This is a genomic window from Stenotrophomonas indicatrix (genome assembly GCF_002750975.1).
GTDB lineage: Bacteria > Pseudomonadota > Gammaproteobacteria > Xanthomonadales > Xanthomonadaceae > Stenotrophomonas > Stenotrophomonas indicatrix.
In genome coordinates this window covers 226,902-680,741 of sequence record NZ_PEJS01000001.1, presented here as the reverse complement: position 1 = coordinate 680,741, position 453,840 = coordinate 226,902, and the positions used below count along the sequence as shown (strand labels likewise).

The 453,840-nt window shown below is 66.5% G+C and carries 403 protein-coding genes, 18 tRNA genes, 2 other RNA genes, 2 pseudogenes and 2 riboswitches (2 of these 427 running past the window's edge); of the genes and pseudogenes, 159 read left to right on the top strand and 266 right to left on the bottom strand.

The genetic code is table 11. The features are described 5' to 3' along the window. Together CR918_RS03185 and CR918_RS03180 are read right to left on the bottom strand one after the other, a co-directional pair. A protein-coding gene (locus CR918_RS03185; protein WP_099842034.1) for an efflux RND transporter permease subunit crosses the window boundary here: on the bottom strand, nt 1-552 show its 5' portion. 2,550 nt of this gene lie to the left of the window's left edge; 552 of the gene's 3,102 nt are visible here — the first part of the coding sequence; its start codon is at nt 550-552; the stop codon falls past the left edge of the window. A gap of 4 nt (nt 553-556) precedes the next feature. After that, a complete protein-coding gene (locus CR918_RS03180; RefSeq protein WP_099844215.1) occupies nt 557-1,723 on the bottom strand; it encodes an efflux RND transporter periplasmic adaptor subunit in 1,167 nt (388 codons plus the stop codon). A 152-nt stretch (nt 1,724-1,875) separates the two neighbouring features. Here CR918_RS03180 and CR918_RS03175 point away from each other — a divergent pair, with 152 nt between their 5' ends. The 3 genes from CR918_RS03175 to CR918_RS03165 all read left to right on the top strand — a co-directional run bounded on the left by CR918_RS03175 (nt 1,876) and on the right by CR918_RS03165 (nt 6,114). Beyond that, on the top strand, nt 1,876-2,559 hold the full coding sequence (locus CR918_RS03175; protein WP_099842033.1) for a response regulator transcription factor: 684 nt from the start codon (nt 1,876-1,878) through the stop codon (nt 2,557-2,559). Then, nucleotides 2,537-3,922 (top strand): sensor histidine kinase, encoded by a 1,386-nt coding sequence (locus CR918_RS03170; RefSeq protein ID WP_099842032.1) that lies wholly within the window; start codon nt 2,537-2,539, stop codon nt 3,920-3,922. The genes CR918_RS03175 and CR918_RS03170 overlap by 23 nt, the downstream gene beginning before the upstream one ends. A 98-nt stretch (nt 3,923-4,020) precedes the next feature. Beyond that, nucleotides 4,021-6,114 (top strand): TonB-dependent siderophore receptor, encoded by a 2,094-nt coding sequence (locus CR918_RS03165; protein WP_099842031.1) that lies wholly within the window; start codon nt 4,021-4,023, stop codon nt 6,112-6,114. 541 nt (nt 6,115-6,655) lie between these two features. On the opposite strand, the gene CR918_RS03160 is transcribed toward CR918_RS03165, so the two are convergent. The 3 genes from CR918_RS03160 to CR918_RS03150 form a co-directional block, all read right to left on the bottom strand. Then, nucleotides 6,656-7,540, bottom strand: coding sequence for a LysR family transcriptional regulator (locus tag CR918_RS03160; RefSeq protein ID WP_025874053.1), 885 nt, complete (start codon nt 7,538-7,540; stop codon nt 6,656-6,658). Between the two features lie 39 nt (nt 7,541-7,579). After that, the gene (locus CR918_RS03155) at nt 7,580-8,461 is read right to left on the bottom strand and encodes an SDR family NAD(P)-dependent oxidoreductase (RefSeq protein WP_025874054.1); all 882 of its coding nucleotides are present in this window, start codon (nt 8,459-8,461) and stop codon (nt 7,580-7,582) included. Nucleotides 8,462-8,540: 79 nt separating this feature from the next. Beyond that, nucleotides 8,541-9,404: a DMT family transporter gene (locus tag CR918_RS03150; RefSeq protein WP_025874055.1), complete on the bottom strand. Its 864-nt coding sequence runs from the start codon at nt 9,402-9,404 to the stop codon at nt 8,541-8,543. A gap of 133 nt (nt 9,405-9,537) precedes the next feature. Here CR918_RS03150 and CR918_RS03145 point away from each other — a divergent pair, with 133 nt between their 5' ends. Both CR918_RS03145 and CR918_RS03140 read left to right on the top strand, forming a co-directional pair. Next, nucleotides 9,538-10,926 carry an aminotransferase-like domain-containing protein gene (locus CR918_RS03145; RefSeq protein ID WP_025874056.1) on the top strand — a complete coding sequence of 463 codons (1,389 nt, stop codon included), beginning with the start codon at nt 9,538-9,540 and terminating at the stop codon, nt 10,924-10,926. A gap of 73 nt (nt 10,927-10,999) precedes the next feature. Continuing rightward, complete coding sequence (locus CR918_RS03140) at nt 11,000-11,701, top strand: hypothetical protein (protein WP_133119662.1); 702 nt, start codon at nt 11,000-11,002, stop codon at nt 11,699-11,701. An 11-nt stretch (nt 11,702-11,712) separates the two neighbouring features. Here the strand turns inward: CR918_RS03140 and CR918_RS03135 are convergent, their stop codons facing one another. Continuing rightward, on the bottom strand, nt 11,713-12,186 hold the full coding sequence (locus tag CR918_RS03135) for a hypothetical protein (RefSeq protein ID WP_133119661.1): 474 nt from the start codon (nt 12,184-12,186) through the stop codon (nt 11,713-11,715). A gap of 117 nt (nt 12,187-12,303) precedes the next feature. On the opposite strand from CR918_RS03135, the gene CR918_RS03130 reads away from it, so the two are divergent. After that, on the top strand, nt 12,304-12,987 hold the full coding sequence (locus tag CR918_RS03130; protein WP_099842028.1) for a class I SAM-dependent methyltransferase: 684 nt from the start codon (nt 12,304-12,306) through the stop codon (nt 12,985-12,987). A gap of 15 nt (nt 12,988-13,002) precedes the next feature. Here the strand turns inward: CR918_RS03130 and smqnr are convergent, their stop codons facing one another. Then, nucleotides 13,003-13,650: a SmQnr family pentapeptide repeat protein gene (gene smqnr / locus CR918_RS03125; protein ID WP_033830499.1), complete on the bottom strand. Its 648-nt coding sequence runs from the start codon at nt 13,648-13,650 to the stop codon at nt 13,003-13,005. 173 nt (nt 13,651-13,823) lie between these two features. Between smqnr and CR918_RS03120 the strand changes: the two genes are divergently transcribed. Beyond that, a complete protein-coding gene (locus CR918_RS03120) occupies nt 13,824-14,597 on the top strand; it encodes a DeoR/GlpR family DNA-binding transcription regulator (RefSeq protein WP_099842027.1) in 774 nt (257 codons plus the stop codon). Between the two features lie 11 nt (nt 14,598-14,608). Next, a complete protein-coding gene (locus CR918_RS03115) occupies nt 14,609-15,742 on the top strand; it encodes an MFS transporter (RefSeq protein ID WP_099842026.1) in 1,134 nt (377 codons plus the stop codon). Nucleotides 15,743-15,830: 88 nt separating this feature from the next. On the opposite strand, the gene CR918_RS03110 is transcribed toward CR918_RS03115, so the two are convergent. From CR918_RS03110 to CR918_RS03085, 6 genes are all read right to left on the bottom strand, one after another. Further along, nucleotides 15,831-16,967: an RICIN domain-containing protein gene (locus CR918_RS03110; protein WP_238379048.1), complete on the bottom strand. Its 1,137-nt coding sequence runs from the start codon at nt 16,965-16,967 to the stop codon at nt 15,831-15,833. Nucleotides 16,968-17,281: 314 nt separating this feature from the next. Further along, nucleotides 17,282-18,787, bottom strand: a complete 1,506-nt coding sequence (locus CR918_RS03105) for a PepSY-associated TM helix domain-containing protein (RefSeq protein ID WP_099842024.1) — start codon at nt 18,785-18,787, stop codon at nt 17,282-17,284. An 11-nt stretch (nt 18,788-18,798) separates the two neighbouring features. Continuing rightward, nucleotides 18,799-20,937 carry a TonB-dependent receptor gene (locus CR918_RS03100; protein ID WP_099842023.1) on the bottom strand — a complete coding sequence of 713 codons (2,139 nt, stop codon included), beginning with the start codon at nt 20,935-20,937 and terminating at the stop codon, nt 18,799-18,801. Between the two features lie 118 nt (nt 20,938-21,055). Then, nucleotides 21,056-21,445 carry a DUF2946 family protein gene (locus tag CR918_RS03095; protein ID WP_099842022.1) on the bottom strand — a complete coding sequence of 130 codons (390 nt, stop codon included), beginning with the start codon at nt 21,443-21,445 and terminating at the stop codon, nt 21,056-21,058. 183 nt (nt 21,446-21,628) lie between these two features. After that, a complete protein-coding gene (locus tag CR918_RS03090; RefSeq protein ID WP_089239227.1) occupies nt 21,629-21,883 on the bottom strand; it encodes a hypothetical protein in 255 nt (84 codons plus the stop codon). Nucleotides 21,884-21,894: 11 nt separating this feature from the next. After that, nucleotides 21,895-22,119: a hypothetical protein gene (locus CR918_RS03085; RefSeq protein ID WP_099842021.1), complete on the bottom strand. Its 225-nt coding sequence runs from the start codon at nt 22,117-22,119 to the stop codon at nt 21,895-21,897. A gap of 487 nt (nt 22,120-22,606) precedes the next feature. Between CR918_RS03085 and CR918_RS03080 the strand changes: the two genes are divergently transcribed. The 24 genes from CR918_RS03080 to CR918_RS02965 all read left to right on the top strand — a co-directional run bounded on the left by CR918_RS03080 (nt 22,607) and on the right by CR918_RS02965 (nt 41,565). Continuing rightward, nucleotides 22,607-24,943 carry a VapE domain-containing protein gene (locus tag CR918_RS03080; protein WP_099842020.1) on the top strand — a complete coding sequence of 779 codons (2,337 nt, stop codon included), beginning with the start codon at nt 22,607-22,609 and terminating at the stop codon, nt 24,941-24,943. Next, nucleotides 24,943-25,206: a hypothetical protein gene (locus CR918_RS03075; protein ID WP_099842019.1), complete on the top strand. Its 264-nt coding sequence runs from the start codon at nt 24,943-24,945 to the stop codon at nt 25,204-25,206. Before CR918_RS03080 ends, CR918_RS03075 begins: the two co-directional genes overlap by 1 nt. An 82-nt stretch (nt 25,207-25,288) precedes the next feature. Next, nucleotides 25,289-25,516, top strand: coding sequence for a hypothetical protein (locus tag CR918_RS03070; protein ID WP_099842018.1), 228 nt, complete (start codon nt 25,289-25,291; stop codon nt 25,514-25,516). 41 nt (nt 25,517-25,557) lie between these two features. Continuing rightward, the gene (locus CR918_RS03065) at nt 25,558-26,094 is read left to right on the top strand and encodes a hypothetical protein (protein WP_099842017.1); all 537 of its coding nucleotides are present in this window, start codon (nt 25,558-25,560) and stop codon (nt 26,092-26,094) included. 167 nt (nt 26,095-26,261) lie between these two features. Further along, on the top strand, nt 26,262-26,645 hold the full coding sequence (locus CR918_RS03060) for a hypothetical protein (protein ID WP_099842016.1): 384 nt from the start codon (nt 26,262-26,264) through the stop codon (nt 26,643-26,645). Between the two features lie 361 nt (nt 26,646-27,006). After that, the gene (locus CR918_RS03055) at nt 27,007-27,435 is read left to right on the top strand and encodes a Mor transcription activator family protein (protein WP_238379047.1); all 429 of its coding nucleotides are present in this window, start codon (nt 27,007-27,009) and stop codon (nt 27,433-27,435) included. Further along, the gene (locus CR918_RS03050; RefSeq protein ID WP_093817511.1) at nt 27,432-27,782 is read left to right on the top strand and encodes a hypothetical protein; all 351 of its coding nucleotides are present in this window, start codon (nt 27,432-27,434) and stop codon (nt 27,780-27,782) included. The genes CR918_RS03055 and CR918_RS03050 overlap by 4 nt, the downstream gene beginning before the upstream one ends. Then, on the top strand, nt 27,779-28,264 hold the full coding sequence (locus tag CR918_RS03045; RefSeq protein WP_099842014.1) for a glycoside hydrolase family 24 protein: 486 nt from the start codon (nt 27,779-27,781) through the stop codon (nt 28,262-28,264). Before CR918_RS03050 ends, CR918_RS03045 begins: the two co-directional genes overlap by 4 nt. Continuing rightward, nucleotides 28,264-28,638: a hypothetical protein gene (locus CR918_RS03040; RefSeq protein ID WP_238379046.1), complete on the top strand. Its 375-nt coding sequence runs from the start codon at nt 28,264-28,266 to the stop codon at nt 28,636-28,638. Before CR918_RS03045 ends, CR918_RS03040 begins: the two co-directional genes overlap by 1 nt. Beyond that, complete coding sequence (locus tag CR918_RS21125; RefSeq protein ID WP_157804327.1) at nt 28,613-28,891, top strand: hypothetical protein; 279 nt, start codon at nt 28,613-28,615, stop codon at nt 28,889-28,891. Before CR918_RS03040 ends, CR918_RS21125 begins: the two co-directional genes overlap by 26 nt. Before the next feature lie 119 nt (nt 28,892-29,010). Then, nucleotides 29,011-29,565: a hypothetical protein gene (locus CR918_RS03035; RefSeq protein WP_099842012.1), complete on the top strand. Its 555-nt coding sequence runs from the start codon at nt 29,011-29,013 to the stop codon at nt 29,563-29,565. Next, a complete protein-coding gene (locus CR918_RS03030; RefSeq protein WP_099842011.1) occupies nt 29,562-30,152 on the top strand; it encodes a phage baseplate assembly protein V in 591 nt (196 codons plus the stop codon). Before CR918_RS03035 ends, CR918_RS03030 begins: the two co-directional genes overlap by 4 nt. A gap of 52 nt (nt 30,153-30,204) precedes the next feature. Further along, nucleotides 30,205-30,543: a GPW/gp25 family protein gene (locus CR918_RS03025; protein ID WP_089239202.1), complete on the top strand. Its 339-nt coding sequence runs from the start codon at nt 30,205-30,207 to the stop codon at nt 30,541-30,543. A 2-nt stretch (nt 30,544-30,545) separates the two neighbouring features. Continuing rightward, nucleotides 30,546-31,442, top strand: a complete 897-nt coding sequence (locus tag CR918_RS03020) for a baseplate assembly protein (RefSeq protein ID WP_099842010.1) — start codon at nt 30,546-30,548, stop codon at nt 31,440-31,442. Next, nucleotides 31,435-32,214 (top strand): phage tail protein I, encoded by a 780-nt coding sequence (locus CR918_RS03015; protein ID WP_099842009.1) that lies wholly within the window; start codon nt 31,435-31,437, stop codon nt 32,212-32,214. The genes CR918_RS03020 and CR918_RS03015 overlap by 8 nt, the downstream gene beginning before the upstream one ends. A gap of 7 nt (nt 32,215-32,221) precedes the next feature. Continuing rightward, entirely contained in the window at nt 32,222-34,420 is a 2,199-nt protein-coding gene (locus tag CR918_RS21260; RefSeq protein ID WP_238379045.1) for a tail fiber domain-containing protein, read from the top strand. Between the two features lies 1 nt (nt 34,421). After that, on the top strand, nt 34,422-35,081 hold the full coding sequence (locus tag CR918_RS03000; RefSeq protein ID WP_099842008.1) for a hypothetical protein: 660 nt from the start codon (nt 34,422-34,424) through the stop codon (nt 35,079-35,081). Between the two features lie 106 nt (nt 35,082-35,187). After that, nucleotides 35,188-36,390, top strand: a complete 1,203-nt coding sequence (locus CR918_RS02995; RefSeq protein ID WP_099842007.1) for a phage tail sheath C-terminal domain-containing protein — start codon at nt 35,188-35,190, stop codon at nt 36,388-36,390. Nucleotides 36,391-36,392: 2 nt separating this feature from the next. Further along, nucleotides 36,393-36,896, top strand: a complete 504-nt coding sequence (locus CR918_RS02990; RefSeq protein WP_099842006.1) for a phage major tail tube protein — start codon at nt 36,393-36,395, stop codon at nt 36,894-36,896. 83 nt (nt 36,897-36,979) lie between these two features. Further along, entirely contained in the window at nt 36,980-37,270 is a 291-nt protein-coding gene (locus CR918_RS02985) for a phage tail assembly protein (RefSeq protein WP_099842005.1), read from the top strand. Between the two features lie 120 nt (nt 37,271-37,390). Then, a complete protein-coding gene (locus CR918_RS02980) occupies nt 37,391-39,832 on the top strand; it encodes a phage tail tape measure protein (protein ID WP_099842004.1) in 2,442 nt (813 codons plus the stop codon). A gap of 2 nt (nt 39,833-39,834) precedes the next feature. After that, entirely contained in the window at nt 39,835-40,302 is a 468-nt protein-coding gene (locus CR918_RS02975) for a phage tail protein (protein WP_099842003.1), read from the top strand. Beyond that, a complete protein-coding gene (locus tag CR918_RS02970) occupies nt 40,286-40,501 on the top strand; it encodes a tail protein X (protein WP_099842002.1) in 216 nt (71 codons plus the stop codon). Before CR918_RS02975 ends, CR918_RS02970 begins: the two co-directional genes overlap by 17 nt. Continuing rightward, the gene (locus CR918_RS02965) at nt 40,492-41,565 is read left to right on the top strand and encodes a phage late control D family protein (protein WP_099842001.1); all 1,074 of its coding nucleotides are present in this window, start codon (nt 40,492-40,494) and stop codon (nt 41,563-41,565) included. Before CR918_RS02970 ends, CR918_RS02965 begins: the two co-directional genes overlap by 10 nt. 82 nt (nt 41,566-41,647) lie before the next feature. On the opposite strand, the gene CR918_RS02960 is transcribed toward CR918_RS02965, so the two are convergent. Next, nucleotides 41,648-42,028, bottom strand: a complete 381-nt coding sequence (locus CR918_RS02960) for a tautomerase family protein (RefSeq protein WP_099842000.1) — start codon at nt 42,026-42,028, stop codon at nt 41,648-41,650. Nucleotides 42,029-42,588: 560 nt separating this feature from the next. Between CR918_RS02960 and CR918_RS02955 the strand changes: the two genes are divergently transcribed. After that, nucleotides 42,589-43,017, top strand: coding sequence for a hypothetical protein (locus CR918_RS02955; RefSeq protein WP_099783038.1), 429 nt, complete (start codon nt 42,589-42,591; stop codon nt 43,015-43,017). A 54-nt stretch (nt 43,018-43,071) separates the two neighbouring features. Here the strand turns inward: CR918_RS02955 and CR918_RS02950 are convergent. The 14 genes from CR918_RS02950 to CR918_RS02885 all read right to left on the bottom strand — a co-directional run bounded on the left by CR918_RS02950 (nt 43,072) and on the right by CR918_RS02885 (nt 54,372). Then, nucleotides 43,072-43,146: transfer RNA gene (locus tag CR918_RS02950), tRNA-Val, on the bottom strand. 133 nt (nt 43,147-43,279) lie between these two features. Next, on the bottom strand, nt 43,280-43,633 hold the full coding sequence (locus tag CR918_RS02945; RefSeq protein WP_025874071.1) for a PilZ domain-containing protein: 354 nt from the start codon (nt 43,631-43,633) through the stop codon (nt 43,280-43,282). Then, the gene (locus tag CR918_RS02940; RefSeq protein WP_099841999.1) at nt 43,630-44,586 is read right to left on the bottom strand and encodes a DNA polymerase III subunit delta'; all 957 of its coding nucleotides are present in this window, start codon (nt 44,584-44,586) and stop codon (nt 43,630-43,632) included. Before CR918_RS02940 ends, CR918_RS02945 begins: the two co-directional genes overlap by 4 nt. Next, the gene (tmk, locus tag CR918_RS02935; protein WP_049467276.1) at nt 44,583-45,248 is read right to left on the bottom strand and encodes a dTMP kinase; all 666 of its coding nucleotides are present in this window, start codon (nt 45,246-45,248) and stop codon (nt 44,583-44,585) included. Before tmk ends, CR918_RS02940 begins: the two co-directional genes overlap by 4 nt. Next, on the bottom strand, nt 45,245-46,306 hold the full coding sequence (mltG, locus tag CR918_RS02930; RefSeq protein ID WP_099841998.1) for an endolytic transglycosylase MltG: 1,062 nt from the start codon (nt 46,304-46,306) through the stop codon (nt 45,245-45,247). Before mltG ends, tmk begins: the two co-directional genes overlap by 4 nt. A gap of 209 nt (nt 46,307-46,515) precedes the next feature. Further along, entirely contained in the window at nt 46,516-47,880 is a 1,365-nt protein-coding gene (locus CR918_RS02925; RefSeq protein WP_099841997.1) for an aminodeoxychorismate synthase component I, read from the bottom strand. A gap of 92 nt (nt 47,881-47,972) precedes the next feature. Continuing rightward, nucleotides 47,973-49,235, bottom strand: a complete 1,263-nt coding sequence (gene fabF / locus CR918_RS02920) for a beta-ketoacyl-ACP synthase II (RefSeq protein ID WP_025874076.1) — start codon at nt 49,233-49,235, stop codon at nt 47,973-47,975. 145 nt (nt 49,236-49,380) lie between these two features. After that, nucleotides 49,381-49,620 (bottom strand): acyl carrier protein, encoded by a 240-nt coding sequence (acpP, locus tag CR918_RS02915; protein WP_099841996.1) that lies wholly within the window; start codon nt 49,618-49,620, stop codon nt 49,381-49,383. A 152-nt stretch (nt 49,621-49,772) separates the two neighbouring features. Then, nucleotides 49,773-50,516 (bottom strand): 3-oxoacyl-ACP reductase FabG, encoded by a 744-nt coding sequence (gene fabG / locus CR918_RS02910; protein ID WP_025874078.1) that lies wholly within the window; start codon nt 50,514-50,516, stop codon nt 49,773-49,775. Nucleotides 50,517-50,598: 82 nt separating this feature from the next. After that, nucleotides 50,599-51,543: an ACP S-malonyltransferase gene (fabD, locus tag CR918_RS02905; RefSeq protein ID WP_025874079.1), complete on the bottom strand. Its 945-nt coding sequence runs from the start codon at nt 51,541-51,543 to the stop codon at nt 50,599-50,601. Nucleotides 51,544-51,635: 92 nt separating this feature from the next. Continuing rightward, nucleotides 51,636-52,418 (bottom strand): BUD32 family EKC/KEOPS complex subunit, encoded by a 783-nt coding sequence (locus CR918_RS02900; RefSeq protein ID WP_032977357.1) that lies wholly within the window; start codon nt 52,416-52,418, stop codon nt 51,636-51,638. 73 nt (nt 52,419-52,491) lie between these two features. Further along, nucleotides 52,492-53,469: a beta-ketoacyl-ACP synthase III gene (locus CR918_RS02895; protein ID WP_025879387.1), complete on the bottom strand. Its 978-nt coding sequence runs from the start codon at nt 53,467-53,469 to the stop codon at nt 52,492-52,494. A 91-nt stretch (nt 53,470-53,560) separates the two neighbouring features. Beyond that, entirely contained in the window at nt 53,561-53,755 is a 195-nt protein-coding gene (gene rpmF, locus CR918_RS02890) for a 50S ribosomal protein L32 (RefSeq protein ID WP_025879386.1), read from the bottom strand. Between the two features lie 107 nt (nt 53,756-53,862). Next, entirely contained in the window at nt 53,863-54,372 is a 510-nt protein-coding gene (locus tag CR918_RS02885) for a YceD family protein (protein ID WP_025879385.1), read from the bottom strand. A gap of 113 nt (nt 54,373-54,485) precedes the next feature. Between CR918_RS02885 and CR918_RS02880 the strand changes: the two genes are divergently transcribed. Then, on the top strand, nt 54,486-55,058 hold the full coding sequence (locus CR918_RS02880) for a Maf family protein (protein ID WP_099841995.1): 573 nt from the start codon (nt 54,486-54,488) through the stop codon (nt 55,056-55,058). Nucleotides 55,059-55,133: 75 nt separating this feature from the next. Here the strand turns inward: CR918_RS02880 and CR918_RS02875 are convergent, their stop codons facing one another. After that, the gene (locus CR918_RS02875; RefSeq protein WP_099841994.1) at nt 55,134-56,975 is read right to left on the bottom strand and encodes an ArnT family glycosyltransferase; all 1,842 of its coding nucleotides are present in this window, start codon (nt 56,973-56,975) and stop codon (nt 55,134-55,136) included. Between the two features lie 44 nt (nt 56,976-57,019). Here CR918_RS02875 and CR918_RS02870 point away from each other — a divergent pair, with 44 nt between their 5' ends. From CR918_RS02870 to CR918_RS02855, 4 genes are read left to right on the top strand one after another with little or no spacing between them, the layout of a single operon-like run. After that, nucleotides 57,020-57,973, top strand: coding sequence for an AAA family ATPase (locus CR918_RS02870; RefSeq protein ID WP_059063237.1), 954 nt, complete (start codon nt 57,020-57,022; stop codon nt 57,971-57,973). A gap of 2 nt (nt 57,974-57,975) precedes the next feature. Then, nucleotides 57,976-58,920 (top strand): DUF58 domain-containing protein, encoded by a 945-nt coding sequence (locus CR918_RS02865; RefSeq protein ID WP_099841993.1) that lies wholly within the window; start codon nt 57,976-57,978, stop codon nt 58,918-58,920. After that, nucleotides 58,913-60,862 carry a transglutaminase TgpA family protein gene (locus tag CR918_RS02860; protein WP_099841992.1) on the top strand — a complete coding sequence of 650 codons (1,950 nt, stop codon included), beginning with the start codon at nt 58,913-58,915 and terminating at the stop codon, nt 60,860-60,862. Before CR918_RS02865 ends, CR918_RS02860 begins: the two co-directional genes overlap by 8 nt. Further along, complete coding sequence (locus CR918_RS02855) at nt 60,859-61,386, top strand: Slp family lipoprotein (RefSeq protein ID WP_025879379.1); 528 nt, start codon at nt 60,859-60,861, stop codon at nt 61,384-61,386. Before CR918_RS02860 ends, CR918_RS02855 begins: the two co-directional genes overlap by 4 nt. A 121-nt stretch (nt 61,387-61,507) precedes the next feature. Here CR918_RS02855 and CR918_RS02850 read toward each other — a convergent pair whose 3' ends face one another. From CR918_RS02850 to dnaX, 4 genes are all read right to left on the bottom strand, one after another. Continuing rightward, nucleotides 61,508-61,867, bottom strand: a complete 360-nt coding sequence (locus tag CR918_RS02850) for a histidine triad nucleotide-binding protein (RefSeq protein WP_032977365.1) — start codon at nt 61,865-61,867, stop codon at nt 61,508-61,510. 66 nt (nt 61,868-61,933) lie between these two features. Then, nucleotides 61,934-62,533, bottom strand: a complete 600-nt coding sequence (recR, locus tag CR918_RS02845; protein ID WP_025879377.1) for a recombination mediator RecR — start codon at nt 62,531-62,533, stop codon at nt 61,934-61,936. Between the two features lie 111 nt (nt 62,534-62,644). Then, nucleotides 62,645-62,965 carry a YbaB/EbfC family nucleoid-associated protein gene (locus tag CR918_RS02840; protein ID WP_025879376.1) on the bottom strand — a complete coding sequence of 107 codons (321 nt, stop codon included), beginning with the start codon at nt 62,963-62,965 and terminating at the stop codon, nt 62,645-62,647. A 6-nt stretch (nt 62,966-62,971) separates the two neighbouring features. Then, nucleotides 62,972-65,068, bottom strand: a complete 2,097-nt coding sequence (gene dnaX / locus CR918_RS02835; RefSeq protein ID WP_099841991.1) for a DNA polymerase III subunit gamma/tau — start codon at nt 65,066-65,068, stop codon at nt 62,972-62,974. A gap of 122 nt (nt 65,069-65,190) precedes the next feature. Between dnaX and CR918_RS02830 the strand changes: the two genes are divergently transcribed. Further along, nucleotides 65,191-65,283: transfer RNA gene (locus tag CR918_RS02830), tRNA-Ser, on the top strand. Between the two features lie 507 nt (nt 65,284-65,790). On the opposite strand, the gene CR918_RS02825 is transcribed toward CR918_RS02830, so the two are convergent. Next, entirely contained in the window at nt 65,791-66,585 is a 795-nt protein-coding gene (locus CR918_RS02825) for an isocitrate lyase/PEP mutase family protein (protein WP_207759516.1), read from the bottom strand. A gap of 123 nt (nt 66,586-66,708) precedes the next feature. On the opposite strand from CR918_RS02825, the gene CR918_RS02820 reads away from it, so the two are divergent. Continuing rightward, nucleotides 66,709-67,152 carry a GNAT family N-acetyltransferase gene (locus tag CR918_RS02820; RefSeq protein ID WP_059063229.1) on the top strand — a complete coding sequence of 148 codons (444 nt, stop codon included), beginning with the start codon at nt 66,709-66,711 and terminating at the stop codon, nt 67,150-67,152. Between the two features lie 55 nt (nt 67,153-67,207). On the opposite strand, the gene CR918_RS02815 is transcribed toward CR918_RS02820, so the two are convergent. Together CR918_RS02815 and CR918_RS02810 are read right to left on the bottom strand one after the other, a co-directional pair. Next, on the bottom strand, nt 67,208-76,471 hold the full coding sequence (locus tag CR918_RS02815; protein WP_099841989.1) for an autotransporter-associated beta strand repeat-containing protein: 9,264 nt from the start codon (nt 76,469-76,471) through the stop codon (nt 67,208-67,210). A 367-nt stretch (nt 76,472-76,838) separates the two neighbouring features. After that, nucleotides 76,839-77,156, bottom strand: a complete 318-nt coding sequence (locus CR918_RS02810; protein WP_032977375.1) for a DMT family transporter — start codon at nt 77,154-77,156, stop codon at nt 76,839-76,841. Between the two features lie 299 nt (nt 77,157-77,455). Between CR918_RS02810 and ffs the strand changes: the two genes are divergently transcribed. Further along, an RNA gene (gene ffs, locus CR918_RS02805) (signal recognition particle sRNA small type) lies at nt 77,456-77,552 on the top strand. A 76-nt stretch (nt 77,553-77,628) separates the two neighbouring features. Here the strand turns inward: ffs and CR918_RS02800 are convergent. The 3 genes from CR918_RS02800 to CR918_RS02790 are packed head-to-tail and all read right to left on the bottom strand — an operon-like array spanning nt 77,629 to nt 79,531. Beyond that, entirely contained in the window at nt 77,629-78,018 is a 390-nt protein-coding gene (locus tag CR918_RS02800) for a nuclear transport factor 2 family protein (RefSeq protein WP_099841988.1), read from the bottom strand. Continuing rightward, nucleotides 78,015-78,782, bottom strand: coding sequence for an MBL fold metallo-hydrolase (locus tag CR918_RS02795; RefSeq protein ID WP_099841987.1), 768 nt, complete (start codon nt 78,780-78,782; stop codon nt 78,015-78,017). Before CR918_RS02795 ends, CR918_RS02800 begins: the two co-directional genes overlap by 4 nt. Next, the gene (locus CR918_RS02790; protein ID WP_033830466.1) at nt 78,782-79,531 is read right to left on the bottom strand and encodes a 3-deoxy-D-manno-octulosonic acid kinase; all 750 of its coding nucleotides are present in this window, start codon (nt 79,529-79,531) and stop codon (nt 78,782-78,784) included. The genes CR918_RS02795 and CR918_RS02790 overlap by 1 nt, the downstream gene beginning before the upstream one ends. Nucleotides 79,532-79,551: 20 nt before the next feature. Here CR918_RS02790 and CR918_RS02785 point away from each other — a divergent pair, with 20 nt between their 5' ends. Continuing rightward, a complete protein-coding gene (locus CR918_RS02785; protein ID WP_088101167.1) occupies nt 79,552-80,598 on the top strand; it encodes a glycosyltransferase family 9 protein in 1,047 nt (348 codons plus the stop codon). A 118-nt stretch (nt 80,599-80,716) separates the two neighbouring features. On the opposite strand, the gene CR918_RS02780 is transcribed toward CR918_RS02785, so the two are convergent. Together CR918_RS02780 and CR918_RS02775 are read right to left on the bottom strand one after the other, a co-directional pair. Next, on the bottom strand, nt 80,717-81,121 hold the full coding sequence (locus tag CR918_RS02780) for a DUF6165 family protein (protein WP_032977378.1): 405 nt from the start codon (nt 81,119-81,121) through the stop codon (nt 80,717-80,719). Nucleotides 81,122-81,340: 219 nt separating this feature from the next. After that, a tRNA-Ser gene (locus CR918_RS02775) sits at nt 81,341-81,431 on the bottom strand. 169 nt (nt 81,432-81,600) lie between these two features. Between CR918_RS02775 and CR918_RS02770 the strand changes: the two genes are divergently transcribed. Continuing rightward, nucleotides 81,601-82,305 (top strand): PP2C family protein-serine/threonine phosphatase, encoded by a 705-nt coding sequence (locus CR918_RS02770; RefSeq protein ID WP_025878157.1) that lies wholly within the window; start codon nt 81,601-81,603, stop codon nt 82,303-82,305. A gap of 113 nt (nt 82,306-82,418) precedes the next feature. On the opposite strand, the gene dnaQ is transcribed toward CR918_RS02770, so the two are convergent. Genes dnaQ through CR918_RS02755 form a run of 3 tightly spaced genes read right to left on the bottom strand, consistent with a single transcriptional unit; the run spans nt 82,419 to nt 84,261 of the window. Further along, on the bottom strand, nt 82,419-83,147 hold the full coding sequence (dnaQ, locus tag CR918_RS02765; protein ID WP_099841986.1) for a DNA polymerase III subunit epsilon: 729 nt from the start codon (nt 83,145-83,147) through the stop codon (nt 82,419-82,421). A 4-nt stretch (nt 83,148-83,151) separates the two neighbouring features. Continuing rightward, nucleotides 83,152-83,604 carry a ribonuclease HI gene (gene rnhA / locus CR918_RS02760; RefSeq protein ID WP_025878155.1) on the bottom strand — a complete coding sequence of 151 codons (453 nt, stop codon included), beginning with the start codon at nt 83,602-83,604 and terminating at the stop codon, nt 83,152-83,154. 12 nt (nt 83,605-83,616) lie between these two features. Continuing rightward, nucleotides 83,617-84,261, bottom strand: coding sequence for a class I SAM-dependent methyltransferase (locus CR918_RS02755; protein WP_025878154.1), 645 nt, complete (start codon nt 84,259-84,261; stop codon nt 83,617-83,619). An 11-nt stretch (nt 84,262-84,272) separates the two neighbouring features. Between CR918_RS02755 and gloB the strand changes: the two genes are divergently transcribed. Then, on the top strand, nt 84,273-85,037 hold the full coding sequence (gene gloB, locus CR918_RS02750; RefSeq protein ID WP_033830463.1) for a hydroxyacylglutathione hydrolase: 765 nt from the start codon (nt 84,273-84,275) through the stop codon (nt 85,035-85,037). Beyond that, on the top strand, nt 85,034-86,236 hold the full coding sequence (locus CR918_RS02745) for a lytic transglycosylase domain-containing protein (RefSeq protein WP_099841985.1): 1,203 nt from the start codon (nt 85,034-85,036) through the stop codon (nt 86,234-86,236). The genes gloB and CR918_RS02745 overlap by 4 nt, the downstream gene beginning before the upstream one ends. A gap of 362 nt (nt 86,237-86,598) precedes the next feature. On the opposite strand, the gene CR918_RS02740 is transcribed toward CR918_RS02745, so the two are convergent. The 17 genes from CR918_RS02740 to CR918_RS02660 form a co-directional block, all read right to left on the bottom strand. Further along, on the bottom strand, nt 86,599-88,554 hold the full coding sequence (locus CR918_RS02740; RefSeq protein ID WP_099841984.1) for a peptidyl-prolyl cis-trans isomerase: 1,956 nt from the start codon (nt 88,552-88,554) through the stop codon (nt 86,599-86,601). Nucleotides 88,555-88,738: 184 nt separating this feature from the next. After that, nucleotides 88,739-88,815, bottom strand: a tRNA-Asp gene (locus CR918_RS02735). A gap of 107 nt (nt 88,816-88,922) precedes the next feature. Beyond that, nucleotides 88,923-88,999, bottom strand: a tRNA-Asp gene (locus CR918_RS02730). An 89-nt stretch (nt 89,000-89,088) separates the two neighbouring features. Next, nucleotides 89,089-89,165 (bottom strand) — tRNA-Asp (locus CR918_RS02725). A 25-nt stretch (nt 89,166-89,190) separates the two neighbouring features. Then, nucleotides 89,191-89,265: transfer RNA gene (locus CR918_RS02720), tRNA-Val, on the bottom strand. A gap of 11 nt (nt 89,266-89,276) precedes the next feature. Next, nucleotides 89,277-89,549 (bottom strand): HU family DNA-binding protein, encoded by a 273-nt coding sequence (locus CR918_RS02715; RefSeq protein ID WP_004146343.1) that lies wholly within the window; start codon nt 89,547-89,549, stop codon nt 89,277-89,279. A gap of 218 nt (nt 89,550-89,767) precedes the next feature. After that, nucleotides 89,768-92,221 (bottom strand): endopeptidase La, encoded by a 2,454-nt coding sequence (lon, locus tag CR918_RS02710; protein ID WP_025878144.1) that lies wholly within the window; start codon nt 92,219-92,221, stop codon nt 89,768-89,770. 142 nt (nt 92,222-92,363) lie between these two features. Further along, nucleotides 92,364-93,653, bottom strand: a complete 1,290-nt coding sequence (clpX, locus tag CR918_RS02705; protein ID WP_025878143.1) for an ATP-dependent Clp protease ATP-binding subunit ClpX — start codon at nt 93,651-93,653, stop codon at nt 92,364-92,366. Nucleotides 93,654-93,779: 126 nt separating this feature from the next. Continuing rightward, on the bottom strand, nt 93,780-94,406 hold the full coding sequence (gene clpP, locus CR918_RS02700; RefSeq protein WP_025878142.1) for an ATP-dependent Clp endopeptidase proteolytic subunit ClpP: 627 nt from the start codon (nt 94,404-94,406) through the stop codon (nt 93,780-93,782). 76 nt (nt 94,407-94,482) lie between these two features. Beyond that, complete coding sequence (gene tig / locus CR918_RS02695) at nt 94,483-95,778, bottom strand: trigger factor (RefSeq protein ID WP_025878140.1); 1,296 nt, start codon at nt 95,776-95,778, stop codon at nt 94,483-94,485. A 191-nt stretch (nt 95,779-95,969) separates the two neighbouring features. Continuing rightward, a tRNA-Leu gene (locus tag CR918_RS02690) sits at nt 95,970-96,054 on the bottom strand. Nucleotides 96,055-96,177: 123 nt separating this feature from the next. After that, a complete protein-coding gene (locus CR918_RS02685) occupies nt 96,178-96,504 on the bottom strand; it encodes a hypothetical protein (RefSeq protein ID WP_099841983.1) in 327 nt (108 codons plus the stop codon). A 472-nt stretch (nt 96,505-96,976) separates the two neighbouring features. Continuing rightward, nucleotides 96,977-97,052 (bottom strand) — tRNA-Lys (locus CR918_RS02680). Between the two features lie 151 nt (nt 97,053-97,203). After that, a tRNA-Lys gene (locus tag CR918_RS02675) sits at nt 97,204-97,279 on the bottom strand. A gap of 79 nt (nt 97,280-97,358) precedes the next feature. After that, nucleotides 97,359-97,435: transfer RNA gene (locus tag CR918_RS02670), tRNA-His, on the bottom strand. 173 nt (nt 97,436-97,608) lie between these two features. After that, nucleotides 97,609-97,685: transfer RNA gene (locus CR918_RS02665), tRNA-Arg, on the bottom strand. A gap of 39 nt (nt 97,686-97,724) precedes the next feature. Then, a tRNA-Pro gene (locus CR918_RS02660) sits at nt 97,725-97,801 on the bottom strand. Nucleotides 97,802-97,982: 181 nt separating this feature from the next. Here CR918_RS02660 and CR918_RS02655 point away from each other — a divergent pair. Together CR918_RS02655 and CR918_RS02650 are read left to right on the top strand one after the other, a co-directional pair. Then, nucleotides 97,983-98,741 (top strand): Bax inhibitor-1/YccA family protein, encoded by a 759-nt coding sequence (locus CR918_RS02655; RefSeq protein WP_025878135.1) that lies wholly within the window; start codon nt 97,983-97,985, stop codon nt 98,739-98,741. 97 nt (nt 98,742-98,838) lie between these two features. After that, nucleotides 98,839-99,471, top strand: coding sequence for a flavin reductase family protein (locus tag CR918_RS02650; protein WP_099841982.1), 633 nt, complete (start codon nt 98,839-98,841; stop codon nt 99,469-99,471). Between the two features lie 4 nt (nt 99,472-99,475). Here the strand turns inward: CR918_RS02650 and CR918_RS02645 are convergent, their stop codons facing one another. The 6 genes from CR918_RS02645 to grxC all read right to left on the bottom strand — a co-directional run bounded on the left by CR918_RS02645 (nt 99,476) and on the right by grxC (nt 104,326). Next, on the bottom strand, nt 99,476-100,237 hold the full coding sequence (locus tag CR918_RS02645; RefSeq protein WP_099841981.1) for a sulfite exporter TauE/SafE family protein: 762 nt from the start codon (nt 100,235-100,237) through the stop codon (nt 99,476-99,478). A 27-nt stretch (nt 100,238-100,264) separates the two neighbouring features. Then, nucleotides 100,265-101,173, bottom strand: coding sequence for a LysR family transcriptional regulator (locus tag CR918_RS02640; protein WP_025878130.1), 909 nt, complete (start codon nt 101,171-101,173; stop codon nt 100,265-100,267). Between the two features lie 53 nt (nt 101,174-101,226). Next, a complete protein-coding gene (locus CR918_RS02635) occupies nt 101,227-101,970 on the bottom strand; it encodes a cysteine hydrolase family protein (protein ID WP_099841980.1) in 744 nt (247 codons plus the stop codon). Between the two features lie 216 nt (nt 101,971-102,186). Beyond that, nucleotides 102,187-103,191, bottom strand: coding sequence for an isocitrate dehydrogenase (locus CR918_RS02630; RefSeq protein WP_033830456.1), 1,005 nt, complete (start codon nt 103,189-103,191; stop codon nt 102,187-102,189). A gap of 455 nt (nt 103,192-103,646) precedes the next feature. Then, on the bottom strand, nt 103,647-104,039 hold the full coding sequence (locus tag CR918_RS02625) for a carboxymuconolactone decarboxylase family protein (protein WP_005408260.1): 393 nt from the start codon (nt 104,037-104,039) through the stop codon (nt 103,647-103,649). Beyond that, nucleotides 104,036-104,326: a glutaredoxin 3 gene (gene grxC / locus CR918_RS02620; RefSeq protein ID WP_025878124.1), complete on the bottom strand. Its 291-nt coding sequence runs from the start codon at nt 104,324-104,326 to the stop codon at nt 104,036-104,038. Before grxC ends, CR918_RS02625 begins: the two co-directional genes overlap by 4 nt. A gap of 146 nt (nt 104,327-104,472) precedes the next feature. On the opposite strand from grxC, the gene CR918_RS02615 reads away from it, so the two are divergent. The 9 genes from CR918_RS02615 (at nt 104,473) to lpxH (ending at nt 118,520) form a co-directional block, all read left to right on the top strand. After that, a complete protein-coding gene (locus tag CR918_RS02615; RefSeq protein ID WP_099782985.1) occupies nt 104,473-106,119 on the top strand; it encodes a M48 family metalloprotease in 1,647 nt (548 codons plus the stop codon). Between the two features lie 116 nt (nt 106,120-106,235). Next, entirely contained in the window at nt 106,236-106,925 is a 690-nt protein-coding gene (gene phoB, locus CR918_RS02610) for a phosphate regulon transcriptional regulator PhoB (protein WP_025878121.1), read from the top strand. 105 nt (nt 106,926-107,030) lie between these two features. Then, the gene (gene phoR, locus CR918_RS02605) at nt 107,031-108,362 is read left to right on the top strand and encodes a phosphate regulon sensor histidine kinase PhoR (protein WP_025878120.1); all 1,332 of its coding nucleotides are present in this window, start codon (nt 107,031-107,033) and stop codon (nt 108,360-108,362) included. A gap of 4 nt (nt 108,363-108,366) precedes the next feature. Beyond that, the gene (gene ppk1, locus CR918_RS02600) at nt 108,367-110,454 is read left to right on the top strand and encodes a polyphosphate kinase 1 (RefSeq protein ID WP_025878118.1); all 2,088 of its coding nucleotides are present in this window, start codon (nt 108,367-108,369) and stop codon (nt 110,452-110,454) included. A gap of 699 nt (nt 110,455-111,153) precedes the next feature. Then, nucleotides 111,154-112,680, top strand: a complete 1,527-nt coding sequence (gene ppx, locus CR918_RS02590; RefSeq protein ID WP_025878116.1) for an exopolyphosphatase — start codon at nt 111,154-111,156, stop codon at nt 112,678-112,680. 316 nt (nt 112,681-112,996) lie between these two features. Then, complete coding sequence (locus tag CR918_RS02585) at nt 112,997-115,924, top strand: TonB-dependent receptor domain-containing protein (RefSeq protein ID WP_032977399.1); 2,928 nt, start codon at nt 112,997-112,999, stop codon at nt 115,922-115,924. 166 nt (nt 115,925-116,090) lie between these two features. Then, entirely contained in the window at nt 116,091-117,236 is a 1,146-nt protein-coding gene (locus CR918_RS02580; RefSeq protein WP_099841979.1) for a glycosyltransferase family 4 protein, read from the top strand. Further along, a complete protein-coding gene (locus tag CR918_RS02575) occupies nt 117,217-117,756 on the top strand; it encodes a phosphatase PAP2 family protein (RefSeq protein ID WP_099841978.1) in 540 nt (179 codons plus the stop codon). Before CR918_RS02580 ends, CR918_RS02575 begins: the two co-directional genes overlap by 20 nt. 17 nt (nt 117,757-117,773) lie before the next feature. Beyond that, on the top strand, nt 117,774-118,520 hold the full coding sequence (lpxH, locus tag CR918_RS02570) for a UDP-2,3-diacylglucosamine diphosphatase (protein WP_025878109.1): 747 nt from the start codon (nt 117,774-117,776) through the stop codon (nt 118,518-118,520). An 87-nt stretch (nt 118,521-118,607) separates the two neighbouring features. Here the strand turns inward: lpxH and CR918_RS02565 are convergent, their stop codons facing one another. Next, entirely contained in the window at nt 118,608-119,861 is a 1,254-nt protein-coding gene (locus CR918_RS02565; protein ID WP_025878107.1) for a zinc-dependent metalloprotease, read from the bottom strand. A gap of 226 nt (nt 119,862-120,087) precedes the next feature. Here CR918_RS02565 and CR918_RS02560 point away from each other — a divergent pair, with 226 nt between their 5' ends. Continuing rightward, the gene (locus tag CR918_RS02560) at nt 120,088-121,554 is read left to right on the top strand and encodes a DUF2235 domain-containing protein (RefSeq protein WP_099844212.1); all 1,467 of its coding nucleotides are present in this window, start codon (nt 120,088-120,090) and stop codon (nt 121,552-121,554) included. Nucleotides 121,555-121,628: 74 nt separating this feature from the next. On the opposite strand, the gene CR918_RS02555 is transcribed toward CR918_RS02560, so the two are convergent. From CR918_RS02555 to CR918_RS02525, 7 genes are all read right to left on the bottom strand, one after another. Next, nucleotides 121,629-122,453, bottom strand: a complete 825-nt coding sequence (locus tag CR918_RS02555; protein ID WP_032977403.1) for a ferritin-like domain-containing protein — start codon at nt 122,451-122,453, stop codon at nt 121,629-121,631. Nucleotides 122,454-122,463: 10 nt separating this feature from the next. Continuing rightward, a complete protein-coding gene (gene purF, locus CR918_RS02550; protein WP_025878104.1) occupies nt 122,464-123,930 on the bottom strand; it encodes an amidophosphoribosyltransferase in 1,467 nt (488 codons plus the stop codon). A gap of 30 nt (nt 123,931-123,960) precedes the next feature. Then, nucleotides 123,961-124,740, bottom strand: a complete 780-nt coding sequence (locus tag CR918_RS02545) for a CvpA family protein (protein WP_025878103.1) — start codon at nt 124,738-124,740, stop codon at nt 123,961-123,963. A gap of 46 nt (nt 124,741-124,786) precedes the next feature. Then, entirely contained in the window at nt 124,787-125,824 is a 1,038-nt protein-coding gene (locus tag CR918_RS02540; RefSeq protein WP_099841977.1) for an SPOR domain-containing protein, read from the bottom strand. Between the two features lie 81 nt (nt 125,825-125,905). Next, nucleotides 125,906-127,177: a bifunctional tetrahydrofolate synthase/dihydrofolate synthase gene (gene folC, locus CR918_RS02535; RefSeq protein ID WP_033830448.1), complete on the bottom strand. Its 1,272-nt coding sequence runs from the start codon at nt 127,175-127,177 to the stop codon at nt 125,906-125,908. 42 nt (nt 127,178-127,219) lie between these two features. Beyond that, nucleotides 127,220-127,864 (bottom strand): histidine phosphatase family protein, encoded by a 645-nt coding sequence (locus CR918_RS02530; protein WP_025878100.1) that lies wholly within the window; start codon nt 127,862-127,864, stop codon nt 127,220-127,222. A 199-nt stretch (nt 127,865-128,063) separates the two neighbouring features. Next, the gene (locus tag CR918_RS02525) at nt 128,064-130,226 is read right to left on the bottom strand and encodes a S46 family peptidase (RefSeq protein ID WP_025878099.1); all 2,163 of its coding nucleotides are present in this window, start codon (nt 130,224-130,226) and stop codon (nt 128,064-128,066) included. A gap of 289 nt (nt 130,227-130,515) precedes the next feature. Between CR918_RS02525 and tdh the strand changes: the two genes are divergently transcribed. After that, nucleotides 130,516-131,538 (top strand): L-threonine 3-dehydrogenase, encoded by a 1,023-nt coding sequence (tdh, locus tag CR918_RS02520; RefSeq protein ID WP_032952044.1) that lies wholly within the window; start codon nt 130,516-130,518, stop codon nt 131,536-131,538. 185 nt (nt 131,539-131,723) lie between these two features. Here the strand turns inward: tdh and CR918_RS02515 are convergent, their stop codons facing one another. After that, complete coding sequence (locus CR918_RS02515) at nt 131,724-132,416, bottom strand: TorF family putative porin (protein WP_032977413.1); 693 nt, start codon at nt 132,414-132,416, stop codon at nt 131,724-131,726. 212 nt (nt 132,417-132,628) lie between these two features. On the opposite strand from CR918_RS02515, the gene kbl reads away from it, so the two are divergent. Then, entirely contained in the window at nt 132,629-133,834 is a 1,206-nt protein-coding gene (kbl, locus tag CR918_RS02510) for a glycine C-acetyltransferase (RefSeq protein WP_059066100.1), read from the top strand. 123 nt (nt 133,835-133,957) lie between these two features. On the opposite strand, the gene CR918_RS02505 is transcribed toward kbl, so the two are convergent. From CR918_RS02505 to CR918_RS02490, 4 genes are all read right to left on the bottom strand, one after another. Beyond that, nucleotides 133,958-134,296 carry a hypothetical protein gene (locus tag CR918_RS02505; protein ID WP_080149947.1) on the bottom strand — a complete coding sequence of 113 codons (339 nt, stop codon included), beginning with the start codon at nt 134,294-134,296 and terminating at the stop codon, nt 133,958-133,960. A gap of 84 nt (nt 134,297-134,380) precedes the next feature. After that, the gene (locus CR918_RS02500) at nt 134,381-135,190 is read right to left on the bottom strand and encodes a pseudouridine synthase (RefSeq protein ID WP_207759515.1); all 810 of its coding nucleotides are present in this window, start codon (nt 135,188-135,190) and stop codon (nt 134,381-134,383) included. Nucleotides 135,191-135,210: 20 nt separating this feature from the next. Then, on the bottom strand, nt 135,211-135,717 hold the full coding sequence (locus CR918_RS02495; protein WP_025878093.1) for a hypothetical protein: 507 nt from the start codon (nt 135,715-135,717) through the stop codon (nt 135,211-135,213). A 217-nt stretch (nt 135,718-135,934) separates the two neighbouring features. Beyond that, on the bottom strand, nt 135,935-137,023 hold the full coding sequence (locus tag CR918_RS02490; RefSeq protein ID WP_032977421.1) for an OmpA family protein: 1,089 nt from the start codon (nt 137,021-137,023) through the stop codon (nt 135,935-135,937). A 358-nt stretch (nt 137,024-137,381) separates the two neighbouring features. Here CR918_RS02490 and CR918_RS02485 point away from each other — a divergent pair, with 358 nt between their 5' ends. The 5 genes from CR918_RS02485 to CR918_RS02465 all read left to right on the top strand — a co-directional run bounded on the left by CR918_RS02485 (nt 137,382) and on the right by CR918_RS02465 (nt 142,738). Beyond that, the gene (locus CR918_RS02485; RefSeq protein ID WP_099841976.1) at nt 137,382-138,401 is read left to right on the top strand and encodes a zinc-binding alcohol dehydrogenase family protein; all 1,020 of its coding nucleotides are present in this window, start codon (nt 137,382-137,384) and stop codon (nt 138,399-138,401) included. 107 nt (nt 138,402-138,508) lie between these two features. After that, a complete protein-coding gene (gene yczE / locus CR918_RS02480) occupies nt 138,509-139,150 on the top strand; it encodes a membrane protein YczE (protein ID WP_099841975.1) in 642 nt (213 codons plus the stop codon). Between the two features lie 101 nt (nt 139,151-139,251). Then, nucleotides 139,252-141,282, top strand: coding sequence for an NADPH-dependent 2,4-dienoyl-CoA reductase (locus CR918_RS02475; RefSeq protein ID WP_099841974.1), 2,031 nt, complete (start codon nt 139,252-139,254; stop codon nt 141,280-141,282). 299 nt (nt 141,283-141,581) lie between these two features. Beyond that, on the top strand, nt 141,582-142,040 hold the full coding sequence (locus CR918_RS02470; protein ID WP_025878087.1) for a cell wall hydrolase: 459 nt from the start codon (nt 141,582-141,584) through the stop codon (nt 142,038-142,040). Nucleotides 142,041-142,126: 86 nt separating this feature from the next. Continuing rightward, complete coding sequence (locus CR918_RS02465; protein ID WP_099841973.1) at nt 142,127-142,738, top strand: glutathione S-transferase N-terminal domain-containing protein; 612 nt, start codon at nt 142,127-142,129, stop codon at nt 142,736-142,738. Nucleotides 142,739-142,803: 65 nt separating this feature from the next. Here CR918_RS02465 and CR918_RS02460 read toward each other — a convergent pair whose 3' ends face one another. The 6 genes from CR918_RS02460 to CR918_RS02430 all read right to left on the bottom strand — a co-directional run bounded on the left by CR918_RS02460 (nt 142,804) and on the right by CR918_RS02430 (nt 149,491). Next, nucleotides 142,804-143,847 (bottom strand): suppressor of fused domain protein, encoded by a 1,044-nt coding sequence (locus CR918_RS02460; protein ID WP_099841972.1) that lies wholly within the window; start codon nt 143,845-143,847, stop codon nt 142,804-142,806. Between the two features lie 46 nt (nt 143,848-143,893). Beyond that, nucleotides 143,894-144,397, bottom strand: a complete 504-nt coding sequence (locus CR918_RS02455; RefSeq protein WP_025878083.1) for a hypothetical protein — start codon at nt 144,395-144,397, stop codon at nt 143,894-143,896. 227 nt (nt 144,398-144,624) lie between these two features. Next, entirely contained in the window at nt 144,625-146,505 is a 1,881-nt protein-coding gene (gene prpE / locus CR918_RS02450; protein WP_099841971.1) for a propionate--CoA ligase, read from the bottom strand. A 644-nt stretch (nt 146,506-147,149) separates the two neighbouring features. Further along, on the bottom strand, nt 147,150-147,764 hold the full coding sequence (locus tag CR918_RS02440; protein ID WP_099841969.1) for an RluA family pseudouridine synthase: 615 nt from the start codon (nt 147,762-147,764) through the stop codon (nt 147,150-147,152). Nucleotides 147,765-147,888: 124 nt separating this feature from the next. Next, nucleotides 147,889-148,875 carry a malate dehydrogenase gene (locus tag CR918_RS02435; RefSeq protein ID WP_025879435.1) on the bottom strand — a complete coding sequence of 329 codons (987 nt, stop codon included), beginning with the start codon at nt 148,873-148,875 and terminating at the stop codon, nt 147,889-147,891. A gap of 124 nt (nt 148,876-148,999) precedes the next feature. Beyond that, nucleotides 149,000-149,491, bottom strand: a complete 492-nt coding sequence (locus tag CR918_RS02430; protein WP_025879436.1) for a peptidylprolyl isomerase — start codon at nt 149,489-149,491, stop codon at nt 149,000-149,002. Between the two features lie 340 nt (nt 149,492-149,831). Here CR918_RS02430 and typA point away from each other — a divergent pair, with 340 nt between their 5' ends. From typA to CR918_RS02415, 3 genes are read left to right on the top strand one after another with little or no spacing between them, the layout of a single operon-like run. Next, nucleotides 149,832-151,679 carry a translational GTPase TypA gene (gene typA, locus CR918_RS02425; protein WP_025879437.1) on the top strand — a complete coding sequence of 616 codons (1,848 nt, stop codon included), beginning with the start codon at nt 149,832-149,834 and terminating at the stop codon, nt 151,677-151,679. A gap of 11 nt (nt 151,680-151,690) precedes the next feature. Beyond that, nucleotides 151,691-152,158 (top strand): DUF2127 domain-containing protein, encoded by a 468-nt coding sequence (locus CR918_RS02420; RefSeq protein ID WP_099782957.1) that lies wholly within the window; start codon nt 151,691-151,693, stop codon nt 152,156-152,158. 41 nt (nt 152,159-152,199) lie between these two features. Continuing rightward, nucleotides 152,200-153,822, top strand: a complete 1,623-nt coding sequence (locus CR918_RS02415; RefSeq protein ID WP_099841968.1) for an amidase — start codon at nt 152,200-152,202, stop codon at nt 153,820-153,822. Nucleotides 153,823-153,897: 75 nt separating this feature from the next. Here CR918_RS02415 and CR918_RS02410 read toward each other — a convergent pair whose 3' ends face one another. Together CR918_RS02410 and CR918_RS02400 are read right to left on the bottom strand one after the other, a co-directional pair. Beyond that, on the bottom strand, nt 153,898-155,043 hold the full coding sequence (locus CR918_RS02410) for a mechanosensitive ion channel family protein (RefSeq protein ID WP_170919619.1): 1,146 nt from the start codon (nt 155,041-155,043) through the stop codon (nt 153,898-153,900). Between the two features lie 660 nt (nt 155,044-155,703). Then, the gene (locus CR918_RS02400) at nt 155,704-157,095 is read right to left on the bottom strand and encodes a class II 3-deoxy-7-phosphoheptulonate synthase (protein ID WP_099841966.1); all 1,392 of its coding nucleotides are present in this window, start codon (nt 157,093-157,095) and stop codon (nt 155,704-155,706) included. Between the two features lie 223 nt (nt 157,096-157,318). On the opposite strand from CR918_RS02400, the gene CR918_RS02395 reads away from it, so the two are divergent. Beyond that, nucleotides 157,319-159,445 (top strand): TonB-dependent receptor, encoded by a 2,127-nt coding sequence (locus CR918_RS02395; RefSeq protein ID WP_099841965.1) that lies wholly within the window; start codon nt 157,319-157,321, stop codon nt 159,443-159,445. A 77-nt stretch (nt 159,446-159,522) separates the two neighbouring features. Here the strand turns inward: CR918_RS02395 and CR918_RS02390 are convergent, their stop codons facing one another. The 47 genes from CR918_RS02390 to CR918_RS02155 form a co-directional block, all read right to left on the bottom strand. Continuing rightward, nucleotides 159,523-160,029: a disulfide bond formation protein B gene (locus tag CR918_RS02390; protein WP_025879322.1), complete on the bottom strand. Its 507-nt coding sequence runs from the start codon at nt 160,027-160,029 to the stop codon at nt 159,523-159,525. A gap of 212 nt (nt 160,030-160,241) precedes the next feature. Further along, nucleotides 160,242-160,625 carry a 50S ribosomal protein L17 gene (gene rplQ, locus CR918_RS02385; protein ID WP_025879321.1) on the bottom strand — a complete coding sequence of 128 codons (384 nt, stop codon included), beginning with the start codon at nt 160,623-160,625 and terminating at the stop codon, nt 160,242-160,244. A 197-nt stretch (nt 160,626-160,822) separates the two neighbouring features. Further along, the gene (locus CR918_RS02380; RefSeq protein ID WP_025879320.1) at nt 160,823-161,821 is read right to left on the bottom strand and encodes a DNA-directed RNA polymerase subunit alpha; all 999 of its coding nucleotides are present in this window, start codon (nt 161,819-161,821) and stop codon (nt 160,823-160,825) included. A 55-nt stretch (nt 161,822-161,876) separates the two neighbouring features. After that, nucleotides 161,877-162,506, bottom strand: coding sequence for a 30S ribosomal protein S4 (gene rpsD, locus CR918_RS02375; protein WP_025879319.1), 630 nt, complete (start codon nt 162,504-162,506; stop codon nt 161,877-161,879). A gap of 15 nt (nt 162,507-162,521) precedes the next feature. After that, nucleotides 162,522-162,911, bottom strand: a complete 390-nt coding sequence (gene rpsK / locus CR918_RS02370) for a 30S ribosomal protein S11 (RefSeq protein ID WP_004145443.1) — start codon at nt 162,909-162,911, stop codon at nt 162,522-162,524. An 11-nt stretch (nt 162,912-162,922) separates the two neighbouring features. Beyond that, nucleotides 162,923-163,279 (bottom strand): 30S ribosomal protein S13, encoded by a 357-nt coding sequence (rpsM, locus tag CR918_RS02365; protein WP_025879318.1) that lies wholly within the window; start codon nt 163,277-163,279, stop codon nt 162,923-162,925. A 346-nt stretch (nt 163,280-163,625) separates the two neighbouring features. Next, complete coding sequence (gene secY, locus CR918_RS02360; RefSeq protein WP_099841964.1) at nt 163,626-164,993, bottom strand: preprotein translocase subunit SecY; 1,368 nt, start codon at nt 164,991-164,993, stop codon at nt 163,626-163,628. A 7-nt stretch (nt 164,994-165,000) separates the two neighbouring features. Next, on the bottom strand, nt 165,001-165,444 hold the full coding sequence (gene rplO / locus CR918_RS02355) for a 50S ribosomal protein L15 (RefSeq protein ID WP_025879316.1): 444 nt from the start codon (nt 165,442-165,444) through the stop codon (nt 165,001-165,003). Nucleotides 165,445-165,448: 4 nt separating this feature from the next. After that, nucleotides 165,449-165,640 carry a 50S ribosomal protein L30 gene (gene rpmD, locus CR918_RS02350; protein WP_025879315.1) on the bottom strand — a complete coding sequence of 64 codons (192 nt, stop codon included), beginning with the start codon at nt 165,638-165,640 and terminating at the stop codon, nt 165,449-165,451. Beyond that, on the bottom strand, nt 165,633-166,175 hold the full coding sequence (gene rpsE / locus CR918_RS02345; protein ID WP_025879314.1) for a 30S ribosomal protein S5: 543 nt from the start codon (nt 166,173-166,175) through the stop codon (nt 165,633-165,635). The genes rpmD and rpsE overlap by 8 nt, the downstream gene beginning before the upstream one ends. A gap of 161 nt (nt 166,176-166,336) precedes the next feature. Next, complete coding sequence (rplR, locus tag CR918_RS02340) at nt 166,337-166,690, bottom strand: 50S ribosomal protein L18 (protein WP_025879313.1); 354 nt, start codon at nt 166,688-166,690, stop codon at nt 166,337-166,339. 32 nt (nt 166,691-166,722) lie between these two features. Continuing rightward, complete coding sequence (gene rplF / locus CR918_RS02335) at nt 166,723-167,247, bottom strand: 50S ribosomal protein L6 (RefSeq protein WP_099782946.1); 525 nt, start codon at nt 167,245-167,247, stop codon at nt 166,723-166,725. Nucleotides 167,248-167,264: 17 nt separating this feature from the next. Further along, complete coding sequence (gene rpsH / locus CR918_RS02330; protein ID WP_025879311.1) at nt 167,265-167,663, bottom strand: 30S ribosomal protein S8; 399 nt, start codon at nt 167,661-167,663, stop codon at nt 167,265-167,267. A gap of 233 nt (nt 167,664-167,896) precedes the next feature. Beyond that, nucleotides 167,897-168,202: a 30S ribosomal protein S14 gene (gene rpsN, locus CR918_RS02325; protein WP_032977438.1), complete on the bottom strand. Its 306-nt coding sequence runs from the start codon at nt 168,200-168,202 to the stop codon at nt 167,897-167,899. A gap of 18 nt (nt 168,203-168,220) precedes the next feature. Then, a complete protein-coding gene (gene rplE, locus CR918_RS02320) occupies nt 168,221-168,763 on the bottom strand; it encodes a 50S ribosomal protein L5 (RefSeq protein ID WP_025879309.1) in 543 nt (180 codons plus the stop codon). Nucleotides 168,764-168,774: 11 nt separating this feature from the next. Then, nucleotides 168,775-169,092: a 50S ribosomal protein L24 gene (gene rplX, locus CR918_RS02315; protein ID WP_025879308.1), complete on the bottom strand. Its 318-nt coding sequence runs from the start codon at nt 169,090-169,092 to the stop codon at nt 168,775-168,777. 16 nt (nt 169,093-169,108) lie between these two features. After that, nucleotides 169,109-169,477 (bottom strand): 50S ribosomal protein L14, encoded by a 369-nt coding sequence (gene rplN, locus CR918_RS02310; RefSeq protein WP_025879307.1) that lies wholly within the window; start codon nt 169,475-169,477, stop codon nt 169,109-169,111. Nucleotides 169,478-169,489: 12 nt separating this feature from the next. Beyond that, nucleotides 169,490-169,759: a 30S ribosomal protein S17 gene (rpsQ, locus tag CR918_RS02305; protein ID WP_004145355.1), complete on the bottom strand. Its 270-nt coding sequence runs from the start codon at nt 169,757-169,759 to the stop codon at nt 169,490-169,492. Nucleotides 169,760-169,770: 11 nt separating this feature from the next. Continuing rightward, nucleotides 169,771-169,956, bottom strand: a complete 186-nt coding sequence (rpmC, locus tag CR918_RS02300) for a 50S ribosomal protein L29 (protein WP_025879306.1) — start codon at nt 169,954-169,956, stop codon at nt 169,771-169,773. Then, a complete protein-coding gene (gene rplP, locus CR918_RS02295; protein WP_025879305.1) occupies nt 169,956-170,369 on the bottom strand; it encodes a 50S ribosomal protein L16 in 414 nt (137 codons plus the stop codon). Before rplP ends, rpmC begins: the two co-directional genes overlap by 1 nt. A 5-nt stretch (nt 170,370-170,374) precedes the next feature. Next, complete coding sequence (gene rpsC, locus CR918_RS02290) at nt 170,375-171,109, bottom strand: 30S ribosomal protein S3 (protein WP_004145350.1); 735 nt, start codon at nt 171,107-171,109, stop codon at nt 170,375-170,377. 18 nt (nt 171,110-171,127) lie between these two features. Continuing rightward, nucleotides 171,128-171,463, bottom strand: coding sequence for a 50S ribosomal protein L22 (rplV, locus tag CR918_RS02285; protein ID WP_004145348.1), 336 nt, complete (start codon nt 171,461-171,463; stop codon nt 171,128-171,130). Between the two features lie 12 nt (nt 171,464-171,475). Continuing rightward, nucleotides 171,476-171,745, bottom strand: a complete 270-nt coding sequence (gene rpsS, locus CR918_RS02280; RefSeq protein WP_004145340.1) for a 30S ribosomal protein S19 — start codon at nt 171,743-171,745, stop codon at nt 171,476-171,478. Nucleotides 171,746-171,751: 6 nt separating this feature from the next. Beyond that, nucleotides 171,752-172,579: a 50S ribosomal protein L2 gene (gene rplB / locus CR918_RS02275; protein ID WP_025879304.1), complete on the bottom strand. Its 828-nt coding sequence runs from the start codon at nt 172,577-172,579 to the stop codon at nt 171,752-171,754. A 10-nt stretch (nt 172,580-172,589) separates the two neighbouring features. After that, complete coding sequence (gene rplW, locus CR918_RS02270) at nt 172,590-172,889, bottom strand: 50S ribosomal protein L23 (protein ID WP_025879303.1); 300 nt, start codon at nt 172,887-172,889, stop codon at nt 172,590-172,592. Beyond that, complete coding sequence (gene rplD / locus CR918_RS02265; protein WP_025879302.1) at nt 172,886-173,491, bottom strand: 50S ribosomal protein L4; 606 nt, start codon at nt 173,489-173,491, stop codon at nt 172,886-172,888. The genes rplW and rplD overlap by 4 nt, the downstream gene beginning before the upstream one ends. A gap of 12 nt (nt 173,492-173,503) precedes the next feature. Next, nucleotides 173,504-174,154: a 50S ribosomal protein L3 gene (gene rplC, locus CR918_RS02260; RefSeq protein ID WP_025879301.1), complete on the bottom strand. Its 651-nt coding sequence runs from the start codon at nt 174,152-174,154 to the stop codon at nt 173,504-173,506. 11 nt (nt 174,155-174,165) lie between these two features. Further along, entirely contained in the window at nt 174,166-174,477 is a 312-nt protein-coding gene (gene rpsJ / locus CR918_RS02255; RefSeq protein WP_010341589.1) for a 30S ribosomal protein S10, read from the bottom strand. 333 nt (nt 174,478-174,810) lie between these two features. After that, nucleotides 174,811-176,001, bottom strand: coding sequence for an elongation factor Tu (tuf, locus tag CR918_RS02250; RefSeq protein WP_032977440.1), 1,191 nt, complete (start codon nt 175,999-176,001; stop codon nt 174,811-174,813). A 51-nt stretch (nt 176,002-176,052) separates the two neighbouring features. Then, nucleotides 176,053-178,194, bottom strand: a complete 2,142-nt coding sequence (fusA, locus tag CR918_RS02245; protein WP_025879342.1) for an elongation factor G — start codon at nt 178,192-178,194, stop codon at nt 176,053-176,055. A 138-nt stretch (nt 178,195-178,332) separates the two neighbouring features. Beyond that, nucleotides 178,333-178,800, bottom strand: a complete 468-nt coding sequence (gene rpsG, locus CR918_RS02240; RefSeq protein WP_025879343.1) for a 30S ribosomal protein S7 — start codon at nt 178,798-178,800, stop codon at nt 178,333-178,335. A gap of 12 nt (nt 178,801-178,812) precedes the next feature. Continuing rightward, nucleotides 178,813-179,187 carry a 30S ribosomal protein S12 gene (gene rpsL / locus CR918_RS02235; protein ID WP_025879344.1) on the bottom strand — a complete coding sequence of 125 codons (375 nt, stop codon included), beginning with the start codon at nt 179,185-179,187 and terminating at the stop codon, nt 178,813-178,815. Between the two features lie 395 nt (nt 179,188-179,582). Next, nucleotides 179,583-183,824 (bottom strand): DNA-directed RNA polymerase subunit beta', encoded by a 4,242-nt coding sequence (rpoC, locus tag CR918_RS02230; protein WP_099841963.1) that lies wholly within the window; start codon nt 183,822-183,824, stop codon nt 179,583-179,585. A gap of 89 nt (nt 183,825-183,913) precedes the next feature. Then, nucleotides 183,914-188,068 carry a DNA-directed RNA polymerase subunit beta gene (gene rpoB / locus CR918_RS02225; protein WP_025879346.1) on the bottom strand — a complete coding sequence of 1,385 codons (4,155 nt, stop codon included), beginning with the start codon at nt 188,066-188,068 and terminating at the stop codon, nt 183,914-183,916. Between the two features lie 326 nt (nt 188,069-188,394). Further along, entirely contained in the window at nt 188,395-188,760 is a 366-nt protein-coding gene (gene rplL, locus CR918_RS02220) for a 50S ribosomal protein L7/L12 (RefSeq protein WP_025879347.1), read from the bottom strand. Between the two features lie 63 nt (nt 188,761-188,823). After that, entirely contained in the window at nt 188,824-189,360 is a 537-nt protein-coding gene (rplJ, locus tag CR918_RS02215) for a 50S ribosomal protein L10 (RefSeq protein WP_025879348.1), read from the bottom strand. A 388-nt stretch (nt 189,361-189,748) separates the two neighbouring features. Next, a complete protein-coding gene (gene rplA, locus CR918_RS02205) occupies nt 189,749-190,447 on the bottom strand; it encodes a 50S ribosomal protein L1 (RefSeq protein WP_025879349.1) in 699 nt (232 codons plus the stop codon). 4 nt (nt 190,448-190,451) lie between these two features. Further along, nucleotides 190,452-190,880, bottom strand: a complete 429-nt coding sequence (gene rplK / locus CR918_RS02200) for a 50S ribosomal protein L11 (protein WP_004145248.1) — start codon at nt 190,878-190,880, stop codon at nt 190,452-190,454. A 196-nt stretch (nt 190,881-191,076) separates the two neighbouring features. Then, the gene (nusG, locus tag CR918_RS02195; protein WP_025879350.1) at nt 191,077-191,637 is read right to left on the bottom strand and encodes a transcription termination/antitermination protein NusG; all 561 of its coding nucleotides are present in this window, start codon (nt 191,635-191,637) and stop codon (nt 191,077-191,079) included. Nucleotides 191,638-191,647: 10 nt separating this feature from the next. After that, nucleotides 191,648-192,061: a preprotein translocase subunit SecE gene (gene secE, locus CR918_RS02190; RefSeq protein WP_099841962.1), complete on the bottom strand. Its 414-nt coding sequence runs from the start codon at nt 192,059-192,061 to the stop codon at nt 191,648-191,650. 48 nt (nt 192,062-192,109) lie between these two features. Next, nucleotides 192,110-192,185: transfer RNA gene (locus tag CR918_RS02185), tRNA-Trp, on the bottom strand. 101 nt (nt 192,186-192,286) lie between these two features. Then, the gene (tuf, locus tag CR918_RS02180) at nt 192,287-193,477 is read right to left on the bottom strand and encodes an elongation factor Tu (RefSeq protein ID WP_032977440.1); all 1,191 of its coding nucleotides are present in this window, start codon (nt 193,475-193,477) and stop codon (nt 192,287-192,289) included. Between the two features lie 39 nt (nt 193,478-193,516). Beyond that, nucleotides 193,517-193,592 (bottom strand) — tRNA-Thr (locus CR918_RS02175). A gap of 48 nt (nt 193,593-193,640) precedes the next feature. Beyond that, nucleotides 193,641-193,714: transfer RNA gene (locus CR918_RS02170), tRNA-Gly, on the bottom strand. A 26-nt stretch (nt 193,715-193,740) separates the two neighbouring features. Further along, nucleotides 193,741-193,826: transfer RNA gene (locus CR918_RS02165), tRNA-Tyr, on the bottom strand. Between the two features lie 142 nt (nt 193,827-193,968). After that, nucleotides 193,969-194,979 carry an isoaspartyl peptidase/L-asparaginase family protein gene (locus CR918_RS02160; RefSeq protein WP_099841961.1) on the bottom strand — a complete coding sequence of 337 codons (1,011 nt, stop codon included), beginning with the start codon at nt 194,977-194,979 and terminating at the stop codon, nt 193,969-193,971. Between the two features lie 111 nt (nt 194,980-195,090). Beyond that, entirely contained in the window at nt 195,091-196,110 is a 1,020-nt protein-coding gene (locus CR918_RS02155; protein WP_025879157.1) for a cyanophycinase, read from the bottom strand. A gap of 170 nt (nt 196,111-196,280) precedes the next feature. Here CR918_RS02155 and CR918_RS02150 point away from each other — a divergent pair, with 170 nt between their 5' ends. The 6 genes from CR918_RS02150 (at nt 196,281) to CR918_RS02125 (ending at nt 210,649) form a co-directional block, all read left to right on the top strand. Then, entirely contained in the window at nt 196,281-199,019 is a 2,739-nt protein-coding gene (locus CR918_RS02150; protein ID WP_099841960.1) for a TonB-dependent receptor plug domain-containing protein, read from the top strand. A gap of 177 nt (nt 199,020-199,196) precedes the next feature. Beyond that, the gene (locus CR918_RS02145; RefSeq protein ID WP_099841959.1) at nt 199,197-201,962 is read left to right on the top strand and encodes a response regulator; all 2,766 of its coding nucleotides are present in this window, start codon (nt 199,197-199,199) and stop codon (nt 201,960-201,962) included. Next, the gene (locus CR918_RS02140; RefSeq protein ID WP_099841958.1) at nt 201,959-203,176 is read left to right on the top strand and encodes an EAL domain-containing response regulator; all 1,218 of its coding nucleotides are present in this window, start codon (nt 201,959-201,961) and stop codon (nt 203,174-203,176) included. The genes CR918_RS02145 and CR918_RS02140 overlap by 4 nt, the downstream gene beginning before the upstream one ends. Before the next feature lie 126 nt (nt 203,177-203,302). Continuing rightward, nucleotides 203,303-206,506: a hybrid sensor histidine kinase/response regulator gene (locus CR918_RS02135; RefSeq protein ID WP_099841957.1), complete on the top strand. Its 3,204-nt coding sequence runs from the start codon at nt 203,303-203,305 to the stop codon at nt 206,504-206,506. Then, nucleotides 206,503-207,144 (top strand): response regulator, encoded by a 642-nt coding sequence (locus CR918_RS02130; RefSeq protein WP_025879152.1) that lies wholly within the window; start codon nt 206,503-206,505, stop codon nt 207,142-207,144. The genes CR918_RS02135 and CR918_RS02130 overlap by 4 nt, the downstream gene beginning before the upstream one ends. Nucleotides 207,145-207,406: 262 nt before the next feature. Then, nucleotides 207,407-210,649 carry an autotransporter outer membrane beta-barrel domain-containing protein gene (locus CR918_RS02125; RefSeq protein WP_099844210.1) on the top strand — a complete coding sequence of 1,081 codons (3,243 nt, stop codon included), beginning with the start codon at nt 207,407-207,409 and terminating at the stop codon, nt 210,647-210,649. A gap of 542 nt (nt 210,650-211,191) precedes the next feature. On the opposite strand, the gene ychF is transcribed toward CR918_RS02125, so the two are convergent. The 8 genes from ychF to CR918_RS02085 form a co-directional block, all read right to left on the bottom strand. Continuing rightward, nucleotides 211,192-212,283 (bottom strand): redox-regulated ATPase YchF, encoded by a 1,092-nt coding sequence (gene ychF, locus CR918_RS02120; protein ID WP_025879150.1) that lies wholly within the window; start codon nt 212,281-212,283, stop codon nt 211,192-211,194. A gap of 179 nt (nt 212,284-212,462) precedes the next feature. Further along, entirely contained in the window at nt 212,463-213,041 is a 579-nt protein-coding gene (pth, locus tag CR918_RS02115) for an aminoacyl-tRNA hydrolase (RefSeq protein ID WP_025879149.1), read from the bottom strand. A 50-nt stretch (nt 213,042-213,091) separates the two neighbouring features. Beyond that, nucleotides 213,092-213,709 (bottom strand): 50S ribosomal protein L25/general stress protein Ctc, encoded by a 618-nt coding sequence (locus CR918_RS02110; RefSeq protein ID WP_025879148.1) that lies wholly within the window; start codon nt 213,707-213,709, stop codon nt 213,092-213,094. A 106-nt stretch (nt 213,710-213,815) separates the two neighbouring features. Then, nucleotides 213,816-214,775, bottom strand: a complete 960-nt coding sequence (locus CR918_RS02105; protein ID WP_025879147.1) for a ribose-phosphate diphosphokinase — start codon at nt 214,773-214,775, stop codon at nt 213,816-213,818. 138 nt (nt 214,776-214,913) lie between these two features. Continuing rightward, nucleotides 214,914-214,990 (bottom strand) — tRNA-Gln (locus tag CR918_RS02100). 11 nt (nt 214,991-215,001) lie between these two features. Further along, the gene (gene ispE, locus CR918_RS02095; protein ID WP_099841956.1) at nt 215,002-215,871 is read right to left on the bottom strand and encodes a 4-(cytidine 5'-diphospho)-2-C-methyl-D-erythritol kinase; all 870 of its coding nucleotides are present in this window, start codon (nt 215,869-215,871) and stop codon (nt 215,002-215,004) included. Continuing rightward, nucleotides 215,868-216,527 (bottom strand): lipoprotein insertase outer membrane protein LolB, encoded by a 660-nt coding sequence (gene lolB, locus CR918_RS02090; protein ID WP_099841955.1) that lies wholly within the window; start codon nt 216,525-216,527, stop codon nt 215,868-215,870. The genes ispE and lolB overlap by 4 nt, the downstream gene beginning before the upstream one ends. After that, nucleotides 216,524-218,209 carry a tetratricopeptide repeat protein gene (locus CR918_RS02085; protein ID WP_170919620.1) on the bottom strand — a complete coding sequence of 562 codons (1,686 nt, stop codon included), beginning with the start codon at nt 218,207-218,209 and terminating at the stop codon, nt 216,524-216,526. Before CR918_RS02085 ends, lolB begins: the two co-directional genes overlap by 4 nt. Before the next feature lie 63 nt (nt 218,210-218,272). Between CR918_RS02085 and hemA the strand changes: the two genes are divergently transcribed. Genes hemA through ppk2 form a run of 4 tightly spaced genes read left to right on the top strand, consistent with a single transcriptional unit; the run spans nt 218,273 to nt 223,157 of the window. Beyond that, nucleotides 218,273-219,556 (top strand): glutamyl-tRNA reductase, encoded by a 1,284-nt coding sequence (hemA, locus tag CR918_RS02080; protein ID WP_099841954.1) that lies wholly within the window; start codon nt 218,273-218,275, stop codon nt 219,554-219,556. After that, entirely contained in the window at nt 219,534-220,616 is a 1,083-nt protein-coding gene (gene prfA, locus CR918_RS02075; protein WP_099841953.1) for a peptide chain release factor 1, read from the top strand. The genes hemA and prfA overlap by 23 nt, the downstream gene beginning before the upstream one ends. 5 nt (nt 220,617-220,621) lie before the next feature. Beyond that, nucleotides 220,622-222,328, top strand: coding sequence for an O-linked N-acetylglucosamine transferase, SPINDLY family protein (locus CR918_RS02070; protein WP_099841952.1), 1,707 nt, complete (start codon nt 220,622-220,624; stop codon nt 222,326-222,328). A 46-nt stretch (nt 222,329-222,374) separates the two neighbouring features. Next, nucleotides 222,375-223,157 carry a polyphosphate kinase 2 gene (ppk2, locus tag CR918_RS02065; protein ID WP_099841951.1) on the top strand — a complete coding sequence of 261 codons (783 nt, stop codon included), beginning with the start codon at nt 222,375-222,377 and terminating at the stop codon, nt 223,155-223,157. A gap of 582 nt (nt 223,158-223,739) precedes the next feature. Here ppk2 and CR918_RS02055 read toward each other — a convergent pair. Both CR918_RS02055 and CR918_RS02050 read right to left on the bottom strand, forming a co-directional pair. Further along, entirely contained in the window at nt 223,740-224,303 is a 564-nt protein-coding gene (locus CR918_RS02055; RefSeq protein WP_032977467.1) for a TlpA family protein disulfide reductase, read from the bottom strand. Next, nucleotides 224,300-225,574, bottom strand: coding sequence for a YihY family inner membrane protein (locus CR918_RS02050; RefSeq protein ID WP_032977469.1), 1,275 nt, complete (start codon nt 225,572-225,574; stop codon nt 224,300-224,302). Before CR918_RS02050 ends, CR918_RS02055 begins: the two co-directional genes overlap by 4 nt. Nucleotides 225,575-225,651: 77 nt before the next feature. Between CR918_RS02050 and wrbA the strand changes: the two genes are divergently transcribed. From wrbA to CR918_RS02035, 3 genes are all read left to right on the top strand, one after another. Beyond that, the gene (gene wrbA, locus CR918_RS02045) at nt 225,652-226,245 is read left to right on the top strand and encodes an NAD(P)H:quinone oxidoreductase (RefSeq protein ID WP_025879137.1); all 594 of its coding nucleotides are present in this window, start codon (nt 225,652-225,654) and stop codon (nt 226,243-226,245) included. Continuing rightward, nucleotides 226,242-226,577, top strand: a complete 336-nt coding sequence (locus CR918_RS02040) for a DUF2069 domain-containing protein (protein ID WP_099782928.1) — start codon at nt 226,242-226,244, stop codon at nt 226,575-226,577. The genes wrbA and CR918_RS02040 overlap by 4 nt, the downstream gene beginning before the upstream one ends. Nucleotides 226,578-226,656: 79 nt before the next feature. Continuing rightward, the gene (locus CR918_RS02035; RefSeq protein WP_033830416.1) at nt 226,657-227,142 is read left to right on the top strand and encodes an asparaginase domain-containing protein; all 486 of its coding nucleotides are present in this window, start codon (nt 226,657-226,659) and stop codon (nt 227,140-227,142) included. A 391-nt stretch (nt 227,143-227,533) separates the two neighbouring features. On the opposite strand, the gene CR918_RS02030 is transcribed toward CR918_RS02035, so the two are convergent. The 3 genes from CR918_RS02030 to sufT form a co-directional block, all read right to left on the bottom strand. Further along, on the bottom strand, nt 227,534-229,273 hold the full coding sequence (locus CR918_RS02030; RefSeq protein ID WP_032977471.1) for a S8 family peptidase: 1,740 nt from the start codon (nt 229,271-229,273) through the stop codon (nt 227,534-227,536). 511 nt (nt 229,274-229,784) lie between these two features. Next, nucleotides 229,785-230,879 carry a branched-chain amino acid aminotransferase gene (locus tag CR918_RS02025; RefSeq protein WP_025877977.1) on the bottom strand — a complete coding sequence of 365 codons (1,095 nt, stop codon included), beginning with the start codon at nt 230,877-230,879 and terminating at the stop codon, nt 229,785-229,787. Nucleotides 230,880-230,938: 59 nt separating this feature from the next. Then, nucleotides 230,939-231,490, bottom strand: coding sequence for a putative Fe-S cluster assembly protein SufT (sufT, locus tag CR918_RS02020; protein WP_025877975.1), 552 nt, complete (start codon nt 231,488-231,490; stop codon nt 230,939-230,941). Between the two features lie 121 nt (nt 231,491-231,611). Here sufT and CR918_RS02015 point away from each other — a divergent pair, with 121 nt between their 5' ends. Then, nucleotides 231,612-232,031, top strand: coding sequence for a hypothetical protein (locus CR918_RS02015; protein ID WP_088101134.1), 420 nt, complete (start codon nt 231,612-231,614; stop codon nt 232,029-232,031). Between the two features lie 117 nt (nt 232,032-232,148). Here CR918_RS02015 and CR918_RS02010 read toward each other — a convergent pair whose 3' ends face one another. Together CR918_RS02010 and CR918_RS02005 are read right to left on the bottom strand one after the other, a co-directional pair. Then, entirely contained in the window at nt 232,149-233,609 is a 1,461-nt protein-coding gene (locus tag CR918_RS02010) for an NAD(P)(+) transhydrogenase (Re/Si-specific) subunit beta (RefSeq protein ID WP_025877971.1), read from the bottom strand. Beyond that, entirely contained in the window at nt 233,606-233,926 is a 321-nt protein-coding gene (locus CR918_RS02005; protein ID WP_025877970.1) for an NAD(P) transhydrogenase subunit alpha part 2, read from the bottom strand. Before CR918_RS02005 ends, CR918_RS02010 begins: the two co-directional genes overlap by 4 nt. A gap of 97 nt (nt 233,927-234,023) precedes the next feature. On the opposite strand from CR918_RS02005, the gene CR918_RS02000 reads away from it, so the two are divergent. Genes CR918_RS02000 through CR918_RS01990 form a run of 3 tightly spaced genes read left to right on the top strand, consistent with a single transcriptional unit; the run spans nt 234,024 to nt 235,399 of the window. Continuing rightward, complete coding sequence (locus tag CR918_RS02000; protein ID WP_080149966.1) at nt 234,024-234,608, top strand: RNA polymerase sigma factor; 585 nt, start codon at nt 234,024-234,026, stop codon at nt 234,606-234,608. Beyond that, the gene (locus CR918_RS01995) at nt 234,605-234,931 is read left to right on the top strand and encodes a hypothetical protein (RefSeq protein ID WP_099841949.1); all 327 of its coding nucleotides are present in this window, start codon (nt 234,605-234,607) and stop codon (nt 234,929-234,931) included. The genes CR918_RS02000 and CR918_RS01995 overlap by 4 nt, the downstream gene beginning before the upstream one ends. Nucleotides 234,932-234,934: 3 nt before the next feature. After that, on the top strand, nt 234,935-235,399 hold the full coding sequence (locus tag CR918_RS01990; RefSeq protein ID WP_099841948.1) for a DUF3106 domain-containing protein: 465 nt from the start codon (nt 234,935-234,937) through the stop codon (nt 235,397-235,399). Nucleotides 235,400-235,486: 87 nt separating this feature from the next. Here CR918_RS01990 and CR918_RS01985 read toward each other — a convergent pair whose 3' ends face one another. Both CR918_RS01985 and CR918_RS01980 read right to left on the bottom strand, forming a co-directional pair. Then, nucleotides 235,487-236,566, bottom strand: coding sequence for an NAD(P) transhydrogenase subunit alpha (locus CR918_RS01985; protein WP_032977478.1), 1,080 nt, complete (start codon nt 236,564-236,566; stop codon nt 235,487-235,489). A 52-nt stretch (nt 236,567-236,618) separates the two neighbouring features. After that, the gene (locus tag CR918_RS01980) at nt 236,619-238,940 is read right to left on the bottom strand and encodes a DUF1631 domain-containing protein (protein ID WP_099841947.1); all 2,322 of its coding nucleotides are present in this window, start codon (nt 238,938-238,940) and stop codon (nt 236,619-236,621) included. A 332-nt stretch (nt 238,941-239,272) separates the two neighbouring features. Here CR918_RS01980 and CR918_RS01975 point away from each other — a divergent pair, with 332 nt between their 5' ends. The 4 genes from CR918_RS01975 to CR918_RS01960 are packed head-to-tail and all read left to right on the top strand — an operon-like array spanning nt 239,273 to nt 242,133. Then, nucleotides 239,273-239,851: a nitroreductase family protein gene (locus CR918_RS01975; protein ID WP_025877963.1), complete on the top strand. Its 579-nt coding sequence runs from the start codon at nt 239,273-239,275 to the stop codon at nt 239,849-239,851. Beyond that, complete coding sequence (locus CR918_RS01970; RefSeq protein ID WP_243378945.1) at nt 239,848-240,792, top strand: 5'-3' exonuclease; 945 nt, start codon at nt 239,848-239,850, stop codon at nt 240,790-240,792. Before CR918_RS01975 ends, CR918_RS01970 begins: the two co-directional genes overlap by 4 nt. Beyond that, nucleotides 240,789-241,343, top strand: coding sequence for an NUDIX hydrolase (locus CR918_RS01965; RefSeq protein WP_025877960.1), 555 nt, complete (start codon nt 240,789-240,791; stop codon nt 241,341-241,343). The genes CR918_RS01970 and CR918_RS01965 overlap by 4 nt, the downstream gene beginning before the upstream one ends. Then, nucleotides 241,336-242,133 (top strand): N-formylglutamate amidohydrolase, encoded by a 798-nt coding sequence (locus CR918_RS01960; protein ID WP_099841946.1) that lies wholly within the window; start codon nt 241,336-241,338, stop codon nt 242,131-242,133. The genes CR918_RS01965 and CR918_RS01960 overlap by 8 nt, the downstream gene beginning before the upstream one ends. Before the next feature lie 114 nt (nt 242,134-242,247). Here CR918_RS01960 and CR918_RS01955 read toward each other — a convergent pair whose 3' ends face one another. Together CR918_RS01955 and CR918_RS01950 are read right to left on the bottom strand one after the other, a co-directional pair. Continuing rightward, nucleotides 242,248-242,919 carry a DUF7716 domain-containing protein gene (locus CR918_RS01955; protein ID WP_099841945.1) on the bottom strand — a complete coding sequence of 224 codons (672 nt, stop codon included), beginning with the start codon at nt 242,917-242,919 and terminating at the stop codon, nt 242,248-242,250. Next, a complete protein-coding gene (locus CR918_RS01950) occupies nt 242,916-244,334 on the bottom strand; it encodes an MFS transporter (protein ID WP_099841944.1) in 1,419 nt (472 codons plus the stop codon). Before CR918_RS01950 ends, CR918_RS01955 begins: the two co-directional genes overlap by 4 nt. A gap of 106 nt (nt 244,335-244,440) precedes the next feature. On the opposite strand from CR918_RS01950, the gene CR918_RS01945 reads away from it, so the two are divergent. After that, on the top strand, nt 244,441-245,325 hold the full coding sequence (locus CR918_RS01945) for a LysR family transcriptional regulator (protein ID WP_099841943.1): 885 nt from the start codon (nt 244,441-244,443) through the stop codon (nt 245,323-245,325). 47 nt (nt 245,326-245,372) lie between these two features. After that, nucleotides 245,373-245,843: a hypothetical protein gene (locus tag CR918_RS21015; protein ID WP_133119658.1), complete on the top strand. Its 471-nt coding sequence runs from the start codon at nt 245,373-245,375 to the stop codon at nt 245,841-245,843. Between the two features lie 38 nt (nt 245,844-245,881). Here the strand turns inward: CR918_RS21015 and pip are convergent, their stop codons facing one another. After that, nucleotides 245,882-246,823: a prolyl aminopeptidase gene (gene pip / locus CR918_RS01940; RefSeq protein WP_032977488.1), complete on the bottom strand. Its 942-nt coding sequence runs from the start codon at nt 246,821-246,823 to the stop codon at nt 245,882-245,884. A gap of 49 nt (nt 246,824-246,872) precedes the next feature. Then, nucleotides 246,873-247,730 carry a peptide chain release factor N(5)-glutamine methyltransferase gene (gene prmC / locus CR918_RS01935; RefSeq protein WP_099841942.1) on the bottom strand — a complete coding sequence of 286 codons (858 nt, stop codon included), beginning with the start codon at nt 247,728-247,730 and terminating at the stop codon, nt 246,873-246,875. Between the two features lie 306 nt (nt 247,731-248,036). On the opposite strand from prmC, the gene ahpC reads away from it, so the two are divergent. The 5 genes from ahpC (at nt 248,037) to CR918_RS01910 (ending at nt 252,996) form a co-directional block, all read left to right on the top strand. Beyond that, the gene (ahpC, locus tag CR918_RS01930) at nt 248,037-248,600 is read left to right on the top strand and encodes an alkyl hydroperoxide reductase subunit C (protein ID WP_025877950.1); all 564 of its coding nucleotides are present in this window, start codon (nt 248,037-248,039) and stop codon (nt 248,598-248,600) included. Nucleotides 248,601-248,814: 214 nt separating this feature from the next. Further along, on the top strand, nt 248,815-250,407 hold the full coding sequence (ahpF, locus tag CR918_RS01925) for an alkyl hydroperoxide reductase subunit F (RefSeq protein WP_033830402.1): 1,593 nt from the start codon (nt 248,815-248,817) through the stop codon (nt 250,405-250,407). A gap of 80 nt (nt 250,408-250,487) precedes the next feature. Then, nucleotides 250,488-251,453, top strand: coding sequence for a LysR substrate-binding domain-containing protein (locus tag CR918_RS01920; RefSeq protein ID WP_025877947.1), 966 nt, complete (start codon nt 250,488-250,490; stop codon nt 251,451-251,453). A 123-nt stretch (nt 251,454-251,576) separates the two neighbouring features. After that, nucleotides 251,577-251,981, top strand: coding sequence for a nucleoside diphosphate kinase regulator (gene rnk / locus CR918_RS01915; RefSeq protein ID WP_025877946.1), 405 nt, complete (start codon nt 251,577-251,579; stop codon nt 251,979-251,981). 58 nt (nt 251,982-252,039) lie between these two features. Beyond that, entirely contained in the window at nt 252,040-252,996 is a 957-nt protein-coding gene (locus tag CR918_RS01910; protein WP_032977493.1) for a transaldolase, read from the top strand. 608 nt (nt 252,997-253,604) lie between these two features. Here the strand turns inward: CR918_RS01910 and msrA are convergent. Next, complete coding sequence (msrA, locus tag CR918_RS01905) at nt 253,605-254,270, bottom strand: peptide-methionine (S)-S-oxide reductase MsrA (RefSeq protein WP_165780914.1); 666 nt, start codon at nt 254,268-254,270, stop codon at nt 253,605-253,607. Between the two features lie 30 nt (nt 254,271-254,300). Beyond that, nucleotides 254,301-254,564, bottom strand: coding sequence for a putative signal transducing protein (locus CR918_RS01900; protein WP_099782911.1), 264 nt, complete (start codon nt 254,562-254,564; stop codon nt 254,301-254,303). Nucleotides 254,565-254,760: 196 nt separating this feature from the next. On the opposite strand from CR918_RS01900, the gene CR918_RS01895 reads away from it, so the two are divergent. The 5 genes from CR918_RS01895 (at nt 254,761) to CR918_RS01875 (ending at nt 259,524) form a co-directional block, all read left to right on the top strand. Continuing rightward, nucleotides 254,761-256,509, top strand: a complete 1,749-nt coding sequence (locus CR918_RS01895; RefSeq protein WP_025877940.1) for a glutamine--tRNA ligase/YqeY domain fusion protein — start codon at nt 254,761-254,763, stop codon at nt 256,507-256,509. A 177-nt stretch (nt 256,510-256,686) separates the two neighbouring features. Continuing rightward, nucleotides 256,687-257,418, top strand: a complete 732-nt coding sequence (locus tag CR918_RS01890) for a DUF6348 family protein (RefSeq protein ID WP_099841940.1) — start codon at nt 256,687-256,689, stop codon at nt 257,416-257,418. 96 nt (nt 257,419-257,514) lie between these two features. Next, complete coding sequence (locus tag CR918_RS01885) at nt 257,515-258,075, top strand: nucleoside deaminase (RefSeq protein ID WP_059066057.1); 561 nt, start codon at nt 257,515-257,517, stop codon at nt 258,073-258,075. Beyond that, nucleotides 258,059-259,126: a 23S rRNA (cytidine(2498)-2'-O)-methyltransferase RlmM gene (gene rlmM, locus CR918_RS01880; RefSeq protein WP_025877934.1), complete on the top strand. Its 1,068-nt coding sequence runs from the start codon at nt 258,059-258,061 to the stop codon at nt 259,124-259,126. The genes CR918_RS01885 and rlmM overlap by 17 nt, the downstream gene beginning before the upstream one ends. Then, complete coding sequence (locus CR918_RS01875) at nt 259,126-259,524, top strand: EF-hand domain-containing protein (protein ID WP_099782907.1); 399 nt, start codon at nt 259,126-259,128, stop codon at nt 259,522-259,524. Before rlmM ends, CR918_RS01875 begins: the two co-directional genes overlap by 1 nt. Nucleotides 259,525-259,634: 110 nt before the next feature. Here the strand turns inward: CR918_RS01875 and CR918_RS01870 are convergent, their stop codons facing one another. Next, nucleotides 259,635-260,816 carry a UbiH/UbiF family hydroxylase gene (locus CR918_RS01870; RefSeq protein ID WP_080149978.1) on the bottom strand — a complete coding sequence of 394 codons (1,182 nt, stop codon included), beginning with the start codon at nt 260,814-260,816 and terminating at the stop codon, nt 259,635-259,637. Next, the gene (gene ubiH / locus CR918_RS01865; protein WP_099841939.1) at nt 260,813-262,018 is read right to left on the bottom strand and encodes a 2-octaprenyl-6-methoxyphenyl hydroxylase; all 1,206 of its coding nucleotides are present in this window, start codon (nt 262,016-262,018) and stop codon (nt 260,813-260,815) included. Before ubiH ends, CR918_RS01870 begins: the two co-directional genes overlap by 4 nt. A gap of 107 nt (nt 262,019-262,125) precedes the next feature. Here ubiH and CR918_RS01860 point away from each other — a divergent pair, with 107 nt between their 5' ends. The 10 genes from CR918_RS01860 to CR918_RS01815 all read left to right on the top strand — a co-directional run bounded on the left by CR918_RS01860 (nt 262,126) and on the right by CR918_RS01815 (nt 271,976). After that, entirely contained in the window at nt 262,126-262,710 is a 585-nt protein-coding gene (locus CR918_RS01860) for a hypothetical protein (RefSeq protein WP_025877927.1), read from the top strand. 8 nt (nt 262,711-262,718) lie between these two features. Continuing rightward, nucleotides 262,719-263,273, top strand: coding sequence for a cob(I)yrinic acid a,c-diamide adenosyltransferase (locus tag CR918_RS01855; protein ID WP_025877925.1), 555 nt, complete (start codon nt 262,719-262,721; stop codon nt 263,271-263,273). A 6-nt stretch (nt 263,274-263,279) separates the two neighbouring features. Further along, on the top strand, nt 263,280-264,218 hold the full coding sequence (locus CR918_RS01850; RefSeq protein ID WP_025877923.1) for a histone deacetylase family protein: 939 nt from the start codon (nt 263,280-263,282) through the stop codon (nt 264,216-264,218). Nucleotides 264,219-264,307: 89 nt separating this feature from the next. Then, complete coding sequence (gene lptD / locus CR918_RS01845; RefSeq protein WP_165780387.1) at nt 264,308-266,788, top strand: LPS-assembly protein LptD; 2,481 nt, start codon at nt 264,308-264,310, stop codon at nt 266,786-266,788. Further along, nucleotides 266,785-268,128, top strand: coding sequence for a peptidylprolyl isomerase (locus tag CR918_RS01840; protein WP_032974943.1), 1,344 nt, complete (start codon nt 266,785-266,787; stop codon nt 268,126-268,128). The genes lptD and CR918_RS01840 overlap by 4 nt, the downstream gene beginning before the upstream one ends. 3 nt (nt 268,129-268,131) lie before the next feature. Further along, nucleotides 268,132-269,112, top strand: a complete 981-nt coding sequence (gene pdxA, locus CR918_RS01835) for a 4-hydroxythreonine-4-phosphate dehydrogenase PdxA (protein WP_099841937.1) — start codon at nt 268,132-268,134, stop codon at nt 269,110-269,112. Then, on the top strand, nt 269,109-269,912 hold the full coding sequence (gene rsmA, locus CR918_RS01830) for a 16S rRNA (adenine(1518)-N(6)/adenine(1519)-N(6))-dimethyltransferase RsmA (RefSeq protein WP_025877916.1): 804 nt from the start codon (nt 269,109-269,111) through the stop codon (nt 269,910-269,912). The genes pdxA and rsmA overlap by 4 nt, the downstream gene beginning before the upstream one ends. Before the next feature lie 13 nt (nt 269,913-269,925). After that, complete coding sequence (apaG, locus tag CR918_RS01825; protein WP_025877914.1) at nt 269,926-270,309, top strand: Co2+/Mg2+ efflux protein ApaG; 384 nt, start codon at nt 269,926-269,928, stop codon at nt 270,307-270,309. A gap of 15 nt (nt 270,310-270,324) precedes the next feature. After that, complete coding sequence (locus CR918_RS01820; protein ID WP_033830390.1) at nt 270,325-271,335, top strand: symmetrical bis(5'-nucleosyl)-tetraphosphatase; 1,011 nt, start codon at nt 270,325-270,327, stop codon at nt 271,333-271,335. Continuing rightward, nucleotides 271,332-271,976 carry a DUF1287 domain-containing protein gene (locus CR918_RS01815; protein ID WP_099841936.1) on the top strand — a complete coding sequence of 215 codons (645 nt, stop codon included), beginning with the start codon at nt 271,332-271,334 and terminating at the stop codon, nt 271,974-271,976. Before CR918_RS01820 ends, CR918_RS01815 begins: the two co-directional genes overlap by 4 nt. 48 nt (nt 271,977-272,024) lie before the next feature. Here CR918_RS01815 and CR918_RS01810 read toward each other — a convergent pair whose 3' ends face one another. From CR918_RS01810 to CR918_RS01765, 10 genes are all read right to left on the bottom strand, one after another. Next, nucleotides 272,025-272,516: a dihydrofolate reductase gene (locus CR918_RS01810; protein WP_099841935.1), complete on the bottom strand. Its 492-nt coding sequence runs from the start codon at nt 272,514-272,516 to the stop codon at nt 272,025-272,027. Between the two features lie 12 nt (nt 272,517-272,528). Next, on the bottom strand, nt 272,529-273,092 hold the full coding sequence (locus CR918_RS01805) for a hypothetical protein (RefSeq protein ID WP_099841934.1): 564 nt from the start codon (nt 273,090-273,092) through the stop codon (nt 272,529-272,531). Beyond that, on the bottom strand, nt 273,089-273,883 hold the full coding sequence (locus CR918_RS01800; protein ID WP_032974938.1) for a thymidylate synthase: 795 nt from the start codon (nt 273,881-273,883) through the stop codon (nt 273,089-273,091). Before CR918_RS01800 ends, CR918_RS01805 begins: the two co-directional genes overlap by 4 nt. Further along, nucleotides 273,880-274,767 (bottom strand): prolipoprotein diacylglyceryl transferase, encoded by an 888-nt coding sequence (gene lgt / locus CR918_RS01795; protein ID WP_088101117.1) that lies wholly within the window; start codon nt 274,765-274,767, stop codon nt 273,880-273,882. Before lgt ends, CR918_RS01800 begins: the two co-directional genes overlap by 4 nt. An 84-nt stretch (nt 274,768-274,851) precedes the next feature. Then, nucleotides 274,852-275,346 (bottom strand): TPM domain-containing protein, encoded by a 495-nt coding sequence (locus tag CR918_RS01790; protein WP_025877906.1) that lies wholly within the window; start codon nt 275,344-275,346, stop codon nt 274,852-274,854. Continuing rightward, nucleotides 275,346-276,230, bottom strand: a complete 885-nt coding sequence (locus CR918_RS01785) for a TPM domain-containing protein (protein WP_099841933.1) — start codon at nt 276,228-276,230, stop codon at nt 275,346-275,348. Before CR918_RS01785 ends, CR918_RS01790 begins: the two co-directional genes overlap by 1 nt. A gap of 3 nt (nt 276,231-276,233) precedes the next feature. Beyond that, entirely contained in the window at nt 276,234-276,854 is a 621-nt protein-coding gene (locus CR918_RS01780; protein WP_099841932.1) for a LemA family protein, read from the bottom strand. A gap of 662 nt (nt 276,855-277,516) precedes the next feature. Continuing rightward, entirely contained in the window at nt 277,517-278,677 is a 1,161-nt protein-coding gene (locus CR918_RS01775) for an MFS transporter (protein WP_099841931.1), read from the bottom strand. 275 nt (nt 278,678-278,952) lie between these two features. Further along, nucleotides 278,953-279,702 carry a TerC family protein gene (locus tag CR918_RS01770; RefSeq protein ID WP_025877899.1) on the bottom strand — a complete coding sequence of 250 codons (750 nt, stop codon included), beginning with the start codon at nt 279,700-279,702 and terminating at the stop codon, nt 278,953-278,955. A 32-nt stretch (nt 279,703-279,734) separates the two neighbouring features. Then, a complete protein-coding gene (locus tag CR918_RS01765; RefSeq protein ID WP_025877898.1) occupies nt 279,735-280,130 on the bottom strand; it encodes a diacylglycerol kinase in 396 nt (131 codons plus the stop codon). Between the two features lie 235 nt (nt 280,131-280,365). Here CR918_RS01765 and CR918_RS01760 point away from each other — a divergent pair, with 235 nt between their 5' ends. Continuing rightward, complete coding sequence (locus tag CR918_RS01760) at nt 280,366-281,064, top strand: SGNH/GDSL hydrolase family protein (protein ID WP_099841930.1); 699 nt, start codon at nt 280,366-280,368, stop codon at nt 281,062-281,064. A 121-nt stretch (nt 281,065-281,185) separates the two neighbouring features. Here CR918_RS01760 and CR918_RS01755 read toward each other — a convergent pair whose 3' ends face one another. From CR918_RS01755 to CR918_RS01745, 3 genes are all read right to left on the bottom strand, one after another. Then, nucleotides 281,186-282,457, bottom strand: coding sequence for a sensor histidine kinase (locus CR918_RS01755; protein ID WP_032974932.1), 1,272 nt, complete (start codon nt 282,455-282,457; stop codon nt 281,186-281,188). Nucleotides 282,458-282,607: 150 nt separating this feature from the next. Then, on the bottom strand, nt 282,608-283,321 hold the full coding sequence (locus CR918_RS01750) for a response regulator transcription factor (protein ID WP_002811889.1): 714 nt from the start codon (nt 283,319-283,321) through the stop codon (nt 282,608-282,610). Nucleotides 283,322-283,411: 90 nt separating this feature from the next. Next, on the bottom strand, nt 283,412-284,059 hold the full coding sequence (locus CR918_RS01745) for an arylesterase (protein WP_059066041.1): 648 nt from the start codon (nt 284,057-284,059) through the stop codon (nt 283,412-283,414). A 75-nt stretch (nt 284,060-284,134) separates the two neighbouring features. Here CR918_RS01745 and CR918_RS01740 point away from each other — a divergent pair, with 75 nt between their 5' ends. Continuing rightward, nucleotides 284,135-284,782: an ABC transporter ATP-binding protein gene (locus CR918_RS01740; protein WP_059066070.1), complete on the top strand. Its 648-nt coding sequence runs from the start codon at nt 284,135-284,137 to the stop codon at nt 284,780-284,782. Further along, nucleotides 284,779-287,292, top strand: a complete 2,514-nt coding sequence (locus CR918_RS01735) for an ABC transporter permease (protein ID WP_099841929.1) — start codon at nt 284,779-284,781, stop codon at nt 287,290-287,292. The genes CR918_RS01740 and CR918_RS01735 overlap by 4 nt, the downstream gene beginning before the upstream one ends. A gap of 331 nt (nt 287,293-287,623) precedes the next feature. Here the strand turns inward: CR918_RS01735 and CR918_RS01730 are convergent, their stop codons facing one another. From CR918_RS01730 to CR918_RS01710, 5 genes are all read right to left on the bottom strand, one after another. Continuing rightward, complete coding sequence (locus CR918_RS01730; protein WP_099841928.1) at nt 287,624-288,559, bottom strand: DUF6607 family protein; 936 nt, start codon at nt 288,557-288,559, stop codon at nt 287,624-287,626. Between the two features lie 72 nt (nt 288,560-288,631). Further along, complete coding sequence (locus CR918_RS01725) at nt 288,632-289,234, bottom strand: ChuX/HutX family heme-like substrate-binding protein (RefSeq protein WP_099782885.1); 603 nt, start codon at nt 289,232-289,234, stop codon at nt 288,632-288,634. Nucleotides 289,235-289,238: 4 nt separating this feature from the next. Then, nucleotides 289,239-291,425 carry a TonB-dependent hemoglobin/transferrin/lactoferrin family receptor gene (locus tag CR918_RS01720; protein ID WP_025877865.1) on the bottom strand — a complete coding sequence of 729 codons (2,187 nt, stop codon included), beginning with the start codon at nt 291,423-291,425 and terminating at the stop codon, nt 289,239-289,241. Between the two features lie 152 nt (nt 291,426-291,577). Continuing rightward, nucleotides 291,578-291,772 carry a hemin uptake protein HemP gene (gene hemP, locus CR918_RS01715; protein WP_005412278.1) on the bottom strand — a complete coding sequence of 65 codons (195 nt, stop codon included), beginning with the start codon at nt 291,770-291,772 and terminating at the stop codon, nt 291,578-291,580. A 197-nt stretch (nt 291,773-291,969) separates the two neighbouring features. Next, nucleotides 291,970-292,941: an aldo/keto reductase gene (locus CR918_RS01710; RefSeq protein ID WP_025877856.1), complete on the bottom strand. Its 972-nt coding sequence runs from the start codon at nt 292,939-292,941 to the stop codon at nt 291,970-291,972. A 193-nt stretch (nt 292,942-293,134) separates the two neighbouring features. Between CR918_RS01710 and CR918_RS01705 the strand changes: the two genes are divergently transcribed. The 4 genes from CR918_RS01705 to CR918_RS01690 all read left to right on the top strand — a co-directional run bounded on the left by CR918_RS01705 (nt 293,135) and on the right by CR918_RS01690 (nt 297,595). Further along, nucleotides 293,135-294,433 (top strand): NupC/NupG family nucleoside CNT transporter, encoded by a 1,299-nt coding sequence (locus CR918_RS01705; RefSeq protein ID WP_099841927.1) that lies wholly within the window; start codon nt 293,135-293,137, stop codon nt 294,431-294,433. Nucleotides 294,434-294,459: 26 nt separating this feature from the next. Then, a complete protein-coding gene (locus CR918_RS01700) occupies nt 294,460-295,425 on the top strand; it encodes a ribokinase (protein ID WP_025877854.1) in 966 nt (321 codons plus the stop codon). Nucleotides 295,426-295,761: 336 nt separating this feature from the next. Continuing rightward, entirely contained in the window at nt 295,762-296,757 is a 996-nt protein-coding gene (gene dusB, locus CR918_RS01695) for a tRNA dihydrouridine synthase DusB (RefSeq protein ID WP_025877853.1), read from the top strand. Between the two features lie 10 nt (nt 296,758-296,767). Then, nucleotides 296,768-297,595 (top strand): class I SAM-dependent methyltransferase, encoded by an 828-nt coding sequence (locus CR918_RS01690; protein ID WP_099841926.1) that lies wholly within the window; start codon nt 296,768-296,770, stop codon nt 297,593-297,595. A 110-nt stretch (nt 297,596-297,705) separates the two neighbouring features. Here the strand turns inward: CR918_RS01690 and CR918_RS01685 are convergent, their stop codons facing one another. The 3 genes from CR918_RS01685 to olsF form a co-directional block, all read right to left on the bottom strand. Next, the gene (locus tag CR918_RS01685) at nt 297,706-298,764 is read right to left on the bottom strand and encodes a metal-dependent hydrolase (RefSeq protein WP_099841925.1); all 1,059 of its coding nucleotides are present in this window, start codon (nt 298,762-298,764) and stop codon (nt 297,706-297,708) included. A gap of 117 nt (nt 298,765-298,881) precedes the next feature. Next, a complete protein-coding gene (locus CR918_RS01680) occupies nt 298,882-299,682 on the bottom strand; it encodes a UDP-2,3-diacylglucosamine diphosphatase (RefSeq protein ID WP_025877846.1) in 801 nt (266 codons plus the stop codon). Continuing rightward, nucleotides 299,679-301,388 (bottom strand): bifunctional ornithine lipid synthase OlsF, encoded by a 1,710-nt coding sequence (gene olsF, locus CR918_RS01675; protein ID WP_099841924.1) that lies wholly within the window; start codon nt 301,386-301,388, stop codon nt 299,679-299,681. The genes CR918_RS01680 and olsF overlap by 4 nt, the downstream gene beginning before the upstream one ends. A 313-nt stretch (nt 301,389-301,701) precedes the next feature. Between olsF and metK the strand changes: the two genes are divergently transcribed. Together metK and CR918_RS01665 are read left to right on the top strand one after the other, a co-directional pair. Beyond that, entirely contained in the window at nt 301,702-302,913 is a 1,212-nt protein-coding gene (gene metK / locus CR918_RS01670; protein WP_025876533.1) for a methionine adenosyltransferase, read from the top strand. Nucleotides 302,914-303,054: 141 nt separating this feature from the next. Then, on the top strand, nt 303,055-303,561 hold the full coding sequence (locus CR918_RS01665) for an acyl-CoA thioesterase (protein ID WP_025876535.1): 507 nt from the start codon (nt 303,055-303,057) through the stop codon (nt 303,559-303,561). Nucleotides 303,562-303,628: 67 nt separating this feature from the next. Here the strand turns inward: CR918_RS01665 and ppc are convergent, their stop codons facing one another. Further along, nucleotides 303,629-306,340 carry a phosphoenolpyruvate carboxylase gene (gene ppc / locus CR918_RS01660; protein WP_099841923.1) on the bottom strand — a complete coding sequence of 904 codons (2,712 nt, stop codon included), beginning with the start codon at nt 306,338-306,340 and terminating at the stop codon, nt 303,629-303,631. Between the two features lie 164 nt (nt 306,341-306,504). Then, nucleotides 306,505-309,021 (bottom strand): S9 family peptidase, encoded by a 2,517-nt coding sequence (locus CR918_RS01655; protein ID WP_099841922.1) that lies wholly within the window; start codon nt 309,019-309,021, stop codon nt 306,505-306,507. 123 nt (nt 309,022-309,144) lie between these two features. Beyond that, nucleotides 309,145-309,227, top strand: a riboswitch (S-adenosyl-L-homocysteine riboswitch). Between the two features lie 36 nt (nt 309,228-309,263). Between CR918_RS01655 and ahcY the strand changes: the two genes are divergently transcribed. The 3 genes from ahcY to CR918_RS01640 all read left to right on the top strand — a co-directional run bounded on the left by ahcY (nt 309,264) and on the right by CR918_RS01640 (nt 313,203). After that, nucleotides 309,264-310,709 carry an adenosylhomocysteinase gene (gene ahcY, locus CR918_RS01650; protein ID WP_025876541.1) on the top strand — a complete coding sequence of 482 codons (1,446 nt, stop codon included), beginning with the start codon at nt 309,264-309,266 and terminating at the stop codon, nt 310,707-310,709. A 347-nt stretch (nt 310,710-311,056) separates the two neighbouring features. Next, nucleotides 311,057-311,797, top strand: a complete 741-nt coding sequence (locus tag CR918_RS01645; RefSeq protein WP_243378942.1) for a lysozyme inhibitor LprI family protein — start codon at nt 311,057-311,059, stop codon at nt 311,795-311,797. 50 nt (nt 311,798-311,847) lie between these two features. Further along, nucleotides 311,848-313,203, top strand: a complete 1,356-nt coding sequence (locus CR918_RS01640) for a peptidoglycan-binding domain-containing protein (protein ID WP_243378940.1) — start codon at nt 311,848-311,850, stop codon at nt 313,201-313,203. 71 nt (nt 313,204-313,274) lie between these two features. On the opposite strand, the gene CR918_RS01635 is transcribed toward CR918_RS01640, so the two are convergent. After that, a complete protein-coding gene (locus tag CR918_RS01635; RefSeq protein ID WP_099782864.1) occupies nt 313,275-314,129 on the bottom strand; it encodes a hypothetical protein in 855 nt (284 codons plus the stop codon). Between the two features lie 92 nt (nt 314,130-314,221). Here CR918_RS01635 and ybaK point away from each other — a divergent pair, with 92 nt between their 5' ends. Then, a complete protein-coding gene (gene ybaK / locus CR918_RS01630) occupies nt 314,222-314,695 on the top strand; it encodes a Cys-tRNA(Pro) deacylase (RefSeq protein WP_025876549.1) in 474 nt (157 codons plus the stop codon). After that, on the top strand, nt 314,695-315,189 hold the full coding sequence (locus tag CR918_RS01625; RefSeq protein WP_059066027.1) for a hypothetical protein: 495 nt from the start codon (nt 314,695-314,697) through the stop codon (nt 315,187-315,189). The genes ybaK and CR918_RS01625 overlap by 1 nt, the downstream gene beginning before the upstream one ends. Nucleotides 315,190-315,281: 92 nt before the next feature. On the opposite strand, the gene CR918_RS01620 is transcribed toward CR918_RS01625, so the two are convergent. After that, nucleotides 315,282-315,911, bottom strand: coding sequence for an energy transducer TonB (locus CR918_RS01620; RefSeq protein ID WP_165780884.1), 630 nt, complete (start codon nt 315,909-315,911; stop codon nt 315,282-315,284). A gap of 98 nt (nt 315,912-316,009) precedes the next feature. Further along, nucleotides 316,010-316,567, bottom strand: a complete 558-nt coding sequence (locus CR918_RS01615; protein ID WP_099841918.1) for a DUF3228 family protein — start codon at nt 316,565-316,567, stop codon at nt 316,010-316,012. A 136-nt stretch (nt 316,568-316,703) separates the two neighbouring features. Between CR918_RS01615 and CR918_RS01610 the strand changes: the two genes are divergently transcribed. After that, nucleotides 316,704-318,227 carry an amidohydrolase family protein gene (locus CR918_RS01610; RefSeq protein ID WP_099841917.1) on the top strand — a complete coding sequence of 508 codons (1,524 nt, stop codon included), beginning with the start codon at nt 316,704-316,706 and terminating at the stop codon, nt 318,225-318,227. 9 nt (nt 318,228-318,236) lie between these two features. Here CR918_RS01610 and CR918_RS01605 read toward each other — a convergent pair whose 3' ends face one another. The 3 genes from CR918_RS01605 to CR918_RS01595 are packed head-to-tail and all read right to left on the bottom strand — an operon-like array spanning nt 318,237 to nt 320,987. Beyond that, the gene (locus CR918_RS01605; RefSeq protein ID WP_099841916.1) at nt 318,237-318,968 is read right to left on the bottom strand and encodes a LytR/AlgR family response regulator transcription factor; all 732 of its coding nucleotides are present in this window, start codon (nt 318,966-318,968) and stop codon (nt 318,237-318,239) included. Continuing rightward, nucleotides 318,965-320,014 (bottom strand): sensor histidine kinase, encoded by a 1,050-nt coding sequence (locus CR918_RS01600; RefSeq protein WP_099841915.1) that lies wholly within the window; start codon nt 320,012-320,014, stop codon nt 318,965-318,967. Before CR918_RS01600 ends, CR918_RS01605 begins: the two co-directional genes overlap by 4 nt. Nucleotides 320,015-320,051: 37 nt before the next feature. Further along, entirely contained in the window at nt 320,052-320,987 is a 936-nt protein-coding gene (locus CR918_RS01595; RefSeq protein WP_099841914.1) for an alpha/beta fold hydrolase, read from the bottom strand. A 215-nt stretch (nt 320,988-321,202) separates the two neighbouring features. Here CR918_RS01595 and metF point away from each other — a divergent pair, with 215 nt between their 5' ends. Both metF and CR918_RS01585 read left to right on the top strand, forming a co-directional pair. Then, nucleotides 321,203-322,030, top strand: a complete 828-nt coding sequence (gene metF, locus CR918_RS01590) for a methylenetetrahydrofolate reductase [NAD(P)H] (protein ID WP_099841913.1) — start codon at nt 321,203-321,205, stop codon at nt 322,028-322,030. 41 nt (nt 322,031-322,071) lie between these two features. Then, entirely contained in the window at nt 322,072-322,650 is a 579-nt protein-coding gene (locus tag CR918_RS01585) for a DUF4124 domain-containing protein (protein WP_025876564.1), read from the top strand. Nucleotides 322,651-322,817: 167 nt separating this feature from the next. Here CR918_RS01585 and CR918_RS01580 read toward each other — a convergent pair whose 3' ends face one another. The 3 genes from CR918_RS01580 to CR918_RS01570 all read right to left on the bottom strand — a co-directional run bounded on the left by CR918_RS01580 (nt 322,818) and on the right by CR918_RS01570 (nt 327,819). Next, nucleotides 322,818-323,771, bottom strand: a complete 954-nt coding sequence (locus tag CR918_RS01580) for a Nudix family hydrolase (RefSeq protein WP_025876566.1) — start codon at nt 323,769-323,771, stop codon at nt 322,818-322,820. A gap of 96 nt (nt 323,772-323,867) precedes the next feature. After that, nucleotides 323,868-326,600 carry a preprotein translocase subunit SecA gene (gene secA / locus CR918_RS01575; RefSeq protein ID WP_099841912.1) on the bottom strand — a complete coding sequence of 911 codons (2,733 nt, stop codon included), beginning with the start codon at nt 326,598-326,600 and terminating at the stop codon, nt 323,868-323,870. A gap of 265 nt (nt 326,601-326,865) precedes the next feature. Continuing rightward, a complete protein-coding gene (locus CR918_RS01570) occupies nt 326,866-327,819 on the bottom strand; it encodes a M23 family metallopeptidase (protein WP_025876571.1) in 954 nt (317 codons plus the stop codon). A gap of 12 nt (nt 327,820-327,831) precedes the next feature. Here CR918_RS01570 and CR918_RS01565 point away from each other — a divergent pair, with 12 nt between their 5' ends. Beyond that, complete coding sequence (locus CR918_RS01565; RefSeq protein ID WP_025876573.1) at nt 327,832-328,281, top strand: DciA family protein; 450 nt, start codon at nt 327,832-327,834, stop codon at nt 328,279-328,281. 280 nt (nt 328,282-328,561) lie between these two features. Here CR918_RS01565 and lpxC read toward each other — a convergent pair whose 3' ends face one another. From lpxC to mraZ, 15 genes and pseudogenes are all read right to left on the bottom strand, one after another. Then, nucleotides 328,562-329,473, bottom strand: coding sequence for a UDP-3-O-acyl-N-acetylglucosamine deacetylase (gene lpxC / locus CR918_RS01560; protein WP_025876575.1), 912 nt, complete (start codon nt 329,471-329,473; stop codon nt 328,562-328,564). A gap of 171 nt (nt 329,474-329,644) precedes the next feature. Further along, on the bottom strand, nt 329,645-330,880 hold the full coding sequence (ftsZ, locus tag CR918_RS01555) for a cell division protein FtsZ (protein ID WP_025876577.1): 1,236 nt from the start codon (nt 330,878-330,880) through the stop codon (nt 329,645-329,647). A gap of 164 nt (nt 330,881-331,044) precedes the next feature. Beyond that, nucleotides 331,045-332,280, bottom strand: a complete 1,236-nt coding sequence (gene ftsA, locus CR918_RS01550) for a cell division protein FtsA (RefSeq protein WP_025876580.1) — start codon at nt 332,278-332,280, stop codon at nt 331,045-331,047. Between the two features lie 68 nt (nt 332,281-332,348). Further along, a pseudogene (locus CR918_RS01545) lies at nt 332,349-333,026 on the bottom strand (cell division protein FtsQ/DivIB); the annotation flags it as partial. Beyond that, entirely contained in the window at nt 333,023-334,027 is a 1,005-nt protein-coding gene (locus tag CR918_RS01540; protein WP_099782850.1) for a D-alanine--D-alanine ligase, read from the bottom strand. The gene CR918_RS01540 and the pseudogene CR918_RS01545, both read right to left, overlap by 4 nt. Continuing rightward, nucleotides 334,024-335,460 (bottom strand): UDP-N-acetylmuramate--L-alanine ligase, encoded by a 1,437-nt coding sequence (gene murC, locus CR918_RS01535; protein WP_025876586.1) that lies wholly within the window; start codon nt 335,458-335,460, stop codon nt 334,024-334,026. Before murC ends, CR918_RS01540 begins: the two co-directional genes overlap by 4 nt. Before the next feature lie 40 nt (nt 335,461-335,500). Then, the gene (gene murG, locus CR918_RS01530; RefSeq protein ID WP_099841911.1) at nt 335,501-336,589 is read right to left on the bottom strand and encodes an undecaprenyldiphospho-muramoylpentapeptide beta-N-acetylglucosaminyltransferase; all 1,089 of its coding nucleotides are present in this window, start codon (nt 336,587-336,589) and stop codon (nt 335,501-335,503) included. Further along, nucleotides 336,586-337,905, bottom strand: a complete 1,320-nt coding sequence (gene ftsW / locus CR918_RS01525; RefSeq protein ID WP_099782846.1) for a putative lipid II flippase FtsW — start codon at nt 337,903-337,905, stop codon at nt 336,586-336,588. Before ftsW ends, murG begins: the two co-directional genes overlap by 4 nt. After that, nucleotides 337,905-338,990: a phospho-N-acetylmuramoyl-pentapeptide-transferase gene (gene mraY / locus CR918_RS01520; protein WP_025876592.1), complete on the bottom strand. Its 1,086-nt coding sequence runs from the start codon at nt 338,988-338,990 to the stop codon at nt 337,905-337,907. Before mraY ends, ftsW begins: the two co-directional genes overlap by 1 nt. Next, the gene (locus CR918_RS01515) at nt 338,980-340,374 is read right to left on the bottom strand and encodes a UDP-N-acetylmuramoyl-tripeptide--D-alanyl-D-alanine ligase (RefSeq protein WP_099841910.1); all 1,395 of its coding nucleotides are present in this window, start codon (nt 340,372-340,374) and stop codon (nt 338,980-338,982) included. The genes mraY and CR918_RS01515 overlap by 11 nt, the downstream gene beginning before the upstream one ends. Then, entirely contained in the window at nt 340,371-341,879 is a 1,509-nt protein-coding gene (locus CR918_RS01510) for a UDP-N-acetylmuramoyl-L-alanyl-D-glutamate--2,6-diaminopimelate ligase (RefSeq protein ID WP_025876596.1), read from the bottom strand. Before CR918_RS01510 ends, CR918_RS01515 begins: the two co-directional genes overlap by 4 nt. Then, complete coding sequence (locus CR918_RS01505) at nt 341,876-343,720, bottom strand: peptidoglycan D,D-transpeptidase FtsI family protein (protein WP_025876598.1); 1,845 nt, start codon at nt 343,718-343,720, stop codon at nt 341,876-341,878. The genes CR918_RS01510 and CR918_RS01505 overlap by 4 nt, the downstream gene beginning before the upstream one ends. Further along, complete coding sequence (ftsL, locus tag CR918_RS01500) at nt 343,717-343,980, bottom strand: cell division protein FtsL (RefSeq protein WP_025876599.1); 264 nt, start codon at nt 343,978-343,980, stop codon at nt 343,717-343,719. The genes CR918_RS01505 and ftsL overlap by 4 nt, the downstream gene beginning before the upstream one ends. Next, nucleotides 343,977-344,945 carry a 16S rRNA (cytosine(1402)-N(4))-methyltransferase RsmH gene (gene rsmH, locus CR918_RS01495; RefSeq protein ID WP_025876600.1) on the bottom strand — a complete coding sequence of 323 codons (969 nt, stop codon included), beginning with the start codon at nt 344,943-344,945 and terminating at the stop codon, nt 343,977-343,979. The genes ftsL and rsmH overlap by 4 nt, the downstream gene beginning before the upstream one ends. 14 nt (nt 344,946-344,959) lie before the next feature. Continuing rightward, nucleotides 344,960-345,406, bottom strand: coding sequence for a division/cell wall cluster transcriptional repressor MraZ (gene mraZ, locus CR918_RS01490; protein ID WP_025876601.1), 447 nt, complete (start codon nt 345,404-345,406; stop codon nt 344,960-344,962). Between the two features lie 324 nt (nt 345,407-345,730). Here mraZ and CR918_RS01485 point away from each other — a divergent pair, with 324 nt between their 5' ends. Beyond that, nucleotides 345,731-346,519, top strand: coding sequence for an NRDE family protein (locus CR918_RS01485; RefSeq protein ID WP_099841909.1), 789 nt, complete (start codon nt 345,731-345,733; stop codon nt 346,517-346,519). 270 nt (nt 346,520-346,789) lie between these two features. Beyond that, on the top strand, nt 346,790-347,269 hold the full coding sequence (locus CR918_RS01480; protein ID WP_033830354.1) for a DM13 domain-containing protein: 480 nt from the start codon (nt 346,790-346,792) through the stop codon (nt 347,267-347,269). A 197-nt stretch (nt 347,270-347,466) separates the two neighbouring features. Here the strand turns inward: CR918_RS01480 and rnpB are convergent. The 3 genes from rnpB to rsmI form a co-directional block, all read right to left on the bottom strand. After that, nucleotides 347,467-347,818, bottom strand: an RNA gene (gene rnpB / locus CR918_RS01475) — RNase P RNA component class A. A 115-nt stretch (nt 347,819-347,933) separates the two neighbouring features. Continuing rightward, on the bottom strand, nt 347,934-348,722 hold the full coding sequence (locus CR918_RS01470) for a PDZ domain-containing protein (RefSeq protein ID WP_165780883.1): 789 nt from the start codon (nt 348,720-348,722) through the stop codon (nt 347,934-347,936). A gap of 102 nt (nt 348,723-348,824) precedes the next feature. After that, the gene (gene rsmI, locus CR918_RS01465) at nt 348,825-349,643 is read right to left on the bottom strand and encodes a 16S rRNA (cytidine(1402)-2'-O)-methyltransferase (protein WP_025876607.1); all 819 of its coding nucleotides are present in this window, start codon (nt 349,641-349,643) and stop codon (nt 348,825-348,827) included. A gap of 81 nt (nt 349,644-349,724) precedes the next feature. Between rsmI and CR918_RS01460 the strand changes: the two genes are divergently transcribed. The 4 genes from CR918_RS01460 to CR918_RS01445 all read left to right on the top strand — a co-directional run bounded on the left by CR918_RS01460 (nt 349,725) and on the right by CR918_RS01445 (nt 353,941). Further along, on the top strand, nt 349,725-351,446 hold the full coding sequence (locus CR918_RS01460) for a penicillin-binding protein activator (RefSeq protein WP_032974902.1): 1,722 nt from the start codon (nt 349,725-349,727) through the stop codon (nt 351,444-351,446). Then, nucleotides 351,436-351,804 carry a YraN family protein gene (locus CR918_RS01455; RefSeq protein ID WP_180831553.1) on the top strand — a complete coding sequence of 123 codons (369 nt, stop codon included), beginning with the start codon at nt 351,436-351,438 and terminating at the stop codon, nt 351,802-351,804. The genes CR918_RS01460 and CR918_RS01455 overlap by 11 nt, the downstream gene beginning before the upstream one ends. A 110-nt stretch (nt 351,805-351,914) precedes the next feature. Beyond that, on the top strand, nt 351,915-352,559 hold the full coding sequence (locus CR918_RS01450) for a metal-dependent hydrolase (RefSeq protein ID WP_099841907.1): 645 nt from the start codon (nt 351,915-351,917) through the stop codon (nt 352,557-352,559). After that, nucleotides 352,556-353,941, top strand: coding sequence for an FAD-binding oxidoreductase (locus tag CR918_RS01445; protein ID WP_099841906.1), 1,386 nt, complete (start codon nt 352,556-352,558; stop codon nt 353,939-353,941). Before CR918_RS01450 ends, CR918_RS01445 begins: the two co-directional genes overlap by 4 nt. Nucleotides 353,942-354,038: 97 nt before the next feature. On the opposite strand, the gene CR918_RS01440 is transcribed toward CR918_RS01445, so the two are convergent. Further along, complete coding sequence (locus CR918_RS01440) at nt 354,039-356,060, bottom strand: acyltransferase family protein (RefSeq protein ID WP_099841905.1); 2,022 nt, start codon at nt 356,058-356,060, stop codon at nt 354,039-354,041. A 167-nt stretch (nt 356,061-356,227) separates the two neighbouring features. Continuing rightward, the gene (locus CR918_RS21120; protein ID WP_157804317.1) at nt 356,228-356,383 is read right to left on the bottom strand and encodes a hypothetical protein; all 156 of its coding nucleotides are present in this window, start codon (nt 356,381-356,383) and stop codon (nt 356,228-356,230) included. Nucleotides 356,384-356,728: 345 nt separating this feature from the next. On the opposite strand from CR918_RS21120, the gene CR918_RS01435 reads away from it, so the two are divergent. Then, on the top strand, nt 356,729-357,286 hold the full coding sequence (locus tag CR918_RS01435; protein WP_133119657.1) for a hypothetical protein: 558 nt from the start codon (nt 356,729-356,731) through the stop codon (nt 357,284-357,286). Nucleotides 357,287-357,683: 397 nt separating this feature from the next. Next, entirely contained in the window at nt 357,684-358,094 is a 411-nt protein-coding gene (locus tag CR918_RS01430) for a hypothetical protein (RefSeq protein WP_099782824.1), read from the top strand. Nucleotides 358,095-358,138: 44 nt separating this feature from the next. Here the strand turns inward: CR918_RS01430 and CR918_RS01425 are convergent, their stop codons facing one another. From CR918_RS01425 to CR918_RS01380, 10 genes are all read right to left on the bottom strand, one after another. Further along, complete coding sequence (locus CR918_RS01425; protein WP_133119656.1) at nt 358,139-359,326, bottom strand: hypothetical protein; 1,188 nt, start codon at nt 359,324-359,326, stop codon at nt 358,139-358,141. Nucleotides 359,327-359,360: 34 nt separating this feature from the next. After that, the gene (locus CR918_RS01420) at nt 359,361-361,802 is read right to left on the bottom strand and encodes a TcfC E-set like domain-containing protein (RefSeq protein ID WP_099841902.1); all 2,442 of its coding nucleotides are present in this window, start codon (nt 361,800-361,802) and stop codon (nt 359,361-359,363) included. Between the two features lie 126 nt (nt 361,803-361,928). After that, entirely contained in the window at nt 361,929-362,423 is a 495-nt protein-coding gene (locus CR918_RS01415) for a CS1 type fimbrial major subunit (protein ID WP_025876629.1), read from the bottom strand. Nucleotides 362,424-362,532: 109 nt separating this feature from the next. Further along, complete coding sequence (locus tag CR918_RS01410) at nt 362,533-363,267, bottom strand: CS1 fimbrial subunit B flags: Precursor (RefSeq protein WP_099841901.1); 735 nt, start codon at nt 363,265-363,267, stop codon at nt 362,533-362,535. Nucleotides 363,268-363,463: 196 nt separating this feature from the next. After that, nucleotides 363,464-363,694 carry a hypothetical protein gene (locus CR918_RS21255; RefSeq protein ID WP_243378937.1) on the bottom strand — a complete coding sequence of 77 codons (231 nt, stop codon included), beginning with the start codon at nt 363,692-363,694 and terminating at the stop codon, nt 363,464-363,466. Nucleotides 363,695-363,712: 18 nt separating this feature from the next. Continuing rightward, entirely contained in the window at nt 363,713-364,675 is a 963-nt protein-coding gene (gene thiL, locus CR918_RS01400) for a thiamine-phosphate kinase (RefSeq protein WP_099588525.1), read from the bottom strand. Between the two features lie 120 nt (nt 364,676-364,795). After that, entirely contained in the window at nt 364,796-365,275 is a 480-nt protein-coding gene (gene nusB, locus CR918_RS01395; protein WP_025876637.1) for a transcription antitermination factor NusB, read from the bottom strand. Beyond that, the gene (gene ribH, locus CR918_RS01390) at nt 365,272-365,739 is read right to left on the bottom strand and encodes a 6,7-dimethyl-8-ribityllumazine synthase (RefSeq protein WP_025876639.1); all 468 of its coding nucleotides are present in this window, start codon (nt 365,737-365,739) and stop codon (nt 365,272-365,274) included. The genes nusB and ribH overlap by 4 nt, the downstream gene beginning before the upstream one ends. 158 nt (nt 365,740-365,897) lie before the next feature. Further along, entirely contained in the window at nt 365,898-366,998 is a 1,101-nt protein-coding gene (gene ribB, locus CR918_RS01385) for a 3,4-dihydroxy-2-butanone-4-phosphate synthase (RefSeq protein WP_032978962.1), read from the bottom strand. Further along, a complete protein-coding gene (locus tag CR918_RS01380; RefSeq protein ID WP_099841900.1) occupies nt 366,995-367,597 on the bottom strand; it encodes a riboflavin synthase in 603 nt (200 codons plus the stop codon). Before CR918_RS01380 ends, ribB begins: the two co-directional genes overlap by 4 nt. A gap of 77 nt (nt 367,598-367,674) precedes the next feature. Next, a riboswitch (FMN riboswitch) is annotated at nt 367,675-367,821 on the bottom strand. Nucleotides 367,822-368,063: 242 nt separating this feature from the next. Between CR918_RS01380 and CR918_RS01375 the strand changes: the two genes are divergently transcribed. The 3 genes from CR918_RS01375 (at nt 368,064) to CR918_RS01365 (ending at nt 370,346) form a co-directional block, all read left to right on the top strand. Next, on the top strand, nt 368,064-368,687 hold the full coding sequence (locus tag CR918_RS01375; RefSeq protein WP_025876645.1) for an outer membrane beta-barrel protein: 624 nt from the start codon (nt 368,064-368,066) through the stop codon (nt 368,685-368,687). Between the two features lie 149 nt (nt 368,688-368,836). Further along, on the top strand, nt 368,837-369,718 hold the full coding sequence (locus tag CR918_RS01370; RefSeq protein ID WP_099841899.1) for a hypothetical protein: 882 nt from the start codon (nt 368,837-368,839) through the stop codon (nt 369,716-369,718). Then, nucleotides 369,705-370,346 carry a hypothetical protein gene (locus CR918_RS01365; RefSeq protein ID WP_099782808.1) on the top strand — a complete coding sequence of 214 codons (642 nt, stop codon included), beginning with the start codon at nt 369,705-369,707 and terminating at the stop codon, nt 370,344-370,346. The genes CR918_RS01370 and CR918_RS01365 overlap by 14 nt, the downstream gene beginning before the upstream one ends. A gap of 3 nt (nt 370,347-370,349) precedes the next feature. Here the strand turns inward: CR918_RS01365 and ribD are convergent, their stop codons facing one another. The 6 genes from ribD to glyA all read right to left on the bottom strand — a co-directional run bounded on the left by ribD (nt 370,350) and on the right by glyA (nt 374,902). After that, a complete protein-coding gene (ribD, locus tag CR918_RS01360) occupies nt 370,350-371,435 on the bottom strand; it encodes a bifunctional diaminohydroxyphosphoribosylaminopyrimidine deaminase/5-amino-6-(5-phosphoribosylamino)uracil reductase RibD (RefSeq protein WP_099841898.1) in 1,086 nt (361 codons plus the stop codon). A gap of 115 nt (nt 371,436-371,550) precedes the next feature. Beyond that, on the bottom strand, nt 371,551-372,072 hold the full coding sequence (nrdR, locus tag CR918_RS01355; RefSeq protein WP_049469477.1) for a transcriptional regulator NrdR: 522 nt from the start codon (nt 372,070-372,072) through the stop codon (nt 371,551-371,553). A gap of 94 nt (nt 372,073-372,166) precedes the next feature. Continuing rightward, nucleotides 372,167-372,598: a hypothetical protein gene (locus tag CR918_RS01350; RefSeq protein WP_099841897.1), complete on the bottom strand. Its 432-nt coding sequence runs from the start codon at nt 372,596-372,598 to the stop codon at nt 372,167-372,169. A gap of 86 nt (nt 372,599-372,684) precedes the next feature. Next, the gene (locus CR918_RS01345; protein WP_099841896.1) at nt 372,685-373,122 is read right to left on the bottom strand and encodes a hypothetical protein; all 438 of its coding nucleotides are present in this window, start codon (nt 373,120-373,122) and stop codon (nt 372,685-372,687) included. Nucleotides 373,123-373,152: 30 nt separating this feature from the next. Beyond that, complete coding sequence (locus CR918_RS01340; protein ID WP_099841895.1) at nt 373,153-373,581, bottom strand: hypothetical protein; 429 nt, start codon at nt 373,579-373,581, stop codon at nt 373,153-373,155. 67 nt (nt 373,582-373,648) lie between these two features. Continuing rightward, a complete protein-coding gene (gene glyA / locus CR918_RS01335) occupies nt 373,649-374,902 on the bottom strand; it encodes a serine hydroxymethyltransferase (protein ID WP_025876660.1) in 1,254 nt (417 codons plus the stop codon). A gap of 278 nt (nt 374,903-375,180) precedes the next feature. Between glyA and CR918_RS01330 the strand changes: the two genes are divergently transcribed. Continuing rightward, nucleotides 375,181-378,381 (top strand): autotransporter domain-containing protein, encoded by a 3,201-nt coding sequence (locus CR918_RS01330; protein ID WP_133119655.1) that lies wholly within the window; start codon nt 375,181-375,183, stop codon nt 378,379-378,381. A 109-nt stretch (nt 378,382-378,490) separates the two neighbouring features. Here the strand turns inward: CR918_RS01330 and CR918_RS01325 are convergent, their stop codons facing one another. Beyond that, complete coding sequence (locus CR918_RS01325; protein ID WP_025876662.1) at nt 378,491-378,967, bottom strand: RcnB family protein; 477 nt, start codon at nt 378,965-378,967, stop codon at nt 378,491-378,493. Nucleotides 378,968-379,219: 252 nt separating this feature from the next. On the opposite strand from CR918_RS01325, the gene ettA reads away from it, so the two are divergent. From ettA to CR918_RS01310, 3 genes are all read left to right on the top strand, one after another. Next, on the top strand, nt 379,220-380,884 hold the full coding sequence (ettA, locus tag CR918_RS01320) for an energy-dependent translational throttle protein EttA (RefSeq protein WP_025876664.1): 1,665 nt from the start codon (nt 379,220-379,222) through the stop codon (nt 380,882-380,884). A 245-nt stretch (nt 380,885-381,129) separates the two neighbouring features. Continuing rightward, a complete protein-coding gene (locus tag CR918_RS01315) occupies nt 381,130-381,819 on the top strand; it encodes an outer membrane protein (protein WP_025876666.1) in 690 nt (229 codons plus the stop codon). Between the two features lie 63 nt (nt 381,820-381,882). After that, entirely contained in the window at nt 381,883-383,199 is a 1,317-nt protein-coding gene (locus tag CR918_RS01310; RefSeq protein WP_025876668.1) for an NCS2 family permease, read from the top strand. A gap of 42 nt (nt 383,200-383,241) precedes the next feature. Here the strand turns inward: CR918_RS01310 and bcsZ are convergent, their stop codons facing one another. From bcsZ to purL, 26 genes are all read right to left on the bottom strand, one after another. Beyond that, on the bottom strand, nt 383,242-384,375 hold the full coding sequence (bcsZ, locus tag CR918_RS01305) for a cellulose synthase complex periplasmic endoglucanase BcsZ (protein WP_099841893.1): 1,134 nt from the start codon (nt 384,373-384,375) through the stop codon (nt 383,242-383,244). Continuing rightward, on the bottom strand, nt 384,359-387,934 hold the full coding sequence (bcsC, locus tag CR918_RS01300; protein WP_099844206.1) for a cellulose synthase complex outer membrane protein BcsC: 3,576 nt from the start codon (nt 387,932-387,934) through the stop codon (nt 384,359-384,361). Before bcsC ends, bcsZ begins: the two co-directional genes overlap by 17 nt. A 3-nt stretch (nt 387,935-387,937) precedes the next feature. Next, nucleotides 387,938-390,310 carry a cellulose biosynthesis cyclic di-GMP-binding regulatory protein BcsB gene (bcsB, locus tag CR918_RS01295; protein WP_099841892.1) on the bottom strand — a complete coding sequence of 791 codons (2,373 nt, stop codon included), beginning with the start codon at nt 390,308-390,310 and terminating at the stop codon, nt 387,938-387,940. Next, entirely contained in the window at nt 390,307-392,931 is a 2,625-nt protein-coding gene (gene bcsA, locus CR918_RS01290) for a UDP-forming cellulose synthase catalytic subunit (RefSeq protein WP_099841891.1), read from the bottom strand. Before bcsA ends, bcsB begins: the two co-directional genes overlap by 4 nt. Beyond that, nucleotides 392,928-393,683, bottom strand: a complete 756-nt coding sequence (bcsQ, locus tag CR918_RS01285; RefSeq protein ID WP_099841890.1) for a cellulose biosynthesis protein BcsQ — start codon at nt 393,681-393,683, stop codon at nt 392,928-392,930. Before bcsQ ends, bcsA begins: the two co-directional genes overlap by 4 nt. Continuing rightward, nucleotides 393,680-393,859, bottom strand: a complete 180-nt coding sequence (bcsR, locus tag CR918_RS01280) for a cellulose biosynthesis protein BcsR (RefSeq protein WP_025876678.1) — start codon at nt 393,857-393,859, stop codon at nt 393,680-393,682. Before bcsR ends, bcsQ begins: the two co-directional genes overlap by 4 nt. Then, a complete protein-coding gene (bcsG, locus tag CR918_RS01275; RefSeq protein WP_025876680.1) occupies nt 393,859-395,487 on the bottom strand; it encodes a cellulose biosynthesis protein BcsG in 1,629 nt (542 codons plus the stop codon). Before bcsG ends, bcsR begins: the two co-directional genes overlap by 1 nt. Next, nucleotides 395,484-395,663: a cellulose biosynthesis protein BcsF gene (locus CR918_RS01270; protein WP_033830321.1), complete on the bottom strand. Its 180-nt coding sequence runs from the start codon at nt 395,661-395,663 to the stop codon at nt 395,484-395,486. The genes bcsG and CR918_RS01270 overlap by 4 nt, the downstream gene beginning before the upstream one ends. After that, entirely contained in the window at nt 395,660-397,198 is a 1,539-nt protein-coding gene (locus tag CR918_RS01265) for a BcsE family c-di-GMP-binding protein (RefSeq protein WP_099841889.1), read from the bottom strand. The genes CR918_RS01270 and CR918_RS01265 overlap by 4 nt, the downstream gene beginning before the upstream one ends. 237 nt (nt 397,199-397,435) lie before the next feature. Next, a complete protein-coding gene (pncB, locus tag CR918_RS01260) occupies nt 397,436-398,623 on the bottom strand; it encodes a nicotinate phosphoribosyltransferase (RefSeq protein WP_033830318.1) in 1,188 nt (395 codons plus the stop codon). A 109-nt stretch (nt 398,624-398,732) separates the two neighbouring features. After that, nucleotides 398,733-399,572, bottom strand: a complete 840-nt coding sequence (locus CR918_RS01255; RefSeq protein WP_025876688.1) for a glycosyltransferase family 2 protein — start codon at nt 399,570-399,572, stop codon at nt 398,733-398,735. Next, nucleotides 399,569-400,423: a glycosyltransferase family 2 protein gene (locus CR918_RS01250; protein WP_080150036.1), complete on the bottom strand. Its 855-nt coding sequence runs from the start codon at nt 400,421-400,423 to the stop codon at nt 399,569-399,571. Before CR918_RS01250 ends, CR918_RS01255 begins: the two co-directional genes overlap by 4 nt. Before the next feature lie 580 nt (nt 400,424-401,003). Further along, entirely contained in the window at nt 401,004-403,214 is a 2,211-nt protein-coding gene (gene gspD / locus CR918_RS01240) for a type II secretion system secretin GspD (RefSeq protein WP_099841888.1), read from the bottom strand. A 9-nt stretch (nt 403,215-403,223) separates the two neighbouring features. Further along, entirely contained in the window at nt 403,224-404,012 is a 789-nt protein-coding gene (locus CR918_RS01235; protein ID WP_099841887.1) for a general secretion pathway protein GspN, read from the bottom strand. After that, entirely contained in the window at nt 404,002-404,721 is a 720-nt protein-coding gene (gspM, locus tag CR918_RS01230) for a type II secretion system protein GspM (RefSeq protein ID WP_099841886.1), read from the bottom strand. The genes CR918_RS01235 and gspM overlap by 11 nt, the downstream gene beginning before the upstream one ends. Next, the gene (locus tag CR918_RS01225) at nt 404,696-405,865 is read right to left on the bottom strand and encodes a PilN domain-containing protein (RefSeq protein ID WP_099841885.1); all 1,170 of its coding nucleotides are present in this window, start codon (nt 405,863-405,865) and stop codon (nt 404,696-404,698) included. The genes gspM and CR918_RS01225 overlap by 26 nt, the downstream gene beginning before the upstream one ends. Beyond that, nucleotides 405,862-406,725: a type II secretion system minor pseudopilin gene (locus CR918_RS01220; RefSeq protein ID WP_099841884.1), complete on the bottom strand. Its 864-nt coding sequence runs from the start codon at nt 406,723-406,725 to the stop codon at nt 405,862-405,864. Before CR918_RS01220 ends, CR918_RS01225 begins: the two co-directional genes overlap by 4 nt. After that, complete coding sequence (locus CR918_RS01215) at nt 406,722-407,354, bottom strand: type II secretion system protein J (RefSeq protein WP_099782780.1); 633 nt, start codon at nt 407,352-407,354, stop codon at nt 406,722-406,724. Before CR918_RS01215 ends, CR918_RS01220 begins: the two co-directional genes overlap by 4 nt. After that, nucleotides 407,351-407,770 (bottom strand): type II secretion system protein XpsI, encoded by a 420-nt coding sequence (xpsI, locus tag CR918_RS01210; protein ID WP_099841883.1) that lies wholly within the window; start codon nt 407,768-407,770, stop codon nt 407,351-407,353. Before xpsI ends, CR918_RS01215 begins: the two co-directional genes overlap by 4 nt. After that, nucleotides 407,767-408,261, bottom strand: a complete 495-nt coding sequence (xpsH, locus tag CR918_RS01205; protein WP_025876706.1) for a type II secretion system protein XpsH — start codon at nt 408,259-408,261, stop codon at nt 407,767-407,769. Before xpsH ends, xpsI begins: the two co-directional genes overlap by 4 nt. Before the next feature lie 6 nt (nt 408,262-408,267). Next, nucleotides 408,268-408,711: a type II secretion system major pseudopilin GspG gene (gene gspG, locus CR918_RS01200; protein ID WP_032951922.1), complete on the bottom strand. Its 444-nt coding sequence runs from the start codon at nt 408,709-408,711 to the stop codon at nt 408,268-408,270. A 49-nt stretch (nt 408,712-408,760) separates the two neighbouring features. Then, nucleotides 408,761-409,981, bottom strand: coding sequence for a type II secretion system protein XpsF (gene xpsF / locus CR918_RS01195; RefSeq protein WP_099841882.1), 1,221 nt, complete (start codon nt 409,979-409,981; stop codon nt 408,761-408,763). Nucleotides 409,982-410,005: 24 nt separating this feature from the next. Further along, a complete protein-coding gene (gspE, locus tag CR918_RS01190; RefSeq protein WP_025876711.1) occupies nt 410,006-411,727 on the bottom strand; it encodes a type II secretion system ATPase GspE in 1,722 nt (573 codons plus the stop codon). A 135-nt stretch (nt 411,728-411,862) separates the two neighbouring features. Then, the gene (locus tag CR918_RS01185) at nt 411,863-413,749 is read right to left on the bottom strand and encodes a S8 family peptidase (RefSeq protein WP_207759514.1); all 1,887 of its coding nucleotides are present in this window, start codon (nt 413,747-413,749) and stop codon (nt 411,863-411,865) included. Between the two features lie 161 nt (nt 413,750-413,910). Then, nucleotides 413,911-422,367 (bottom strand): ESPR-type extended signal peptide-containing protein, encoded by an 8,457-nt coding sequence (locus CR918_RS01180; RefSeq protein WP_099841881.1) that lies wholly within the window; start codon nt 422,365-422,367, stop codon nt 413,911-413,913. 440 nt (nt 422,368-422,807) lie between these two features. Next, nucleotides 422,808-426,692, bottom strand: coding sequence for a phosphoribosylformylglycinamidine synthase (gene purL / locus CR918_RS01175; RefSeq protein WP_207759513.1), 3,885 nt, complete (start codon nt 426,690-426,692; stop codon nt 422,808-422,810). A gap of 912 nt (nt 426,693-427,604) precedes the next feature. On the opposite strand from purL, the gene CR918_RS01170 reads away from it, so the two are divergent. Then, nucleotides 427,605-429,716, top strand: a complete 2,112-nt coding sequence (locus tag CR918_RS01170; RefSeq protein ID WP_099782772.1) for a glycosyl hydrolase family 18 protein — start codon at nt 427,605-427,607, stop codon at nt 429,714-429,716. 118 nt (nt 429,717-429,834) lie between these two features. Here the strand turns inward: CR918_RS01170 and CR918_RS01165 are convergent, their stop codons facing one another. Next, nucleotides 429,835-430,626, bottom strand: coding sequence for a thioredoxin fold domain-containing protein (locus CR918_RS01165; protein WP_032977259.1), 792 nt, complete (start codon nt 430,624-430,626; stop codon nt 429,835-429,837). Between the two features lie 88 nt (nt 430,627-430,714). Beyond that, nucleotides 430,715-431,692, bottom strand: a complete 978-nt coding sequence (xerD, locus tag CR918_RS01160) for a site-specific tyrosine recombinase XerD (RefSeq protein ID WP_099841879.1) — start codon at nt 431,690-431,692, stop codon at nt 430,715-430,717. Between the two features lie 56 nt (nt 431,693-431,748). Between xerD and CR918_RS01155 the strand changes: the two genes are divergently transcribed. Continuing rightward, on the top strand, nt 431,749-432,237 hold the full coding sequence (locus CR918_RS01155; RefSeq protein WP_025879355.1) for an RDD family protein: 489 nt from the start codon (nt 431,749-431,751) through the stop codon (nt 432,235-432,237). Nucleotides 432,238-432,319: 82 nt separating this feature from the next. On the opposite strand, the gene lptG is transcribed toward CR918_RS01155, so the two are convergent. Both lptG and lptF read right to left on the bottom strand, forming a co-directional pair. After that, entirely contained in the window at nt 432,320-433,426 is a 1,107-nt protein-coding gene (gene lptG / locus CR918_RS01150) for an LPS export ABC transporter permease LptG (RefSeq protein WP_025879356.1), read from the bottom strand. Next, complete coding sequence (gene lptF / locus CR918_RS01145; RefSeq protein WP_032977254.1) at nt 433,423-434,505, bottom strand: LPS export ABC transporter permease LptF; 1,083 nt, start codon at nt 434,503-434,505, stop codon at nt 433,423-433,425. Before lptF ends, lptG begins: the two co-directional genes overlap by 4 nt. A 104-nt stretch (nt 434,506-434,609) precedes the next feature. Between lptF and CR918_RS01140 the strand changes: the two genes are divergently transcribed. From CR918_RS01140 to CR918_RS01120, 5 genes are all read left to right on the top strand, one after another. Beyond that, nucleotides 434,610-436,088 carry a leucyl aminopeptidase gene (locus CR918_RS01140; RefSeq protein WP_059065965.1) on the top strand — a complete coding sequence of 493 codons (1,479 nt, stop codon included), beginning with the start codon at nt 434,610-434,612 and terminating at the stop codon, nt 436,086-436,088. 97 nt (nt 436,089-436,185) lie between these two features. Continuing rightward, complete coding sequence (locus CR918_RS01135) at nt 436,186-436,611, top strand: DNA polymerase III subunit chi (RefSeq protein ID WP_025879359.1); 426 nt, start codon at nt 436,186-436,188, stop codon at nt 436,609-436,611. 19 nt (nt 436,612-436,630) lie between these two features. Next, nucleotides 436,631-436,822, top strand: coding sequence for a YqaE/Pmp3 family membrane protein (locus CR918_RS01130; RefSeq protein WP_025879360.1), 192 nt, complete (start codon nt 436,631-436,633; stop codon nt 436,820-436,822). A 34-nt stretch (nt 436,823-436,856) separates the two neighbouring features. Further along, nucleotides 436,857-439,715, top strand: a complete 2,859-nt coding sequence (locus tag CR918_RS01125; protein WP_099841878.1) for a valine--tRNA ligase — start codon at nt 436,857-436,859, stop codon at nt 439,713-439,715. A gap of 129 nt (nt 439,716-439,844) precedes the next feature. After that, nucleotides 439,845-440,666 carry an EamA family transporter gene (locus tag CR918_RS01120; protein WP_099841877.1) on the top strand — a complete coding sequence of 274 codons (822 nt, stop codon included), beginning with the start codon at nt 439,845-439,847 and terminating at the stop codon, nt 440,664-440,666. 58 nt (nt 440,667-440,724) lie between these two features. Here CR918_RS01120 and rimI read toward each other — a convergent pair whose 3' ends face one another. Genes rimI through pssA form a run of 3 tightly spaced genes read right to left on the bottom strand, consistent with a single transcriptional unit; the run spans nt 440,725 to nt 442,507 of the window. Beyond that, nucleotides 440,725-441,222 carry a ribosomal protein S18-alanine N-acetyltransferase gene (gene rimI / locus CR918_RS01115; protein ID WP_032952160.1) on the bottom strand — a complete coding sequence of 166 codons (498 nt, stop codon included), beginning with the start codon at nt 441,220-441,222 and terminating at the stop codon, nt 440,725-440,727. Further along, nucleotides 441,219-441,731 carry a hypothetical protein gene (locus CR918_RS01110; protein WP_099841876.1) on the bottom strand — a complete coding sequence of 171 codons (513 nt, stop codon included), beginning with the start codon at nt 441,729-441,731 and terminating at the stop codon, nt 441,219-441,221. The genes rimI and CR918_RS01110 overlap by 4 nt, the downstream gene beginning before the upstream one ends. Continuing rightward, complete coding sequence (pssA, locus tag CR918_RS01105) at nt 441,728-442,507, bottom strand: CDP-diacylglycerol--serine O-phosphatidyltransferase (RefSeq protein ID WP_025879365.1); 780 nt, start codon at nt 442,505-442,507, stop codon at nt 441,728-441,730. Before pssA ends, CR918_RS01110 begins: the two co-directional genes overlap by 4 nt. Nucleotides 442,508-442,587: 80 nt before the next feature. On the opposite strand from pssA, the gene CR918_RS01100 reads away from it, so the two are divergent. From CR918_RS01100 to CR918_RS01090, 3 genes and pseudogenes are all read left to right on the top strand, one after another. Next, nucleotides 442,588-442,965 carry a DUF4124 domain-containing protein gene (locus CR918_RS01100; RefSeq protein ID WP_099844202.1) on the top strand — a complete coding sequence of 126 codons (378 nt, stop codon included), beginning with the start codon at nt 442,588-442,590 and terminating at the stop codon, nt 442,963-442,965. Nucleotides 442,966-443,555: 590 nt separating this feature from the next. After that, complete coding sequence (locus CR918_RS01095) at nt 443,556-445,259, top strand: proline--tRNA ligase (RefSeq protein ID WP_025878494.1); 1,704 nt, start codon at nt 443,556-443,558, stop codon at nt 445,257-445,259. Between the two features lie 223 nt (nt 445,260-445,482). Then, nucleotides 445,483-445,860, top strand: a pseudogene (locus tag CR918_RS01090) (H-NS histone family protein); the annotation flags it as partial. A gap of 137 nt (nt 445,861-445,997) precedes the next feature. Here CR918_RS01090 and CR918_RS01085 read toward each other — a convergent pair. Continuing rightward, nucleotides 445,998-447,257, bottom strand: a complete 1,260-nt coding sequence (locus tag CR918_RS01085) for a threonine/serine exporter family protein (protein WP_025878492.1) — start codon at nt 447,255-447,257, stop codon at nt 445,998-446,000. A gap of 92 nt (nt 447,258-447,349) precedes the next feature. Here CR918_RS01085 and CR918_RS01080 point away from each other — a divergent pair, with 92 nt between their 5' ends. From CR918_RS01080 to CR918_RS01065, 4 genes are read left to right on the top strand one after another with little or no spacing between them, the layout of a single operon-like run. Beyond that, a complete protein-coding gene (locus CR918_RS01080; RefSeq protein ID WP_170919625.1) occupies nt 447,350-448,471 on the top strand; it encodes an MlaE family ABC transporter permease in 1,122 nt (373 codons plus the stop codon). Nucleotide 448,472: 1 nt separating this feature from the next. Beyond that, nucleotides 448,473-449,300 carry an ABC transporter ATP-binding protein gene (locus tag CR918_RS01075; RefSeq protein WP_099841875.1) on the top strand — a complete coding sequence of 276 codons (828 nt, stop codon included), beginning with the start codon at nt 448,473-448,475 and terminating at the stop codon, nt 449,298-449,300. A gap of 3 nt (nt 449,301-449,303) precedes the next feature. Next, on the top strand, nt 449,304-450,230 hold the full coding sequence (locus tag CR918_RS01070; protein WP_025878489.1) for an MlaD family protein: 927 nt from the start codon (nt 449,304-449,306) through the stop codon (nt 450,228-450,230). Continuing rightward, nucleotides 450,227-450,868 (top strand): ABC-type transport auxiliary lipoprotein family protein, encoded by a 642-nt coding sequence (locus CR918_RS01065; protein WP_033830299.1) that lies wholly within the window; start codon nt 450,227-450,229, stop codon nt 450,866-450,868. The genes CR918_RS01070 and CR918_RS01065 overlap by 4 nt, the downstream gene beginning before the upstream one ends. An 85-nt stretch (nt 450,869-450,953) precedes the next feature. Here the strand turns inward: CR918_RS01065 and CR918_RS01060 are convergent, their stop codons facing one another. From CR918_RS01060 to CR918_RS01050, 3 genes are read right to left on the bottom strand one after another with little or no spacing between them, the layout of a single operon-like run. Continuing rightward, nucleotides 450,954-451,541, bottom strand: a complete 588-nt coding sequence (locus CR918_RS01060; protein WP_099841874.1) for an alpha-ketoglutarate-dependent dioxygenase AlkB family protein — start codon at nt 451,539-451,541, stop codon at nt 450,954-450,956. Nucleotides 451,542-451,587: 46 nt separating this feature from the next. Continuing rightward, nucleotides 451,588-452,220 (bottom strand): CoA transferase subunit B, encoded by a 633-nt coding sequence (locus CR918_RS01055; protein ID WP_099782759.1) that lies wholly within the window; start codon nt 452,218-452,220, stop codon nt 451,588-451,590. 1 nt (nt 452,221) lies between these two features. Then, nucleotides 452,222-452,953, bottom strand: a complete 732-nt coding sequence (locus CR918_RS01050) for a CoA transferase subunit A (RefSeq protein ID WP_025878484.1) — start codon at nt 452,951-452,953, stop codon at nt 452,222-452,224. Nucleotides 452,954-453,126: 173 nt separating this feature from the next. Here CR918_RS01050 and CR918_RS01045 point away from each other — a divergent pair, with 173 nt between their 5' ends. Then, nucleotides 453,127-453,840, top strand: partial view of a DEAD/DEAH box helicase gene (locus CR918_RS01045; RefSeq protein WP_099841873.1) — the beginning only. The gene runs 1,905 nt beyond the window's last position; only the first 714 of its 2,619 coding nucleotides appear in the window; the start codon lies at nt 453,127-453,129; its stop codon lies off the right edge, out of view.

Below are 453,840 nucleotides of genomic sequence, written 5' to 3'. Positions count from 1 at the left end.
CGCATAGGCCGAACCGAACACATTGATCTCGCCGACGCCGGCAATGCGGCTGATCGGGTCCTGCACGTTGCTGACCAGGAAATCGGAAACGTCCACCCGCTCCATGCGCCGGCTGGTGTCGTACAGCGAAACCACCATCAGCGAGTCGCCCTGCGACTTGGCCACAGTCACGCCCTGCTGCTGCACTTCCTGCGGCAGGCGGTTGATGGCCTGGTTGACGCTGTTCTGCACCTGTACCTGGGCGATATCGGGGTTGGCGCTCTGGTCGAAGGTGACCGTGATCCGCGCCTGTCCCGAAGACGAACTGGTGGAGGAAAAATACAGCAGGTGGTCGATGCCCTTGATCTGCTGTTCGATCACCTGGGTGACGCTGTCTTCCACCGTCTGTGCAGACGCGCCGGTGTAGTTGGCGGTGATGTTGACCTGCGGCGGTGCGATGTCCGGATACTGCTCGACCGGCAGCTGGGTCACCGCAATCGTGCCGAACGCCATGATGCAGATCGCCAGTACCCAGGCGAATACAGGGCGGTGGATGAAGAAGCGCGGCAGCATGCGCTCAGTCCTTTCCGGCCGGCGCAGCCACGGGCGCCGTCTTCATCCGCACCAGCATGCCGTCGGCAAGGCCCTGCGCCCCCGCCACCACCACCTGCTCGCCAGCGCTGATGCCATCAAGCACCAGCCACTGGTTGCCGACCGCGCGGGCGGTGCGGAAGGTACGCAGCCGCGCCTTGCCCTCCTTGTCGACCAGCCACGCCTGCGCCTCGCCCTTGGCACTGCGGTCCACCGCCGACTGCGGTATCAGCAGCGCCTGCTGCTGCGTACCCTGGCCCACCTGCGCACGCACGTACATGCCCGGCAGCAGTTGCCCATCAGGATTGGGGAACTGCGCGCGCAAAGTGATGCTGCCGGTCTCCTGCTGCACATCGATGTCGGCAAATTCCAGCGTGCCCGGCAACGGGTAGTCGGTGCCATCGGACAGGCGCAGCCGCACCGGCGCGCTGTTGGCCTGCACGCCCCCCTCGGCAATGGCGCGACGCAGCGCCAGGTACTCGTTGCTGGACTGGGTGATGTCCACGTTCATCGGGTCGACCTGCTGGATCCGCGCCAGCGGATCGGCCTGGGCGGATGTCACCAGCGCCCCCGGGGTGAACAGCGCACGCCCGATGCGACCGGCAATCGGTGCGGTGACCGTGGCAAAACCCAGCCGCGTACTGGCGGTATCGCGCGCTGCCTGCGCAGCCTGCACGGCCGCAGCCGCCTGCTGGCCACTGGCGATGGCATCGTCCACGTCCTGGCGCGCGGCCAGCTGGTCCTTGCCCAGCGCCTGCATCCGCTGCGCCCGCAGGCGAGCGGTCACGGCGGCCGCTTCGGCGGTCTTCAGGTTGGCCTGCGCCTCGTTCAGGGCGGCCTGGTACAGCGCCGGCTCGATCTGGAACAGGGGCTGCCCGGCCTTCACCAGCTGCCCCTGCTCGAACAGGCGCTGCACCAGCACCCCGTCCACCTGCGGGCGTACATCCGATTCCTGCGAGGCAATGGTGCGTCCCGGCAGTTCCTGCTGCAGCGCCAGCGTCTGGTTCTGCAGCGTCAGCACGGTCACTTCCGGCGTCGCCTTGCCTGGTTTGGGCGCGTCCTTGCCGCAGCCGGCCAGCAGGGTAGCCAGGGCAAGCACCAGCAGCGGCCGGCGCCAGCCCGCGGCAGGCAGGGAGAAGTACGGAAGGGTCATCGGCAGCAGGTTCCACGCGCGGGGGGAGCGTTCGGCGCCGAATATAGAAGACAGCGCGCTGCGATCCAGCGAAAAACGCATGAAACATTTTTCATTTGCAGTGCACGCCTACGGTTGCGAGGATGCGCAGGTCCCAATCTGCAAAGTGGCCCATGCCGCGCGTACTCACCATCGAGGACGACCTTGTCACCGCGGAGGAAATCGCCACCGAGCTGCGCAGCCACGGCTTCGAGGTGGATCTGGCCAGCGACGGCAGCAGTGGCCTGACGCTGGCACGTTCAGGCGACTACGCGGTGATTACTCTGGACCGCATGCTGCCCGGCATCGACGGGCTGGCCCTGGTCACCACGCTGCGCCATGAAGGCATCGCCACGCCGGTGTTGATGATCAGTGCGCTGTCGGACGTGGATGAACGCGTGCGTGGCCTGCGTGCAGGTGGCGACGACTACCTGACCAAGCCGTTCGCCTCCGATGAAATGGCCGCGCGCGTGGAAGTGCTGATCCGGCGCCAGGGCCAGGCCGCTGCCAGCGACAAGGTGCTGCGCGCCGGCGACCTGGAACTGGACCTGATGAGCCGCTCGGTACGCCGTGGCGGCCAGGAGATCAACCTGCTGCCGACCGAGTTCAAGCTGTTGGAATTCCTGGTCCGCAATGCAGGCCAGGTGGTCACCCGCACCATGTTGTTCCAGGAAGTCTGGGGCTACCACTTCGACCCGGGCACCAACCTGATCGACGTGCATATCGGCCGGGTGCGCAAACGCATCGAACAACCCGGCCGGCCGCAACCGATCTTGACCGTACGTGGAACCGGCTATGTCTTCGACGCGCGATCCTGACCATTGGCGCTCATCCAGCAGCCGCCTGCTGGGCCTGTACTGCATACTGTTCGTGGCCTGGTCCAGCCTGCTGCTGGGCGTGATGTACTGGCGCATCTCGGACTACCTGAACGATCTGACCGAATCGGGCCTGCAGCAGCGCGCCCATCTGTTCATGAGTTTCGACGGCCCGGCGCTGGATGACGCGCTGCGCGACAGCCAGCGCTTCGACCTGCACCAGGTGTATACGTACGGGCTGTTCGACAAGGCCGGCGTGGCGATGGCGGGCCCGCTGATGGCCATCCCCGAAGGACTGCCGCTGGATGGCAACTCGCATCAGGTAGCGGGTTGGACGCTGGTTGATGGCCGCCACGAGAGCGGTGGCAGCGCGCTCGGCGTGGTGACCCGGGATGGCCGGACACTGGTGTTCGTGCGCCAGAACGGCAAGCTGATGGCGGTCAACAGCATCATCCTCGATGCATTGCTGTGGGGCGTGTCACTGACCGTCATCCCCGGGCTGGTGGGCTGGCATCTGCTGCGCCGGCGCCCATTGAAGCGGATCCAGCAGATCGAAGCGGCCACCAACCGCATCATTGCCGGCGACCTCGGGCAACGCCTGCCGGTATCCAATCGACGCGATGAGATCGATCGGCTGTCGAGCATCGTCAATGCCATGCTGGAACGCATCGAACAGCTGATGACCGAGGTCAAAGGCGTGTGCGACAGCATCGCGCATGACCTGCGCACACCGCTCACGCGCCTGCGTGCACACCTCTACCGCATGCGCGTGGGCCTGGACGAACACGACCCGCATGCGGACCCGCTGGACAAGGCGCTGGCGGAGACCGACATGCTGATGGCGCGCTTCGCGGCCCTGCTGCGCGTGTCCGAGCTGGAAAGCCACCAGCGCCGTTCGGCCTTCGACGAGGTCGACATCGCCGACCTGCTGCAGGAGCTGCACCAGTTTTACCTGCCGTTGGCCGAAGAGAAGCAACAGGATCTGCAGCTGCAGGTGGCGCCGCAGATCGGCATGCTGCGCGGCGACCGCGAACTGCTGTTCGAAGCGGTGGCCAACCTGCTGTCCAACGCCCTGCAGTTCACGCCTGCGCACGGGCGCATCCTGCTGCGCGCGGTGGAGGACCACGGCGCGCCCCGGATCGATGTGATCGACAACGGGCCGGGCATCCCGCCGCAGGACCGCACCTTGATCTACCAGCGCTTCTTCCGCGGCAGCAGCAGTGCCGGGCAAGGGCCCGGCTTTGGCCTGGGGCTGTCGATCGTGGCCGCCATTGCCGGGCTGCACGGCTTCCGTATCCGCGCCGGCAGCGCGCCCGGCGGCGGCGCCTGGATGAGCATCCGCGGCGCCGCAGACGGCCTGCCCTGAAGCGGGCTCATCACCGCCAAGTGCATTTGGGAATCATTTGTATTTGGAAGCAGGCATCCGGATAATCCGCCGTCACCGCCCTTCCCGGATTCCCCACGATGCCCGCCCTGACGTCGCGCCGCCCGCTGCTGTACACGCTGTTCCTGCCCACCCTGCTGGCGTCGGCCATCGCCCAGGCCCAGGACGGCACTGCGGCCCGGACCCTGGACAAGGTGACCGTGGTGGCCGAGCGCGCCAGCACCGCGACCAAGACCGACACCGCCCTGACCGAGACGCCGCAGGCGATCAGCGTGGTCACCCAGCAGCTGTTCACCGATCGCGGCGCACACAACCTGCAGGAAGTGCTGCGCTACAGCGCCGGTGTCACCGCTGACGCCTGGGGCCTGGACACCCGCAATGACGCCAGTTCGGTACGCGGCCTGGACCCGGTGCAGTACCAGGATGGCCTGCGCCGCAGCTACGGCTTCAGCCCGCTAGCACGCCCGGAGGTATACGGCCTGGAACGGGTGGAAGTGCTGCGCGGCCCGTCATCGGTGCTGTACGGAGCGGGTGCCACCGGCGGCATCATCAACGCGATGAGCAAGCGTCCGACCTTCGGCGCCGCCAGCGGTGACGTCGGCCTGCAGCTGGGCAGCTTCGATCGACGGCAGCTGCAGGGCGACATCGGCGGTGCGCTGAATGACGACGCCACGATTGCCGGGCGTTTGGTCGGCCTGGTCCGCGAATCGAACATGCAGACCGATGTCCTCAAGGACGACCGCGTGTATCTGGCACCCTCGATCAGCTGGCGCGGTGAACGCAGTACGTTGACCCTGCTGGCCAGCTACCAGCACGACAAGACCGGCTCCAGCCAGCAGTTCCTGCCGCTGGCCGCCACCCTGCACGCAGCGCCCGGTCGCCGCCTGGATCCGACCACCTTCATCGGCGATGCCGGTTTCGACCGCATCGATTCGCGCGTGTACAGCCTGACCGCCCTGTTCGATCATCGCTTCAACGATGCGGTCAGCCTGCGCTCGGCGATGCGCTACATCGACGGCAAGACCACCCTGCAGCAGTTGTATGTGGACAGCTACAGCAACCCGGAAAACCCCTTCATCGATGCCGACCGGCGCGTGGTCAACCGCACCGCCTACGGCACGCAGCCGGACATCCAGGTGATCAGCGCCGACAACGCGGTGCAGTTCGACTTCGCCACGGGCGCCTTCCAGCACCTGCTGCTGGCCGGCGTGGACTACAGCCAGTACAAGGAGCAGCTGCGGCGGCTGGATGCTGCCGGCACGCCCATCGACGTCTACGCACCGGTATCGACCGCCCCGACGGTACGTGGCTGGGAGCGCCAGCCGGACCAGGAGTCTTCCCAGCTGGGCGTGTATGTGCAGGACCAGATCCGCTGGGCTGATCGCGTGTCGCTGGTGCTGGGTGCGCGTCGCGACCATGCTCGTTCGAAGACCGAAGGCCAGCCCAGCCAGACCGACGATGCCACTACCTACCGTGCCGGACTGATCGGCGACGTCGGCGGCGGCGTATCGCCTTACCTGAGCTACAGCGAATCGTTCCTGCCGGTGTCCGGCCAGGATCTGTTCGGCAATGCCTTCAAGCCGATGCGCGGACGCCAGGCCGAAGGTGGCATCAAGTGGCAACCGGCCCGCAACATGCTGTTGACCCTGGCCGCCTACCGCATCACCGAGACCAACCGCCAGACCAACGATCCGGACAACGTGCTGAACGTGGTCCAGACCGGCCAGATCCGTTCCAAGGGCGTGGAGCTGGAGGGCCAGTTCCAGTTCGCCAACGACCTTACGGTCACTGCGGCTTACGCGCGCAATGAAGCCGAAGTCAGCCGCAGCAACTTCGCACTGGAAGTGGGCGAACGCCTGAACGACACCCCGCAGGACCTGGCCTCGGCCTGGGTGTCCAAGGGCTTCCAGCTGGATGACGCCGCACGGATGAAACTCGGCCTGGGTGTCCGCCATGTCGGCAACACGGTGTCGCTGGGCAACGGCGGCCGCGTCATCACCCCCAGCTACACCCTGGCCGATGCGCTGGTGGAAGTGCAGGTGACCAACTGGACCTGGGCCTTGAACATCACCAACCTCACCGACAAGCGTTACTACGCGCCGTGCCGCACCTTCGGCGATTGTTTCGCCGGCTACCCGCGCGTGGTCACCGGCACCATCAGCTATCGGTTCTGAGCACGGCAACGGCCAACGACCGCCGCAGCAGCACAGCCAGCACCCCATTGCTGGCGTGCTGGCCACACGTTACGCAGGTGCGCAGATGCACCGCCCGCCGCCGCTCCCCATGCACGACGCGCATTGCCACCCCCGAGGCAAGCGCCATCAGCGCATTCGTGGCTGACCACGAACAGGCGGCGGGCGATGCGGGTTGGCGTACAGGACAACTCTGGGACTGACCGGCGGATCATTGTGATCCCCACACATCGCCCACCACGGACAGCAGGTCACGAGATCCGCAGGCGCCATCCGTGCGCCTGCCGATCACGTGCCAGAGTTGATTATGGGACGCCAATCCCAGCCGGCCGATGATGGCCGACGGGGGCATGCTGAGTGCTGTCGCCGAGGCGGTATGTAGGGGTTGTCCGCGCCCGCGCCTCAGGCTTGCCGCAGGTGCGATTTCCAAGGGCAGAACTGCAGGACGAGTCACACTCCGCAGGCATGCACGACGCCGATCAGCGTCGCACCACTGCACGCAGCACAGATGCTCAGCTGGCAATCACGACACCGGTTGCGCTGCCATCGCCAGGAAATTCTGCAGCACCGGCGCAGGCGATTCCGGGCGCATGCAGAACTGCAACTCGAACGCAGCGTTGCCGCCATCCAGTGGTCGATAGACGATTTCTTCGGGACGGAACCCGGCCATGCTGGCCGGCACGATCGCCACGCCCGCTTCCACGGCCACCAGCGACAGCACTGCGTGCATGCCCTGTGCTTCCTGCACGACCCGCGGCGTGAAGCCGGCAGCGGTACACAGGCCCAGCACCTGCGCGTGGAAGCCGATGCCTTCGGCCGACGGCCATGAAACGAACGGCTCGTCCACCAGCGCGGCGACATCCAGCCGTGGCCGTGCGGCCAGCCGATGCGCGCGCGGCAGGGCAATGGCCAGTCGATCATGGTCGAACGCCTGCAGATGCAGCTCTGCGGAAATGATCGGCGGAATCAGGATGCCCAGGTCGATGCGTCCCTCGCGCAGCCACTGTTGCTGCTGCCGCGAGGTGGCTTCGTGCAGATGCAGCTGCACCTGCGCAAACGCATGGCGGAACTGGCGGATCAGTGCCGGCAGTCGCCCATAGAGTGCGCTGCCGACGTAGCCGACACGCAGGCTGCCGGTCTGCCCTGCCGCCGCTTCCCGCGTGCGCTGCAGCGCCTGTTCGGCGTGCTGCAGGGTTGCACGCGCCTCCACCAGCAGCGTCTGCCCCGCTGCGGTCAGGCCCAGCGTGCGGTTGCCGCGTACGATCAGCCCGGTACCCACCTCGTCTTCCAGGCGCCGCATCGCCGCCGTCAATGGTGGCTGCGACATGTGCAGGCGTGCAGCAGCGCGATGGAAGTGCAGTTCTTCGGCCACCGCCACGAACTGGCGGAGCAGGCGCAGATCGATCATTTCATCGCAGGCAGGGGGAGACCTGCCTAGGGTACGCGTTCAACCGCGCGCGTCGACACTCGGCCGTGCAATGACCGGCCACTGCAGGGCCACCGATTCGATGCTGTCCGCTGCCACCGCACGCAGGTCGCGCGGATAGGCCACGTGTTCGGCTTCCTGCAATCGCAATGCATGGAACTGGCCGTTGCTGGCCCGCAGGGTCCAGCCACCCTGACGGCACCGCGTAGAGGCAAGGAAGGCGACCCCGGGTGCCACCGCCTCTGGATGCAGTTCATCCGGTTCCCCGTCGATGCCCCACATGCGGGTCTTGGCCACCGGCGACACCGCGTTGACGACGATGCCGTGCTCGGCACCTTCCAGGGCCAGCACATTGACCAGCCCCTGCGCAGCCAGCTTGGCCATCGCGTAGCCGCACAGGCCGCGCTGCGCATACTGCGGGTACAGCGCGCGATCGGAGGTGGTCAGCACGATGCGGCCGCCGCCGGCAGCACGCATCGCAGGCCATGCCGCCTGTGCCAGCCACAGCGGTGTCTTCGCCGCCAGGCACAGCATCTGCTCCAGCGCATCGTCTTCCACCACTTCAATACCGGCGTAGGCCACCCAGCCGGCGTTGTGGATGATGAAGTCCAGGCGACCATGCCGCTGCAGGATGTCCTGCACGAGCGCGTGGCAGCCACTGCGCTGGTTGATGGGGCCGCTGGCGGCTTCGACCGGCAGGCCCTGGGCATGCAGTGCTGCCACCGCTTGGGCGATGCGCTGCGGATCGGTACCCGTGCCGTCCGTCGCGGCGCCCACGTCATGCATCACCACGTGCGCGCCACGCTGGGCCAGCAGGCGGCTGTAGGCCAGGCCGAGGCCACCGGCGGCACCGGTTACCAGGCCCACCTGGTCTTCGAACGAGATACTGGAATTGGGTTTCATCGGCACAGCTTCAACCAGGCGCGCCGGCCCCGGCCAATACTGTTGGCGGCACGCCACGATACGCCGACGCTATCGCGCGTCATCGGCTGAAGCGGCGGGCGCCGGCCACGCAGATCACCGCTGCCACGGTCACCAGCAACATGCCGGCGCTGACGGTCTCGTGCAGCAGCAGCGCCGCCAGCGCCAGGCCGAAGAACGGCTGCAGCAGCTGCAGCTGGCCGACCGCAGCGATACCGCCCTGGGCCAGGCCGCGATACCAGAACAGGAAACCGACCAGCATGCTGAACACCGCCACGTACCCCAGCGCCCACCAGGCCGACGCGGCGACCGCCGTGAACGAGGACGGGCGCATCGCCACCATCAGCGGCAGCATCACCGGCAATGCCAGCAGCAGTGCCCAGCTGATTACCTGCCAGCCACCCAGATGCCGGGCCAGGCGGCCGCCCTCGGCATAGCCAAGTCCGCACACCACGATCGCTGCCAGCATCAACAGGTCGGCCTGCAGTGAGGCTTCGATGCCGTTGCGCGCGGCGTAGCCGACCACACAGGCGCTGCCCAGCAGCGAGAACACCCAGAATGCCGGGCGTGGCCGGTCACCGCCGCGCAGGACGCCGAATACCGCCGTGCTCAGCGGCAACAGGCCCAGGAACACGATGGTATGTGCCGAGGAGGCGTGGCGCAGGGCAAGCGCGGTCAGCAACGGGAAGCCCACCACCACGCCCAGGCTGACCAGCACCAGACCGGGCAGATCGCTTCTGACCGGGCGCGGCTGGCGCAATGCCAGCAGCAGCACCAGCCCCAGCAACGCGGCGATGCTGGCGCGTGCGGCGGTGACGAAGCTGGCGTCCAGCTCCATCACTGCCAGGCGGGTGGCCGGCAACGAGCCGGCGAAGATCACCACACCGATGAAGCCATTGATCCACCCGCTTGCCGACCGTTCCACACCCTGCTCCAGAAATGCCGGGCAATGGCCGGCCGTGCCCGTCATTGGGCCACCGGGCACGGGCGATACACAGCTACAATCCAGTACAGTCACAAGTAACTGTACTGCCCACAATCCCCTTACAGTCACGCGCATGTCCCGACCGCCCAGCCGCATCGACAGCGTCATCCACGCCGTCCGCTCCCGCATCAGTTCGCGCCTGGATGGCCCGGGCAGCCGCCTGCCCTCGGTGCGCGCGCAGGCCACGGCGATGGGCGTTTCCGTGTCCACCGTGGTCGAGGCCTACGAACGCTTGGCCGCCGAAGGCGTGATCGCCGCGCGCGCCGGCTCCGGCTTCTACGTGGCTGGCCCGGCGGCACCACTGGCGCTGGCGGAAATGGAACCGCGGCTGGATCGCGCGGTGGACCCGCTGTGGGTATCACGGCAATCGCTGGAAACCCCGCCGGGACACCTCAAGCCTGGCTGCGGCTGGATGCCCAGCGACTGGCTGTACCACGATGGCCTGCGCCGCGGCCTGCGCCGCATGGCCCGCGCCGACTCCGCGCAGCTGGTGGACTATGCAGGACCGCTGGGCCTGCCGGCATTGCGGCAGACACTGCAGCGACGCGCGGCCACGCTGGGCATCGACGCGTCGATGGAGCAGTTGCTGCTGGCCGAATCGGGGACGCACGCGGTCGACCTGATCTGCCGCTTCCTGCTGAAGCCCGGTGACTGCGTGCTGGTCGACGACCCGAGCTATTTCAATTACCACGCGATGTTGAAGGCCCATCAGGTGCAGGCCATCGGCATACCGTACACGCACACCGGGCCGGACCTGCAGGTGTTTGCCAGCGCGCTGCAGGAACACGCGCCACGCCTGTACATCACCAACGCCGGACTGCACAACCCGACCGGCGCGGTGCTGTCGGCGACCACGGCACACCGCCTGCTGGGCCTGGCCGAACACAGCGAACTGATCATCATCGAAGATGACATCTTCGCCGACTTCGAGCTGCGCCCGGCGCCGCGGCTGGCGGCGCTGGATGGATTGTCGCGGGTGATCCATGTCGGCAGTTTCTCAAAGACCATTTCCGCGGCATCGCGCTGCGGCTACATCGCCGCGCGCCCGGACTGGATCGAGGCACTGACCGATCTGAAGCTGGCCACCAGCTTCGGCGGTGGGCACTTGGCCGCGCACCTGATGCAGATCGCACTGACCGACAGTGGCTACCGCCGCCACATGCAGGCGGTGCGCACGCGCCTGGCCGATGTGCGCAAGCACACGCTGCGGCAGGTGCAGAAGCTGGGCATTACGCCATGGCTGCAACCCGATGCAGGGCTGTTTCTGTGGTGCCAGCTGCCCGATGGCCGCGATGCATCGGCGGTGGCCAGGCAGTGCCTGCGCGAAGGCGTGGTGGTAGCGCCGGGCAATGCCTTCAGCCAGTCGCAGCGGGCTGCCGACTACGTGCGCTTCAATGTGTCGCAGTGCCAGGACCCGAAGATCTGGCAGGTGCTTGGGAAGGCGTTGCAGCAGCACAGCTGAAGCATCCGAGTGCGTTATCCTGCCAGCCATCCAGGCAAGGAGCGCCCGCATGCGTCGATGGATTGGCATCACCTTGGTCTGCGGGCTGGCCAGTGGTTGCGTCACGTTCGGGCCACCCGACGGCTCGCTGCAGATCGCTGGCTATGCGCCCACGGATGGCAACTGCCAACTGCAGATCACCGCGCCGGGGGCGTCCAACACGGATGCCGAGCCGGTACAGGGCTATTTTCAACGGCACTTGATGGTTCATTCCAGCAGGCCCGGTCGCGTCGTCCTGCTTTGCAATGGCAGGCTGCAGGCCGAACGCAGCTTCCGCTATGGCCGCGACGTGGGGTTCGGCGAGGTTCTGCCGCTTCTTGTTTTCGAACGCAGCGCGCTGGATCTGGGCGGCAGCACGCCGGTCGTACGCATGCGCGCCTTCCAGTCCGACTTCCTGGAATGGAACAAGGCCTCGCTTGCACGGCTGGCAGAGCATGGCCCATCGCGCGGCCAGGCATTGGCCGATGCGTCGTACGCGAAGCTGGTGGAGCACTATGCCCTGCCGGGCACCTCTCGCACTGTCATGCGCCGGCCCAGCGTCGAGTCAGCGCATGATCCGGAAATGGAACAGGTCCTGGCCGTGCATATCCTCGGCGACGCAGCGTCCATACGTACCGCGCAACAGCGCCGCTCAAGCGTCCGCATCCATGAGTACCGGCTGCAGCGCGTACACGATGACTGGCGATTGACCGGCCTGTATCGCCTGGAAGCAGACGGGATGAAGCCCGCGCTCTGAAAACCCCGGGCTCAATGGGCGAGGTAGGTCTCTGCCGGGATGTCCAGAAGCTCCGGACCCGAAAGCGCGGCGCCCCGCAGATCGGCGCCGGTATTCAAGGCGTTGTCGATCGCATTGAGCGACGAACTGCGCTGGCAGATCGCCCGGAACGCGGCGCGTGGCCCTTCGTGGTACATGACGAGGGCGCGCTGGAGACCGGCAGCGAATACAGGCTCACGGTCGAGCGGCAGTTCATGCAGGTCGCCCTGTGCGTCGGAGGCGGTGAAGGTACCGGGCAGCTGCACGCCCAGTTCCATATGACCGATCAGGGCCATGGCGAAGGCTTCAGGCAACCACACCAGCAGGCGGCGCATCTGCCAGTGTTCGCTGCCGAGCGCGAGCAGCGCCCGCTCGGCCTGCTCCTCATCCATGCCCTCCCGTCCCAGCATTGTCAGCGCCAGTTCAAAGGCTTCCGCCGATGGCATCGCGGGGCTGCGAGGGTCCATTCCCGATCTCTTGAATGCATGCAGGCGCAGACCTTAAGCAAAGGCGAGCCACTGTGCAATCGACACTTGCCGAGCACGGTAAAGTGGATGTTCGCCATTGCCGCAGGAATCCTTCCGATGTCCTTCTCCGATCCCCATGCCGTGGCCCGCTACGCGGAGGGCCCGCTGCGGCAGGTACCCGGTTTCCTCGGACTGCAGCAGATGAGCCACCTGCTGCTGGCCGAACACGTACCCGATGATGGCCAGGTGCTGGTGCTCGGCGCAGGCGGCGGCCTGGAGCTCAAGGCCTTCGCAGAAGCGCACCCGCAATGGCGGATGCTCGGCGTCGATCCTGCCGCGCCAATGCTCGCGCTGGCCGAACAGACCCTGGGGCCGTTGATGGCCCAGGTGACGCTGCTGGAAGGCTACATCGACGATGCCCCGCGCACCGTCTTCGACGGCGCCACCTGCCTGCTGACCCTGCACTTCCTCACCGTTGAACAGCGCCTGCACACCCTGCGCGAACTGCGGCAACGGCTGCGCGCAGGTGCGCCGTTGGTGGTGGCGCACCACAGCGTGCCGCAGGACGCGGCCGGCAAGCATCGCTGGCTCCAGCGCTACGCCGCGTTCGCCGAGGCTTCCGGCATTCCACGTGCCGATACACAGCGCGCGATCGAGGCGATCGCCGAGCGCCTGCCGCTGCTCTCACCCGAACAGGAAGTGGCGCTGCTGCAGGAGGCCGGCTTCGAGAGCGTGGAACTGTTCTACGCCGGCTTCAGCTTCAGGGGCTGGGTGGCACATGCGCCGGCCACACCGGTATAGCGCCGCGACGCACGCTCATGGCACCACGGTGATGCCGATCCGCTGCATCAGCAGCGCGACCTGCTGCACATCGAGCGTGGCGCCACGCAGGTTGGTGCTGCGCAGGTCCAATTCGCCCAGTTCGGAGTTGGTCAGGTCGCAATCGGTGAAGTTGGCGGAATTCCAGTCGACGCCATCGAACTGGCCGCCGGACAGGTCCGACCCTGCAAAACTGGCGCCGCTCACGTTGGCACCGTCCCAGCGGTTCTCCCACAGCTCGCACTTCTCCAGCGTCACCCGCGAAAAGTTGGCATAGCGCAGGTTGCTCTTCTTGATGAAGGCACTGCAGAACCAGCTGCGCGTGGTGATCTGGTTCATGAAACTGGCGTTGCTGAAATCGGCACCTTGTGCGCGGCATTCGCTGATTTCCAGCCCCAACGCCTTGATGAAGTTGAAGTTGCACATGCTGATGTCGCACTGGCGGAAGCTGGCTTCCTTCAACGTGGCACCACTGAAACGGCACCCGGTGCGCGTGTCGGCATCGTAGAAAACGCAGTTCACGAACTCGGTGGCGGTGAGGTCAGCGCCGGAGAAATCGCATTCGAGGAACTGCTGGTCGACCACCTTCTGGCCGGTGAACTGATCGGCGCCGATGCGCAGCTTGTGGTGAACAGTGGAGGACATGCAGGGTTCCGTGCCGGGTGCCTTGCCATGATGCCGCGCTGGAAAGGCGATGGACAGGACGCGCTCGCGTGGGATTCACCAGCGCTGCAGCCGGAGTGTGTACATCCCACCCGTACGCGCCACCGCCAATACCCGATCTTGCACGTTTATGCATGATTGTGCACACTTCAGACATGACCTCCGACCCGACACTCCCCGCCGAACGTACCCAGTTGATCCTGCAGGAGCTGCGCCAGCAAGGACGCGTGGTCGCCGCCGAACTGGCCCGCCGTTACGCGGTTTCCGAAGATTCGATCCGCCGGGATCTGCGTGAACTGGCTGCCCAGGGCCTGTGCCAGCGCGTCTATGGGGGTGCGGTGCTGCCAGCCCCGAAAGCCGTGCCACTGCGCGAACGGATGACCCAGGACCGCACCGGCAAGGACGAGCTGGCCGCCCGTGTCTGTACGCTGCTGCAGCCCGGCCAGGTCCTGCTGATCGATGCCGGCTCGACCAACTTGGCCATTGCCCAGCAATTGCCGGGCGCGCTGGGGCTGACGGTGATCACCAACGCGCCGCAGATCGCCACCGCCGCAGCGTGGCGGGAGGGCACCACCGTACAGCTGATCGGTGGGCGACTGGCTGCCGGCGGCGGCGCGGTTGGCGCCGAGGCGCTGGCCCAGGTGCAGCGCCTGCGCGCGGATGTCTATCTGCCCGGCCCCTGCGCCGTGGACGTGGACACCGGCGTGTGGGCGATGGATGCCGAGGAGGCCACGCTCAAGCGCGCGATGGTCGCCTGCAGCAGCCGCATCATCGTCGCTGCCACCAGCGAAAAACTGGGCGCGCGGGGCAACTGGCAGATCGCCAGCCTGGATGACATCGACGACCTGGTACTAACCACGTCTGCACCGCCTGCCCAGGCCGCCCGCTTCCGCGCCGCCGGCATCACCGTGCATCCAACACATCCCTGACCGAATCGCCCATGTCCCTCGTCAACCGACCGCGTGCCCAACAGCACGCGACCCGCGCTGCATTCTTCATTCCCGGCTTCGCTACCGCGCTGTGGGCCACGCTGGTGCCCTTCGCCAAGACGCGCACCGACATCAACGATGCAACACTCGGGCTGGTGCTGCTGTGCCTGGGCGCGGGCTCGCTGCTGGCCATGCCGCTGTCGGGCGTGCTGGCCGCACGGCTGGGCTGCCGCCGGGTAATGCTGGCTACCACGCTGATCATCTGCGCGACGGTGCCCGGCCTGGCACTGGCCGACTCGGCGTGGTTGCTGGGCCTGGTGCTGTTCGTCTTCGGTGCCGGCGTAGGCGCGATGGATTGCACGATGAACGTACAGGCCGTGGTGGTGGAACGCGAAGCGCAGCGGGTAATGATGTCCGGCTTCCACGCGTTCTTCAGCATCGGGGGATTCCTCGGCGCGGCGACCATGACCCTGTTGCTGAGCGCACGCATGGCGCCGGTTGCCGCGGTGCTGCCGGGCGTGTTGATGATGGCGGTGGTCGCGCTGCTGTCGGCACGCCACTGGCGCAGCGAGCGCATCGCGCACGACACGCCGTTGCTGGCCTGGCCACGTGGCATCGTCATGTTCATCGGCGTGCTTGCCTTCATCGCGTTCCTGGCCGAGGGCGCGATGCTGGACTGGAGCGCGGTGTTCCTCACCGACATACGCCAGGTCGATGCCAGCCATGCCGGCATCGGCTACGTGACCTTCACCCTGACCATGACCGTTGCGCGCCTGTTCGGCGACAGCCTGGTAGAGCGCATCGGCCGGCAGAAGGCGATCGTGGCCGGTGCGCTGCTGGCCTGCGCCGGCGTGCTGGTGCTCACCCTGGTCACGCCATGGCAGGTGTCGTTGGTCGGCTACGTGCTGGTCGGCCTGGGCTGCGCCAACATCGCACCGGCGCTGTTCTCGCTGGCTGGCAGCCAGCACCGGATGCCGCAGGCGATCGCCATCACCGCCGTGTCCACCCTCGGCTTTGCCGGCATTCTTGCCGGCCCGGCGCTGATCGGTTTCGCCGCCAATCATTTCGGTCTCATCGCCGCCTTTGTCGGTGTGGCGATGGCGCTGTTGCTGGTGGCAGTGTCGACGCGCTGGCTGCGGATGTAGATCTGCATGGCAGGCCCTTGACCTGTCCCTGCAAAGAACCGTGCGCGCGAAGGCGCACGGTTCCACAACACTGCATCAGGCCGAAAACTCAGTAGGAGGAGAATTCCCAGCGCTGGTTCTCTGTGCCCTGGCACATCCACATGTGCACCTTCGAGCCGTTGGTATTGCCCATGCCCGGGTCATCCAGGCACATGTTGGTCTGCGGGTTGCGGATCTCGCCTACCAGTCGCCAGGACTGGTGTGCGCCACCATTGCACGACCACATGCGGATCGGATTTCCATCATGGCTCGCACCATCCGCTGCTTCCAGGCACTTCCCGCCCAACCCACGGATCGACCCGTCCGCGCCCAGCTCGAAGCGCTGCTGCGGCACGCCCGTGCAATCCCACAACTGCACGCGGGTGCCATCTGCAGGATTTGCACCTTCAACATCCAGGCACTTGCCACCGACACCGACAATCGAGCCGTTGGCGGGGTTGAACTCCCACTTCTGGTTGCTGGTCAGCGCATTGCTGTACAGCTGGATCTTGGTGCCGTTGGCGCTGGACGCACCAATGGCATCCAGCACCTTGTTGGCCACGCCGACGATGGATGTGTTGGTGAACTTCCACGACTGATTCCAGTCACCATGGGCGTCGTAGAGCTGGATCCGGCTTCCGTTGCTTGTGCCATAGCCCACGATGTCAAGCACGCGATTGCTGGGCACTCCCGTGATGGTCGAGGTATTGGGCTTCACCGTCCAAAGCTGTTGTGCGGTGCCCGGCGTGCAATCCCACACCTGGATGGCGGTACCTGGCGCGGTGTTGGCGCCCTCGGCATCCAGGCACTTGTTGCCCATGCCGCGGATCTCACCAAAGGTGGGAATGTTGCGCAGGTTGACCGGCGCCGACACCGACCCTTGCGTGAACTGACCATCGCCACTGAACGTCGCCGTGATCGACGCTGTAGTGAAGCCTGCCGGCACTGTGTAGTTGATCGCCACCTTGGCCGGACGGCCGTAGGCGTACTTGTGCGTACAGGCTTGGACGTCACGGATGGCAGCCCAGCAACCCTTGTCCAGGTCGGAAACCGTACCGAGGAACGGCGTGTTGACGGTACTGACCTGCACCTTGCCCACCGCCTGGCCATTGACCTTGAATTCGACGAAGCCGCCGATCTGCTCATTGCCTGGAATGTGATACAGCCCGAGTGCCTGGCCATCGACCTGCGCAGACAACTGGATCACCTGCCCCGGTGCCGGCAGCGCGTTGGAAACAGACGCGGTTGTTGTGGTTGGAAAGCTGTACAGGCGCGGCAACGATTTGGCCTGTGCGCTTGAAGACGCCGCTGCAATTCCAATTGCGAGAACACCCATCGAAACGTAATTCATCCTTGCTCCATTTACGTTGTGTGGAAATCCTATCCAGGGACTACCATCGAAGCACTACAAGCATTGAGCCCCTGCACTTTCCTGGCCGCAGACATCGGCTACGGACCGCAGCCTCTCGTTGCCCAGGAACTCCGGATAGTCTCACAGCCTTCGGCGCAGAGGTATTGGCGTTACCGTTTCCGGCGCGAGAACCTCATCCGAAGACGCCGGCAGCCGATCACCGTGGCCGTCGCGCACAGAGCGGTGCTCGCCAGACTGAGCAACAGCAGCACCATCAGGCGGCTGTTCTGCTGCCGCAGCAGCGCGGGTAGATCCCAGCTGTGCAGGAAGGAGAACAGCCAGCGACCTGCGCGCTCGCGCGTGCCCAGCGTCAACAGCGGATCGCCGGTAGCCAGGTCGACATAGACGCGGGTTGCCTCAGCGTCACCGAAATCAGCCATCGCCACCGGAAAGCGACGTACCGCGGCGCCGTTCATCGCCTCTGCAGCGCGTGGGTAGAAGTAGGCATCGGGCGCCTGCAGAATGGTGAATCCGCGCAGCCGCGCGTCGGACATCGCCGCGACCCTGCCCCGCAACCATTCTGCACCGAACGCAGTGGACACCTGCAGTGCGTCGCCCCGCTCCCTGACCACGCGCGAATCGGCATTGCCATCGAGCACCACCGCGAAAAGTTCACCCCCGATGCGTCGCCACTGGATCTCGACCGGCACGAACAGCGGCGTGTGCACTGCAGCCAATAGCGCAGCCGGCTGCGCAATGACACCTGTATCCACCGGCACCACGCCCTGATAGCGCGCAACGTCAAGCGAGGCACGAGAGCTGCTGAACACCCCAAGCGGGTTCATCGACATCAATCCACTGAAGATCCAGGTGAACACGAATGCACTCGCCATCAAGCCGATCAGGTGATGCCAGCGCATCCACGGCTCCTGGTACGGCGTCTTCGACCTTGACCGGTACTGTCCGCGAAACCGCCAGCGCCAGATGCCGACCACCACCCCGCTGATCGCGGCCACGGTGCACAGCGCCGACAGCACGATCACCGTCCAGGTCCATACCGGGTCCACCGACTGCATGCGCAGGAAGTACAGCCAGTGCAACCACGCACCCACATAGTTCCAGCGCTGCTGCAGACGCGGCGCATCCAGCACGACTTCGCCGGTACGCGAGGACACATAGACATCACCCGGCTGTGCGCCGCCGACGCCGACGCGATACAGCGGTCGATGCGGATCCAGCGCGCGCGAATGCGTCCAGCGGTCTTCGTCCAGCGGCATGGCGCCAACGAAGGCAGGGCCGCCGGCGAACTGCGAGGCGGAAACCTCGGCCAACTGCGCCGATACCGGCGGCAATGGCTGTCCGGTAGGAACCGACCACGCGCCCACGTTCGCGCCGGAGCGCACCACGTAGGCGGGCTCGCCACGCAGCGTCGTCAACACGACCCGCTCAGGCGCCTGTCGAACGGCTTCCGGCAACACGGAAAGTGCCTGCCAACCGCGCGCGTCGGCCAATGCGGGCAGCGCGGCCAACCGCTCCGCTGGCGTCAGCTTCGGGTAGCCGACGAACAGCATCACCATGCCGCTGACGAACCACAGCAGCATCAGCAGGCACCCGCCGATGCCCAGCCAGCGATGCGTCAGGTAGGTCCAGCGTTTGGCGGTGGATCGCAACGACATGGCCTGCGTCCTCAGAAGCGATGGTCGAGGCTGAACTCGACGCGCCGGTCTGCGCCCAGCAGCCACTGCGTGCTGGTGTAGTACGCCGTGGCGTAGTACGCCTTGTCGAACACGTTGAACACGCGCGCGGTCAGCCGTGTGCGCGGCGCGGCCTGCCAGGTCAGGGCCAGGTCGGTGGTGGCGTAACCCGGAAGCTGCAGCGTGTTGGCGTTGTCGGCATAGCGCTTACCCACGTAACGCACGCCACTGGCCACACTCCAGTCGGGCTGGAACTGCCAGCTCAACCAGACGTTGGCCAGGCGCTCGGCCACGTTCGGCGGCACGTTGCCATCCCGCGAGACGATCACCGCCGGCGTGCCGGTGGCTTCCAGGAAGTCCTCGAACCCGGCCTTGAGCACGGTCGCGTTGGCATCCAGCGACCACTGCGGGGCGAAGTTCCAGTTCAACGAAGCTTCGATTCCCTTTGAGGTCTGTGCCCCCACCTGCACCCGACGGTCGGGCTGCAACGGGTCACGGCTGAGCAGGCCGGTCTTGCGGATGCGATAGGCCGCCAGCGTCCACTCGCCTCCGTCAAAGGCCTGCTTCATGCCAACCTCGACCTGCTTGCCCGTGGCCAGATCAAACACGCCATTGGCCGGGCTGATCATCAACAGGCCACTGACCGGGTCGGCCGCCTGCGAGTACTGCGCATAGAGGGTCAATGTTGGTTGCACCGCGAAGACCGTGCCCGCGCGCCAGCCGGTGCTGTTGTAGGTCCTGGAGAACGCACGCTCGCCACTGATCAGGTCGTTGCGGTCGATCGTGGCGCGATCGTGGCGCAAGCCAGCGAGCACCGACCAGCGCTCGCTCAGTTCCAGCCGGTCTTCCACGAACAACGCGACCTGTTCGGCGCTGTTGCGGTAGCGCGGCAGGTTGGGAGCATCGCTGCTGAACCCACCGGGCACCGGGTTGAAGGGATCCACCGGCCCCGAGCTGCCCGCATAGGTGTTGTTGGTGTGCTTGAAATGCGCACGGTTGGCATCGAAGCCGACAGCGAAGCTGTTCGGCAGCCCACCTGCATTGCCCAGCAGGCGCAGCGTGGAGGTCAGTCCGGTCTGGTCCTGGTTGTGGGTGATCTGGGTGTTGCCGGAGCGGTCGATCAGGCCCGTGCGCCCGTTGTAGACATAGGCCTCGGCGTTGCGCCAGTCACGCTGGCTGTCGATCTGGTAGACGCGCGTGCGCCATTCCACGTTGTCGTTCGGCGTCCAGGCCGCATCGAGCTGGGTCCAGCGGTCGCGGAAACGGATCACGCTGTCGGCCACGTTGTAGTTCTCGTGGCGCAGCGCGTCCAGCTGCCGCCCATCGATCAATGGCGTACCGAAGTAGTGCATCGGCTTCTGGTAGCCCTGCGCATGGGTCAGCGTGAACTGCAGGTCCGTCCGTGGCTGCCATAGCAGCGCAGCAGAGAACGTGGCATCGCCGTTCTGGCCGCGATCGACCCACCCGCTGCTGTAGTTGCCGCTGACATCCACGCGGTAGGCCAACTCGGGCGTAAGTGCGCCACCACTGCCGAAGCCCAGGCGCGCAGTGTCCTCACTGCCCAGGGTCACGCTGACCTCATTCTCGATGGCACCGCGCGAAGGCTTCTTCGGCACGATGTTGACCACGCCGCCGATGGCGCCATCGCCGTGGATGACCGAGGCCGGCCCGCGCAACACCTCGATGCGCTCGATCGACCAGGTATCGAACGGAAAGGTGATGCCCACACCACCGTACTGGCGCAGGCCGTCGTACAGGCGCATCACCGAGGCGCCATTGGTGAAGCCACGGCTGGACAGCGCACTCAGGCCGTTGCCGGGATGGGGCATGGCACTGATCGCGCCGGCGCGGGTGATCGCGTCGTTGAGATTGGAATCGCCGCGCTGTTCCAGCTGCCCGCGTGAAATCACCGTCAGGCTGGCCGGCGTCTGCAGCACGCTCAGCCCGAGCGCCGAACCGGTATTGGCGGTGGAGGACAGCGAACCGCTGCGGGTATCGACCACGCGGACGGTATCCAGGGTTGTCGGCAGCACGGCATCTGCAGCAAGCGCAGGCGTCGCCTGAAGGAAGGATGCGCACAACGCGGGCAGCGTCGCCCAGCGCAGCGGGGCGAAGTTGGGGGTGGTTTTCATGTGTTCACGGCATGCAAGACCGCCCCGCACTGCGAGGCAGCAGAAAGAAAGGCGCACGCGGTAGTGCCGGGCCACGCCTGGCAACCCGGGAAAATCAATCAGCGCGTGCGCAAAGCGCTCAGACGGCCAGCAGCACCGGTGGCCCGCGCGCACCCAACGTGCCGCAGATCCGCTGCGGCAACGTCTGCACCGAACCGCGCAGCGCGCGGCACACCGGTGCCAGCAGAATCATCAACAGCAGCGCCGCCACCAGCAGGGTGATCAGTCGTGCGGCAATCAGGCAGTAATCACAGTCCACGCCCATCTCGTGGTCGGCGTGTGGATCGGCCGGCGGCTTCGGTGTCGCTTCGCCATGCTGCATTGCCATCGCGTGGTGGTCGTGATGCCCTTCCATCGCGTGCTGGGTGTGTGCGGCGTGGTCCATGGCCGCCACCGGTGCGGCAGACGCAACAACGTGCCCATGTACCAGCCAGCGGCTCACCAGAGGCGCGAACAGCACCAACAGCATGGCAAGCCATGCCAGGGTCTGGAACCGGCGGTGGAAAACGGAGCGGCGCACCCAGCCATTCTACGAGCCCGGGGCCAACCTTGGACCACGATCAGGGTTGCCACCCCGGTCCTGCGACATCGTGTCGCAGGGGACGGAAGGGCGCCTGGTGTGAGCGCCCCCTTCCCTCCCCTGGCGGCAACGCTAGAACCGCGCCGGTTGCTGCACAGCGCGTTCCAGGAACATGACGCCCGCCTGCAGGCTGTTGCGGGCGTTCTCCAACCAGCGCTCCGGATCGGCTACCGCGAACCGCTCCTGTGCATCCACATCCCCGGAGTCAGCCAGGTCGGCCAACTGCAGATGGATATGGTGCTCCACCAGGCTCATCAATACGGCGAGCTCGGCCGATACCCCGGCGATGCGTTCGGTGAAGCCAGCGTCGTTGCTGTTCAGAGACATGTCCCCTGTTCCTATGCGTTGCGGTGTTGATGGATGGCTTCAAAACGCTCGGCACAGGCAGGCCCACAGAACAGTCTGGCCGGATCGTTTTCGAAGTCTTCGCTGCAGTCCGGGTTGTGACATTCCCCAGTAGGTATGAGAGAAACAACGTTGCCGGCCCGCACTGCGTGCTGGGCCAAGGCGCGTTGCAGGTGGCGCGCTTCCAGTTCCTGCGCTTCGTCGATGGTGTCCGTCATGCCAGTCGTATTTTATCGGGAGGTGGTCGCACCGATTGAGAACGTCGCGACCGTCGTGCGCGGCATCAGCACGGCATCGGACAGGCCTGCTTCATCGGGTTCGTTTTCAGACATGCGGACTCCTTGTGCATGGCGCCCGGGTTGGGCGTTGAGAGAGGGCGAAGAGCCGTATCGAACGGCAACGGCATCATCGGAAAATGCGTTCTCGCCGGCTGCGACGCATCGTCGCGATGAGGACGATCTGCGACTGTCATCCCAGATCCCTCGCTGACAAGGACGCCATGCGAGGCCGGGGATGCAAGGTGTCAAAAGGTGTTGCAAAAACAAGCCCGCTCCGACACCATGATGACGTCACCACCTTCCATCACCCACTGGCCACCTTGCGCCGGGCAGCCGCCGCATGTCCCGCGTTCAACGGGCAGCACACAGCACCCTGGCCGCAACCGGCCGCTGTGAACCGAACCACGCTTCAAGGGGACCCCGCCGAATGCATACACCGCACCCAGTGCAGGACATCGTTCCCGCATTCCTGCAGGCCATGCACGCACACGGCATCGTGCCTGATGCGCGTGGCCGAGATGCACTCAATGCGGACGGCACGCTGGTACGCTTCCACGTCGAAGGGGATCGCCGCGGCACCCGCAATGGCTGGGCCGTGCTGTTCGGCGACGACGTGCCCGCCGGCGAGTTCGGCAGTTGGCGTACCGGCCTGCGCCAGGGCTGGTGCGCGAAGTCGCCGACCTCCCTGACCGCCGCCGAACAACGCGCGATCCGGCAGCGCCAGGATGCCGCCCGCGCGGAGCGGGAAAGACAGCAGCGCGAACGCGAGGACGCGGCGGCCAAGGCGGCCAATGTCCTGTGGAACCGTGCAGTGCCTGCCGATGCCAGCCACCCGTATCTTGTGCGCAAGGGCATCCAGGCGCACGGGCTGCGCGTAGTGGCGTGGCCGGTGCGCAACAGCGATGGTCTGGTGTTCCGGCACATCGACAACGCACTGCTGGTCCCGGTGACCAATACTGCGGGCCGAATCGTCTCGCTGCAGGCGATCTTTCCACGCATGGACCTGGCGCTCGGTCGCGACAAGGACTTCCTGGCGGGCGGCCGCAAACAAGGCTGCTTCCATGTCATCGGCAAGCCGCTGTCCGGCCAGCCCATCGCCATCGCCGAGGGCTACGCCACGGCGGATTCCATCCATCAGGCGACCGGCTGGTGCGTGGTGGTGGCCTGGGACGCCGGCAACCTGGCCGCGGTCGCACGCGCATGGCGCACCGCCATGCCGGACGCAAGCCTGGTGATCTGCGCCGACAATGACCAATGGACCCGGCAACCGCTGGACAACCCCGGCGTCGCCCAGGCAACGCATGCCGCTGCGGACATCGACGCACGCGTGGTATGGCCGGAGTTCGCCGTTCTGCATGACGAGGATGACCGCCCCACCGACTTCAACGACCTGCATCTGCGCGAAGGCCTGGAGGCACTGCGTGCGCAGCTGATGCCGGCCCCTGCCGCCACCGCCGATGAAGCGGCCACGGAATATGAGGCGCCGGCAGTGGCCGCCGCGCGCTATCTGGTGCCTGGCAACCTCTCCGCCTTCGACACCTTCACCCCGTTCCCCGACTGCAGCGCGCGTGGCCGGCCGTTGCCGACCGCGCGCAACCTGGCCGAACTGTGCCGGCGCACCGGCGTGATCGTGCGCTACAACGTCATCCGCAAGGATCTGGAAATCCTCGTTCCCGGCCTGCAGACCACCGTGGACAACGCCAAGGAGGTCGCCGCCGGCGAAGTGATGGACTGCATGCACCGCGCCGGCATGGCCGTCGCCAGCTTCGAGACCAACCTGTGCCAGGTGGCCGAGGCCAATCCGTACAACCCGGTCGCCAGCTGGATCACCTCACGGCCATGGGATGGGCAATCACGCCTGCAGGCGTTCTTCGACACAGTGCAGGAAGCCCAGCCCACACGCATGGCCGACGGCCGCGTACTGAAGGAGATCCTGATGCGACGCTGGTTGATCTCCGGCGTTGCCGCCGCATTCGAGCCTGATGGCGTGGTCGCCCGCGGCGTACTGACCTTCGTGTCGAAGCAGAACCTGGGCAAGACGCGCTGGGCGCGGCAGCTGGCACCGGCCGAGCTGCAGCTGATCGCCGACGGCGTGGTGCTCGACCCCGCCAACAAGGACAGCGTCAAGCAGGTCATTTCCAAGTGGATCGTCGAGCTGGGCGAGGTAGATGCCACATTCCGCCGCACCGATATCGCCGCCTTGAAGTCATTCATCTCCCGCAGCCATGATGAAATCCGGCGGCCCTATGCGCGCACCGAATCGCGCTATGCGCGGCGCACGATCCTGTTTGCCAGTGTCAACGACGAACGCTTCCTGCGCGATGCCACCGGCAATACGCGCTGGTGGACCGTGCACGCTGTGGCGCTGGGCGAGCCTGCCCGGATCGACATGCAGCAGGTCTGGGCCGAAGCGCACGCGCTCTATTGCAACGGCGAAACCTGGCATCTGGCGAGCGATGAGCTGGACGCGCTGAACGCCACCAACAGCGAACACGAGCCGATCTCGCCGATTGCCGAACTGATCGACCGTCACTTCGACTGGTCGCTGCCTGTCGAGCAGCGGAGCGTGCCCTATCGCGCCACCGAGATCGCCATTGCAGTGGGCATCGAAAAGCCCAACCGCCGTGACGTCAACGAGGCGGCAGCCTACGTGGTCAAGCGCCATGACGTACGCACCAGGCTGATCGGCAAGGAACGGGCGAAAGTGTGGCTGATGCCACCGCGCAGCCGCAGCGTTGCCGAGCACACCGCCGGACCGTTCTGATGCCCCGGACCCACGACGGACGTGATGTCGGCAGCGGCAGCGCCGACTGGCGCCTGGACTGCGAGGCACGACACCTGCTGGGGCTGGACGGCTACCACTGCATCGATGCGCGCGGACGCAGGATGAAGATCGGGCCTCGCCGGCACCGCCAGCAGTACCTTCAGCGCGTGCAGGCAGCACGTGGCCTTGCCGAGCGCGATCGGCTGGCAGCGGCTGCGCTGCGGATATGGGACGCAGCAGCCTCGCGCCCTGGCAATGGATGACAGTAGATGAAAGGTGTTGACTAGAAGAGGCTGCAAAGGCAAGATATGGGTAACGGCCACGCCACCTTCCAGGAGCCCAGCCATGCCTCGCGCCCGCCTGCACGCCTTCGAAGGCGAACAGCTGACCGTGCAGCAGATCCATCAACGCGTACCGGTTCTATCGCAGCGAACCATCCGCGACCACCTCGCCGCCGGCCGCCGCACGTCCACGGCCATGCTGTGCTTCGACCCGATCGCCGCCGCAGCACGCGGTGGCCGCATCACCCAGCGCATCCTCCGCGCCCGCAGTATCACCGGCAGCGAGTGCTGACTGCCGCCGCGCCTGCGCCTTCCCCCAGGAGTACTTACCGCATGATCCCCGCCTCGCTCGACAGCAGCCAGCGCATGATCGCCGACACACTGGCCGCATTCCGCTGCGGTTCCGCCTTTGGCAGCGTGCCGCTGCGATCCGCCCCGTTGACGCGGCCGCCGCTGTACATCGGCATCACCGGTGCCAAGGGCGTGGGCAAGGACACCCTCGCCAACGGCCTGGCCTCGGCGCTGGCCCTGCGCTGCGACACCTTCGCGGCCCCGGTGCGGCCACGTGCCAGCGCCGAATGTCGTCGCGAGCATGTCCATCCGGAGCTCTGGGTACGCTCGTTGTTCTCGCGCCTGCCCGAAGGTGGCCTGGTTCCCGATGTCCATTCCGCTGACGAGGCCCGCGCCATCCGCCGTCAGGGTGGCGCTGTGATCCGCATCACCCGCCCCGGCCACGACAGCGTGGACCTGCATGCCGGCGGCCAGCCGCTGCCCGCCGCGCTGATCGATTTCGAGCTGCACAACGACCGCAGCGCGGCCGATCTGGTGCGCATGGCACTGGACCAGTTGATGTGCCGTGGCGTGATCTGAACGGCCTGCCGGAGCCGCCGCCGTGCGACGGGCCGGACCGTTGCTTCTTCATCCATAACGCAGGTTCCGGCCCATCATCGGCGAAAATGATGTAAGGTCGTCCCCCATCAATGACGGCACCTGCCGTCACCCTGCATCCCCAACCGCTTTCGCAAAGAGGAAATGTCATGGAGGTCGAACAGTTCACGTCGACACGCCAGAAGGCCATCGCGTTGTTCAAGTCGCAGCCCAAGGGTGGCAAGGACATCGTGAGTCTGGATGCGATCTTCATTTCGCTGTGCTCGCTGGCCAGCGCCCAGTCCGAGGCTACTGCCGCCAAGCAGGCACGTACCACCGCCCGCCCCGGCAACCAGCAGCCCCCCGCTCCGTGGTTCATCGAGACGCTGGCCGCGCTCAAGGGCAAGGGCGAGTCGATCACCGTGGCGCGCTTCCTGATGTTCGCCAACCGTTTCCCGGTCAAGCGCATGGACCAGGTCAATGCAGCCCGCTGGCTGCGTGATGCCGGCTACATTCCGCGCAAGACCGGCGGCAACCTGGTGTTCGACCTTTGACCCAGCACCACCTGCAGTCCTGAAGCCCCGGCACCGTCCGGGGCTTTTTCGTTTCAGGCACCCAAGCGCCCGGCAAGAGCATCAACACCGTGGCCGTCCTCACCTTGTACCTGCCGTCCCCTATTGCCCTGTCTCCGTTTCCAGCAGGTGAGGACAAGGAGTACGGGAGAACCAGCGAAACCACAGGCAAGGCCGGATGGCATGACAGGGCCGCATCGCAGACCTGCGCATGCAGGTACTCGCCGGTCCTCGCGCACGCATCTGAATGTCTTCAGTCGCAAGCTCTGAAAGTAGATGAAAGGTGTTGACGTGATCGACGGGATGGCAACAGTGGATACCAATGCCACTGACCAACCTTGCCATGAACGCCCTGCCCGACAGCATCCAGACCCTTGCCGAGGTCATCGGCGAATCCGCAGCCCTCACGCTGGTGCGTGCATGGCCGCCGACCACCTCCAGCACCACCGGACGCCACCGCGTCATCGTCTACGTACCCTCCACCCTGCCCGATCAGCATCGACTGATCGACATTCTTGGCGTGGAGACGGCCCAGCGCCTGGTCGCGCACTTCGGCGGTGAGTTGCTGTTCCTGGCGTCCTGCTTCGCCGCCAGTGCACATGAGCGCCGCGAGCAGATTGCCCGGGCGGTAGCCAGCGGCATGCCCCGCGAACACGTCGCGCAGGAGTTCGGTGTATCGCAGACCACCATCAAGCGCGCCGTGCGCGGTGCCCGCTCCACGCCGGCCCCGGCCGTCCATCCGGCCCTGCTGAAGGGATACGCGCGCGCATGAACGAGACCGACCTGCTGGCCGGCGTACCGGACTGGGCCAAGTACCTCGGCGGCACCTCCGGGGTATTGATCGCAGTTTCGTTGTGGCTGCGGCAATGGCTGTCATCGGCCAAGGTCGACCGCACCGCCGATGAAGCCACCAGCAACACCCTGCGCACCCTGCAGGAACAGCTGTCTGCCGAACGCACACGCGCCGATGGGCTGATGCACGAACGCGAGGCCATGGCCCAGGAGATCGGCCAGCTGCGTGGTGAAGTCAGCGCCCTGCGCGCACAGATCGCCCAGCAGAGCGTGCAGATCGATGCGCTGCTGGACCTGGTGCGTAAACGGTCGGGAGCAGCCGCATGACCGCCGCCGCAGCGAGCGCCCTCGGCGGCGCCAACGTGGCCGCGTTCCTGGACATGCTGGCCGTATCCGAAGGCACCGACATTCCCACCCAGCGCTCCCGCAATCGTGGTTACGACGTGATCGTCGGCGGCCAGCTGTTCAATGACCATCGCGACCATCCACGCGTTCTGGTGTCGCTGCCGCGCTACGGCATCAAGTCCAGCGCCGCCGGCCGCTACCAGTTCCTGCGCAGCACCTGGGACGACCTGCGTGCACGCCTGGACCTGCCGGACTTCGGCCCGGTCTCGCAGGACCGCGCGGCGGTGGCGCTGCTCAGGCAATGCGGCGCCTACGATCTGATCCGCCTGGGCCGATTCGATGCTGCTGTCGCCGCCGCCCGGCGCATCTGGGCGTCGCTGCCGGGCGCCGGCTACGGGCAGAAGGAACATGCGCTGGAAACGCTGCGCGCCGCCTATCGCGCCGCTGGCGGGCTCCTGCAGTGATGCCGATACCGCTGAGGTTGCGCATCGCCCTGCTGGGCCTGGTTGCCAGCCACGCCTGTTGCACCTGGCTGGGCTGGGAGTTGCGCGACCGCAACGCGGATCTCGCCGCCATGCGCTTACAGGCCGCGCAGGAGACCGGTCGTGCCGACACCGCGCTCGTCGCGCGCCAGCAGGACCACACCAACGCACAGGCCGGTGCACAGGCTGAATCACAGCGCCTGGCCATGCAGTCCGGGCGGACCCAGCAGTTCATCACCCTGCAACAGGACATCGACACCCATGCCAAGAACCCTGGCCGCGACCGCGGCGATGCTGATGCTGAGTTCGTGCGCATCTGGCGCGAAGCCAATGCCGGCCGCCCTCTTCATCCCTGACCTCAGCATTGCACCGGCACAACTGCGCGCGCCGCAGGAACTGCCCGATCTGCAGGCTGCCGACGACGACGCGCTGCTGCGCAACCACGTTGCCGTGGCGCGCCAATACCACGAACTGGCCGACCAGATGCGCGCCCTGCTGTGCAGCCTCGGCAGCCAGCACGGCTTCACCATCAATGGTGCAGCACCGCTGACGCCTGCCGGTTGCATCCCCGCGGGCAACACCAGACATCGCGGCCCACACGAGCACTGAGCGGGCCAGTCACGGCCACGCGTGCAATGTCCCGCGCCCCGGGCAATGGCAACACTGCTTGCAGAAAGCGCGTGCTGCGGCCAGTCGCGTTCTTCCTTCCATTCATCGCATGAGCTGACATGGCAACCGATACCCCTTCCTCCACCTTCGACGCGCTGCACGCCGCCATCGAAGCGGCGATCCGAACACGCTTTGCGGACTTCGCCACCGTCGAGTTCTATCGCGACGCCAACAGTGGTGCGCCACCCACGCCCGCCTGCCTGCTGGCGATGACCCGCTGTGATCGCGGCAAGGACAGCGATGATGGCAGCGGCCAACTGCAGGCCGTGCTGCGCTTTGAAGCACGCATCTCCGTGCAGTCCGCGGCAGCCGATTCTGCCCTGCAGCTGCGCCGGATCGCTGTAAACCTCGCCACCTGGCTGCATCAGCTCGGCCGCTTTCCCGGTGCGCCCAGTGGCGCGATCGAGGTAATCGCAGCGCTTCCAGAGGATGCCGCAGCGGCGCAGCCCGACCTGCGCACGTGGATCGTGGAATGGTCAGTGCCCATCGTGCTGGGCGGCAATGCCTGGGAGGACGGCGATGGCGTGGTACCGCACGCGTCCTACAGCTTCGCACCGGAGATCGGCCGGGCCCATGAGCGGCGCTACCAGCCGCTCGCGGAGGACACGCCATGAGCGCCGAACACGCCCGGCTGATCGGCAACCTGTTGATGATCGGCGTCGTGCGCGAACTTGATGAAGCCGGCGGCCGCGTGCGCGTCGATGCTGACGGCATGCTCACCGATTGGATTCCCTGGCTGGAACGCCGCGCGGGACCCGGCGTGCGCAGCTGGTGCGCGCCGGAGCCCGGTGAACAGGTGGTGCTGGCATGCCCGTATGGCGACCCCGGCCAGGCCCTGGTGCTCGGCAGCCTGTACCAGGATCGCTTTCCCGCACCGGCCGATACACGCCAGCTGCAGCGCACGCAGTACGCCGACGGCAGCCTCGTCGAGTACGACCGCCAAACCACCACGCTGACCATCACCGTCGGCAGCGGCAAGGTCATCGTCAACTGCGCAAACGCAGAAGTGCATGCCAGCGAATCGGTGTTGCTCGACACGCCGGCGGTCAAGGCCACCGGCGATCTGGACGTCACCGGTGCGATCACAGCGGGCAAGGACATCAGCACATCGGCCGACGTCAAAGCCGGCGCCATCAGCCTGAAGTCGCACAAACACACCGCCCAGGGCCCGACCGCACCCACCACGCCTGCACAGCCGTGATGGGCCATCGCTGCAATGCCCTGAAAACCCGTACTCCACGACGATAGAGACCATGCGAGGAATCGACGCCAACACCGGCAAATCCCTAGATGGGCTGGCCCATCTGCACCAGTCCGTGCGTGACGTTCTCACCACACCCCTTGGCTCCCGCGTCCTGCGTCGCGAGTACGGCTCGCGCATCTTCGAACTGATCGATGCGCCGACCAACCGCTCGCTGCGCATGGACCTGATCGCGGCCACCGTCGACGCACTCGCGCGATGGGAACCGCGGCTTCACGTCGAGAACGTCGACGTCTCCCTCCCCGCCCCCGGCGTGATGATCCTGGCAGTAACCGGGATCCACCTGCCCGATGGCGAGGCCATCACCATCGAAGGAATCGAGGTTCGCTAACCGTGGCATCCGGCTCGTTCACCAGTGTCAATCTCTCCCAGCTGCCGGCCCCGGCGGTCATCGAAGTGCTCGATTTCGAAGCCATGTTCGATGAGTCGCTGACGGCATTGCAGGCCCTGGACCCCACGTTCGACGCGCTGCTGCCGTCGGACCCCGCCTTCAAGATCCTCGAAGTCTGCACTTACCTGCGCCTGCTCGACCGCCAGCGCGTCAACGATGCCGCGCGCGGTGTCATGCTCGCCTATGCGGTGGGCAGCGACCTGGATCAGCTGGCGGCAATCTTCGGCATCACACGCCTGGTGCTCGATCCGGGCAAGCCACAGGAAGGCATCCTTCCCCGCTACGAGAACGACGAGGACTTCCGTCGCCGCATCCAGCTCGGGCCGGAAGGCTTCAGCGTGGCAGGACCGGAAGGTGCCTATGTGTTCCATGCGCTGAGCGCGGATCCGCGCGTGCTGGACGCCAGCGCCACCAGCAGCACGCCTGGCGAAGTGGTGGTGTCGGTGCTGTCGCGTGAAGCCGACGGCACCGCCACCCAGGGCCTGCTCGATGTGGTGGAGGCGAAGCTGAGCGCGGATGACGTGCGCCCGTTGACCGATCACGTGCTGGTAAAACCGGCGACAGTCATCAAGTACGCCGTCGCCGCTACGCTGTACACCTTCGCTGGACCCGACTCGCAGGTCGTGCTGGCCGAAGCGCGCACGCGCCTGGACCGCTACATCGTCGAATCGCATCGGCTCGGCCGGGACGTGACCCGCTCCGGGTTGTTCGCAGCACTGCATGCCGAAGGCGTACAACGCGTGGTGATCGACAGTCCCGCCGCGGACGTGGTGGTGGACCGCACCCAGGCCACGTACTGCACCGCCGTCACGCTGGCGCATGGTGGCAACGATGAGTGAGGTCACCACGCGCCTGGTCAATGCGCGTCTGCGTGGCGCGGTTGATGGGAAGAACCAGGTATTCCGCCATCCCGGCGGTATGCTGGCAACGGTGCAGGCGGTATATCGCACGGATGCGCAGGGGCGCCTGCGCGTGGACGATGTTTCCATCAGCGGTGGCGTGATTACGCTCGCAACCGCGCCTGCCCCTGGCGTGATCATCGACGGCGACGCACAGGTCCGGGTGCCGGCCTCAGCCAACCTGCTGCCGCCCAATGCCACCCAGGCCGAGCGTGCATTGTCGCAGGCGATCATTGCCCGCCCGCTGCCGGTGGACATCACCGCGCTGTGGGATGCCGATCGCTGTCCGGCCGCATTGCTGCCCTGGCTGGCATGGGCGCTCTCGGTGGACGAATGGAAGGCGTACTGGCCCGAACCGGTCAAACGCGCCCGCGTGCGTGCGGCGATCGCCATCCAGCGCCGCAAGGGCACGGCGGGCAGCGTCCGCGATGTGGTTGCTGCGTTCGGTGGTTCTGTACTGATCCGCGAGTGGTGGCAGCTGCAACCGAAGGGACCACCGCACACCTTCGAAGCGGTGATGACCATCGCCAACCAGGGCGGCACGTCGGCCACCGCCATCTTAGTCGACGACGTCATCGGCGAGATCACCCGCACCAAGCCGGTGCGATCGCACTTCACCTTCACCCAGGGCATGCAGGCCGACGCAGCAATCGGCGCGCTTGCAGCCGCACACGCCACGGCCTTCCGCCGCATCCAACTGATCGGAGAGTAAACCCCGCATGCGCTTGAAAATCACCGACGCCGGCTTCGCCAAGCTGGTCAATCCGCCGAACACCGGCACCAATGCCGTTCTGATCACCCAGATCGGCCTGACGTCCACGGCATTCGCACCTTCGGGCGACCTGACTGCGCTGCCAGGCGAGATCAAGCGGGTCGCGACCTTCGGCGGCCAGGCCGTGGGCGATGACACGCTGCACGTGACCATCCGCGACGACAGTGCCACCGCCTATTCGCTGCGCGGATTCGGCCTGTACCTGGCTGACGGCACGCTGTTCGCCACTTACGGCCAGACCGATCCGATCATGGAAAAATCGGCTGCGTCGATGCTGCTGCTGGCCACCGATGCGCGTTTCACTGACGTGGACATCACGCAGATCCAGTTCGGCAACGCCGAGTTCATCTACCCGCCGGCAACGACCGAGGTTCTGGGTGTGGTCGAGCTGGCCACCAACACCGAAGCGGAAGACGCGGCTGACACCCAGCGCGCGGTGACTCCGCGCGGCCTGCGTGCATTCACCGACAAGCGCTTTGGCGCGGCCGCGCCCACTGCACTGGCCAGGACCCTGCTGTCTGCCGCAACCACGGCCGCCGCACGCACCGCGTTGGAGCTGAAGGGCGCCGCACTGAAGGACACTGGCCATGGCAACGGCTTGGATGCCGATACCCTGGATGGCAAGCACGCATCCGCGTTCGCCCTGGCGGGTGACTTCGCTACTGTCGGCCACAAGCATGTCATCGCGGATGTGACCGGGCTGCAGGGAGTGTTGGATGCCAAGGCGGTCAAGGGAACCAATAGTTTCACCGATCAGCAGTTTGTCGGCGGTAGCGCCCCCCTGGTTGGCTTCGGCTCGGCCGGCGCGGAACAGTCGTTTATCGGTGGCTGGGCCAACTCTGGCATCTGGCGCGTCTACAACACCGACCGCACTGCGAACGGTGAGTTGACCATCAAGCACGGCGATACCCCGCGCTGGAATGGCTCTGCAATGTGGCATGCCGGCAACTTTGCGCCGGACACCAAAGTGGACAAGACCGGGGGTACGTTCACCGGCCACGTCGCAGTAAACGGAAACTCGCTGCGCTCGTATGGCTGGGGTGGTGTCGCCAATGATGGCGTGTTGGTCCTGGGCGACGCCAGTTCGTACCTTTTCAAGAACGGCCCGAACTTCACCTTCGCCAACTCGGCGGGTGGCTATACCACCACGTTGAATGCAGGCGGATCGATCTGGACGAGCGGCAACTTCGACCCGGCGGCGAAGGTGAGCAAGGGTGGCGACGTGATGTCCGGCTCTCTGACGACTACCGAACTGTGGTTGAAGAACGGCAGCAATGCCAACGGCTGGATCGGCACGGGACCGGATGTGGTCTACATGGATGCGCGCCTGAACAACTCGCAGAACCCGGACGCGCATATGCGTATGCGGGCTGATGCGTTCACATGGGCCAACAAGACCGGCTCCATCTGCGCAGCCATGAACGGCTCTGGCGAGTTCCGTCCGACCAGCCTGCATATTCCGCACAACGCGGATGGCACTCGCATTGCCTGGAACCAGAATGGCGGCGAGAACGGCTACGGCTGCTCGGAGTACTACAATTTCAAAGGTGGCGGAACTGGCGGCCACGTCTTCTACTCCAGCGCAGGCACGAACCATCGGCGGACGATGCGTTTGCGGGATGACGCTTTCCTGGAACTTCCCGGCGGCTTGATCCTGCAAGGCATCGACAACCAGATTCGCTACGAGTGGCCGGGCACAGAGACGATTCGACTGGTGGTCAATCAGTCATCCGGCAACATTGGCTGGTGGCAGGAAGGTCTCAACCAATGGTTGTTCCAGATCAATAAGACCTGGGGCAACACCACGATCAAGGGCAGCTGCACCGCTGGTGGCGGCTTTGATGTCGGCTCCTCGCGCAAACTGAAGGCTATCGACGGCTCCGTGCCCTATGGCTTGGCCGCCGTCGAGCACATGGAACTGGCTACGGGCCATTACAAACCGGAGTACAACTCCGACGGCCGCCGACGCCTGTTCTTCGTCGCTGAGCAGCTCGCCGAACTGGTACCCGAAGCTGTGGACCTGGAAGGCATCGAGTTCAACGGTGAACGCGTCGCCACGGTCAAGCTCGACCAGCTTCTGCCGGTCATGGCCAAAGCCATCCAGGAACTGGCCGCAGAAGTGCGCGCACTGAAGGCGGAGCGCTGACATGGCCAGCGGATATCGCTCGGCAGGCGTTGATTTCGACGACCTGTTCGATCCTTACGTGGAAGGCCCCGTTGCACAGGACTCCGGCCTGCGCGTGGGCGGCACCGACCTCAGCCGTCGCTACGCCCACATGCAGTACGGCAGCAAACGTGGTGACGTGGGTTATCGCATTGGCGGCATGGACGTATCGAACCTGTGGGCGGCGCGTGGCAGCGCCAGCTATCGCCTGCCATTCCATGGCCAGGGTTATTCGGCAGGCAACAGCGCCAAGACCAACTCGACCGGATCAGCGTCGGCATCGGTCTCGATCGACATGCTGTCCGATGGCAACTACAGCATCCGTCGAAGTGTTACCGGCGGCGGAAACAACAGCAACACCGTGGTTGCCTCCGGCCGCTGGCTTCCGGCCGGCGCCAGTGTGTCCGAGTACGACGTGCAGTTCAGCGTGAGCAACCAGGGCGCGGCGTACTTCAGCAACAGCGCACCGTCGTTCGCCTCGCTGGCATCGACGCAATCGGCAGGCGTATCCGTCAGTGTGCCCGCCAGGTCCACCAGCTTTGAAAGTGCCTCTACCAGCATCAACGTTCACCTGCGTCGTGCCGGCGGCAACCCGCAGGTCTCCAGCTTCAGCGCCAGCGTCAGCGCCTCCGGCTGGGTCTGATCGATCACTGGGCCACCGCTGCAATTATCGCCGTCGTCGCCTTTTCCGAAGATATACACGTCGCCTGCATCTGCAGGCACACCACCACACCGAGGAACCTCTCCGAATGACCGAATTTCTCCACGGCGTACAGGTCGTCAACATCGACACCGGTGCGCGCTCGATCGCTGTTGCATCCACCAGCGTCATCGGCATCGTCGGCACTGCGCCGCTGGCCGACGCCGACGCTTTCCCCATCAACACGCCTGTCCTGGTGACCTCGCCCTCGCAGGCCGCCAAACTGTCGGCCAAGACCGGCACCGAAGCCGGCACCCTGCCCGGCGCGCTGGACGCAATCTTCGACCAGTCGTCGGCGGTCGTGGTGGTGATCCGCGTCGAGAACGGCGCCAACGAAAGCGCTACCCTGGCCAACGTGCTCGGCGGCGTGAACGCACAGACCGGCGCGTACTCCGGCGTGCATGCACTGCTGGCTGCCAAGTCCATCGTCGGCGTGAAGCCGCGCATCCTGGTCGCCCCGGGCTTCACCCACCTGCACCCGGCTGATCCAGCCAGTCCGGACACTGTTCTGGCCAACCCGGTCGTGGCCGAGCTGCTCGGCATCGCCGACAAGCTGCGCGCGATCATCATCAAGGATGGCCCGAACAGCAACGACGATGCAGCCAAGACCACCACCGCACTGACCGGTTCCAAGCGTGTCTACGTGGTCGATCCGGCCGTGCTGGTGCAGCAGGGTGAAGCGATCGTCAGCCGTTACGCCTCCGGTGCGGTGGCCGGTGCCATCGCCCGCAGCGACAACGAACGCGGCTGGTGGGCATCGCCGTCCAACCAGGAGCTGTACGGCATCGTCGGCACTGCGCGTGCGATCGACTTCGGCCTGTCCGATGCGACCAGCCGCGCCAACCTGCTGAACCAGGCCAACGTGGCGACCATCATCCGCGAAGGTGGCTTCCGCCTGTGGGGTAACCGCACCGCCAGCATCGATCCGAAGTGGCAGTTCCTGTGCGTGGTGCGCACCGCCGACATCATCGCCGACAGCCTGGAGGCTGCCCACCTGTGGGCCGTCGACCGCGGCATCAGCAAGACCTACGTCGATGACGTGCGCGAGGGTGTCAACGCCTTCCTGCGCGGCCTGAAGACGCAGGGCGCGATCCTGGGCGGCAACTGCTGGATCGACCCGGAACTGAACGCAGCCGACAGCGTGGCCGATGGCCGCTTCTACTGGGACTTCGACTTCACCCCGACCTACCCGGGTGAGCAGCTGACCTTCCGCATGCACATGAACAACAATTACGTCTCGGAGATCTTCTAAGCATGGCGCGCAAGATCCGCAAGAACTTCAACTTTTACGTCGACGGCAAGGGTTTTGCCGGCAGCGTAATGTCCTTCACTGCCCCCAAGCTGTCGCTGAAGACCGAGGACTTCCAGGCCGGCGGCATGCTCGCCCCGACGGAGATCGTGCTCGGCCACGACAAGCTGACCGCCGAGGTCACCTTCGCCTCCGATGACGCGGAAATCATGTCCAAGTTCCACGTCATCGAGAGCAAGGAGTATGGCTTCACCGCCCGCGAGGCGCTGGAAGCCGACGATGGCGCGGTCACTTCGGTCGTGCACAACATGCGCGGCAAGGTGAAGACCCTCGACCGCGGCGAAACCAAGGTCGGCGAGAAGGGCACGGTCAAGGTCTCCCTGGCGCTGAGCTACTACAAGCTGACCCATGGCGTGCAGGTCGTGCAGGAGATCGACGTGACCAACATGATCGCCCGCCAGGGCGGCGTGGACGCACTGGCCGGCATCCGCGGCGCCCTGGGCATCTGATTCCCGGCACCACTTCGACGTACACGGGGGCGCACAGCGCCCCCGGATCCACCGCAACTCCATCGACATCCGGGAACACATCCATGTCCAGCAAGACCAAGACCACCACCGACACCGTCATCGAACGCGACGGCTATGCCGAAATCACCCTCTCCCGCCCGCGCCAGGTCAATGGCGTGGACACCGCCGTGCTGCGCATGCGCGAACCGACCGTGGAAGACATGGAGCGCTACCAGGACGACAAGGGCACCGACGCCCAGCGCGAGGTGCGCATGATCGCCAACCTGTGCGAGATCGCACCGGATGACGTGCGCAGGATGCCGCTGCGCGACTACGCCCGCCTGCAGGCCGGCGTCGCGCTTTTTACCACCTGACCCTGCCGCAGATCAGGCAGGGAGCGCTCGCCCTGGCCGGCCATACCGGCTGGGGCCTGCGCGAGATCATGACGCTGCGGGTGTCGAAATTCATCTGGTGGATACAGGGATTGCCGGTACATGGCGAGTAACGTTCAAACGACAACGATCACGATTGGTGGCTCGGTTTCCCGATCGTTGCAGGACGCACTGTCCTTCAGCAACGATGGCCTGAAGCGCCTCGGCGATGAAGCCGACAAGCTCGAGCGCAAGCTCAATGTCATGGGCAGATCGAGCAACCAGTTCGCCCGCATGCGTGCCGAGGCCGATGCGTTGCGCGCTTCCCAGGAAGCGTTGCAGCGGATCGAAGACAAGCGCACGGCGAATCTTGAGAAGCGCGAAAAGCTGGGCTCGGCGTTTGGCGATGCGCGCGGCATGCTCGGCAGCGCCATCACCACGCTGGCCAAACCGGTGGAGAATGCCGCCGGCTTCGCGCGCGAGAATCAGGCCATCGGCAACGCCGCCAACCTGACCCGCGCCCAGGTCGCTGCGCTGGGCCAGACCATCCTTGCCGAATCCAGCCGCACCCACCAGGGCGCGGGCGAGCTGCAGCGCGCAGTCAGCCAGCTGGTCGCCGCAGGCCTGGATGCGCAGACCGCGCAGTCCAGCCTGGGTGCAATCGGCCGCACCACCACCGCTACCGGCGAGAGCATCGACGATGTCACGTTGGCCGCATCGGGACTGCAGCAGGCACTGAAGATCAATCCGGCCGGCCTGCAATCGGCGCTTGATGTGCTGGTGGTGGCAGGCAGGAACGGTGGCCTGGGCCTGAAGGACATGGCCGGTGCACTGCCGGTGCTCGGCAACGCATTCCAGTCGCTGCAGATGCACGGCAACGCCGCCGCCGCCACCATGGGCGCTGCGCTGGATGTCGCCCGGCAAGGCGCCGGTGGAGCCGACGAAGCGGCCGGCAACATGCAGCGCTTCATGGCCAGCATCCTCTCGCCCGACCTGCAGGCACGCGCCAAGAAGGGCTTCAAGCTGGACCTGCGCAGGATCATCAGCGAAGCGCAGAGCAGCGGTGGCAACCCGTTCGACGCGGCGATGCAGGCGATCATCCAGGCCACTGCCGGTGACCAGGCGAAGATCGGCAAGCTGTTCGGCGATGCACAGGCGCAGAACTTCGTGCGTCCGATGATCCAGAACTGGGATGAGTACATCCGCATCCGCGACAAGGCGCTCAACAGCTCGGCGGGCACCACCGACAGCGGCTTTGCGGCCAAGCTGCAGACCGACCCGGAAAAGATCGAAGGCGCGAAGATCGCCGTCGACAACCTGTCCAAGGCCTTCGGTGCCGCGCTGCTGCCGGCCGTGGGTGAGGCGGCGGTGAAGCTGACCGAACTGCTGAACGGGGTTGCGTCGTTCGTGCAGGAAAACCCGAAGCTGATCGCCAATACCACCCAGGTCGTGGTCGGCCTGATGGGCATGCGCACTGCAGTACTCGGCGTGCGCTATGCGTGGACGTTCCTGCAGGGCCCGATCCTGGCGGTGCAGAAGGCCTTCGAGCTGTTCCGCGGCGGCAGCCTGCTGGCGCAGATGGGGCAGTTCGGTCCGACGGCAATGCGCCTGGCATCGGGGTTCCGCGTGGTCGCCACCGCCGTTGGTGCCATCGGCGGCGGTCCGATCGCCATCGCCATCGCCGCCATCACCGCTGGCGCCCTGCTGGTGCGCAAGTACTGGGAGCCGATCAAGGCCTTCCTCGGCGGCGTCTGGGATGGCCTCAGCGGCGCAGGAACCGCCGCCATGGGCGAACTGATGCGCGCCGTCGAGCCGCTGCGCCCGGCATGGGAAGCAGTCGGCGGGCTGCTGGGCCAGGCATGGGACTGGCTTTCCAAGATGCTGGCTCCCGCGCAGTACACCGGCAACGAACTCTCGCGCGTAGCGGAGATCGGCTCGCTGGTGGGCACGGCGTTGCTGGCCAACTTCCGTCTGGTCATCCAGGTGGTCGGGGTTGTGGTTGAAGCCATCTCCCTCCTCGGTGATGTCATCGGCACGGTCGCTGGATTCATCTCCGTCACGTTGGGCGGCGTATGGGATTGGATCTCCGAAAAGGCAACGGCGGCGATCGGCTACATCATGGCCGAGCTGGCTCCGCTGATGAACTTCGTCGGCGGGGTGATGGACAAGGTCGGTAGCGCCCTGGGCATGGCCAAAGATAAAGCAGTGGATGGTGCGCGTATGGCAGTGGGTATGGCCGACGGCGCAGCCGCCGGCTACGCCGCCGTGAGGGATGGCAAGGTCGCGATGCCACCCGTGCGTCTTGCCGTGGGCGGATTGCACAGCGCCGTCGTGGACCGCCGCGCACCTGGATTGCCTGCGCCGTCCCAAGGCCGCGCCGCACCGCCGATGCCCTCGTCTGCCACCGCACGCACCCCCACCACGGTGCAGCAGCAACAGACCAACAACATCACCATCCACCAGCAACCGGGTGAATCCAGCGAGGCGCTGGCACGGCGTACCGCCAACGCCCTGCAGCACCAGCAGGCCGTGCAGGCCCGCGCCACCCTGGGAGACAGGAACTAAGCATGAAGCGCGAGTTCGTAACCGGCGCAGTGGACAAGCTGCTGTCGCAATTCAAGGGCAATGATTCCGGCAACGCGCCGGTGCTGCTGATGCTGGGCGGCTTCAAGTTCAGCTTCAACACGGCCGTGTTCCAGCAGATCCAGCAGTCCAACGATTTCCGCTGGCAGGCCCAGGATCGCGTCGGGCAGATGCCTGCACTGCAGTACACCGGCCCGGGCTCGGCCACAATGACACTGCCAGGCGTTGTCTACCCGCTGTTCCGTGGCGCCGGCAACGAGATGTCGCAACTGCGCAAGCTGGCCAGCCAGGGAAAACCGCAGCGTCTGCTGACCGGCAAGGGCGGCAACCTGGGTCTGTGGGTCATCGAGAAAATCGACGTCACCTCCAGCGAATTCACCGTCGACAGCCAGATCCAGAAGCAGGACTTCACACTCACTCTCCGGAAGCACAGCGATGGCACGAACGTATAACACCCGCGATGGCGATGTCGTCGACCGCGTTGCCTACGCGCACTATGGCGAGCAATCGCCGGCGATCCTGCGCGCGGTGTTCGATGCCAACCCCGGCCTGGCCGCGCGCGGCCCGGTGCTCACTGCCGGCGTGGCGATTGTCCTGCCGGACGTGCAGCGCCCCGCCAAGGAACGCAAGGGAGTATCGCTATGGGATTGAACATCGCACCTGCGTTCCGCGTGGTGGCCAACAGCCAGGACATCACCGACAAGATCATGTCGCGCTTCAAGTCACTGCGCATCACCGACGAGACCGGCAACAGCTCGGACACGTTGGAGCTGCAGTTGGCCGACCACGATCCGAACGATCCGATCCAGCTGCCACCGGTGGGCGCGGAGCTGGAGGCCTTCATCGGCTACGACGGCGAAGTGCGGCGCATGGGCCTGTACGTCTGCGACGAGGTGGAGATTTCAGGCTACCCCGGCAGCATGACTCTGCGCGCACGTGCCGCGCCGTTTGAAACCAGCAAAGGCGGCAAGAACGATCTGCAGACGCAGAAAACGCGCACGTGGAAAAAAGGCACGACGATTGGCGACATGGTCAAGCGGATGGCCGCCGAACACGGCCTGATCGCTGCGGTAAGTGCGTCGCTGGCATCCATCGTGCTGCCGCTGACGGTGCAATCGCAGGAGTCGGACATGAACCTGCTGCTGCGCTTGGCCAAACAGCACGACGCCATCGCCAAACCGGGCGGCGGCCGGCTGATGCTGGTCAAACGTGGCGAATCGACCACCGCCAGTGGCGAGCGCATTCCGGAGGTGACCCTCACGCCGGCCGATGGCAGCAGCTACCGCGTCACCATCGCCGCCCGCGACGATGCCGGCACCACCATCGCCTACTACCGCGATGTGCGTGGCGCGCAGCGCCAGGAGGTGAAGGTGGGCAGCGGCGAACCGATCGTGCGCCTGCGCATGGCCTATGCCGACCGCGAAACCGCCGAAGCCGCAGCGCGCGCCAAGCACCGCGAGCAGGCGCGGCAGACGCGTACGCTGAGCTACAGCCTTCCAGGCCGCGAGACGCTGATGGCCGAGGCCACGGTGATCATGCAGGGCTTTCGCGATGGCGTGGATGGCGAGTGGCTGGTCAAGCGCGCCGAACACAGCATCGGCAGCGACGGCTATCGCACCAGCATCGAATGCGAGCAACCCAACAGCGCCGAATCGGTGAAGGCGGCCAGCAGCGCAGCGGTCAAGCAGACCCCGCAGGTGGGCAGCGAAGTGTAGATCCACGCCATGCGTGGACTGGCCTCCTAGCCCCTGCGCTGCCCGCAGTAGATCCACGCCATGCGTGGATGCTCTTCGCGCATCAGCTCACGTACTGCGCTTGGCCATTACCGAACGACCAGTTCTCCTTCTTCACTTCCACCAGATTGATGAACACATCCTCGCGGCGGATCCCCACCGCCGCGTGCAGTCCATCGGCAATACCGGCATACAGCGCCTTCTTCTGCTCCAGCGTGCGCCCTTCGTTCCAGGTGATCTGGATGCAGATGAAATCATCGGTGCGGGCGATGCCGAGATAACCCGGGTCGAACACGAGCGTGCCGGCGTCGTGCTCCTGGAAGATCTGGAAGCGATCGTCTTCCGGCACGCCGACGGCGCGCATGGCCTGGTAGATTGCTTCGCCGACACGCTGGCGATACTCGACGGATTTACCTTTGCGAAGATCGATACGGGCGAGCGGCATGGTGGCACTCCAGGGATGGGAGGGGACGCGGCAATGGGCCGAGATTACGCCCGCCGAGGGCGGCGGGACAGCGCATGGATGGAACCCTCTGCTTCCATCGATGGCATGCGCCGCGCGGAGTGACGTGATCGCCACGTTCGTGCATGCAGGGTGACGCCAGGCGCAGGGTCAGCGCGGTCGGTGAATGACGCCATCAGTGATGCGCTGCACGGCGTGCGGGTGCTGTCCCGCACAGATCGGGGAACTCGCGGTACGCCCGGGTGCAGTTGCGAAATTTCCTTACAGACCAGTGTGATTGTTCGACTCGATGATCGCCGGGCCGAGGCAGGTTGCCTTGGCCGGGATTGGCGTCTCGAATAAACGAACAGGCTCACTGGATGCTGCGATTTCTATCGCAGCAATGAGAATGCACCGACTGCCTTCAATGGCGGGCGGTGTGTGGGGATCGCAAGATCCGCCAGGCCTTTTCTCCCAGTGAGCTTTTCTGCCTTGGCACGCCAACCCGCACCGTCCGCCACCTTCTCTTTGGAAGGTGGCCCTATGCCAGTGAGGGTTCCACCATGACCAACAACACCGTCCTCATTCCGCGCCTGCACGCTCTGATCGGCGACATCGCCAGCAATGTTCCCGAAGACCTCGCACGCGAGATCGAGTGCGCACTGAAGGAGCAGCAGTTCCCTCCCGCGCAGCCGATGTTCTTCACCTTCCTGGATGCGATCCGCAGGGGAGAGGGCGAAGACGGCCAGCCGTGCACCACGCAGATGCTCAACGCACAGACCCTCGCCTCCCTCGGCCGTTCACTGTCCGCACTGACCGCCGTGCTCGATCTTCTGCACGCGGCAGAGCGCGCACGCGTGGACGGAAGTACCGACGGGCAGATCGGCGACTTCCATCGAAATGGTCTGCTGCTGGCCGCGCGCCAGATCGCGCATGCCGCGCAGACAGGTCTCGGCGATGCGATCACAGCGGTGGCAAACAAGCCCGGGTAAATCACGGGCAACAAAAAAGCCCCCATCGCTGGAGGCTTTTTTCGTTCTGCAACATGGTGGGCGGTACAGGGATCGAACCTGTGACCCTTGCCGTGTGAAGGCAATGCTCTACCGCTGAGCTAACCGCCCGGTGTGTTGCTGAGCCGCTCATTATAGGGCGGTTTTTCAGGGCGTCAACACCTTTTCACATCCTGTTTTCCCGGCCCAATTCCCCGATCAACCGGGCATGGCCCGGCCCCACCGGGCAGGCCAATCCGCAACCTCACATCGTATGCGTCGGCTTGTCCGAACCGGTCAGGCCGGCCAGGATCGTTTCGATCTTGTGGCGCACCGTCTCGCCTTCCTGGCCATCGGCCAGCTGCACGCCGATGCCGGCGGTGCGGTTGCCCTGCGCACCGGCCGGAGTCACCCAGATCACCTTGCCGGCCACCGGCAGGCGCTCGCTGGAATCGGGCAGGGTCAGCAGCAGGAATACCTCATCGCCCAGGAAATAACGCTTGGGCGTGGGCACGAAGATGCCGCCATTCTTCACGAACGGCATGTACGCGCTGTACAGCGCGGCCTTGTCCTTCACTGCCAGGGACAGGATGCCCTGGCGGGCGTTGCTGGCACTCATCGATTTCCCCTTGCGGCAGGCCGCTCGTTCACCTTGTTCCAGGCCAGCAGCAACTCGACCACCGCAAGGTCTGCGCGCACGGTGGTGCGCAGCAGGTCGCGGGTGCGGTTGGCCGCATCGAACCAGGCTGCAAGCTTGTGCAATCGCTCCGGCGTGGTCAAGGCATCGGTGCTGGCCTGGGCCAGCGCCAGGTCGGCGGCGAAGCGCAGGCGCAGCGCCGCGTTGTCATCGGCGCACCACTTCTGCGCCAGCTCCACTGCGCCGGTCTTGCCGGCGGCCAGCTGTTCCAGCTCGCGGCCGACCTCGCGACGCAGGCTCAGGCCATCTTCGCGCAGCCAGTTGTCGGCCTGCCCGGGATGGCCGCGTGCTGCATCCAGTGCCTCATGCGCGGCCGCTTCGCTGTGGCCCTGCTGCTGCAGCCAGGCCAGCGCTTCCTCGTGCGGCGGCAGCTTGAATTCCAGGCGCTGGCAGCGGCTGCGCACGGTCTGCGGCAGGCGCGCCGGGTCACTGCTGATCAACCACAGGTAACGCCCGGGTTGCGGTTCTTCCAGGGTCTTCAGCAGCGCATTGGCGGCCGAACGGTTGATGGCATCGGCCGGGTCGACGATCACCACCTGCGCCACGCCGTACTGCGGGGTCAGCGCCAGCTTGTTGCTGATCTCGCGCACCTGCTCGATCACGATCTCGGTGCGCAGCTTGTCGCCACTCTTGTTCGGAATGAAGCTGATCAGCTGCAGGTCGGGATGCGTGCCGGCGGCAATCAGCTGCCGGGTGCGGGTGGCATGCGAGGCATCCCCGCGTGCCAGCACGTGGTCGGCCAGCGCCAGGGCCACTTCGCGCTTGCCCAGCCCGGCCGGGCCACAGATCAGCAGGCCATGGCCCAGCCGATCTGCATCCAGTGCGGCCACGGTCTGGTCGAACGCGCGCTGCTGCCAGGGCGAGAACGTACTCATGCGCCCTCCCCTTGCTGCAGCCAGCGCTCGACACGTGCAACCACATCGGCGGCCACGCGCTCCTGCACCTGGCCTGCATCAACCAGCGCGAAACGCTGCGGGTCCTGCTGCGCACGGCTGCGGAACACTTCGCGCACGCGCTGGAAAAAATCGTCCTGCTCGCTTTCGATGCGGTCCGGCCACAGGTCGCGGCCGTTGGCACGCGCGCGGCCGACGGCCACGTCCACGTCCAACAACAGGGTCAAACCGGGCAGCAGGCCCACGGCGCGGCGCTCCAGGTCGGCGATCCACTGCGGGTCGAGGCCGCGACCGCCGCCCTGGTAGGCATAGCTGGAATCGGTGAAACGATCGCTGAGCACGTAGGCGCCGCGCTGCAGCGCCGGCTGGATCACCTGGCGCACATGCTGCGCGCGCGCGGCGAACACCAGCAGCAGCTCAGCCTCGGCACTGAGCGGCTCGGCAGCAATCTCGGCATCGGGCTTCAGCACCAGGCCGCGGATGCGCTCGGCCAGCGGCGTGCCACCGGGCTCGCGGGTCAACACGACCTCATGGCCGTGGCGGCGCAGGCACTCGCGGATGGCGTTGATGGCGGTGGTCTTGCCCGCGCCCTCGCCGCCTTCCAGGCTGACGAAACGGGGATGGCGAAGCAGCGCGGAACTCATTGCGCCGGAGTCTCCTGGGTGCGTTGCTGGCGCAGCTGCTGCAGGTAGCGGGCTACGGCGGCGTTGTGTTTGTCCAGGCTGGGCGAGAACACGTGTGCGCCACTGCCATCGCCCACCGCGACGAAGTACAGCGCATCGCCCGGTGCCGGTTGTGCAGCGGCCATCAGCGCATCGCGGCTGGGCATGGCGATCGGGGTCGGGGTCAGGCCAGAGCGGGTGTAGGTGTTGTAGGGCGTATCGGTGGTCAGGTCGCGGCGGCGGATGTTGCCGTCGTACGCCGCGCCGATGCCGTAGATCACGGTCGGATCGGTCTGCAGGCGCATGCCGATCTTCAGGCGGCGCATGAACACGCCGGCAATCTGCGGTCGCTCGCTGGCCAGCGCGGTTTCCTTTTCGATGATCGACGCCAGCGTCAGCAGCTCGTAGGGCGTGTTGATCGGCAGGTCCGGCGCACGGCTTTCCCAGGCTTCGTCCAGCGCCTTCTCCATCGCGCCGTGGGCACGCTTGAGCACGTCCAGGTCGCTGTCGCCGCGCTGGTAGACGTAGGTTTCCGGCAGGAACCGGCCTTCCGGATGCTGGCCGGCGAAACCGAGGCGATCCATCAGCGCTGCGTCATCGAGGGTGTCGGTAGTGTGCAGCAGCGGATCGGCGCGTTTGAGCGCGGCGCGCAGCTGGCGGATGTTCCAGCCTTCGATGATGGTGACGCGGTGCTGCAGCACCTTGCCCGCGCGCATGCGCAGCAGCAGCTCGCGCGGGGTCAGGTCCTTGCTCAGCGCGTACTCGCCCACCTTCAGCTTGCCGGCGGCGTCCAGCTGGCGGGCCAGCAGCTGCCATTGGGTGTCCTGGCCCTCGTCCACGCCGGCCTCGCGCAGCTTGCGCAGCACGCTGTTCATGCCATCGCCGCTGGCGATGACCACGCTGTCCGCACTGGGGGTCAACGGCACGTCGGCAAACTGGCTCTGCTTGTAGAAGAACCACGCGCCCGCGCCGGCCACGATGGCGGCCAGCACCAGCAGCAGCGTTACCACCAACAGACACCCGCGCTTGGCTCCCGCCATGGACTACCTCTGAACTCGATTCCGTCGTGCAGGATACCGTGCCCGGTGGGGCGGGGTCATGACCGGGGGCACGCGTCCGTGCCGAGCAACGGTCGGCACCCACCCGCCATCTCCAGTAGATCCACGCCATGCGTGGATGAACGGCCATGGGGGCATCCGTGCCGACCAACGGTCGGCACCCACAAGCCATGCCCGGCGGCGGCAATCGATCAACCCTGCTGCCCCAGCGCCCGCAGCAGGCCGCGGGCCTTGGCCCGGGTTTCGTCCAGTTCCTTGTCCGGGTCCGAATCGACCACGATGCCGGCTCCGGTGCGGAAGCTGACCTCGTTGCCGTCCACCTCGGCGGTGCGGATCAGGATGTTCAGGTCCAGGTCGCCATCGCGGTTCAGCCAGCCGAACGCACCGGTGTACGCGCCGCGTGGCACCTGCTCCAGTTCGCTGATGATCTGCATGCAGCGCACCTTCGGGCAGCCGGTGATGGTGCCGCCGGGGAAGGTCGCGGCGATCACCTCGCCCGGGGTGACGTCCGCGCGCAGCTGGCCGCTGACGTTGCTGACGATGTGGTGCACGTGGGCGTAGCTTTCCACGGTCATCAGCTCGTCCACCACGACCGTGCCGGGCAGGCAGATGCGGCCCAGATCGTTGCGCTCCAGGTCGATCAGCATCACGTGCTCGGCGCGCTCCTTGGGATGGCCGACCAGTTCCTGGATGCGCGCGGCATCGTCGTCGCCCTCGAAGCGCGGACGGGTGCCGGCGATCGGGCGGGTCTGCGCGTGGCCGCCATGCACCGACACCAGCCGTTCCGGCGACGAGCTGACCACATGCCGGCCGTGCGCACTGAACAAGCCGGCAAACGGCGCCGGATTGGCCCGCCGCAGCTGCGCGTACAGCGCCTGCGGGCTGACCGGTGCTGCGAAGTGCGCGCTCCAGCGCCGCGACAAGTTCACCTGGAACACGTCGCCGGCGCGCAGGTAGTCGATCACCCGGCGCACACCCTCGGTGAAGCGCTGTGGCTCGTCTTCGCTGACCGACTGCGGCGGCTGCCAGCCCTGCCCGGCCGGCGGCAGTTCACCCGCTACCAGCGTGACCAGCGAGTCCAGCAGTGCTTGCTCGCCCGCTTCGGCAATGAGGAAGCTGGCGTCGGCCTGGTGGTCATGCAGCACGGCGGCCGGGCAGCGCAGGGCAAGTGCGGTCGGCCGGCCGTCATCGCGCGCGCGCGCCGGCAGCACCGGCTCGACCTGGCTGGCCACTTCGTAATCGAGCATCAGCGCCCAGCCACCGCGGAACGGCAGCGCGTGGCCGCCGCCGTGCGGCAATCGCTGTGCCTGCCATGCGTGGTCCAGCGCCTGCAGGAAGCTGCCGGGCTGCACCGCGCCGTGCTGGTCGCGCACCTGGCCATCGGCGTCCAGCTGCAGCGTATCGCCCTGCGCGGCCAGCAGCAGGCTCCAGCGGCCCTGCGCAGTGCCCGAGGCGGTGGACTCCATCAGCAGCGGGAAACGCGCCGGGTCGCGCTGCTGCAGGGCCAGCAGGTCGATCGGGTGCGGCAGCGGGTGGATCAGCGGGGCGTGGGTCATGGCAGCCAGTTCGGGAGACGGATACACGGAAGCCGCCTTGCGGCGGCCTCGTGGTTGGCGGAGCCGAGCATGGCTCGACCCTACCGGTGCGATCAGACGCGCTTGAAGATCAGCGTGCCGTTGGTGCCGCCAAAACCAAAACCATTCGACATCACCACGTCGACCTTGGCCTGGCGTGCTTCGTTGGGCACGTAGTCCAGGTCGCAGCCTTCGCCCGGCTGCTGCAGGTTGATGGTCGGCGGAATCACGTTGTCGCGCATTGCCAGCACCGAGAAGATCGCTTCCACGCCGCCGGCAGCGCCGAGCAGGTGGCCGGTCATCGACTTGGTGGAGCTGACCATCATCTTGTAGGCGTGGTCGCCGAAGGCGGTCTTCATCGCCATGGTCTCACCGAGGTCGCCCAGCGGGGTCGAGGTGCCATGTGCGTTGAGGTAGCCGACCTGTTCCGGGGTGACACCGGCGTCCTTCATGGCCATGGTCATGCAGCGCGCAGCGCCTTCGCCGTTCTCGCTCGGCGCGGTCATGTGGTACGCGTCGGAGCTGGCGCCGAAACCGGCCAGCTCGCAATAGATCTTCGCGCCACGCGCCTTGGCGTGCTCGTACTCTTCCAGGATCAGGATGCCGGCGCCGTCGCCCAGCACGAAGCCGTCACGATCCTTGTCCCACGGGCGCGAGGCCTGTTCCGGAGCATCGTTGCGGGTGCTCATCGCCTTCATCGCGCAGAAGCCGCCCAGCGCCGTCGGCGAGGAGCCGCGCTCTGCACCGCCGGCCACCATCACGTCCGCATCGCCGTACTGGATCATGCGCATGGCGGTGCCGATGGAATGGTTGGAGGTGGCGCACGCCGAGACCGCCGAGAACGACGGGCCCTTCAGGCCGCTGATGATGCTCAGCTGGCCCGGCAGCATGTTGATGATGGTCTTGGGCACGTAGAAGGGAGAGATCTTCTTCCCTTCGTGGAATTCGATGGTCTGCTCTTCGATGCCGAGCAGGCCGCCGATGCCAGCGCCAACGATGGCGCCGATGCGGTCGGCATTGGCGTCGGTGATCTCCAGGCCCGAATCATGCAGGGCCATGAAGGCGGCACCGAGGCCGTAATGGATGAACGGGTCCATCTTCTTGGCATCCTTGCCGCTGACCCGGTACTTGCCGAACAGTTCGTTGTCGGCGGTGATGTCAAAGCCTTTGACCTCACCTGCGATCTTGGTGGTGAACCGTTCCAGGTAGGCATCAGAAACGTTGGTCAGCGGACCGATGCCCGAACGACCGTGGGTGATGCCTTCCCAGCTGCTGGCCAGATCATTGCCCAACGGCGAGACCATACCCAGGCCGGTTACGACGACGCGACGCTTCATTGCTGATTCTCCTGACCCGAACGTTCTTTGCGGGTAACGCGGTTTACTTCGGTGTGGTGCGCAAACACACGGGGCCGCAAACAGCGGCCCCATGGGGTGTCGTGCGCGCCGGACTCAACGCCCGCACGCGCACTGACGTCCTGCATCAGGCCTTGACGTGGGCCGTGATGTAGGTGATCGCAGCCTGCACGGTGCCGATCTTCTCGGCTTCTTCGTCCGGGATCTCGCACTCGAATTCTTCTTCCAGCGCCATCACCAGCTCGACGGTGTCCAGCGAGTCAGCGCCCAGGTCATCGACGAACGATGCGCTGTTGGTGACTTCTTCTTCCTTGACGCCAAGCTGTTCGATGACGATTTTCTTGACGCGTTCTTCGATGGTGCTCATGGGATATCGCTCCAGATGGAGTAGTGGTTCAAAAGTGGTCGCCATCAAAGGCGATGGCCGTGGGATAGTGTAGTGGAAACCGGCGCGACCTTGCATTGCAGCAAAAATCCTCGCAGATCAACCACTTGCGGCGCGATCCCTGCGCCCCTTGCTTACGGCATGTACATGCCGCCGTTCACATGGAGAGTTTCGCCGGTGATGTAGCCGGCAGCCGGGCTGGCCAGGAAGGCCACCGCATGGGCGATGTCCTCCGGCGAACCCAGGCGTTCGAGGGCGATGTCGCCGATCAGCGCTGTACGCGCTTCTTCCGGCAGCGCCTTGGTCATGTCGGTGTCGATGAAGCCCGGCGCGACCACGTTGACGGTGACCCCGCGCGAGCCGATTTCCTTGGCCAGCGACTTGGAGAAACCGATGATGCCGGCCTTGGCGGCGGCATAGTTGGCCTGGCCGGCGTTGCCGGTCACGCCCACCACCGAGGCGATGTTGATGATGCGGCCCTTGCGCGCCTTCATCATGCCGCGCATGACGGCCTTGCTGGTACGGAACACGCTGGTCAGGTTGGTGTCGATGATCGACGCCCAATCGTCTTCCTTCATGCGCATCAGCAGGTTGTCGCGGGTGATGCCGGCGTTGTTGACCAGGATCGAGATCGGGCCGAATTCCTTGGCGATACCGTCAAGCACGGCATCGAGCGCAGCGGCGTCGGTGACGTTCAGCGCGCGGCCGTGACCGCCGTGGGCAGCCAGGCGCTCGCCGATCGCGGCGGCGCCGGAATCGGTGGTGGCGGTGCCGATGACGGTGGCGCCCTGGGCGGCCAGCAGATCGGCGATGGCGGCACCAATGCCACGGCTGGCACCGGTAACCAGTGCGATTTCACCCTGCAGGGGCTTGCTCATGATGTTTTCCTCAGGCTGGGGCGGCCGCCGCACCCGCGCCGCTTGCAGCGGCCACCGGCACGGTCGGCAGGAACAGGGGCAATCAGGCCGACCACGTCTCGCGGGCGGTTTCGAAGTCGCCCGGGGTGGCCAGGGAACGGCCGTCGATGGCCTTGTCGATGCGCTTGACCAGACCGGTCAGCACCTTGCCCGGGCCGCATTCGGCGATCCGGGTGACGCCACGGGCGGCCAGCGCCTGCACGCAGCCGGTCCACTGCACGGGCTGGTACAGCTGCTGCACCAGCGCGGCGCGGATCGCGTCCACACCGTCGTGCACCTTGGCGTCGACGTTCTGCACCACCGGCAGCTGCGGCAGCTGCCAGGACAGGCCGGCCATCACTTCGGCCAGACGGTTGGCGGCTTCGCGCATCAGCGGGGTGTGCGAGGGCACGCTGACGGCCAGCTTGACCGCCTTGCGCACGCCCTTCTCGGCCAGCAGCGCCAGCGCGCGGTCGACCGCGGCAGCGTCGCCGCCGATCACGATCTGGCCCGGCGAGTTGAAGTTGGCCGGAACGACCACCTGGCTGCCGGCAGCTTCCGCGCAGACGTCCAGCACCAGCTGATCTTCAGCGCCGAGCACGGCGGCCATCGCGCCGACACCCGCCGGTGCGGCGTCCTGCATCAGCTGGCCGCGCAGGCGCACCAGGTGCGCACCGTCGTGCAGGCTGAGGGCGCCAGCGGCGACCAGGGCGGTGTACTCACCCAGGCTGTGGCCCGCCAGAACCGACGGACGCGGACCGCCCACGGCGTTCCAGGCGCGCCACGCGCCGATGCTGGCGGCCAGCAGGGCCGGCTGGGTGTATTCGGTACGGTTGAGCATTTCCTCCGGGCCGCCCTGGGACAACGCCCACAGGTCAACGCCGGCACCATCGGATGCCTCGGTGAAGGCCTCACGCACCTGCGGGTGCAGTTCGGCCAGCTCGGCCAGCATGCCCACAGACTGCGAGCCCTGACCGGGGAAGACAAAAGCGAGGGTGGATACGGTCACGCGGTCATCCGCTTGTTGCAATCGAAGCGGGCCATGATAAGGGGGAACATGCCGTGTCGTCTGTACGTGCGCGTATGCACGGCGGACCGCGATCAGCAGAGCAGCTGCAGGATGTCCAGCTCGCCGTCGGCAAACCAGTCCATGCACAGGCCGACCACCATCAGCAGGCCCAGCGTGGTGGCGCCATGGGTGATGAAGATGGAGTGGGCCAGCGCACGCGCCGAGCGCCCCAGCTTCATGCACACCCGCGCCAAGCGCTGCAGACGGCCGCTGACGGCGTGCACATGCGCGCGTACCGGTGCCTGCACCCCGTTCATCGCCTCGGCCATCATCGCCTGCAGGCTTTCGGGGCGGTCAGCGTAGTACTTGGCCACGCCGTAGCCGAACATCAGCCAGTCACGCGCCTGCGCTTCGGCCAGATCCATGACTTCCAGCGGATCTTCTTCGAAGTCGATGAAACCGACGTTCTGGCCATCCCAGGTGAGGTTGCGCGGCAACGGCTGGCCGAAATAGGCGCCACGTGCGTGTGCTTCGGCGATGGCCTGCATTGCCGCGGCCACGAGGCGATCGCGGCCTGCATCGTCGGCTTCGCGCAGGCAGGTATTGAACGAGCTGCCGTTGTCGCCGATCACCAGCGCGGCATGGCCGCTGCCGATCACCGCGGGCACGTTCACGCCCTGCGCCTGCAGTTCCGCCAGCCGGCGGGCCTCGGTTTCGCGCGCGGCGTCGCCACCGCGGTGCGGCGGCGGGCGCAGGGCATCGAGATGGAACCGGCGGGCAACAAAATTGAGCAGGCCCAGGGCCACCGCTCGGCTTCCTTCGCCGTACTGCTTCAGCCAGGCGCGCTGCCCTTCGATGACGATGGGCTCAACCATGACAGTCTCCTTTAACGCATTACGGCCCCAGAGGGGCCGTAACGACGGTTTCACGTTGTCGTAACTGGCACTATCAATAGCGCAGCAGTGCCGAACCCCACGTGAAGCCACCGCCGAACGCTTCCAGCAGCAACAGCTGGCCGCGCTCGACCCTGCCGGAACGAACAGCAGCATCCAGGGCCAGCGGCACCGAGGCCGACGAGGTGTTGCCATGCTTGTCGACAGTGACCACGACCTGGTCCATCGACATCTCCAGCCGCTTGGCAGTGGCTTCGATGATGCGCAGGTTGGCCTGGTGCGGGATCAGCCAGTCCAGGTCGGACTTGGTCAGGCCGTTGGCATCCAGGGTTTCGTCCACGACCGAGTCCAGCGCCTTGACGGCGTACTTGAACACGTCGTTGCCCTTCATGTTGATGGTGCCGCCACCGTTGTTGCCTTCACCGAAACCGACCGAGACGCCGACCGGATTCCACAGCAGCTCTTTCTTGCTGCCATCCGAATGCAGGTGGGTGCTGAGGATGCCGGTTTCTTCGTCGGCCTTGAGCACGACGGCGCCCGCGCCATCACCGAACAGCACGCAGGTGGTGCGGTCTTCCCAATCGACAATGCGGGTCAGGGTTTCCGTGCCGATCACCAGCACATGGCGGGCATCACCGGAGCGGATGAATTTGTCAGCCACGCTGAGCGCGAACACGAAGCCCGAACAGGCCGCGTTGACGTCGAAAGCGGGACAGCCGCTCACACCGAGCTTGGCCTGGATCAGGCACGCGGTGGAGGGAAAGATCAGATCAGGAGTGGTCGTACCGACCACGATCATGTCGAGCTGCGAAGCGTCGATACCAGCGGCTTCGATCGCACGCAGCGCGGCCTGGTAGCCGAGATCGCTGGTGGTTTCGCCTTCGGCAGCGATGTGCCGTTCACGGATACCGGTGCGCGTCTGGATCCACTCGTCCGAGGTCTCGACCATTTTTTCCAGGTCGGCGTTGGTCAGGACTTTTTCCGGCAAATAGCTGCCGGTGCCCGCGATCCTCGAATAGATCCGCTTGCTCATCATGTTTCCTGTTGCACGAGCCGCCGTTCACCGGCGTGCCCGGGAAAGAAGGCGAAGGCCGCTGCCCAGCGGGCAGCGACCTTCCGGCACATCAGTCTTCCTGGACAGCCGAAGACTTGGTCTGGATGACCTTCTTGCCGCGGTAGAAACCGTCAGCAGTGATGTGGTGACGCAGATGCACTTCGCCGGTGGTCGGGTCGGTCGACAGCTGCTTGGCGCTCAGGGCGTCATGCGAACGACGCTGGCCGCGACGGGACGGGGTAACACGGGATTTCTGGACAGCCATGGGATTGCTCCAAACTCGGTTCGTTTTGCTTCGTCGTTTCGTCGCACAGGACGCCAGCGTCCAGCACACTTTTCGCTTTCGCCGCAGCCGCCGACGACAACCGGCTGCTATTGTTTCTTCAATGCAGCCAACGCCGCGAACGGATTGGCCTTTTCAATTTCTTCTTCGGTCGGCGCCCAGTCCTTGTCGACTGCCTCACCGTACGGCGACAGGGGTACCACCGGCACCGCCAGCACCAACTCGTCCTCGACCAGGTCCAACGGACGCAGCTGGCCATCTTCCGGCACCAGCAACGGCTCGTACTCCTCCGGCAAAGACGATTCCTCGTCTTCCTCGCGGATCAGGCCAAGCCTCTGGGTCATCTTCACCGGCAGCAGGAAACGCTGCATGCTGCGCTGACAGGTCAGCGGCAACGCGGTATCGATGGTCAGTTCCACATAGGATACCCGCAAGATCTCGTCGCGACCGAATTCGAGCGAGTAATTACACTCACCTTCGGTATCTGCGACAAGCCCCTGCAGGCGAGTCAATTCAGCCAGGGGAACCTGACCGTCGAAGCGCCTTCGCGCTACGACCATCCGCCAGGCATCCAGCGTTTCGGGTACGTTCGCGGACATAAGCCGCCGAATATTAAGGATCGGCAGGTCGCGTGTCAAATGACTGCCATGAAGGCTTGCTGTGGCTGGCGGTAGCGGGCCAGACTGCCGCGCCCCGCCCCCGGAATTCCTGCATGCCTGCCTTGGTCCTGGCCTCCACCTCCCGCTACCGCCGCGACCTGCTGGAACGGCTGGGGTTGCCCTTCGACTGCGCACGCCCGCAGGTGGATGAGACTGCGGAGGCCGACGAGGCGCCGCTGGCGCTGGCGGCACGCCTGGCCAGCGCGAAGGCGGCCGAGGTGGCCGCCCGCCACCCCGGCAGCTGGGTGATCGGCTCGGACCAGGTGGCGGACCTGAACGGTCAGCCGCTGGGCAAGCCGGGCACGGTCGAGGCGGCCTGCGCGCAGCTGGCGGCAATGTCCGGGCAGACGGTGCGCTTCCACACGGCCATCAGTCTCATCCGATACGGAGAATCACTTTCGGCAATGGATACGACCCAGGTGCGCTTCCGCGCGCTGCAGGCGCCGGAGATCGCCCGCTACGTGGCCATCGAGCAGCCACTGGACTGCGCCGGCAGCTTCAAGTGCGAAGGCCTGGGCATCAGCCTGTTCGAGGCCATCGACAACCGAGACCCCACGGCGCTGATCGGGCTGCCGCTGATCGCACTGTGCGGATTGCTGCGCAGGGCCGGATTCGCGGTGCCGTAAAGTTGCCCGCCCGCAAGTACAGGGCCAAGCCATGCGTCGAGCCGAGTGCAGGCCCCTCACAGGGGGCACGAGGCCTCAGCGCTTTTCAACCACGAAGGGCTGCTCCTGCCACTGCTCCACGCTGCCATCGCGACCGTGCAGGCGCAGGCCCAGCCAATGTCGGCCAGGCGTCAGCGTGGTGGTATCCACTTCGGCATCAAAGCCGACCCGTGGATGCTGCGGGTCATTGGAATCGGACCAGAATGAGCGGATATCGTGCTCGCGGCCATAGCGTGCATCACCGATCGAACGCCCATCCACCAACACTTCGACACGCAGCAGACCGACGCCTTCCTTGAACGCCCAGCCCTTCACCGCCAACGTGCCCGACACCTTCTCAGCATTGGCCGGCGAGTCCAGGTAGGCCAGCGCAGGTGTCACGCACGCGCCCTGCGCGCGCTGCACCGGCAGGCGGAACAGCAGAAAGCGCTGGAATCCGTGATCGTTGCTGACCACGCGTGGCGGCGGCAGCGGCCCTACCTGTTCACAGATGGCGTGATAGCGGGCGAGCAGATCGCGGAAACGCTGATCGCTGGGCGACAGCACCAGCAGCATCGGCACGTCGCGCTCGCCTTCATGCAACTGGTTCCATTGCGCCAACTGCGCGGTACGGCCGTGCTTGTCATTGAGCGGATGCGGCAGCACGTCGATGTCACCACGGCCCAACTGGAAGCCCAGTTCGGCGCCCACCTTGAAGTTGCCGGCCAGCACGCGGCTGCCTTCCGGCATCTGCTGCAGTTCTTCGCGGACCGCAGCAGCCAGCGGCTGCCAGCCGGCAAAGTTGCGCGGGTAGTACTTGTCGCCGGCCAACTGCTCGCGCAGCGATGACGAGGACGCCATCAGGTAATAGCCGAAGGCCAGTACCATGCCCAGACCGGCCAGCCACCAGCCGGTACGCCGCAACCAGCGGGGCCAGCCGTTGAGGATCACCGGCACCGCCACCAGCAGGGCCAGGTAGCCCGGCAGCGGCCAATGGAAGCTGATGCGCTCGACGTCGGTGAAGAAGCCCAGCGCGAAGATACCCAGTGTCGATACGCCGCCGACCAGGCCGAAATAGCGCCACTGCACGCGCGCGCCGCCGCCGCTGCGGGTGCCGGCCAGTGCAGCTTTCCACATCGCGATGCAGAGGATGGGCGTCACCAGCATCGGCTGGATCACCAGGAACCACAGGCCGCGCCACTCGAACGCCCACGGATGACGCTCGACCACCTGGAACTTCAGTCCGGCATCGTGATTGTCGGCATTCCAGGCCAACAGCGGCAGCCATGCCACTACGCCAACGGCCAGGGCCACCCAGACGCGCGGATCGGCCAGCATGCGCCGGCCCTGCGGCAGCGCCAGCAGGGCAATGAAGCCGACGCCGATCACACCGATGAAGCGATAGTGGCTGAGCGCACCGATCAGCAGGCCCAGCGCCAGCTTCACTGCCGAGGAAGCGTCGACGTTGCGCAGCAGGCGTGCGCCGGCGTCCAGGCACAGCACGGCCGCCAGCGCCATCGGCACATCGGGCACAGCCAGCAGGCCCAGCGTGGCCGACAAGGGCATCAGCAGCGTCAAGCTGCCAGCCTGCCAACCGGCAACATTGCCGAACCAGCGCGCTGCGATGCGCGATACCAGCAGCGGCAGCAGTGCGCCGATGGCCAGGAACGGCAGGCGCAGCGCAAGCACATGCTGGCCGCCAAGCTCCACACCCAACCGGGTCAACCAGGCCGTCAGCCCCGGCAGATCCGAATAGGCCGCAGCCAGATGCTGGCCTTCCTGCCAGTAGAACGCCTCATCGACGAACAACGGCAGGCGTGCGGCCACGACCAGCTTGGCCGCTGTGACGAGCGTCCATAACCAGAGAAAAATCGTACGTGCGCGCTGTTCGCCCTGCATTGATGTATGGATAGAATCGACCGGTTACCGAACTTGAGACGACCATGACAGCTTCGTCCCCCATGCCCAGCATGCTAACCGATCAACTGCGTCAGTCCCTGCGCAATGCGCAGGACCAGGTCAACGCGCTGGTGCTGGGCAAGGTGCATGAGGTGCGGTTGGCCTTCGTGGCCCTGCTCTCTGGCGGCCATCTGCTGATCGAAGACCTGCCTGGTCTCGGCAAGACCACTTTGGCCCATGCCTTGGCCAGCAGCCTGGGGCTGAGCTTCCAGCGCGTGCAGTTCACCTCCGACCTGCTGCCTGCCGACGTGCTCGGCGTATCGGTGTATGACGCCGGCAGCCGCCAGTTCCAGTTCCATCCCGGGCCGGTGTTCACCCACGTGCTGCTGGCCGACGAGATCAACCGGGCGCCGCCGCGCACGCAGAGCGCCCTGCTGGAAGCGATGGCCGAGCAGCAGGTCACCCTCGACGGTCAGACACATGCCCTGCCCGATCCGTTCTTCGTGATCGCTACGCAGAACCCGGTGGATCTGTCGGGCACCTTCCCGTTGCCCGACTCGCAACTGGATCGGTTCCTGCTGCGGCTGGCGATGGGCTATCCCAGCGCGCAGGCCGAGCGTGAACTGCTGCGTGGCAGCGATCGTCGCGACCTGATCGCCCGCGCGCTGCCGCAGCTGGACGACAACCAGGTCCGCACGCTGCGCGAAGCGGTCGGCCAGGTGCATGTCAGCGATGCGCTGGTGGACTACGTGCAGGCTCTGCTGACCCGCAGCCGCCAGCACGCCGGCGTACGCGTGGGATTGTCGCCGCGCGCCGGCCTGGCCCTGCTGCGTGCCGCCAGGGCACATGCGCTGCTGCTCGGCCGTGGCCACGTCGTGCCCGAAGACGTGCAGACCCTGTTCGTGGCGGTGGCGGGCCATCGCCTGGTGGGCGAAGCCGAGTCCAGCACAGGGCCGGCGCTGGCACGGGCGATCCTGCAGACCGTCGCGGTCGATTGAAGATGGCATCGCATGCCCGGCGACTGCTGCAGATGGCACGCCCGCGTACGCCCGAGTCGTTACCGCAGCGGCTGGACCGCCGGCGCATCTATGTGCTGCCCACCCGCTTCGGCCTGTTTGTGGCCTGCCTGCTGGTCGCGATGCTGCTGGGCGCGCTGAATTACAACAACAATCCGGCCCTGTTGCTGGCGCTGCTGCTGGCCGCAGCCGCGATCGCCAGCACCATCGCCGCACACCTGCAGCTGTCGGGCGTACAGATCGATGCGATCTCCGCCGAGCCGGTGCCGGCCGGGCAACCGCTGCGCCTGCGCGTGGACCTGTCGCTGCGCGACCCGCGAGCGCGCCATGGCCTGCACCTGCAACTGGGCGACAGCGAGGTGTGGCTCGACCTGCCCGCGCACGGCCGCGGCGAAGCCGCGCTGGAAGTACCCAGCGAACGCCGTGGCTGGCTGGAACTGCCACGCATCCGCCTGTCCAGCACCCAGCCGCTTGGCCTGGTCAGGGCGTGGTCATGGGTGTGGCCTGAAGAACCCCTGCTGGTCTACCCGCTGGCCGAAGCGAAGGCACCGCCGTTGCCACAGCAGGGCAGCGATCCTCTGCACACCCGCGCCCATGCCAACGGCGAGGAACTGCATCAGCTGCGCCCGTATCGTGCCGGGGATCCACCCCGCAGCATTGCCTGGAAACACTCGGCGCGCCGCGACACGCTGCTGGTACGCGAGTATGAAAAACCGATAGGCATCGAGGTCGTGCTGGACTGGCGCGCGCTGGCCCCCTTGGGCCAGGAGGCCCGCATCGCGCGGCTGGCACGCTGGGTGGACAGCGCCGAGCGCGAAGGCCGTCGCTACACGCTGCTGCTGCCGATGCAGCCACCGCTTGGCCCCGGCCAGGGCGCCGGCCACCACCATCTGTGCCTGCGCGCGCTGGCATTGCTTCCCCATGACTGAGCCTACCCTGCTGCTGGACCGCAACACCCGCACGTGGACGCTGGCCAGCGCCGCACTGGCCTTGTTGCCGCTGCTGCTGCAGCTGCCCACCGCATTGGCCGCGTTGATCGCCGTGGCGGCGCTCGTCACCGCAGCACTGTCACAGCGCGGCGTGCTGCCGATGCCGGTGCGGGTACTGTTGGTGCTGGGCATGCTTGCTGCCATCGTCTGGCAGATGGGGGCAGTGCGCCCCGGCCGGGATACCGGTTGCGCGCTGCTGGCGGCGATGCTGGCCATCAAGTCAAGCGAGCTGCGCACGCTGCGCGATGCACGCAGCCTGCTCGGCTTTGCCCTGTTTTCACCGTTTGCTGCCTTCCTGCTCGACCAGGGGCCGCTGACCACCGTGCTCGCCGTGCTGGCCGGCGTCAGCGCCCTGATTGCGCTGCAGCGCTTGGCGCAGGGTGAAGGCCGCAGTGCGCCGCCGCCGCTGACCACGCAGCTGCGTGGTGTCGGTCGCCTACTGCTGATCGGCCTGCCGCTGGCGCTGGCCTGCTTCTGGCTGTTCCCGCGGTTGGCCACGCCGCTGTGGGGCATTCCCGAACGCGCCGTCGGCACACCGGGGCTGTCGGACACGATGGAGCCGGACAAGTGGCTGGACCTGATGGCCGACGACACCCCGGCCCTGCGGGCGCAGTTCTTCGGCGCGGTTCCAGCGCCGGCACAGCGCTACTGGCGCGGGCCGGTACTGACCCAGTTCGATGGGCATGTCTGGCGACGCGACCGCCGTACCGAAGGTCTGCCGCCAGCCATCGTGGAACACGGCACGGAGGGCTGGGACTATCAGATCGATTACGAACCCACCGACCGTCGCCAGCTGGTCGCGCTGGATCTCCCTACTGCCGCACCAGAGGGCAGCCGGCTGGATGCAGCCCTGAGCCTGAGCAGCGACCGCGCATTGTCCGCACTGAGCCGGTGGCGCCTGCACTCGGCTCCGCCGCAGCGCTTCGATGCCACGCTGTCGTCGTACCAGCGTCGCGCTGCGCTGCAGTTGCCCGAAGGCTTCAACCCACGCACGGCAAACCTGGCCCGACAGTGGCGGCAGGAAGCGGGAAACGATGACGACGCCGTGGTCCGTCGCGCCCTGGCGTGGATCACCGCGGACTTCTCGTACACGCTTGAAACACCGGCCGCCGGGCGTGATCCGGTCGATGCATTCCTGTTCGACTACAAGGCCGGCTACTGCCAGCATTTCAGCTCTGCCTTCGTGGTGCTGATGCGCAATGCCGGCATTCCCGCGCGGGTGGTCACCGGGTTCGCCGGCGGCACGCGCAACCGGATCGGCGACTACTGGGTGCTGCGGCGGATGGACGCCCACGCCTGGGCTGAGGTATGGCTGCCGCAACGCGGCTGGGTACGCATCGATCCGACAGCGGCAGTAGCACCCGAGCGCATCCTGGACACGCTCGACGACCGCCTGCAGGCCGGGGCCGATACCGGCCTGCAGCACCGCTGGCTGCAGCTGGGCCAGGTCGGCGACTGGATGCGCAGGGGCTGGAACGAACTGGTGCTGTCCTTCGACGCGCGCCGCCAGCAGCAGTTGCTGCAACCGTTCGGGCTGGACGACCTCGGCCCTGGACAGCTGCTGGCCGGCTTCGTGACGGCCGCGTTGCTGGCGCTGGCGTGGATGGCGTGGCTGCTGGCCCGTGGCGAACGCGAGCGTGACCCGCTGCTGCGCGCCTGGCACCGGCTGGGGCAGCGCTATGCGCGGCTGGGTCTGGGCCGCGAACCGCACGAACCGGCCCTGCACTGGGCCCGCCGGATCCACGCACAGCGCCCCGACCCGGCCCTCATCACACTCAGCCAGCGTTTCGCTGATGCACGCTACGCTGGCACTTGTACCGAGCTCGCCCCATTATTGCGGGACCTGCGCAGGCATCGCCCGACTTCCGGAGCCTCCCCATGAATACCAAGTTCCTCCTCACCGCCGTGGCCGCCCTGGCCTTGTCGGCCTGCGCCACGGCCCCCAAGCCGCTGCAGGGACAGTTCAGCCTGGTTTCCCCGCGCGACTCGGTTGCCACCCAGCAGGTCGGCACGCCGGTGCGCTGGGGTGGCCGGATCATCGAAACCAAGCCCGGCCAGGGCGAGACCTGTTTCCAGATCATCTCGCGCCCGCTCAACGGCAGTGGCCGCCCGAACACCACCTCTTCCGACGCCAGCGACGGCCGCTTCATCGCCTGCCGCGCCGGCTTCTACGATCCGGCCGTGTTCGAAGCCGGCCGCGACGTGACCTTCATCGGCAAGATCGATGGCTACGCCAACACCCGTATCGGCGATTACGACTACCGGCTGCCGAAGCTGTCTGCCGACGTGATCTACCTGTGGCCGGAGCAGCGCCAGGTCGATGTGGTGCCCTACCCCTACGGACCGTGGGGCCCGGGCCCGTATGGCCCGTACTGGGGCGGTTACCGCGGCTGGGGCTGGTGGTAGTCCAGGCCCGGTAAGCATGATGCACAAGGCCGCCCATCGGGCGGCCTTTTTTCATCCACGCATGGCGTGGATCGACAGCGCACCAACAACAGTAGATCCACGCCATGCGTGGATGGCCGCCTCAACGCCCTGGTGTACCGAAGTGGCCCAGCGGCGCGCCAGCCAGCAGATGCATGTGGATATGGAACACGGTCTGCCCGGCATCTTCGCGGCAGTTCATCACGATGCGGTAGCCGTCCTGCGCGAAACCTTCCCGACGCGCGTACTCGGCGGCGGCCAGCGCCAGCTTGCCGATCAGGTGCGCCTGCGACGGCTGCAGGTCATCCAGGGTCGGAATGATCTCGTTCTTCGGAATGAACAGCACGTGCACCGGCGCCTGCGGCGCGATGTCCTTGAACGCCAGCACGTCGTCGTCTTCATAGACGATGGTGGCCGGGATCTCGCGACGGATGATCTTGCTGAAGAGGGTTTCGCTGCTCATGGTCGGCCTCGGCGGGGTGTTTTCCGCATTGTAGGCCGGTAACGCCGGGGCATGCCCGGCATCGACTCAATCGCGCACTTCGCTACGGGTGCCGAACGCGTGCGACAGCGTGCCGCGATCGACATACTCCAGCTCACCACCGAGGGGCAGGCCCTGGGCCAGTCGACTCGGCCGCACCTGGCGGGCGCGCGCCAGCTGCGCGAGATAGTGCGCGGTAGCTTCGCCTTCGACGGTGGCGCTGGTGGCAATGATCAGTTCCTGCACCTCCGCCTCGGCCAGGCGCTGTTCCAGCTGCTCCAGACCCAGCTCGCGCGGGCCGATGCCATCCAGCGGCGACAGGCGCCCCTGCAGCACGAAGTAAACGCCGCGATAGCCGGTGGCGTTCTCGATCGCCAGGCGGTCAGCCGGCGATTCCACCACGCACAGCTGGCTGCGCTCGCGGCTGCCATTGGCGCAGGTCGGGCACAGCTCGGTTTCGCTGAAGTCGCGGCACTGCGCACAGTGACCGATGCGTTCAACCGCCTGCGCCAGCGTCTCGGCAAGGCGTTTGCCACCTTCGCGCTCGCGTTCGAGCAGGTGGTAAGCCATGCGCTGCGCCGTCTTCTGGCCTACGCCAGGCAACACCCGCAGTGCATCGATCAGTTGTTCAAGCAGGGGTGCGGACACGGCGGCGTGTTCTGTAGAGCCGAGCGTGCTCGACTGGAAATTGCGGGCAATCGAGCACGCTCGACGCTACACAGTGCATGGCACCCGGCAGTGCGGGTGCCAGCCCGGACATCAGAACGGCATCTTCATGCCCGGCGGCAGCTGCATGCCGGCAGTGGCCGAACCCATCTTCGACTTCGACTCGGCGTCGATCTTGTTCGACGCGTCGTTGAAGGCGGCGGCGATCAGGTCTTCCAGCATTTCCGGATCGCTGGCCAGCGACGGATCGATGCGTACCTTGCGGCACTCCTTGGCGCCGGTCAGGGTAACGCTGACCATGCCGCCACCGGCGCTGCCGGTCACTTCGATCTTGGCGATTTCTTCCTGGGCCTTCTGCAGGTTTTCCTGCATCTTCTGGGCCTGCTGCATCAGTTGGGCGATATTGCCGCGCATGTCGTCTTACTCGTCAAAAGAACGGATGGAATCGGAAACAACCCGGGCGCCGTGCTGCTGGATCAGCAGCTGGACTTCCGGGTCGTCCATGAAAATGGCCTCGGCAGCCTGCTGCCGCTCGCCACGCTGGCGGTCGGCGCGCTGGTGCAGGGTCTCGGCCGGGACCTGCTCGGTTTCCACGGTTTCGACCACGATCTTCAGCGCGTGGCCAAGGGACTTTTCCAGCACCTCGCCCAACGCTGCCAGCGCGCGCTCGGAGCGCAGGTATTCAAATCCGGGCGAAAGGCCCAGTTTCAAGACCCCATGCTGGCAACTGATGAAGGCCGCATTGGCCGCAAGCTGTCGCGACGGACCGCTGAGGCCACTGTTGGCGATCAGGTCGAGCCAGTCCTCGGCACAGGCCAGGTCACTGACGCTGCCTGCCGGCGAAGCTTTTTCCTTTGCCGCAACCGGTGCCGGGGCGATGTCGATACCCTCGGCACGGAACGAACGCTCCGGCGCGGCAACAGCCTCTGCAACCGGCGGTGAAGCCGGCGCCGGCGGCTCGTGCCACGGCGCGACCATCGCCGCGTCGGGCGTTGCCATCTCGGCCGCCATCGCTTCATCGCGCGCGCCAGCCGCGTCGGTCGCCCACGGCGGCAGGTCATCTGCCTCGGCAGGTGCCTTGGGCGTGGCCGCCTCGGGAGCCAACTGCGCCTTCATCGGCAGCGGGGATCCGGGTTCCTCGATCGGAGCCGGTTCAGGTTCCGGGGTCGGATCTGGTTCCGGGGACGGCTCGGGCTCCGGCTCGGGTTCGCGCTGTGGCGCCGGGTTCGGCGTCTGCGCGGTTGCCTCCGCCGACACGGGTACCGCAATTGCCTGGGTGGCCGCTGCGGCTTCTGGTGCCGCAGCAGCGGCCGGTGCAGCTCCTTCGTGGCTGCCAGCAAGGCCGCCCCCGGTCTGGCCCGTACCGGTCGGTGCGCTGCCACCGGAGGATTCCGGAGTACGCGGCACCGACGGCACGGCAGCCGCAGGGCGGAACGCCAGCATGCGCAGCACGGCCATTTCAAAGCCGGCGCGCGGGCTCGGCGCCAATGGCAGATCGCGACGACCATTCAGGGCCATCTGATACCAGAGCTGGACCACTTCCGGGCGCAGGCGTTCAGCAAACACGCTGGCATCCAATCCCTCGGCAGCGGCGGACGCGCCCGGCACCAGTTGCTGCACCTGGATGCGGTGCAGGCCCTCGGCCAGCGCATCGAGCACCCCGCTCCAGTCCGGCGAGAACTCGGCCAGTGCTGCCACCACCTGCAGCAGGCGCGGGCCATCGCCCTCGGCCAGGGCATCGAGCATGGCGGCCACCTGGGTGCGGTCGACCGTGCCCAGCATGGTGCGCACCACGTCCTCACGCAGCGCACCGCCGGCATAGGCAATGGCCTGGTCGAGCAGCGACAGGCCGTCACGCAGGCTGCCGTCGGCAGCCTTGGCCAGCTGCACGATGGCGGTCGGGTCCGACTCGATCTCCTCGGCGGCGAGGATGCGGGTCATCTGCCCCTGGATCTGATCTTCATCCAGGCGCTTGAGGTTGAACTGCAGGCAGCGGCTGAGCACGGTGACCGGCAGCTTCTGCGGGTCGGTGGTGGCCAGCAGGAACTTCACATGCTCCGGCGGCTCTTCCAGCGTCTTCAGCAGCGCATTGAACGCAGCCTTGGACAGCATGTGCACTTCGTCGATCAGGTACACCTTGTACTTGCCACGCGAGGGCATGTACTGGGCGTTCTCGATCACTTCGCGCACATCGTCCACGCCTGTGTTGGACGCGGCATCGATTTCCAGCAGGTCGATGTAGCGACCGGCGTCGATGTCCAGGCAGGCCGCACACTGGCCGCAGGGATCGGCACTGGTGCCCTGCTCGCAGTTCAGCGACTTGGCGAAGATGCGCGCGATCGTGGTCTTGCCCACGCCGCGGGTACCGGTGAACAGGAACGCATGGTGGACCCGGCCGCTGTCGAGCGCATTGCTGAGCGCACGGACCACGTGTTCCTGGCCCACCAGCTCGGCAAAACGCTTCGGACGCCACTTGCGGGCAAGGACGAGATAGGACATCAGGCCACCGTCTTCCATCGGATGTTCCATTGTGCCACGCCTGTCCAGCCCTCTCGCCCTGCAAACCAGTGCTTGTGTCCTGCCGCTGCGCCCGCTAGAATCTGCGCCCCTGCTGAGGCGTTTGCCGATGGCAGGGATCCGGAGAGGTGTCCGAGTGGTTGAAGGAGCACGCCTGGAAAGTGTGTAAGCGTCTAAACCGCGCTTCGGGGGTTCGAATCCCCCTCTCTCCGCCAGATAAATAAAAAAGGCTGCCCTTCGGGCGGCCTTTTTTATTTATCTGGCTGGGGACGCGAAGTGCGCTGCGCGCGCTTCGCCCCAAACGTTGCTGCGCAACGTTCGGGCCCCTCCCTTCGCCTGCCTCTCCCCGCCCCTGTCGGGGCAGCCCCTCAACAGAGGGGCTTGTTCCCCCAGATACGGCAGTAGATCCACGCCATGCGTGGATGCGCGCCCGCCCGGCTTTGACGGCCCGCAGGGGTAGAGCCGGACAGCAGACCTTTTTTATTCATCTGGCTGGGGACGCGACGCGCGTTCCGCACGCTTCGCCCCCAAACGTTGCTGCGCAACGGTCGGGCCCCTCCCTTCGCCGGCCTCTCCCCGCCGCTGTCGGGGCAGCCCCTCAACAGAGGGGCTTGTTCCTGCAGATACGGCAGCAGATCCACGCCATGCGTGGATGCCTCGGCCCGGTCGCATCGACTACCCGCCCTTGGTCGAGCCTGTCGGCGCGCCCCGCCTTGGCGCCCTCACCTGTCGCTGAACAGCTGGTTCAAGGCCGCATAGCCTGGTGCGCCCTCGGGCATCGTCATCACACCGCCGAGAAAATCCGTGGTTGCCGCAGCCATCGCCGCCCATGCATGCATGAACAAGGCCGGGCCCGCGCTCAGCCGCCGCACGCCGGCCTGAGACAGCGCAGCAAACGGCGCCATCCCTGGCAGCCACATCAGGTTGAGAGGCAGCGACACGCCGCCGGCAACCGCAGCAGCCTCGTCCAGCGCGCGAAGCCCGGGCACGAAGCCGCCGTCGGCACCGGCACGTGCATAGGCCTGCAGCCGATCGATGCTCATCCCCACCGCCTCGTCCCCTTCGGCCAGGCCGCGCAGATACACATCGGTGCGCGCATTGATGAACAGCGATCGGCCGCCCAGCGCCGAACGGATGGCGGTGATCTTGCCCACCAGCGCCGCAGGGCTGCCGGCACCGTCTTCGATGTTGATCCCTACCGCACCCGCCTCCACCAGGCGCAGCACCCGCTCAGCGACCGCATCGGGGACATCGCTGTAACCGTCCTCGATATCGACCGTGACCGGCAGCGAGGTCACACCAACAATTTCTGAAACCCGCTGCAGCAGCGCGGTATCCGGCAGCGCACCGCCATCGGCATAGCCGCAGGACCACGCCATGGCAGCACTCGATGTTCCCACCGCGACAGCTCCCAGCTGCTGGACCAGGCGGGCGCCACCGGCATCCCATACGTTGGGCAGCACATAAAGACCAGCGCGTTGATGGAGTTGAACGAAGTTCTGGTGAACGTTGGACATGGAACCTCCTGATGACGGGGACCCGCAGTCTGCGTCCGGACCGGTTTCCGGGCTCGCCATATCCGGACATCAATGGTCCGGACCTCGCGCACAATGTGCCCGCCACCACGATGACAGTCATTCATGACACCCCGCCCCTACCGCTGCACCGACGTCACCGCCTGCCTGTCGATCTTCGACAGCAACGTGCCCACCTACTTCGCACCGGCAGAGCGGGGTGACTTCGAGCGCTTCCTGCACGAACACGCCGTGCCACGCGCCTTCCAGGTGATCGAGGTCGAGGGCCAGGTGGTGGCCTGCGGCGGCCTCTGGCACTGCGGCGATGGCAGCGCCAGCTTGTGCTGGGGCATGGTCGAACGAAGTCGCCACAGACAGGGGCTGGGACGCGCACTGGCAGTGGCCCGCTTGCATCAGGCTGAAGCAGACCCATCGGTCCAGCGCATTACGCTCAGCACCAGCCAGCACACGCAGGGTTTCTATGCCGGCCTCGGCTTCCAGGTGGTACGCGTGGTAGCCGATGGCCACGGCGCCGGAATCGACGCCGTGGAGATGCAGCGCGTGCTGTAACCCGGCTCTCGACGGATCCACGCATGGCGTGGATCCGTCGAAGACACGCGCTGGCTCAGAACCCGACGCGCAGGTTCAACTGGCCACCGATATCGTTGCGACCGTCGCCATGCTGGCCCTGCACGAACAGCGACAGCTGGCTGCTGCGTCCCAGGCCGACGGCCACACCGACCTGGCTGACCAGTGCGTTGCGCGCCATCACGGCACTGTAGGCATCGAACGCCGTGCCACCGACGGCGAAGCTCTGCCGGCTGGCCACGTCGGTGTCACCGGACGCATGCTGCCAGCCCAGCCCGACCGTCAGCTGTGCCGGATAGCGCTCGCCGCTGCCCACATCCCAGCGGCCGCGTACGCCGACGGTGCTGACATTGAGCGTGTCCTTGCCACCCTCCAGTACCAGCGCCGCGCTGCCGCCCTGCTCCACCGCGCGATCGCTGTCCACCCAGTGCTTGGTGAACTGCACATACGGTTGCAGTTGCGCCCTGCCATGGGTCCAGGTCCAGCTGCCTTCGATCTGGGCGATGGTGACATCCGAATCCTGGCGGCTGTGCAGCGTCTGTGCCAGCAGCGGCACTTCACGCGTGGTGCGCGTGCGGTAATCGCCGCGCGACACACTGCCACCGACCGCAAGTCCGTTGTTCCACTCGCCCTGCGCATACAGTCCATAGGTGTTGCCACGCAGGCGTGCACGCGACTGGCGATCGTACAGCCGCGTATCCAGCCGCTCGCTGCCCGCCGCCGCCCCCAGCACCACATGCTCGCCGAGCTTCCAATCGACGCCGGCCATCAGTGCATTGCGGTTGGCACGGATCTCGTCACCGTTGCCATCGCCGTCCTGCTTGAACACCTTGCCGCTACCCGCCAGCCATGCCGAAGCACGCTCGCCACGCACCGTCGGCAGCTCGCTGCCAAGACGCTGGCGGATGCCCTCTTCCAGGTAGTTGTCGTACAGCAGCACTGCACGGCTGGCTGCATGCACTTCACCGGAGAGCTGGTTGAACGCGTTGCGCGCGGTGGCGGTGTCGTAGGCCAGCAGCGTGTTGTACAGGCCCAGCGCCGCGCCGGTCTGCGGCAGGCTGTCCAGCGCCGATGCCACGCCCAGCTGGTTGCGGGTCTGCGCAGCCGTGACGAAGGCCGCTGTCTGCTTCACATCGATCTTCAGCTGCGCGGCATTCGCTGTGTAGACCGGGCTCAGTGAGAGGAACGCCGAGGTGGTGGTGGGGGGCACGAACTGCCCGCTGACGCCGCCGCCTGCGTTGATGATCGTGTACTGCTGGCCCTGCTGGTAGCTGGTGTTCGGGTCGATGGCATTGACCACCACCGATGCACCACCGATGTTCGCGCTGCCGCCCACCTGCACCACGTCACTGCCGGTAGCGCCCAGGTCGACCGACAGCGTGCTGCCCGGTGCCAGGGTCAGGTTGCCGCCCACGGTGATCGCGCCCGTACCGTTGCCGCCACTGCTGCCATTGCCCGGGCCGTTGCCCGGCGACAGCACACCGCCGCTGCTCACGGTGACGCCGCCAGCGCTGCCGCCGATGGTGCCGGTACCCGACAACGTGGTGCCGCTGCCGATGGTCCATTGGCCACCGACGGTGCCGGTGACATTCAGGCCACCACCGGTGACCTGACCGGTACCGGTGAATCCGCCACTGTTGCCGCCCAGGTTGAGCAGGCCAGGGCCGGCCTGCACGATGCTGCCCGCGCCACTGATGCTGCCACCCAGCGTGGTGGTGCTTCCGGTGTTGACCACCAGGCCACCGTTGTTGGTGATGTTGCCGGTGACCGCGCCGCTGGCGCCGCCGTTGCCGATCTGCACGGTACCGCCGGTGTTGATCGTGGTGCCACCGGTATAGGTGTTGTTGCCGGTAAGGACCAGCGTGCCGCTGCCGGCCTGGGTCAACCCGCCGCTGCCACTGACCACGCCACCAAGCGTGGTATTGCCGCCGACGTTGAACACCAGGCTGCCGTTGTTGCTGACGTTGCCGGTGATCGCACCCGTGGCGCCACCATTGCCCACCTGCAACGTACCGCCGGTGTTGATGGTGGTACCGCCGGTGTAGGTGTTGTTGCCGGTCAGGGTCAGCGTACCGGCACCGGCCTGGGTCAGACCGCCGCTGCCGCTGACCACGCCCGCGAGCGTAGTGTTGCCACCCACGTTGAACACCAGGCTGCCGTTGTTGCCGACGTCGCCGATGATCGACCCCGTTGCACCACCATTGCCCACCTGCAGGGTGCCACCGGTATTGATGGTGGTGCCGCCGGTATAGGTATTGTTGCCGGTCAGCGTCAGCGTGCCGCTGCCGGCCTGGGTCAGGCCACCGCTGCCGCTGACGGTGCCACCGAGCGTCGTGTTGCCCGACAGGTTGACCACCAGTGCGCCGTTGTTGGTCACGTCGCCGACGATCGCACCGGTCGCGCCGCCATTGCCGATCTGCAAGGTGCTGCCACCGTTGATGGTGGTGCCACCGGTGTAGGTGTTGTTGCCGGTCAGGGTCAACGTGCCGGTGCCGGTCTGCACCAGGCCACCGCTGCCACCGATGGTGCCACCGAAGGTGGTGCTGGCATTGCTGCCGCCGGTGGTCAGGGTGGAACCGCCGAGCACCACGTTGCCGCTGGCAACACCGGCCAGGCCACCAATGGCCTGGTTGCCGGCCGCACTGATGTCCAGCGTTCCGGCGCCGGCCAGGTTCACCGTGCTGGCCGAGGACAGGCTGCCACCGGCGGCGACCGCCAGGGTGCCGCTGTTGATCGTCGTGGTGCCGGTGTAGCTGCTGGCACCGCCCAGGGTCACCGTCGCCGCACCATCCTTGAGCAGGCTGCCACTGCCGGCGATGTCACCGTCCAGCGTCAGCGGCGTGCCCCCCAGCAGGGTCAACGTGCCGCTTGCCAGCTGCACGTTGTTGGCCAGGGTCAGCGGCACACTGCCGTCCAGCGTGGCGTCACCGCCTACGGTCAGCGTGCCGGTGCCCAGGGCACCACTGCTGCCCAGCGACAGACCACCGGCATTGAGCGCCACTCCGCCACCGAAGGTGTTGTTGCCGGTGAGGCCGAGCACGCCGGCACCGTTCTTGACCAGGCCACCGGCGCCACTGATGTCCCCGGCAAAGGTGCTGTTGCCCGCTGCGTTGGTGGTCAGTGTGTTGCCGCCAAGGCTGATCGTGCTGCCGGCGACGCCGGACAATGTACCGATGGCCTGGTTGCCACCGCTGGAGATGTCAAAACCGGTACCGGCGTTGGCCAGGTTCACTGCGCCGGTAGCGGCCAGGCTGCCACCGGCGCCGATCGCCAGCGTGCCGGCGTTGATGGTGGTGCCGCCCGTGAAGGTGTTGGTGCCGGTCAATGTTTCGGTACCGGTGCCCTCCTTGATCAGTCCACCGGTGCCGCCGATCGAACCACTGAACACACCATTGGTGGCATCGCCGATGGTCAACGTGTTCGCGCCGAGGTTGACCGTGCCATTGCCGATCAGCGTGCCGAATACCTGCGTGCCGCTGCCGGCCGAAAGATCGAAGGTGGCACCCGTGGCCAGATTGACGATACCGCCTGCGCTGAGGCTGGCACCGGCACCGAGCGCGAGCGTGCCCGCGTTGATGTAGGTGCCGCCGGTATAGGTGTTGGTGCCGTTCAACGTGAGGGTAGCAACGCCGTCCTTGGTCAAGCTGCCGGCCCCCGACAGATTGCCGTTGAGGGTGAGATCGTTGCTGCCAAGCACGGTCAGGCCGGCGTTGAGCACCATGTTGTTGGCCAAGGTCACCGCACCGCTGGAATCAAGCGTGGAAGCGCCCCCCACCGTCAACGTGCCGGTTCCCAGCGCAGCGTTGTTGCCCACCACCAGGCCACCCGCATTGAGGGTGACGCCGCCTCCAAACGTGCTGGCACCGTTGAGGGTCTGCACGCCGCTGCCATTCTTGACCAGCCCACCGCTGCCGGTCAGGGCTCCGTTGAAGGTCGCGTCGGTGGTACCTCCCAGCGTCAGGCTGTTGCCCCCCAACGACACCGTGCTGCCGGCCACGCCCGCCAGCGAACCGACGCTCTGGTTGCCGCCGGCGGAGATGTCGAAGGTGCCGGTACCGGCCAGGTTCACCGCGCCGGTCGGCGACAGGCTGCCGCCCGCCCCGATCGCCAGCGTGCCGCTGTTGATGACCGTGCCGCCGGTGAAGGTGTTGCTGCCGGTCAGGGTGACCGTCGCCGCGCCGTTCTTGATCAGGCCACCATCGCCGGTGACCGCCCCGCCCAGCGTCAATGCATTGCTGCCAAGCAGGTTGAGCGTGGCACCGGCCAGCAGGCCGATGTCGTTGCCGAGGTTCGCAGCGATGCTGCTGTCCAGCGATGCGTTGGCGCCCACGGTCAGCGCGCCGGTACCCAGCGCGGCATTGTTGCCCACCACCAGGCCGCCACCGTTGAGTGCCACCCCGCCACCGAAGACGTTGGCGCCGCCCAACGTCTGGATGCCCGTACCGTTCTTGACCAGCCCGCCGGTCCCACCGATCACGCCATCGAAGGTCCCGTTGCCAACGCCGCCGAAGGTCAGCGTATTTCCACCCAGCGCCACGGTGCTGCCATCGACGCCGTTGAGCGCGCCGATGGTCTGGTTGCCAGCAGCGGAGATGTCGAAGCCGGTGCCCGGCGCGGAAAGCGTGACTGCACCGGTTGCCGCCAGGCTGCCACCGGCACCGATCGCCAGCGTTCCCGCATTGATCAGGGTGCCACCGGTGAAGGTGTTGGTACCGGTCAGCGTTTCAGTACCGGTCCCCTCCTTGATCAGGCCGCCGGTGCCGGCGATGGATCCGCTGAAGACACCGTTGGTCGGTCCGCCGACAGTGATCGAGTTTGCGCCCAGGTTGACCGTGCCACTACCGGTCAGGGTGCCGAAGGTCTGGGCACCGTTGCCCGCAGAGAGATCCAGCGTAGCGCCGGTTGCCAGGTTGACGATGCCGCTGGCGGCAAGGCTTGCACCTGCTCCCAGGGCCAGCGTGCCGGCGTTGACGTTGGTGCCGCCGGTATAGGTGTTCACGCCGTTCAAGGTCAGCGTGGCAGCACCATTCTTGGTCAGGCTGCCGGTGCCGGAGATCACCCCGTTGAGCGTCAGCGCGTTGCTGCCCAGCACGGTCAGGCCGGCATTGAGGGCGATGTTGTTGACCAGTGTTGCCGCCAGGCTGGTGTCGAGGGTGGCCGCGCCACCCACGGTCAGCGCACCACTGCCCAGTGCCGCATCATTGCCGAGCAGCAGGCCACCGGCATTGAGGCTGACGCCGCCGCCGAAGGTGTTGGCAGCGGACAGCGTCTGCAGGCCCGCGCCCACCTTGACCAGGCCACCGCCTCCGCTGATCACGCCATCGAACACCGCATCGGCTGCCGTACCAAAGGTCAGCGAGTTTCCTCCCAGCGCGACCGTCGAACCGACCACGCCATTCAGCGCGCCGATGGTCTGGTTGCCGGTTGCCGCCGATATATCAAAGCCCGCGCCAGCGCCGCCGAGGGTGACGTCCCCCCCGACAGCCAGGCTGCCGCCTGCGCCAAGCGCCAGGGTTCCGGCATTGATCGTGGTGCTGCCGACGTAGGTGTTCGCATTGGCCAGCGTCAGTGTGGCTGCACCGTTCTTGACCAGTGCACCATTGCCGGACACCACACCGCCGAGCGTCAGCGCATTGCTGCCCTGCAGGGCAAGCGTCGTGCCCGAGGCCAGGTTGATCGCGTTGCCCACGGTATAGGCGGCGGCAGTATCCAGCGTTGCATTGCCGCCGACGTTGAGCGCACCCGTTCCCAGAGCGCCGGCGTTGCCCAACTGCAGGTTGCCGCCATTCAACGCCAGGCCGCCACTGAAGCCGTTGGCGTTGCCGAGGGTCAACGTACCAGCGCCGTTCTTGACCAGACTGCCGGTGCCGGAAATCACGCCATCGAGCGTGAGTGCGTTACTGCCGATCAGCGTCAGTGCCGAGCCGGCGCCAAGGTTGACCGCATTGGTCAGGTCAAGCGCAATGCTGTTATCCAGGCTGGCGTTCGCAGCAACGTTCAGCGCACCGGTTCCCAGCGCTCCACTGTTGCCCAGCAACAGGCCGCCGCCCGCCAGGTTCAGGCCGCCACCGAAGGTATTGGCACCGTTGAGCGTCAACACCGTGGCGCCGCTCTTCGTCAGGCCACCGTCACCGGACACCACGCCGCCCAGCGTGATGTTCTGGCTGCCGGGGAGCGTAAGAATCGCACCAGTACCCAAGGCCACGTTGTTGCTCAGGTTCAGCGCAACCGCCGCGTCCAGCGACACGTTGCCGCCGATGTTCAGCGCGCCGGTGCCGGCCGCCGCACTGCTGCCCAGCAGCACGCTGCCGGCATTGAGGTTGAGGCCACCGCTGAAGCCATTGGTGCCGTTCAAGGTCAACAGCGAGGCGCCGTTCTTGGTCAGGCTGCCGACGCCGGAGATGTCGCCGGTCAGGGTGATGTTGTTGCTGCCGCCCAGGGTCAGCGCGGCACCGAGGTTGACCGCGTTGCCCAGGGTCAGCGCAGAGCTGCCGTCCAACGTCGCGGCACCGTTGACGCTGAGCGCGCCGGTGCCCAGTGCACCGCTGTTGCCCAGCAGCAGACCGCCAGCATTGAGCGCGACGCCGCCGGTGAAGGTGTTTGCGCCGGTCAACGTCTGTACGCCACTTCCGTTCTTTACCAGGCCTCCGCCGACGCCACTGATCACACCGGCGAAGACCTGGTCGGCCGCACTACCAAAGGTGAGCGTATTGCCGCCCAATGCCACGGTGGAACCTGCCACGCCGGACAGTGCACCGATGGTCTGGCTACCACCCAGGGAAAGATCCAGCGCCGCCCCTACCCCCGACAGGCTGACCGCGCCGGTCGCGGCGAGGCTGCCACCACTGCCCAGCGCCACCGTGCCGGCAGCAACGTTCAAACCACCGGTGAAGGTATTGGCGCCGTTGAGCGTCAGTGTCGAAGCCCCGCTCTTTATCAGGCCGCCACCACCGGAAATCGCACCGCCCAGTGTCAGCGCGTTGCCACCCAGCACGTTCAACGAACCTGCCGCGCCGATGATCACGTCATTGCCCAGGGTCAGGGCTGAAGAGGTATCCAGCGTCGCAGCGTTGTTGATGTCCAGCAGGCCGGTACCGAGCGCACTGCTGTTGCCCAGCAACAGGCCGCCACCGTTGACGACGAGGCCGCCACTGAACGTGTTGGTGCCGTTCAACGTGAGCAGAGATGCGCCGTTCTTGCCAATGTTGCCGACGCCGGAGATCACCCCGTTCAACACCACGGGCTGGCCGCCCTGCAGCGCGAGCGAACCGCCGGCACCGAGCGTGATGTCGTTGGCCAGGGTGAGCGCTGCGGTGGTGCCATCCAGCGTGACCTCGCCGCCCACGCTCAGCACACCCGTTCCCAATGCACCGTTGTTGCCGAGCAGCAGGCCGCCGCCATTCAGGGCAAAACCACCGGTCAAGCTGTTGCTGCCGGACAGTGTCTGCACTCCGGTACCGACCTTGACCAGGCCACCGGTAGTGCCAGTGAAGTTGCCGGCGAAGGAGGTATTGCCGAGACCGCCTAGAGTAAGTGTGCGAGTGCCCAGGCTGACCGTTCCACCAAGCCCGGACAGCGAGCCGACGGTCTGGTTGGCTGCGGCAGTGAGGTCCAGCGACGTGCCTGCCGTGAGCGAGATCGCAGCGGTCGGTGACAGGCTGCCGCCTGCACCGAGCGCCAACGCGCCGCCCGCGATCGAGACATTGCCGGTAAGCGTGTTTGCACCGCCCAGGGTGAGCGTGCCGGCGCCGTTCTTCACCAGATTGCCTGCACCGGACAGCGCACCGTTCAACGTCAACGCATTGGTGCCGACCAGATTCAGACTGCCACCACCGTTGACGACGATGTTGTTGGCGAGATTGAAGGCCCCGCTGGTATCCAGCGACGCGGCACCACCTACCGTCAGGTTGCCGCTGCCCAGCGCACCTGCGTTGCCCAGCAGCAAGCCGCCAGCATTGAGGTTGACGCCACCACCGAACAGGTTCGCGCCGCCCAGCGTGACCACACCGGTGTTGGTCACGGTCAGGCCGCCAGCACCGGACAGCACACCACTCAAGCTGAAGGGGTTGGTGCCGCCCAACGTCAGTCTGCCAGTGTTGAGCGCAAAGGAATTTGCAAGCGTGAGCCCGCCCGCCGATGCCGCGATGGCGCCGCCGTTGACGTTGAAGATACCGGTACCGAATGACGCCGCGTTGTTGAAGTTGACCAAGCCATCGTTGATCGTGGCACTGGTTCCGGTCCAGGCACCTTGCAGATTCCAGGTACCACTGTTGACGGTCAGGTTCTCGAATCCAGTGTAATTGCCCCAAACGAGGTTGGTCACCGTCCCGCCGGTACCCGCGCCCGGCCCCGAAGCGCTGTTCTGAAGCAGCAGGCGATCACTGGCACCGGTACCGCCATCGACAATGCCGGCAGCGGCCAGATTCACGCCTACGGTGCCCAAAACGCCCGCAATGCCCGTTGCCAGCACGCCGCGGTTGACGCTTGAACCGGACACGGCGGTGAACGTGTTTCCCGTCGTCGTGGAGTTGCCCAGGTGCACGCTGCCGGTGATGCTGCCGGCGTTGATCACATGGTTGCCCGCTGTTGATCCGCCCAGACCTATGCGGCCGGTGATGCTGCCGCTGTTGGTGAGGTTGGTCTGCGCACCGCCGTAGCTGACGATGGCAGCGGCGTCGGCAGTGGTGAACAGCCCCGCCCCGAGGATGGACATGTCCACGGTGCCGTCATTGGTGATGTTGGTGACACCACCGGCAGCGTTCTGCGTGACCAGTGCCTGTCCACCAAACCCAAGAATCGAACCGATGTTGACCAGGCCCTTGATGCTGCCGCCCGCCTGGTTGTTGACGTTGATGGTATTGCCACCGGCAGTGTTGTTGCCCAGCACCATGCCTGCCGCCGCAAGGCTCAAGCCGCCGTTGATGGTGGGATCGATCGTGCCCTGGTTGTTCACCGTGATGCCGTTGCCGGACAGCGTCACCGCAGTGCCCCCCAGCACCGGCGGCACGCTCAGCACCGCGCCGGTGGCGATGTTCAGGGTCACGCCATTGGCGGTACTGGAAAGATTGTTCTGGTCCGTCGCGCCATCGCAGGTAATCACCGCACCGGCCGTGGTGCAGGCTGCAAACGCCGACCCACTGGCCAATGTAGCGGTCAATGCCAGCGCCAGCCGATGCGCCTTCAGGCCCGGCAGGTGTCGTCCTGCCGATTTACCGCCTCCCGTCGGATTCTCGGTGATTTCCGAGGCCACCTGCATCACACCCAGGGCACGGTTGAAAACCAGACGGTAAATGCGGTTCATCGGTAAATCTCCATGAAATGACCGGTGGCACAGCAGGCAGGTTTTTTGGAGGTGATGTCGTCCTGCCCTGCTCCACCCGGGAACAAGACCTTCGGTATCAACCTTGAAAAACAGTCACACTTTCACGTGCAAGCGCTGCAGGAACTGCGCGCGCCTGCCTGTCCGTCAGCGCGAAAACTCCCCGGTTTCGCTTGACGAATGGGCGCACTGTGCGGCCGTCACCGCCAGCACCACGTGAATCCGGCACGTTATTTTCATGATGGCCGTCAAATAATCACGGCAGTCGTCACGACTTTGCCGAAAATGCATATTCTCTTGTTTCTGAAGAACGGGAATATCCATATTCCCGCCGCATTCGTAACCGGCCTCAGCTGCTGGAGAGTTTCATCAGCACCAGGCCGGCGACGATCAGTACCGCCGCGCCAATCCGCATCGGGCTGACCTGCTCGCCCAGGAACACGATGCCGACCACGAAGGCACCGACCGCGCCGATACCGGTCCAGATCGTATAGGCGGTGCCCAGCGGCAGGCTGCGCATGGCGACGGCCAGCAGCCAGAAGCTGGCGATCATGCCGACGATGGTGATGACGGTGGGGGTGAGTTTGGTGAAGCCTTCAGACTGCTTCATCGACACGGCCCAGACGATTTCCAGCAGGCCGGCAAACAACAGATAGATCCAGGCCATGACAGCCCTCCTTTGGTAGGGCCAGGCCGTCCTGGTCATTGAATCCCGATGTGGGGGAGGTCGTTCCTCCTGGGACCGGATTCTAGCAACGGCGGCAGCCACCGACCGATGCTGGGAGCACAGGGTTACATCGGATTCAGTGCATGAAGCTGGCATCAACGCACCTGCCTGCGCTAGAATGCGCGTCTGCCATCGGTAAGCCGATGTGCAGTCCGGCTGTGGTCTCCGGCGCACAACGCGCTGCTTCCCCTGATCCGTGAATCGGCCGCCTCCGGGCGGCCAACGTCTCTATGGTGGCCCCGTCGGCCCCTCGCGACGCTAGGTCGAAAACTCCGCCAGGGCCGGAAGGCAGCAACGGTATCGATCGACGCGGGCGCCGAGGTCAGCCGGCGGGGCCACCGCCTTTTCGGCGAAGCCCCGCTCCGGTAGATGCCAGCCTTGGTTGGCGGCCTTCGCCGGGCATGCCCCGGCGCTACCGCGCCTCCGGCGTACCCTGATGGAACACCATCCGCCAGCCCGTTGAATGCTGACGCCACAGCGAGCTGCGCAGCACCCACCGCTGCGGTTGGTCATCGACGTGATAGCGACTGCGGTAACGCACCTGGGCCAAGCCCTCTGCCAGCATCCACACGGCGTACTGGTCCGACTCGATCACCACCTGCGCACGCTCCAGCGGGATCTCTTCCAGCGCGGCTTCACGGCCGTAGCACTGGCCGGAGCTGCCGATCTCATTGAAATCCTCATCCAGCAATGCCGCCAGACGCTCATGGTCTGCGCGCACCTGCGGGCAATGCAGTGCGCGTTCCAACCCCTCCAGTTCGGCGGCCAGCGCCGGTGAAGCGGCGGCGCCAGCGCTGCTCACGGCGGATCCTGCGCCAGCACGTGCGGGGCGGTCGGCGCGGCCAGCACAACGCACTGGCCCGGCTGTGCCACCCGGTGCCCGCGCGCGGCCAGGGCCTGGCCATCGGCCACGCTGGCGTAGTGGTACAGCATCATCCGTGCCTGCAGCTCGGCGCTGTACTCGCGCTCCAGATCATCTACCCCGGTATGCGAAGGATTGCCGTGCAACCCGCAGTCGTGGGCGATCAGTTCGTTGTCACTGGCATAGCGCGCCAGCATTTCCGGAATCGGCCTGGTGTCGCCGCTCCAGGTCAGGGCGCCCTGCAGGCGCAGGCCATAGGCCGTCTCCGGCCAGTGGTGCCGCACGGGGAACACCTCCAGCCGCACACCCTCGTGCCAGAACGCATCGCCCACCACGATCAGCTGGAAGGCATCCCAGAAGTTGGCGCCGCCCTCGGCCAGCACGTTCGGGTAATCGCCGATGCGCTTGTGCAGCAGCGGCACCACCGTGGCCGGCACGTACAGGCGCACCTTGCCGCGCCGCTGCGCGCTGAAGAAGGTATCCACGAACAGCCGTTCGAAACCGGCCACGTGATCCAGGTGCACATGGGTAACGAACAGCGCCTGCGGCATATGCCCGTAATGGGCCTTGAAGACAGTCAGGCCTTCGCCGCCGCAGTCGATGGTCAGCCACGGCCGGCCATCGCGCTCGATCACCGACATCGGCGAACCCAGCTCGACCGCCGACGCATTGCCGACGCCGAGGAAACGCAACGACCAGTCCATCAGGTGCCCCGGTTCCAGGCCATGTCATAGGCGCGACGCAGGCGCGCGTAGTCTTTTTCCACGTCTTCCACGCTGCGCTCACCGCGCAGCTTGACCAGCGAGCGCAGCAGGCGCTTGAGATTGCGCTCGCGCCAGGCCGTGGCCGGGATGCGGATCACCCCGCGATCGAAGTCGATCAGCCAGCCATGCCCGTTGCCATCGAACAGGATGTTGTGCGCATTGAGATCGGCATGGTCCAGCCCGGCACGGTGGAAGCGCGCGATCATCCGCCCGGTTTCCTCCCACGGTGCCCCGCGCCCGGCCACCAGTGCGCGGTCGGCCAGCGAGCGCACCCCTTCGATCCGTTCCATCAGGATCGCGGCGCGGTAGCGCAGGCCTTCACGCATGTAGAAGGCGGCAATCGGCCTGGGCACCGGCAGCTTCTTCTCGCGCAACGCGCGCATCAGCCGGAATTCGGCAAAGCTGCGGGTCCGGTCCGCCCCCCGCCAGATGTACTGGTCGTGGCTGATCCGGGCCGCCAGCCCCCCGCGCAGGTAGTGCCGCAGTACGCTGGCGCCGAACGGCGCATCCACGAACCAGGCGCTGCCACGGCCGCCCTCACCCACCGGCCGGGCCTTGCCGGCCCAGTGCTGTGGCGAGAACAGACCGATGTCGGCTTGCCGCAGCCGCTCGCGGTCGAACAGAATGGCCCCGATGCCGCGACCCTCGCGGCATGGCGTCAGCGCTTCATTGGCGTCGAATGCGACCATTCCTTTGAGTCTAACAACACATGGCATCAGCGTCCTCCTCCTTGTGTCTTCTGCGCCTGTCCGCTCTTGGCGATGTGACCCACGTAGTGCCGCTGGTGCGCACCCTGCAGGCCGCGCGCCCGGACACGCCGATCCACTGGATCATCGACAAGGTCGGGCAGAAGCTGCTCGATGGCCTGCCGGGCGTCACCTTCCACGCCTACGACAAGAAGACCGGCATGGCCGGAGTGAAGGAGCTGCGCAAGCAGTTGCCACCCGGGCGTTTCGAGGCCCTGCTGCAGATGCAGGTGGCGTTCCGCGCCAACGTGCTGTCCGCCTTCATTCCTGCCGAGCGCCGCATCGGGTACGACCGCAGCCGCTCCAAGGATCTGCACGGCCTCTTCATCAACGAACGCATCCCTGATCGCCCGGGCATCCATGTGCTCGATGCCATCGGCAGCTTCTGCGAGCCGCTGGGCCTGCGCCAGACTGATGTCAGCTGGGACCTGGCCGTGCCGCAGGCAGCCTATGACTGGGCCGCTGCGCAATGGCAGGACGATGGCCGGCCGGTGCTGATGATCTCGCCCTGCTCCAGCCACGTGCGCCGCAACTGGTACGCCGACCGCTATGCCGAGGTCGCCAACCATGCCGTCACGCGCGGTTGGCGGATCGTACTGTGCGGCGGCCGCAGCGAACTGGAGCGCAGCATGGCCGACGCCATCCAGGCCCAGCTGGATGTTCCGGCACTGGACCTGGTCGGCAAGGACACGCTCAAGCAGTTGCCGGCCCTGCTGGCCCGCGCCAATCTGGTGATGACTCCGGACTCTGGCCCGATGCACATTGCCAACGCAATGGGTACCAAGGTGCTGGGCCTGCATGCGGCCAGCAACCCGAACCGCAGCGGCCCGTATTCGGACCGCCGCTACTGCGCGGACCGCTACGACGACGCGGCGCGCAAGTATCTGGGCAAGCAGGCAGCCGACCTCAAGTGGGGCACCAAGATCGAATTCGACGATGTGATGGAACTGATCACCGTCGAGGACGGCATTGCCGCGTTCGAGCGTTACGTCGCCGACCATCTGGGGTGAGTGGCACGCCGGGCAGCTGAGCGCTGTCTACTGGGTGCGGACCTTGGTCCGCACCGTCCCGCAACCCGGGAGATCCAGCCACGCATGGCGTGGATCTACTGCGTCGGGCCGCCCGGGATTACGCGCGCTGCGTGTAATCCTGGTAGGACTTCTCTTCCACGTACGCCGAACCCAGCGCCAGGTTGATCGCCTTCTTGATGCGTGCGCGTTCGTCGTTGCGCAGGTACACGCTGCGCGCCAGGTCGATGAACCCCTGATCGAACGCCTGCGCCTTGTCCTTCAGGCGGATGTCGTCCTCGATCTCCCACAGCTGCTCGTTGACCGCCTTCAGCTCGGCGCGCAGCTTGGCGATGTCCTTCACTGCCGCCGGGTGCGCCATCCACGTGGTTTCCAGCGCGGACAGCTCCTTGCGTACGTTGGCCAGCTTGCCTTCGTCACTGATGCGCTCGGACTTGATCTGCAGGATCGAGATCTTGTCCAGCAGCTCGCCGAATGAAACGGGGACGAGGATTTCAGCGGTCATGGGGAACGCTCCAGCAAATGATGCACACATGGTAACCCGCGGCACGCGAACAGCATCCACGCATGGCGTGGATCTACTCAAGCATCCGGGGGAAGGTCGGCAAAGGGAGGGGCCCGAACGTTGCATCGCAACGTTTGGGGCGACGCGCTAAGCGTCGTCGCATCCCCGCGCCAGATTAAAAAAGAAGGGCTGCCTTTCGGCAGCCCTTCTTTTTTAATCTGGCGGAGAGGGGGGGATTCGAACCCCCGAGGCGCTATAAACGCCTGCCTGATTTCGAGTCAGGTACATTCAACCGCTCTGCCACCTCTCCAGATGTTCCCCGGCGAACCGGGGACGCGCATCATACGAGGAAGCGCGGCTGACGACAAGTCATTGCGCCCAATGAAGTGAAATTTTCCTGACTGCATGGCTTGCCGGATGTCCGCTTGGCCGTGATGATGCCGTTCTCCCCGGCATTACCCCCTCGCCCAGCACCCACCATGATCGAATTCGGACATCTCACCCACCCCGGCCTGCGCCGCGAGCTCAATGAGGACACCTATTACGGTGACGGCGAGCTGGCCCTGTGGCTGGTAGCCGACGGCATGGGCGGGCACGCCTGCGGCGAAGTGGCCAGCGCACTGGCGCGCGAGACCATCGTCCGTGAGATCCGCCGTGGCGCGCCGTTGGCGCAGGCGATCCGCACCGCCGACGAAGAGATCATCCGCGCCTCGCGCCGGCGCAACGACAGCCTGCCGATGGGCACCACCGTGGTCGCTGCACGGGTGCAGGGCAACCGTTACGAAGTGGCCTGGGTCGGCGACAGCCGCGCCTATCTGTGGCGCGATGGCCAGCTTGCCCAGCTCAGCCAGGACCACAGCGTGGTGCAGGAACTGGTCGCGCAGGGCAACCTGACCGCCGAGCAGGCGCGCGCCCATCCCCACCGGAACGTGGTCACCCAGGCACTGGGCGTCACCGACCCGGCACACCTGAACGTGGCGACCACCAGCGGCGAGCTGCGCCCGGGCATGCAGTTGCTGCTGTGCAGTGATGGCCTGACCGAGGAAGTGGATGACCGCGGCATCGCCCGCACCCTCGCCTTCGACGACGCCAGCGCGCAGGAATGCGTGGACAGCCTGGTCGCCTCCGCCCTCGACGGCGGCGGTTCGGACAACATCACCGTGATCCTGGTGCGCTGCCACTGATCCACGCCATCCACGCATGACGTGGATCTACAGTAGAGCCACGCCATGCGTGGCTGCATTTCACACGCATCACCACGCCATGCGTGGCTGCATTTCGCACGCCACCGCTGCGCCTACGCGCTCGCGGCCTCTTCCAACTTCGGGCCGTCCCACAACGCGTGGCCGGCCTTCTTGCGCAGCCGTTCCAGACGCGCCGCATGCGCTTCCTGCTCCGACGGCGTGGCCACCACGCGCGGCCGCGGCAGCAGCTTGGACGCATCGAACGCCTGCAACGCCGCAGCGCCACCGGCATCGTCATCGCCCAGCCCGAAGCCGATCTCCTCCTGGCCCGAGGTCAACGCGATGTACACATCCCCCAGGATCTGCGCATCCAGCAGACCGCCATGCAGGGCGCGGTGCGAGTTGTCCACGCCCAGCCGCTTGCACAGGGCGTCGAGCGAGTTGCGCTGGCCCGGGAAGCGCTCGCGCGCCAGCGCCAGGGTATCGATCACCGTGCAGCGGTCGGTGATCTTCCCGTACTGCTCTCCCAACAGGGAAAGCTCATTGTCGAGAAAGCCCAGGTCGAACGCGGCGTTGTGGATGATCAGCTCGGCGCCATCGATGAAGGCCAGGAACTCCTCCACGACCTGCGCGAACTCCGGCTTGTCGGCGAGGAATTCCAGGGTCAGGCCGGTCACTTCCTGCGCACCCTGTTCGAATTCGCAGTCCGGCTTCAGGTACTGGTGATAGGTATTGCCGGTCGGGCGGCGCTTGAACAACTCGACGCAGCCGATTTCGACGACGCGGTTGCCCTTCTTCCACTCCAGGCCGGTGGTTTCGGTATCAAGGATGATCTGACGCATCGGCTCAGTTTACCGGGCTGCCGTCGCGGATCTGGATCGCGGCGTTGCGGGCCAGGGTATCCACACGTTCATTGTCCGGGTCGCCGGAATGGCCTTTCACCCAGCGCCAGTCGATCTGGTGCCGCAGCGTGGCGGCCTGCAGGCGCTCCCACAGTTCACGGTTCTTCACCGGGTCACCGCCGGCGGTCTTCCAGTTCTTGCGGATCCAGCCCGGCAGCCACTGGGTCAGGCCCTGCCGTACGTACTGCGAATCGGTATAGAGGACGATCTCACAGGGCTCGGTCAACGACTCCAGCCCGGAAATGGCCGCCATCAGCTCCATCCGATTGTTGGTGGTATGCGCTTCGCCACCGCTCAGTTCGCGCTCGTGCCCCTTGTAGCGCAACAGCGCCGCCCAGCCACCGGGGCCGGGATTGCCGAGGCAGGAACCGTCGGTGTGGATTTCGATGGTTTTCAATACAACTCCAGATCAGGTAGCAACGGTGCCGTGCCAACGCACGGGCAACGGGGTCGGCCCGGGCAGGGCCAGCGTGCGTTTTTCAGCGTGGAACAGGCAGGCCGCGCGCAGGGGGGCCCATCCGCCGCGACGGCGGCTGCCGGCACCCTGCCACATCGGCCCCAGGTAACGCATGTCCTCGCATTCCAGCCCATGGCGCTCAAGCAGCTGGCGGATCCGCTGCGGCGTGCGCACCACCAGCCCGTGCTGGCGCCAGCGCGTGCGGAACGGGCTGAACGGGTTGAGGCTGGTCAGCCACAGATGGCCGCCGGGCATCAGCACGCGCTCGCATTCGTCCAGCAGATGGTCGGCATCGCCGACGGTCACATGCTGCAGCACGATGGCGTTGACGCTCTCGTTGGGCAGCGGCAACGGCAGGGCACAGCGGGTATCGCCGGCGTAACCACTGCCCTGGCGATGCAGGCGCAGGCCCCGACCGCCCAGCTGCGCATCCGCCAGCCAGGCGGCGCTGGGGGCGATCCACAACCAGGGCCGGGTCGGCAGCAGCGACAGCTGCGGCAGCAGCAGCTGCCGTTCGAGCACGCGCAGGGCCTCCGCCGGTTCACTGTCGAACCACGGGGCCTGGCTCGCTTGACGGGTGCTCTGCAGCGCGGGCATGGTCCAATTCTATGCGACTGACTGCCCTGCCCGCATTTGCGGACAATTACATCTGGATGCTGATTGCCGACGACGGTGCTGCCGTGGTCGTCGATCCCGGCGACGCTGCGCCGGTACTGGCGCTGGCCGCCCAAGGCGTGCGCGTGGACACCATCCTGCTCACCCATCACCACGACGATCACATCGGCGGAGTACCGGCGCTGCAGGCGCGTTTCCCCGGGGTGCGCGTGGTCGCACCGGTCGACGAGCGCATCCCGATGGCCACCGAGCGGGTCGGTGAAGGTGAACGTGTTCAGGCACTGGGCCGGATGTTCCACGTACTATCCGTCCCCGGGCACACCCGCAGCCACATCGCGTTTCACACCGCTGAACAGCTTTTCAGCGGAGATTCGTTGTTCAGCCTGGGCTGTGGGCGCCTGTTCGAAGGTACGCCGTCCCAGCTGCTGGCATCGATGCGCAAGCTGGGTGCCCTGCCCGCGCAACTGCTGCTGTGTTGCGCTCACGAGTACACCGTGTCAAATGCCGTCTTCGCGCGGCATGTCGACCCCGCCAACGCTGCCTTGTTGCAGCGCCAAGAGGAGGCTTTGGCCATGCGCCGCGATGACCGTTCCACCCTGCCAGTATCCCTGGCCGATGAAATTGCCTGCAATCCGTTCCTGCGTACCCACACGGCGCCCATCCGCGCGGCCGTGTCGGCGCACCTGGGGCGCGAAGTCGTGGACGACGTCGACGTCATGGCCGGTCTCCGGCACTGGAAAGACGGCTTCCGCGCATGAGTCGCCGAAGTCTGCCGCTGGCCCTGGGTCTCGTCCTGGGGTTGGCCGGAACTGCCGGCGCACAATCGCTGGGCGCCGGCATCAGCCAGAACCTGACCGCCGCCTCGGCCCTGCCGCTGGATCCGTCAACGCTGCCGGCCGCATCGGTACGTAACGGCCAGGAGATCTTCTCCAGCTTCCGCGACGGCCTTGCAGAACCTACCTGTGACGCCGAAGCCACCAGCCCGCGCTGGCAGAAGCAGTTCGCCCATGCGCCTTCGCGGTTGGCCAACCAGGATGACGACGCGCTGGTGCTGTTCGGCTATGTGGTCGAAGAGCTGCGCAAAGCCAACCTGCCCACCGAATTCGCCCTGATTCCCTTCGTCGAAAGTGGCTACCGGCCCAATGCCCGCAACGGCAGCGGCCCGACCGGCCTGTGGCAGTTCATCGCCACCACGGCACGCAACCATCGCGTACCGATGAGCAACAACTACGACGGCCGACTGTCGGCAGTGGAGTCCACCCAGGCCGCCGTGCGCTACCTGAAGACCCTGCATGGCATGTTCGGCGGTGACTGGCGGCTGGCCACGATGGCCTACAACGCCGGTGAATACCGCGTGCTGCAGTCCATGCGCAAGGCCGGCATGAATGCGCAGAACGCCAAGCCGGCCGGCCTGCCCGGGCTGTCGCCGGTCACCCATGCCTACGTCGAGAAGCTGCATGCCCTGGCCTGCGTGCTGGAAGACGTGGAAGACCAGCCGGGCGTGATGGCCTCGCTGGACCGCACCGTACCGGTGCTGAAGGACCACACCCTGCCGGCGGGCACCAGCGTCCAGCAGTGGGCCGCCCAGCGCGCGCTGGACCCGGCGAAGATCGCCCGCCTGAATCCGGCACTGGCCGCCGGCAACCGCCCGTCGGGCACCGCCCGCGTACTGGCCCCGGTTTCGGCGTCCAGCGCGGACGTTGCCGACATCACCAGCAAGGCCGTTGCAACAGCAGTGGCCAGCACCGCCAGCGCCGCGCCGAGCCCGCAGGTGGCCAAGGTGGTCGCCTCGGCTGCCGATCGCCCGCGCAACCGTCGCCACACCGTGCGCAATGGCGAATCGGCATGGACCATCGCCCGCCGCTACGGCATGCCGGTGAAGGCGCTGTTGTCGCTGAACGGCTTGAGCGGCAGCAGCGTGCTGAAGCCAGGCGCGGTACTGCGCGTCGAAGACTGAGGTCGGTGCGGCGCTGACGCGCCGTTTCCGGCCAACGGCGAAGCCCCTCGCGGGTGGCGGCAGCAGCATTCATGAGTTGGGACGAGCGAGGTGGACCCACGGGGACGCCGTGAACCCATCCTTGGGGGCTTGTCCGCGGCATCCATGCCGCGGACACCCCCGCGCGCCCACCCCGCCCGTCCCCTGATGGTTTCCGGTGGCACCCATGGATTGAAGGATGAAGAGCAGGAGCAGGTCGCTTCGCTTCTGGTAGCGGCCGACCTTGGTCGGCACTCATCGCGCAGGTCACGGATCGATCAGGGTTGCGACAACAAAAAAGGCCCGGCAATGCCGGGCCTTTTCGTTCCTGCTCGCCGGAGGGCTTACAGGTTCGCTTCGGTGGTCTGGATCAAGAACTTCTTGCGCATCGCCTCGATGTAGGCCTTGGCCGCGGCCATGCCGTCGATCTGGCTCAGCTGGTCCTTCAACTGCTTCTGCTGTTCGGCGGTCACTTCCTTGATGTCGCCCGGGTTGACCTTGTTCACCGCGAAGACCAGCGCATGGCCGTTGACATCGACCTTGCCGTAGCTCGGCTTGCCCTCGGCAGGCAGCGGCGCACTGAAGATCGCACGGTTGATCTCCGGGGTCGGCACCGGCTGGCTGCGCGGCAGGCCCGGCATCGGGCTCAGCTGCAGCTTCTCGCTGGCAGCCAGCGACTGCAGGGTCGCGCCGGCCTTCAGCTTGGCCAGCAGGGCATCGGCGGCCTTGTCACCGGCCTGGCGCTGACGGTCGGCACGGATCGCGGCGATCACCTGCTCACGCGCCTTGTCCAGCGGCAGCGCCTGCTCCGGGGTATGCGCGGCAACGCGGATCACCACGCTGTGATTGCTGCTGCCGCCCAGGGCGATCGGATCGCTGGCGGTACCGTCCTGCACCAGGACGTCGGAGAAGGCCGCACGCAGCACGGCCGGATCAGCGGCAATACCGGTGGCGGTCGTGCGCGTGATCGGGCCCAGCGTCTGCATCGACAGGCCGACCGCCTTGGCGGCCGCGGACAGGTCGCTCGGGCTCTTGTTGATGGCATCGACCAGGCGGCCCGCCAGATCGTTGAAGCCGCGCTCGCCGTCGGCCTTCAACTGCTCGGCAGCCAAGGTGTCGCGTACTTCTTCGAAGGACTTGCCCTGGCCACCACGAACCGCTGCGACCTTGATGATGTGGTAACCGAAGTCGGTCTTGACCGGGCCGATCACCTCACCCGCCTTGGCACCAAACAGTGCGTCTTCGAACGGCTTGACCATCGCGCCCCGCTCCACCCAGCCCAGGTCACCGCCCTGCGCCTTGGAGCCGGGATCTTCCGAGTTCGCCTTGGCCAGCGCGGCAAAGTCGGCACCTGCCGCCTTTGCTTCGACAGCCAGCTTGGCGGCCTTGGCTTCAGCACCGTCGCCGGTGATCAGGATGTGCGCGGCCTGGCGCTGTTCCGGCGTGGTGAACTTGGCCTTCTCGTCTTCATAGCGCTTGCGCAGGGTCGCTTCGTCGGCCGCAGTCGGCGCCGACAGGTTGGCACCATTGAGCTCGACATATTCCAGCGACACCGATTCGGCCTGGCGGAAATCCTTGCCATGGCTGTCGTACCACTGCTTGATCTGCGCGTCGGTCACCGGCGCGGTATCCACTGGAACTTCCGGAAGCGCGGCCAGTTCCACATCGCGGGTCTCGCCCAGCAGCTTCAACAGACGCTCGGTCTCGGCCTGGGTGACAAAGCCGGAATTCTGCAGGCCCGACGGGATCACCGACTGCTGCAGGCTCTCACGCACCAGTTCCTGGAACTGGGTCGGCGTGCGCGGCGGATTGCCACCGGCCAGGGCCAGACGGTAATTGCTTTCGCTGAACTTGCCATCGGCGCCCAGGAAGCCCGGAATGGTGGTGATGTATTCGCGCACAGCGCCGTCGCCAATCACGACACCGGCCTGCTCACCGACCAGGCGCACGACCTGCTCGTCGATCAACTGGTCGAGCACGGCCAGCTTGTTCTCGGTGCTTTCGAACGCGCGCGGGTCGAAGTTCTCGCCCTGCTGCTGGCGTTCGCGCATGCGTTCCTGCTCGAAACGGGTGCGGAAGTCCTGTGCACTGATCTCATGGTGCTGCCACATCATGCGCACCGGCCACCAGGACGGTGCCGAGCGCCACCAGGTCGGCGGTGCCGAAACCTTGGCGACGTTCTGTGCGCCGACGCCACCGAGGTAGCTGTTGTCGATCACGAACAGGAACGGAATCATCAGCAGCCCCAGGATCACGGTGACGATCCAGCCTGAGGTCTTGTCGCGGAGTTTCTGCAGCATGGTGAGGAATCACAAGGCTTGATTGGCGAGCCCGGCAGTGTAACCCGCTTCGCGGCGTGGACCAAAAGCAGTGGCAGCAGGGCCTGGCGCCATCCCGCCCAGGCGATCTACAGGTTCGCGCGCATCGAATGATGGAAACGGCGCAAAGAAAAAGCCCCCGACTTGCGTCGAGGGCTCTTAGAGTTGGCGGAGCGGACGGGACTCGAACCCGCGACCTCCGGCGTGACAGGCCAGCATTCTAACCAGCTGAACTACCGCTCCGCGCTTGAAACTTTGCAGGCGCTCAGTATATCCGAAGACTTCCTGAAAACCTACCCCGCTGAACACTTTTTTCAAAGTTTTTTCACGAGGATTTAAGAGTTTTGCAATGGCGGAGCGGACGGGACTCGAACCCGCGACCTCCGGCGTGACAGGCCAGCATTCTAACCAGCTGAACTACCGCTCCGTATTGCAGACCTCTTTGTTTTCTCTACAACCCGTTGGTTGGAGAGAAAACAAGGCCCCCAGCTTTTCGGCCGGGGGCCTCGTTGAAAATGGCGGAGCGGACGGGACTCGAACCCGCGACCTCCGGCGTGACAGGCCAGCATTCTAACCAGCTGAACTACCGCTCCACATTTCAAACTTACCGCGGTGCTGTGGTGGGTGCTGAGGGTTTCGAACCCCCGACCCTCTCCGTGTAAAGGAGACGCTCTACCGCTGAGCTAAGCACCCCAGCGAGCCGCTTAGTTTACAGCATCCTTCAGGGCCTTACCAGCCTTGAACGACGGATTCTTCGAAGCAGCGATCTTGATGGTGTCGCCGGTCTTCGGGTTGCGGCCGGTGCGGGCAGCACGGTCGCGGACCTGGAAGGTACCGAAGCCGACCAGGGTGACCGCATCGCCGTCCTTCAGCGCCTTGGTGACGGCAGCAACGACGGCATCGACAGCGCGGCTGGACTCGGCCTTGGTCAGGTCGGCAGCTTCAGCAACGGCATCGATCAATTCGGTCTTGTTCATTCTTTACAACTCCTTTGGCGGTGGGTTCCGCGTATTCGACAGGGAAGCAACCGCACGACGTCTGCATGCGGTTGCCATGTGGAAACGGTTCGCCGAATTCAGTGAGCGCTGACTGCGATCACTCATTCGCGAGTGCTGCTTTTATACCAGCGGCCCTACCCCCACGCAAGCTGGAAAGCCAGCAACGACGCGGGTTTCAAGCATTTCGACAGGACGCATCAATGCTTGACGCGCGCGTTTCCACTCGGTTTGGCCTTGCTGCGCACCGTGACGCGCTGCGCACTCTTGCGCGTCTTCTTCGGTGCCAGCGGACGTTCCAGGGCCAGATCGAGCACTTCCTCGATGTACTTCACCGGCACGATCTCCAGGTCGCGGGTGACGTTGGCCGGAATGTCGGCAAGATCCTTGCGGTTCTCATCGGGGATGATCACCGTGCGGATTCCGCCGCGCAGGGCCGCCAGCAGCTTCTCCTTGAGACCGCCGATCGCGGTGACGCGACCACGCAGGGTGATTTCGCCGGTCATCGCCACGTCGGCGCGCACGGCGACCTTGGTCAGCATCGACACCAGCGAGGTCACCATTGCCGCACCGGCACTGGGGCCATCCTTCGGCGTCGCACCATCGGGTACATGCAGATGCACGTCGTGCTTCTGCAGGAAGTCCGCATCGATGCCGAAGCGCTCGGCGCGCGAACGCACCACCGACAACGCCGCCGACGCTGATTCCTTCATCACGTTGCCGAGCTGGCCGGTCAGGATCAGCTGGCCCTTGCCCGGTACCAGCGTCGATTCGATCTGCAGCAGATCGCCACCGACTTCGGTCCAGGCCAGGCCCGTGACCAGGCCGATCTCGTTCTCTTCTTCGGCACGGCCGAAGTCGAAGCGACGCACGCCCAGGTACTTGTCCAGGTTCTTGCTCGACACGCTCACCAGCGCCTTGGACTTGCGCGCACCCTTCTTCGCCTTCGCCACCGGCTGCGGCCCACCCAGCGCGATTTCCTTCACCACCTTGCGGCAGATCTTGGCGATCTCGCGCTCCAGGTTGCGCACGCCGGATTCGCGCGTGTAGTAGCGCACGATGTCCTGGATGGCATCGCTGCCGATCTCCAGCTCTTCCGGCTTCAGGCCGTTGGCCTTGATCTGCTTGGGCGACAGGTAACGGGTGGCGATGTTGAGCTTCTCATCCTCGGTGTAACCGGGGATGCGGATCACTTCCATGCGGTCCAGCAGCGGGCCGGGGATGTTGAGCGAGTTGGAGGTCGCCACGAACATCACTTCGGACAGGTCCAGGTCCACTTCCAGGTAGTGGTCGTTGAACGCGTTGTTCTGCTCGGGATCGAGCACTTCCAGCAGCGCCGAGGACGGATCGCCACGGAAGTCCATCGACATCTTGTCGATCTCGTCCAGCACGAACAGCGGGTTCTTGCTGCCCACCTTGTTGAGGTTCTGCACGATGCGGCCCGGCATCGAACCGACATAGGTACGACGGTGGCCACGGATCTCGGCTTCATCGCGCACGCCACCGAGCGACATGCGCACGAACTTGCGGTTGGTGGCCTTGGCGATGGACTGGCCCAGCGAGGTCTTGCCCACGCCCGGCGGCCCGACCAGGCACAGGATCGGACCCTTCATCTGCTTCACCCGCGACTGCACCGCCAGGTATTCAAGGATGCGTTCCTTGACCTTCTCCAGGCCGTAGTGATCGGCATCGAGGGTGTCCTGCGCGGCCTTCAGGTCCTTGCGCACCTTGCTGCGCTTCTTCCACGGCACGCCCAGCAGCCACTCCAGGTAGTTGCGCACGACCGCTGCTTCGGCAGACATCGGCGACATCTGCTTGAGCTTGTTGAGCTCGTTGCGCGCCTTGGCTTCCACCGGCTTGGGCATGCCCGCTTCGGCGATCTTGCGCGCCAGCTCTTCCAGTTCGCCCGGCGCATCGTCCAGGTCACCCAGTTCCTTCTGGATGGCCTTCATCTGTTCGTTGAGGTAGTACTCGCGCTGGCTCTTTTCCATCTGCGACTTCACGCGGCCGCGGATGCGCTTTTCCATCTGCTGCACGTCGATCTCGCCGTCGACCAGGCCGACCAGCATCTCCAGGCGTTCGCCCACGGCCAGCGTTTCCAGCAGGCGCTGCTTGTCCGACAACCGCACGCTGATATGGGCGGCGATGGTATCGGCCAGGCGTGTCGGCTCATCGATGCCGGCCAGGGTCTGCAGCAGTTCCGGCGGCAGCTTGCGGTTGGTCTTGACGTACTGCTCGAACAGCGACATCAGCGAGCGGGCGATGGCCTCGATTTCGCGCGGCTCGCGTGCATCGGCGGCCTCGATTTCCACGGCCTGGCCGTGCAGCGATCCATCGCGTTCGCTGACGCTGGTCACCTGCACGCGCGACAGGCCTTCGACCAGCACCTTGATGGTGCCGTCGGGCAGCTTCAGCAGCTGCAGCACCTGCGCCAGCGTGCCGACCTGGTAGAGGTCGGCGGCCTGCGGGTCATCGGTCTCGGCCGACTTCTGCGCCAGCAGCAGGATGCGCTTGTCTGCTTCCATCGCCTGTTCCAGCGCGTGCATGGACTTGTCGCGGCCGACAAACAGCGGGATGACCATGTGCGGGAATACCACTACGTCGCGCAGCGGCAGGACCGGCAGGTCGAGGGTCTCACTTGGGGAACGGGCCATGGGGGCTCCAGGGAAGGGGAAAACCGTCTCCGGGAGGGCATCTTCCGGAGACAAAAAAAGCCGATGGCCCCGTTATGGGGCCATCGGCTTTCAGATGCAAGACGTTCCGAGAAAATTCTTTCTATTCAACAAGTTGAAAGAATCATTCGGCGCCAGCGGCCTTCTGTTCAGGGACCGGCGGGGTCTGGTAGATCAGGTACGGCTCGGACTTGTGCTCGATCACCGATTCATCCACGACAACCTTGCTGACGTTTTCCTGCGACGGCAGGTCGTACATGGTGTCCAGCAGGACTGATTCGACGATGGTGCGCAGGCCGCGGGCGCCGGTCTTGCGCTTGAGCGCCTTCTTGGCGATGGCCGACAACGCGTCCGGACGGAACTCCAGCTCGACGTTCTCCATCTCGAACAGCTTCTTGAACTGCTTGGTGATGGCGTTCTTCGGCTCGGTCAGGATGCGGATCAGGGCCGGCTCGTCCAGCTCCTCCAGGGTCGCGACCACCGGCAGGCGGCCCACGAACTCGGGAATCAGGCCGAACTTGATCAGGTCTTCCGGCTCGACTTCAGCCAGCACCTTGCCCACTTCCTGCTTGCGCTCGCTGCTCTTCACCTTGGCGCCGAAACCAATGCCGCCGGCGTCGTTGGAGCGCTGCTGGATCACCTTGTCCAGGCCGGCAAACGCACCGCCGCAGATGAACAGGATGTTCTTGGTGTCCACCTGCAGGAATTCCTGCTGCGGATGCTTGCGCCCACCCTGCGGCGGAACGCTGGCAACGGTGCCTTCGATCAGCTTCAACAGGGCCTGCTGCACGCCTTCGCCGGACACATCGCGGGTGATCGACGGGTTCTCGCTCTTGCGCGAGATCTTGTCGATTTCATCGATGTAGACGATGCCCTGCTGTGCCTTCTCGACGTCGTAGTCGCACTTCTGCAGCAGCTTCTGGATGATGTTCTCCACGTCCTCGCCCACGTAACCGGCTTCGGTCAGCGTGGTGGCGTCGGCCATGGTGAACGGCACGTTGAGCAGGCGGGCCAGGGTCTCGGCCAGCAGGGTCTTGCCCGAACCGGTCGGACCGACCAGCAGGATGTTCGACTTCGCCAGCTCGACTTCGTCGTTCTTCTGGCGGCTCTCGATGCGCTTGTAGTGGTTGTACACGGCCACGGCCAAGGTCCGCTTGGCGCGGTTCTGTCCGATCACGTACTGGTCGAGCACCTCGAGGATCTCGCGCGGCTTGGGCAGCGAACTGCGCGCCGACTGCGCCTTTTCCTCAAGCTCCTCTCGGATGATGTCGTTGCACAGCTCCACGCACTCATCGCAGATGAACACGCTCGGACCAGCAATCAGCTTGCGCACTTCATGCTGGCTCTTGCCGCAGAAAGAGCAGTAGAGGATCTTGCCGGTGTCCGTGGAACGACCTTGGCGGTCTTCGCTCATGCTTCGCTTACCCAGTTACCCCACCCGCTGAACGGGGGTTCGATTCGAGAATAACACAGGGCCGGAGGGACATCAGTCCAGCCGACCCTGCAGGAACGGGGCCTGCCATGGCCCCGTGGGTGCCGGTCAGCCGGCCTGGATCGACTCTTCCGGACGACGCTCCAGGACCTGGTCGACCAGGCCGTAGGCGACCGCATCGACCGCGCTCTTGAAGTTGTCGCGCTCGGTATCGCGCGCGATGGTCTCCAGCGACTGGCCGGTGTGCTTGGCCAGCACTTCGTTCAGGCGCGCACGCAGGGTCAGGATCTCGCGTGCGTGGATGTCGATGTCGGTGGCCTGGCCCTGGAAGCCACCCAGCGGCTGGTGGATCATCACCCGCGAGTTCGGCAGCGCATAGCGCTTGCCCGCCGCACCGGACGCCAGCAGCAGCGCGCCCATCGAGGCGGCCTGGCCAACGCAGATGGTGCTCACGTCCGGCTTGATGTACTGCATGGTGTCGTAGATCGCCATGCCGGCGGTGACCACGCCACCCGGCGAGTTGATGTAGATGCTGATGTCCTTTTCCGGGTTTTCCGCTTCCAGGAACAGCAGCTGCGCCACCACCACGTTGGCCATGTGATCGTCGATCGGGCCAACCAGGAAGATCAGGCGCTCCTTCAACAGGCGCGAATAGATGTCGTAGGCACGCTCGCCGCGGCTGGTCTGCTCGACCACCATGGGAACCATGTTCAGGGCTTTGGTTCGGTTGTCCATTTCGTGAGGTACCTATCTTGGGGGGAAACACCCCCGCGCCAGGGCTGGCGCGGGGTATCCGGCAATCCGCCAGGGATTACTGGCGGATCGCGTCCTGGAACGACAGCTTTTCTTCAGTGTGCTGGGCGCGCTCGGCGATCCAGTCGATCACCTGCTCTTCCATCACGCGGTTCTGCAGGCCAGACATCAGCTGGGGGTCGTTGCGGTACATCTCAATGACCTGTTCCGGCTCTTCGTAGGTCGAGGCGATCAGACGCATCGTTTCATTCAGACGCTTCGGCTCCAGGCGCAGGTCGTTGCTGCGGGCCACTTCGCCGACCACCAGGCCGACCAGCACGCGCTTGGCAGCAGCGTCCTTGAAGCCTTCGTGGGCGTCGGCCGGGATCTCGCCCGGGTTGCGGCCACTGCGGCGGATCTGCTCGACCTGCTGGGCCAGCATGGCACGGGCTTCGTTCTCGACCAGGCGCGGCGGCATTTCCACCGACGAATAGGCCGCGATCAGCTGCTCACCGACTTCACGACGCAGGCGGTTCATCAGTGCGCCCTTCAGCTCACGCTCGAGGTTGGCGCGGATGTCGCTGCGGAACTGCTCGACGTCGCCACCCTTCACGCCGAAGCTCTTGATGAAGGCTTCATCGACGGCCGGCACGACCGGCTCGGACACGTCGCTGACCTTCACGGTGACCTGCACGGTCTTGCCCGCCAGCGCCGGCACGCGCCAGTCAGCCGGGAACTCGACGTCCAGGGTCTTCTCTTCGTCCTTGGCCATGCCGACCAGGCCCTGTTCGATGGTCTCGAACATCATGCCCTGGCCGAGCACGATGCTGCCCTTCTCGGTGCCTTCGGCCGGCAGGCGCTCGTCACCGGCCTGCGACCAGGTTTCCAGTGCGACCAGGTCGCCGTCCTGCGCGGCACGGGTGACCGGCGACCAGCTGCGACGCTGCGTCTGCAGGTTTTCGATCATCTGGTCGATGTCGGCATCGGTGATTTCGGCGGTGTGGCGCACCACGGTCAGCTTGCTGACGTCGATGTCACCGAAGTCCGGCACCACTTCAACGGTGGCCACGAAGGAGAACTCACCCTCGTCACCCTTGTCGATGCGCGGGCTGCCGACGATGCGCAGGTCGTGCTCACGCACGGCGGCGTCGAAGGTTTCGCGCAGCAGGCCGTCCAGCGCCTCGCCACGGACCTGCGCGCCGAAGCGCTGCTCGATCACCTTGGCCGGCACTTTGCCCGGACGGAAACCCTTGATGCGGGTGGTGCGGGCGATTTCGCCCAGGCGGCCGTTGATGTGGCTCTGCAGACGGTCTTCCGGCAGCGAGAAGCTCAGGCGGCGTTCCAGGTTGCCGATGGTTTCAATCGAAGCTTGCATGTTGACTCCTGCCACCGGTGGCGCCCTGGCCCCCGGCTCGATGATGGATGAAACGGTTGTAAGGACACGACGTCGATGACGCGCCTGCTTGCCGCAGCCCTTTAGTTTCGCCCAATTCGGGCGGCGCCGCCAGCACGGCCGGGCGCAGGGGTTGACGCGGAATGCCCGACTGGGCGGGGGACGGGCCGGCCTGGTGCGAAAGGGGGGACTCGAACCCCCACGCCTTGCGGCACTGGAACCTAAATCCAGGGCGTCTACCAATTCCGCCACTTTCGCGTGGCCGGCTCAGGTGTTCATTGTTGCAGGCGGGGGCGGAAAGCGGAAGGCTTCCACAAAACTGAACAGGGAAATTGCCCTTTGGAGCCGGCCTGGGCGCATCCCGCCCCAGGCCGATCCTGGTCAGCGGGCGGCCGGCGCGGGCCCGGGTGTTTCGCCCGCAGGGACGCCGGCCGCATCGTCACTGGGTGTTTCCAGCGTGGCGCCATCGACGGAGCGCGCCACTTCAACCGCGCCAGCAGGCAGCGCCTCCCCTGTCGCCCCGGTCGACTGCGTGGCGTCGCGACCCTCCACCGGCTGTGCCGCGATGTGGTCGACATCCGCAGATCGCTCGACCGTCCGCGCGTAGTCCGGTGCAGCGGCGGTAGCCGCCTCGTCCGCCCTGCAGCCTGACAGCGCGATCACCACCAGGCTGGACAGCATCACGCCCGTGCTCTTGTTGAACGTCATCGAAGCACTCCTCATGCATGCGCCTTCGGCGCGGAACACCTATTGGGAGCGATGCCGACAGCAACCGGTGAGAAGCAGCTCACAGCATTGAAGATGCTGATGACGCATGTGACGCTGATTTCAGCCACGCTTCAGTAGATCCACGCCATGCGTGGATGAACCCATCAATGCCTGCGATATCCACCCATGACGTGGATCTACCGACGCTGCCGCAGGCAAGAAAAAAGCCACTTGGCGGACCAAGTGGCTTTCGTCTGGTGGGCTGTCAAGGATTCGAACCTTGGGGACGCGGCCGCGCATTCGCGCTGCCGCCCCACGCGCTGCTGCGCACCGCGCGGGCCCCTCTCACCAACGCCCACATCCCCCCGGCTTCGCCGCGCCCCCTTGACTCAAGGGGGCTATCCTCCAGCCGGCTCCACGCCAGCGGAGACATAAAGAAAAAAGCCACTTGGCGGACCAAGTGGCTTTCGTCTGGTGGGCTGTCAAGGATTCGAACCTTGGACCTATTGATTAAGAGTCAACTGCTCTACCAACTGAGCTAACAGCCCGAAATCGGGGGGCGAATTATGACCCGATCCGCGAGGGCGTTGCAAGCACTTTCTTCAACGTCGTTGAAACAAGCACTGCAACCGGCGATCCATCGCGAAGGGTTACATCTTGAAGAAAAAAGCCACCGGGCGGACCCGATGGCTTCTGTCTTGGTGGGCTGTCAAGGATTCGAACCTTGGACCTATTGATTAAGAGTCAACTGCTCTACCAACTGAGCTAACAGCCCTTGAAACTCAGGCGCACATTATAGCCGGCGACCTGTTTATTGCAATACCGTTTCGGCGATGCCGATGCGGTTGAATCAGTGGGGTGGCTGAGGGGATTCGAACCCCCGACCACCGGAATCACAATCCGGTACTCTAACCAACTGAGCTACAGCCACCACTGAAACTTTAGCTTCACCGCCAATGCTGCCGACGCTGACGCTTGATACGTTGCCCGAGGACTGTCACCGAAGTTCAGGTCCGCCGAAGCGAGTCCGATATTCTGGTGGAGTCTGCATGCTTTTGCAAGCACTTCTTCACATCCGCCAGCTACGTTCCGGTGTCGCACCAATGGCGCGCCCGACAGGAATCGAACCTGTAACCGCCGGCTTAGAAGGCCGGTGCTCTATCCAGTTGAGCTACGGGCGCCCGAACCGGAACGGCGTCCAATCCGACGTGACGTGGGATTGGTCGGGGTAGAGGGATTCGAACCCCCGACATCCTGCTCCCAAAGCAGGCGCGCTACCAGACTGCGCTATACCCCGGTGTTGCAATCCCCTCGGGCATGGACCCGGGGAGCTGGCCATTGTGGCCAAGCGCCCTGCGAACTGTCAACGCGCAATCCCAGCCCTGCCCCGCCATGACCACAGCTTGCGCAGTCATCGGCTATGCTCGCAGCCAGCGGCCGGATGGCCCAATCGCCCCCTTTTCGCACGGAGACCTCGCATGCGCAGCGGCAACCCGGCTCTTTCCGAGTCGACCTTCCTCGATCTGGCCAGTGGCTCGGTGGTGACCAGCCCCGACCAGGCCATGACCCTCAATGGCACCGTCAACAAGACCGGCTTCCTGCTGCTGCTGACCGTGCTGACCGCGGCCTTCGCCTGGAACCAGACCGTGGACGACTACGGCCAGGTGATGGCCGGCGCCAAGCTGTACGCCATGGGCGGGGCGATCGGTGGCTTGGTGCTGGCCCTGATCACCGTGTTCAAGAAGGAATGGTCGCCGGTCACCGCACCGCTCTATGCGCTGGTGGAAGGCCTGTTCCTGGGTGCCATCTCGGCCGTGTTCAACATGAAGTTCCCGGGCATCGTGTTCCAGGCCGTGCTGCTGACCTTCGGCACCCTGTTCGCACTGCTGTTCGCCTACCGCAGCGGCCTGATCAAGGCCACCGAGAACTTCAAGCTCGGCGTGGTCGCCGCCACCGGCGGCATCGCCCTGCTGTACCTGGCCTCGTTCGTGCTGGGCTTCTTCAACATCAACGTGCCGGTGATCCATGACGCCAGCTGGCTGGGCATCGCCTTCAGCCTGTTCGTGGTGGTCGTGGCCGCGCTGAACCTGGTGCTGGATTTCGACTTCATCGAAACCGGCGTGGCCCAGCGCGCGCCGAAGTACATGGAATGGTATGGCGCATTCGGCCTGATGGTGACCCTGGTCTGGCTGTATGTGGAGTTCCTGCGCCTGCTGTCGAAGATCCAGCAGCGCTGATCCAGCCCATGCCGTAAACGACAAGGCCGCGGTCCGTCGGGATCGCGGCCTTTTTTTGTAGCGTCGAGCACGCTCGACTCCCGCGGAGACACGCCCAATGGCAGACACCCTCCCTCCCCGCTTCCACAGCTATCGCCCGGCCGATGGCCATCGCCTGCCACACGATCCGTTCAACGCCATCATCGGCCCCCGACCCATTGGTTGGATCTGCAGTCGTGATGCCGACAGCAATGTGAACCTGGCGCCCTACAGCTTCTTCAACGCGTTCAACTACACGCCGCCGATCATTGGCTTCAGCAGCCAGGGCCGCAAGGACTCGCTGCGCAACATCGAAGCCACCGGCGAGTTCGTCTGGAACCTCGCCACATTTGATCTGGCCCAGGCAATGAACGAGAGCTGCCGCGCAGTCGCGCCAGACGTGGACGAGTTCGTCCTGGCCGGGCTGACACCACTGGCCTCGGAGCAGGTTGCACCGCCGCGCGTTGCGCAGAGCCCGGTGAGCATGGAGTGCCGCTGCACGCAGATCGTGCGTCTGCGCGACGCGGCCGGTAACGACACCAATGGCTGGCTGGTACTGGGAGAAGTGGTCGCCGTGCATATCGATACGCGGTTGCTCGTCGACGGCATCTACGACACCGCAGCGAGCGACACCATCCTGCGCGGTGGCGGACCGGCCGACTACTTCCGGATCACCGCCGACCAACGCTTCCGCATGCTGCGGCCCGCCTGAGCCCTCATCCCGCCACCCCACGGGACAGCAGCAACGGCAGCGACGAGGCCAGCATGGCCACACCGGAAGCGGTCAGCAGGCCGAGGACGATCTGCCGGAAACGCGCCTCACTGATACCGATATACAGCTTCGCCCCCAGCAGCGTGGGTACCAGCATCGCCGGCGCGACAATGGCGAAGTACGGCAGCATCTGCCGGGTGACCATGCCGGTACCGACATAGGTGGCCATGGTCACCGCCAGCATCGCCAGATTGAAGTTCTGGATGACCGCGCGCTGCTCGTCCTTGCCGAAGCCGCGCAACGTGCTCCACAGGGTCGGCACCGGCCCGGCGAAGCCACCGATGCCACTGAGCACACCACCGGCCATGCCGGCCAGCGCGTCGCCGAACCGGCCGCCAACGGTGACCGGTGGCAACGAACGCGCCATCAGCATCACCGGGCACCACAGCGCCAGGAAACCTCCCAACAGCGCCTTGAACCAGGCCATGTCCAGCTGCGGCAGCACCAGCACGCCAAGCGGAATGCCCGCCAACCCACCGAGCACGAACGGCAGCAGCAGGCGCAGGTTGAAGCCACGGCGCACGGTGAATACCGCCAGCAACTGGCCGACCAGTGCGCCGAACACCGACAGCGTCGCCGCAAGCCGGGGATCCAGCCCCCACGCCCAGAACGACATCGCGACCATGCCGAACGCGAATCCCGACAGGCCCTGCACGAACCCCGCGACGATCGCGCCCAGCGCGACCAGCAGATACACCGGCTCCATCCCCACTCCTCACCACTGCCGTGCGACTTACCCTGCCGCACCCGACGCTGCAGCGTAATGCGTGGCGAGATGATCGACCAGCGCGCGCACCTTCGGCGCCAGCGCACGCGCATGGGGATACAGCGCGAAATAGCAGCGCGTGCCACCGTGCCAGCTGGGAAGCACGCGGATCAAGCGGCCGGCGCGAAGATCTTCCTGCACCGTAAGCGCGGTGAACAGACTGATGCCCATCCCGGCCAGCACGGCCGCATACAGTGCCGGCGTGGCGTCCACGCGCAGTCGTTGGCCTGCTTCCACGCTGGCGATGACACCGCGCGGTCCGTGCAGCTGCCACGGCGTCATCGCCGCAACAGGGTTGAACCCCAACAAGGTGTGGTTCTGCAGGTCGGCCACCTGTCGAGGCAGTCCCTGCCGGGCGAGGTACGCCGGTGCCGCAACCAGGATGCGCGGGCATCGCGCCAGTTCACGGGCGACCAGCTGACTGTCAGGCAGGGACGGTGCGATGCGCAGGGCGAGGTCGAAGCCCCCGCCGACCACATCGACCAGCTGATCGTCGGCCGACAGTTCCAGCGCAACCTGCGGATAGCGCGCCAGGAAGCCAGGCAGCCAATGCGGCAGCTCCTGGCTGGCGACCACCTGCGGCACGCTGACCCGCACGCGCCCGCTGGGCTGGGCCTGGCCGGCCCGCGCACGGTCATCGGCGGCCTCCAGCCGGTCAAGCAGCGCCACCGCCTCGCGGTAGTAGTCGCGCCCGGCCTCGGTCAACGACAGCCGCCGGCTGTTGCGATCCAGCAGCCGCACCTGCAGGTGCTCTTCAAGTTGACGCAACTGCCGCGACATCGCCGAATGGGTGGTACCCAGCCGCTCGGCGGCGGCAGTGAAACTGCCGGCGTCGACGATCGCGCGCAGGGCTCGCAGGGCGGCGAAATGGTCCATCGGCAGCGCGCTCCAGTCGGCGGGGCCCGCAGGCTGCGGACCCCGCCAGCTTATCAAGTGCCGTTGCCTGCCTTGCGCACCGGCAGGGCCAGAATCGCCGAGGTGGTCATCACATCGCCAAAGGCATCCTCGATCTGCGCCAGCGACGCCTCATGCAATGCGCGATGGCCGATGGTCCCGCCATTGGCCAGATCAAGATCACGGCTGGCAGAGGCATCGGAAGCCACGATCACCCGATAGCCGCGCGGCGCCGCAGCAGCATCGCGTGCAGCACCGGCAACGCAGGCGTGGGTCTGCAGCCCGGTGACGATCAGGGCGTCGATACCGGCATCCTTCAACACCTTGTCCAGGGCCGCTGCCGAGGTACCGGCGAACACGCTGACGTTGTCCTTCTGCACCACGGTCTCGCCCTTGCGCGGTTGCATGTCACGGTGGAATGCGGCGTTGACACTGCCTTCTGCAAACAGCGGCGCGCCTGCCGGCAGTACGTGCTGCACATGGATCACGCGGATGCCGTTGGCATCAGCGAAGTCGACCACACGACGCGTCTGCCGCAGGGCCGCTACACCATCGGGAATGACCATGCGACCACCGGCGAAACCGGACGCGGCGCTGGCGTCGAAGTACTCGTTCTGGAAGTCGATCACCAGCACGGCCGTCTTCGCTGCGTCGAGCGAGGTGGCAGCCGCAGCGCCGGCCATATGGCGGATGGTGGGGTGGACCGGCTCGGCGGCGACAACCGGGGTGGTGGCAGCCATGCCGATCAGGCCGGCCAGGCCGAAAGCAGTGAGGTTCATGGTCAAGCTCCTGTGCGGTGGAAAGTGGGCACAGGATGAGGAGCATTGAATGCACGAACCAGCCGCCGTTGAGCACACAATCTGTGCGGTTTTCGCACAGATCATTTTCCTTGGAGATGCCGCCATCCACGCATGGCGTGGATCTGCTGGCCGGTGAAACGCAGCGGGGCGCCCGAAGGCGCCCCGCTGTGGATCCAATCGGAGTCGAGCCGCCGCTTACAGGCGGCTGGCGATCGCCTTGGCGAAGCCCATCGTGTTGCCGGTGCCGCCGAGGTCGCCGGTCAGCGAATCCTTGGCTTCCATCGTGGCGACGATGGCCTTGCGCAGGCGCTCGGCGTTTTCCGGCTGGCCGACGTGGTCGAGCATCTGAGCCGCCGCCAGCAGCAGGGCGCACGGATTGGCCTTGCCCTGGCCGGCGATGTCCGGCGCGGTGCCGTGCACGGCTTCGAAGATCGCCGCGTCCTTGCCGATGTTGGCGCCCGGGGCCAGGCCCAGGCCACCGACCAGACCGGCGCACAGGTCGGAAATGATGTCACCGAACAGGTTGGTGGTGACGATCACATCGAACTGTTCCGGACGCATCACCAGCTGCATGCAGCAGTTGTCGACGATCATTTCCTGGAACTCGATGTCCGGGTACTGCGCGGCGACTTCGCGCGCCACGGCCAGGAACAGGCCCGAGGTCGACTTGATGATGTTGGCCTTGTGCACGGCGGTGACCTTCTTGCGGCCGACACTGCGGGCCAGCTCGAAGGCGTAACGCACGATGCGCTCGGAGCCCTTGCGGGTGATGCGGGTGCCGGAGAAAGCGGTCTCGCCGTCGGCCGACACTTCCTGGCCTTCGGCCAGGTACGCACCTTCGGTGTTCTCACGAACGGTGATCAGGTCGACGTTATCGAAACGCGACTTGGTGTTCGGGAAGGTGTGGGCCGGACGCACGTTGGCGTACAGGTCGAAGTGGCGGCGCAGGCTGACGTTGATCGAGGTGAAGCCGCCACCAACCGGCGTGGTCAGCGGGCTCTTCAGCGCGACCTTGTTGCGCGCGATCGATTCCAGGGTCACCGCCGGCATCAGATCGCCGTGCTTCTCCAGGGCCACCAGGCCGGCGTCGGCGTCTTCGTACTCCAGGCCAGTGTTGAGCTGGTCGAGCACGAACAGGGTGGCGTCCATGATTTCCGGGCCAATGCCGTCGCCGCGGATGACCGTAATTTTCTGCGTCATTGATCGATGTTCCGAACAGGGGGAAAAACGCCGTCCGGACGTGCCCGGAAACGCCGGCGCAAAGGAAGTTTCACCCGCAATTATGCCTGAGCCGGGGCCGAGGTCCCAAATAGACCATGGTCCCAGTCCCCGGCTCAGGCAGAATTGCCCGCGCATTCCTCCTTATCCCCGCGCCTTCGGCGCGCCCCCTTTAACAACAAGGGGGCCCTGGGCTGGAAGATCGCGGAGAAGGCCCCGATGTACGTCATCGGTAGCGCCGGGCCATGCCCGGCGGCCTTTCGTTCAGGTGCCCGCCGGGCATGGCCCGGCGCTACCTGCGAACGAGCAAGGCTCCTGGGCTGGAAGATCGCGGGTAGTGCTGGCCGCTGGCCGGCAACCTCCGCCGATTTGGCTCCACCAGATGCCGGCCAGCGGCCGGCACTACCAGAGGGCCCGGTTCACGGTAGCGGCCGGGCTCAGTGCTCGTGCGCTGCCGGGGCGGCGGCGCCACCTTCGAGCTGGTCGAGGAAGTCCACCGCGCGGCGCAGGTGCGGGATCACGATCGAGCCGCCGACCACCAGGCCTACCGAGAAGGTCTCGAAGAACTCCTCACGGGTGACGCCGGCGTCCTTGCACTGGGCCACGTGGTAGCTGATGCAGTCGTCGCAGCGCAGCACCATCGAGGCCACCAGGCCCAGCAGCTCCTTGGTCTTCACGTCCAGCGCGCCGGCCTGGTAGGTCTGCGTATCCAGGGCGAAGAAGCGGCGCACCACCTGGTTCGGCTCGCCCAGGATGCGTTCATTCATGCGCTTGCGGAAGTCGGTGAACTCGGCGATCCGGTCCTTGCTGCCGTCGTCGGCCGCGCTCATGCCTGGCCCTGCCCGGCCAGCAGCGGCTCGAGCTTGCCTTCACGATGCAGGGCCATCATGTCGTCGTAGCCGCCCACGTGGACGTCGCCCACGAAGATCTGCGGGACGCTGGTGCGTCGGGTCTTGGCCATCATCTTCTCGCGCTCGACCGGGTCCAGGTCGATGCGGACCTCGGTCCATTGCTGGCCCTTGCTCTTGAGGAAGTTCTTGGCGGCCACGCAGTACGGGCAGACGGCGGTGGAATAGATGGTGATGGCGGGGGTAGCGCCGGCGGACTGGGCTGTCACGGGAAACTCCACGATGGATCGACGGTCCATATATGGTACCGGTGCGCTGGAATTTCCACGCCACGCCCGCAACACTGTGGATTGATTAACGAATGGTTGCCCCCTGCCCTGCCACGCTGGGCCGACCCTGCCCGAGGACCGACCGCTTGCGACCCCTGCTGCTCACCGCTGCCCTGACCCTGGCCCTGGCCGCCCCGCTGGCGCAGGCCCAGGAGAAGCTGCCGGACATCGGCTCCTCGGCGGGCGAACTGCTGACCCCGGCCCGGCAGGCCGAGTACGGCGCGATGATGCTGCGCGAACTGCGCAACTATGGCTACCTGCTGGACGATCCCCTGGTCAACGACTGGCTGCAGACCATGGGCACCCGCCTCGGATCCAACAGTGACCAGCCACGCCAGCCCTACACGTTCTTCGTGATGAAGGACCGCCAGATCAATGCCTTCGCCACCCTCGGCGGCTACATCGGCGTCAATGCCGGCCTGGTGCTGACGGCCGAGCGCGAGGACGAGGTGGCGGCGGTGCTGTCGCACGAAATCGCCCACGTCACCCAGCAGCACGTGCTGCGCGGGGTCGAGCGCGCCCAGCGCGACCAGATCCCGATCCTGCTGGGGATGCTGGCGGCGGTGGTTGCCGCCCAGGCCAGCAACAGTTCGTCCTCGGGCAACGCGACCATGGCCGCGATCAGCTCGGGCATGGGCCTGATGCAGCAACGGCAGATCGACTACACCCGCTCCAACGAATCGGAGGCCGACCGGCTGGGCATCCGCACGCTGTCCCGCAGCGGCTACGACGTGGATGCGATGGCCGGCTTCTTCGAACGCATGTCCTCGGCGATGCGCGGCAACGATGGCGGCTACAGCGTTCCCGACTTCCTGCGCACCCACCCGGTCAACACCACCCGCATCAGCGAGGCCAAGGCCCGCGCCGAACAGATGAAGAAGGACACGGTGCTGCTGACCACGCGCACGCCCAACGGCGAGCGCAAGGAGCGAGTGGATCCCGCCGACCCGACCCTGGGCGATCCGCTGCTGCGCGGCATCAACCCGCTGCTGCCCGGCAGCGTGCTGCGGGTTCCGATCGGCCAGCTCAGCCGCGGCGCCAGTGGCGATTTCAACTGGGCCCGTGAGCGCCTGCGCGTGCTCAGCGCCGACAGCCCGGCCGACCTGCAACGCGAGTACACCGATCTTGCGCGCAGGCAGAAGGACGGTCTGGATGACGCCCAGCGCTATGGCCAGGCGCTGGCCACGATGCGCGGTGGCCGCAGCGGTGCCAGCCAGGCCCGGCAGACCCTCACCGACCTGCTGAAGACCCACCCGGACAGCCTGTGGGTCGCCCTGGCCCTGGCCGAAGCGGAGTCGCGCACCGGCCAATCCACCCAGGCCAATGCGCGCTTCGAGCAGCTGCTGCACGAACACCCCAACAGCCGGCCGGTGGCCCTGACCTACGCCGAGATCCTGAACGAGCAAGGAGGCCAGGCCGCGGGCCAGCGCGCGCAGGCGATGCTGCGCCCCCTGCTGTCGCAAAGCGGTAACGATCCGGTCTTCCAGCAGCGCTACGCCCGCGCCAGTGAACTGGCCGGCGACAGTGTCCGCGCCAGCGAGGCCTATGCCGAGGCGGCGTTCCTGGGCGGGCGTCCGGAACAGGCCCTGATGCAGCTGCAGGCACTCAAGCGCAACCCCGCGCTGGACTATGTCGGTCGGGCCCGGGTGGATGCGCGGATCGAGTCGATCACGCCCACCGTGCTCGAGCTGCGCCGGCAGGGCGTGCAGGACCCGGATCTGGACCGCCGCTGAGTGCGGCATGACCGGCAGATGGCAGCAATGCCAGATGCCGGCCAGGCAGTCACAAACATGTCATCAAACCGTAGTCTACTGGCACCACTCCAGTAACTGAGCCCTACGGTGCCCTCGTGCAGAAACGCATCCTGATCGTCGATGACGAGCCCGCGATCCGCGAAATGGTCGCCTTCGCCCTTCGCAAGGGCGATTACGAACCTGTCCACGCCGGTGACGCCCGCGAGGCCCAGACCGCCATCGCCGACCGCGTCCCCGACCTGATCCTGCTGGACTGGATGCTGCCCGGCACCAGCGGCCTGGACCTGGCCCGGCGCTGGCGCAAGGAAACCCTCACCCGCGAAGTGCCGATCATCATGCTGACCGCGCGCGGCGAAGAGAACGACCGCGTCGGCGGCCTCGAAGCCGGTGTCGACGACTACGTGGTCAAGCCGTTCTCGGCGCGCGAACTGCTGGCGCGTATCCGCGCGGTCATGCGCCGCGCCCGCGACGATGACGAGGACGGCAGCGTGGCGGTGGGTGCGATCCGCATCGACGGTGCGGCCCATCGCGTGTTCGCCAACGACCAGCCGGTGCCGATCGGCCCGACCGAGTACCGCCTGCTGCACTTCTTCATGACCCACCCGGAGCGCGTGTATACCCGCGCGCAGTTGCTGGACCACGTGTGGGGCGGCAGCGTGTATGTGGAAGAACGCACCATCGACGTGCATATCCGCCGCCTGCGCAAGACGCTGGAACCGTTCAACGCCGAGAACATGGTGCAGACCGTGCGCGGCGCCGGTTACCGCTTCTCCACCGCAACCTGAGCCTCGTCGTGCCGGCGCCGTGCACCCCACGGTGCCGGCGTCGGCAACTCTGCTATAACTTCCGGTTCACCTGCGTGAACCGCCGCAACCCACGACGAGACCGCAATGCCCCGCCACATCCGCTCTGCCTGGTTGAAGACACTGGCCACCGTGGCCACCGTGTTGCTGTTGGCCGGTCTGGTCGGTTGGTTCACTGGCCACCTGTGGCTGTGCATCGCGCTGGCGGCACTGGCGACGCTGGTCTGGCACTACTGGCGGCTGCGCCGCGTGCTGCGCCGGCTGACCGCGCGCCAGCGCTGGGACACCGCCGCCGAAGGCACCGGCGTCTGGAACGAGCTGGACCGCCTGCTGTACCGCAACCAGGTCGAGATGCGCGTGCGCAAGCGGCGACTGCTGGACATGCTGCGCAGCTATCGCGCTGCAGCGGCCGCGCTGCCCGACGCCGTGGTGGTGCTGGACCGCAACAGCCAGCGCGTGCAGTGGTTCAACGAAGCGGCCACGGCCCTGCTCGGCCTGCATCATCCGGGCGATCTGGGTGAGGCCTTGGTCGAACGCCTGCAGCCGATGCCGCTGGCCCACTGGCTGGCCGGTGGCCGCAATGCAGAACCGATCCTGGACGTGCCCTCGCCGGTCGATCCTGCGATCCGCCTGAACCTGCGCCTGATTCCCTATTCGTCCGACTACTGGCTGTTGATCGCCCGTGACGTCAGCAAGCTGCTGCGCCTGGAACAGGTACGCCGCGACTTCGTGGCCAACGTTTCACATGAGCTGCGCACCCCGCTCACCGTGGTCCACGGCTACCTGGACATGATGGACCCGGAGGACTTCCCGGGAACCGGACCGATGCTGGAGGAAATGCGCAAGCAGAGCCAGCGCATGGCCCAGCTGGTGGAGGACCTGCTGACCCTGTCGCGGCTGGAATCGCAGGAACACAGCGAGGCCGAGACGGTGGCGATGCAGCCCATGCTGGCCACCCTGCGCCGCGAAGCCGAAGCGCACAGCCAGGGCCGGCACCAGATCAGCATCGACGACCTGGCCGGCGTGGACCTGCAGGGCTCGACCAAGGAACTGCACAGCGCGTTCTCCAACCTGGTCACCAACGCGGTCCGCTACACCCCGGCCGGTGGCCGCATCGCGGTGGAGTTCCGCCGTGAGGGCGACGGCGTGGTGCTGGCGGTACGCGATACCGGCTACGGCATTCCGGCCACCCACCTGCCGCGCCTGACCGAACGCTTCTACCGCGTCTCCAGCAGCCGCTCGCGCGAAAGCGGCGGCACCGGCCTGGGCCTGTCGATCGTCAAGCACATCCTCGGTCTGCACCACGCACGCCTGGAAATCGACAGCGAGGTCGGCAAGGGCTCGGTGTTCGCCTGCCATTTCGATGCCGACCACGTGCGACCGCGTGAGTCCGCCCCCCTGACCTCCTTCGAAGAATGACGCCATGAGCAGCCTCGGATCCCTCCCCCTCCCTGTGAGCACGGACAGCGATCCGTTGCGCGACCCGGCGCTGTACATCAACCGCGAGCTGTCGCAGCTGGATTTCAACTTCCGCGTGCTGGCGCAGGCGATGGATCCGCAGGTGCCGCTGCTGGAGCGCCTGCGCTTCATGTGCATCTCCTGCACCAACCTGGATGAATTCTTCGAGATCCGCGCCGCTGCGGTCCGTCATGCACAGGAGTTCGGCCTGCCGCCGGCGCCGGACGGCATGAGCCCGCAGGCCATTCTCAATGCCATCCACGAGCGCGCCGCCGAGCTGGTGGACCAGCAGTACCGCTGCTGGAACCAGACGCTGCGCCCGGCGCTGATGGAGGCCGGCATCGGCGTGCTCGGCCGCAACTCCTGGACCCACCGCCAGAAGCGCTGGCTGCGTGCCTATTTCCGCAACGAGATCATGCCGGTGCTGTCGCCGCTGGGCCTGGATCCGGTGCATCCGTTCCCGAAGATCCTCAACAAGTCGCTGAACATCGTGGTGGTGCTGAAGGGCACCGATGCGTTCGGCCGCAGCGGCCATCTGGCCATCGTGCGCGCACCGCGTTCGCTGCCGCGGATCATCCAGCTGCCGGAAAAACTCGGCGGCCCGCAGAATTTCGTGTTTCTGTCCTCGGTGCTGTCCACCTTCGTGGACGAATTGTTCCCGGGCCTGGAAGTGCTGGGCGCCTACCAGTTCCGTGTCACCCGCAACTCCGAGCTGGTGGTGGATGAAGAGGAAGTGGAAAACCTGGCGCTGGCCCTGCGCGATGAGCTGGTGGACCGCGGCTACCGGCCTGCAGTGCGGCTGGAGATCGCCCACGACATGCCGCGCGACATCGTACGCACCCTGCTGCAGAACTTCGGCCTGACCGAGAACGCGGTGTACCGCATCGACGGACCGGTCAACCTCAACCGCATCATCCAGCTGTACGACCTGATCGCCCAGCCGGACCTGAAGTATCCGCCGATGACCCCGCGCACCCTGCGCGACAGCGACGGCATCTTCGAGACCGTGGCCCGCCAGGACCTGCTGCTGCACCACCCCTTCGACGCGTTCGCGGCGGTGCTCGACCTGATCCGCCAGGCCGCGCTCGATCCGAACGTGCTGGCGATCAAGCAGACCCTGTACCGCACCGGCAAGGACTCATTGATCGTCGATGCACTGATCCAGGCGGCGCGCGCCGGCAAGGACGTGACCGTGGTGGTCGAGCTGCGCGCGCGCTTCGATGAAGAGGCCAACCTGGGCCTGGCCGATCGGCTGCAGGAAGCCGGCGTGCAGGTGGTGTACGGCGTGGTCGGCTACAAGACCCACGCCAAGATGCTGCTGATCGTGCGCCGCGAAGGCCGCAAGCTGCGCCGCTACGTGCACCTGGGCACCGGCAACTACCACAGCGGTACCGCGCGCGCGTACACCGACCTGAGCCTGATCACCGCCGATGCGGACATCGGCAACGACGTGCACCTGCTGTTCCAGCAGCTGTCCGGGCTGGCGTCGAAGATGAAGCTCAAGCGCCTGCTGCAGTCGCCCTTCACCCTGCACACCGGGATCCTGGCGAGGATCGAGCGCGAGACGCGCATCGCCGCCGCCGGGCGACCGGCGCGGATCATCGCCAAGATGAACGCCCTCAACGAAGCGCAGGTGATCCGTGCGCTGTACGCCGCCTCACAGGCGGGTGTGCAGATCGACCTGATCATCCGTGGCGCCTGCACCCTGCGCCCGGGCGTACCGGGCGTGTCGGACAACATCCGCGTGCGCTCGATCGTCGGCCGTTTCCTGGAACACAGCCGGGTCTACTGGTTCGGCAACGACGGCGCACCGGAGCTGTACTGCGCCAGCGCCGACTGGCTGGAACGCAACCTGCTGCGCCGGGTGGAAACCTGCTTCCCGATCCTCGACCCGGCGCTGGCCAAGCGGGTGTACCGCGAAGTGCTGCAGAACTACCTGGACGACAACCTCAACGCCTGGGAGCTGGATGCCGAAGGCATCTACCACAAGCGCGCACCGGCCCACGACGAAGCCCCGCATTCGGCGCAGATGGCGTTGATGCAGGGCCTCTGACCCGGTAGGTGGCCAGGTAGGTGCCAACCTTGGTTGGCACGTTTGGATTCATCCACGCATGGCGTGGATCTACCGTGTCGACCAAGGTCGACACCCACCAACAGCCGCGTGAACCTGTCGAAGGTCGACATATGCAGGCCCTTTGATCCGGTAGATGCCGACCTTGGTTGGCACGTTTGGATTCATCCACGCATGGCGTGGATCCACCGTGTCGACCAAGGTCGACACCCACCAACAGCCGCGTGAACCTGTCAAAGGTCGACATATGCAGGCCCTTTGATCCGATAGATGCCAACCTCGGTTGGCACGTTTGGATTCATCCACGCATGGCGTGGATCCACCGTGTCGACCAAGGTCGACACCCACCATGCGCAGGCCATGCCATTCCGACAGATCGCGAAAAACTGTCAAAGGCGGGGTGGGTCCGGTTGCGGGGGTGTCCGCGGCATGGATGCCGCGGTCAAGCCCCCATGGACGGGTTTACGGCGTCCCCCGCAACCGGACCCACCCCGCCATCCCACAGGAAGCCAGCTGTTGCCGTTGCCGTTGCTGTTGCTGTTGCTGTTACGTTGAGGTTGCCGGCCAGCGGCCGGCACTACCGCTTCGGCGGGTGCAGGGCGCAGCCCTGCCGCACTCCCCCTCCAAAATGTGAAGGCCGCGCGGTGACGAGTTCACCGCCCCTTCGGCTAACATTCGCCCATGCCGCATACCACCACGACTCCGCCCGCATTGCAGGATGGCGACCTGCTGGCCGCCATCGACCTTGGCTCCAATAGTTTCCACATGGTCATCGCGCGTTACACGCTTGGCCAGCTGCGGGTGATCGACCGCCTGCGCGAAACCGTGCGCATGGCCGACGGCCTGGACGGCAAGGGCGGACTCTCCGCAGCAGCGCGACAGCGCGCGCTGGAGTGCCTGGCCCGCTTCGGCCAGCGCATCCGCAACGTCCCGCCGCATCGCGTGCGTGCACTGGCCACCAACACCGTGCGCCAGCTGCGCTCGCCGCAGGCGTTCCTGATGCCGGCCGAAACCGCGCTCGGGCACGCCATCGAAGTGGTCAGTGGCCGCGAGGAAGCGCGTCTGATCTACCTGGGCGTGGCCCATGCGCAACCGCCCAAGCCCGACCAGCATCGCCTGGTGATCGACATCGGCGGCGGCTCTACCGAGTTCATCATCGGCAAGGGCATGCAGACCCTGGAGCGCGAAAGCCTGCAGGCCGGTTGCATCGCCAGCACCCGTCGCTTTTTCCCGGGCGGCAAACTCAGCAAGAAGCGCTGGAAGGACGCACTGGCCGAGATTGGCCGGGAGTTCCAGCCTTTCGCCAGCAAATACCGCGCGCTGGGCTGGCAGGAGGCACTGGGGTCGTCTGGTACCCACAAGGCCATCAGCGAAATCTGCGCGACGATGAAGCTGAGCAAGGGTGCGATCACCGCCGAGGCGTTGCCGCAGCTCCGCGATGAGCTGTTGAAGGCCAAGAAGATCGACGACATCGTGCTGCCTGGCCTGTCCAGCGATCGCCGCCCGATCATCGCCGGCGGCATCCTGGTGCTGGAGGCCGCCTTCCAGGCGCTGGGCCTGCAGAAGCTGCTGGTCAGCAAGGCCGCGATGCGCGAGGGCATCCTCTATGACATCCTCGGCCGTGCCGGCGACAACGACCCGCGCGATGAATCGGTGGCCGCCCTCACCCATCGCTATGGTATCGATACGGTGCAGGCCGGCCGCGTGCAGGACACCGCGCTGTCATTGCTGGAGCAGGTGCAGGAGCGCTGGAAGCTGGATGCCGATGACGCACGCATGCTCGGCTGGGCCGCACGCCTGCATGAGCTGGGGTTGATGATCGCCCACAGCGGTTACCACGTGCATGGCAGCTACGTGCTGGAAAACTCGGACATCGCCGGCTTCTCGCGGCAGGAACAGCAGATGCTGGCGACGCTGGTGCGCAATCACCGCCGCGGCATCAGCAAGACCGCCTTCGATGCCATTCCCGAACGCCTGCTGCTGACCGCACGGCGCCTGGCTGCCCTGCTGCGCCTGGCGGTCCTGCTCAACCGCGCGCATGAGGACGCACCGCTGCCGGTGCTGGAACTGACTGCCGACGACAGCCGCCTGTCGCTGATCGTGCCGCAGGACTTCATCGATGCGCGCCCGCTGCTGCGCGCCGACCTGATCGGCGAGACCGAGGGCATCGCTGGACTCGGCATCCAGTTCCGTCCGTTCGTGGTCTGAGCAGGGCGACGGGACGCCGTCCGATCGCCGGCCGGCGCCTGATTACATTTCGTTACAGTTCGCGCAATCGACCGCCAATTTCTGCTGCAACGCAGCAGCTGGCGGTGGCCGTGCCTGCCGCGTCTTCACGTAAACCCCTGCTTTTGTTCACATTTGGTGAAACCACGCGATGTGTAGCGACACAAACCGACACATGCTCTTTACAGAGCATTAACCAACGAGACTACTATCGGGTCATCGGCTCGGTCATGGACCGGCCGATTCCTTCGACGCCCGTTTTGGCGTCCTTTGCACGACCCGAGAGAGAGAGCTCGTCATGACTTCACGCACCACCGCACTGGGGCAGGCCATCCGCTACGCCCTGGCAACCACCGCGACGCTGGCTGCGCTGCCGGCGTTCGCCCAGAGCAGCAGCACCGCTTCGCCGACCAACCTGGACCGCATCGAGATCACCGGTTCGCGTATCCGCCAGGTGGACGTTGAAACGTCGCAGCCGGTACTGGCGCTGACCCGCGCCGACATCGAACGCCAAGGCTTCAGCTCGGTGTCGGATATCCTGCAGAACGTGACCGCGATGGGCAGCCCGACCATCAGCCGTGCCAACGTGCTGTCGGCCGGTGAGGATGCCGGTGGTACCTACGTGAACATGCGCAACCTGGGCACCCAGCGCACGCTGGTGCTGGTCAACGGCAAGCGCCTGGGCATCAGCACCTCCGGCTACCAGGACGTGTCGACCCTGCCCGTGTCTGCGGTCGAACGCATTGAAGTGCTGAAGGACGGCGCCTCGGCCATCTACGGTTCCGACGCGATGGCCGGCGTGATCAACATCATCACCCGCACCAACGTCAACGGCGTCACCGCCAACGTCTACCACGGCCAGTACAGCGAGGGCGACGGCGCCCGTGATCGCGTCGACGTGGTTGCCGGCTGGTCCAACGACCGCTTCTCGGCCACCTTCGCTGCCGAACACTCGGAAGAAAAGGCCGTGTGGGCGCGCGACCGCGGCTTCAGCCGTTACGGCAACACTGACCGCCACCCGACCGATGGCTGGACCACCAACAGCCAGTGGGGCCAGTTCTACGGCGTGAAGGGCGGCCCGGGCTGCACCAAGGCAGCCGGTTGCGACTACGCGCTCAACCGCGGCACCGACCCGACCAACCCGGCGAACTACCACTTCACCGATCCGACCGCGTTCACCGGTGATGTCAGCAACACCAATGAACAGATGCACCTGAGCTACCCGATCAAGCGTGATTCGCTGTACTTCTCGGGCACGGCCAACATCACCGACAACGTCCGTTTCAAGGCCGAGCTGGGCTACAACAAGCGCTCCTCGACCCGCGTCACCGCCGGCTATCCGTTCGACACCGCCACCGCCAAGATCAAGGGCATGTCGGTGGACAGCTACTTCAACCCGTTCGGCAACCAGCACGGTTACGCCAAGCCCACCGAGGTGAGCTGGAACCGCCGCCTGTGGGAGGTGCCGCGCACCAGCACCAGCGAGCTGAAGACCTACCGCGCCGTGGCTGCGTTCGAGGGCTCGTTCGACATCGGTGAGCGCTACTTCGACTGGGAAGTGGGCTACCAGTACAACAAGAACGAACTGCGCCAGAGCACTTTCGGCAACCTGCACAAGGGCCGCGTCGAACAGGCTACCGGCAAGTCCTACCTGAACCCGGCAACGGGCAAGGTCGAGTGTGGTGCGCCGGGTGCGCCGATCGCCAACTGCATGCCGTGGAATCCGTTGATTCCCTATGGCGTGGAAAGCCCGTACGGCATGACCAACAACCAGGCCCTGCAGGACTGGCTGTTCCCGCCGGAGAACGCAACCGGCCGCACCACCTCCAAGAACGCCTTCGCCACCATCAGCGGCAGCCTGTTCACCCTGCCGGCCGGCGACCTGGGCTTCGCCTTCGGCGTCGAAAACCGCGAGGAAACCGGCAAGTTCGTACCGGACCCGCTGGCGCAGACCGGTGCCACCACCAACCTGGCCGCCGGCCCGACCGGTGGGTCGTACAAGGTGAAGGAAGCCTACCTGGAGTTGAACGTACCGGTGCTGGCCGACCTGCCGGGTGCGCGTGAGCTGAGCTTGAACGCGGCGACCCGCTTCTCGGACTACAACACCTTCGGCAATACGCTCAACAGCAAGTTCGGCTTCAAGTGGAAGCCGATCGACCAGCTGCTGGTGCGTGGCACCTGGGCACAGGGCTTCCGCGCTCCGACCATTTCCGACCTGTACGGCGGTGGCTCGGAAACCTTCGCCAACTTCTCCGACCCGTGTGACAGCAAGTACGGCTCGGCCCGCAGCAGCGCCGAAGTGCGTGCCCGCTGTGCACGTGACATCGCCGATGTGGCCAACTTCCGCCAGCTGGACAACCGCAACCAGCCGACCGAAGGCTCCGTCGCCGCTACGCCGACGCCGTTCACCTCCGGCTCGAACCCGGACCTGAAGCCGGAAACCTCGACCAGCCGCACGTTGGGCGTGGTCTGGAGCCCGACCTTCATCAGCAACTTCAACGTTTCGCTGGACTGGTGGAAGATCCGCATCGACGACACCATCGTCGACGACAGCCCGAACCAGATCCTGATCGACTGCTATGAGCAGGGCCTGGCCGACCGTTGCGCGCGCTTCACCCGCAACGCGACCACCGGTATCGTCACCGGCCTGAAGTTCGGCAACCGCAATGCCGGCTTCATGGAAACGGAAGGCTACGACATGGACCTGACGTACCGCCTGGATACCGACTACGGCAAGCTGAGCACCTCGTGGTCGACCACCTACGTGGCCAAGGACGTCTTCCGCTCGTCCAACGACAGCACGATCGTGCCGACCGTCAACAACGGCATCGCCACCAACACCGGCATCGGCTTCCGCGTGCGTTCGAACCTGACCGTGGGCTGGGATCTGGAGAACTTCGGCGTCAGCTGGACCGCACGCTACTATTCCAGCGTCAAGGAACAGTGCGTCAACCCGGGCAAGTACGCCGACGAGTGCTCGGACCTGAACGTTGCAGCTCCCTGGTACAAGGGCACGCGCAACTACAACGAGCGTGGTTCGGTCACCTTCCACGACGTCCAGTTCCGCTACAACCTGCCGTGGGATGCCACCGTGTCGGTCGGCGCCAACAACGTGTTCGACAAGCAGGGCCCGGTCATGTACACCAAGCCGCGCTCGGTCTTCTCGTACTACGGCGGCTATGACATCGGTCGTTTCATCTACATGAAGTACACCCAGCGCTTCTGATCCTCGCGCTGTCGCAACACCACGACCACGGCCCTTCGGGGCCGTGGTTTTTTTGTGCCGCTGAACTGCGCAGGCACCGCCTTGCCCGGTCGTCATCGCGTTGTCGCAAAGCGGTCATGTCGGCTACATCGCCAGGCCCGAGCATGCGTAAAACCGGAGGCCCGCCATGCGCTATGCCATCGTCACCGAAACCTACCCGCCGGAGATCAACGGCGTCGCACTGACCGTGCAGGGCCTGGAGCAGGGATTGCGCGCCGCCGGCCACGAGGTCGACCTGATCCGTCCGCGACAGGTCAGCGAAGCACTGGATGCGGCGCCGGGCACCCTGCTGGTACCGGGCGCGGCCTTGCCGCGCTACCCCGGCCTGCGCTTCGGCCTGCCGGCACCGATCCGGCTGGGCCGGCACTGGCGGCAGCAGCGCCCCGATGCGGTCTACGTGGCGACCGAAGGTCCGCTGGGCTGGTCGGCACTGCGCACCGCGCGCCGCCTCGGCATTCCGGTGGCTACCGGATTCCACACCCGCTTCGACGAATACCTGCCCGACTATGGCGTGGCGTGGCTGCAGTCGGCGGCAATGCGCTGGATGCGCCGCTTCCACAACCAGGCCGACGCGACCCTGGTGCCCACCCGCGAACTGCAGGAATTCCTGAGCGACCAGGGCTTCGAGCGCGTGCGCCTGCTCGCCCGTGCGGTCGACAGCCAGCAGTTCGACCCATCACGCCGCGACCCGGCGCTGCGCGAGGAATGGGGTATCGATGGCACGGGCCTGGCGGCGATCTACGTTGGCCGCATCGCCGCCGAAAAGAACCTCGGCCTGGCGGTGAAGGCCTTCCGCAAGCTGCAGCAGGTGCGCCCGAAAGCGCGTTTCATCTGGGTCGGCGATGGCCCGGCGCGCGAGAAACTGGCGCATGAGAATCCCGATTTCATCTTCTGCGGCATCCAGCGCGGCGATGCCCTGGCCCGACACTTCGCCAGTGGCGATCTGTTCCTGTTCCCCAGCCGCAGCGAGACCTTCGGCAACGTGACCCTGGAAAGCATGGCAAGCGGCCTGGCCACGGTTGCTTTCGACTACGGCGCGGCCCGCGAGTACCTGCGCAACGGCGAGAACGGTGCCGCAGTGGATGACGACGAGCAGTTCGTGCAGGCAGCGGTGCAACTGGCTGCCGATGATGCCCAGCGCCGCGGGTTGGGTGGCAACGCGGCACGGGCGATGAAGCGGCTGCACCCGCAGCAGGTGGTGGCGGAGTTCGAAAGCCTGCTGGCGGAACTGGCCAGCGCGCGGAGGAGCGGACATGCGCACCACGCCGCTTGAGCTGCTGGCCGGTCGCGAAGCCCGGTTGTGCCGCCGCGCCAACCACTACTGCCGACGTCGCCGCGTGCGGCGCGTCTTTTCGGTCATCAGCCGGCTCGGCGATGGCGTGTTCTGGTATGTGCTGATGGGCGCGCTGGTGCTCATCGATGGCTTCGACGGCCTGCGCGCATCAGTGCACATGGCCGCCACCGGCCTGGCCGCGCTGCTGCTGTACAAGGGCCTGAAACGCTGGACCCGGCGGCCACGGCCGTACGCGGCCGACCTGCGTATCCGTGCCTGGGTGGCGCCGCTGGATGAGTTCAGTTTCCCGTCCGGCCATACCCTGCACGCGGTGTCGTTCACCATCGTCGCGCTGGCCTACTACCCTTGGCTGGCGCCGCTGCTGGTGCCGTTCACCCTCGGCGTGGGCCTGTCGCGCGTAGTGCTGGGCCTGCACTACCCAAGCGACGTTCTGGCTGCCACCGGCATCGCTGCACTGCTGGCCTCGGCCAGCCTGGCCTGGCTGCCGTTGCCGGTGTGATGCCCTAGAATGTCCGCATGACCACGCTGTTCATTTCCGATCTGCATCTGGACCCCAGCCGTCCGGCCATCACCGACCTGTTCCTGCGCTTCCTGCGCGAGGAAGCGCCTGGCGCCGATGCGCTGTACATCCTCGGCGATCTGTTCGAAGCCTGGATCGGCGATGACACCCCCTCGGCCGCAGCCGACGCGGTGGCCGATGCGCTGAAGGTACTGTCCGACAGCGGCGTGCCGGTCTTCTTCATCCGCGGCAACCGTGACTTCCTGCTGGGCGAAGACTATGCCCGCCGCGCAGGCCTGCGCATCCTGCCGGACCCGTGCATGATCGAGCTGTACGGCCGCCCGGTACTGCTGCAGCACGGTGACCTGCTGTGCACCGATGACATCCCCTACCAGCAGTTCCGTGCCCAGACCCGCGACCCGGTCTTCCAGGCGCAGTTCCTGTCGCAGCCGCTGGAAGCGCGTATCGCCTTCGCGCAGAAGGCGCGTGATGCCAGCCAGGCGCGCCAGTCGGAAATGAAGCAGGGCGACCGTGCGCAGTTCGAGACAGTCACCGACGTGGCCCCGGCCGAAGTGGAAGCCACTTACGTGCGCCACGGCGTGGACACGATGATCCATGGCCACACCCATCGCCCGGCGATCCACACCCTGCAGGCCGGCGGACGCAGCTGCACCCGCATCGTGCTGGGCGACTGGTACGAACAGGGTTCGGTGCTGCGCGTGGATGCCAACGGCTGGACCCTGGATACGCTCAGCCGCGCATGATGGATCGCAGGATGCCAACCAAGGTTGGCATCTACCAGAGCAGGTGCACGCGCCCTGGTAGACGCCGACCCTGGTCGGCGCTTGGACTCAGCGGAAGGCCGCGATGGTGGCCTTGGTATTGACCAGCACGCGCTGGTTGTCGGCACTGCTGGCGATGCCCATCGGCACGCCGTTGTAGCTGATGTTCGGATTGGACCAGTAGTTCAGCCGCGGGCAGCCGGCCGAGCAGTCATAGGCCATGATCGTGCGCCAGCGCGATCCGCTGGCCGGCTCATAACGATAGCCATGGCCATAGGCATACGGCGACGTGCTCGGATCACTGGCGATGTCGTGCCGTGCGCTCTGCAGGTGGCCGATTTCATGGGCGAACGAGTAGTAGCCGGTGGCGCAATCCCAGTACACCGCAGCAAACGCGGTCGATGCGGTGGAACCGATGCCCGACGCCAGTCCGCAGTAACTGGTGTTGTTGATCAGCAGTACGCCGACGTCGGCGGCGGTGTTGTTGCGGCTGGTGTGGATGCTGTCCATGTAGCCGTCGCTGGTGCCACGGAAGCGCGACAGGTCGGTGGTGAAATTGCCGGACTCGGTGTAGTTGGTGGTTTCATAACCGGCCAGCTGCAGGGTGAGGCCTACGTTGCTGTTGGTGTAACCCTGGTTGGATTCGGCAACCGCCAACTGCACCAGCGACTGCATGTTGCCACCGTAGGCGGTCACTGCCGCATTGGTTGCCACCACCAGCACGCGGATGGTCGCCGGGCTGCCTGAGGAGGCCTGCGCAGTGCCGAGGCGATCATTGGCAGGCATGGCGATCTTCGGCAACTGGTTGTAGTCGGCCGGATGATCGGCCGGCATCCGCGATTCATCCACCTCGACCAGCACGTGGCGATTGCCCAGCGGACGCAGACGATAGAGTTTGCCGTCCTTGCGGATCGAGCCGGTGAGGGTATTGCCCGAGCGCACCAGGATCAGCGAATTGCCCGGATCGTCCTGGCCATTGGACGTGGCCGCCTGCAGGCGATCGGACGGAGCGCGCAACTGGCCGTACCAGATGCTGCCACCATCGGGCAGCGCCTCGACCTTGCTGCGAACGGCCTGCACCTTCTGCCCGAGCAGCTCGAATTCCAGCTGCGGCTGCGCGGTGGCGGCAGCATCGACACGCACTTCCTGTACGGCGGCGGTGGACGGGGTGGCCAGCAATCGCCCCAGTGCCGGCTCGCTGGTGGCCGATGCACGGCTGAGCACGGTGACCGGCTCGAACAGCGGCGCCGCATGGGCGGCCGCGGCTACCGACAATCCCAACAACAGACCACCTGTCGCTTTACCTATCGATCTGGACATCATCTTGTCGCTCCTTGAAGTGAAGTGGACAGCGTTGATGCAGCACGACCCGGGGTGCCGGGTCCGGCCATCAGGCCTGCGCAGGGCGTGTGAATTCAATAGACGAGAGGAATGGAAATCCCGATCTGTGATCGACCGCATCTGCGTTCAGTCAGGTCAAAAGCGTCAGTACACTTCGCCAACACACGGCTTTCGCGCTACCGTGACGTGGCCACGACAGGGGATGCACATGGCGCCAGCGCAGCACAGCGGTGACACGACGGCTGATCCGGGCCTGCTGCGGATCGGCCTGTTCTTCGATGGCACCCGCAACAACGCACACAACCTGGCGCAGGGCCACCGGCAGGTGCCGCGACCGCGCCCCGCCCTGCTCCGTGCCGATGATGATTCGACCTACCAGAGCCGGTTGACCAGCAGCTACGACAACGGCGCCACCAACATCGCGCGCCTGCATCAGTTGTATCCGGACAGCCGGCGCACGCCCGGCAGTACACCTTCGCTGGCGATCTACGTGGAAGGCGTCGGCACCCGCGATGATGCCGAAGACGACCTGATCGGCCTGGCCTTCGGTATCGGCGCCAGTGGCGTGCAGGCGAAGGTGCAGCGTGCGTTGCAGGTGCTGTTGCCGGCGGCACTGACGGCTCTTGCGTCGCAGTGGCGCGCGCCCCTGCACAGCGTGCAGCTGGATCTGTTCGGCTACTCGCGCGGCGCGGCCTCCGCGCGTGATGTGGCCAACCATCTGCGCGGATGGGACGGCGCGCGCTGGCGACAGCTGCTGCAGCAGGCGGGGCTTTCATGCAGCGCCGATTTCGCCCTGCCACGGCCGATATTGCGCTTCATCGGCCTGTTCGACACGGTGGTCGCCGTCAACGGCGGCCGCGCCGACGAACACCCCCGCATCGCCCTGCCCGCAGGCATCGCTGAGGCCGTGCTGCAGCTCAGTGCGCGCGACGAGCATCGCCAGCACTATGCGCTGACCACGGTGGCACCAGCCCATCCCGAAATCGCACTACCCGGCGTGCACGCCAACATCGGTGGTGGCTACGACCAGGTGGAAGAAGGGCCCAAGCTGCTCAGCCGGCCGCGGCGGCAGCAACTGCGCCGGCCTGGCGTGGAGGACTACCAGACACCGCCCCTGGCACTGCTGCAGGCGACCACCGCGTACGCTGAAGCACAGGCCGACGCCGAACGCTGGCGGCAGCAGCTGGGGTTGAACCCGAAGGAAGTGTGGGTCGATGTCTGGCACCAGTGGCAGCAGCAGCGACGCGCGGGCAGCCGCAGCGTGCTGATGTCGCCGGTGCTGTACGTCACCGCTGCGGTGGTGCTGCACCGGCGCATCGATTGGCGCTACCAGCTGGTTGCGCTGCAGGTGATGCAGCAGCACGCCATCGCTGCCGGCGTGACCTGGACTACCGACGCGGCCAAGGTGGCGGGTTGGGAACTGCCCAGCGCGCTGCAGCCGATCGCGCGCCGCCTGATTGCCGGCCAGCCGTTGACCCCGACGCAGGAAGCGTTGCTGCGCCGCCGTTACCTGATGCAGTCCGCACACTGGAATTTCGATGCGCTGGGCGATACCGCCCTGACCTACACCGCCGACGCCGGTGTCAGCGAGCTGCCGTATCGCCCCGGGCCGGGGCTGTTCTACATCAACCGGCCGACGGTGGATGGCAGACGCGTGGTGTTGCCGAACGCATGAGAACCAAAAAGGGGACGGAGGGAATCACGCCGTTTGTGGCACAAACGACTTGATTTCCTCCGTCCCCTTTTCCTTCAACCCGCCTGTTCGACCAGGTTGGCGAGCTCATCCGCATCGAACCCGGCCAGCAGGCGGGCCTCGATATTGAACGGCCCGTGCAGGTAGCCACCCGCATACTCGACCAGCAGTTCCTTGAAACGCGCTCGTGGCTCGACGCCGGCGCGCTCGCAGTACCAGCGGAACCAGCGCGATCCGGCGGCAACATGTGCAACCTCCTCGCGCAGGATCACCTCCAGCACGTCGGCGGTTTCGCCATCGCCGACGTTGCGCAGCTTGTCGATCATGCCCGGGGTCACGTCCAGCCCGCGCGCTTCCAGCACGCGCGGCACCAGCGCCATCCGCGCCAGGCCGTCGTGCGCGGTCTTCTCGCACATTTCCCACAGGCCGTTGTGCGCAGGGAAATCGGCGTACTCATGGCCATGTGCCAGCAGACGCTCGCGCAGCAGCATGAAGTGGCGCGATTCGTCGTCGGCGCAGCTCACCCAGTCGGCATGGAACGCAGCCGGAAGACCGCGGAAGCGGTACACCGCGTCCCAGGCCAGGTCGATCGCATTGAGCTCGATATGGGCGATGGCATGGATGAACGCCGCACGCCCTTCCACCCCGCCCAGGCCGCGCCGGGGCACTTCACGCGGATGCACCATCACCAGCTGCGGCGGCCGGCCCGGCATGCGGATCGGATCGGCCGGCGGTGCATCGGCCGGTACGTTCAAGCGGCCCGCGCGGAACGCGGCAGCGTAGGCCTGGGTCAGTGCGACCTTGCGCAGCGGATCGGCTTCGGCCAAGCACTGCTGCGCGGCGCGCAGCAGATTGCCGCCGACGTCAGGCACGTCGATCACCGCATGGACCTCAGGCGCGGCGCTTGTGCTTGGCGTCGTCCGAACGCAGCTGCTGGATGCGTTCGAAGTAGCCCGGCTCGATGCCCGTCGGGTAATGGCCGTTGAAGCACGAGGAATCGAAGTTGCGCAGCGCCGGATTGCCTTCGCTCACCGCCGCTTCCATGTCTTCGATGTCCTGGTAGATCAGCCAGTCGCAGCCCAGGTGCGCTTCGATTTCCTCGATGCTGCGGTTGTGCGCGACCAGCTCTTCAGCAGCCGGCATGTCGATGCCGTAGATGTTGGGGTAACGCACCGGCGGAGCGGCGCTGGCCAGGTAGACCTTGCGTGCGCCGGCGTCACGCGCCATCTGCACGATCTGCTGGCTGGTGGTGCCGCGCACGATCGAGTCGTCCACCAGCAGCACCACGCGGTTGCGGAATTCCAGGTGGATCGGGTTGAGCTTGCGGCGCACCGACTTCACCCGTTCGCCCTGGCCCGGCATGATGAACGTGCGGCCGATGTAACGGTTCTTGATGAAGCCTTCGCGGTACTTCACCCCGAGCACGTTGGAGATCTCCAGCGCGGCATCGCGCGAGGTGTCCGGGATCGGGATGATGGTGTCGATGTCGTGGTCCGGGCGCAGGCGCAGGATCTTCTCGCCCAGCTTGATGCCCATGCGCATGCGCGCCTTGTGCACCGACACGTTGTCGATCATCGAATCGGGGCGTGCGAAATACACGTACTCGAAGATGCACGGGGTGTGTTCGGCCGGCTCGGCGCAGATTTCCGAGAACAACTCGCCGCGCGCGGTGATCACCAGTGCTTCGCCCGGCTGCACGTCGCGCACGCGCTGGAAGCCCAGCACGTCCAGCGCGGCCGACTCGGAGGCAACAATGTATTCGTCACCCTCGGCATGGCTGCGCTTGCCCAGCACCAGCGGGCGGATGCCATGCGGATCGCGGAAAGCGACCAGGCCCAGGCCCAGCACCACGCTGACCACCGCATAGCCGCCCTTGCAGCGGCGGTGCACGCCGGCAACCGCGCGGATGGCGGCTTCCGGGCTGAGCTGGCGCTGCTGTTCCAGTTCGTAGGCGAACACGTTCAACAGCACTTCGCTGTCCGAATCGGTATTGACGTTGCGGCGGTCCTGCTCGAACACCTGCTGGCGCAGGTCCTCGGTGTTGATCAGGTTGCCGTTGTGGGCCAGCGCGATGCCGTACGGCGAATTGACGTAGAACGGCTGTGCCTCGTCCATGCCTTCCGAACCGGCGGTCGGATAACGCACGTGGGCGATGCCGACGCTGCCTTCCAGGGTGGACATGGTGCGTGCATCGAAGACATCGCGGACCAGGCCGGTGGCCTTCTGCACCCGCAGGCGGCTGCCGTTGACGGTGGCGATGCCCGCCGCGTCCTGGCCGCGATGCTGGAGGACGGTCAAGCCGTCATACAACTGCCCGGCGACGTTCTGGTTGCCGACGATTCCGACGATGCCACACATGATGCGAGGTCTCCGCTGGGCTGTGCCCAGTTACAAGGAAGGTGGCCGTGCCTGGCCAGAGTTGTCGCCGCGTCTGCGGTCGACATTGGCCGGGTCGTCCGGCTCGATGCTGCCCGGTAGTGCTGGGGCGTCCGGGCGCACTTCGGCCGGATCGTATGCCTCGCCCTGTTCCGCCTTCGCAGGCCGCAGCCATCCGCTGCCCGCCACTATCTGACCGAGTACGCCATTATCGCCTGTCGCCCCCGGCTTGCCCACTCCGGCGCCGGCGCTCTTGCCCAGCTCCATCAACGCAGATGGGGACAGCGCGTCCATCGGCAAGGCCTTGGGCAGCAGGTCGGTGCCCGGCACCTGCCACTGCGGCAGCTTGCTGTTCATCCAGGCCACGGCCGGGTTCAGCACCGGGCGCAGCGCCGAGCCGCGCCAGGAGGGTTCGGCGGTAAGCGGGGTGAAGCCGGCCAGCAACAGCAGCACGGCCGCGATCAGCCCGCCACGCACGGCACCGAGGACCCCGCCCAGCAGGCGGTCCAGGCTGCCCAGCATGTTGCGGTGGACGATGGCCTTGATGACCATGCCGATCACGGCGACCACGACCATCACGCCGATGCCGACGCTGAGGTAGCCGCCGATGAAATGCTCGCCGCCGGGCGCAGCCGGTGCGGCCCACCAGCGTGCGGCGTCATTGCCGAAGGCGAAGGCCGCCCAGGCGGCCACCAGCCACGATACGGTGCCGATGACGATGCCCACGAAGCCGCGCAACAACCCAAGCAGGGTGGAGGCGGCGATCACGATCAGCAGCACCACGTCGATCATGGCGCCCCGCTCCTTCGGCGGCGCTGGCAACGGGGCTGCGTACAGGTCATGGGTGCGGTCGCACCATGCCGGCCACGCCGACCTTGGCGGCGACCTGCGCCTTCAACTGTTCAGCATCGGCGCGGTTGGCGACCGGCCCGACACGGACGCGATGCAGGCTGCCCTTTTCGGTACGCACCTGCTCGACGAAGGCGCTGAAGCCTGCCGCGCGCACCTTGTCGCGCAGGGCGTTGGCATCGTTGGCCTGGCCAAATGCGCCGAGCTGTACGGCAAAACCCACTCCGCTGGCGGCCGGTGCGGCCGGCGTGGTCGGCGGCGTGGCCGGCTTGCTGGCGGTCGCTTCCGGCTTGGGCTCGGGCTTCGGTTCCGGCTTGGCCACCGGCTTGGCCGGCTCCGGCTTGGCGGCCGGCGGCGCTGCTGCGGTTGGCGTACTCGGCGGCAGGCTTTCACTGCGCACCGGGTTGCCGGTCGCCGACGGCGTGGCCGCCGCGACGGGAGTACTGACGCTCGGCGCGGGCGTCGGTGTGCTTGCCACCGGTGCGCTGGTCGAGGGCTTCGCATCGAGCGTGATGACTTCTGCCTTCACGTCGGCACGCACCTTTACCGCCTGCAGCCGGGCCGCTTCGGCCTGGACACGGTCGGCATACGGCCCAACGCGAACGCGCCAGGCCGGGCGACCGTTGATCGATGCGGTCTCGATGAAGCCCGGAAGCTGCGAACGCTTGAGGTAGGCGATCACCGCATCGGCGTCGGCCTGGCTGCCGTAGGCGCCGAAGGTCACCGCGTAGTTACCGGCGGCGACGGCTGGCGAGGTGTCCACGGTCGGCGGTGTCGCCGGGGCGGCGGCCTCCTCGACGGGACGGGCCTGGCCACTCTGCAACCCGGTGGCGCCGCCGGCCGGTGCGACCAGCGGCAGTTCACGGGTTTCAAACTGGCCATCGGCCGGCGCATCGGGCGCGGCGATCGGCACAGAAGCGACACCGCTGTCCGGGGCCGGGCCCTTGACGAGCATCGGCAGGAAAATGACGGCCAAGGCCACCAGGACGATGGCACCAATCAGACGCTGTTTCAGGGGCGTATCCACGTAGGGCAGGCGGCAGGCTGGACGTTGCGGTCGATTATACGGGTGCGCGACCGCACGGCGTCGGTAATGGCTGAACGGCGGTCAGGCGTGGGCCTGCAGCCATTGCAGCGCAGCGGCGGCGGTATGGAAGGAACCAAATACCAGCACCCGGTCGCCGCGCTCGGCGCGGGCCAGCACCTGCGCCATAGCCTGTTCGACCGTGCCGGCCAGCGCCGCAGTGGCTGCCGCAGTATCTGCCAGCCGTGCCTGCAGTTCCGCCGCACTCTGCCCACGCGCGCCATCGAGCCCGGCCAGGGTCCAGTCGCTCACCACCTCCTGCAGGGCCTGCACCACGCCCACGGCGTCCTTGTCCTGCAGCGCGGCGTATACCGCCAGGGTGCGCCCGGGGGATGCCTCGGCCTTCAGCGCGCGCGCCAGCTGGCCGGCTGCCTGCGGGTTGTGGCCGACATCGACGCGAACCTGCACGCCATCGCGCTCGAACGCCTGCAGGCGCCCGGCGATGCGCGCCGCTGCCACGCCTGCGGCCCATGCCGCGCGCGGCACCGGCCTGTCCAACGCGCGCAGCGCCGCGATCGCCGCACCGGCGTTGGCCAGCTGGATCGGCCCGGCCAGCGTCGGCGTCGGCAGTTCCAGGCGGGTGCCGACATCGCGCCAGCGCCAACGCTGCGCGTCGATCGGTTCGTAGAAATAGTCGCTGCCGCCGCGGATCGCATTGGCACCCACCAGGTAGGCGCGCGCCAGCACGCTCGACGGCGGATCGGTCTCGCCCAGGATCACCGGCTTCCAGCCGCGGATGATGCCGGCCTTCTCGGCACCGATGGCCTCGCGGTCCTCGCCCAGCCATTCGGCGTGATCGATGTCCACGGTGGTAATCACCGCCACGTCGGCGTCGACGATGTTGACCGCATCCAGGCGGCCACCGAGGCCCACTTCCAGCACGGCCAGATCAAGATCGGCATCGGCGAACAACTGCAGCGCGGCCAGCGTTCCGTACTCGAAGTAGGTCAGCGTCACGTCACCGCGCGCTGCCTCGACCGTGTTGAACGCGGCCACCAGTGCGGCGTCATCGACATCCTGGCCATCGATGCGCACGCGCTCGTTGTAGCGCAGCAGGTGCGGCGAGGTGTACGCGCCGACCTTCCAGCCCGCAGCACGCGCGATGGCCTCGATGAAGGCGACGGTGGAACCCTTGCCGTTGGTACCACCGACCACGATGGTGTGCCTGGCCGGCGTGCCCAGGCCCATCGCGGTGGCCACGGTGCGCACGCGCTCCAGTCCCATGTCGATGCTGGCTGGATGCTGGCGTTCAATGTAGTCCAGCCATTCGGCCAGAGTGGTCGGGGTGTTCTTCACGGCAAGGCTTCCAACAGGTGCAGGTGGTTCAGGGCAGAAGATTCAGAGTGCGCGGTGCTTGGCTTCACCGAAGAACGGCGTGTGGTGGGCGCAGTCGTTCAGGCGCACCACTTCCAGGCTGTCCAGGTCGGCGCCTTCAAGCAGGTTGAGCGTGGTCGGTGCCTGGCGGAAGGTCCACAGCCGCGACAACGGCAGGCCCAGCACCTTGCACAGGATCACCCGGTTGACTGCATCGTGGGCGACCACCAGCAGGGTGTCGTGTTCGCCAAGGCCTTCGGCGGCTCGGGCCAGGCCGCGCCAGCTGCGCTCCAGCACCAGGCGCAGCGATTCGCCACCGGGCATCAGCACGGTGTCCGGTTCATTGCGCCACGCCTGCAGGCGCGACGGGTCTTTTTCGTTGATTTCGCTGGCCAGCAGGCCTTCCCACTCACCGTGGGCGATTTCCTGCAGCTCCGGCTCGGTCAGCAGCATGTCGGCGCGTGCAGCACCCAGGGCCAGTTGCGCAGTGCGTTGGGCGCGTGACAGCGGTGAGGCCACCGCGCGGGTGATGTCCACCGAAGCCAGGCGGGCGCCAAGCGCCTGGGCCTGGGCCTCACCGATGGGCGAAAGCGGGATGTCGATCTGGCCCTGGTAGCGGCCTTCGGCGTTCCACGGCGTTTCGCCGTGACGGGCAAGCAGGATGCGCATGCGAACAAGGGGTCCTTGGGGGAGGAGTTCCGGCGCATTGTTCACATCCTGTGAAGTGCGCGGAACAGGGATGATACCTGTTCGGCGGACCCGGCCGGTCGGGGCATGAAAAAACCCCGCGACAGACGTCGCGGGGTTTCAGAAACTCCGGCTATCTGGTCGAGGTTGCCGGCCAGCGGCCGGCACTACCGCAACCGGTTTATTTCGCCAGGTTCAGTTCCTTCAGCAGCTGCGGCGCCGGCGCCACTTCCTGCATGATCCACTGCATGTAGCGGCTGTCGACGGCGATCATGCGGGTCATCACCGGGTCGAACACCCAGTTGGAACTGACCGATTCCCAGTTGCCGTCGAAGGCCAGGCCGACCAGCTTGCCGTTGGCATCGAGCACCGGCGAACCGGAGTTGCCGCCGGTGATGTCCAGGTTGGACAGGAAGTTCACCGGTACCGAACCGATCCGCTTGTCTTCCAGACCGCCGTAACGCTTGGCCTTGACCGCATCGAGCAGGGCCTTCGGCGAGTCGAACGGATCCTCACCGGTTTCCTTCGCCGCCACACCTTCCAGGGTGGTGAACGGGGTGTACTTCACGCCGTCCTTGCCATAGCCCATCACGTTGCCGAAGGTGATGCGCAGCGACAGGTTGGCATCGGGATAGACGAACTCGCCCTGGCTCTTCTTGTAGTCGGCCACGGCCTGCAGGTAGAGCGGACGAGCGGTCAGCGATTCGCCCTCGCGGATTTTCTTCTGCTCTTCCTGCTTCAGCAGCGCCGGCATGACGGCCACCGCGTACTGGATGGCCGGATCATTGCTGGCTTCAAACGCAGCGCGATCGGCCTTGAACCACTTCAGGCGGTTGTCCAGGCTGCCCAGTCCGGTGCCGCCCAGCTTGGTCACCAGCGACTTCACCGCAGTGGCATCGCTGCCGGCCAACCACGTGTTCAGCACCTCGTTGTCGCGCTGGGCGGCCGGCAGGGCCACGTACTGGTCCAGCCAGTAGGTCTGCAGCTGCTGGTCCATCTTCGCCACGTAGCGGCGATCCATCTGCTTCAGGCTGCCCTCGATGGTGGTCAGGTCGCGGTCCTGGTAACCCGCTTCGCGCTCGGCATCGGGCTTGCTGCGCTCGATCGACAGGCGGTACAGGGTGATGGCCGCGCCCACTGCAGAGGTGTTGTTGAACTGGCCGACGAACAGGTCGCGCTCGCGCGTCGACTTGCTGGTATCCAGGTGCTGCAGCAGCTGCGCGTGCGCGGCAAGTGCCGGCTTGCCGGCAGCGCCCTGCTTCTTCAGCCAGGCCAGCACCGCCGCTTCTTCGGCCTGCTTCTGGCCGGCGGCATCGATGCGCTTGAAGCCTTCCAGCTGGCCCAGGTAGTTCTTGGCCACGTTGTTCATGCTGGCCGCGGTGGCGGCGTACTTCACCTTGACGTCGGCGTCGGCCTTGCCGGCGTCGGCGATCATCTTCAGCACCGCGTTGTAGTGGCGGGCGATGGTCGGGTAGGTGAAGCTGGCGGTCTCGTTGAACTCGCCGGCCAGCGCGTAGCGGTTGGTGCGGCCCGGGTAGCCGGCCACCATCACGAAGTCGTCGGCGCCCAGCGGCGTATCGGCGAACTTCAGGAAGTGCTTGGGCTGGTAGGGCACGTTGTCGGCCGAGAACGCCGCCGGCTTGCCGTCCTTGCCGACGTAGGCACGGTAGAACGAGAAATCACCGGTGTGGCGCGGCCACATCCAGTTGTCGACGTCACCGCCGAACTTGCCGACGCTGCCCGGAGGTGCATAGACCAGGCGCACGTCCTTGATTTCCAGGTTGCGGAACAGACGGTAGGTGTTGCCGCCGGAGAATGAATACAGGCGGCAGCGGAAGCCGGCATCGGCTTCACACGCGGCGACCTGGGCCTTGTCGAAAGCGTCCAGCGCACGGCTGCGGGCCAGCGGGTCCTTGCCGGCGCCGGCGATGGCCGCCTTGGCCTGGGCAGTGACGTCGGTGATCTGGTCGAGCACGAACACGCGGGCGTTCGGGCCGGCACTCAGTTCATCGCTGAGCTTGGGCGCGTTGAAGCCGTCCTTGATCAGGTTCTTCTGTGCGGTCGAGTTCAGCTGGATCGCACCATAGGCACAGTGGTGGTTGGTGACCACCAGGCCCTGCGGGGAGACGAAGCTGGCGGTGCAGCCGCCCAGCGCGACCACCGCGCCCATCGGGTCGCCGGTCAGGTTGGCCAGCTGTTCCGGGGACAGCTTGAGGCCGGCCTTCTGCAGCGGGCCGGCGATTTCCGGCAGCTGCTGCGGCACCCACATGCCTTCAGCGGCATGGGCGACCTGGACCAGCCCAAGGCTGGCGACGACGGAGAATGCAAGCAGGTTCGAGCGCATGGAGCGGCCCCTGGTAGTGGAACCCTCGATTGTAGCCCGCCGCCCTGCCCCGGCCCGAACCCCGGAAGTCATGGCCCCCGGCCCGCCGGGCATGGCCCGGCGCTACCCGCGCGATTTGCCGGTAGCGCCGGGCCATGCCCGGCGAACGCAGTGGCGCTGTTCGAAACGCCCGCCTGCGCACAGCTTTCGTTCCACCACTGCACCCGCAGCGCAACATGGGAAATCCGCGTGGCGCCCTATAATCCGCGCTTTCCCCCTGATGAGTTCCACCCCGATGGCGCAGCAAACGATGAAGGCCCTGGTCAAGCGCGAAGCGGCCAAGGGCATCTGGATGGAAGAGGTTCCGGTGCCGACCCCGGGCCCCAACCAGGTCCTGATCAAGCTGGAAAAGACCGCGATCTGCGGCACCGACCTGCATATCTACCTGTGGGACGAATGGAGCCAGCGCACGATCAAGCCGGGCCTGACCATCGGCCATGAGTTCGTCGGCCGCATCGCAGAGATCGGCCCGGGCGTGACCGGCTACGAGATCGGCCAGCGCGTGTCGGCCGAAGGCCACATCGTCTGCGGTCACTGCCGCAACTGCCGCGGCGGTCGTCCGCACCTGTGCCCGAACACCGTCGGCATCGGCGTCAACGTCAACGGTGCGTTCGCCGAATACATGGTGATGCCGGCCAGCAACCTGTGGCCGATCCCCGACCAGATCCCCTCCGAGCTGGCCGCCTTCTTCGACCCGTACGGCAATGCCGCTCACTGCGCGCTGGAATTCAACGTCATCGGCGAAGACGTGCTGATCACCGGCGCCGGCCCGATCGGCATCATCGCGGCGGGCATCTGCAAGCACATCGGTGCACGCAACGTGGTGGTGACCGACGTCAACGACTTCCGCCTGAAGCTGGCCGCCGACATGGGCGCCACCCGCGTGGTCAACGTCGCCAACACGTCGCTGAAGGACGTGATGAAGGAACTGCACATGGAGGGCTTCGACGTGGGCCTGGAAATGAGCGGCAACCCGCGCGCGTTCAACGACATGCTCGACTGCATGTACCACGGCGGCAAGATCGCCATGCTCGGCATCATGCCCAAGGGTGCCGGCTGCGACTGGGACAAGATCATCTTCAAGGGCCTGACCGTGCAGGGCATCTACGGCCGCAAGATGTACGAGACCTGGTACAAGATGACCCAGCTGGTGCTGTCCGGCTTCCCGCTCGGCAAGGTGATGACCCACCAGCTGCCGATCGACGACTTCCAGAAGGGCTTCGACCTGATGGAAGAAGGCAAGGCCGGCAAGGTGGTCCTCAGCTGGAATTGACCCTTCGGGTCAATTCCCCCGCAGGTTTCCTTATCCCCGCGCCGTCGGCGCGCCCCCTTGAACAACAAGGGGGCTCTCCCCCAGATGGAATCAAGAACGCTGCGGAATCGAAAAAGGCGCCCATTGGGCGCCTTTTTCGTGAAGCGTGCCAGGCAAGCCAGGCACCTACCGTAACGCCTGCGGCGTTACTTGCCTACGGCCACGCTCAGCATCACCCGGCTGTGGGCCAGCTTGCCGGAGTTGTCGCGGCCGTTGCCATCGGTGCCGTAGTAACCCAGGCCGACATTGAACAGGCCGAACTGGCGGGCGACGCCGACGTTCCAGTCGGTGTAGTCCTTGGCGATACCGTCCTCGAAGGTGCTGCGGCCGACGTTGGCGTTGAGCGTGAAGTCCTTCGGCAGGCCCCAGCTGCCACCCAGGCCGAAGTACCAGCCGTCGGTGCTGCTGTTCCACACATCGTTGCTGTAGGCCACCGTCAGCTTGTAGGTGTCGTCCAGCGTGGTGGTGGTGATCAGCTCGTTGTAGTTCTGGTGGCTGGCCTTGAGGTAGGTGTAACGGTTCAACAGCACGTCGAAGTTGACGCGCTCGGTCACGTCCACGCCGTAGCCGATAAGGTAGTCGACCTCGGTCTTCGGATCGCCCGGACCGAAGTCCACGCCCGAACCCCAGACACCGGCATACAGGCCAACCGGGCTGGTGTAGGTGAAGCCGGCCTGCAGGGTCGGATCCTCATCGGTCTGCGACACACCACGGAACAGGTAGTCCGAGACGGCGGTGACGTTCCAGCTGTACGGAGATTCGTTGTCCTGGGCGCTGGCGGCGAACGGCGCGAGGGTCAGGGCGGCGGCAATGGCGAGGCAGGCACGGGCGTGCTTCATGAGCGTCTCCGGTGGGGTCGGTGGCGTGGAAGGCGGGGATCTGCAGCGGGCGCAGCAACCGGAGCCAGACAGCCCCGGTTCACGAATTTTTAACCCGTTTGCTATTGCGATGCAACATGTGCCGGCCATGGCGGTGCCCCATCCGGCCCGGTCCGCAGCCGTCGATGCCCGGTAGAATCAGCGGTTTCCCCGTGCTGAGCCGTGCCCACGCCATGACCGACTCCTCCGCCCTGACCCGCCACTATGCTGAGGAACTGGACGCCATCCGCGCCCAGGGCCTGTTCAAGTCCGAGCGGATCATCACCAGCCCGCAGTCCGCCGAGATCACCCTGGAGGACGGCCGCAAGGTGCTGAACTTCTGTGCCAACAACTACCTCGGCCTGGCCGACCATCCTGACCTGATCCAGGCCGCGAAGGACGCGCTGGACAGCCACGGTTTCGGCATGGCATCGGTGCGCTTCATCTGCGGCACCCAGGACCTGCACAAGCAGCTGGAGAAACAGATCGCCGACTTCTTCGGCAAGCAGGACACCATCCTGTACGCGGCCTGCTTCGACGCCAACGGCGGCCTGTTCGAACCGCTGCTGGGCGAGAACGACGCGATCATTTCCGATGCACTGAACCATGCCTCGATCATCGACGGCGTGCGCCTGTGCAAGGCCAAGCGCTTCCGCTACGCCAACTGCGACATGGCCGACCTGGAAGCGCAGCTGCAGGCCGCCGATGCGGCCGGCTGCAAGACCAAGCTGATCACCACCGACGGCGTGTTCTCGATGGACGGCTTCATCGCGCCGCTGGACGAGATCACCGCGCTGGCGAAGAAGTACAACGCGCTGGTGCACATCGACGAATGCCATGCCACCGGCTTCCTCGGCGCGACAGGCCGCGGCTCGGCCGAGGTCAAGGGCGTGCTGGAGAAGATCGACATCATCACCGGCACCCTGGGCAAGGCCATGGGCGGCGCACTGGGTGGCTTCACCTGCGCCAGCGCCGAAGTGATCGAGCTGCTGCGCCAGCGCTCGCGCCCGTACCTGTTCTCCAACTCGCTGCCGCCGCACGTGGTCGCCGCCGGCATCAAGGCGTTCGAGATGCTGGCCGCGGCCGATGACCTGCGCAGCACCCTGGCCGCCAACACCACCTACTTCCGCGAGAAGATGACCGCTGCCGGCTTTGACGTGAAGCCCGGCGTGCATCCGATCAGCCCGGTGATGCTGTACGACGCACCGCTGGCGCAGAAATTCGCCGAGCGGCTGCTGGAAGAAGGCATCTATGCGATCGGCTTCTTCTTCCCGGTGGTGCCCAAGGGCCAGGCCCGCATCCGCACCCAGATCAGCGCCGCGCACAGCCGCGAGCACCTGGACCGCGCGATCGATGCATTCACCCGCATCGGTGTCGAGCTGGGCGTGATCAAGGGCTGATCACCCACGGATAACGCCGGGCCATGCCCGGCGGTTTCCCGATAGCCGCGCCATGCGCTCGCCGGGCACGGGCCCGGCGCTACCCATCAGGGCGTGCCGACCAAGGTCGGCACCTGCCAGGCCTTATTTCTTCTTTTTCTTCTTGTCCTTGGGCTCGTCCTTGCTGGCGACCACCACCGGCTTGGCCACAGCGTCCTGCCCGTTGCCCTTGGCAACGCGGATGCCATTGGCTTTCATCCAGGCATCGAACTGGTCGGCGGTCATCTTCTGGTCGCCGTTGCTCATCATGAAGCGATAGCTGCCGCGGCCATCCAGCTCCGGGGTCTTTACTTCAACCACCGGGGTTTCGGCCGGGCGATCGGCCTTGGCCGCCTTCTTGTGGCCGCCGCAGGCCGTCAACAGCACGATCGGCAACAACAGGCTGGCGCAGCGCAGGGTTTGCTTGAGGGTCGGGTGATACATGGCAGGCTCCGTTCTGGACATTCGACAACCAGGCGCCCCCTACGCCTGGAACGGTGGCCGGCAAGCGCCGGCCGTGGGCATCACTCAGCCCGGTGCAGCGGCCCCCAGCCGCTGCTGGTCGCTGACCTCCAGCGCCCGCCACTGGCCTTTGCCGAGATCGCCGAGCGTGAGCTCTCCGATCGCAACGCGGACCAGGCGCAGCACCTGCAGGTCGAAGGCCGCCAGCAGGCGACGGATATGGCGGTTGCGGCCCTCGTCGAGGACCACCTCCAGCCAGGCGGTCTTGTCGCCGCTGCGCAGCACGCGCACGGCCAGGGCAAGCAGGAACTCGCCCTCGTCTTCGACACCGGCGCGCAGCGCGGCCAGGGTGTCCTCGTCGGGCAGGCGATCCACCTGCACGTGGTAGGTCTTGTGCGGGCCGGTCTGCGGATCAGTCAGGCGCGCAGCCCACTGCGGATCATTGCTGAACAGCAACAGGCCTTCACTGGCCTTGTCCAGGCGACCGACCGGCGCGATCCACGGCAGGCCGGCACCATCGAAGCAGCGGTACACGGTGTCGCGGCCACGCTCATCCTGCACGGTGGTGACCACCCCGCGCGGTTTGTTGAGCATCAGGTACAGACGTTGCGGTGCGCCCATCGGCTGGCCGTCGACCTCGATCGGTGGCGCCGGGCTGGCAATCGGGAATTCCGGATCACGGACGATGCGCCCGGCGACACGAACGCGGCCATCGGCGATCCAGCGCGCGGCCTCGCTGCGCGAGCACACACCCGCCTTGGACAGCACGCGCGCCAGGCCATGGCGCACGCCAGCGGAAACCGCAGCGGGATTCGCACGCCCACGCGCCGCGTGGGAGCGGGCAGCGGGGGCGGCAGGTGGGCGGCGCGTGCGCAAGCCTCTGCTCCCCGCCGCGCTTACTTCTTGTCGACCGGCTTGGTCTCAGCCGGCACTTCGGCTGCGGCCGGGGTGGCTGCCGGAACCGGACGCGCCTTGACCACGCGTACGCCGCGCGCCTTCATCCAGGCGTCGAACTCTTCGGCGGTCATGCGCTTGCCGTTCTGGCTCATGTCGAAGCGCCACGGCGTGTTGTCGAACTCGGTCTGCGGCTTGTACGCGGCCGGATCATTCGGCTTCACCGCCGGCGCGCTCGGAATCGCCTTGGCGATGTTCTGGCAGCCATCGATGCGCAAGCGCTGCAGCACCTGGTCCAGCGACTGCGACGGATCGTAGCTGCTGCCCAGCACGCCGCTGGACATGCCCAGCTGGCTGCTGCGGATGTACAGCTCGTCGGCCACCGGGGCGACGGCCGTGGCCGGCAACGGCAGCGGCGAGGCGCTGGTGTTGACCGAGCAATCGACCGCAGCGTGAGCAGCAGGAACCAGGGCCAGCGCCAGAACGGCAGCCGATGCAGAGCGCAGCATGAGGGCATCCACGAAAGGAAGTGACGCGGCGAGTTTAGCAATGCCGCGTCATCTTTCAAGCGCCACTTTCAATGAATACGCCAACTCATTGGTTTCATAAGCAAATTGCCGACGAACGGTCACCATTCCAGCGCTGATTCATCATTGCGGACCGCACAAACAACAAGACCCGGCCGAAGCCGGGTCCTGCTGTGTCTTACTGGCAGAGCGTCAGAACTTAGTTCTGGACGTTCAGCTCGGTACGACGGTTCTTGGCGCGACCTTCCGGATTGTCCGAACCATCCGGGTTGGTGTTCGGCGCAATCGGACGGCTCTCGCCGTAGCCGATCGGACCGGCCAGACGGCCAGCGTCGACGCCGTTCTTGGTCAGGTAGTTGTACACCGCGGTAGCACGACGCTCCGACAGCTTCTGGTTGTAAGCGTCGGTACCCTTCGAGTCGGTGTGACCGGCAACTTCAACGCGCAGATCCGGGTAACGCTTCAGGATCTCGGTGGCTTCGCTCAGGATGGCCACAGCGTCCGGACGCAGGTTCGACTTGTCGAAGTCGAAGTTCACGCCCTTCAGGTCGATCGAGACCGGCACCGGGCAACCGTCCGGACCGATGGTCTGACCCGGCTGCGAGTTCGGGCACTTGTCGTCGCAGTTGTTGACGCCGTCACCGTCGTCATCCAGGTCGGCGCAGCTCGGGGCAACCGGAGCCGGAGCCGGAGCAGCAGCCACCGGGGCCGGGCCCAGCGGGATCACGACGCCGACCGAAGCCAGCACGTCGCCGAACCAGCTTTCGTCGCGCGCGGCGATGCTCTGGTCGTCGAAGTCAGCGCGGTACGCCACTTCGGCGCGGACAGCAACGCGCTTGTCGAAGGTGGTCTGCAGGCCGACGCCGAGCTTGGCAGCCAGGTTGCCGTCCTTGCGGTCAGCCAGGCCACCGGCGATCGGGTTGTACTCTTCTTCCGACTTCTGGTAGCCCAGGCCGCCCACGATGTAGGGGTTCCAGCCGCGGCCTTCCTTGATGAAGTGGCGACGCAGATCGAACGACACGCCGTACTGCGACCAGTTCTTGTCCTGGTTGGCGTCGAAGTTCGGGTTCTGGTAGTTCAGCTCACCATCCAGCGACCAGTTCGGGCTGATGAACTTGCCCAGACCCAGGGTCACGAACGGAGCGTCGTTGGTCAGGCGGTCGTTGTCCTGGAAGTTGAAGCCGGCCGAACCGGTCAGGTACCAGCGGTCATCGAACTCCTGCGCCGACGCAGCCTGGGCGAAAGCCAGACCGCCCAGCAGCGCGGCAGTAAGGATCTTCTTGTTCATTGAGTACAGCTCCTATTTCGGGGGTATGAAACCGGTAGAGGCATGGGCCAGCACTACTGCGTCGATGTTCAGACAGCCGATTCAGCACGCCACCGCCGCGAACATTATGCTCAGGCGGGTGAAGGTCATGTTAACAGTCCCGTAACATGTGAAGCGCCGCGCACGACCGGCCACCGGTCCGACGTTGAAACCCTATACAGGATGATGAAAATCCGCAAGACCCACGCACCACAAGGGTTTGGAAGGGTTTAACGGCCAGATGCGTCAGATTTGGCGCGGGTTATCCCAAAGCGGTTCAGCGCGCGCCCATCGAGGTGAGGAACCTTATGATGCAGACAGGAACCGAGCTGGAGCTGCAATGAAAGCCGTCGCCCTGTGCCGTGACTCCGCCCCTGCCCTGCGCGATCTGGTGCTGCCACCGCCGCAGCCGCCGCGTGGCCGTGACCTGCTGATCCGTGTCGAAGCACTTTCCGTCAATCCTGTCGACGGGAAGCTGCGTGCAGCCACGCCGGCCGCGTCGCTGGATACCCCGCGCATTCTCGGCTGGGACGCGGCAGGGGTGGTCGAAGCGATGGGCGAGGAGGCCAGCCTGTTCGCCTCCGGTGACGAGGTGTACTACGCAGGAGATGTCACCCGCCCTGGCTGCAATGCGCAGTATCAGCTGGTGGATGAGCGGCTGGTGGCACGCAAACCGACCACCCTCGATTTCGCCGAAGCGGCCGCACTGCCGCTGACCACCCTTACTGCCTGGGAACTGCTGTTCCAGCGCATGCCCCTGCAGCTTGATGATCGCCGCCACGCCGGCCAGCGCCTGCTGGTGATCGGTGGTGCCGGCGGAGTCGGCTCGATGGCGATCCAGCTGGCCCACCACGCGGGGTTTGAGGTCATTGCCACCGCCTCGCGTGAAGCCTCGATCGACTGGTGCCGGCGGATGGGCGCCCAGCATGTCATCGACCATCGCCAGCCCCTGTTGCCGCAGCTGCAGGCGCTTGGCGTCGACGAAGTGCAGGTGGCACTCAACCTGGCCGACACCGATCACTACTGGGACGAACTGGGCCAGCTGCTGGCACCACAGGGACATGTAGGCCTGATCGTGGAACCCCGCGGCCCGCTGCGCATCGGCGATCCCTACAAAACCAAGTGCATCGGCATCCATTGGGAATTCATGTTCGCCCGCGCGCGCTTTGCCACCGCCGACCGCATTGAGCAGCACCGCATCCTCAACCGCGCCGCCAGCATGATCGACGCGGGCCAGTTGCGCGGCACGCTGAGCGAAGTGCTGGGCCCGATCAATGCGGCCAACCTGGACGTCGCTCATCAACGTCTGGCCGGCGGCCGCACCATCGGCAAGCTGGCGCTGGCCGGCTGGGACGACTGATTCACCACCCACAGCTGTCACAGTGGATTGGCCGGCATCTGTATCTATTGAATGACCTGTTTCGGGGATAGGGTGGAAACAGATTTCCCTCCCCCCCCGAGCCTGTCATGCCCACCGCCCTGCCCCTGCGCCTGCTGCAACTGATCATCGGCCTGTTCCTCTACGGCTTCGGCGCCTCGCTGATGATCCGCGCCGCCATCGGTGTCGCGCCGTGGGACGTGCTTTCGCAGGGCATTGCTGCACAGACCCCGTTGTCGTTCGGCCTGGCCACCAACGTGATCGGCGCGCTGGTGCTGCTGCTGTGGTGGCCGCTGCGGCAGAAGCCAGGTGTCGGTACCGTGCTCAACGTGATGCTGATCGGCCCTTCGGCGCAGTTCGGACTGTGGCTGCTGCCCCCGGCGGTCGGCCTCGGCTGGCAGGTGGCGATGTTCTGCGCCGGCATGCTGCTGGTGGCGCTGGCCACCGGCCTGTACATCGGCGCCAAGCTCGGCGCTGGCCCGCGCGATGGCCTGATGACCGGACTGCACGCGCGCACCGGCTGGCCGATCTGGAAGGTGCGCAGCCTGATTGAAGGCAGCGTGCTGCTGCTGGGTTGGTGGCTGGGCGGCAATGTCGGCGTCGGCACGCTCGCCTTCGCGTTGCTGATCGGACCGTTGTGCGGGGTCACGCTTGGCTGGTTCGGCATCGGCCGAAGCCCGGCGGGTAGCGCCGGGCCACGCCCGGCGAACGCGCAGCGCGGCCAGGGGTGATCGCGTCGCCGGGCATGGCCCGGCGCCACCGAGCGAGCCAGCCCTTGCCCCGGGACCCGTTTCGCGGCACCCTTCGCGCTTCCGTACGCAAGCGTATCGACATGTCGCCAGCCAACGAAAGCGCCTACCCCCACCTGTTCGCCCCGCTGGACCTGGGCTTCACCCAGCTGCGCAACCGGGTGCTGATGGGCTCGATGCACACCGGCCTGGAGGACCGCGCACGCGACTTCCCGCGCCTGGCCGCCTACTTCGCAGAGCGCGCCGAAGGTGGCGTCGGCCTGATCGTCACCGGTGGTTTCGCGCCGAACGTGGTCGGCTGGCTCAAGCCGTTCGGCGGCAAGCTGTCCTGGCCTTGGGAAGTGCGCCCGCATCGGCAGCTGACCGCCGCCGCGCACCAGCACGGCGCGAAGATCTGCCTGCAGCTGCTGCATGCCGGGCGCTACGCCTATCACCCGCTGTCGGTAGCGCCGTCGAAGCTGAAGGCGCCGATCAATCCGTTCACCCCGCGCGCCTTGTCGGCCAGCGGCGTCGAGCGGCACATCGCCGACTATGCACGCAGCGCGAAGCTGGCCCGCGAAGCCGGCTACGACGGCGTGGAAGTGATGGGCTCGGAGGGCTACCTCATCAACGAGTTCATCGCCCCGCGCACCAACAAGCGCAACGATCGCTGGGGCGGTGACGCCGCACAGCGCATGCGCTTCGCGGTGGAGATCGTGCGCCGCATCCGCGAAGCCTGCGGCCCGGATTTCATCATCATCTACCGCCTGTCGCTGGTCGACCTGGTCGAAGACGGCAGCAACTGGGAAGAGATCGTGCAGCAGGCCCAGGCCATCGAGGCCGCCGGCGCCACGATAATCAACTCAGGCATCGGCTGGCACGAAGCGCGCATTCCGACCATTGCCACCTCGGTACCGCGTGGCGCATTCGCCGCGGTCACCGCCAAGCTCAAGCCGCACGTGTCGTTGCCGCTGGTGGCGACCAACCGCATCAACATGCCCGAGGTCGCCGAACGCATCCTCGCCGATGGCGGTGCCGACATGGTGTCGCTGGCACGTCCGCTGCTGGCCGACCCGCAGTGGCCGAACAAGGCCCGCGCCGGCCGCGCCGAAGCCATCAACACCTGCATCGCCTGCAACCAGGCCTGCCTGGACCACGTGTTCGAAAACAAGCTGGCCAGTTGCCTGGTCAACCCGCGTGCCGCCCACGAGACCGAGCTGGTCTACACCCCGACCACCGCACCGAAGCGGGTGGCCGTGGTCGGCGCCGGCCCGGCCGGCCTGGCCTGCGCTACGGTCGCTGCCGAACGCGGCCACCAGGTCACCCTGTTCGACGCCAGCGAGGAGATCGGTGGCCAGTTCAACGTGGCCAAGCGCATTCCCGGCAAGGAAGAGTTCCACGAGACCCTGCGCTACTTCCGCCACAAGCTGGGCGAGACCGGCGTGCAGCTGCGCCTGGGCACCCGTGCCGACGCGGCCAGCCTGGCCGGCTTCGACGAGGTCGTACTGGCCACCGGCATCCTGCCGCGCAAGGTCGACTTCCCCGGTGCCGACCACGCCAAGGTGGTCAACTACCTGGATGTGCTGCTGGGCCGGGTCGAGGTCGGTGGCAGCGCCGCCATCATCGGCGCCGGTGGCATCGGCTTCGATGTCGGCGAGTTCCTTGCCCATGACGGCCCCTCGCCATCGCTGGACCCGCAACGCTGGATGGCCGAATGGGGCGTGGATGCCACCTTCGAGGCCCGCGGTGCACTGGCCCGCCCGGCCGTGGAGGCGTCGCCGCGCAGGCTGTGGCTGCTGCAGCGAAGTGCCGGCAAGCCCGGTGCACGCCTGGGCAAGACCACCGGCTGGATCCACCGCGCCACGCTGAAGGCCAAGGGCGTGCGCATGCTGGGTGGTGTCGAGTACCTGGGCGTGGACGATGCGGGCCTGCGCATCCGCGTGGACGGCAGCGAACAGCTGCTGCCGGTCGACCACGTGGTGATCTGTGCCGGCCAGGAACCGCAGCGCGCGCTGCAGGCCGAACTGCAGGCAGCAGGCGTCACCGCACACTTGATCGGTGGTGCAGACGTGGCCGCCGAACTCGATGCAAAACGTGCGATTGATCAGGGCAGCCGGCTCGCCGCCGCGCTCTGATGAACACCTGAATGGGGGCCGGAATGTGATTTCCGTCACCGGCCCCCAAGCTGAATGTCAAGCCGGACGATTCAGGATGCGTTCGGCAATCCCCCCCTACCTTGCGCCGACTTTCTGCTCACCAGCCAGTTTCCGGTGAGCCGGTGCGGACCCCGCCGATCGATCCACGATCGTGTTCTTGGGGCCGCCCACGGGGCAGCCCCGATGGCCGCCTCCCCATGACGCCAAGTCGTACCCCGCCTCCAGCAGCCTGCGCTGCCGGAACCGCCAGGTGCGTCCCACACGGAGCAAGGAGTTATATGAAACTGGCCTGGATTCTCTGGCTGTCGCAGTTGCTGCCGCAGCCGGCCGCTGATTCATTGTGTTTGAGCACCACCGTTTACCTGGAAGCCCGCGACCAGACCCTGCGTGGCCAGCAGGCCGTGGCCGAGGTCGCCCTGCGTCGCCTCGACAGTGGCCTGTGGGGCGACTCGATGTGCCAGGTGGTGACCGCGCGCAAGCAGTTCGCCCCCACCATCGTCTCCCCCGGCACCCAGCTGGGCAACGATGCGGCGTGGAGTGAGGCGATGGACGTGGCCTTCGACGCCGAGCGCAACTGGGCGCTGCCAGCCGGCGAGCGCCGCGAGATCGTGCCTGGCGCCAGCCACTTCGCTGCGCTGGCCATCGCCAGCCCGAACTGGCGCAACGCCTACCAGGTGGCCACCATCGGCGATCACACCTTCTACAAAGTGCAGAACCTCAAGCCCCGGCAGTCGTAACGATCCGTTGCCGGTGGCAGCGTTGCCGCGTGCGGCTGGGCTCTGGGATAGTGGTGGTTTCCCGCCACACCCCGCCTGGAGTTCCCATGAAGCTGTACAGCAAGCCCGGTGCCTGTTCCACCGCCGACCACATCGCCCTGCAGTGGACCGGCCAGCCGTTCGAGGTTGAACTGCTGAACAAGGACACCCTGAAGGGTCCGGAATTCCTCAAGATCAATCCGGCCGGCGCGGTACCGGCGATCGTCGATGGCGACTTCGTGCTGGTGCAGAACGCGGCGATCATGGGCTACATCGCCGACAGCTACCCGCAGGCCGGTCTCGGCGGCGATGGCAGCCCGCGCCAGCGCGCTGAAGCCACCCGCTGGCTGGCCTTCGTCAACTCCGACGTGCACCCGGCGTTCTCGCCACTGTTCGCGCCGGGCAAGTTCATCGCCGATGAAGGCCAGTACGACGCGATCCGCGCCGCCGCGCACAAGCGCCTGCGCGCCCTGTTCGAGACCGCCGACAGGCAGCTGGCCGACAAGCCTTGGCTGGCCGGCTTCCGCAGCTTCGCCGATCCCTACTTCTACATCACCCTGCGCTGGGCGGCCGGCACCAAGGTCGACCTGTCGGGCCTGGACAACCTGGCCGCCTACAAGGCGCGCATGGACGCCGATCCGGGCGTGCAGGCGGTGCTGAAGGCCGAAGGGCTGGCCTGATGGAACCGGGGTCGGATACGTCTGCGCAGCAGGCGGCTCCGACCCCATCGGTGCCATCGGCGCGGTCAGCCGATTTCGCGGATCACTTCGCCCTTCGCATCGCGCAGGAACGTCGGCACCACTTCAACCTGCAACGTACTCGACACCGGGTAGGTCCCGCGTTGCGGCCGCACGCCATGCCAGGCCTGCAACGCCGCCTCATCCAGTATCCAGCGCACGTTGTCGTCCTCGACCGCGACCGCGCCATCGGTGGCCGGCATGAACTCCCATTGCCGTTCGCGGCTGACCAGCGTCAGTGCCTTGCCGTGGCGCAGGCGCAGTGGCAGCAGCTCACCCACACTGCCGACCTGCCCGGCCCCCAGCACCAGCGTGGTGATACCCGCCGTCTGCCGCCAGTCCAGCGTCTCGATGAACAACATGCCGGTACTGGATCCCTCACGCTCGCTGCCGGCCTCCACCCGCGCGGCCAGCGCCGGATCGTCCAGCAGATTGCCGCGATGCAGATCGGTGATCCACAGCGGCATCGCTTCCTCAAGCACCTGCAGGACACCGCGCGTGGACCAGCGCTTGATCGCGTCCGTTTCCTCGTCGGTCAGCCCCACCACCTGAAGGAACTGCAAATGTCCATTGGCGGTGTCGCGCGGTGGCAGCTGCGGATCGGCAACGAATGCCAGATGGCAGAGACGGGTGTCGGTCTCCAGCGCGATCGGGCCATTGGCGTTGAGGTGGTGGCCATCCTCGAACACATTGCCGCTGCTGAATACATAGCGCGCCAGATTCTGCAGCAGGTTCATCGGCCACGCAGGCGGCGTGCTGCCTGCATCCTCCCCCTTGTCCGCAGCCAGGCGGAACGTCAGCTCGAAACCATAGCCACTGGTGGCCGCATCACTGCTCTCTTTTGCATACAGCTCTGACAGACCGTAGGTGACGTAGTGCCAATGCGGACCCGGTGATTCGGCCCAGTACACGCTGATGCCGTCGAGCGGATCCTGGCCACCCAGCGTGTACGGCAGCGCGGTACCGAAGTGACGCGGCTCCTGGCCGGCGTACAGCGGTGCCAGCGCGGCATTGATCGCATCCCAACCGGGGGTATCGGTGTCGTCCTGCATGCGGGGCTCCTGGGCGGAAAAAGAGCGGACCACTTTACCCCGCGCGTCAGCCGGGCACGACCTCGGCAGTGACCGGTGCCATCGAGATCTGGATCTCCTGCCACCAGCGCTGGGCCAGCGCCGGGCTGCGTGCCTTGCCGATCGCGGCGATCATTTCCGGGCACAGTTTTTCCAGGGCGACCGCGTCGGTACAGCGCTCGATCTTCAACTGCATGAAGTAGCCTTTCAGGCCCAGATGGCGGCGCACGGCATCGCTCATCGCGTCGTACAACTGCTGGTACAGCGCCGGATCCTGCTCACGGCCGCTGCACAGCCCGCGCTGCGGCACAGGTTCGGCCCTGCCGCCGACCACTTCGATCAGGCCCAGTGCAGCCAGCTGCTGCAGCGCATCCGGCGGCGCGCGCAGTCCTTCGAACAAGCCGCGCAGTTCGCTTTCATCACGCTGGCCGTCAACCATCAACAGGATCGAACGCAGCGCCGCCGGCAGGCGCCGGGCACGATCTTCGATTTCCTGGCGGCCAGCGGCCGTCTTGGCGTGCAGCAGTGCCATAGCTCCCCCTTCCCACGATGCGATACGCATGCACGCCCTTGCGGGCACGCCCCCCTGTTCGCCATCCCCGGGCGGCACGCGCGTTCCCCGGCGCGTGCCGCGTGTTGCAGGTCGATGACAGGCGGAGCTTAGCGCATGTCCTGGCAGGCCTGGGTAGCGCCAGGCCATCCCTGGCGGCTTTTCCGCGCTTTGCGCTCGCCGGGCATGGCCCGGCGCTACCACCCCGATCAGCGTCCCAGCGCGCGGCGGATCTCTTCCAGCGCGCCCGGGTCGTCCAGCGTCGACAGGTCGCCGGGGTCGCGCTGCTCGGCCAATGCCTGCAGCGAGCGACGCAGCAGCTTGCCCGAACGGGTCTTGGGCAGCGCGTTGACCACATGGATGTGCGCCGGTCGCGCCACCGCACCCAGCGAGGTGGTCACCGTAGCCATCATCTCGGCCACCACTGCGGCCGGGTCTTCGCCATCGAGCCCCTGCTTGAGGGTGACGAACACCAGCGGCACCTGCCCCTTCAATTCGTCCTTCACCCCGATCACCGCTGCCTCGGCCACGCGCGGGTGACTGGAGATGGCCTCTTCGATCTCACGCGTGCCCAGACGGTGCCCGGCCACGTTGATCACATCGTCGGTGCGGCCGAGGATGAAGGTATAGCCATCGTCATCGCGGATGGCCCAGTCCAGCGAGCTGTACAGCAGTTCCTTGAAGTGGCTGAAGTAGCTCTGCAGGAAGCGGCTGTCGTCATTCCAGACCGTGCTCATGCAGCCCGGCGGCAACGGCGGCGTCATCACCAGCACACCCTTCTGCCCGGCAGCCACCTCTTCACCGGTGTTCTCGTCGATCACCTTCATCCGGTAGCCGAGATTGGGGAACCCGGGCGAGCCGAACCGCACCGGCTTCATGTCCAGCCCAGGCAGCAGGGTCAATGCCGGCCAACCGGTTTCGGTCTGCCAGTAGTTGTCGATGATCGGCTTGCCCAGCGCGTCGCTGATCCAGTGTGCGGTCGGTTCATCCAGCGGCTCGCCGGCCAGGAACAGATACTTCAGCGCATCCAGGTCGTGACGGTGGATGAAATCGGCATCGTGCTTCTTCAGCACGCGGATCGCCGTCGGCGAAGAGAACATGGTGCGCACGTTGTACTGCTCGCACAGCGCCCACCAGATGCCCGGATCGGGGTTGGTCGGCAGCCCTTCGTACAGCAGCGAGGTGCAGCCGCCGATCAACGGGCCATACACGTTGTAGGAATGGCCCACGGCCCAGCCGACATCGGAGGTGGAGAACATCACCTGTCCCGGCTTGCAGTCGAACACGGTCTGCATCGACTGTGCCATCGCCACCGCATAGCCACCGACATCGCGCTGCACGCCCTTCGGCTTGCCGGTGGTGCCGGAGGTATACAGCAGGTAGCTGGGCTCGCTCGATTCCAGCCATTGCACCGGCACATCGGTCTGCCCGATCTGCGCACGCAGGGTGGCGTACTCGACGTCGCGCCCTTCGATGCGTGGCTCGGCCGGGTCCAGCCCGCGCGAAACGATCAGCACGTGCGGCGGCGGACTGCTGGCTTCGGCGCAGGCGGCATCGACCATCGCCTTGTACGGAATGAGCTTGCCGCCACGCATGCCGGCATCGGCAGCGATCAGCAGCTTCGGCTTGGCATCGTCGATGCGCAGCGCGAGGTTGTGCGCAGCGAAGCCACCGAACACCACCGAGTGCACCGCACCGATACGTGCACAGGCAAGCATGGCGAACACGGCCTCGGCCATGTTCGGCATGTAGATCACCACGCGGTCGCCGTGGCCGACGCCAAGGTGCTTCAGCACGGCGGCGAAGTCGTTCACTTCGCGATACAGCTGGCGATAGGTGATTTCGCGGGTGCTGTTGGTTTCGGTGGAGATGGCGACCAGTGCGAGCTGGTCCGGGCGGTCGGCCAGATGCCGGTCGACGGCGTTGTAGCAGAGGTTGGTTTCACCACCGACGAACCAGCGCCGGAACGGCGGGTTGCTGTAGTCGAGCACCTGTTGCGGCGGCGTGTGCCAATGGATGCGCTTGGCTTCCTCGCCCCAGAATGCCTCCGGCTCGTCGATCGAACGGCGGTAGGTTTCCTCGTAGTTCATGACGCAGCCCTCCCAGACAAAGTCATGGCTTCGAGCATAGTCCGGCGCTGGCGCGTGGGCCGCCCTACCTTGGTAGGGGGTGTGTTGCCGGCAGGGCTGCGCCCTGCACCCGCAGAAGCAACGGCAACGGCAATGACAACTGCAACAGCCGAAGCAACAGCAATGGCAGATTCCGGGTTTGGCGGGGAGGGGGCAGATGGCGGGGGACGCTGCAAGTACGTCCCTGTAAGCTCGGTCGCGCCATCCATGGCGCTCACGCCCCCGCCATCTGCCCCCTCCCCGCCTCCGACAATTTCCCGCTGCTGTTGGTGGGTGTCGACCTTGGTCGACACGTAGATCCACGCCATGCGTGGATGCTCTTCGTTCAATTGTCGAAATATTCGATTCCGATGGATTTGATCCATCGCAAAGCGTGGATAGACCATCCGTCACCGAAGATCTGTCGAAGGCGGGGCGGTGCGGGTTGGCAGGACCGTTGGCGCCATGGATGGCGCCATCGAGCCCCCATGGATGGGTTAACGGCATGTCCTGCCAACCCACACCGCCCCGCCCAACACGCAGAAATCCAGAGCTGCCTTGGCTTTTGACATTGCTTCGGTTCGTAGCAGGGTGCAGGGCGCAGCCCTGCCGAACACCCTACCCTTCTAGAACGGAGTCGTAGACTCGAACGCGAGCGCCTCGCCCGTCACCGGATGAGTGAACTGCAGCTTCCGCGCATGCAGGCACACGCGCTGCGCGGCCTCTGCGCCATACAGCACGTCGCCGACGATCGGATGACCCAGGCTGGCCATGTGCAGGCGCAGCTGATGGCTGCGGCCGGTGACCGGTTCCAGTTCAACGCGCGTGCGTTGCGCCTCGGTGTCACGCGACAGTACCCGCCATCGGGTCAGTGCCGGCTTGCCGCGTTCGTGGTCGACCATCTGCTTGGGCCGGTTCGGCCAGTCGACGATCAGCGGCAGGTCCACTTCACCGGCATCATCTTCCAGCAGTCCCTGCACGATGGCTTCATAACGCTTGCCCACCTGGCGCTTCTCGAACTGCATCGACAGCGCTACCTGCATGTCCTTGCCGCGCGCGTGCAGCAGCAGGCCAGAGGTGACCTGGTCCAGGCGATGCACGGTCAGCGCATCGGCATACACCACCTGCAGCCGTGCGACCACGCAGTCCTGGTTCTCCGCCGAGCGGCCGGGCACGGACAGCAGGCCGGCCGGCTTCTCGGCCACCAGCAGCGCGTCGTCGATGTAATGCAGAAGGATCATGTCGTTGCCAGGTACTCCATACGAAAACGGGGAAGCCGAAGCCTCCCCGTTTCCTGCGTACCGGCCGACGGCCGGAACCTACCCTGATGGAAAAGGTGCCGGCAGGGTGCCGGCACCGACCGCATCAACCCAGCAGGTGGGCGACGCCGGCGCGCTCTTCTTCCAGCTCGGCCAGGGTCTTGTCGATGTACTTCTGGCTGAAGTCGTCGACCGGCAGATCCTTGACCAGGGTGTACTCGCCGTTCTCGGTGGTGACCGCGAAGCCGAAGATCACGCCTTCCGGAATGCCGTAGGAACCGTCGGACGGCACGCCCATGGTGACCCACTTGCCGTTGCTGCCCAGCACCCAGTCACGCACGTGGTCGATCGCTGCGTTGGCCGCCGAAGCTGCCGAGGACGAGCCGCGGGCTTCGATGATCGCCGCGCCGCGCTTGCCGACGGTCGGGATGAAGGTGTTCGCATTCCACTCCTGGTCGTTGATCGCATCGGCGATCGACGCACCATCGGCGGTGGCGAAACGGTAGTCCGGGTACATGGTCGGGCTGTGGTTGCCCCACACCACCAGCTTCTCCATGCCGGCGACCGGCTTGCCGAGCTTGGTCGACAGCTGGCTCAGTGCACGGTTGTGGTCCAGGCGCAGCATGGCGGTGAAGTTGCGCGGGTTCAGGTCCGGCGCCGACTTCATGGCGATGTAGGCGTTGGTGTTGGCCGGGTTGCCGACCACCAGCACCTTCACGTCACGCTTGGCGACCTTGTTCAGTGCGGCGCCCTGGGCGGTGAAGATCTTCGCGTTTTCCAGCAGCAGATCCTTGCGCTCCATGCCCGGGCCGCGCGGACGTGCGCCGACCAGCAGGGCGATGTCGGCGTCCTTGAAGGCGACTTCGGCGTCGTCGGTACCGACCATGCCGGCCAGCAGCGGGAACGCGCAGTCTTCCAGTTCCATCATCACGCCCTTCAGGGCGGCCTGGGCCTTGTCGACCGGCAGCTCCAGCAGCTGCAGGATGACCGGCTGGTCCTTGCCCAGCATTTCACCGGAGGCGATACGGAACAGCAGGGCGTAGCCGATCTGGCCGGCGGCGCCGGTCACGGCAACACGAACAGGTGCTTTCATGGGGATTTCCTCTGCTAAGAAGCTAAGTAGCGTTGTGGGAGATGGCCGCGCGGGCGGGGACAGGCCTGGCGGGGCGGCCGCAACATGGAAACGGCCCCCTCTGCAGGGGGCCGTAGGAGGCGGATCAGGCGGCGAGGATCTTGTTCCACTCACCCACGCGCTCTGCCTGGGCGGCGAGCACGGCGTCGGTGTCGCCTTCCAGGGTGATCGAATGGATCACGTCGCCCTGCTTGACCGAATCAACGATCGCCTGGCCTTCCAGGACCTGGCCGAACACGGTGTGCTTGCCGTCCAGCCAATCGGTCTTGATGTGGGTGATGAAGAACTGGCTGCCATTGGTGTTCGGGCCGGCGTTGGCCATCGACAGCGAGCCGATCTGGTGCTTCACACCATTCTTCTCGTCTTCGAACTTGTAGCCCGGGCCGCCGGTGCCACGACCCTGCGGGCAGCCGCCCTGGATCATGAAATCGGGGATCACGCGGTGGAAGATCAGGCCGTCATAGAAGCCGCGCTTGACCAGGTTCACGAAGTTGGCGACCGTCAGCGGCGCCTTGTCGGCGAACAGCTCGACCTTGATCGGGCCCTGGGTGGTGTCGAAAGTGGCGATGAGGGACATGCAGATCCTTGGGATGCGGGGTGTGTAATCAGCCCCATAAGGATACACCGCGCCCCCTGACCAACGGGCGCCTGTTGGACAAACGCGTCGCCACGCGCCCAGGCACCTCCGCGCTGGCAGGGAAACGCTTTGCTGAATGCCCAGGGACGGTGGTAGTGCCGGCCGTTGGCCGGCAGCCAGGCAAATCCTGCCGGAGATCGTGGGGCTGCCGGCCCGTGGGCCGGCCCTACCTGAATGCCCATGTGGCAAGGCCTGAGCAACAGTTTTCGCGAATGGTCATCTAGGCCGTATAATGTTGGACTTCTTTTTCCAAATCCGGCGCCGACTGGCCCCCTTTCGTATGTCCATCGAAAATCTTCGCAACATCGCCATCGTCGCTCACGTCGACCATGGCAAGACCACCCTGGTCGACCAGCTGCTGAAGCAGTCCGGCACCCTGTCCGAGCGTACCGTCCTCGCCGAGCGCGTGATGGACAGCAACGACCAGGAAAAGGAACGCGGCATCACCATCCTGGCCAAGAACACCGCCATCACCTGGGAAGACAAGAAGACCGGTATCAAGAACCGGATCAACATCGTCGACACCCCCGGACACGCCGACTTCGGCGGCGAGGTCGAGCGCGTGCTGTCGATGGTCGACACCGTGCTGATCCTGGTCGACGCGATGGACGGCCCGATGCCGCAGACCCGCTTCGTCACCCAGAAGGCCTTCGCGATGGGCTTCAAGCCGATCGTCGTGGTCAACAAGGTCGACCGTCCGGGCTCGCGTCCGGAGTGGGTGATCGACCAGGTCTTCGACCTGTTCGACAAGCTCGGCGCCACCAATGAGCAGCTGGACTTCCCGATCGTCTACGCCTCGGCCCTGAACGGCTACGCCGGCCTGGAAGACACCGTGCGCGACGGCGACATGACCCCGCTGTACGAAGCGATCATGCAGCACGCGCCGAAGCCGGAAGTGGACCCGGAAGGTCCGTTCCAGATGCGCATCAGCCAGCTGGACTACAACAACTTCGTGGGCGTGATCGGCATCGGCCGCATCCAGCGCGGCACCCTGAAGAAGAACATGCAGGTCGCGGTGATCGACCGTGAAGGCAAGAAGCGCAACGGCAAGGTCGCCCAGGTGCTGGGCTTCCTGGGCCTGGAGCGCATCGAGCAGGATACCGCCGAAGCCGGTGACATCGTCGCCATCTCCGGTATTCCGGAGCTGACCATCTCCGACACCCTGTGCCACCCGGAAACCCCGGAAGCCCTGCCGGCACTGACCGTCGACGAGCCGACCATCTCGATGACCTTCCAGGTCAACAACTCGCCGTTCGCCGGCAACAAGGACCTGTCCGGTGGCAAGTTCCTGACCAGCCGCCAGATCAAGGACCGTCTGGACCGCGAGCAGGTCCACAACGTGGCCCTGAAGGTCGAACAGCTGGAAGACGCCGACAAGTTCCTGGTCTCCGGCCGTGGCGAACTGCACCTGTCGGTGCTGATCGAGAACATGCGTCGTGAAGGCTACGAGCTGGCCGTGTCGCGCCCGGAAGTGATCATCAAGCAGATCGACGGCCAGGCCATGGAGCCGATCGAGCAGCTGGTGGTGGACATCGAAGAAGTCCACCAGGGCGGCGTGATGGAAAAGCTGGGCACCCGCAAGGGCCAGCTGAAGAACATGGAATCGGACGGCAAGGGCCGTGTCCGCCTGGAATACCAGATCCCGGCCCGTGGCCTGATCGGCTTCCAGAACGAGTTCAAGACCCTCACCCAGGGCTCGGGCCTGCTGTTCCACGTGTTCGACCATTACGGTCCGAAGGAACAGGGCGCCATCGCCAAGCGCATCAACGGTGTGATGATCGCCAATGCGCCGGGCACCACCCCCGCGTACTCGCTGGGCCCGCTGCAGGAACGCGGCAAGCTGTTCGCTGCTGAAGGCGACAACGTGTATGAAGGTCAGCTGGTCGGCATCCACTCCAAGGACAACGACCTGACCGTCAACGCGATCAAGACCAAGCCGCTGACCAACATGCGCGCTTCGGGCAAGGACGATGCGATCCAGCTGACCCCGGCGATCAAGTACTCGCTGGAACAGGCCCTGGACTTCATCGAAGACGACGAGCTGGTCGAGATCACCCCGAAGGAGATCCGTCTGCGCAAGAAGTTCCTGACCGAAAGCGACCGCAAGAAGAACTCGCGCGGCGGCTGATCCAGCGAACCGTGAGCCAGAACGGCTACAACCCGGATCCACACCGGCATCCGGGCCTCCATGTCATCGCCTTGCTCGAAGCGAGCAAGGCGATGCTGGCGTTGTTGGCGGCCACCGGGCTGGAAATCCTCGGCCCGCAGCCGCTTCGCGACGGCGTCAATGCCCTGATCCGGCGTTTCAGCCTGGACCCGGATCACGGCACCCTGCCCTCGCTGTTGAATGCAATCAGTCCCGACGCGGTGCACCTGGCTGCGGCGGCGATGATCGGCTACGGCCTGCTGCACCTGGTCGAGGCCTGGGGCCTCTGGAAAGCCAAGGCATGGGCTTCCTGGCTGGGCTGCCTGACCGCCTCCATCTACCTGCCCTTCGATATCTACGCGATCGTCCGCCATCCCGGCTGGGCCTCGTGGATGGTGCTGGCGATCAACCTGATCGTCGTCTACGTGCTGGCGCGCGACCTGCGCAAGCGCCGCCGCTGAGCAGCCGCTACACTGGGGATCGGAGCCGTCGAAGCTGCCCCATGCGCCTGTCCTTGCCGCCCCTCCTGTCCTTCCTGATCGCCGCGTTGCCTGCGGGGCTCGCTGCCGGCTGCAGCCCGGCCGCGTCCACCGCGCATGCCGGTGAACCCGGCAACAGCTCTATGCCTTTCCCCTACGCCGAGACCGAAGTTTCCGACCTGCAGGCGCGGATGGTCGCCGGTGAGCTCGACAGCGTCACCCTGACCGGCGCCTACCTCAAGCGCATCGCTGCCCTGGACCGCACCGGGCCACGCCTGCGCGCGGTGATCGAACTCAACCCCGATGCCCTCAAGGAAGCCGCACAGCGCGACCAGGAGCGCCGTGCCGGCCGCCTGCGCGGCCCCCTGCATGGCATCCCGATCCTGCTGAAGGACAACATCAACGCCGCACCGATGGCCACCAGTGCCGGCTCGCTGGCCCTGCAGGGCTTCCGCCCCGGCGATGCCTACCTGGTCCGGCGCCTGCGCGAAGCGGGCGCAGTGGTGCTGGGCAAGACCAACCTCAGCGAGTGGGCCAACTTCCGCGGCAACGACTCCATCTCCGGCTGGAGCGCGCGCGGCGGACAGACCCGCAATCCCTACCGCCTCAGTCATTCCCCCTGCGGCTCCAGCAGCGGCAGCGCGGTGGCCGTGGCCGCCAACCTGGCCAGCGTGGCCATCGGCACTGAAACCGATGGCAGCATCGTCTGCCCCGCAGCGATCAACGGCGTGGTCGGCCTGAAACCGACCGTCGGCCTGGTCAGCCGCGAAGGCATCATCCCGATCTCCTTCAGCCAGGACACCGCAGGCCCGATGACCCGCAGCGTCGCCGACGCCGCCGCCGTGCTGACCGCGATCGCTGGCCGCGATGACGCCGATCCCGCCACTGCGACCATGCCCGGCCGCGCAGTCTACGACTACACCGCACGGCTGGATCCGCAGGGCCTGCGCGGCAAGCGCATCGGCCTGCTGCAGACACCATTGCTGAAGTATCGCGGGATGCCACCGCTGGTTGAACAGGCTGTCGCTGAACTACGCCGCGCCGGCGCCGTGGTGGTACCGGTGGAACTACCCAACCAGGGCGCCTGGGCCGATGCCGAGCGCATCGTGCTGTTGTACGAATTCAAGGCGGGTCTGGAGCGCTACCTCAACACCTACCAGGCGCCACTGCGCAGCCTGGCCGGGCTGATCGCCTTCAACGAGGCGCACAAGGGCCAGGAACTGGGGCTGTTCGGCCAGGAGCTGCTGCTGGAAGCCCAAGCGACTCCAGGCCTGGGCGATCCCGTCTACATCCGCGCGCGCAGCGATGCGCGGCGACTGGCGGGCCCGGAAGGCATCGACGCCGTGCTGGCATCGCAGAAGCTGGATGCGCTGGTCGCACCGACGACCGGTGTGGCCTGGCCCCTGCGCAGCACCGGCGATGACTTCCCCGGCGAGAGCTACAGCGTCGCCGCCGTCGCCGGCTACCCCAGCCTGAGCGTGCCGATGGGCCAGATCGATGGCCTGCCGGCGGGGCTGTTGTTCATGGGCACGGCCTGGAGCGAGCCGAAGCTGATCGAGATGGCCTACGCGTATGAGCAGCGCACGCGCGCCCGGCGCCCACCGCACTTCGATACCGATACCTTGATCGAATCCGGCGACCCCTGATCCAATGGATGGTAGCGCCGGGCCGTGCCCGGCGAGCGCAGCGGCACTCTGCAATCCGCCGGGCATGGCCCGGCGCTACCATTCCGGGCGCGGCTCCGCCGGTGCGATGGCCGCCTCACCATCCTCCGCACCGGGTGAACGCACATCGGCGCTGCCTGCACGCCGCATCCGCGGCATATCCAGCTCATCGTCCCGCTGCAGGCGCGCGCGCACCTGCGGCAACGATTGCGGATGTTCGCGTGCGAGGAAATCCAGCATGCGTTCGCGCACCAGGCAGCGCAGGTCGAATGCATCACCGGAACTGCGCGCGCTGACCAGCAGCCGCACCTGGATCGCGCGCTCGCTGGTCTCGGTCACCTGCGTCACGCACACCCGTCCATCCCACAGCGGCTGGCCCTGGCAGATGCGTTCCAGCTCGGCACGTATCGCCGCGATCGGCGCACGGTAGTCCAGCCACAGGAAGGCCGTACCCAGCAGGTCGGCACTGCGTCGTGTCCAGTTCTGGAACGGGTGCTCGATGAACCACGTCAGCGGCACCACCATCCGCCGCTCATCCCAGATGCGCACTACCACGTAGCTGCTGCCGATCTCTTCGATGCGCCCCCATTCGCCCTCGACGATCACCACGTCATCGAGTCGGATCGGCTGGGTCACCGCGATCTGCAGGCCGGCGATCAGATTGCCGAACACCGGTTTGGCGGCGATACCCGCCACCAGGCCGATCAGGCCCGCCGACGCCAACAGTGCGGTGCCGATCTTCTGCACCATCGGGAAGGTCAGCAGTACCAGCGAAGCACCGAGCACGATGATGCCGCCCATCAGCACGCGGCTGAGCACTCGCGTCTGGGTCTGGATGCGGCGCGCTTCAAGGTTGTCCGACACATCGATCGGGTGGCTGCGCAGGATCGCCCGCTCACCCGCCGCAACGCCGCGAACCAGCAACCAGATGAAGCAGGCGGTCAGGGCGATGTGCAGCACGCGCAGCAGTTGATCGAGCGTGTGTTCCGGCAATGGCGTGGTCTGCAGCGCCGGCACCAGCAACAGCACGGGCAGTGCAAGGGCCAGCGGCGGTCCGATCACCCGGCCGATGCGCGCACGGCGCCGGTCGCGCCCGCGCAGGCGGCGGTACAGGGCCAGTACGGCCCAAGCCCCCAGGCCGCCAACCACCAGGGCGCTGCCGATAGGCCACAGGTACTGCTGCAGCTGTTGCCAGACCACCATGCATCCTCGCTGTAAACACCGAGCTACAGCGTGGCCCATGCACCATGAGCACAATGTCAGTCGTTCGTAAGCAGAATGTAGGCGGGGGTGTTCGGCAGGGCTGCGCCCTGCACCCGCGGTAGTGCCGGCCGCTGGCCGGCAACCTCAACAGCAACAGCAACAGCAACAGCAACAGCCTGCATTCCGTGGGATGGCGGGGAGGGGACAGATGGCGGGGGACGCTGCAAGTACGTCCCTGTAAGCTCGGTCGCGCCATCCATGGCGCTCACGCCCCCGCCATCTGCCCCCTCCCCGCCTCCGACAATTTCCCGCGATCTGTCGGAATGTCATGGCCTGCTCTTGGTGGGTGTCGACCTTGGTCGACACGTAGATCCACGCCATGCGTGGATGCTCTTCGTTCAATTGTCGAAATATTCGATTTCGATTGGATTTGATCCAAGCGAAGCACAGATGGGCCAACCGCCACCGGAAATCTGTCAGAGGCGGGGCGGTGTCGGAGTGCGGGGTGTCAGCCGCATGGATGCGGCTGCCAAGCCTACAGGGACGTACTTGCGGCGTCCCCGCACTCCGACACCGCCCCGCCAACCACGGAATGCCGCTCTTGCTGTTGCTCTGGCAGTGGCCTCTGCAGGTGCAGGGCGCAGCCCTGCCGAAACACACTTACCGCACTTGCTCCTGCTTGCGCACGATCGCCATCGCGATCTCCAACGACTGCTCGTAGTTCAATCGCGGGTCGACGGTCGAACGATAGGCGCGTTCCAGGTCACGTTCGGTCAGTTCGCGCGCACCGCCGGTGCATTCGGTCACATCCTCACCGGTCAGCTCCAGATGCACGCCGCCCAGACGGGTGCCTGCCGCCGCATGCAGGTCGAAGGACGTCTCGACCTCGCCACGCACGTTGTCGAAGCGCCGCGTCTTGAAGCCGTTGGCGGTGCTTTCGGTATTGCCGTGCATCGCATCGCACACCCACAGCACGCGACGACCATCGCGCTTGACCGCATCCAGCAACGGCGGCAGCTTCTGCGCGATCTGCGCCGCGCCCATACGATGGATGAAGCTCAGGCGGCCCGGCTCGTCATCCGGGTTGAGCACATCGATCAGGCGCAGCAACTGGTCCGGCGTCACCGACGGGCCCACCTTGATCGCGATCGGATTGCGCACGCCGCGCAGGTACTCCACGTGCGCGCCATCCAGCGCGGCGGTACGCATGCCGATCCACGGATAGTGCGTGCTCAGGTTCAACCAGCCCTGCTGGCGCGGCACCTGCCGGGTCAGCGCCTGCTCGTAGGGCAGCAGCAGCGCTTCATGCGAGGTGTAGAAATCGATGCGGTTGAGGTTGTGCACGCGAGCCCCGGCCAGGGTCTCCATGAAGTGCACGGCATCACCGATCGAGGCCACCATCTTCTGGTACTCGGCGGCCAACGGCGAATGGCTCACCCATTCCAGGTTCCAGTATTCGGGATGGTGCAGATCGGCGAAGCCGCCATCGATCAGCGCCCGCACGAAGTTCATCGTCATCGCCGAATGTGCGTGGGCCTGCAGCATCCGCTTCGGGTCGGGCAGACGCGCCGCCTCGGTGAAGGCCGGCGCATTGATCACATCGCCGCGGTAGCTGGGCAGGGTCACGCCGTCGCGGGTCTCGGTATCGGCCGAGCGCGGCTTGGCGTACTGGCCTGCGAAACGGCCGACGCGGATCACCGGCTGGCGCAGGCCGTGCACCAGCACCAGGCTCATCTGCAGCAGCACCTTCAACCGGTTGGAGATCGTGCCCGATTCGCAGTCGCTGAAATTCTCCGCGCAGTCGCCGCCCTGCAACAGGAAACGCTTGCCTTCCTGGGCGTCGGCCAGCTGCTGCTTCAGCGCCAGGATCTCCCACGAGGTCACCAGCGGCGGCAGCCGCTTCAGCTCGTGCAGCGCGGCATCCAGTGCCACCGGATCGGGATAGGTCGGCATCTGCAGCGCGGTCTTGCCCCGCCAGCTCTCCGGTGACCAGGCGGCGCCAGCAGCGATGGCGGCAGGATCGGGGGCGGGCGGAACGGCGGACAGGCTCATCACGGACATCCGGGGGTGGGGGGCGGTCATGGTCGCAGAGCCAGCCGCTGGCGCAAAGGGCCGGGCCCGGTCATGACTGCCTGAACGGTGTGGAAAGGGGCCGTGTGATCGGCCAGAAACGGCATGGTCGGCATCGCCGGACAGGCGCATGATCGGCTCGCAGTTGTTACGGAGTAACACTCCCTCATGGACCGGCCCCCTCCCCCTTCCCTGCCCATTTCCCATGAAGCCCTCCCTGCTCACCACCGCCATCACCTTCGCCCTGATCCTCACCAGCCAACCCGTGCTTGCCGCCGACACTGATGCCAGCGCGGCTGCGGTCAAGGACCTCGACGTAGTCACCGTCAGTGCTCAGCTCGACCAGGCCCGCAACGCCCTGTCACCGGACATCGGCAGCAGCCAGTACCAGATCACCGCCGAGGACATCCAGAAGCAGCCGCTGGGCGCCTCCGCCCCGCTCAGCCAGGTGCTGCTGCAGGCCCCGGGCGTGGTCCAGGACTCCTACGGCGGCGTGCACGTGCGCGGCGACCACGCCAACCTGCAATACCGCATCAATGGTGTACTGCTGCCCGAATCGATCTCCGGCTTCGGCCAGACCCTGGATGCCCGCACCATCAAGAGCATCCGCCTGATGGATGGTGCGCTGCCGGCGCAGTTCGGTGAACGCACCGCCGCGGTGGTCGATATCACCACCCGCAGTGGCGCCGAGCTGGACAACGGCGGCAGCGCTGGCATCACCGCCGGTTCGTTCGGCAAGGTCAACCCGAACGCCTCCTGGTGGGGCAACCAGGGCCGCTGGAGCTGGTTCCTGACCGGCAACTACGACCAGAACGAGGTCGGGCTGGAGAACCCCACCAGCGCACGCAGGCCGCTGCATGACGACGCCCACCAGGGGAAGGCCTTTGCCGACCTGACCTATCTGGTCAACGACAGCACCCGCCTGAGCGTGTTCGCCGGCTTTGCCAACAACCGCTTCCAGATCCCGGTCAACCCGGGGCAGACCCCGCAGTTCGGCTACCTGGACACCACCACCTTCGATTCCAGCCAGCTGGACGAAACCCAGCGCGAGACCACCCGCTTCGGCATGCTGGTGCTGCAGGGCACGCTCGGCCAGACCGCGTACCAGCTCTCGGCCGGCCAGCGCTACAGCGATGTGGCCTTCAACCCGGACGTCGTGGGCGACCTGGTGTTCAGCGGCGTCGCCTCGCAGGTCCGGCGCAGCAACCGCGCCAACACCCTGCAGGCCGATTTCTCCACACCGCTGGGCGACAACCACACCCTGCGTTATGGCCTGTATGGCAACTACGAACACGCCGCCGCCAACAACAGCAGCTGGGTCTTCCCGGTCGACGCCGATGGGCGGCAGACGAGCACCACGCCGCAGCTGATCCCGGACCGCAATGCCTTCCACGCCAGCACCGCAGCCTTGTACGTGCAGGACGAGTGGCGGATCGGCGATGACTGGACCGTCAATTACGGCCTGCGCGGCGACCGCTTCAAGGCCTTCGATCACACCGAGGGCCAGCTCAGCCCACGCCTGGGTGTGGTCTGGAACGCCAGCGACAGCACCACCGTGCACGCCGGCTATTCGCGCTACTTCACCCCGCCCGCCAGCGAACTGGTTGCCGGCAGCGATCTTGCCCTGTTCGATGGCACCAGCAACCAGCAACCCGCCGATGGCAGCAACACGCCGTTGTCCGAGCGCAGTGACTACTACGATATCGGCGTGTCACAGCAGGTCGGCGACCACCTCACCCTCGGCCTGGATGCCTACGACCGACGCGTGCACCGCCTGCAGGACGAAGGCCAGTTCGGCGCCGCCTACATCTATTCCACCTTCAACTATCGCCGCGGCCACATCCATGGTCTGGAGTTCAGCGCCGACTACAGCAACGGGCCGATCAGCGCGTACTTCAACGCGGCCTACAACAAGGCCATGGGCACCCAGGTCATCACCAGCCAGTACAACCTCGATCCGGATGCACTGGCCTACGTGCAACAGAACTGGATCCATCTGGACCACGACCAGAAGCTGACGTCTTCCGGCGGCGTCAGCTATGCGTTCGCTGGCCACAATCGGGTCGGTGCGAACTACGTGTACGGCAGCGGCCTGCGTTCGGACATCGAGGGCGTGCCCAATGGCGGCGAACTACCGTCGTACCTGCAGGTCAATCTCAGCGCCGCGCATGACTTCAACGCCGACAGCGGTCATCCGCTGCATGTGCAACTGGCGGTGATCAACGCGCTGGATCGCAGCTACCAGCTGCGCGATGGCGGCGGCATTGGCGTGTTCGCACCGCAGTGGGGACCACGTCGCGGCGCCTATCTGAGCCTGCAGCAGGATTTTTGAGGTAGCGCCGACTGCCGGCCAGCGGCCGGCACTACCGGAACGCAGTAGAGCCACGCCATGCGTGGCTCCGGACTGGCTCAGTGCTTGACCTTGCGCAGCGACACCACCAGCGCCCACAGGGCCAGCAGCACGAACCAGACCCCCGACCACATCGGCATGGTCAGGCCAAGGAACGTCCAGTCGATGTTGCCGCAGTTGCCGGTGCCGGTCAGCACGGTACGGAAGACTTCCAGCGGCCCCATGGTCTCGCGCAGGAAGGCCAGCGGCGGGCCACAGGTCGCCCCCATTTCCGGCGGCAGCATCTGCACGTAGACATGGCGCGCGGCGATGCCCACGCCCACGGCGGCAGCGATGAACGCGAGGATGCCGTAGGTCGCCCGCCCCGGACGGTTGGACGGCCCATGCAGGGCGCCGATCAGGAACAGCAGGCCCAGGGCCGCGAACGCCAGGCGCTGGAAGATGCACAGCGGACACGGCTCCAGCCCCATCTTCAGCTGCAGGAAAATCGCGTAGCCCAGCAGGCCCGCGCAGATCAGGAAGCCCAACAGGAACTGGGCGCGGAAAGGCCAGCGCAGAGGATTCATCGGCAACGCTCGTGTAGTACGGACCGCAAGCGTAACCGAGAGTGCGCGCCGTTCGAACCGCCACAACGTCGCGCCCGTCGGAACACGCCGGCGCGCGCGCCGCAACATGCGGGATCATCCACGCCCGGCGTGGATCTCCATCCGTCGCCCAGAAACGGAAAAACCCGGCACGAGGCCGGGTTCTTCACCGAATGACGGGTGTCGCGCGTCGATTACTCTTCGACGGCTTCAGCCACCACCGGACGGTCAACCAGCTCAACGTAGGCCATCGGCGCGTTGTCGCCGGCGCGGAAGCCGCACTTCAGCAGGCGCAGGTAACCGCCCGGACGGTTCGCGTAGCGCGGGCCCAGGATGGTGAACAGGTTGCCGACGGCTTCGTTGTCGCGCAGGCGGGCAAAGGCCAGACGACGGTTGGCGACGGAGTCGACCTTGGCCAGGGTGATCAGCGGCTCGGCGACGCGGCGCAGTTCCTTGGCCTTCGGCAGGGTGGTCTTGATCAGCTCGTGCTTGAACAGCGAGGCGGCCATGTTCTTGAACATCGCTTCGCGGTGGGCGCTGGTACGGCTGAACTTACGGCCGGATTTCTGGTGACGCATGGTGATATTCCTTGGTTAATGATGTGGCTTTGCGGATCGTTGTCGCCTTCCTGGCGCTGCTGCTCGGACTGCGGTTGGTCCTGGCCATCCGTCCTGGACGACCTGCCCGCGAACCTTCGTTCGTCGTGGCGGTATTGCCTTGGTGCAATGGCCCCGTCGTTGCCGACGGGGCCATGCGGTCTTGCAGAAAGGCGGTATCAGCCCAGCATGCCGTGGCTGGCGACGCCGGCCGGCGGCCAGTTCTCCAGCTTCATGCCGAGCGACAGGCCACGCTGGGCCAGCACTTCCTTGATCTCGGTGAGCGACTTCTTACCCAGGTTCGGGGTCTTCAGCAGCTCGACTTCGGTCTTCTGGATCAGATCGCCGATGTAGTAGATGCTCTCGGCCTTGAGGCAGTTGGCCGAACGCACGGTCAGCTCCAGATCGTCGATCGGGCGCAGCAGCACCGGATCCACGCCGTTGTTGGCCGGCTTCGCCGCACCGCGGTCGCGATGGGTGAAGTCACCGAACACCGACAGCTGATCGCTGAGGATGTCGGCAGCGGTACGCACTGCTTCTTCGGCGTCGATGGTGCCGTTGGTCTCGATATCGATGACCAGCTTGTCCAGGTCGGTGCGCTGTTCGACACGAGCCGCTTCCACGGCATAGGCGACACGGCGGACCGGCGAGAACGAGGCATCCAGGACCAGACGGCCGATGGCACGGGTTTCTTCGTCCGGACGACGACGCGCAGCTGCCGGCTGATAGCCGAAACCACGCTCGATCTTCAGACGCATGTTCACTGCCGTGTCCTTGGTCAGGTGGCAGATCACGTGGTCGCCGTTCAAGATCTCCACATTGTGGTCGACCTTGATGTCGGCAGCGGTGACAACGCCCGGACCCTGCTTGGACAGGGACAGAGTCGCGTTGTCGCCGGAGTGCATACGGATGGCCACGTCCTTCAGGTTCAGCAGGACTTCCAGCACGTCCTCCTGCAGACCTTCGACCGTGGTGTACTCATGCAACACGCCGTCGATTTCGACTTCCGTGATGGCGAAGCCCGGGATGGACGACAGCAGCACGCGACGCAGGGCATTACCCAGCGTATGCCCGTAACCCCGCTCCAAAGGTTCGATAACGACCTTTGCACGGGTGTCGGTAATGCGTTCGATCTGCGGACCGCGAGGACGCAGAACCTGGTTGGCGGTAACCGTCATGTTGCGGGTTCTCCTAGTGAACCCCCGGCCGTCGCCGGGGGCTCTCCAATGTGAATTACTTCGAATACAGCTCGACGATCAGCGCTTCGTTGATGTCCGCAGGCAGATCCGAACGATCCGGAACAGCCTTGAAGATGCCGGAGAACTTGCCGGAATCCACTTCAACCCACGACGGGCTCAGGTCATGCTGGGCGGCGACGGTCAGGGCTTCCTGGACGCGCAGCTGCTTGGCAGCCTTTTCAGACAGGGCGATGGCGTCGCCAGCCTTGACCTGGTACGAGGCCAGGTTGACCGACTTGCCATTCACGGTGACGCCGCGGTGCGACACCAGCTGACGGGCAGCCGGACGGGTCACGGCGAAGCCCATGCGGTAGACAACGTTGTCCAGGCGGGTTTCCAGCAGCTGCAGGAGGTTCTCGCCGGTGTTGCCCTTCTTGGTCGAGGCCTTCTTGTAGTAGTTGCGGAACTGACGCTCCAGCAGACCGTAGATACGCTTGACCTTCTGCTTTTCACGCAGCTGGGTAGCGTAGTCGGACAGCTTGCCCTTACGGGCAGTGGCGCCATGCTGGCCGGGCTTCTGCTCCAACTTGCACTTGGAGTCCAGCGCACGCGCCGGGCTCTTCAGGGACAGGTCGGCGCCTTCGCGACGGGCGAGCTTACAGGTAGGACCGATATAACGAGCCATTTCTTATCGCTCCCTTTAGACGCGACGCTTCTTCGGCGGACGGCACCCGTTGTGCGGGATAGGCGTCACGTCGATGATGTTGGTGATCTTGTAGCCGACGTTGTTCAACGAACGCACGGCCGACTCACGGCCCGGACCCGGACCCTTGATGCGGACTTCCAGCGACTTCACGCCGTAGTCCAGCGCAGCACGACCGGCCTTTTCGGCAGCCACCTGGGCTGCGAACGGGGTCGACTTGCGCGAACCGCGGAAGCCAGCGCCACCGGAGGTCGCCCACGACAGAGCGTTGCCCTGACGGTCGGTGATGGTCACGATGGTGTTGTTGAACGAAGCGTGGACGTGGGCAACGCCGTCGGTGACGACGCGCTTGATCTTCTTCTTGGTCTTAGCAGCAGGCTTAGCCATTTATATGTCCCTTACTTCCTGATCGCCTTGCGCGGGCCCTTGCGGGTGCGGGCGTTGGTACGGGTGCGCTGGCCACGCAGCGGCAGACCGCGACGGTGACGCAGGCCGCGGTAGCAGCCCAGGTCCATCAGGCGCTTGATCGCGATACCGATTTCACGGCGCAGATCGCCTTCCACGATGTACTTGCCGACTTCGGCGCGCAGGCGCTCGATTTCCGGCTCCGACAGATCGCGGATCTTGGTGGTCGAAGTGACGCCTGCGACTTCGCAGACCTTCTTCGAACGGGTACGGCCGATGCCGTAAATGCTTTGCAACCCGACCCAGACATGCTTCTGGGCTGGCAGGTTGACGCCTGCAATACGCGCCATGACGCGGTTCTCCAGCTGAGTGATGGCCGACAGCGCGCTCGAGGCACGCCGATCCGGCAGGATGGATCAAAAAAGTGAACCAGTGATACTAACAAGGTTCCGGTTTACTTGGAAGCCCGTGAAACCAGAGGTTTCATGAACCCGGCCCGGGGAGTGTGCCCAGGCTCCGGCGCCGGATGGGGTTGGACCTGGAGTTGCCTCCCGGGCCGCCCGCGCTACTCCAGCGCGGGACCACCTCATCACACCCCCACCCGGAACCGCTGCGGGGGCCGCCCTTCGTTTGTGTGGCCAGAGTCCGCGAAGCGGAGGACCATCACGTCAGGAAGACGAAAGTATAACAGGCTAATCAGCCGCGAGCAAAACCGCCGCGGTTGCCGCCCTTCAGGTTGGCCTTCTTCAGCAGGCTCTCGTACTGGTGGGACATCAGGTGCGCCTGCACCTGGGCGATGAAGTCCATCACCACCACCACCACGATCAGCAGCGAAGTACCGCCGAAGTAGAACGAGGCGTTCAGCTGCGTGCGCATCAGTTCCGGCAGCAGGCAGACGATTACCAGGTAAGCCGAACCGGCAGCAGTCAGTCGGGTCAACACGCCGTCGATGTAGTCGGCGGTGGCCTTGCCCGGACGGATACCCGGAATCAGCGCGCCCGACTTCTTCAGGTTGTCGGCGGTTTCCTGCGAGTTGAACACCAGCGCGGTATAGAAGAACGCGAAACCGGTGATGAGCGCAGCGAACACGATCATGTGCAGCGGCTCGCCCGGGCCCAGGGCATTGGCGACCTTCTGCAGGGTCTGGCCAAAGGTGCTCTGGTTGGCAGCCTGGCCGGACCACATGGCCAGGGTGGCCGGGAAGGCCAGCAGGCTCGAGGCGAAGATTGCCGGGATGACGCCGGCCATGTTCAGCTTCAGCGGCAGGAACGAGGTCTGGTTCATGTACGCGTTGCGACCGCCCTGGCGGCGCGCGTAGTTCACCGTGATCCGGCGCTGGCCGCGTTCGACGAACACCACGAAGAAGATGAAGGCGAGCACGACGATGGCGATCAGCAGCAGCTGGATGAACTGGATGTTGCCGTCGCGGTAGGCGTCGAAGGTGTGGATGACCGCACCCGGCAGGCCCGCCACGATACCGGCGAAGATGATCAGCGAGACGCCGTTGCCGATGCCGCGCTCGGTCACCTGCTCACCAACCCACATCAGGAACATGGTGCCGGCGGTCAGTGCGACCACGGCAGTGAGCACGAAGCCCATGCCCGGCATGTACACGACCGGTGCGCCGGTCGGCGACACCTGGCCCTGCAGCGCCAGCGCGATCGAACCGCCCTGCACCACTGCGAGCAGCACAGCGCCGATGCGCGAATACTGGGTGATCTTGCGGCGGCCGGACTCACCTTCCTTCTGCATCGCCTTCAAGGCGGGGAAGATGTGCACAGCCAGCTGCATCACGATCGATGCCGAGATATACGGCATCACGTTCAGCGCGAAAATGCTGAAACGGTGCAGGGCGCCGCCCGAGAACATGTTGAACATGTCCACGATGCCGCCGCCCTGCTGTTGCATCATGGCAAGCATGGCATCGGGATTGACGCCCGGCACCGGCACGTAGCAGCCGATGCGATAGACGATCAAAGCCCCGACGACGAACAGCAAACGTTGGCGAAGTTCAGTGAACTTGCCCATTCCGCCCGCGAGGTTACCGATGCCAGCTTGCGCCATGATTCTCTTACTCCGTTACGCTGCCGCCGGCAGCTTCGATCGCAGCCTTGGCACCGGCCGTGGCAGCAACACCCTTCAGGGTGAACGCCTTGGTCACTTCGCCCTTGACGACGACCTTGGCCTTCTTGGCAGTGCTCGGGACGAGCTTGGCAGCACGCAGGACAGCGAAGTCGATCTCGCCGGCCGGCAGCTTGTCCAGCTGGTACAGCAGCACTTCAGCGGTGTCCTTGGCGATCGGCGAACGGAAGCCGATCTTCGGCAGACGACGCTGCATGGGGGTCTGGCCGCCTTCGAAGCCAGCCTTGATCTTGCCGCCACCCTTACGGGCAAACGAACCCTTGTGGCCGCGGCCGCAGGTCTTGCCCAGGCCGGAGCCGATACCGCGACCGACGCGGGTACGCTCTTTACGAGCGCCCGGTGCCGGGCTCAATTCATTCAGATGCATGGTCATTGGATTATTCCTCAACCTTGACGAGGTAGTGGACCTTGTTGATCAGACCGCGAACCTGCGGGCTGTCCTTCAGTTCACGCACATCGTTGAGCTTGCCCAGACCCAGCGCACGCACCGACAGGCGATGACGCGCCTGGGCACCACGCAGGCCGCGAACCAGACGGACCTTGACGGTCTTGTTGGTTTCATTAGCCATGGTTGAGATCCTCCACCTTCTTGCCGCGCTTGGCCGCGATGCGAGCCGGCGACTGCGCTGCAGTCAGGCCCTTCACGGTGGCACGCACCAGGTTGATCGGGTTGCGCGAACCGGTGGCCTTGGCCAGCACGTTCTTCACGCCAACTGCTTCCAGCACGGCGCGCATGGCACCACCGGCAATGACGCCGGTACCTTCGGAAGCCGGCTGCATGAACACGCGCGCTGCGCCGTGACCATCCTTGATGGTGTGCCACAGGGTGCCGTTGTTCAGATCGACGGTGACCTGGTTCTTGCGAGCCTGCTCCATCGACTTCTGGATGGCGACCGGCACTTCGCGTGCCTTGCCATAACCGAAACCGACCTTGCCTTCGCCGTCGCCGACAACAGTCAGGGCGGTGAAGGTGAACTGACGGCCACCCTTGACGGTCTTGCTGACGCGATTGACCGCGACCAGCTTTTCGATCATGCCGTCATCGACTTTCTCTTCGCGGTTACGGTCGCGATCGCGACCCCGCTGCTGACGTTCTTCTGCCATGTTTATTCCTTGGTTGTTGGGTTATGTACGGCTCGAGGCCGCTTATGGTTGTGGAGTGGTGCGTTGTTGCGGTGAGCCGCTGCAGAAGAGCGGCGCCGCCCAGCCTCACTCAGGCTGGCGAGCAGGCGGGCATGGGGACCGGAGTCCCCTGCCCTGATCCCTTAGAACTGCAGGCCGGCTTCGCGGGCAGCGTCAGCCAGGGCCTTGATGCGGCCGTGGTAACGGTAACCCGAACGATCGAAGGCAACCTTCTCGACGCCGGCGGCCTTGGCACGCTCAGCGACGATGCGGCCAACCTTGGCGGCGGCATCGGCGTTCTTGCCGTTCTTCAGGCCTTCCTTGATGTCGGCCTGGGTGGTGTTGGCGGCAGCCAGCACCTTCGAGCCGTCAGCGGTGAAGACCTGTGCATACAGGTGCTGGCCGGTGCGCAGCACCGACAGGCGGGCCACACCGAGCACACGGATGTGGGCACGGGTCGACTTGGCGCGACGCAGGCGGGCGATGTTCTTGTTCATGATCTTTTTCCCTGGAAAGCGGAAGGTCCTAATTAGGCCTTCTTGGCTTCCTTGCGAATGATGACTTCGTCGGAGTACTTCACGCCCTTGCCCTTGTACGGCTCCGGCTTGCGGAACGCACGGATCTTGGCGGCAGCTTCACCGACGGCCTGCTTGTCAGCGCCCTGCACCAGGATTTCAGTCTGGGTCGGGGTGGTGATGGTGATGCCTTCCGGCGCCACGAACACGATCGGGTGCGAGTAACCCAGCGACAGGCTGAGGTCCTTGCCCTGCATCGCGGCACGGTAACCCACGCCGACCAGCTCAAGCTTGCGCTCGAAGCCTTCGGAAACACCCTTGACCATGTTGGACAGGATGGCGCGGACGGTACCGGTCAGCGGGATCAGCTCCACGTTGTCGGTGCTCAGGGTGGCAACGCCGTTTTCGACATTGATGTTGATGCCAGCCGGCTTGGCCAGCGACAGGGTGCCCTTCGGGCCCTTGGCGATGACGTTGTCGTTCTGGACGTTCAGTTCAACCTTACCCAGGTCGATCGGCTTCTTGGCTACACGGGACATGGTCTACTCCTTTCGCCTTAGGCCACGAAGCACAGGACTTCGCCGCCGACGCCCAACTGGCGCGCCTGCGCATCAGTCATGATGCCCTTGGAAGTGGAAATGATGGAAATGCCCAGGCCATTCATGACCTTCGGCAGTTCGCTCTTGCCGCGGTACTGGCGCAGGCCCGAACGCGAGAAGCGCTTCAGGGTCGCGATGACCGGCTTGCCTTCGAAATACTTCAGCACGATTTCCAGCTCGGACTTGTTGTTCTCGAGCGCGGTCACGCGCAGGTCGGCGATGTAACCCTCGTCCTTCAGGACCTGGGCGATCGCAACCTTGATCTTGGACGACGGGGCTTTCACCGTCTGCTTGCCAACCGCTGCCGCATTCTTGATGCGGACCAGCAGGTCGGCGATGGGATCAGTCATGCTCATATGAGTACCTTTGAGTGCACCGATATCCGCTTTCGCGAAAATCTGTTGTCTCCTGGAAACGGGCCAGGCCCCCTACCCCTGCGCGTTGCGCAGAGCAAGACGCGGGAGTATACGCCAAAAGAGCCCGACTTGCGTCGGGCTCTTCGGTTTTTTGCAGAGGGAAAGCTGAACGCCCCCCCTCCCCGGCTGCGAAGCCCCCCGGGGGGAGCCCTCGCTGGCAGGACCGGCTGGGGTTACCAGCTGGCCTTGCGCAGGCCCGGAACGTCGCCACGCATGGTGGCTTCACGCAGCTTGTTGCGACCCAGGCCGAACTTGCTGTACACGCCACGCGGGCGGCCAGACAGTTCGCAACGGTTGCGATGGCGGCTCGGCGACGAATCGCGCGGCAGCTTCGACAACTTGGTGGCGGCCTCGATCTTCTCTTCGTAGCTCGCGTCCGGGGAGGACACAATCTTCTTCAGAGCAGCACGCTTGACAGCGAACTTTTCAGCCAGCTTCTTCCGCTTGATGTCGCGGTTGACCATGGAGGTCTTTGCCATTTCGGTTTCCTCGACGAATCAGTTACGGAACGGGAACTTGAACGCTGCCAGCAGCGCCTTCGCTTCCGCGTCGGTCTTCGCAGTGGTGGTGATGGCGATATCCATACCGCGGATCGCGTCGACAGCGTCGAAGTCGATTTCCGGGAAGATGATCTGTTCCTTCACACCCATGTTGAAGTTGCCGCGACCGTCGAAGGAACGACCGGAAACACCACGGAAGTCGCGCACGCGCGGCAGCGAGATGTTGATCAGGCGGTCCAGGAACTCGTACATCTTGTGGCGACGCAGCGTGGTCTTGCAGCCGATCGGCCAACCATCACGGATCTTGAACGATGCCACCGAGATACGCGACTTGGTGACGATCGGCTTCTGGCCCGAGATCTTGGTCATGTCGCCAACGGCGTTTTCCAGGATCTTCTTGTTGGTGGCCGCTTCGCCGACACCCATGTTCAGGGTGACTTTGACCAGCTTCGGCACCTGCATGGAATTGGTGTAACCGAACTGCTTCATCAGCGCCGGCACCACTTCTTCCTTGTAAAACTTTTCGAGACGGGAAGTCATCTTCTCATTCCTCAGGCGTCGAGCGCCTCACCGCTGGAGCGGAACACACGCAGTTTGCGTCCATCCTCCAGCACCTTGAAGCCAACGCGCTCGCCCTTGCCCGAAGCCGGGTTCAGCACATTCACGTTGGAGATATGGATCGACGCTTCACGCTCGACCACGCCGCCGGCAACACCTGCCTGCGGGTTCGGCTTGGTGTGGCGCTTGACGATGTTCACGTTGGCGACGACCAGACGGTCGCCATCGACGCGGACGACTTCGCCCTGCTTACCCTTGTCCTTGCCGGCGTTGACGACAACCTGGTCGCCCTTCTTGATACGGTTAGCCATGATTATCTCCTGTCGCTCACAGCACTTCGGGAGCGAGCGAGACGATCTTCATGAACTTCTCCGAACGAAGTTCACGAGTCACCGGCCCGAAGATACGGGTCCCGATCGGCTCCTGCTTGTTGTTAAGCAGAACGGCGGCGTTGCCGTCGAAGCGGATCAGCGAGCCGTCGGCGCGACGCACACCCTTGCGGGTACGCACCACGACGGCGTCATACACTTCACCCTTCTTGACCTTGCCGCGCGGAATCGCATCCTTCACGGTGACCTTGATGATGTCGCCGATGCCGGCGTAACGGCGCTTGGAACCACCCAGCACCTTGAAGCACATCACTCGCTTGGCACCAGAATTGTCGGCGACGTCAAGGTAGCTCTGCATCTGGATCATGATTCAGACTCCTTATTCAGCCGCACGCGTGATGACTTCCACCACGCGCCAGTTCTTGGTCTTGGACATCGGAGCAATCTCGGTCACGCGGACGACATCGCCTTCCTTGCAGGCGTTGTCGGCATCGTGGGCGTGCAGCTTCGTCGAGCGCTTGATGTACTTGCCGTACAGTGCGTGCTTGACCTGACGCTCGACCAGGACGGTAACCGTCTTGTCCATCTTGTTGCTGACGACACGGCCTTCGACCGTGCGCAGCGCTTTGTTTTCAGTATTGTCGCTCATAGCGGCCATCCTTACTTCGTGCTGCCGAGCAGGGTCTTGACGCGAGCAATTTCGCGACGCACCCGGCGGATGTCGTGTGTCTTCGGCAGCTGGCCGGTGACCTGCTGCATACGGACAGAGAACTGTTCCTTACGCAGGTCGATCAGGTGGGCCTTGAGGTCGTCAGCCGACTTTTCACGGAGAGTTTTGATATCCATCAGCGCACCGTCCGGGTCACGAAAGTGGTGGTGACCGAGAGCTTGGCAGCGGCCAGGCGGAACGCCTCGCGTGCCACTTCCTCGGTAACACCCTCGATTTCATAGATCATGCGGCCGGGCTGGATCTGGGCCACCCAGTATTCCACGTTGCCCTTACCCGAACCCATTCGAACTTCGATGGGCTTCTTGGTGATGGGCTTGTCGGGGAACACTCGGATCCACATCTTGCCGCCGCGCTTCACGTAGCGGCTGATCGAACGGCGAGCCGCTTCGATCTGACGCGCGGTCAGCTGACCGTGGGCGGTTGCCTTCAGGCCGTACTCGCCAAAGCTGACAGCGTTTGCGCTCCAGCTGAGGCCTTCGTTACGGCCCTTGTGCACCTTGCGGTACTTGGTTCGCTTGGGTTGCAACATTGTCGTTACCTCGCTTCACGAGCCGGGCGCTGACGGTCACCGCGGTCGCCGCGATCATGACGATCGTTGCGCGACGGGGTGTCGTCCTGCTTTTCCTGGCCAACCTGGGAGAAATCGAAGACCTCGCCCTTGTAGATCCAGACCTTGATGCCGATGATGCCGTAGGTCGTCTTGGCTTCAGCGAAGCCGTAGTCGATGTCGGCACGCAGCGTGTGCAGCGGCACGCGGCCTTCGCGGTACCACTCCGAACGGGCGATTTCTGCACCGTTGAGGCGGCCACCGACGTTGACCTTGATGCCCAGGGCACCCAGGCGCATCGCGTTGCCGACCGAGCGCTTCATTGCGCGGCGGAACATGATGCGACGCTCCAGCTGCTGCGCGATCGATTCGGCAACCAGCTGTGCGTCCAGCTCGGGCTTGCGCACTTCGGTGACGTTGATGTGCGCCGGGACGCCCATCATCTCGCTCACTTCCTTGCGCAGCTTCTCGATGTCCTCACCGCGCTTGCCGATCACCACGCCCGGACGGGCGGTGTGGATCGTCACGCGAGCGGTCTTTGCCGGACGCTCGATCAGGATCTTGCTGATGCCGGCCTGCGCCAGCTTCTTGCGCAGCATTTCGCGCACTTTCAGGTCGGCTGCCAGGTAACCAGCGAACTCGGCCTTGTTGGCGTACCACTTGGAGTTCCAGTCCTTGGAAATGCCGAGGCGGATACCAATCGGATGAACTTTATGACCCATGGTCTTTTCCTTATCCGCTTACTTGGCGGCGCCCACAACCACAGTGATGTGGCTGGTGCGCTTGAGGATGCGGGTACCGCGGCCTTTCGCCCGCGCCATGAAACGCTTCAGGGTCGGACCTTCATCTACCATGATGGTCTGAACCTTCAGCTCGTCGACGTCGGCGCCCTGGTTGTTCTCGGCATTTGCAATAGCCGACTCCACCACCTTCTTGATCAGGTGGGCAGCCTTCTTGTCCGAGAACTTCAGCAGGTTGACGGCACGCTCGGCCGGCAGACCGCGCACCTGGTCAGCGACCAGACGTGCCTTCTGCGGGGAGATGCGCGCGGTGCGCAGGATGGCTTTCGCTTCCATTGTCATCTCTCCTTACTTGCCCGACTTCTTGTCACCACCGTGACCCTTGAAGGTCCGGGTGATGGCAAATTCGCCGAGCTTGTGGCCGACCATGTTCTCGTTGACGAGAACCGGGATGTGGTTCTTGCCGTTATGCACGGCAATGGTGACGCCTACCATGTCAGGCAGGATCATCGAACGACGCGACCAAGTCTTGATCGGACGCTTGCTACCCGCAGCGGCAGCCACCTTAGCAACCAGGTGGTGATCGACAAACGGGCCCTTCTTGAGTGAACGTGCCATGGTCGATTAGCCCCTACGATCGCGGACGATGAACTGCTGAGTGCGCTTGTTATGGCGCGTCTTGTAACCCTTGGTCGGAACACCCCACGGGGTGACCGGATGCGGGTTACCCTGGCCGGCCTTCGCCTCACCACCACCGTGCGGGTGGTCAACCGGGTTCATGGCAGCACCACGAACGGTCGGGCGGACGCCGCGCCAGCGCTTGGCACCGGCCTTGCCCAGCTTTTCCAGGCTGTGCTCGTCGTTGCCGACTTCGCCGATGGTCGCGCAGCACTCAACCGGAACCTTGCGCATCTCACCCGAGCGCAGGCGCAGGGTGGCGTAGATGCCTTCACGAGCAACCAGCTGCACGGCAGCACCTGCAGCGCGAGCGATCTGAGCGCCCTTGCCCGGCTTCAGCTCGATGCAGTGGATGGTGGTACCGACCGGGATGTTGCGCAGCGGCAGGGTGTTGCCCGCCTTGATCGGAGCATCCGAACCAGCGATCACCTGATCACCAGCCTTCAGACCCTTCGGGGCGATGATGTAGCGACGCTCGCCGTCGACGTAGCACAGCAGGGCGATGTGCGCAGTGCGGTTCGGATCGTATTCGATGCGTTCCACGCGCGCCGGGATGCCCAGCTTGTTGCGCTTGAAGTCAATCAGGCGGTAGTGCTGCTTGTGGCCACCACCGACGTGACGCACGGTGATGCGGCCGTGGTGGTTACGACCACCGGAACGGCTCTGCGACTCGACCAGCGGAGCGTGCGGAGCGCCCTTGTGCAGGTCGGGAGTAACCACGCGCACGGCCGAACGGCGACCGGGAGAAGTGGGCTTGAATTTCATCAATGGCATGGGATGTACCTCAGGCCTTGGCCGTTACATCGATCGACTGGCCGTCGGCCAGGCGAACGTACGCCTTGCGCCAATCGCCGCGGCGGCCAGCACGGTTACGGAAGGACTTGTTCTTGCCCTTGACGTTGACCACGTTGACTGCTTCGACCTTGACGTCGAACAGCTGCTCAACCGCGGCCTTTACATCGGCCTTGGTGGCTTCGTTCGAAATTTCGAAGACGTACTGATTGGAGAGTTCCTGCAGGCGCGCGGTCTTTTCGGAGACACGCGGGGCGAGCAGCACGCTGAAGATTTTTTCGTTGCTGTTCATGCCAGCCACTCCTCGACCTTCTTGACCGCGTCAGCGGTGATGACGACCGTGTCGGCACCGACCAGCGACACCGGATCCAGGCCCTGGACGTCACGCACTTCCACGTAGGGAATGTTGCGAGCCGACAGGTACAGGTGCTCGGAGGCTTCTTCAGTGACGATCAGCGGGCGCTTGCCCACTTCCAGGCCGGCCAGCTTGGCGATCAGAGCCTTCGTGTTGGTCGCTTCGACATCGAAGGACTCCACGATGGTCAGACGGCCCTGACGGTTCAGCTCGGACAGGATCGCGCACATGGCGGCACGGTACTGCTTACGATTGACCTTCTGCTCGAAGCTGCGCGGCTTTGCCGCGAAGGTGACACCGCCGCCGACGAAGATCGGAGCCGTCAGTGCGCCATGACGCGCGCCGCCGCCCTTCTGCTTCTTCGACTTCTTGGTGGTACCTGCCACTTCGGAGCGAGTCTTCTGCGCCTTGGTGCCGGCGCGACCGGCGTTGCGGTAAGCAACGACGACCTGGTGAACCAGATCTTCGCTGAAATCGCGACCGAACACGGCGTCGGAGACCGAGACCTTGTTATTGCTACCCGTGATAACGAGTTCCATCGTCATCTCTCCTTATGCCTTGCTCGCCGGACGGACGATCACGTCGCCACCCGCCGCGCCCGGAACGGCGCCGCGAACCGCGATCAGACCGCGTTCGACGTCGACCTTGACAACTTCCAGGTTCTGGGTGCTCTGCTGCACGGCGCCCATGTGACCGGACATCTTCTTACCCGGGAACACGCGGCCGGGCGTCTGGCGCTGACCCAGCGAACCCGGCGCGCGATGCGACAGCGAGTTGCCGTGGGTAGCGTCACCCATACGGAAGTTGTAGCGCTTGATGGTGCCCTGGAAGCCCTTACCCTTGGTGACACCCTGGACGTCGACGATCTGGCCGACTTCAAAGATGTCCGCCTTGACTTCGCCACCCACGGCGAAATCGCCGAGCTGGGCGTCTTCAACGCGGAATTCCCACAGGCCACGGCCCGCTTCCACTTTCGCCTTGGCGAAGTGGCCGGCTTCCGGCTTGTTGACCAGGGCAGCGCGACGCGCACCGACGGTCACCTGCACGGCGCTGTAGCCGTCAGTTTCGACGGTCTTGATCTGCGCGATGCGGTTGGGGGTTGCTTCGATCAGGGTCACCGGAATGGAACGGCCATCTTCGGTGAACACGCGGCTCATGCCAGCCTTGCGGCCCACGAAGCCCAACGAATACTTCTTCGTCATGGTCGTAGTCCTCAGGTCAGCTTGATCTGAACGTCGACGCCGGCAGCCAGTTCGAGCTTCATCAGCGCGTCCACGGTCTTGTCATTCGGGTCAACGATATCGAGCACGCGCTTGTGCGTGCGGGTCTCGTACTGGTCACGCGCGTCCTTGTCGACGTGCGGGGAGACGAGGATGGTGTAACGCTCGATCTTGGTCGGCAGCGGGATCGGGCCACGCACTTGCGCGCCGGTCCGCTTCGCCGTCTCAACGATCTCGCTGGCCGAACGGTCGATCAGACGATGATCGAACGCTTTCAGCCGGATCCGGATCTTTTGGTCCGCCATGGCGGTAGGTTCCTTCGATAAAAGAGCGACAGACAAAGCCTCTGGGTTGCTTTGCCCCATGAAATCCCTGAATACAGACGGCCCGCATTCCCGCAGGCCGACAAGGTCAATCCGTAGACCCCAAATGCATAGGCAGACCCATGAAACCGGCCTGCCCAGACGGAGAAGCATAATGGCACGCAAGGCAGCTGTCAACAGTCTCCTGTTGACGCCGCCTGAATGGCATTGACCCTTCCTGGTCCGGGGAACACAAGGCACATCCTGTGCCTACTTTCCCGTTTGATACGCCCCGATGCCCTACCCAGGCAACATCGGGGCGCAGAGTCTAGCAGATTACTCGAGGATGTTGGCAACCACGCCAGCACCGACGGTACGGCCACCTTCGCGGATGGCGAAGCGCAGGCCGGCGTCCATGGCGACCGGGTTGATCAGGGTGACAACCATCTTCACGTTGTCGCCCGGCATCACCATCTCGACGCCTTCCGGCAGCTCGACCGCACCGGTGATGTCGGTGGTACGGAAGTAGAACTGCGGACGGTAGCCCTTGAAGAACGGGGTGTGACGGCCGCCTTCGTCCTTCGACAGCACGTACACTTCGGCGTCGAACTTGGTGTGCGGCTTGATCGAACCCGGCTTGGCCAGAACCTGGCCACGCTCGACGTCGTCACGCTTGGTGCCGCGCAGCAGCAGACCTGCGTTGTCGCCTGCCTGACCCTGGTCCAGCAGCTTGCGGAACATTTCCACGCCGGTCACGGTGGTCTTCTGCACCGGACGGATGCCGACGATTTCGATTTCTTCGCCGACCTTGATCACGCCGCGCTCGATACGACCGGTCACCACGGTGCCGCGGCCCGAGATCGAGAACACGTCTTCGACCGGCATCAGGAACGCCTTGTCGACGTCACGCTCCGGGGTCGGGATCCAGGTGTCCAGCGCCTCGACCAGCTTGATGACGGCCGGCACGCCGATGTCGCTCTGGTCGCCTTCCAGCGCCAGACGGGCCGAACCCGAGATGATCGGGGTGTCGTCGCCCGGGAAGTCGTACTTGCTCAGCAGCTCGCGGACTTCCATTTCGACCAGTTCCAGCAGCTCGGCATCGTCAACCATGTCGGCCTTGTTCAGGAACACGACGATGTACGGCACGCCGACCTGACGCGACAGCAGGATGTGCTCGCGGGTCTGCGGCATCGGGCCGTCAGCGGCCGAGCACACCAGGATCGCGCCGTCCATCTGGGCAGCACCGGTGATCATGTTCTTGACGTAGTCAGCATGGCCCGGGCAATCGACGTGGGCGTAGTGACGAACGGTGGATTCGTATTCGACGTGCGCGGTCGAGATCGTGATGCCACGTGCCTTTTCTTCCGGCGCGGCGTCGATCGCGGAGTAATCCTTGAACTCGCCACCGAAGCGCTCGGCACCGATCTTGGTCAGTGCGGCGGTCAGCGTGGTCTTGCCATGATCGACGTGACCGATGGTGCCGACGTTGACGTGCGGCTTGGTGCGCTCGAACTTACCCTTTGCCATTTCGTTCTACCTTTTAGTTCGTAAGTGGTTTGGAGGACCTGAGCGTTACGCTCAGGACTTCTTCATGACTTCGTCGGCGATGTTGTTCGGCGCCGGCTCGTAGTGGTCAAATTCCATCGTGAAGGTGGCGCGGCCCTGGGTCTGCGAACGCAGCGAGGTCGCGTAGCCAAACATTTCGCCCAGCGGGATCATCGCGTTGATGATGCTGGCCGAACCGTCACCGGTGGTATCAGAACCCTGCAGAACGCCGCGACGACGGCTCACGTCGCCCATCACGTCACCCTGGTAATCCTCCGGGGTCACGATCTCGACCTTCATGATCGGCTCCAGCAGGACCGGCTTGGCCTTGCGGAAGCCTTCCTTGAAGGCCATCGAGGAAGCGAGCTTGAACGCCATTTCCGAGGAGTCGACGTCGTGGTACGAGCCGAACACCAGCTTCACCTTGACGTCCACGACCGGGAAGCCAGCCAGCGGACCGTTGGTGATGGTTTCGCGCAGACCCTTTTCAATCGACGGAATGAATTCCTTCGGAATCACGCCACCGGTGATGTCGTTGATGAACAGGAAGTCGTCCTTGATACCCGCGGCGATCTTCGGATCTGCACGATCGGCATCGGTGATCGGCGACAGCTCGATCACGACGTGACCGTACTGACCCTTACCACCGGACTGCTTGGCGTGCTTGTAGTCCGACTTCACGTCCGACAGGGTGATCGTTTCGCGGTAAGCCACCTGCGGCTTGCCGACGTTGGCTTCAACGTTGAACTCGCGCTTCATGCGGTCAACGATGATGTCCAGGTGCAGCTCGCCCATGCCCGAGATGATGGTCTGGCCGGATTCTTCGTCGGTCTTGACGCGGAACGACGGATCTTCCTGGGCCAGACGACCCAGTGCCAGACCCATCTTTTCCTGGTCGGACTTGGTCTTCGGCTCGACGGCCATCGAGATGACCGGCTCCGGGAACACCATGCGCTCGAGGATGATCGGCTGGTCCATGGAGCACAGGGTGTCACCGGTGGTGGTGTCCTTCAGGCCCACGGCGGCGGCGATGTCGCCTGCCAGCACTTCCTTGATTTCTTCACGGTTGTTGGAGTGCATCTGCAGGATACGGCCGATGCGCTCCTTCTTGCCCTTCACCGAGTTCAGCAGCTGGTCGCCTGCATTCAACGTGCCCGAGTAGACACGGAAGAAGGTCAGCGCGCCGACGAACGGGTCGGTGATGATCTTGAAGGCCAGGGCCGAGAAGGGAGCCTTGTCGTCAGACTTGCGGCTCATTTCCTTGGTTTCATCGTCAACGTCGGTACCGGTCACGTCCGGCACGTCGATCGGCGACGGCAGCAGCTGGATCACGCCGTCCAGCATGGCCTGCACGCCCTTGTTCTTGAACGCCGAGCCGCAGTACATCGGCACGATGTCGGTCGCCAGGGTGCGCACGCGCAGGGCTTCGATGATCTCGGCCTCGGTCAGCTCATCGCCGCCCAGGTACTTGTCCATCAGCTCTTCGCTGGCTTCGGCAGCCGCTTCGATCATGAAGGTACGGGCTTCGGTCGCTTCAGCCAGCAGGTCGGCCGGCACATCGCTGTACTCGAACTTCATGCCCTGCGAAGCCTCATCCCAATGGATGGCCTTCATCTTCAGCAGATCGACGACGCCCTTGAAGCCTTCCTCAGCGCCGATCGGCAGCTGCATCGGAACGGCCTTGGCACCCAGCTTCGCCTTCAGCTGGCCGACGACCTTGGTGAAGTTGGCGCCGGTGCGGTCCATCTTGTTGACGAACGCGATGCGCGGCACCTTGTAACGGTTGGCCTGGCGCCACACGGTTTCCGACTGCGGCTGCACGCCACCGACGGCACACAGCACGAAGACGGCACCGTCGAGCACGCGCAGCGAGCGCTCCACTTCGATGGTGAAGTCGACGTGCCCGGGGGTGTCGATGATGTTGAAGCGGTGCTCCGGCAGGGACTTGTCCATGCCCTTCCAGAACGCGGTGGTCGCAGCGGACTGGATCGTGATGCCACGCTCCTGCTCCTGCTCCATCCAGTCCATGGTGGCGGCGCCGTCATGCACTTCACCGATCTTGTGGCTCTTGCCGGTGTAGAACAGGATGCGCTCGGACGTGGTGGTCTTGCCGGCATCGATGTGGGCCATGATGCCGAAATTGCGGTAACGCTCGATGGGAGTGGAACGGGCCACGGGGAGCCTCTCAGATTTCTTGGATTTCGGATGGCCGAACGCCGCCTTTCGGCGGCCTTCGGATTGGCGCAGCCCTTCTGGGGCCGCGAGGCAGCACCGAGATGGTGCTGCCCTGCCTGTTTTACAAGGCCGTCAAACTCACCAGCGGTAGTGGGCGAATGCCTTGTTGGCTTCGGCCATGCGGTGGGTTTCTTCGCGCTTCTTGATGGCGCCGCCACGGTTTTCCGAGGCGTCGATCAGTTCAGCGGCCAGCTTCTTCGGCATGGTGTTCTCACCACGCTTGCGCGCGGAGTCGATCAGCCAACGCATGGCCAGAGCCATCTTGCGCGAGGCGCGCACTTCGACCGGCACCTGGTAGGTGGCACCACCGACGCGGCGGGACTTGACTTCGACCGACGGAGCCACGTTTTCCAGAGCCTTCTGAACCAGCTCGACGGAATTCGGGTTCTTCTCACCGATCACGTCCATGGCGCCATAGACGATCTTTTCAGCGACCGACTTCTTGCCGCTCAGCATCACCATGTTGATGAAACGGGCGATGGTTTCGCTTCCGTGCTTCGGATCCGGCAGGACTGCGCGCTGCGGCGTATTACCTTTACGAGACATGTGTGCTTTCCCTTAGCTCTTCGGACGCTTGGCGCCGTACTTGGAACGGCCCTGGCGACGCTTGGCAACGCCAGAGGCGTCGAGCGAACCACGAACGGTGTGGTAACGCACACCCGGCAGATCCTTGACGCGACCGCCACGGATCAGGACCACGGAGTGCTCCTGCAGGTTGTGGCCTTCACCGCCGATGTAGGAAATCACTTCTTCCTGGTTGGTCAGGCGAACCTTGGCAACCTTGCGAAGGGCCGAGTTCGGCTTCTTCGGAGTAGTGGTGTAAACGCGCGTGCAGACGCCACGGCGCTGGGGGCACTTTTCGAGAGCCGGCGAGGCGCTCTTATAAGTGGTTGCCTGCCGCGGCTTGCGGACAAGCTGATTGATCGTCGCCATCAGTATGTTCTTCTGAGAGAGGCCGAAAAAAACCGGCCATGAATGCGGATATGTGCGAGCAGGCGAAAAACCGGCCTGCTGAGACAGACGATTGTAGCAACCTGGCGAAAACGCGGTCAAATGCGCACGCGCCAAGCCAGCCCTGATCCAGGGCCGTTACAGGGGAGCCTTCTCCATGCCCCCCGTTCAGGTTGTCGCCCGACCCATCGCTGGGCCGGGGCGGCATCCTACCTCATCGACGGCGAACAGACCAGCGGCCTGGGCCCTCGAGTGCAGATCCCGCCGAGGCGGGTCCTGCGTGATACGTGTCCGGCACGGAGCCGGACCATGAAGCAGGGACCGGCCGATGGCCGCCCCCTGCCCGATCGAGGTCCGGCCTGAGCCGGACCGGCCGATCAATCCTCGGCCTGCTCGGCGTCGGTCGACTCCACCACCACTTCCGGTGCTGTCACGGCCACGGCGGCTGCAGCTGCCGGGGTACCGGCCAGGGTCTGCATTTCCGAGTCCGTCAGCCCGCTCGCATTGCGGCGGCGGTTGGCGTGGTAGGTCAGACCGGTACCGGCCGGAATCAGACGGCCGACGATCACGTTTTCCTTCAGGCCGCGCAGGTTGTCCTTGGTGCCGCGGACGGCAGCCTCGGTCAGCACGCGGGTGGTTTCCTGGAAGGAAGCAGCCGAGATGAACGATTCGGTAGCCAGCGATGCCTTGGTGATGCCCAGCAGGACCGGATCGAAGCGAGCAATCAGCTCGTTGCGGGTGGTCAGGCGTGCATTTTCCTCGATGACGCGCTGGCGCTCGACCTGTTCGCCGTTCAGGAACTTGCTGCTGCCCTGATCGGTGATCTCGACCTTGCGCAGCATCTGGCGGGTGATCACCTCGATGTGCTTGTCGTTGATCTTCACGCCCTGCAGGCGGTACACGTCCTGGATTTCCTTGACCAGGTAGGCGGCCAGCGGCTCGACACCCAGCAGACGCAGGATGTCCTGCGGGCTCGGCTCGCCGTCGACGATGGTTTCGCCCTTGGTCACGTGCTCACCTTCGAACACGATGACCTGACGGTACTTCGGAATCAGCTCTTCGTGTTCCGAACCATCGGTGTCCTTGATGATCAGGCGCTGCTTGCCCTTGGTGTCCTTGCCGAAGCTGATGATGCCCGAACGCTCGGCCAGCACCGCCGGATCCTTCGGCTTGCGGGCTTCGAACAGATCGGCCACGCGCGGCAGACCACCGGTGATGTCGCGGGTCTTCGACGCTTCCTGCGGGATCTTGGCAACCACGTCACCCACGCCGACGGCAGCGCCGTCCTGCAGGTTGACGATCGAGCGCGGCGGCAGCAGGTACTGCGCCGGCAGGTCGGTGCCCGGAATCGACAGGTCGTTGCCCTTGCCATCGACGATGCGGACGATCGGGCGCAGATCCTTCGCCTGGGCGCCGCGGCGCTTCGGGTCGGTGATTTCGCGCGACGCCAGGCCGGTCAGCTCATCGGTCTTCTCGATGACGGTAATGCCGTCGACGAAGTCGATGAAGCGGATGAAACCGGCCACTTCCGAAACGATCGGATGGTTATGCGGATCCCAGTTGGCCACGGTCTGCCCAGCCTTGACCGCATCACCGTCCTTGGAGGTGATGGTCGCACCGTACGGCAGCTTGTAACGCTCACGCTCACGGCCGTGCGCATCGAGCACCGACATTTCACCCGAGCGCGACACCGCGACCAGCGAGCCGTTGGCATGGGCAACCGACTTGAGGTTGCTGAACTTGACCGAGCCGGTGGTCTTGACGGTGATGTTGTCGACCGCAGCAGCTCGCGATGCCGCACCACCGATGTGGAACGTACGCATGGTCAGCTGGGTACCCGGCTCACCGATGGACTGCGCAGCGATGACGCCGACCGCTTCACCGATGTTGACCAGGTGGCCACGGGCCAGATCGCGGCCGTAGCAGCGAGCGCAGACGCCGAAGGCCGATTCGCAGGAGATCGTCGAGCGGACCTTGATGGTCTGCACGCTGGCCTCTTCAAGCTTGGCGACCCAGGCTTCGTCGAGCAGGGTGTTGCGGGTGACGATCGGATCTTCGTCGTTGCCCGGCAGGAACACGTCCTCGGCAACCACGCGACCCAGCACGCGATCCTTCAACGGCTCGACCACGTCGCCGCCTTCAACGATCGGGGTCATGATCAGGCCTTCGGTGGTACCGCAATCCACCTCGGTGATCACCACGTCCTGCGCCACGTCGACCAGACGACGGGTCAGGTAACCCGAGTTCGCGGTCTTCAGCGCGGTATCGGCCAGACCCTTACGGGCACCGTGGGTGGAGTTGAAGTACTCCTGCACGTTCAGGCCTTCGCGGAAGTTCGCCTTGATGGGCGTCTCGATGATCGAGCCATCGGGACGGGCCATCAGGCCACGCATGCCGGCCAGCTGACGGATCTGCGCCTGGCTGCCTCGTGCACCGGAGTCGGCCATGATGTACAGGGAGTTCATCGACTTCTGGTCGATGGTCTCGCCCTTGGCATTGATGACCTTCTCGGTACCGATGGTGTCCATCATCGCCTTGGCGATGCGCTCATTGGTGCGCGACCAGATGTCGACCACCTTGTTGTAGCGCTCGCCGGCGGTGACCAGGCCCGACTGGTACTGCTCCTGGATTTCCAGCACTTCGGCTTCGGCCTCGGTGAGGATGCCCTTCTTCTCGTCCGGGATCAGCATGTCGTCGATGCCGATCGAGACGCCGGCGCGGGTCGCGTAGGCGAAGCCGGTGTACATCAGCTTGTCGGCGAACACGACCGTGTCCTTCAGACCCAGCTGGCGGTAGCTGGAGTTGATCAGGCGGCTGATGTTCTTCTTGGTCAGCTCGGTGTTGGCCAGCGCGAACGGCAGGCCTTCCGGCAGGATTTCAGCCAGCAGGGCGCGACCGATGGTGGTATCCACGATCGAGGTCTTGCTCTGCTTGTTGCCTTCCTCGTCGGTCACCACCTCGGTGATGCGGACCTTGACGCGCGCGTGCAGTTCCACCACGCGGTTGTCGTAGGCGCGCTTGACTTCGGCGATGTTGGCGAAGGCCATGCCCTCGCCCTTCTTGTTTTCCAGCGAGCGGGTCATGTAGTACAGACCCAGCACGACGTCCTGCGACGGCACGATGATCGGCTCGCCGTTGGCCGGCGACAGGATGTTGTTGGTGGACATCATCAGCGCACGCGCTTCCAGCTGGGCTTCCAGCGAAAGCGGCACGTGGACGGCCATCTGGTCACCGTCGAAGTCGGCGTTGAACGCGGTGCAGACCAGCGGGTGCAGCTGGATGGCCTTGCCTTCGATCAGGACCGGCTCGAAGGCCTGGATGCCCAGACGGTGCAGGGTCGGCGCACGGTTCAGCATCACCGGATGCTCGCGGATGACCTCTTCCAGGATGTCCCAGACTTCGGCTTCTTCGCGCTCGACCAGCTTCTTGGCGGCCTTGATGGTGGTGGCCAGGCCACGACGCTGCAGCTTGGCGAACACGAACGGCTTGAACAGCTCAAGCGCCATCTTCTTCGGCAGGCCGCACTGGTGCAGGCGCAGGTACGGACCGACCACGATGACCGAACGGCCCGAGTAGTCCACGCGCTTGCCGAGCAGGTTCTGACGGAAGCGACCCTGCTTGCCCTTGATCATGTCGGCCAGCGACTTCAGCGGGCGCTTGTTGGTGCCGGTGATGGCACGGCCGCGACGGCCGTTGTCCAGCAGCGCATCGACCGATTCCTGCAGCATGCGCTTTTCATTGCGCACGATGATGTCCGGCGCGCTCAGTTCGAGCAGGCGGCGCAGGCGGTTGTTGCGGTTGATGACACGGCGGTACAGGTCGTTCAGATCGGAGGTCGCGAAGCGGCCACCATCCAGCGGAACCAGCGGACGCAGGTCCGGCGGCAGCACCGGCAGGACGGTCATGACCATCCACTCCGGACGGTTGCCCGATTCCAGGAAGGCTTCGATCAGCTTGATGCGCTTGGTCAGTCGCTTCAGCTTGGTTTCCGAACCGGTGCTGGCGATCTCTTCGCGCAGGCGGGTCATTTCCGACTGCAGGTCGATGGTGCGCAGCAGTTCGTACACGGCCTCGGCGCCCATGGCGGCGTCGAAGTCGTCGCCATGCTCCTGGCGGGCCTGCAGGTACTGTTCTTCGGTCAGCAGCTGGCGGCGCTCCAGGGCGGTCAGGCCCGGCTCGGTCACCACGTAGGCTTCGAAGTACAGCACGCGCTCGATATCGCGCAGGGTCATGTCCAGCATCAGGCCGATGCGCGACGGCAGCGACTTCAGGAACCAGATGTGCGCGACCGGCGAGGCCAGGTCGATGTGGCCCATGCGCTCGCGACGCACCTTGGCCAGGGTCACTTCGGTGCCGCACTTCTCGCAGACCACGCCGCGGTGCTTCATGCGCTTGTACTTGCCGCACAGGCACTCGTAGTCCTTGACCGGTCCGAAGATGGCGGCGCAGAACAGGCCGTCACGTTCCGGCTTGAAGGTACGGTAGTTGATGGTTTCCGGCTTCTTCACTTCGCCGAAGGACCACGAACGGATCAGGTCCGGCGAAGCCAGCGCGATCTTGATCGCGTCGAAGTCCAGCGTCTGGCGCTGCTGGTTGAAGAGGTTGAGCAGGTCTTTCATGGTGTTCTCCAGAAGGAGGAATGCTGTGTCGATGGGCTTTCAGTTCACTGCCAGCGGCGCGGCGGCGGTGGCCGCCGCGCCGGCATGGATCAGTTGTCTTCCAGTTCCATGTTGATGGCCAGCGAGCGGATTTCCTTCACCAAGACGTTGAAGGATTCCGGCATGCCCGCGACCATCTCGTGCTCACCGTCGACGATGTTCTTGTACATCTGGTTGCGGCCCTGCACGTCATCGGACTTCACCGTCAGCATTTCCTGCAGGGTGTAGGCCGCGCCGTAGGCTTCCAGCGCCCAGACTTCCATTTCACCGAAGCGCTGGCCGCCGAACTGCGCCTTGCCGCCCAGCGGCTGCTGGGTGACGAGCGAGTACGGACCGGTCGAACGGGCGTGCATCTTGTCGTCGACCAGGTGGTTCAGCTTCAGGTAGTGCATGTAGCCAACGGTGGTGTGGCGATCGAAGGCTTCACCGGTGCGGCCGTCATACAGCTGGGTCTGGCCACTGCTCGGCAGGTCGGCCAGTTCCAGCATGCGCTTGATTTCCGCTTCGGTGGCACCGTCGAACACCGGCGTTGCCATCGGCACGCCGTCGAACAGGTTGCGGGCCAGGCGCAGCAGTTCCTCGTCGCTGAACTGCGACAGGTCGACACGGTTGGCCACGTTGGTGTCATCGTGGTTGTAGATGTCGTCCAGGAACTTGCGCAGGTCGGCGACCGCGGCCTGGGCTTCCAGCATTGCCTGGATCTTGCGACCCAGACCCTTGGCTGCCCAGCCCAGGTGCACTTCCAGGATCTGCCCGATGTTCATACGCGACGGCACGCCCAGCGGGTTCAGCACGATGTCCACGGTTTCGCCCGAGGCCATGTACGGCATGTCCTCGACCGGCACCACGTTGGACACCACACCCTTGTTGCCGTGGCGGCCTGCCATCTTGTCGCCCGGCTGGATGCGGCGCTTCACTGCCAGGAACACCTTGACCATCTTCAGCACGCCCGGGGCGAGGTCGTCGCCAGCGGTGATCTTGCCGCGCTTGTCGGCGAAGCGACGCTCGAATTCCTTCTCGTGCGCCTGGATCTGCTTCTGTGCGCGCTCGATGGCTTCGGCGGCGTCCTCGTCCTTCATGCGCAGCACGAACCAGTCGGCCTTCTTCAGGCCATCCAGGTAGGCGTCGGAGATGACGTCGCCCTTCTTCAGGCCGGCGCCACCGTTGACCACCTTGCCGACGATCTGCGAACGCAGACGGGCATAGATGGCTGCTTCCAGGATGCGGAACTGGTCGTCGAAGTCCTTCTTGACGCGCTTGATTTCAGACTCTTCGATCTGACGGGCGCGCTTGTCCTTCTCGATGCCGTCGCGGGTGAAGACCTGCACGTCGATGACGGTGCCGTCCATGCCCGGCGGCACGCGCAGCGAGCTGTCCTTCACGTCCGAAGCCTTCTCGCCGAAGATCGCGCGCAGCAGCTTCTCTTCCGGGGTCAGCTGGCTTTCGCCCTTCGGGGTGACCTTGCCGACCATGATGTCGCCGGCGCGGACTTCGGCACCGATGTACACCACGCCGCTTTCGTCCAGACGGTTCAGCGCCTGCTCGGAAACGTTCGGGATGTCGGCCGAGATTTCCTCCGGCCCCAGCTTGGTGTCACGCGCAACGCAGGTCAGCTCTTCGATGTGGATCGTGGTGTAGCGATCCTCTTCCACCACGCGCTCGGAGAGCAGGATGGAGTCTTCGAAGTTGTAGCCGTTCCACGGCATGAAGGCGATCAGCATGTTCTGGCCCAGGGCCAGTTCACCGATGTCGGTGGACGGACCATCGGCCAGCACGTCGCCACGCGCCACCACGTTGCCCACTTCCACCAGCGGACGCTGGTTGATGCAGGTGTTCTGGTTGGAGCGGGTGTACTTGATCAGGTTGTAGATGTCCACGCCGGCGTCGGACGCGTCGGTGATCTCGGCTTCATTGACCTTGACCACGATGCGGGCGGCGTCGATCTGTACGATCTCACCACCACGACGGGCGTTCACGGTCACGCCCGAGTCACGCGCCACGGCGCGCTCGATGCCGGTACCGACCAGCGGCTTCTGCGCACGCAGGGTCGGCACGGCCTGACGCTGCATGTTGGCGCCCATCAGTGCGCGGTTGGCGTCATCGTGCTCCAGGAACGGAACCAGCGCGGCCGCGATCGACACGGTCTGCATCGGCGAGACGTCCATGAAGTGGACTTCCGCCGGCGGCTTCAGCAGCGATTCGCCTTGGTAACGGCAGGGGACGAACTGCTCGGTCAGCACGCTGTTGGCATCGGTCAGGGCGTTGGCCTGGGCGATGACGTACTCGTTTTCTTCGATGGCCGACAGGAACTCGACTTCGTCGAAGACCTTGCCGTCCACGACCTTGCGGTACGGGGTCTCGAGGAAACCGTACTGGTTGGTGCGGGCGTACACGGCCAGCGAGTTGATCAGGCCGATGTTCGGGCCTTCCGGCGTTTCGATGGTGCAGACGCGGCCGTAATGGGTCGGGTGCACGTCGCGCACTTCGAAGCCGGCGCGCTCACGGGTCAGGCCGCCCGGGCCCAGGGCCGAGACGCGACGCTTGTGCGTGACTTCCGACAGCGGGTTGTTCTGATCCATGAACTGCGACAGCTGCGAGGAGCCGAAGAATTCCTTGATCGCCGCAGCCACCGGCTTGGCGTTGATCAGCTCCTGCGGGGTCAGGCCTTCCGACTCGGCCATCGACAGGCGTTCCTTGACCGCGCGCTCGACGCGGACCAGGCCCACGCGGAACACGTTCTCGGCCATTTCACCGACCGAACGCACGCGACGGTTGCCCAGGTGATCGATGTCATCGACCACGCCGCGACCGTTGCGGATCTCGGTCAGGACCTTGATCACGTCCAGGATGTCCGAGCTGTCGCCGTGGGCGGCAACCAGGCGCTTGGACTCTTCGTCGTTGCGCTCGCCGTAGTACTTGCGGTCGTACAGCACGGCTTCGCCGGTGGTTTCCTTGCGGCCCACGCGACGGTTGAACTTCATGCGGCCGACTGCGGACAGGTCGTAGCGCTCGAAAGTGAAGAACAGGTTGTGGAACAGGTTCTGCGCGGCATCCTTGGTCGGCGGCTCGCCCGGACGCATCATGCGGTAGATCTCGACCAGGGCTTCCAACTGGGTCTTGGTCGGATCGATGCGCAGGGTGTTGGACAGGTACGGGCCACGATCCAGGTCGTTCACCCACAGGGTGCCCACGGCATCGACGCCGGCCTTGCGGAAGGCCTGCAGCTGTTCGTCGGTGATTTCGTCGTTGGCCTGGGCCAGCAGTTCGCCGGTGGAGGCATCGACCACGTCGTGCGACAGGATGCGGCCGACGATGTAGTCGTCCGGCACGGCCAGGGCGGCGATGCCCGAGGCTTCCAGCTGCTTGATGTGGCGCGCGGTGATGCGCTTGCCGGCTTCCACGATGACCTTGTCGCCGTCGGCGAGGTCGAAGCCCAGGGTTTCGCCGCGCAGGCGCTCGGGCACCAGCTCCAGCTGGACGCCTTCATCCGGGTTGATGTGGAAGGTGTTGATCTCGAAGAACTCGGCCAGCATCTCTTCGTTGCTGTAGCCAAGCGCACGCAGCAGGATCGACACCGGCAGCTTGCGGCGACGGTCGATACGGGTGAACAGCGCGTCCTTCGGGTCGAACTCGAAGTCCAGCCAGGAGCCGCGGTAAGGAATGATGCGGGCGCTGTACAGCAGCTTGCCCGAGCTGTGGGTCTTGCCACGGTCGTGGTCGAAGAACACGCCCGGCGAGCGGTGCAGCTGCGAGACGATGACGCGCTCGGTGCCGTTGACGATGAAGGTGCCGTTGTCGGTCATCAGCGGGATTTCGCCGAGGTAGACCTCCTGCTCCTTCACGTACTTGATGGCCTTGGTCGACGACTCGCGGTCGTAGATCACCAGGCGCACGGTCACGCGCAGCGGCGCACCGTAGCTCATGCCACGCTGACGGCACTCACGCTCGTCGAAGACCGGATCGCCCAGCTTGTAGCCGACGTATTCCAGGGCAGCATTGCCGCTGTAGCTGGCGATCGGGAAGACCGACTTCAGTGCAGCGTGCAGGCCGTGGTCCGTGCGCTTGGCCGGATCGACGTTTTCCTGCAGGAATTCACGGTAGGAATCCACCTGGATGGCGAGCAGGAACGGCACTTCGAGAATCGAACGCTGCTTGCCGAAATCCTTGCGGATACGCTTTTTTTCGGTGAACGAATAGGACGTCATGAGGTCTTCCACCTTGTTGTGCGAGTCGTGCGCCCACGACCCGAAGGGAACTTGAAATTGTCAGTTGGAAGTCGCTGGTATTGCCGGCACCAGCACGCCTTCTCCCGCTACTTCCAACTGCCAACTCGTCTGCATCCACTCCCCCGCCGCCGCGCGTTGCGCTGGCCGGCCAGGGTTTGACCGCAGCCCGTGTTGGGCTTTTTCACCGTATTTCCGTAGAACCGCGCCACGATTGGCCGGGCCTACAACAACGACCAAAGGCCGGGGGCTTACGCCCCCAGCCTTGGCTGCATCGCCGGATTTCGATGGCGACGCAATGGAAGTGCTTACTTGACTTCGACAGTCGCGCCAGCAGCTTCCAGGTCCTTCTTCATCTTCTCGGCTTCGTCCTTCGAAGCGTTGTCCTTCAGGACGCCGCCGGCTTCGGCCAGGTCCTTCGCTTCCTTCAGGCCCAGGCCGGTGATGGCGCGGACGGCCTTGATGACTTCGACCTTCTTGTCGCCAGCGGTCTTCAGGGTGACGACGAATTCGGTCTGCTCTTCAACGACGGCAGCCGGGCCAGCCACAGCAGCGGCGACCGGAGCAGCGGCGGAGACGCCGAACTTCTCTTCGATGGCCTTGACCAGCTCCATCACTTCCATCAGGGACTTCTCGGCGATGGCGTCGACGATCTGTTCGTTGGTAAGGGACATGATAATTACCTTTGGATGTTTTTCTGGATTGAGGTTCCGTCAGGAACCACGATTAGTCGAAACTCAGGCGGTCTCGGCGGCCGGTTCAGCAGCGTCGGCGGCGACGTCGCCACCATTCTGCTTGTCGCCGATTGCCTTGATGGCGCGGGCGAACATCGTGACCGGCTCGGTCAGGACGCGTGCCAGCATTGCCAGGGCCTGGTCGCGGGTCGGCAGCGAGGCCAACACGTCGACATGGCTTGCCGGGAACACTTCACCACCGATTGCGACGACCTTGGCCTTAAGCTTGTCGTTGCCCTTGGCGGCATCCTTGATCAGGCGACCGGCAGCACCGGGCTCCTCGAGCGAGAACGCGTACAGCAGCGGACCAACCATCTGGTCCTGTGCGACTGCGAACTCGGTGCCTTCAACGGCACGCGACGCCAGGGTGTTCTTGACAACTTTCAAGAAAACGCCGGTTTCACGAGCCTGCTTACGCATCGCGGTCATCTGAGCGACCGTGGTGCCAGCGTATTCGGCTGCGATCAAGGAGTGGGCCTTGGCGGCGATGTCTGCCAGCTCCGCGACTACTTCTTGCTTCTGGGACAGATTGAGAGCCATTGCACTCCTCCGATTGAACTCCGCTTACGGCTCCTGCCGTGTGCGGTCCTGTGCGGCATCCGTCCTGGACGCCGGGAACATCGGAATGATGTTCCGGGGGGTGGGCCGTTCTAGACCTGGAGTGGGCCAACCTGGGTAACCCCAGACGTGCGTGAACCAGAAAAACTCCAGAAGGGCACCATCTACGCAGGGTGATTCCGGGGAATCGATTAAGCGTTCGTGACTGCTCCGGCGGCGACTCCCTGCCAAATCGAGCTTCCGTGCCCGTCGCCGGCATGCCACGACCGCACCTGCGGTCTTTGACGGCTACCACCGGCGATGGGTTGCCGGCGATGCCTTCAAATGTCACGGTCGCGGGACCCGAGGGACCCGCGACCGCTTGAAACGATTACTTCAGGCTCAGCGACGACTGGTCGACGGTGACGCCCGGGCCCATCGTCGAGCTGACCGAAACCTTCTGCAGGTAGGTGCCCTTCGAGGTGGCCGGCTTGGCCTTGATCAGGTCCAGCAGCAGCGCGGTCAGGTTCGACTTCAGCGCGTCTTCGGCGAAGTCGGCCTTGCCGATGGTGCAGTGGATGATGCCGGCCTTGTCGGTGCGGTAACGCACCTGACCCGACTTGGCATTCTTCACAGCCTCACCCGGGTTCGGGGAGACGGTGCCGACCTTCGGGTTCGGCATCAGGCCGCGCGGGCCCAGCACGGTACCCAGCTTACCGACAACGCGCATAGCGTCCGGGGTCGCGATCACGACGTCGTAGTTCAGATCGCCGGCCTGCATCTTCTCGGCCAGGTCGTCCATACCGACGGCTTCGGCGCCAGCGGCCAGGGCTTCATCAGCCTTGGCACCGGCCGGAGCGAAGACAGCGACGCGGACCGACTTGCCGGTACCAGCCGGCAGCACGGTGGAGCCACGGACCTGCTGGTCGGACTTCTTCGCGTCGACGCCCAGGCGCACAGCAACGTCGATCGACTCGACGAACTTGGCCTTGGTGGCGGTCTTCAGGATGTTGATTGCGTCCTCGAAGGCGTATGCCTTGCCCGGAACGATAGCGGCCTTGATGGCCTTCTCACGCTTGGTCTGTGCCATCTTCTTAACCCTCCACCACGAGGCCCATGGAACGGGCAGAGCCAGCGATGGTACGCACGGCGGCGTCCAGGTCGGCGGCAGTCAGATCCGGTTCCTTCGCCTTGGCGATCTCTTCCAGCTGCTTACGGGTGACCTTGCCGACCTTCTCGGTGTTCGGGCGCTTGGAGCCCGACGAGATGCCAGCGGCCTTCTTCAGCAGGGTGGTGGCCGGAGTGCTCTTGGTGATGAAGGTGAACGTACGGTCCGAATAGGCCGTGATGATCACCGGAACCGGCAGACCCGGCTCGAGCTTCTGCGTGGCGGCATTGAAGGCCTTGCAGAATTCCATGATGTTCAGGCCGCGCTGACCCAGCGCAGGACCGACCGGCGGCGAGGGGTTGGCCTGACCGGCCTTCACCTGCAGCTTGATATAACCGACAACTTTCTTTGCCATGTGAGTACTCTCCGGGTGCTAGCGCCTTGCGACAACAGGCTCCCCATCGGACCGGGAATCACGCGTCCCGGCATCGCGTTTTGAAATCATGCCGAAGGCCACCTTTCGGTGGCCTCGTCCCGCCAGCTTCCCAACGGGAGCCGCGCAGCATATCAGGTTTTTTCTTCACATGCCTGAAGCGGCATATGAATGCAGATCAGACGGCCTTTTCGACCTGACCGAACTCAAGCTCGACCGGGGTGGCGCGACCGAAGATCAACACCGAGACGCGCAGACGGCTCTTCTCGTAATTGACCTCTTCGACGACACCATTGAAGTCGTTGAACGGCCCCTCGGTGACGCGGACCATCTGGCCCGGCTCGAACAACACCTTCGGACGCGGCTTCTCGACGCCTTCCTGGACACGGTTCAGGATCGCCTCGGCCTCGGAGTCGGCGATCGGCAGCGGACGATCGGCGGTTCCGCCGATGAAGCCCATGACGCGCGGGGTTTCCTTGACCAGATGCCAGCTTTCGTTGTCGATGCGCGGAATACCGGCTTCTTCGTGGGTCTCGATCTGGACCAGCACGTAACCGGGGAAGAACTTGCGCTCGGAACGGCGCTTCTGGCCGGCGCGCATTTCGATCACTTCCTCGGTCGGAACCAGGACGTCGCCGAAGCGCTCTTCCATGCCGTCACGGACGATGCGATCGCGCAGAGCCTGCGCCACCGACTTCTCGAAGCCCGAATAGGCGTGAACGACGTACCAACGCTTCATGCATTTCTCCTTAGCGGCTCAGGAACCACTGAGTCAGTTTCTGGATGAGGAAGTCGAACCCGCCCAGCAGCAAGCTGAGAATCAGGACGACGACAATCACCACCCAGGTCATGCGAATGGCTTCCTGGCGGGTCGGCCAGACCACTTTACGCAGTTCAAAGCGCGACTCGGAGAGGAATTCGCGGGTGTCGCGCCCCTTGCCGGTCAGCATGAACACGCCGATACCGCCAACCAGGCCGACCACGACCGCCAACGCACGCAGCTGACCCGCCCACGCGCCCAGCTGGGCAGCGCGACCGGAGTCGGCGGAGAACCAGAACCAGACGAACAGACCTGCCAGCACCAGCAACGATGCGAGGACGTACTTGACGATATCCCCGCCTTGCGCGGAGGTGTCCTTGGAATGTTCGATCTTGCTATTCATCAGGCTGTGTCTGCTTTAGCGGCAGGGCCGCTCGGTAAGGTGGGCAGATGGCACGCCAGGAGGGACTCGAACCCCCAACCTGCGGTTTTGGAGACCGCTGCTCTGCCAATTGAGCTACTGGCGTACGTTGAAAACTTGCCTTCCCTTAGACGGCGAAGGCGGACCGAGGTTCCCGGCCCGCCACTCGCCAGACCGGCAGCGCTATGCGACCGCCGGCATGCAGGCTTACTCGAGGATGTTGGCAACCACGCCAGCACCGACGGTACGGCCACCTTCGCGGATTGCGAAGCGCAGGCCGGCGTCCATGGCGACCGGGTTGATCAGGGTGACAACCATCTTCACGTTGTCGCCCGGCATCACCATCTCGACGCCTTCCGGCAGCTCGACCGCACCGGTGATGTCGGTGGTACGGAAGTAGAACTGCGGACGGTAGCCCTTGAAGAACGGGGTGTGACGGCCGCCTTCGTCCTTCGACAGCACGTACACTTCGGCGTCGAACTTGGTGTGCGGCTTGATCGAACCCGGCTTGGCCAGAACCTGGCCACGCTCGACGTCGTCACGCTTGGTGCCGCGCAGCAGCAGACCTGCGTTGTCGCCTGCCTGACCCTGGTCCAGCAGCTTGCGGAACATTTCCACGCCGGTCACGGTGGTCTTCTGCACCGGACGGATGCCGACGATTTCGATTTCTTCGCCAACCTTGATCACGCCGCGCTCGATACGACCGGTCACCACGGTGCCGCGACCCGAGATCGAGAACACGTCTTCGACCGGCATCAGGAATGCCTTGTCGACGTCACGCTCCGGGGTCGGGATCCAGGTGTCCAGCGCCTCGACCAGCTTGATGACGGCCGGCACGCCGATGTCGCTCTGGTCGCCTTCCAGCGCCAGGCGGGCCGAACCCGAAATGATCGGGGTGTCGTCGCCCGGGAAGTCGTACTTGCTCAGCAGCTCGCGAACTTCCATTTCGACCAGTTCCAGCAGCTCGGCATCGTCAACCATGTCGGCCTTGTTCAGGAACACGACGATGTACGGCACGCCAACCTGACGCGACAGCAGGATGTGCTCGCGGGTCTGCGGCATCGGGCCGTCAGCGGCCGAGCACACCAGGATCGCGCCGTCCATCTGGGCAGCACCGGTGATCATGTTCTTGACGTAGTCAGCATGGCCCGGGCAATCGACGTGGGCGTAGTGACGAACGGTGGATTCGTATTCGACGTGCGCGGTCGAGATCGTGATGCCACGTGCCTTTTCTTCCGGCGCGGCGTCGATCGCGGAGTAATCCTTGAACTCGCCACCAAAGCGCTCGGCACCGATCTTGGTCAGTGCGGCGGTCAGCGTGGTCTTGCCGTGGTCGACGTGACCGATGGTGCCGACATTGACGTGCGGCTTGGTGCGCTCGAACTTACCCTTGGCCATGGCTGCTTATCTCGAATTCGTCTGGTGTGGTGCTGAAGATGGTGCTCACAAAAGGAATCGAACCTTCGACCTCTTCCTTACCAAGGAAGTGCTCTACCGACTGAGCTATGTGAGCGAGTTTTGCATTATGGCATGAACTCGATAATATTCAAAGTTCATTCAATGGAGCGGGAGACGGGAATCGAACCCGCACCATCAGCTTGGAAGGCTGAGGTTCTACCATTGAACTACTCCCGCACCGGGAATGTGCCACAACGTGAAGCTGGTGGAGGGAGGTGGATTCGAACCACCGAAGGCGTAAGCCAGCAGATTTACAGTCTGCCCCCGTTGGCCGCTTGGGTATCCCTCCTTACCACCCCATTCCGTGCCGCCGAAGCGTTGCGGTGTGTGGTGGTGAGCCCGCAATTCTGGAGATGAAGCGGGGGTCTGTCAACGCTTTTTTTCACTTTTTTTCACGCGCGTCGCAAACCCCTTGATACGCAAGGGTCTGCTCAAGGCAGCGCGATTGTCTCGTCGGCAAAGATGGCCACATGGGCAACGCCATCGGCCCCGATCCAGCCCCGATACATGCCCTGGGTGTTGAACGGCGCTGCCGCTTTTCCATCTGCAGAGAGCACGATCGCCCCGCCGTCGCCGCCCATCTGCGGAATCGCGTCGTTGATCACGCCCTTGCCCGCCTGTTCCGGCGACTGACCGAGGTAGCGCATGCGCGCGCAGATCTCATGGGCTGCCGCGGTACGGATGTAGTACTCGCCCCAACCGGTACCCGACACCGCACAACGCGCATCGGCCCAGGTGCCGGCACCGATGATCGGCGAATCGCCGACACGTCCATAGCGCTTGTTGGTCATGCCGCCGGTGGAGGTGCCTGCAGCAAGATGCCCCTGTGCATCCAGGGCGACCGCACCGACCGTGCCGAAGTGCTTTGCGGTTTCCAGGTCGGCATGCGCCTGCCCGCTCGCTTCTTCCTTCAATGCACGCTGCAGCTGCTGCCAGCGCTTGTCGGTGCGGAAGTAGGAGGTGTCGACCAGGGTCACGCCCTGCTCGGTGGCGAAGGCTTCGGCGCCCTGCCCCACCATCATCACGTGCCTGGACTTCTGCATCACCGCCTGCGCGAGGAGGATCGGGTTGCGCACGCGCTGCACGCCGGCCACTGCTCCGGCCGCCTGGGTGGCACCGTCCATCACCGCCGCGTCCAGTTCATTGCGGCCTTCGTGGGTGAACACCGCGCCCTTGCCCGCGTTGAAGGTCGGATCATCCTCGAGCACGGTGATGGCCGCGGTCACCGCCGCCAGTGCCGGACGCCCGGCTGCAAGTTCGGCATGGCCCTTCAGCAATGCCGCCTTCAGCGCAGCGCGCGCGGCCTGTTCTTCTGCCGCGGAGAGATCCTTGCGCTCCACCCCGGCACCGCCGTGGATGACCAGCAGCGGTGATGCGGTGGGTGCGGCCTGGGCCAGCAGTGGCAGGGACAACAGCGCGGACAGCGCCAGGCGCAGTTTCATGGAAGCAGATCTCCAGCAGGACAAGGATTGGATTGCACGGTAGCGTCGGGCCATGCCTGGTGGAAGGCACAGCGCGGCGGCATCCGCCGGGCATGGCCCGGCGCTACCGGATCATTGGCGGACGACTTCAATCTCGCCATCGCTGATTTCAGCCAAAGCCTGGTAGGCCGCGTCGGCCTGCAGGTCATCCAGGCGCATGCGACTGCCGCTGGCAACCACGGTGACCGGTACCGCATGGAAGCGCAGCGGTTCGCCTTCCACCAGCCGGTCGGCATCGCGTCCGGGGCTGACCACCCAGACCTTGCCTTCGCCGTCGGCACTGTAGACCTGGGCCTGGCCGTCAGGCTCCACGCACAGGGCCGTGTCTTCGTCGACGCCGATGCCGACCATGTCCGGGTCACCACTGTCATGCGCGGCGCGGGCCACGAACACGATCAGGCGGCCGAGACGGTCGCGCTTGTCGAAGTGGGTGTCGGTGACCACCCGCTGCAGGTAGGGCAACTGCAGGAAGCCGCGGTCCAGGGTCACCGCCTCGCCCATCGGGTCGGCCATGGCGCTGGCCGAATCGATGCTGCCGCCGTCCAGCGCGCCATAGGCGTAGCCGCCGAGGATGGCCAGCCCGGCGCTGGTGCCGGCAATCGGCTTGCCGGCGCGCACGTGGGCATTCAGCGCGCGATTGAGCGCGGTGCCTTTCCAGAAGCGGATGTAGCGGGACTGATCGCCGCCGGCGATGAAGATCGCATCGGCCGCGGCCACGACCCGCAGCACGGCCGGGTCATCGGCGCCGCGGCGGTTGTCGAACACCAGGGTCTGCACGGCGGTGGTGCCGCCAATCTCCCGGTACAGACGGTCCTGCAGCTCATCGGTGCCGGAGGCGCGCAGGATCAGCACACGGCCATTGCCGGCCTGGCGCAGCCACCACTGGAAGGCTTCAGGCACCCATTCTCCACCGCCCATCAGCATCATCGCGGGGGCTCGCGGGCCAGGCCGCGGTGCATCCAGATCGCCCACTTCGTAGTAGGCGAAGCCCGGGTCCATCAGTTCCTGTGCCGCCGCTGGCGATGACCAGAAGAGCGCCGACAGCAGCAAGGCGATGAGCGGGCCACGCAGCCCGTAGCGAAGGCGTCGCATTTTGATCTCCCTGAACAAAAACGACCTGCAACCGTTTTCACTCTTTGCCAGACATATCCCCAGTAGTCAAGGACATGAAAAAGGCGTTAAATGCGCGCGCCCATTCCTGAAATGTGAATGGGGGACAGGGCCCCTCCTCTGTGGGCCGGCATTACTTCCGAGAATTTCTCATGCGTAGACAGGCGATGGCGTGGTCGATCCAGCTGGCGTTGATGGGCGTTGCTGCTTCGGCGGCGGCACAGACTCCCGCTTCCTCTTCGGTACAACAGCTGGATGCGGTGCAGGTGACCGGCTCACGCATCCCGCGCGCCCAGGTGGAAGGACCGGCGCCGATCACTGTCATCAACGCAGAGCAGATCCGCTCCAGCGGCTTCACCACCGTGCCGGACGTGCTGCGCGCGATGACCCAGAACGGCGGTGAGACGCAGAGCCAGCAGTCCTCCGGCGGGGCCGATTTCTCGCCGGGTGCGCAGCAGGTCGACCTGCGCGGGTTGGGCCCGAACCACACCCTGGTGCTGGTCAACGGCCGTCGCATCGCCGACTTCCCGATGCCGTTCAAGGGCCGCAGCAACTTCACCGATGTGTCCAACATTCCGCTGGGCATGATCGACCGCATTGAAGTGCTGACCGGCAGCGCGTCGGCGATCTACGGCTCGGATGCAATCGCCGGCGTGGTCAATTTCATCCTGAAGAAGAAGGCCGATGGCACCACCATCGACATGCGCATGGGCACCACCACCGAAGGCGGTGGTGAGTCGTTCGACATGAGCCTGGCCAGCGGCTTCAGCAGCGGCAACTTCAACGCGGTGTACAGCGTCGAACTGCAGTCGCAGACGCCGCTGTGGGCCTACGACCGCGACATCCAGGACTCGACGCAGGACGGCCCGACCGAAGGCGCGCGCATCGCCCGTCGTTCCTACCTGCGCACCGATTACAACGATGACTACCTGGACCCGGGCGCGGCGACCTGCGAGGCGTTGGCCGGGCAGAACCAGGGCAGCACCTACCGCGCGTTCCGTCCACGCTACGGCTACTACTGCGGCAGCGACAGCTCGATCGGCTACGGCACGATCCTCAGCAAGCGCCGCGGCGCCAACGGCTATGCCTCGCTCAGCTACGACTTCGACAACGGCCAGCAGTGGTTCGCCGACGTGCAGCTGGGCTACCACACGATGTCGCTGATGCGCGATGTCACCAAGTGGGGCCGCATGGCCGCCGACGGCGATGAGTCGGGCTACTTCAACAATGAAGCCACCGGCGAGATCGAGTTCTGGCAGCGCCAGTTCTCGCCCGAGGAAATGGGCGGGCTGGACAATGCGATGGTGCGCAGCACGCAGAAGACCTTCAGCGTGACCACCGGCTTCAAGGGCAACCTGACCGGCAACTGGGACTACGAAGCAGCACTGAGCCATTCGCAGTACCAGTCGCGGATCAGCTGGGCGCAGATCATCGCATCCAAGGCCAACGACCTGTTCCTGGGCCCGCAGCTGGGCGAGGACGAGGACGGCTTCCCGATCTACAACGCCGATCCGTCGCGCCTGTACCGGCCGCTGACCCGTGCCGAGTACGATTCGATCGCCGCACGCACCACCTATACGCCGAAGTCGCGCACCGAGACGGCTGCGTTGACCCTGACCAATGGGTCGCTGTTCACCCTGCCCGGTGGCGATGCCGGCTTTGCCGCGACGGTGGAAGTGGGGCAGCAGGCCTACGCGCTCAACCCGGACCCGCTGGCGACCGGCTATTACTACTACAGCTGGAAGGATTCGGACGGCAAGGGCTCGCGCAACCGCTGGGCGACTGCCGCCGAGCTGCGCATGCCGCTGCATGAGACGGTCAACCTGAGCGTGGCCGGCCGTTACGACCAGTATCGCTATTCGGGCCACACCATCGGCAAGGCGACCTGGAGCGGCGGCCTGGAATGGCGCCCGATCGACACGCTGCTGGTGCGCGGCTCGTACGGCACCGCGTTCCGTGCGCCGGACCTGCACTATGTGTTCGCCGGCCCGGGCAACGACGAGACCAGCGCGGAAGATCTGTACAACTGCCGCGCCGACGCCGCCGATGATTGCGCCGATTACGAGCGCAACGTGATCCGCAGCCGCAGTGGCAACCGCGAGCTGGAACCGGAAACCAGCACCTCCTGGAGCGCGGGCTTCGTGTGGTCGCCGGCCACCGGCCTGGACCTGTCGGCCGACTGGTTCAACATCGACATGCGCGACCAGGTGCAGGACATGGACGTGCGTACGATCCTGGCCAGCGAAGCGAACTGCCGCCTGGGCAGCGCCGACATCGGTTCGCCGACCTGCGTGGATGCCCTGGCCCGCATCACCCGCACCGCCGACGGCCGTCTGTACGGTGTGCACGTCAATCCGATCAACGTGGCGCGCGAGTCCACCTCCGGCATCGACGTCGGCCTGCGCTACCGCCTGCAGACCGGCATCGGCGACTTCATCTTCAATGGCACCCACACCTGGGTGAAGAAGCATGACTTCCAGCGCTATGCCGGCGATGTGACCGAAGACCAGTTCGCGATCAACAGCGGCTTCGATATTCCCCGCACCAAGACCAGCGTCAGCGTGACCTGGGAAAAGGACGCCTGGTCGGCCACCGTGTACGGCTCGCGCCTGGGCAAGCTGCCGACCTCGGACAGCTACGACCAGGTGTTCGACGAGGAAAGCGGCGACAGCCCGTGGATCAAGGCGACCTACCGCTACAACGCTTCGCTGCAGTACCGCTTCGACGATCACTCGCGGTTGTCGCTGTCGGTGGTCAATGTGTTCAACAAGATGCCGCCGAAGGACAAGACCTATACGGCGTACCCGTACTACGACGTGTCCTGGTTCGACAGCGTCGGCCGTACCATCAACCTGCAGTACACCCACAAGTTCGGTGGCAGCGCGCTGTAAGGACGCCCTGCTGGTGGCTCGCCACAGACCCCCGCTTCGGCGGGGGTCTTTTTTTGACCGCCAGCCGCTGCCCCAGCCTGAACGGTTCCCCGCCGGCGGCGGCCCCCACGGCGGGCGCGCCGCTTTTTAGGACATGGCTGATTCCGGGCGGGTGACCGTCCTCCCTAGGATCGGTGCATGTTCCGATTCCCTCGCCCTTCCCTGCCCCTGGTCGCACCGCCGACCACCGCTTCGGTGCTGCTGCGCTGGCTGACGGTGTGCGTGTTCCTGTGCCTGGCTGCCGCCACCGGCTTCTACCTGCTGACCGCGTTGACCGAAGATATCTCCAGCCACCGCCGCGACATGAATGCCGCCGCGTACAGGGCGCAGATCTACTTCGACCAGCGTGAGGCCCTGCTGCGCTATCTGGGCGATTCGGTGGTGGTGGGTGATCCGTCGGCGCCGTCCAGCGAGGGCGTACGCCAGCTGCCGTTGGACGGGCCGGGTGGAAAGCCGGGCCAGCGCCTGCTGCTGTCGCCGCGCGCAGAACACACGCTGCAGACCCTGCAGACCCATCTGCTGCTGGTGGACGCGCAGGGAACGCATTGGCTGGCCGGCGGCCAGGCCGACGTGGACATCGCCGGCCTGCCCACGCTGCACGTACTGCGGCAGCGCAGCGGCACGCTTGCCGGTACCGACCCGGTGTACTGGCTGCGCGCGGGCGACGCCGGGGTCGCTCTGGCACAACCGGTACAGGCCGGACCGCAACCGGGCCAGTGGTTGATGCTGCTGCTGGACAGTGCGGCCGCCTCGGACATGATCGATGGCCAGGGCATCGGCGGCTACGCTCTGCTGGACCGCGACGGGCAGCCCGCCCTGTCGAGCCTGGCTCCGCGCCTGGACAGCGCAGGCTGGAAAGCACTGCAGCAGCGCCAGGACGACAGTTTCGGCGTGCTCTGGAGCACAGGCCTGCCACGCGGCGTGGCCTTGGTGAAGGGCGTAGGCAATGACGGCTGGCGGCTGGTCTATCACCTGCCTCCACGCCTGCTGCTCGGCGACATGGCGACCTCGCTGCTGATCAGCAGTGCGTCGCTGCTGCTGGCGGGCATCGCGCTGCGCCTGCTGCGGCATCGCGTCGACCGCCAGTTGATCCAGCCGGCCCTGCTGCAGCACCGGCGCCTGCTGGAAAGCCTGGATTTCAGTTCCACGGTGATAGACCTGGCGCCGGTCGGCATCTGTGTCCTGCGCCGCAGCGACCGCCAGCTGCTGCTGTCCAACCAGTTGCTGCGCGACTGGCTGGGCGAGGAAGGCACGGACAGCGATTGGCAGGCACCGTGGCGCGGGCATGCCGGCGAACGCGGTCGCGGGCTGGAGTTCACCGCACGCGACGGTCGCCAGCTGCAGGTGCTGCATGCGGCCTGCCGTTACCAGGATGACGACGTGCTGCTGTGCGTGTTCCATGACATCTCACGCCATCGCCAGGCGCAGGCGGCGCTGTCCTCGGCGCGGCAGGCAGCCGACGCCGCCAACCAGGCCAAGAGCGCGTTCCTGGCGACCATGAGCCATGAGATCCGCACGCCGCTGTACGGGGTGCTTGGCACGCTGGAGCTGCTCGGCCGCACGCCCCTGGATGCGCGCCAGTCGCAGTACCTGCGCACCATCGAGAGTTCCTCGTCGGTGCTGCTGCAACTGATCAGCGACGTGCTGGATGTGTCCAAGATCGAGTCGGGCCAGCTGAGCCTGGAGCCGGCATCGTTCTCGCCGCGCGAGCTGACCGAGAGCGTGCTGCGCAGCTTCGCCGCTGCGGCGACGCGCAAGGGCCTGCAGGTACTGGTCTGCACCGATCCCCGGTTGCCGACACGGGTGCTCGGTGATGCCGACCGGATCCGCCAGGTGCTGGGCAACCTGCTCAGCAATGCCATCAAGTTCACCGAGCATGGCCGGGTGGTGCTGCGCGTACGACTGGTGCAGCGCGAAGGCGAGTCGAGCGTGCTGGCCTGGCAGGTCACCGATACCGGCGTGGGCATCGCCACCGAGGAACAGGCACGCCTGTTCGAGCCCTTCCGTCAGGTCCGTGGCGCTGCCAGTGCGCAGGGCACCGGGCTGGGCCTGTCGATCAGCGACCGCCTGGTGCGCTTGATGAGTGGCGAACTGCGCGTGGTCAGCGAGCCGGGACTGGGCAGCAGTTTCACCGTGCGCCTGCCCTTGCCGGTGCTGGCGGCGACCGAGGATGGCCCCGCGTTGCTGGCCGAACCGCCGGTCTACGTGCGCGGCCGCGATCGCGAGCTGGTCGATAGTGCCTGTGGCTGGCTGCGCCGCTGGGGTGCCAATGCGCAGCCGCTGCAGGGCGATCCTGCCCTGCTCGACCACGCCGGCGCGATCCTGATGGATGGCGAGGCGGAACAGCCGTTGGCCTGGCAGGGACCGCGGGTGTTGGCCTCGATCGATGGGGGCGACCAACCGGCACCTGCCGCCGATGGCGCGCTGCTGGTCACCCTGCATGGCATGTCCTCGATCGCCTTGGCGGTGGCACGCCAGCAGCGCCAATGCGCAACGCTGCCGACCGCAGCGCGCGATGTGCAGCCAGGCCCGCTGGGACTGCGGGTGCTGGCCGTGGAAGACAATCCCATCAACCGGGTGATCCTGGCCGAACAGCTGCAGGCCCTGGGCTGCGAGGTGGAGCTTGCGCAGGATGGTGTCGAGGCGTTGCAGCTGTGCCAGGCCCATGACTTCGACCTTGTGGTCACCGACATCAACATGCCGCGCATGGACGGCCACACCCTGGCGCGCCGGCTGCGGGCGGAGGGCGTTCTGCTGCCGGTGATCGGCGCCACCGCCAACGCTACCGCCGAGGAGCGCGAGCGCTGCCTGGCCAGTGGCATGCAGGGCTATCTGAGCAAACCCATCGACATCGCACGCCTGCGTCAGGCGCTTTCCGCCGTTCGCCAAGGAGATCCTGCATGACCCGCCGTGTCCTGATCCTGGAAGACCAGCCGTTCCAACGCGGCTATCTCGTCAATCTGTTCAGCGCGCGCGCCGGCGTGCAGGTCGACGCCTGCGAAGACGTCGATGCGGCTATCGCCCTGTGTGCCTGCCAGGCCTATGACCTGGTGGTGAGCGATCTGTTGATGCCCGGCCAGGATGGCATCCAGTTCATCCAGGCACTGGCCGCGCAGCCGCGTCCGCCTCGGCTTGCCGTGGTCAGCGCAGCCTCGCGGCGGATGATGAGTTCGGCGCGGTTGATGGCTGAATCACTGGGCCTGGACGTGGTCGGCCTGTTGGCCAAGCCGGTCGCCGCCAGCGATGTTGATGCGCTGCTCGATGCACTGGCGCAGACCCGGCCAGCCGTACGCACCAGCCCGGCCGCGCTGACTCCCGAGCCGGACGCGGTGCAGCTGCGGCAGGCGCTGGCCGACGGCAGCCTGACTGCCTGGTTCCAGCCGAAGAAGTCGTTGCAGTCCGGGCGCGTGGTTGCCGCCGAAGCACTGGTGCGCTGGCGCCATCCGCAGCTCGGAACACTGGCGCCTGGAAGCTTCCTGCCGGCACTGTGCCGTCATGGCCTGGAGGGCGAACTGCTGCGCGCGATGCTCACCGCCAGCATCCAGGCGCAGGCGCGCTGGCGCTCCCAGGGATTCCGCGTGCCGGTATCGATCAACCTGCCGCCGCATCTGCTGGAGCAGTCCGATCTTCCCGATGAGCTGCTGGCATTGACCCTGGCCGCCGGCGGCAACCCGGCTGACCTGTGCTTCGAACTGATGGAGAACAGCACCACCCGCCACGTGAGCGACTTCTATGCAGGCGCGTGCCGGCTGCGGATGAAGGGGTTCGGCCTGGCCCAGGACGACTTCGGCCAAGGCCTGAGCTCGGTGCACAACCTGGTCAACACCCCCTTCACCGAGGTCAAGATCGATCGGGCGCTGGTCAGCGGCTGCGCGCGCGATCCCGCCCTGCACCTGACCTTGACCACCGTGATCGCGCTGGCCAACCAGCTCGGCCTGACCATCGTTGCCGAGGGCGTGGAGAGCGATGCCGATCTGGCCGCGCTGCGCCAGCTCGGCTGCAACCAGGTGCAGGGCTTCCTGGTTTCGCAGGCGCTGCCCTCGGACGACTTCACCCGACTGCTGGACGAAGATGCTCCGGATGAGGGCGCGCGCGGCAGCCGTGCAGCATCGCGCTGACAGTCGAGGCTGAAAGGCTTCACAATCCCATCAAGAGTCATTGACGATCCTCTCTGCGCGGCGGTACCGGCCGTGCCCCGGGCCCTTCGGGCCGCCATCGACCGCCTACTGCTCCGAGACCTGCCCATGCCGGCCGAGGCCGCTCCCGTACGCCGACTCGCCCGCCGCTCCCTGCGCGTACATGCCCTGCTGATTGGCGTGGTGGTGCTGGCAACCCTGCAGGCCGGCCTGCTGCTGTCCACCGGCAGCCAGCTGTTCAACGAAGAACAGAGCAAGATCCGCTATCACTTCCGTCGCCTGGACGGCACGCTGCAGGAACAGGACCGCTTCCTACGGCAATGGCGCCTGCATGACGTAGGCAGTCGCGGGCAGCCAGTGGACGAATCTGCCTCGCGTGCGCCGCCCAGCCCCTTGTTCGCCAGTTTCGCCCGGATCGGTGCCGACAGTGGCGCTTCTGCACAGGCAGCGGACGAACTGGGCGACCGCTTCCTGCGCTTCTACGGCGCCTTCTGGGCGGCCTCCCGGTTTCCGCCTCCGCAATGCCTGCTGGTCGATGGCCAGGGCCGCCGTGGCCTGCTTGCGCCGATCCAGACAACGCGTGGTGATCCGGGCCAGAGCAGCCCGCATCACCTGCATCCGGCACTGGCCGCCATCCACCAGGTCCTGCGCGAACGTCCAGCGCTGCGCCGCGGCAGCGTGGTCTGGACACCGGTGGCCTGGCGCGAAGGCCAGACCCGGCTGCTTGCCATCGCGCACGCGCCGCAGGATGCCCGCCTGTGGGGCGAGAACGAGGACGAGTCACTGGCCGCCGTGGCCTGCCTGCTGGATCCCGGCCGCGTCGATGACTACCGCCAGGTGATGGGTACGCCGGTGTTCGAACGGATGTCACTGTTCGATGGCAACGGCCGCCTGCTGCTCGGTGATGCCAGCGATGCCAGCCGCGCCGCTACGTCCTGGCGCGCGGGACTGGACGGCCTGCTGTTCCGCATGCGCAGCGAACACGGCTGGCTGGCGGTGTATCACGTGGGCTGGCAACAGGTGTTCCAGCACCCGCGCGGGCCCCTGCTGGGCAGCATGGTGGTGGCACTGCTGCTGGCCACCGGTGGCGTGCTGATCCTGCGTGCCTACCGGCGTTCGGTGATCGAACCACTGCGCCGCAACCATGCGCGGTTGCTGGAAAGCGAAGCCTTCAGCCGCACCATCCTCGACAACGCACCGATCGGATTGTGCCTGCTGCGTCGCACCGATGGCCGCGTGCTGCTGGACAACGCGCTGGCGCGTCAGTGGTTGGGGGAAGACCACGACGAGGGTGGCTGGCACGGGCCCTGGCGACGCAGTGTGCTCGCCGCCGGCGGCACTGCCGCGGGCGACGGCCTGGCCTACACCACGCCGGACAACCGCCACCTGCTGATCACCGCCACGCCCGCGCGCTATCGCGGCGAACCGGCTGTGCTGTGCCTGTTCATCGACCTCAGCAGCCAGCACGAGGCCGAGCAGGTGCTGCAGCAGGCACGGCGCGCGGCCGACCAGGCCAACCGCGCCAAAAGCCAGTTCCTGGCCACCATGAGCCATGAGATACGCACCCCGCTGTACGGTGTGCTCGGCACGCTGGAATTGCTTGGCCTGACCCCGCTGGATGCGCGCCAGCAGGACTACCTGGACACGATCCAGCGCTCGTCATCGACATTGATGCAGCTGATCAGCGACATCCTGGATGTCAGCAAGGCCGAGGCCGACCAGCTGAGCCTGGAACCCGGCGCGTTCGATCCGGTGCGGTTGACCGAGGACGCACTGGACTCCTACGCCGCAGCCGCCGCACACAAGGGCCTGCAGTTCTACGCCTGCATCGATCCGGACGTGCCGGCTGCGGTCAACGGTGATGCCGCGCGCATCCGCCAGATCCTCAACAACCTGATCAGCAATGCGCTGAAGTTCACCGACAGCGGTCGGGTCGTGGTGCGCCTGGGTGCACAGCACGTCGACGATCGCTGCTGGCTGCGCTGGCAGGTGGCCGATACCGGCATCGGCATCGCCAGCGAGCACCAGGCACATCTGTTCGAACCCTTCTTCCAGGCCAACCCGGGCACCGATGCCATGCGTGGCACCGGACTGGGCCTGGCGATCTGTGCACACCTGACCGCGATGATGGACGGCCACCTGCGGGTGGTCAGCGAAAGCGGCCTGGGCAGCAGTTTCTCGGTCGAACTGCCGCTGCCTGAGGCAATACCCGATCCGCTGCAGGCGGCTTCACCGCAGTTGCCGGCAGGGCTGCCGGTGCAGGTTCGCGGCAGCGTTCGCGAGTTTGCACAATCGATATGCGATCGGCTGCAGCAGCGTGGCGCACAGGCCAGCGTGCACCGCGACGATGCGCCGGCGCTTGTCGACCCTGGCATGGTGATGCTCGACCTTGTGCTGGACGAGGGTGCGCCTGCGTGGAGTGGACCGCAGGTGGTGGCCTGCCGCGAAGGCGGAATGCAGCCGCAACAGGTGCAGGGACATTGGCAGGTCGGCGTGCATCGCCTGGATGCGATCGTGATGGCGCTGGCGGCTGCGGCCGGGCGAGCGCTGCCCGCCGAGGTCAACGGGCGTCTGCCCACGACACGCAGGTTCGGTGGGCTGCAGGTACTGGTCGCCGAAGACAACCCGATCAACCAGGCGATCCTGCGTGACCAGCTGGAGCAGCTCGGCTGCCACGCTGTGGTCGCCAGCGACGGCAATGAGGCCCTGCGCTATTGGCCGCAGCGTCCTTTTGCCCTGGTGTTGACCGACCTCAACATGCCGGGACTGGACGGTTACGGTCTGGCCCGTGCATTGCGCGCGCGTGGGGTTGGCGTACCGATCCATGGCGCAACCGCCAACGCCGACCCGGCCGAACGGCAACGCTGCCACGAGGCAGGGATGCAGGGGGTGCTGGTCAAGCCGATCACCCTGGCAGCACTGCAGCGCCTGCTGACCCAGGTCACGGCCGGGCCGCACAGCGAACCCAGCGACGACGATGCCGATGCTCCGCTGCAGGTTCCGGAAAAGATGCAGGCGTTGTTCGTGCAGACCATGCAGGCCGACCTGGACAGCCTGCAGCGGGCGATCGGCGATGCCTCGCCCGAACGCGTGGCACAGGTGCTGCACCGCATCCGCGGCGCACTGGTGATCGTCGGCGCACCGGCACTGGTGGCACACGGCCAGCAGATCGAACAACAGATCGGCGACGGCGACACGCTGCCTTCGCTGGCCGGGGCGCTCGACCATTTCCAGCGGCGCCTGCAGCGGCTGCTGGAACCATTGACGCACGTCGCCGCCCCCTCACCTTCCCGCAACCCGACACTGCCATGACCACCCGCATCCTCATCGCTGACGACCACCCGATCGTGCTTGCCGGCATCCGCGATGTCCTGGCCGGCGAACTGGACCTGGACGTGGTCGGCGAGGCCGCCGATCCGGCGACTCTGATCGAGTTGATGACGAGCACCCAGCCCCATGCGGTGATCACCGATTACAGCATGCCCGGTGGTGACAGCTTCGGCGATGGCATCAAGCTGATCTCGTTCCTGCGCCGCAGCTTCCCGGACACGCATGTACTGGTATTGACGATGGTCTCCAACCCTTCGCTGGTGGCGGCCATGTATGCCGCTGGCGCGGGCGGCGTGGTGCTCAAGAGCCACGGCCTGGGCAGCCTGGTGCAGGCGCTGCGCACGGTGCTGGCCGACCGCATCTATCGCCCGCCCGGACTGATGCCGGTTGCCGCGGCGGAACCGGCCGATGCCGCGGTGGTGCTGGCGCGTCTTTCTCCACGGGAACTGGAAGTGATCCGCCTGTTCACCGGCGGCATGAGCGTGGGAGACATCGCCCGCCAACTGCAGCGCAGCGCGAAGACGGTCAGCACCCAGAAGATCAGCGCGATGCGCAAACTGGGCGTGGACAGCGACCAGGCGCTGATCGAGTACTGCCTGCAGGCCTCGTTGTTCGCCTGAGGCGTCCACAACGCTGAACCGTGCCCGGCCCATGCGCCGGGCACGAAGTGCTTTAGGAAACGCCTGATTCCATAGGACAGGGCTGATTTCTAGTCTGGATGCATCCCGCCACGGTGACGGCGTCCCATCGTCATCGCGTTACCGGCGGGAGGGAAACCGGATGGCGCCTGCAGCGGCCATCGCACGCGGTTTCCACAGCGACGCGGCCCTGCCGCGCCAGATCGCGCAGCCGCGCTGCGCCCTGCCACAGGAATCCAACAGCATGAACGCCTCTCCCCCACGGCGCCGCCGTGCGCCCGCCTGCGCGCGCGTGGCGCGCCTTCCCCTGATTCCCAGCCTGCTGGCCAGCGCCTTGTGGGCCGCCCTGCCCGTGCATGCGGCCGAACTGCAGGGGCCGTTGAAGGTTACCGATGGTGGCAGCCTGCAGCTGGGCGCCGACGACACCCTGCAGCACAGTGCAGGCGGCTACGCGCTGGAGGCCAACGGTGTGGGCAGCACCATTACGGTCGATGGCAGCTGGATCTCGAGCACCGGCGGCGGCAGCGGCATCCTTGCCAGCGCCGGTGGCAGCGTCGTCATCGAGGGCGGCATCCTGCAGATCGGCAACGGCAGCACCACCGTCGGCTATGCGCTGAACGCCAGCGGTGCGGGTAGCGTGATCCGGGCCAACAACCTGGTCATCAATGCTTACCGGAACGGTTCGGGCTACGGCACGGTCAATGCCACCGGTGGTGGCAAGCTCTGGTTGAATGGCGGCAGTGTGAGCAGCGCCGGACATGCTCTGTACTCCACTGGGCGTGGCAGCGAACTGCACGTGACCGGTACGGAGATCAACAACGGTGCCAACAGCGCAGTGTACGCCGAGGGTGGCGCGCTGCTGTCGCTGGAATCGCTGAAGATGACCTTCGACGAAGCCAGCAGCGGCTACAGCGGCCGTCTGTCCTCCGGCGGCAGCGGCAGCGTGCTGTCGCTGCGCGACGTGGACGTGGTCAACGGCTACTTCGACATCGACAACGGTGGCACGCTGCAGATCGTGGGCGGCAGTGCCAGCAGCAGCGGCAGCAGCATCCGCCTGCTCGGCAACAGTGGCAACCGCGTGTACTCCACTGCCGATATCACCGGCGGCCGTTTCGAGACCGTCGGCGGCTACGGCGTCAACGTCAACAGCTGGGCCAAGCTGACCACCAACGGTGCCCACTTCACCGTGCGCGACGGCTATTCCGGCATCTGGCTGTCCGGCGCGGACTCGCTGGCCGACCTCACCGATACCAGGCTCAGCACCTATGGCGACAACGGCTACGGCCATGGCGTGGACGTCTGGGGTGGTACCGCCACGATCACCGGCGGCAGCATCGATACCCACGGCGATGGGGTCTACGGCCTGCGTGCCTCGGGCAGCAATCCGCCGACGCCCTACTCGCGCATCCGCGCCAAGAACCTGGACATCACCACCCATGGCACCGGCGGCGGCGGTGTCTTCCTTGGCGGCAGCACGGCCGATGCGCAGCTGGACGGAGGCTCGATCACCACACTGGGTGCATCCTCGTTCGGCATCGTGCAGATGAACACGGCCAAGCTCACCGCCGACAACCTGAGCATCCATGCGCAGGGCACGAATTCGGGTGCCTATCGCTCCTACATCACGGTGTTCGGGCCGTACTGGGACCGCCTGGTGTTCAACAACAGCAGCCTGCAGACTCAGGACGGCCCCGCGCTCTGGCTGCAGGGCAGCAACCACGAGCTGACGCTCAACAACACCGATGTCATCGCGCGCCGGCAGGGCAACCTCGACGGTGGCCGCCTGCTGCGGGTGAGCGATACGGTGTTCACCGATGGAAGCTCGGTCGCCACCGCAGACATTCTGTTCACTGCCGACAACAGCCGCCTGACCGGCGATGTGGCGGTCGACAGCGCCACCGCCAACGTGCAGATGACGCTGCGCAACGGCACCGTGTTCAACGGCGCGCTGCGCAACGATTCGGGCTACCAGGTCGCGCAGCTGGCGATGGACGGCAGCAGCCAATGGAACGTGCGTTCCAGTTCCAGCGTCGGTTCGCTGGACCATGCCGGCACCATCGCCTTCGCCGCCCCCACCACCGACGACTTCAAGACCCTGACCGTCACCGGCGACTATGTCGGCAACGATGGACACTGGCTGTTCAACCGCGCGCTGGGCGACGATGCCTCGCTGGGTGACCAGCTGGTGATCCAGGGCAACAGCAGTGGCACCGCCTCCGTCAGCGTGCGCAACGCAGGGGGCGCCGGTGCCCTGACCAGCGAAGGCATCCGCCTGATCAGCGTGGGCGGCCAGTCCGATGCGCAGTTCTCGCTGCAGGGACGCGCGGTGGCCGGCGCTTACGATTACTTCCTGTACAAGGGCGGCGTCTCCACGCCGGATGACGGCAACTGGTACCTGCGCTCGGAATACGTCCCGCCGGTCGACCCGCCGGAACCGCCCGATCCGCCGATTGATCCGCCGACTCCGCCGATCGATCCGCCTGCTCCGCCGATCGATCCGCCGGTAGTTCCGCCGGTCGATCCGCCACTGCCGCCGGCACCGCCGCGCGTGGAGCGCCCGGAGCCGGCGGTATACATGGCCAACCAGAGCAGTGCGCTGGGCATGTTCCGGCACAGCCTGTACGACCGCAGCGGTGATCCTGCCGAGGCGACCGGTGGTGGCAGCGACGCCATTGCTTGGGCACAGGTGCGCAGCAGCGCGCCCGGCAGCCGCGGCCACCAGGTGGATGTGGACAGCGAGCTCAACAGCGTGCTGCTGGGCGTCGGTCGTCGCTTCGAAGCCAATGCCGGCGGCCAGCTGCAGGCAGGTGTGATGGCCGGCCATGGCCGGGCACGCAATGACAGTCGCTCGCAGGTGACCGGTTACACCGCGCACGGTGTGGTCAACGGCACCAGCCTGGGCCTGTATGCGACCTGGTTGCAGGACGCGCGGATGGAGCACGGTGCGTATGTGGACGGCTGGCTGCAGTACGGGCGTTTCCGCAACAGCGTGCAGGGCGAAGGGCTGCAGAAGGAGCACTATCGTTCGCACAGCTGGACCGGTTCGGCCGAGGCAGGCTATGTGCTGCCCGTGCAGCGCACGGCCCAGCGCGGTGTCTACCTGGAGCCACAGCTGCAGGTGATCCACAGCCGCTACGACGCCGACCGCGTGGTCGAGGCCAACGGCACGGTGGTTGAAGGGCGCGACAAGGACAGCACCACCACGCGTGTGGGACTGCGCCTGTACACGCGTTCGCTGACGCAGCGCCAGGGGCAGGTACAGCCGTTCGTCGCGGTGAACTGGTGGTCCGGTGGCAACGACGCGACCATCGCCGTGGACGGAGAACGCCTGCGCCGGCAGTTGCCGCGTGACATCTACGAAGCCAAGGCCGGCGTGCAGGTGAATCTGTCGGGCGGCTGGCGCGGCTGGGGTGAGATCAGCCACCAGACCGGCGGCATGGGCTTCCGCGATACCAGCGGTCAGCTGGGCGTCTCTTACCACTGGTAAGCGCTGCGACGGGTGATCCCAGCGAGGGGTCCGGCGATGCGTCGTCGGACCCCTTGTTGTTTTCCACACCACGCGTGGAAATCGATGGGGGTTGGATGTGGACAAGTGGCCATGAGCCACGCACGACAAGCGTTTTCAGCTCTGGTCATTTTTTATCCAATCAATCCACCGCGCCCGCAGGTGCATGTTTTCCACACAGCAGGTGGAAAGCGCTGCGGACTTGATGTGGACAACCCGGCTTGAACGTTATGCCGCAAGCGTTTCAGGGTGTGGCTGTTTTTTGTCCAGGCGCTTCGATGGTTTTCCACACATCACGTGGAAAGCCGTGGGGGTTTGGTGTGGACAAGTAGCTGCGAGCCCTGCACGGCAAGCGTTTCAAGGCGTGGTGAATTTCTGTCCAAGGCCACCGGCAGCACTGCGCTGGCGCTTCCGCAGCAGAAGCGCGCAGCGGCACTGCTCGTGCCCCCCTTCTGACAGGCGCCCGATACAACAAGACCCCGCATTGCGGGGTCCTGTGGACAATCACTGCGCTGCGTCGTCGATCAGACGTTGAAGCGGAAATGCAGGATGTCACCTTCCTGCACGCGGTATTCCTTGCCTTCCAGGCGCAGGCGACCGGCTTCCTTCGCACCGGCTTCGCCCTTGTACTTGATGAAGTCGTCATACGCGATGGTTTCGGCGCGGATGAAGCCCTTCTCGAAGTCGGTATGGATGACCGCGGCAGCCTGCGGCGCGGTGGCGCCCTTGCGCACGGTCCACGCGCGGACTTCCTTTACACCGGCAGTGAAGTAGGTCTGCAGGCCGAGCAGGCTGTAGGCCGCGTTGATCACACGGTTCAGGCCAGGCTCGGTCAGGCCAAGGTCGGCCAGGAAGGTATCGCGGTCTTCGTCATCCAGCTGCGACAGCTCTTCTTCGATCGCCGCCGACACCGGCACCACCTGCGCGCCTTCTTCGGCGGCACGGGCGCGCACGGCGTCCAGGTGCGGGTTGTTCTCGAAACCGTCTTCCAGCACGTTGGCGATGTACATCACCGGCTTCAGGGTCAGCAGGAACAGATCGCGCACCAGCGCCTTCTCTTCCTCGTCCAGGCCCGCCGAACGGCCGGCCTTGCCATCGGCCAGCGCGGCCTGCAGCTTGGCCAGCACCGGCTTGCGTGCCGCTGCGTCCTTGTCACCGCCCTTGGCCGCACGCTCGGCGCGGTTCAGTGCCTTCTCGACGCTGTCCAGGTCGGCCAGGGCCAGTTCGGTATCGATGGTGTCGATGTCCGAGATCGGGTCGACCTTGTTGTTGACGTGGATGACGTCAGCGTTCTCGAAGCAGCGCACCACATGGGTGATCGCATCCACTTCGCGGATGTGGGCCAGGAACTTGTTGCCCAGGCCTTCGCCACTGGCCGCACCGGCCACCAGGCCGGCGATGTCGACGAACTCCACCGCGGTCGGGATGACCTTCTGCGGGTTGATGATCGCCGCCAGCTCGTTCAGGCGCGGATCCGGCACCGGCACGATGCCGACGTTGGGCTCGATGGTGCAGAACGGGAAGTTCGCCGCGGCGATGCCCGCCTTGGTCAGCGCGTTGAACAGGGTCGACTTGCCGACGTTGGGCAGGCCGACGATGCCGCATTTGATACCCATGGGTGACAGCTCTCTGGGGTGAAAGTGATTGGTGAAACAGCGCACGCGCCGCTTGGCCAATCCATCTCGGTGTCGTCGATCAACATCTGTGCCAACCAAGGTTGGCACCTACTAAGGGCCGGTTGGCACCTACCGGGGCCGGTTGGCACCCGCTGCCGGCCAGCGGCCGGCACTACCGGTTATTTCGGGGTGTGCAGCCGCTTCATCGCTTCGCTGAAATCGCCCTGCACCGCCAACGGCAGCACGTCGATCGCATCGTCGATGGCGCGGGAGATCAGTACTTCATCGTCCTTGGAGGGGCGTCCCAGCACCCAGCCCACCACGCGGTCCTTGTGGCCGGGATGGCCGATGCCCACGCGCAGGCGGTGAAACCTGCCATGGCCGAGCAGGCGGATGGTGTCACGCAGGCCGTTCTGGCCACCGTGTCCACCGTCGAACTTCAAGCGCGCCACGCCGGGCGCCAGGTCCAGTTCGTCGTGGGCCAGCAGGGTGTCCTCCGGCTCGATCTTCCAGAACCGCTGTGCGGCGGTGACCGACTTGCCGCTGAGGTTCATGAAGGTGGCCGGCTTGAGCAGCCACACGGTCTGTCCGGCAATGTCGACCTTGGCGGTCTCGCCAAACAACTTGCTGTCCACGTTCCATCGTGCACCGGCTTTTTCAGCCAGGGCCTCAACGAAATGAAACCCGGCATTGTGCCGGGTCCGGGCGTGCTCCGATCCGGGGTTGCCCAGACCGACGATCAGTCGCAATCCTGCCATCGTTCCATCCAGATACGGCGCCTGCCCTGAAGGACAGGCGCCGCGGGGTATTACTCGGCCGCTGCTTCTTCAGCGTCGGCAGCATCCTGCTTGCCGTGCTTGGCAGTGACGATGGCGTCGTCGTGGTCCTTGCCCAGCGCCAGCGCCGGGATTTCCACGCCCTTCGGCAGCTTGATGTCCGACAGGTACACAACGTCGCCAGCCTTCAGCTCGCCCAGGTCGACTTCGATCGACTCCGGCAGGTCCTTCGGCAGGCAGCTGATGGCCACTTCCTTCAGTTCGTGGGCGACCACGACGTCGGCAGCCTTGCCAGCCGGCGAGGTGTCTTCGTTGATGAAGTGCAGCGGAACCGAAGCGGTCAGCTTCTCATTCTCGTTCACGCGCAGGAAGTCCAGGTGCATGATCAGCTGCTTGTACGGATGGCGCTGCATGTCACGCAGCAGCACCTTCTGCACCTGGCCGTCCAGGTTCAGGTCCAGGATCGAGGCATAGAACCACTCGTTCTGCTGGGCCAGCCAGATTTCGTTGTGGTCCAGGCTGATGGCGACCGGTTCGGCGTTGCCGCCGTACACGATCGCCGGGATCACACCAGCGGTACGCAGGCGGCGGCTCGCACCCTTACGCTGCAGTTCACGCTTGGTGACCTTGATTTCATGGGTCTTCGACATTTTCGACTACTCGGTTGTTGCCTTGCCTTGCGGCTTGGCGGTTGAAGGCACTTCCGCGACCAGAAGCGCCCGGTGTGTCCCTGCCGTTGCCGGCGGGGACGAAAAATCAATCCACGTACAGCGAGCTGACCGACTCGCCGAAGGCGATGCGGCGCATCGTTTCGGCCAGCATTTCCGCCACGCTCAGCTGGCGGATCTTGCTGCACACCCGCGCGGCGTCCTTCAGCGGGATGGTGTCGGTCACCACCAGCTCATCGAGCTGGGAATTGGTGATGTTGTCCACCGCCGGGCCCGACAACACCGCGTGGGTGCAGTAGGCGGCGACCTTCAGCGCACCGCGCGCCTTCAGGGCAGCAGCAGCGGCGCACAGGGTGCCGGCGGTGTCGACGATGTCATCGACCATCACGCAGGTCTTGCCTTCGACGTCACCGATGATGTTCATCACGGTGGAGACGTTGGCGCGCGGACGGCGCTTGTCGATGATCGCCAGATCGGCGTCATCCAGGCGCTTGGCCACTGCACGGGCGCGGACCACGCCGCCCACGTCCGGCGACACCACGATCAGGTTCTCGGTGCCGTAGGCGCGCCAGATGTCGGCCAGCAGCAGCGGCGAGGCATACACGTTGTCGACCGGAATATCGAAGAAACCCTGGATCTGGTCGGCGTGCAGGTCGACGGTCAGCACGCGATCAGCGCCGGCGGTGCTGAACATCTTCGCCGCCAGCTTGGCGGTGATCGGCACGCGCGAGGAACGCATGCGGCGATCCTGGCGCGAGTAGCCGAAGTACGGCACCACGGCGGTCACGCTGGCCACCGATGCGCGCTTGAGCGCGTCGATCAGCACCAGCAGTTCCATCAGGTTTTCCGCGCTCGGCGCCGAGGTCGGCTGGATCACGAACACGTCCTGCTTGCGGACGTTCTCTTCGATTTCCACCTGCACTTCACCATCGGAGAAGTGCGAGACCAGCGCCTTGCCCGGGCGGACTCCCAGTTCCTTGCAGATGTTCTGCGCCAGACGTTTGTTGGCGTTGCCGGAAAAGACCAGCAGGTTCGGGGACTCTTGCATCATGATTGTCTCGGGCGGGGACGAGTGGCGGGGATCCGGTAGCGGCAAGGACCACGTCGGCCCCTGCTGCTGACAACACCGCGGCTGTTCCCACGTCCCGCGCAGGTGATGCGCTGGAAGGCGCGGACGCAGCCGCATTGGCAGGGGCGGGAGGATTCGAACCTCCGAATGCCAGGATCAAAACCTGGTGCCTTGGGCCTCTTGGCGACGCCCCTGCATTGATGAATCAGTGTTGCTCGAGTGCATCCAGCAGTGGCGAACGTGCAACGCCCGCAGCCACCCTTGCCCGCAACTCCTTCGACAACTTCGCTCGTCCCTGCTCGGCGGCAGCCTGCGAATCGAACTCGACGAAACAACCACTTCCCGAACCGGTCAGTCGTGCCGTGCCGATGTCGCTCAACGCAGCAAGCACCGCCTCGACGGCAGGCTCACGGCGGCGCAGCACCGGTTCGAACACGTTCCCGACCAGCAAGCCGGAAGCGAAGTCCTCTATTTTCGCCTGTGGACTGTCGCGCGTCAAATCCGGATCTGCGAACAGCAGCGGGGTCGGCACATGAACGCCCGGTTCGACCACCACATACCAGGCCTGCGGCAGGGTGATCGGCCGCAGCCGCTCGCCCACCCCCTCGGCCCAGGCGTTGTGGCCACGCACGAACACCGGCACATCGGCGCCGAGGCACAAGCCCAGCGCCGCCAGCGTATTTTCGTCCAGCCCCGCCCCCCAGAGCCGGTTCAGCACCACCAGCACGGTGGCCGCATCGGACGAACCGCCGCCGAAACCGCCGCCCGCAGGAACATTCTTTTCGACGACGATATCGACACCTTTCTCGACATTCGCCACCTCTTTGAGCAACCGCGCTGCCCGAACCGCCAGATCATCCGCCTCCGCGACACCGGCCAGGCCATCGCCCTGCCGCCGCACCTGGCCGTCTTCACGCAGGCGCAGGCCGATCCGGTCGCCCCAGTCGAGCAGGCGGAACACGGTCTGCAGCTCGTGGTAGCCGTCGGCACGGCGGCCGGTGATATGCAGGAACAGGTTCAGCTTGGCCGGGGCCGGCCACCAGGACCAGCCCGCGTCATCCACCCGCGCGTTCATGGCGCGCCCTGCCCCCACTGGTCGACCAGCAGGCGCACCTTGGCGTCACCATTGACCGCCTCGACCCTGCGCGGCAGGGCCGGACGCCCGGCTTCGGCCGGGTACCAGTCCAGATACTGGATCACCCAACCCATCTGCTGCATGCGCCGCGGACGGCCATCGGCATCACGCTCGATCTTTTCCGGCCCAACGCTGTCGCCGGCGACCAGGCCGCGTACCCAGTCCGGCAGCTGGTTGACCGGAATATCCCAGCCGGTGGCTTCCAGCAACAGGGCCTGCGCGTCTTCACCGTCTCGCGGACCACCGGCCAGTCCTTCCAGACGGCCGGCTTCATGATGGCTGTCGCCGCTCAACTTCCAGCTCTGGCGGGTGACCGGCGCGCTCAGTTCGACGACATAGCGTTGGCCTTCCTGTTTCCAGTCGATGCGGCCGCTGCCACCATCCTTGCCCTTGCTGACCGCCACCCGGCCCTGGAAATTCCACTCCGACGCCGATCGCAGCGCGTCCACGCGCGCGGCCTCGGCGGCGGCCGCTTCGGCGGAAACGGTGGTGACTACGGCCGGCGCCGGCGTTTTCTGCCGGCCAACGGTGGTACAGGCACTCAGGGCCAGGGTCACGGCCACCAGCAGCAGTGGCCGGATCGTGGAAACACTCATGGGTTGAATTTCTCGCGGGCGCGCAGCAGCGCGCGGTTTTCAGGGTCGAGTCTGGCCGCTTCCTCGAAGAAGTGACGGGCTTCATCGTGCTTGCCCAGCACCCACAGCACCTCGCCTACGTGGGCGGCGATTTCCGGGTCCTTGGCCAGCGTCCAGGCGCGGCGCAGCTGTACCAGCGCGTCGGCGTTGCGCCCCAGCCGATACAGCACCCAGCCATAGCTGTCGACGATGGCGGCGTTGTCCGGTTCGGCCACGCGTGCGCGGTCGATCAGTTCGAGCGCTTCCTGGTAGCGACCGGTCCGGTCGGCCAGGGTGTAGCCCAGTGCATTCAATGCCGGCACGTTCTCCGGCTCGGTCACCAGGATCTTGCGCAGGTCGGCCTCGGCACGGGCGATGTCATCGCGGCGCTCCCAGGCCAGCGCACGGGCATACAACAGGCCGTTTTCGTCCGGATACGCGGCCAGGCCACGGGCCAGTGCGTCGATCTCGCCGGGAAGGTCGTCGGCGCGCTGGCGCAGCTCGGCTTCCAGCAGATACGCATCGCGCCGCACATCGTCATCCACGCTGGCATCGGACTGGATGGCATGCACTTCATCCAGCGCCAGCGACTGCCGGCCCGCCAGACCCTGCGCATTGGCCGCGCGCAGGCGCGCTTCATTCAGCTCATCGCCGCCAGGAACGCTGTGATACCAGTTGACCGCCTCCGGGTAGCGCTTGAGGTACTCGGCGATCTTGCCCAGCAACAGGCGCTGCGCCGGGTCCGGCTTGGCCGCCTGCCGCGACAGTTCGTTGTACAGATTGGACAGCGCGGCCTTGTCGCCCTGCTTGGCCAGCAGCGAAGCGCGCATGCCCCACGTCTGCACATCCTGGGGACCGACCGCCAGCACGCGCTCGGCCGCTGCCGGCTGGCCGAGGCTGTCATAGGCGATGGCCACCGCGTTGCGCAGCTCCGGGTCCTGACGGGTCTTCGGCTCCACCCCATGCAGCAGCGACAGCGCCTGGTCGGTCTGGCCGGCCTGCTGCAGCTGGCTGGCGCGCAGCAACGCCACGCGTGGCTCCTCGGGGAAGCGCTTGACCACCTCATCGATCATGCGCCGTGCCAGCTCGGGCTTCTCCATGCGCAGTGCAAGGCGTCCAAACTCCTGCCAGGCCTCGATCTTCTGGGGAATGGCGTTGGCATCGACCAGCTCGCCCAGCACCTGGGCCGGCACGGCCGGATCGCGGCCACCGCCGATCAAGGCGCCCAGGGCGAACTTCCAGCCCTCATCCCCCGGGTCCTGCAACAAGGCCTGAAGCTCGCTGCGCGCAGCCTTCACATCGCCCTGGCGCATCGCCAGCGCACCGGCTGCGCTGCGCATCGCCAATGAGCGCGGCGCACGCTGCTGCCACAGGGCCAGGCCCTTGGCCGCGGCGCCATCTTCGTTGGCCAGCATGGCGATACGGGTCGCCCGCTCGGCCAGACCGGCGTCGCCGTCGGTCTGCTGGGCCGCCTGCAGGTACCAGCGCGCGGCCTCGGCCAGCTTGCCCGCCTGCAGGGCGAACTCGCCGGCCAGCACCGGCTCCAGCGCCAGTTCCTCAGTCACCGCAGGCCGTGCAGGCGCCTTGGCGGGCACCGCCGCCAGGGCCTGCGCACAGGCCAGAGACAGCAGCAGAACACTGGGGATGCGAATCAATGCGGGCATCGTCGGCATCGGGGCCTTAAAATGTCGTCCAATGGCCAGCAGCTTATCGCAAGCAACTGAACAATGACCCTGTGGGTGCTCGGACTGAATCACCAGACCGCACCGGTGGAACTGCGCGAACGCGCAGCCTTCGCCGGTGACGCGTTGCCGCGCGCGCTCGGTTCGCTGCGCGATACCCCGCAGATCGCCGAGGCGGTGCTGCTGTCCACCTGCAACCGCACCGAGCTGTATGCCGTGGCCGAGTCCGCGCAGGCGCTGGACCAGTGGCTGCAGAGCCAGGCTGGCGACCTGCAGGGCTACCTGTACCAGCACGCCGATGCCGATGCCGTGCGCCACCTGTTCCGGGTGGCGACGGGGCTGGATTCAATGGTGCTGGGTGAGCCGCAGATCCTGGGCCAGGTGAAGGACGCCTGGTCGACCGCGCGCGACCACGGCCTGCTCGGCCAACGCCTTGACCGCCTGTTCCAGCAGACGTTCTCGGTGGCCAAGCGCGCGCGTACCGATACCCAGGTCGGTGCCAACCCGGTATCGGTGGCCTCGGCAGCGGTGCGCCTGGCGCAGAATGCATTTGCCCGCCTTGACGATTCCACCGTGCTGCTGGTCGGCGCCGGCGAGACCATCGAGCTGGCCGCACGCCACCTCAGCGAAGGCAAGGTGCGGCGGCTGCTGATCGCCAACCGCACCCTCGCCCATGCGCAGGAACTGGCCAGCCGCCATGGCGGTGTGGCGCTGCCGCTGACCGAACTTGAGCGTCACCTGGCCGAGGCCGATGTGGTGTTCTCGGCCACCGCCGCCCGCGAACCGGTGATCCACCGTGCTGCAGTGGCCAACGCCCTGCGCGCACGCCGGCACAAGCCGATGCTGCTGTTCGACCTGGCCGTGCCGCGCGACATCGAAGCCGACGTTGCCAGTCTCAACGATGCGTTCCTGTATACCGTGGACGACCTCGAGCGCGCGGTGGAAGACAACCGCCGCAGCCGCCGCGAGGCGGCCGCCGAAGCCGAGACGATCATCGACCTGCAGGTCTCGCGCTTCGTCGAAACCCTGCAGGCCAGTGCCCACCAGGCACCGCTGCGGCAACTGCGCGCTTTCGGCGAGGCCACCCGTGCCGACCTGCTGGAGCGCGCGCGCCAGCAGCTGGCCAACGGCAAGCCGGCCGACGAAGTGCTGGAACTGCTTGCCCATGGATTGACCAACCGCCTGCTGCACCCGCCGACCGCCGCCCTGCGCGCGGCCGCGCTCAGCGGCGACGCCGACCTGACCCGCGCCGCCGAGCGCCTGTTCCCGGCTGCGCCGGGTTACCACCACCCACCTGTGAGAACCGATGACGCCGACCCTGCGCCGTAAGTTGGAAGCGCTGGCCGAGCGCCGCGAAGAACTGGAACGTCTGCTCGCCGAACCGGAGGTGGTCGCCAACAACGCGCGCTTCCGCGATCTTTCGCGTGAGTTTTCCCAGCTCGAACCGATCGCCACCGCGCTGGCCGATGAAGTGCGTGCCAAGGCCGACCTGGCCGCGGCCGAAAGCATGCGCACCGATCCGGACCTGCGCGAACTGGCCGACGAGGAGATCGCCGCCGCCCAGGCCCGCCTGCAGGACCTGGAGCAGGAGCTGGCACTACTGCTGGTGCCGCGCGACCCGCGCGATGAAGGCAACCTGTTCCTGGAAGTGCGCGCCGGCACCGGCGGCGACGAGGCGGCGATCTTCGCTGGCGACCTGTTCCGCATGTATGCCCGCTACGCCGAGCGACAGGGCTGGAAGGTCGAGATCGAATCGGACAACCCCGGCGAACATGGCGGCTACAAGGAAGTGGTGGCGCGCGTGGTCGGCCGGGGCGCGTTCTCGCGCCTGAAATTCGAATCGGGCACCCACCGCGTGCAGCGTGTGCCGGCCACCGAATCGCAGGGCCGCATCCACACCTCGGCGGCCACCGTGGCGATCATCCCGGAAGCCGACGAAGTCGATGAGATCGTCATCAACCCGGCTGACCTGAGGATTGATACCTACCGCTCCTCCGGCGCCGGTGGCCAGCACGTCAACAAGACCGAGTCGGCGATCCGCATCACCCACGTGCCCAGCGGCGTGGTGGTGGAGTGCCAGACCGAACGCAGCCAGCACGCCAACCGGGACAAGGCGATGAAACGCCTGAAGGCGCAGCTGCTCGATGCCGAGCGCCAGCGCCACGACGCAGCGCAAGCCGAATCTCGGCGCCTGCAGGTTGGCAGCGGCGACCGCAGCCAGCGCATCCGTACCTACAACTTCCCGCAGGGCCGGATCACCGATCACCGCGTGGAAGGGCTGACCCTGTACGACCTGCCCAACGTACTGGCCGGCGATCTCGATCCGCTGCTGCAGCGATTGAGCCACGAGCACCAGGTCGACGCCCTGGCCCAGCTTTCGGCGGGCTGACCAGCATGTCCGCCTGGCAGCAGCGGCAGCAACTGCAGCAGGCGATCACGCGCCAGCCCGGCGACTTCGTCGCCTGGGTGATGCTGGCTGACCTGGAACTGGAAGCCGGCGACATTGCGGCCGGTGAGCAGGCTGCGCGACGCGCGCTGCAGCTGCGGCCCAATCATCCTGAAGCGCTTGCCCGGCTCGGCCGGGTGGCGTGGATGGCAGGAGCGCATGCCGATGCCGCCACGCTGTTGGGCCAGGCCTCGGCGCTGGCACCGGAGCACCCGGGCATCGCGTTGTGGCTGGGGCACGCGCTGGAAGATGCCAACGATGCCGAAGGTGCATCAGCGGCCTATCGCCGCGCACATGCACTGATGCCCGATGAGCCGTATATCGCCGCGCAGCGCCTCGCCTGGCAGCGTCGCCTGTGCGATTGGCAGGACGTGGATGCGCTGGCCGATCAGGTGCGCGGTGCACTGGTGTCCGGCCAGGGCGTAGTAGAACCCTTCGCGTTTCTCAGCGAAGACGCCAGCGCGGCCGAACAGCTGGCCTGCGCGCGTGCACGCGCCGCCGCGGTGGCGGCATCGGTGCGGCCACTGCCGCCGGCGAAGCTGCGCGAACGAGGCCCACTTCGCGTGGGCTTGCTTTCCAACGGCTTCGGCGCCCATCCCACCGGATTGCTGACGGTGGCGCTGCTGGAGCAGATGAGCCGCGACCCGGCCCTGCAACTGCATCTGTTCGCGCTCAACGCGGACGATGGCAGCCGCATCCGCCAACGCCTGCAGGCCGCTACCCGGCTGCATGACGTGGTGGGATTGCGCCACGCCGATACGGCCGCGCGCATCCGTGCACAGGGCGTCGACCTGCTGCTGGACCTGCGCGGCTGGGGCGGTGGCGGCACGCCGGAAGTACTGGCGATGCGCCCTGCCCCGCTGCAGTTGAACTGGCTGGCCTACCCCGGCACCTCCGGTGCATCGTGGCTGGATGCAGTGATCGCTGACGACTTCGCGCTGCCGTCCTCGCTGGAACCGCACTACAGCGAACGCGTGCTGCGCCTGCCGCGCGCGTTCCAGCCCTCCGACAACACCCGCGTGCTGGAACCGGCGCCGGACCGTGCGGCGTGTGGGCTGCCCGCGCAGGGCACGGTGTTCTGCTGCTTCAACAACAGTTACAAACTCAACCCGCGCAGCATGGGCCGTGCGTTCGCGGTGCTGCAGGCAGTACCTGGCAGCGTGCTGTGGCTGCTGTCCGGCCCCGGCCAGGCCGATGCACGGCTGCGTTCCGCCGCCAAGGCTGCAGGACTGGATCCGGCGCGCCTGGTGTTCATGGCCAAGCTGCCGCATCCGCAGTATCTGGCCCGCTATCAGCTGGCCGACCTGTTCCTGGACACCAACCCGTACAACGCGCACACCACCGCATCGGATGCACTGTGGGCCGGCTGCCCGGTGCTGACCTGCCCCGGCGCTACCTTCGCCGCGCGCGTGGCCGGCAGCCTCAACCATCATCTGGGGCTGGAGCACATGAACGTCGCCGACGATGCGGCCTTCGTCGCCACCGCCAGTGCACTCGGCAACGACCCGGCCGCGCTGGCTGCCCTGCGTGCCGAACTGGCGCAGGCACGCGAGCGCAGCGGCTTGTTCGACATGACGGCCTTCGCGCGCGATCTGTCCTCACTGCTTCAGCAGTTGGCCCGCGAACAGGGCTGGCAGGGCCTCGACACGCCCTGACATCGCCCTGCGCTACGCTCGGGCTTCCCTCCCGCGTGGCATGACGATGGCCAAGCTCAAGCGCAAGGAATACGACGAACTGCTGCAGCCGCTGCAGCTGGAACTGACGGCGATGGCACGCTGGGTGCAGCACAGCGGGCAACGCCTGCTGGTGCTGTTCGAAGGACGCGATACCGCCGGCAAGGGCGGTGCGATCCAGGCCATCAGCCAGCACCTCAACCCACGCCAATGCAGGGTGGTGGCGTTGCCCAAGCCCACCGACCGCGAAGCCACGCAATGGTATTTCCAGCGCTACGCCACGCATCTGCCGGCCGCCGGCGAGATCGTGCTGATGGACCGCAGCTGGTACAACCGCGCGGGCGTGGAACGGGTGATGGGCTACTGCAGCGAGACCGAGTACCAGCAGTTCCTGCATCAGGCACCGGTGTTCGAACAACTGCTGGTGGATGACGGCATCCTGCTGTTCAAGTACTGGCTGTGCGTGGACCAGGAGCAGCAGGAGAAGCGTTTCGCCGAACGCCATCTTGATCCGTTGAAGGGGTGGAAGCTGTCGCCGGTGGATCTGAAGTCGCGCAGCAAGTACAGCGCGTACACCGAAGCGCGCGAGGCGATGCTGCGCGCGACCCATCGCGACGGTGCGCCGTGGACGCTGGTGGATTTCAACGACCAGCGGCTGGGTCGCCTGACTCTGGTCCGCAATCTGCTGGACCGGCTGCCGGACACGCGGGTGGATGTGCCTTTGCCCGAGCTGCCGAAACTGAAGGGCAAGCTGCATCGCGAGCACTACGACGTGCTGATGCCTATCGAGGATTTTCCGGTCGAAGAATAGGGTGGGTCGGCAGGGCTGTGCCCTGCACCTGCAGAGGCTTCAAGCAACGGCCGAAGCAACAGCAAAAGCGGCATTGCGTGGGATGGCGGGGCGGTGTCGGAGTGCGGGGACGCCGCAAGTACGTCTTTGTAGGCTTGGCAGCCGCATCCATGCGGCTGACACCCCGCACTCCGACACCGCCCCACCTTCGACAGATTTCCGGTGGCTGATGGATTCACGCCATGCGTGAATGTATGTCCATCGAAATCGAATATTTCGACAATTGAACGAAGAGCATCCACGCATGGCGTGGATCTACGTGTCGACCAAGGTCGACACCCATCAAGAGCAGGCCATGTAATTCCCGCAGCTTGCGGAGAATTGTCGAAGGCGGGGTGGGTCCGGTTGCGGGGGTGTGAGCCGCATGGATGCGGCGACCGAGCCTACAGGGACGTATTTACGGCGTCCCCCGCAACCGGACCCACCCCGCCTCCCCACAGGAAACCCGCTTTGGCTTTGGCTGTTGCTGTTGCTGTCGAGGTTGCCGGCCAGCGGCCGGCACTACCGCTTCGGTGGGTGCAGGGCGCAGCCCTGCCCCTCCCCTTATTTGGCAGCAGCAATCTGCTTTTCGATGTCCGCCGCGGTGACCGGGCCCAGGAAGCTGTGGGCCAGCTTGCCCTGCGGGTCGATCAGATGGGTCAGCGGCAGGCCACGCGGGGTGGCGAAGTCGGCCGGCGGGTCGAACGGATCGACGACCACGATCGGATAGGTCACCGGATGCTTGGTCAGGAACGCCTGCATCTCCGGAATCTCGATGTCCTCGTAGGCCAGGCCCACCACTTCGATGTTGCTGCGCATGGCATGCAACGCCGACAGCTCGGGCATTTCCTTGCGGCAGGGCGCGCACCAGGTCGCCCAGAAATTCACCACCACCCACTTGCCACGATGCGCGGCCAGGTCGTAATCGCTGCCATCGACGGCCTTCATCTTCAGCGTCGGGAACTCGGCAGTAACGCGCTCGGCGGGCGTATCCTCCACCGGCGCCGGCGCGGCCGGAGTCGGTGCCTGTGCCGGCGGCTGGCTGCTGGCCGGGGTCGGCTCCTGTGCGGGTTTGCAGGCGGCCAGGGCCAGCAGCGCAGCCAGCAGCAACGGGGTCTTGCAGGTCATGGGGCGTCTCCAGAATCAGGGTAGATGTCGCTGACGCGACGCTTGAGGCGTTCACGCAGCGGCAGGCGCAGTTCATCCAGTGCGGCCAAGGCGGCCCGGCCGAGGCTGTCATCGCGGTAAGGCAGGTGTTGTTCGGCCACCGGAATGCGCAGCTGCGTGCATTCGTACAGATCGCCCAGGCTGACCTGGTCCAGGTCGCGGGCCAGCAGCCACTCGCCGCGCTCATCGCGGCGCAGCAGACCGATGCCCTCCAGGTGGCAGGCCAGGTCCTGCAGCAGCGAGTCGGTCAGCATCGGTTCCAGCCGCAGGATCTCGTCGTCGGCCAGGCCCCTGCCCTTGGCGCGTGCATGCTGGAAGCGCCCGAGCAGGCGCAGCAGGCCATAGAACTCGTAGCCCTGCGGCAGGCGCAGTTCCACCGGCTGGTAGCGGAAAGCCGCCATTGACGACGCCAGCGACGCGCCCAGCAGCACGGCCACCCAGCAGAGGTAGATCCACAGCAGCAGGATCGGCACGAAGGCCACCGTGCCATACAGCTTCTGGTAGGACTGGAAGCTGCCCAGGTAGGCGCCGATGCCCCACTTCACCAGCTCCAGGATCACTGCGGCGAGAATCGCGCCCGGAACCGCATGGCGCCACTTCACGGTGTGGTGTGGCACCACCCGGAACATCAGGGTGATGCAGACGAATTCGATCAGGATCGGCGCCAGCCGCAAGGCGAGATCGGCCAGCCAGCGCCCCTCCTGCGTGCCGAAGAGCGGCATCGCGAACACCCGCGCCGACACCGCCAGCGATGCAGCGGCGAGCATCGCGCCCAAGGTCAGCACCGTCCAGTAGACCAGGAAGCGGGTCAGCCGCGGCCGACTGCTGCCGACGCGCCAGATCTGGTTGAAGGTCTCTTCAACACTGTTGAGGGTGATCAGCAGCGAGATGACCAGGGCGATGAAGCCGGCGGCAGTGAGCTGGCCGGCGCTGGCCGAGAACTGCCGCAGGTAGCCTTCGGCAGCGCGCGCGGCATTGGGCACGAAGTTGGAGAAGACGTAGTCGCTGAGCTGGTCGCTCCAGCGATCGAACACCGGGAAGGCCGAGAGCACGCCAAATACCACGATCGCCAACGGCACCAGCGCGAACACCGTGGTGTAGGCCAGCGCGGCGGCGGCCTGGAACAGGCGGTCGTCGAGGAAGCGGCGCCACAGGAAGCGGCCGAAGCTGGCGGCGCGTGCGCGATCCCGCGCGCGCTCCATCCACAAATTGAGCGTATCCAAAGGTTCCATCGGCGCAAGGGTACCCGATGCGGAATCGGTGCAGGATAGCCATACTGGCGTCCACACGATGAGGAGAGCTGGGCGCGATGGGCGAAATCCTGGTGCTGTACTACAGCCGCGGCGGTTCGGTGGCACGGCTGGCGCGCCAGATCGCGCGGGGCATCGGCGAGGTTCCGGGCATGGCAGCGCGGCTGCGCACGGTGCCGCCGGTGGCTGCCGTTACCCAGACCGCGCAGCCGCCGGTACCCGACGATGGCGCGCCCTATGTAAGCGTGCAGGACCTGGCGGAGTGCCAGGGACTGCTGCTGGGCAGCCCTACCCGTTTCGGCAACATGGCCGCGCCGGTCAAGCATTTCCTTGACGGCCTCGGCGCCGAATGGGTGAACGGCACGCTGGCCGGCAAGCCGGCCGGGGTGTTCACGTCCACTGCGTCGATGCATGGCGGCCAGGAGTCGACCCTGCTGTCGATGCAGGTACCGCTGCTGCACCACGGCTGCCTGATCGTCGGCATTCCGTTCACCGAGCCGGCGCTGAGCCACACCACCAGTGGCGGCACGCCGTATGGCGCCAGCCACGTGGCCGGCGCCGCCGACGACCCGCAACCCACCGACGATGAGGCGGTACTGGCGCGGGCGCTGGGCCGGCGCGTGGCCGACATCGCGCAGCGGCTGGCGCGATGAGCACCGCGCCGCGCACCGTGCTGCTGCTGGCCCTGATGGGGCTGGCGGCGCTGTTTGCCGGCTGGTTCATCAACGACAGGCACTGGCTGGCCACCCAGCTGGTGTTCACTGCGCCGCCGATGGCGCTGGCCATCGCCCTGCGGCTGGGCTGGCGCAAGGCCGGGTTCTGGGCGGCGGTGCTGGCCCTGGGCTGGTTCAGCCACGGCGTGATGAGCGCCTGGAGCCATCCCGAGACCCGCTGGCTGGCACTGATCGAAATCGTGCTGGCGCTGCTGGTGATCTTTTCGGCCAGCCTGCCCGGCCTGCGCGCCCGTTTCGGGCGGCGGCGCTGACGCTGCGCCCGGTGGGCCGTATCATCTGCGTTCCCGGCCCCGCGCCGCTGTACCTGCCTTGGTTTCGCGCATGCACATGATGGAAGAGCTCCTGGTCGTCACCACCGGTGGCACGATCGACAAGATCTATTTCGACGACAAGTCGGACTACCAGATCGGCGACCCGCAGATCGGCATGATCCTGCGCGAACTGGGGGTCACGTTCCGTTTCAACGTGATTCCGATCCTGCGCAAGGATTCGCTGCACATCAACGACGACGATCGTGAGCTGATCCGCGCGACGATCGCCGCGCAGCCCACCCGCCACGTGCTGGTGACCCACGGCACCGATTCGATGGTGCAGACCGGCAAGGTGCTGGCGACGATCCCGGACAAGACCATCGTGATGACCGGTGCGCTGAGCCCGGCGCGTTTCCGTGGTTCGGATGCGGAGTTCAACATCGGCTGTGCGATCGGTGCGGTGCAGTCGCTGCCGGCGGGGGTGTTCATCGCGATGAACGGCCGGATCTTCGACCCGCAGCATGTGCGCAAGAACGTGGCGGCGAACCGGTTCGAGTCGGTTTGAGGGATTAAGGCGCGCTGTCGCGCGGATGGGTTCAGCGTTTTGGTTGCTGCTGGGTTGAGAGGGTGATCCCCCCGACGCAGGACACGCCATAAACCCATCCCTGGGGCTCGATGGCGCCTTGCTCGTGTGCGCTGTCCTGCGCACACGGCAAGACCGGGGTTGGGCGTCCTGCCCAACCCGCCCGAGGCATGCCTCGGGCCCATGGCGCCAACGGTCCTGCGTCGGGGGATCACCCCCTCCTGACAGATCATCGCGCGCGGCCAGCAAGGTCAAGGGCAGAGCAAGGGCAAGGGCAAATGCACTGCTGCACATTGCTTTCTCCGCTTCGCCGTCCCCCCAAAAAAAACACCCCGGCCGAGGCCGGGGCGTGCCCATGGAGAGGGGCTTGGGCTCAGTACTGGGCGTTGACGGTCACGCCCGAGAAGGTGCTGTAGGCCTTCACCCGCACGTACCAGGTACCGGCGGTGGGGCTGTTGACGGTGCAGGTCTCATTGTTGCCGCTCAGGTACGGGCGGCAGGTGTAGACGGTGTCGGTCGGGGCACTGCCCTGGCGCAGGTACAGGTCGGCATCACCGCTGCCGCCGCTGATCGCCACGCGCAGCTGCGTGCTGCCAGCCGGGACGTTGACGGTATAGCTGAGCGATGCGCCGCTGGCTGCGCCGAGGCCGGTAACCGGCACGTTGTTCTGCAGCACGGTGCCACCCGGGTTGGGCGTGGTGCCGTTGATCGCGGCAGTCACCGCGGCATCGGCGTCGATGATGCCGGCGCCGCAACCACCCGAGCACGCACCCGGCAGCGGACGCGCGGTGCTCTTGATGATGCTTTCCACCTGCGCCGGGCTGAGCGGGCTCGGTGCCACCGACTGCATCAGTGCAACCACGCCCGCCACGTGCGGTGCCGCCATCGAGGTGCCGTTGTAGGACGCATAGCTGGCGCTGCCCGGGGTGGTGGTGCCGCTGTTGAGGGTGGACAGGATGCTCTGGCCCGGTGCGGAGATGTCGATGCCGGTGCCGTAGTTGGAGAAGCTGGCACGCGCACCCGCCGAGGTGGTGGCCGCCACGGCGATCACGTTCGGGCAGTTCGCCGGTACCGCGCTGGAGACATTGGTGTTGCTGTTGCCGGCAGCGACCACCACGGTGGTGCCGCGGCCGACCGCGCCGTTGATCGCGTTCTGGTAAGTGGTCGAGCAGCTGCCGCCGCCGCCCAGCGACATGTTGATGACCTCGGCCGGATTGGCATTGGCCGGCACACCGCTGACCGTGCCACCGGAGGCCCAGACGATCGCGTCGGCGATGTCGGAGGTGTAGCCGCCGCACTTGCCGAGCACGCGCACCGGCACGACCTTGGCGTTGAAGGCGGTACCGGCCACGCCGGTGCTGTTGTTGGTCACCGCAGCGACCGTGCCGGCCACGTGGGTGCCATGCCAGCTGGAGTTGGAGGCCGGAATGCCCGAGCCGCACTCGTTGGCGCCGTACCAGTCACCCTCATCGTTGGGATTGCTGTCACGGCCACCGCCATCGCGCGCCATCGCCGCGTCGCTGATGAAGTCATAGCCGGGCAGGATGTTGGCGTTGAGGTCGGCATGGTTGGTGATGCCGGTATCGATCACGGCCACGACCACGCCGGTACCGGTGGCCTTGTCCCAGGCCGGACGCACGTTGATCGAGGCGTTGGACGTACCGAAGCCCCATTGCTCGCTGAAACGGGTGTCGTTGGGGGTCAGCGTCGCGCGCATGATCTGGTCGACTTCGACGTATTCGACGTTCGGGTCGGCGGCCAGCTTGCGCATCAGCAGCTCGGATTCGGCCTGGTCCAGCGCACGGTCGGTCCTGACCACGGTGGAGCCGACGGCAAGCCTGCGGACCTGCTGCAGGCCCAGCGCGCGGCCCTGGCTGCTGGCGATGCCGGCAGCGGCCGTCTTCAGCGAAGAGGCCAGCGCGGTGGTGTTGGCCACCGGCGCACTGCCGTCGCGGTACTTCACGATGAAGCGCTGGTGGGTCGGCGCGGACTGCAGGCCGCTGAGCTGGACATCACCGGCCAGCGCAGGCGTGGCCAGCAGCAGCGATGACAGGACGGACGCACCAAGGACCACCCACACACGACGCACACGCGGTTGCGTTACCTGGGACATCGGATTTCCCTTCTAATGGTAGGAATGCCGGAATCGGCAGAAGCACCGGCCTGAACCGTGGGCTGGCTTGCGATGGCGAGGTTCGGGTCCGGCGAGCCAGCGGATTCCCCTGACCATCCGCTGTGTTGATGACGCTAGTGGCTCAAACCGGACACCACAAGATTTTCAGCGTCTTTTCAGCAAGATGAAATGTTGGATCTGAGACTTTCCGGGTCGAGGGTTTGTGAAGGTGAAGGAACTTTCGCGTCAGCTGCACGTACCTGACTGCGGAATGTCCTGTCCCGCCATGTCTTTGCCGACATCGGCGAACAGCCGCCGGGCATGGCCCGGCGCTACCGTGGTACGCGTACATTCGCCGGGCATCGCCGCGCGCTGGCGGGAGCCGTTGATCCTGGTAGCGCCGGGCCATGCCCGGCGGACGTACGCCTGAAACGCAGAAAGCCCGTCGCAGGGACGGGCTTTCCGGGGATGCGGCCGGGGGTAACCCGACGCCAGCGTTCAGCGCAGGCGATCAGCCCAGCTTGACCAGCCAGCCGTGGCGGTCCGGCAGGCGACCGTACTGGATGTCGGTCAGTTCCTTGCGCAGCGACATGGTCACTTCGCCGGCCGGCGCATTGATGTCGCCCACCGAGAAGCCTTCGCCCTTGAGCTGGCCGATCGGGGTGACCACCGCAGCGGTACCGCAGGCGAACACTTCGGCGATCTCGCCGGAGGTCACGCCCTGCTTCCACTCATCGATGGTGACCTTGCGCTCTTCGACCTTCATGCCGCGGTCGCGGGCCAGCTGCAGGATGCTCTCGCGGGTGATGCCCTCGAGGATGCTGCCGGACAGTTCCGGCGTGACCAGCGTGCCGTCCTTGTAGACCAGGAACACGTTCATGCCGCCCAGTTCTTCCAGGTACTTGCCTTCGACCGGGTCCAGGAACAGCACCTGCGAGCAGCCCTGTGCCTGCGCCTTCTGCTGCGGCAACAGCGACGCGGCGTAGTTGCCACCGCACTTGGCCGCACCGGTACCGCCCTTGGCCGCACGCGCGTACTCGGTGGACAGCCAGATCGACACCGGGGCGACGCCCTTGGCGAAGTAAGGGCCAGCAGGGCTGGCGATGACGTAGTAGCCGGCCTTGTGCGCGCCGCGCACGCCAAGGAACGCTTCATCGCCGATCATGAACGGACGGAAATACAGGCTCGACTCATCGGCCGACGGCACCCAGGCGCTGTCGACGGCGATCATCTGCTTCAGCGATTCGACGAAGATCTCCACCGGCAGTTCCGGCAGCGCCAGGCGCTGCGCCGAACGCTGCAGGCGACGGCCGTTGGCATCGGGGCGGAAGGTCCAGATCGAACCATCGGCATGGCGGTAGGCCTTGATGCCTTCGAAGATCTCCTGGCCGTAGTGCAGCACGGCCGCGGCCGGGTCCAGCTGCAGCGGACCATAAGCGCGCACGTTGGCGTTGTGCCAGCCGGCATCCTTGTCCCAGCGCACTTCCACCATGTGGTCGGTGAAGTGCAGGCCGAAGCCCGGCTTCTCCAGGATCTGGGCGCGCTCTTCAGCGCTGCGCGGGTGGTCCGAACGGGTGACGGCGAAGCTGGGAATGGACTGGGACACCGGAGATTTCCTGTTCTGGTTGCGGGTAATGCCGGGCCCGCGTCACTGCGGGCCGTGGGTCAAAGCATGCCGGTTTCGAGACGTGCGGCCTCGGACATCATGTGCTGGTTCCACGGCGGGTCGAAGACCAGCTCGACGTCGGCCTCGGCCACCGTCGGGATCATTTCAAGCTTGCTGCGAACGTCGTCAACCAGAATGTCGCCCATGCCGCACGCAGGCGCGGTCAGGGTCATCTTCACGTCGATCTCGCGCTGCCCTTCGTCGAGGTGCTTGATCTCCACCTCGTAGACCAGACCCAGTTCGACGATGTTGACCGGAATTTCCGGGTCGAAACAGGTGCGCAGCTGCTGCCAGACCAGTTGTTCGACCTGCTCGTCGCTGGCATCGTCGGGCAGTTCCAGCGGTGCCGGCGCCTCCTTGCCGATGGCATCGCCATCCTTGCCGGCGATGCGGAACAGATTGCCCTCGACGAACACCGAATAACTGCCGCCCAGCGCCTGGGTGATGTACCCATAGCTGCCGGCGGGCAAGGTCACGGTGTCGCCCTGCGGGACCATCACGGCCTCGCAATCGCGTTCGAAGTGGACAGGTTCGCTGCTACGGGAATACATGGGGACCGATATGGGGCTGCGGCATAAGCCACGCAAGCGGTCATTCTAGCGTAGGCGCCCCGCCCTCGCCGGTGCACTGCGGCAAACCACAGTATCCTGTGGGCGACCTTCAGGAGCTTCGATGTCCTCCAATGCCGCACGCGCCAGGACCGTTACCTGGCTCTGGCCCTTCATGTTGTTGCTGGCGCTGGCCACCGCCCCCCTCGCCTGGATGCTGATCGCCCTGTTCACCGGCCGTCCGGTCGGCTGGATGGCGGTACTGACCGCCCTGGAACTGGTGTTCATGCTGCGTCTGGGCACGCTCGGTCCCGGCAAGCTGCGCATCGCCCTGGTCGTGCTGGGCACGCTGCTGGTGGCCGCGATCTCGAACTGGGCGATCGCCAGTGCCTGGATGGGCGGCTCGATGGGCCTGAACCCCTGGGACGCCTCGCTGCGGATGGGCCCGCACCTCGCCTGGACGCTGATCACCCTGGCCAATGGCGTGGTCGAGTGGCTGTGGCTGGCGGTGGCCGTGGTGGTCGGAGCCTGGCTGGCGCGGTAAACGCCCCAAGCTGGATCCACGCCATGCGTGGATGGCGGGTAGCGCCGGGCCATGCCCGGCGAGCGCAGCGGTCTGCACGCAAAGCCGCCGGGCATGGCCCGGCGCTACCGCACTGCCTCAATGCCCGCCGTCGAGCGCCTTCAGCTCGCTGACCAGCGACGCCGCTGCCTCGGCACCATCGCCGTACAGCATGCGGGTGTTGTCGGCATAGAACAGCGCATTCTCGATACCGGCAAAGCCGGTGCCCTTGCCCCGCTTGATCACCACCACGTTGCGGGCATTTACCACGTCCAGTACCGGCATGCCGTAGATCGGACTGGCCGGATCGGTGCGCGCCACCGGGTTGACCACGTCGTTGGCGCCGATCACCAGCACCACGTCGGTAGTGGCGAACTCGGGATTGATGTCGTCCATGTCCGCGATCAGGTCGTACGGCACCCCCGCTTCGGCCAGCAGCACGTTCATGTGCCCGGGCATGCGCCCGGCCACCGGGTGGATGGCGAACTTGACCTTCACCCCGCGCGTGATCAGCCGCTGCGCCAGCTCCCAGATCTTGTGCTGGGCCTGGGCCACGGCCATGCCATAGCCGGGCACGATCACCACGCGTTCGGCAAAGCCCATCATCGCTGCCACGTCGGCCGCCTCGATGGGCTTCTGCGAACCGGAAATCGCCTGCGCCTCACCACCGGCGCCACCACCGAAGTTGGAGAACAGCACGTTGCGGATCGGCCGGTTCATGGCCTTGGCCATCAACCGGGTCAGCAGGATGCCGGCCGCACCGACCATCATGCCGGCGATGATCAGCGCCTCGTTGCCCAGCACGTAGCCTTCGAACGACACCGCCAGGCCGGTGAACGCGTTGTACAGCGAGATCACCACCGGCATGTCGGCGCCACCGATCGGCAACGTCATCAACACGCCCAGCGCCAGTGCCAGCACGAAGAAGGCGACGATCGCCCACGTGCTGAGCGTACTGGCGGCGATGATGCCCAGCACCACCACGGCCAGCGCCACCAGCAGGTTCATCACCTGCTGGCCCGGCCAGGTCACGCGCTTGTCGAGGCGACCATCGAGTTTGGCCCAGGCGATCACCGAGCCGGACAGCGACACCGCACCGATCGCCGCGCCCACCACCGCCAGCACCAGCACCGTGCCGGACGGCTGCCGCGCGGCCAGATCGGCCAGCGCCTGCGCACTCCAGTGGGTGGTATCGCGGTTGGCCAGGAACGCATAGCGCAGCAGTTCCACCGCACCGATGGCGGCCGCCGAGCCGCCGCCCATGCCGTTGTACAGCGCGACCATCTGCGGCATGTCGGTGACGGCGACCTTGCCCGCCGACCACCAGGCCAGGCCGGCCCCCAGCAGCAGTGCCACCAGGATCAGCGGCACGTTGTGCAGTTCGGGCAGGAAGAAGGTCGCCACCGTGGCCAGCAACATGCCCAGCCCCGCCCAGCGGATACCGCTGCTTGCGGTCATCGGCGAGGCCATGCGCTGCAGGCCGAGCAGGAACAGGGTGGCGGCGACCAGGTAGCTGGCCTTGACCAGCCAATCGAGCAGTTCGACGGTGCTGATGTTCAAGCCTGCGGCTCCTTCGGTTCATCGTTGCCGGCCTTGCGCACGCTCGGCTTGAACATTTCCAGCATGCGCGCGGTGACCACATAGCCGCCGGCGGCGTTGCCGGCGCCGAGCACCACGGCAAGGAACCCCAGCACCTTCTCCAACGGCGTCTGTGCGTGCCCCAGCACCACCATCGCGCCGATCAGCACGATGCCATGGATGAAGTTGGAGCCCGACATCAACGGGGTATGCAGGATCACCGGGACCCGGGAAATGATCACGTGGCCGGCAATGGCGGCCAGCATGAAGATGTACAGCGCCACGAACCCGTCACTCACCGGCAACGCTCCTGCTCTGTCTTCGTCGCCCCATCATAACCATGGGCTGAACCCTGCGCGCGTCCCGGTCAACCACGGCCGCGCTCACGCGTTGTCGATGGTGACCCCTGCCGAGGAACCGTACCCTGTGCTGGTGAGCAGCCCTGTCCCCTCAACCACCGATGCCGACGCCGTTCCGGCCTCGCTGGAAGCATTCCTGGCCAGCGTCGGGCCGCGCGCCTTCCGCTTCGCCGAGGCCGGCCTGCGCCAGCGTGATGACGCGCTGGATGCGGTGCAGGACGCGCTGCTGCGCATGCTGGACTATGCCGACAAGCCGGCCGCCGAGTGGGCGCCGTTGTTCTGGAGCATCCTGCGCCGGCGGGTGATCGACCTGCAGCGCCGCCGCCGCTTCCGCCTGCCGTTCTGGCGCGACAACCAGGATGCCGATGGCGGCGAGATCGACTGGGCCGACCCCGCACCGGACCCTTCGCAGGCGCACGAGCAGCGCCAGCAGTACCAGCAGCTGGTGCAGGCACTGCGCGACCTGCCCGCCCGCCAGCGCGAGGCATTCACCCTGCGCGTGCTGCAGGACCTGGACGGGGCCACCACCGCCCGCGCCATGGGCTGCAGCGAAGGCGCGGTAAAGACCCATCTGGCGCGCGCCCGACAGGCGCTGCAGAATCAACTGGAGATGCACCCGTGAACCGCCCCCAGCCTTCCGATGACGCCCTGCGCAGCCTGCACGCGCAGTCGCTGCAAGCGCTGTCGCCGGCCACCCTGGCACGCCTGCGCAGTGCCCGTCACAACGCCGGTGCGGCGCGCGCCGGTCGCTGGCGCTGGTGGCTGGCCAGCGCCTGTTCGCTGGTGATCGCGCTGGGCATCGGCGTCCAGTTCGTCGGCCCGGGCGATCATCAGGGCCCGATCAGCACGCCGATCATCGCTGCGGAAGAAGACAATGGCGTGCTGTACGACGAGAATCCCGATCTGTACCTGTGGCTGGGCGACAACGACCTGGCGATGGAGTGAACCATGCTGCGATACCCCTCCCTGCCCCTGCTGATCGCCCTGACCCTGCTGCCCGCTGCATCGGCACTGGCGCAGGCCACCGCGCCAGCGCCTGCCGCGCGGCCGGCACCAGCTGCCGCGCCGCTGCCGAACTGGGAACAGCTGAGCCCGGCCCAGCGCGAAGCGCTGTTGGCACCGCTGCGTGACCGCTGGAACGGCGCCGATTCCGCGCAGCGCCAGCGCATGCTGTCGCACGGCCAGCGCTGGCAGTCGATGAGCCCGGAAGAACGCGACAAGGCCCGCCGCGGCCTGCGCCGCTTCGAGCACATGAGCCCGGAACAGCGTGAGCAGGCCCGGGCGTTGTTCGGCCAGATGCGTGACCTCAGCCCGGCCCAGCGCGATGCCATGCGCGAGCGCTGGTCGCAGATGACCGCAGACGAACGCAGGGAATGGGTGCGGGACAACCCGCCGCCGGCGAAGCCGCGGTAACCCCTATCGAAGCGGTAGCGCCGGGCCATGCCCGGCGGATTCACCGGATGCCGCTGCGCTAGCCGGGCATGGCCCGGCACTACCGACTCAGGCCTGCCAGCGCGTTTTCGCCAGCAGCTCATCTTCCCAGTCGAAGCCCAGCTGGCCGTCGCGCACGAACAGGGCGACGAAGTTCATCAGGTTGCGCGCATACATCTCGCTGGCCTGGGTGGCACCCCGGCTGGCCAGGCCCAGCGGGCCATCGATGGTCACGCCCTGGTGCTCGATGCATTGGCCGGGCTCGGTCAACGCGCAGTTGCCACCGCTCTCGGCGGCCAGATCGACGATCACGCTGCCGGCGGCCATGCCTTCGACCATCGCGGCGGTGACGATCGTCGGCGCCTGACGTCCCGGCACCGCGGCAGTGCAGATCACCACGTCCACGCTGCGCAGGTGGTCGCCAAGACGGCGCTGCTGTTCCCCACGCTCTTCATCGGTCAGCGCCCGCGCATAACCGCCCTCGCCGACCGCGCTCACCCCCAGGTCGAGGAAGCGCGCACCGAGCGACTGGATCTGTTCGCGGGTTTCCGGGCGCACGTCGAAGCCCTCCACCTGCGCACCCAGGCGGCGCGAGGTGGCAATGGCCTGCAGGCCGGCGACACCGGCGCCGATCACCAGCACCTTGGCTGGACGCACGGTACCGGCCGCCGTGGTCAGCATCGGGAAGAAGCGCGGCGCACGTTCGGCAGCGATCAATGCCGCCTTGTAGCCGGCCATGCCGGCCTGCGAACTGAGTACGTCCATCGCCTGTGCGCGCGTGGTGCGCGGCAGCTGCTGCAGCGGGAACAGGTGCAGGCGGTCATCCGATGCCAATGCGGCCAACGCAGGGTCGGCCGCCGGGGTCAGCAGGCCGACCACACTGGCGCCCGGCTTGAGCTGGGCCAGCACCTCGGCCGGTGGCGCCTGCACGCACAGCAGGATGTCGATCTCGGCCCAACGGGCGGCGTCGAAGGCGCGGGCACCTGCGTCGTCGTAGGCGGCATCGGTGAAACCGGCCGTCTGGCCCGCACCCGGCTGATACCACACGGTGATGCCCAGCGCACCGAGCTTGCGCGCCGTTTCCGGCGTGAGCGCAACGCGTCGTTCGCCCGGCGCGGTCTCCTTGATCCCCAGCAACGCCACGGCCATGCAGATTCCCGCTGATCGGTGAGTGGGTCCGATCCTAGCAGGCGTACGTGGCTCAGTGCAGCGTCGCACCACCCGGGTCGAGGCGGTCGAGCACGCCCTGCATGGCGCTGTCGAAGGCGCCATCGTCGATGTGGGGACGCAGGCGACCCAGCCGCACCATCACCGCCAGTTCCTCGGGTGAGGCCACGCAGAAGCGCACGCCACGCCGGTTGACGAACAGCAGGCGCGAGGAAATCGGGCTGATCCACGACAGTTTGCCCGCCTGCACCTTGCCATCCTTGTCGACGAAGTCCAGCCAGTTGCCGATCTCCATCCGGCGGAAGCGGTCGGCATCGGCATTGTCGAAATCGTCGGTATTGAAGGTACCGCCCAGTTCCACTGCCGGTGTTTCCGGGGCCGGCGGCGCGGGCAGCACCACCTGCGGCAGCTCCGGCAACGCGCGCTGCAGCTCCGGTCGCGATTCGGCGATGCCCTGCAATGTGTCGTGCAGCGCATCGATGGCTGCGGTGGCTGCGTCGCCATGCACGCCGACGCTGGCAAACACCTTGGCCAGCATCGGCTGCCAGGCCTGCAGCCACGGCTTGCCGACGATCTGCCGGCGGGCCTCGGCCACTTCCTCAAGCAGGCCATCAGCCAGGGTCAGCGCCTCGGCCACCGAGGCACCCTCCTCGCCCTCGCGCAGCAGCGCCAGGGTCAGATGGTGCTGCCAGGGCTGGCGCAGGAACTCGGCGATGGCCGGCGGCAGGGTGGCATCGCCGATGCGGCGATCCAGTTCGGCGCCGGCACGGGTGCGGGCCATTTCCAGCTTTTCCTGGCCGCGCTGGGTCTCGGCGGCCCGCCGCTCGGCGATTTCCACGCGACGGCGGTGCTGTACCAGGAAATCGCGGAATTCTTCTTCCAGGGTCAGGAAGATCGCCAGGTTCTCGTTGAACTCGGCGACCAGCCGCTCGATGATCTCCTCCACCTTGGCCATCAGCATGCGTTCGGCCTGGCTTTCGCCGGTGTTGCCCTCGCAGGCTTCGGCCAGCGAGTTGAGCAGCTTGCGCGCCGGATGGGTCTTCTGCACGAACATGCGGCGGTCCAGCATCGCCACCTTCACGAACGGAACCACCAGGCGGCCGATCAGCTCGCGCGAGCGGCCTTCCAGTTCGCGCTCATCGAGCATCACGTCGAACAGCATGCCGACCAGGTCGATCGCATCCTCGTCCTGCGCGTCCAGCCGGGTCTGGCCCGGGTCGACGCCCAGCCGGGTAGCGCTGGACAGCACTTCGCTCTTCAGCCGCTGCGCCAACGATTCGCCGTCCTCGCCGATCGCCGCACGCAGGGTCGCACTGGGCGTGGCCTGCAGCAGCGACAGCACCGACATCATTTCGCGCTGGCTCAACGGGCGATGCTGGCCGACCGCGACCTGCGCCGCAGAGGTTGCGTCGTCGCGCACGTGGCGGGTCTGCTGCAGCAGTTCGTGCAGGGCTTCCAGCAACATGCCCTGCTGGCCGGAATAGGCTTCACCGGACGGGTTCTCCTCGCCACCAGCATGTTGCTGCATGTGGCCACGACGCTCCGACCAGCGCGCGGCAAATCGCTGCGCCCAGGCCGGTGCGGCCTGTTCGTCGTCATTGAATTCGTTGTCAACGCCCGGTGCCGTGCGCTGCTCGACCAGATCATCCAGGCCATGCGGAACGTGCTGCGCCGGGGCCGGCGCAAGTGGTCGGCGCGGCGCACCCATCTGCGACATCACCCCGGCCGCAGCCAGGTGCTCGTCCAGCTTCTCGTAGATGCGGCCTACCGGCGCGCGCAGGTCGCGCTCGCACAGCTTGATCAGCACCAGGTGTACTTCCGGGGCCAGCTCACAGCCGGCGAAGGCTTCGTGGATGGCCACGCCCAGATGCTCGGGGCTGATCGGGTTGCGGTCGGCGTCGAGTTCGATACCGCCGCCCAGCCAGCCCAGGCGGCGGTCGAGCCGCGCCAGCACCGGCTTGAAGTCGCGCAGCAGCACGGTGGCGAAGTTGCGCACCGCCAACCGCGATTCCAGTACATGTTCCGGCACCAGGCTCAGGCCATCCTGGGCCTGCCCGGCCAGGGTCAGCTCGGCAGAGAGCGGCTCGCCTGCAGCCAGACCGTCCCAGGCATGGCCAAGATGGCCGGCAAAGCCAGCGGCAATCTCCTCACGGCGGCGGCGCAGCTCGCGCATCGCGTCCAGGAACAGCAACTGCGACGAGCCGGCATTGCCGGCACGGTCGAACAGGGCATCGTCGAAGCGGGCCAGTGCCGCGCCAAAGGCCTGGCACAACGCCGGCAGGACGATGTCCCGGGCAAGCTGGAGCTGGGCCGGGTCACGGCCCGGCGATCCCATCGGAGTGGGCGCGCTCATCATTCGGGAAGGCTCCCCACCTTCTCTGGTGCGACAGACATCATGGACATCGCGACGGCCGGTACACCCCATGCACCGGTCCCTCGATGGTAGGCCGCCCAGCCCATCGCGGACAGTGAAACAGTCCTCACTTCAAACCTCATGAACGGCGGCCCGGCAATATTACGTATCGTAAGCCGTGCGGGGCCTGCGAGGCGAGGGGAAGCGGGGCTCCGTGATCCGCCAGTGGCATGATGTTCATCACAGTTTGCTATTCAGGGGTCTGACGCGACACAAACGGCGTCATCTACCTCCCCGACTATAATCAGCGACCCGTGATGACCGGTTCAGACTCCATGCCCGACCCTGCCGCCCTGCTTGCCCTGGATGCCCGCCGCTCGGTGCCCTCGCGGCAACTGGGCGAGCCCGGACCGGACCCGGCCACCCTGCAGCGGATGCTGACCTCGGCGGTCCGCGTGCCCGACCACGGCAAGCGCGTACCGTTCCGCTTCCTGAAGATCGCCGGCGATGCGCGTCACACTCTGGGCGACTTCCTGGCCGCGCGCAGCCGTGAGCGCGACCCGCATGCCGGCGACGCCGTGTTCGAGAAGGACCGCCAGCGCTTCAGCCATGCACCGCTGGTGATCGTGGTGGTGGCCAGCCCCCGCCCGGACCCGAAGGTACCGGCACAGGAACAGCTGATGACCGCCGGCTGTGTGTGCTTTGCTCTGTTGCAGGCGGCACAGGCGCTGGGCTTCGGCGCGCAGTGGCTGACCGCATGGATGGCCTTCGATCCTGCCGTGCACGCCCACCTGGGGCTGGCCGAGGGCGAAGGCATTGCCGGCTTCATCCACATCGGCACGCCCAAGGCCGAAGTCCCCGAGCGCGAGCGCCCCGATGCCGCGGCCCTGCTGCAGGACTGGACCGGCCAGTGAACGCCGTGATTCCCGTGGCGATACCGCCGCCGCTGTACCTGGTCGACGCCAGCATCTACGTGTTCCGCGCCTGGCATTCGCTGCCGGACGAATTCCAGGACAGCCAGGGCTGGCCGACCAACGCCGTGCACGGCTTCGCCCGTTTCCTGCTGGACCTGCTGGAGCGCGAACGCCCCCGGCACATCGCCATCGCCTTCGACGAAGCACTGGACAGCGGCTTCCGCCACCGCCTGTACCCGGCCTACAAGGCCAACCGGGACCCGGCGCCGGAAGCGCTCAAGCGCCAGTTCGTGCACTGCAAGGCGCTGTGCGCAGCGCTCGGCCTGGTGGTACTGGCGCATCATGATTACGAAGCCGACGACCTGATCGGCAGCGCCCTGCATGGCCACCGCAGCAGCCATCGCGGCGTGATCATTTCCGCCGACAAGGACCTGTCGCAGCTGCTGCTCGACCATGACGAGCAATGGGATTACGCACGCAACCAGCGCTGGGACGTGGCCGGGGTCAAGGCCCGGCACGGCGTGCACGCGCACCAGATCGCCGATTACCTGGCGCTGTGCGGCGATGCGGTCGACAACATTCCGGGCATCAGCGGTGTCGGTGCCAAGTCGGCGGCCGTGCTGCTGGCCCATTTCGGCAGCATGGACGTGCTGTACGAACGCCTGGACGAAGTGCCGTTCCTGCGCCTGCGCGGCGCGGCCCAGATGGCCGTGCGCCTGCGCGAGCAGCGCGAGCACGCCCAGCTCTGGCGCCAGCTGACCACCATCGCCCTGGACGCACCCTTGGAAGGCTGCCAGCCCGGCATGCCGCGCCAGGCGGCCGATCCAGAGCTGCTCGGCGGCCTGTGCCAGACCCTGCGCTTCGGCCCCATGACCCGCCGCCGGCTGTTCAGTGCCGCCGGCATTTCCGACCCCTTCCCTACTTCCAGCGAGCCCGCATGAGCCAGCGCAACACCGAAGCACCGCGTGTCGTCTACGAAGGCAAGTACCAGCGCATGGTCGTGCGTGGCAGCTGGGAATACAGCGAACGCACCCACGCCGGCGGCCTGGCCGCGATCATCATTGCCGTCACCCCCGAGGACAAGGTGCTGTTCGTCGAGCAGTTCCGCGTGCCGCTGCAGGCGTCGACCATCGAGATGCCGGCCGGGCTGGTCGGCGACATCGATGCGGGCGAGTCCATCGAAGTTTCCGCTGTACGCGAGCTGGAAGAGGAAACCGGCTGGACCGCCGAGCACGCCGAAGTGCTGATGATCGGCCCCACCTCCTCCGGTGCCAGCAGCGAGAAGATCGCCTTCGTGCGTGCCACCGGCCTGCGTCGCATCGGCGAAGGCGGCGGCGACGAGAGCGAGGACATCACCGTGCATGAAGTGCCGCGCACGCAGGCGGCCGCCTGGCTGGTGCAGAAAATGGCCGAAGGCTATGAAGCCGATGCCAAGCTGTGGGCCGGCCTGTGGATGATCGAGCACCACCTGGACGGCCGGCCCCGTGGCTGACGCCGGCCTGCACGCGCTGCCGGCACTGCTGGGTGCCGACGATCCGGCGATCTTCAGCGTGCACCGTGCGCAGGGCGCCTCACCGTTCCTGCTGCTGGCCGACCATGCCGGCCAACAGGTGCCGCGTGCACTGGCCGACCTTGGATTGCCGCAGGCCGAACTGGACCGGCATATCGGCTGGGACATCGGCATCGGCGGCACCACCCGTGCATTGGCCGAGCGGCTGGATGCGTGGGCGATCGAGCAGACCTATTCGCGGCTGCTGATCGACTGCAACCGGCCGTTGGTTTCGCCCACGCTGATTCCCGAGGTCAGCGACCACACCGTGGTGCCGGGCAATGCCGGGCTGTCGCCCGCACAGCGGCAGCAGCGCATCGATGCGATCCACGCGCCCTACCATGCACGCATCGATGCCGAACTGGAGGCGCGCCGCGATGCGGGACGGCCGACGCTGCTGGTGATGATGCACAGCTTCACCCCGGTGATGAACGGCATGCAGCGCCCCTGGCACGCCGGCGTGCTGTACCACCAGGACACACGCTTTGCCCACGCGTTGCTGCAGGCACTGCGCGATGAAGGCGACCTGGTGGTGGGCGACAACGAACCGTATTCGGTCAACAGCAGCAGCGACTACGCGGTGCCGGTGCATGGCGAAGGTCGCGGCCTGGTGCATGTGGAACTGGAAATCCGCCAGGACCTGATCGCCGATGCCGCCGGGCAGCAGGCATGGGCGGAGCGGTTGGCGCGTATTTTCAGCGCGTTGCAGCCGCAGTTGTTGGCGTTCGGATGACCGCATCTACGCATGGCGTGGATCTACTGCAGCGCTGCCGGACATCCGCATTCGGCGAAAAGAAAGAACGAGGCCGGTTCCCAGTAGATCCACGCCATGCGTGGATGATTTTCGTCAACGCAGCACGGGAACATCCATCCACGGGAACGGTTTGAATCCGCGCACCTGCACGCGGACGCCGATCGCTTCAACATCGTCCTTGATCGCCTGCGCGCGACGCCGATCCAGTGCTTCACCCAGCAACACCGGCAGCGCGCGACAGCGTGCCAGCGCTTCGCCCACCGGAATGTCGAGCAGCTGCGCCACGCGCTGTGCCGCTCCCTTGATCTGTTCGCCCGCACACGCCGCCAGCGTCAACTCGAACGCGGCGAAGATGCCCGGCCCGACACCGGCTGCGCGCGCAGCGTCCTGCTCGGCGGCACCCGCCTCGCCCAGCGCTTCATCGACACCGTCCACCTGCAGGAAGGCGTCGTACTCGGCGTAGTACGCCAGCGCTTCGGCGTAATCCTGCAGGGATGAGAGCGGACGCTGGCGCTTCTGCACATCCAGTACGTCAGCGAACGTGGCCGGTTCCAGGCAGGCCGACAGGCCCAGCGCCTGCACGGCCTCGGGCACCTCACCGTCATCATCGAACGCGGCGTCTTCATCTGCCGGCAACCAGAAACGCGCCGCCAGCAGATCGCCCTCGCTGGCATGCACCCAGCCGAACGACGCCCATACGTCGTGGTCGTCATTGCAGGCGGCAAACGCGTCCAGCGTCTGGCGAAGATCAAGCAGTGCAATCATGCGTCGTTGGGCAGGGCGTCGGGAGAGCTGCAGTCTACCCGTGCCGGACGCAGGCCCAGCGCGATGAGCACGCCGAGCGCGGCGAACAGCGCGGCGCCGTACTGTGCATTGACCATGCCCTGCAGGGCATCAGGACTGGTTGCCGCCTGCGTGCCGCGTGCGGCGTTGGCCACCATCACCAGTACTGCCAGACCCAACGCGCCGCCGATCTGCTGTGCGGTAGCGGCCATGCCGGACGCCACACCCTGCTGCGGCCCCGGCACGCCCTGCCCGGCCACGATCCACATCGCCGTCCAGCTCATGCCCTGGCCCACGCTGAGCACCACGATGCCCGGCAGCAGCGGCCAGTAGCTGGCGCCGTGCGGCATCGCCAGCGCCACCGCGGTGATGCCGATGGCACCGGCAGCGAAGCCCCAAGCCAGCACCTGCCGTGGCGAACGGCGCTGCAGCATGCGCTCGGCAATGCGGATGCCGAAGGTGCACACCAGCGTCGGCAGCAGGAAGGCCATGCCGGCCTGCAGCGGGCTCCAGCCATAGCCATCCTGGAAGTACAGCGCCAGGAAGTAGTACTGCACGCCATAGCTGCTCATGAACGCGAAGGTCAGGCCGAGTGCTGCACGCAGGCCGGGCAGGCGCAGCAGCGCGAACTGCATCAGCGGGTCGCGGCTGCGCTTTTCGATCTGCACGAACACCGTCAGCAGCACGGCTGACAGCAACAGGCAGATGAGCGTGGCCGGCGCGGTCCAGCCCCATTCCGGCCCCTGCACCAGGGTGGTGACCAGCAGGCTGCCGCCGGCGGTGACGGCGAGGCAACCGGCCAGATCGAAGGAACGGCCGCGCACGCGCGGGCCATCGGCCGGCAGCCACGCGCCCGCGGCGACCGCACAGGCCGTGGCCAACGGCACGATCACCGCCAGCACCGCCGGCCAGCCGAACGCCTGGGTCAGCACGCCGCCCAGCAGCGTCCCCAGCGCGAGGCCCGCCGCACTGGCCATGCTCCAGATTGCCAACGCGCGGTTGCGCACCGGGCCTTCTGCATACAGCGTATTGATCAGGGCCAGGGTGGCCGGAAACAGCAGCGCCGCACCGATGCCCTGCGCCGCACGTGCCACGATCAGCAGCGTGGCATTGGGCGCCAGCGCACCCAGCAGCGAGGCCAGCGCGAACAGCAGCATGCCCAGCCGGTAGAAGCGGCGGCGGCCCAGCAGATCGGCCGCACGCCCGCCCAGCAGCAGGCTGCCGCCAAAGGCCACCGTATAGGCGCTGACCACCCACTGCAGCTGCTGCGCATTGATCTGCAGCGCGCGGCCCATGTCGTGCAGAGCGACGAAGATGATGGTGGCGTCCAGAGCGATGATCAGCTGCGCGGTGGCCAGCAGGGTCAGCGCCCAGCGCGGGTATTTCAGGGGAGGCATGCGGCGCCCGGTTCGGAGGGGGGACGGCAGTCTCATTGATGCAGCTGAATCAATAAACCCCCTCAGCGCGATTTCTGTCATGATTTTCCGCATGAATGGATCCTCGATGGACCTCAACGCGGTGCGCATGCTGGTGCAGGTGGCTGAGGCGCGCAGCTTCACCGTCGCCGCCGGCCAGCTCGGCTTGAGCCAGTCCGGGCTGTCACGCGCGATCGGCCGGCTGGAAGCCTCGCTGGGGGTAAAGCTGCTGCAGCGGAATACGCGCAATGTCGCGCTGACCCCGGATGGTCAGCAGTTCGTCGAGCAGGTGGGACCGTTGCTGTGCGGGATGGAAGACGCCGAGCGGCTGCTGGCCGACCGCCCCTGCATGCCCTCGGGTGTGCTGAAGATCAGCGCTCCGTCGATGTTCGGGCGCAAGGTGCTGGTGCCGTTGCTGGGACCGTTGCTGCAGCAGCATCCGCAGCTTCAGGTCGAGGCGGTGCTCAGCGACCGTCTGGTGGATCTGGTGGAGGAAGGCTTCGACGCCGCCCTGCGCACCGGCACCATCGCCGACCAGCGCATGGTGGCGCGCCCGTTGAAGCCACTGCGCTGGGTGACCGTGGCCAGCCCGGCCTACCTGGCCGCGCAGGGTGAGCCGGCCAATGTGGCGGCATTGCAGAACCATGCCTGCCTGGCGGTGCGCAACCTGCGCAGCGGCCGGCTGGTGGACTGGCAGTTCCTGCAGGACGGGCAGCTGCGCGAGGTCACGCCGCCGACGCGGATGGTGTTCGACTGCGGCGACCCGCTGGTGGAGGCAGCGATTGCGGGCATCGGCATCGTGCAGGTGATGGATTTCGCGGTGGCCGACGCGTTGGCCGATGGCCGCCTGCAGCGCGTGCTGCAGCCGTTTGAAGGCCGCAGCCGCGCGCTGTCGTTGATCTACCCGCCCTCGCGCCAGCACTCACCGAAACTTCAGGTGCTGGCCGAAGCGTTGTTGGCCGGGGATTGGTAGATCCACGCCGCGCGTGGATGAGCGTTTCAACGCAAAAGCAGCCAGGCATGGCCTGGCTCTACTGGGCAGTGGTAGATCCACGCCATGCGTGGATGAGCGTTTCAACGCAAAAGCAGCCAGGCATGGCCTGGCTCTACTGGGCAGTGGTAGATCCACGCCATGCGTGGATGAGCGTTTCAACGCAAAAGCCGCCGGGCATGGCCTGGCTCTACTGGGCCGTAGTAGATCCACGCCATGCGTGGATGAACGTTTCAACGCAAAAGCAGCCAGGCATGGCCTCGCTCTACTGGGCCGTAGTAGATCCACGCCATGCGTGGATGAACGTTTCAACGCAAAAGCAGCCAGGCATGGCCTCGCTCTACTGGGCCGTAGTAGATCCACGCCATGCGTGGATGAGCGTTTCAATACAAAAGCAGCCAGGCATGGCCTGGCTCTACTGGGCCGTGGTAGATCCACGCCATGCGTGGATGAACGTTTCAACGCAAAAGCCGCCGGGCATGGCCCGGCGCTACCGGTAAGGCGTTGCCGGCCAGCGGCCGGCACTACCACCTCCCGATCAGGCGAAACTATCGGTGGCACGCACCAGCGCGTCGACGTTCTCTGCTTCGAACGCCGAATGCCCCGAGGCCGGGGTGATCTCCAGCTTCGCCTTCGGCCACACCTTGGTCAGGTCCCAGGCATTGGCCAGCGGGCAGACCACGTCGTAGCGGCCGTGCACGATCACGCCCGGGATATCGGCGATGCGGTGCGCGTCGCGCAGCAGCTGGTCTTCCACCTCGAAGAAACCGCCGTTGACGAAGTAGTGGTTCTCGATGCGGGCAAATGCCAGCGCGAAGTGCGGGTCTTCATGGCTGTTGATGAAGTCGTCATCCACGTGCAGGAAGCTGGTCGCGCCTTCCCACACCGCCCAGGCTTTGGCCGCGTCCAGGCGCGTTGCCTCGTCTTCGCTGGTCAGGCGGCGATGGAAGGCGGAAATCAGGTCGTGGCGTTCTACTGCCGGAATCGGCTTGAGGTAATGCTCCCACGCGTCCGGGAACAGGCGGTTGGCGCCTTCCTGGTAGAACCATTCCAGCTCCCAGCGGCGCAGCATGAAGATGCCGCGCAGCACCAGTTCGGTCACGCGCTGCGGATGGGTCTGCGCATAGGCCAACGCCAGGGTCGAGCCCCAGCTGCCACCGAACACCTGCCAGCGATCGACCTTGAGGTGCTCGCGCAGCTTCTCGATGTCGGCCACCAGGTCCCAGGTGGTGTTGTCCACCAGATCGGCGTGCGGGGTGGAACGACCGGCACCGCGCTGGTCGAACAGGATGATGCGGTACTTGGCCGGGTCGTGGAACTGGCGCATCTTGTCGCTGCAGCCACCGCCGGGCCCACCATGCAGCATCACCACCGGCTTGCCGTCCGGGTTGCCGCACTGTTCGAAGTACAGCGTGTGGCGGTCGTCGACCTTCAGGGTGCCGACGTCGTAAGGGGTGATGGCGGGGTACAGCGTACGCATGCTTGCAGCTCCGTGGTGGTGCCCTGCCCTTGGCAGGAGAACCCCCATTCTAGGCCGGTCGCCGGCCCAGGGTGACCCGGTCGCGCTGCTCCAGGTCCTGCACGGTCTGCACGTCGGTGTAGCCCGCCTGTTCGAACAGCGCGCGGATGGCATCGCCCTGGTCCCAGCCGTGTTCGATCAGCAGCCAGCCGCCGGGCTGCAGGTGGTCGCCGCCGCCGGCGACGATGCGACGGATGTCATCCAGCCCATCAACGCCCGAGGCCAGTGCCGTGGCCGGCTCGAAGCGCAGGTCGCCCTGCTCCAGGTGCGGGTCGTCGCTGGCGATATAGGGAGGATTGCTGGCGATCAGGTCGAAGCGTTCACCGTGCAGCGGCGCGTACCAGTCGAGACCACCTTCGGCAAAACGCACGTTGCCCAGCTCGTGGCGCGCGGCGTTGCGGGCCGCCACCGCCAGTGCAGCGACACTGGCGTCGGTGGCCAGCACCTGCGCTTGCGGCCGCTCGCTGGCCAGGGCCAGGGCGATGGCGCCGCTGCCGGTACCGAGGTCGGCCAGCTGCAGCGTGCGATCCGGCGGAAGGCGATCCAGCGCCAGCTCCACCAGCAGTTCGGTTTCGGGGCGCGGAATCAGGGTGGCCGGGTCGACTTCCAGATCGAGGGTCCAGAAACCACGGCGGCCGGTCAGGTAGGCCACCGGTTCGCCAGCCAGGCGCCGGTCCAGCAAGGCCTGGAACGCGGCCTGCTCGGCGGCGGGCAGTGGATCGGTAGCGTGCGCGAACAACCAGCTGCGCGGTCGCTGCAGCACATGCAGCAGCAGCAGCTCCGCTTCATGACGGGCCTCGGCGCCCCCCAGGCGGCCGCTGGCGTCGGCCACGACCTGGCGCAGGGACGGTTCGGAATCGGCGGGCATGGCAGGCACTGGCGCGGGCGGTGGGCCCGCAATTGTAGAGTCTGGAAACCGTTCAGGTTCGCTGGGGCGGGATTCGCTGCGGTGGGATATGAGAGACCTATCGACCGGTTTCCGCAGCCGCTGACGATTTCCCTTGTCATACAGCGGGTTGCAGGATGCAGGTGGCCTGATTCATTGTCGGCTCAGCGCACATCAATAGACTGCATCTATCAAATAGATGCAATCAATGCATTGTCCTTATCGAAATGGAACCAGTAACCTAGGTCCTGTCGATTCACCCACTCCCCTTCACCCAGAGGAAAAACGATGTCCCTGATCAACACCCAGATCCAGCCGTTCGAAGCCAACGCTTACCTGAATGGCGAGTTCATCAAGGTCTCCGACAGCACCCTGAAGGGCCAGTGGTCGGTCCTGATCTTCATGCCGGCAGCCTTCACCTTCAACTGCCCGACCGAGATCGAAGACGCCGCTGACCATTACGCCGAGTTCAAGAAGGCCGGCGCCGAGGTCTACATCGTCACCACCGACACCCACTTCTCGCACAAGGTCTGGCACGAAACCTCGCCGGCCGTGGGCAAGGCCCAGTTCCCGCTGGTCGGCGACCCGACCCACCAGCTGACCCGCGCCTTCGGCGTGCACATCGAAGAAGAAGGCCTGGCCCTGCGCGGCACCTTCATCATCAACCCGGAAGGCGTGATCAAGACCCTGGAGATCCACTCCAACGAGATCGCCCGTGACGTCTCCGAGACCCTGCGCAAGCTGAAGGCTGCCCAGTTCACCGCCGCCAACCCGAACCAGGTCTGCCCGGCCAAGTGGAAGGAAGGCGAGAAGACCCTGACCCCGTCGCTGGACCTGGTCGGCAAGATCTAAAGCAGCACCGGCCTGCCGCAGCCCCACGCTGCGGCGCGCCCATCCCCGTGCCGGCCACATCGCCGGCGTGGGGGTGAACCCAAGACGGCCGCGCCCGCATCGCCCCTTCCACAGGTCCGCGCTGCCCTCTTGGGTTCACCCCTACCCCCTCGCTGGTCCGCTACCTTCTACAGCGGTGCCACGCCCCCGTTTTGCCTGAAGCCAGGAGAAGACCATGTTGGACGCCAACCTGCAGTCGCAGCTGAAGACCTATCTGGAGCGCGTGACCCGCCCGATCCAGATCACCGCGCATGCCGACGACGGTGCCAAGTCGCAGGAGATGCTGGAACTGCTGCAGACCCTGGAAAGCCTGTCGGACAAGATCTCGCTGCAGGTGCTGCGCGACGGCCAGGGCCGCGTGCCGTCCTTCGACCTGGGCACGCCGGGCCAGGACATCCACCTGACCTTCGCCGGCCTGCCGATGGGCCACGAGTTCACTTCGCTGGTGCTGGCCCTGCTGCAGGTCGGTGGGCATCCGTCCAAGGCCACTGCCGAGCTGATCGAGCAGGTGCAGAACCTGGAAGGCGACTACCGGTTTGAAACCTATTTCTCGCTGTCCTGCCAGAACTGCCCGGACGTGGTGCAGGCACTGAACCTGGCCGCGGTGCTCAACCCGCGCATCCAGCACGTGGCCATCGACGGCGCGCTGTTCCAGGAGGAAGTCGAGCAGCGCGAGATCATGTCGGTGCCGACCGTCTACCTCAACGGCGCGGTGTTCGACCAGGGCCGCATGACCCTGGAGCAGATCGTGGCCAAGCTGGACACCAACGCCAGCAAGCGCGATGCCGAGAAGATCGCCGCCAAGGACGCCTTCGACGTGCTGGTGGTCGGTGGTGGCCCGGCCGGCGCTGCTGCGGCGATCTATGCCGCGCGCAAGGGCATCCGTACCGGCATCGCCGCCGAGCGTTTCGGTGGCCAGGTGCTGGACACCATGGCGATCGAGAACTTCATTTCGGTGAAGGAGACCGAAGGCCCGAAGCTGGCCACGGCGCTGGAACAGCATGTGCGCGAGTATGAAGTCGACATCATGGACCTGCAGCGCGCCAGTGCGCTGGTGCCCGCCGGCGAAGACGGCCTGGTGCAGGTGCAGCTGGAAAACGGCGCGGTGTTGAAGTCGCGCTCGGTGATCCTGTCCACCGGCGCGCGCTGGCGGCAGATGAACGTGCCCGGCGAAGACCAGTACCGCAACAAGGGCGTGGCGTACTGCCCGCACTGCGACGGCCCGCTGTTCAAGGGCAAGCGCGTGGCGGTGATCGGCGGCGGCAATTCCGGCGTTGAAGCGGCCATCGATCTGGCCGGCATCGTGTCGCATGTGACCCTGCTGGAGTTCGATTCCAGCCTGCGTGCCGACGAAGTGCTGCAGAAGAAGCTGCGCAGCCTGGCCAATGTCACCGTGCTGACCAGCGCGCAGACCACCGAAGTGCTGGGCGACGGCAGCCGCGTCACCGGCCTGGTCTACAAGGACCGTGTCGGCGGCGACTCCCATCGCGTCGAACTGGAAGGCATCTTCGTGCAGATCGGCCTGCTGCCGAACACCGAATGGCTGAAGGACACCGTGGCCCTTTCGCCGCGTGGCGAGATCGTCATCGATGACCGCGGGCAGACCAATCTGCCGGGTGTGTTCGCCGCGGGCGATTGCACGACGGTACCCTACAAGCAGATCATCATTGCGATGGGCGCCGGTTCGACCGCCGCACTGAGCGCTTTCGATCACCTGATCCGCTCCTCGGTTCCCAAGAGCAGCGGTGCGGTGGCCGAAGCGGCCTGATCCAACGTTCCCAGGCCATCGGGAGCACCATCAACCGGCTGGGTACGCCCTGCCGGTGCAGTACCCCGAGAGGTCTGAGGATGAACCTGCGTGACCTGAAATACCTGGTGGCCCTGGCCGATCACAAGCACTTCGGCCGGGCCGCCGCCTCCTGCTTCGTCAGCCAGCCCACGCTGTCGACCCAGATCCGCAAGCTGGAAGAGGAACTGGGCCTGCCGCTGGTGGAACGCGCACCGCGCAAGGTGATGTTGACCCCCGCCGGCCACGAAGCGGCCGCGCGGGCACGGGTGATCGTGGCCGAAGTGGAGCAGCTGAAGGAAGCGGCGCGACGCAGCCGCGATCCCGAAGCGGGCACGGTGCGCCTGGGGATCTTCCCCACCCTGGGCCCCTACCTGTTGCCGCACGTGATTCCGCGCATCCGCACGCGCTTCCCCGAGCTGGAACTGCTGCTGGTGGAGGAAAAGAGCGATGTGCTGCTGGAGCGCCTGCGCGAAGGCAGGCTCGACGCCGCGCTGTTGGCACTGCCGGTGATCGACGACCAGCTGCACGCCGAATTCCTGTTCGAGGAACCGTTCCTGCTGGCCGTGTCCGGCCGCCACCCGCTGGCCACGCGCGAGCATCTGGACGTACAGGAACTGGCCACGCAGAAGCTGCTGCTGCTGGAAGACGGCCACTGCCTGCGTGACCAGGCGCTGGAAGTCTGTCGCCTGTTCGGCGCCAATGAAAAGTCGGAATTCCGCGCCACCAGCCTGGAAACGCTGCGACAGATGGTCGCCGCCGACGTGGGCATCACCCTGCTGCCCAGCCTGTCGGTACAGCCGCCGGTGCCACGCTCGAACAACATCCGCCTGCTCGACTTCGTCGGCGAGGGCCGTCCCAGCCGTCGCATTGCCATGATCTGGCGCCGCAGCTCGGCAATGAACGAGTTCCTGATGGAGCTGGCCGAGCAGTTCAAGCGCCTGCCCGATGCGCTGTTCACGCTGGAGGCGCTGGCCCCGCCAAGCGGCGATGCTGCCACCCCGCCCACGCCGGTGCTGAACGGCTGAGACACCGCAGCCGGGCATCGAAACCGGCGGGAGTCGATTCCGGCCGCATTTGTCCCCACAATACAGTCAGGCGGCGCCAGCAGGTGCCGCCTTTTGCATGGCTTTCAACCAAGGAGCGTCACCATGAACACCGCCAGCGGCCTTCCGCCGTCGATCACTGTTTCCACCCTCGACATGGACCGCCTGGACGCCATGCTCGAATCCCCGGCACACAGCCAGACGCCGGCCGCGCGTACGCTTGCCGACGAGCTCAACCGCGCAACCGTGTTGCCGCCAGACCAGATTCCCGAAGGCATCGTCATGATGCATTCGCGCGTGGAGTGCGAAGATGAAGTGTCGGGCGAGAAGCATGTCCTGACCCTGGTCTTCCCCCGTGAAGCCAATGTCGATGAAGGCAAGGTGTCCGTGCTGGCGCCCGTCGGCAGCGCCCTGCTTGGCCTGGCCGTTGGCCAGAGCATCGACTGGACCGCCCCGGGCGGCCGCAAGCTGCGGCTGCGCGTGAGCGCGGTCCACAACGACCGTCCCTGACCTGCGCTGCGAACCGCGCGCGATCAGTTTCCCTGCAATCCCCGCACCAGGAGCCGTAATGAGTACCCCGTCCAAACTGTCCCAGCTGCGCGAACTGTCCGTGGTCGTTGCCGATACCGGTGACTACGAGGCGATCAAGCGCCTGCAGCCGGTGGACTGCACCACCAATCCGACCCTGGTGAAGAAGGCGCTGGACCTGCCGGTCTATGCGGAACTGATCGAACGCGAACTGGCCTGGGGCCGCCAGCAGGGCGGCGACCGCGAGGCCGTGGTGCACGCCGTGGCCGACCGCCTGACCATCGGCGTCGGTGCGCTGCTGAGCACGCTGGTGCCGGGCCGCGTCTCCACCGAAGTGGATGCCGACCAGGCCCACGACACCGCCGCGACCGTGGCCAAGGCCCGTCAATTCATCCAGATGTATGCCGATGCCGGCGTGCCGCGCGAGAAGATCCTGATCAAGATCGCTGCGACCTGGGAAGGCGTGGAAGCCGCGCGCGTGCTGCAGGCCGAAGGCATCGACTGCAACCTGACCCTGATCTTCAACCCCACCCAGGCGCTGGCCTGCAGCGAAGCCGGTGCGTTCCTGATCTCGCCGTTCGTCGGCCGCATCCTGGACTGGTACGTGGCCAACGGCCAGACCCCGGCGAACATCGACGAGGACCCGGGCGTGGTGTTCGTGCGTGGGGTGTATGCCGAATTCAAGCGCCGCGGTTCGCCGACCGTGGTGATGGGCGCCTCGTTCCGCTCGACCGCGCAGATCGAAGCGCTGGCCGGCTGCGACCGCCTGACCATTTCGCCGGACCTGCTGGAGAAGCTCGACGCCGACCACGGCGCGCTGCCGCGCAAGCTGGTGGCCGGTGCCGCTGAAGCGGTGCAGGTGACGCCGATCGACGCGGCGAAGTTCGCAGCCGACCTGGCGGCCGATCCGATGGCGACCGAGAAGCTGGCGACCGGTATCGATGCGTTTGCCAAGGATCTGCAGGCGCTGCGCGAGCGCATTCGCTCGGAACTGTGATTCCAGCCAACGGCTGAGCCCCTCGTGGCGGGGGCTTGGTCGCGAACTGCATGAAGCAACAGCCGCGCTGGGTCGGGCGGGTTGGGTTCGCGGGGGACGCCGTGAATCCGTCCCTGGAGGCTTGGCCGCCGCATCCATGCGGCGGACACCCCCGCGAACCCAACCCGCCCGCCCTCTGACAGTTTCCTGCGGCGGTCCGCCACGGAAGAAAGAAAAGAAGAGCAGAAGCGGGTCGCGCGCTGCGCTTGCTCGCAAGCAAACAAACAAAAAGGACGCGGCGAACGCCGCGTCCTTTTTGTTTTCCATCAGTTCGTCAGTAACCCATGCTCTTGCCCACCGTCACCGGGAAACGGTCGGGGGCGGGGCGGTGTGGGTTGGCAGGACCGTTGGCGCCATGGATGGCGCCATCGAGCCCCCATGGGTGAGGGCGCTTTGCTTGCGAAGCACTGCTTCGCAAGCGCCCGAACGCACAGCCGCCAGCGGCTGGGCCGGCCCCCGGAGGGGGGTTCACGGCGTGTCCTGCCAACCCACACCGCCCCGCCCAACCCACAGAAACCCAGAGCCGCTTTGGCTCTGGCTTCTGCCCGCCGCAAGCGGACCACCGCGCGTCAGCGCGGCACCTCCATATCCAACCCGATCGGGCAGCTCACGCCGGTACCGCCAATGCCGCAGTAGCCGTTCGGGTTCTTGGCCAGGTACTGCTGGTGATAGTCCTCGGCGTAGTAGTACGCCGGTGCCGGATACACGATCTCGGTGGTGATCGGGCCATAACCCGCTGCAGCCAGCTGCGCCTGGTAGGCCTCGCCACTGGCCAGCGCCGCGGCGTACTGGGCCTCGTCGGTGGCGTGGATCGCCGAACGGTACTGGGTGCCGGTGTCGTTGCCCTGGCGCATGCCCTGGGTCGGGTCGTGGCTTTCCCAGAACAGCTGCAGCAGCCGCTCCAGGCTGACAACCGCCGGGTCGAACACCACCTGCACCACCTCGGTGTGGCCGGTCAGGCCCGAGCAGACCTCTTCATAGGTGGGGTTCGGGGTGATTCCACCGGCATAGCCCACCGAGGTGCTGTACACGCCCGGCTCGTTCCAGAATTTGCGCTCGGCGCCCCAGAAGCAGCCCAGCGCGAAGCGGATCTGCTGCAGGCCGGCGAAACGGTCCTTCAGCGGATGGCTGTTCACGAAGTGCTGGTTGCTGTGCAGCGGCAGCGGCTGGTCGCGGCCCGGCAAAGCTTCTTCCGGGCGCGGCAGGCGCTGCTTGAAGGCCCCGATGCCGAGGATGCCCTGTCCGATTCCCAACATGATGCGCTCCTACGCCGGAAGCCCGGCAATGTCGTCGGCATCTGAAATGGGGGCGTCTGCGGCGTGGCCCAAGTCCAGCGCCGCCACGATGTCTTCGGCCTGTGCCCGCGCGGCGTCGGGGATACCGACCCGCAGCACGCCGAACAGCGGCAGCTCGCCCATGCCGCCCAGCAGCGACTCGCCGAACACGAACGCCGGGATGCCGGCGTCTTCCAGCGCGTGCTTGACCAGGTGGGCGTCGAACAGATTGTCGGCCTTGTACACGATGTGCATGCGGCAGCTCCGTGGGACAGGATTCCAGCATACGCCCGGGGGCTGAATGGTGCCGCTGCGCTCGCCGGGCATGGCCCGGCGCTACCGGCGCGGGATGGTAGCGCCGGGCCATGCCCAGCGAGCGTAGCGGCCCCCCGGGCAGCCCTTCCCGGTAAGCGTTAGACTGGCAATCTTTCTGCCCTTCTTTCGCCGACTCATGTCAGAGCACACCCCCGCCAGCCCCGAGACCCCCGCCGACAGCCACGAGAAGCGCGATTTCATCCGCCAGATCGTGCGCGAGGACCTGGCCAGCGGTAAGCACCAGGCGATCAAGACCCGCTTCCCGCCCGAGCCGAACGGCTACCTGCACATCGGCCATGCCAAGTCGATCTGCCTGAACTTCGGCGTCGCCGGCGAGTTCGGCGGCGTCTGCAACCTGCGTTTCGACGACACCAACCCGGCCAAGGAAGACCCGGAGTACGTGGCCGCGATCCAGGACGACGTGCGCTGGCTGGGCTTTGAGTGGAACGAGCTGCGCCATGCGTCGGATTACTTCGACGCCTACTACCTGGCCGCCGAGAAGCTGATCGCCGACGGCAAGGCCTACGTCTGTGACCTGTCGGCCGAGGAAGTGCGCGCCTACCGCGGCACCCTGACCGAACCGGGCCGGCCCTCGCCGTGGCGCGACCGCAGCGTCGAGGAAAACCTGGACCTGTTCCGCCGCATGCGCGCCGGTGAATTCCCCGATGGCGCGCGCACCGTGCGCGCCAAGATCGACATGGCCAGCGGCAACATCAACCTGCGCGATCCGGCCCTGTACCGCATCAAGCACGTCGAACACCAGAACACCGGCAACGCCTGGCCGATCTACCCGATGTACGACTTCGCCCATGCACTGGGCGATTCGATCGAAGGCATCACCCACTCGCTGTGCACGCTGGAATTCGAAGACCACCGCCCGCTGTACGACTGGTGCGTGGACAACGTCGACTTCGCCCACGATGACGCGCTGACCCAGCCGCTGGTCGACGCCGGCCTGCCGCGCGAAGCGGCCAAGCCGCGCCAGATCGAGTTCTCGCGCTTGAACATCAACTACACGGTGATGAGCAAGCGCAAGCTGATGGCGCTGGTCACCGAACAGCTGGTGGACGGCTGGGAAGACCCGCGCATGCCGACCCTGCAGGGCCTGCGTCGCCGTGGCTACACGCCGGCGGCGATGCGCCTGTTCGCCGAGCGCGTGGGCATCAGCAAGCAGAATTCGCTGATCGATTTCAGCGTGCTGGAAGGCGCGTTGCGCGAAGACCTGGACAGCGCCGCGCCGCGCCGCATGGCCGTGGTCGACCCGGTCAAGCTGGTGCTGACCAATCTGGCCGACGGCCACGAAGAGCAGCTGACCTTCAGCAACCACCCGAAGGACGAAAGCTTCGGTACCCGCGAAGTGCCGTTCGCACGTGAAGTGTGGATCGACCGCGAGGACTTTGCCGAAGTGCCGCCGAAGGGCTGGAAGCGCCTGGTTCCCGGTGGCGAAGTGCGCCTGCGCGGCGCCGGCATCATCCGCTGCGATGAAGTGATCAAGGATGCCGACGGCACCATCACCGAACTGCGCGGCTGGCTGGATCCGGAGTCGCGTCCGGGCATGGAAGGCGCCAACCGCAAGGTCAAGGGCACCATCCACTGGGTCAGCGCGGTGCACGGCGTGCCGGCCGAGATCCGCCTGTATGACCGCCTGTTCTCGGTGCCGAACCCGGACGATGAATCGGAAGGCAAGACCTACCGCGATTACCTCAATCCGGAATCACGTCGCACCGTCATCGGCTATGTCGAGCCGGCAGCTGCCACCGCGGCGCCGGAACAGTCGTTCCAGTTCGAGCGCACCGGCTACTTCGTTGCCGACCGCCGCGACCACACCGCAGCCAAGCCGGTGTTCAACCGCAGCGTGACCCTGCGCGACACCTGGTCGGCCTGAGCACCTGCGCGGGCGCCGCACAGGCGCCCGCGTCATCCCGGCGAGTGCCCCATCCCGTGAAGCCGCATCGCCGACCAGCGGACGCGGCCCGGCCGTGCTGCGCACGTGGCACGCACTGCCGCTGTGCAGCGGATACCGCCATCATCGTCCGTTCTTTCCTACCCATCAGGCCCTGCCATGTCCGCTGCCCCGAGTGCACTTCTGCCGCTGCTGCAACAGGTCCTGCTGGGCCGTGACATCGCCTGCACCGTCGAGGACGACGGACTGCTGCTCGACAGTGGCCTGCACCTGACACCGCACGGTGTCGCCAGCAACGAACGCGACAACGGCGGCTGGCAGACCTCCACCGTCATCGAGACCCGTCACGCTGGCTTGTTCGCCGATGGCCTGTTCGAATACCAGCACGCCAATGGCGCAACCGAACAGGAATCCCTGCTGTCCGGCTTCGAGACCTGGGTGCGGGTGGATCTGGCGACCCTGCAGGCCGCCATCGGCGCTGAAGACGCACCGGATCTGCCGATGATGGGACTGACCTACCCGACCAACGAAGACGGCCGGGAACACGAGCGCACCGTGGTGCTGGGACCGCTGGCCCATTACCGCGCCCGCGAACTGGACGACGCTGCTGCGTGCAGCGAAGACGACCACGGCTCCTGCCCCTGCTGCCTGTTCACCAGGAGCATCGACGCCTTCGACGATCTGCTGAAGGCTCATCACTTCCTGGCCGTCCGCCTGTTCGCTTCGCGCGACGAGCAGGGCCAGTGCGAAGCCGACTGCCGGGTCAACGGCCATGACTTCGCCCCTGCCCTGCCGCTGCTGCGCGCCTATGCTGCGCGCTGGCCGCAGGCGGGGCTGGAATTCCGCAAGCAGTACGTGGTGATCCGCACCGGCTCACCCTCAGCGGCCTGAATCCAGCGCGCACGCCCGGTACATGCCACTGCCGCTACACTGCGCGCCGACATCTGTTGCACCTGTTCCTTTCACTCCCAACGAGGCACCCCCGCGATGCTGTACGCGCAAGTCCACCTGACCCTTCCCGCCTGGATCCACGACCAGATCGACCTGGATCGTCGATATCCGGGCGACGAGGCCAAGGTCGCGCTGGCGATCGAGCTGTCGCGGCTGAACGTCGACCACGCCAGTGGCGGCCCGTTCGGCGCCGTGGTGTTCGGGCCGGATGACAAGGTGATCGCTGCCGGCGTGAACCGGGTGATGCCGCATTCGACCTCGCTGGCGCACGCCGAGAACATGGCCTACATGCTGGCCCAGCAGCGCCTGCAGACCCCGCGCCTGAACGCGGTGCTGTCGCCGATCACCCTGGCCACCAGCTCGCAGCCGTGCTGCCAGTGCTACGGCGCCACCGTGTGGGCCGGCATCGACCGCCTGCTGATCGGCGCCAGTTCGGCCGACGTGGAAGAACTGACCCCGTTCGATGAAGGCCCGCTGCCGGCCGACTGGGTGGGCGAGCTCAACAAGCGCGGCATCGACGTGGTGCAGGGCCTGAACCGCGATGCGGCGCGCAGCGTGCTGCGTGCCTATGGGGAAAGCGATGGCGCCCGTTACTGAGGCCGGCATCGGCCTGCTGTGCCTGTGCCGGCAGGGCTTCGAGCCCGAGCTGGCCGGCGAACTGCAGTTCCGCGCAGGCGCCGCCGGTTTTGCTGGTTACGCCCGTACCCAGCGCAACGACGGCTACGTGCTCTTCATGTGCGATGAAGCCGCAGCGCTTGCACCGCGACTGCCGTGGCGCGAGCTGATCTTCGCCCGCCAGAAGCTGGTGGTGCTGGCCGAGCTGCCGCAGCTGGACCCGGCCGACCGCATCACGCCGATGCTGGACGTGCTGGCCGATGCGCCGCGCTTCGGTGATCTGTGGGTGGAGCATCCCGATTCGGACGCCGGCAAACCGCTGTCCGGGCTCGCGCGTGCCTTCGGCAATGCCCTGCGCCCGGCGCTGCGCAAGGCCGGCAAACTCAGCGACAAACCCAACGCACGCCTGCCGCGCCTGCACGTGGTGTTCGTCGATGGCACGCATGCCTTCATCTGCGTGGCCAACCCGGACGACAGTGCACCCTGGGCGTTGGGCATTCCGCGCCTGAAGCTGTTGCCCGACGCGCCTTCGCGTTCGGCATTGAAGCTGGATGAAGCGCTGCTGACCCTGCTCGCCCCGGAAGAACGCGAGGCGCTGGTGCGTCCGGGCATGCGTGCGGCCGACCTGGGCGCGGCACCCGGCGGCTGGACCTGGGTACTGACCCGCCAGCACGTGCATGTGCTGAGCATCGACAACGGCCCGCTGCGCCAGCACGTGCTGGACACCGGCCTGGTCGAACACCTGCGCGCCGATGGCTTCCATTGGCACCCGGAGCAGCCGCTGGACTGGATGGTCTGCGACATGGTCGAGCAGCCGCGTCGCGTCGCCGAACGCATGGCCACCTGGTTCCGCGAGGGCTGGTGCAGGCACGCGATCTTCAACCTTAAGCTGCCGATGAAGAAGCGCTGGGACGAAACCCGCCTGTGCCTGGACCTGTTCCAGGAGCAGGCCGGCAAGCCGCTGGTGGTACGTGCCAAGCAGCTGTACCACGACCGTGAGGAAATCACGGTGCTGGCGTCGCCGCTGCGCTGATGAACACCCTGCGCATATCCCTGCTGCTGTGTATCGCGGTGCTGGCATCGCCGGCACTGGCACAACCGGCGCGCCCGCAGCCGGCACAAAGTGCTCCGCTGCGCGATGACAGTGGCGTGGTCCGCCAGCAGTCACTGTCGGCCGGCCGCGTGACCGGCAGCGTCGACATCGTGGTGCCGCTGGGCGAAACCCCGGTAACGGTGCGTTCGCTGGCGCCGGCCAGCGTGGTCGGCCAGTACCGCATCCATTTCGCCGAGCTGGACGTGAACGCTGATGGTTTCATCAGCCGTGACGAAGCACTGGCCAATCCGGCGCTTTCCGATGAGTTCAACGCATTGGACAGCAAGCGCCGCGGCAAGCTGGACCGCGCTGACCTTGCCGGTTGGCTGATCGATTGACCCGATTCCGGTAGCGCCGGGCCACGCCCGGCGGGATCGGTGAACCGCGCTGCGCGCTCGCCGGGCATGGCCCGGCGCTACCGGCGGATGACCGCGCGCGGCGCCGTCGGTCACACCCCTGCGGCGCGCTTCCAGAAGGCCTGCACCAGCGGCGGCCACTTGCCTACGCAGCCCAGCGCGCGGCCACGCGCCAGGGTCAGGTGCATCTCGTCGTTGGAGAACAGCCGGTTGATCGCGTCGAAGCTGTAGGCGGCGATCTGGTTGTCGCTGCGACGCTCACGCGCCCAGCGCTGCACGCGCTGCGGCGACAACCGGGGTTGTCCACGCCGTTCGGCCGATGGCGCCAGCCAGTGCTGCAGGGCGGCGACGTCGCGCAGGCCAAGATTGACGCCCTGCCCGGCCAGCGGATGCACCACGTGGGCGGCATCGCCCAGCGCCAGCACGCGACCGGCCACGTAGTGGCGGGCCAGCTGCCGGCGCAGCGGGAAGGCTGCGCGAGGCGAGGCCAGCCGCAGTTCACCCAGGCGCGCGGCGAAAGCGCGGGTCAGTTCACGATTGAATGCGTCTTCGTCCAGGGCCAGTACGCGTGCCGCCTCGTCGTCGGGCAACGTCCAGACGATGGAACTGCGGCGCTCGGCTACCGGCAACAGCGCCAGCGGACCGGTCGGCAGGAAGCGCTGCCAGGCCGTGGCCTGGTTGGGCAGCTCGCTGTCCACATAGGCGACTACACCGCGCTGCTGGTAGTCGTGGCGTTCAACGTCGATCCCGGCCAGTCCGCGCAGGGTCGATTCAGCACCGTCGGCAGCCACCGCCAGCGCGGCTTCGATGCGACGACCATCATCCAGGCGCAGGCGCACAGCGTGCTCGTCCTGTTCAAGCGCTTCCACGCGCGCCGGGCAATGCAGCTCCACGCCAGCTGCCGGCAGCGCCGCCCACAGGCGATCCTGCAGCAAGCCGTTCTCGACGATGAAACCCAGCTCGCGACGGCCGAAGCGATCGGCGTCGAACAGCAGGTCGTCGCCACCGGCCGCGTCCCACACCTGCATGCGCCGGTATGGCCAGGCGCGTGCCTGCGCGATCGTCGGCCACACGCCGAGACGCTCAAGCAACTGCACGTTGTCGGCGGCGAAGGCGAACACCCGCAGATCCGGCTGTGCGGCCTGCCATGGTGCCGGTTCACGCCCTTCCACCAGCGTTACGGCAAGGCCGGCATCGGCCAGCGCCAGCGCACAGGCGGCGCCGACCACACCGCCGCCCACAATGGCCACGTCCAGGCGTGCGCGCCGGTTCATGCGGCTTCTCCACGGCACAGGCGCGGCACATCGCCACGGAAGCCCATCGCACCACCAACCAGCATCGACTGCACCGAGGCGCGCTGTGCGGCCACCAGGCCCAGGCTGCGCAGGGGGCGCAGCAGCGGCGCCGGATTGCTAGTCAGCCGGGCAAGGCCGCCGGAGAACGCCACCGTCTGCCGTCGATCTTCTTCGCGGCGGTCCACGTAGGATCGCAACAGTGCATCGCTGCCGGCATCGCCCTCCACTTCCAGCAGCTCGGCCAATGTCAATGCGTCGCGCAGGCCGAGGTTGAAACCCTGCGCACCCAGCGGGTGGATGGTCTGCGCGGCATTGCCCAGCAGCACCGCGCGCTCCCCCACCAGCGCGCGCGCCAGTACCTGGATCAGCGGATAGGCACTGCGCGGGCCGGAGTCGAGCAGGCGGCCGGCCCGCCAGCCGATGGCCTGCTGCAGGCGCTGCAGCCAGGCAGCGTCGTCCAGCGCCATCACCGCCTCGGCCTGGTCACGGGCAACACCGTGCACGGCGCCGAAATGGCGGTCGCCACGCGGCAGCAACGCCGTCGGGCCGGTATCGGTGAAACGCTCCCAGGCGGTGCCATCGGGCGCGCGCTGGCTGCGCACGCGGGCCACGAACAGCGTCTGCTGGAAGTCGTGGCGATCAACGTCGATGCCCAACGCATCGCGCACGCCGCTGCTGGTGCCGTCGGCACCGACCACCAGCCGCGCCAGCAGCACCCGCTCGCCACTGTCATCGGCCACCCGCACCTGGCGGTAGCCGTCAATCACCTCGCCCAGGCCAAGGAAACGCATCGGCCGGTAGCGGCGCAGCCGTGACAACTCCTGCAGCCGGCTTTCCAGCGCCTGGCCGAAATCACGCGCCACCACCACCTGGCCGAACCATGGCCGGTCGTACTCTGCGGCATCGAGCTGCACACGGCCGAAATCGCCGGCGCGGCTGACATGGATGCGGCGGATCGGACCGGGCGCCATCGACAGCTTCTGCATGACCCCCAGCGCGGTCAGCGCGTTGATCGTGGCGGCGGCAAAACTGAGGTTGCGCTGGTCGAACACCGCCGGCAGTTCCCCGGCCGGGCTGGCTTCGAGCAGGCCCACGTCGCGGCCCAGGCGGTCCAGGGCGATGGCCAGGCTGGCACCCACCAGACCGCCACCGACGATCAGCACGTCATGTCGTTCACTCATGGGCGCATGATACGCCCTCGCCGCGCCGGCATGCCCCACGCCGCCCCGCCTGCGCCAAGCGCCGCGCCGGGCTAGAATGAAACCTGAATCCGCTCCGGCCCACCGCCATGTCCGACTCCGCCCCCCGCGCCTTCGTCCTGTCAGTGCTCGTGCTGTTGCTGGCTGCGACCCGCGTCAATCACTTCGCGGCAATCCCGGACGCCTCCTGGGCGGTGTTCTTCATCGGCGGCTTCTATCTCGCCCGCTGGACCCGCTGGGCGTTCCCGCTGCTGATGGTGTTCGCGGTGCTGGTCGACTGGATCGTGATCCGCAGCAGCGGCCTCGACTTCTGGCAGCACTACTGCGTATCGCCGGGCTACTGGCTGCTGTTGCCGGCCTACTTCGCGATGTGGGCCGGCGGCATGTTGCTGGGCCGCAACTACCGCAGCGCGCAGTGGTCGGTGCTGGGCAAGGGTGCCTTGCTGCTGGTGGCGTCGGTGGCGCTGTGCCATCTGCTGGCGCAGGGCGGTTTCTACTGGACCAGCCAGAACGTGGCGGAGCCGACCGTGGCCGGATGGGCACAGAACTACGCCCAGTGGTTCGGCCCTTACCTGCGCACCACCGCGATCTACGTGGCCCTGGCCGCCGCACTGCAGCTGGCCGTGGAGCAGGTGCTCAAGCTCCTGCAGGCCCGCCGCGACATCCACCACTGAGCCACGCCATGGGTCATCGCCTCTCGCGCATCTACACCCGCACCGGCGACGACGGCAGCACCGGCCTGGGTGACGGCAGCCGGGTCGGCAAGGATGACCTGCGTGTTGCGTCCTACGGCACCGTCGATGAAGCCAACGCCACGCTCGGCCTGTTGTTGGCCGTGCCGCTGCCGGAGGACGTCCGCGCACTGGTGGTGCACCTGCAGCACCAGCTGTTCGATCTGGGCGCCGAACTGTGCATTCCCGGCCATGCGGCGATCCACGCCGCTGATGTGTCGGCGCTGGAACAGCAGCTGGACCACTACAACGCCGACCTGCCGATGCTGAAGGAGTTCATCCTGCCGGCCGGTGGCGAGGCCGCCGCGCGCTGTCACCTGGCGCGCACCGTGGTCCGCCGCGCCGAGCGCGACACGGTCGCCCTGGCCCGCGTGGAACCGGTACGCAGCGAGGCGCTGCAGTACCTCAACCGGCTGTCAGACCTGCTGTTCGTGCTGGCCCGGGTGCTGGCACGGGCCGATGGCCACGGCGAAGCGCTGTGGCAACCACAGCATCGCCAGCGCTGAGCCGCCGTGCTGGTCTTCACCCATCCCGCCTGCCTGCTGCACGACCCGGGCCCTGGCCATCCTGAATGCCCGCAACGCCTGCAGGTGGTGCTCGACGCGCTGCACGAGGCCTTCCCCGGCCAACTGGATTGGCGCGAAGCGCCGCCGGCCAAGTTCGGTGAACTGACCCGGGTCCACGACAGCGCGCTGCTGGATCTGGTACTGCAACCGCAAAGCGCACCGCTGCGCCAGCTGGACATGGACACCTGGACCTCACCGGGCTCGGCCAGCGCCGCGGTGCACGCCGCCGGCGCAGGTGTCGCGGCCGTCGATGCGGTGATGCTGGGCGAGGATCCGCTGGCCTTCTGCGCGGTGCGCCCGCCCGGCCACCATGCCACCAGCAGCACCGCGATGGGCTTCTGCCTGCTCAACAACATCGCCATCGCCGCCGCCTACGCCCGCGACCGCCACGGTCTGGAGCGGATCGCAGTGGTCGACTTCGACGTCCACCACGGCAACGGCACCCAGGACATCTTCCAGCACGACGCACGGGTGTCCTACTACAGCACCCACCAGGCCGGGCTGTTCCCCGAGTCCGGCCTGCGCCGTGACCGCGGCGCCGGCAACCTGATGAACATCCTGCTGCCGCCCGGTAGTGGTGGCTTCCGCTTCCGCAACGTCTGGGCCGACGAGATGCTGCCGGCGATCGACGACTTCCGCCCCCAGCTGCTGCTGATCTCGGCAGGCTTCGACGCCCACCTGCGCGACCCGCAGGCCGACCTGATGCTGGAGACCGACGATTTCGCCTGGATCACCCGCGAACTGCACGCGCTGGCACGCCGCCATGCCGCCGGCCGGGTGGTGTCGATGCTGGAGGGAGGATACGACCTGCAGGCCTTGGCCGAGTGCAGCGTGGCCCACCTGCAGGCACTGATCGACACGCCCTCCGGCAACGGGCCTGGATGAACCCGAACCGGCAATCCGGGGAGGCCTTCATTGCCCCTATGCAAGGGATGGGGCAAGCTACCGTCCGTTTTCGCCCGAATCCGAACCGCGTGCGCCGAGCCCTCCGCCTGCTTCCCCTGCCCCTGAGCATCGCCGTCTGCCTTCCGGCATGGGCTGATGACAAGCCGCTCAACTGGGGCCTTTGCCCGGCCACCGACGTGATCCCTGCGTTCACCGACGCACCGACCCCGGTGCCCGGCCAGGACAAGGCTGCCGCCAGCGCTGCGCGCGAACAGCAGCCCACCGACATCGAGGGCGACCAGCTGCTGGGCACCACCACCGTGCCGCAGTACCAGGGCAACGTGGCGCTGCGCCGGGGCGACCAGTTCGTGGGCACCGACAAGCTCAGCTTCGATACCGAAAGCGGCAACTATGTCGCCGACGGCAACGTCCGCTACCAGGATGCCTCGATCCGGATGGTCGCCAAGCGCGCCGAGGGCAACCAGGAAAGCGACACCCACAAGATCACCGACATCCAGTACCAGCTGGTGTCCCGCCGCGGCAACGGTGAAGCCGAATCGGTCGACCTGCAGGGCGCGGTCGGGCAGATGCACCGCTCCACCTACACCACCTGCGACCCGTCGCAGCCGGTGTGGAAGCTGACCGCCCCGGAGATCGAAGTCGACAACGACGAAGGCTTCGGTACCGCCCGCAACGCGGTGCTGCGGATCGGCAAGGTGCCGGTGCTGTGGGCGCCCTACTTCAAGTTCCCGATCGATGACCGGCGCAAGACCGGCCTGCTGTTCCCGCAGCTGGGCATGTCCGGCCGCAACGGTTTCGACTACGCACAGCCGATCTACTTCAACCTGGCGCCGAACTACGACGACACGTTGACCCCGCGCTACATGAGCCGGCGCGGCCTGATGCTCGACAACGAATTCCGCTACCTCTACAACGGCGGCCGCGGTGAACTGATCACCGCGTTCATGCCCAACGACAAGCTGCGCGACCGCGATCGCGGCCAGGTGATATTCGGTGGCTACCACAACGTGGACAGCCACTGGCAGGCCCGCGCCAACCTGGCCTGGGTCAGCGACGAGCGCTACGTGGAAGACTTCGCCAATCGCCTGGTGGGCGTCACCGCGTCGAACCTGCAGAGCACGGTGGGCCTGTACGGCACCGGCAAGAACTGGACGGCCGGCATCATGGCCGACCGCTGGCAGCTGACCGACTACACCCTCAACGAGAGCGCGCTGCCGTACAACCGCCAGCCACGCCTGTTCCTCAACTGGGACAAGCCGCTGCTGCCGTGGCTGGAGACCGGCGTCTACGCCGAGGCCGTGCGCTTCACCCACGACGACATCAACTTCAAGTACGGCGCCGAGGCCGGTCCCGACCTGCAGTACACGCGCAACGGCCAGACCCAGCGCATGTATGGTGGCTCGCGCCTGGATGTGAAGCCCTATGTGTCGTTCCCGATCAGCGGCGCGGCCTGGTACATCACCCCGACCCTGGCCTACCGCTACACCGGTTACGAGCTGGACCGCGGGCTGGCCGATGCCACCCGCAGGAGCATCCTGGTCTCGCAGGGCATCGACCCGAACACGGCCACTCCGGAACAGCTGCGCGGAAATACCTCGCCCAGCCGCAGCCTGCCGATCGCCAGCCTCGATGCCGGCCTGTTCTTCGACCGTGAGACGAAGATCGGTGGCAAGTCGTTCCTGCAGACCCTGGAACCGCGCCTGTTCTACCTGCGCACGCCCTACCGCAACCAGGACGAGCTGCCGATCTTCGATACCCGCGACTTCACCTTCAGCTGGGGCCAGCTGTTCCGCGATTCGCGCTATACCGGCGCCGATCGCCAGAACGACGCCAACCAGCTGACTCTGGCGCTGGGTACCCGCTTCATCGACCAGACCACCGGCAAGGAGCGTTTCTCGGCCTCCATCGGCCAGATCCAGTACTTCGACGAGTCACGGGTGAGCGTGGTCCCCGGTGGCGCGCCGGTTGAAAAGGGCAAGTCGGCCTGGATCGCCGACGGCAACTACATGATCAACGACCGCTGGACGCTGGGCGCCACCTACCAGTGGGATCCCAAGTACAAGCGCGAGGACTTGGCCAGCGTGCGTGCCCGCTACCTGATGTCCAACGACGGCGTGGTCAACCTGACCTACCGTTACCGCATCAATTCCGGCGCCCCGGCCACCGCCAACAAGCATGACCGCACCCTGCTGGAACAGGCCGACCTGTCGTTCCTGTACCCGCTGAACGAGCGCTGGAGCCTGGTCGGCCGCTACTACTACTCGATCCAGGACAAGGAACCGCTGGAGATCATCGGTGGCGTACAGTGGGACAGCTGCTGCCTGGCCGTGCGCGCCGTGGCCCGCCGCTACGTGCGCAACCGCGAAGGCGAAATGAACAACTCCATCCAGCTCGAGTTCGTGCTCAAGGGCTTGAGCTCCCTCGGCCAGGACACGGACCGCACTTTGCGCCGTGCTATCCTCGGCTACAACCGCGACGACCTCTATCTCGTGCCGCCCAGCAACACCGGAGCGACCCGCGATGACTACGATCCGAATCAGATCCCATGACCAAGAGCTTCCCCGTTCTCCTCGCATCGCTTCTGGCGGTGTCCAGCGTGTCCGCCCCCCTGCAGGTTCTTGCGCAGGAGGCCCAGCCGTTGGATCGCATCGCTGCTGTCGTCGATGAGGACGTGATCCTGCAGAGCGAGCTCCAGCGTGCGATCGCCAACATCAAGGCGCAGTACGCCGGCCGCGAGGCCCAGCTGCCGCCCGATGACGTGCTCAGCCGCCAGGTGCTCGAGCGCCTGGTGCTGGTCAAGCTGCAGGTGGCCCGTGCCCAGGGCAGCGGCATCCGTGTCAGCGACCAGGAACTGACCCAGGCGATGAATGCCATCGCCCAGCAGAACGGCTCGACCCTGGATGCCCTGCGCCAGCGCCTGGCCAGTGACGGTATCGATTTCAACGATTTCCGCGCCTCGGTGCGTGACGAGATCACCGTGCAGCGCCTGCGCCAGAGCTTCGCGCAGAGCCGCATCAGCGTCAGCGAAGGCGAGGTCGATGCTGCCCTGAAGCAGCAGGCCGATGCCGGCAACCAGTTCCACCTCGCACACATCCTGGTCGCCCTGCCCGACGGTGCCAGCGCCGAGCAGATCGCCACCGGCCAGAAGAAGGCTGACGGCGTGAAGGCCCTGCTGGACAAGGGCGAACTGGACTTCAATGCGGCGGCCGTGCGCTATTCCGACAGCCCCAATGCGCTGGAAGGCGGCGACCTCGGCTGGCGCACCCTGGATGAAATCCCGGCCGCGTTCGCACAGACGATGCAGCAGATGAAGCCCGGCGAAGTGGTCGGCCCGATCCGTGGCCCGAGCGGCTTCCAGCTGCTGAAGCTTGTGGAAGTGCGTGACGCCAGCGCGGCGGCAGGCACCCACACGGTCACCGAGTACCACGGCCGCCATATCCTGGTGCGCGTGGACGATGCCCAGTCCGACGCGGCCGCCAAGGCCAAGATCGATACCCTGCGTGCGCGTATTGCCGGCGGTGCCGACTTCCAGCAGGTGGCCAAGGAATCGTCCGAGGACACCAACAGCAAGGGCCAGGGCGGCGATCTGGGCTGGTTCCCGGCCGACGCGTTCGGCCCGGCCTTCGGCCAGCAGGTGGCAGGCATCCAGGACGGCGGCGTAAGCCAGCCGTTCCGCACCGATGCGGGCTGGCACATCGTGCAGCGCGTGGGCACCCGCCAGACCGACGTCGGCAGTGACAACCAGCGCGCCCAGGTCCGCGAGACCATCGGTCGCCGCAAGCTGGAAGACGAGTACAACCGCTTCCTGCAGGAGCTGCGTGGCGAAGCCTACGTCAGCTTCCGCAGCGGTGACCGGGCGGAAAATACCGCCACGCCTCCGCAGTCCTGAGCCATGCTCCCCGAGCTCGCTCTGGTACCGGGCGAGCCCGCCGGGATCGGCCCGGAACTGTGTGTCCGACTGGTCCAGCAGCCGCGCGATGATTGCCGGCTGCTGGCATTCGCCGATCCGGACACCCTGCGCGCGGCCGCAGCCGCGCTGGGTCTGCCCCTGCAACTGCTGCCCGAGGACGCACACGCACGCGTCCCCGGCGATCTGCGCCTGCGCGCCGTCGCCAACAGCGCCCCCAGCCGTTTCGGCCATACCGACCCTGCCAACGCAGGTGCGGTGATCGGTGCCCTGCTCGGTGCGGGCCAGGCCTGCCTGTCCGGTGAACTGCACGGCGTAGTGACCGGCCCGGTGCACAAGGCGGTGATCAACCAGGGCGGCATCGCCTACAGCGGCACCACCGAACTGCTGGCCGACCAGGCCGGGGTGAAAGTGGTGATGATGCTGGCCAACGACATCGTCCGCGTTGCCCTGGCTACGACCCACCTGCCGCTGCGTGAGGTTGCCGATGCGATCACCGCGCCCGGCCTGGAACACACCCTGCGCACCGTGCATGCCGCGCTGCGCCGCGAGTTCGGCCTGGCCGCACCGCGCATCGCCGTGCTTGGCCTGAACCCGCATGCCGGCGAAGACGGTCACCTCGGTCGCGAGGAACTGGATCTGGTCATCCCGCTGCTGCAGCGCCTGCGCAGCGAGGGCATGGACCTGATCGGTCCGCTGCCGGCCGATACCGCGTTCCTGCCGGCCAAGCTGGCCGGCTTCGACACCGTGCTGGCCATGTACCACGACCAGGGCCTGCCGGTGCTGAAGTACTCCGGCTTCGAGCAGGCGGTGAACCTGACCCTGGGCCTGCCCTATCCGCGCGTGGCGGTGGACCACGGCACCGCGCTGGATCTTGCCGGCCGCGGCATTGCCGATCCTTCCAGCCTGCAGGCCGCCACAACGCTGTGTGCGCGGCTGGCGCGGCAACGTACACTGAGCACATGACTTCCCCGCATTCCCCCTCCGGCCCGGTGTTTTCCGCCCCGGCCAAGAAGCAGCTCGGCCAGCACTTCCTTGCCGACCGCTACTACATCGACAAGATCGTGATGGCGGTCAATCCCAAGGACGGCGACCGCCTGGTCGAGATCGGCCCGGGCCAGGGTGCGATCACCCTGCCGCTGCTGCGCGTGCACCCGAAGATGACGGTGATCGAGTTCGACCGCGACCTGATCGCGCCGTTGACCGCCGCCGCCGAGCCCCTGGGTGAACTGACCATCGTCAACCGCGACGTGCTGCGGGTCGATTTCACCGAGCTGGCCGACGGACAGCCGATCCGCCTGGTCGGCAACCTGCCCTACAACATCTCCTCGCCCATCCTGTTCCATGCACTGGAACATGCTGCGGTGGTCTCGGACATGCACTTCATGCTGCAGAAGGAAGTGGTCGACCGCATGGCTGCCGGTCCCGGCAGCAAGGTGTTCGGCCGCCTCAGCGTGATGCTGCAGGCCTACTGCGAGGTGACCTCGCTGTTCGTGGTGCCGCCGGGTGCGTTCAGGCCGCCGCCGAAGGTCGATTCGGCCGTGGTGCGTCTGGTACCGCGCGACCCGGCCAGCATCGACATCAAGGACCACAAGCGCTTCGCCGAGGTGGTCAAGGCTGCCTTCGGCCAACGCCGCAAGACCCTGCGCAATGCCCTGAACAACGTGGTCAGCGCCGAGCAGTTCGTGGCCGCCGGCGTGCGCCCCGATGCCCGCGCCGAACAGCTGGACGTGGCTGAATTCATCGCTTTGGCCAATGCCACCTGATTACACTGCCGGTATGGAAGACGCTGACGTTTATGCCATCTCCGTCGAAGTCGCCCCGCGCTTCCTCGACGACCAATCCGCGCCGGAAGACGGTCGTTATGCGTTCGCCTATACGATCCGCATCCACAACCAGGGCCGCGTTGCCGCGCGCCTGGTCGCACGCCATTGGCGCATCACCGATGCCAATGGCCGCGTCGAGCATGTCGATGGCGATGGCGTGATCGGCGAACAGCCGCGTCTGCGTCCGGGTGAAGACTTCCATTACACCTCGGGTGTCATGCTCGGCACCGAGCACGGCACGATGCAGGGCCATTACGACATGGTGGCCGACGACGGCACCGAATTCGCCGCGCCGGTCGCACCCTTCGTGCTGGCCATCCCGCGCACCCTGCACTGACACGGAGGCCGAACGATGAGTGTATGGGCGATCGGCGACCTGCAAGGCTGCTATGACGTAACCCAGCGCCTGCTGGAGAAGATCCGGTTCGATCCGGCGCAGGACACCCTGTGGTTCTGCGGCGACCTGGTCAACCGCGGTGGACAGTCACTGGAAACCCTGCGGCTGGTGCATTCGCTGCGCGAACACAGCGTGGTGGTGCTCGGCAACCACGACCTTTCCCTGCTGGCCGTCGGTGCGCGCACCGAGGAAGAGCAGCGCAAGGTCAACCCGGACCTGCTGCGCATCGTCCAGGCCGAAGACCGCGATGTGCTGCTGGACTGGCTGCGCCTGCAGAAGCTGGTGCACGTGGACCGTGAGCTTGGCTGGATGATGGTGCATGCCGGCCTGGCGCCGAAGTGGACCACGCAGATGGCCGAGAAGCATGCGGCCGAAGTGGAAGTGCAGCTGCACGGCGCCGGCTACCGCAAGCTGTTCCGCAACATGTACGGCGACAAGCCCAGCTGGGCGCCGAACCTGACCGGCTACGAGCGCTCGCGGGCGATCATCAACGTGCTCACGCGCATGCGCTACTGCACCTCGCGCGGCCGCATCGGCATCGAGGACAAGGGCACGCCGGGCACCCAGGAACAGGGGCTGTATCCCTGGTTCGAAGTGCCGGGCCGGGTCGAACGCGACCTGAAGGTGGTCTGCGGCCACTGGTCCGCGCTCGGCCTGACCATCACCCAGGGCATCCACGCAATCGACACCGGTGCCGTGTGGGGTGGCAAGCTCACCGCGATCCAGCTCGACACCGATGAGCTGCGCGTGGTGCAGGTACCGGGACGCGACGTACCGGCACCGGTCGCCAACGCGCGGCCGCCCGCGCGACCGGCACACGAGCGCACGGCAGGCAAGGACAACAGCCAGGGCAACGGCAACGCTGCAACGGCTGGCGCCCCGGGCAACCGTGGTCCGCGCCGCCGCCGCCGCCGTGGTGGTGGTGGCGGTGGTGGCAACAACAACGGAACGCCTCCTTCGGCATGACGCCCGGCAACCGCGCACCATGGACGGTGCTGCTGCTGACGCTGGCCCTGGCCAGCGGCTGCCAGCCCTCATCGTCGCCAGCGACTGCCGGCGCCGACGCTACCGCCGCCCCTGCATCAGCGCCTGCACCTTCGCCACCGCTGGTCGCTGCCGCACGCGCACAGGTCGGCGTCACCACCCGCTACGACCCTGCCTATCAGGTACTGGCCTACCCCGGTGGCGACGTGCCCGCTGATCGCGGCGTATGCACCGACGTGGTGGTCCGCGCTCTGCGTACGCAGGGGCTGGACCTGCAGGTCCGCGTGAATGAAGACATGCGCGCTGATTTCAGCGTCTATCCGGCCCTCTGGGGCCTGTCCCGACCGGATCGGAACATCGACCACCGGCGCGTGCCCAACCTGATGCGCTGGTTCGACCGCCACGGCTGGCAGCAACCGATCAGTGCCCTTCCCAGCGACTTCGCTGCCGGCGACATCGTGGCCTGGAAGCTCAACGGCAACGGCCTGCTGCACGTGGGCATCGTTTCCGACCGGCGCCTGGCCGACGGTACGCCGCTGGTACTGCACAACATCGCGCGCGGTACGCGGGAAGAGAACCTGCTGTTCCAGCACACCATCATCGGCCACTACCGGATGCCGTAAAACGATCCTGTAGAGCCGAGCACGGCCGGGCTCTACAGGACGCCGCGCTCAGCGGCGGACGTAATGCACGAAGCGGAACGCATAGGCGTGACGCTCATCGGCCGGGTGCGGCTCACTGGCCACCTCCTGCCAGAGGCGCTCATCCACCTCCGGGAAATGGGTATCGGCCGGTACTTCGGCATCCACCCAGGTCAGGTACAGATCACTGGCCTGGTCCAGCAGCTGGCGGAAGATCTCGCCGCCACCAATGATGCACAGCTCGCTGGCACCCTCGCCCTCTGCAACCGCTTTCGCCTCGTCCAGCGAGGCCACCGCGCGCATGCCCTCGAACGGCACCTGGCCGCTGCGGGTCAGCACCAGGTTCGTTCGGCCGGGCAGCACGCGGCCAATCGATTCGGCGGTCCTGCGCCCCATCAGGATCGGCTTGCCCAGGGTCAACGCCTTGAAGTGCCTGAAGTCGTCCGGCAGGTGCCAGGGCATGGCGTTGCCCTGGCCGATGCCACGATTGCGATCCAGTGCAACGATCATCGAAAGTTTCATGGTGCGGCCTCCTCAGCCGGCGTCGATCTGCAGGCGTGTACAGGCCTCGTTGGCGGCACTGGCCGCGCGCAGCGCCGCAGCCAGCGCCGGGTTCGACGTGGAATTCTCGTCCAGGCCTTCGAGGATCCTGTCCATCTGCGCGTCCTCGATCTCCTTCAGGCCCGGTTCCGACAGGATGTCCCTGGACAGCGTGGCAACGTCGGTGCTGCCGCTGCGCGCCAGGAATCCCTGCAGATCCTTGCTGGAATAGACCACCGCCAGGCGCTGCTCAAGCTCATGCTGATAGGCGGGTTCTTCGATGCCAGCCTTCAGGTGTTCGGCCATCGCCGCGTACATGCCGGTCACCGCCTCGCGCACCTGTGCCTGGCAACCGGCCGGCATGTCGCTGGGCAGTGGCGCGCTGCCATCGAGCGTCCGGACGAACCTCTGCAACTCCTCGCGCATGTGCTTGTGCACGATCTGCTCGTTGACCTGCCGGGCCAATGCGAGGGTGTCTGCAGCCGCCGCCTGCACCAGGCTCAGCGGCGCCAGGCAAGCCAATGCCAGCAGCGCCGCAACGCGTGGGCGCGCGCTCATACCGCCACCGGCGCCTTGATCGCCGGATGCGGATCGTAGCCATCAATGCGGATGTCATCGAACTGGAAGCCGAACAGATCGGTCACCTCCGGGTTCAACCACAGCGTCGGCAGCGCGCGCGGCTCTCGCGACAGCTGTTCGCGGGCCTGCTCGAAGTGGTTCGAATACAGGTGCGCGTCGCCCAGCGTGTGCACGAAATCGCCGACGCCCAGGCCGGTGGCCTGCGCCACCATGTGGGTCAGCAATGCGTAGCTGGCGATGTTGAACGGTACACCGAGGAAGATGTCGCCACTGCGCTGGTACAGCTGGCAGCTGAGCTTGCCGTCGACCACGTAGAACTGGAACAGGTTGTGGCACGGCATCAACGCCATCTGCGAGAGCTCGCCCACGTTCCAGGCACTGACCACCAGCCGCCGCGAATCCGGATTACGCTTGATCTCGTCCACCAGCCACTGCATCTGGTCGATCTCGCCGCCGTCGGCCGTGGCCCAGCTGCGCCATTGCTTGCCGTACACCGGGCCGAGGTCGCCGTTCTCATCGGCCCACTCGTCCCAGATGCGCACCTGGTTGTCCTTGAGGTAACCGATGTTGGTATCGCCCTTCAGGAACCACAGCAGCTCGTGGATGATCGAGCGCAGGTGCAGCTTCTTGGTGGTGACCAGCGGGAAGCCGTCGTTGAGGTTGAAGCGCATCTGCCAGCCGAACACGCTGCGGGTGCCGGTACCGGTGCGGTCGCTCTTCTCCGCGCCGTGTTCGAGCACGTGCGAGAGCAAGTCCAGATAGGCCTTCATGCCTTGCCCTCCGCCGTCACCAGCGGCTGCGGCTGCAGCACCGGCGCGCGGCGCGACATCACCAGCAGCACCAGGCCGAAGGCGATCAGCGGCACGCACAGGATCTGGCCCTTGGTCAGCCAGCCGAAGGCCACGTAGACGCCGTTGTCGGGCATGCGCACGAACTCGACGGCGAAGCGGAAGATGCCATACAGCAGCGCGAACAGGCCGCCGATGAGATAGCGATGGCGCGGCTTGGCCGACACCGTCCACAACACCGCGAACATCACCAGCCCTTCCAGCAGCGCTTCATACAGCTGCGACGGATGCCGCGCGAACTGGTTGAGCGCACCGCTGGCGAACTGCGACTGCAGGGTGGCGTGGTCGAGCTGGTTCAACGGTGCCGGCAGGCCGGACGGGAACACCACGCCCCAGCTGCCGTCGGTGTACTTGCCCCACAGCTCGGCGCCGATGAAGTTGCCGATGCGGCCAAAGCCCAGGCCCAGCGGCACCAGTGGCGCCATGAAATCCATGGTGTCGAAGAAGTGCAGCGCATGCTTGCGCGACCACCACCAGCAGGCCGCGATCACGCCGAGCAGGCCACCGTGGAAGCTCATGCCGCCATCCCACACCTTGAACAGCAGCAGTGGGTTGTGCAGGAAATCGCCCAGCGCATAGAACAGCATGTAACCGATGCGCCCGCCCAGCACTACGCCGAGCATGGCGTAGAACAGCAGGTCGGAGAAGCCGTTGGCATCGACGCCCGGCAGGCGCCCGTCGGCGATCCGCTTGCGCCCCAGCAGCCAGGCGGCGGTGAAGCCGAGCAGGTACATGATGCCGTACCAGTGCACCTTGATCGGTCCCAACGAGAGGGCGATGGGGTCGATGTCGTGGAAATAGATCATGAAGGGCGCCTTGCAGGGATGCCGATATTCTAGCGCCGCCCGGGAGCGGCCTCGTCGTGGCCGCCGTCGCCCGATTGCCGGGCTTCAGCCCAGGATCTGCGGCGTGTCCGGCAGGCCGTCCTGATCGGACCGCGCCGAGGCCGGAAAGTGCCCTTCCACCAAGGAGGAAACCTCGTCGATGGCATCGCGCAGCGCTGCCACCGGCTGAGAGCCGCGCAGGCCTTCGCGCAGATGCGTGCAGACCCGCTGCCACTGCTCGGGCGCGACCCGCCCCTGCAGGCCACGGTCGGCGACGATCTCGATGGCGTGGTCGGCCAGCAGCAGGTAGATCAGCACGCCGTTGTTGTGCGCGGTATCCCAGGTGCGCAGGCGCGCGAAGGCATGCTCGGCCGCCTGCCGCGGGGTGACCTTGTGCCACAGCGCATGCAGTGGCAGATCGGCCTCCACGGCAAACATCACCTGGCCGCCATGGCGCTGCTCGCCCGCGGCGATCGCCTCGGTGATCGCCTGCAGCGTGGCCGGCGGGAACGCCCGCCGTACCGATGGCGAAAACAGATGTCTGCACAGACGTTGGATCATCACCAGCCTCCCGACGCGCCGCCGCCGCCGGAACGGCCACCACCGCCGCCCCAGCCACCGCCACCGCCAAACCCACCCCCGCCGCCGAAGCCGCCGCCACCCCAGCTACCGCCGCCCCAACCGCCACCGCCGGCGAAGCGGCCCGGATGGCCGGACAACATCGCCACCACCAGGCCCACCACGCCGGCCAGGCCACTGGCCAGCAAGGTGGAAGTGAACAGGAAGGCGGCTACCGCCGCTCCAGCGCCACCCAGCAGGCCGCGCAGCGGACGCGGTACCCGCGAGAACACGCCGCGCAGGATGCTGCCGGCGAACACGCCGATGAACAACGCCAGGATCCAGGTATCACCGCCCCCGTCCGGGGCGCGTCCCTGCTGGCTGCTGACCGGCGCCGGCAGGGCTTCGCCGTCGATGATCCTCACCAGCACCGCCGTGGCCTCGGTGATGCCGCCGGCATAGTCATTGGCGCGGAAGCGTGGCACCAGGTATTCCTGGATCACCCGGTTGGCGATCGCGTCGGGAATCGCGCCTTCCAGGCCATAGCCCGGTTCGATGCGCACCCGCCGATCGTCCTTGGCCACCACCAGCAGCACGCCGTCATCCACGCCCTTGCGACCGATCTGCCACTGGTCGAACACCCGGGTGGTGTACTGGGCGATGTCTTCCGGCTGCGTGGTCGGCACCACCAGCACCTGCATCTGGCTGCCCTTGCGCTGCTGCAGGTCCAGCGCCTGCTGCACCAGCGCCTGCTTCTGCGCGGCATCCAGGGTGCCGGTGGTGTCGACCACCGGCGAATCCAGCGCCGGAATCGGCGCCAGCGTCTGCGCCTGCACGGCCAACGGCAGCCACAGCAACAGGGCCAGCAGTGTGGCGGCCAGGCGCATCGGTCAGTGGCCCGGAGCCGGGGCCGGCTGCTGCTGCGGCGCGTTGCCGAAATCAACTGCCGGCGCGTTGGAGATCTGCGCTTCGTTTTCCACGGTGAAGTTCGGCTTGGGCAGGTACCCGAAGATCTTGGCGGTGATCAGCTGCGGGAACGAGCGGATGTAGGTGTTGTAGTCCTGGACCTGCTGGATGTAGCGGCCACGGGCGACGGTGATGCGGTTCTCGGTGCCTTCCAGCTGCGCCTGCAGGTCGCGGAAGTTCTGGTCGGACTTCAGCACCGGGTAGTTCTCGGTAACCACCAGCAGGCGCGACAGCGCGCTGCCCAGTTCGCCCTGGGCCTGCTGGAACTGCTTGAGCGAGGCTTCATCGTCGGCGTTGACGTTGATCTGGCCAACGCGCGAACGGGCGTTGGTGACTTCGGTCAGCACGCGTTCTTCCTGGCTGGCGAAACCTTTCACGGTCTGCACCAGGTTGGGCACCAGGTCGGCGCGGCGCTTGTACTGGTTGAGCACTTCGGACCAGCTGGCCTTGACCGCTTCGTCCTTCTGCTGGATGGCGTTGTAGCCGCAGCCGGACAGCAGTGAGGCCAGCAGCAGCAATGGGATGAGGCGGGTCAACAGGCGCATGGCCAAGGCTCCGGGTGGACTGAGCGCCGAGCATGCCATGGTCGGTGTTAACGGACGTGTGGAGAGTGCCGGCCATCGGGCGCCGCCCCCTCCGCGGTGTGGTCCAGCCAGCTCGGGTGGGCCGGGACGGTGGGTTGGCTGGGGGACGCTGCAAGTACGTCCATGTAAGCTCGGTCGCCGCATCCATGCGGCTCACGCCCCCAGCCAACCCACCCTCCCGGCCACGGACGGTTTCCTGCGCACCGCGGGAAGATCAAAAGAAAAAGAAAAAGCGAAAACCGATTCTTCAGACATTCCTGATGCCTGCCATCCACGCATGGCGTGGATCTGTCGACCAAGGTCGAGACCTACCAACAGCAGCACAGAATGCCGTCCCGACAGATCGCGGAAAACTGTCGAAGGCGGGGTGGGTCCGGTTGAGGGGGCGTGAGCGCGATGGGCCCGAGGCATGCCTCGGGCGGGTTGGGCAGGACGCCCAACCCGGGTCTTGCCGTGTGCGCAGGACAGCGCACACGAGCAAGGCGCGACCGAGGCTACATGGACGTATTTACGCCGTCCCCCTCAACCGGACCCACCCCGCCAACCCACGGAATGCAGGCTGTTGCTGTTGCTCTGGATTCTGCGGGTGCAGGGCTGCAAGCCCTGCCGGAACCCCACACCGTTCAACAGGCCTCAGCCACCGGCGCGCGTGCCCGCCCCAGCCACGCCAGCAGCAGCGCCGACGCTGCCAGCAGCCCACCGGCCACCGGAATCGCCGCGTACCCCAGCCCCAGGCTGATCACCGCACCACCCAGCGCCGCGCCCAGTGCATTGCCGAGGTTGAATGCACCGACATTGATCGACGACGCCAGTCCCGGCGCCTCGCTCGCCGCCTGCATCACCCGGATCTGCAGAGGCGGCACGATCGCGAAGGTCGCCGCACCGAACAGCAGTACACCCAGCGCCGCAGTCGCGTGGCTCATGAAGGCCAGCGGCAGCACGAACATCAGTACCGCAAGTACCGCCAGCAGGATCCGGGTGGCGCCGTCCAGCGACCAGTCGGCCATGCGCCCACCAATGCCGTTGCCGAAGGTGAAACCAATGCCGATCAGGGCCAGCGACATTGCGATGAAGGCGTTGGACGCGCCGGTCAACTCGGTCAGCACCGGCGCCACGTAGGTGTAGAGGGTGAACATCGCACCTGCACCCAGCACCGTGGTGGCCATCGCCAGCAGTACCTGCGGCTGCATGATCGATTTCAGTTCACGCCGGACATCCGGGCGCGCGCCCGCGGCCGACGGCGGCAGTGCCATGGCCAACGCGCTGATCGCAACCACACCGAGTACGGCGGTGCCGGCAAAGGCCAGGCGCCAGCCCAGCTGCTGGCCGACCCAGGTCGCCAGCGGCACGCCACCGATGTTGGCGATGGTCAGACCCATGAACATCGTCGCCACCGCCGCGGCCTGCTTCTCCTTCGGCACCAGGCTGGCGGCGACCACCGCGCCGATGCCGAAGAACGCACCGTGATTGAGGCTGGTCACCAGCCGTGACAGCAGCAGCAGGCCGTAGTTCGGGGCCAGCGCCGACAGCAGGTTGCCGACCACGAAGATCGACATCAGCAGCATCAGCGCGGTGCGCTTGCCGAAGCGTCCCATCAGCAGGGTCATCACCGGAGCGCCCAGCATCACGCCCACCGCATAGGCGGTGATCAGCATGCCGGCGGTGGGGATGCTGACCCCCACGCCGTTGGCGATGACCGGCAGCAGGCCCATCGGCGTGAACTCGGTGGTGCCAATGGCGAAGGCGCCGACGGCGAGGGCCAGCAATGCGGCTCTGGAATTCATGGGGATTGCCTGCGTGGGGGCAGGCCCTGTGGAAAATGAGCGCGTAGCCTGCGCGCTTTGCCGGCCGGGAGTAAGCCACTACGCGGGAAAACAGTGTTGATCCGGATTCACAAGTGGAAGGTGCAAGCCGGCATTGCGGGAAGAAGCCCCGCCGCGCATGGTCCGGCGCTAGCGGGACGTGCCCACGCTTGGGTAGCGCCGGGCCATGCCCGGCGAGCGCAGCGGCGCCTGGAACGCAGAACCCCCGGCCGGGCCGGGGGTTCTGTCTCGCTTGCTTACCAGTCGCCGGCGCCCGGCACGTGGTGTTCGCGTGCGCGGCGGCGCATCAGCAGGTTCAGCCACTCCACCAGCACCGAGAAGCCCATCGCGGCGTAGATGTAGGGCTTGGGCACGTGCACGTCCAGGCCGTCCAGGATCAGCACCGCGCCGATCAGCAGGATGAAGGCCAGGGCCAGCATCTTCACGGTCGGGTTGGCATCGATGAAGCGGCCCAGCGGGTTGGCCGCCAGCAGCATCACCGCCACCGACAACAGGATCGCCGCCACCATCACCGGCACGTGGTCGGCGATGCCGACGGCGGTGATCACCGAGTCCAGCGAGAACACGATGTCGATGACCGCGATCTGCGCGATCACGTAGCCGAACACGGCCGAGGTCTTGGTGGTGGTCGGGTCCTCGTCCTCGCCACCGGTGATCATCTCCTTGATCTCCATCCAGCCCTTGATGATCAGGAACAGGCCACCGACGATCAGCACCAGGTCGCGGATGGATATGCCCATGCCGGCCACGGTGAACAGGTTTGCCTGCATGTGCGCCAGGTACGCCAGCGAGACCAGCAGGCCGATACGGGTGATGCAGGCCACGGCGATGCCGAGGCGGCGCGCGAACGGGCGGCGCTCTTCGGGCAGCTTGCTGACGGCGATGGAGATGAACACCAGGTTGTCGATGCCGAGCACGATTTCCAGCGCGCTCAAGGTGAACAGGGTCAGCCAGACGTTCGGATCGGCGAGAAGCTCAAGGGACATGGGAAGTCTTCATCAAGGGGGAGGAAGAAGGATCAGCCGACGCTGGCCGGGAACAATCGCGGCACCAGCACCAGGGCCCAGCACAGCAGCACGTTCATCATCAGCACGAACACCGCCGCCGAGCCCATGTCCTTGGCGCGGCCGGCCAGTTCGTGGATTTCCGCGCCATAGCGCTCGATCACCGCCTCGATGGCCGAATTGGCCAGCTCCATCGCCAGCACCAGCAGCATCGAGCCGATCATCAGCGCGCGCTCCACCGGGGTCTGGCCCAGCCAGATCGCCAGCGGGGTCAGCAGCACCAGCAGGTAGACCTCCAGCCGGAACGAGGACTCGTGCAGCCAGGCAGCACGCAGGCCCTGCCAGGACCAGCGGGCGGCCTGGAAGATGCGGCGCGGGCCGCGGGGCATGTGGCCGAACTGATCAGCCACGGGTGATGGATCCAGCAACAGGGGCGCGGCGCAGCGACCGCTCAGACGCACGGCAGGAAATCATGGGTGCACAGGGATAGGCAGACAGCCCCCATTTTGCCACAAGGGCGGCAATGGCACCCCGCACGCCCCGCCGCGAGGCCCTGCGAACGACCCCGCGAACGGCCCAGCGCGGCCAAGCGCGGGGCCAGCCCAGCTTCTATGATGGATACCCCCTGCCCTGCCGGAGTGCCTGATGACCCGTCCCCGCACCTGCCTGATCCTGCTCGGCCTGCTGGCCGCGCCGCTGGCCCAGGCCCTGAGCCCGCCGGCGCCGCCGCAGATCCCTGCGCAGGTCTCCAACGTGGCTTGGGAGGCCGACATCGCCGCCTTCGCCAGCGCCGACCGGACCAACCCGCCGCCGCGTGGTGGCATCGAGTTCATCGGCAGTTCGTCCTTCCGCATGTGGGACAGCCTGGCCAGGGATTTCCCGGGGCAACCGGTGTTCAACCGCGGCTTCGGAGGTTCGGAAGTACGCGACAGCACCTGGTACGCCGGCCAGGCCATCGTGCCGTACGCGCCGTGCAAGGTGTTCTTCTACGCCGGCGACAACGACCTCAACAGCGGCCGCAGCGCGACCCAGGTACGCGATGACGTGGTGGCCTTCGTGCAGCGCGTGCATCGCGACCTGCCGAAGACGAAGGTGGAATACGTCTCCATCAAGCCCAGCCCATCGCGGGCGCACCTGCTGCCGGCGATCAACGACGCCAACGCGAAGATCAAGGCTGCGTTGGCGAAGCTGCCCAACACCGGCTACACCGACATCTACACACCGATGCTCGGGGCCGACGGCCAACCCGATGCGTCGTTGTTCCGCGAGGACATGCTGCACATGACCCCGGCTGGCTATGCGATCTGGACCAAGGCGCTGGCGCCGAAGGTGAAGTGCGATTGAGTCAGCGCACCTGCTCCGGTAGGTGCCAACCTTGGTTGGCATCCGCGCGCCCGCGCGTGGCCCGCTGAAAGCGCCGACCAAGGTCGGCATCTACCAAGCGCGTGCCACCACCGGCTGCGCGTTACCGGAAAATCACCGTCGCCTCGGTGCCCTTGCCCAGCTCGCTGGCCAGGCTGACCTTCCAGCCGAAGCGGTCACACAGGCGGCGCACGATCGACAGCCCCAGGCCGGTGCCCTGCGGTCGGCTGGGATCGGCACGATAGAACGGCTCGAACGCACGCGACAGCGCGTCAGCGGACATGCCGATGCCCGTATCGCTCACCACCACCCGGTCGTTATGCACATGCACGTCGATGCGGCCTTCATCGGTGTAGCTGCAGGCGTTGCGCACCAGGTTGCTGACCACCACCTGCAGCACCCGCGGCGGTGCGTGCAGCTGCACGGCCGCGTCACTGTGCAGGTGCACCGCCAGCGGCCGTCCCACCAGCAGCTCGTTGGCGTTGTCCACTTCGTAACGGACGATGTCGTTGACGTCGAACAGTTCCACCTGCGGCTCGACGTCGGCCTCACGGGCCAGGATCAGGAAGGCATCGATCACCGCTTCCATGTCCCGCCCGGCACGCTGGATGCGCTGCAGGCTGCGGCGCAGGCGCGGCTCCAGGCTTTCATCGCCCAGCGCCATGTCGCTGGCCACGCGGATGACGGTCAGCGGCGTGCGCAGTTCATGGCTGGCGTCACGGGTGAAGTTGCGCTCGCGCGCCACGTGCGCGGTGACCCGGTTGGCCAGCGAATGCAGCGCCGCCGCCAGCTGCCGGGTCTCGCCCTGCATGTCCGCCGGCAGCTTGTTCGGCTCCAGGTCGGCCGCTTCCGGATGGCCCGGGTCCCAGCGCGAGACACGGCGCGCCAGCCAGTTCACCGGCGATACCAGGCGTTTGGAGGCACGGTAGGTGATCCAGGAGGCGCCATATACCGCCAGCAGGGTCAGCAGCACCGGCACGATGCCGAACCAGAACGCCAGCATCTCCGCGCGCGAGCGCAGGAACACCAGGTACAGGCGCCCCTCTTCGCGGGCGTCGACCAGCACCAGCTGATCGTCGTCGGGCAGTTCGTGGAAACCCGGTTCCAACGTGCGCAGGTTGGCCGGCAGTGACAGGCTGGACTGCCCGCGTTCCAGCAGGTAGCCACGGATGTTCTGGGTATTGGGCGGCGGCTGCACGGGCGAGGCCTCGTGCAGTGTCCAGTAGTACGCCGCTTCTTCGCGCAGGGCAGCGCCCACCAGGCTGTGCTTGATCACCAGCGAAACCAGCCACGCACCCAGCAGGATACCCAGGCTGGCCAGCACGGCTTGCAGGATGAAAGCGATACGGATCTTGCGCGGCAGGCCGTGCGGCATTGCGGTGTCCCGGTCAGAGCGCTGCGATTATAGGCAGCGCGCTGTGCCGTGATCGTGCATGGACGATGACGATCCGGTATCCGGAACGTTCACCCCTTCCCTGCCGACCACGGCCGTGCCGGTTCTGCTGCAACACCGGCACGACGTCGATCAGGCCATCGGCTGGGCGATATCGGCGATGCGATAGCCCGCGCTCTGCACGGTGTGCAGCAGCGGCCGATCGAACGGCTTGTCGATGATCTTGCGCAGGTTGTACAGATGGCTGCGCAACGTGTCCGAATCAGGCAGGCCGTTGCCCCAGATCTCGCGCTCGATTTCCTGGCGGGTGACCACACGCGGCGATTCACGCATCAGGATGGTCAGCAGGCGCAGGCCGATCGGCGACAGCTGCAGCTCGGTGCCGGCACGGGTGGCACGCATGCTGACCGGATCGAGCACCAGGTCGGCGACCTTGAGCACTTCCGAACCCACCTGGCGACGTTCGCGGCGGATCAGCGCGCGCAGGCGGGCCTCCAGTTCCTGGATCGCGAACGGCTTGGTCAGGTAATCGTCGGCACCAAAGCCAAGCCCGGTGAGCTTGTCATCCAGCGTGTCGCGCGCGGTCAGCATCAGCACCGGGGTCGACTTGCGCGCATCGTTGCGCAGCCGGCGGCACACTTCGATGCCATCCAGCCGCGGCAGCATCAGGTCCAGCACGACGACGTCGTAGCTGTTCTCGGCAGCCAGACGGTAGCCGTCCAGGCCATCCTGCGCATAGTCGACCTCGAAGCCACGGCCTTCCAGGTATTCACCGATCATCTCGGAGATATTGCGGTTGTCTTCGACCACCAGCACCAAGCCGGAAGTCTCCTTCGTCTGACGCATGAGAATCCCTCTTTCTTCAGCTTTGTGAAACATGCCCGATCGACGGTGCACGCGATGTGAAGTTGCGTCAATGAAAAGAAGATGGCGTGCTCACAGCAGCGGTTTCAGCAGCGGCCAGACGTTGTCCAGCACCTTCGGCTGCGCTTGGGCGGTGGGATGCAGGCCGTCGGCCTGCATCAAGCCGGGCTGCAGGGCCACGCCTTCCAGCAGGAACGGCAGCAACGGCACCTTGTACTGCGTGGCCAGTGCCCGGTACGCCGCAGCCAGGCGCTGGCGGTAGCCTGGCCCATAATTGGGCGGCACATCGATGCCCAGCAGCAGCACCTTGGCACCGGCCTTCTGGCTGGCCTGCACCATCTTCTCCAGGTTGCCCTGCACCTGCGCCGGGGTCAGCCCGCGCAGCGCATCGTTGCCACCAAGGGCGATCACCACCACCGTGGGCTTCTCCCGGCCAAGCAGGCCCGGCAGGCGGGTCAGCGCGCCAGCGGTGGTTTCCCCGCTCATGCTGGCGTTGACGATGCGCGGCGGGGTTTTCGACTGCTGCCTGACCCGCTGCTGCAGCAGGCTGACCCAGCCGGCATCGGCCGGGATATTGTGGGCGGCACTGAGGCTGTCACCGAGCACCAGCACGGTACCGCCGCCCGGACCTTTGGCACACGCCAGTGCCGGCAACAGCAGCAACCCTAGCAGCAGCATCATCATTGCGCCGGCTTGCCGGCTCCATTCCGTCTTGTGCATTGGAGTCTCCTCATCGACAGCCTGTCCCCCCGCAGCGCGCCCGTCGCCATCGCCGTCGACCAGGTCGGCAAATCCGTGCATGGCCCGGAGGGTGAAGTCCACATACTGGACAACATCACCCTGACCGTCCATGAAGGCACCAGCGTGGCCATCGTCGGCGCCTCCGGTTCCGGCAAGACCACCCTGCTCGGCCTGCTGGCCGGGCTGGACCTGCCCAGCCGTGGCCGCATCGCGCTGGCGGGCCAGGATCTGACGGCACTGGACGAAGAAGCGCGTGCACAACTGCGCGCGCGCGACGTCGGCTTCGTCTTCCAGAGCTTCCATCTGCTGCCGGCGCTGACGGCGGCCGAGAACATCGCGCTGCCGCTGGAACTGGCCGGGCGCGAGGACCGCACGCGGGTGGACGAGGTGCTGGCTGCGGTCGGACTCTCGCATCGCGCCCGCCACTACCCGCGGCAGTTGTCCGGCGGTGAGCAGCAGCGTGTCGCCCTTGCCCGGGCATTCGTCAGCCGCCCACGCATCCTGTTCGCCGACGAACCCACCGGTTCACTGGACCAGGCCACCGGCCAGCACATCAGCGATCTGCTGTTCGAACTCAATGCCGGCAGCGGTACCACGCTGGTGCTGGTCACCCACGACCTGCGCCTGGCACAGCGCTGCCAGTACATCCATCGCATCGACAACGGCCGCCTGCAGCCGGTGGAACATGGAGTGGACGCATGAACCTGCTGCGGCATGCGTGGCGCGCGCTGCGCCGCGAGGCCCTGGCAGGTGACCTGCTGACCGTGTTCGCCGCCCTGGTACTGGGCGTGGCGGTGATGACGGCGGTGGGCACGCTGGTGAACCGGGTCAACCTGGCATTGACCGGCAGCGCGGCGGAAATGCTCGGCGGCGACCTCGGTGTTGCCGGCCGCGATGACCCGCCCGCCGCGTTCGTTGAGGAGGCGCAGAGACGCGGCCTGGCGCATACGCGGCTGGCCAGCTTCGGCAGCGTCCTGTTCCAGGGCGATGCCAGCCAGATGGCCAGCATCAAGGCCGTGGAAGCGGGCTACCCCCTGCGCGGCGCGCTGCGCGTGCGTGCCACGCCCGGCGGCGCGCTGATCGCCGATGCCGGAATGCCGGCCAAGGGCCAGGCCTATGCCGACCCACGCCTGCTGCAGGCACTGGGCCTGAAGGCCGGCGACGATCTGGAATTCGGTGCGGGCACGCTGCGCATCGCCGGCATCATCGAATCGGAACCGGATGCCGGTGGCGACCTGCTGACGCTGTCGCCGACCCTGCTGGTCAACCGCGCCGATGTGGAAGGCACCGGCCTGCTCGGCCCCGGCAGCCGCATCAACTACCGGGTGATGTTCGCCGGCCCTGCCGCCGACATCGCGTCATTCCGGCAATGGCTGCTGCCGCAGGTAAAAGGCATGCGCCTGCTCAGCGTGAACGATACCCAGCGCGGTGTGCGCCAGGCCTTCGACCTGGCCGGTCGTTTCCTCGGCCTGAGCGCGCTGCTGGCGGTGCTGCTGGCCGGCGTTGCCACCGCACTGGCGGCCAACCGGTTCGCGCTGCGTCGCATCGACCAGGTGGCGATCCTGCGCTGCCTGGGTGCACGCCAGCGCGACATCCTGGCCGGCCTGGCCCTGCAGCTGCTGATGCTGGCGGTGCCGGCGTGTGCGATCGGCATCGGCCTGGGCATGGCGGCACAGGAAGGACTGGTGCAGGTACTGGGCAGCCTGGTGCCGCAACGCCTGCCGCTGCCCGAAGCCATGCCTGCGCTGACCGGCGCGGGAGTCGGCCTGTTGCTGCTGTTCGGCTTCGGACTGCCGCCGCTGCTGCGCCTGCGTGGCGTGCCGCCGATGCGCGTGCTCAACCGCTCGTTCGCTGCCTTGCCGCCGGCCTCGCTGCTGGCCTATGTGGCTGCGCTGGCGGCCAGCCTGGTACTGGCGGTGCAGGTCACCGGCGATCTGAAACTGGCGCTGTGGGTGCTGGGTGGCCTGGCCGGGCTGGCGGTGGCCGCGGGCGTGGTCGGGTTCCTGCTGCTGCAGCTGCTGCGTGGCCTGCAGCACCGCCTGCACGGCAACTGGCGGTTGGGCCTGGCAGCGCTGACGCGGCGGCGGATGCTGGCGGTGATGCAGCTGGTGGGGCTGTCACTGTCGCTGTGCGCCCTGCTGTTGCTGGCGGTGATCGGCCCCGGCCTGCTGCAGCAGTGGCGCGAGCGCCTGCCTGCGGACACGCCCAATTATTTCCTGATCAACATCCAGCCCGAGCAGCGCGACAGCGTGCTGGCGACCCTGCAGGGCCTGGGTGCGCACGATGCCAGCATCGAACCGATGGCCACCGGCCGCCTGATCGCGATCAACGGCAAGCCGCCGCTGCGAGTGGATCGCACGCCGGCCGACGACAATCAGCCGCAGGGCGAAGGCCAGCGCGACGACGATGACGAGAACCGGCCGCTGAACTTCAGTTGGCGCAGCACGTTCCCGCCGGCCAATACGCTGGTCAACGGCACGTTCTGGAAGCCGGACAGCACCGCCGCGGAGGCATCCGTGGAGATCGGCTGGGCCAAGCGCTACGGCGTGTATCCCGGTGACCGCATCACCATTGCGGTGGGCGAGCAGCAGCGCGAGTTCAGCGTCACCAGCGTGCGCAAGGCCGACTGGAATACCTTCCGCCCGAACTTCTTCGTGCTGCTGAACCCGAACGCGGTGGGCGATACGCCGCATAACCTGCTGTCGGCGTTCCATCTCCCGGCTGGCCGATCGGCGGGACTGGGTTCCCTGGTGCGTGCGCAGCCCAACCTCTCGCTGCTGGACGTGGATGCGGTGATCTCGCAGGTACGCGATGTGATGGAACGGGTGGCGCAGGCGGTGCAGCTGGTGATGGTGTTCAGCCTGCTGGCCGGCGTGCTGGTGCTGCTGGCGGCACTGCAGGCGACGGCGGGCGAGCGCCGCTATGACAGCGCGGTGCTGCGCACGCTGGGTGCAACGCGGCGCCAGCTGCGTGGCGCGGTACTGGTCGAGTTCGGTGCGCTGGGCGCGTTGGCGGCGCTGCTGGCGGTGGGCGCGGCAGCGGTGATCGGCGTTGCGGTGTCGCAGAAGGTGTTCGAACTGCCGCTGCTGCCGCCCTGGCCGGGACTGCTGCTGGGTGGCCTGCTCGGCATCGCGCTGAGCCTGCTGGCCGGCTGGCTGGGGACCCGGCGGATCCTGCACACGCCACCGGCATTGGCGCTGCGCGAGGCCTGACGCTGTTCTGTGGCAAAGGCATCCACGCATGGCGTGGATCTACCAGCGAGCCGAGTAGATCCACGCCATGCAAGCAGGTAGATCCACGCCACGCGTGGATGCAGTGCCGATGGTCCCAGTAGATCCACGCCATGCGTGGATGCAGTGCCGATGGTCCCAGTAGATCCACGCCACGCGTGGATGCATTGCCGATGATCCCGGTAGATCCATGCCGCGCAAGCAAGTAGATCCACGCCATGCGTGGATGCCGGGTGCAATCACCGCCGGAGAGCGTGCCGAGCAAGCTCGGCACCCACCAGTGCAGTGCGCATCCGGCACCGCAGCGCGCCGATCAACCTTCCTTCGGCGCCTTTTCCACGTACTTGGCGAAGACTTCGTCGATCTGCGCGTCCTTCACCTTCTTGCCGGCCTGCACGTCCTCGGCCTGGGTGAACAACGGGATGATCATCGCCATGCCGTCGAGCTTGGTCTTCAGGTGCACGCCCGGGGCCTGGGTCAGGAAACCGTCCCAGCGCTGGCGCACCTTGCTCCAGTAGCCGGCGGTGGCCTTCCAGTAATCGCGCGCCGGGGTGAAGTCGACCTCGGTGGTCCTGATGTAGTCGTTGAAGCCGAATTCGCGGGCGATGTCCACCTGGCTGCCATCCGCGTTGCGCTGCACCTTGGTGTTGAACTGCTCGTGGGTCCAGCCGTTCGGGGTCAGGGTATGGCGGTTGACCACGGCCAGCGCGTTGTAATCGCTGCGCTTGGTGTACTCGCGGCGTGGCAGCGGCCGCCAGCTGAGGTCGCTGGTCCAGGTCGGCACGTTGTTGAGGTAGGTCCACGTGCCGGTGCCGCAGTAGCGCGGTGCATCGCTGACTTCGTACACGCACTGGGTCCAGGCGCCCTGGTTGGTTGCGGCCGCGATCGTGCGCACCTGCCAGGTCTGGTCGGCGCTGAACTCGAAGCGGTTCGGCGCTTCGTACACCCAGTCCTGCCGCCAGTGCTTGGTCACGTGGCCGCTCTTCTCGTCCAGCAGCAGGTGCTGCAGCACGATGCGCTTCGGCGTGTCTTCGACCACGATCACCACTTCGTTGCCACCGCTGCGCATGGCCGGCGCGCGCTCGTAGCCCGGCTTCAGCAGCACGGTCTCATCGAAGGCGAAATCCACCGTGTACTCACCCTGCATGGCGAGGATGCTGTCATGGTCGCGGGCGATGTCGGAGGGCTGCGCGCTGGCGGCGCCACTGGCGGCGAGCAGCACCATCACGCTGGCTGTCTGGAACTTCATCGGGTCTTCCTTCGGGGTTGCAGGTTTCGTGGAAAGGCCATCCTGGCCGGCAGGCAATCCATCGCAATCAGGTCACAGGCGGACCAGCGGCAGGTCGCCGGGAGCGCGCGCGGCAGGGCGGCGTGCGGCGTCGGCGCAGCAGCAGTCGTCGATCGCCAGTTCGCCTTCGGCGCCTTCCATGCGTGCGATGCGGCGCGCGGTGGCGGCACCGAGCGACGACAGCGTGGACAGGCTGGCGGCCAGGGTCCGGCCCTCGTCGGCGGCGTGCAGGCGCAGGGTGCACAGACGCCAGCGTTGTCCGCCCAGGTGCCCGGCCAGGCGCCGCCACAGGCGCTCACCGACGCTGCCATCGCTATCGTGCGAAGGCCCCGGCGGCAGCGTCGCCACCAGCCGGTCCCAGGCCAGGAAATCGCTGTCCGGCAACAGGTACAGGCGCCACACGCAACGGCCACGTGCATCGAGGAAGCACAGGCTTTCGCGCAGGCCCTCGCTGTCCACGCCCTGGCAGGCATGCACGGATACCGCCTGGCGCCAACCGCCCAGCTCGTTGCCATCGGCGTGATACAGGCACAACACGGTGCCGAGCGCTGCCAGCTGTGCCGGCGCAGGCCAGGCCCGCAGCGACGAACGCGACAGGGAGGACGGCAGGCGACGCGCGGACAGGGCTCGGCTCATGGGATCACCAGGACACGGCAAGGCTGGCCGACAGGGTGCGGCCGGGGCTGGTATAGCGGTCCAGAACGGTACTGGTGGCCGACAGGGTCGAGCCGACGTTGGACCAGTCGATGTAACGCTTGTCACCCAGGTTGAAGACACCGACGTTGAAGGTGGCGCCCGGGGCGAAGTTCCAGTGCGCCATCAGGTCGGCCACGCCATAGCCCGCCGGGCGATAGGTGGTGGTGCTGGCCAGCCGGTCCTTGCGCTTGACGAAGGTGCCTGCCAGTTCAACACCCCAGGTATCGGTGTCGTACATCAGGCCGACGGTGCCGCGCAGCGGATCGACCGAATCCAGCGGCGTGTCTTCGGTCTTGTTGTCGCCGCGCGACCACGCCACCGCACTACGCAGCGCCCAGCCCTGCAGTGCGGGACGGATCTGGCCGAAGTCGACGCCGGCCTTCAGTTCGGCGCCGTAGATGCGTGCGTCGGCGATGTTGCGCGACTGGAACACCATCAGGCCCTGCGGGTTGGTACCCACCAGCGTCTGCGACTCGATGAAGTCCTTGTAGTCGTTGTAGTAGCCGCTCACGCTCACGTACGCCGCCGGCGACAGGAAGCGCAGGCCCAGCTCAACGCCATCGCTGGTTTCCGGCTTCAGGTCCGGATTGGGAATGGCGGTGTAGCCGAAAGCGAAATTGGTGAAGCCGAGGTTGACGTCGTTGTACGGCGGCGAGCGGAAACCACGCGAGTAACCGGCAAACAGCGACCACTCGTCGGTGAAGCGATAGACCAGGCCGAACTTCGGCGACACGCTGGTCTTCTTCAGCTCCGACACGGCCACGCCGGGGTTGTCCTCGGCGAAGATGCTGTCCACGTCCGGCTTCAGTTCGTAGCGGTCCACGCGCACGCCCGGCACCAGCGAGAGCCTGCCATCGGCCAGGCGCATTTCATCCTGCGCGTACAGGCCCAGCTCGGTGGTCTTGCTGATCGGGAAATCGCGCACGGGGAACGCGTCGGGCAGGATCGTCGTGCTGACCACGCCACGATTGCTGACCTGGTAGCCATCGCGCTTCTGGCGGATCTCGGTGCGGGCGCCATCGAAGCCATAGGTCAGCGCGTGTTCGACGCTGCCGGTGCTGAAGGCCTTGTTGAACACCGCCTGCAGGCCATACACGCGCTGGTCGAAACTGAACTCGCGATGGCGGCGGCTGCCGTTGGCGCGCGCCTCATCGGTGCGCTGCGTGGTTTCGCTGTCCTGCGTGTAGACCTGCCAGTGCAGGCTGTCGGCGAAGCCCTTGTCCAGCGCATCCATCTCGTGGGCGAAGGACACGCGGGTGCGGTTCTGCTTGTCGCGCGCCTTCATGCCGGTGGTGGTGGTGCGGTCGATCGAGGACAACACGTCGGTATCGGTGTTGTCTTCGTTGCCTTCCACGGTCAGACGGAAACGCTGGTCTTCGCTGGGCGCATAGACCAGCTTGGCCAGGCCGCTGCGACCATCGCGGTCCTGCGGGTTGGCCGCGGTGCGCGTGTTGTCATTGCTGCGCACATCGCCCTTGTTGTCGGTTTCCTGGCCCTGGCGGTGGTTGATGTTGACCATGCCGCTCCAGTGCTCGCCACCGAAAGCGCTGGTGACGCCGCCGAGCAGGCCCTTCCACTCGCCGTCGTAGCCGAATTTCAGGCCGACGTAGCTGTCCTTGCCATCCTTGAGGTAATCAGCCGGATCCTTGGTGACGAAGGCAACCACGCCGCCAAGTGCGTCCGAGCCGTACAGCGAACTCGCCGGCCCGCGCACGATCTCCACGCGCTTGAGCGTGTCCAGGTCGGTGAAGTTGCGGTTGGCGTTGGAGAACGAACCGATGTTGAAGCTGGTCGGCATGGCGATGCCATCGGTCTGGATGCGTACGCGATTGCCATCCAGGCCGCGGATGCGGATGCTGCCAAGGCCGAAACGGGTGGCACTGCGGCTGACCGACAGGCCCGGCTCGTAGCGGACCAGATCCTTGATGTCCTGCACCAGCTGCCGGTCCATCTGCTCGCGGTCGATCACATCGACGGTGGCGGCGACATCGCTGACCGCACGTTCGGTACGGGTGGCGGTGACCTGCACGCGATCGAATTCGCGCGCGTCGGGCGCGGCATCGGCAGCAGCGTGGGCGGACAGCGGCAGAGCCATCCACAGGGCAATGGAAAGGGCGGTCGGGCGGGTCATCGGCATCGTTCGGTCAGGCAAGGGAACCCCCGGCCACCGCCACACCAGACAGGCATGAACGGTAGACCGAGGGGGAGAGAGCGGGAGCGGACGGGTCGCCCACCCTGCCGGCGCTGCCGGCAGGAGGGAGGGAGGCGGGCGACCAGACCGCGTTACTTGGTCAGGATCAGCTTGTCGTTGCTGGTATGACGCAGACGGTAGAAGCGGTCACCGTGCTGGATCAGGATTTCACGACGGCCCTTGAGCAGGGCTTCGCTGTCGATGACCTCTTCCGGCGGCACGACACGCACCGGGCGGTCGCGGAGGGTCAGCGTTTCGGGGCGCAGCAGTACAGGTTGAGCATTCATGAGCATCTGGACTCGTGCGAGGGACGAGTTAAATGATAATGATTCTCAGTTGACAATCAACAACCATTCTCAACTTCATTGATGGAATTAATGATCGAAATCTAAACTTCGATAGCTACCATCTATTGGAATGGGCCCGACTGGGCGCGGGAGGGCCGACCGAGCGTGGGTTCGGCCCTGCCACCTGTCCCCGTTCCTCAGGCGAATACGGCTTCCACCTGCGCCCAGCCGGCGTCGTCCACCTGCGCCAGCACGTCCAGCGCCTGCAGGTTCTGCAGCAGCTGGCTGACCCGGCTGGCGCCGAGGATCACGCTGGAGACGTTGGGATTGCGCAGGCACCAGGCGATGGCCAGGCTGGCCGGGGCGTGACCCAGCTCGCGGGCCACCGCACTGAAGCGGCGCACCCGGGCCAAACGCTCATCGGCGTTGTCGCCCAGCACCAGGTCCTGCAGCCAGCCCATGCCTTCGCGGCCCAGGCGCGCATCGGCCGGGACGCCATCGTCGTACTTGCCGCTCAGCAGGCCCGAGGCCAGCGGCGAGAAGATCGTGGTGCCCAGTCCGGCGGTGGCATACAGCGGCGCGTACTCCACTTCCACGCGCTGACGGTGCAGCAGGTTGTACTGCGGCTGCTCCATCGACGGCGCCTGCAGGTTGTGGCGCGCGGCGATGTCCACCGCCTCCTGGATCTGGTTGGCCGACCATTCCGACGTGCCCCAGTACAGCACCTTGCCCTGCCGGACCAGGGTGTCCATGGCATGCACCGTCTCAGCGATCGGCGCGTCCGGATCCGGACGATGACAGTAATAAAGGTCCAGGTAGTCCACCCGCAGGCGCTTGAGCGCAGCATGGCAGGCGTCGGTCACATGCTTGCGCGACAGGCCGCGCTGGGTGGGCCGGGGGTCCTTGGCACTGCCGAAGAACACCTTGCTGGACACACAGAAGCCATCGCGCGGCAGGCGCAGGTCGGCCATCACATCGCCCATCACCTGCTCGGCGCGGCCGTTGGCATAGCCCTCGGCGTTGTCGAAGAAGTTGATGCCATGGTCCCAGGCCGCCGCCACCAGGTTGCGCGCCTCGTCGCGCGGCACCTGGTCGCCGAAGGTCACCCAGGCGCCGAAGGACAGGGCGGACATCGGCAGGCCGGTGGAGCCAAGGCGACGGTAGAGCATGCGATTCTCCTGCTGCGGGCCCGCATACGGGCCGGGATCAAGCCATCATTCTACCTGTCCCGGCAGGCGCAACCCCTTGCTGTTGCTGGCCTGATCGGAGCCGATGGCCGCGCGCAGACGGCTTTTCCTTGCTCCGGCCCCTGCCCTGCACTAGGCTTCCCGTTTTTCGCGACGCCCCAGGGGAGTCACTCAGATGGTCGAAGGTTTGGGCAGGATCGGCTTCGGCCTGTTCGGTTTGGCGGTGCTGATCGGCATCACCTGGCTGTTTTCCAACAACAAGCGCGCGGTGGACTGGAAGCTGGTCGCCACCGGCATCACCCTGCAGATCGCCTTTGCGGCCCTGGTGATCCTGGTTCCGGGCGGGCGCGACGTGTTCGATGCGCTGGGCCAGGGCTTCGTGAAAGTGCTGAGCTTCGTCAACGAAGGTTCGAAGTTCATCTTCGGCTCGTTGATGGACGTCAAGAACTACGGTTTCATCTTCGCCTTCCAGGTGCTGCCGACGATCATCTTCTTCTCGGCGCTGATGGGGGTCATGTACCACCTCAACGTCATGCAGGCGATCGTGCGGGTGATGGCCTGGTCGATCACCAAGGTGATGCGCGTGTCCGGTGCGGAAACCACCAGCGTCTGCGCCAGCGTGTTCATCGGCCAGACCGAGGCGCCGCTGACGGTGCGTCCGTACATCGCCGAGATGACCCAGTCCGAACTGCTGACGATGATGATCGGCGGCATGGCCCATATCGCCGGCGGCGTGCTTGCCGCGTACGTGGGCATGCTGGGCGGTGGCGATCCGGTGCAGCAGGCGTTCTACGCCAAGCACCTGCTGGCGGCCAGCATCATGGCGGCCCCGGCCACCCTGGTCGTGGCCAAGCTGCTGATTCCGGAAACCGGCACCCCGCTGACCCGCGGCACGGTCAAGATGGAAGTGGAGAAGACCTCCAGCAACATCATCGACGCGGCCGCCGCCGGCGCCGGTGACGGCCTGAAGCTGGCCCTGAACATCGGTGCGATGCTGCTGGCCTTCATCGCCCTGATCGCCCTGCTCAATGCGCCGCTGACCTGGATCGGTGAAGTGACCGGCCTGGCGGCTGCGATCGGCAAGCCGACCGACCTGTCGACCATCTTCGGTTACGTGCTGGCCCCGATCGCCTGGGTGATCGGCACCCCCTGGGCCGACGCCACCACCGTCGGTTCGCTGATCGGCCAGAAAGTCGTGATCAACGAGTTCGTCGCCTACACCGAACTGTCGAAGATCGTGAATGGCCAGGTGCCGGGCATGAGCCTGTCCGACGAAGGTCGCCTGATCGCCACCTACGCGCTGTGTGGCTTCGCCAATTTCAGTTCGATCGCGATCCAGATTGGCGGCATCGGCGGGTTGGCACCGGAACGTCGCCACGATCTGGCCAAGTTCGGCCTGCGCGCGGTGCTGGGCGGTACCATCGCCACCTTCATGACGGCTACCATCGCCGGCGTGCTGACGCATTTCAGCTGAACCCTAGTTTCGAGAACAGATTCCCTATGAGCAGCAGTGTCGTTGTCGTCGGTTCCTTCAATGTCGATCACGTGTGGCGGTGCGAGTCGCTGCCGGCACCGGGTGCGACCATTGCCGGCCGCTACAGCACCGGTCCCGGTGGCAAGGGCTTCAACCAGGCCGTTGCCGCCTGCCGTGCCGGCGCTGACACCAGCTTCCTGTGTGCACTGGGCGACGACGCCGGTGGTGCCACCGCCCGTGACCTGGCCGCGCAGGATGGTTTCGCGCTGATCGCCGAAGCCAGCAGCGAGCCGACCGGCACCGCCGGCATCTACGTCGATGCCCGTGGCCGCAACACCATCGTCATCGGCCCGGGTGCCAACGCGGCGCTGAGCACCGACTTCGTACAGCAACAGCAGGCCCTGCTGACCGGCGCCAAAGTGGTGCTGGTGCAGCTGGAATCGCCGGTGCAGACCATCGAAGCGGCCCTGGCCGTGGCCCGTGAGGCCGGTGTCACCACCGTTCTCAACGCCGCCCCGGCCGACGCCCCGTCGAGCATCGGCCTGCTGAAGCTGGCCGATGTGATCACCCCGAACGAGACCGAGTTCGCCGCCCTGCTCGGCCGTCATGTCGGCGAGCGCGTGGATGCCAATGACGTCGCCGCGCTGGACGGTGCCAGCCTGCACGCGCTGTGCCGCAAGCTGGTCGGCAACGGCACGGTGGTGGTGACTCTGGGTTCGGTGGGCGTGTTCGTGTCGCATGCCGACGAGCACCTGCGTGGCGACACCCAGCCGTACTACCGCGTGGGTGCCGAACAGGTGCAGGCGATCGACACCACCGGTGCCGGCGATGCCTTCAACGGTGCGCTGGTGGCCTCGATGGCACAGGTGCCGGACGCTCCGTTCGCCCGCCACGTGCGCTTCGCCAACCAGTTCGCCGGTCGCTCGACCGAGAAGGAAGGCGCAGCGGCGGCGATGCCGCGCTTCACCCCGGCCGATGCCGAAGTGAAGTAACGCGACATCCCCGTGGGGATGATGATCGGGCCCGGGCATGCAGATGCCCGGGCCTTTTCACGTTCATGGGCAAGGCCCCATCCACGCATGGCGTGGATCTACCGGGTGCTGGGTGCGATGGCCCCATCCACGCATGGCGTGGATCTACCGGGTGTTGGGTGCGTGGATGCGCCTTGCCGGCCCGCCCAGCCGCCCACCATGACCGGCCCGTGGGGGCGACGGAAGCGACCATCAAGCATCTGCTGATGCCCGTCCGGCATGAGGTCGGTCAGGATCGGCCTGAACCGGCGAGCCGCAAACCCAGCCGGGGCGCCTGCCGCGCCCTACAATGGGCACATGCAGATCGGCCCGTACTCCATTGCCCCCAACGTCGTGCTTGCGCCCATGGCCGGCGTTACCGACAAACCCTTCCGCCTGCTGTGCAAACGGCTGGGCGCGGGCCTGGCCGCCTCGGAAATGACCATCAGCGACCCGCGCTTCTGGAACACGCGCAAGTCCATCCACCGCATGGACCATGCCGGTGAACCAGCGCCGATCAGCGTGCAGATCGCCGGCACCGAGCCGCAGCAGCTGGCCGAGGCAGCGCGTTACAACGTCGACCATGGCGCGCAGATCATCGACATCAACATGGGCTGCCCGGCCAAGAAGGTGTGCAACGCCTGGGCGGGGTCAGCGCTGATGCGCGACGAGCAGCTGGTCGCGCGCATCCTGGAAGCAGTGGTGAACGCGGTGGACGTGCCGGTTACGCTGAAGATCCGCACCGGCTGGGACTGCGACCATCGCAACGGCCCACTCATCGCGCGCATCGCCGAAGACAGTGGCATCGCTGCGCTGGCGGTGCACGGCCGTACCCGCGACCAGCATTACACCGGCCAGGCCGAGTACGCCACGATCGGCGAGATCAAGGCCGCGCTGCGCATCCCGGTGATCGCCAACGGCGATATCGATTCGCCGCAGAAGGCCGCCTTCGTCCTGCAGCAGACCGGCGTGGATGCGGTGATGATCGGCCGCTCCGCACAGGGCCGGCCGTGGATCTTCCGCGAAGTGGCGCATTACCTGGCCACCGGCGAAGAACTGCCGCCGCCGTCACTGGCCGAAGTCCGCGACATCCTGCTCGGCCATCTGCACGCGCTGCACGATTTCTACGGCGAACCGCAGGGCGTGCGCATCGCGCGCAAGCACCTTGGCTGGTACGCCAAGGACCGGCCGGAGAATGCCGCGTTCCGCGCGGTGGTCAACCGCGCCGAAGATCCGGCCAGCCAGATCGCGCTGACCACCGACTATTTCGACCGCCTGATCGCCGGGGAACCGGCGATGTCTTCCGCTGCCTGAGCCCGCCGCCATGACCCCGCCTATTTCTTCCCCGACCTACCTGCACGGGTTCTCCGGCACCGAGCAGCAGCGCCTGATGACCCAGGCACGCCTGCTGGAATCGAGCATCTTCGGCCAGATCGATTACAGCGGCGCAAAGCGCCTGTTGGAAGTCGGCAGTGGCGTGGGCGCGCAGACCGAGATCCTGCTGCGCCGCTTCCCCGAGCTGCACGTGACCGGCGTGGACCTGAGCGAGGCCCAGCTGCAAACCGCGCGGGAGAACCTGGCGCGCACACCGTGGTGCAACGACCGTTACACCCTGCAGCAGGCCGATGCCGGCGAACTGCCTTTCGAGGCCCGCAGCTTCGATGCGGCGTTCCTGTGCTGGGTGCTGGAACACGTACCCTCGCCGGCGCGCGTGCTGAGTGAAGTGCGCCGCGTGTTGGCCCCGGGCTCGCCGGTCTACATCACCGAGGTGATGAATGCTTCGTTCCTGCTTGATCCGTATTCGCCGCACATCTGGCGCTACTGGATGGCCTTCAACGATTTCCAGTACGACCACGGCGGTGATCCGTTCGTCGGCGCCAAGCTGGGCAACCTGCTGCTGGCCGGTGGCTTCCGCGATGTGCACACCGAGATCAAGACCATCCATCTGGACAACCGCGAACCGGCACGTCGCAAGACGATGATCGCGTTCTGGGAACAGCTGCTGCTGTCGGCGGCCGACCAGCTGCTGCAGGCCGGCACGGTGGACGAAGAGACGGTGGAGGGCATGCGCCGCGAGTTCCGGCTGGTGCAGAACGATCCGAACGCGGTGTTCTTCTATTCGTTCGTGCAGGGCCGCGCAACGGTGTATTGAGCGGCCGCGGTACACGCCATCCACGCATGGCGTGGATCTACTGGGTGTCGATGCACTGCGCCATCCACGCGTGGCGTGGATCTACTGGGCTGATGGGCCGTGGCGTGGATCTACGGGTGCGCGGCGGCGCCGTCCGCCGCCGCCGGTTCGTGCCAGATGCGCTGCCACATCGCCGACAACCGGCGGCCGGCATCGGCACGCGCGGCCGGGCTGCTGTAGTCCACCCGCAACTGCTCGGGCACGATCGCGCGCCACTGGCCGTCAACCTGCTCGGCCACCGCGAAATTGAAGGTGTAGTCCGGCTCCAGCCCCATGCGCAGGTCGCTCAGCACCAGCCTGCCCTGCACCACCTGTGCGCGCATGAAGCCACGGTTGAACCACTGCAGGCGCCGTACTGCCGGAATTTCCGCCGCTTCGCGCAAGGCCTGCACGTTGGACGGATGCCCCTCGAAACGCATCGGCCCGCGGTCGGCCACCAGCGAGCGGTCAGCGACCACGTAGCCATTCGGGGTCATCGCCACGACCCGCCACAACAGGGTATTGAACGGCATCGGCACCGAGAACCGCGGCGCGTCGCCCAGGCCCATCGCGGCCAGGCTCTGCTGCGCGGCGCGGTCGACCTGTGCCTTGGCGATCAGTCCCCAGCCCAGGTACGCACTGCTGAGCAGCAACGCAACGCAGAGCACCTTGCCCACCCACGGTCGCGCGCGGCCGAACCACGCCAGCACGCAGCCCAGCAGCAGCCACACCGTGTAGCCGGGATCGATGATGAAGACACTCGAGCCCATCGCGGGATGTGGCTGCAACGGCCACCACAGCTGCGTGCCGTAGACAGTGAACGCATCCAGCACCGGATGGGTGACCAGCGCCAGCTGGATCGCCCAGAACCAGCGCAGCGGTGATTGCGCCACCCGGCCGTTGCCGAAGCGCTTGAACAGCCACCAGATCAGCGCGGCCACCCACGGCAGCACCAGCAGCGAATGGCTGAAGCTGCGATGGTCGGTCATGTTCGCCACCGGGTCGGCGGCGGCAAAGCCCAGCCAGAGGGCATCCAGGTCCGGCAGGGTACCGAGCGCGGCACCGGCCAGCAGGGCGGCACGGCGGTGTCCAGGCGGGGCAATGGCGGCAGCGACGGCGCCGCCAAGAACGATCTGGGTCAATGAGTCCATCGGCCGATGCTAGCGGCTTGGCGATCTCCGTGCAGCGGCGGTTTCCTGCCCGGCGGCGCGTCAGTCAGCTGCCAGTGCGGCCGCACCCGCGCGTGGGCCTGTCCCTGCAGCTGTGAATCACGCCGCCTGCGACAACCGTGCTCCCGGCAGCTCCACCAACGTCCGCCCGTTGTGGTCCAGCAGCCGCATTGCGCCGTCGTGGTCCTCGGCCAACGCGGTCAGGCTCTCCACCCAGTCGCCGTCATTGGCGTAGACCAGACCGTCGCGTTCGATCAGTGCGGCGCGGTGGATGTGCCCACAGATGATGCCATCCAGGCCTCGCCGGCGAACATCGTCCAGGCCGGCCTGCACGAAGCGCTCGATGTAGCGTTCAGCGGCGCCACTCTGCCGTTTCAGGAATTCGGACAGTGACCAGTAGCGCATCCCGAGTCGGCGCCGCACCGCATTCAACAGATGGTTGCCGGTGAGGATGCGGTAGTACAGCCAGTCACCAAACCGCTCCTGCAGGCCACCGAAGTGGGTGACACCGTCATAGTCGTCGCCATGCGCCACCAGCAGCCGGCGCCCATCGGCGGTGGTGTGGATCGCACGGCGGCGCACCTGCATCGCCGGCAGCATCAGGCCGCACACCTGGCGCAGCGAGGCGTCGTGGTTGCCGGGGATGTAGATGATCTCGGTACCGGCGCGTCGCAGCGCGTGCAGGGCCAGGATGACCTCGCTGTGCGACTGCCGCCAGTTGGCGCGTCGGTGTGCCATCCACCACAGGTCGATGATGTCGCCGACCAGATACAGTCGCTCGCAGCGCAGGGTGCCGAGGAAACGCGCCAGCTCGGTGGCGTGGCAATGCCGCGACCCGAGATGAACATCGGAGACGAACACGGCGCGACGATGCGGTGCCAGGTTCGCCAGCGTGCTCATGCCGGCATCCCCGCATCGCGCAGGTAGCGTTTGCGCTTGTGTGGCCGGATCGCGTGCAGGTCGACTTCGATCAGGCCGTCGATCGAGTCGCTGAAATCCGGATCGACGCCAAACGCCAGGAACCGTGCACCGCCGGGTTCGCACAGGTCTGTGTACTGCCGGTACAAGGTGGGCACACCGGTACCGAGCGCGGCGAGATTGGCTTTGAGCACGTCGAAGGCAGCCGCCGCATCCATCTCACCAAAGCAAGGTGGCGCGGCGAAGTACTGGAACGGCCGGTTCGACTGCACCCGGCCATCGGCTGCGCCGTAGTAACGCTGGTAATAGGCCACCAGCTGCTCGCGCGCATCGCGTGGCAAGGCGGCGCTGATGGACACCGCACCGAACAGGTAGCGGATGCCGGGCTGGCATTGCAGGTAAGCGCCGATGCCCTGCCACAGGTAATCCAGGCTGCGGCTGCCCCAGTAATCGGGCACCACGAAGCTGCGTCCCAATTCCAGGCCTTCGGCAATGCGGGGAATGGCGTCGTCGGAATAGCGGAACAGCGAAGCGCTGTAGAGCCCGGCCAGGCCCCGGCGCGCCAGCGCCTGCGCGCCCCGCATGATCCGGTAGGCCCCGGCGATGCGCTGGGCGGTGCCGTCCCAGATCACGATGTGCTGGTAGTGCAGGTCGAAGTCATCCAGGTCGCGACTGCGCCCAGTGCCCTCGCCCACCTGGCGGAAAGTCAGTTCGCGCAGCCGCCCCAGCTCGTGCAGCAGCGGCGAAGCGGCCGCGCAGCTGGCCAGCAGGATCTGTTTGCCATCGGCGGTCTGCCCCAGCACGGTGGCGGCGGCAATCGCAGCGGCGACCTGTGCAGGCGGCACCGGGGCGGCAAGCGGCTCGGGCCCTGCCGGGCAGCCTTCGGCAATCGCTGTGCTGCGCCCCAGCGCATATACCGCGCGGCGCACCGCCAGCAGCTGCGCGCCGGGATCACCCTGCCCCAGCTGCATCGGTTCGCCGATGCGCAGCCGCAGCGGCCGGCCGCGGCGGGCGAACATCTCCCGTGCCAGCAGTGCCGTACCAGCCGGCTTGAACAAGGTCGAAGCGCCGTAGAACAGCGCCGAATTGCGCGCTTCCACCCGCACCGGCAGTACCGGTGCGGCGGCGGCGCGGGCAAAGCGGACAAACCCCCGCTGCCAGCGGCCATCGCGGATGCCGAGCAGCGACAGCCGCGAGACCTCGCCGGCCGGGAACACGATCACGCACTGCTCGGCCGCCAGCGCCTGCTCCACCGCCTGCAGGCTGCTGCGCTGGACCTTGCCGCCGAGGATGCGTACCGGCAGCAGCAGGTCCTGCAGCGGCTCGATCGCGCCCAGTAGATCGTTGGCCACGATCCGTACGTCACGGCGGATGCGGCCAACCGCATCCAGCAGCGCCAGCGCATCCAGCGCGCCGGAAGGGTGGTTGGCCACGATCAGCAGGCGGCCGGTGGCCGGGATCCGCGCCAGCGCGGCGGGGTCCACGTGGTAGCGACCCTCGATGAACTCCAGCCCGGCGGCGACGAAGTCGAAACCGCGCACGTTGGCGTTGCGGCGCAGGAACGCCTCGATCCGGTCCAGCCGCGACCAGCGTCCGACGCTGCGCAGCAGGGGCCGGGCCAGTTGGCCGCGACGGCCATGGAACCAGTCGGGATAGCGTTGCTGCAGACGCTGTTCGAGTTCCTGCATGGCGTGTCCCCTCCTGCCCGGCGGCCGGGTTGGCCGAGAGCCTGCGCCCGGCAGGCGGCAGCCAGATGGCGGTTTGGCGGCAGAATGATGACGGCGCTTGGGCAGGCCCACCCGGTCCCGGCGGGGGCGGCAATGGTCACGCCAGTGGAACACTGCCTGTGCACGATGCCGCCGCAATGCCCGCCAAGCGTTGCCCTGCCGGGCACAACACCTTAACCACCGGCAACCCATACAGGTTCACAATGCACAGGCGGCGCACCCCGTGTATCATTCGCGCCCATCTTTCCATCCGAATCAAAGGATATTAAGCCTGATGTCCAGCTACCTCTTCACCTCCGAGTCGGTCTCTGAAGGCCATCCGGACAAGGTTGCCGACCAGATCTCCGATGCGGTGCTGGACGCGATCCTGACCCAGGACCAGCGCGCCCGCGTGGCCTGCGAGACCATGGTCAAGACCGGCGTTGCCATCGTTGCCGGCGAAATCACCACCAGCGCCTGGATCGACCTGGAAGCGCTGACCCGCAAGGTCATCGTGGACATCGGCTATGACAGCTCCGACGTCGGCTTCGACGGCGCCACCTGCGGCGTGCTGAACCTGATCGGCAAGCAGTCCCCGCACATCGCCCAAGGCGTTGACCGCAAGAAGCCGGAAGAAATGGGCGCTGGCGACCAGGGCCTGATGTTCGGCTATGCCACCAACGAAACCGACAGCTACATGCCGGCGGCGATCCACCTGTCGCACCGTCTGGTCGAGCAGCAGGCCAAGATCCGCAAGAAGCGCAACTCGCCGCTGTCCTGGCTGCGTCCGGACGCCAAGAGCCAGGTCACCCTGCGCTATGAAAACGGCGTGGTCTCGGCCATCGACGCGGTGGTCCTGTCGACCCAGCACGCCCCGGGCATCAAGCAGAAGGACCTCATCGAGGCCGTCCGCGAAGAGATCATCAAGCCGGTGCTGCCGGCCAAGTGGCTGCACAAGGGCACCAAGTTCCACATCAACCCGACCGGCAAGTTCGAGATCGGCGGCCCGGTGGGCGACTGCGGCCTGACCGGCCGCAAGATCATCGTCGACACCTACGGCGGCTGGGCCCGTCACGGTGGTGGCGCGTTCTCCGGCAAGGACCCGTCCAAGGTCGATCGTTCGGCCGCCTACGCTGCCCGCTACGTCGCCAAGAACGTGGTGGCCGCCGGCCTGGCCGACCGTTGCGAAGTGCAGGTCTCCTACGCCATCGGCGTGGCTGAGCCGACCTCGATCTCGGTCACCACCTTCGGCACCGGCAAGATCAGCGACGACAAGATCGAGAAGCTGATCCGCAAGCACTTCGACCTGCGCCCGTACGGCATCATCAAGATGCTGGACCTGATCCACCCGATGTACCAGCAGACCGCGGCCTATGGCCACTTCGGCCGCAAGCCGAAGGAGTTCAGCTACATCAACGGCGAAGGCGAGACCGTCAACGCCACGGCCTTCTCCTGGGAGAAGACCGATCGCGCCGCCGCCCTGCGCGCCGATGCGAAGCTGAAGTAAGAAACACGAAGGGCCGCTGTAGAGCCGACTGTCAGTCGGCTGACCTTCAAGAAGGGCCGCGCAAGCGGCCCTTCTGCTTTCGGTAGTGCCGGCCGCTGGCCGGCAGATGGTAGTGCCGGTGGTTGCCGATACAATCGCCCCATGTCGACCGAACTCAAATCCCACCAGCTGTCCATGACCGTGCTGATGTCGCCGGAAATGGCCAATTTCTCCGGCAAGGTCCACGGTGGCGCGATCCTGCGCCTGCTCGACCAGGTCGCCTATGCCTGCGCCAGCCGCTATGCCGGCCGCTACGTGGTCACCCTGTCGGTGGACCAGGTGGTGTTCCGCCAGCCGATCGCGGTGGGCGAACTGGTCACCTTCCTGGCCTCGGTGAACTACACCGGCACCTCGTCGATGGAAATCGGCGTCAAGGTGGTGGCCGAGGACATCCTCAAGCGCAGCGTGCGCCACGCCAACAGCTGCTTCTTCACCATGGTGGCGGTGGACGAGGACGGCCGGCCGACGCCGGTTCCATCGCTGCAGCCGGCCAGTTCGGATGAAAAGCGCCGGCAGGCCGCAGCGCTGATCCGCCGCCAGCTGCGGCAGGAAATGGAGCAGCGGCATCTGGAACTGCTGGCGTCCAATCCGCCGTCGCCGGAAGAGTGAGGGCGTGCGGGGCAAGCCCCGCACCCGCCGAGGCAGGTAGCGCCGGGCCATGCCCGGCGGATGCGGATCACCCCGTGTTCTGCACGCCCTGCGAGACACCATTCACGCAGGCCACCAGCGCACGCAGCAGGTCGTCGTCCTCGCGCCCGCTTTCGCGCCAGCGCTGCAGCAGGTCCACCTGCAGCACGCTGATCGGGTCCACATAGGGATTGCGCAGGCGGATCGACAGCGCCAGCCGCGCGTCGTGGTCCAGCAGGGTCTGCTGCTCCATCAGCGCCAGCAGCCAGTGCCGGGTCAGCTCCAGTTCGCGCTCGACCTGCGGGAAGAACGCATCGTGCAGCTCGCCGGACAGGCGCGAGAACTGTTCGGCGATGGTGATATCCCCCTTGGACAGCACCATCGCGATGTCATCCAGGAACGTACGGAAGAACGGCCAGTCCCGCGCCATTTCACGCAACGTGGCTTCATGGCCGGCGTCGGCGGCCGCCTGCAGGCCGCTGCCGACCCCATACCAGCCCGGAATCACCGCGCGCGCCTGGCTCCAGGCGAACACCCACGGAATCGCGCGCAGGTTGGTCAAGGCCGCATCCTGGCCGAGCCGGCGCGACGGCCGTGATCCCAGCGTCATCCGTTCAATCACATCGATCGGCGTGGCGGTACGGAAGTAGTCCATGAAACGCGTTTGGCCAACGAACGCCCGATAGACCTCGCTGCTGGAACCGGCGACCACGTCCATCACCGGCCGCCAATCATCCTCGCGCGGTTCGGCGGCACGCGGGCGCAGGCTGGCGCGCAGCACCGCACCGGTGGCCTGCTCCAGCGAACGCAATGCCAGCGCGCGGATGCCGTACTTGCGGTGGATCACCTCGCCTTGCTCGGTCACCCGCAGGCGGCCATCGATGCTGCCGCGTGGCGAGGCATCGACCGCGTGCGTGGTCTTGCCACCACCGCGGCTGATTGAGCCACCGCGGCCATGGAAGAAGGTCAGGCGCAGGCCCGCTTCGGCGGCCACTTCCAGCAGCTCCACCTGTGCGCGCTGCAGGCCCCAGCGTGATGCGGCAATGCCACCATCCTTGCTGCTGTCCGAATAGCCGAGCATCACCATCTGCACGTCCTCGCGTGCACGCAGATGCGCGCGGTACACCGGATCGGCCAGCAGATCGCGCAGCGTCGCGGTGCCGCGCTTGAGGTCGTCCACGGTTTCGAACAGCGGCGCGATATCCAGCGGCACGTGGCCGGCGTCATCGACCAGGCCGCCACGACGCGCCAGGGCCAGCACCGCCAGCACATCGCCACGGTCGTGCGCCATCGAGATGATGTAGCTGCCCAGCGCGTCGCCACCATGCCGCGCACGGGCATCGGCCAAGGCCGCGAACACTGCATCCAAGCGCTGGTTGCCCTCATCATCGCCAACAGGCAATGGTGTTTCACCACTGGCATGCGGTGCCAGCAGGCGTGCGCGACCCGCTGTATCCAATGCGTCCCATGCCGCATCGCCCCCCAGCACTGCCGCCAGCGCGCGCGCATGCACGCTCGATTCCTGGCGCACATCCAGCCGCGCCAGATGGAAACCGAAGGTCTTCACCCGCCACAACAGGCGCTGCACCGCGAAGCCGCCGGCATGCTCGCCCCGGTTCGCGCGCAGGCTGTCGAGGATCAGCTGCAGGTCGTCGATCAGCTCGTCCGGGCCGGCATAGGCGCCGTCGGCATCATCCAGCGTGGCCTGCAGGCGTGCACGCATGCGGTCGTTGAGCAACCGATACGGCATGTCGGCATGGCGTGGCCGCGACTGCACCTGCGGCAGCAACTGCTGGTAATGCGCGACGCGCGCCTGCAGTGCGTCGCTCACCCCCACCCGCTCGGTGGATTGGCTGAGAAGGCTGGCCAGCTGCAGCAGTTCCTTCTGGTAACGGCCCAGCACGGCAACGCGCTGTGCATCCAGCGTATTGCGGATGGTGTGCGCATCCACATTGGGATTGCCGTCCATGTCGCCGCCCACCCACGTGCCGAAACGCAGCAGGCGCGGCAGCGGCAGTTCCGCGCCATAGGTATCGCGCAGTGCCTGTTGCAGCGATTCGTACAGCACCGGGATCACCCGGTACAGCACCTGCACCAGATAGAAGCCGACGTGCTCGCGTTCGTCGTCCACGGTCGGGCGCACCGGCGAGGAATCGGTGGTCTGCCACGAGGCGGTCAACGCCATGCGGAAACGCGCGGCATCTGCGGCCGCTTCACCCGGCGTGCGCTGGCCGTCGAGATTGTCGACCAGGCTGGCCACCATCAGCTGCTCTTTCTCCAGCAGCGCGCGGCGCACCGCTTCGGTCGGGTGTGCGGTGAACACCGGCTCGATATCGATGCGTGGCAACCACTGCGCCAGTTCATCCAGGCCAACGCCCTGCGCCTTCAGGTGCTGCAGGGCATCCTGCAGGCCATCGGGTTGCGGCGCGGCGGCGACGGCACGCTGGTAGTCGCGGCGGCGGCGGATGCGATGCACGCGCTCGGCGATGTTGACCACCTGGAAGTAGGTGCTGAACGCACGCACCATGGTCTCGGCCTGCTGCGGTTCACGCCCGGCCAGGCCGTCGGCCAGCACGGACAGCGGCGCCTGGTTCTCGCGGCGGGCAATGGCACGCGTACGCACGTCCTCGACGTCATCGAGAAAGGCGGCCGACACCTGCTCGACCAGCAGGTCACCGACCAGTGCACCCAGACGGCGCACGTCGTCACGCAGGGGAAGATCAGGGGAAGCGAATTCGATACTGCTGCGGTACTCGTTCATCGGCGACGCACAGGCCTCGGTCAACGGATCCAGACCCCAAGCCTAAACCAGAACGCGTGCCGTGCTGCGCTGCAGAAATGGTTTCATCTGCACGCATCCGCCGGGCATGGCCCGGCGCTACCGTGGGAAGCGGCCCTGTTGCGGGGGCCGCCATCGTGCGCGGATCAGCGCTGTTTCTTCGCCTTGCCCTGCTGCACCGGGCCGAGGTTCTGCTCCAGCCAGCGCTCGCTTTCGGCCAGCATCGTCATGATCGATTCGCGTGCGCGGTAGGCATGCGACTCGTTCGGCAGCATCACCAGGCGGGCGGTGCCGCCCAGCCCCTTCACTGCGGCAAACATGCGTTCGCTCTGCATCGGGAAGGTGCCCGAGTTGTTGTCGTCCACGCCGTGGATGAAGAGGATCGGATCCTTGATCCTGTCGGCGTAATTGAACGGCGCCATCTTCTGGTACACGTCCTGCGCCTGCCAGTAGTTGCGCTCTTCGGCCTGGAAACCAAACGGGGTAAGCGTGCGGTTATAGGCGCCGCTGCGCGCGATACCGGCCTTGAACAGGCGGGTGTGCGCGAGCAGGTTGGCGGTCATGAACGCACCGTAGGAGTGGCCACCGATGGCGATGTGCTCGCGGTCGGTCACGCCACGCCGCACCACCTCGTCCACTGCGGCCTGCGCATTGGCCACCAGCTGTTCGATGTAGGTGTCGTTGGGTTCCTTGTCGCCTTCGCCGATGATCGGCATCGACGGGCTGGCCAGCACCACATAGCCCTTGGCCAGGAACGCCTGCGGGCCCCAGTAGCTGATGGCGTTGAAGCGGTACGGCGAATCGGTCACCTGGCTGGCGGCCGCCGCGCTCTTGAACTCACCCGGGTAGGCCCACATCAGCAGCGGCCGCGGACCATCGCGCTTGGGGTCGTAGCCCGGCGGCAGCAGCAGGGTCGCGGTCAGGTCCACGCCGTCCTTGCGCTTGTAGCGGATCTGCTCCTTCTGCACGCCCTTCAGCTGCGGCAGCGGATGGGCGAAATGAGTCAGCGCACGCGGTGCGGCGTTGGTGTCGGCCAGCGACTGCACGTAGAAGTTGGTCGGCTCGTCCGGGCTCTCGCGGCTGATCAGCAGCGAACTGGCCTGCGCATCCAGCAGCGTTACCGGCGCGGCGTAGGTCGGTGCCTGCGAATGGAACAGGCGGGTTGCCTTGCCGCTGGCCACGTCGAAGCGATCAACGAACGGACGGTCGCCTTCCGGCGATGCACCGGCACCGGCCAGGTACAGGCTGCCGCCATCAGCGGTGGTCTGCAGCAGCGAGCGGCCGCGGTCATCACTGGTCATCAGCGGGCGGCCCGGATCGGCGTAGCGGTCCTGCGCGTCGCGATCCCACAGCAGCTTGGCATCGGCGCTGGCGTTGTCCGGTGCGATCAGCCAGGTCTTGCTGCGGCGGGTCTTCCACCACGATTCGTTGAGCAGGGCCAGGTCGCCACGGCCCCAGCTGATGCCGGCATAGCGGCTGCCGAGCTGGGCCAGGGTCACCGGCGGCGTGTCGAACGGTGCGGCCTGCATGAACACCGCATCGCGCACCTTGGCTTCCCTGTTCGGGTCGCCACCATCCTGCGCTTCGGCCCAGACCAGGGTGGCATCGGCATCGCCGCGCCAGCTGATGTCACGCACGCCGGTCACTTCGGCATCGTTGCCGGTCGGCAGGCCTTCCACCAGCGGCCGTACGGCCACGGTATGCACCAGCTTGCCGGTGCTGCGGTCGAGCACTTCGATGCGGCGCGGGAAGCTGCTCAGCGGCACCACGTAGGAGTACGGACGCTGCACCGGCTGGCTGAGCACGAAACGGCCGTCGGGCGACACCGCAAAACCCATGAAGATGCCGGCCGCACCGATGGCACGGCTCTGCCCGTCCAGCCCCACTTCCATCGGTTGGGTGGTGGCGTAGTAATCGAACTGGCGCGCGTCGGCCTCGTTCTTCAGCAGGTCCTGGTAGGTGCGGATGGACACCACGCCACCGCCCTGGCTGGTCTGCTGCACGGCCGGGCCGGTCGGAATGCCATCAGCAGCCGGGGCGGCACCAAGGTTGCCCGGGCGGGTGAACACCACCAGGCCACGGCTGTCCGGCAACCACTGGTAGCCACTGCCCAGAACGGTGTTCAGGCCGGCGACCAGGCGACGGGCGCTGCCGCCAGTCACGTCCACCAGCCACAGCTCATTGGCCCCGGTAGCGGCATCGACCTGGTTGAAGGCCAGCCACTTCTGGTCCGGCGACCACGTCAGGCTGGCGATCGACAACGAGGCCGGCAACCCGCTGATCTGCCGTTCCTTGCCGTCAGCCACATTCATCAACCACAGCTTCTGGCCGAAGCTGAAGCGGCTGTCAGAGAAGGTTTTCGGATTGATGCGCAGGCCCGCGAGTTTCAGCTCCGGCTGCGCCACCACCTGGATCGACGGCAGCGACGGCATCTGCATCAGCGCGGCGACATCCCGGCGCGGCGACAGGAACAGCGACGGCGCCCGCGGCGCGTCGACCACGGCCTGCAGTGCGGCCGAGGGCAGCTCGTAACCGGCCACGCCCTGTGCCTGCGCCGCGGCCGCCTGCGGTGCCGCAGCCCAGGCCTGCGGGACCACCGCCAGCAGGGCCATCGACAGGACCAGGCCAGTCAAGCGCCGGTTGCGGCGTGCGTGCGTGCTCATCATTGTTCTACCTGTTCGCTGCATGAAGCCCTCGACCTTAACAGGCCATGCACCTGCGCCCATCTGCCGATGGTTGGGTCATCGCCGTGTCACAGCGGAGGCGCGATATAATGGGCATCCTCCCCTGCCGAGGGGCGCTGCGACCGGATCCCCTGAGACCGGCCAGGCTCGGCCAGGTGGCTTTGCAACAACGGCGCCCGGCCAGATGCGAGCATCCGCTCGCCCACAACCGGAGCTACTGCATGAATGCTGTTGCCAAGACCTTCTCCACCGAAGGCGACTACAAGATCCGCGACATCACCCTGGCCGACTGGGGCCGCAAGGAACTGGACATCGCCGAGCACGAAATGCCGGGCCTGATGTCCATCCGCCGCAAGTACCAGGCCGAGCTGCCGCTGAAGGGCGTGCGCGTGACCGGCTCGCTGCACATGACCATCCAGACCGCGGTGCTGATCGAGACCCTGAAGGACATCGGCGCCGACGTGCGCTGGGCTTCGTGCAACATCTTCTCGACCCAGGACCACGCCGCTGCGGCGATCGCCGCCACCGGCACCCCCGTGTTCGCCTGGAAGGGCGAGTCGCTGGAAGAGTACTGGGACTGCACCCTGGACGCGCTGACCTTCACCCTGCCCGACGGCACCCTGACCGGCCCGGAGCTGGTGGTCGACGACGGCGGTGACGTGACCCTGCTGATCCACAAGGGCTACGAGCTGGAAAACGGCAGTACCTGGGTCGACGAAAAGGCCGCTTCGCACGAAGAGCAGGTCATCAAGAACCTGCTCAAGCGCGTGGCCAAGGAGCGCCCGGGTTACTGGGGCCGCGTGGTCAAGGACTGGAAGGGCGTTTCGGAAGAAACCACCACCGGCGTGCACCGCCTGTACCAGCTGGCCCAGGCCGGCACCCTGCTGATCCCGGCGATCAACGTCAACGACTCGGTCACCAAGAGCAAGTTCGACAACCTGTACGGCTGCCGCGAGTCGCTGGCCGATGGCCTCAAGCGCGCGATGGACGTGATGCTGGCCGGCAAGGTCGCCGTGGTCTGCGGCTACGGTGACGTCGGCAAGGGCTGCGCCGCGTCGCTGCGTGCCTACGGCGCGCGCGTGGTGGTCACCGAGATCGATCCGATCTGCGCCCTGCAGGCGGCGATGGAAGGCTTCGAGGTCAACACCATCGAATCCACCCTGGGCCGTGCCGACCTGTACGTCACCACCACCGGCAACAAGGACATCATCCGCATCGAGCACCTGAGCGCGATGAAGGACCAGGCCATCGTCTGCAACATCGGCCACTTCGACAACGAGATCCAGGTCGATGCGCTGGTCGCCTTCCCGGGCGTGAAGCACGTCAACATCAAGCCGCAGGTGGACAAGTACATCTTCCCCAACGGCAATGCGATCTTCCTGCTGGCCGAAGGCCGCCTGGTCAACCTGGGCTGCGCCACCGGCCACCCGAGCTTCGTGATGTCCAACTCGTTCGCCAACCAGACCCTGGCCCAGATCGACCTGTGGGCCAACAAGGGCACCTACGAGAACAAGGTGTACCTGCTGCCGAAGAAGCTGGACGAAGAAGTGGCCCGCCTGCACCTGGAAAAGATCGGCGTGAAGCTGACCACCCTGAGCCAGGAACAGGCCGACTACATCGGCGTGCCGGTGGAAGGTCCGTTCAAGCCGGATCATTACCGCTACTGATGCCGTGCGCGGGGTCGGATCCCTTTCCGCAGGAAAGGGCTCTGACCCCAGCAACGGATGCACACGGACGGGCGCCTTCGGGCGCCCGTTCTGCATCCGGGCACCGGCCGCCGCGTTCCGCGCGCCCTGTCACAGAGCCCTAAGCAGTCGCTTGCTACGCTCTGTTCCCGCCAACGGCCCCGGCGCGGGATGTTGCAATGCCCAGCCCGCCGCGCGGCCGCCACGGCGCCCCCGTTCCATGGTTCGCCCCATGCCTGCCGCCCGCAGGCCATGCGCTAGGACGCAGACATCAAAGGATAGACATGCAGCGCAGCAGTGAACGTATGACCCGGGCCATCAAGCCCCTCATGACCCTGTGCTGGGTGGCCCTGCTGGCCGCCTGCACCCCGCCCTCCGGTGAAGCCCAGGCCACGACGCCTGCAGCCGCCACCGAACAGGCCAACACCGACGGCAAGGCGGCCAGCGCCCCGGCAGCGGCCGCCGGCAGCACCGCCTGCGCCAATCCGGCATCGCCGGTGCAGACCCTGATCTGCAACGACCCCGCCCTGTTGAAGCAGGAAGGCGAGCTGGCCAAGGCCGAAGCCACCGCAAGCCAAACCCTCGATGCCGCCGGCAAGGCCAAGCTGCAGGCCGAGCAGCAGCGCTGGATCCAGCACACGCGCGACCTGTGCAGCGACGCGCACTGCCTGCAACAGGTATCTGCCGACCGCCTCAAGGTACTGTCGGCCACGCGCGACGGTCTGGTCGACCAGGACGCCTGCGAAGTGCCCGACGGCCAGCAGCAGTGCGTGGACATGCTGGTGCTGCGCGACCCCAACAGCCAGCTGGCGACCTTCAACACGCTGCTGGGTGAAAACGGCCAGAAAGGCAGCCTGCTGGGCTGCACAGCGGCAACCAACATCGGCGCCGGCCACAACGCCCTGCTGGCGGCCAACTGCACCCTGGAAACAGCCACCGGCAAGCGCAACGTGCAACTGTGCAGCAACCAGATGGTCGGCCAGTTCGCCATCGAACCGGCACCGGCTGCCTACGGCACCGAGGCCACCCGCCAGCTGCTCGGCTTCACCCAGCAGCACTGCGCCGGCTGACATCAGCCGGGCGGGCACGGCTCCCTTTTCCTCATTGAAGAACGATGACCATGGCAACGGATTCCACTCTCACCCGCGAGCAGCTGTCCACGCTGTTCCTCAACACCGAACTGGGCGGCAACACCCGCCACCTGGACCATTTTTCATACGCCCAGGAGGGCACCAGCGCCTATTCGTTCGGCCTGGTGCAGTTCGACGTCGGCGGCAACCCCCAGGCCAGGCGCTTCCTGCGCGACAACGGTTTCACCAACGGTGACATCGAACTGCTGTCCCAGCACGGGGGGCTGAGCACACAGCAGCTGGCCGCGCTCGACGCCAAGCTGCAGGCCATTCCGCAGGCAAACATCGACCAGCTCACCAACGCCAAGCTGGACAGCGCCATCGAGCGCGTCGACGAGGCCATCGCCAAGGTGCGTGCGACCAACCCGGCCGCCGCCGATGCCATCGTGGCAAACCCGGAGCTGCAGCTGGCCATGGCCGACTATGACAACCAGTTCGGCAGCATGGGCCCGCAGTTCATCAGCTATCTGGCCGGCAACGCGGAGAAGCTGCAGGGCGGTACCGTCCAGGCCGGCGATCCACCAAGCCGGGCCGACGTGCAGACCTTCGTCGATGCGACCAAATTCGGCATCCAGTCGCCTGCGGCCGTGACCAGCCGCGATCAACGCTTCGACACGGCCATGACCCAGCTGGGCATCACCCCAACCCATGCCCCCTCGCACGGCTCGCCCAGCACACCCGGTGCGTCGGCTGGAAGTGGCGTGCTGGTGAACGGCGCAAAGGGCGATGAGGTGCAGGCCATGCAGCAGAAGCTGGCCGACCTCGGCTACACGGGCAAGAACGGTGCACCGCTGGTGGCCGACGGTCATTTTGGCCCAGGCACCCTGCAGGCGGTCCAGCAGTTCCAGCGCGATCATCAGCTGACGGTGGACGGCAAAGCCGGTAGCGGCACCTTGGGTGCGCTGGAGGCGGCAAGCCAGCAGCATCAGCAGGCCGAATCTGCAGCACCGAGCATGGCCACGCCCGGGCACGCCGACAATCCGCGCTACCAGCAGGTCGTCGAAAAGCTGGAAACGTTGGAACAGCAGCGCAGCCAAGGTGGACTATCGCCGCTGTTCCATGACCGCGGCCAGCTGGAGAATGCCGCTGGACAGGTCGCCTACGAGTCCAAGCTTGTCGGCATGTCACAGGTGGACACCGTGGTGGCGCGCCCCGACGGCCAGGGTGTATTCGCGGTGCAGGGCCAGCTGGGCGATCCTGCCGCGCATCGCACCTACATCGACCTTGCGCAGGCGGTCAGCCAGGATCTGCCATCCAGCACTCGCCAGAGCGAAGCGTTGAACGCCGAACAGACACAACGACAGGCGCAGGAACAGGCACAGGCACAGCAGCCGCTGTCGCGCTGATCTGCGATGGATCGGATCCACGCACAGCGTGGATCCTGTCATCCGGTTCGGTATCCACGCGCGGCGTGGCTCTACTGCATGCGCTGGCGGTCGTCGCCGAGGGCGAGGCGGCACTGTTCGCGGAACGCAAGCTGCCAGGCGGGCAGATCAAAGCGCTCGCGCTCCTTGAATGACACCGTCTCGGCAGCCAGCACGTAACAGCGGTTGTGCGACAACCGTAGTGCCGCCTCCCTATCGCCGATCTGCCAACACCGATCGATGCAGGCCTGCATCAACGCATAGTCCGGGTTGTCCCTGGCACCGCCAAAGGCGAAGCCCATCTGCTGCGCCATCGCCACCACCGGATCCTCACCAGCATGCGCCGATTTCAGGATGCGCAGCACGCCTGCTTCGGGCACGCCAAAGGCCCAGTTGGCCAGCACGGCCGAGCGCGCCGCGCGCACCGCCAGCTCGGCATTGCGCAACCGCATGTGCTGGCCAGCGAGCATGGCCCAGCCCTTCTGCAGGTCTGGAAAAGCCGCGGTTGCGGCGTCGAGCAGTGGGATCGCAGCGGCGGGCTCGCCCGCTGCTACATGTCCCTGCGCCGACTCGACAAGCCGGAAAGGCGAGTCTGCGTCGTCCACATCATGCGCGCGCGGATCCCACTCGTCGTCATCCCACGCATCCTCGTCCAGCGCGCGATTGATGCCCAACCAGTGCACGAACACGTCCAGCGAAGAATGGCTGTAGACCATCCTGCCCTCGTCATGGAACATCTCGCAGACCAGCGGCAATGCGCCTTCGCGCCCCAATGGCCAGTACAGCCCGAAACAATCGCCGTTGCCCAACGCGCCTTCGGCGATCGGCAGAAAACCCTGCGGTGGATACGGGCCCGCTGCCACTTCGGTGTCAAAGGTCAGGTCGTGGAGGTGAGCGGGTGCGCGCATGCTGGAGCCTGGGAAAGCCGACGTGCAGTATCGCAGGGCGCGGCAATAGCCTCGGTCAAGGCAATGCCCGCGCGCGGCGCTACGATATGCCCATGACCCCGGCCATCAACCTGCTCAAGCGCGAGAAGATCGCCCATACCGTGCACAGCTACGTGCACGATGCCCATGCCGAATCCTACGGCGGCGAAGCCGTCGAAAAGCTGGGCCTGGACCCGGCACAGGTATTCAAGACCCTGCTGGCCAGCACCGAAACGCACGAACTGCTCGTTGCCATCGTGCCGGTGGCCGGCCAGCTTGATCTGAAAGCACTGGCCGAGGCGGCCGGCTGCAAAAAGTGCGAGATGGCCGCCGTCGATGCCGCGCAGCGCGCAACCGGCTATCTGGTCGGCGGCATCAGCCCGCTTGGGCAGAAGAAGCGCCTGCGCAGTTTTCTCGACGCCAGCGCGCAGGCACTCCCCACCCTGCACGTCAGCGCGGGACGGCGTGGCCTGGAAGTGGAACTGGCACCGGCCGACCTGCTGCACCTGACCGGCGGCCACTACGCCGCGATCGGCAGGCCCCGTTGATGCGCTGGCCCTGGTCCACATCGCCGCCACCGCGGCTGGACGACCCGCAAGCCGATGTACTGCTGCAGGACCTGCTGTCGCGCGATGCCAGTCGTATCCATGCCGCCAGCAGCCGCCTGGCACGGTTGTTCAGCGCTACGACGCTGGATGCGCTGGCGCCGCAGACCGAGGGGATCGAGCAGGCCTGCCAGGGCGTGCAGCTTGGCGGTGCGCTGGTCAGCAACGATGTGCACCTGCAAGCCGCACTGCGCCGCCTGCGCTATTGGCGTGAGCGCAAAGGCTGCCTGTGCGCGCTGTATCCGGATTACCTGTTCTTCGACCCACGCCGGCTCATCGAGCAGGGGCATGTGCGGCTGCTGGAACAGGGCGTGGCCGAGGATGGCTGGGGCGACCGCCATCGGGTGGCCTGCACCTGCTGCGGCCAACACTGGGATGCCACCGACCGCGAGTACCACTACCCGTGGTGGGAGTGGACCTTGCTCGCCCTTGATTGAAGCCACGCGTGGCGTGGCTCTACTGCGAAGGCGGATCCACGCCAAGCCTGGTTGTGCCGGCTCCCGCTACGAAAGCCAGGAGAGCACGTCCTTCATTCGTTGAGAGCAAAGGTCACCGGCACGTCCATCACACTCATGGCGGGCAACGCGGGCTGTTGCGCGTCGCGTTGCATGGCCCACAAGCGGAGCCCCTTGGCCGCTGCCGCGTCCAGCACCGCGTGACCACTGGACACGCGTACCACGGCCGCGACAATCCTGCCGTCCCCGTTCACCAGCGCCTTCAGCTGCACTTTGCCCTGCAACCCGTCACGTACAGCCGCAGAGGGGTACTCGGGGAATTCACGCCTCCAGTTGCCGCTGGCCGCAGGGAACAGTGTCGCCTTGGACGACAGCGGGCAGCGCGCAGGGAATCGCAGCACCAGTGACAGCGGCTGCGCGGACGGCTGCGGTTCCGCAGCGGCCTTGCATACCGCCATCGACACCGCTTCCAGCATGCGTTGCTGGCGCACCAGCGCTTCCGCATCCGCAGCCACGACGTGCAGCGTGCAGCGCCCTTGCTGGGCACGCGCCTCCATGCTGCTGACGCCCACATCCTGGATCGATGCCGCGTTGCTCAATCCACCGCATGCGGCGTTGGCATCGTAACGCTGGGCTGAACTCTCGGCTGAACCCAGCAAGGCGCCCAGCGCCACCGCCAACGGCATCCACCATCTGATCGTCATCGTTGCTTCCTGCTGTGATGGAAACAGCATCGTATCCCGCGGTGGCCGCAGCGGATTTCACATCGCAGTGCGCTGACGCGCATCGCGATGCTGTGTTCTCACGGCCGCCAGTTGGCGTTGTTCTCCCAGAACGCCACCGCGCGCTGATAGGCTTCGCGGTCCAGCGGCACGCCCGAACCGCCCTCCTCCACGCCCAGCGCATTGCGCATCATCGTGATCGGTGCCATCGGTACTTCTGCCGGTTCAGCGGTATAGATGCAGCCGACGATGCCCCAGTCCGCATCGATGGGTGAACCTTCCTTGGCCAGCTGCTCGGCGCTGTACAGGATCACAACCAGGTAATTGGCCCGTGGCGATTCCACGCCCTCGAACCAGCGCACCAGCACCGGCAGTTCCTCACGGTTGCGCGCCTCGTAGCCGCTGCGCAGCAGGTGCCGGTTGGCATCGGTGACCGGCACGGTCAGGCAGCGCGTGCTGGTCCAGTTTTCATAGACGAACAGCTTGCAGAACGGTGCATAGCCATCGAGCACCTTAAGCGGCGGGTGCGCGTTGAGATGCGCCTGGAACTGCTCGGCGCTGCAGTCCTGGATGGTGTTGCCGCGCGGTACGCGCGGGAACAGGCGGGGGCGGGCGAAATCGGTGAGGACGATGGACATGGCGCGGCGTGATCGAAGAATCCGCTGCACAGGGTAACCGCCACCGGCGGTGCAAGGGGAGCAGGCCGAGAGTCACTGGCATCCGAACCGGACTTGCCCCACCCTGCCTTCGACCCACCGTAGGGATTGCAGGCTCATGGATGCAGCACGCGCGTTGTCCCCTTCCCCTCGATCACACCAACGGCCTCTGCTGAAGGCAGTAGCGGCTGTGCTTCTCGCTCCGCCCCTGCTGTTCGCTGCCGCCCTGATCTGGCCGTTGCCAGCGCCGCCGCCACCCGATGTCGGCAACAGCCGGGTGATCATCAATGCGCGGGTGGTGGACGTGCAGAACGGCGTTGCCAGCGCGCCCACCACTGTAACGGTGCGCAACGGCACCATCATCGCCATCGGCAATGGCCCCCACGACGCCACCTTGCACGTATTCGACGCCGGTGGCCGCTGGCTGCTGCCTGGCTTCTGGGACATGCATACCCACGCACTGCAGTTGTCTCCGCAACTGCAGTTCCCGTTGATGCTGGCCAACGGCATCACCGGCACCCGCGACATGATGGACTGCCCGCAGCCGACCGATCCGCTGATCGCCTGCGTCGCTGACAAGCGTCGCTGGAGCGCACAGGCCATCGCTGGCACGTTGACCGCGCCGCGATTCGTGCAGGTGGCAAGCTTCTACTTCGAAGACCCTGCGCTGGCACCACAGGACGCCGTCCGTCGCGCGCGTGAGTACGCCGAGCGCGGCGTGGATGCACTGAAGGTCTACAACCGGCTGCGCCCGGATACCTACCAACGGCTGGCTGCCGAGGCGCGGCAACTGCATCGTCCGCTGGTGGGCCACCTGCCCAGGGCGGTGGCGCTGGAAGAGGCACTGCAGGCCGGACAGCACAGCTTTGAACACGCGCATCTGTTCGTTCGCCACTGCTCCGGCTCCGCAGCTGCATGGCGCAGCGGGACGCTGGACGGTGAAGACCCGACAGCCTTGGCCGAGCACTTGGTGGACAGCTATGCGCCTGCAAGGTGCAAGGCCGCCTTCGCGCTGATGCAGGCCAGCGGCAGCGCCTTCGTGCCCACTCATGTCACCCGCGAGGAGGATGCCCGCGCGCGCGATCCGGGCTTCATCGATGATCCGCGACTGGCGTACCTCGATCCGCTTTCGCGCTGGGCCTGGCGCGACGACCTGCAGGCCACGGTCACCCGCCATCCAGGCCAACGTGGCGAGCGCGCGCTGCACGCCTATTTCAATCATGGCCTGGCACTGACCGGCGCTGCGCACCGCGCCGGTGTTCCGGTGCTGGTGGGCACCGACACCGGGCTTGGCGGCTTCCGCTATCACGATGAACTGCAACTGCTGCACCAGGCCGGACTCAGCCAGGCCGACGTGCTGCGCGCAGCCACGTTGCACGCCGCACAGCACCTTCGCCTGCAGGCCCGGCATGGCAGTGTCGAGGTCGGCAAAGCGGCCGACCTGGTGCTGCTGGACGGCAATCCTCTGCTGGACATCGGCAACAGCCGGCGCGTGCATGCGGTGCTGCTGGCCGGCCACCTCTACGACCGTCCAAGGCTGGATGCACTGCTGGCCTACTCCCGCGCGCAGGCACGCTCACCTGCGGTGATGGCGCGGCTGCTGTGGGGATTCGTGACCAGCCCGGTCAGCGCGGAACTGTAGGATCGGCGGCTACAGCGCCATCCGCTCGCGCAGCTCCCGTGCCTGCCGCCGCGATACCTCCACTTCACTGCCATCATCCAGTGCCAGATCGTAGCCATCGCCAATGCTCGGCGTGACCGCACGGATGCGCCGCAGGTTGACCAGCGTGTTGCGGTTGGCACGAAAGAAAAGGTCCGATGGCAAGCGTGCTTCCAACGCGCTCAGGCTGCGGGCCAGCAATGCGTTCTGGTCGCGGAACCACAGCCGCGTGTAGTTGCCGTCCACCACCAGCCGACGGATCTCGGCAATGGACACGAACCAGCAGCGCTCGCCTTCGCGCACGAACACCTGGTCCTGCGCACCCAGCGTGCCGTGCACTGTGGGAGGTTCGGTATCCAACGCCGCATGATGACGCGCACGCTCCAGCGCTTCCAGCAGTCGCGGCGCTTCCACCGGCTTCACCAGGTAATCCAGTGCATTGGCCCGGAACGCGCGTACTGCGTAGGTGTCGTAGGCAGTGACGAACACCACCGAGGGCACCCTTTCCAACCCGTCCAGTACATCGAAGCCGGTACCGGAGGGCATCTGCACATCCAGCAGCACCAGGTCCGGCGCCAGCGTGGCGATCGCCTCGCGCGCAGCAGGCACATCGTCGGCCTCGCCCACGCACTGCACCCACGGCAGCGCCGACAGCAGCGTCCGCAGCTCCTGTCGCGCCAGCCGTGCATCATCGACAATCAGCACACGCAGCACGGCCGTCATTGCGGAATCTCCAGCAGCGCCTGCATGCGGTCGCCGAGCGGCTGCAGGGTGAAACGGCCGCGCGTGCCAAGCTGCGCGCGCAGGTAGGCCAGTCCCACACCATGCCCTTGCGCAGGTTCGCTGCCAGTGCAGAGCGGGTTGTCCACCTGGAGGCGCAGCAGGTCATCGTCCAGCGACGCGCGGATATGTACCTCGCCGCCGCCAGCGCGGCTGGCAATGCCATGTTTTATCGCGTTCTCCACCAACAGCTGCAGTGCCATCGCAGGCAGTTGTGCCTGCACAGCCTCTGCGGCGATCTCCCGCCGCACCTGCAGGCGCTGTTCGAAGTGGATCGCCTCGATGGCCAGATAGTCGTCGACCACTTCCAGTTCCTCGGCCAGGGTCACCTGCTCACTGCGATTGTGGGCCAACGCGTGGCGCAGCGTGCGCGACAGGCGGGTGACCATGTCGCGGGCACGCTCGGGATCTTCCAGAATCAGCGCTCGCAGGTTGTTCAATGCGTTGAACATGAAATGCGGATTCAGCCGCGCACGCAACGCATCGCGCTCCAGGGCGCTGCGCTCCGCCTCCACGCGCAATCGCGCCAGCTCGCTGTGGCGCGCGCGGCGCAAGCCATGCAGGCCCGCCCACAGTCCCGTCCACATCAAAAGGAACAGGGCGGTGTTCATCCAGTACAGCACGACCGACGACAGCTGGTAGTCGGCACGCCCACCGGGCAACTGCACCCAGCCCATGGCCAGCGCCGGCAACAACAACGCCGCCGTCAGCGCCTGTGCAATGCTGGCACCGACCACCACGCCAGTTGCCAGTTTCAACACCAGGCTGCCCAGACTGCCATCCCACCAGCGCTGCCGCAGTGCGACCGAACGCAGCGCGCCGCTGCACAACCACAGGGAAACGGCAATGCTGAGGGAGATCAACACCACGCCGCTGAACAGCGTACCGCCGCCGATACGCACCCCCAGCCACAGGCTGTACGTCGCATAGCCTGCCCACGCCAGCGCGTTGAGGATCCAGAAGCGGCGGGAAGGCGTGGTAGCGTCCATGAGCAGCCTTGGCGGTGGCGGAAAGGGCATACGGCGGTCAGGGATGTGCGGCGAGGAAGTGGCGCACCTGCGCCTGCAGCCAACGCGGATCATCCCACATCAGGAAGTGGTAACCCTGTGCGCTCATCTCGATCTGCACACCCGGCAGCTTCGCGTACTGCGCCTGGAACTGCGCACGGGTACTGGCTTCCGTACCCCCCATCGACTGATAAGCGGCCCAGCTGCCCAGCACCAGGACCGGCGTGTGGATGCCGTCGATGTCATCACGCAGATCGCGCACCAGCATGGAGTACATCGCATCGGCCATGCTCGTGCGATCACTGTCGCGCCCCCAACGCCGCAGCTCCGGCAGATGCTGGGTGCTGCGGGTCAGGGCTTTGGCGGTCGCATCGTTGCGTGCATTGAAGCTGGCCTCATCGGCCGCCAGCAGGCCTTCACGCAGCTGCCCGGCCATCATCCCCACGTTCTGCGCGGTGGCCTGCGGGTTCATCACCGCCGCATAGAACGGCAGCGAATCAACGATCACCAGCGGACCGATGCTATCGGGCGCCTTCAGTGCCAGTTGCATCGCCAGCACACCCCCCAGGCTGTGACCGATCACCGCAACCTTCGACAGGTGCCGCGCCTGCAGATAGCCCAGTAGTTCGTCGCGCATCGCCGGCAGGAAATCGGCCGGGCGCGGATCGACAGGCGCCGCACCGGCAAACCCCGGCAGTTGCACCAGATGGCACTGCACGTCCTCCAGGGCCAGGCAGGTCTCACGCCAGACCTCCGCACTGCTGTTAAGCCCGGGAATCATCAGCAAGGGACGGCCCTTGCCGAGCACCTCGACCTGCACTGCGCCTGCAACGGCGGCTTTATCGACGGCTGTGGCATGGGCTGGGCCTGAGCCAAGCACGGCCATCGCCATGCCGATCATCGCCAGCCTGGCCAAGGCCTTCATCGCGTACCAGAGTGCCTGGAAGATCTTCATCGTCTGCTCCTTCATCGCGTGGGTGGTGCCGGGATTGGGACCAGCGTGGCTTCGCTCCCGTTGCCCCGGTTGCGATTACGGAGCAACGGTCCGTCAGCGGGGCGAACGGTCGCCCGCACGGGACGACGTGACCCGACACATCCATCGCACATCTATCGCACATCCATCTCGATGGAGAGATATACTGCTTCACACCCGATGCCGCCGCCCGTGCCATGACCGCCATCAGCTTCGAGTTCTATCCGCCCAAGACCGACGAACAGCGCACCCAGCTGGACCGTGCCGCGGCCAAGCTGAAGGCCTATGCCCCCGAGTACGTGTCCTGCACCTTCGGCGCCGGTGGCTCGACCCTCAGCTACACCTCCGAGACCGTGCGCCATCTCAACCAGCACCACGGCTTCGACGCGGCACCGCACCTGTCCTGCGTCGGCGGTACCCGCCAGGAAATCCGCGAACTGCTCAAGCTCTACCGCGCCATCGGCTGCCGGCGCCTGGTGGCACTTCGCGGCGACCTGCCCTCGGGCATGGGCTTTCCTGGCGACATGCGCTATGCCTCCGAACTGATTGCCTTCATCCGTGCCGAACACGGTGATGCCTTCCGCATCGAAGTGGGCGCGTATCCGGAAACGCATCCGCAAGCGCAGGACGCCCTGCTCGACCTGAAGCACTTCAAGGCCAAGGTCGACGCCGGTGCCGATGCCGCCATCACCCAGTACTTCTTCAATCCCGACGCCTACTTCCACTTCGTCGACGAAGTGCAGCGGCTCGGCGTGCAGGTGCCGATCACCCCGGGCATCATGCCGATCTCCAACTTCAGCCAGCTGCGCCGTTTCTCCGAACAGTGCGGTGCGGAAATCCCGCGCTGGATCAGCCGCAAGATGCAGGCCTACGGTGACGACGCCGAATCGGTGCGCGCCTTCGGCGCCGAAGTGGTGGCCAAGCTGTGCCAGCGCCTGGTCGAAGGCGGCGCACCGGGCCTGCACTTCTACACCTTGAACCTGGCCAAGCCGACGGTCTCGGTACTGAAGCTGCTGCAAGGCTGAAAAGTACGCTGCGTTATCGCAATCGGCGCTACGCTGCGTCGATGAAGCTCGTCCTGTCCCTGTTGCTGGTCCTGCTGCTGCCCGGTGTCTGCGCCGGTGTGCAGGCGCAGACCACGCGCTTGAACCGCTGCACCGATCCGCAGGGGCAAAGTGTCTATACCGACCGCCCCTGCGACAGCCTGGGCGCGCAGTCCCGGCGGCCACCGCCGGCGCCTTCCGGCAACACCCTGCAACGCGACAGCCTCGGCAGCAGCTGTCCGCGCCGGCTGAGCGAACTGGTGCAGGCTTTGCATACGGCGGTCAGCATCGGTGATGTGAACCGGCTTTCTTCGCTGTACCTGTGGGGCGCGGTGTCCGATGCCGGCGCGCAGCGGATTCTTGGCCAGCTGGAATCGGTGGTGCGGCGGCCGCTGGTGGACGTGGTGCCGGTGTATCCGCGGCAGGATCTGGATGAGGGCCAGGGCATCGCCTCGCAGGATTCGGAAACGGTGCCGATGCCGGCTGCACGGCGACATCCGATCGGGTTGCGGTTGGAGCAGACCCTGCCGGGCAGCGCCACGCGCGCGGCGACCGTGCTTGGGCTGCGGCGGCAGTATGGGTGTTTCTGGATTACGTTGTGAGCGGGTGCTGCTGAACCGCCATCCACGCATGGCGTGGATCTACTGGTCGCTGCGTGGCGTGGGTCCGCTCATCCACGCATGGCGTGGATCTACTGGTCGCTGCGTGACGCGGGTCTGCTCATCCACGCATGGCGTGGATCTACTTGCTTGCGACCCTGTGTATCGCGCTACACAGGCCACAGGCCGCGGATGGCGGCGATACCCTGCCCGCCATGCCGGCGTGCCTCGGCCACATGCTGCGGTGTCATGCCGCCGAGCGCATAGATCGGCAGCGATACCTGGGCGCGCAGCGCGGCGAAGGCCTCCCACCCCAACGGCATTGCATCGGGATGGCTCGCAGTGGCCTGCACCGGCCCCAGCACGGCGAAGTCGCAGCCCAGCCGCTGTGCGGCCAGCAGCTGCTCAAGCCCGTGGCAGGAGGCGGCCACCAGCTGCCCGGACGGCAGCGGCCGTTCCTGCAGCGACTGCAGCTGCTCGCTGCCCAGGTGCACGCCAACGCCGAGGGTGCGCGCCAGTTCGATATCGCGGTTGAGCAGCCACTGCACACCGCGCCGATGCGCGCGCACGGCCTGCTCGATCACGCCCTGACGCTGCGGATGCTCGGCGGGCAGGCGCAGCTGGATGCGTTGCTGCCCCGAAGCCACCGCCTGCTGCAGCTGGCCGTGCCAACGCTGCAGGCCGCCCTCATCGATGTCCGGCGCAGGGGTGATCAGGTAGCAGTCCGGCTGGCGCAGTGCGGCCACCACCGGCAGGTCAGCCGGCGGCATTGAATAACGGGCCAGCTTGTCCGGCGTCACCCAGGTGATGGCCTGGCCCTCGCGTCCACGCGGGGCGCCCTTCCAGCTGCGCACGTGGCGCACTTCCAGGGTCAGGTCCTTGTCCGGGTAGCGCTGCGGCACGTCCATGATCCACTCGCCCACCTCGGCCTCGATGCCCAGCTCCTCGTGCAGCTCGCGCACCAGCGCCTGTTCGGAGGTCTCACCGGGCTCGCGCTTGCCGCCCGGGAATTCCCAGAGGCCGGCCATGTCGCGGCTTTCGGTACGGCGGTTGAGCAGGATGCGGCCGCGGGCGTCGGTGATGACGGCGGCTACGACGTGGATCGATCGTTTCGGGGAAGGCATGGCCGAAGCATGCCGAAAAGCGGGGCACCGGCGCAATCGCCGGGCGCTTCAAGGCCCAGAACAGGAAAGCCCCGCTTTCGCGGGGCTCTCCGGGGGTCAGCTCAGCTGGCCGTGGCAGTGCTTGTACTTCTTGCCGCTGCCGCACGGGCACGGGTCGTTGCGACCGATCTTGGGCTCGTCACGCTGCAGCTGCGCCACGCCCTGCTGGGCGGCCTCCACCTGCGCCGCCTCTTCGTCGGCGCCGTAGCCGCCAGCGTCCTGGTGCTGGAACTGCGACTGGCTCAGGCGGGCTTCCACCTGCTGGCGCTCGGCCGCTTCCAGTGCCTGCACTTCCTCGTCGCTGCGGATGCGCACGCGGGCCAGCAGGGTCACCACTTCGCGCTTGACGTTCTCCAGCATGTCCGAGAACAGCTCGAAGGCTTCCTTCTTGTATTCCTGCTTCGGCTGCTTCTGCGCATAACCGCGCAGGTAGATGCCCTGGCGCAGGTAATCCATGCGCGCCAGGTGCTCCTTCCAGCTCTGGTCGAGCACGGTCAGCATCACGTGCTTCTCCAGCGCGCGCATGGTCTCTTCGCCCACGCCCGCTTCCTTCTCGGCGAAGTGCTGGTTGATGCGCTCCTGCACCTTGGCGGTGATGCCTTCGGCGTCCAGTTCCTCGTGCGACTTGACCAGATCGGTCAGCGACATGTCCACACCGAAGTCCGACTGCAGGGTGGCTTCCAGGCCACGCAGGTCCCACTGCTCGTCCACCGAGTTCGGCGGCACGAAGCGGGCAACGATGTCGAAGATCACGTCGTCGCGGATGCCATCGACGTTGTCCTTCACCGACTCGGCGTCCAGCAGTTCGTCGCGCTGGGCGTAGATCACCTTGCGCTGGTCGTTGTTGACGTCGTCAAAATCCAGCAGGTTCTTGCGGATGTCGAAGTTGTGGGCCTCGACCTTGCGCTGCGCCTTTTCAATCTGGCGGCTGACCAGGCGGTCCTCGATGACGTCGTCTTCCTTCATGCCCATCATGCGCATGGCCTTCTGCACCCAGTCGGAGGCGAAGATGCGCATCAGGTTGTCTTCCAGCGACAGGTAGAAACGGGACGAGCCCGGATCACCCTGGCGGCCCGAACGGCCACGCAGCTGGTTGTCGATACGACGCGATTCGTGGCGTTCGGTGCCGACGATGTGCAGGCCGCCGGCCGCCTTGACCGCGTCATGGCGCTTCTGCCACTCGGCCTTGATCGCGGCCTTCTGCTCGTCGGTCGCGCCTTCGCCCAGCTCGTGGATTTCCGCTTCCAGCGAACCACCCAGCACGATGTCGGTACCACGACCGGCCATGTTGGTGGCGATGGTCACGGCGGCCGGACGACCGGCGTTGGCGACGATGGTCGCTTCGCGGTCGTGCTGCTTGGCGTTGAGCACTTCGTGCTTCACACCCGCCTTGCGCAGGTGCTCGGACAGCATTTCCGAGGTTTCGATCGAGGTGGTACCCACCAGCACCGGCTGGCCGCGCTTGGCGCACTCTTCGATGTCGGCCAGCACCGCATTGAACTTGCCCTTGCGGTTGAGGAACACCTGGTCCGGGCTGTCCTTGCGGATGGTCGGGCGGTTGGTCGGGATCACCACCACTTCCAGGCCATAGATGCTCTGGAATTCGAACGCTTCGGTATCGGCCGTACCGGTCATGCCGGACAGCTTCTTGTACATGCGGAACAGGTTCTGGAAGGTGATGCTGGCCAGCGTCTGGTTCTCGCGCTGGACCGGCACGCCTTCCTTCGCTTCCACCGCCTGGTGCAGGCCATCGGACCAGCGACGGCCGGCCAGGGTACGGCCGGTGAATTCGTCGACGATGACCACTTCGCCATCGCGCACGATGTAGTCCACATCGCGCTGGTAGATGGCGTGCGCGCGCAGGGCGGCGTTGAGGTGGTGGACCACGGTCAGGTTCTGCGCCGCGTACAGGCCTTCGGTCTCGGCATCGAGGATGCCCGCTTCCACCAGCAGCTGTTCGGCGTGCTCCATGCCCGCTTCGGACAGGTGCACCTGCTTGCCCTTCTCATCGACCCAGAAGTCGCCTTCGCCGTCTTCCGCTTCCTGCTTGACCAGGTTCGGCACGATGCGGTTGACGCGGATGTACAGCTCCGGGGAATCGTCGGCCGGGCCGGAGATGATCAGCGGGGTACGCGCTTCGTCGATCAGGATGGAGTCGACTTCGTCGACGATGGCGTAGTGCAGGCCGCGCTGGTAGCGGTCAGCCTTGGACAGCGCCATGTTGTCGCGCAGGTAGTCGAAACCGAATTCGTTGTTGGTGCCGTAGGTGATGTCCGAACCATAGGCTTCGCGCTTGTCGCTGTGCGGCATGCCCGGGTAGACCACGCCCACGCTCAGGCCCAGCCAGTTGTACAGCTTGCCCATCTGCGCGGCATCGCGGCGGGCCAGGTAGTCGTTCACGGTGACCACGTGCACGCCCTTGCCTTCCAGCGCGTTGAGGTACACCGGCAGGGTCGCCACCAGGGTCTTGCCTTCACCGGTGCGCATTTCTGCGATCTTGCCCAGGTGAAGCACCATGCCGCCGATCAGCTGCACGTCGTAGTGGCGCATGCCCAGCACGCGGCGACCGGCCTCGCGGCAGACCGCGAACGCTTCCGGCAACACCTTGTCCAGGGCTTCACCAGCGGCGATGCGCTGCTTGAATTCCGGCGTCTTGGCCTGCAGCTGCTCGTCGGAAAGCTTCTCGATCTCCGGCTCCAGCGCATTGATCTTGGCGACGATGCGGTTGAGCTGGCGCAGCTGTCGTTCATTACGACTGCCAAATACGCGGGTAAGCAGGCTGTTGATCATTGAGGGAACCGGGTTGGATGGAAATGCCGCACGGCTCCGGGAAGGATCCGTCCGCCGCAAACGAATCAGGGCGCCTGGCGCCCTGTCGATGGCAACACCCATTGTAGCTTGGGATGGGCCGCTGGGGTTTCAACCCTGTGTGGTCGTCTGGGCGGCCGGGACCGGGGTCGTGGTGGCCGCGCTTCGCGCTCGCGGGGCATGGCCCCGCGCTACCGCCGGGATCCGACGGCATCCCGGTAGCGCCGGGCCATGCCCGGCGTTGCAATCAACCGCGGGTGATGCGCCCGACCGGGGTATTGCCGCCATCGCCGAGGAACTTGCGCGGGTTGACCACGTTGCCGTTCTCCCACACCTCGAAGTGCACGTGGGCGCCGGTCGAACGACCGGTGGAACCGGCCTTGGCCACTTCCTGGCCGGCACGGACGAGGTCGCCGACCTTCACCACCAGGCGCGAATTGTGCGCGTAGCGGGTGACGTAGCCATTGCCGTGGTCCACATCGACCACGTTGCCGTAGCCGCCCTTGACCCCGGAGAAGCTGACCACGCCGTCGGCCACCGACATCACCGGGTCACCGACGCGGGCGTGGAAGTCCATGCCCTTGTGGGTGGCGGCACCGCGACCGAACGGGTCGGCACGGGTACCGAAGCCGGAGGTGACGTAGCTGTTGCGGATCGGCATGCGCGAGGGCACGGCGTTCTGCTGCAGCTGGTGGTCGAACATCAGCGATTCCATCACCGACAACTGGCGGCCTGAAGCAGCGAAGCGCTGCTCCAGCACCTGTAAGTCGGCGTTGACGTCCTTCACCGGAATGTCGGCGGTCGGGCCGCCGGCATCGCCGTCACCGAGGCCGGGGGTCTCGTTGAAGTCGAATTCGCCGTCTTCCAGCTTGCCCATCTGGGTCAGTCGCTCGCCCAGGGCGTTCAGGCGGGTGGCCTGCGCCTGCAGCTCGCCGAGGCGGGCAGCCAGCGCGTTGACCTGGGTCTGCGCATCGCGCTGGACCTTGGCCAGCTCGGCCTCCTGGCGGTCGACCTTGGCCTGCAGGCGCGAGTCATTGAGCGCGCTGACACCAATTCCACCGGCAAGGCCGATAATGCAACCTGCGCCGAGCACGCTGCCCAGCAGGGCTCGGGGGCGGTCCTCGAAGTAGAACCGCAAACGCGTGAGCGCCGATTTGGCCTGTCCTTCACGCGTTTTGATTACGATCTTTTTGAATGCCATCAGTGAGTTTTCATGTCTGAGCCGAAATCCAGCGTTCGTCCCGCATCCCGACCGAAACCGGCCCTGGATGCAGTGATGGCGGACAAAAGCGGGAACCCGCTGCGGCGTGCCCTATGGCTCGACGCGCTGGACCGTCAGTTGCGCCCCCAGTTGCCGCCACCTCTGCGCAGCCGTTGCCGGCTGGCCAATGTGGACGGGGAACACCTCGTTTTTCTCGTCGAGTCCCCGGTCTGGCATGCCAAGTTGCGGCTTGCCGAAGCCCAGTTGCTCGACGCGGCCCGGTCCATCGGGCTGAAGGCCACCAAGGTGACCGTCAAGACTGCGTCTCCCACTCCCACGCGCTCCCCAGCGCTCGACAACCGGAATGGACCCCACGCAGTTTCAGCCGCCACGCACAAAGGGCTACGCGACGCCTTGGCAGCTCTGCAGGACCTTCCTTCGAAACCGAAGCGGGAAACCTGAAAGCAGCGGAGCGTCCTGCTCCACTCCCCGTCGCGCGTGTCACCGCAGCGTGAAACATTTCGGGGGCCGGGTCGCATCCTAGCTGGCCCCGGTGGGCCAGTCGTTAGATTGTTGTTAAAACAACGTTAAATTCAGGCTTCGGATCCAACAGGTTCACAAAACCGTGACCTCGGCCCGGCCGTCGCGTCACCAACTGCGCCAGTGCGTCAAACAACGCCGGAAACGCAGACGCCGCCCTGGAAGGCGGCGTTTTTGCATTCAAATTCAACAACTTGTGAAATCAGGCATAGGCCGGTGTGGCGTACACCACCGGGTCCGGCACGGCCGGCGAGTCGTAAGTGACCCATTCCCAAGCGGTGGCATCGGCCATCAGCGCCCGCACCAGCTTGTTGTTGAGCGCGTGGCCGGACTTGAAGCCCTCGTAGGCACCCAGCACCTGGCCGCCGGCCAGATAGAGGTCGCCGATCGCGTCAAGGATCTTGTGGCGCACGAATTCGTCGGCGTAGCGCAGTCCGTCTTCGTTGAGCACGCGGAACTCGTCGAGCACGATGGCGTTGTCCATCGAACCACCGAGGCCGAGATTGCGCTCGCGCATGTATTCCAGATCGCGCATGAAGCCGAAGGTGCGCGCGCGGGAGATTTCCTTGGTGTAGGCCATCGTCGAGAACTCGATTTCCTGGCGCGACTGCTTGGCCGGGATCATCGGGTGGTCGAACTGGATGGTGAAGCCCAGCTTGTACCCCTCATACGGGGTAAAGCGGGCCATCTTGTCGCCCTCGGTCACTTCCACGGTCTTCAGCACGCGGATGAAGCGCTTGGGCGCATCCTGTTCGACGATGCCTGCCGACTGCAGCAGGAACACGAACGGGCCGGACGAACCGTCCATGATCGGCAGCTCGGCCGAGGACAGTTCGACGATGATGTTGTCCACACCCAGGCCGGCCAGGGCCGACATAAGGTGCTCGACGGTCTGGATCTTGGCGTCGTTGCAGGTCAGGCCGGTGCACAGGGTCACTTCGGTGACCAGTTCGGCCTTCGCAGGCACTTCCACGACCGGGTCCAGGTCCACGCGCCGGAACACGATGCCATGGTTGACCGGCGCCGGGCGCAGGGTCATGTAGACCTTGTCGCCGCTGTGCAGGCCTACACCGGTGGCGCGGATCGTGTTCTTGAGGGTGCGTTGCTGGATCATGGGGGACGACCGGAAGTGACACAGTAGATTAACACGCAGGGTCCCCTACCCCGGCTGAAACGCCGGTGGGACGCGCGTGAAGCAGGGCGGCCGGGCCCATCCTGGCCCGGCGCCCGCGTTTTCAGGACATGGTGGCGCAACCCGGGGGGGACAAGCCCCGGGCAGCGTCGATCAGTCCGCCTGGCGGCGCAGGAACGCCGGGATGTCCAGGTAATCGTTCGGCAGTTCCGCCGCGGCCGGGGCCGAGGAGGCCGGAGCCGACGGGGTGGAAGCTGCCACGCTGTCGCTGCTGGCACGACGCAGGCCCAGGCCCATGCCGCCGACGGCCTTGGACACGGCATCGCCGCCGTTGTCGAACTCGCCGAACTCCGGCTGGCCGGTGGTGGCGTTGCGGACCAGCTTGATCGGTGCACGCTCACCCGGACGCTGGGTCTTGCTGGCCGAGACGCGGTTCAGGCCCGTGGCGACCACGGTCACGCGCACTTCGTCCTGCATGTCCGGATCGAGCACGGTACCCACCACCACGGTCGCGTCTTCCGAAGCGAAACCGTCGATGGTGCGGCCGATCTCGTCGAACTCGGCCATGGTGAAGTCGGCACCGGCGGTGATGTTGACCAGGATGCCGTTGGCGCCGGCCAGGTTCACATCGTCCAGCAGCGGGTTCTGGATGGCCGACTCGGCCGCGGCCTGCGCGCGGTCATCGCCGCGGGCGGTACCGGTACCCATCATCGCCAGGCCCATTTCGGACATGACGGTGCGCACGTCGGCGAAGTCGACGTTGATCAGGCCCGGACGCACGATCAGGTCGGCGATGCCCTGCACGGCGCCCTGCAGCACGTCGTTGGCGGCACGGAAGGCCTGGATCATGGTCGCGTTGCGACCCAGCACGGTGATCAGCTTCTCGTTGGGGATGGTGATCAGCGAGTCGCAGTGCTGGCTCAGTTCTTCGATGCCCTTCAGCGCGACCTGCATGCGGCGGCGGCCTTCGAACGGGAACGGCTTGGTGACCACGGCCACGGTCAGGATGCCCATTTCCTTGGCCAGCTGTGCCACCACCGGCGCAGCGCCGGTACCGGTGCCACCGCCCATGCCAGCGGTGATGAACACCATGTCCGCACCCTGCAGCGCGTCCATGATGCGCTCACGGTCTTCCAGCGCAGCCTGGCGGCCGACTTCCGGATTCGCGCCTGCGCCCAGGCCCTTGGTGACATTGGTACCCAGCTGCAGCTGCAGCTTGGCACCACAATTCTTGATGGCCTGCGAGTCGGTGTTGGCGGTGATGAATTCCACGCCATCCACTGCCGAGTTGACCATGTGCGCCACGGCATTGCCGCCGCCGCCGCCCACGCCAACCACCTTGATCACCGCATTGGGTGCCATCTTTTCGATCAGTTCAAAATGCGCCATGTCCGTGTCCTCGTTGTATCCGCTTTCGATTGCATGGGCGTTCGGGCGTCCTGCCTTCGTGCTGCATGCCGTCGTTGCGGCTGTGTGGGTTATGTGTGTTGCCGGTGTAGCGTCGTGTTGCCAGTGTTGCAGCCGGGCTGCGCCCGGGTGGTACAGGTGCCGCGTCAGAATTCGCCGCGGAACCAGGTCTTGAGTTTCTTGAACATGCTTCCAGCGCGGCCGGTCGGCAGCGACGGCCGGCGCGGATGCTCGATCTGGCTGCCCATCAGCAGCAGGCCCACGCCGGTGGCATGCACCGGGTTGCCCACCACTTCGCCCAGGCCGGTAACGTGCTGCGGGATGCCCACGCGTACCGGCATCTGCAGCATTTCCTCGGCCAGTTCGACCACGCCTTCCATCTTCGAGGCACCACCGGTCAGCACCATGCCGGCGCGCACCAGTTCCTCGAAGCCGGAGCGGCGCAGTTCGGCCTGCACCATTTCGAAGATCTCTTCGTAGCGCCCCTGCACGGCCTGCGCCAGCGCGTGGCGCGGCATGCGGCGCGGCGGACGATCACCGACCGACGGCACCTGGATGCTTTCCTCGGCGGTAGCCAGCTGGGCCAGGGCGCATGCATAGCGCACTTTGATCTGCTCGGCTTCCGGGGTCGGCGTGCGCAGCATGTGCGCGATGTCGTTGGTCACGTGGTCGCCGGCGATCGGCAGCGAAGCGGTGTGGCAGATCGCGCCCTGCACGAACACTGCGATGTCGGTGGTGCCGGCGCCCATGTCGACCAGCACCACGCCCAGCTCGCGCTCGTCGGCGGTCAGCACCGCCACGCTGGACGCCAGCGAGGACAACACCAGGTCGTCCACCTGCAGGCCGCAGCGCTGCACGCACTTACTGATGTTGGCCGCGGCCGACTGCGCGCACACCACCAGGTGCGCATGCACCTCCAGGCGCACGCCGGTCATGCCGACGGGGTTGCGGATGCCTTCCTGCGAATCATCCAGCACGTACTCGCGCGGGATCGCGTGCAGGATCTTCTGGTCGGCCGGAATCGCCACTGCCTTGGCCGCATCGAGCACGCGATCCAGGTCGCCCCAGGTCACTTCACCGTCGCGGATCGGCACGATGCCGGGCGAGTTCTTGCACTGCACGTGGTTGCCGGAAATGGAGGCGTACACCGAGCGGATCTCGCAGCCGGCCATCAGCTCGGCTTCTTCGACCGCGCGCTGGATCGACTGCACGGTCGATTCGATATCCACCACCACGCCGCGCTTGAGGCCGCGCGACTCATGGGAGCCGATGCCGATCACTTCGATCGGGTTGCCCGGCGAATACTCGCCCACCAGCGCCACCACCTTGGAGGTGCCGATATCCAGGCCGACGATCAGCGATTTGTCACCCTTGCGATTCATGTTCTTTCCTGCGTCCTTCTTGCCGGGGTGCCCGGTGCATTGGCGGGGGCGGCCGGAGTGCCCCAGCTCAGCGTGAAACCATTGGTATATCGGAGGTCGGCGCGCTCGATCGGCGCGGCCTGGTTGGCCAGCTGCGGCAACACGCGCACGAAGCGCTGCAGGCGCGAGCGGGCATCGTCGCGGCCGACCACCACTTCAGTGCCGTTGCTCAGCAGCAGCGACCAGCTGCCGCGCGCGTCCATCGTCAGCCGGCGCACGTCGACGCCTGCCGGCGCGAACAGCGCGCGCGAATCGTTGTACAGCTTGACCACTTCCTCGGTCTGGCTGTCCGGGCCATCCAGCTCGGGCAGCTGCAGGTCGGCCAGCTTCTTCGGCGTGGGGAACAGCTTGCCCTGCTCGGACAGCAGGCGATCTTCGCCCCAGCGCGCGAACGGCTTGTGCTCGACCAGGGTCACTTCCAGCACGTCCGGCCACTGCTTGCGCACCTGCGCGCTTTCCACCCACGGCAGTTTTTCCAGTGCGTCCTGCGCGTCCTGCAGCTTGACCGCGAAGAAGCCGGCATGCGCATACGGCAGCAGCACCTGCTGCAGCTGTTCCGGTGGCACCCGCTTGAACTCACCGTGCACGCGCAGCTTCGCCAGCGGCCAGCGCTCGGCGCCGACCCAGCCATTGACCACGGCCACCACCGGCAGTGCAACCACCGACAGTGCCAACAGCCAGACGAAGATGCGCAGCACCGCGTTCATGCGTGCGATGCCTCCAGGGTCTGTTCCAGCACGCGCCACACCAGCTCTTCGAAGCTGATGCCGGCCTGCCCGGCCGCCTTGGGCACCAGCGAGTGGCTGGTCATGCCCGGCGCGGTGTTCACTTCCAGCAGGAAGAACCGGCCGCTGCTGCGGTCACGCATCACGTCGACGCGACCCCAGCCACGGCAACCGGCCGCGCGGAAGGCAGCCAGCGCGATGCGGCGGATCTCGTCTTCGTCATCACCGTCCAGGCCCGGGCACAGGTACTGGGTGTCTTCGGCGATGTACTTGGCGTTGTAGTCGTACCACTGGCCCTTGGGCACGATGCGGATCGACGGCAGCGCAACGTCGCCGAGGATGGCCACGGTCAGTTCGTCGCCCACCACCATCTGTTCCATCAGCAGCTGGCCGTCGTAGCGCGCGGCCAGGGCCACGGCTTCGTCCAGGCCGGCGTCGTCGGTGACCCGGCTGATGCCCACGCTGGAGCCTTCGTTGGCCGGCTTGACCACCACCGGCAGGCCGAGCTCGGCCGCCAGCGCGTGGACATTCTTTTCGGCCGCTCCCGGCATCCTGCCTCCCGCGGCACTCGTACCTCCGTGTACTTCACGGTACTGCGGGGTCGGCAGGCCCAGCGACAGCCACACCTGCTTGGTGCGGATCTTGTCCATGCTCAACGCCGAGCCCAGCACGTTGGAGCCGGTGTACGGCACGCCGAAGGCCTCCATCAGGCCCTGCACGATGCCGTCCTCACCGCCACCATTGTGGCCATGCAGGATGTTGAACACGCGATCGATGCCGCCGGCCGCCAGCGCCTTGGCCAGCGCCGGAATGCCATCGATGGCGACGGCGTCGACGCCGCGCGACTGCAGCGCTTCGAGTACGTTGCGGCCCGAATCCAGCGACACTTCGCGTTCGCTGGAGCTGCCACCGAGCAGCACGGCGACGCGGCCGAACGCGGCCGGGTCGGTGCTGCGCAGCGGCGGGAAGGTCAGCGTGCTCACGCCTCGCCCTCCGCCTTGAAGCCTTCCACGGCAATGTGGCTGGCGACGGCGCCGATGTCGCCGGCACCCATCATCAGCAGCAGGTCACCGTCCTGCAGCACGTCCGGCAGCACGGTGGCCAGCTCGGATGCCTTGCCCACCACCACCGGCTCGCTGCGGCCACGCGCACGGATGGCGCGGGCCAGCGCATGCGAGTCGGCACCGGCGATCGGCTCTTCACCGGCCGGGTAGACCTCGCTCAGCACCAGTGCATCGACACTGGACAGCACCGCGGCGAACTTGTCGAACTGATCGCGGGTACGGCTGTAACGGTGCGGCTGGAAGGCCACCACCAGGCGCTTGTCGGCCCAGCCGCCACGCGCGGCGGCGAACACCGCTTCCAGCTCGCTCGGATGGTGGCCGTAGTCGTCGATGATGCGGACCTTGGCACCGCTGGCAGTGGTCACTTCGCCCAGATCATTGAAGCGGCGACCGACGCCAGCAAAGCTGGCCAGTGCACGCGCGATCGTGTCCGGCGCCACGCCCAGCTGCCAGCCGACCGCCGCAGCGGCCAGCGCGTTGAGCACGTTGTGCTTGCCCGGCAGCGCCAGTACCACTTCCTGGCTGGTGCCCTGCGGCAGGCGCAGGGTGAAGCGCATGCGCGAACCTTCCTGCACCACGTTCTCGGCGCGTACGTCGGCCTGCGGGCTCATGCCGTAGCTCATCACGTGGCGCGGGGTCTTGGCGGCCAGTGCGGCCACTTCCGGATCGTCGATGCACAGCACTGCCAGGCCGTAGAACGGCAGACGCTGCAGGAACTCGGCGAACGCCGCCTGCACGCGGGCGAAATCGTTGCCGTAGTTCTCCAGATGATCGGAATCGATGTTGGTGATGATCGACATCAACGGATTCAGGCGCAGGAAGCTGCCGTCGCTCTCGTCGGCCTCGGCCACCAGCCACTGGCCACCACCGAGCTTGGCGTTGGCACCGGCCGCCAGCAGCTGGCCACCGATCACGAAGGTCGGGTCCAGCCCCCCCTCGCTCAGCACCGCAGCGGTCAGGCTGGTGGTGGTGGTCTTGCCGTGGGTGCCGGCCACGGCGATGCCGCGGCGGAAGCGCATCAGTTCGGCCAGCATCGCCGCGCGCGGCATGATCGGAATGCGCTGGCTGCGCGCTTCCATCAGCTCCGGGTTGTCTTCGCGGATCGCGCTGGAGACCACCACGCAGTCGGTGCCCAGCACGTTGGCGGCCGAGTGGCCGCGCATGATGCGCGCGCCCAGGCCGGCCAAGCGGCGGGTCGCGACGTTGTCGGCGTTGTCTGAACCGGACACTTCGTAGCCCAGCGTCAGCATCACTTCGGCGATGCCGCTCATGCCGGTGCCGCCGATGCCGACGAAATGCACGCGCGGGAACGCGCGCACCAGATCGTTGGTGTCATGCAGGCGGCGGATCATGCGCGGCCTCGCGCAGGGCAGGCGCTGGAGCGTGCCTTCTTCATACAGCTTCCTCGAGAATGATATCGGCGATGCGCTCGGCGGCATCGACCTTGGCCAGGGCACGCGCGGCTTGCGCCATCTGCATGCGGCGGGCGGGATTTTCGGACAGATCACGCAGCAGCGCGGCAATGCCGTCTGCCAGCGTTTCGTCCTGCTTCAGCAATACGGCTGCATCGCGCTCGACCAGGTACTCCGCATTGCGGGTCTGGTGATCGTCGACAGCAGCGGGGAATGGCACCAGCACGCTGCCGATGCCGACCGCGCAGAGTTCGGCCAGCGTGGACGCGCCGGAACGGCACACCACCAGGTCGGCCCAGGCGAAGGCTTCGGCCATGTCGGCGATGAACGGTGTGACCTCGCCCTGCACGCCGGCCTTGGCATAGGCCTCGACCGCTTCGGCATGCAGCTTCTCGCCGCTCTGGTGACGCACCATCACCGGCACCTGCGCACCCAGGCTGGCCAGTGCCTGCGGCACGCCACTGTTGAGCGCGCGGGCACCCTGGCTGCCGCCCAGCACCAGCAGGCGCAGCGGACCGCTGCGATCGGCCAGGCGCTGCTGCGGCGGCGCGACGGCGGCGATTTCGGCGCGCACCGGATTGCCCACGAACTCTTCGCGTGCAGCGAAGGTGCCCGGGAAACCGGTCAGCAGGCGGCGCGCGTAGCGCGACAGGATGCGGTTGGTCAGGCCCGGCGCGCGGTTCTGTTCGTGCACGATCAGCGGCAGGCCGTGCAGGCGCGCGGCCATGCCACCGGGGCCGGAAGCGAAGCCACCGAAGGCGACCACCGCACGCGGCTGGCGATCACGGATGATCAGGCCGGCCGCACGCAGCGCGCGCATCAGGCGCCACGGCGCGGCCAGCAGCGCCAGCTTGCCCTTGCCGCGCAGACCGGTGATGGCCAGCGTATCAATGTGGATGTCGTGCTGCGGAACCAGGCGGGTTTCCATGGCGCCATCAGCGCCCATCCAGGTGACCGGCACGCCACGCGCGCGCAGCACGCGGGCCACGGCCAGGCCCGGGAAGATGTGCCCGCCGGTACCACCGGCCAGGATCATCACCGGCCGGCTGTTGTTCTGGGCCGCGCTCATCCGAGCCTCCCGAAGGTGGGTTCGACGCGCGACTGCAGGCGGCTGGTGCCACGCACGGCGGCCGGCTCGGCCGCAGCGGGCGCGGCAGCCATCGGCACGTTCTTCGCCACCGGTGCAGCAGAAGGCTCGGCGGCGGCAGGGCCGGCAACATCGTCGGCAGCGCCCATGCGCACGGCCTGGCGACGCTCGGCGCGCTTCAGTTCATAGGACACGCGCAGCAGCAGGCCCATCGCCACGCAGGTCATCAGCACCGACGAACCACCCGACGAAATCAGCGGCAGGGTCAGGCCCTTGGTCGGCAGGATGCCCAGGTTCACGCCGATCGAAACGAAGGTCTGCATGCTGATCCACAGGCCGATGCCGAAGGCGATGTAACCGGAGAAGTGGCGCTTCATTTCCACGCAGCGCATGCCCAGCCAGAAGGTGCGACCGACCAGCAGTGCGTACAGGGCCACGATCACGCAGGTGCCCAGGAAACCGAATTCCTCGGCGGTGACCGAGAAGATGAAGTCGGTGTGCGCCTCGGGCAGGTAGTACAGCTTCTGCACCGAATTGCCCAGGCCAACGCCGGTCCACTCGCCGCGGCCCACCGCCATCAGCGCGTTGGACAGCTGGTAGCCGTCGCCCTGCTGGTCGGCCCACGGGTCGAGGAAGGAGGTGATGCGGCGCATGCGGTACGGCTCGATGATCGCCAGCGCGCTCATGCCGACCAGGCCGATCACCACCGGCATCGACATGCGCGGCATGTTCACCCCGCCCAGCACCAGCATGCCGGCGGTGATCGCCAGCAGCAGGGTGGACGAGCCGAAGTCGGGCTGCAGCAGCAGCAGCACCACCAGCGCACCGGCCACGCCCAGCGGCTTGAGCATCGCCGGCCAGGTCGCGTTGACCTCGTCGCGGAAGCGCACCAGGTAGCTGGACAGCCAGACGATGTAGAGCACCTTCACCGCTTCGACCGTCTGGAACTTGGAGATGCCCAGATTGATCCAGCGGCGGGCACCGTTGACGCTGCTGCCCAGGCCGGGCACGAACACCACCACCAGCAGCGCGAAGCAGCCCAGCAGCAGCATCTGGTTGTACTGCTCGATGGTCTTCAGCTCGGTACGCGCGGCGAAGATGGCCAACACGATGCCGACCGCCAGGAAGATCAGGTGACGGTTGAGGTAATAGAACGGGCTGCTCATCAACGCGATCGAGCTGGACGCCACCATCACCACGCCCAGCCCGGTGAGCGCGATCATCGCGCCGAGCAGCCACTTGTCGTAGCTGCCACCGATGGCCTCAAGGCGTGTTGCCTGGTGCGACAGGTCATTCATCAGCGTACCTTCAACGTGGCCAGGCCGATCAGCACCAGCACGACGGAGATGATCCAGAAGCGCACGATCACGCGCGGCTCCGGCCAGCCCTTCAGTTCGAAGTGGTGGTGGATCGGCGCCATGCGGAACACGCGCTTGCCGGTCAGCTTGAACGAGGCGACCTGGATCATCACCGACAGCGTTTCGATGACGAACACGCCGCCCATGATCACCAGCACCAGTTCCTGGCGGGTGATCACCGCGATGGTGCCCAGCACCGCGCCCAGCGACAGCGCGCCGATATCGCCCATGAACACCATGGCCGGATAGGTGTTGAACCACAGGAAGCCCAGCCCCGCGCCAGCGATCGCCGCACAGATGATGACCAGCTCACCGGCGCCCGGAATCTGCGGGATCTGCAGGTAGTTGGCGAACACCGCGTTGCCCGACGCATAGGCGAACACGCCCAGCGCGCAGGCCACCAGCACCGTCGGCATGATCGCCAGCCCGTCCAGGCCGTCGGTCAGGTTGACCGCGTTGGAGAAGCCGACAATCCAGAAATAGGCGATGGCCACGAAGCCGATGCCGGCCAGCGGCAGCGCCACCGACTTGAACATCGGGATGTAGAAGGTCAGCGCCGCCGGTACGTCGGCGGTCTGGAACAGGAAGATGCCCGCAGCCAGGCCGAAGATCGACTGCAGCAGGTACTTCCAGCGCGACTTCAGGCCGTTCGGGTCGCGACGGACGATCTTGATCCAGTCGTCGTACCAGCCGATGGCGCCGAAGCACAGCATCACCGCCAGCACCAGCCACACGTAGCGGTTGCGCAGGTCGGCCCACATCAGCACCGACAGGGTGACGGTGAGCAGGATCAGCGAACCACCCATGGTCGGCGTGCCGGCCTTGGAGAAATGGGTCTGCGGACCATCGGTCCGGATCGGCTGGCCGCCCTTGAACTGGGCAAGCTTGCGGATCATCGCCGGGCCGAGCCACAGCGACAGGAACAGCGCCGTCAACGCGGCAAGGATGGCGCGGAACGTCTGGTAGTTGAACAGCCCGAACAGGCTCTCCAACTGCTGCAACCATCGAGCCAGTTCATACAACATGCGGGGATTCCTCTCCTTGCGCCAGCAGCGCTTTGACAATCGTGTCCATGGCGCTGCCACGGGAACCCTTGACCAGGCAGCGCACGCCGGCGTGCAGCGCTTCCTTCAGCGCCTGCGACAGCGCGTCATGGGTGGTGAAATGTTGTCCGCCCTCGCCAAACGCAGCGGCGGCAGCGGCGCTGAGCGGGCCCAGCGCATACAGGCGCTTGAGGCCGGCGGCACGCGCGCGGATGCCCGCCTGTGCATGCAGCGCCTCGGCGTCGGCGCCCAGCTCGCGCATGTCACCCAGCACCAGCCAGCCCTCTTCCGGGGCGGCGGCCAGTGCGTCGATGGCGGCGGCCAGCGAACCAGGGTTGGCGTTGTAGCTGTCGTCCACCAGCACCGCGCCGTTGTGCAGCTGATGGGCGATCTGGCGGCCCGGCACCGGCTGCGCTTCCGCCAGGCCGGTGGCCACCAGTGACAGCTCGATGCCGGCGGCAAGCGCCAGGCTGGCGGCGGCCAGCGCATTGCTGATGTTGTGGCGGCCCGGCAGGCCCAGCACCACGCCCGTCTCGCCCATCGGCGTGACCAGGGTGAAGCGGCTGCCCTGCGCACCGGCGCGGATGTCGCGCGCGGTGACGTCGGCGGTGTGTTCCAGGCCATAGCGCAGCACCCGGCAACGTGCCGGGGTACCGATGAAATGCTGTTCGAACCAGCGCCCGTAGGCATCGTCGGCGTTGATCACGGCCACGCCATCGGCCGGCAGTGCGGCGTAGATCGCGCCCTTGGTCACCGCCACGCCGAGCAGGCTGCCCATCCGCTCCAGGTGGGCCGGGGCGATGTTGTTGACGAGGGCATAGCGCGGGCGCGCGATGTCGGTCAGGTAGGCGATGTCGCCCGGCTTGCCGGCGCCCATCTCGTAGACGGCGTAGTCGGCATCTTCCGGTGCGTCGATCACCGCCAGCGGCAGGCCGATCTCGTTGTTGCGGTTGCCCGGGTTGGCGTAGACCACCTTGTGCGCGTGCTGGGCCACCTGCTGCAGGATCACCAGCAGCAGGCTCTTGACGCTGGTCTTGCCGTTGCTGCCGGTGATGGCGAACAGTTCGGTCGCGCGGTCACGCTGCATGCCGGCGGCGATCTTCGCCAGCGCGCGCTCGCTGTCGGCCACCAGCACCTGCGGCAGGTCCAGCGGCAGCAGGCGCTCGACCAGCAACGCGCTGGCGCCACGTGCCTGTGCGTCGGCAGCAAAATCGTGGCCGTCGAAGCGTTCGCCACGCAGCGCCACGTACAGGCTGCCCGGGCCAAGGCTGCGGGTATCGTTGCTGACCGCGTCGATGGCCACGTCGTCGCCGTGGATCTCGCCACCGGCCCAGTGCGCGATCAGCGAAAGCAGGGTGCGCTTCATGCGGCGCCCTCCCCTGCCTGAGCGGCCAACACACCGGCCTTCGCAGCCAGCGCGGCGGCCGACACTTCGGTGTCGTCGAAGTCATGGCGCACGCCATTCACTTCCTGATAGGGCTCGTGGCCCTTGCCGGCGATCAGGATGATGTCGCCGGCACCGGCGCGCTTCACCGCCAGGCCGATCGCACGCGCGCGGTTGCGCTGCACGGTCACGGCCGAGGCATCGGTAAAGCCAGCCAGGATGTCGGCCACGATCACGTCGCCGTCTTCGCCACGCGGGTTGTCGTCGGTGACGATGACCTGGTTGGCCAGGCGCTCGGCAATGGCAGCCATCTGCGGGCGCTTGCCGGTATCGCGCTCGCCACCGCAGCCGAACACGCAGAACAGCGTGCCCTGCAGGTGGCCGTGCAGGCTGTCCAACGCCTGTTCCAGCGCGTCGGGCGTATGTGCGTAATCAACCACCACGGTCGGCAGACCGTCTTCACCGCCCAGGCGGTTCATGCGGCCACGGATCGGCTGCAGTGCCGACAGCACCTCGGCGATGCGCGGCAGCGGATGCCCCAGCGCATGCAGGCTGCCGGCCACGGCCAACAGGTTGTCCACGTTGAAGCGGCCCAGCAGCGGCGACTGCACCGCAGCGCGCTGGCCGTCGATGACCAGTTCGAAACCGATGCCGCGGCCATCCAGCTGCAGCGCTTCGGCGCGCACGCTGGCACCGTCGGCACCACGCGAGCTCAGGCCGATGGCCTGCACGCCCGCCGGCAGGCCGGCGAACAGCTGGCGACCGAACGCATCGTCAAGATTGATGACCGCCGCCTTCAGGCCCGGGCGATGGAACAGCCGCGCCTTGGCCGCGCCGTAGCTGGCCATGTCGCCGTGGTAGTCAAGGTGATCGCGGGTGAGATTGGTGAACACCGCCACGTCGTAGTGCACCGCATCCACGCGGCCCTGGTCCAGCGCATGCGAGCTGACTTCCATCGCCACCGCGCGCGCGCCATCGTCGCGCAGCTGCGCCAGCAGTGCATGCATCTGCAGCACCAGCGGGGTGGTGAAACCGGTCGGCTCGACCGCACCATAAAGTCCGGCGCCCAACGTGCCGATACTGCCACTGGGCGTACCGAGCAGGTGCCAGGCCTGGGCCAGCAGCTGCACGGTGGAGGTCTTGCCGTTGGTGCCGGTCACGCCAACCATGGTCATCGCCCGCGAAGGCGCGCCATGGAACTGGTCGGCCATTGCCCCCAGACGCGCGCGCAGGTCCGGCACGGCGATGGCATCGGCCGGTGCAGGCAGCTCGGCAGGCGCGGGCGCTTCGAACAGGATCGCGCCGGCACCGGCAGCACGCGCCTGCTCGACAAATCCCAGGCCATGCGCGCCGAAGCCGGCAATGGCAACGAAGGCATTGCCGGGGCGCACGGCACGGCTGTCCAGCACCAGGCCGGTCAGAACGGGATCATGGCCCGCCAGGGCCACGTCCGGAAGCAACTGCGAAAGCAACATCGAAGGACTCATTGCGTGCCTCCCGTGGCGGGCGGCACATGGGGGTGCGCGCTGGGCAGCGCGGCATCGAATTCAGCGGCGGCATCCACCGGCAGTGCGGCTTCGGCCGGCGGCACCGGCAGCACCGAGGCCGAATGCCCGATCTTTCCGGACTGCTGGGCAGCCAGCCACGACTGCAGGTCATCCAGCGGCACGTCCATCAGGCGCAGGGTGCCTTCCATCACGTTGTGATAGACCGGCGCCGACACCAGGCCGCCGTAGAACTTGCCGCCCTGCGGATCGTTGATGACGATGACGGTGGCAAAACGCGGATTGGTGGCCGGCACCACGCCGGCGAACAGCGCGTTGTAGTGGCCGCGCTCGTAGCCACCGGGGCCGGTCTTGCGCGCGGTACCGGTCTTGCCGGCCACGCGGTAGCCCAGCACCGCCGCCTGCTTGGCACCGCCCTGGGTGACCACCGTTTCCATCATCGCCACCACCTGCTTGGCGACGTTCTCGTCGATGATCTGCTGGCCTTCGTTGCGCTGGCCCTTGACGAAGGTCGGCGCGATCAGCTTGCCGCCGTTGGCCAGCGCCGAGTACGCGGTGGCGATCTGCAGCGGCGTGACATTCAGGCCATAGCCGTAGGACATGGTCGTCTTGGTCGCGCCGTCCCAGTTGGCGGGGCGCCGCACGACACCGCCGGACTCGCCGGGGAAGCCACTGTGCGGCACCGAGCCGTAGCCGAAACGGCGCACGCCGTCGTAGAACACCTGGTCGGGCATCTTCGCGGCGATCTTGGCCGCGCCGATGTTGGAGCTGCGGGTGATCACACCGGTGACGTTCAGCACGCCGTTGTTGCGCGGCACATCGCGGATGGTGAAACGGGCAACCTGCATGTAGCCCGGGTTGGTATCGATGATGGTGTCCTTGGTCACCACCCCGGACTGCAGCGCGGTGGCGATGGTCAGCGGCTTCATCGTCGAACCCGGCTCGACCAGATCGGTCACCGCGCGGTTGCGGCGCGTGTCCGGCACCGCGCCGTTGAGCGAGTTCGGGTTGTAGGTCGGCAGGTTGACCATGGCCAGGATCTCGCCGGTGGTCACGTCCATGATCACCATCGAGCCGCCGGCCGCCTTGTTGGCCACCAGCGCGTTGCGCAGTTCCTTGAAGGCCAGGTACTGGATGCGGCGGTCGATGCTGAGGGTCAGGTCCTTGCCCGGCTCGGCCGCACGCAGCAGATCGCTTTCGACCGTCTCGCCCTTGCGGTTGCGGATCACCCGCTTGCCGCCGGGCTTGCCACGCAGCCATTCGTCGAAGGCCAGCTCCAGGCCTTCCTGGCCGCGGTCGTCGATGTTGGTGAAGCCCAGCACGTGTGCCATCGCTTCACCCTGCGGGTAGAAGCGACGGAACTCGCGCTGCGCGGCCACGCCCGGAATCTTCAGCGCGACCACGCGCTCTGCCTCGTCCGGATTGATCCGGCGACGCAGGTACATGAATTCCTTGTCCGACTTCTGCGACAGGCGGCTGCTCAGCTCGTCCACCGACATGCCCACCGCCTGTGCCAGCTCGGGGATGCGCTCGGGCGAACGCAGCAGGTCCTGCGGGTTCACCCAGATCGAGGCGACCGGCGTGGACACCGCCAACGGCTCGCCGTTGCGGTCGGTGATCATGCCGCGCGAAGTCTTGATCGGCAGTTCGCGCAGGTAACGCGCTTCGCCCTGGCGCTGGTAGAAGTCGCTGTTGATGATCTGCACGTAGGCGGCACGACCCACCAGCGATACCGAGCACAGGCCGAGCGCCAGGGCCACCCAGCGCAGGCGCTGGCGCAGGTTGAAGGCGTTGCGGGGACGGTTGCGGCCGGTCTTGCTCATGGGCGCACCACCACCACGTCGGCGGCTTCGGGGAACTTCATGCCGAGCTTTTCGCGGGCGATGCTGTCCACGCGGTTGGCTTCGGCCAGGGTCGCCTGCTCCAGCTGCAGGCGGCCGAATTCGATGTTCAGGTCATCGCGTGCACGCTCGGCGCGCGACAGCTCGATGAACGTCTGCCGGTGACGGTGACGCACGAACACGACGCCGATCGCCGAGGCCACGGTGCAGGCCAACAGGATGATCAGCAGCAGCCGGCTCATGCATCGGCCTCCCGCTTCTGGGCCACACGCAGCACGGCGCTGCGGGCGCGCGGGTTCATCGCCAGCTCTTCGTCGGTGGCCTTGATGGCACCGCCGATCAGGTCCAGGGTCGGCACGAAGGCCTGCGCCTCGGGCAGCCGGCGGTTGGCCGGCGGTGCCTTGGCCAGGCGGTTCATGTACTGCTTGACGATGCGGTCTTCCAGCGAGTGGAAGCTGATCACCGCCAGCCGGCCACCGGGCTTCAGGCGCTCCACCGCCGCGTCCAGGCCGGCTTCGAGGTCGGCCAGTTCGCGGTTGATGTGGATGCGGATGGCCTGGAAGCTGCGCGTGGCCGGATGGATCTTGTCCTTGCCGCGCGGCATCACCGAGGCGATCAGTTCGGCCAGCTCGGCGGTACGGGTGAACGGCTGCTTTTCGCGGCGGGCCACGATGGCGCGGGCGATGCGCCGGCTCTGCCGCTCTTCGCCGTAGGTCCACAGCACGTCGGCGATCTCGCGATCTTCAACGCGGTTTATCCACTGCGCAGCGCTTTCGCCACTGTCCGGGTCCATGCGCATGTCCAGCGGGCCGTCCTTGCCGAAGCTGAAGCCACGCTCGGCCACATCCAGCTGCGGCGAGGACACACCAAGGTCGAACAGCACGCCATCCAGGCCTTCGGCGGTCTCGTTCCACTGCAGCAGCTGGGCGAAGCTGCCACGGAAGATCGACACGCGCGGGTCCGGCGCGAAATCGCGCTCGGCAACGGCAATGGCTTCCGGATCCTTGTCCATGACCAGCAGGCGTCCCTCGGGACCGAGCTGGGTGAGCACGCCACGTGCATGACCGCCACGACCGAACGTGCCATCCAGATAACGTCCGTTTTCGATCACCCTCAGGCCTTCCAGGACCTGGGTGTACAGGACCGGCAGATGCACCGCCGGCGACTGCGACACCGGAAGGTGACCGGTCTGCGCTTCTGGGCGCATCCGGGCACCCCGGCTCACAACTTCAGGTCGAGCAACCCATCACCCAGATCCTCATCAGACAACGTCTGCTGGATCAGGGCCCGATGCGCCTGCTCGCTCCACAATTCGAATTTGTCGCCCATACCGAGCAATACCGCCTTCTTCTCAATGCCCACCGCACCGCGGTGGCTGGCGGGAATGCTGATGCGACCGTTGCCGTCCAGCTCCAGGTGGGCGGCTGAACCGACCAGCTTCTGCTGCAGCAGACGTACGACGCGCTGTGTGTTGGGTTTGGACATGACGTCGTCGCGTACCCGCTCCCATTCCGACTCGGCGTACAGCCACAGGCAGCCGGATTCGAAGGGGTTGTAGGTCAACACGAGACGGTTGTTGCTGACGCGCGCAACCAGGTCGCGGTGAGCGGTGGGAACCGCCATGCGTCCTTTGTCGTCAACTGTGATGGCCGTCTCGCCCTGGAACACGACGCCTGCACCTTATCCTTCGCCCGGTGAAACATTGAACCACGAAAATCCACAAAACACCCGGATTTCCCTCTGATGCCCACCTTAGCAGCGGCCCAAGGGTTGTCAACAACTTTTCAGCAGGGAAATCGCCAGCCGCATCAATGGTTTGCGCCGATGTTTAGAGAGTTGTTCAAGGTTTATCCACAAGTTGCTGATCCGTCTCAATTTTTGAGATTGAACGGAAGTTCAGGGGTGTGGAGGGCACGTGAAACATGGGCTGCGCATTCATCCGGAACGGGCCGAAAGCGACGTCGGACTGCGCAAACCGGGCACAATGGCGCCATGTGCCTGCTTGCTATTGGCTGGCTGCACCACCCGCGCTGGCGGCTGGTGATGGCCGGCAACCGTGATGAGTTCCACGCCCGACCGACCGCAGCCCTGGCCCCTTGGCAGGATGAGACCTCGGTCATCGGCGGACGCGACCTGCGCTCGGGCGGCGGCTGGGCCGGGGTGGGTGCCGGCGGCCGGATGGCGGTGGTGACCAACGTCCGCGATCCGCAGGCTTCCCAGACCGGGCCATCGCGTGGCGCCCTGGTGGCCGACTACCTGCGTGGCCGCGATCCGGCGGCCATACATATAGAACGTCTGGCCGGGATCTCCACTGCCTATGCCCCGTTCAACCTGCTGCTGGCCGATGGCCACAGCCTGGAGTATCTGGGCAACCACCCGGCCGAACGGCAGACGCTTGGCTCGGGCGTGCACGGCATGTCCAACGGCGCGCTTGATGCGCCCTGGCCGAAGACCCGGCGGCTGATGGATGCGCTGTCGGCGTGGCTGGAACAAGACGGGGTCAGATCCCTTTCCCAACGGGAAAGGGATCTGACCCCGGACCTGACCCCGCTGTGGGATGCCCTGGCCGATGAACATCGCCCGGTCGACAGCGACCTGCCCGATACCGGCATCGGCCTGGAACGCGAACGCTGGCTCAGCCCCGCCTTCATCCGTGGTGACGATTACGGCACCCGCGCCAGTACCGTGCTGCTGATTGATGGCAACGGCCACGGCGAAATCCATGAGCGCCGCTTTGGTCCGCAGGGCGTACCCAGCGGACAGGGTCACGTCATTTTCTGACTGGAACGGTAGTGCCGGCCGCTGGCCGGCACTCTGGCGCCCGGCGTGTCGTGTTTTCCATCAAATGGGCCGTCGACGGGACAGGTCAAATGCGTCATTCAGCTTCCGGGCGTGACCAATACCCGCTTCTGCCACAAGGGCTTCAGCGTCACAGGCACTCCGCTGTGCCCTTTTCGCCTTCGGCACTGTGTCTATAAATGTCGCCCTCAGCCTCCCAAGGTAGCCCTGCCCGGCGCCATGCCGCGCGATCCACACCCATAAGGAGGCCCCATGCGCCGCATCCTCATCCTGCTCGCCACCCACCTGCTCACCCTCGGCCTTGGCTTCGGCCTGGGCGTGTATTTGCTGCCCATCCTGATCGCTCCCGATGATCCGCCGGTCGCGCAGGTGCAGGCGGCGATGGCCGACGCCACTTACCACACCACCTTCCGTCGCGACCTCAAAGGCAGTGACGCGGTGCATTGGGCCGAAGGCAAGGTCAGCGTCAGCGCGCGCCAGGTCGCCTTCAACGGCAAGATGGGCCCGGGTCCTGACTACAAGGTCTACCTGGTCCAGGACTTCGTCGACAACAAAGCGGACTTTCTGAAGATCAAGGACAAGGCCCAGCGCGTCGGTGAGGTCAAGACCTTCAACCGCTTCCTGGTGGACGTGCCGGCCAATGTGGACGTGGACCAGTTCACCACCGTGGTGGTGTGGTGCGAGCGCTTCTCGCAGTTCATTTCCGCCGGGCAGTACCGCACGCCGGGTTGAGCCCGGTCATCGTCCCGGTAGTGCCGGCCGCTGGCCGGCAACTTCTGGATCTTCGGGCAGGTCCCGCGGTTGCCGGCCAGCGGCCGGCACTACCAGGTCCACACACCATGCGTGCATGGCGATAGGTAAATCCACGCCATGCGTGCATGGACGTGGTAGATCCACGCCATGCGTGGATGGACGTGGATGGAATGAAGGGGCGGAGCCGGCCGATAAGCCGGGTTCTGTCGTGGACAGTCATTCCTCTAGGCGTTACGTCGCCGCAACGCTCAAGCAACCTACCCGGATCCAACGCGGGCCGCGCCAATGGATCCCTATTTGGTCTTGCTCCAGGTGGGGTTTGCCGTACCGGTCTGTTGCCAGACTCGCGGTGCGCTCTTACCGCACCATTTCACCCTTACCGGCCTTCCGAAGAAGACGTAGGCGGTATCTTTCTGTTGCACTTTCCGTCGGCTTGCGCCGCCCAGGCGTTACCTGGCACCTTGCCCTATGGAGCCCGGACTTTCCTCGGCACCCCCGAAGGGATGACGCGACTGTCTGGCCGACTCCGCCGCGCGCATTCTAGCGTACGCGGGCCCGCCCTGCCGGTTTGATTGCGGCGTGCGGTTCATCCGCCCCCGCAGCAGAGCCACGCCACGCGTGGCTGCACACCGCACCTGCAGGCTCAACGGGCCAGCAGCGCTGCCCGCGATTGGAGCACCAGCGCGATATCCAGCTCCTGCGACGAGGCCCCGGTTGCCAGATCCAGCACCGTGCGGCGCACCTTCAGCTGGATGCGATCACCGGGCGCGTACGCGCGAAGGACCTGTTCGATGCCGTAGGTCGTCGCCACGGCGGTTCCCTGCACCGACAGCACCTCGTCATTTGCCTTCAGGCCGGCCCGCTCGGCGTTGCTGCCGTTGAGCACGTGATTGACCAGCGTCCCTCCCGCCATCCCCAACCCCAGCACGGGCCGCAACGCGTCGGCGCGATCATCGACGGCACCGTTGGCCGAGCGCGACATCTCGGTGTGGGCGAGCAGGCGCCCCTCCATACGTTCATCGAAATGCGGGGCCTGCATGGCAAACGCGCCACATTCCAGCACGCCACGCAGCGGCGGCTGCTTGTAGCTGCCGTGCAGCGCCTCGCGCAGCCGCGTCCACTGGCGCGCACTTACATACCGGTGCTGGCTGGCCGCCATCTGCTGGTAGGCCTGCTCGATCGCTTCGCGCGCAGCGGGGTCCACCTGCGGGCAGCCCTCGGCCAGGTCCACGGCCTCCCGTGCGGCGGTGTAGATGACGATCGCGTGGTTGCCTTCCACATACGGGCCCTGCCGCAACTGCACCAGGCCAGGATCGAACAACTCATAGCCGGTGAAGCCACGCCCCAGATCCGATGGATCGATCTCCTCGCCCGCCCACGCGTGGGCGGAAAGGGCCAGGGCCAACACCAGTGAAAGTCCTTTTGCCGACATCGTCCTCATCCTTGTCCAGGGCCACTTCATCCACGCATGGCGTGGATCTACTGCATTCCGGGCTGCTTTCATCCACGCATGGCGTGGATCTCCTTCACCCACTCAACTGCCGTACAACGCCTTGCGCGGTGCGCCGGTCAACTCGGCCGCCAGCTTGGCTGCGGTCGACGGTGGCAGGTGCTCGCTCAGCTTGGCGTAGACGTGCCGGCCATGTGCCAGCTGCGCCTCGGCATCGTCGCCAGCGCCCTGCACCATCACCACGAACTCGCCCTTGCGCTGGTTGTCATCGGCTTCCACCTGCGCCAGCAACCCGGCCAGGTCGCCATCCAGCACGGTCTCGAACAGCTTGGTCAGCTCGCGCGCAAGCACGGCCGGGCGCTCGCCGCCAAAGATCGCCGCCATGTCGGCCAACGACTCGGTGATGCGGTGCGAGGATTCGTAGAACACCATCGTGCGCACTTCGCCGGCCAGCCCCTGCAGGCGATCGCGGCGGCCGCTGGCCTTGGCCGGCAGGAATCCCTCGAAACTGAAGCGGTCGCTGGGCAGGCCGGCCACGCTCAGCGCAGCGATGGCCGCGCAGGCGCCGGGAATCGGGCTGACCTTGATGCCGGCAGCACGCGCGGCACGCACCAGCCGGAAGCCCGGATCGCTGACCAGCGGGGTGCCTGCATCGCTGACCAGCGCCAGCGACTCGCCCGCCTGCAGCCGCGCCACCAGGCGCTGGGCCAGGGCCTCTTCGTTGTGTTCGTGCAGGGCCACCAGCGGCTGCTGGATGCCGAAATGGGACAGCAGCTGGCCACTGCGGCGGGTGTCCTCGGCGCAGATGGCCGCCACCGAACGCAATACCTCCTGCGCGCGCGGGCTCAGATCGGCCAGGTTGCCGATCGGCGTGGCGACGACATACAGGGTTGGGACACTCATTTCAGCGGTACTCACGGGGCAAGGGTAGAATCCTAGCGTGTACCTGGCCAAGGCCGCTGCCCTCATCGCATGGACCCGATCATGAACAAGCCCGCCGCACGCATCTCTGCCCTGTCGCTGTCGTTGATGCTGCTGGCCGGTTGTGCCACCACCAGCCTCGTCAGCACGCCCGAATCGCCGGCCCAGAGCCAGGCGCTGGCGCTGATTGAACAAGGCAAGCCGCGCGACGCCGCCCTGCAACTGGAAGCGCTGGCCGCGACCCTGCGTGGCGGTGCCCGCAGCAACGCATTGGCCGATGCGGCCTGGGCCTGGCACCTGGCCGGCGACAGCGCGCGCGCGCGCAGCCTGCTGGGCCAGGTGACCGCCCGCCAGCTGACCGGCGCCAGCCTGCAGCGTTACCAGCTGGCCAGCGCCGAGCTGGCGCTGGCCGACAAGCAGCCGGCGCAGGCACTGGCCCTGCTGAAGGATCATGCCGACAACGTGCACCCGAGCCTGCGCACGCGCTGGTCACTGGCCCGCGCCAGTGCCCTGCAGGCCACCGGCGATGCCTTTGGCGCCGCCACCGAACGCGCCCGTGCGCATGCAGGCCTGACCGGCACCGCGCGCAGCGAGAACCAGGCCGCCATCTCCGGCCTGCTCGGCACCCTCGACGATGCCACCCTGCGCAGCCGCGCCGCCGCCTTGCCGGCCAATGACCCGCTGTACAACTTTGCAGGCCGTGCGCTGATCGCCCGTGGCCTGCCGCTGCCGCGCCCGTTCGATCGCGATGGCGCCGCCCAGTTCGACACCAGCAAGCGCCCGCCAGCGATGAGCGATGGCTACCGCCCGCCGGCCAAGCTGGCCGTGCTGCTGCCGCTCAGTGGTCGCCTGGCCACCGCCGCACAACCGGTGCGCGATGGCCTGCTCAGCGCCTACTACGGTGAAACCCGCCGTCGTCCGGAGGTCAATTTCTTCGACACCGCCGGTACCCCGGCCGGTGCGCTGGCCGCGTATGACAAGGCCGTCGCTTCCGGTGCCGACTTCGTGGTCGGCCCGCTCGGCCGCGACGAGGTGGACGCCGTGTACGGCCGCCAGCAGCTGCCGGTGCCGGTGCTCGGCCTGAACCGCGGCAAGGATGCACCGCCCGCCGGCAGCGCCGGTTTCTCGCTGGCACCGGAGGACGACGGCATCGTCGCCGCCGAATACATGCGTGGCCGCGAGCGCAGCAAGGCGCTGGTGATCAACAGCAGCGACGACACCGGCCGTCGCGCCGCAGCCGCCTTCGCCCAGCGCTTTGCCCAGCGCGGCGGCAGCGTCGCCGCCACCATCGCCATCAGCGAAACCGTGGGGGATGTCAGCGCGCAGGTGCGCAACGCCGGCGCGGTCGATGCCGTGTTCCTGGCCGTACGTGCACCGCAGGCCCGCCTGCTGGCCCCGCAGCTGGCGCTGGCCGGTGCCGGTGGTGCCACCCGCGTGGGTACCTCGCAGCTGACCACCGGCAGTGGCAAGGTCGAAGAAGACGTGGCGCTGGACGGCATCATCTATCCGAACGAAGCCTGGAACGTGCGCAGCGTGTCCGGCGTGCCGTCCGCTGCCCAGGTCGCGCAGACCCTGCCCAGCGCGCGCGGCGCCGCCAGCCGCCTGTTCGCCTTCGGCGCCGATGCGTGGAAGATCAGCGCCTACCTGGACAAGCTGGCCACCGAAGGCGGCCTGGACGGCGCCACCGGCACGCTGTACCTGGACAGCAACGGCAACATCCTGCGCCAGCCGGCATGGTCGACCTTCAGCGGTGGCCGGCCGATGCCGATCGCCGGTGGTCGCTGAGCACCTGCAACGTGGCTCGGCGGTGGAAACCGCCGCCGAGCAGCATCTGCAGCAGGCCGGGTTGCAGCCGCGTGCGCGCAACGTGCGTTATCGCGGTGGTGAACTGGACCTGGTGATGGATGACGCCGGCACCGTGGTGTTCGTGGAAGTGCGCTACCGCGCGCGACAGGACTTCGGTGGCGGCGCGGCCTCGGTCGATCCGCGCAAATGCCGGCGCCTGATCCACGCGGCACAGCTGTACCTGCAGGAACACCCCGCCGTGGCCAACGCGCCCTGCCGCTTCGACGTGGTTGAAGCCACGGGCGAACCACCGCAGCTGCACTGGCTGCGCGATGCGTTCCGGTTGGATGATTGCTGATGGCTACCGTCCGCTCTGGTAGAGGCCGACCTTGGTCGGCGCTCCTGTGCCAACCAAGGTTGGCACCTACCAGAGCGCAGCCTGGCCGGCACTACCACGGTGCGTGACTGATGCCTTCGATCATCACCCACGCGGCGGTACCACTGGCGTTGTGGTGCGCTGCTGATCGCGGCCGCATTCCGCCGCGCCTGCTGGGCGCCGGCGTGATCGCGGCGATGCTGCCCGACGCCGATGTACTCGCGTTTGCCCTGCACATTCCCTACGCCGATGCGTTCGGCCATCGCGGGGCCAGCCACTCGTTGCTGTTCGCCCTGGTGCTCGCAGTGTTGGCGGCGGTGCTGGCGTTCTTTGGTAGCCGCCGACCTGGGTCGGCGCCGCTCAGCTCCGGTAGTCGCCAACCTTGGTTGGCGGTGCTGTGCCAACCAAGGTTGGCACCTACCACGGCAAAGCCAAGGTTGGCATCTACCGTACAAGCGGCGGCGTTCGTGTTCGTCTGCGCCGCCAGCCATCCATTGCTGGATGCGTTGACCTCCGGCGGCCTTGGCGTTGCGCTGGCCTGGCCCTGGAGCGAACACCGCTTCTTCGCACCCTGGCGGCCGATCCGCGTGTCGCCGTTCGCGCCGCAGTTCTTCAGCGCGCGCGGCCTGACCACCCTGCTGTCGGAACTGCGCTGGGTGTGGCTGCCGCTGGCCGGCGCTGTCATCGCCTGGAAACTGATTCACCCCGCCCCCGCTGCCCCACGAGATCTGTCATGAGTACTGCCCTGCCCTCCGCATTGGTTGCCGAACTGACCGCCCTGCTGGGCAGCGACGGCTGGCGCATGGATGACGGCGCACTGGAGGCGAACGCGCAGGACAACTCGTGGCGCCACCAGCGCCCGGCTGCGGTGGCATTGCCGGCCGACATCGAACAGGTGCAGGCGCTGGTGCGTGCCTGCCGCGCGCATGGCGTGGCCCTGGTCGCGCGCGGTGCGGGCACCGGCACCACCGGCGCTGCGGTGCCGTTGCCCGGCAGCATCGTGCTGTCGTTCACCCGCATGGACCGCATCCTCCAGATCCGCGCCGGCGACCGCTGTGCGGTGGTACAACCGGGCGTGCTCAACGGAACGCTGCAGCAGGCACTGGCACCGCACGGCCTGTTCTGGGCACCGGACCCGTCCAGCGCCGAGATCTGCAGCATCGGCGGCAACCTCGCCTGCAATGCCGGTGGTCCGCGCGCGGTGAAGTACGGCACCAGCCGCGACAACGTGCTGGGCCTGGTAGCAGTGACAGGTACCGGCGAGGTGATCCGCTGCGGCGGTGCCTACACCAAAGACGCCACTGGCTATGACCTCACCCACCTGCTGGTGGGCAGCGAAGGCACGCTGGCGCTGATCGTGGAAGCCACGCTGAAGCTGACCCCGCTGCCGGTCAGCCAGGCCGGGCTGCGTGTGCTGTACCGCGATGCCGACGCGGCCGCCTCTGCCGTCTCGCGGCTGATGTCGCAGCCGGTCGTTCCCACGCGCTTGGAATTCATGGACGCACGCAGCCTGGAGCTGCTGCGCCTCAACGGTGCCGACGTACCCGACGCTGGCGCGATGCTGCTGGTGGAAGCCGACGGCGACCACGACACCTTGCCCTACCTGCTGCAGGCATTGGCGACCGCCGCCGAAGGTGACGGCATGATCGCACTGGACGTGGCAATGGAAGGCCGCGCGCGTGACCAGCTGTGGGCCGCACGCAAGGCCTTGTCACCCGCGCTGCGCAGCGTCGCCCCGGGCAAGATCAACGAAGACGTAGTGGTACCGGTATCGCGCATCCCCGATCTGGTGGCTGGCGTGCAGGTACTGGCCCACGACTATTCGCTGACCATCGTCACCTTCGGCCATGCCGGCAACGGCAACCTGCACGTCAACATCCTCTACCACCCCGATGATGCCGACGAGAACGCGCGCGCGCATGCCGCGCTGCCGAAGATCTTCGAACTGACGCTGGCGCTGGGTGGCACGCTGTCGGGCGAACACGGCATCGGCCTGGCCAAGCGTGATTTCATGGCGAAGGCGTTCACCGCGGAAACGCTGGCGGCGATGCGCGCGATCAAGGTCGCGCTGGACCCGGATGGCATCCTCAACCCGGGCAAGGTGCTGCCGCCGGCATAGGCCGCGGAAGGCGGTAGAGCCGAGCCATGCGCGGCTCGCAACGCGACGCGCGGGCTTGCGCGAGCGGAACGGAGAGCAGCCAAGCGCGGGCCCGGCGCTACAGTGGATTGTCGCCCGCAACATCGATCAGGGTCTGCCGGAAGCTGGGCAACAGCACGCGGTTGCCATGGCCGCTCAGGTGATCGTTGTCGAAGAACAGCGGTTCACCGTCCTGCACGGCCGAGCAGGTATCCGGTCCGCACAGCAGCGGCAGCGGATCCCACACGGTCAATGACGGGTAACGCGCGGCCAGCTCGGCCAGCAGTGCCATCTGCGGCGCACGCAGCCGCTGCAGATCCGCGCGCGACATGCTCAGGCCACCGGCGCACGCCGGATTGCTACGGTTGAACCAGTCCGAGCAGCGATAGGCCCCGGCCTTGAACAGCGGCAGCGGTGCATCGATGACCACGTGCACACCCAACCGCTGCAGGCGGCCCAGCACACGCTCGGCTTCATCATGTGCCGCCTGCGCATGCGCGGGCGTGCGTTCGGCCCGCAACTGCCGATAAATCTGCTGTGCGTCCTGTTGCTGCCAGTCGAACCCTCGCAGCTCCGGCATGCGCAGCGCCGCCAGCAACACGATGTCACCCGGGCGCGCGTCGCGTTCGATGGCCGACAGGCTGTCCTCGATGAAGTCCTGGCAGTCGGCCGGGCTGGCCCGCAGCAGATTGACGAAGCTGCAGCCACCGCGATCCTCCTGGCGGATCTCCATCCCGGTCTGTCGCGCGACCATGCTGGTCATCGTGCGGTAGGCCGCCGCATGCGAGTCGCCGACAACAAACAGGCGTCGCCCTTCGAGGGCAGGTGCGCTCACCGGTTCCAGCGGTCGCCACGCCGGGTAGCGACGCGCCTGCCATGCGTAGCCATCGCGGGTGACGCTGAGCGAGATCTGCTGGTGGTACTCCACCGTCGCCCAGGCGCCGGCGCCGCACAGCCCCAACACCGGCAGCGCCATCGCCAGCACCTTCGCCGGCGCCAGCCGCAACAGCGGCAGCGCGCTGCGCAGCGGACGTTCCACGCAGTGGTAGGACGCGGCCGACACGGCCAGCAGCAGTACCGGATACAGCCACAGCGCAGCGCCCTGCAGCCCGTAGGTCCAGCGCAGCAGCACCAGCAGTGGCCAATGCCACAGGTACAGCGAATACGACAGTCGCCCCAGGTACGACAGCGGTGCCCAGCCCAGGGCGCGGCCGACCCGCGATTGGCCATGCCCGGCTACCGCCGCCAACAGCAGCAGGGTGCCGACCACCGTGGCCAGCACACCCGGCACCGGCATCGCCAGTTGCGGCGCGACAAGTACGCCCGCCAGCAGCAGCGCCAGGCCGGGCAGTGCGAGCGCGTCCCTGCGCTTGCCGGGACCGCGCGCGCTCATCCACTGGTACAACAGCGCACCGGCCGCCAGTTCCCAGAACCGCGACGGCAGCAGGTAGAACGCCGCCGCCGGGGCCGTCTGCGCTTGCCAGGCCGCCCACGCCAGCGACAGCACCGTGAGCGCCGGCAACAGCACACGCGACCACGGCCAGCGGTCGCGGCCGCGCAACCAGACGAAGAACAGCAGCGGGAACACCAGGTAGAACTGCTCCTCCACGCCCAGCGTCCAGGTGTGCAGGAACGGATTGAGTTCCGCGCCGGGCGAGAAGTAGTCATCCTGCTGGCCGGCCAGTACCACGTTGCTGAAACCCACCAGCGCCGCCCAGCCGGTCTGGTCGAACTGCTCGTTGCGCCAGGCGCGGGGAATGAACAGCGCTGACAGCACGAAGGTGGCCATCAGCATCACCAGCAGCGCCGGCAACAGGCGCAGCACGCGGCGCCGGTAGAAATCGAGCAGCAGCGCGCCCAGTGGCATGCCTGCACGCGATGCCAGCGACTGGCTGATCACGAAGCCGGAGACCACGAAGAACAGGTCCACGCCGGTGAAACCACCGGGCAGCCACGCCGCGTTCGCATGGAAGACGATGACGGCCAGCACGGCCAGTGCACGCAGGCCATCGATGGCAGCGTTGTGGGAGCGTTCGGGGTGAAGCATGCGGGCGACCGTCAGCGAGCGATCGGGCAGCATGGCCAGCGCTTGCGCAGTCATTCAATGGACAATCGCGACAGACGTGGACATCGTTCATGTCCGATCCCAACTCAGCACGATGGTGGAGCCGAGCCATGCTCGGCGGTTCTGCAGCCAGAGCGCTTGGGGTCAGATCCCATTGCCACGGGCACTGGGATCCGACCCCGGCGTCGGCCTGGTGTCGCTGTTTACCAGGCCATGCGCAGGCCCAGCTCGGCCAGCAGGGTACCGTCGCTGACGACCAGTCCGCTGGCACTGTTGTGCGTCTCGATCACGCTGTCACGCAGCTGCACATCGCCACCGCGTACCGACAGCCCATGCCCGAGTCCACCGCGGGTGAGCACGCGGCCTGCTGCTGGCCCTGGGAACCTTCCCAGCCGGCATGGCGCTGGCCGGTGATCTGGACGACCAGCGCGCCGACGTATCTGCAGGCGACCCGGTCGAGGCCTGGACCCTGGTCATCGGCTCGATCCTGAATGTGGACGGTGGGCAGACGCTGCAGATCGTGGCTAATGACGACTCCGAGCTAAACATCTGGGACGCCGTGGTAACCCGTAGTGGAACCAGTCAGAGAGCCATTACGCTGAACGACTCGGCGTATCTCGCTCTGGCCCGAAGCCGGATCTTTGGGGGGCATCGGGTTGAATGGTGGCACCACGCCGGCCGTCCTGGCGCAGAGCTCGATCTCAGTGACCACTGCCGGGTTGGCACCTGGCGAGCGCCTTTCGGTCGGCGTCGACTTGGCAGGCTCGGCAGCAGGCTTCGGTGTTGCCAGCCCCAGGGCGACCATCAACGTCACCACCATCTACGTGGAAGACGCCCCAGTCGCCAGCCGCGATGTCGGCAACGGCGTTGGCGTGCGAATCCAGTTCGGGCAGATGGATATCGTCAACGGCTCGCGTGTGGATGCATCCAATATCGGCGCGGTGCTCTGGGGCGAAGTCAATCCGGATCAACGCATCCGTCTGAACATCGATAACTCCACCCTGCAATCTGGTCGCGGCGCTGCCATCCGGGTCAATGCAGCCGCTGACAATACCTACGACATCACCGTGGCCAATGGCGCGCAGCTGATCGGCGGCGATGGCAACCTGCTGCTGGTGGGCCGCGACATCGGTCTGGTCAACACGCGCACCGACGTCAACTTCAATGTGGATGACGCCCGATTGGCGGGTAACATTACCTTTGAGCCTACCAATGCCCCCACCGCCAAGACGGCGAACCTGAGCGTGGCTTACAAGTGGTGATCTGCTTTCTACAACAAGTGTCGCAACTGGCACGCGCAGGCGTGCTCCGGTTTCGCGCAGTGCGTTCGATATGCGTCTGCAATGTTTTCGAAATTGAAACTTTTCTGATTGGTATAGCAGCACCTGCGTGCACATCATGGCGCGCCACCGACAACGGGTGGCACGGGCTTGCAATCCCGTTAGGTTGATGTGTTGTTTACGCTTGCCTGTCGGCGTCGCGCTTTCCTTGTTGGGCGGCGTCGGCAGGCAATCCGTCCGTGCCCTATGGCGGGCGGTGCGTGGGGGGCTCGTACCCGCCGGCGTTTCTACATCAACCTCCGGTATTGCAACCACGCACCGTCCGCCGCCCTCGCCCAGCGCGAGGGCGGCCCCTTGCTTCGCACTCAAGGACGCCGCCATGACTTCTTCGCTCTATCCCTATCTGTTCGCCACACTGGGCGACGCCGTCGAACGCCTGCCAGACGATCTGGCCAAAGCACTGGAAACCACGTTGGGCAGCACGATGCGCGCCCACGCCGACGAAGGCATCACCCTGCTCAGCTGCCTGCAGCGCATCCGCCACGTGGACGCCGCCGATGGCCAGCCGTGGCCGGACAAGGGACGCAAACAGTGCTTTGGTTTCGCGATGGCACGCATCGACCGCGCCAATGCCGGGCTGACCTTGCTGCTGGAACTGCTGCACGCCATCGAGCGCTTGCGCGTGGACGGCGATGCCGACCAGCAGGTGGGCGATGACGTGCGCGAAGGCTTGCTGCTGGCCTGCCGTGGGCTGGCCGAGTATGTGGATGTGCAGTTGCGGGTAGCGTAGCCAGCTTCCGCGGCACCTCGACCACGCCAATCCCTGCCCCAGGCTCAGGGATTGGCGTCGAACAACACGGTCATGTCTCCTTCCCAGCGCGAGCCCGGTGTCTTCACCATCTCCAGCACCGCGTCACGCCCGGCGGTGAAGCGCAGGGTCGAACGGCGCTGCATGAGGTAACCATCGGGCGTGAAGCGCGGTGCCTGACCGTCATCGGCCAGCAGTACGGTGTTCTGCGCCGGACGACCATCGCGCAGGTTGTTCATGCCCGGAAGGGTGACGTCCACCTCCACCGGCACCTGCTTGTCCGCCTGCGGATCATGAATACCGCACTGGTCGCCGACGTGGTGCTGGCAGCGCAGCTTCATGCTGAAGTCCATCGACGTGGTCAGATGAAAGGGCAGCTCCTGGCGCAGCCTCGCCGGCGCAGTGCCATGATCGATCCAGGGCGACCAGCCCCCTTCGGGCGCCAACTGTACGCGCGGCGCCTCGGTGGCGAAGCGCACCTGGAAGTCGTGGATCACATCGAACACGAAGTTCATGCGCACGGCCTCGACACCGGTGATGTTGTCGCCCAGATCGATGTCGGCCCCGGCGCCGCCGGTGGTCCAGGTTTCCTGGGCCACGTAACGGCCGTCCTGCAGCGTCATTGCATTGGGCAGGGTGACGTGGATGCCGAGCCCCACGTTCCGGTAGGAATAGGTGCGGCCATACCGCGTGCTGGTGCTGTAGCACTCGGTGGGGCTGGCTGGCGTCCGCGCCGCCCAACCACCCAGGGAGAATCCAACCCCACCGGCGCCGCGGATGGCCGTACAACCTCCACTGACGCCGTAGTACCAGGGATCGCCGCCACCACCGAAGTTGATGCGCATGGACAGGGCCGCAAAGCTGATGGTCGCCTCGAAGGTGCGTCCGCTCGATACCTCCTGCAGGGTGATCGTACGCGGTGGCGGGAAGCGGATGTAGGTGGTATCACGCCTTGACGTGTCGTCGCTCGGCCCTTGCTTGCGCCAGTACTCGCGGTTGCCGAGGTCGAAGATATAGGCCCCTTTTCTATCGCATTCGGCCGGTCTCCAGTTGCAGAAGCTGCCCCGGGGTGTCGTGTTGCGGAATGCGGTATCGCCCGGATCCAGGGCGTTGGGCCTGAATTCGCCGGTGACGTTGACGTCCACCACCTGTGCGGTGGCAGGCAACGCCGCCATTAGGGCCAGCAACGGGAACAGCCGGATGCCAATAGTCATGCTTTAGACCTGCCTGGTTCGTCGGAACAATGGGCTAGTGCGCGACCACCGACGGCGGACAACCGATGCCGCCCACCATCAGTACATCGCCTTCTCGGGGGTGACGGCCCTCCTCCATGGTCAGCACACAGCTGATCCGATTCGGATAGCGCAGCTCCACCACCGGCGCGCGTGCGCTGAGTTCAAGGGTGAAGAAGCCTTCTTCCTGGCTGACGTTGCGGCCGGCGTGGTTGATCACCTGCACCCCGCGCATGCCATTGCCATCGGCATCCAGTACCTGCCCCATCACGGTGAAGGTGCGCAGTACATCCACCGTGGTATGCACCACGCCGCCCTTGTTGAGGTGGTAGCTGATGGTCGACGGCTGCAGCGCCGCCGCAGGTGCGTGCCGGCCGTGGAAGTCGAACTGCACCCGTCCCGCACGATAGGCGGTGACCGGAACGAAGTTGCGTCCCGGGCGCAGCTGCACGCCACCGCCACGACTGTCGTCGGCACGCAGCTTGATATCGGGGAAGTCACTGCGCACGTCGACGATGATGCCGGTGTCCACGCTGCCGCTGCGTCCCTGGCCCAGCACGGCAGCATGTCCTCCCCCGATCACCAAGGTGCTGTCCAGGTTGGCGCTGCCGCCAACGTGGCCGGAACCGGCAGCGCGATACAGCTGCACATCGCCTTCCAGCAATGGGCTCTGCAGATAGGCGCCGGCGCCGGCGCCAATGCCGCTGCGTTCAGCTGTGACCATGCCATTGACGCTGCGCAGGATCTTCCCATCCACACGCTGGGTGGCGACCGCGGTGACGTAGCCGTCGCGCTGGCCGGCTTCGCCGGTCCGGCTGCCCAAGCTGCCGCTGTAACTGCGGCGCTCGCTGCCGAGTGACACACTGACGGTCAGATCGATGCCGCGCTGGCGGCGATAGTGGGTGAAGCGGCTGCCCGGACGGTCGTAGGCCGAGACACGCCAGTTGACGTCATGCCTGCCGAACAGGGTCTCGCGGCGACCGTAGGAAACGTCGATGCCGGTGCCACGGGTGAAGCCGGAACTGCGGGCCACGCGCAGGCTCGCATTATCGCGGTGACTGAAGCGATGGGTGATCGATACGGCCGTGGTGTCCTGCCAGCCTCCCCGGGTTTCCCAACGTGGCGGCGCACCCTCGCTGGCGGGCAGCCGATGACGCTGCTCTGCCCAGCTGCGCGCGTGGTTGGCGACCACCGAACCGGCACGGTAGCGATACAGTCCCTGCAGATCCACGCCGCGCCCGGCATCGCTGGAGGTGTAGAAATTGGTGTAGGCGCTGAAGCGATCACTGGCCTGCCAGTCCATCGACAGGCCGGTGGCGCGGCGCGTGCCGATCTGCTGCACGGTGGCACCGGCCACTGCGCGCGGGTGCAGCAGGTAGTTGACCACCGCACCGGCGGCGATCTCGCCTTCCTGCATTGAACGATCGCTGTCGAGCAGGCTGCGCTGCTGGCCGGCGAACGCGCTGTAGCGCCAGCGTCGAGTGGGATCACGCCAACGGCTGGGTTTGTGGATCGAGGCGGTTTCGCGCGAGGCCTCCTGGCCGTCTTCAATGACCCGCAGTACCACGTCGTAGATGCCGCCTGGCAGGCGACGTGTGTCGATCTCCTGCACGCCGGGCTTCACGGCCTGTGTGGCCAGCAGGTTGCCGTCGCGCAGAATCTCCACTACACCGTCGCGGTTGGCGGTGACATAGACCGGATAGACGCTGGCGCTGCGCGTGTCGGCCAGCAGTACATCCGACGAACCGAACATCACTCCCAGTGCGGTGTCATTCTGCGTACCCGGCGCGCGTGGCTGGCGGATGATGCCCTCGAACGTGGGCAGGAAATAGCCCGCGCGGACGAAATGATCGCCGAGCTCGCGTTGTGCATACAACGCACTGAGATAGTGATCCGTGCTGCCGGGTTGGGCGTAGTACTGGTAGCTGCCAACCGTGCTCCACAGACCGATGCTGCCACTCAGTTCAGCGCTGTAGCGTGCGCTGGCCGGCTGGTCCTGGCCGCCATGCACCGCCAGGCTGTTGCGTACGATCAAGCCGTGGCTGCCGGACGCCGGCAGGGCAATGTTGCGTTGTTCCGCACTGGCAGTTGCCGGCGTCAACAGGCTCAGCAGCGAATTGGCCAGACTGTAGTGCAGCGCGGCCAGGCCACGGCACTGCGGCGCGCATATGCCAAGCGGCAGCGGTTCGGCCAGCTGCTCGGCCCAGCGCGTGCGCTCGCTCTGCGGCCACGGGCTGTCGATGCTTTCGACGAAGCCGATCAGCTGTACGCGGTTGTCTTCATGCAGCAGTACTTCGGCGTCGCCCAGGTACTGCCCGTCCAGTTCCACGCGCACGGTCAGCGGATTGCCGAACAGATGCTCGCGGAACTCCGCAGGCATGCGGCCGCGCTGCTCCAGGAGGCTGGCCTGTGCGTCTGGCGCGCCTGCGGTCGCCTGCGCCGAGACAGCAGCAAGCATGACGGCAATGGCAACAGCCAGTCGCATCGGAACCGGTCGCGGAGGTAGGTGTGAAAGGCGCATAGATGACATTGGCCCTCCTGCCGCACGCGCGGTGGGGCAGGAAGGCACAGAGCTCGGCAGGCGTCAGATGTCGCTTTCGAAGATCATGTGGAACTGGCCGCCGTAAGTACCCTGCTTGTAACCGCCGCCCGGTTCGGTAGGCGCGATGGCGAAGGCCAGAGACTTGCCGGATGCGGCCTGGGCTGCGTTGGCAACGGTGATCTTGGCGGCGGCCGTTGCCGGCACGACCACGTTGTCCAGTTTCACCGCCAGATCCACGACGTCCGCGGCCGATGCCATCTGCGCCGGGGCAGACAGATAGGCGGTGATGGCAGCCGGCGACTTCACGTTGATCACGCGACCGGTCAGTTCGCCGAGCACCTGGCGTGCGGTATCCCACGGCAGATTCTGCGGCAGGCCTTCCCAGCCGTCCGGCGTGGACACCTGCAGGCCGGCAACGTTGGGCACGTCAGCCGACACATTGACGGTGATCGATTTGGTTTCGGTAGCCGCAAAGCTGACGGCCGGGGTGATGAGCAGGACTGCCGCAGCCGCCATCGCGTGTTTCAAGAAGGACATTCAGATACTCCTGGGTGAGTGGGTACAAAAGCCAGGACAAGGGCAAAGCTGTCCCATCGGACTCCTGGCGGGCCCGGGCGGGACAATGGCGTTGGTGGGGGACGGACGGTCAGCGGCGACTGTCGATGCTGCGCTGGCGTTCGCCCTCCTTCAGGTCGTAACGGATGAAATGCGTATCGTCAGACGCCAGCACGTGAGAGCGACCGGGACGTACGTGCACGATGATTCCGGGCGTACAGGCGTCGACCTTGGCCCGCTCGCACTGGCGCAGGTTTTCCAGAACAATGGTGGCGTTGCCGTGGTTGTGGATCTGGCCGGACTCGATGCGGGTGTCATAGCGCGGGTGTTGTGGCGCGATGAACAGCACGGTGCCGAAGCCGGTGAACACGCGGATGGCCGAGGAAAGCTCTGCGGCCTGCTGTGCCTGTTCCTCGCTGAGCGAGAATTCCTCGGCACTGGGCGCCACCGGCACGAAGCGCAGGCGGTAGTAGCGTTCCTCGTCGCGCAGGCCCCGATACACCAGACGTGTGGCCTGCTGGCCGTTGCCTGCGATGATCAGGCGACTGGGACTGGCGATGACCCCATGCGCCCCAGGCGCGTTGCGCACCAGCGATGGCGCATCCACCGGAACTTCGACGGGCTTGTCATCGGCATCGAAAACGATCTCTGCCACTTCCACCCGGACGTAGGCGGTGCTGGCGCCGGTATTGCGGATGCGTTTGAGCAGGTTGCTGCTGCCGGGCTGCAGGTAGTCGAAGAGGACGCCGACATTGATCTGCGGTGCGCTGGCGTGACTGGGGAACGCCAGCGCACACAGCAGCAGGACATGGACGACACGTGACATGGCACCGCTCGTTTTCAGGAGCGTGAAGTGTGTCGTCGCGTCAAACGCCCCGCTATGAAAATAGTTGTAAGCCGAAGCGCGCAGCGGCGAATTCGGAGGATTCCTAAATGCTCATCGCGCGTACTGCCAGCATGGCCGGCAATCAAGGCACCCTGCCCGCAGCCGCGTACCGGCAGGACACAAATCCCTGCCGCACTCAGGCGAAGTGCTCGTCTCCGCTCGGGCCGTCGTGCACTTCCGTATGCACGCCCTGCCCTTCCGTGATGTGGCCGATGCGGGTGATCGGCACGCCCAGCGATTCGGCGACGTAGTGGCACGCCTGTTCCGCACGTATAAGGGTTACGCCGGAGAGGTGGCGCGCAGAGCTGTTACATCCGTGCCAACCAAGGTTGGCACCTACCAGAGCAACACGGTAGCGCCGGGCCATGCCCGGCGTTCTCATGTGTCAGGCGAAATGCTCGTATCCGCTCGGGCCGTCGTGGCCTTCGGTGTGCACACCCTGCCCTTCCATGATGCGGCCGATGCGGGTGATCGGCACGTCCAGCGATTCGGCGACGTAGTGCAGCGCGTCGCGCTGGTCGGCGGCGGCGGTGAAGCACAGTTCGTAATCGTCGCCGCCGTGCAGCGCGCAATCACGGGCGCCATCGCGGCCGAGCAGTTCGCGCAGTGCCGACGACATCGGCAATGCATCGGCGTCGACTTCGGCGCGCACACCGCTGCGTGCGGCGATGTGGCCCAGGTCGGCCAGCAGGCCATCGGAGATGTCCACGGCGGCATGCGCGAATGCACGCAGCCGCAGGCCCAGGGTGACGCGCGGGGTGGGACGCAAAAGGCGCAGGCGCAGGGTTTCGTAGTCGGCCAGCAGGGTGGCGGCGGTGACGTTCAATGCGCCCTGCTGCCACAGGCGCAGCGCACCGGCAGCATCGCCGAGGGTGCCGCTGACCCAGATGTCATCGCCAATCTGTGCGCGATCACGACGCAGGGCCTGGCCGCGAGATACCTGGCCCATCGCGGTCACCGACAGCGACAGCGGGCCACGCGTGGTGTCACCGCCAATCAGGGCGATGTCGTGCTGGTCGGCCAGCGCGAAAAAGCCATCGGCGAAGGCATCGATCCAGTCTTCGCTGGCCTCGGGCAGCGACAGCGCCAGCGTGCACCAGGCCGGGCGCGCGCCCATCGCGGCGAGGTCGGACAGGTTGACGGCCAGCGTCTTCCAGCCGATGTCGAACGCCGGAGTTTCGGTCGGGAAATGCACGCCGCTGTTGAGCGTGTCGGCGGTGACCACCAGTTGCTCGTTCGGGCGCGGCTGCAGCAGCGCGGCGTCGTCGCCGATGCCGAGCACGATGTCGTCGCGCTCGACGGTGCGGGCGCGGATGCGGTCGATGAGGGCGAATTCGGCCAGGGACATGGGGCGCTCCCGCGTTTGTACGTGCCGCGCCGTGCGCGGTGGGCGGTAGTGCCGGCCGCAGGCCGGCAACCTCAGAATCCCTGCAGTTGCCGGCCAGCGGCCGGCATTACCACAGGTGGGTCAGTGACCCGATTCGACCTTGCGCCATTCCACGGCGGCACGATCCAGCACGCCGTTGACGTAGGTGTGGCCATGTTCGGAACCGAAGCGCTTGGCCGATTCGATGGCTTCGTTGATCACCACGCGGTACGGCACGTCCAGGCGGTAACGCAGTTCGTAACCGGCCAAGCGCAGCACGGCGCGTTCGATCGCGTCCACTTCGTCGATGCCACGGTCCAGGTACGGGCCGAAGGCTTCGTCGATGTCGCGACGGTTGTCGAGCACGCCATGCACCAGCGCTTCGAAGTACGCCAGGTCGGCGATTTCGCGGGCCTGTTCATGGGCGAACTGAGCGATCAGCGACTGGCCGTTGCCGCCGGAGATCTGCCAGGCATAGATGGCCTGCACGGCACGACGGCGCGCGCGCGAGCGCAGCACCGGATCGATGCCATCGCGGCGGACGGGTTTACCGGAGGGCTTGCCCTGGGTGTTCTTGTTCATGGCAGCTGCTCCAGAAGGTTGACCATTTCCAATGCGGCGAGCGCGACTTCCTCGCCCTTGTTGCCGTGGCTGCCGCCTGCGCGGGCCTCGGCATCTTCCACGCGTTCCACGGCCAGCACGCCGTTCAGCACCGGCACGCCGAAGTCCAGCTGCACGCGCATCAGGCCTTCGGCACAGCGGTCGGCCACGTGTTCGTAGTGGCGGGTGTCGCCACGGATCACGCAGCCCAAGGTGAGGATGGCGGCGTGTTCGTGGGCGGCGGCCAGGCGCGCGGCGACCAGCGGCAGCTCCCAGGCACCCGGCACGCGGATCACGTCGATGTTGGCTTCGGCAATGCCGTTGCCGGCCAGGCTCTGGCGGGCGCCAGCAACCAGCACATCGGTGATGCGGGCGTTCCAGCGGCTGGCCAGGATGGCGAAGCGCGCCGATTCGGGAGTGCGAAGATCGCCTTCGTAGTGGCTCATATGCGGCTTGGGATTCGATTAAGGGGTAATTCTACCGTGGATGGGCCTCGGCCGTGGCTGGCGGGGGCCCGGGAGACCCGCCGGGCATGGCCCGGCGCTACCGGATTACGGGGCGCCGGTGTAGCGCCGGGCCATGCCCGGCGAGCGCAGCGGGCGGGTTACGGGGTGACCGTCTCCACCACTTCAAGGCCATAGCCGGCCAGTCCGATCTGGCGGCGGGGCGTGCCCAGCACGCGCAGCTTGCCCAGGCCCAGGTCGGACAGGATCTGCGCACCGGCACCGTTGCGGCGCCACTGGCCCACATCCTTGTCCTTGCCCGGCACCACCGGCGCCGGCTGCTGGCGCAGGCGGGCCAACAGCGCTTCGCCGTCGCGCGGGGCCGACAGCACCACCATCACGCCACTGCCTTCCGCGGCGATCGCGCGCAGGGCATCGGTGGCCGCCACGCCGAAGTCATCGCGGCGCCAGTGCAGCAGGTCGGCCAGCGGGTTTTCCACCTGCACGCGCACCAGGGTGGGCGTGTCCGCATCCGGGGTGCCGCGGACCAGGGCGAAATGCAGGTCGTGGGCGATGCGGTCGCGGTAGGTGACCAGCTTGAACGGACCGAACTCGGTGTCGATATCACGCTCGTCCACGCGCTCGACGGTCTTTTCGGTGGCCAGGCGGTAGGCGATCAGGTCGGCGATGGAGCCCATCTTCAGGCCGTGCTCGCGGGCGAACACTTCCAGCTCCGGGCGGCGCGCCATGCTGCCGTCCGGGTTGAGGATCTCCACCAGCACGCCGGCCGGTTCCAGCCCGGCCAGCATGGCCAGGTCGACGCCGGCTTCGGTGTGGCCGGCGCGGGTCAGCACGCCACCGGGCTGGGCGATCAGCGGGAAGATGTGGCCCGGCTGGTGCAGGTCCGACGGCTTGGCATTGGGCTTCACCGCGGTGCGGATGGTGTGTGCGCGGTCGTGTGCCGAGATGCCGGTGGTCACGCCCTCGGCCGCTTCGATGCTGACGGTGAAGTTGGTCTGGAACTGCGCGGTATTGGCCTGCACCATCGGCGCCAGGCCGAGGTCGGCGGCGCGGGTGCGGGTGAGCGGCAGGCACACCAGGCCGCGGCCATGGGTGACCATGAAGTTGATGTCGCTGGCCTTGACCAGCTCGGCGGCCATGATCAGGTCGCCTTCGTTCTCGCGGTCTTCGTCATCGACGATGACGACCATGCGGCCGAGGCGGATGTCTTCCAGGATGTCGGGAATGGGGGCGAAGTTCATGCGCGGGCTCCTTCACCCAGCAACCGCTCGACATAACGAGCGACCAGATCGATTTCCAGGTTGACCGCACTGCCCACGCCGGTGGCGGAGAACGCGGTATTGGCCACGGTGTGCGGGATCAGCGCCACTTCAAAGCCTTCGTCGTCCACTTCGTTGACGGTGAGGCTGACGCCGTCCACGCAGATCGAGCCCTTCTTGGCGATGTAGCGGCGCAGGGCGGCCGGCGCGGCGAAACGCCAGCGCTGGGCACGCGCATCTTCATGGATGGACAGGACCTGGCCGAGGCCGTCGACGTGGCCGCTGACCAGATGGCCGCCAAGGCGGTCGGTCGGGCGCATGGCACGTTCAAGGTTGATGACCGCACCTTCGGCCAGTTGGCCCAGCGTGGTCAGGCCCAGGGTCTCGGTGGACGCATCGGCCTGGAAGCTGCCGGCGTCGAACGCGATGACGGTGAGGCAGACGCCGTTGATGGCGATGCTCTCGCCCATCTGCACGTTGTCGAACGGCAGGCTGCCGACGTTGAAGGTGAAGCGGACATCGCCGCCGATGGATTCGCGTGCGGCCAGACGGCCGACGCCTTCGATGATTCCAGTAAACAAGTAACGTTCTCCGCGAAAAGTGAGCGAAAAACGCCGCAAGGCAAACAGGCGGGCGCAGGGCCGCAAAGGCCCTGTGGCACCGTCTTCTTTCATCCGGACTATGACCGTCGGCTCCGGCATTGGACCGGATCTGCTGACCCCCGACGGTAAGGCCGGGGCGCTCGCGGGCTCGTGCTTGCGCACCTACCGCCGGTGGGGAATTGCACCCCGCCCTGAAGACGTTTGTGTACCGGCGAACCGGCCCGCCAAGTGTAACAGCCCGGGCTGAACGGGGCCGGATGCCCCGGGGGTCGGATCCCTTTCCGCAGGAAAGGGCTCTGACCCCACCCGGGCGCGTCCGAGCCTGTGACGGCCGTCGCTCGCATTTCGTAAAACTTTCATTAAAATCGGCGGTCGGACGACATGAGGTCGCCACGGACTGCCGCACAGGCGGGCCGCCAATGGACTGAAATTCACAGGAATTCCCATGCGCAAGATCCTGATCGTGGCCGCCCTGCTGGCCGCTGCCCCGTTCTCGGCCTCCGCCGACGCCCTGAGCTACACCTACGTCGAAGGCGGCTGGACCCAGGTCAAGACCGACGACGACGTGTTCAACGACCCGAAGGTTGATGGTGGCTACGTGCGCGGTTCGATCGCGCTGGCCGAGCAGGTGCACGTGTTCGGCGGCTGGAACTACGGCAGCAAGTCGTACGACTACGACTACGGCTCGATGAAGCTCAAGCTGAACCAGCCGGAGCTGGGCATCGGTTACCACATGCCTTTCAGCGACCGCGTCGACTACACCGCCGACATCGCCTGGGTCCGCCAGCAGGCTGAAATCACCGTCAAGGACGTGGACTACGGCCGCTTCAGCGTGAAGGACCACACCAACCTGGTGCGCGCCACCATGGGCCTGCGTGGCAAGCCTTCGCGCATGACCGAAGCCTGGATCAAGGCCGGTTACATGGACGGCGGCAATGAATTCAAGGGCACCTGGGTCGGCACCGTCGGCGGCCAGATCAACTTCACCCGGACCTGGGGTCTGGTGGGCGAGATCTCCGGCTACCGCGACGTCACCCAGTACTCGGCCGGCGTGCGCGCCAGCTTCTGATTGCCCGATCCTCGTCGTGCGATCGAACGGGCTCCGCAAGGGGCCCGTTTTTTGTTGGCCGTCGCGCGCAATACGCTTGGCTGCGGCACGCCATCGAATGCAATGACAATTGCGCTAGGCTTGCCGCCCTCTGGAACAGGAACACCGTCATGAAGACCCCGATCCGCGGCCTGCTGGCCACCGCACTGCTGTGCGCCCCGTTGTTCGCCGCGGCCGCCCCGGCGCAGCTGACGCCCGAACAGACCTTCGATCTGTACGCACGCGCATTGCTGGAAGACGATGCCGCCGCCACGCGCACGCTAAACGATGCATTGAAGCCGGCCTTCGACGGCCAGGACTCGGTAACGCCGGTGCCGGGCATGATGGCCCAGGCGTTGGCCGAGCCGTGGCAGATCGTGCTGGACGTGGCCGGAGTGAAGGGCGATCCTGCAGCGGCGGAAGCGATGTACGCCAAGGTGCTGAAGGCCTCGCAGTGCCGTGCCACGCGCAGCACGGTGGAAGACAACGAATTCGTGGACGACCAGAAGATCGCCAAGGTCGATTTCAGCTGCCAGCTGGCCGACCTGGGCAGCGTGCAGCCGTTGTTCCTGGCCAGCCTGACGGGTGAGGACAAGGCTCCGCGCGCGCGCTTCACCGAGGCCTATACCCAGGCCCTGCAGAGTGGCCCGCGCAAGGCCATGACCGGCACCCTCACCCTGTACACCGCCAAGGACAAGAGCTACTGGTACAGCAGCAACTTCGATGATCTGGTGGGCCCGGTGCTGGATGCGCTGGCGCCGTTCGATGGCTGGATGCAGGACGTTGAAGCAGCCAAGGCACCGAAGGTGACCGGCGTGCCGGCCTGCGATCTGCTGCTGCAGCAGCACCGCAGCTGCGTGGCGAAGATCGCACCGGACCAGATCAGCGGTGTGGATGCGATGACCGAAGAGTTGAAGGCCAAGACGCAGGTGATGTCGGCCGAGGAAATGACGCAGGAGTGCAAGGCACTGCGTCCGATGGCCGAGATGATGTGGACCGATGCGTGCGCGTGAGTTCACTGCGCTGAAGCGACTGGGGCTGGCTGCATTGCTGGCCCCGGTTGCGGCACTGGCGGCGCCACCTGTGCCCACGCCCGGACACGTGTTCGAGCTGTACGCACAGGTGATCGTGCACGGCGATGCCGCCGCCCAGGCCGAGCTGGGCCGCTATCTGGGTACAGCCAATGGCCCGGCGATCGCGGCGGCGCTGGCGAGCGTAAGCCACCTGGAGCAGGCGCCTGAAATGGCCGATTGGCCGCAGGCCGCCGCGGCCCTGCGCAGGCGCCAGACATCGGTGCGTTGCAGTGTCGGCAGCGTGCATCATCCGCAGGCAGACATCGCCGATGTTGACTACCGTTGCCACCTGCCGGACCTGACGGCCCTGCTGCCCGTCTATCGGCAGCACCCAGTGCCATTCAACGGACCACATCCACCGCAGATGGCGAGCGAACTGGCTACGGCGTATACGCAGATGATCGCGACGGCACCGGACCGGGAAAGGATCATCACCGTGTCCTTCGAGCGCGATCATGACGGCGGCGCTTGGCGCGTACAGAACCCCTCGCCGCTGATGGGCGAACTGGCCGATGCGTTCCTGCCGTTCTTCGAGTGGAACGAGCACCCGCCTGGCGAGGATCGTTGAACTTCATGGCCGCAGCAGCAGCAGCAGATCATCCCCCACTTGGCGCTGGTCGATCACGCGCAGGCGGCGCTGTTGGTCCATCACGTCGATGCCGAGGTCGGCCAGCAACGGGCGGCCGCTGTCGCCCAGCAGTGTTGGTGCCTGGTACATCAGCAGTTCGTCGACCCAGCCACCACGCACCAGCGCGCCGGCCAGCGTTGCACCGGCTTCGGTGTGCACCTCGTTGATGCCGCGCTCGGCCAGCAGTGCCAACACCGCGCCCAGATCAAGGCGACCGTGGCGGACGGCTACGCTGGCAAAGGCCGCGTCGGCAGCGTCGGGCGGGCTGATCATTGCATCGTGCAGGTACAGCGTGGGCGCCCCACCCTCGCGCACACGGCTGCATTCCAGCGAGCGCAGGCGGGAATCGAGGACGACGCGCAGGGGCGGCATGACTTCAGTGTCAGCCAGGCGCACGGTCAGCATCGGGTCGTCGGCGATGACGGTGTCGGCGCCGGTGAGGATCGCGCCAGCGCGCGCGCGCCAGTGCTGCACATCTTCGCGAGCGGCGGGGCCGGTGATCCACTTCGAGCTGCCGTCGGCCATCGCGGTACGGCCATCAAGGCTGGCGGCCAGCTTCACCCGCAGCCACGGACGACCGCGCTCCACGCGCGACAGGAAGCCCTTGTTGAGTTCCCGCGCCTGTGCCGCCATCAAGCCCTCGGCGACCTCGATGCCGGCGTCACGCAGCAGGTCGAAGCCACCGCCATCGACTTTCGGGAACGGGTCGCGCATTGCCGCGACCACGCGCGACACGCCGGCTTCGATCAGCGCCAGTGCGCACGGCGGCGTACGGCCGTAATGCGCGCAGGGTTCCAGGGTGACGTAGGCGGTGGCACCGCGCGCGTCGCCGCCCGCTTCGCGCAGGGCGAACACTTCGGCATGCGGGCCGCCAGCGCGCTGGTGCCAGCCCTGCCCGACCACGCGCTCGCCATGGGCGATCACGCAGCCGACCATCGGATTGGGACGGGTGGTATAGGCACCGCGTTCGGCAAGCCGCAATGCGGCGGCCATGTGCAGGTGGTCAAGGACGGTGAACGATATGCTCATGCCGCCATGGTACCGCCGTCAGCACGATGCCAGCCAAGGGCCCAGTAGATCCACGCCATGCGTGGATGGGCAGTACGGCGCCAACCAAGGTTGGCAGCTACCGATGCAAAGGCCGTCAGCTCTTCTTTTTCTTGGTCAGGGCAATCACATCGCCCAGCAGCTGCAACTGCTCGGTGCTGGAAGGCAGGTCGCGTTCGAGCTTCTCGATTTCTTCGCGGAAGTCGGCCACGTCCTCGAAGCTGCGATAGACCGAAGCGAAACGCACATAACCGACATGGTCAAGCTTGCGCAGTTCGTTCATCACGAACTCGCCCACTTTGATCGACGGCACTTCGCGTTCGCCGCTGATGCGCAGCTGATGCACCACTGCGCGCACCGCCGCCTCGATCTTCTCTTCCGGCACCGCACGCTTCTGCAGCGCGCGGTCAAAGCCGGCGCGGACCTTGCGGGCATCGAAGGCTTCACGGGTGCCATCGCTCTTGACGATGGCCGGCAGCTTCAGTTCAACGGTTTCAAGCGTACTGAAGCGTTCGTTGCACGCCTCGCACTCACGCCGACGGCGAATCGTCGCGCCGTCTTCGGAGACGCGCGAGTCGATGACCCGTGTATCGGCATGCTGGCAGAAGGGGCAATGCATTGAACGCCTGGCTCAGGGAAATACCTGCTGCCACGGTCGTGGTAGCGTCGCAAAGGTACCTGAGAAGGGGCCAAGCAGCAAACTCCGTTTTTCTTCACTCGCGCCCGCTGGCTTTCGACAGCCATCGGAAGTGGCAGGCGAGGCTGATCCAAGGAGCCCCCCAACCGATTGCCAGTATCAGCAGTATCGGATCCACTCCAAAACTTGAAACTGTTATCACCGACGCGGACACAGCCTGAGCAGCTGACACTAGAAACAGCGTCCCCAGCACTGGCGCGGCGGGCTTCAATCCATCCGGTCCGCGCATCTGCCAGGTGTTTGCGAGCTGGAAAACAAGCGGGATCGCCGTCACAGAGAGCAGACCCCACATCGCAAGCAATGCAAGAAGTGCGCTGTTGTCACCGCCGTGCGCCCATACCCATAGGAACAGCAGCGAACCCAACAGGCCAGCCAACGCGCAGGGAATGGAGAAAAGAAGGCTGTGGAGAAGCAGATAGAGGCCGTGTCGGCGGCGCGAGGATTGCATCGGGGGCTCCTTCCAGTAGGTCGGAAGACCCTAGTCCTGACACCTGCGGCACACCATGCAATTTCTCTGAAACTTCCAACCGCCAGTCACACAGCGTCGGTCGCACCCCGCCGCAGCCACACCAGATGCGCCGCTGGCACCAGCAGTGGCACGCCCAGTACCAGATAGCCCAGTACCTGCCAGGGGCTGCCGGCAAACAAGCTGAAAAGCACCACGCCGATCACCGCCAGCGCCGCCATCGCGCCAAGCGCCAAGCCGATCCAGGGAATACGGGCGGTGTGCCGCAGGCCATCGCGCCCTCGCCGCAGGTAGCGGATGCTGAGCCACAACCAGGCCAGCAAGCCGATCACACCCGCCAGCGCCCACAGCAACAGCACCGCCCCTTCGTCCCCGCGCATCAGGCCGTGGCGGGTCAGGAAGGTGTAGATACCGAAGCCGGCGACGCCGCCACCGGCCACCAGTGCAGGCAACCCCAGCAGCAGGCATTGGGCGATATACAGGCGTTTGTGCAGGCGCTCATCCATGCGTTCGAATCTCCTTGCTGGCTGCTTGCTTCACGTGCGTGGTCGCAGCCACAACAGCATGGCGGCCGGGACCAGCAACGACGGCCCCAGCAGCAGCAGACCGAAGCCTTCGCTGCCGTGGGTAATGCCCAGCCACAGCCCCATGCCCAACAGCGGCAGCGCCGCCAGCATGCCAAGCAGCTGCGCCCCCCACTGCGCCCGGCTGCGCGCATGCAGTGCGCTGCGCCCTGCAAACAAATATCCGCAACTGAGGTCCAGCCAGGCAATGCAACCGGCGAGTCCGGCCAGGCCCCACAGCAGCATCAATGCCTGCCCGGGCAGGTTGACGGTGCCGTCGGCAAGTGAAAGCACGCTTCCGGCCATGGCCAGTACCGCCATCGCCCCACCAAACAGCACGCTGGGTGCGCCCAACGGCACAGCCAAGGCTGCATAGAGATACCTGAGGCGGCGCTCATCCATGCGCGGGTACTCCGGTGCCGGGGTCAGAACCCCTCCCGCAGGGAAGGGCTCCGACCCCAGTGCCCGATCAACCGTAGACCGGGTACTTGCGGCACTGCGCGCTGACCGCATCACGCACGCGGGCGATCACGGCCTCATCGGCCGGGGCGTCGAGCACGTCGGCGATCCAGTTGGCCAGGTCCACGCAGTCCTGTTCCAGGTAACCGCGGGTGGTCACCGCCGGGGTGCCCAGGCGCAGGCCCGAGGTCACGAACGGCGAACGCGGGTCGTTCGGCACCGAGTTCTTGTTGACGGTGATATGGGCCTTGCCCAGTGCGGCTTCCGCGTCCTTGCCGGACACGTCCTTGCCGATCATGTCGACCAGCATCAGGTGGTTCTGGGTGCCACCGGAGACGATCTTGTAGCCGCGTGCGATGAGCGTGTTGGCCATCGCCTGCGCGTTCTTCACCACCTGCTGCTGGTAGGTCTTGAAGCCCGGCTCCAGCGCTTCCTTGAAGGCCACGGCCTTGCCGGCGATGACGTGCATCAGCGGACCGCCCTGGATGCCCGGGAACACGATCGACTGCAGCTTCTTGACCAGGTCTTCGTCGGCGCCCTTGGCGACGATGATGCCGCCGCGCGGGCCGCGCAGGGTCTTGTGGGTGGTCGAGGTGACCACGTGCGCATGTTCCAGCGGGCTCGGGTAGACGCCAGCAGCAACCAGGCCGGCGACGTGCGCCATGTCGACGAACAGGTAGGCACCGACCTTGTCGGCGATGGCGCGGAAGCGCGCCCAGTCGATCACCTGCGAGTAGGCCGAGAAGCCGGCCACGACCATCTTCGGCTTATGCTCCAGGGCCAGGCGCTCGACTTCGTCGTAATCGATCAGGCCCTGGTCGTTGACGCCGTACTGCACGGCGTTGAACAGCTTGCCCGAGGCGTTGACCTTGGCACCGTGGGTGAGGTGGCCGCCGTGGGCCAGGCTCATGCCGAGGATGGTGTCGCCCGGCTGCAGCAGCGCGAAGTACACGGCCTGGTTGGCCTGCGAACCGCTGTGCGGCTGCACGTTGGCGTAGTCCGCATCGAACAGCTGCTTGAGGCGGTCGATCGCCAGCTGTTCGGCGATGTCCACGTATTCGCAGCCACCGTAGTAGCGCTTGCCCGGGTAGCCTTCGGCGTACTTGTTGGTCAGCTGGCTGCCTTGGGCTTCCATCACCGCCGGGCTGGTGTAGTTCTCGCTGGCGATCAGCTCGACGTGGTCTTCCTGGCGCTGGGTTTCGGCGGCGATGGCCTTGGCCAGTTCGGGATCGTAGGTTTCGATGCGGACGTCACGCGGGAACATCGGTTACTCCAGGCAGGGAGGGAACAGCGGGGCCTGCGATTGTAAGCGGGCTGGAGGGCCCGGGCGACCGCAGCGGAAGGGGCTTGGGCATTGCGCTGTGGCATGATGTGCTGGCGCGCCTGCGTGTGTAATCCGCAGCGGTGTTGGGCAGCGACTCCATTCCCGGAATATCCGGAAGTGTGACCCGCTTCCTTGCAACTCTGAATTGTTTATATTCAGAAACCTAAAGCCCTCCCCTGCGCGGCCGATACGCCCTGTCCATACAGGGGAAAATCCGCGTGACCCATTCGCACCAAGCTTCGCCGGCAATGACGCTGGCACCGCGTCGCACTTCCGGCGCCTCCCGTACTCTTTCCACCAGCCTGCTGGCCCTGGCGATCGGCCTGGCCATGAGCGGCCCCACCACGGCGATTGCTGCGACGGTCACCGTGCGCGATCCGAGCCAGCTCGATGGCAACTGGTATGTGCCGGGCGCGTGGAGCAACGGCGATCCGAACCTGACCGTCGAGAACCACGCCTACATCGACAGCGTGACCCCGGTCGTGGTGGATGCGATCAGGGCTGATTCGTGGCGCGTGGACATCGGCCATGGCGGCAGCGGCGAGCTGTTCATCCAGAACGGCGGCGTGCTGGAAAGCACTGCCATCTTCATTGCGACGCTGGCCGGCTCGACCGGCAAGGTCACCGTGACCGGCGCCGGTTCGCAGTGGATCGGCAACAACAGCATCGGCGTCGGCCATGAAGGCAGCGGCTTCCTGGACGTGCTTGATGGCGGCCAGGTGATCAACGCCCAGGGCACGTGGGTGGCCTCGGAAATGGGCAGCAGTGGCGTGCTGACCGTGTCCGACAAGGATTCGCGCTTTGCCACCGACCAGATCCACGTGGGCGCGCAGGGCATGGGCACGGTGAACGTGCGTAACGGCGGCAGCTTCCAGACCGGCGTCGCCCGTCTGGGCAGCTACAGCAGCGTGGCCCGCGGCGAAGCCACGGTGACCGGCAAGGATTCGAGCTGGTTGAACAGCAGTGACCTGCTGATCGGCGTTTCCGGCACCGGCACGATGACCGTCGCCGACGGCGCCACGCTGACCGTGCAGGGCAGCACCCTGCTGGGCCAGCAGCGGCACACTCCGGGCGTGCCCGATGGCGTGCTGGTGCTGACCGGCGCGGGCACCACCGCCACCACCGGCTTCATCGCCGTGGGCCAGAACGCGGTGGCCGAACTGAATGTCTTCGACGGCGCCGCACTGACCGCAGGCAACGTGGGCGTGGGTGAGAGCACGCAGGGCGAAGGCAGCTTCCGCGTGGCCGACGCTGGCAGTTCGGCCAGCATGGGCCGCCTGACCGTCGGCAATCAGGGCAACGGCAGCGTGTCGGTGTATGACGGCGGTGCGCTGACGGTCAACGACGCGCTGGGCCTGGCCGGCGCCAGCGGCAGCCGTGGCTCGCTGACCATTGGTCCGCAGGGCACGTTGAACCTGGCCGGCGGCCTGATCTACCAAGGCGCCGGTACGGCCACCGTACTGATTGCCGATGGCACCCTGCACCTGACCAGCAAGGCCTTCACCAGCAACGTTGAAATGGCGCTGGACGGTGTCGCCACGGTGGACACCGACCAGGTCGATGCGATGTTCAGCGGCCGCCTGACCGGCACCGGCGCACTGCGCAAGACCGGCACCGGCACGCTGACCACCCATGCCAACAACAGCTACAGCGGCGGTACCCGCATTGAACAGGGCACCCTTGTGCTGGCTGGCAACGGTGCGATCCGTGGCGCGGTGGACGTGGCATCGGGCGCGACGCTGCAGCTGCAGCGCAATGGCCAGACCCTGTTCAACAACGTGCTGTCCGGCGCGGGCGATGTGGTCAAGCTGGATGCGGGCCTGCTGAGCCTGTCGGGCGACAGCAGCGGCTTCACCGGTACCACGCGCGTGCAGGCCGGCGCGCTTGACGTGCATGGCCGCCTGGGCGGCCTGGCCGACCTGGGCACTGGCACCGAGCTGAGCGGTGACGGCCAGCTGGGCAACGTCGTCATCCGCGACGGCGCCACCCTGGCACCGGGTTCGGCCACGGCCTTCGGCACGCTGTCGATGACCGGCAGCCTGCTGATGGAGAACGGCTCGCGTTACCTGGTGGATCTGGGCGCCGATGGCGCCGGCGACCGCGTGCAGGTGGGCGGCGGCGCAACGCTGCAGGGTGGCAATACGGTGGCCATCGCCAGCGAGGGTGACTGGCAGCCACGCACCCGCTACACCATCCTGAGCGCGGCGCAGGGCGTGCAGGGCACGTTCTCCGGCGTAAGCAGCACGCTGGCCTTCCTGACCCCCACGCTGGACTACGACGCCAGCAACGTCTACCTGACCCTGGCCCGCAACGATATCGCCATGCCGGATATCGATCTGGCCTTCCCCGATGTGGTGGTGAACCCCAACCAGAAGGCGGTGGCCGGCGCGGTGGAAGCGCTGGGCAATGGCAACGCCGTGTATGAGGCGGTGGTACGGCTGGACCTGGCCGAGGTGGTGCCGGCCTTCGACAGCCTGAGCGGTGAGATCCATGCCGCGCACCGCGGCGCACTGCTGCAGAACCGCTTCCTGCACGAGGGCATCGACCGCCATCTGGACGGTGCCACGATGGGTGCCGAGATCGCCCCGGGTGTGCACGCCTGGATCGGCGGCAACGCCGGCCAGCGCCGCACCGATGCCGGCGCGGACAACACCGGCTTGCGTTCGTCGCAGCACGGCGTCATGGCCGGTGCCGGCTGGCGCCTGGGTGAATCGCTGGAAGTGGGCGTGGCCGCCGGCCAGCAGCAGCTGGTCAGCCGCCTGGCCCAGCGCGATGCACGCAGCGAAACCGACAGCATCGAGTACGGCGTGTACGGCCAGTACCGCTGGCAGGGCCTGAGCCTGCGTGCCGGTGTCAGCCGTGCCGACTACCGCACCGACAGCACGCGCACCGCAAAGGTCGGCACCCGCCTGGACGAAGGTCTGTCCGCCCGCGAGGACGCCACCGGCACGACCGCGTTCCTGCGTGCCGGCTGGACCTTCGGCGGCGCGCGCCTGCAGCTGACCCCGGAAATCGAAGTGGCCCAGGTGCGCCTGGAAAGCGACGGCAGCCAGGAACACGGCGGCCACAGTGCCCTGCAGTGGAACGGCGGCAGCGCACGTTACCGCACCGGCCTGGCTGCGCTGCGCGCGGACTGGGACATCAGCGGTGGCCAGCGTGATCGTGCGGCGCTGACCGCGCGCGTGGGCTGGCAGGTGGCGGGCGGCGATCGCCTGCCGCAGGTCGATGCACGCTTCGTGGAAGGCACGCAGGGGTTTGCGATCAGCGGTGCGCCGCTGGCCCGCCGCAGCGCGCTGGCCCAGTTCGGCGTGGCGGTGAGCCCGACCGACAACAGCCGCGTGGCGCTGCAGATGCAGGGCCGCCGTGGCGATGGCCAGCGCGATGTGGGGGCGCAGCTGGACTGGTCGGTGGCGTTCTGACCGGGAGGTTGGCCGGTTGAATGAAGAAGGGCGCCTTGCGGCGCCCTTCTTTTTTTCCGATCGGGTCGGAGCCCTTTCCGTTGGAAAGGGATCCGACCCTGGCGCTGCATCAACGGTTGTTGATGATGTAGTCGGCGATGATGCCGGTTGCCACGGCCACCAGCAGCATGTTGCCGCGGTCATCGCGGATCCAGTGGTGGCCGGACGGCGGGCGGCGCAGGTGGTAGCGCGGGTAGTCGTTCACCACGTAGATCGGGCCGCGGTAGTAATCGCGATAGCGGTGGCCGCGCTGCCAGCCATAGCCATAGCCGGGCCGGTAGCCCGGGCTGTAGACCACGCGCGGCGGCGGCGGTGCCGGGCGGTAGTAGCCATGGTCGTAGCGGCGGTCGTGGCGGTAGTCACGGCGCGCTTCCCGGCGGTCGCGTTCCCAGTCGCGACGGTCGTGGCGCCACTCGCGGCGATCTTCGCGCCATTCACGGCGGTCATGGTCGCGACCACGGTGGTCGTTGTCGGCGAAGGCCGGGGCGATGGCGCCCAGCGCCAGTACAGAGGCCACGGCGCCGGCCATGAGTCGATGGATGTGCATGGGAGACCTCTGCTGGGTGGGTGGTGAGCCCATATTGCGCATTCGATCTGAACGGTTTCCGGCTGGAAACGCTTCCCGCTGCGGGACTCTGACGGCCCATTCAGTCCTCGGCCAGCCCCGGGCGCTGCGGACGGCGCGGGGCGTAAGCGGTTCCGGCTATAATTGGGGGTATTCCATTCAGTCTGTGCCCGCTGCCGCAACGGGAAGTTCCCCGTGACGGACCGGGCGCAGGGTCGCGCCTACGGAGACCTCATGTCCTCGCAATACATCTACACCATGAACCGCGTGTCCAAGGTGGTCCCGCCCAAGCGGCAGATCATCAAGGACATCTCGCTGTCCTTCTTCCCGGGCGCGAAGATCGGCCTGCTGGGCCTGAACGGCGCCGGCAAGTCCACCGTACTGAAGATCATGGCCGGCGTGGACACCGATTTCGAGGGCGAAGCCCGTCCGCAGGCCGGCATCAAGGTTGGCTACCTGGCGCAGGAACCGGAACTGGACCCGACCAAGACCGTGCGTGAAGCGGTTGAAGAAGGCGTTGGCGAAGTGCTGCAGGCACAGGCTGCGCTGGATGCGGTCTACGCCGCCTATGCCGAGGAAGGCGCCGATTTCGACGCGCTGGCCAAGGAACAGGAGCGCCTGGAGGCGATCCTCGCCGCCGGCGATGCGCACACGCTGGAAAACCAGCTGGACGTGGCCGCCGATGCGCTGCGCCTGCCGCCGTGGGATGCCATCGTCGGCAAGCTGTCCGGTGGTGAAAAGCGCCGTGTGGCGCTGTGCCGCCTGCTGCTGCAGAAGCCGGACATGCTGCTGCTCGACGAACCGACCAACCACCTCGACGCCGAGTCGGTGGAATGGCTGGAACAGTTCCTGGCGCGCTACACCGGCACCGTCGTGGCGGTCACCCATGATCGCTACTTCCTGGACAACGCCGCCGAGTGGATCCTGGAACTGGACCGTGGCCGCGGCATTCCGTGGAAGGGCAACTACACCGACTGGCTGACCCAGAAGGATGAGCGCCTGAAGCAGGAAGACAACCAGGAAAAGGCTCGCCAGAAGGCGATCCAGAAGGAACTGGAGTGGTCGCGCCAGAACGCCAAGGGCGGCCGCACCAAGGGCAAGGCCCGTCTGGCCCGCCTGGAAGAGCTGCAGTCGGTCGATTACCAGAAGCGCAACGAGACCAATGAAATCTTCATCCCGCCGGGCGAGCGCCTGGGCCAGGCGGTGATGGAATTCAAGAACGTCTCCAAGAAGTTCGGCGACCGCCTGCTGTTCGACAACCTGAACTTCCTGGTGCCCTCGGGCGCCATCGTCGGCATCATCGGCCCCAACGGTGCCGGTAAGTCGACCCTGTTCAAGATGATCACCGGCCAGGAAAAGCCGGACACCGGCGAGATCGTGGTCGGCCCGACCGTGCAGCTGTCCTACGTGGACCAGAGCCGCGACGCGCTGGAAGGCAACCACAGCGTGTTCCAGGAAATCGCGGGCGGCCTGGACATCCTCAACATCAACGGCATCGAGATCCAGTCGCGCGCCTACATCGGCCGCTTCAACTTCAAGGGCCAGGACCAGCAGAAGATGGTCGGTTCGCTGTCCGGTGGTGAGCGTGGCCGCCTGCACATGGCCAAGACCCTGCTGCAGGGTGGCAACGTGCTGCTGCTCGACGAACCGTCCAACGATCTGGACATCGAAACCCTGCGTGCGCTGGAAGATGCGCTGCTGGAGTTCCCGGGCAACACCTTCGTCATTTCGCATGACCGCTGGTTCCTGGATCGCATCGCGACCCACATCCTGGCGTTCGAAGGTGATTCGCACGTGGAGTTCTTCCAGGGCAACTATCGTGAGTACGAAGAAGACAAGCGCCGCCGCATGGGCGACGACGCTGCGCCGAAGCGCCTGCGCTTCAAGGCGCTGAAGTAAGCAAGAACGAAAGGCCGCGCTCGCGCGGCCTTTCACCTTTCATGGGCCGCAATCGATTTTTGTTGACGCTTTTGGTCTCTTCGCGACGCACTTCAACGCGACCCGGCTGAAGGCTGCCCGTGTAAAGCAGTGTTGATTCCTTGTCGCACACGGCATCCTCCGTACTTTGCAACTCGTTGTATGTTCCCGGCCCAATGCTTCGGTTTTCCTACGCACCCGATTCATCCCCCTCGTAGGAAAACACCATGAAAGCACTGATCTCCACCACGGCAGCGCTGCTGCTGTCGGGCACTGCCGCGGCCGCGCCGGCGAACTGGGAAGGCATCTACCTGGGTGCCCATGCCAGCCATGGCGAAGGCCACAGCCAGGACCGCAGCAATGCCAATGCCTCTGAAAAGAGCATCCGCGGCTTTGCTGGCGGGCTGCAGGCCGGCCGCAACTGGCAGTTCGACAACAATGTGGTTGCCGGGATCGAAGGCACCCTTTCCTTCGGCAACATCACCCAGGAGTGGAAGGACCGCGACAACCACCAGTACAGCCCCTACTACGGCAAGGATGCGGTGACCCGTTCGGGCGCAGTCAACCTGACGCTGGGTTACGCGGCGGGCCAGTGGCTGCCGTACGTCAGCGCCGGCGTGAGCGTGGCCCGCCAGGAGTTTTCGCTGGGCTGCGACAAGTCGCTGGTGGAGGCCACCAACGGCTGCCGCGTGGCCGAATTTGAAACCCGCGCATCCCATGTATCCACCGGCGCGAACGTCGGCGCAGGCGTGCTGTACCGCTTCAGCGACCAGCTTTCGGCGGGTGCGGAGTACCGTTACACCCATCTGGGCTCCAGCCCGGTTTACCTGGAAGATCCCAACTACCCGGCTGCGGCGCGACGCAGCTTCCATACCAACTACAGCAGCGTTACGCTGAAGTTGAACTACCACTTCTAACCGCCTGGCGACGCACCCGCCGGTCCTTCGGGCGGCAGGGCGTGCAGGTACGAGAGATCTGCGATGTCCCTGTTCGAACGCCTGTTCCAGCTGCAACAGCACGGCACCACCGTGCGCACCGAACTGCTGGCCGGTGTCACCACCTTCCTGACGATGTCCTACATCGTCTTCGTCAATCCCGAGATCCTGGGCACCACCGGCATGGACGCCGGCGCGGTGTTCGTGGCCACCTGCCTGGCCGCGGCGCTGGGCTCGGTGGTGATGGCGCTGGCGGCCAACTTCCCGGTGGGCATGGCCCCGGGCATGGGCTTGAATGCGTTCTTCGCCTTCACCGTGGTCGGCGCTGCCGGGCTGCCCTGGCAGCAGGCGCTGGCGGCGGTGTTCATTTCCGGCCTGGTGTTCCTGGTGCTGTCGCTGACCGGCGTGCGCGCGTGGCTGGTGTCGGGCATTCCGGCGTCGTTGCGGTCGGCGATCGTGGCCGGCATCGGCCTGTTCCTGGCCATCATCGCGCTGCAGAAATCCGGCGTGATCATCGGCAACGAGGACACGCTGGTCGCGCTGGGCCCGCTCAATACCGCGCCGCCGCTGCTGGCACTGGGCGGCTTCCTGCTGATCGCGATCCTGGAAGCGCGACGAGTGCGCGGTGCGATCCTGATCGGCATCCTGGCGGTGACCGCGGCCGGCTGGGCGTTGGGCGATCTGCAGTACCACGGGCTGGTGTCGTTGCCGCCGAGCCTGGCGCCGACCTTCCTGCAGCTGGACCTGCCTGGCCTGCTGCACCACAACGGCGGCGCGCCGATCGCCGTGCTGCTGCAGGTGGTGCTGGTGTTCGTGCTGGTGGAAGTGTTCGATGCCACCGGCACGCTGTATGGCGTGGTCGGCCGTGCCGGCCTGCTGAAACTGCCGGGCGCGCAGAAGCGGTTCGGCCGCGCGCTGCTGGCCGACAGCACGGCGATTGTGGCCGGCTCGCTGCTGGGCACCAGCAGCACCACCGCCTTCGCCGAAAGCGCCTCGGGCGTGCAGGTGGGTGGCCGTACCGGTTTGACCGCACTGGTGGTCGCTGCGTTGTTCCTGGCCGCGCTGTTGTTCTCGCCGCTGGCGGCAATGGTGCCCGGCTATGCCACCGCGCCGGCGCTGCTGTTCGTAGCCGGACTGATGCTGCGCGAACTGGTGGAAGTGGACTGGAGCGACCTGACCGAATCCGTACCCGCCGCGCTGTGTGCGCTGGCGATGCCGTTCACCTATTCCATCGCCAACGGCCTGGCCTTCGGCTTCATTGCCTATGCCGCGCTGAAGGCCGGCACCGGCCGCTGGCGCGAGGTGCATCCGGCGGTGTGGCTGGTGGCGGTGTTGTTCGTGCTGCGTTACGCGCTGGAGTGATCCCCTGTTGATGGGCCCGCCGGGCATCGCCCGGCCGTTGCATCACCAGCGCGGCTGCAGGCGTCCGTCGGCAGCGAAGCGCCAGCGGCCTTCCGCCCAGCCGCGACCGAACAGGGTGAGCATCTGCGAATAGTACGCGGGCTCGCCAGCACGCTGCTGTTCGGCGCTGGGCAGGCTTTCAAGCAGCACCGCGGCGCGGGATGTTTCCCCCTGTGCCAGCAGGTAGGGCAGCAGTGCGGCACGGAAACCGTAGTTGCCCTCGCCCTGCCCTTTGCCGGTACGCGTGTCGATTTTCTCCCACATCGGCGCACCGCTGCGCAGGCGCTGCAGAGGGCCGGACAGAGCGGTGAGCTGGCGACGGAACAAGGGATCGCGCGGCGCAGTCATGCCGGCCCAGGTGTAACAGCGGATGGCGTCGTAGCCACCCACAGCCCCTTTCACCGGATCGGCGATGAAGCTGCCGTCCTTCCACGCGGCCCAGTCCGGCGCGAACCCATGCGGACTGGTCTGCTGCAGCAGGGCCACGGTGTTGTCGGCCAGCGCCTGCCAGGGGCCGCTGCGATCAACCGCTGCGAATCGCCGCAGCAACGGCAGCGGCAGGTAGCTCGGATTGACCCGGGTGGCACCGTCTTCGATGAATCCCTGCGGCCCCGGCAGCAGCATCGGCCCCAGCGTGGGTATCTGCACGATTTCGCGCGCGCGCACCTGTGCCAGCATGCCTTCGGCGATGGCCTGCAGCGCGGGGCGGCGCCACAGGCGCGCAGCTTCCAGCAATGCGTAGGCGAGCCACAGGTCCGAATCGGATGCAGGATTGTCGTCCAGCAGGCGCCAGCCTTCCTTGCCCTGCCCCCACAACCAGCCTGGCAGGCGCGCGGCCATGTCACCGCCTGCGAGATTGTCCTGCGTCCAGGCCAGGATGCGGTCGAACAGTGCAGGATCGTTGTCGACCAGCGCGAAGAACAGTGCATAGGACTGGCCCTCCGATGTGCTGCGCTGATCGTCCTGGCTGCGGTCGATCATGCGCCCATCGCGGCTCAGGCTGCTGTCCTGCAGCACCTGCCAGGCCGGCCAACGCGATGCTGTGGTGGCCGCGCGAACGCCGGCGCTGCCCAGCAGCGGCAGCAGGACTGTCGCCTGCAGCAGACGGCGGCGTTGCAGGTCAGCGGAATTCGCCATACGGCACCAGCGGAGAGACGGGCAACGGCAGGTTGCCCTGCCACGGTTTGAAGGAATAGCGCAGGTACAACTGGAACGTGTTCGGCGAAAAATCGCGGCTGCGCTGCAGGGTACCGGCCGCACCCAGCACGACGTGATCACCCAGGCGCCGCTCAACTGCCGCGTACAGGCGATAGCCCGTACCGGTACTGCTGCCATCGGTGGTGTACAGGCCATCCGCGTCCAGTTGCAGCGGACCGTACTGCGGTTCCAGCTGTGCGATCACGCGCTGGATGAGGGCCTCGTCGGGGAAGCGGCTGATCGAGCGGGTGCGTGCGTTGGAGACGCTGACCGAACCATCAATGCGCACCGACCAGTCGTCGTTGCGCCAGGCGAAGCCCACCGGAAGGCTCAACGACGCATAGCGCTGCGGGCTGTAGTAGCCGCCCTGACCCAGCGAATAGCCGCCCAGGTCCTTCTGGTAGCGCCAATACATCGCGGTGGTTCCCACATCCAGGCGCATGTCCGGGCGTTGGATCAGCTTGTGGTACCAGCCAACCATCGCCCGCGCGCGGGTGTTGTCCACCACGTTGTGACCGGTCAGCTGGTGCCAGCTCCAGTTCGACCACACGCCGTTGCGTCCACCTTCGTCATAGCCGAGGCTGACGGTCACGCCATTGGCGGTGACACCGCCCCAAGCAATGCCACTGCGTGGATCGATCGCACCAGCCTGCGACAGCAGCGAATTGGTCATCGGCCGCCGCGATACGGTCGCTCCCCAGCCCAGCCGGCCGAGGTCACCATTGAGAGTGACGCCGCCCAGCCAGTTACCCACCACGTAGTTGGACGGCGAATGGCCGATATCGAAATTCCAGCGATCATCCAGGGTGCGCCAGCCCACGGCAAAGCCGGCACCCGAACTGCGCCGCTGGTGTACGTAGCGGGTGCAGCCCGGCGCCTGCATCCGCGTGCCGTCGGCCTGCAGCAGGCCCAGGTCGCAGCTGCCGAAATCGTCGCTGTAGGCGCCGTCGGCGTCGGTCTGGAAACGGCCTGCATCGAAATGCACCTGTTCAATGCGCGCCCAGCCAAGACCACCGGCGAACGGTGCATCAAGATGGGCGATGCGGGTATCGCGTGCAAGTTTCGAGATGCCAGGCGTGCCGTCGCTGCGACGGCCGGAATCCTGCATCACGGTCAGCGTCGGATTTTGCTGCTGGTACAGGGTTTCCACGTCGCTGCGCAGGCTGCGCCGCAACCAGTCGTCGCTGGCGGTTTCGCGGCTGGCCAGGGTCAACGCGCGGTTGTCACGTGGCTGCGCCTGCGACGGTGCGATCAAGCCATTGTCGGCCATCGCCCGTGCGTACATGTCCAGCGCCTGCTGCGGATCTTCGCGCCGTACAAGACGCGCCGCATCGCGCCAGGACTGGGCGTCCGGCCCGCTCTTGCGGGCAAGCAGCGCGCGCAGGATCTGCAGCGCCTTGGCGTCTTCATGCAGGTCGGTCCAGATGGTCGCCAACTGGCGTTGCTGGCCGATCGCATCATCGGCCACCACGGGGGGCGCGTCGTGCATCTGCCGACGGGCACTGGCCAGGTCGCCGGTGCCGATCCAGGCCTGCAGCTGGCCCAACTGCGCATCGAGATTGTCCGGTTGCACCGCCAGCACCTGCTGGTAGTAGTGCAGCGCCTGTGCATGATCATCACGCAGGCGCGCCCACTCGGCCAGGATCAGCTGGTTGTCCGCGCTGGGCGGCTGTTGCTGCAGCAGGGCAACGGCTTCTGCTTCCCGGCCTTGCGCGCGCAGCTCCCACAGATGATCGATCAGCTGCTGGCGCTGCAGGCGTTCTGACAAGGCGCGCATGTCATCGTCCCACTGCGCGCGCGGCACGCCTTCCAGCACGGCCAGCGCCTGTGGCAGGCGATCGGAGCCGGACAGGTACAGCGCCTGCGCGTAACGCGCTTCGATGCCGGCATTGCGCGTGGCCATATCGGCAACCACCGCATCTGCTTCATCCAGCTTGCCGGCCGTCCGCAGTTCATTGCCCAGCGCATACGCCAGCCAGGCATCGCCGGGCAGTTCGCGGCGCAGCTCACGCCCCAACGTGATGGCCGCATCGGCATCACCAGCGGCCAGCGCCTGCTCACGACGCTCACGCAGCCGGCTGATCTGCAGCTGGCGCAGGTCTTCGGCGTACAGGGTGCGCTGCGCTGCAGGCAAGGCGTTGATGAAGGATTCCAGACGCTGCGGGTCGGTACGGCCATACAGCTGCACCAGCTTGCGGATCACATTGGCATCGCGCGGGGCGATCCGCCGCGCGGCCTGCAGCTGCCGCTCGGCGGCTTCATCGTCGCCACGCGCCACCGCGACATCGACCAGGCCGAGGATGGCGTTTATCTCGCGCGGCTGCTGCCGGCGCGCCTGCGAATACAGTGCCTGAGCATCATCGAGCCTGGCAGCGGCCAGCGCGGTGTCGGCCTGGTCCAGCAGCAGCCAATAGCGGGTGCTGGTGATCAGGTCGCGCCATCTGTCGCTGGTATCACCCGCGGGTGTGGCCTGCACGGCACGCTGGAAATAGGCGATGGCCTGCTCGCGGCGCCCCTGCCGCATCAGGGCCATGCCCAGCCCACCGAGGAACTCCGCTTCGCGCGGATAGCCGCGCAGCGATTGCAGGAATGCGCGCTCGGCCTCTGCATTGCGACCGGCGTCGAGCAGTTGCTGGCCACGCAGGCCTGCGCGCCAGGAGGGATCGCTTACCCGCTTGTGCTGTTCGGCATAGCGTTCGCGCACCAGCGCAATGTCGCTGAAGGTGGGGTTGCGGGTGATGAATTCCTGCAGGCGGCGCACGTTGCGCTCGTCGGCAGGCTGGTCCTGCAGGTAGCCCCATTCGGCATCAGCCGCCAGCGCGCGCGCTTCCGGATTGCGCCCCATGCGCTGCAGCGCCGCCAGCGCATCGGCGTCACGCCCGGCTGCGAACAACAGCTGCGACAGTGTCTGCAACAGGGTGGTGTTGCCGGGGTAACTGCGGTCCAGCGCGGTCAGTTCCCGGATTGCGGCATCGCGCCCGCTGGCCTGCGTGCCGCGCAGGCGCCAGTACTCCAGGCCCAGCTGCAGCCCCGGTGGATCGTCGTTGAACAGACGGCGGTAGATCAGCAACGCTTCATCGCTGCGACCACCGGCGGCGAACAGCCGTGCCTGCTGCAGTTCCTGCTGCAGGTCGCCGCGATAGGCGCGCCACAGGCGCTCACCGGCGGCCAGTTCGCGGCTGCCGGCGCCGAGCTGGCGCAACCGTTGCAGGGTCGCATCGGCATCTTCCATCTTCTGCTGCGACAGCTGCACTTCCAGGATCGCCACCAGGGTGCTGCGGTCGTCCGGTGCCAGCATTCGCAGCCGGGCCAGTGCATCTTCGATCAGCCCCTGACGGCCGCTGGCCTCGCCGATGCGCACCTGCTGCAGCAGCCATTGCCGCTGCTCGGCAACAGTGCCGCCGGGCGTGGCTGGCAGCGCCTGCGCCGCGCACGGGCCCGCCAGCCCGATCAGGACCAGGCCGGAGGCAGCGACCAGCGACGGCGGCGTACGCACCATCAATCAGTGCCCCGGATCCAGCCGCTTGGCTGCCACCCAGCGCAGCACACGCCAGAACAGGAATGCCACCATCAGCACCACCACCGTGGCCAGCACCGCCAGCAGTGCCGGGTGGTCGGCCAGGTGGTACCAGAGCAGCAGCCACCACGGCAGCGCGCCAACGTAGTAATGGTCGCCGACGAACTGGCTGTGGATGCCCGAACTGCGCAGGATCGCCACCGAACCGGCGATCGCCTGGCGCTTGCCGGTATCGCTGAGGGCTTCGTCGAGCAGGCCGTAGTCGGCGGCATTGCTGGCCGCCAGCGAGACGATGCTGCGCTGCGCGTGATGCGGCGACTGCAGGCCGATGATCGCCGCGAAGGGCGCTTCGGCGGTGACCGCCACCTGGGTAACTGCCGGATCACCGGCACGGCTGCCGCGACGGGCCTGCTCCATCGCCAGCTGCGGCGACGGTGACTGGCCATTGAGCAGGCGCGTACGCTGGTCATCGATCAGCAGCGACAACTGATCGCTGCCGCGCAGCTCTGCCGGCATTGCACCCAGCATCAGCAGGTCGGCATCCAGTGCGCTGGCCTGCTTCCAGTCGTCGGACAGGCGCAAGCCATAGGCCGGGTACCCCGTCTGTACGCCCAGGCCGCCCACCAGGTTCAACAGCAGGCTGACCTGCGACTCGCTCGCCGTTGCCGGCACCAGCACCACCGTCTCGGACAGATCGGCCATGCGGCTGAAGGGGAAACCGCTGAGCGCGAATGCGGACAGGTCCGGCAGGCCCATGTAGTGGTGGAAACCGGAGAAGTCGATGGTCGAATCTTCTTCGATCGCCGCCTGCAGGTTCGGCGGCAGCACGGTCTGGCAGTGGTCGCGCTGGGCACTGCCCATCACGCTGGCAAAGTTGAAATCAAAGCGCAGCTGGTTGCGGTCGCCCAGCTTGAGCGAGGGAATCAGCAGGCGGCCGTCGTCGGCACCGGCGTCGCCGGCCAGCACCGGCAGGCGGATTTCCTCCAGACCCTGCTTGCCGTTGCGGCGCACCAGCGGGAAGCTGGAAATGAACTGGTCGTTGATTGCTACGCCCAATCGCGATTCATCGCTGCCGAACGGCGGCGTGTAGCGGTAACGCAGGTTCAGCGGAATGCCCTGGTTGCGCCAGATGAAAAGATCCGGCGGCAGGTTGAGGTTGACCGTGATCGGCTGCGGCGACACGCCGTTTGCATGCAGCTGCTGCGGGTAGTCGAGCAGTTCGGCCAAGCGCACGGCCCGGTCGGTGCGCACCCAGTTAGGTGCATCGTACGGCTTGCGCGGGGCCAACGGCTTGACCTCGTCGATGCCGACCTGGCGGCCACGGAACAACGCGTTGCCCGCCGCCATCGCCGCCACCGCCTTCTGCAGATCGTCATCGTTGCGGCCCAGCACCAGCAGCAGCTTGCGCTGCGGATCCTCCGGCAGCGCCATCAGCTCGACCACCGGGCCCTTCACCGGTGCATGGTTGGCGATCACCGGCGGGAACTTGCCATTGACTGCCAGCACCACGGCATGCCCCTGCGCCGGCAGTTGGCCGAAGCTGACCGGGAAACGCGCCTGCCGCCACCAGCCGGCCAGGCTGCCGAAGTAAGAGGCCATCACGGCACCGGCGCGTTGCTGGGCCAACGTCGGTGCGGCACCGAACACCACCGGCAGCTCCAGGCGCGCGGTATCGCGTGGATCGAAGAACGGCAGCGGGAAGTTGGCCAGGTCATCCTGCATCGCCAGCAGCTGTCCGCCCAGGCGCAGCGTGCTGTTGCTGGACAGGTTCACCCACAGCGAACTGTGGGTGGGTTCTTCGCAGATGTCGGTGTAATGGCCGACAAATTCCAGCCGCACCTGGTTGAAGTCTGCGATCAGGCGCGCATCCAGCGGCAGCTTGGCCTGCACCGGGCGGCCAAGCTGGTCGTTGCTGATCGGCACCACGCCCATCAACGCATCGTTGAGATAGACCCGCAGATGCGACAGGGTCGGCAGCAGCGACGGCGACGGTGTGAAGCTCAGGTCCAGTTCGGCCTCGCGCGCGAGCCGGTCGCGGCGCACCTGGAATTCGAAGGTGGTCGCGTTGCGCACGCCCGACAACAGCGTGTCCTGGCGACGACCCAACTGGGCGAAGGTACTTTCGCGTTGCCAAGGCCAGGCACTGCCTGCCCAGGTCTGCGGCAGTGCAGCTTCACTGCGCTGCGCAGGAACCGCTGCAGCCGCCACCGGGGTCGGTACGGCGACCTGGGCAGCCGGTGCGTCCGGGGTGGAACCGGTGGTCGGCATGCGTGCCGGGGCCGGCGCACTGTTGCCCGAGGCCACAGGCAAGGCCAGCAGGGGCAGCAGCAGCCAGCGCAGAGAGGACGGAATGCTCATGGACGAAGCCCTGGATCAGCGGCTGGGTCAGCCGGGTGGGATGGAAGCGGACGTTGCGGGGCGAAACTGGCCAGCCAGCGCAGCAGGCGACGGTTCCAGTGCGCGGGACGGTCAAGGTCGAACGGAGTGAAGTCGCCCATCCGCCGGTAACCGCGCCAACCCAGCACCAGCACGCTCCACAGGCTGCGTGGCAGGCTCTTGGGCTGGTAGCCGGCGTGCCAGTCGAGCCACGCATCGGCGCGGGCGAAGGTGCACTGGGCAAATTCCACGCGCTGGCGTTCATTCTCGAACGTCAACAGCAGGCCGAGGCGATGGCCAACGCTGCGCTGCACCCGTGCGGGGAACGCAAACTCGCGGCGGCCCCGGCCCAGCAGCACCTGCACCGGTTGCCCCTCAAGCAGCTGCGGGTCGTCGCCCAGCTCGATGCCGACACCGTCGTTGGAGTAATCCTGCATGACGCCACGCAGGCGGCGACCATCGGGAACCTGCAGGGCCATCGGCAAGCGTGTCGTCACGCGATGGGTGCGGCGCACCTGCTGCACCTCGGCGGCCACGGCCAGCGCGCCACCGATGATCAGCAGGTTGTACAGCACCCACAGCGAGCTGACGACCACGGTGCCGCGTTCATCAGCCGGGCCGTGCATGAAGCGCCAGACCGCAAAGCACAGGCCCAGCACGTTCAACAGTGCCAGCACCAGGTATGGCCGTGCCACACGCCAGTCGAAACGGTCACCGGCCTGGGTGCCGCCCTTGTCGGTGACGTTGAACTTGCCGCGCCCCGGGCTGAACAACGCAATGGTGGTCGGCCGTGCGATGTACCAGGCCAGCACGGTCTCGTAGACCTCGCCCCAGAAGGGCCGCCGATACTTGCCCTGGATGCGTGCGTTGGTAAGGCTGGCGTGGGCCATGTGCGGCACCACGAACAACAGGATGGCCAGTGCTGGCGCATAGATGATGTAGACGTGCAGCAGCAGGAACGCCAGCGGCGCGGTGAGGAACACCAGACGTGGAATGCCGGCGAGGAAGTGCAGCATCGCGTTGGCGTAGCAGAAGCGCTGGAACAGGCTCAGGCCCTTGCCGATCAGGGGATTGTCGATGCGGAAGATCTGCACCATGCCGCGCGCCCAGCGGATGCGCTGGTTGACATGCGCTCCCAGGCTGTCGGTGGCCAGGCCAGCCGCCTGCGGGATACGCAGGTACGCCGAGTTCCAACCGTTGCGATGCAGGCGCAGCGCAGTATGCGCATCCTCGGTGACGGTCTCGGTGGCAAAGCCGCCAATGGCATCGATCGCCTCGCGGCGCAGCACCGCGCAGGAGCCACAGAAGAAGGCCGCGTTCCACAGGTCGTTGCCATCCTGCACAAGACCGTAGAACAACTCGCCCTCGTTGGGGTCGCTGCGGAATACCTGCAGGTTGCGCTCGAACGGATCGGCCGAGAAGAAGTGGTGCGGCGTCTGTACCAGCGCCAGCTTCGGGTCGCGCAGGAACCAGCCGCAGGAGACCTGCAGGAACGACCGCACCGGCAGATGATCGCTGTCGAAGATGGCCACCAGTTCGCCATCGATCAAGGTCAGGGCGTGATTGAGGTTGCCCGCCTTGGCGTGTCGGTTGTCGGTGCGGGTGATGTAGTTCACTCCGGTACGTTCGGCGAAAGCGCGGAACTCCTCGCGCCTGCCGTCGTCGAGAATGTGGATGCGCAGCTTGTCGGCCGGCCAGTCCAGGCCCATCGCCGCGTACACGGTGTGCCGCACCAGGGCCAGGTCTTCGTTGTAGGTGGGAATGAGCACATCCACCGTCGGCCACTGCTGGACATCGGCGGGCAGCGGCGCCGGGCGACGGCGCAGCGGCCAGGCCACCTGCACATACCCCAGCATCAGCACCAGCCACGAGTAGGTTTCCGCAGCCAACAGCACCAGCCCGCAGATCAGGTCGAAGGTGCTGTTCCAGTTCAACGTGGCCGTATAGCGCCACCACAGGTAGCGGCAGGACACGGTGATCGACAGCACCACCAGCACCAGGGTGGCGTAGCGCCCCTGCATGCGCCGCACCAGCAGGGCGATGACCCACAGCAGCAGCACGAACACGAACTGCGCGAAGTAGGTGAACGGCTGGGTGATGCACAGCACGGCCAGGCCCAGCGTGACCAGGCCGATCAGGAACGTCAGCAGATTGCGCCTACGCGGCGACAGCCCCTGCAGGCGCTGGCTTGCCCAGGCCATGAAGCGGCTGTTCCAGACCTCGTTGGGTGCATCGCGCATTGCGCGCACGTAGCGCAGGTGACCACGCCCGGCGGCACCGCGCAGCTCGGCGATGCGTTGCCGGCGCGCGCGCGCCAAGCGTTGCCGGCGCTGCGAAGGGCGCGGCACCAAGCGCACGATCGACAACCAGAGCGCCTGGATCAGCAAGCGGATCGGATCGCCGGGGCGCCAGCGACGGTCACCCTGCAACTGCGGGAAGGCACCGCGCAGGCGCGGCGCCAATGCCTGCCATGCCGGAGCTTCCAGGCGCAGGAACGCCCAGCCGATGGCCTGCAGCAGCCACAGCACCAGGCAAGTCGCCCACGGCGCATGTACCCGATCACGCAGGCGGCTCCAATGCAGGTAGTACACCCGCGCGCTCATCCGTGCGCGCCCTCCGCCTGCCGCCGGGCAGACTCGGCCAGGCACCACAGCGCGAGGCCATCGATATCAGCCGCGGCCAGCGAATCGGCCGCGTAGCGGCCCAACGGCTGCTTGCTGGCCAACGCCGCCGGTACCCGCGCATCCTCATGCAGCGGTTGCGGCAACAGGCGCGCAGCATGCGAGTGCAGCCACAACTGCATCAGGTCGCGCTGTACCGGCACAGCAGGATCGTAGCGATTGGCCAGCACACGGCGCGCGTCGGCACTGTGCCGTTGCAGCGCCACATGGTTGGCCGGATCGACACAGGCCAGGCGGAGCGGCAAGGTGCAAGCGGCATGCTGGTTGATCGCGGCCACGTGTGCAGGCAGCCGCTGTGGCAGGTCGAACATCACCCAGTCGAACTGCGGCACCAACAGCGGCATGCGATCAGCCCAGGTAGCCGGCGCCGCCTGCAGCCACTGCTCTACCTGCAGTGCCTCAGCGTCATCGACGCGGCCATAGGGAAGCACGGCCAAGCCAGGCGCGCAGGCGAAGGCCGCCGCGCGCCAGTCGCCTCCGTCAAGCTGGGCACGCGCCCAGCCACCCGCTTCCTTTGCGGGCAGGCCCAGGTGCAGGCCAAGCATCTGGTCCGGGCTGCATTCGACCAGCAGCACGCGCTGGCCCTGCGCATGCAGGGCCTGGCCCAGCGCTGCCAGCACGGTGGTTACCCCGGTGCCGCCATGCACGCCCTGCAGGGACAACAGCGTGTTCATCGCTGCTGCTCCAGTTCCGCCAGCAGCGGCCAGCGCGCCAGCGCCTGCTCGCGCTCGCGCTGCGCCGAAAAGTCCACGTAGGGCATCTCCGGCATGTTCAGGCTGCGCCGCAGCAGGTCGATGTCGTCTTCCTCGACCGACAGGGTGGTGGGCACCGCAAGAATGTCGGCAGCCATCAGCGTTTGTCCTCGGGGTAAGGGCTCCAGGTCTGGCTGCCCTGCAGCTGCAGCCACGGCTTGCCGTCGTAGTCGATGACCTTGGCGCCTTCGTTCTCGGAAACCGATGGCGTTCGCGGCAACCCCTTCAGCAGGCTGTCCCAGTCACGGTCGGCCGGCGGCGACTGCGCGTTGAGCGCGTAGACCCGTGCCACCAGCTCGGAGATGGCCAGGTAGCTGCTCGGTTCGGGAATGTGGCGCGGGCCGCCGGCAGCAGGTGCCCCCATACCGACCAGCTTCACGCCTACCGGCACGTGGGTGATCGACGGGCTGGGAATTTCACGCATGCCCGGGATCTGCATGCGATCGCCGTGCAGTGCGGCACCGTGTTCGGGTACCACCACGATCATGGCGCGGCGCCCACTCTTCTCCACCGCGTCGACGAAGCCGGCCATGTCACCGAGCACCATCTGCGCACGCGCCTTGTAGTCGGCAGCGTTGGCACGACCATCGGCGCCGACGATGCGGTTGCCGTCGTGCAGCGAGATCGTGTTGTAGAACAGCGCGACCTGCTGGGTGGATTCGGCCTGGCGTTGCTTGAACCAGCTGTTCAGCACGTCGCCATCGCGACGCAACGGTGACTTGTCGAACGCCACCAGCGCGCGCGGCAGTGGATTGATGTCCATCGGTTTGGCCTGCAGGCCGCCGTACTTGGAGAGCTCGCCGATGAAATCGTCGAAATGGCCATCATGATTCATGGCCAGCTCGCTCTGGAAACCGAGGCGCTGCAGGTTGGAGAACAGCTGGCACTCGGCCGGTACCGGGTCGAACAGCGCGGTGTGCGAAGTCTGCCCGCAGCTGGCGCGCAGCAGGCGGATGGCCGCCGGCCCGCTGTAGGCGGTTGCCGAATTGAAATCGTCGAAGACCACGTCCATGCGGTCGAGCAGGTTGTTCTGGCGCAGCCCCACTTCGTCCAGGTCGCTCCAGGCCAGCGAGCAGATGTTGAGGATGATGACGTCGAAGGGCGCGCCGCTTGCCGGCGCCGGGAAGGCCGTCTTCAAACTTGACTGCTGCTGGTAGAAGCTTGCCAGCCAGGCGTTGAGGTTGTCGTTGCTGGCAGGTGCCAGCGGCGCACGACCGGAGCCCGTATTGCCGGTGGCGGCCACGGCCTGGCCCTGTCGCGCGACCAGGTCTGCCGGCAGCGGCAGCGCAACCACCGCCATGCCGAGCATGCCCAGCACGCTGAGGGTGGTGATGCGCAGCCACGGTTTCAGCAGGTAATAGGCCACCAGCAGCAGGGCCAGCACCGCCACCATCTGCCAGTTGATGAAGCGCTGGGCCAGTTCCAGCCAATAGTCGGCAGAAAAGTCGAGGACGCCCGGCTGCGCCAGCAATCGCTGGAACGGCGGCCACCAGGTGTCCTGGTAATACAGCGCCACGCCAACGGGGACAGCCACCACCGTCCGCGCGATACGCGCCCAGCGCCAGCGCAGCGGCACCAGCAGCGCGCCGAGGAACAGCAGGTTGGGCAGGATCTTCAGGTCCAGCGCACCCATCCAGGCCAGCACCACCTTGGACAGGAAGTACAGGTTCCAGCCGCGCAGGTCGGCCCAGGCGAACGGCGATGCGGGCAATGCCTGCGGACTCATGCCGGCCTCCGCGGTGCGCGCTGGCGCACGCCCGCCCGGCGCAGGTGACGTGGCGGCAACCACCCGCCGACGCGTCGGCGCAGGCCTCGCCACAGCACGCCCAGCATCGCGCCGAACGGAATCATCAATACCGCGCAGGCGGCGATCAACGTCCACAGCTGCTGGTCGGTGGTCATGCGTCGTCTCCCAGCCGCAACGGTGTTGGCGTTGCAAATGGCACTGCTACAACTGTCGCAACTGCGACCGGCGCGGGTTCCGCAGGCTGCGGCAGCAGCTCCGTCTCCGGATCGCTGCCGCTGGCGTTCATCGCCGCGATATCGTATTCGGCAAGCCGCTGGTAACCGTCGAACAGCTCGCGCCAGGGCAGCCGGAACAGGTTGCCCAGCGCCTGTTCGATGGCATCGCGGCGACAACCGAACAGGAACAGGCGCACCTGCCCGCGGTACACGCAGGCCAGGTCGCCCTGGCGGCGGATGCGCAGCTGCTGCAGCGTCTGCTCGGCGCGCAGGCCAGCCACCGGCTGCAATGCCAGCACTGCACTCTCCACGGCGCTGCCGTCCTGGTCGATGCGTTCACTGGCGATCTGGCGGAAGCGCGACGCACTGACCTGGCCACTGATCGACGGCGGCCGGTGCGCACGGATCAACGGTTCCGGATCGTCAGCCAACTGGCCCTGCCAACGCTGCCGCTGCACGGTATCGAGCAGGGTCAACAGGCGCGGCAAAGGGGTGTGGGCAGGCACCACGAGGCTGCCGCCGCACTGCAGCAACAGCCGCTCATCGGCGTAGCGCAGGCAGGGTTGCAGTTCACGTACCACCAGCTTCACAGCATCGCCGCGCTCACGCCGCAGGCGATGCAGCAATCGCGCCAGGGCGTCGACCTGTGCGTTTTCGCTGATGGCCACCACCACCGTGGCTTCGCGTGCCTGCAGCGCGGCAGGCATCAGGCCAGCCCAGCCCTCATACAGGCGCCAGGCCGACGACAACGGCGGGGCACCTTCCAGCACATCGGCCTGGGCCAGGAACAGGTCGCGGTCGCTGCCGCCCTCGCCCGCCGCTGACGGCGCTTCAACCTCCGGGTCGACCAAGCGCTGCAGACGCTGCTCGACTTGTTCAACGGTGAAGGCACGTTGTGCGACGACGCCGTGGCTGTTGGTCCAGTAATGCAGCAACAGCTGCAGTGCACCACGGTGTGGATGCAACTGGGCGACACCGGCGCAGCTCCGGTTCAAGGGCAACAGACGCGGAGCGAGCGTGGCCACCTCGCCATGGCAGAGCAGCAGCAGGACCTGCGCGGCGTTCTGCGCCCACTGCTGCAGGCGCTGGCACCAGCGCGACAAACGCGCGTCGTCCCAACCGTCCAGTGCAGCCACGGGGAACTGCACGATGCACATGCGCGTTGTGGCGCCTGAAGCGCGAGGCAAGTCCTCGGCAAGGCCGCGCAGGGCCAACTGCATGCCCTGGTGCGAGCACTGGAACATGTGCACCCGTGCAGGACCTTGTTCGGGCGTCAGCAGAGACAACATCGGCTCGACGCCGCGCCCCAGCGTTGCCAGCACTACGTCATCAAGATCGCCCGCGCCGATCAACGCACTGGCGCCGAGCAGATCGGCCGGCGCGCTGCCAGCAGCAACGACCCAGTACACGCTGCCACCGCGCATTTCGACGAATTCGGCCGGCATGCCGGCAATGGCAAGATGAGGCGCCGTCACGCGTTGTTCCTTTCAGCGGCCATCGGTGGGTCCATTGGCAGACTTGCAGGGTGGATACTGCAGCGAAGGAAACTCATTTGATGACGCACGTCACATTCGTGTGGTTGTGGGCGCATCATACCGTCGATCCTGATGCTTGCGGCATCAAGGCACGGTCAATTACTGCCACCCGCGATGTGCGGCAAGCACCACATGCAGGCAGCCACGGGCCGCGGTGCGGCCCCGGACCGACCGCGATCAGGCCTGGGCCGGATCCGGCAGTTCGAACACCTGGCGCAGGTAGGACAGGTAGCCCGGGTCGTCGCACATGCTCTTGCCCGGCGAGTCACTGAGCTTGGCCACCGGCTGGCCGTTGCAGCGGACCATCTTGATGACGATGTTCAGCGGGGTCGGCCCCAGATCGTTGGTCAGGTGGGTGCCCACGCCGAACGCCACCTGGCAGCGGCCACGGAAGTAGTCGTACAGGCGCATCACCTTGGTGATGTCGAGCCCATCGCTGAACACCAGTACTTTGCTGCGCGGGTCGACGCGGCGCAGCTGGAAGTGGGCCAGCATGCGGTCGCCCCAGTCGAACGGGTCGCCGGAATCATGGCGCACGCCGTCGAACAGCTTGCAGAAATACATGTCGAAGTCGCGCAGGAACGCATCCAGCCCGACCACGTCGGACAGGGCGATGCCAAGGTCGCCGCGGTACTCGCGCGCCCACGACTCCAGCGCCGCCACCTGCGAATCGCGCAGGCGCGGGCCCAGTGCCTGGAACGCCTGCAGGTACTCGTGGGCCATGGTGCCGTGCGGCGTCATGCCGTACAGGCGCGCGAAGTGCACGTTGCTGGTGCCGACCAGCTGCGGGCCCAGCGCATCGCGCAGCAGCGGCAGCAGGCGGGCATGCCAATCGCGCGAGTAGCGGCGGCGGCTGCCATAGTCGGCGATGCGGCACTGCTCGAAACCAGGGGTATCGCGCAGCAGCGCGGCCTTGGCCTGCAGGCGGCGTTCGCCTTCGGCGAAATCCGCCGTGGTGGTGTTGCGGAACCAGACTTCGTTGATGATCGCCAGCAGCGGCACTTCGAACAGGATCGTGTGCAGCCATGGACCGGTGATGTCCAGTTCAATCTCGCCGGGCACCGTCTTCGACGCGCGCAGCTGGATGTATTTGCGATCCAGGTGGAACAGGCCGAGGAAGTCGGCGAAATCGGGCTTCACGAAGCGCAGGCCACGCATGTAATCCAGCTCTTCATTGCTGAAGCGCAAGCTGCACAGGTGGTCGATCTCCTCATCGATCTGGTCGATGTAGCGGGCCAGCTCGATACCGGGGGTGCGGCATTTGAAACGGTATTGAACCTGCGCGCCGGGGTGCTGGTGCAGCACCGCCTGCATCATGGTGAACTTGTACAGGTCGGTGTCGAGCAGGGACTGGATGATAGGCATGGGGGAATTATGCGCCCGTTCGGGTGAACAGGGGTCCGTGGTGGAGGTGGCGCCCTCACGCGCTCTGCAGTCGATCCACGCCATGCGTGGATGATCCTGTGGCAGCGCGTTACAGCGACCTGCGCAGCAACCTCGGCACCTGCACCAGTGCATGGGCCCAGATCGCCCCCCACACCGCCACCCGCACCGGCAACGACCGCTGCGGCGCTTCGAACTTGCTGAAATAGCGCCATAGCCCGCGATGCTTGTGCCATTCAACGAAGAACGGGCGCGAGCGGCTGGACACCCCGCGCACGTGGGTCACCTTCAGGTCGTTGGCGATGGCGACCACGCCACCGGCCTCGCGCACGCGGCGGCACAAGTCCAGGTCTTCGGCGTGCAGCCGGTAGCCGGCATCCCAGCCGCCGATGCGATCAAACAGGGCGCGCGGCATCAGCAGCAGCGCACCGGACAATGCCGGCACCTGCTGCAATGGCTGCGCCGGGTCGCGGGCAATGGCCAACCGCGCGCCACGACCGGGTGAGCGCAGCATGGCAAGGAAGTCCGGATCACGGCGCCGTACCGCTTCATCGGCCTGGCCCTGCTCGTCCACCTGCTCCACCCCCAGCAGACTGTCGCCCACCGCATTGGCGCAGTCACGCAGGGCTGCCAGCGTATCGACTTCGACCATCAGGTCGGGATTGATGAAGGCCAGCCACGGGCTGCGTGAATCGGCAACGCCCTGGTTGTTGGCCGCGGCAAAACCGGGGTTGTCCGGGTTGGCGATGAAACGTACACGCGGATCATGGCTGGCGTGGCGCTGCACGACTTCCAGGGTGTCATCCAGCGATCCATTGTCGACCACCCGGATCTCGGCCACGTCCTGCGCCTGGCGCAGCCGCGACAGGCACGCATCAATGGTGCTGCCGCTCTGGTAGGTGACGACGATGGCGGCAATGGCGGAATTCAAACAGGCGGCTCCAACGGTGATGGCGGGACGAACAGGTCGCCCTGCCCGCGCGGCATTATCGCCTGCTGCAGGCCGTGCTGCAGGTCCTGGCGCAGCGTGTGCAGCGGGTCGTGCATCAGGAAGTCAGCCAGCCGCGGTACCCAGCCCGGCCAGCGCGCGGCCAGTGCTTCCAGATCGCCGTCGCGGCTGGGTGCTTCACTGGCACGGCTGACGAAGGCGTTTTCGCACAACACGTTGCGCCAACCGAGACCAGCCATGCGCAGGCTCAGATCGACCAGCGCCGCGTTCCAGCCCAGGTAGCTTTCTGTATCCAGGCCACCAGCGCGCCGCCGTGCATTGGCGCGCACCAGCACGGCGTGGGTGACCGCCGAAGGGAGTTCAGGATGCAGGCTCGGCAGTGCGGCGCAGACATGTGCCAACAGCGCCGGGTCGCCCGGTTCGGGGTTGAGCTCACCCAAGCGCGGCCACGCCGCGGTTTCGCCCACGTTGCACCACGGCGTGGCCGTGGCAATGGCCGCGTCGCGTGCAAACGTGGCCTGCAGCTGCTGCAGCCATCCCGGTGCGGGCACGCTGTCCGGGGCCAGCACCGCCACGTCCAGGCCATCGCAGGCACGCAGCATTTCGTCCAGATGGGCAACCTCGCCCAGCGGCCGCGCGCGGCGGGTGTACTCGGCCTGCAACGGCGTATGTGCCAGCCAGTGTTCCACCACCGCCTGTGCACGTGGCCCGGCCTGTGCGTCATCGGCCAGCCAGATCGATGTTCCCGCTGCGGTACCGGCATCAAGCGCGGCCAGGCAGCGGTCAAGTACCGCGTCGTCCACGCCCAGCGGCAACAACACGATCGCCCCCATCCCGCCTCCGTGGTTGTCGGTGGCCACAGCGTAGCATCGGGTGGGTGTCGGCCGGGTTGCACCCGGCACCCGCAGAGGCTTCAAGCCAGGGCCGAAGCAACAGCAACAGCTGGGGTCCTGGGGGATGGCGGGGCGGTATCGGATTGCGGGGACGCCGCAAGTACGTCCTTGTAGGCTTGGCAGCCGCATCCATGCGGCTGACACCCCGCAATCCGACACCCCCCACCTTCGACAGTTTTCCGCGAACTGTCTGAACGACTCCTGGGGTCAGATCCGTTTTCCGCAGGAAAACGGATCTGACCCCATTCCTGTATTTCGATATCTGAAAGATGTGTCGACCAAGGTCGACACCTACCAACAGCCCACGGAATCTGTCGGCGGCGGGGCGGTGTGGGCTGGCAGGACCGTTGGCGCCATGGATGGCGCCATCGAGCCCCCAGGGACGGGTTTACGGCGTGTCCTGCCAGCCCACACCGCCCCGCCATCCCACGGAATGCCCGCTGTTGCCGTTGCTTCGGCTTCGGCTTCGGCTTCGGCTTCAGCTTCGGCTTCGGAGGGTGCCGGGCGCAGCCCGGCCGGCTTACTTCCTGCGCGGCTGGTTCAGCGGTTCCATCGCGCGGAAGCGCTGGCTGTACTCATCGGTCAGGGTGCGGGCTTCCTGGCCGTTGCGGACGATGGTCGGGGTCAGCAGCACGATCACTTCCGAACGACGGCTGGTGCGGCTCTTCTGGCCGAACAGCGCGCCCAGTACCGGAATCCGGCTCAGGCCGGGAATGCCGCTGCTGCCATCGGTGGCCGAATCGGTGATCAGGCCGGCCAGCATGATGGTGTCCCCGCTCTGCACCGCCGCCTCGGTGGCCAGCTTCTTGGTGGAGATGCGCGGATTGCAGTTGCGCTCCTGCGGATTGCAGTTCTCCGGCACGTCCGATGCGCTGCTGATCTCCTGCACGATATCCAGGAACACCGTACCGTCACGGGTGACGCGCGGGCGCACCTTGAGGATCACGCCGGTGTCGATGTACTGCACCGAGCTGTAGCTGCTGGTGCCGATGCCGGTGTTGACCGTGGTGGTGTTGATCGGCACCTTGTCGCCCACGTTGAGGGTGGCTTCGGCGTTGTTGCGCACGAACACCGAGGGCGTCTGCAGCAGGCGCACGTCGGTGACCTTGTCCAGCGCACTGACCACGGCTGCACCGTTGTGCCCGGTGAACGCCCAGCCGGCGCCATCGGTACCGGTCACCGCACCGGCGAAGGTGTTCCAGGAGCCGCCGGCCGCTGCTGGCAGGGTCAACCCGGACAGCGCGCCGGTCAGCGCGCGCCCCGCCACGGCATTGTCGAAGAACCAGTTGACGCCGTACTTCAGGTCGCCGGTCAGCCCGACTTCGGCCACCTGCGCTTCGATGTGCACCTGCAGCGGCATCACGTCCAGCTTTTCGATCACCTCGCGGATCGAGCGCCAGGCCTGCGGTGTCGAACGCACCAGCAGCGTGTTGGTTTCCTCCACCGCCGACACGCCGACACGATCGCCTTCCACTTCCAGGCTGATGCTGACGTTGCCCGACTGGCGCTGCGGCAGGTTCAGGCTGCCGGCGCTGCTGCCACTTCCGCTGCTGCTGCCGCCACCGACCTGGTTGTTGAAACTGCTGCTGTTGCCCGCGTCCATACCGCGGTCGCCCTCGCTGCCCAGCTGCGACGGAATGGCACCCGGCGCCAGCGATGCCGAGCCGGAGCCGCCGCGGTTGCCGCTGCTGGCAAAGGCTTCGCTGAGGCGTTCGGCCAGGTCGCGTGCCTTGATGTAACGCAGTTCATGCGAGAACAGGCGCGCGCTGCCGCCGGCGGTATCGATGCGGTCCAGCCACTGCTGGATCTGGTCCAGGTAGCGCACCTGCGGGGTGATCACCAGCACTGCATTGGCGTTTTCCAGCGGCAGGAAACGGAACATGCCGGCGCTGGGCGTCTTGCTCTCTTCGCCGAATACCTTCTCCAGATCCGCCGCGACCTGCTCGGCCTTGCCGGACTGGATCGGGAATACACCCACCGACATGCCCGAAAGCCAGTCGACGTCGAAGATCTCGACGGTATGCAGGTAGTTCTCCAGTTCCGCACGCGTACCGCCGAGGGTGATCACGTTGCGGCCGCTGTCGACGTTGACGATGGCATTGGGCCGCGCATAGGGCTCCAGCACCTTCTTCATCTCGGTGGCGGAAATGAACTGCAGCGGCACCACGCGCACTTCAAAACCGCGTGCGCTGGAGGCCGGCGCGGTGCTCGGCGCCACGGTGCCGGCCAGTGCCTGGTCGGCGGCGACGATGTTGTAGCGGCCACCGCTGTAGACCATGCGGGCGTTGTTCCAGCCCAGCACCATCTCCAGCAGGTTCAGTGCCTGTGCCGGCGATACCGGCTTGGGCGTGGCCAGCGTCACCGTGCCCTGCACCCCCGGGGCGATCACGTAGTTCTGGCCGAGCATGTCCCCGAGGATGGCCTTGACCACCGCGTGCACCGACTCGCCTTCAAAGTTGAAGGTCGCCTCACCGGAGCTGGCCGCATGCAGCGCGGGCGACGGCTTGCGCGCGGCTTCGCGGTTGATCATGGTGCCGGTGCCACGGCGGATCACCGCCTGCGGCGCCCCCTGGGCTTGATCGGCCGCTTCGGTCTGCGCATCGACGGCAGCCTGGCCGGCACTGGCCGAGGGCTGCAGGTTGCCGTTGCGTTGCACATGCGGGGCCGACACGGTGCTGCAGCCGACCAGCAGCGTCAGGGCGAAGGACCAGGGAAGAAAACGCAGATTCATGCATTCACTCTATCGGTTGGTGCCATCGCCCGGGGGCGGCGACGGTTGTTGCTGCTGTTGCTGCAGCTGACGGCGGCGGGCCTGGATGCGTTCGCGGATGGCCTGCATCTGCGCTTCGCTGGGACCGTTGGTGTTTGCAGGGGGTGCGGCGGCCGCGGCCGGTGCAGGCGAGGCGGGAGCCACGTTGCCATCGGCGGCACGGGGGGTGGGCAGCGTCTGGCTGGGCGTTGGCTGCGGTGGCGGCGGCGGAACCACCGCGCCAGGCACAGGCGGTGTGCCAGTGGCTCCGCGCAGCGCGGTCGGCGCTTCACCGCCCTGGCCATTGAACACGGCCAGTTCCAGCACCTGGCTGCCACTGGAGCCGATCACCGTGGCCTGGCGCGGTTCCAATGCCACCAGCTGCCAGCCATCGACTGCATCGCCGTTGAGGCGCAGGCGCAGCGACCGGCCCTGCTCGGTGGTGAAGGTGGCCATGCTGAAGTCGCGGGACATCAGCACGCCGGTCAGGCGCAGTGCCGGACTGGCGGCGGCTTCACTGCCCCCCAGCAGATACGGGCGTGGCTTGCGGTCCTCGGCGAACAGGGGCCGTTCGCTGATCACGCTGTAGCTGTCTGCACCGGCCATGCGTTCGGGCGCCAGCACGGGCAGCGCCGGCAGCGCGGACTGCGCGTCGCCCTCCGCACTGACCGTGGGCAGCTGGCTGCCAAGACCGAAGCCGGTGGCCAGCCAGATCGCTGCGGCCCATCCGGCCAGCGCCAGCGACAGCCCGGTGCGCAGGCTGATCTGCTCAAGCTTCATCGGCCACCTCCTGCGCATCGGTGGCAGGCTGCTCCGCCGGTGACGGCACAGGTGCCGGCGGCGACGCCACCGGCGCTGCTGCAGGCGGCGTGGCCACGGGTGCTGTCGAGGGATCGGCAGCAGCCGCCGGCAACAGGTAGCCGGCCAGCTCGAAGGACACATCCAGGCCGAGGCCGGATTCGTTGGGCGATTGCTGGAAGCGCTGTGCGATCAGGTTGAGGTTGTCCACGAACAGGCGCGGGCTGCCAGTCTCCAGGCTGTGCAGCACGGTGGCGAGTTCGGCCACGCCACAGCGCAGGCGCACCTGCATGGCCACGCGCACGAACGCAGCATCGCGACGGTTGTCGCTCAACGGCGTGCGGTTGCTGATGGTGCAGCTGCGGTTGCCCGGGCTGGCCATCGCCACCGCATCCTGCAGGCGTGCGCCGAGCGCGGCCGCGGCGGCCTCGGCGGTGGCTTCCTGCAGGAACCCCGGGCGCTGCTGCAGGGCGTCGCGGGTTGCGCGCAGCCGCTGTTCGATCTGCGGCTGCTGCTGCAGCTGCGCCTGCACGCGCTGCTGGCGCTCGCGCAGGGCGGCGGCATCGGCATCGATGGCGCGCAGCGGCTGGGTGAACCACGGGTGCACCAGCAGCAGGTAGGCCAGGCCCAGCACTGCCAACAGCAGTGCCAGTGCCAGCCAGCGGTCACGGCGTGCGCTTGGCATCGGCATTGGCCGCCTCCGTGGTTGCAGTCGGGGCGGGTGCCGGCGCCGCTGCCGCCGAAGGCAATGGCTGCAGCTCGGCGGTCAGGGTGAAGCGGTCGCGGCCACTGGCGGCACCGTCAGCCTGCAGCACGCCGGTAAGGTTGACCTTGCGCCACTGCGGCGCGTCCTGCAGCAGCGTGACCAGCTGCGATGCTTCGCTGCTGAGGCCGATCAACTGCAGGCTGTTGTTCTCGATCGCCAGTTTTTCCAGGTAGGTGCCATCGGGCAGGCGTCGGGTCAGCTCGTTCCAGACTTCGACGGTACTGGCGCGCTGGTTGCGCTGTGTTTCCAGGAACGCCGCTCCATCCAGCAGCGCCTGCAGCTGGCTGCGTTCGCTGGCCACGCCACGCGCACTGCGGGCGCTGCGCTCGACGTCTGCGCGCAGCGCATCGACGGCGTCACGACGGTTGTCCAGCAACTGCATCGCCGCCAGCACCAGCATCACCAGCGCAGCCATGGCAAGCAGCAGGTTCCAGCGCCGCATCGGGTCCGGTCGCTGCTGACGCTGCGCGGGCGGCAGCAGGTTGACCTGCAGCGCGCGGCCCTGGGCATCGATCACATCAACACCGGCCAGCACGTCGGCCCACGCTCCGATCTGCGCGCGCCAGTCATCCAGCTGGCGCAGCGGCCAGGCCACCAGCTCCACCTGCAGCAGGCCTTCGCCGGCACTGCCCAGCTCACGGATGTCATAGCTGACCTGGCTGGCTTCGAACGGTGTCTGCCGGTCGATCTCGTAGCCGACCACCGAACGCAGGCGGTCAGCGGCTGCGGCAGGAAGACGCAGATTCCGCCGCAGGACCTGCCCGGCCGGCAGCAGCCACACCCGTGGCAGGCTGCGCAGGCGCGGCTCCAGCACGCGGTCCAGGTCCGCCGGTTGCAGCGGCCACGGCAGACGGGCCACGGGCTCGAGACCGTCGCCGGTTTCACGCCAGACCTGTAGTTGCCCGTCCTCGCACTGCAGCAGCAGGCGGGTCTGCGACCAGCCCAGCGCCCATTGCCAACGCATCGGCACCCAGGCCAGCAACGACTGCCGCCACCAGCGCAGGAAACGGCCGGCACCGGGGCCGATCTGGCCCTGCACCTGCCGCAGACTGTCCTGCCACGCCGTCATCTTGCTGCCATTCCCTGCTCCCAGCGAAGCACTGTGTAGGTCCGGCCGGGCACCCCGCCCGATCCGTTGCGCACCACCGCCTGCAGCACCGACAGGCGTCCGCTGCCGTCAGTGGCGCGGGACTCGATACTATAGGTGCCACTGCCGCTGGCAAGCGCCGATGCACCCGCAGCGTTATCTCCGTCACGCTCCTGCTGGGCGCGTTGCGCCAGCAGTTGTTCCGCATCCAGGCCCAATGCCGTCAACACCGGCCCACTGGCGAAACGTGGATCCGGGCGCGCCTGCCTGCTGTAGAGCGTCAGGTGCGGCAGCATCGCGGTATACAGCGACCCGCGCATCCCCAGCACCCGCTGCAGTTCGCCCAGGGTTTCAAAGCGCTTGTTGCGCGGGCCATAGGGCAGGCCTGCGGCGGCGTACTCCGGCGCCTCGGCACCACCACCGGGCTGCAGCAGGCTGTCTTCGTCGCGCCAGTCGATGATCGCACCGGCCAGCTGCCTGGCGCTTTCTGCCGGCTCGCCCAGTGCCTGCATGAATGCGGACAGCAGGGCCGTATCGGCCAGGTTGAGGTTGATCTTGCCGTTCTCGTCCAGCACCCGGATCTCGATGCGGGCGTCGTCGAACTGCCAGCGATAGGCGCGGCCATCAGCCTGCCACGGCGGACGCTGCGGGTCCGGCTGCAGCCGCAGCAACGCGTATTCCAGGCCGGCGCGGGCGCGCTCCTGGCCGCGTGCGTCGTCACCGAGCACCCGCTGCTGCAGGTGTTCGACCCGTGCGCTGAGCGCAAAGGCGCCGACCAGCGCGGTCATCAGCGCGATCAACCACAGCACCAGGACCAGCGCGGCACCACGTGGACGCTTCATCGCGCACCTCCGCTGCCACCGGCCCGCAGTGACACCACCAGCGGCGGCCACGGCGTGCCCCTGGCCGGCACGATCTGCACTTCCACCAGCAATGGAAGGCGCCGGGTGTCCTCCCAGCGTGGCAACCATTCGGTCAGCTGCCCGTTGCTGGCGTCGACACCGCGGTAGCGCAGCCTTACGTCCTTCAACTCCTCCGCCAGCACTTCGGGCGGGCGCGGCGGGTTCTCTTCGATGCGCTCGCCTTCCTGCAGCAGCACCAGCCCCAGCAGCAAGCGGCGGTGCCCGGCTGCGCCATCCACCTGCAGCGCATGCAGGTAAGGGCCGCCACGACCGAGATAGCCCGGCAGGTCGGCAGCGAACTGCATGCCCTGATCGTCACCCTGGAAGAACACCGGTTCGCGGGTGGGATCGGGCACTTCCAGCGGGCTGCGCAGGGCACTGGCGAGCTGCCGCCGCAGCAGGGCCTGCACTGCGCGCATGCGTTCGCTCTGCGCGGCAATCTGCTCGCCGCGCTGGCTGATCGCCATCGCCGAGCGCACGCTGGCGAACGCCAGCGCCAGGCCGCCTGCCAGCAGCACCGTGGCCAGCATCACTTCGACCAGGGTGAAGCCGCGTGCGCGGCGCCTCATCGCGCATTCTCCAGCGCGGGCGGCAACAGACGCAGGCTGCGCCAGCGCAACTGCTCGCGTTCACTGTCGCCCCAACGCACCTGCAGCTGCAGTTCCGCCAGCCAGGGTGCGCCCGGCGACTGCGCAGCGGGCAGCGCACCACTGCGCGGCTCGGCCCAGGGCTGCACCTGCAGCTGCCACTGATAACGCCCCTGCTCCCACTCGCCCTGCTGGCTGCCGGCCTGCAGCGGTGCTTCCACCCCGGCGGCGGCCAGCAACGACTGCGCGTGCAGCACCGCGCGCGTGCGCAGCTCGGCGTCGCGCACCTGCCGCGCGCCGCCGGACAGGCTGCCCAGCAACAGCGTCAGCGCCAGCCCGAGCAAGGCGAAGGCAACGATCACTTCCAGCAGGGTGAAACCACGGGCGCGCGACCTCATTGCGCCCGCCACGGTCCGGAACGGACTTCACCGGTCAACCAGCCCACATCGATGCGCCACTCCGCGCTCTCCAGCTGCAGGCGGATGCGGCCGCCACTGGAGCCGCCGTCGGGATGGAATTCGATCACGCCCTGGCCAGGCGCGGTGGCCAACTGCGCGGCACCTTCGAACTGCACCTTCAGCTTGGCCGGCACTTCACCGTGGCGCTGGCTGGCGCCCTGCCAACGATGCTGCGCCGGTTCGATCACGAAGCGCTGCGGTTCGCCGCGGGCAATGGCCTGCGCGCGCACCATGCGCAGCTGGTTGGCGATGTCCTTGCCGGCACTGCGCAGCTGCATGCCGGCAAAGCCGCGCGACATGCCAGCGGCGGTGATCAGGCCGATGGCCGCGATCAACGCGATCACCAGCAGCATTTCCAGCAGCGACAGGCCCGCCGCGCGCCTGCCGTGCAGGCGCGGGCGTGACACCCGGCGCGGCAGGAAAAGCAGCATGCGTGCTTACGGCTGGTAGCGGATGTCAGCGTCGACGCTGCTGCCGCCGGCCTTGCCGTCCTTGCCCAGGCTGATCAGTTCATACGCCTGGCCCTCGCCCGGTGCGCGGTACTCCAGCGCGTGGCCCCACGGGTCGTTGAGGTCGGCAGGCTTGGCATACGGGCCCAGCCAGCCACCGACGCCGGCCGGCGCGGTCACCAGGTCGTTGAGCGAGGCGGGCAGCTTGCCGGTGTCGATCTGGTAGTTGTCGACCTTGGAGGCAACGGTCTGCACCTGCGCCTTGGCGATGTTGGCCTTGCCACGATCGGCGCCGCCGAGCACGCGGCTGGCGACCAGGGTCAGCACCGCGCCGATCAGCACGATGACGATGATGATCTCCAGCAGGCTCATGCCCGACTGGTGGCGTGCGGCGGTGAAGGAAAGGCGGATCGGTCGACGGGAAGCAATCATGGTCGGTCCTTTCAGGTACGGGATGTCGGGGTTGCGAAGGAGGCCATCGTCAGCCGATGGCGTTGGTAAGGTCGTACAACGGCACCAGCACGGCCACGATCACCGCGCCGACCACCGAGGCCAGCACCAGGGTGATCGCCGGCACCATCGCCGCCAGCAGGCGGTCGATGCGGCGGGCGCTGTCCTGTTCGAAGGTATCAGCAGCTTTCAGCAGCATGGTATCGAGCGCGCCGGACTCCTCGCCGACCTGGATCATCTGCAGCGCCAGCCGGGGAAAACGCTTGCCGCGCGACAACGCCAGCGACAGGCCGGTGCCGTTCTTGACCTCGTCGGCGGCGGTCTCCAGGTCTGCGGCCAGCGCGCGGTTGCCGAGCACGTTGCGGGCGATGCCCAGCGCCCCCAGCAGCGGCACGCCGTTGCGCAGCAGTGTCCCCAGGGTGCGCGCCAGCCGCGCGGTTTCCAGCTCGCCCAGCAGGCGGCCGATGCCCCGGCGCTGCAGCAGCCAGCCATCCAGCGCCAGACGGAACGCGGGCTGCCGCACCTTGCGTTCGAACAACAGCAGCAGCACGCCGGGCACCACCAGCAGCAGCACCCACCAGTCGCGCACGAACAGGCCCAGCTGCAGCACCAGGTTGGTGAACCATGGCAGCGCCACGTCCAGGCTTTCGTACATCTGTGCGAACTGCGGCACCACGTAGCCCAGCAGGAACAGCAGCGCACCACCCACCACCACCAGCAGGATCGCCGGGTAGACCAGCGCGTTGATCACCTTGCCCTGCAGCGCACGGCTGCGTTCGAGGTAGTCGGCCAGGCGTTGCAGCGTGTCGTGCAGGCTGCCACCGGCTTCGCCGGCGCGCACCATGTTCACGTATAGACGCGAGAACAGGCCGTGCTGGCGTTCCAGCGCAGTCGACAGCGGCGCGCCACCACGCACCACGTCGCGGATGTCAGTGATCGCGCGGCGCGAGCGCTCGTCTTCGGGCAGGCTGAGCAGGATCGACAGCGCGCGGTCCAGCGGCTGCCCGGCACCGAGCAGGGTGGCCAGCTGCTGGGTGAACTGCAGCAATGCCGCGCCCTGCAGCGGACGCTGGCGGAACAGGCCGCGCAGGCTGCTGCCGCCAACCGCCCCCCCGTCGGCCAGCTGCGTTTCCATCGGCAGATGGCCCTGGTCCTGCAGGCGCGCGACCAGGTCGGCCTCGCTGGCCGCTTCCATCTGTCCGTCGAACACTTCACCGTGTGGGTTCAGTGCCTTGTAACGGTAGTTCGGCATGTCAGCGTCGTCCCTGCACGCGCATCAGCCTTCCTCGGTCACGCGCAGGACTTCCTCGAGGGTCGTCTGCCCGCTCAGGGCCTTGCTCAGGCCGTCCTCGTACATGGTGCGCATGCCGGCTTCGCGGGCGATGCGCTCGATCTCGCCCATGCCATCGCGACGCATCACCGCACGGCGCAGCGCGTCGTTCATCACCAGGAATTCCATGATGGTGGTGCGCCCCAGGTAGCCGGTCGGCGCCAGCGCCGAAGGCTTCGGGCGATACAGGTAGATCGTTCCATCCGGTTGCAGGCGGCGCAGGTCGAAGCGTTCGATCTCTTCCGGCGAGGCTTCGTAGCGTTCGGCGTGGGTCGGCTCCAGCCGGCGCACCAGGCGCTGGGCCAGGATGCCGTTGATGGTGGAGGTGAGCAGATAATCTTCCACGCCCATGTCGAGCAGGCGGGTGATGCCGCCTGCGGCATTGTTGGTGTGCAGCGTGGACAGCACCAGGTGGCCGGTCAACGCTGACTGGATCGCGATGCGCGCGGTTTCCAGGTCGCGCATTTCACCGATCATGATGATGTCCGGATCCTGGCGCACGATGCTGCGCAGCGCATTGGCGAAATCCAGCCCGATCTGTGGCTTGGCCTGGATCTGGTTGATGCCTTCGATCTGGTACTCGACCGGATCTTCAACGGTGATGATCTTGACGTCGGCGGTGTTGAGCTGGCTCAGCGCGGTGTACAGCGTGGTGGTCTTGCCCGACCCGGTGGGGCCTGTCACCAGCAGGATGCCGTGCGGCTGTTCAAGCACCTTGCGGAACTGCGGCAGGAAGGCATCGGTGAAGCCCAGCCGATGGAAGTCGAACACCACCGTCTCGCGATCAAGCAGGCGCATCACCACGCTTTCGCCGTGCGCGGTGGGCACCGTGCTGACACGCAGGTCCAGTTCCTTGCCCTGCACGCGCAGCATGATGCGGCCATCCTGCGGCAGGCGGCGCTCGGCGATGTTGAGCCGGGCCATGATCTTGATGCGGCTGATCACCGCGGCGGTCAGGTTGGCCGGCGGACTCTCGCCTTCGACCAGCACGCCATCGACGCGGTAACGCACCTTCAGCCGGTTTTCGAACGGCTCTACGTGGATGTCCGACGCGCGTAGTTCGACCGCGCGCTGGATCACCAGGTTGACCAGGCGGATCACCGGCGCTTCGGAAGCGAGATCGCGCAGGTGCTCGATATCGTCCACTGCGCCGCCCTCGCCATCGGCGGTTTCCACGATCGCGCCCATCGCACTGCGGCCCTGGCCGAACCAGCGCTCGACCAGATCATCGATCTCCGCGCGCATGCCCAGCAGCGGCGTGACCGGTACACCCAGTGCCAATTGCACGGCCTGCTGCGGGTAAGGATCGTGGGCGTCGGCCAACCACAGCTGCACGCCGTGTTCATCCAGCGCCAGCGGGCACACGTGGAACTGCTTGAGGAAGCGCAGCGACAGCGGCAGGCCTTCGGCCAGCGCCTGCGGTGGCGATTCAGGCAGCTGCCGTCCTTCCAGCAGCGGCAGGCCCAGCACATCGGCGCTGGCCTGCGCCTGGTCACGTTCGGACACCAGCCCAAGCCGTACCAGCAGCCCAAGCAGGCTGCCACCGGACTCGGCATGCAGCGGCCGCGCACGCGCCAGATCTCCTTCCTTGAGCCGACCACGTGCCAGCAGCGCATCGAGGATGCGGCCTTCAGTGTCGTCGATGGCAGTGGCAGCGAGCGCGTTCACATTACTCTCCTGTCGATCGTCCCGACTTTAGCAGTTAAGCCGTGGTTTCCACCCTCTCCGGTTCTTCTTTCGTAAAAAGACGAGGCCCGTCACACAGGTGACGGGCCCCGCTTATTCATTTACGACAGTCGGTTATTACTGGGTCGCCAGGATGCTCACCCCGCTGTAAGCGGCCTCACCCACCACCTTGATGTAGTAGGTACCGGCCACCGGCTTGGCCACGCGCACGGTTTCGGTATTGCCCGGGCGGGTCGACTTGGCATCGTTGTCGGTCGCGGTGGGCACGCGGCCCTGCGCCAGGTACACCGACACGTTGCCGCTGCCGCCGTAGGTCAGCACGCTCAGCGTCTTGCCGGCGGCCGCTTCGAAGGTATAGACGGTTTCGCTGGCGGCCGCACCGGCCAGCCCGCCCACGGTCACCTTGTTGGTCAGCGGAATGCCTTCCGGCTCGCAGTTCTCGGTGCACGGCTCCTTCAGCGCGGAATCCAGTGCGGCCTTGGCATCAAGGATGCCGCTGCCGATCGGGGTGGCCGCCGGGATGGTCACCGGGAACTTGCGCGCCGACTGCTTGAGCAGGGTTTCCAGCGCGGCCGGGGCCAGCGGTTCCTTGCCCTTGGCGATCAGCGCGCTCTGCACCAGGGCAGCCACCGCAGCGACGTGCGGCGAGGACATCGAGGTGCCGCCCTTGCCCATCAGCACCCACTCACCGGCGTCCGGGGTGGTTTCCGAACTGGAACCGACCTGCCAGATGTAGCCGTTCGGGTTGCCGTCGACACTGCCACCACCGCCGGGGGCCGACAGGTCTACCGCGGTGCCGTAGTTGGAGTAATAGGTGATGCCACCGGTGACACGGGTCGCACCCACCGCCACCACGTTGTTGCAGCTGGCCGGACGGTACTTGGACGCGTTGTCGGTTTCATTGCCGGCCGCGACCACCACCAGGGTGCCGCGCGAGACGGCGCCGTTGATCGCGTCCTGGTAGGCGGCATCGCAGGCGCCACCACCACCCAGGCTCATGTTGATGATTTCCGCCGGATTGGTGTTGGCCGGAATGCCCGGCACGGTGCCGCCCGACGCCCAGGTGATGGCGTCGCTGATGTCGGCCAGGGTGCCGCCGCACTTGCCCAGCACGCGCACCGGCAACACCTTGGCCTTGTAGGCCAGGCCTGCCAGGGCACTGCCGTTGTTGGTCACCTCGGCAATGGTGCCGGCCACGTGCGTGCCGTGCCAGGAACTGCCTTCCGGTTCGGAACCGGTGTAGCACTCGTTGGCCGTTTCCACCCAGTCGCCGTAGTCGGTGGCACCCGGTGCACGGCCATCGTTCGGGCGGCGCGAGGATTCCTTGTCACTGATGAAATCGTAGCCTTCCAGCAGGTTGCTGCCGAAATCCGGCACGCCCGGCAGGATGCCGGTATCGAGCACGGCGACCACGATGCCCTCGCCCTGCGAGAGATCCCACGCGGCCGGTGCATTCACACCACCGGTGGCGTTGAAGAAATTCCACTGGTACTGCGCGTAGTTGGGATCGTTGGGCACCAGTGCCGGCTGCGCATTGGTGGCACGCAGGTCCGAGCGCTGCAGGCGCACGTTGGCCACCGCGTACTGCACCGACGGATCGGCATTCAGTTCAGCCAGCACCTTCTGCATGTCGGCCGAGCCCAGCCGGGACTTCAGGCGGATCAGGTCGCCACCGGTACCGAGCTTGCGCTCCACCAGCGGGGAAAGTGCCGCAGCACGGCTGGTGGTGCCGCTGCTGACGATGGCACGCGACAGTGCCGACTGCACGACCGAGAGCTTGGTCGAACGATCGCTGGCGGCCGCGGTGCCGTTGCGGTACTTCACGATGATGCCGTCCACGCTCTGCTGGGCAGTGCTGGCCACGCGCGCCGGTTCCTTGGCCACGCCCGGCTTGGCCGCATGCGCCGCACCGACGCCGACAGTCAGCGACAACACGGCGGCAGCCAGCACATTGATGCGAAGGGTCTGCTTCTTGGTCACGTTCGAAATCCTCTTCAAGGTCATGGTTGAGCTTTCCTTCTCCGCCCGTTGCACGGACGGAGCTCACTACGGCCATCACTCCCTGCGACTGCCCTGGCTGGCCCACCAGGGTTGCCATGCCACGCCCCTTTGGCGCTCACTGCTCGACGTGCCGATGGATTGCCCACCGGCACGTTGTTGCGCACTTACCAGCCGAAGCCGGCACCGACGCCGACCGAGCTGTCATCACTGCTGAAGGCACCACCGACGGTGACCGTGGCGCGATCGCTGATCGCACGCTGGTAGCCCAGCGACATGGCCGACTCGCCGCCCTGGAAACCGATGCCGACGCCGACCCGGTTCTGGGTGCGGATGCCGGCGGCACTGGTGGCCATGTTGAGCATCGCTGCGCTCATCGCGCCCTGGCGGTCGATGCGGCGATCCATGTGGCGCAGGCGCCCATCGACTTCACCCTTGAACACATCGAAGCTGTCGGTGACTGCCTGCACGCGGCTGTCGGTGTAGCTGTTGGCGGTGGTGATGCCACGATCCAGCTGGCCCTTGTTGACCGCATCGGTTGCGGTGGTGCCGGCCGCCACGTTGGTGACCTGGCGTTCGTTGCCCTCACTGCCGACCGAGACGGTGTTGGCGCGATCGGCAACCGAGCCCTGGCCCAGCGCCACCGCATTGGCCGCCGTTGCACTCGCGCCCTGGCCGACAGCGGTGGACGATGCACCGCTGGCGACTGCGCCATCGCCCATCGCGACGGCGTTGACGCCACCGCCTGCGACCAGTGCTGGCTGAGCACTGCCTGCGCTGGCGGCGGTCGGCGTGCCCTGCACACGGGCCGTTGCCGATCCGCCATCCGCCAGGCTCGCGTCGGTGGCAGCCGACGCCGTGGCCACGTTGGACGCATCTGCGTCCAGCGGAGCGGCCATCGAACGCAGGCTGGCCGCGCCGGAACGCGTGCCGCTGGCGGTGCGACGATCGATCTCGCTGACCTTGCGGTCCAATGCGCCCAGCGCGTCGCCGACGTTGCTGTAGGTGGCCCCCTGGATCACATAGTTCGGCGCGACGAACACGCCCTGCATGCCGACGCTGGCACCGCCGCCGAGGAAGCTGGCGGCATCGCTGAGCGACTGGAACAGCTGCCCACCGTTGATCGCCTGGCGGCTGCCAGAGGCGATGCTGCCGGCGCCGACGTTGTCGATGGTGGTGCCCTGGATACCGGCCAGGGTCAGGCGGTCACGGCTGGCATCGTCGTAGCCGACCGAGCTGGCCGCGCTGGTTTCAACGGTGGCGATGCGCGAGTCGAAATCACCGACCCGGGTTTCCACCGCACCCACGCGCTGGTTGGTGACGTTGAGCTGTGAACCGGTCACGGCGTCACTGCTGCCGGCGGCGATGCGGCCATCGGCAACGTTGACGATGCGGCGCGTAGCAGGACCATCAGTGCCGTTGCCGCCGCCGACCGACACCACGTTTGCATCCACCGCACGCGCGCCGGCACCGAGTGCCACTGAGTTGCTGCCGGTGACGGCGGCATTGGCGCCTACGGCCAGTGATGCGTTGCCGACGGCGCTGGCGTTGCTGCCCAGTGCATTGCTGCGGTTGCCACTGGCAGTGGCACTGGAGCCCACCGCCACTGCGTTGGTACCGCTGGCAGTGGCGGTGCCGCTGCCGTTGGCACGGAAGTGCCTGCTGGTGGCGTCGGCGGTGGAGGCCACCGCATCCAGCTGGCCCTTGTTCACCGCATCGTTGGCCTGGGTACCGGCGGCCACGTTGGTCACCTGGCGGTTGATCGCGCTGTGGCTGACTCCGGCAGCATCGACCCACTCCTGCGCCGCACCCACCGATACCGCGTTGGCACGGTCGGCCAGCGAGCCTGCACCGAGCGCCACGCTGTTGTCGGCGTCTTTGGTGGTCCAGGTATTGCTGCCCAGCACGGTGGCATTGGTGGCCTGCGCATAGCTGTTGTAGCCGACCACGGTGGCACCGTCCTCGGTGGCCCATGCCTCGCTGCCGATCGCGGTGGTGTACTGGCCCGTGCCGACGCTGTTGGCGTCCTGTCCGGCCAGCGCGTTGAAGCCGACCGCCACGCCATTGAGCCCGGTGGTGGCATTGTTGCCCAGTGCGGTACCGAACTGGCCGGCGCGCGCCTGCACGCCGAAACCAGCACCGGCGATCTGCGCGACGGTGCCCTGGCCCACGGCTGTGGACACTTCGGCGGCCTGCGCGCCACTGCCCAGCGCGGTGCCGAAGAAGGCGGACGTGGCACCGGCGCCGTAGGCGGTGGACTGCCAGCCGTTGGCCGACGAGAAGTTGCCGACGGCGGTGGCTTCGCGACCATCAGCGGTTGCGCCATAACCGACGGCGGTTGCGGCCAGCCCGTTGGCCTGGGCGATGCCGCCGACGGCGACCGCACCGATGCCCTGCGCCTGGGACTGCGCACCGAGGGCCACACTGGCCGGGCCTGCGCTGCTGCTTTCCACGCCGATGGAAATCGCGCCACCGGCCGTGCTGCTGGCGCTGCTGCCGATCGCCACACCGTCTTCACCACTGGCCAGCGCATTGAAGCCGACGGCGGTGGCGTTGGCCGCGACCGCGGTGGCACCACTGCCGAGCGCACTGGCGCCATTGCCGATCGCATTGGCCGCTTCACCGGCCGCCAGCGCATTGTCACCTTCGACGTAGGCACCGGCGTCGCTGTCGGCACTGCCGCTGGCCTGGAAGTGCTTGCTGGTCTTGTCGGCGACACTGGCCACGGCATCCAGCTGGCCCTTGTTCACTGCATCGGTGGTCTCGGTGCCGGCGGCAACATGGGTGACCTGGCGTTCACCGCCCGCGCTGCCGACGGCCACCGTGTTGTCACGGTCGGCCTTCGAACCCGCGCCGAGGGCGACACTGTTGACACCGTTGGCGGTCGCGCTGGCACCCAGGGCGGTGCTGTCAGCCGCATCGGCCCATGCATTCCAGCCGATCGCGGTGGCGTAGTCATCGGTCGCCCAGGCACCGGCACCGAAGGCCGCCGCACCGGTACCGCTGGCACGCGACGGGATCAGGCCGAAGAAGGTGCTGCCGCCGATGGCGACACTCTCTGCGCCACTGGCTTCGCTGGACTGGCCGACGGCTACGGCGCCGCTGCCTGCTGCCGCCGCTCCGAAGCCGACAGCCGTGGTGTTGGCACCGGTCGCTGCCGAGCCGTAGCCCAGCGCGGTGCCGAGGCGGCCGCTGGCTTCGCTGTAGCCACCGATGGCGGTGGTGCCATCGGCCGAAGCGGCACTGCGGAAACCGCTGGCCAGCGACTGCGCACCGCTGGCGACGGCTTCCGCACCGTTGGCGGTGCTGTAGACGCCGCTGGCCTGTGCCGCGGTGCCGGTAGCGGTGGCGCTGATGCCACTGGCTACCGCGCCGTTGCCGAGTGCGGCACTGTCTTCACCGGTGGCCTGCGCGTTGCTGCCCACCGCAGCCGCATTGCTGCCCGTGGCCAGCGAGTTGATGCCCACGGCGGTCGCGTTGGCGGCCACGGCCGTGGCACCACTGCCGAGCGCGGTGGCGCCATTGCCGATCGCATTGGCCGCTTCACCGGCAGCCAGTGCGTTGTCGCCTTCCACATAGGCACCGGCATCGCTGTCGGCGCTGCCGCTGGCCTGGAAGTACTTGCTGGTCTTGTCCGCCGTTGCAGCGACAGCATCGAGCTGGTTCTTGTTGACCGCATCGGTGCCTTCGGTGCCAGCCGCCACGTGGGTCACCTGGCGTTCGCTGCCGGCACTGCCGACGGCCACCGTGTTGTCACGGTCGGCCTTGGAGCCTGCGCCCAGGGCGACGCTGTTGGCACCGTTGGCGGTAGCGCTGGCGCCCAGTGCCGTCGACTCGGCGCCATCGGCCCACGAATTCCAGCCGATTGCAGTGGCGTAGTCGTCGGTGGCCCAGGCACCGGCACCGAACGCCGCTGCGCCGTAGCCACTGGCACGTGATGGCACCAGGCCGAAGAAGGTGCTGCCACCAATGGCCACGCTCTCATCGCCGCTGGCTTCGCTGGAATCACCCATCGCCACCGAGCTGGCGCCCGACGCCGCAGCGAACACGCCGGCAGCGGTGCTGTTGGCACCACTGGCCACGGTGCCATAGCCCAGCGCCGAGCCGAGGCGACCGCTGGCTTCGCTGTAGCCGCCGACTGCGGTGGTGCCGTCTGCAGAGGCTGCCGAACGGAAGCCACTGGCCAGCGACTGCGCACCGCTGGCGACCGCCTCGGCACCGTTGGCCGTGCTATACACCGCCGTCGCCTGCGCGCCTGCACCGGTTGCGGTGGTGCTGGTTTCGCTGGCCACCGCGCCGCTGCCGAGCGCCGCACTGTCTTCGCCCGTCGCCTGTGCGTTGTTGCCCACCGCAGCCGCATTGCCGCCGCTGGCCAGGCTGTTGAAGCCCACCGCCGTAGCGTTTACCGCTACCGCCGTTGCACCACTGCCGAGTGCGGTGGCGCCGGTGCCGATCGCATTGGCGGCCTCACCAGCGGCCAGCGCGCTGTCACCTTCCACGTAGGCACCGGCATCGCTGTCGGCGCTGCCGCTGGCCTGGAAGTACTTGCTGGTCTTTGCGCCTTCGGCGGCCACCGCGTCCAGCTGATCCTTGTTCACCGCATCGGTACCCTGGGTACCGGCAGCCACGTTGGTGATCTGGCGGGTGTTGCCGCCGCCACCGACCGACACGGTGTTGTCACGGTCGGCAATCGAATCGGCACCCAGCGCCACGCTGTTGGCACCGCGCGATTCGGCCGCGTTGCCCAGCGCGGTGCTGTTGATGCCCGGCGCATAGGCGCCGCCACCGACCGCAGTGGAATAGTCGCCGGATGCTTCGGTCGCCAGCAGGCCGAACAACGAGCCACCGACGGCCACGGCATTGGTGCCGGTAGCCAGGCTGCCCTGGCCGGTGGCGGTGCTGTAGGCACCGGATGCTTCCGAATCGCCACCCAGCGCGACGCTGTTGGAACCGGAGGCGTTGGCGAAGTTGCCGAAGGCAGTGGCGTTGAATGCCGAGGCGTTGGCGTAACCGCCGATGGCGGTGCTGTAGCCACCGGTCGCTTCGGCGCCGATGCCGAATGCTGCCGAAGCGGTGCCACTGGCCACGCTTTCACTGCCGACCGCAGTGGCGGCCTCACCGCTGGCGTTGCTGAAGTAGCCTACCGCCACGGCTTCTTCGCCGCTGGCTTCGGACAGCACGCCGCTGGCGGTGCTGCCAGCGCCGCTGGCCACTGCGGCCGCGCCGAACGCCGCACTCTGTTCGCCGCTGGCTTCGCTCTCGGCACCATGAGCAGTGGCGTATTCGCCGGTCGCCTGTGCGTTGGCACCGATGGCGCTGGCATTGGCCGCGCTGGCCAGGGCATTGAAGCCGATGGCCTGTGCGTTGCCGGCCAGTGCATTGGCGCCACTGCCGAGGGCGGTTGCGCCGTTGCCGATGGCGTTGGCCGATTCACCCGCGGCCAGCGCGTTGTCACCTTCCACGTAGGCACCGGCGTCGCTGTCGGCACTGCCGCTGGCCTGGAAGTACTTGCTGGTGGTCGCGGCACTGGCTGCAACCGCGTCGAGCTGCGACTTGTTCACCGCATCGGTGGCCTGGGTGCCGGCCGCCACACTGGTGATCTGCCGCTCGTTGCCGACGCTGCCCACCGACACGCTGCGGTCGCGGCTGGCCACCGAACCTGCACCCAGTGCAACCGCGTTGTTGCCACTGGCCGTGCTGCCCGCGCCCAGGGCGATCGCACTTTCACCGCCGGCCACCGTGTTGGTGCCGATGGCGATGCTGTTGATGCTGTTGCCCAGCGCCTGGAAGCCCAGCGCAACACTGTTGTCGCCGTAGCTGAAGGCGCCGCGGCCGACGGCGGTGGAACTGGTGCCGTTGGCCCAGCTGTTGTAGCCGATGGAGGTGGCACCATTGGCGCTGGCCCATGCCGCCGGACCAAACGCCGAGGCATTGCGGCCGGTGGCCCACGCGCCGGCACCGAAGGCGGTGGCGCCTTCCTCGCTGGCAGTGCTGTAGCCACCCACGGCGGTGCTGTCATCGGCCTTGGCGAAGGCGCTGTCGCCGACGGCGACGGCATAGCTGCCGGTGGCGCGCGACTTGCCGCCTGCCGCGAAGCTGTTGTCGCCGGTGGCCTGTGCCGCATTGCCGAAGGCGCTGCTGCTGGCACCGGTCGCCTGCGCGGCATTGCCGACGGCGGTGGAACCGGCCGAGGCGGTGGTGCCGATCTGCACCGGGTTGCCCTGCTCATCCAGCAGCGGCTGGTTGTATTCGTCGTAGGCCTGGCCGAGGCCACCCACGGCTACCGCACCGTCACCGTCGGCGAAGGTATTGCGACCCAGTGCCACGCTGTCGGCGCCGATGGCCGCCGCGCCTGCACCCTGTGCCAACGCACCGGCACCGATGGCGTTGCTGGCCGAACCCGCCGCCACCGCACCCTCGCCTTCTGCGTAGGCACCTGCATCGCTGCCGCTTTCCGGCTGCGCCTGGAAGAAGCGCGCGGTGGTGTCGGCGGTGCTGGCCACGGCGTCCAGCTGTGCCTTGTTCACTGCGTCGGTGGCTTCGCTGCCGGCCGCCACGCTGGTGATCTGCCGCTCGTTGCCGGCACTGCCCACGGCCACGCTGTTGGCGCGCACCGCTTCGGAATTGGCGCCCAGTGCAACGCTGTTGGCACCACGCGCAGTGGCGTAGTAGCCGACGGCGGTGCTCTGCGTGCCACTGGCCCAGGTCTGTGCGCCCAGCGCACTGGCGTTCTCGCCCGGTGCATAGGCGAAGTAGCCCACTGCGACCGACTCGGCACCGGAGGCCTCGGTCAGGCTGCCATTGGCCACGGCCTGGTCGCCGCTGGCGATGGCACCGGCACCGACGGCGGTGGCCGCTTCGCCACTGGCCTGGGTCTGCACGAAGAAGCCCAGGCCCGGGATCAGGTCGGCCGGGCCACCGATGGCCACGCTGCTGGTGCCGGTAGCGTTGCTCTGCGTACCGACGGCGGTGGAATAGTCGCCGATGGCGTTGGAGACAGCACCGAATGCCGACGACTGCGCACCTGCCGCATAGGCTCCTACGCCGTACGCCGACGCTGCGAAACCACCGGCATCGGCGCTGGCGCCGACGGCGGTACCACCGACCCCGGCACTGGTGGCGCCGGTCTCTACCGGCACGCCACCACTGGTGATCAGCGGATTGCCATCGGCATCCACCGCAGCACCGCCGACGGCGACGCTGCCCGGGCCGACTGCCTGCGCGTTGTTGCCGAAGGCCGCGCTGTTCTGGCCAGATGCAAGCGCGTTGTTGCCGACCGCGGTGGCGTTCTGCGCGACGGCGGTCGCACCTGCACCGACGGCGGTCGTACCGTTGCCGATCGCATTGGCGGCTTCGCCAGCGGCGAGCGCGTCATCTCCCTCGGCCAACGCACCGGCATCGCTGTCGCTGCTGCCGGTGGCCTGGAATCGCTTGGCGGTGGTATCGGCTACCGCTGCCACGTCCTTCAATTGAGCGACGTTGACCGCATCGGTATCTTCGGTACCGGCGGCAACGCTGGTGATCTGCCGGGTCAGGCCGTAGTCGACCGCACCCACCGACACGGTATCGACGCGGTCGGCCAGCGAGCCGGCGCCCAGCGCCACGCTGCCGGTAGCCACGGCCGCCGAATTGGAACCCAGCGCGGTGCTGTATTCGCCCACCGCCGTGCTGAACGCACCGACGGCAATGGAGGCTTCGTTGGCGGCGGTCGCACCGCGGCCCAGCGATGTGCTGCCGGGGCCCATCGCCACGGCACCCGCGCCGACCGCGGTAGCGCCATCGGCGCTGGCTTCGGACAGTGCACCCAACGCGGTAGCTGCACCGTTCTCGCTGGCGGCCACGGCACTTGCGCCTACCGCCGTATCGCCAAGACCGAAGGCGGCCGCACTCTGCCCGACCACTACGCTGGCATCACCCAAGGCGAGCGCGTTCTGGCCGAAAGCACTGGCACCAAGTCCTGCGGCAATGGCCTGGGTGCCGACCGCGGTGGTGGCGTTGGCCAGCGACTGGCTGCCACTGCCGACCGCGATGGCGCCCTGGCCTTCGATCTTTGCCGCGTCGCTGTCATCGCCAGCGCCATCGGCCTTGAAATAGCGGCTGCCCTCGGCCGCCGCCTGGGCAAGCGCGGCCTGGGTGGCGCGCGCCTGTGCATCCAGCTGTGCCTTGTTCACCGCATCGGTGGCGGCGGTACCGGCGGCGACGTTGGTCACCTGCCGTTCCTTGCCGGCATCACCGACGGAGACGGTGTTGGCGCGCGCTGCCTTGGAACCGGCGCCCAGCGCCACGCTGTTGGCGCCGGTGGCGCTGGTACCCGCCCCAATCGCCACCGCGTTGCTGCCCTTGGCGCTGGCACTGCCATCGACCGCGCACTTGTCCAGTACCTTGCTGTTGAGCACCACGCAGTTCGCGCTGCCCCCAATCTCAACCGACTGCGCCGCAGCGATGCCGGTCATGCCCAGTCCCATTGCCAAGGCCAGCGCTGCAGCCAGTCGTGCCGGCGCGGCATCGGTCGCACCGCGGCGCTGGTCAACGACCCCGCCTGATGAGCTGGAAGAGGCCAGTTCCGAGGCCACCACCAACTGACCCAATGCTTTGTTCCAGACCTTGCGATAAATCCGATTCATCGGTACGGCTCCTGATTGGACTGGTTTTGGGCAAAGCAACGCCACCGCCGAGCCTTCGTGGCCCAACGTCCCCTGGGGGCGTTTATTCGCGTGATTTACTGCGGGGTATTGCCGAACGGCGCGCAGGGACAGAAAACCGAGCGCATGCGCCGTGCGGTTACTGCGGGATGAACAGATTTGAAACGGGGGTCAAGTGTTAACGTCATCTTTGCGAATCGTCAAGACTTTGACGCAGCAAAAGCCATTGCCGTGAAGCAGTTCACTGTTTCACTTGTTTATGTACGTATTTTGTTAGGTATACGTGATGGAATCTTCACGTATGAAAACGTATGTAACTGATGGCCAGCACAGGAATTTCCGTATTCAAAAAGAAAAACCCGCCGGTTTCCCGGCGGGTTTCCATACGCGATGGCATCGTCAGCTGCGCAACACGTGTGCGATCAGCCGCACCACACCCGTGCGTTGCGGAACATGCGCATCCACGGTGAATCACCCTGCCACTCGGACGGGGCCCAGCTCAGGTTGAGCGCGCGCGGGGTGCGCTCCGGGTGCGGCATCATGATGGTCACCCGGCCGTCGGTGCTGGTCAGGCCGGTAATGCCGTCGGGCGAGCCGTTCGGGTTCAGCGGGTACTGGCTGGCGACGTTGCCGTTGCCATCGATGTAGCGCAGTGCGACACGGGCTGTGGCCTGGTCGACGGCGCTGTCGAACACCGCCTGGCCTTCGCCATGTGCCACCGCCACCGGCAGGCGCGACCCGGCCATGCCACGCAGCAGGATCGACGGCGACTCCACCACTTCCAGCAGCGCGGTGCGGGCTTCGAACTGCTCGCTGGCGTTGCGGCGGAACTGCGGCCAGTGTTGGGCACCGGGGATGATGTCCTTCAGCTGGCTCATCATCTGGCAGCCGTTGCACACGCCCAGGGCGAAGCTGTCCTCGCGCGCGAAGAACGCGGCGAAGGCATCGCGCAGCGCAGTGCGCTCGAGGATCGAGGTCGCCCAGCCGCGGCCGGCACCGAGCACGTCGCCGTAGCTGAAGCCGCCGCAGGCAACCAGGCCGGTGAAGTCCTGCAGCGCCACGCGGCCTTCGATGAGGTCGCTCATGTGCACGTCGAACGCGCGGAAGCCGGCACGTTCGAAGGCGTTGGCCATTTCGATCTGGCCGTTGACGCCCTGTTCGCGCAGGATCGCAACGCGCGGACGCGCCCCGGTCTGCACGAACGGTGCGGCAACATCCTCATTGGGATCGAAGCTCAACTTCGGCTTCAGGCCCGGCGCGGTAAAGGCGCGGGCGATCTCGCGCTCGGCATCGGCGTTGGCCGGATTGTCGCGGCGCTTCTGCATGGCGTGGGTGACCGACCACCAGGCATCGAACAGCGCTTCCCAGCGCCATTCGGCCAGCGAATCACCACCCAGCGACACCCGCACCACCGGCGCAGTGGTCGGCTTGGCGATGCGCTGTGCGCACTCGGTCAGCGCATGGCGCTCGACCAGGTCGGCGAACGCGGCGCGGTCTTCGCGGGCGATCTGCACAACGGCGCCCAGCTCTTCATTGAACAGGCTGCGGAACGGGTCATCGCCCCAGGCATCGAGGGTGATGTCCAGGCCCAGGCGCGAGGTGAAGGCCATTTCGCACAGCGCGGCGAACGCACCACCGTCGCTGCGGTCGTGGTACGCGCGCAGCAGGCCGGCCTGGCGTGCATCGCGGATCAGCTCGAAGAAACCACGCAGCCGCTGCGGGTCGTCCAGGTCCGGGGCGGCACCGGCGAAGGCCGGCAGGTCGCCGTGGTCGGCATGCACCTGGGCCAGGATCGAACCGCCCAGGCGCTGCTTGCCGGCACCGAGGCCGATCAACCACAGCTCGCTGTCGATATCGCGGTCCAGCAGCGGGGTCAACTGCTGGCGCGCATCGGCCACCGGCGCGAACGCGGTGATGACCAGCGACACCGGCGACACGCTCTTGTGTGCCTGTCCCTGGTCGTGCCACTGCGCCTGCATCGACAGCGAGTCCTTGCCCACCGGGATGCTGATGTCCAGCTGCGGGCACAGTTCCATGCCCACCGCCTTCACCGCGTCGTACAGCAGCGCGTCTTCGCCCGGGTGGCCTGCAGCGGCCATCCAGTTCGCCGACAACTTGATTTCATCGAGCGCGTCGACCGGGGCTGCGCACAGGTTGGTCAGCGCTTCGCCAACGGCCATGCGGGCCGAGGCCGCCGCGTCCAGCAGCGCCAGCGGCGTGCGTTCGCCCAGTGCCATCGCCTCGCCGGCCACACCGTCGAAATCGGCCAGGGTGATCGCAACGTCGGCCACCGGCAGCTGCCACGGGCCGACCATCTGCTCGCGCGCGGTCAGGCCGCCCACGCTGCGGTCGCCGATGGTGACCAGGAAGTTCTTGGAGGCCACGGTCGGGTGTGCGAGCACGCGCAGCCCGGCTTCCTGCAGATCCAGGCCACCGGTCTTCAATGCCGGCCAGCGCGGTGCCGGCGGGTGCGCGGTATCGCGGTGCATTTTCGGCGGCTTGCCGAACAGCACGTCCATCGGCAGGTCGATGGGCGCGTCGGCCGGGATGTTGCCCGGCACGGCACCATAGGCCACCACCAGGTGTTCGGCTGCGGTGGCGACACCGACCGCAGCGAACGGGCAGCGCTCACGAGCGCACAGCGCGGCGAATTCGGCCAGGCGCTCCTGCGCCACGCCGAGCACGTAGCGCTCCTGCGACTCGTTGCACCACAGCTGCATCGGCGACAGCGACGGATCATCGGTGGGCACCTTGCCCAGGTCGATGATGCCGCCCACGCCGGAATCGTGCAGCAGTTCGGGAATGGCGTTGGACAGGCCACCGGCACCGACGTCATGGAAGAACTTGATCGGATTGCCGGCCCCCATCGCCACGCAGCGGTCGATGACCTCCTGGCAGCGTCGCTCCATTTCCGGGTTGTCACGCTGCACGCTGGCGAAGTCCAGGTCCTCGGCGCTCTCACCGGAAGCGACCGAACTGGCGGCACCGCCGCCGAGGCCGATCAGCATCGCCGGGCCGCCGAGCACGATCACGGCATCGCCGTCCTGCAGCAGGATCTTGTCGACCTGCACGCGATCGATGGCGCCGAGGCCACCGGCCAGCATGATCGGCTTGTCGTAGGCGCGCACGAGGTCGGCGCCTTCCGGCAGTTCGAAACTGCGGAAGTAGCCGAGCAGCGCCGGGCGGCCGAATTCGTTGTTGAACGCGGCGCCGCCGAGCGGGCCGTCGGTCATGATCTCCAGCGCCGGGGCCATGCGCGGGTTCAGCGCACGCGGCGCTTCCCACGGCTGCGGCAGCTCGGGAATGCGCAGGTGCGAGACCGAGAATCCGCTCAGGCCGGCCTTCGGCTTGCCGCCACGACCAGTCGCACCTTCGTCGCGGATTTCACCACCAGCGCCGGTCGACGCGCCCGGGAACGGCGCGATCGCGGTCGGGTGATTGTGCGTTTCCACCTTGATCTGGAACGCGCTGGGCACCTGCGGTTCGCGGCGGTACTCGCCGCTGGCCGGGTCCGGGCGATAGCGCGAGGCCGGATGGCCTTCGATCACCGCTGCGTTGTCGCTGTACGCGCTGAGCGTGTGCTGCGGGGTCTGCTGGTGGGTGTTCTTGATCATCCGGAACAGCGAGCGGTCCTGCTCCTGGCCGTCGATGGTCCAGCTGGCGTTGAAGATCTTGTGCCGGCAGTGCTCGGAATTGGCCTGCGCGAACATCATCAGTTCCACGTCCGACGGCGACCGGCCCAGCGCGGTGAAGCGCTCGCGCAGGTAGTCGATCTCGTCCTGCGCCATGGCCAGGCCGAGGCGCTGGTTGGCGGCCTCCAGCTGGTCCACCGGCACGCGCTCGAGTTCGCCACGGGCCGGGGTCGAGAACAGGGACTGGCCCTGATCAACGCGCTCCAGCACCGACTGCGTCATCGGGTCGTGCAGCACCTTGACCAGTGCCTGCTGGGCGGCAGCGTCTGTCGGCCAGCCCTGCACGTCGATGCGCAGGCCGCGTTCGACCCGGCTGACCGGCTGGCCGGCACCGCGGACCAGCTCGCTGGCCTTGCTCGACCACGGCGACAGCGTGCCCAGGCGCGGCACCACGATGCGGCTGACCGCACCGTCAGCAACCGCCTCGGACTGCGGGCGGGCTTCCAGTATGCGGCACAGGGTATCGACGTCGGGGGCGGCAGTGCCCTCGGCCTGCACGAAGTAGACGTGCCAGGCACCGCTGATGCGCAGGGAGGGAGCGATGGACTGCAGGCGGGATTCAAGACGTTCGCGGCGGAACGGCGACAGGGCGGGCGCGCCCTCGAGGACCATCATGTCCGGGGAACCGTAGTTGGGAAACGGGCCCGACATTGTACCGGAAGCGGGGATAGGCTTCGGCCGGGCGGCGCCCGGCACCCGCCGAAGCCAAGGCAACGGCAACGGCCAAAGCAAAAGCCGGGTTCCCGTGGGATGGCGGGGTGGGTCCGGTTGCGGGGGACGCCGTGAATCCGTCCATGGAGGCTCGGTCGCGCCATCCATGGCGCTCACGCCCCCGCAACCGGACCCACCCCGCCTTCGACAGTTTCCTGCTGCTGTTGGTAGGTGTCGACCTTGGTCGACACGGTAGATCCACGCCATGCGTGGATGCTCCTTGGTTACCGGCCGCTGGCCGGCAACCAGGGAAAGGCCTGCAATCAAACGCCTGAGAGCGAAGCGATCGGCGTTTGATCTTGATTTTCTGTTCTGTCTTTCGTGGCTGGCGCCGCAGGAACCTCTCCGTGGCCGGGCGGGTGGGTTGCGCAGGGGCGTAAGCGCCATGGGCCCGAGGCATGCCTCGGGCGGGTTGGGCAGGACGCCCAACCCCGGTCTTGCCGTGTGCGCAGGACAGCGCACACGAGCAAGGCGCGCCCGAGCCTACAGGGACGTATTCACGGCGTCCCCTGCGCAACCCACCCGCCCGGCCCAACCCCAGAACCTGCTCTAGATGCCAGCCACGAGGGGGCTCCGCCGATGGCTGCCGACCGCGCGACAGCGCCGCCCTCGCCCGGATACCCAAACCATGCACTCGCTCACGGATTGACCACGCAATTGATGACAACGTTGTCCCCACCTGGCGCCGGACTCTCTCCCCGGCCCACCAGGTACCTCCGTCCGCCCCCTCCGTCGCCTTCCCGGGTGACGTCCGGACCCTGCGTTACGTGCGGCGCCGTCTTGGCCCGCGCGCCAACCATCGATCGGAGACACACCATGTACGACCCGCTTGTGCAGAGTGCCGATGTACGCAGTGCCCACCCTTCCCTTCATCGCTGTCGCCCGCGCCGTCTGGCCTGGTTGCTGGCCCTGGCCGGGGCGGTCGCCCTGCCCGGCCTGGCCCAGGCCGCCAGTTGTGCCGGCGTGGCCGAGTGGGACCAGGCCAAGATCTACCGCAGTGGCGACACCCTGCAGAAAGGAGGGGTCCTCTACCGGGCGAACCAGGACATCTGGAATGCGCCGCCGGACCATCCGGCCGGGGCGCCCTACTACACCAACCTCGGCGCCTGCGACGGCGGCGGGGCGAACCAGCCGCCGGTGGTCAGCCTGACCTCGCCGGCCAACGGCGCCACCTTCAGCGCCGGCAGCACGGTCAACGTGACCGCCAACGCCAGTGATGCGGACGGCAGCGTCAGCAAGGTCGAGTTCTTCCGTGATGGCAGTTCGCTGGGCATCGACACCAGCGCGCCGTACAGCGCCAGCTGGGCCAACGCCAGCGCCGGCAGCCACACCCTGCGCGCGGTCGCCACCGACAACAACAACGCCACCGCCAGCACCGCGACCATCACCATCACCGTCAACGCGGCCAGTGGCGATACCACCGCGCCCAGCGTGCCCGGCGGGCTGGCCGTGGGTACCCGCACCGCCAACAGCATCGCCCTGAGCTGGAGCCCGTCCACCGACAACACCGGTGGCAGCGGCGTGGCCGGCTACGACGTGTACCGCAATGGCAGCCTGGTCGGCTCGCCGTCCAGCGCCAGCTATGTCGATGGCGGCCTGACTGCGTCCACCAGCTACAGCTATCGCGTGCGTGCCCGCGACAACGCCGGCAATGCGTCGGCACAGGGCACGGCAGTGACCGCCAGCACCCTGGCCGGCGACGGTGGCACCACCGGCAAGCGGGTCATCGGTTACTTCACCCAGTGGGGCATCTACGGCCGCAACTACCGGGTCAAGAACATCGACAGCAGCGGTTCGGCCGCGCGCCTGACCCACATCAACTACGCCTTCGGCAACGTGCGCAACAACCGCTGCGAAGTAGGCATCACCCAGGCGTCGGACCCGAACACCGGTGCCGGTGGCGATGCCTTCGCCGACTACACCAAGGCCTTCGGTGCCGGCGAAAGCGTGAGCGGCAGCGCCGATACCTGGGACCAGCCGCTGCGCGGCAACTGGAACCAGCTCAAGCAGCTCAAGGCCAAGTACCCGGGCATGAAGGTGCTGATCTCGCTGGGTGGCTGGACCTGGTCGCGCGGCTTCTCCAGCGCGGCGCAACCGGCCAACCGCCAGGCCTTCGTCGCCTCGTGCATCGACGCCTACATCAAGGGCAACCTGCCGGTGACCGACGGTGCCGGTGGCCCCGGTGCGGCGTTGGGGGTGTTCGATGGCATCGACATCGACTGGGAATACCCGGTGGCCTGCGGTATCGCCTGCGGCACGCCCGAGGACAACGCCAACTTCACCGCGCTGATGGCCGAATTCCGCCGCCAGCTCGATGCGGTGCGCCCGGGCCTGCTGCTGACGGTGGCGGTCGGCGCCGGCATCGACAAGATCCGCGTCACCGATCCGGCCGCGTACCACCCGTACCTGGACTACATCAACGTGATGACCTACGACTTCCACGGCGCGTGGGATGCGAAGACCAATCACCAGTCGGCGCTGTTCGATTCGCCGAATGATCCGTCCACCGGCGACCAGAAGCTGTACAACAGCAACGACGCCATCGAGGCCTTCATCAGCCGTGGTGTTCCCGCCGCCAAGCTCAACCTGGGCATCGGTTACTACGGGCGCGGCTGGACCGGGGTGACCAACGCCAACAACGGCCTGTACCAGAGCGCCACCGGTGCGGCACCGGGTACCTACGAGGCTGGCATCGAAGACTGGAAGGTGCTGAAGAACCTGGCGTGGCCGAGCTACACCGACAACACCGCCGGTGCCACCTGGATCTACAACGGCAGCACGTTGTGGAGCTTCGATACCCCGGCCAACATCACCCGCAAGATGGGCTACGTGAAGACCCAGGGACTGGGCGGTGCGTTCGTCTGGGAGTTCAGCGGCGACGATGCGCAGGGCACGCTGACCAAGGCGGTCAGTGATGGGTTGAAGTAAAAAAAAGAGCCGGGGCCGCACTGCGTCCCCGGCTTTCTGTCTGATGCATCCGCCGGGCATGGCCCGGCGCTACCCGCCCATCCACGGTAGCGCCGGGCCATGCCCGGCGGCGTTTCAATCAGCGCTTGGCCGACAGCTTCTCCAGCGCAGCACGCAACTGCGCCGGCGGCAGGTAGCCGCCGAGCTGGGTGCCATCGGGCGCGAAGATCGCCGGCGTGCCATTCACCCCCAGTTGCTGGCCCAGGGCGTACTGCATCGCCACCGGGTTGGTGCAGTTCTTCGCTGCCACCGTGCCACCACGCTTGGCATTGGTCAGCGCTTGGCGGCGATCGGCCGCGCACCAGACCGAGATCATGTCGGTGTAATCCTTGCTACCCAGCCCCATGCGCGGGAAGGCCAGGTATTCAACGGTGATGCCGTTGCGATTGAGCTCGGCGATGTCCTGGTGCAGCTTGCGGCAGTAGCCGCATTCGATGTCGGTGAACACGCTGATGGTGTACTTCGCGTTCGGCGCGGCGAACACGATGCGGTCGCCATGGTTGGCCTTGGCCAGCAGGTCGCGACGGTAGCCCAGCAGGCCTTCGCTGTTGGCCGGGCTCTTGGCGCGGGTGTCGTAGGGCTGCGACTGGAACAGGTAGCGGCCGTCGTCGGAGACGTACAGCAGCTGGCCGGAGACCACCACTTCACGGAAGCCCGGGAAGGGCGCGGCACCGATGTAGTCCACCTGGAAGCCGGGGTTGAGCTCGGTCAGCGCCTTGCGCACGGCCTGCTCGGCCGGAGCATTGGCCGTGGCGGCAGGGCCGGCCTTGGCTGCCGCTGCAGCGGGGGCCTTTGCGGCGGGCGGGGCGGGCTGGGCGCAGGCACTCAGGCTGAGCGCGCCGAACACGGCGGCGATGGCGAATCGGAGCATGGAGCAGTCCGCAGCAGAAAGAAGACCCCGGATTCTGACACAGCCATCCTGAGCGGTCCGCGATGCCGCGCACAGGCCCGGCAGGGGTTCAGCCGCGTGGATGATGGCGGGCGTGCAGTTTCTGCAGGTGTTCGCGTGCGACCAGCGTGTAGATCTGCGTGGTGGACAGCGAGCTGTGGCCCAGCAGCATCTGCAGCGCGCGCAGGTCGGCGCCACGGTTCAGCAGGTGGGTGGCGAAACTGTGCCGCAGGCCATGCGGACTGATCCGCGCCGGGTCGATACCGGCCACCGCCGCGTAGCGCTTGACCAGGTGCCAGAACGCCTGGCGGGTCAAGCCAAGCAGCGCCGGTTCGATGAACAAGGGCGTCTGCCCGTCGGCCAGCGCCTGCACCTTGCCCTTCCCCACCAGCTGCGGTCGCGACTGCTGCAGGTAGCGTTCCAGCCAGTACTGCGACTCCTCGCCCAGCGGCACCAGGCGTTCCTTGCTGCCCTTGCCGGTCACCCGCAGCACACCCTGGCGCAGGTTCACCGCGGTGGCGGGCAACAGCACCAGCTCGCTCACCCGCAGCCCGGCGGCATACATCAGCTCCAGCATGGCGCGGTCGCGCAGGCCGAGCGGACTGTCGATATCCGGTGCCGCCAGCAGCGCGTCGATCTGGCTCTCTGCCAGTGCCTTGGGCAGCAGCCGTGGCAGCTTCGGCGGGTCCAGCAGTGCGCTGGGATCCTCGCTGCGTTCGCCACGCCGCACGGCATCGGCAAAGAACGCGCGCAGCGCCGACAGCAACCGCGCATTGCTGCGCGGTGACCAGTTGTGGCGGGTGCGCCAGGCCAGGTAATCGAACAGACCGGCACGTTCAATACCGGCCAGACCACCGTCGCGCCCGTCACACCAGCGCGCCAGGCCTTCAAGGTCGCGGCGATAGCTGTCCAGGGTGGCGCGGGCCAGACCGTGCTCGGCCCAGATCGCATCGAGGAAGCGCTGGATGCGCTGGCTGTCCTCGCCGCGCAGCTCGGGCAATTGCTGGACCAGCTGACGACGTTCGGCGGGGGTGGAAGTGACGGCCATGCACGCAGGATACGAGGCCAACTGCGGGCACGGCCAGCATTGCGTATGCTCGGCACATGTCGAGCCCCGCCACCGATGCGGCCCACGTCGCCGCTGATACGCCCCGCCCGCGCGCGCTGCTGCTGTGGCGCCTGCTGGCGATGATCTATGACGCGCTGCCGGTGCTGGCCTTGTGGATGCTGGCCGGCACGGCCTTCACCCTGGCCTATACGTTCAGTGGCCATGCGCAGCGCGACAACATCGCGCCTTTCAGTGCCTGGCAATGGCTGTTGTGGGCGGTGTGCTGGGCCATGACCGGGTGGTATGCCACCGCCAGCTGGCGGCGCGGTGGGCAGACGCTGGGCATGCGCCCGTGGCGCTTGAAGCTGGAATCACGCGATGGCACGCCGTTGCGACGCGGCCAGCTGTGGCTGCGCTTCGCGGTGGCCACGCTGTCGTTGCTGCTGGGCGGATTGGGCTTCTGGTGGGCCTTGGTGGATCGCCAGCGGCTGACCTGGCACGACCGCGCGAGTGCCACGCAGCTGCTGCGGATGCCAAAGCGCTGACCTGTCCTGGCAGCGCCGGGCCATGCCCGGCGGACGCGGGATATCGCACACCTTCGCCGGGCATGGCCCGGCGCTACCGGAATCAGCCCGATTTGCGCCGGAACAATAACCCGGACACCGCCAGCATCACGATCGGCGGCAGCGCATAGGCAATGCGGTAGTCGAACTTGAGCGCACCGGCCATGCGGCCGAAGAACAGCTGCAGCAGCCAGAACGCCAGCGCGAACAGGATGCCCAGGAACAAGCGCTTGCCCATGCCGCCACTGCGCAGCGAACCGAACGCGAACGGCACCGCCGCCAGGCACAGCGCCAGCACATTCAACGGATAGAACCAGCGGCTCCAGTACACATCCTCGTAGTCGCGTGCATCCAGCCCGTTGCGCTCGCGGTAGGCGATGCTGGTGCTCAGCTCGGACACGCTGAGGTTGCGCGGCTTGGCGATGCCGGTCGCCAGGGCGCCGGCATCCAGCTTGGAATTCCACGGCTCACGGGCCGCTTCCTGGCGCGTTGCCGAGCGCTCGCCGAAGGTGTCACGGCGCACGCCGGTCAACACCCAGCCATCCTTGTCATGCTCGGCGGTGGCCGCATGGGTCAGCGTACCGATCCGACCCTCTTCGTCGATCTTGTACAGGCGCACGTCACGCAGAATCAGCCGGGTGCCCTTGTCGCCGACCAGCTGTTCCTCGCCACTCTGTGCATTGAGGAACGTGTCACCTTCGCGCGCCCACAGGCCGGAGTAACGCGCCACCGCCATGTCGGTGCCCCACTTGGCACTCATCTTCAGCGAATCGGCGCGGTTCTGGCCCCACGGCCCCAGGGTCTCGGCGCTGATCACCATCAGCCCGGTCAGCAGCGACAGGGCGATCGCTACCGACACGCTCAGGCGCTTGCGCGACAGGCCCAGCGCGCGCAGCGCCGTCAGCTCCGAGGTCGCGGCCAGCTGGCCCAGGCCCATCAGCGCGCCGATCACCGCCGCGGTCGGGAACATCGTGTAGGCCCGGCGCGGCACGGTGTACAGCACCCACGCGGCCGCATGGCCCAACGAATAGCCGTTCTTGCCGATGTCCTTGAACTCGCCGGAGAAGGCCATCAGCACGTCCAGGCCCACCAGCACCGCCCAGGTCAGCAGCACGGTACCCAGCACTGCCCGGCCCAGGTACAGATCGAAACGCATCGGTCGCAGCATCATGCGCGGGCTCCCTTCGGGCGGGCCATGCGGCCGTCACGCGCGTACATCCAGATCGCCAGTGCCAGCAGCGGCAGGGTCAGCCACCACAGGCCAAGCGCCGGCGGAATCTGGCCGTTGGCGATCCAGCCACTGCCGATGAACATCAGGTTGGTACCGACCATGTAGGCCATCAGGGCCAGCATCATCCGCCCATAGCGCTGCTGGCGCGGAGAACTGCGTCCCAGCGGCACGGTCAGCAGGGCAAAGGCCAGTGCGATCAGCGGCGGCGCCAGGCGACGGTGCAGCTGTGCCTGGGCCTCGGGGCGCTTGTCACCGAACAACGCGGTGGTCGGCATCAGTTCGGGGTCATCACTCTTGCGGGCCTCACTGCCGTCGGGCAGCGCCACGTCGTTGCGGGCGAAGGTTGCCAGGCGGTAGTCCAGTGCGCCGGCCGCCGGCCCTTCCAGCTGGTGGCCATCATCCAGTTCGAGGAAACGCTGGCGGGCGCCTTCGAAGTACATGCGGCCGCTGGCGGCGGACACCACTTCAAGGCGATCCTCCTTCTGCCGCTGCAGGAACACCCGGCCCAGCTGGCTGCCATCGGGCGAGATCGAGGCGACATAGACCACCCCGCCATTGGGCAGCGGGGTGAACCGGCCCGGCTCCAGGCCGGCCATCAGCACGCTGCGGTTGGCGTCCTGCACCATCTGTTCGGCGGTGCGCCCGGCCCAGGGGCCGAGCCACAGCGAACAGGCACCGACCACCGCGATCACCGGCAGCACCAGCATCAGCAGGGGCTTGAGCAGGCGCCGGGGGCCGACACCGATGGCGGTGATGACCGCCATTTCCGAGTCGCGGTAGAGGCGGGCAATGGCCAGCAGCAGGCCCAGCATCAGTGCCAGCGGCAGGATCAGCGGCATGTAGACGATGAACTGCAGGCCCAGCTGCGAGAACAGCAGCTTGGCCGGCAGCCGCCCGTCGGCGATGTTGCCGAGGATGTCCACCAGCACGCCGCCCACGCTGACCACCAGCAGGACGATCAGGGTAGCCAGGAAACTCTGGACGAAATCGCCCAATAGATAGCGGTCGAGCTTCAACATGGGGCGGTGGTTTAAACTCTCAGGTTCGTTCGCGGTGCCGCCCAGTCTAGCGTCTGGGCGTAAACGGTCCGCGATTGTACGGACTTGCCAATGGAATCTGCTCAATGGCTCTCGAATTCACCCTGAACCACCTCGCTGCGGCTTCGGCCGCCGTTGACTGCATCGTCGTCGGCGCCTATGCCGACCATACCCTGACTGCGTCCGCGCAGGCACTGGATGCTGCAAGCGGTGGCCGCCTGGCCGCCCTGGCCCAGCGCGGCGACCTGTCCGGCAAGACCGGCGCCACCACCCTGCTGCACGACCTGCCGGGCGTGACCGCCCCGCGCGTGCTGGTGGTCGGCCTCGGCGATGCCGCCCGCTTCGGCGTGCCGCAGTACCTGAAGGCGGTCGGCGATGCCGTGCGCGCGCTGAAGGCCGGCGCTGCCCGCAGCGCACTGTTCACCCTGTCCGAAGTGGCAGTGAAGGACCGCGACGCGGCCTGGGCGATCCGCCAGGCGGTGATCGCCGCCGACCACGCGGCCTACCGCTACACCGCCACCCTGGGCAAGAAGAAGGCCGACGATGCCGGCCTGGCCCAGCTGGCCATCGCCGGTGATGACGCGCAGGCCCTGGCCCAGGGCCAGGCCATCGCCGCCGGTGTCGAGTTCGCCCGCGAGCTGGGCAACCTGCCGCCCAACTACTGCACCCCGGCCTATCTGGCTGAAGTGGGCGTGAAATTCGCCGGCGAGCATGACGGTGCCGAAGCCGAGATCCTCGACGAGACCCAGATGGAAGCGCTGGGCATGGGCTCGCTGCTGGCCGTGGCCCGTGGCTCGGCCAACCGCCCGCGCCTGGTCGTGCTGAAGTGGAGCAATGGCGGCGACGCCAAGCCCTACGTGCTGGTCGGCAAGGGCATCACCTTCGATACCGGTGGCGTCAACCTGAAGACCCAGGGCGGCATCGAAGAGATGAAGTACGACATGTGCGGTGGCGCCAACGTCATCGGCACCTTCGTCGCCGCGGTCAAGGCCAAGCTGCCGTTGAATCTTGTGGTGGTGGTCCCGGCGGTGGAAAACGCCATCGACGGCAATGCCTACCGTCCGTCCGACGTCATCACCTCGATGTCGGGCAAGACCATCGAAGTGGGCAACACCGACGCCGAAGGCCGCCTGATCCTGTGCGACGCACTGACCTACGCGCAGCGCTTCGAGCCGCAGGCGCTGGTCGATGTGGCCACCCTGACCGGTGCCTGCATGGTCGCCCTCGGCCACCAGACCGCAGGCCTGATGAGCAAGCACGACGACCTGGCCAACGAGCTGCTGGCTGCTGGCGAGCAGGTCTTCGACCGCGCCTGGCGCCTGCCGCTGTGGGACGAGTACCAGCCGATGCTGGATTCCAGCTTCGCCGACGTCTACAACATCGGCGGCCGCTGGGCCGGTGCCATCACCGCCGGCTGCTTCCTGTCGCGCTTCGCCGAAGGCCAGCGCTGGGCCCATCTGGACATCGCCGGCGTGGCCAGCGATGAAGGCAAGCGTGGCATGGCCACCGGCCGTCCGGTCGGCCTGCTGAGCCAGTGGTTGCTGGACCAGGTCGCCCGCGCCTGACGCTGTTCCTGACCCTGGCCGGCAACCGCCGGCCGGGGCCTCGCCGGTCCAGCCGCCACCCGGCATGGACCGGCACCTGCCTCACCTGGATGCCGCCATGCCCCGCGCCGACTTCTACCTGATCGCCAAGCCCCGTTTCCTGACCGAGCCGTTGCGCCTGGTCTGCGAGCTGGCGCGCAAGGCCAACGACGCCGGGTTGTTCACCCTGGTCCTCGCCCGCGACCAGGCCCAGGCCGAAGAACTTGACGAACTTCTCTGGTCATTCGACGACGATGCCTACATTCCGCACCAGATCGTGGGTGAGGACGTGGACGAGGAAGAAGCCCTGGTGCTGATCGCCCCGCCCGGCGGCGAGGCCCCCGTGCGGCCGCTGGTGATCAACCTGCGCGACGAACCCTGGCTGGGCCAGTGCGAGCGCGTGCTGGAAGTGGTCCCGGCCGATCCGGAAGCGCGCGAACCACTGCGCGAGCGCTGGCGCCAGTACAAGACCGCCGGCTACGACCTGAACAAGCACGACATGTAAGCCCTGCGAGGACCCCTTGATGCGCCTGCTGATCGCCCTGATTCTTCCCTGGCTGTCCTTTTTCACCATCGGCCGGCCGTTTGCCGGCATCGTCTGCCTGATCCTGCAGATCACCCTGATCGGCTGGCTGCCCGCCGCGATCTGGGCTGCCTATTCGGTCAGCCAGTACCACACCGACCAGAAGATCCGGCGCACCCTCGGGTCGCGCTGATCTCCCTTCCCGCCTTGATGACTGGTTCCCCCGCATGACCCAACTCGCCTCCAGCTACGACCCGAAGTCCTTCGAGACCGACCTCTACGAGGCCTGGGAGAAGGCCGGCCATTTCAAGCCGTCCGGCAAGGGCGAGCCGTACACCATCCTGCTGCCGCCGCCGAACGTGACCGGCACCCTGCACATGGGCCATGCCTTCCAGCAGACCCTGATGGATGCGCTGGTGCGCTACCACCGCATGCGCGGCTACGACACGCTGTGGCAGGTCGGTACCGACCACGCCGGCATCGCCACCGAGATGGTGGTCAGCCGCAACCTGGCGCTGGAAGGCAACGGCGAGACCCGCGATTCGCTGGGCCGCGAGGGCTTCATCGGCAAGGTGTGGGAGTGGAAGCAGCAGTCCGGTGACATCATCGAACGGCAGATGCGCCGCCTGGGCACCTCGGCCGACTGGTCGCGCAGCACCTTCACCATGGACCCGCAGCCGTCCGAAGCGGTGATCGAAGCCTTCGTGCGCTGGCACGAACAGGGCCTGATCTACCGTGGCCAGCGCCTGGTCAACTGGGATCCGGTGCTGAAGACGGCGATCTCGGACCTGGAAGTGGAGAGCGCCGAGGAAGATGGCTTCCTGTGGTCGATCGCCTACCAGCTGGATGAAGGCCTGAGCTACGAGCACGTCGAGCGCGATGCCGACGGCGTCGAGACCCTGCGCGAAACCCGCGATTACCTGGTGGTCGCCACCACCCGCCCGGAAACCCTGCTGGGCGACACTGCGGTGATGGTGCATCCGGAAGACGAGCGTTACCTGCACCTGATCGGCAAGAGCGTGGTGCTGCCGCTGACCGGCCGCCGCGTGCCGGTGATCGCTGATGACTACGTGGACCGTGCGTTCGGTACCGGCGTGGTCAAGGTCACCCCGGCGCATGACTTCAACGATTACCAGGTGGGCGTGCGCCACAGCTTGCCGATGATCAACCTGTTCACGCCGGTGGCCGCGATCAACGACAACGCGCCGGAACGTTTCCAGGGGCTGGACCGTTACGACGCGCGCAAGGCCGTGCTGGCTGAACTGGAAGACCTGGGCATCCTGGTCGAGACCAAGGCACACAAGCTGCAGGTGCCGCGCGGCGACCGTACCGGCCAGGTGATCGAGCCGTACCTGACCGACCAGTGGTTCGTGAAGATGGACGAACTGGCGCGTCGTGGTCTGGAGCTGGTCGAAGGTACCGATGGAAAGCCGGGCAGCATCTCCTTCGTGCCGCCGAACTGGATCAACACCTACCGCCACTGGATGACCAACATCCAGGATTGGTGCATCAGCCGCCAGCTGTGGTGGGGCCACCGCATTCCCGCATGGTTCGATGCCGCCACCGGCAGCTGCTACGTCGGCCGCAGCGAAGACGAGGTGCGGGCGAAGAACAATCTCGGCAGCGACGTCGTGCTGAGCCAGGAAAGCGACGTGCTGGAGACCTGGTTCTCCTCGCAGCTGTGGCCGTTCTCCACCCTGGGCTGGCCGAACGAGCAGGCGATGGCCGAGCGCGGTTTCGACCGCTACCTGCCGTCGTCGGTGCTGATCACCGGCTTCGACATCATCTTCTTCTGGGTGGCGCGCATGATCATGGCCACCGACAACCTGACCGGGAAGATCCCGTTCAAGGACGTCTACTTCACCGGCCTGATCCGCGACGGCCAGGGCCAGAAGATGTCCAAGAGCAAGGGCAACGTGCTCGATCCGCTGGACATCATCGACGGCATCACCATCGATGATCTGGTGGCCAAGCGCACCGGCGGGCTGATGCAGCCGCGCATGGTCGAGAAGATCGAGAAGGCCACGCGCAAGGAGTTCCCGGACGGCATCGCCGCCCATGGTGCCGATGCGCTGCGTTTCACCATCGCCGCGCTGGCCACCCATGGCCGCGACATCAAGTTCGACATGAACCGCGCCGAGGGCTACAAGAATTTCTGCAACAAGCTGTGGAACGCCAGCCGCTTCACTCTGATGAACACCGAAGGTGCGGCGTTCACCGGCGTGCCGACGCCGCGGACCGATGCCGAGCGCTGGATCCTCTCGCGCCTGGCCGCTACCACCGCCGAAGCGCAGGGTCATTTCGCCGCCTATCGCTTCGACCTGCTGGCGCAGTGCCTGTACGAGTTCGCCTGGAATGAGTTCTGCGACTGGTTCCTGGAGCTGAGCAAGCCGGCATTGAACGGCGCCGATGCCGCCGACGCCGACAGCACCCGCCACACCCTGCTGTACGTGCTGGAAGCGCTGCTGCGCCTGCTGCACCCGCTTACTCCGTTCATCACCGAACAGCTGTGGCAGCAGCTGGCACCGCGCCTGGGCCTGGCCGAAACCACGCTGTCGCTGCGGCCGTACCCGACCGCAGCCGAATTCGAGGGCGATTTCACCCAGGCCGAGGCCGACGTGGAATGGTTGAAGGCGGTGATCAGTGCGGTGCGCCGCGTGCGCAGCGAGCTGAACGTCGCCCCGTCCAGGCTGGTGCCGCTGCGCCTGCTGGCCGGCCAGGAACATGCCGGGCAGAGCCAGGACCGCGCGCGCATCGAGCGCTTCAGCGCTTCGCTGTCGTTCCTGCTGAAGCTGGACAGCATCCAGTGGCTGGCCGACGCACAGAGTGCGCCGCCGGCCGCCGCCGCGATCGTCGGTGAGCTGAAGCTGCTGGTGCCGCTGGAAGGCCTGGTTGATCTCGATGCCGAGCGCGCGCGCCTGGACAAGGAGATCAAGCGCGTGGAAGGCGAACAGGAGAAGAGCGAGACCAAGCTGGCCAAGTTCTCCGACAAGGTTCCGCCAGCGGTGATCGAGCAGGAACGCGTGCGCCTGGTCGACTGGAACAACCAGCTGGCCGGCCTGCGCGAACAGCGCGCGAAGCTGTAACGCCTCCCGGGTGGGTGCGGACCTTGGTCCGCACCGCTGTGATGTGCCAACCAAGGTTGGCACCTGCCATGCAAAACGATGTGCCGACCAAGGTCGGCACCCACCCCTGTCTTTTGGCATCATCGCTTGATGCCGCTTTCCATCTTCCTGCTGGTCCTCGCCGCCGCCGCACTGCACGCCAGCTGGAACGCGATCGTCAAACGCGGGCCGGACAAGTTCCTCGGCACGGTGCTGGTCACCGGCAGCGCTGCGCTGTTGTCTGCGCTCGTCTTGCCGTGGCTACCCTTCCCCGCCGCGGAAAGCTGGCCGTGGCTGGGCGCTTCGGTGCTGCTACAGGTGACGTATTACGCGTTGGTCGCACGCTGCTACCAACAGGTCGACATGAGCCTGGCGTATCCGATGATGCGCGGCTGCGCGCCCATCCTCGTTGCGCTGGCCGGCGCCGTGCTCGGCGAACGCCTGCCGCCGTCGGCCTGGCTCGGTGTCCTCCTGGTGAGCGGCGGCATCCTGTGCATGGCCCGCGGCGCACGTGGCGGCCAGCTGCGCCTGCCGTTGTTGACGGCGGCGATGATCGCCACCTACACCCTGGTCGATGCGCAGGGCGCGCGACTGTCCGGCAATGCGCTGAGCTACACGTTGTGGCTGTTCCTGCTGTCGGGCATTCCGTTGCCGTTGTGGGCGCTGCATCGGCAGCGCGGCAAGCTGCTGGCGTATGCGCGCCGGCACTGGCCGCTGGGCGTGGCCGGCGGCATCGGTACCACCGCCTCGTATGCGATGGCGCTGTGGGCGATGACCCAGGTGCCGGTGGCAATGGTATCGGCGCTGCGCGAATCGTCGATTCTGTTCGCGCTGCTGATCTCGGTGTTCCTGCTGCGCGAGCGGGTACCGCGTGCACGCTGGGTGGCGGCCGCGCTGATCGTCGGCGGTGTGCTGGCACTGCGGCTGGCGTAAACAACGCATCGGTAGCGCCGGGCCATGCCCGGCGAGCGCAGCGGCCACGCGACGCCCATTACAGCGGCGGCATTGTCTCCAGCTCGCCGTCCACCAGCTCGATCGCCATCACCAGCGCATCTTCGCGCCCCTGCGCAGCAGGGTAGTAGCGAGGGCGCCGGCCGATCTCGTTGAAGCCTTCGCTGTGATACAGCGCCAGGGCAGGGGTGTTGGACGGACGCACTTCCAGGAACACCCGCTGCGCGCCTCGATCACCGGCCAGGCGGACCAGCGCACGCAGCAACTGTCGGCCGAGCCCACGCGACTGCACCAGCGGATCGATGCAGATGTTCAGCACATGGGCTTCATCGGCAGCGAGGCTGAGCACGCCATAGCCGATCAACAGGCCATCGCGCTCCATGGCCAGGCCGGGGTAACCGGCACGCAGGCAATCCAGGAAAATGCCGCGGGTCCAGGGATAGGGATAGCCCCGCACTTCGATGGCCATCACCGCGTTGAGATCGCTCTCGCGCAGCGCACGCAGCGCCACCGGCCCGGGCTGGCTGACCGCACTCATGCGGTTCCGCCCTTGCGCAGCGCGCGCAGTTGCGGCCACAACGCGCGCTTGGCTGCGGGGTCGCGACGCAGTTGCTCCAGCGGCCAGCTGTCCATCAGCGTCTGTGTGGCCGGATCGTTCGGATTGCAGCCCGAGGCCCGCAACAGCGCGATCTGCAGGCGGTCAGGCAGGCGCACCAGCGGCTGGCGCGCGTTGCCGGTGGGCAGCGGACGGGCCGCAGCCGGGACGGTATCCGGCGCCGCTACAGGCACGGCATTGCGTGGTGGCGCGCGCTCGAGCCGAGGCTCCGGCGCCGCGCCGCGCTGGCTGGGTGCGTGCTGCATCGAAGGTGGAGCCGAGCGCGCCGCCTCGACCGGCACGGGCGCCGATGCCGTGGCTTCAGCCACGCTCAGCTGCAGTGCCGCGTCCATTTCGGCGGCCAACTGGCCGTCGTGATAGACGGTGTAGCCCATGGCCTGCAGCCACGCCTGCTGGGCCGGGGACCACAACACGGGCAGGTCCTGGCTCACGCCGCCTCGGGCTTCTTGCGCAGGCGCTGCACGCCCCACATCACCGGGCCTGACAGGGCGTACAGGATGCCGACGACGAACAGCACGCGGGGCAGGTCGATCACCGCGATGGCGATGGCGATCGGCACCAGTGCCAGCACCAGGAACGGGACACGGTCCGAGCGCGCGCCCTGCTTGGCCGCGCCGCCCTTGAAGCTCCAGAAGCGGATGCGGCTGACCATCAACAGTGCGGCGACCAGGGTCACCGCCAACGCCACGAAGCGCAGCTCGTTGCCGTTCCAGCCCAGCGTGCCATCGGCGAAGGCCCAGACGAAGGACATCATCAGGCCGGCGGCAGCCGGACTGGCCAGGCCAACGAACCAGCGCTTGTCGACAACGGCCACCTGGGTATTGAAGCGCGCCAGGCGCAGCGCCGCGCAGGCGGCGTACAGGAACGCCACCGCCCAGCCGAGGCGACCGACCAGCTCACCGTCGTATTTCAGTTCCGAAAGGGACCAGTGATACATCACCAGTGCGGGCGCCATGCCGAAGCTGACCAGATCGGCCAGCGAGTCGTACTGCACGCCGAACTCGCTGCTGGTGCCGGTCAGGCGCGCGACACGGCCATCGAGGCCATCCATCACCGCCGCCACGAACACGGCGATGCTGGCGTTGACGAAATCCCCGTTGGCCGCGGCGATGATGGCGTAGAAACCAGAGAACAGCCCAGCCGTGGTGAACAGGTTGGGCAGCAGGTAAATCGTGCGCGAGCGCGGCGGCGGTGTGATCGGGTCCATGGAATCCAGTTTAATCGACTTGCCAGCGCTCGGCGCCAATGCTGCAATCGGCGTTCTACGCCCATTCTGCGGAGTTTGCCATGCGTGCCCTGTCCTGCCTGGGTTGCCTGCTGCTGTTGGCCAGTACAACTGCGCTGGCCGGCCCTGTCTACAAGTGGAAGGACGCCAAGGGCGTGACCCAGTATTCGGAAACGCCGCCGGCCGGGGCAAAGTATGAGACGCGTGCCCAGGCCAGGACGCCGATGGCGGAAGAAGTGGAGGCGGCCAGTGCAGTGCCGGTGCCCAAGGAGTGCACTACCGCTCGGGCCAACCTGGCGCTGCTTGAGGGTGGCGGCCCGGTGATGCAGGACACCGATGGCGACGGCAAGGCCGATGCCGCGCTCACCGCCGAACAACGCGGCACCCAGAAAGGCTTGGCCGAGGCGACGATCAAGGCGTACTGCCCCCCGGCGGGTTGAGGGGGGATCGGCCGGGCGGCGCCCGGCACCCGCCGAATCAACGTCAACGTCAACGTCAAAAGCGGGCATTCCGTGGGATGACGGGGCGGTGTCGGATTGCGGGGACGCCGTAAACCCATCCGTGGGGGCCTGGCAGCCGCATCCATGCGGCTGACACCCCGCAATCCGACACCGCCCCGTCTTCGACAGTTTCCCGGTGGCCAGTAGATCCACGCCATGCGTGGATGTTCTAAGTTCAATTGTCGAAATATTCGATTTCGACGGAGATTCATCCACGCATGGCGTGGATCTACGTGTCGACCAAGGTCGACACCTACCAATAGCAAGCCACGCCATCCAGATGGATTGCGGAAATCTGTCGAAGGCGGGGTGGGTCCGGTTGCGGGGGTGTCCGCGGCATGGATGCCGCGGCCAAGCCCCCACGGATGGGTTTACGGCGTCCCCCGCAACCGGACCCACCCCGCCATCCCACGGAATACCCGCTTTTGACGTTGACGTTGATTCGGCGGGTGCCGGGCGCCGCCCGGCCGATACCCCTCCCCCGGCCGGGCTGGCAGAATAGGTATCTCTGCCGTAATCCGAAGCCGACGATGCGCCTCTCCCAGTTCCACCTGCACACCACCAAGGAAACCCCCAGCGACGCCGAGCTGACCAGCCACCGGCTGATGCTGCGCGCGGGCATGATCCGCAAGCTCGCATCCGGCCTGTACACCTGGTCGCCGCTGGGCCTGCGCGTGCTGCGCAAGGTCGAACGCATCGTCCGCGAGGAAATGGACCGCGCCGGTGCCGTGGAATTCCAGATCCCGACCATCCAGCCGAAGGAACTGTGGGAGCAGACCGGCCGCTGGCAGAAATTCGGCCCGCAGCTGCTGAAGATCAAGGACCGCAAGGAACAGACCTTCTGCTACAGCCCCACCGCCGAAGAAGCGGCCTGCGATTTCGCGCGCAGCGAACTGTCCAGCTACAAGCAGCTGCCGGTGAACTTCTACCAGATCCAGACCAAGTTCCGCGACGAGATCCGTCCGCGCTTCGGTGTCATGCGTGCGCGCGAGTTCCTGATGAAGGACGCCTACTCGTTCCACCTGCACGACGAAGACCTCGTGCGTGAGTACGAAAACATGAAGGTGGCCTACAGCCGCATCTTCACCCGCCTAGGCCTGGACTTCCGCATGGTGCAGGCCGATTCCGGCGCGATCGGCGGTGACGCCTCGCAGGAATTCCACGTGATCGCCGACTCCGGTGAGGACGCGCTGGTGTTCTCCACCGGTTCGGACTACGCGGCCAACATGGAAGCGGCCATCGCCGCCGATCCGGCCGCGCGTGCTGCGGCCAGCGAAGCGCTGCGCAAGGTCGAGACCCCGACCCAGAAGACCTGCGAAGACGTCGCCGCGCTGCTGGGCATCGATCTGCAGCGTACGGTGAAGTCGGTGGCGCTGATCGCCGGCGAAGGCGAGGCACAGCAGTTCGTGCTGGCGCTGGTGCGTGGCGACCACGAGGTCAACGAAATCAAGCTGGGCAAGGTTGCTGGCCTGGACGAGCAGCGTTTTGCCAGCGAAGCAGAGATCGCCGAATACCTCGGCAGCGTGCCGGGCTTCCTTGGGCCGGTCGCCCCGGCCAAGCCGATCCGCGTGGTCGCCGATCGCGAAGTGGCGGCGATGTCCGACTTCGTCGTCGGTGCCAATGAGGCCGGTTTCCATCTGGCCGGCGTCAACTGGGGCCGCGACCTGGCCGAACCGGAAGTGGCCGATATCCGCAACGTGCGCGCCGGTGATCGTGCGCTGGACGGCGGCGAACTGAAAATCGCCCGCGGCATCGAAGTCGGCCACGTGTTCCAGCTGGGCCGCACCTATGCGAAGGCGCTCGATGCCACCGTGCTGGACGAGAATGGCAAGGCCGCGGTAATGACGATGGGCTGCTACGGCATCGGTATTTCGCGTGTGGTCGCCGCAGCCATCGAGCAGAACCACGATGACGCCGGCATCATCTGGCCCGACGCGATGGCGCCGTGGCAGGTGGTGGTCTGCGTGATCAATCCGAAGGGCGACGCAGGCGTGGCCGATGCAGCTGCAGCTCTGCTGCAGGAGCTGCGCGATGCCGGCCTGGATGCCGCACTGGACGACCGCGGCCTGCGCCCGGGCGCGATGTTTGCCGACATGGAACTGATCGGCATCCCGCACCGCGTGGTGGTCAGCGAGCGCGGCCTGGCCGCAGGCACCTTCGAGTACCGCTCGCGTCGCGCAGCCGAAGCGGAGAGCCTGGACAAGGCCACCCTGCTGCAGCGCCTGCAGGGCTGATCGGAAAAAGACCGGGGTATACCCCGGTCTTTTTTTTTGCGGCTGGCCGCCCCGGGAAAACCGCAACGGACATAATCCGGTCAAAATGGTCGCAACCGGGCCAGCCAGCCGACAGACGGTGACCGCAACTGTTTGTGCTGGGATTAATTCCTCATTACTCTGTCCTGCGACGCCACGGACCGGCTCGTCCCTGTCCCTAAATTAGTTTCTGGAGTAATCGTTGATGAGCATCGACCTGACCGGCCTGTCTGCACGTGAGCTGGGCGCATTGATCCGCACAGCCAAGAAGCAGCAGACCATCGTCGCCAAGCGTCGCCCGATCACCAAGGTGCGTGCCCAGCTGAGCAAGCTGGCCAAGACCGAGGGTTACACCATCGAGGAACTGTTCGGTGGTGAGCCCGCACCGCGCGCGCGCAAGGTCGCCAAGACCACCAAGGCCCCGTCCAAGGCTGCCGGCCGCAAGCTGGGCAAGGTTGCGCCGAAGTACCGCAACCCGGCCAACCCGAAGGAAACCTGGACCGGTCGTGGCAAGCAGCCGCGCTGGATGGCCGAGCTGACTGCCAAGGGCAGCAAGAAGCCGGAAGATTTCCTGATCAAGAAGGCCTGAGGCCGTCTGCAGCAGGAATGAAAAACGCCGGCGAAAGCCGGCGTTTTTTTGGGGGTAGCGCCGGGCCATGCCCGGCGAGCGCAGCGGTTGGTTTCCCGATCCTCCGGGCCTGGCCCGGCGCTACCGCCTGATCACAGCGTCTTGCGCGCCGGCATCAGCAGGTTGCCGAACAGCAGGCCGGCGACCAGCGCCATCACCACGTTCAACACGGTCAGGAACACGCTCTGGCCGGCGCCCACGTCCTGTTGCTGGACCAGGGTCAGCACGCCGCGCAGGCTGGTGCTGCCGGGCACCATCATGATGATGCCCGGCAGGCGGATGATCGCACCGGGGCGGCCGACCACGCGCCCGAACAGGTTGCCGCCGGCGGTCAGCAGCATCGCCGACAGAAAGATGCCGGCGGGCGTACCCCAGGCATGACCACCAAATTTGGAGATCGCGTAGCCGGCCACCGAGGCGGCGATCACCCACGGATAGTCGCGGCGGTTGGCCTTGAACAACATCGCGAAGGCGAACGCCGCCGTCAGCAGCGAGCCCCACTCCACCCACGGCCCCTGTGGCCGCGAGGCACGGATCATCGGGTCCAGCCCCAGCACATCGGCCAGGGTCACCGCGATCATCGCGCCGACACTGAGCTTCATGATCGTGGTCAACGCGCCGGCAAAGCGCGCGGTGCCGGACACCCAGTGCTGGCTGGCCAGTTCATTGACCGCATTGGTCAGTGACATGCCCGGCAGCAGCACCACCAGCGAGGCGATGATCACCGTGTTGAGATTCAGGGCACCCACGAACGTGGCAACCACGGTGGCGACCAGGCCGGCCAGCAGCGCCGCCAGCGCTTCGGCCGCTTCCCGGCTGGCCGGGCGCTTGTCGGTGACCATGCCGAGCAGGCCGATCAACAGGCCGATGACGCCGGCGGTGGCGATGTCCAGCCACGGCAGCTTCCACATGCCCGCCACGCCGGCCGCACCGAGGGTGAAGGACAGGATGGTGCGCAGCTTGCCGCGCCGGCCCGGATCCTTGTCCAGCTGGCGCAGCGCGGTGTGGCCCTGGGCAATGCTCATGCGGCCATTGGCCACTTCTTCGGCGATCCCGTCAGCCACGCTGAGCTTGTGCAGGTCGTTCTCGCCGGGCGCCAAGCGGATCACCCGGGTGATGTCGCTGGAGCCGATGGCCTGCGCCGGATCGCTGAAACTGAGGATGATGCCGGTGGGGTTCGACCACGGTTCACAATCCAGATCGAGCTGCCGGGCCAAGGCAACCACCGCCGCTTCCAGGCGCTGGGCCGTTGTGCCGTAGCTGTGCAGGCGGCCGGCGATCTCGGAAACGAAGGCCACGCGCTGCGCGTAGGTGGCCTGGGGCGTGGGGATCGTGTGAGCGTCTGCGGACATGCGCCGTAGTATTACCTACGTCAGGCTCTGCTGGAGAAATTCATCCTGGTTCGACGCGACGTGCAATTCAGAACGGTTATGCTGCGACCCGAATGGCCCCCATGACCCCGACCCACGCCCCCCAGCTCGAACAGGACGCTCAGGATCCGGGATTGATCCGGCTGTCCGGCCACTGGACCCTGAAGACCGCGCTGGCCGCGGCCGAAGTGCTGCGTGGCGTTCCGGACAAGCTGACCGGCATCGACGCTACCGGCATCGAGCTGCTCGACTCCGCCGGCGTGCTGCAGGTGCTGCGCGTCGCCCATCGCGCTGACCTCAGCGAAGACGCGTTGCAGTTCCGCGCGGACCACCAGGCGCTGGTGTGCACCATTGAAGAAGTAGCCGACGACCGCCCGAAGCCGAAGCGTGACTTCGGCGTACTGGCCGCACTGGAGCGGCTGGGTGTCAGCGTCCATGCCACCGGCCACAACATCAAGGCACTGTGCAGCTTCCTCGGCGAGAACCTGGTCAAGGGTGCGCGCCTGGTCAAGGAACCCCGACGTTTCCGCCTGACCGCGACCGTGCACCAGATGGAACAGGTCGGGCTGGATGCGGTGCCGCTGGTGGCGCTGCTGTCCTATCTGGTCGGCGCGGTGATCGCCTTCCTCGGCTCGACCATCCTGCGCGACTTCGGTGCGGAGATCTATGTGGTCGAACTGGTGAACATCGCCTTCCTGCGCGAATTCGCCGTGCTGCTGACCGCGATCGTGCTGGCCGGCCGCACCGCCAGTGCCTTCACCGCGCAGATCGGTGCGATGAAGGCACGGGAGGAAATCGATGCGATGCGCACCCTGGGGCTCGACCCCATCGACCTGCTGGTACTGCCGCGCCTGGTCGCGCTGCTGTTGACCCTGCCGCTGCTGACCTTCATCGCGATGGTCGCAGGCCTGGCCGGCGGCATCACCGTCGGCGCGTTCGACCTGGACATCCCGCCGCAGATGTACATCGCGCGCATGCACGAAACGATGGAAGTGCGGCACATGCTGGTGGGCCTGTCCAAGGCGCCGGTGTTCGCGCTGGTGATCGGCCTGATCGGCTGCCTGGAAGGCCTGAAGGTGGAAGGCACCGCGCAGTCGGTCGGCGAACGCACCACCTCCAGCGTGGTGCAGACGATCTCGCTGGTGATCATCATCGACGCCTTCGCGGCGTTGTGGTTCATGCACATGGACTGGTGACATGACTACGCATCCGACCCACGAAGACGTGCCCATGCAGGACGACGACGGCCACGACCTGGCCATACGCGTGCGCGGGCTGGTCAACCGCTTTGGCAGCCAGACCGTGCATGAAGGGCTGGACCTGGACGTGCGCCGTGGCGAGATCCTTGGCGTGGTGGGCGGCTCGGGTACCGGCAAATCGGTGCTGATGCGCTCGATCCTCGGGCTGCGCGTGCCGGATGAAGGGCAGATCGAGGTGCTCGGCCGCGATGCGCGCGCCGACGATCCCGAGAGCCGCCTGCATATCGAGCGCAACACCGGCGTGCTGTTCCAGGACGGCGCCCTGTTCTCGTCGCTGACCGTCGGCGAGAACGTGCAGGTGCCACTGAAGGAACACCACCGCGAACTGCCCGAGCGCTGGCATTACGAGCTGGCACTGCTGAAGGTGAAACTGGCCGGCCTGCCCGCCGATGCCATCAACAAGCTGCCCTCGCAGCTGTCCGGCGGCATGCGCAAGCGCGCCGGCCTGGCACGTGCGCTGGCGCTGGATCCACCGCTGCTGTTCCTGGATGAGCCCACCGCCGGCCTGGACCCGATCGGTGCGGCGGCGTTCGACCGCCTGATCAAGACCCTGCAGGAAGCGCTGGGGCTGACCGTGTTCCTGATCACCCACGACCTGGACACGCTGTATGCGATCTGCGACCGGGTGGCGGTCATCGCCGACCGCAAGGTGGTGGCCAATGCGCCGCTGCCGGAAATCGAGAGACTGGATCATCCGTGGATCCAGGAATACTTCCACGGACCCCGCGCGCGCGCTGCGCGTGGCGAACAGATCGAGAGTGCCTGAGCCATGGAAACAAAAGCCAACTACGTGCTGATCGGCGCGTTCACCCTGATCACCGGCCTGGCCCTGCTGGCCTTCGGCCTGTGGGCCGCCAAGTACTCCTCCGACCGCACCTGGCAGGAATACCGGGTGGTGTTCCGCGAAGCGGTGACCGGCCTGTCGGTCGGCAGCCCGGTGCAGTACAACGGCATCGCGGTGGGCTCGATCACCGAACTGAACCTGGTACCGGATGACCCGCGCCAGGTGGTCGCACGCATCCGCCTGAACTCGACCACGCCGGTCAAGACCGATACCCGCGCCAAGCTGGCGATCACCAGCCTGACCGGCCCGTCGATCATCCAGCTCAGCGGCGGCACGCCGCAGTCGCCGGCGCTGACCACGGTCAACAAGGACCCGGCACCGATCATCCCGACCACGCCGTCGGCGCTGCAGAACATCACCGACGTGGCCAACCGCATCGTCGAGCGCATGGACCAGATCCTCAGCGACCGCAACGTCGCCTCGATCAACGCCACCCTGGCCAACCTGGAAACCATCAGTGGCGGCCTGGCCGACCGCGACCAGGGCACGCAGTCGCTGCTGCTCAGCGCGCGCGATGCCGCGCGCAGCCTGGACGCCACCCTGAAGACCACCAACGGCACCATCGAGCGCCTGGACAAGAACCTGGTGCAGCAGCTGCCGGGCATCATCGACAAGCTCGACGCCACCTTGGCCAAGCTTGATTCGGCGGCCGGCAATGCCGATTCGATCCTTGGCGAAAACCGCGCCGCCATCAACAGCTTCGCCAATGACGGCCTGGGCCAGCTCGGCCCGACCCTGGGTGAACTGCGTGGCCTGATCCGCGACCTGCGCCGGGTCAGCGACCGCCTCGAGAACAATCCCGCACGCTACCTGCTCGGCCGCGACGCCCCGAAGGAGTTCGAACCCAAATGAGCCCGACCACCCTTCCGCGCCTGTTGCTGGCAGCGTCGCTGGCCACCCTGCTGGGTGGCTGCTCGATCCTCGGCAGCGGCGACAAGAATCCCGTCACCCTGTATTCGCCGGCTGTGCAGGTCAAGGTCGACCCCAGCTGGCCGCAGGCCGACTGGCAGCTGGTGCTGGCCAAGCCCAGCGCCGCGCGCATGGTCGACAGCCCGCGCATCAACGTACGGCCGACGCCGTCGGAGCTGGAGATCTACAAGGGCGCCAGCTGGGCGCAGCCGGCCACCGACATGATCGAAGACACCCTGCTGCGTGGCTTCGAGGATTCCGGCCGCATCCACGGCGTGGCCCGCGTTGCCGCCGGCATCCGCGCCGACTACAAGCTGTCCACCGACATCCGTCGCTTCGAATCGGATTACCAGGGCCAGGCAACGCCGACGGTCGTCATCGAGATCAACGCCAAGCTGATCGACGTCACCAACCAGCGCGTGGTCGCCGACCGCACCTTCCGCCAGTTGCAGCCGGTGGGCAGCACCGATGTGTCGGCAGTGGCAGCGGCGTTCGAGCGTGGCCTGCAGCAGGTGGCGCAGGACGTGGTGGGCTGGACGCTGACCAGCGGGCAGAATGACAAGCAGGCGCTGAAGCGCTGAGGTTGCCCGTTTCGCACGCCGGGCATGGGCCAGCGCTACCGCCACCGGTTCCTGGTAGCGCCGGGCCATGCCCGGCGAACCCCGGTCAACGCGGATGGATCCACCGGAACGTCAGGTTGATGCGTTCGCCCTGCACCCGCGCCATCTTCGGCAGCGCGTGCTGGTAGTGGCGCTGGGTGGCGCCGCCCATCAGCAGCAGGTCGCCATGGCCGAGCAGGAATTCCGCCTTGCGCGTGGTGTCATCACGGCGGCGCAGCAGGAACCGCCGCGCTGCGCCGAGGCTCAACGAAGCGATCAGCGGCGCCGGCCCCAGCTCGGGCTCGTCATCGCTGTGCCAGCCCATGTAGTCGGTGCCGCCGCGATAGCGGTTGAGCAGTACGCTGTTGAATCGACCGACGCTCTGTTCTTGCAGGCGGATGCGCAGTCCCTGCAGCAGCGGTGGCCACGGATGCGGGATGAACTCGGCGCCTGAATAGCGGTAACGCGCCTGCGGATCACCGATCCAGCAGCTCAACCGCGGTGAATCCACCCAGTTGCCGAACATGCGGATGCGGTGGGTTTCCCAGGGGATTGCCTGCGCCAATACACGCTGCAGTGCATCGGCGTCGGCCGCTGGCAACCAGCCCGGCAGATGTCGGACGTCAGCATCAGGCAGATCGTGGGGGAATAGCATGGGAGATTCAGGGAGATGGGGCAGCGACACGCCGCCCCGTGGATGCTCAGCGGCGCACGAACGCGACGCCGGTCTTTTCCTTCAATTCATCCTCGCCCACACCCGCTGCAGTCTCCACCAGCACCAGGCCGTCATCGGTCACATCGAATACCGCCAGGTCGGTGATGATGCGGTCGACCACGCCCACACCGGTCAGCGGCAGCGTGCATTCGGCCAGGATCTTGTGTTCGCCGTTCCTGGCGGTGTGCTCCATCAGCACCACCACGCGCTGCACGCCGGCCACCAGGTCCATCGCACCGCCCATGCCCTTGACCATCTTGCCGGGCACCATCCAGTTGGCCAGGTCGCCCTTGTCGGTCACCTGCATCGCACCGAGGATGGCCAGGTTGACGTGGCCACCGCGGATCATCGCAAAGCTGTCATGGCTGCCGAAGTAGCTGGCGCCCGCACGTGCGGTGACGGTCTGCTTGCCGGCATTGATCAGGTCGGCGTCCACCTCGGCCTCGGTGGGGAACGGACCGATGCCCAGCAGGCCGTTTTCCGACTGCAGCCACACGTCCACGCCTTCGGGAATGTGGTTGGCGACCAGCGTCGGCAGGCCGATGCCCAGGTTCACGTAGGCGCCATCGGTCAGTTCACGCGCAGCGCGCGCGGCCATCTCATCGCGGGTCCATGCCATGTCAGTTGCCCTCCGCACGGATGGTGCGCTGTTCGATACGTTTTTCAGGGGTGGGGTTGTGCACGATGCGGTGCACATAGATGCCCGGCAGGTGCACCTGGTCCGGATCGATGCTGCCGACCGGCACCACCTCCTCCACTTCCACGATGCAGACCTTGCCGGCCATCGCACAGGCCGGGTTGAAGTTGCGCGCGGTCTTGCGGAACACCAGGTTGCCGGCCTCGTCGGCCTTCCAGGCCTTGACCAGGGCAACGTCGGCGCGCAGCGCGGTTTCCATCACATAGTGCTTGCCATCGAACTCGCGGGTTTCCTTGCCCTCGGCGACCACGGTGCCGTAACCGGTGGCGGTGAAGAATGCCGGGATACCCGCCCCGCCGGCACGCAGGCGCTCGGCCAGGGTGCCCTGCGGATTGAATTCCAGCTCCAGCTCGCCGGCCAGGAACTGCCGTTCGAATTCCTTGTTCTCGCCCACGTACGACGAAATCATCTTGCTGATCTGCCGGGTTTCCAGCAGCTGGCCCAGGCCGAAGCCATCGACGCCGGCGTTGTTGGAGATCACGGTCAGGCCCTTGGCGCCACTGTCGCGCAACGCGGCGATCAGTGCCTCGGGAATGCCGCACAGGCCAAAGCCCCCCACGGCCAGGGTCTGGCCATCGGCGACCACACCCTGCAGGGCCTGCGCCGCAGAGGCGAAACGCTTGCTGCGCGTGCCGCTGGAAGTTGATTGCTGCATCTCTACTGCCCTACCCGGTGAGAATGCCGCCATTCTAGCGGCACACCCGTTACCGGCTGGGATGCGCCGCAGCATGAACCGGCATGCCGGGCTGCCAATCCGTAGAATGTTCCCTTTCCCGCTTGCGGTGCCCTTGGCAACGCGTGCTGTAGATGGAGAGGACAGGACGACGCATGGCCGAAGTATTCACCGGAGGGGAACTGTCCCGCTGGCTGGATGCCGGGACGCTGGAAAAGGGCAACCACCAGGTGTCGGCAGTGCGCGAGCTGCGCTACCGGTCACCGCTGCTGACCGCCCAGGTCGAGGGCTGGCAGGTGGCGATCGACCTGGATGCCAGCGCCCGCACCCCGCACAGCCCCCTGCAGAGTCGCTGCACCTGCCCGGCTGGCACACACTGCGAGCATGTCGCCGCGGTGTTGCTGGCCGCACTGCGGAACTCACTGGAGGGTGAACCGGGTTCGCTGCGTGCGGCCGCCGATCCGATACTGCCTACCCTGCAGATCCAGGCGATGACGCCGATCCTGCATCTGCACAGCATGGAATACCGGCCTGCCTGGCTCACCGAACGTGACCCCTCGCAGTGGCTCGACGTCGCCACCGTCGCGTTCGAGTACGACGAACACGTGCGATTTCTCGAAGACCCCTCGCTGTTCGTGCACGACGCCGAGGGCCAGCTCTACCTGCTGCCGCGTGACCTGGCCGGGGAGGCACGGCGCGAGGCTGAACTGCACAGCGTCCACCTGCACCGCGAGCGGCAACCGCGCATCGTGCTGGACGGCGGCGGGCCGTTGTTCGAGCTGCGCAGTTTCGACTGGACCCGCTTCCTGCTGGAGGACGTGCTGCGGCTGGAAGCACTGGGCTGGAAGATCGAGACTGACGACGCCTTC

What these genes read in the sequence shown, in the direction of transcription:
- CR918_RS01155 (WP_025879355.1), top strand. Translation starts at nt 431,749, where the DNA reads ATGTCGAGCCCCGCCACCGATGCGGCCCACGTCGCCGCTGATACGCCC.
- CR918_RS01725 (WP_099782885.1), bottom strand. Translation starts at nt 289,234, where the DNA reads ATGAGCCGAGCCCTGTCCGCGCGTCGCCTGCCGTCCTCCCTGTCGCGT.
- ubiH (WP_099841939.1), bottom strand. Translation starts at nt 262,018, where the DNA reads ATGAGTGAACGACATGACGTGCTGATCGTCGGTGGCGGTCTGGTGGGT.
- CR918_RS02585 (WP_032977399.1), top strand. Translation starts at nt 112,997, where the DNA reads ATGACTTCACGCACCACCGCACTGGGGCAGGCCATCCGCTACGCCCTG.
- CR918_RS02015 (WP_088101134.1), top strand. Translation starts at nt 231,612, where the DNA reads ATGTCCTCCAATGCCGCACGCGCCAGGACCGTTACCTGGCTCTGGCCC.
- CR918_RS03120 (WP_099842027.1), top strand. Translation starts at nt 13,824, where the DNA reads ATGACCTCCGACCCGACACTCCCCGCCGAACGTACCCAGTTGATCCTG.
- CR918_RS03045 (WP_099842014.1), top strand. Translation starts at nt 27,779, where the DNA reads ATGACCGCCGCCGCAGCGAGCGCCCTCGGCGGCGCCAACGTGGCCGCG.
- CR918_RS01445 (WP_099841906.1), top strand. Translation starts at nt 352,556, where the DNA reads ATGAGTACTGCCCTGCCCTCCGCATTGGTTGCCGAACTGACCGCCCTG.
- rpsQ (WP_004145355.1), bottom strand. Translation starts at nt 169,759, where the DNA reads ATGAGCGACAATACTGAAAACAAAGCGCTGCGCACGGTCGAAGGCCGT.
- prmC (WP_099841942.1), bottom strand. Translation starts at nt 247,730, where the DNA reads ATGCCCGCCGATTCCGAACCGTCCCTGCGCCAGGTCGTGGCCGACGCC.
- CR918_RS01645 (WP_243378942.1), top strand. Translation starts at nt 311,057, where the DNA reads ATGACCCTGTGCTGGGTGGCCCTGCTGGCCGCCTGCACCCCGCCCTCC.
- CR918_RS02160 (WP_099841961.1), bottom strand. Translation starts at nt 194,979, where the DNA reads ATGAAACTGCGCCTGGCGCTGTCCGCGCTGTTGTCCCTGCCACTGCTG.
- rimI (WP_032952160.1), bottom strand. Translation starts at nt 441,222, where the DNA reads ATGAGTGCGGTCAGCCAGCCCGGGCCGGTGGCGCTGCGTGCGCTGCGC.
- CR918_RS02125 (WP_099844210.1), top strand. Translation starts at nt 207,407, where the DNA reads ATGAACGCCTCTCCCCCACGGCGCCGCCGTGCGCCCGCCTGCGCGCGC.
- CR918_RS02895 (WP_025879387.1), bottom strand. Translation starts at nt 53,469, where the DNA reads ATGAGCAAGCGGATCTATTCGAGGATCGCGGGCACCGGCAGCTATTTG.
- CR918_RS01340 (WP_099841895.1), bottom strand. Translation starts at nt 373,581, where the DNA reads ATGGATGAGCGCCGCCTCAGGTATCTCTATGCAGCCTTGGCTGTGCCG.
- CR918_RS02000 (WP_080149966.1), top strand. Translation starts at nt 234,024, where the DNA reads ATGGTGACCCCTGCCGAGGAACCGTACCCTGTGCTGGTGAGCAGCCCT.
- CR918_RS02655 (WP_025878135.1), top strand. Translation starts at nt 97,983, where the DNA reads ATGCGCAGCGGCAACCCGGCTCTTTCCGAGTCGACCTTCCTCGATCTG.
- CR918_RS01700 (WP_025877854.1), top strand. Translation starts at nt 294,460, where the DNA reads ATGAGCAGCAGTGTCGTTGTCGTCGGTTCCTTCAATGTCGATCACGTG.
- CR918_RS02850 (WP_032977365.1), bottom strand. Translation starts at nt 61,867, where the DNA reads ATGAGCAGCGAAACCCTCTTCAGCAAGATCATCCGTCGCGAGATCCCG.
- pth (WP_025879149.1), bottom strand. Translation starts at nt 213,041, where the DNA reads ATGGCAGGATTGCGACTGATCGTCGGTCTGGGCAACCCCGGATCGGAG.
- CR918_RS01600 (WP_099841915.1), bottom strand. Translation starts at nt 320,014, where the DNA reads ATGGACGCTACCACGCCTTCCCGCCGCTTCTGGATCCTCAACGCGCTG.
- CR918_RS02390 (WP_025879322.1), bottom strand. Translation starts at nt 160,029, where the DNA reads ATGAATCCTCTGCGCTGGCCTTTCCGCGCCCAGTTCCTGTTGGGCTTC.
- rlmM (WP_025877934.1), top strand. Translation starts at nt 258,059, where the DNA reads ATGGCGCCCGTTACTGAGGCCGGCATCGGCCTGCTGTGCCTGTGCCGG.
- pncB (WP_033830318.1), bottom strand. Translation starts at nt 398,623, where the DNA reads ATGCCTATCATCCAGTCCCTGCTCGACACCGACCTGTACAAGTTCACC.
- CR918_RS02955 (WP_099783038.1), top strand. Translation starts at nt 42,589, where the DNA reads ATGACCAACAACACCGTCCTCATTCCGCGCCTGCACGCTCTGATCGGC.
- CR918_RS01770 (WP_025877899.1), bottom strand. Translation starts at nt 279,702, where the DNA reads ATGTCCCTTGAGCTTCTCGCCGATCCGAACGTCTGGCTGACCCTGTTC.
- CR918_RS01775 (WP_099841931.1), bottom strand. Translation starts at nt 278,677, where the DNA reads ATGAATTCCAGAGCCGCATTGCTGGCCCTCGCCGTCGGCGCCTTCGCC.
- CR918_RS01615 (WP_099841918.1), bottom strand. Translation starts at nt 316,567, where the DNA reads ATGTCCATCGTCCTCACCGATTTCGCCCGCCCCCGCCTGTTCCCGCGC.
- tuf (WP_032977440.1), bottom strand. Translation starts at nt 176,001, where the DNA reads ATGGCAAAGGGTAAGTTCGAGCGCACCAAGCCGCACGTCAACGTCGGC.
- CR918_RS01955 (WP_099841945.1), bottom strand. Translation starts at nt 242,919, where the DNA reads ATGATTGCACTGCTTGATCTTCGCCAGACGCTGGACGCGTTTGCCGCC.
- dnaX (WP_099841991.1), bottom strand. Translation starts at nt 65,068, where the DNA reads ATGGAAGACGGTGGCCTGATGTCCTATCTCGTCCTTGCCCGCAAGTGG.
- CR918_RS01585 (WP_025876564.1), top strand. Translation starts at nt 322,072, where the DNA reads ATGAAGCTCGTCCTGTCCCTGTTGCTGGTCCTGCTGCTGCCCGGTGTC.
- CR918_RS01815 (WP_099841936.1), top strand. Translation starts at nt 271,332, where the DNA reads ATGACGCCCGGCAACCGCGCACCATGGACGGTGCTGCTGCTGACGCTG.
- CR918_RS02990 (WP_099842006.1), top strand. Translation starts at nt 36,393, where the DNA reads ATGGCGCGCAAGATCCGCAAGAACTTCAACTTTTACGTCGACGGCAAG.
- ppx (WP_025878116.1), top strand. Translation starts at nt 111,154, where the DNA reads ATGCCGCATACCACCACGACTCCGCCCGCATTGCAGGATGGCGACCTG.
- CR918_RS03115 (WP_099842026.1), top strand. Translation starts at nt 14,609, where the DNA reads ATGTCCCTCGTCAACCGACCGCGTGCCCAACAGCACGCGACCCGCGCT.
- CR918_RS02525 (WP_025878099.1), bottom strand. Translation starts at nt 130,226, where the DNA reads ATGCGCTCGAACCTGCTTGCATTCTCCGTCGTCGCCAGCCTTGGGCTG.
- CR918_RS02945 (WP_025874071.1), bottom strand. Translation starts at nt 43,633, where the DNA reads ATGAGTGCCAGCAACGCCCGCCAGGGCATCCTGTCCCTGGCAGTGAAG.
- xerD (WP_099841879.1), bottom strand. Translation starts at nt 431,692, where the DNA reads ATGGCCGTCACTTCCACCCCCGCCGAACGTCGTCAGCTGGTCCAGCAA.
- CR918_RS02465 (WP_099841973.1), top strand. Translation starts at nt 142,127, where the DNA reads ATGAAGCTGTACAGCAAGCCCGGTGCCTGTTCCACCGCCGACCACATC.
- mraY (WP_025876592.1), bottom strand. Translation starts at nt 338,990, where the DNA reads ATGTTGTATGAACTGGCTCGATGGTTGCAGCAGTTGGAGAGCCTGTTC.
- CR918_RS01350 (WP_099841897.1), bottom strand. Translation starts at nt 372,598, where the DNA reads ATGCAATCCTCGCGCCGCCGACACGGCCTCTATCTGCTTCTCCACAGC.
- CR918_RS01140 (WP_059065965.1), top strand. Translation starts at nt 434,610, where the DNA reads ATGGCTCTCGAATTCACCCTGAACCACCTCGCTGCGGCTTCGGCCGCC.
- CR918_RS02985 (WP_099842005.1), top strand. Translation starts at nt 36,980, where the DNA reads ATGTCCAGCAAGACCAAGACCACCACCGACACCGTCATCGAACGCGAC.
- CR918_RS02995 (WP_099842007.1), top strand. Translation starts at nt 35,188, where the DNA reads ATGACCGAATTTCTCCACGGCGTACAGGTCGTCAACATCGACACCGGT.
- CR918_RS01430 (WP_099782824.1), top strand. Translation starts at nt 357,684, where the DNA reads ATGACTTCTTCGCTCTATCCCTATCTGTTCGCCACACTGGGCGACGCC.
- rpmC (WP_025879306.1), bottom strand. Translation starts at nt 169,956, where the DNA reads ATGGATATCAAAACTCTCCGTGAAAAGTCGGCTGACGACCTCAAGGCC.
- rpsN (WP_032977438.1), bottom strand. Translation starts at nt 168,202, where the DNA reads ATGGCAAAGACCTCCATGGTCAACCGCGACATCAAGCGGAAGAAGCTG.
- CR918_RS01375 (WP_025876645.1), top strand. Translation starts at nt 368,064, where the DNA reads ATGCGCAAGATCCTGATCGTGGCCGCCCTGCTGGCCGCTGCCCCGTTC.
- CR918_RS02505 (WP_080149947.1), bottom strand. Translation starts at nt 134,296, where the DNA reads ATGTATCACCCGACCCTCAAGCAAACCCTGCGCTGCGCCAGCCTGTTG.
- CR918_RS02785 (WP_088101167.1), top strand. Translation starts at nt 79,552, where the DNA reads ATGGCATCAGCGTCCTCCTCCTTGTGTCTTCTGCGCCTGTCCGCTCTT.
- CR918_RS02755 (WP_025878154.1), bottom strand. Translation starts at nt 84,261, where the DNA reads ATGCCCGCGCTGCAGAGCACCCGTCAAGCGAGCCAGGCCCCGTGGTTC.
- CR918_RS02900 (WP_032977357.1), bottom strand. Translation starts at nt 52,418, where the DNA reads ATGGTTGAGCCCATCGTCATCGAAGGGCAGCGCGCCTGGCTGAAGCAG.
- lptG (WP_025879356.1), bottom strand. Translation starts at nt 433,426, where the DNA reads ATGATGCTGCGACCGATGCGTTTCGATCTGTACCTGGGCCGGGCAGTG.
- dusB (WP_025877853.1), top strand. Translation starts at nt 295,762, where the DNA reads ATGCAGATCGGCCCGTACTCCATTGCCCCCAACGTCGTGCTTGCGCCC.
- CR918_RS01820 (WP_033830390.1), top strand. Translation starts at nt 270,325, where the DNA reads ATGAGTGTATGGGCGATCGGCGACCTGCAAGGCTGCTATGACGTAACC.
- rpsS (WP_004145340.1), bottom strand. Translation starts at nt 171,745, where the DNA reads ATGGCACGTTCACTCAAGAAGGGCCCGTTTGTCGATCACCACCTGGTT.
- CR918_RS01640 (WP_243378940.1), top strand. Translation starts at nt 311,848, where the DNA reads ATGGCAACGGATTCCACTCTCACCCGCGAGCAGCTGTCCACGCTGTTC.
- CR918_RS02885 (WP_025879385.1), bottom strand. Translation starts at nt 54,372, where the DNA reads ATGTCCGCGAACGTACCCGAAACGCTGGATGCCTGGCGGATGGTCGTA.
- ribH (WP_025876639.1), bottom strand. Translation starts at nt 365,739, where the DNA reads ATGAGCCACTACGAAGGCGATCTTCGCACTCCCGAATCGGCGCGCTTC.
- rplJ (WP_025879348.1), bottom strand. Translation starts at nt 189,360, where the DNA reads ATGGCTCTCAATCTGTCCCAGAAGCAAGAAGTAGTCGCGGAGCTGGCA.
- CR918_RS01985 (WP_032977478.1), bottom strand. Translation starts at nt 236,566, where the DNA reads ATGGCCGTGGCGTTGCTGGGGATCAAGGAGACCGCGCCGGGCGAACGA.
- CR918_RS01075 (WP_099841875.1), top strand. Translation starts at nt 448,473, where the DNA reads ATGACTACGCATCCGACCCACGAAGACGTGCCCATGCAGGACGACGAC.
- ychF (WP_025879150.1), bottom strand. Translation starts at nt 212,283, where the DNA reads ATGGGTATCAAATGCGGCATCGTCGGCCTGCCCAACGTCGGCAAGTCG.
- CR918_RS01755 (WP_032974932.1), bottom strand. Translation starts at nt 282,457, where the DNA reads ATGCCGCACGGCCTGCCGCGCAAGATCCGTATCGCTTTCATCCTGCAA.
- CR918_RS02155 (WP_025879157.1), bottom strand. Translation starts at nt 196,110, where the DNA reads ATGCGACGCCTTCGCTACGGGCTGCGTGGCCCGCTCATCGCCTTGCTG.
- CR918_RS01800 (WP_032974938.1), bottom strand. Translation starts at nt 273,883, where the DNA reads ATGAAGGCCTATCTGGACTTGCTCTCGCACGTGCTCGAACACGGCGCG.
- CR918_RS02875 (WP_099841994.1), bottom strand. Translation starts at nt 56,975, where the DNA reads ATGCAGGGCGAACAGCGCGCACGTACGATTTTTCTCTGGTTATGGACG.
- purF (WP_025878104.1), bottom strand. Translation starts at nt 123,930, where the DNA reads ATGTGTGGCATCGTCGGAATCGTCGGCAACCAGAACGTCGCCGGGCAG.
- rsmA (WP_025877916.1), top strand. Translation starts at nt 269,109, where the DNA reads ATGACTTCCCCGCATTCCCCCTCCGGCCCGGTGTTTTCCGCCCCGGCC.
- CR918_RS01410 (WP_099841901.1), bottom strand. Translation starts at nt 363,267, where the DNA reads ATGTCACGTGTCGTCCATGTCCTGCTGCTGTGTGCGCTGGCGTTCCCC.
- CR918_RS01690 (WP_099841926.1), top strand. Translation starts at nt 296,768, where the DNA reads ATGACCCCGCCTATTTCTTCCCCGACCTACCTGCACGGGTTCTCCGGC.
- CR918_RS01325 (WP_025876662.1), bottom strand. Translation starts at nt 378,967, where the DNA reads ATGCACATCCATCGACTCATGGCCGGCGCCGTGGCCTCTGTACTGGCG.
- rplX (WP_025879308.1), bottom strand. Translation starts at nt 169,092, where the DNA reads ATGGCTAACCGTATCAAGAAGGGCGACCAGGTTGTCGTCAACGCCGGC.
- CR918_RS01085 (WP_025878492.1), bottom strand. Translation starts at nt 447,257, where the DNA reads ATGTCCGCAGACGCTCACACGATCCCCACGCCCCAGGCCACCTACGCG.
- rpoB (WP_025879346.1), bottom strand. Translation starts at nt 188,068, where the DNA reads ATGACGTCCTATTCGTTCACCGAAAAAAAGCGTATCCGCAAGGATTTC.
- CR918_RS02530 (WP_025878100.1), bottom strand. Translation starts at nt 127,864, where the DNA reads ATGCGCATCCTGCTTGCCCGTCACGGCGAAACGCCGTGGAACGCCGAA.
- CR918_RS01440 (WP_099841905.1), bottom strand. Translation starts at nt 356,060, where the DNA reads ATGACTGCGCAAGCGCTGGCCATGCTGCCCGATCGCTCGCTGACGGTC.
- CR918_RS02940 (WP_099841999.1), bottom strand. Translation starts at nt 44,586, where the DNA reads ATGAGTACGTTCTCGCCCTGGCAGCAGCGCGCGTTCGACCAGACCGTG.
- CR918_RS02865 (WP_099841993.1), top strand. Translation starts at nt 57,976, where the DNA reads ATGGCATCGCATGCCCGGCGACTGCTGCAGATGGCACGCCCGCGTACG.
- CR918_RS01890 (WP_099841940.1), top strand. Translation starts at nt 256,687, where the DNA reads ATGTCCGCTGCCCCGAGTGCACTTCTGCCGCTGCTGCAACAGGTCCTG.
- CR918_RS02770 (WP_025878157.1), top strand. Translation starts at nt 81,601, where the DNA reads ATGATCGAATTCGGACATCTCACCCACCCCGGCCTGCGCCGCGAGCTC.
- rplQ (WP_025879321.1), bottom strand. Translation starts at nt 160,625, where the DNA reads ATGCGTCACCAGAAATCCGGCCGTAAGTTCAGCCGTACCAGCGCCCAC.
- CR918_RS02395 (WP_099841965.1), top strand. Translation starts at nt 157,319, where the DNA reads ATGAAGCCCTCCCTGCTCACCACCGCCATCACCTTCGCCCTGATCCTC.
- CR918_RS01625 (WP_059066027.1), top strand. Translation starts at nt 314,695, where the DNA reads ATGCGCTGGCCCTGGTCCACATCGCCGCCACCGCGGCTGGACGACCCG.
- CR918_RS02040 (WP_099782928.1), top strand. Translation starts at nt 226,242, where the DNA reads ATGAGCACCGCGCCGCGCACCGTGCTGCTGCTGGCCCTGATGGGGCTG.
- CR918_RS02055 (WP_032977467.1), bottom strand. Translation starts at nt 224,303, where the DNA reads ATGACCTGCAAGACCCCGTTGCTGCTGGCTGCGCTGCTGGCCCTGGCC.
- secA (WP_099841912.1), bottom strand. Translation starts at nt 326,600, where the DNA reads ATGATCAACAGCCTGCTTACCCGCGTATTTGGCAGTCGTAATGAACGA.
- fabF (WP_025874076.1), bottom strand. Translation starts at nt 49,235, where the DNA reads ATGAAGCGTCGCGTCGTCGTAACCGGCCTGGGTATGGTCTCGCCGTTG.
- CR918_RS03070 (WP_099842018.1), top strand. Translation starts at nt 25,289, where the DNA reads ATGCCTCGCGCCCGCCTGCACGCCTTCGAAGGCGAACAGCTGACCGTG.
- dnaQ (WP_099841986.1), bottom strand. Translation starts at nt 83,147, where the DNA reads ATGCGTCAGATCATCCTTGATACCGAAACCACCGGCCTGGAGTGGAAG.
- CR918_RS01710 (WP_025877856.1), bottom strand. Translation starts at nt 292,941, where the DNA reads ATGCTCTACCGTCGCCTTGGCTCCACCGGCCTGCCGATGTCCGCCCTG.
- CR918_RS21255 (WP_243378937.1), bottom strand. Translation starts at nt 363,694, where the DNA reads ATGGCCCGGCGCTACCGTGTTGCTCTGGTAGGTGCCAACCTTGGTTGG.
- rplB (WP_025879304.1), bottom strand. Translation starts at nt 172,579, where the DNA reads ATGCCATTGATGAAATTCAAGCCCACTTCTCCCGGTCGCCGTTCGGCC.
- ftsW (WP_099782846.1), bottom strand. Translation starts at nt 337,905, where the DNA reads ATGAATGACCTGTCGCACCAGGCAACACGCCTTGAGGCCATCGGTGGC.
- prfA (WP_099841953.1), top strand. Translation starts at nt 219,534, where the DNA reads ATGACGCCGACCCTGCGCCGTAAGTTGGAAGCGCTGGCCGAGCGCCGC.
- kbl (WP_059066100.1), top strand. Translation starts at nt 132,629, where the DNA reads ATGACCGACTCCTCCGCCCTGACCCGCCACTATGCTGAGGAACTGGAC.
- CR918_RS02435 (WP_025879435.1), bottom strand. Translation starts at nt 148,875, where the DNA reads ATGAAAGCACCTGTTCGTGTTGCCGTGACCGGCGCCGCCGGCCAGATC.
- CR918_RS03170 (WP_099842032.1), top strand. Translation starts at nt 2,537, where the DNA reads ATGTCTTCGACGCGCGATCCTGACCATTGGCGCTCATCCAGCAGCCGC.
- CR918_RS01705 (WP_099841927.1), top strand. Translation starts at nt 293,135, where the DNA reads ATGGTCGAAGGTTTGGGCAGGATCGGCTTCGGCCTGTTCGGTTTGGCG.
- CR918_RS01780 (WP_099841932.1), bottom strand. Translation starts at nt 276,854, where the DNA reads ATGCGCCTGTTGACCCGCCTCATCCCATTGCTGCTGCTGGCCTCACTG.
- CR918_RS03030 (WP_099842011.1), top strand. Translation starts at nt 29,562, where the DNA reads ATGAGCGCCGAACACGCCCGGCTGATCGGCAACCTGTTGATGATCGGC.
- CR918_RS01745 (WP_059066041.1), bottom strand. Translation starts at nt 284,059, where the DNA reads ATGCACAAGACGGAATGGAGCCGGCAAGCCGGCGCAATGATGATGCTG.
- CR918_RS02715 (WP_004146343.1), bottom strand. Translation starts at nt 89,549, where the DNA reads ATGAACAAGACCGAATTGATCGATGCCGTTGCTGAAGCTGCCGACCTG.
- CR918_RS01730 (WP_099841928.1), bottom strand. Translation starts at nt 288,559, where the DNA reads ATGAAGTTCCAGACAGCCAGCGTGATGGTGCTGCTCGCCGCCAGTGGC.
- rpsJ (WP_010341589.1), bottom strand. Translation starts at nt 174,477, where the DNA reads ATGGCGGACCAAAAGATCCGGATCCGGCTGAAAGCGTTCGATCATCGT.
- CR918_RS01655 (WP_099841922.1), bottom strand. Translation starts at nt 309,021, where the DNA reads ATGAGCACGCACGCACGCCGCAACCGGCGCTTGACTGGCCTGGTCCTG.
- CR918_RS02685 (WP_099841983.1), bottom strand. Translation starts at nt 96,504, where the DNA reads ATGACGTTCAACAAGAGCACGGGCGTGATGCTGTCCAGCCTGGTGGTG.
- CR918_RS01785 (WP_099841933.1), bottom strand. Translation starts at nt 276,230, where the DNA reads ATGCGCCTGGCCGCCACACTGCTGGCCCTGTTGCTGTGGCTGCCGTTG.
- CR918_RS01605 (WP_099841916.1), bottom strand. Translation starts at nt 318,968, where the DNA reads ATGACGGCCGTGCTGCGTGTGCTGATTGTCGATGATGCACGGCTGGCG.
- CR918_RS01990 (WP_099841948.1), top strand. Translation starts at nt 234,935, where the DNA reads ATGCTGCGATACCCCTCCCTGCCCCTGCTGATCGCCCTGACCCTGCTG.
- rpmF (WP_025879386.1), bottom strand. Translation starts at nt 53,755, where the DNA reads ATGGCTGTCCAGAAATCCCGTGTTACCCCGTCCCGTCGCGGCCAGCGT.
- metK (WP_025876533.1), top strand. Translation starts at nt 301,702, where the DNA reads ATGTCCAGCTACCTCTTCACCTCCGAGTCGGTCTCTGAAGGCCATCCG.
- hemA (WP_099841954.1), top strand. Translation starts at nt 218,273, where the DNA reads ATGACCCTGTGGGTGCTCGGACTGAATCACCAGACCGCACCGGTGGAA.
- ftsL (WP_025876599.1), bottom strand. Translation starts at nt 343,980, where the DNA reads ATGAGCCGGCTGCTGCTGATCATCCTGTTGGCCTGCACCGTGGCCTCG.
- CR918_RS01570 (WP_025876571.1), bottom strand. Translation starts at nt 327,819, where the DNA reads ATGGCATTCAAAAAGATCGTAATCAAAACGCGTGAAGGACAGGCCAAA.
- ftsA (WP_025876580.1), bottom strand. Translation starts at nt 332,280, where the DNA reads ATGAATCGCAAGGGTGACAAATCGCTGATCGTCGGCCTGGATATCGGC.
- CR918_RS01735 (WP_099841929.1), top strand. Translation starts at nt 284,779, where the DNA reads ATGAACCTGCTGCGGCATGCGTGGCGCGCGCTGCGCCGCGAGGCCCTG.
- lpxH (WP_025878109.1), top strand. Translation starts at nt 117,774, where the DNA reads ATGACCACGCTGTTCATTTCCGATCTGCATCTGGACCCCAGCCGTCCG.
- CR918_RS02790 (WP_033830466.1), bottom strand. Translation starts at nt 79,531, where the DNA reads ATGGTCGCATTCGACGCCAATGAAGCGCTGACGCCATGCCGCGAGGGT.
- pdxA (WP_099841937.1), top strand. Translation starts at nt 268,132, where the DNA reads ATGCTCCCCGAGCTCGCTCTGGTACCGGGCGAGCCCGCCGGGATCGGC.
- clpP (WP_025878142.1), bottom strand. Translation starts at nt 94,406, where the DNA reads ATGGACAACCGAACCAAAGCCCTGAACATGGTTCCCATGGTGGTCGAG.
- CR918_RS01870 (WP_080149978.1), bottom strand. Translation starts at nt 260,816, where the DNA reads ATGAACCGGCGCGCACGCCTGGACGTGGCCATTGTGGGCGGCGGTGTG.
- CR918_RS03135 (WP_133119661.1), bottom strand. Translation starts at nt 12,186, where the DNA reads ATGGACCCTCGCAGCCCCGCGATGCCATCGGCGGAAGCCTTTGAACTG.
- bcsQ (WP_099841890.1), bottom strand. Translation starts at nt 393,683, where the DNA reads ATGAACACGCTGTTGTCCCTGCAGGGCGTGCATGGCGGCACCGGGGTA.
- CR918_RS03130 (WP_099842028.1), top strand. Translation starts at nt 12,304, where the DNA reads ATGTCCTTCTCCGATCCCCATGCCGTGGCCCGCTACGCGGAGGGCCCG.
- CR918_RS01580 (WP_025876566.1), bottom strand. Translation starts at nt 323,771, where the DNA reads ATGCCTTCCCCGAAACGATCGATCCACGTCGTAGCCGCCGTCATCACC.
- CR918_RS03095 (WP_099842022.1), bottom strand. Translation starts at nt 21,445, where the DNA reads ATGCTGTTGGTGCTGTTCGCGCCTCTGGTGAGCCGCTGGCTGGTACAT.
- CR918_RS02645 (WP_099841981.1), bottom strand. Translation starts at nt 100,237, where the DNA reads ATGGAGCCGGTGTATCTGCTGGTCGCGCTGGGCGCGATCGTCGCGGGG.
- CR918_RS01685 (WP_099841925.1), bottom strand. Translation starts at nt 298,764, where the DNA reads ATGGACTCATTGACCCAGATCGTTCTTGGCGGCGCCGTCGCTGCCGCC.
- metF (WP_099841913.1), top strand. Translation starts at nt 321,203, where the DNA reads ATGACCGCCATCAGCTTCGAGTTCTATCCGCCCAAGACCGACGAACAG.
- tuf (WP_032977440.1), bottom strand. Translation starts at nt 193,477, where the DNA reads ATGGCCAAGGGTAAGTTCGAGCGCACCAAGCCGCACGTCAATGTCGGC.
- CR918_RS02810 (WP_032977375.1), bottom strand. Translation starts at nt 77,156, where the DNA reads ATGGCCTGGATCTATCTGTTGTTTGCCGGCCTGCTGGAAATCGTCTGG.
- pssA (WP_025879365.1), bottom strand. Translation starts at nt 442,507, where the DNA reads ATGGACCCGATCACACCGCCGCCGCGCTCGCGCACGATTTACCTGCTG.
- rpsD (WP_025879319.1), bottom strand. Translation starts at nt 162,506, where the DNA reads ATGGCTCGTTATATCGGTCCTACCTGTAAGCTCGCCCGTCGCGAAGGC.
- CR918_RS01900 (WP_099782911.1), bottom strand. Translation starts at nt 254,564, where the DNA reads ATGCACATCGTGTACAAGGCCGACAATCTGTTCGACGCCCACCTGGTC.
- CR918_RS01185 (WP_207759514.1), bottom strand. Translation starts at nt 413,749, where the DNA reads ATGACCTTGAAGAGGATTTCGAACGTGACCAAGAAGCAGACCCTTCGC.
- tig (WP_025878140.1), bottom strand. Translation starts at nt 95,778, where the DNA reads ATGCAAGCTTCGATTGAAACCATCGGCAACCTGGAACGCCGCCTGAGC.
- CR918_RS02085 (WP_170919620.1), bottom strand. Translation starts at nt 218,209, where the DNA reads ATGCCCGCATTGATTCGCATCCCCAGTGTTCTGCTGCTGTCTCTGGCC.
- CR918_RS02050 (WP_032977469.1), bottom strand. Translation starts at nt 225,574, where the DNA reads ATGGAACCTTTGGATACGCTCAATTTGTGGATGGAGCGCGCGCGGGAT.
- rplL (WP_025879347.1), bottom strand. Translation starts at nt 188,760, where the DNA reads ATGTCCCTTACCAACGAACAGATCGTCGACGCCATCGCCGAGAAGTCC.
- CR918_RS01225 (WP_099841885.1), bottom strand. Translation starts at nt 405,865, where the DNA reads ATGACGGCGTGGCAGGACAGTCTGCGGCAGGTGCAGGGCCAGATCGGC.
- CR918_RS02430 (WP_025879436.1), bottom strand. Translation starts at nt 149,491, where the DNA reads ATGTCCCTCATCGCCACTTTCGACACCACCCAGGGCCCGATCAAGGTC.
- CR918_RS02860 (WP_099841992.1), top strand. Translation starts at nt 58,913, where the DNA reads ATGACTGAGCCTACCCTGCTGCTGGACCGCAACACCCGCACGTGGACG.
- CR918_RS01470 (WP_165780883.1), bottom strand. Translation starts at nt 348,722, where the DNA reads ATGTCGGCAAAAGGACTTTCACTGGTGTTGGCCCTGGCCCTTTCCGCC.
- prpE (WP_099841971.1), bottom strand. Translation starts at nt 146,505, where the DNA reads ATGAACTACGAGGAAACCTACCGCCGTTCGATCGACGAGCCGGAGGCA.
- CR918_RS01680 (WP_025877846.1), bottom strand. Translation starts at nt 299,682, where the DNA reads ATGAGCACGCTGGCGAACCTGGCACCGCATCGTCGCGCCGTGTTCGTC.
- ettA (WP_025876664.1), top strand. Translation starts at nt 379,220, where the DNA reads ATGTCCTCGCAATACATCTACACCATGAACCGCGTGTCCAAGGTGGTC.
- CR918_RS01480 (WP_033830354.1), top strand. Translation starts at nt 346,790, where the DNA reads ATGCGCCGCATCCTCATCCTGCTCGCCACCCACCTGCTCACCCTCGGC.
- lgt (WP_088101117.1), bottom strand. Translation starts at nt 274,767, where the DNA reads ATGATCTATTTCCACGACATCGACCCCATCGCCCTCTCGTTGGGACCG.
- rpsM (WP_025879318.1), bottom strand. Translation starts at nt 163,279, where the DNA reads ATGGCGCGTATTGCAGGCGTCAACCTGCCAGCCCAGAAGCATGTCTGG.
- CR918_RS02475 (WP_099841974.1), top strand. Translation starts at nt 139,252, where the DNA reads ATGTCGCCAGCCAACGAAAGCGCCTACCCCCACCTGTTCGCCCCGCTG.
- CR918_RS01080 (WP_170919625.1), top strand. Translation starts at nt 447,350, where the DNA reads ATGGCCCCCATGACCCCGACCCACGCCCCCCAGCTCGAACAGGACGCT.
- apaG (WP_025877914.1), top strand. Translation starts at nt 269,926, where the DNA reads ATGGAAGACGCTGACGTTTATGCCATCTCCGTCGAAGTCGCCCCGCGC.
- rpsL (WP_025879344.1), bottom strand. Translation starts at nt 179,187, where the DNA reads ATGGCGACGATCAATCAGCTTGTCCGCAAGCCGCGGCAGGCAACCACT.
- rplF (WP_099782946.1), bottom strand. Translation starts at nt 167,247, where the DNA reads ATGTCCCGTGTAGCCAAGAAGCCGATCGACCTGGGTAAGGTTGAACTG.
- rplO (WP_025879316.1), bottom strand. Translation starts at nt 165,444, where the DNA reads ATGACCATGCATCTGAATGAATTGAGCCCGGCACCGGGCGCTCGTAAA.
- CR918_RS01420 (WP_099841902.1), bottom strand. Translation starts at nt 361,802, where the DNA reads ATGCTTGCTGCTGTCTCGGCGCAGGCGACCGCAGGCGCGCCAGACGCA.
- CR918_RS02415 (WP_099841968.1), top strand. Translation starts at nt 152,200, where the DNA reads ATGCGCCTGTCCTTGCCGCCCCTCCTGTCCTTCCTGATCGCCGCGTTG.
- rplP (WP_025879305.1), bottom strand. Translation starts at nt 170,369, where the DNA reads ATGTTGCAACCCAAGCGAACCAAGTACCGCAAGGTGCACAAGGGCCGT.
- rnk (WP_025877946.1), top strand. Translation starts at nt 251,577, where the DNA reads ATGAACACCGCCAGCGGCCTTCCGCCGTCGATCACTGTTTCCACCCTC.
- CR918_RS02965 (WP_099842001.1), top strand. Translation starts at nt 40,492, where the DNA reads ATGGGATTGAACATCGCACCTGCGTTCCGCGTGGTGGCCAACAGCCAG.
- CR918_RS03035 (WP_099842012.1), top strand. Translation starts at nt 29,011, where the DNA reads ATGGCAACCGATACCCCTTCCTCCACCTTCGACGCGCTGCACGCCGCC.
- CR918_RS02145 (WP_099841959.1), top strand. Translation starts at nt 199,197, where the DNA reads ATGTTCCGATTCCCTCGCCCTTCCCTGCCCCTGGTCGCACCGCCGACC.
- CR918_RS02925 (WP_099841997.1), bottom strand. Translation starts at nt 47,880, where the DNA reads ATGACCCACGCCCCGCTGATCCACCCGCTGCCGCACCCGATCGACCTG.
- CR918_RS01425 (WP_133119656.1), bottom strand. Translation starts at nt 359,326, where the DNA reads ATGACTATTGGCATCCGGCTGTTCCCGTTGCTGGCCCTAATGGCGGCG.
- CR918_RS01620 (WP_165780884.1), bottom strand. Translation starts at nt 315,911, where the DNA reads ATGACGATCAGATGGTGGATGCCGTTGGCGGTGGCGCTGGGCGCCTTG.
- CR918_RS03055 (WP_238379047.1), top strand. Translation starts at nt 27,007, where the DNA reads ATGAACGCCCTGCCCGACAGCATCCAGACCCTTGCCGAGGTCATCGGC.
- CR918_RS02815 (WP_099841989.1), bottom strand. Translation starts at nt 76,471, where the DNA reads ATGAACCGCATTTACCGTCTGGTTTTCAACCGTGCCCTGGGTGTGATG.
- CR918_RS02455 (WP_025878083.1), bottom strand. Translation starts at nt 144,397, where the DNA reads ATGGCACTGCTGCACGCCAAGACGGCCGCTGGCCGCCAGGAAATCGAA.
- CR918_RS03085 (WP_099842021.1), bottom strand. Translation starts at nt 22,119, where the DNA reads ATGACGGACACCATCGACGAAGCGCAGGAACTGGAAGCGCGCCACCTG.
- CR918_RS03025 (WP_089239202.1), top strand. Translation starts at nt 30,205, where the DNA reads ATGCGAGGAATCGACGCCAACACCGGCAAATCCCTAGATGGGCTGGCC.
- CR918_RS01220 (WP_099841884.1), bottom strand. Translation starts at nt 406,725, where the DNA reads ATGAAGCGTCCACGTGGTGCCGCGCTGGTCCTGGTGCTGTGGTTGATC.
- gspG (WP_032951922.1), bottom strand. Translation starts at nt 408,711, where the DNA reads ATGATTGCTTCCCGTCGACCGATCCGCCTTTCCTTCACCGCCGCACGC.
- CR918_RS01805 (WP_099841934.1), bottom strand. Translation starts at nt 273,092, where the DNA reads ATGAGCGCGCGCCCACGCGTTGCGGCGCTGCTGGCATTGGCTTGCCTG.
- CR918_RS01215 (WP_099782780.1), bottom strand. Translation starts at nt 407,354, where the DNA reads ATGAGGCGCCGCGCACGCGGCTTCACCCTGGTCGAAGTGATGCTGGCC.
- rplR (WP_025879313.1), bottom strand. Translation starts at nt 166,690, where the DNA reads ATGAACAAGAACATCGCCCGCCTGCGTCGCGCCAAGTCGACCCGTGCC.
- CR918_RS02855 (WP_025879379.1), top strand. Translation starts at nt 60,859, where the DNA reads ATGAATACCAAGTTCCTCCTCACCGCCGTGGCCGCCCTGGCCTTGTCG.
- CR918_RS21125 (WP_157804327.1), top strand. Translation starts at nt 28,613, where the DNA reads ATGCCGGCCGCCCTCTTCATCCCTGACCTCAGCATTGCACCGGCACAA.
- CR918_RS02380 (WP_025879320.1), bottom strand. Translation starts at nt 161,821, where the DNA reads ATGACGGTTACCGCCAACCAGGTTCTGCGTCCTCGCGGTCCGCAGATC.
- CR918_RS03000 (WP_099842008.1), top strand. Translation starts at nt 34,422, where the DNA reads ATGGCCAGCGGATATCGCTCGGCAGGCGTTGATTTCGACGACCTGTTC.
- CR918_RS02630 (WP_033830456.1), bottom strand. Translation starts at nt 103,191, where the DNA reads ATGACGCAGAAAATTACGGTCATCCGCGGCGACGGCATTGGCCCGGAA.
- CR918_RS01510 (WP_025876596.1), bottom strand. Translation starts at nt 341,879, where the DNA reads ATGAGTCCTTCGATGTTGCTTTCGCAGTTGCTTCCGGACGTGGCCCTG.
- CR918_RS01055 (WP_099782759.1), bottom strand. Translation starts at nt 452,220, where the DNA reads ATGGCATGGACCCGCGATGAGATGGCCGCGCGCGCTGCGCGTGAACTG.
- ppc (WP_099841923.1), bottom strand. Translation starts at nt 306,340, where the DNA reads ATGAACGAGTACCGCAGCAGTATCGAATTCGCTTCCCCTGATCTTCCC.
- pip (WP_032977488.1), bottom strand. Translation starts at nt 246,823, where the DNA reads ATGCGTACGCTGTACCCCGCCATCACCCCTTACGACGTCGGCACCCTG.
- CR918_RS01760 (WP_099841930.1), top strand. Translation starts at nt 280,366, where the DNA reads ATGACCCGTCCCCGCACCTGCCTGATCCTGCTCGGCCTGCTGGCCGCG.
- CR918_RS01120 (WP_099841877.1), top strand. Translation starts at nt 439,845, where the DNA reads ATGCCGCTTTCCATCTTCCTGCTGGTCCTCGCCGCCGCCGCACTGCAC.
- nrdR (WP_049469477.1), bottom strand. Translation starts at nt 372,072, where the DNA reads ATGCATTGCCCCTTCTGCCAGCATGCCGATACACGGGTCATCGACTCG.
- ispE (WP_099841956.1), bottom strand. Translation starts at nt 215,871, where the DNA reads ATGAACGCGCGGGTGGATGACGCGGGCTGGTCCTGGTGGCCGGCCCCG.
- CR918_RS01750 (WP_002811889.1), bottom strand. Translation starts at nt 283,321, where the DNA reads ATGCGTCAGACGAAGGAGACTTCCGGCTTGGTGCTGGTGGTCGAAGAC.
- rplD (WP_025879302.1), bottom strand. Translation starts at nt 173,491, where the DNA reads ATGGAACTCGTTATCACGGGTAGCAATAACAAGGTCTCGGTCTCCGAC.
- thiL (WP_099588525.1), bottom strand. Translation starts at nt 364,675, where the DNA reads ATGTCCCTGGCCGAATTCGCCCTCATCGACCGCATCCGCGCCCGCACC.
- bcsA (WP_099841891.1), bottom strand. Translation starts at nt 392,931, where the DNA reads ATGAGCGCGCGGGTGTACTACCTGCATTGGAGCCGCCTGCGTGATCGG.
- ahcY (WP_025876541.1), top strand. Translation starts at nt 309,264, where the DNA reads ATGAATGCTGTTGCCAAGACCTTCTCCACCGAAGGCGACTACAAGATC.
- CR918_RS02470 (WP_025878087.1), top strand. Translation starts at nt 141,582, where the DNA reads ATGAAACTGGCCTGGATTCTCTGGCTGTCGCAGTTGCTGCCGCAGCCG.
- CR918_RS02840 (WP_025879376.1), bottom strand. Translation starts at nt 62,965, where the DNA reads ATGCGCGGCAATATCGCCCAACTGATGCAGCAGGCCCAGAAGATGCAG.
- CR918_RS01885 (WP_059066057.1), top strand. Translation starts at nt 257,515, where the DNA reads ATGCTGTACGCGCAAGTCCACCTGACCCTTCCCGCCTGGATCCACGAC.
- CR918_RS02870 (WP_059063237.1), top strand. Translation starts at nt 57,020, where the DNA reads ATGACAGCTTCGTCCCCCATGCCCAGCATGCTAACCGATCAACTGCGT.
- bcsC (WP_099844206.1), bottom strand. Translation starts at nt 387,934, where the DNA reads ATGGTGCGTACGCCGCCGTCGCTGGTCGCTGCCTCCGGCCTGGTCCTG.
- CR918_RS01135 (WP_025879359.1), top strand. Translation starts at nt 436,186, where the DNA reads ATGCCCCGCGCCGACTTCTACCTGATCGCCAAGCCCCGTTTCCTGACC.
- CR918_RS02135 (WP_099841957.1), top strand. Translation starts at nt 203,303, where the DNA reads ATGCCGGCCGAGGCCGCTCCCGTACGCCGACTCGCCCGCCGCTCCCTG.
- CR918_RS01165 (WP_032977259.1), bottom strand. Translation starts at nt 430,626, where the DNA reads ATGCTCCGATTCGCCATCGCCGCCGTGTTCGGCGCGCTCAGCCTGAGT.
- CR918_RS02150 (WP_099841960.1), top strand. Translation starts at nt 196,281, where the DNA reads ATGCGTAGACAGGCGATGGCGTGGTCGATCCAGCTGGCGTTGATGGGC.
- fabG (WP_025874078.1), bottom strand. Translation starts at nt 50,516, where the DNA reads ATGAGCAAGCCCCTGCAGGGTGAAATCGCACTGGTTACCGGTGCCAGC.
- CR918_RS03080 (WP_099842020.1), top strand. Translation starts at nt 22,607, where the DNA reads ATGCATACACCGCACCCAGTGCAGGACATCGTTCCCGCATTCCTGCAG.
- CR918_RS03105 (WP_099842024.1), bottom strand. Translation starts at nt 18,787, where the DNA reads ATGTCGTTGCGATCCACCGCCAAACGCTGGACCTACCTGACGCATCGC.
- CR918_RS21015 (WP_133119658.1), top strand. Translation starts at nt 245,373, where the DNA reads ATGGCCTGGCTCTACTGGGCAGTGGTAGATCCACGCCATGCGTGGATG.
- CR918_RS02825 (WP_207759516.1), bottom strand. Translation starts at nt 66,585, where the DNA reads ATGTCCAACGTTCACCAGAACTTCGTTCAACTCCATCAACGCGCTGGT.
- CR918_RS01980 (WP_099841947.1), bottom strand. Translation starts at nt 238,940, where the DNA reads ATGATGAGCGCGCCCACTCCGATGGGATCGCCGGGCCGTGACCCGGCC.
- CR918_RS02565 (WP_025878107.1), bottom strand. Translation starts at nt 119,861, where the DNA reads ATGATGTCCAGATCGATAGGTAAAGCGACAGGTGGTCTGTTGTTGGGA.
- ahpF (WP_033830402.1), top strand. Translation starts at nt 248,815, where the DNA reads ATGTTGGACGCCAACCTGCAGTCGCAGCTGAAGACCTATCTGGAGCGC.
- CR918_RS03015 (WP_099842009.1), top strand. Translation starts at nt 31,435, where the DNA reads ATGAGTGAGGTCACCACGCGCCTGGTCAATGCGCGTCTGCGTGGCGCG.
- CR918_RS01965 (WP_025877960.1), top strand. Translation starts at nt 240,789, where the DNA reads ATGAGCCAGCGCAACACCGAAGCACCGCGTGTCGTCTACGAAGGCAAG.
- CR918_RS03145 (WP_025874056.1), top strand. Translation starts at nt 9,538, where the DNA reads ATGTCCCGACCGCCCAGCCGCATCGACAGCGTCATCCACGCCGTCCGC.
- lpxC (WP_025876575.1), bottom strand. Translation starts at nt 329,473, where the DNA reads ATGATCCAGCAACGCACCCTCAAGAACACGATCCGCGCCACCGGTGTA.
- CR918_RS01920 (WP_025877947.1), top strand. Translation starts at nt 250,488, where the DNA reads ATGAACCTGCGTGACCTGAAATACCTGGTGGCCCTGGCCGATCACAAG.
- CR918_RS01910 (WP_032977493.1), top strand. Translation starts at nt 252,040, where the DNA reads ATGAGTACCCCGTCCAAACTGTCCCAGCTGCGCGAACTGTCCGTGGTC.
- ahpC (WP_025877950.1), top strand. Translation starts at nt 248,037, where the DNA reads ATGTCCCTGATCAACACCCAGATCCAGCCGTTCGAAGCCAACGCTTAC.
- CR918_RS02640 (WP_025878130.1), bottom strand. Translation starts at nt 101,173, where the DNA reads ATGGACCATTTCGCCGCCCTGCGAGCCCTGCGCGCGATCGTCGACGCC.
- glyA (WP_025876660.1), bottom strand. Translation starts at nt 374,902, where the DNA reads ATGTTCCCGCGTGACGTCCGCATCGAAACCTACGATCCCGAACTGGCC.
- CR918_RS02495 (WP_025878093.1), bottom strand. Translation starts at nt 135,717, where the DNA reads ATGCTGCGCTCTGCATCGGCTGCCGTTCTGGCGCTGGCCCTGGTTCCT.
- CR918_RS01485 (WP_099841909.1), top strand. Translation starts at nt 345,731, where the DNA reads ATGTGCCTGCTTGCTATTGGCTGGCTGCACCACCCGCGCTGGCGGCTG.
- sufT (WP_025877975.1), bottom strand. Translation starts at nt 231,490, where the DNA reads ATGTATTCCCGTAGCAGCGAACCTGTCCACTTCGAACGCGATTGCGAG.
- CR918_RS02515 (WP_032977413.1), bottom strand. Translation starts at nt 132,416, where the DNA reads ATGAAGCACGCCCGTGCCTGCCTCGCCATTGCCGCCGCCCTGACCCTC.
- CR918_RS01950 (WP_099841944.1), bottom strand. Translation starts at nt 244,334, where the DNA reads ATGCCTCCCCTGAAATACCCGCGCTGGGCGCTGACCCTGCTGGCCACC.
- hemP (WP_005412278.1), bottom strand. Translation starts at nt 291,772, where the DNA reads ATGAATGCTCAACCTGTACTGCTGCGCCCCGAAACGCTGACCCTCCGC.
- CR918_RS02635 (WP_099841980.1), bottom strand. Translation starts at nt 101,970, where the DNA reads ATGAACCTCACTGCTTTCGGCCTGGCCGGCCTGATCGGCATGGCTGCC.
- xpsI (WP_099841883.1), bottom strand. Translation starts at nt 407,770, where the DNA reads ATGAGGTCGCGCGCCCGTGGTTTCACCCTGCTGGAAGTGATCGTTGCC.
- CR918_RS02485 (WP_099841976.1), top strand. Translation starts at nt 137,382, where the DNA reads ATGAAAGCCGTCGCCCTGTGCCGTGACTCCGCCCCTGCCCTGCGCGAT.
- phoR (WP_025878120.1), top strand. Translation starts at nt 107,031, where the DNA reads ATGCCCCGCCACATCCGCTCTGCCTGGTTGAAGACACTGGCCACCGTG.
- CR918_RS01460 (WP_032974902.1), top strand. Translation starts at nt 349,725, where the DNA reads ATGAACAAGCCCGCCGCACGCATCTCTGCCCTGTCGCTGTCGTTGATG.
- CR918_RS02440 (WP_099841969.1), bottom strand. Translation starts at nt 147,764, where the DNA reads ATGATCCTTCTGCATTACATCGACGACGCGCTGCTGGTGGCCGAGAAG.
- CR918_RS01180 (WP_099841881.1), bottom strand. Translation starts at nt 422,367, where the DNA reads ATGAATCGGATTTATCGCAAGGTCTGGAACAAAGCATTGGGTCAGTTG.
- CR918_RS01125 (WP_099841878.1), top strand. Translation starts at nt 436,857, where the DNA reads ATGACCCAACTCGCCTCCAGCTACGACCCGAAGTCCTTCGAGACCGAC.
- CR918_RS01505 (WP_025876598.1), bottom strand. Translation starts at nt 343,720, where the DNA reads ATGAGCAAGACCGGCCGCAACCGTCCCCGCAACGCCTTCAACCTGCGC.
- rsmI (WP_025876607.1), bottom strand. Translation starts at nt 349,643, where the DNA reads ATGAGTGTCCCAACCCTGTATGTCGTCGCCACGCCGATCGGCAACCTG.
- rpsE (WP_025879314.1), bottom strand. Translation starts at nt 166,175, where the DNA reads ATGGCAGAAGAACGTCAGCAGCGGGGTCGCGATCGCGACCGTAACCGC.
- bcsB (WP_099841892.1), bottom strand. Translation starts at nt 390,310, where the DNA reads ATGAGCATTCCGTCCTCTCTGCGCTGGCTGCTGCTGCCCCTGCTGGCC.
- CR918_RS01635 (WP_099782864.1), bottom strand. Translation starts at nt 314,129, where the DNA reads ATGCGCGCACCCGCTCACCTCCACGACCTGACCTTTGACACCGAAGTG.
- ppk1 (WP_025878118.1), top strand. Translation starts at nt 108,367, where the DNA reads ATGAGCAGCCTCGGATCCCTCCCCCTCCCTGTGAGCACGGACAGCGAT.
- bcsG (WP_025876680.1), bottom strand. Translation starts at nt 395,487, where the DNA reads ATGAGTCCGCAGGCATTGCCCGCATCGCCGTTCGCCTGGGCCGACCTG.
- rpoC (WP_099841963.1), bottom strand. Translation starts at nt 183,824, where the DNA reads ATGAAAGACCTGCTCAACCTCTTCAACCAGCAGCGCCAGACGCTGGAC.
- CR918_RS01070 (WP_025878489.1), top strand. Translation starts at nt 449,304, where the DNA reads ATGGAAACAAAAGCCAACTACGTGCTGATCGGCGCGTTCACCCTGATC.
- acpP (WP_099841996.1), bottom strand. Translation starts at nt 49,620, where the DNA reads ATGAGCACCATCGAAGAACGCGTCAAGAAAATCGTCATCGAACAGCTT.
- gloB (WP_033830463.1), top strand. Translation starts at nt 84,273, where the DNA reads ATGCGACTGACTGCCCTGCCCGCATTTGCGGACAATTACATCTGGATG.
- CR918_RS03050 (WP_093817511.1), top strand. Translation starts at nt 27,432, where the DNA reads ATGAACGAGACCGACCTGCTGGCCGGCGTACCGGACTGGGCCAAGTAC.
- CR918_RS01415 (WP_025876629.1), bottom strand. Translation starts at nt 362,423, where the DNA reads ATGTCCTTCTTGAAACACGCGATGGCGGCTGCGGCAGTCCTGCTCATC.
- CR918_RS01720 (WP_025877865.1), bottom strand. Translation starts at nt 291,425, where the DNA reads ATGACCCGCCCGACCGCCCTTTCCATTGCCCTGTGGATGGCTCTGCCG.
- CR918_RS02970 (WP_099842002.1), top strand. Translation starts at nt 40,286, where the DNA reads ATGGCACGAACGTATAACACCCGCGATGGCGATGTCGTCGACCGCGTT.
- CR918_RS02820 (WP_059063229.1), top strand. Translation starts at nt 66,709, where the DNA reads ATGACACCCCGCCCCTACCGCTGCACCGACGTCACCGCCTGCCTGTCG.
- rplV (WP_004145348.1), bottom strand. Translation starts at nt 171,463, where the DNA reads ATGGAAGCGAAAGCCATCCTGCGCACCGCGCGCATCTCCCCGCAGAAG.
- CR918_RS21260 (WP_238379045.1), top strand. Translation starts at nt 32,222, where the DNA reads ATGCGCTTGAAAATCACCGACGCCGGCTTCGCCAAGCTGGTCAATCCG.
- CR918_RS01060 (WP_099841874.1), bottom strand. Translation starts at nt 451,541, where the DNA reads ATGCTATTCCCCCACGATCTGCCTGATGCTGACGTCCGACATCTGCCG.
- CR918_RS01100 (WP_099844202.1), top strand. Translation starts at nt 442,588, where the DNA reads ATGCGTGCCCTGTCCTGCCTGGGTTGCCTGCTGCTGTTGGCCAGTACA.
- CR918_RS02960 (WP_099842000.1), bottom strand. Translation starts at nt 42,028, where the DNA reads ATGCCGCTCGCCCGTATCGATCTTCGCAAAGGTAAATCCGTCGAGTAT.
- CR918_RS02070 (WP_099841952.1), top strand. Translation starts at nt 220,622, where the DNA reads ATGTCCGCCTGGCAGCAGCGGCAGCAACTGCAGCAGGCGATCACGCGC.
- CR918_RS03060 (WP_099842016.1), top strand. Translation starts at nt 26,262, where the DNA reads ATGGAGGTCGAACAGTTCACGTCGACACGCCAGAAGGCCATCGCGTTG.
- rpsH (WP_025879311.1), bottom strand. Translation starts at nt 167,663, where the DNA reads ATGAGCATGACTGATCCCATCGCCGACCTGCTGGTCCGCATCAAGAAT.
- CR918_RS03040 (WP_238379046.1), top strand. Translation starts at nt 28,264, where the DNA reads ATGCCGATACCGCTGAGGTTGCGCATCGCCCTGCTGGGCCTGGTTGCC.
- CR918_RS01860 (WP_025877927.1), top strand. Translation starts at nt 262,126, where the DNA reads ATGTCCGACTCCGCCCCCCGCGCCTTCGTCCTGTCAGTGCTCGTGCTG.
- purL (WP_207759513.1), bottom strand. Translation starts at nt 426,692, where the DNA reads ATGATGGTCCTCGAGGGCGCGCCCGCCCTGTCGCCGTTCCGCCGCGAA.
- CR918_RS02105 (WP_025879147.1), bottom strand. Translation starts at nt 214,775, where the DNA reads ATGCAAGAGTCCCCGAACCTGCTGGTCTTTTCCGGCAACGCCAACAAA.
- CR918_RS02740 (WP_099841984.1), bottom strand. Translation starts at nt 88,554, where the DNA reads ATGCTGCAGAAACTCCGCGACAAGACCTCAGGCTGGATCGTCACCGTG.
- lon (WP_025878144.1), bottom strand. Translation starts at nt 92,221, where the DNA reads ATGGCCCGTTCCCCAAGTGAGACCCTCGACCTGCCGGTCCTGCCGCTG.
- CR918_RS02650 (WP_099841982.1), top strand. Translation starts at nt 98,839, where the DNA reads ATGGCAGACACCCTCCCTCCCCGCTTCCACAGCTATCGCCCGGCCGAT.
- rsmH (WP_025876600.1), bottom strand. Translation starts at nt 344,945, where the DNA reads ATGCGCCCAGAAGCGCAGACCGGTCACCTTCCGGTGTCGCAGTCGCCG.
- CR918_RS02030 (WP_032977471.1), bottom strand. Translation starts at nt 229,273, where the DNA reads ATGTCCCAGGTAACGCAACCGCGTGTGCGTCGTGTGTGGGTGGTCCTT.
- murG (WP_099841911.1), bottom strand. Translation starts at nt 336,589, where the DNA reads ATGAGCGCGGCCCAGAACAACAGCCGGCCGGTGATGATCCTGGCCGGT.
- CR918_RS01565 (WP_025876573.1), top strand. Translation starts at nt 327,832, where the DNA reads ATGTCTGAGCCGAAATCCAGCGTTCGTCCCGCATCCCGACCGAAACCG.
- CR918_RS01270 (WP_033830321.1), bottom strand. Translation starts at nt 395,663, where the DNA reads ATGACCACCGACCAGCAGCTGTGGACGTTGATCGCCGCCTGCGCGGTA.
- CR918_RS01895 (WP_025877940.1), top strand. Translation starts at nt 254,761, where the DNA reads ATGTCAGAGCACACCCCCGCCAGCCCCGAGACCCCCGCCGACAGCCAC.
- CR918_RS01810 (WP_099841935.1), bottom strand. Translation starts at nt 272,516, where the DNA reads ATGAAACTTTCGATGATCGTTGCACTGGATCGCAATCGTGGCATCGGC.
- CR918_RS01855 (WP_025877925.1), top strand. Translation starts at nt 262,719, where the DNA reads ATGGGTCATCGCCTCTCGCGCATCTACACCCGCACCGGCGACGACGGC.
- rplC (WP_025879301.1), bottom strand. Translation starts at nt 174,154, where the DNA reads ATGACGAAGAAGTATTCGTTGGGCTTCGTGGGCCGCAAGGCTGGCATG.
- CR918_RS01515 (WP_099841910.1), bottom strand. Translation starts at nt 340,374, where the DNA reads ATGAAGCGCACCCTGCTTTCGCTGATCGCGCACTGGGCCGGTGGCGAG.
- CR918_RS01130 (WP_025879360.1), top strand. Translation starts at nt 436,631, where the DNA reads ATGCGCCTGCTGATCGCCCTGATTCTTCCCTGGCTGTCCTTTTTCACC.
- rpsC (WP_004145350.1), bottom strand. Translation starts at nt 171,109, where the DNA reads ATGGGTCATAAAGTTCATCCGATTGGTATCCGCCTCGGCATTTCCAAG.
- CR918_RS03075 (WP_099842019.1), top strand. Translation starts at nt 24,943, where the DNA reads ATGCCCCGGACCCACGACGGACGTGATGTCGGCAGCGGCAGCGCCGAC.
- CR918_RS02980 (WP_099842004.1), top strand. Translation starts at nt 37,391, where the DNA reads ATGGCGAGTAACGTTCAAACGACAACGATCACGATTGGTGGCTCGGTT.
- olsF (WP_099841924.1), bottom strand. Translation starts at nt 301,388, where the DNA reads ATGCAGGAACTCGAACAGCGTCTGCAGCAACGCTATCCCGACTGGTTC.
- rplA (WP_025879349.1), bottom strand. Translation starts at nt 190,447, where the DNA reads ATGGCACAGACCAAGCGTGAGAAGGCCATCAAGGCCGCTATCGTTCCG.
- ppk2 (WP_099841951.1), top strand. Translation starts at nt 222,375, where the DNA reads ATGGCCAAGCTCAAGCGCAAGGAATACGACGAACTGCTGCAGCCGCTG.
- CR918_RS03090 (WP_089239227.1), bottom strand. Translation starts at nt 21,883, where the DNA reads ATGTCTCTGAACAGCAACGACGCTGGCTTCACCGAACGCATCGCCGGG.
- CR918_RS02460 (WP_099841972.1), bottom strand. Translation starts at nt 143,847, where the DNA reads ATGCAGGACGACACCGATACCCCCGGTTGGGATGCGATCAATGCCGCG.
- CR918_RS01875 (WP_099782907.1), top strand. Translation starts at nt 259,126, where the DNA reads ATGAACACCCTGCGCATATCCCTGCTGCTGTGTATCGCGGTGCTGGCA.
- CR918_RS01170 (WP_099782772.1), top strand. Translation starts at nt 427,605, where the DNA reads ATGTACGACCCGCTTGTGCAGAGTGCCGATGTACGCAGTGCCCACCCT.
- CR918_RS01310 (WP_025876668.1), top strand. Translation starts at nt 381,883, where the DNA reads ATGTCCCTGTTCGAACGCCTGTTCCAGCTGCAACAGCACGGCACCACC.
- tdh (WP_032952044.1), top strand. Translation starts at nt 130,516, where the DNA reads ATGAAGGCCCTGGTCAAGCGCGAAGCGGCCAAGGGCATCTGGATGGAA.
- mltG (WP_099841998.1), bottom strand. Translation starts at nt 46,306, where the DNA reads ATGGCGGGAGCCAAGCGCGGGTGTCTGTTGGTGGTAACGCTGCTGCTG.
- CR918_RS02035 (WP_033830416.1), top strand. Translation starts at nt 226,657, where the DNA reads ATGGAAGAGCTCCTGGTCGTCACCACCGGTGGCACGATCGACAAGATC.
- CR918_RS01790 (WP_025877906.1), bottom strand. Translation starts at nt 275,346, where the DNA reads ATGATCCAACGTCTGTGCAGACATCTGTTTTCGCCATCGGTACGGCGG.
- murC (WP_025876586.1), bottom strand. Translation starts at nt 335,460, where the DNA reads ATGATCCGCCGCCTGCATGACACCAACGATCTGGTGCGCGCGTTCCCG.
- lolB (WP_099841955.1), bottom strand. Translation starts at nt 216,527, where the DNA reads ATGAGTGTTTCCACGATCCGGCCACTGCTGCTGGTGGCCGTGACCCTG.
- CR918_RS02575 (WP_099841978.1), top strand. Translation starts at nt 117,217, where the DNA reads ATGCGCACCACGCCGCTTGAGCTGCTGGCCGGTCGCGAAGCCCGGTTG.
- CR918_RS02625 (WP_005408260.1), bottom strand. Translation starts at nt 104,039, where the DNA reads ATGAGCGCGGCCGACGACGGCAGCAAGGACCGGATCGCCGAGTTCACC.
- CR918_RS01050 (WP_025878484.1), bottom strand. Translation starts at nt 452,953, where the DNA reads ATGCAGCAATCAACTTCCAGCGGCACGCGCAGCAAGCGTTTCGCCTCT.
- CR918_RS01065 (WP_033830299.1), top strand. Translation starts at nt 450,227, where the DNA reads ATGAGCCCGACCACCCTTCCGCGCCTGTTGCTGGCAGCGTCGCTGGCC.
- rplK (WP_004145248.1), bottom strand. Translation starts at nt 190,880, where the DNA reads ATGGCAAAGAAAGTTGTCGGTTATATCAAGCTGCAGGTGAAGGCCGGT.
- CR918_RS01840 (WP_032974943.1), top strand. Translation starts at nt 266,785, where the DNA reads ATGACCAAGAGCTTCCCCGTTCTCCTCGCATCGCTTCTGGCGGTGTCC.
- CR918_RS01370 (WP_099841899.1), top strand. Translation starts at nt 368,837, where the DNA reads ATGAAGACCCCGATCCGCGGCCTGCTGGCCACCGCACTGCTGTGCGCC.
- nusG (WP_025879350.1), bottom strand. Translation starts at nt 191,637, where the DNA reads ATGAAGCGTTGGTACGTCGTTCACGCCTATTCGGGCTTCGAGAAGTCG.
- CR918_RS02545 (WP_025878103.1), bottom strand. Translation starts at nt 124,740, where the DNA reads ATGATCGACGTGGTGCTGCTGATCGTGATCGCCGCCTCCACCCTGCTT.
- CR918_RS02780 (WP_032977378.1), bottom strand. Translation starts at nt 81,121, where the DNA reads ATGACCGCTGAAATCCTCGTCCCCGTTTCATTCGGCGAGCTGCTGGAC.
- CR918_RS01665 (WP_025876535.1), top strand. Translation starts at nt 303,055, where the DNA reads ATGTCGACCGAACTCAAATCCCACCAGCTGTCCATGACCGTGCTGATG.
- bcsR (WP_025876678.1), bottom strand. Translation starts at nt 393,859, where the DNA reads ATGGCTGCCGACATTCTTGCGGTGCCCACCACCCTGTCGGTCGAGGAA.
- CR918_RS03165 (WP_099842031.1), top strand. Translation starts at nt 4,021, where the DNA reads ATGCCCGCCCTGACGTCGCGCCGCCCGCTGCTGTACACGCTGTTCCTG.
- typA (WP_025879437.1), top strand. Translation starts at nt 149,832, where the DNA reads ATGTCCATCGAAAATCTTCGCAACATCGCCATCGTCGCTCACGTCGAC.
- secY (WP_099841964.1), bottom strand. Translation starts at nt 164,993, where the DNA reads ATGGCGCAAGCTGGCATCGGTAACCTCGCGGGCGGAATGGGCAAGTTC.
- ftsZ (WP_025876577.1), bottom strand. Translation starts at nt 330,880, where the DNA reads ATGGCGCATTTTGAACTGATCGAAAAGATGGCACCCAATGCGGTGATC.
- CR918_RS02110 (WP_025879148.1), bottom strand. Translation starts at nt 213,709, where the DNA reads ATGTCGAAGACCCATGAAATCAAGGTCACCAAGCGTGAACTGCAGCGT.
- CR918_RS03155 (WP_025874054.1), bottom strand. Translation starts at nt 8,461, where the DNA reads ATGAAACCCAATTCCAGTATCTCGTTCGAAGACCAGGTGGGCCTGGTA.
- CR918_RS01610 (WP_099841917.1), top strand. Translation starts at nt 316,704, where the DNA reads ATGGATGCAGCACGCGCGTTGTCCCCTTCCCCTCGATCACACCAACGG.
- xpsH (WP_025876706.1), bottom strand. Translation starts at nt 408,261, where the DNA reads ATGCTGCTTTTCCTGCCGCGCCGGGTGTCACGCCCGCGCCTGCACGGC.
- CR918_RS02975 (WP_099842003.1), top strand. Translation starts at nt 39,835, where the DNA reads ATGAAGCGCGAGTTCGTAACCGGCGCAGTGGACAAGCTGCTGTCGCAA.
- CR918_RS01345 (WP_099841896.1), bottom strand. Translation starts at nt 373,122, where the DNA reads ATGGATGAGCGCCTGCACAAACGCCTGTATATCGCCCAATGCCTGCTG.
- wrbA (WP_025879137.1), top strand. Translation starts at nt 225,652, where the DNA reads ATGGGCGAAATCCTGGTGCTGTACTACAGCCGCGGCGGTTCGGTGGCA.
- CR918_RS03065 (WP_099842017.1), top strand. Translation starts at nt 25,558, where the DNA reads ATGATCCCCGCCTCGCTCGACAGCAGCCAGCGCATGATCGCCGACACA.
- gspM (WP_099841886.1), bottom strand. Translation starts at nt 404,721, where the DNA reads ATGCCGATGCCAAGCGCACGCCGTGACCGCTGGCTGGCACTGGCACTG.
- xpsF (WP_099841882.1), bottom strand. Translation starts at nt 409,981, where the DNA reads ATGCCGAACTACCGTTACAAGGCACTGAACCCACACGGTGAAGTGTTC.
- CR918_RS02490 (WP_032977421.1), bottom strand. Translation starts at nt 137,023, where the DNA reads ATGAACAAGAAGATCCTTACTGCCGCGCTGCTGGGCGGTCTGGCTTTC.
- CR918_RS03100 (WP_099842023.1), bottom strand. Translation starts at nt 20,937, where the DNA reads ATGAAAACCACCCCCAACTTCGCCCCGCTGCGCTGGGCGACGCTGCCC.
- CR918_RS01945 (WP_099841943.1), top strand. Translation starts at nt 244,441, where the DNA reads ATGGACCTCAACGCGGTGCGCATGCTGGTGCAGGTGGCTGAGGCGCGC.
- CR918_RS02140 (WP_099841958.1), top strand. Translation starts at nt 201,959, where the DNA reads ATGACCCGCCGTGTCCTGATCCTGGAAGACCAGCCGTTCCAACGCGGC.
- ribB (WP_032978962.1), bottom strand. Translation starts at nt 366,998, where the DNA reads ATGAACTTCGCCCCCATTCCCGACATCCTGGAAGACATCCGCCTCGGC.
- CR918_RS01235 (WP_099841887.1), bottom strand. Translation starts at nt 404,012, where the DNA reads ATGAAGCTTGAGCAGATCAGCCTGCGCACCGGGCTGTCGCTGGCGCTG.
- gspD (WP_099841888.1), bottom strand. Translation starts at nt 403,214, where the DNA reads ATGAATCTGCGTTTTCTTCCCTGGTCCTTCGCCCTGACGCTGCTGGTC.
- CR918_RS02580 (WP_099841979.1), top strand. Translation starts at nt 116,091, where the DNA reads ATGCGCTATGCCATCGTCACCGAAACCTACCCGCCGGAGATCAACGGC.
- CR918_RS02560 (WP_099844212.1), top strand. Translation starts at nt 120,088, where the DNA reads ATGGCGCCAGCGCAGCACAGCGGTGACACGACGGCTGATCCGGGCCTG.
- CR918_RS02795 (WP_099841987.1), bottom strand. Translation starts at nt 78,782, where the DNA reads ATGGACTGGTCGTTGCGTTTCCTCGGCGTCGGCAATGCGTCGGCGGTC.
- CR918_RS03160 (WP_025874053.1), bottom strand. Translation starts at nt 7,540, where the DNA reads ATGATCGATCTGCGCCTGCTCCGCCAGTTCGTGGCGGTGGCCGAAGAA.
- CR918_RS02410 (WP_170919619.1), bottom strand. Translation starts at nt 155,043, where the DNA reads ATGGTGGTCTGGCAACAGCTGCAGCAGTACCTGTGGCCTATCGGCAGC.
- smqnr (WP_033830499.1), bottom strand. Translation starts at nt 13,650, where the DNA reads ATGTCCTCCACTGTTCACCACAAGCTGCGCATCGGCGCCGATCAGTTC.
- CR918_RS01095 (WP_025878494.1), top strand. Translation starts at nt 443,556, where the DNA reads ATGCGCCTCTCCCAGTTCCACCTGCACACCACCAAGGAAACCCCCAGC.
- rpsG (WP_025879343.1), bottom strand. Translation starts at nt 178,800, where the DNA reads ATGTCTCGTAAAGGTAATACGCCGCAGCGCGCAGTCCTGCCGGATCCG.
- rpsK (WP_004145443.1), bottom strand. Translation starts at nt 162,911, where the DNA reads ATGGCTAAGCCTGCTGCTAAGACCAAGAAGAAGATCAAGCGCGTCGTC.
- CR918_RS02880 (WP_099841995.1), top strand. Translation starts at nt 54,486, where the DNA reads ATGCCTGCCTTGGTCCTGGCCTCCACCTCCCGCTACCGCCGCGACCTG.
- rplE (WP_025879309.1), bottom strand. Translation starts at nt 168,763, where the DNA reads ATGACTTCCCGTCTCGAAAAGTTTTACAAGGAAGAAGTGGTGCCGGCG.
- CR918_RS02745 (WP_099841985.1), top strand. Translation starts at nt 85,034, where the DNA reads ATGAGTCGCCGAAGTCTGCCGCTGGCCCTGGGTCTCGTCCTGGGGTTG.
- ribD (WP_099841898.1), bottom strand. Translation starts at nt 371,435, where the DNA reads ATGAGCATATCGTTCACCGTCCTTGACCACCTGCACATGGCCGCCGCA.
- rpmD (WP_025879315.1), bottom strand. Translation starts at nt 165,640, where the DNA reads ATGGCTAATGAAACCAACAAGACCGTCAAGGTCCGTCTGGTTCGCGGC.
- CR918_RS01975 (WP_025877963.1), top strand. Translation starts at nt 239,273, where the DNA reads ATGCCCGACCCTGCCGCCCTGCTTGCCCTGGATGCCCGCCGCTCGGTG.
- CR918_RS01365 (WP_099782808.1), top strand. Translation starts at nt 369,705, where the DNA reads ATGCGTGCGCGTGAGTTCACTGCGCTGAAGCGACTGGGGCTGGCTGCA.
- tmk (WP_049467276.1), bottom strand. Translation starts at nt 45,248, where the DNA reads ATGAGTTCCGCGCTGCTTCGCCATCCCCGTTTCGTCAGCCTGGAAGGC.
- CR918_RS01595 (WP_099841914.1), bottom strand. Translation starts at nt 320,987, where the DNA reads ATGAAGATCTTCCAGGCACTCTGGTACGCGATGAAGGCCTTGGCCAGG.
- rplN (WP_025879307.1), bottom strand. Translation starts at nt 169,477, where the DNA reads ATGATCCAGATGCAGAGCTACCTTGACGTCGCCGACAATTCTGGTGCC.
- nusB (WP_025876637.1), bottom strand. Translation starts at nt 365,275, where the DNA reads ATGAACAAGAACACCCAGGGCAAGCCCTCCGGTAAACCCGTCCGCCGC.
- clpX (WP_025878143.1), bottom strand. Translation starts at nt 93,653, where the DNA reads ATGAGCGAAGACCGCCAAGGTCGTTCCACGGACACCGGCAAGATCCTC.
- CR918_RS03180 (WP_099844215.1), bottom strand. Translation starts at nt 1,723, where the DNA reads ATGACCCTTCCGTACTTCTCCCTGCCTGCCGCGGGCTGGCGCCGGCCG.
- yczE (WP_099841975.1), top strand. Translation starts at nt 138,509, where the DNA reads ATGCCCACCGCCCTGCCCCTGCGCCTGCTGCAACTGATCATCGGCCTG.
- rplW (WP_025879303.1), bottom strand. Translation starts at nt 172,889, where the DNA reads ATGAACAGCAACGAAAAAATCTTCAGCGTGCTGCTCGCCCCGCGTGTC.
- CR918_RS02130 (WP_025879152.1), top strand. Translation starts at nt 206,503, where the DNA reads ATGACCACCCGCATCCTCATCGCTGACGACCACCCGATCGTGCTTGCC.
- secE (WP_099841962.1), bottom strand. Translation starts at nt 192,061, where the DNA reads ATGAATAGCAAGATCGAACATTCCAAGGACACCTCCGCGCAAGGCGGG.
- CR918_RS01450 (WP_099841907.1), top strand. Translation starts at nt 351,915, where the DNA reads ATGCCTTCGATCATCACCCACGCGGCGGTACCACTGGCGTTGTGGTGC.
- ybaK (WP_025876549.1), top strand. Translation starts at nt 314,222, where the DNA reads ATGACCCCGGCCATCAACCTGCTCAAGCGCGAGAAGATCGCCCATACC.
- CR918_RS02400 (WP_099841966.1), bottom strand. Translation starts at nt 157,095, where the DNA reads ATGAGCCTGTCCGCCGTTCCGCCCGCCCCCGATCCTGCCGCCATCGCT.
- CR918_RS03175 (WP_099842033.1), top strand. Translation starts at nt 1,876, where the DNA reads ATGCCGCGCGTACTCACCATCGAGGACGACCTTGTCACCGCGGAGGAA.
- lptF (WP_032977254.1), bottom strand. Translation starts at nt 434,505, where the DNA reads ATGTTGAAGCTCGACCGCTATCTATTGGGCGATTTCGTCCAGAGTTTC.
- CR918_RS01315 (WP_025876666.1), top strand. Translation starts at nt 381,130, where the DNA reads ATGAAAGCACTGATCTCCACCACGGCAGCGCTGCTGCTGTCGGGCACT.
- CR918_RS01250 (WP_080150036.1), bottom strand. Translation starts at nt 400,423, where the DNA reads ATGGGGGCGATCGTGTTGTTGCCGCTGGGCGTGGACGACGCGGTACTT.
- bcsZ (WP_099841893.1), bottom strand. Translation starts at nt 384,375, where the DNA reads ATGGCGAATTCCGCTGACCTGCAACGCCGCCGTCTGCTGCAGGCGACA.